Genomic DNA, 391,165 nt, shown 5'->3' with positions numbered 1-391,165 from the left:
GAGACGAGATCGCCGCTCAGGATCGGCTCTTCCTGCTGGAAGTCCCGGCTGTGCGTCCCGGCGGTGAGCAATACCGGCGCACCCGAGATCTTCGCGTTGTAGAGGTTACCGAGTCCGTGTGCCAGACCGCCGGCGAGGTGGAGATTCGCGACGCCGAGCGGGAGGACGGCCGCGCGGGCGGTTCGAGTTTCACCCGGGGCTGCGTTCGCGTGGTGCCGCCGTCGCATCGCGTACCCCGCAGCAGCTCCGACCGCAACGTCCTCGTGGAGCCCGAGTACGTACTCGAGTTCGCTGTCGACGACCGACTGCATCAACGGGAGTTCGGTCGTTCCCGGATTCCCGAATAAGTGGGTCACGCCGTACGATTCGAGACTGTCGACAAGGAGATCGGCCCCCGTATATCCCATGTGAAAACCTCTCTCGATAGCGGCCTTATAGAACTATCGTGGGTTCGTTGACGTGTCCGGCCCCGGACGGCGGGCAATAGCGCGGAGAGACGTGCTGGCGATACCTATCGGGACCGGAAACGAAACCTTGAATCGACGCGCTCGCAAAGTTTCGGCTATGAGTGACGAGGACGATTCGGAGCCGGCCGTCGCGCTCGGCGAGCACACGCCCGTCGAGGGTGCGCCGCTCGCCCGCGTGAGTTCGCGACTGACCTGGCCGAAAGAGCGAAGCGAAGTCGACCGCCTCGAAGGCGACAGCGTCATCCGAACGCCTGCCGGCCCGAAAGAACTCTCGGCCGTCCTTGCGGACGTAGACGAGACGTACTTCCAGCGCCGACAGGAGTTCGAGGCTCACGTTCGCGAGGTTATCGGAACGGGACCGGTTTCGACAGCAGACGACGAGTAATAGTAATCCGTGGCAACTGGGGACGAACAACACGCAAGCGGACCGCTTCGATGGGTTCAGGAGCAGGGAAACCGCCTCTCCTGGGTTCAGAAATCACTGCTCGTCGGCGCTGCTCTGACGGTGGTGTGGATGCACGCCGTCCCCGGTGAGTTAGATCGCCGTGCCGTCGTCGATAGTATCCTCCTGATCGGCGGTCCGCTTGCACTCGGGCTGACCCACGGCCGACACGTCGGCTGGAACATTAACCGAGTGGCCGTCCGAAACGCCGTCCTGCTCTCGCTTTTCGTGCTCCCGTTCTACCTCGTCGGCTCGACGCTGCCGACGATCCGCGAGTTCTATCCGATGTGGGGGACCACCACCGCACCGGGCGAGTTCGTCCCGCATGCGATCAGGCTGTTCGTGCTCGCGTTGGCGGCCGAAACGTACTACCGCGGCTTGCTCTGCGTTGGGATTCGGGAAATCGGCATCAAGGCGGTGTTCATCAGCCCGATCGTCTACATGATTCACCACGCCTCGAAGCCACCGATCGAGTTCGTCCTGTCGGGGCCGACGGACGTGCTGTTCGGTGCGGTAGACTACGAGTCGGACTCGATTTTGCCCTCCGTCATCGCCCACGGAGCCGGGCTCGTATTGCTCGACTGGCTCGTCCTCCACGACCCGCTGTTCGATCCGACGCCGATCCTCGAACTCGTCGAGTGGCTGCCGGTGCCGTTGTAAGCACCCTCGAAATCCGTCCACGGCCGACTGAACTAGGTCTGGGCTGAACTCGAGCGGGTACGAGAGCGGGTCAGATACCGAACGTCGCCCGAAGCATGTCCCGCGTTCCGGGGCCGAGGCCGACCGCGACGACGGTGATCAACAGGAGGATCGCGTAGCGCGGACTCTCCTCGAAGATCGTGTCGTCGAAGATCCAGACGACGAAGACCGCTGCCGCGAGTTTGACGAGGAGGAACGGCCAGGCGTCACCGGTGACCGCGACGATGCTCTCGGGCAGAATCGAATCGGTTAGATCGACGACCGCCGCGTTGATCGGGTGTTTCGGGATCAGGTTACTGTCGTGGCCGAACGCTGTCGCCCAGTCGAGTCCGACGACGTTTGCGACGCCGTCGATCGAGTGTGCCCAGATGACGACTGCACCGATGAACTTCGTCCCGCGGTTGATTCCGGGAGCGAACCGATCGATCACGGCCCAGGTGATCGCCGTGGCGACGGTCGCACCGCCGAGGATCGTGAGCAGGAGCAACGGATAGAACTGCACGTAGTCCGTCGTCGCGGAGAGATACCCGAGGTAGCCGACCGTTCCGACGAGCAACGTCGTCCCGATTGCACCGAGTGGATACTCATAGCCCGACACGTAGTCGTTTCGCTCGAGCCAGACGGAGGCAACGACGGCTAAAAGCGCCAGGAAGAAGACGGTGAAGTAGATGAGCGGACTGATGATGATGCCCGACCACGGGAGCTGAATGGGAAGTTCGCCGGTCGCACGGTAGGCGGCGACGTTCGAGTCCTCCACGACGCGCAACGCCCCGCCGAAGAGCATGAACGGGAACAGGCCGTAGAAGCCGACCCGATAGCGTTCGATCTCGAGGCGGTCGATCAGGAAGACGACGCCGACGACGGACAGAATGAGCGTCGGAATGTAGCCGGCGTAGGAAACGAACGTGTAGCCGGGCGACGCCGTCGGTCCGGCATCGACACCGGCCTCACCGCACGGTAGCTGCTCGCCGCCTGCCCAGGCGACGCAATTCCACCCGTGGGCGTCCGCGACGACCGGCCCCCAGAAGTACTGCCAGACGATGTCGACGTACACTGGCTGGTAGAAGGCGGTCGCGGCGAGGGCCACCGCTGCGATGAGAGTGACGACGGTGAGGGCCCACACTTTCAACGGGCCGTACCGTTCGATCGACTCGTACATACCGGATATCCGTTCGAGCGAGCGCTTACCGTTTGCGGTTTCCGTCGTCTCCCGATCGCCACCGAACTCGCCGTCCGGTCGCCGACTACGCGGCGTCGATCTCCCGTGCAACCGCGAGCACTTCGTCGTGCAACGCGCCGTTCGAGGCGACCAGCCCGTCGCTATCGTGTCGCCAACGGTCTCCCTCGATATCGGTGACGACTCCGCCCGCCTCCCGGATCAAGCCGACGCCGGCAACGGTATCCCACGGGTTGGCTCGCCGATTCGTCACGACGCCCTCGAGTGCCCCCGACGCAACCATCGCGAGTTCAAGTTGCGCACAGCCGAAGCGACGCATGTCGCTAAACCGAGTGACGATCGCTCGCGTCGCCGCGGCGTACTGGTCTCGCCGGTCGGGCGGCCACCAGTAAGTCGGACACACCGTGCTCGTCTCCGGATCGGTTCGGTCGCTGACGGTAAGCGGATCACCGTTTACCGCCGCGCCGGCTGGACCGAACCGGTAGGTATCATCCAGGGCGGGACAGACGGTTGCCGCGCCGATTGGCTCTCCGTCGACGACGGCTGCGACTGCGGTGCCGAAGGCGCGGGTCTCGTTGACGTAGTTGTTCGTGCCGTCGATCGGGTCGACGATCCAGGCGGGCCCGGTGTCGGGAACGGTCTTTAACGCGTCGTCCTCCTCGCCGACGATAGGGTCGTCCGGGTACGCCTCGCGGATAACGTCGATCACGGCCGCCTGCGCGTCGCGGTCGGCCTGTGTCACGACGTCCGTCTTGCCGTCTTTGAACTCGAGTTCGAGGTCGGTGCGAAAGGAATCGAGGGCGACCGCCGCGCCGGCGGTCGCTGCGCGGGTGGCGAGGGTTGCGCGGTGGTCGCTGTCTATCTCTGCGTCCGTTCGTCCGTCCGCGTCCGGTTCCGGATTCACACCCGACTCGGGATCGCCCTGGCGGTCGCTCATTGCTCAGCAGTCCGGCGTCTGTCCTGATAAGCACTGGCGATTTGCGAGCGTCCCGTCCTCGCAACTCCCGGTGAGCGCTCAATAGACGAACCGTGTATCGCTTCCGGTCGATCAGCGTCCGACGGGGTCGGAGGCGCGCGCTGAACTCGCACTCACGTGGCCGCGGAGACGTGATTTCCGGTCATCGCGTCGTCACTGTGCAGCCGTTCGCCGTTACGACGGCGGTGTGCTCGGACTGACTGACCAGCGCTCCTCGTTCCGCTTTGAGAACGGGGTCGCTCTTGAGGACGCCCTTGCGCTCCAAGTTTCGAACGGTCATTGTGAGTCCGGATATATCGTACCAGCGAGTCGTAAACGGGAGATTTCGTCGCGTCTCGCGGAGCGTGTCGAGCAGTTTTCGGCCACGCCGATCGCGCACAGGTCGGTCGGCGTCGAGACGGAAAATGCGTTCGTCGCTTCCCTCCGTAACGCGACCTCGACCGGTGGTGGCGAACGTCTCGACGGCGAGAACGTCTCCTTCAGAAAGCTCGATTCCGTTGTCACTACCGGTGTTAGGGAGCATCGGATCCGTATGAGCGTCGTAGTGACCGAGACCGTGACCGGCGAGATTCACAACCGGGCGAAATCCGCGGTCTCGGATCGCTTGCTCGATACTGTGACCGACCGTCCCGGTGTGGACGCCGGCTTCGATCGTCCGAAGTGCCGCCGCTAACGCGGCGTCGCTGGCAGCAACGAGTTCGTCGTGTGTCCCCGAGAGATCGATCGTTACAGCGGCGTCGGAGCACCACCCGTTGACGTGGACGCCCATATCGAGCGTCACGAGATCCGAGTCGTCAAACGTACTCTCATCAGCCGTCGTCGGAATCGCGTGGGATGCTTCTTCGTTGACGTTGATATTGACGGGGAACGCTGGGTTCCCGCCGAGATCCCGGATCCGCGTTTCGGCGTGGTCAGCGATTTCGAATCGACTGACTCCGGGTTCGATTCGAGGAATCGTCTCGTCAAATACCTGCGAGAGTATCTCGCCCGCTTTTTGCAGATCCAACCACGCTTCTTCCGATAAGTCTCCAGGTGCCATAGTTTTTGCATCGATCCGCCCATACATAGCGATTCGTCTCAGAGTGCGTTTTACTCTCCAACGCGACTGTGTGATCGCTTGTCAAACAGGGCGTCAACGGACGGCAGCAGCTCCCGTTCTGTCGTCCGTCTGTGAGAATTTGCGAGGGCAAGAGGCTCGCTCTTGCCGCACTGTGGTGAGTGCGAGGGGAGGGGATCGAACCCACGAACGTCTACACGAGCGGATCTTGAGTCCGCCGCCGTTGACCGCTTGGCTACCCTCGCACGCATCCCGTTGTTCGAGGGTCGTCGGGTTAAACGGTCCGGTTTCGATTACCCGTCGCACCCGTCGCCGCGTTCACCGCGGCCCGTCTGGAACTCCGCCGACTATCAGCAGTTGGGGATCGTTTCGGTATTCAGAGTTGGTTGTGGAACTCGCGTTCAGTCTAGGGGATGTCGAGATCGGAACCGACCTCTGCCTATCCGTCTGTTGGCAGACATGGCGTGCGAGATAGAGAGCAAGAGTTCGGCAGAGTACGCTCTCATCTTTGAGAGCGTTAGAACGTGTTTTTAGGGATTTGTTCCCTGTTGTCGCTAAGTAACCGAACCACCGATTCAATCTCATCCCAATTTGGCCCCTTCACAATCGTTCCGTTATCCCTGTCCCACACGATGTACCCCATGTCGTCGAGTTTTGGGAGATGTGTGTGAGTAAGCTGTACCTCCAAGTCATCGTTCTCTCGCGCATCATTCTTCGCTACGGTCTCCGTTTGGCCCACTGGATTGTGATCCAATAGTTCAACAAGTATATACCGCCGCGATCGATCCCCAAGGGCCTCTGCAATGCGGTCAAATCCCATTCCGGTTCTCACGCACATACAGAGGCGTCCTAAACGCTTCCCTACGGTGCATGGTAGACAAAGTTGTTATTGAGGCAACTTATGCAGTACCCCTCACCAGTTCAAGCTGGGGGTTGAGGCGATCAGCGGTCCTATATTGGCTTGAACTCTTCTTCGAGTTCCTCCTCCATCGCGATGAGCGTGTTTTCAGTGAGTGTCTCGATCGCACGGCGGAGTCGCTCCGTGACGGCCTGATCAGAGACACCGAGGTCATCGGCCAAATCCTGCGTGGACATTCGCCGTGGGATCGAATAGTACCCCCCCTGAACAGCGCGCATCAGCGTTTCGCGCTGGGTTTTCGTCACCCCGTACCACATACCAGTTCCCGGACGGACGGGATTGTAGATGCGTCCGACTTCGAGGGGAATGTGGGCGTTCGAACAGTACTCCTGAAACTCACTGAGGGCCTCGTGTGTGGGGAACCGAATCTCGAACTCCCACATATTGGGCGTTCCGGTCGCGCTCAGGAGTTGTCCCTTCAGATCGAGGATCCCTTGGAAAAACACGTCACGGGATACATTCCAGTCCAGCGAATACAATCGATCGCCGTTGTGGCGCGTCACCTCGACGATGCGTTCGACTGACGGGTGATTCGAGACATTTTTCTCGAACGATTCTCGGACCTCGTCGCTCACCGAGAAGAACGGAACAGCTTTTTCGCCCAGCGGGACCATGTTCTCGAGTTCGATCGTCCCGCTGGCTTCCAATTCGAGGATCCAGCCGAGTTCAAATGAATTAGCTGGGATCCGAAGATGCGCAATGACTGCCATTCCTTGATAGAAATTGGGGTTCGAGACGGGTAAATATAGGCGGCTTGGTGTACCAACCTGCGCACACCCGGCTTGGTGTACCATGCAGAACGGCAGACCTATTGGTGTGGCGTCCTTTGAAAATAGTGGACCGAACGCCCTGCGCGAAGTGTGACCCCTGTGGTGTGGATGTGGTCGTGGCTTAGCCTCCATATCTTCGGGTCAAGGATCGTGGCCCATTCACCATGACACGCGATCAACTCCGTGACGTTTCGATAACCAGTACCAACGAATTCGAGGCCATACTTGCTGAGGCGGTGGAGAGGGCCATCGAGGCTGACGTAGATGTTCGTGGTGCCTGGGAGTTTCGAACGCGAGGATCAACGCACGACTGGGAAGTAGAAATCATCGAACTGGCCAAACACCTCGACAACGAAGACGACCGTGAGTGAGTCGCGGCGACTGGCACATCAGTTGACCCGCTGCTGCCAACCGACGGAACGATCTCTCTTCGATAAATGGGGCAGATAGAGGCTATCCCTTATCTAGGGAAACACCTTCTCCAAGCCGATCTGTTAGGGTAAATTGCAGAGAAATCAATACCGTCTCTAATTACGCCTTCACCAGTCTTGGTCCGATTACGGAGTCGGTCGTGCCTCCGTCACCGTCCGAGACCCGCATCTTGTATTCAACACGACTTACTCACCACCATCATTATTTGATCGCTGCCGCAGCGTTCCATTTGCACACGTAGTTACTGCACCGTCCGGTTCGATTTCGGCCATGTTTTAAATAAAGAAACTACGGTACTACCTACTGCTATCGTACTAACTGTACCGGTTTACACACCGATCACACAGCCCTCGTGCGATCGTGTGGGCAGTGACTTGGAGCGGCTACTCGAGACTGCCCTACCAGCCACCATCGCCCGTCACGGGCAGGGACCGTCTTTTTGGATAGTCTGTGTGTCCAAATACCATGGCGAACAGGAGACCACTCGTCGTCGAACTCGAGGATCGAGAAGCAACCGTCGGACAGCCGTTTCACCTCCGCGTTCGAAACTCCTCTCACCGCCCGATCGACGGAGCGACGATTACGACGATGACGGGATCGAAGCGGGCGACAACGGATGCAAACGGCCGCTGTCAGCTGACGTTTCGATCACCCGGCTTCTGGAAACTGCTCGTGATCGCTCCCGCAACCGACTGCGAGGCATACCGCCCCGCAACCGAACTCGTGCGAGCGGTTACGTCGTCCGCGACGACACAGCGTGCGCGACGAGCGCTCGTCTGTCGCGCGTAACTACGGCGTCTGTGGCGTCTTCGGGACCGTTGGCGTCTCCTCTTCGGACGAAGCGTCTGTAGACTCGGTCCGGCAATTCGGACAGCGATAGCCGCCGGAGACGTTCCCGTAGAGTCGCTCGCCACAACATTGACACCGTCCGTCGGGATGGATCATCTATCCGGACGTTAGCCGCAACCGGAATAAACACTTCGCTTACCTGATCGAATACGTGACAGTCGCGATTGCTTGCGGGGAACTACGAGTATACATAACTGTCAGCGCGACGGACGGCGTCATATGGACGAGCACACGAACGATCCCTCCGTCGACCCGCCTCCGAACGCACCGACCGGCTGGATCACGCGCGAAGATGGCGGCTGCTGGGAGCATGCGACGCTTCGTCGGGCGACAGTTCACGGCGTCCGGCTGTTCAACGACGGCGCGTTTCACGAGAGCCACGACTGCTTCGAAGCCGAGTGGTACAACTACGGCCGCGGCACGGTCGAAAGCTCGTTCTGTCACGGCATGGTCCAGGTCGCTGCGGGCGTCTACAAACGCATCGGGTTCGCCAATAACGATGGGTTGCGCTCGCTCTTTCGGACGGCACTCCAGTACGTTCAGGGCGTCCCGCGAGACTTCTACGGCGTGGATCTACTCGACGTACGAACCGTCCTCACGAACGCGATCGACACTCCGGAACGCGTCGACGAGTGGCAGATTCGCCTCGACAACGACTATCCCACCGCCGACCCAGCCGACTACGAGTTCGCTGCAGCGCTTGCGGACTAAGCGGTCGCCAGGTGGCGAAGATCGAATCGCCTTTGGGCTCGAAGCGGTAATGGATACCTAATGAGAGTTGCACAGCTCGGGTCAGGGACGCCGGAGATCGCGATTGTGGCCGGTGTTCACGGCGACGAACCCTGCGGCGTCCGAGCGATCGAACGATTGCTCGACGAACAGCCGACCGTCTCCCGGCCGGTCAAGCTACTCGTCGCGAACGAGAAGGCCCTGAAGCGACAGGTTCGGTTCGTCGACGAGGATCTCAACCGTGCGTTCCCCGGCGACCCCGACGCCGAGACACACGAGGGTCAACTCGCGAACGAACTCGTTTCTGAACTCGGCGACTGCCTGACGTTCTCGATGCATTCGACGCAAAGCCACGCCGACCCGTTTGCCATCGTCAACGAGGTCAACGAGACCGCGACGACGGTGTGTCCACAGCTTCCGGTCGTCGCGATGGTCGAAACGAGCGAGTTCGCCGAGGGACGGCTCTTCTCGACGGTCGAAACGATCGAGGTCGAGTGCGGACTACAGGGCTCGGAGACGGCGGCCCAGAACGCGGATCGGCTTACGCGAGCGTTCCTCACTGCCGTCGGTGCGTTGCCAGGTGATACCGTCCGGCGCGACCTGCCGGTCTTCCGACTCACCGACGTGATTCCGAAAAAGCGAGCGGAGAAGTACGAGGTTTTCGTCGAGAACTTCACCGAAGTTCCGGCCGGTGATCCGTTCGTTGCAGCGGACGGCGCCGAGCAGATCGCTGAAGAGGCGTTCTACCCGGTTCTCATGTCGTCGAACGGCTACCGGAACGTCTTCGGATACTCCGCGGAAAAAATCGACGTCCTCTCCCCGCCCACAACCGTCGATTGATTCCGCTCGATCACGACCCGCTCGGTTGCTCGGCGTCTGACCGAGGCGCAAGGTCTATCCCGCCTACCGACATAGACCAAGAAGACATGGACTTTCCACCGAACCAGGGCCTCGATCAGGAGGACGTGACCGAACAGGTCGAGACGGCCATCGACGACAACGAGGTCGTGCTCTTCATGAAGGGAACCGAACTCATGCCCCAGTGTGGCTACTCCCGCCGCGCGCTCGGACTCCTCTCCGAGCACCGCGACGAGTTCGAAACCGTCGACGTGCTCGAGTCGCTCGACGAGTTCCGCGTCGCACTCGAGGACCGAAGCGGCTGGGAAACGATTCCCCAGACGTACGTTGACGGCGAGTTCGTCGGGGGCTCCGACATTCTCGCTGAACTCGATGACCGAGGCGAACTGGCCGAAACGCTCAACACCGAGTGAATTCCCGATCCGGACCCCGTCCCCGACCTCGCCACCGCCGTCGCGGCGGACATTCATCCAACCCTGTCGCTGACGGTTTCAATGGCAGGTCATATAAGCCCGGCACTCGTACTAGGACCCAACGCCTGTCGCTGCACACCTTCCCACTATGTCAACAGAGGAATCCAGACACGTTTATCGGCTGCATTCGACGCTCGAATTGCCCCTCGAAGACCTTCGTGACCACATCGCTGACGCGACGTATCCGGACGGGATCGACGACGTAGAGATCACACGCCGGAACAACACCCTCATTCTGAAGGCCGTCGCCGAGGACCAGTCGGTCAGCAAGTACACGCCGACGGCCCAGCTCAAGGCCAGCGTCACCGAAAACCGCGTCTACGAGGAAGACCCCGACGAGCGGCGCAACTCCTTCCGCTGGGACGAAGAGGAAGAGGAGGAAATCGAATCCGAACTCGTCGAATTCGCCGCGTTCAAGGGCGACCGCGAGACCGTCCTCCAGAACTCGCTGTTGCAGTACGAGATGTTCCTCGTCCTCTGTGAGATCGCCTCGGCTGCCGAGAAAGGCACCCTCACGGCGATTTCGGAACACGACGGTGAACTCGAGGCGACCCGAATCGTCGACGGCGAGACCCGACCGGCGGATATCGAAGTCGTCGAAGGGCCTCGAGATCGTGGCTCCGGCGAGACGGGTGTTAACTGGCGCGATAACAAGTTTATCAGCGACTGACGGCGGTTCTAGCGGTGTTTCTCCGATCGGGAGTGACCGGTACCCGATCAATCGCACCCCCTGCTCGAGTTCAGCCGGGCCGTTACCAGCCCCGTTTTCGCCCGGCGGTTAGCGACCGTCCGATAGGTCGATCGCGCTCGGCGCTGTTCGGCCAGTACGTGTCCGGAATCGAAGCCCTCGTCGTCGGCATCGATGTCGAGTTCCGCCCAGCGGTCCCGCGATTCGTCCTCAGTTTCGGCGAGGAGCGCGACCGCCCTCCGTAGTGAGAGCAGGCGGAGCCGACATTACGCCGTGTGAACCCGTCGAGTTCGCAACCGATCACGTGCGGTAGTCGCCGTTTTCCGTCCGTAACCGATCCGTATTAACGGTTCGAGCGTCGGTTCGAGTTCAACCCGGCGCGGATCGGGGAGTCGTCTCGATGGCCGTTCGATCGCACGACGGTCTTCCGTTTCGGTCGGTCAGGTGGACCGAACAGTCATCGCGTCCGTAGTAGTTGGTTCATTCGATAGTTCACCTGCGGATAGCGTCGCGATACCCGTCGAATGGTCGCCCGATTTTCGATCGCGCCCTCGTCTCCCACCCATTCGAAATCAAGACTTTCAGGCGAGTCAGACGCTTCCTTTCGGTAGCGCGCTGATAACGATATGACTCGTCCCGGAAGTCGTGACTGCCATGATTCACGAGGTGATCCGACGTGCGCTGTCTCTTCTGTAACGCCCCGCCAGCACACGTCACGCTGTACACCGAGATCGGCTCACGGCCTGGTGCGTCGGAGCACGACGTCCTCGTGCAAAGCGACGAATCGGCAGTGGAGAACGTGACGCGGCGACACACCGGTGACGCCCGCACGGAGGTGACGGCGAACTAATGCACGTCTGTTCCATCGTCGGTGCCAGACCCCAGTTCATCAAGGCCGCGGTCGTCTCTCGAAAACTTCGCACCGTCGCCGACGAAACCCTGGTCCACACCGGGCAACACTACGACGAAGCACTCTCGGACGTCTTCTTCGACGAACTCGACATTCCCGAGCCCGAGTTCAATCTCGGCGTCGAGTCGGACACCCACGGGCGACAGACCGCGAAGATGGTGGCGGCAATCGAGCCCGTGATCGAAGAGACCGACCCGGATGCCATCCTGCTCTACGGCGATACGAACTCGACGCTCGCGGGCGCGATCGTCGGCTCGAAGCGGGAGGTCGCCGTCGCTCACGTCGAGGCCGGGCTCCGCAGTAACAACCGGTCGATGCCCGAGGAGATCAACCGGGTGTTGACGGACCACGCGTCAGACCTCTGTTTCGCGCCGAGCCGGGACGCCATCGAAAATCTCACGGCCGAGGGGATCACCGACGGCGTCTTTTGGACGGGCGACGTGATGTACGACGCCATCCTCGATGCGCGCGACCGATCGGTCGCGCAGTCGACGATCCTCGACGACCTCGGGCTGGCCGAAGGCGAGTTCATCCTGGCGACCGTCCACCGAGCGAGCAACGCGGACGCCAGGGCGAATCTCGCGGCGATTCTGGACGGCCTCGCGGCGGCACCGCTGCCGGTCGTCTTCCCGGCGCATCCGCGGACGGTCGATCGACTCCAGGAGTACGGGCTCTGGGAGCGTGCGACAGGTGAACTCGAGGTGATCGATCCCCAGGGCTATCTCGACTTCGTCCGGCTACTCGATGCCGCCGAGCGGGTGGCGACGGATTCGGGCGGCGTCCAGAAAGAGGCCTTTTTCCTCGAGACACGCTGCGTGACGTTACGGGAGGAGACGGAGTGGGTGGAGACCGTCGACTGTGGCTGGAATCGGCTCGTCGGCCCCGAACGGTCGAGCATTCGGGAGGCCGTGTCGGCGGACTGGCAGCCGGAGTCGACGCCGCGGCCGTACGGCGACGGGTTGGCCGGCCAGCGGATTATCAGCCTCTTACAGCAGCGCCTGGCCGACAGCGAACCGGACGAACGCCTCGAAGCGCCGCCGCTCGGCTGAACTGTGGATTTCGACCGGCAAGAAAGCAGTTCCGAGTGCGGTCGGTTCCGATCACAGATGGTGACAGAGGTTTCCGGTCCCCCAAAGGGTTTAATCCTGGTAATTATATGTAATTACACGCGATGACTGAGAACTTCCCCGATTACGTCGATGTCGATTACGACGACGGTACCGGCGAAGATCCGGCGGACTATCCGCACATCAACGACAAGATCGAAAAGGCGATCGAGGTTACCCGCCAGGGCCTCGAACAGTACGAGAATCCGGCTGTCATGTGGACGGGTGGCAAGGACTCGACGCTCGTCCTGTACTTCGTCACCCAGGTTGCAGAACGCTACGACCTCGACGTGCCGCCGGCGATTTTCATCGACCACTACCAGCACTTCGACGCGATTCACGACTTCGTCGACCGCTGGGCCGACGAGTGGGGTCTCGAAGTTATCTACGCGCGCAACGAGGACATCGGCCAGTACGTCGAGGAGAACGACTTGGAGCCCGGCGACGACATCCCCGTCGACGAACTCGACGAGCACAACCAGCACCACGTCGAAAATATCCTCGAGTACGAGGAGGACACCTTCCCGTTCCTGCTCGACACGTACGCCGGCAACCACCTGCTGAAGACGGTCGCGCTCAACGACGCCCTGGAGGAGCACGACATCGACGGCATCCTCTCGGGCGTCCGCTGGGACGAGCAGGAGGCTCGCGCCGACGAGACGTTCTTCTCCGAGCGTCACGACCCGGACATCTACCCACCCCACGACCGCGTCCAGCCCATCCTGCAGTTCGACGAGGCCGCCGTCTGGGAGGCCTTCTGGAATTTCGTCGTGCCCGACACCGTCGACGAGTTCCCGGACGACGGCTACGTCCCCGAAGGCAAGGACGACCTGCCCGACGATCTCGAGCCCGCCGACACCCCGGTCTCGCCGAAGTACTGGGAGGGATTCCGGTCGCTCGGCAGCGAGATCAGCACCGAGAAGACCGAGGACGACCCCGCGTGGTTGCAGGACCTCGAAGGGACGACCGAGCGCGCGGGCCGCGCCCAGGACAAGGAGGACCTGATGGAGCGCCTGCGCGACCTCGGCTACATGTGAAAGTGATGGCCTAACAGCGGCGACCCGCCCGCCTATCAACACGCTCCTATCTCATCCGCCGCCGCTTTCCCGGAGGTATATGGTGTCGGCCTCGGTACCCTCGGGCACGTGACGATCTACCGAACTCGAGTCGCCCTTCGACATCAATTCAGAGACGTTCTCAACTTTTACTACCCGGACTGTCTCGACACGCGCATCGGCGGCTACGTCGCCCAACTCGACGAACGGGACGGCCACGTCTACGACGAACGCACCCGACACCTCGTCGCCACGGCTCGCGGCGTCCACAACTTCAGCCTCGGCGTCCTGGCCGACGGCCCCCACTGGTGTCGCCACGCCGCCGAACACGGCCTGCGCTTTCTCTCGACGGCCCACTGGGACCCCGCTACCGAGGGGTACGACTGGCTGCTCGACGGCCGAACGCCGACCGACCGAACGCGGTACTGCTACGGCCACGCGTTCGCCCTCCTCGCGAGCGCCCGCGCGCTCCAGGCCGGGATTCCCGGCGCACGCGCCGAACTCGAGCGTGCCTTCGCCGTGCTCGAAGATCGCTTCTGGGAGCCGACTCACGAACTGTACGCCGACCAGGCCGCCCCGGACTGGACGCGAGTCGATCCCTATCGCGGGCAAAACGCGAACATGCACGCCTGCGAGGCCCTGCTCGCAGCCTACGAGGCGACCGACGACGAGCGCTATCTGGATCGCGCGTACACGGTCGCCGACCGGTTCACTCGGCAACTCACGCGGACGCACGACCTCGACGGACTCCTCTGGGAACACTACACCGAGTCTTGGGAGCCCGACCGGTCGCATAACGCCGACAATCCGCGCCACCAGTTCCGCCCGCCGGGCTTCCAGCCCGGCCACCACGCCGAGTGGGCGAAACTCCTCGCGCTGCTCGCGGACCACCACTCGGCGGACTGGCTCCTGTCACGCGCACGCGAACTGTTCGACGCCGCAGTTGAACTCGGCTGGGACGACGAGTTCAGCGGGCTCTATTACACGGTCGAGGCGGACGGGACGCCGATCGTTCCCGACAAGTACGGCTGGGCGCACGCGGAGGCGATCGGCGCGAGCGCGCTGTTGAGTCGGGAGGACGAGACCTATCTGTCGTGGTACGACCGTCTCTGGGAGTACGCGGAGTCGCACCTGATCAATCCGCGGTACGGCAACTGGTACGAGCGGCTGCCGCGCGGCCACGATCGCGACGGGCCGAACCGCGGGACGGCGGTCGAGCCGGGCTACCATCCGCTGACGAACTGCTGGCTTGCGATGGATGCCGTTGCGGACGACGCGGGTGAGAAGTGAAGGCGGTGTCGACGGCGGACCGCCGGGGACTCAGTTCGTCGCGCGGTACTCGCCGTGTTTGACGCCGATCGCGAGCATGATCGCGCCGAACACGGCCATCGACGGCGTGACCATCATCAGGATCGTGTCCGTACCCATACTAACCGGCATCATCACCATCGCGGCCGTTCCGATGGCGACGATCAGGACGAACGCGCCAACCGTCTTCGGCAGGTCGAGTGCCATGGTCGGTACTCGGGACTGGATCGGCCTAACGTTATCGAAACTGACTGTTCGTTCACCGATACACAAACGGGTGCCGATTCTCCGAATTACGGAACCTCACTCGGAGGGCCGAACCAGGTTCGCCAGCGCCACGACGCTCCCGAAGAACCAGCCGAGCGGGAACGAAATGCCGACCCACATCGCCGCGTAGGCCGCTCCTTCGAGTTCGTAGTTCGACCGCAGGAACTCGTTGAGACCGCCGACGTGGAGGACGTTATCGAGCGCCCAGGCGGCGAACTCGTAGCTGGGTTCGAGGATGGCGCCCTCGAGCGAGGGGGTGACGAGGGCGGCGACGACCGGCGGAAGGAACAGCGCGGTCATCGCGAACGGATAGGCGAGGAACACGGAGACGAATCGCCCGCCCGCCTTCGAGAACCCGGCTGCAAGCGCCGTCGAGATGGTTGCGACGGCACTGGCGGCGGCGATTGCGATGGTCTCCTCCATCGGGAGTTGTAGGTGCGCAACGACGGTTAGCGTCCCCCAGACGACGAGGGCGATACCGGTAACGCCGACGATGCCGAGTCGCGTCCGTGTCGAGTCGAGTTTCGCCGCGTAGTAGCGGGTTGCAAAGCCGAGAACCGTAAGCGGATACATGACGAGCAGCCCGATCGTTCCGAGCACGCTCCAGAGGTAGTAGGCGCTTTTCTGTGGAAGCGTTTCGGGTTGCCACTTTCCCATGACGGAGTGCCCCCGGCCGCGCTGTCGCGGGAAGACCAGTTCCATCCAGGCACCGTGTAACTGGGTCAGGTCGGCTCTGATCGCGCCGACGATCCCCCCACCGCCGCCACGTTGCGTACGAGTTGACATACGTGAGCCAAAAAACTGACGTACCGTAAACTTTCCTCCTTTTCTGTGTTTCCGCTTTCTCTAGACGAATAGAACTCGAGAGCGTCTCGATCCGATAGCCCGAAAGCGAAACCCGCGTGTCAGTTCCAGGGACCGAACTCGGGATCGACCTGGCGACTCGTTTCGTCGATCGCGTCGATCGCGTCGATGTCTTCCTGCTCGAGTTCAAGCGTCAGGGAGTCCCAGTTGTCTCGAATGTGTGCTTCGCCGGTCGCCTTCGGAATCGCGGTGATTCCCTTCTCGCGCAACCAGGCGAGGCTGACCTGCGCTTCGCTGGCATCGTGCTTGTCCGCGATATCTTGAATCGTCGACTGCTCGAACACAGCACCGCGGGCCAGCGGCGAGTAGGCGACGACTTCGACGTCGTTTCGCTCGCAGGTTGCGCGGATCTCCTCCTGTGGCAGCAGCGGGTGGAGTTCGACCTGATTTGCGAAGATCGGCGCGTCGCAGACGTCGATGGCTGTCTCGACCTGTTCGGGGAGGAAGTTACTGACGCCGACGTTCTCGATTAGCCCCTCATCGTACAGTTCCGAGAGGGCCGACAGCGTCTCTTCGGCGTCGTACGTTCGGGACGGCCAGTGGACGTACAGCAGATCCAGGTAGTCGACGCCGAGGCGGTCGATACTCGCGCGAGCGGTCTCGAGGACGTCGTCGTGGGAGAGGTTCGAGAGCCAGAGCTTGGTCGCGAGGAAGACGTCCTCGCGGTCGACGTCCGCTCGGGCGATGCCCTCGCCGACCGCTTCCTCGTTGTCGTAGGCCTGTGCGGTGTCGATGTGGCGATAGCCCGTTTCGAGCGCCGTGCGGACGCTCTCCGTACAGGCTTCCGAGTCGTCGTTTTGCCAGGTTCCGAGTCCGAGCATCGGCATGCCGTTTGCGGTCGGACACGTCTCTGGATCGATCGTATCAACGTTGTCGGCAACCATGTGCGAATCAAGGAACGGAACGCGAAAATGGGTTTGGGTTGCGGATGAGTTGTGACCACCAGGTACACACTCACACCGGCGTCGAATCGCCGGACTAAGTCGGGTTAGTACTTCGGACTGGCTCCCGTAATATCGTACACCTGGTCCAGCAACGCATCGCGTTCTGCCTGCCAGGCGTCGAAGTGACCAGGGCTGTCGGGATAGCTGTCGTACACGTCCTTGAGCGAGCCGGCGGCCCGCTGGACTTTGTAGAGTTCGTACAGCGTTCCCCAGTGGCCGAAGGTCTTCATGACCGTCTTGAGCTTGAGCCCGAAACTCATCTCGGCGGTTCCCTTCTTGCCGATCGCGTCGACGAGCTGTTGACCCGGAATCGCGGTGACGACCGAGACGAGTTCGCCGAGGTCGTGGGCGGTGCCGAAGATGTTGTAGAGGTCCATCGCGGCGAAGCGCTTGCCGAAGTCGGTCTGGACGCGCCGGTTGTACTCCCAGAGGGCGGCTTCGCTCACGTCGCCGTCCGAGATCGCGTCGACGGCGACCTTCGCGGCCCAGTGGGCGGCCTTTGCGGCACCGGGGATACCGCCGCCGGTACAGGGGTTGACGTGCCCCGCGGCGTCGCCGACGGCCACGTAGCCGGGGTGGACCGCCGAGTCGTAGGGTCGCCGCGTCGGGAGCGCAGCGCCGAGTTTGTTCTTGACCGTGGCGTCTGCGAACTCGGCGCGATTGGCGATGTCGTTCTTGAGCACGTCGACGAGTTCGAGCGGTTCCTCGGTCATCTGGAAGCCCAGGCCGGCGTTGATCTCGGTCGCCGAGCGCGGGAAGTACCAGAGGTAGCCCAGTTCTTCGGTGGGTTTGAACACGAGCGCGTCGTCCCACTCGACGGGCTCCGGAACCTCGAGCACCTCGCGGTAGGCCGAGCAGAACTGCGAGTAGTTCACGTTCGTATCGAACGTCGAGGCGGAGAGGTCGGCCTTGTCCTGCAGGACCGAGAGCGCGCCCGCGGCGTCGATGACGACTTCGGCCCCGTACTCGAGGGGGTCGCCGTCCCTGACCGCGGTGACGCCCTGCACCGTGCCGTTCGGTTGAACCACGTCGTTGACGACCGTGTTGTAGTGGATGTCGACGCCGGCCCGAGCGGTCTCCTCTAAGAGAATCTGGCCGTACTTCCAGCGGTCGACGACTCCGCCCGTCTCGTCGAACGGGATCTCGATCGTCTCCTCGGTCTCGGGATTTTCGAAGACGGCGCGTTCGATCCCCTGGTTCGTAAACGCCTCGTCCTTGAGCCGCTCGCGATCGAGGACGTCGGGGAACGAACTCTTTCCTTTGATCCCGTCGCCGCAGGCGATGTATCCCCCTTCCTCCTCGCTTTTCCGTTCGAGGAGGACGACGTCGAGCCCTTCTCGGGCGGCGGTCGTCGCAGCGAAGCAGCCGGCAGTCCCCCCGCCGACGACCACAATATCGTAGGCCTCCGTAGCCGAAGTCATCTCTGTTCCCGTCGAAGGGTATCAAGAATAAAAAATACGTGGGAAGTGTTTTGATGCCGTCAGAAGGACGGAATTCCCGATTTCGGTCCGAGACCGAGCAGCCGATCTATCGTTACTGGTACATTCGAAGCGGCTGCGCCTGCGTACTCTGTTCCTGGCCGGCGGCTTGCATCTGCTGCGCGAGTTGTTCGCGCTTCTCGCGAATCTCCTCGGCCCGCTCGACGAGTTCGCGCACGTCGACGGAGAGGTCGGCGAGTGGAGCGATGGCCTCGTCGAGGAGGACGCTCGCGGCCTCGGGATCGGGGAACTGCGGACTGCATTCGACGACGAGGCCGAGACTGTCGTAGTCGGCCTGGGCGGCGTGGTTGATGAGCGCGCCGGTGGGGCCGGTAACCACGCCGTCTTCGGGAGGAACGTCGATTTTGCGGTCGTCAAGGAGGGGAGCCGCGTCGCCGGTCGCGATGCCGTAGAGGTCGGGTTGTCGGCCGTCGTCGCGTTCGGCCGGAAGGCCGCTGAGATAGAGCGGCGTCGCCTCGTGGTCGACGATCCAGTTCGTTATGCACTGAGCCACGTCACCGAGTGCTTCCGATCGAATCGGTGCATCGCTCTGGAGAGCGAGCAGGTCGTGGTCTTCGCTGACGTAGAGGCGAACGGGCGGGCGCGCCGTCCGGTCGCCGCTGCGGTAGACGCCGACGCGGGGGAGTCCATCGCAGTGGACGCTCGCGTAGTAGCGCATATCGAGTTCGTCCACGAGGTGGTCGGTCGCGATCTTGCCGACGAGACCGATACCGGGAAAGCCCTCGACGAAGGTGGGATTTTCGAGCGTCGCTTCGTCCCCCTGCAGGCTGATTCGTGCCATGAATTGGCAGACACGGCGGATCGACATAAAAACGACGCCGACTTCTGACAAACGAACGCGATGGGACGGCCTTCGAAACCCACAAACGCCGGGCGTTCGAACCGGGTGCTAATGGAGCCATTCGAGCGGTATCGACCGATTATCGACGACTTTGAGGCGTTTCTCGCGGCCTGCGAGCAGCCGCTCGGCAACGCCGTTCGCGTAAATACGATCAAGGCCTCGGTCGAACGCGCGACGACCGCCTTAGACGAGGACGGCGTCGCCTACGATCAGGCCGACTGGAACCCGCGCGTGCTTCGCCTCGAGACGAACTCGCCGGGATCGACGTGGACCTCGTTCCACGGCTTCACCCACGGTCAGGAGGAGGTTTCGGCGGTCCCGCCGATCGTTCTCGATCCCCGACCCGGCGACCGCGTCTGGGACTGCTGTGCGGCCCCGGGTGGGAAGGCGACCCAGATCGCCGCGCTGATGGACGATCGCGGGACGGTCGTCGCAAACGACAGCAATCTCGGTCGCATCTCGGCGCTGCGGTTCAACGCCGAACGCCTCGGGGCGACCAGCCTCGCCGTGACGAACGACGACGCGCGCAACTATTCCCTGCAGCGGTTTCCGTTCGACGAGTTCGACCGCGCGCTCGTCGACGCGCCCTGCTCTTGCGAGGGGACGATCCGGAAGAATCCCGACGCGCTCGACAACTGGTCGCCGGACCACATCAACTCCGTCGCGGGCATTCAGAAGGGTATTCTCCGCCGCGCGCTTCAGGCGACCCGCGAGGGCGGCACCGTCGTCTACTCGACGTGTACCTTCGCACCCGAGGAGAACGAAGCCGTCGTCCAGCACGCCCTCGAGACGGAAGACTGCCGCGTCGTCGACTTCGATCTCGGTCTCGAGTACGCGCCCGGCCTCACCGAGTGGGACGGCGAGACGTTCGACTCCTCGATCGAGCGGGCCGCGCGGATCTATCCACACCACAACGATACGGGCGGCTTTTTCGTGGCGAAACTGGAGGTGACCGCCTGATGAGCGACGACCCGAGCGACGAGCAGCCGGACGGCACGGAACATGAACTCGAACAGAACGTCGGCCAGCGGTTCGGCCGGCTGCCCGAAACCGCGGCCGAGCGAACCGTCGAGGGCCGCGTCAGCCGCGCGGAAGTGCTCGAGTTCTTCGCGGATCGCTTCGCCGTTCCGCCGGCGACCTTCGACGACTATTCGTTCTGGGAAAAGGGCGCAGGGAAGATCTGGCTCTACAGCGGGGAGGCCACATCGCCGCTGGAGATCGAGGCCATCGGCATGACCTGCCTGCGCACCCGACAGGAACACTGGAAGCCGACCACGGACTTCGTCCAGCGCTTCGGCCACCACGCCAGCGAGTGCGTGATCGACTTGGATCGCGAGCAAGCCCGGCGCTTCGCCGCGGGCGAGGACCAAGCACTCGCGTGGGACGGCGACTGGGGCTACCTGATCGCGGCCCACACCGTTGCGGGCGAGCGCGAACCGCTCGGCGTCGGCCTGTACGTCCACGGCGAACTGCGCTCGATGGTGCCGAAGGGACGCCAGCGCAACCTCTAGTCGTCGCCGCCGGTAGATTGTCGCGTTTTCGGCGGTGCCGCCCACTCGGCCAGTCCGTGAAAGACGGGTATCTCGCCCCCCGCTCGGTCGTACTAACCGCTGGGTCGCCGGTCGTCCTGCCGTTTCCCGCTGGCCCACACCCGCCCGTTCCGGTGCTCCCCGGCGTCGAACCGGGCCTTCTTCCGGGACCCATCGTCTTTCGCGCGATCGGTCTCGTGGACCTCGATCGCACGGGAGCCGAGAGCCGAGCGACGAGCGACTGGCCGTCTAAAAACGACTCAGCCGCGGACGGCACCGTAGAGCGCCCGCAGCGTTGTCGGGCCGTTCTCGAGCGCCGCCGCCGGAAACCGTCGTCTCCCTCCCGCTAACGCGAACTCGAGCGCCCGCGTCGCATCGTCGAGAACGCCTGCACCGTGACCGACGAGAACTCGATCCGGCTCGAGTTCACGAAGCGAGCGGGGCGGGTCGAGTCGGCGAAACAGTTCGAGCCCGATTCGCTCGTCGCCGACGGTGTAGGGATCGGCGGTCCCCATCGATTCGGGGACGTACAGGGTGTTGTGTTCGTCCCAGTACAGAATCGCCTCGTTCCACAGCGGAATCGGCTCGCACCGAACGGTTCGAACTGCCGTGTCGACCGATCCCTCGTAGCGGCGTACCGGCACGGCCGTTCGCTCGTCGACCCGTCCCATCCATTCCGGGACGAACACTGAAGCGTCGTACCGGCGCGCGAATCGATCCGCGTCGCGGGTGTGCCAGTTCGAGCAAATCGCGACGCCCGCGACGTCGCCCTCGCGCTTTCCGACGAACTCGTCGAGCAGGTCGTCGACGCCGGGTGCCCAGAGGGGATCGAGCAGCCAGATGCCATCGGCACCGACGACCGCGTGACTCGCTCGGCGGCCGCCTTCGTCGGGATGGGCCAGCCAGCCGACGCCGTCGTCCCAGCGATCGATCTCCCGGAACTCGTCAGAGCCGCGTCGATCGTATATCACATTCGCCTCTCAACTCGAACGATACTAACCGTGTTCGGTCCCCTCCACGTTCGGGGTAAACGAAAAACCGGTCCGATGGGTGAAATCGGCGACTGCCCGGCCCCTCGTTTCTCCCGTCGGGTCGCCGATCCAGCGGCCGTTCACCTCATCGCTCGACGACGGTGCCGCCGCGTAACCCATCCCACTCGACCCGATAGCCGAGTTCAGCGAGCGCCGCGCTCGCGTCCGAAATATCGCGTTCCGCGAGGATCGACTCGGCCTCCTCGAACGCCAGTCCCGACTCGAGTTCCGCGCGAAGCGCATCGAGCACCGCGGGCCGGACGAGCGTTCGCCCGACGAACTCGTGGTCCGGATAGCGCTTGTCTGCCAGCGCGTCCGTGCTGACGCCGTGGCGCGCCGCGAGCGCCTCGAGCTCGATCACGTCTGCGTCCGGCGTGAATTCGTCCGGCAGATCGGCCGCGCTCTCGCGCACGAGGTCGGTCTCGTACTCCCGAAGCACGTCGACGATATCCTTGAGGCGAACGGTGCCCGAGTAGGGGATCGCCCGGTGGTCTCGCGTCTCGATCTCCTCCCCGACGCCGAGCGATTCGTCGACGGCGACGAGGAGGGCGACGTCTTCCAGGGTCTCGAGTTGGGAGAGCTTCTTTTCGACGTATTCGGGGGTCCAAAAACCCATGATCTCGAAGTAGACGCGGAAGTCGCCGCGGTCGCCGTCTCCCGCGTCCGACGAGTTCCCGCGGGCGCTGCCAGCGGGACGATACTCGAACGCGAAATCGGGGATCATCACCCGCGTCCCCGTCGCGAGGGGTTCGGGCTCGCGCACGAGATCCCAGTCGAGGTTGACCCGTGAGAAGCGAGCGGCGAAGTCGGCCTCGACGCTGCTATCGAAGGTCACGTCGGCGACCGGTTCGGCGTCGGGGACGCTCACGGGGTCCTCGTGGGAGAGCGAAAGCGTCCGCTCGGTGCCGCGGTCGTCGATGGTGGCTTCTAAGTGCCACTCGGCGGCCTTCGCGATCGTCCGCAGGAGCCGCGCGAAGCGGGTGCCGTACCGCCGGGTTGCCCGGAAGAGGTGCGTCGGGCCGGTGACGANGGTGACGACGATCTCGCGGTTACTCGCGATGTCGCCCGTCGTCCCGGCCGCGGCGTCCGGGTTGTGAATTTCGTACATCAATCGCAGCCGCTTGATCGCCGACACCAGCGCCTTGGGATCGTTCGAGCGCACGCGCACCTCGGTCGCGTCGAACAGCGCCGTCTGAGCGAGCGAGAGGTTGTACTGGGCGAGCAGGCCGTCCGGGTCCCAGCGGGGCTCGACCGATGCGAGGACCTGCCGATCGTCGAGATCAGCGTACAGCGCGTGCTCGAGTTCGTCCGCCGAAAGCGAGAGCGACTCGCCGGCGCGGATGAGCGCCATCGCGCGTTCGTCCCGGTCCACGACGCCGACGGACTCGGCGGCCTCGAAGGCGGCTTTGCGGGCGCGTTCGGGATCGATCGCAGCGTCGGTTTCGAACGTCGACTCGCGCTCGACGAGCGCCGACAAGCCGCGGACGCGTTTGAAGTCGTCCGAATCGCGCTCGAGGTCCGCGAGAGCCGACTCGAGCGTCGCCCGCCGCTCGCCGACGTGGCCCTGATAGGTACCGATGACGCGGGCTGCCAGCGGGCGGTGCTCGCGCGTCGCGAACTGCGGGTGAAAACCGCCGCCGGCGCGGGAGACGCGCAACAGGTCCTTCGTCAGCATCCAGGTGTTGTTCCGGGCGAGGATACCAAAAATGGCGCGGCTGCCGCGACCCCGTCCGACGAACTCGAAAAGAATCTTTAGGGGACGTTCCACCGTTAACCCGTGAACGCACTCCAACTGCAGGGGACTTCGGACGAAGCCATCCCGACGCTTACAGACGCCATACCGGCGATTATCGACGGCGTAACGGTCGCCGGGCTGTTCCTCGTCTCGTTCGCGGTTCTTTACTGGCTCGGCAAATCCGTCGTTATCGGTCTCACCGAACGAGCGCTCGAACGCAGAGGGTTCAATCAGGGACTCATCTCGCTCGCGCGAAGCATCGTCTCCGCGCTCGTCCTCCTCGGCGCGCTCGCACTCGCCGCCACCATCGCCGGCTTCGGGATGGTTCTCGTCGCCCTCTCGGCGCTCGGCGGTGCCGTCGTCCTCGCCGTCGGGTTCGCGGCCCAAGACCTGATCGCGAACTTCGTCGCCGGCATCTTCATCGTCAAGGACGAACCGTTCACCGTCGGCGACACCATCGAGTGGGACGACAACCGGGGTATCGTCCGCGACATCCAACTGCGCGTCACGCGCCTCGAAACGCTCGACAACGAACTCGTGACGGTTCCGAACTCCGACCTCGCGAACTCGGTACTCGTCAACTCGACGCGAAAGGGCTCGCTCAGAGTGTCCTACGAGTTCGGCATCAGCTACGACGATGATATCGAGCGAGCGCGGACGGCTATTATCGACGAGGCCGAGCGGGTTCCGGGCGCGCTCGCGGACCCCGCGCCGTCGGTGGCAGTCACCGATCTCGGCGATTCGTCGGTCGTCCTTTCCGGCCGCCTCTGGATCGATCCGATCGAGCATCGACCGCCGGCCGCACGAACCGCGTTCATCGAAGCCGTCAAGGAACGCTTCGACGCCGAGGGAATCGACATGCCGTATCCGCACGCTGAACTCGCGGGAGCAGTCACGATCGACGAGCGTGCCGAAGCGAAGTCTGCGTAGGCTCGTCCCGCGCGGAGCCCGAGAGCATCCCCTCACTCCGCGGTATCGGAGCTAGAAGTCACACCTCTCATCAAGCGCAGGTCCGGTATTGACGCCGGTACTGCGTCACTTTCACTTCTATTTCGGGTCATCCGTCCACCGAAGAAGTGATATTCATCTCTACTGTCAGTGTCGGTATAAAACGACGATCGCCGCTTGCCGCGTCCGGAACCGCGCTAGTCGCCCTCGCTGCGGGCTGTTCGGATATCGTTTCCAGCGACGAGCAGGAACCGTATTCTTCGGCGTGTATGACGGCTCGCGCGACGCACGCGAGTTCAGAATCCGGGTCGGCAATGAACAGGACGCGTGGTTTCACGAGAAAACGCTCGAACTGGACGGTGAAACGGCAAACGAGGAGACCCCGATCGATGACGTCCCGGCTTACTTCACCATCGAAATCGACGGCGCTGTCGCGGAAGAACGGGATATCGTTATCGAGGGCGAGTAGCCGGTTCAAACGCCGAACGCGATCGAGCAGGCGGCTGCGGCGACGACCCAGCCTGCGCCGACGTCGCGCCCTTCTTTCCCGAGGCACTGCAGACTGAGACGTAACCAATCCCCAGTAACAGGGGTAATAGCCACCCGTCTGGTTCGAAAACGGCGATCGGGAGGCTCGGCCGCCGCTTCACCGCCGGCGCTCGGCCACGTTCTCCTCGCCCGTCTCGCTGCTGATCACCTCGTACAGCAACGCGCGGCTCCCGTCCGATTTCGGCCTGAGTACCCGCCCCAGTCGCTGGGTGAACTCGCGCTCGCTGCCGCTGCCCGAGAGGACGACCGCGACGTTGGCGTCCGGCACGTCCACGCCCTCGTCTAACACGTTCGACGTCGCGATCCGGGAGTACGTTCCGTCGCGAAAGCGTTTCAGGATCTCGCGTCGCTCCGCCGCCCCGGTCTGGTGGGTGATCGTCGGGACGAGAAAGCGCTCGCTCACGTCGTAGGCCAGGTCGTTGTAGGCGGTGAAGATGATGATCCGGTCGTCGCGGTGGTCGTCGAGGATACCCTGAAGCGCGTCGAGTTTGGCCTCGCTGCCGCGGGCGATTTCGCGGGCGCGCTGGCGGGCGAGCAGCGCCTCCCGTGCTTCGGGATCGTTCCCCGAGCGCTTGACGAGTTCTTGGTAGTCCGAACCGCTTTGCATTCGGATATTCGATCGGGCGAGATAGTCGGCGAAGAGCTGTTGATTCTCGTCGTATTCCGCTCGTTCGGCCGGCGTGAGCGACACCTCGAGTCGCTTGAGGTCGTAGGCGGCGAGGTGATCGCCCGCCAGTTCGTCGACCGCGACGCGGTGGACGAGCGGGCCGACGATTTCGGCGACGATCTCGTGGGCCTCGTCCGGCCGTTCGAACGTTGCGGTGAGCCCGAGTCGGGCGGGTGCGGCGAGCAGGCGGGCGATTTCGCGGTATCCTTCACCGCCGAGGTGGTGGACTTCATCGAAGACGACGAGCCCGAACCGGTCGCCGACCGCATCGGCCTTGAGGTACGCCGAGTCGTACGTCGACACCGTGATCGGTTCCAGTCGCTGTTCGCCCCCGCCGAAGCGGCCGATCGGGCAGTTGAACTCGCGCTCGAGTTCGCGTTCCCACTGTTCGAGCAGGTCGATCGTCGGGACGACGACGAGGGTCGGGACGGCCAACCGTTCGATGGCCGTGAGTGCGATGACGGTTTTCCCGCTGCCGGTGGGGAGTTCGAGGACGCCGGCGGGGGCGCGAGCGCGGGCGAGCGGGTCGTCGTCGCCCGGGGGCGGCACGTCGGCCCACCGGTCGGTTTCGAGCCAGTCGGTCAGCGCCTCGCGCTGGTACGCGCGGAGTTCGTAGGCCGAGTGCAGGACGGGGTTCGAATCCGAACCCGAATCCGAAGCTGAATCTGAGCCCGAACCCGGGCCCGAGGCCGAAAGCGCAGGCAGGTCGAGAACGCGATCATCGATCGCGACGGCCGAGTCCGCTTCGGAGTCGGTTTCGAGCGCAGCGAGTCCGCGACGAAGCGCGGCGTACCGAAACGCTGGCACGCGCCAGCCGTCCGTCCGAGGATCGCGCTCGAGTTCACTGTCGGAGACGGTGCGTCGGATCGACTCGGCGGTCGCGGGATCGAGTTCCGGGAGCCGAACCGTTCCATCCTCGTAGTGGAGTTCGACGGGCGACGTGTCCGAGGTCCGCGTCACGGTCGATGGTCGGGGAGAGAGATACATATACTGTTGGATGGGCGGCGCTGTCGCGCGGCGACCGGGATCGAGACGGGGCGACGCGTGTGCTTCGACACGCGGGATAATGTGGGTGCGGAGACGAGATGTGGTATGCCGACGTACCAACACACCTCCGTCGTTCCCGTCGATTTTGCGACCGTGTGGGAGTTTTACGACGCTATCGAGGGATTAGAGTCACTGACGCCCGAACGGCTCGGCGGCCGCGTGTCTCGGGTCGTCGGGCCGGACGGAACGGTCGCCCCGGACGAGTTCCGCGTCGGGACGGAAGTCCACCTGACGATTCAGCCGTTCAATTGCGGTTTCCTTCCGGAACGCGAGTGGGTCGTCGCGATCACCGCCCGCGAGGTGAGCGACGACCGCGCGGCGTTCGTCGACGAGCAGGTCGGCGACCGCGGCCCGTTCGAGACCTGGCGACACACTCATCAGTTCGTGGCGCTCGACGGCGAAACCGTTCTCCACGATCGGATAACGTACCGCGTGCCGACCGCAGGAGACCTCCCCGTGATGACGCCGTTTCTCGCGGGATTTCTCCGGTATCGCCATCGCCGAACTCGCGCGTTGCTCGCCGAATAACGCACTGTCGTTTGCGCGAGTTCAGCGAGTGGGGGTCGGCGGTCGGTCGCGTTTGGTCCTCATTTCCTGTCCGACCCAGTTACGGAGGGGCTGTCCGTCGTAATACGCCCTCTAGCCGCCGAAAATGACCATTCCAACGACATTCGGTGCAACGGTGACGACGCGAGCGGCTACCTCAACCCTTTTAGTATCGCTGTTCGTTGACCTGAATATGAGCGAAGACGAGGGCACGAACACGCCAGCCCAGGGTGTCCCGTCCGACGAGGAATCCTCCGAGACGACGGCCGACGCCGACGTTGCGTCCGCTGTCGAGGACTCGGAATCCGACGCCGAATCGCCGGCGGAATCGACCGCGGCGGACGCTCCCGCCGGGTCGGATCGGACGGACGACACGACCGACGTTACCGGATCGGGATCAGAATCAAACTCGGAATCGGAACCGGAGCCAACGAACGATACTGACGCACCGTCCGATGCAGACGAGACAACCGAGCCAGCAGTGAGCCAGTCAGCGACGACCGCAGACACGTCCGCATCACCTGAACCGACGGAATCGGCCCAACCGGACGAACCGACCGAACCGACCGAATCGGACGGCTCCACAGACCCACCGTCCGACGTCCAGCAACTCATCGACCGCGTCACCGCCTACGACGACGATCTCGCCCAGACCGTCAACGCCGTCGTCGAACACGCCCGCGACCTCTCGACCACCGTCGACCACCAGCGCGCCGAACTCGAGGACCTCACCGAACGCGTCGAGGCCCAGGCCGAAACGATCGGCGACCTCCAGGACGAACTCGAGGCGCGCGAGGAGACGCTGGCGGAGAACGAAGCGCAACTCGAGGAGTACGAGGCTGAGATCGAGGATCTGAAGGGGCGACTCAAGCGTAAACAGGCCGACTTTCAGAACTACAAAAAGCGCGCGAAGAAACGCCAGGACCAGATCAAAGACCGCGCGACCGAGGACCTCGTCGAGCGCCTCATCGGCGTCCGCGACAACCTGAAACGCGCACTCGAGGAAGGCAGCGATGATGTCGACGGACTCCGGGACGGCGTCGAGATGACGCTGCGCGAGTTCGATCGCATTCTCGAGGACGAGAACGTGACCGAAATCGATCCCGATCCGGGCACCGCGACGGACCCGCAGCGCCACGAAGTGATGATGCAAGTCGACAGCGAGCAACCCGAAGGAACGGTCGCAGACGTCTACACCCCCGGCTACGAGATGGGCGACAAAGTCATCCAGAACGCACAGGTGACGGTGTCGAACGGTGAACTCGCAGCCGAGAGCGGCGGCAGTGAGGAGAGCGACGACAGCGACGGTGCCGGCGGCACTGGCGGTGCAACCGACGACACGAACGGATCTGGTGAGTCGACTGCAGCCGCTGGAGACGCTGCTACAGACGCTACGGCCGACGAATCAGAAGCGACTGCAACTGCAGGGGCGGGCGCGGACGACGGTACTGGCGGCGAAGATACGAGTGTGTCCGAGAGCGAGTAGGCGACAGGAGCGTCAACCGTAGCCGTGCTGCGAGGAATCGGAACGCGGCGCAGAATCTATTGGTAACGTGCTAGTCGGCGGTGTACGCGATGCGGGAACGGGGCAAACACGGCACGCTGCGCTGACAGACCACACCAAGAGTTATTCGCCCGGCGGCCCTAGTATTCTTGATGGAGACACTGTCATACGGTACCCTGTCTCAAAACCTGCACTTACAGCTACCGCTGCAGGTACAACTCGACGATCCACTCCTCGTCGCCGGGGCACTCGTCCTCGCAGTTGTGGTGGTCACCGTCTGGTCGATGGTCGAGATCGTCGACGCGTACAACAGGGCCGCACTCACCGTTTTCGGCGAGTACCGCAAGCTCCTGGAGCCGGGACTCAACATCGTGCCGCCGTTCGTCTCGCGTGTCTACACCTTCGACATGCGAACACAGACGATCGACGTTCCCAGCCAGGAGGCGATCACCCGGGACAATTCACCCGTCACCGCCGACGCCGTCGTCTACATCCGCGTCATGGACGCGACCCGGGCATTCCTCGAAGTCGACGACTACAAGAACGCCGTCTCGAATCTCGCCCAGACCACCCTGCGCGCCGTGATCGGCGATATGGAACTCGACGAAACACTGTCCCGCCGCGAACTGATTAACGAGCGCATTCGCCAGGAACTCGACGAACCCACCGACGAGTGGGGTATCCGCGTCGAGTCCGTCGAAGTCCGCGAGGTCAATCCGTCGCCGGACGTCCAGCGCGCGATGGAACAACAGACCTCCGCCGAGCGCAAACGCCGCGCCATGATCCTCGAAGCACAGGGCGAACGCCGCAGCGCCGTCGAGACGGCCGAAGGGGACAAACAGTCGAACATCATCCGCGCTCAGGGTGAAAAGCAGAGCCAGATCCTGGAGGCACAGGGGGATTCCATCTCGACCGTTCTGCGCGCTCGCTCGGCCGAATCCATGGGCGAACGCGCCGTCATCGACAAAGGCATGGACACGCTGACCGAGATCGGGCGAGGCGAGTCCACGACGTTCGTCCTCCCGCAGGAACTCTCCTCGATGCTCGGACGCTACGGCAAGCACCTCTCCGGCAGCGACGTCAGGGAAGACGACACTGAACTCGAGAGCCTCGGATTCGACGAGGAGACCCGCGAGTTGATCGGCTTGGACGACATCAGCGAGATCATCGGCGAAATCGAGGAGACGGAGATGGATATCGAAGCGATGGAACAGGAAGCGCAGGCGATTCAGGAAGGCGAGGACATGGGCGGGGAAACGGGAGATGTCATCGACATTGCGGAGACGCGCCAGGAATCGGGATCTAACGCGGAGTCGGACACGGAGCAGTAGCGAGCGACTCGAACACGACACTTTTGCCCGCCGCCTGTGAGGTTCAGGTATGCACGTACACGTCGTCGCCGACGATCCAGTTCGTGCGGCGCTCGTCGCTGCACTCGACGATGTCGACGTCACCGTCGAGGACGCCGTCCCGGCGGACCTGACCGACGCTCGATTCGCCGTCGTCAGTGACGTTGCCGGCGCACGGACGTTCGAGCGGGCGAACGAGGCGGCTCGCACCGGTGATACTCCGTGGATCGCCGTCGAAATCGGTGGCATCGGCGGCCACCCGCTCCCGGACGTAGATGCTGCCGTCTCCGGGTTCGCCCCCGCAGCCGGCCCGGGCGTCGGCTGTTACGACTGCCTCCGAACGCGCGTCGGCGCGGCGCTCGACCGGGACAGAAACGCCGGACAGCCACGCACCGACCGTTCGACGGCCCGCTTTGCCGGTGCCCTCGCGGGCAGGGAGTGCGTTCGCGTCTTTTCGGGGACCGAACAGTCCGTAATCGGCCACGCGATCGAACTTCCGCACGTCCGACGCCGAGTGCTTCCCGTCCCCGGCTGTGCGTGCGCGTCGAGCGAGCGCACCCGGACCCTCTCTCGAGACGACGACTCGCTCGAACTCGACGCGGCCGTCGAACACGCAGAGCAGGCGATCGACGACCGCGTCGGGATCATCGAAACCATCGGCGAGGCCGACTCCTTTCCCGCACCCTACTACCTCGCCACGAGTTCGGAGACGCGCGGCTTCAGCGACGCCAGCGCGCCGACCCAGGCCGCCGGCGTGGCCGACGACTGGAACGCCGCGCTGATGAAAGCCGTCGGCGAGGGGCTGGAACGGTACTGTGCCGGCGTCTACCGGGACGACGAGTTCGTCCACGCGAGCGAGGACGACCTCGACGCCGTCGTGTCGCCGACCGAACTCGTGCGGCCGGCCGACGCGCCCGAATACGATGCGACGGCATCCCGTCGCTGGGTCCCCGGCGAGAACCTCGCGACCGGCGACTCGGTTCACCTACCCGCAGCGGCGGTGCAGTTCCCCCAGCCCGGCGACGAACTCGTGCCTTCGATTACGACCGGGCTCGGGCTCGGGTCCTCGACGACCGATGCACTGCTGTCGGGGTTGACGGAGGTTATCGAACGTGACGCGACGATGCTCGCGTGGTATTCGACGTTCGAACCGCTCGGGTTGTCCGTCGAAGACCCGACGTTCGATGTCCTCTCGCGACGCGCACGAAGCGAGGGGCTCACCGTGACACCGCTGCTCGTCACGCAAGATATCGACGTCCCGGTCGTCGCGGTTGCCGTCCATCGAGAGCCGGAGGCTGTCGGCACGATAGCCCGCGGTAACGAGGGTGACGACAGCGGCGGTGATGACGCATGGCCGGCGTTCGCCGTCGGCTCCGCGGCCGCCCTCGACGCGACGGCCGCCGCCGTCTCGGCGCTCGAAGAGGCGCTTCAGAACTGGATGGAACTGCGAAGTCTCGGCCCCGAGGAAGCGAACGAGGCGTCCGGTGCGATCGGCGACTACGGCACGTTCCCCGAGACGGTCCACTCGTTCGTCGATGTCGAGCAAACAGTGCCGGCGGCCGGCGTTGGTCCCGATTACGACGGAGCGCTTTCGAGCGGAGACCGTGAGGAGAGCGAGGGGAGCCTCGCTGAACTCGAGGGGGTTATCGAGCGCGTGTGCGAAGCCGAGTTGACTCCGTATGCGGCCCGTCTAACGACGCGAGACGTCGAAGCTGCCGGCTTCGAAGCCGTTCGAGTCGTCGTCCCCGGCGCGCAGCCGCTGTTTACCGGCGAGCCGTTCTTCGGCGAGCGAGCGCGGCACGTGCCGGCGACACTCGGATTCGACGCACGACTCGACCGGGAGTTTCATCCGTACCCCTGATCGGCGGTCACCCGTCCGTTTCGCCGGTCGTTTCGTTCGACGTCGCGTTGGTCGGTGTCTCGTTCGTCGTGTTATTGCCGTTCGGAGCACTCGTCTCAGTCTCGTCGTATTGGGCCTCTATCTCCAGCTCATCGTCGGTGACCGTGACCAGAACCAGCTCCGTTTCTCCCGAAATGGAGACCTCTCGAACCGTCTCCTGGCCATCCTCCTCGCCGTGTTTTACGATTTGAAGGCTCTGATTGACGGCGCTTAGGTGCTCCGGCTGGACGTTTTCGCCCGGCGTGATGGCGAAACTATGATCGTAAGTCTGTCGGTTTGTTTTTCGTTCGTATGCCTGCATCTGGATGTTGTACGAGCGACTTGCCTCGCTGTGGAGTTCGATCGGGATCACGCCCTGCACGCTCCCCATGAAGTGCTCCTGGACGCCCTCGATACAGCCCGCGAGTCCGATGAGGGCCCCCACACCAGCAGACTGGATGACCGTACGGCGGTTCACGATTCGTTCTCGGGAGCCAATACCTGTAGGCGTTACTCTTCGTCGTCAGTTATACGATAGTGTGTCTCGCGAGAACTTGCCACAGGGATTTATGTTGATCTCCGTGAACACTCGCGTATGGAACGCGTCACGATCGACGAGGTCGACAACCAGCCGAATCCGATGGCCGTCCACTCCGTCCGGCGACCGATCTCACAGGCGCTCGGACTGTCGGACTTCGCGATGAACTACTTCGAACTCGAGCCCGGCGAGTCCTTTTCGGGCGGCTTTCACACCCACCACGATCAGGAGGAAGTCTTCTACATCCAGTCGGGGACGGCGGCGTTCGACACGGAAAACGGGACGGCCACTGTCAATGCGGGCGAGGTGATCCGATTCGCCCCCGGCGACTTCCAGCAGGGGTACAACTCCGAAGACGCCGACGAACCCGTCGTCGGCTTCGCGTTCGGTGCTCCGGGATCACGACACGACTGGGACCAGATCGAATCGGTCGTCTACTGCCAGGAGTGCGAAACCGAACTGGGACACGGCCTCGAACTCACCGACGACGGCCAGTTTCGACTCATCTGCACCGAGTGTGGGAACTCGTTCGTCCTCAGTTAGCGACGCCGTCCTAGCTATCGTCCGGCGAGTAGTTCGGTGCTTCGTCGGTAATCACGACGTCGTGGGCGTGGCTCTCTGCCTGCCCTGCCGAAGAGACGCGGACGAACTCTGATCGCTCCTTGAACGCCGGGATCGTCTCTGCACCAACGTACCCCATTCCGGATTGCATCCCGCCTGCGAGCTGGTGGAGTTCAGACTGGAGCGAGCCCTTATACGGTGTCGCCGCCTCGACGCCTTCGGGGACGTACTCGTCGTCTTCGTCGGGCTCTTCCTTGAGGTAGCGGTCGCTGTCGCCGGATTTCATTGCACCGACGCTGCCCATGCCGCGGTACTGTTTGTACTTCTTGCCGTTCATCGTGACGACGCGACCGGGTGCCTCGTCGGTCCCGGCGAAATACGAGCCGAGCATGACGGCGTCGGCACCGGCCGCAACCGCTTTGATCGCGTCGCCGGAATAGCGAATGCCACCGTCAGCGATCACCGGTACGTCGTGTTCGTTGGCAACGTCGGCTACCTGGGCGACGGCCGTGATCTGTGGCATCCCGGAGCCGGAGACGACGCGAGTCGTACAGATCGATCCGGGGCCGATGCCGACCTTGATTCCGTCCGCGAAGTCGACGAGTTCAGCGGCGGCCTCTCGGGTCCCGATGTTGCCGACGACGACATCGGCGTCGACGCGCTCTTTGATCTCGCGAGCGCCGTCGATGACGTTCATGTTGTGCGCGTGTGCGGTGTCGATAAAGAGCACGTCCGCGCCGGCCTCGTCCGCGGCCTCGGCGCGGTCCCGTTCGAACGGGCTGACGGCGACGCCACAGCGGAGGCGGCCGTCCTCGTCGCGGACGGCTTCCTTGTACTCGCGGCGCTGGAGAATGCCCTGCATCGTGACGAGCCCGACCAGCAGGTTCTCGTCGTCGACGACGGGGACGCGCTCGATTTTGTGCTCGTACATCAGGTCGAAGGCCTCACGGGCGTCGATGTCCTCGGGGGCCGTGATGACCTCGTCGGTCATCGCCTCCGTGACGGGATCGTCCTCGTTGACCTCGAGATGCGGCCGGATGTCGGTGCTCGAGATGATTCCCAGCACTTCTCCGTTCGTGTTGACGACCGGTGCGCCGCCGACGCCTTCCCGGGCCATCAGGTCGTCAACCTCACGGACCGACATCTCGGGATCGGCGGTGACGACCGAGTCGAAGGGAATAACGAGTTCGTCGGCGCGCTTGACGCGTTCGATCTCGTCGACCATCTCGTCGACGTTCATGTTTCGATGAAGGACGCCGAGGCCGCCGTGGCGAGCCATCGCGATGGCCATGTCGCTCTCGGTGACGGTGTCCATCGCCGCCGACACGATCGGAACGGAGACCTCGACGGTTTTCGAGACGTTCGACGTGAGATCCGCGTCATCCGGTTCGACGCGGCTCTCCTTCGGTCGAAGGAGGACGTCGTCGAACGTAAGCGCTTCTGGTACCTGGAGTTTCGAAGAATACGGCTCGTGCTCTGGAACGTCGTTCGCCATGTAAACTGTCCGAACGCGCGGGCCAAAAGCGTTGCGAGATGGGAACCGGAGTGGGAATCGCTGACGGGACAGCTGAACTCGTCCCGTCCACCGATACGGCGACCAGGTTGAGAGTTGGAATCGATCGATCAGATTAGTGCACCTTCGTCAGGATCTGGCCGTCGACGGCGAAAGTATGCCGAGTTGTGTAACCGTATCTCACGCAACGTTTATTGACAGGCCGGTATTCCACTCGTGTATGAACGCTGTGAGTTCCAGCGAGACCCGAACCGTTGGCCGGACGACCGCCGTCTCCGCCGCGAAAAATATGTTCGGGAAATTTACAATTCAACTTAAACTCACAGCACGAGGCATTCGCCGGGCGCAGTGGCCGAATCAGGCCGCCCCGGCAAACTGGTGTGATGGAGTCCAGTCCGTGCGGAGTCGGTTATCACATCACCCACTGGCCTCGGGTCACGGCCATCGTCCCTGAGCGATGAGTACGTCCCAGCACCCGGTTGCCCTTCGCCTCGAGCGATTAGTAGGTGGTGACGCTCGGCTGTTAGCGCTGGTGATGATGCTCCCGCTGGTCGACGGCGTCTTCCCGGCGCTCATCCTCGCCGGTGCAATCGATACCCCTTCGAGTGCCATCCAGACCGGCCTGCTGATCTTCGGTGGCAGTGCCACCGTCGCCGTCATGCTCGCCGAGATGACCGGCACCCCGCGCGAGCAGGTCGCGATCGTCTTGCTCGTCGGTATTCCGCTAATACTGCTTGCTGCCGTCCAAGCTGCGCTCGCTCCCGCCATCGGAAGCCTCCTTCACGAGGCCATTATCGAGCGGTTCGCCGCCGTCGTCATCCTCGCAATCGCAGCGAAGACGGCAAGCGCAACGATCGGCGAGTACCTGCCAAGTCCCGGCCTCATTATCGGCCTTGGGCTGGTCGCAAGTATCGACCCAAGTGGTGTCACGCTCGCGCTCATGAACGATCCGGCACTCGTGGCCAACGCCACGTTGGCAGCCGTGACCGGGGTTGCATTCGCACTCGCTGTCGCCATCAGCGGCCCCTATCTCCGCGAGTACATGGACATCGATCGCTTCCGCTTCGGTAGCGCCGTTGCACTCGGGCTGTTGCCACTGTCCCTGGTCGGGATGGGCTTCGGACAGGCCCCACTGGCTGCCCTCATCGTCGCGGCTGTCTTCGCGATCGACATTCCGTTCGACAGCGACGAGACCGACTCGGCGAGTTCGACGATCACGAACCAGCGCGGACCGGATGACGAGGCCCCGTCCGTCCCCTCGTCGACGGCTGCATCGGAATCGCTGCCAGTGAACGCGACGGAATCAGGCGGATCATCGGCGGCGCGAACGGCTGCCTCGTTTGTTCCTGCTGTCGGCACCGGTCCGCTCACTGACGGTGGGGACACTGCCAGTCGTGAGGGAGATCGCAAGCACCACGGCGTCTCTGAGACGGACGGCGGTGTTGGACAGGAGGAGGAGCAAGCGGATGCAGCGTCGGACGCGGACGACGGTCCCTATCCGAGCGACGATACGACTGAAACCGAGGGCCGCGCCCCGTGGCTGTAGTCCGAATCGAAACCACTTTAGGCACTATCCCCCAACGAGATATCGAGGGGTCGTGGCCAAGCCAGGGATGGCGACTGACTCCAGAGGCACCGCGCCCGGGACGACACTCCAGACTGATATACTGATCGGGCACCTGATCAGTGTCCGTGTGATGACCCTCTGGAGTTCCGAGGCGCACCGGAGATATCAGTCGATCGGGGGTTCAAATCCCTCCGACCCCATTTGAAATAAGATCCTCTGGAAGGCGTTTTTCGCGTTCTCGATGTATTCTGAATAGGGGATGGGCTGCGTGACGGTCGCCTCCCAGACGCCGGTCGATCATTCGACGTGCGACCACCGCGGAGCCCACGTTACTGACCGGTTCCGTCGCGTCTTCGGTGACGAACAGGACCGGTCCCACCGTTGCAGCGAGTGTGGTTCGTACGCGTGGCTGCCGGACGGAACCAACACTAAACGGCTCTACGAGTGGGATATCGTGGGCCGTGGGCGCGGTGAGAGCAAGTCATCCTTCAATATCTCACCGCGGTTTCCGAACATGCGCCACTGGGAAACCGGCGACCCGGTAAACTCGTCCCGGGAAAATTAGGTCGGCGAGGTCGACGGCGTCGACGTCGAGTTCCACACGAGTACCATCGAACCCGAGCGTGGGCTCAAGCTACTGCCGGAGTTCTTCGCGGCGATCTTCGACGAGGCGAACGAGCCGAGTACATTCAGAGTATTTCCGAACGGACCCCCACGAAGCCAGCCGAACGCGGGCGTACGAGCGGTACGTGCGTATTTACCGAGGTGTTCGAGCGAGTCAGCATCGAGAAGTGACCACAGGATTATCCCCCGCGCTCACATAGAATGGATGATGGCAGACGACAAAAGAGGCCGAGACAAAAAAGCGGATGATGAAGAGCGACGCCAGCGAGAGCGGGAACTCGAGGAAGCGCGCGACCGGGCCAACGAACCCGAACCGGAACCGGTAGACGACGAAACTGGCGAGGAGCTCGGTGATCTCGATGAAGCGATCGAAAACCAAGATTATCCAACGACGACGGACGAATTGATCGAGGCCCACGGCGATCGTGAGGTCGAAACTCAGGAGGGATGGAAATCCATCGACGAGGTGCTCGCCCCGATCGATAACGAACGGTACGACTCTGCCGATGACGTCCGAAACCGGATACAAGGACTGATTCATCGCGGATGAGTGCGTCCAAACCAATCAACGCCGTCTCTATATTTCCCGTCCCTCGATCCGACACAAATATCCGCTCTGCTGAGTGATTATCACCCAATACGTCGACGTCGATTTAATTCCCCAGTCATGCTGAGTACGCGCGATCATTTCAGCACACTCCGAGAGAACAGTGGCTTGAGTGATCGCTATTGAAGAGCCGTACCAGCGAAAATAGCGTTTGAGAGGTGAGGTGCCGTTCAGGTAGATGCCGGGTCACAGTTCCAGCCAGGGTCGTGACCGGTGCGGTTGATGAGGTCGGAACGACACGCGGGGCAATAATCGGGGGTGGCAGATTTGCTTCGAGGGACGTACACCGCGCCGCCGCACTCCACGCACGCATCCGCAACGATGGTTGCACAGTCCGCACAGACGTTGAAGTCGTCAACTGTGAGGTCGCGCAGGGGTTCGAGTTGTTTATCTAAAATGTACTTGTCGATGACCGCCTGGCAGCTGTGGCACGGTTTCATGGCGATGCACGTAGCACCATGTGATCACACCATAAATACCTGCTTCCGGGAACTGACGGATGCGCTGTAGCCCGGTCGAATACTATCTCTCCGCTAGGTGTTGTCAGTCCCTGACCTGAGTTCTCGGTTCCTCCCCCGCAAGCCACACCCTTGAATGACACGTAAACAGCGGAATCCGGCGACTCCGGTCGTGTGGAGAACGTCACTACCCCATCTGCGGATCAATTATAACGGGGTGTCGTGGTACCTCGTCTCTCGGAAGTGTTATCCACGAGTCGGGACTCTGTTTGGTTGTAATGGCAAACGGTAAGGTTGACTTCTTCAACGACACAGGCGGTTACGGTTTCATTTCGACTGATGACGACGACGTAGACGACGACGAGGACGTGTTCTTCCACATGGAGGACGTTGGCGGTCCGGACCTCGAAGAAGGGCAAGAGGTCGAGTTCGATATCGAATCATCCCCTAAGGGACCCCGCGCGACGAACCTCGTCCGTAAATAATAGCGAATCTCACTTCCCGCTCACTGCGATAAGTGACAACCCTGTTCTTTCGCACTAGCACGCGCCGTCGCTAGTGCTATCTGTGCGCTCTATATTGGCCAGTTTGGATCGGCGCTTTTCGCCCGAAGTTCAGCACTGAACTCGTGACTGCTGTTCATCAGCATCCAAAGGGACTACCGAGATGGTGTCGGGAACGGCATATTGAATACAGCGGATCAATCCTCGTTTTGAAGCGCAACTGCGATAGATTCGAGTTCTTCCTTCCGGAAGGGACGTTCGGTCTTGTCTGAAGTGTCTTCGTCTAACACGCCGATTTTCCAGAGAATCCCCGCGCGCATCTGAGATTTGGGAGGAAGACGGTTTGTGTCAATCTCGTAGGTAACGGCATCACAAATCGCAGCGAGGGCTTCTTTGGTGAAGGCGGTTGATTCCTCACGTTCGTATCTCCCCACGGCCCGTCGGATCTCGTTCCGGAGGTCGTCAACAGTTTGTGTCATAAAGATGCGGAGGTGTGGATTCGTTCTGTATATTTCGGTTGTGCGTCGAACTGGTTGTTCGCTCTCTGGCCGGATCCGACCCGTTCACTGCGAGTGCGAACTGAGCGACCAACCTCTTTCACGTTTAAATCAAGGAGCAACTTTGCTGCGACCGCAGTTCAATCCTTCCGACTCGATCTGAAAGAAAAAGCCAAGAGAGGCTTTTCTCGCGTTCTCGACGGAGGTCCCTGCCGACAAAGCGGATCGCCTGCCGAGAGAACAACGCGGAGAGACTATGCGCTCATGTCCAACTCGCTTTCCAGTTCGATAAACGACGTCGAACCACACTGACACCCCATTTTCCGACCAATTGGAACGACCGAGCCGTCGGGGTACCGCTTGGATGTATAGACGGTCTTACACTCACTGCACTGTGCCAGAATTCGCTCTTTCTCCGTTTGGTTGCCCATGCAGATAACACGTCATCACCATTCATATAGAGCTGGCAGGCTCATTACAGGTGCGCATACAAGAAATTATTACAAATAATAAACGAACCATCGTGCTCGCCCCGAACCAGTTGCGAAATGTCAGTCTGTGTGCGGGGGAAGACGGGGTGAACACCCAAAGGTGGCTCACTGGCGTGCAACTAGTGACCGTCGTTCGTTGCCTGCACGGCGGTCAGTAACCGGCCTCTCATCGCTAAGTGCCTACATACTCCGCTCGCTCGTAGCGCTAGTTGCCGAAATCGAGTTGACGCTTATGTCTCAATCCAAAGGAAATCTCACAGTCGTCGTGGACACCCCGGTCGCGATGGTACAGCATCAGGCGGAATTCGGTGCAGCAATTGAATACGGTGATTTGGCCGCAGAACAGTCCCATATCGGTGCCGGAACGGATCTCACACCCCTGTTGCGGGGTCTTCACGAGGATGCGTGTCAGTGCCCCCACTGGGGGTGCGTGATAGCGGGTGAGATCCGCGTCCGGAACTCCGATGACACCGAGGAAGTAGACGAAGCCGGCGATCCACTCTACTGGCCGCCAGGTCACACGCTCTGGGTGGACGTCGACACGGAGTTTGTCTTGGTTCGTCCGCACGACGAACACGCGTCAGTCTTCGAACATACGGCGACCAGGATGGACGAATAACCGATGACGGCAACAGGAAACCGAGAGCTGGTGACTATCTCTTGTCCGCACTGCGAGCAAGAAACGGTGGTCTCGGTTCCGGACGCGGGTGTAGAACTCGAAGCCAGACGGTACGTCGCCCTCTACGGGGACTATACGACTGTCGTGTGTCCGGCCGATCACAAATTCTGGGTATACTTCTGTTAGAACGACGGGAAACGGATCGCCGCTCTGCAGTCCGCCGTTTTTAAAGCGACTCGGACAACTGTGGTCGCGCTCATTCGCCGGCAGACGACTGAGAAGACGAGTTCAGCTGTGCAACTCACGCCGCTGAAGTTCAGCGCGAAAGACGGAATTGGAGACGATCCGACGGATCACCAACTCTCACGAGTGTCTGCATCGGAGCAGGAGTCCGAAAGAAGGCGGAGTTTGGAGTCACCACAACACCCATCCGGCCGACCTACGGGGTGCAGATCGCCATTTGCACGTTCGACAGCAGCGTATGCGGACCCACACGCTTCACAGACCGCTGCTACTTTCCGAGACTTGTCTTCGTCCATGGCCCTCAGTGCTGGTAGACAGCCAGCGGATATAGCGTTCTCGTGTGACAACGTTCCGATCTGATACGGATCGGGTCCCTGAGTGAACCCGGGTTTCGGAAGTGATGAAGCGGAACGTCGATGAGGCGAATTCCGCTCGGACAGTGCGTCTCTGTGCGATGAGCAAACGCGGCCAGACGACCGTCTTGGAGCGATCCTGGACGGGGGAAGTGCTCAAAGGAAGTAATGGATGCCGGGGTGGTCGAGTATAGAGGGGCCCACCCGGATGCGTTCGGTGGGCCGGCGGCGGGTACGATGACGAGTTCGACCGGGTGACTGCAGTTGCTAAGGTGTCTCCGTGTCTGCCCGGGATGGATCGGGAACGGATCTGAGAGACGCGTTTTGGACTCAGAAAAATGCCGTCGCTGCACAGGACCTCGTGCGTTACTCGTCGGATATCAACCCGACCCGGTTTCCTTCGGAATCCGTGATTACGGCATAGTGTCCGCTCATTTCAGGGATGGGTTCTTTCGGGATGAGAACGTCTCCGCCACCGGATTCAACGCGGTCGATTGCGTCGTCTAGATCGCCGTTAACGGTCAGATAGACGACGAGCCCGGTATCTGTCGGCGTGTACGTAATCGTCGCGCCGTTGTCGGTCGTGAACTCGTCGGTTTCGATGATCATTCCGCCGACGTCCCCTTCGTCACTGTCGAACATTCCGGCTCGACCACTGGGGGCTTCCGCATCGTCCTCTTCGGGGGAATACAGGTCGATATCGCGATCGAGAACGGTCGAATAGAACTCGACGGCTCTGTCGAAGTCGGTGCTGGGGATTTCGAACCAGCTGAGTACGTGGGTCATATTGTGGTCTCCGTAGAGAGGGGTTGCCTCGCTAGAAAGGTGGTTCTCTGAGACGATATAGAGCGCTCTGCAGGTGAAGGGTGATTTCGCTCCGAGTTGTCAGTCGTCGGGGGGAAACCAATCACGGGTGTGACTCAGCTAGTACCGTTCCAAACGTCGACCGCTAGGTGAAATCGCATCGGTTGCCGGTTTCACCCAGTAGTCCAGGTTTGGGACGCCACTAAACAGTTGCACGAAGATGTCAGGGTGGTCATCCCTGACAGACGAAATGCACGTGTTGCAGACGTGTCGGAATGCTAGTCTCGCAGTAGGGGGGAGTGGATCGGCTACGAGACCAGATCAGCCTTTGAAACGGATAGGTATAATACATTATATGTTGGCAAGTGTTGCCTTGCCATACCAGCGTGGCCGTGAGGTGAGCTATACGATTTCGGTAGTGACTGTGCGGGTGAGAGATAGACGGGTTTTAGCTTGTGGACGCCTAGAAGATGTGATGACAGTCCAACGTTCGTTCGACTCGGAGTCAGTGAGGGAATCTGAGTCTGAGTCTGAGTCTACGCCCGAGTCCGAATCGCCAACCGAGCCGAAAACCGACGGAAGCGGTGAGTCGAGTTCAGGGCGGCGTCAGGGTGAGAAGCATCCTGGAAGAACGACCGCCGAGCGGCTGGCGGAGACCGAGCAGCAACTCGTGCAGGTACAACGAACACTCGTTGCAGTGGCACAGGTTGCGGATATCTCGATCGGGGGGCCGTGCGCCTACTGTGAGCGCAGTCGGGTTCTCCTCATCGACGGTGAACTCCGTTGTCCAGAGTGTGGCTATCAACGGTCCCTCTGACGGGAGAGCGACCGTTGACGCCTCCGACCGGCACTCGGTTCCGTTGATCGCCGTCTCGAGTTCAACGTGCTCGCTGCAGGCAAATGACTGGACGAGCATTAGGGGCCCGTTTGTTGAAGCGGTACTAGCCATGGCTGACGAGGAATCATCGCACGAGAACGGAGCTGATCCGGATGCGTTCGAGACAGCGACGCGACCGGACGACGAGCAGAGTGACCCAACGCCGATCCGGACGGATGGATCGGGTTCGGACGATTCGACCGGGACGAGCGACGGTCGGGGCGACGATCTCGACGAGGAGAGCAAGCAGGACCAACTCGACGAGGTCCGGGAGGATGCGGAGGGAGAGTACCTGACGACGGACCACGGCGTACGGGTGACCGATACCGACAACTCGCTGAAGGCGAGCGAGCGCGGGCCGACGATCATGGACGACTTCCACTTCCGGGAGAAGATGACCCAGTTCGACCACGAGTCGATCCCGGAGCGAGTCGTCCACGCCCGTGGAACGGGCGCGCACGGCTACTTCCAGCCCTACGACGATCCCGATCTGGGCGAGTACGACGACGTTTCGGAGATTACGAAGGCCTCCTTCCTGCAGGACCCCGGCCAGAAGACGCCGGTGTTCACCCGGTTCTCGACGGTCGTCGGTTCGCGCGGTTCCGCGGATACGGTCCGCGACGTGCGGGGCTTTGCCACCAAATTTTACACCGAGGACGGGAACTGGGATTTAGTCGGGAACAACATCCCGGTCTTCTTCATCCAGGACGCGATGGAGTTTCCGGACCTAGTGCACGCCATCAAGCCCGAACCCGACGACGCGATTCCACAGGCTGCCTCCGCTCACGACACGTTCTGGGACTTCGCCTCGCTCAAACCGGAGATCACGCACATGCTCATGTGGTTGCTCTCCGGGCGGGCGTTGCCGCGGGCCTACTGGATGATGCAGGGCTTTGGCGTCCACACATTCCGATTCGTCAACGACGAGGGCGAGTCGCGGTTCGTCAAGTTCCACTGGACGCCAAAGCTCGGGACGAACCAGCTCGTCTGGGACGAAACTCAGAAGATCGCCGGCAAGAACCCCGACTTCAACCGCGAAGGGCTCTACGACATCATCGACGAGGGATACGAACCCGAGTGGGAACTCGGCGTCCAGATCGTCGAGGAAGACGACGCGGATCAGTTCGACTTCGACCTGCTCGACCCGACGAAGATCATCCCCGAGACGGAGGTTCCGGTCAGGCCGATCGGGAAGATGGTTCTGAACGAACGGCCGGACAACTTCTTCGCCGAAGTCGAGCAAGTTGCGTTCCACCCGGGCAACGTCGTTCCGGGGATCGACTTCACGAACGATCCGCTTCTCCAGGGTCGATTGTTCTCCTACCAGGACACGCAGCTCAACCGATTCAACAGCGCAAACTGGGACGAAATTCCGATCAACCGTCCCATCGCGGAACGACACAACAACCAGCGCGCCGGCTTCATGCGCCAGGAGATCAACGAGGGCAAAGCCACCTACAAGCCGAACTCGATCGACGACGACGACCCGCAGGAGGCCACCGAGGAGGAGGGCGGCTACGAACACTACGCCGAACGGATCGACGGGAAGAAGATTCGAAACCGTAGCGAGAGCTTTCAGGAACACTTCAATCAGGCGCGGCTGTTCTGGAACAGCATGACCGAGCCCGAGAAACAACACATCGTCAAGGCCGCGCACTTCGAGCTCAACAAGGTCGACCGCATGGAGATCCGCGAGCGCGTCGTCTACGACCTCTTCAATAACGTCGACCACGAGTTCGCAACGCGGGTCGCGAAGGGCATCGGCGTCGAACCGCCCGAATCGCCGGGTGACGAACTCTCGGAGCACGACGAGGAGGACCCGTCACTGAGCATGGAAAACCGGACGGAGGATTCGATCGAGACGCGAAAGGTTGCGATCCTCCTCGATGACGGCTTCGAGGACGAGCACGTCAAACAGCTTCAGTCGGCACTGGACGATGAGGGGGCACGGACCAAGATCGTCTCGAAGGTCGTCGGAGAGAAGACGGGAACGGATGGAGAATCCGTCGATGTCGATCAGAACCACGTGACGGCGACTTCCGTCGTCTTCGATGCGATCGTCGTTCCCGGCGGAAGCGACAGCGTCGACGCGCTGTCCCAACAGGGCGAACCGAAACAGTTCATCGAGGAAGCGTTCAAACACTACAAACCGATCGCCGCAATCGGGGACGGAACCGAACTGCTCGACGCCGTCGAGCTATCGGGCGTCGACGTGGCAAACACGAGAGAAGGCGTCATCTCCGAACAGGGAGTCGTGATGGACCCTGCCGGGGATGATCTCGAGACGTTCATCGAGTCGTTCGTCGACGCCATCGCCGAGCACCGCCACTGGGAACGCGACCCGGAAACAGTGCCTGCGTAGCGAAGCGGTCTCTCGAACGGATTCTCCCTCCGCACCAAGTGCGGGAATGATGCAGACGTGCCCGTTCTCTACGAATCGTCAGTGAACTCGTTTCTGTTGTCCCAATACCCAGTATGTAATCCGAAATCGGATAATATTCTGTATGAATGTTCTCTTATTTCCGCAATTCAGGGATATTAGACGCAACAATTAGATTGATTAGTGTATAGACCGTCACTCCAATTGTCGGCGTTGAAGCCGACCCCGGGACGCATTGGCTACCGAATACTGCGAGTGCCGGTGGAACACTCTGCTCAATCGATGGCGGCGGGCGTTCGTGGCTGTGTGCCCGCCGTCCTACACACCAGACATACTTTTTAGCCGCTCGATTGCCCTCACAAAGAGGTAGCGAGACGGAGCCACAGCGAACCCGGCGACCGTCACTTCGCACGGGACACTGACTCCGCCGTGGCCGCCTTCGTCTCGAGAACCCGGTGTGCGTAGAACGCGACCGAGAAATCCTGTGGACTCGGTATCGCACACGCAAGCCAGCCGATTGCGATCGCCGCCCGGACGGGAGCGTCGACGAGCGCAACGGGGGCAGGTGCAACGCCGAAACCGAACACGAAGATCGGGAGCGCAAGCGACAGCGGGGCGAGTGCTGCAACCCGCAAGACCCAGGGCGGCTCCGTTCCGTCCGGTCGCGGGCGGACAACTGCCCACGGACAGCTCGCGAGAACACCCGCGACTCCACCCGTTCGTCCCGGGAGAAACGAGATCGTGAACTCGATCCGGCCACTCCACAGGACGAGTGCGTGCGTCCACTCGTGTGCAACGAGCCCCAGCCCAACCGTCAACACGAGTGCGACCCCAGCAAGTACTACGTCCAGTCCGATCCCAATCCCACTCATCGGCCGGTCGAGTGCCACCTCCATCCCCGAGACGCGGCCACTCGCCGATCGGTCGACCGTCCTGTCATCCCACCACTACACCCCTTGCGATACCCGCCCAAGACTTCCCGGCTGTACAGGTTATCGTATTAAGGGTGCAACCACGGACGAGTCAGCGAACCGAAACTCGATGCCACCTCCCGAACCCGATAGACATCGCCGTCGAAAACGGCGCGTAATCTCCCGAGTTCTTCGGGTAACTGGGCGGCGAGGTTTTCGGCTTCTCCCGACTGAACGCGCTCGGAAAGCGTCGTCAGCGTCGCCCGGGAGATGCCCAGTGCCGCCTCTCGTGAGCCGAGTTGTCCTCGGTTCTGGACCGCACCGATGAAGTCATCGTACTGCATGGTGTCCCTTTCCCGGCGTGTTTGTTGAGCGTCAACTCTTCTCGTGAAGGCAGGGGTCCCAGCGCTGAACTCGTTCCGACCGGTCGTCGATCGGTCGCGTCCTGCCGACTATCGACGCTGCACCGCCTTACAGCGAATGCACCGGTCCGCATCCGTACAGGAACCGAAAGACAATTTGAGCGGACGGGGCTACGCCAGACTATGCTTTCGATCGCGCTTGCCGGGAAGCCAAACGCCGGCAAGTCCACGTTCTACACGGCGGCGACGATGGCCGATGTGGATGTCGCCAACTACCCGTTCACAACTATCGACGCCAATCGGGGAGTAAGCTACGCCCGCACCGACTGCCCCTGTCTCGAGCGCGACGAGCGCTGTAACGCCGACAATTGCGAAGACGGCAAGCGCTACGTCCCGATCGAACTGCTCGACGTGGCCGGACTCGTGCCCGGTGCCCACGAAGGGAAAGGGCTCGGCAACCAGTTCCTCGACGAACTCACGAACGCGGACGTGATCATCAACGTCGTCGACGCCTCCGGCGGGACCAACGAGAAGGGTGAACCCGTCGATATCGGCGAGCACGACCCCCTGGAGGACATCGACTTCGTCGAGGAGGAGATGGACCTCTGGCTCGCGGACATCGTCGAGCGAAACTGGGAGTCCGTCGAGCGAAAATCCCGCTCGCCCGACTTCGACATCGACGACGCGCTGGCGGACATGCTTTCGGGCTTTGGCGCGTCGCCGAAACAGATCGCGACCGTCCTGCGGGAACTGAACTACCCCGAGGACCCCATACAGTGGGAGGACGGCCACCGCGAGGAACTTGCGCGACTGGTTCGCGAGCGCACGAAACCGATCGTCGTCGCCGCGAACAAAATCGACGTCGCCCCCGCGGAGAACGTCGAGAAACTCCTCGACCTCGACAAACCCGTGATTCCAACCACGGCAGAAGGTGAACTCGCGCTTCGCCGGGCCGCGGACAACGGCCTCGTCGAGTACGATCCCGGCGACGAGACCATCGCAATCGGCGACGACGTAAGCGACGCCCAACGGGAGGCTCTCGAGGGTCTGGCGGAGACGATGGCCGAATGGAACGGTACCGGCGTGCAGGCCGCCCTGAACTTCGCCGTCTACGACCTGCTCGATCACCTCACCGCCTACCCGGTCGAAGACGCCTCGAAATGGTCCGACGGTAGCGGTAACATCCTTCCCGACGCCTTCCTCCTCCCCGACGGCTCGACCCCCGTCGACCTCGCCTACGCCGTCCACTCCGACATCGGCGACGGCTACCTCCACGCCGTCGACGCCAAATCCGGCCGCGATGTCGGCGAGGAGTACGAACTCGAGGAAGGAGACGTGGTCAAAATCGTCTCGACAGCATCGTAGGCACGGCAGGCGGGGTGCCATCACAGAACGCCGGTGAGCGGCTCGAACCAGACCGCAGCGACCAGCACGGCGAGAAAGACATACGAGCCCCGAATGAGTAACATCGTCGCGAGTTCAGGCGTGGCCCGCCGAGCGACGGTCGCGACTGCGGCGAAGGCGAGTGCGGCGAGCACTGCCGTCGGCGGAAAGACCTGCACGAGTGCGAGGGCGACGACGACGAGCAGGGCCGTCGCCATGAGGCCGTAGGCGAGAGTGTACGCGCGGGCGGGGCCGACGAGCACGGCGACGGTGCGTTTCTGAATCGCCCGATCGTAGTCGTAGTCCTGGGCGTCGTCGATGACCTTGATTCCCGACAGGAGGACGAGGAAGACGAGCGCGAAGCCGAGCGGGACGGCCGCGATCGCGGCGGTCTGCGTCGCGAAACCGCCGAGAAGCGAGAGGGCGATGCCGAGCGGGTAGCCGGTCGTCGCCGTCACGGGGTTCATATCGAGTTGCGGGGCGTGGTGGTAGGCGATGACCCACGTCGGGAGCGTCAGCGCGAGGGGGAGCCAGCCGACGAGTGCGTACAGGAGGAGGCAACAGCCGGCGAACAGGGCCGTCGAGAGGGAGAGTGCGAGTCGGCAGCCGCGCTCGGTCAGCGGGTGGTCGTCGTCCTCGCCGCGGATGTGAAAGTCGACGTAGCCGTCCTTGACGTGGGCGGTGTAGACCGCGGCGAACATCGCGACGACGTGGACGACTGCGCGTGTGGGATCGACGGTGCCGGCGAGGAGGGCACCGAACAGCGACGCGGCGAGCGGGGGCAACATGAACACGGGGTGGACCTGCGACAGGAACGCCCGGATGGTCGCCTCGAGACCGGAGCCGCGTCTCGCGAGGGCCATACGCGACGGACCACGAACGAGCCTATAATACCATGGCCGGCGTCGCATCGGCTGGGATCGGCGGTTCTTTTGATCGGATGGACGGCTCTCACCGGCAGACCGGGACTAGCCGCAGCGCCCGGAACACACAGTTTGATGTGCTGTCCCGTGCCACGAACGGGTATGACGGATGCGTATACTGGAGCCGATTTCTTCGTCGATGCCCTCGAATCCTACGGCGTCGAGTTCGTCTTCGGCAACCCGGGGACGACGGAACTGCCGGTGATGGACGCGATCGGTCGCAGCGACCTCGAGTACGTGCTGGGGCTGCACGAGGACATCGCGATCGGGATGGCGTCGGGCTACGCCCAGACGCGGCGCTATCACGCCCACCACGACGACTCGATCACGCCGTTGGGCGTGGCGAACCTCCACATCGCGCCCGGACTGGCCCACGGCCTCGGCAACCTCTACGCCGCGTCGGTTACCGGTGCTCCGCTGGTCGTCACCGCGGGCAATCACAGTACCGACTTCCGCCACGAGGAGCCGATCCTCTCCGGCGACGTAGCCGAGATGGCAGACCAGTTCTGCAAGTGGTCCGACGAGGTGCTCGACGTGACGGCGCTGCCGACGATGCTCCGGCGGGCCGCCCGCGTCGCGATGACGCCGCCGACGGGGCCCGTCTTCCTCGGCCTCCCGCTCGACGTGATGCTCGCCGAACTCGACGACGAGCCCGAACGCCTCGGTCCGATTCCGAACGCGGGCAGCGGCGATCCGGCCCAGCTCGAACGCGCCGCAGACCTGCTGGCCGAAGCCGACAACCCGGTGCTGGTCGTCGGCGACCACGTCGCGCGCTCGGGTGCCGACGCCGTCGCCGCGGCGGTCGAACTCGCGGAGTCGACCGGGGCGCGCGTCCACGGCGAAATCCTCGCCAGCGAGGTGGACTTCCCGACCGACCACGACCAGTGGGTGTCCTACGTTCCGCCGGACGAAGACCTCGCCTCGATGCTGCTCGATACAGACACCATCGCGTTCGTCGGCTGTTCGACGAACACGACGCTGACGCGCCACGAGGAGGCGCTGGTCGATCCCGAGACGACCTGCATCCACGTCGGCGACGACGCCTGGGAACTCGGCAAGAACCAGCGCGCCGACGCCGCCGTCATCGGCGATCCGGGACTCGTCATGCAGGACCTCATCGAACGCGTCCGACCGAAGGTCTCCAAAAAGACCGTCGACGAGCGTCTGGAGGCCGTCAGTGCAGTCACGGAGATGGTCGACGCCAAGATGGCCGAAATGGGAACGGGCGACGCCGAAGACGATCCGCGCGCGTCGAAAGCCGAACTCGTCGACGCGATGGAGCGCGCGGCCGGGGATGCCTACATCGTCGACGAGGGCGTCACCTCGAAGTACGCCATGCTCGCGCGCTGGGACTTTACGCCGGAACAGTACGTCTCGAACAAGGGCGGCGGCCTCGGCTACGGCCTGCCCGCCTCGGTCGGCGCTGCCGTGGCCGAAAGCCAACGAGAGGATCCGCGGGACGTAGTCGGCTTCATCGGCGACGGCTCGTACCTGTACTACCCCCACTCGATTTACAGCGCCGCCAGGTACGACCTCGACCTCACCGTCGTCATCCCCGACAACCGCAACTACCGCATCCTCAAGGACAACACGCTCGACCTGCTCGGCGGCGACGAGGCGGACCACGAGTTCGTCGGCATGGACTTCGAACCGCCGGTCGACATCGTCCAAAACGCCGAGAGTCACGGGGCGCGGGCTGAACTCGTCGAGCGGCCGGCGGAGATCGAAGACGCCGTCTCGGCGGCGGTTGAACGCGACGGGACGGACGTGCTCGACGTGTTAGTGCACGACTGAAGCGGCCGAGCGACTTCCGTCCGGATAATTAGGAGGGTGGGTGTTTGGGGGTTGAGGATAGGGTGAAGAGTGAGTGGCGGTCGAGTGTCGGGTCGATTTGTCGGACTCAACTCGGTGACCGGCTGATCTACAGCCCGATATCGCCGCCGCCGACATCGCCGACGTTTCCGAGGTCGAGTTGGGAGAACAATTGCTGTCGTTTCTCCTCTGGTAAATTCTCGATCAGAGTCTGTAGCTCATCGACCTGTACGTTCTTCGGATCGGGTAGGTTGCTGCTGCTCATGGATCTCACCGCGTGACTCCGACCACGCGAGGGTCCATAAGTGTATCACGGGCAAATGGCCGCTCGAACCCGGCGAGTTCAGTCGATCGGCCGCGCATCGACGTTCGAACGGAGCGCGGGCGGTGCGGGATCGAGACGAGTGTGGTTCCGTGCGCTCAACGCCTCCATTCGCGAGTCCGCTACCCCGCCGAGAGCGTGTAGGCGACGAGTTCCTCGAGCCGAGAGACGCCGCCTTCGGCAAAGAGGGAGACGTCGGTGCTTTCCCGGTCCGGATAGACGAGGTTCGTCATCGTGCGACGACCGTTGGCGGCGAATACTTCCACCGAGCACCGATCGATAAGCACGCGGAGATCGAGCGCGTCGGTGGGTGGGAGGTCGACCGACGTTACCGTCCTGTCTTCGTCGTTCGATCCGAAGAACTCGCCCGCGTTCGACCGATCGAATCGGAGCGTCCCGTCGGTCGGCTCGTAACTGATCACGCTCTCTTGCCCCGCTCCCGCTCGAACCGTGAGTCCGACAGCGGACGCGCTCTGGGGGGCGATGGTCGTCTCGATCTCGAGCGTTCGGCCCGCGAGTTCAGTTCCGTCCAACGGGTCCCTCCCCGGCGTAATCGGTTCCGAGTGTAGTTCGGCGACGGTTTCTCGTCGGGTGTGGGCGAGTTCTTCCGCGGGCCGTTGGATCACCGCGAGGCCGTTATCGTCCGCTTCCAGGGTGAGCGTCCGCGGAACCGTCATCGCCCCCCGCCAGCCGGGGTCCGGCCCCGCCATCGCGTACTCCCAATTGTTCATCCACGTGAGCAGCAGGTCGCGATCGGCCGGTTCGTTCCCCCACTGTTGGGTCGCGTAGAAATCGTACCCGTGGTCCGCTCTGCGTACCTCCTCGTCAACGAACTCCGTTCCGTCGAAGTGACCAATGTGGTACTCGACGGATCGGTGTTCGATGGGTGAGACGGGAAGAACCCATTTCGTCCCGTCGGCCCCTTCCACCGGCCGTTCGAAGAGGCTCGGACACTCCCAACCGGCACCGGCTTCGTCCACGTACGTGCTTTCGTAGGTCCAATCGAGCAGGTTCGGAGAGCGGTAGATCTCGATCCCTGCCGGCCGATCGTCGGTCGCTTCGACGCGGCTGACGACCAGTCGCCAGCTCTCATCCGGCTCGTACCAGAACGGGTTCGGGTCCCGAAACTCGCCGGTGTCGCTCTCGATCACCGGGTTTTTCTCGTACTTCCGGAGCGTTTCACCGTTGTCGGTGCTGTAGGCGAGCCGTTGGTCCTCGATTCCGTCATCGTGGTGCCCGGTGTACAGAGCGACGAGTGCATCGGTCCCGAACCCGGCAGTGTTCTGCGAGTCGATGACGGCTCCGCCGGAGAACGCCTGAATGGAGTCGCCGTCGGGAATCTTCGTCCCGTGTTCGGTCCAGGTGACGAGATCCGAACTCGTCGCGTGATCCCACCGTCGGCGGCGTTCGCCCGCCTGGTAAAACAGATGGTACACCCCGTCGTGGTAGACCAGGCCGTTCGGGTCGTTCATCCAGCCGGTGGAGGGTGCGAAATGGTACTCGGGCCGCCACGAGCCCGATTTGGGGTTCGCATTCGTCGATACATCGGCTTTCGCGGTAGGAAACGTCGTCGCTGCGACGAACCCCGTTCCGACCGTCTGCAGTACCGTTCGACGGTTCCGATTCGGCGGCTCGCCGGATGTGTCTCCCTCTCCTCGCGGATCGATCTTTCGAGCCATAGCGGCGCTGAGTATGCGTAATGACTAAAAGAGGTCGTTCATGTTTATTTCTTCTAGAACTGCGACTCAATTCACGCGATCCAGACACGTCGCCCGCCGTACTCTTCTCCGTGACGACGCTGTCGGCGTAACCGTCGGTTCACACGAGTGGAGGCGGCGGCCACAGACGGACTCGCCGACCGCAGCCTCGTTGTGCGGAGCGACTCCGTTTCGCCGGCAATTCTGTCTCGCCAGCGACTGTGCGTCGTAGACGCCGCGGCAGGATGCGTTCGGCCAGTGGTCGCCCGGAATCGTTGCGACGAATCCCGTCTTTGCTGCGGAGATATCGATTGATACGGTTGCTTTAGGTCAACCTAATAACGAAGTAGTTATTGTGTTTTAGGCTAGCCTAAATAGTATGCCACGCAGCGAAACGGGTCGGACGGGACTGACGCGCAGGGAGTACGTAACGTACGGCGGCACAGCGATGAGCGGCGAATTGCTGGCGGGTTGCGTCAACTCCCAAGCGGGAGAGCCGGACGAATCTACCGGCAAATCGTATTCGGTGACGGTGGAACCGGCCGGAACGGTCGAGTTCACGTCCGTCCCCGAGACGTGGGTTTCCTACACCGGAGATTACGCCGATATGGGCGTCGCGCTGGGACAGAGTGATGGACTGTTGGCGATCGGATTGACTGACCGATTCGGAACACGCTACTACGACGAACTACCGGGGGTTTCGGTCGAGGTCGCCGACCTCGTCGAGCTCTGGCAGGGCAGAACCGACAAAGAACTGTTCTACGAACTCGGTGCGGACGTCCACCTCATCGATCCGAACTTCATGATCAACCAGGTTCAGTGGAGCGAGGATGACGTTGCGGAAATCGAAAATGCCGTTGCACCGTTCGTCGGCAACACGATCTACTCCCGGAGCTACGGCTGGCACGATTACACGTACTATTCGATGTACGAGGCTTTCGAACGCGTCGCAGCGGTGTTCCAGGAACGAGACCGGTTCGATGCGTTTGCGCAACTTCACGATGAAGTCCTGTCGGACGTTCAGGCTAGACTCCCCGACGAGACGCCAGCAATGGCCATCCTCGCGCCGGAATCCACCCCGCCGGAGGCGTTCTACGGATACACAATCGACGGCGGAACGCAGACCAAACAGTGGCAAGACCTCGGTGCTCGCGACGCCATCGAACGCAGCGGTATCGGCGGATTCAACGACACCGGTGGGACGATCGACTACGAGACGCTCCTCGAGATCGATCCGGACGTTATCGTCATCTGGAAAGAATCGGGCGTCACAGCGGACTCGTTCGAACGGGACATCGTCGAGCCGATGCGCGAGCACAACACCGCGAGCAACCTTCGGGCGGTCGAAAACGACCGGGTCATCTACAGCGGGCAGTTCTACCAGGGACCGATTATTTACCTCTTCCAACTGGAGATGGCCGTCCAAGACCTGTATCCGGACGAGTTCGGTGACGAACAGTTGTTCGATCGACGGGCGGTCGCCGATATCGTCACCGGTGAGTTCTGAGATGAGCGGGAGACGGTCCAGTACGACGGCACTCGTTGCCGGCAGGAAGAGCGGGCCGAGTAGCGCCGATCGCACGAACCGCTTTCGGGTCGGTTTCGCCGTCCGGCCCGCCTCGTCAACAGGCGCTGCGTCTCGATCGCCGTGGCTCACCGGAGGTGCCAGTGACACGTGATCGGGACAACGCTTCACGAAATCCGGAGCCATATCGCCTCGCTCGCCTCCGAATCCGGGCGGTACTACCTCATTTGCGGACGAACGCACCACCGGCCGGTCCCCGCAGCAGACCTCCGCTTCGAGAGCCGCTCGGCCGCCCGAGCAGCAGCGCAAGCGACAGAACAGTACCGAACCGTGTTACGGCGATACGATCCCCAGGTGCCGTACTACGACGTGATCGTTTGTGAGTGCGACCCCGAGACGCCGTCCCAATCCTCCGCTGGCTTTCCCGCCGCGACTGCTGATCCGGACCAGCCCGTCGAAGCGCCGACCTCGTCACCAGCATCCGGTAACACGCAGTCGGTAATCGACGTCTGTCACACGGTCGCCGGCGTCGTCTTCGAAGCGATCGCGGAGTCGCCCCACGGCGGCCTCGAAAACGCGATCATGGACACGTATCTCGACATCGCCGAAACGATCGACCATCCTGACGAGCTCTGTCTCCAGTTGCTCACGAGCACCGCAACCGAACTCGAGAAGCGACTCGACCCCGATGAACAACTCTCGTTGCTCTCGACGGCCGCCGCCAACCTCCCGATCGATGCGCAGGCGGACGCGGCCGAAGCGGAACCGCTCGACGCGGTGCTCGCGGAGTTCCAGACCGTCGATATGCTCGAATCCTACCGCGTGGAACGGCGATCGGTCGACGCCGAGTCAGGATCCCGCTCGTGGACGATCCGGATCGACGGCTACGCGCTCGGCGGCGACGGCGCGGACGGCGACCATCCCGAACGAATCGTCACCCTCCCGATCATCGTCGAACTCTTCGGACGGCTCGCGACGCGGTCGCTCACGATCACGGACGCGGAGCGGCTTTCCGCAGCCGAATCGTCGTCCGCGCCGGCGGCCTGGCGGCTAACGATTCGGACGGGGACGGAGAAACAGTTCCACGAGCACGGGCTCGCATGCGTTCGAGCCACCGGCCGGTGAGTAGTCGTCCCTCCTCCGCTCCTTTTTCTCTGCTTTCCTCCCACCGTCGCGACCAACTCCGACGGAGCGGAGCCGTCCCGCGGCCGCATCCCGCGGCTCCGACCGCGACCGACGATCTCGGGTCGCGGCGGGATACCGAGCCCGGGTGCGGACGGTCGTGTCGCGGTCGGCACATCACTCCCACGATCTCCCCTCCGAAGCCACCGTCGACATCCGCCGACCCGATCCCGGTCCCGGTCCGAACTCGCGATTCGAGACGCTCACGAACAGGCTGCTGTCTGGCCGAATGAAGGGCTGAACCCCCTCTCCGAAAACAGCCTGCCGGTAGCCGTAGTACTTCCTCGCTCGTGCACGAACTCACACGTATGGTTTCGTTCAGTGATGCAGTTGCGCTCGTCACGGGAGCCGGATCGGGCATCGGACGCGCGGCCGCGCTCGAGTTCGCCGATCGCGGTGCGAGCGTTGTCGTCGCCGACGTCGATACCGAGGGCAGCGAGGAGACCGTCGCGCAGATCGAGGACGGCGGAGGTGACGCCATCTTCGTCGAAACCGACGTCACGGACCCGGAGGCGACGGATTCGATGGTCGAAACCGCCGTCGACGAGTTCGGTCGGCTCGACTACGCGTTCAACAACGCCGGTATCGGCGGCGAGCAGGCGACGGTCGACCGGTACGACCCCGACGAGTGGCGGGCCGTCATCGACGTGAATCTCGTCGGCGTGTTCAACTGCATGCGATCCGAACTCGGCCGGATGCAGGACCAGGAGGAAGGCGGCGTCATCGTGAACAACTCGTCGGTCCTCGGAAAGGTCGGATTCGCGACGTCCTCCGGCTATTCCGCGGCGAAACACGGCGTTCTCGGCCTGACGAAATCGGCCGCCCTGGAAAACGGCGAGACGGGCGTCCGCATTAACGCCGTCTGCCCCGGGTTCATCGACACCCCGCTTCTCGCGGAAGGCGGAATGTCGAGCGGCTCTGAGGCACGAGAGCAGATCGAGAGCCGCCACGCGATGAATCGACTCGGGACGCCAGAAGAGATCGCAAACGCCGTCGTCTGGTTGTGCGACGACGATGCCTCGTTCGTCACCGGTGAAGCGCTCGGCGTCGATGGCGGGTATCTCAGTCAGTAATCTTATTGGATTCTCCCACTTCTACCCTTCAGAAACTATTAAACGGGGTCAATAAACGATCCGGATCTGACCGGCCGCGATCCGCTCACTCGTACTGTGTCGGTGATCGCAGTTCGGCCAGGTACTTGGTGCCGTCGTACCGAACGAACCACGTTCCGCTGTCCTCGTCGCCCCGATCGATCGCGGGGTGAGAGAGAAACTGTTCGGCGAGCGAATTGAACGCCTCGTCGTCTTCGCTCCCCGAGTATCTGCTTTCCCCGATCGCTTCGGAGACGATCTCCCGCTCGTCGCCGGAGAGGCCGGTCAGGTCGACCCGGTACTCCGAGCGGAGCCAAGACAGGAACTCCTCGTCCGTCGACACGACGCTCTCGGCCTCGTAGTGGTAGTTGTATCCCTGTTTCTCCTCGGCGCTCTCCGGTTCGATCGAGTACCGGTTGTCGTCCCGGATGATCGCTTCGTGGTCGGGTTCGGGCACCAGTTCCGACCGGTCGACGTCCCGTTTGTCGTAGTACACGTCGATCCGCTCGCCGTCGGAGTTCGGCGGCAGCGCGGCGGCGAATTTCCGCCGGTCTATCTCCGGCAGGTCGCCGTACGCGATCGAGTTCGGATCGTCCTCGGCGGGCGTCTCCGCGGCCCCGATCCTGAACTCCGCGACGAGCAGCGTCCGGGGGACCCTCCTCGTCAGCGCGAGTGGTGTGTAGTACGCGCCCCTGTACTCGATCGGCGACTCGACGTTCGAAGCGGCGATCGGTTGCGCGGGCCGCATCGGCGGGTATCTGGACGGGTAGCTCACCCTGTGTGTCCCGTTTTCGATAGTTTCGACGATAGATACGTTCGTGTCGATCGTCGGCTCGTCAGGGATCGAATCGACCGCGTCGGAGAGGAGCACCGAGTCGGAGACCGCCCGCATCTTCAGGTGTGGACCGTGTCCCCCGCAGCCGGCCAGCGCGGTTGAGAGGATAGCAGCGCCGCCGGCGAGCACGCGTCTTCGCCGCAGTGACCGTGTCATCCGTCGCTTCGCCAGTCGCCGCGCTACTATATGTGTTTTCTGTAGAGAGCGTGTCATAGAATACGCCCCCGCTTTGATCGATCTGATTACTGTTTCAAACCGTAACGCGTTTAGAAGTACGTGCACCCGGTGCACGAGCTATAGAATCAGCGAGAAAGATTCCGATTTGTTACGGATACTGATATATCGTCAGTATCGATGGTGGTTCGACGTGGAGCGCATGACTGCCATGAGAACAGAGATAACGCTCTTGAAATCGCTGACTCTGAATACGCAGATATCCATGCGGGCTATTCTATGACACGCTGACTTGCAAGTTCAATCGCCCTCACTCCGCGTCGCCCTCGGGAAAGATTTTCCCCGGATTGAGCGTCCCCGTCGGGTCGAGCGCCCGCTTGACCCGTTTCATGGCATCGACCGCGCCAGCGCCGTGCTCGGGTTCGAGATACGCCTGTTTTCCCTGGCCGATCCCGTGTTCGCCCGTCGCCGTCCCGCCCATCTCGAGGGCCAACTCCACGAGTTCGCGATACGCCTGCTCGCCGCGTTCGACGAAGTCGGGATCGTCGATGTCGACGAGGACGGTGTAGTGGAGATTGCCGTCACCGGCGTGGCCGAAGCAGGGGATGAGGAGGTCCGTCTCGGCGGCGATCCGTTTCGCTTCGCGAACGAGTTCGGGATAGGAGCTGATCGGGACGGTCACGTCGCCGGGGTGGATCGGCGTGAGGTCGGGGTCGTAGCTCGCTTCGGCGTAGGCTAGTTCCCGGCGGATCTCCCACAGCGACTCCATCTCGGCGTCGTCGGAACTCATCTCGAAGCGGGCCACGTCGTGGTCCTCGAAGATGGTCCGACAGAGGTCGATCTCCGCCTCGATGCCGTGGTTCGCGTGGAACTCGAGGAAGACCATCGGCGCGTCGGGGAGGTCGGAGCCGAGGTACTCGTTCGCCATGTGGGCGCTCAACTCGTCGACGAGTTCGATCCGCGCCACGTCGACGTCCGTTCGGATGGCGTCGGCGATCGCCGCCGCCGCGTCGCCGAGCGTCTCGAAGATGGCGCGCCCGCCGCGGATCTGCCGGGGTCGTCCGGCGAGTTCGAGCGTGGCCTCGGTGACGACGGCGAGGGTGCCCTCGCTGCCGACGAGCAGGTCGGTCAGGTTGTAGCCGCTCGAGGTCTTGCTCGCGCGCGAGCCGGTCCGGATCACGGTGCCGTCCGCGAGGACGGCTTCGAGGGCCAGCACCCAGTCGGCGACCTCGCCGTACTTGACGGTCTGCATGCCGCTCGCGTCGGTCGCGATCATGCCGCCGATCGTCGAGATGTCGCCCGAGGAGGGCAGCGGCGGGAAGTAGAGCCCGTCGCTCGCGACGAACTCGTCGACTTCGGTGCCGATGATTCCCGGGCCGACGTCGACCTGGAAGTCATCGGGCCGGTAGTCGATCACGTCGTCCATCCGCGTCAGGTCGAGGCTGATCCCGCCGCGAGCCGGGACGGCGTTGCCCTCCAGGCCGGTGCCCGCCGCGTAGGGCGTTACCGGAACGCCGCGGTCGGTTGCCCCAGCCAGGACGACGGCAACGTCGTCCGTCGACTCGGGCCAGACGACCGCGTCCGGCATCACGCCTTCCTCGAGTTGCCGTGCGCCCCAGTCCGCGGCGTGAGTCTCCCGCCGTCCGGTCGCGAACGAGACCTGCTCGTCGCCGAGATCGAGCGCCTCGAGAAACGAACAATCGTGTGTCATATGATATCATTATCGACGGTCCGTATCAACGTTTCTCCCCCCACCAGCGGCGATACTTGCGGACAGCGGGCTGACGTACGCGGTTAGACGACCGACTCCGGACCGACGGCTCTCGGCCTCCGCGACCCGTCGGGAACGCTGAACTTTATGTGAATCCGTCACGCGATAGTTGGTGATGCATGCACACGCGCCACGCGACGGTTCGACCCCGCAGCGATCGATCCGGAGGGATGACCCATGAACGCCGACCTCGACCTCCTCGTCCGACTCGGTGACTACGACCGCCCGCAAGGCGTCGCCGAGCGCGCCGTCCGGGCCGAACGCCTCGGCTTCGACCGCATCACGACCGGCGAGACGACCGGCTGGAACGTCGTCCCGCCGCTGACCCTCGCCGCCGACCGCACCGACGAACTCGGCATCTCGAACGACGTGGTCTCCCCCTACGGTCGCTCGCCCGCTCTGCTCGCCCAGACGGCGCTCACGCTGCAGGACGCTACCGACGGCCGCTTCCGTCTCGGTCTCGGCCCGAGTTCACCCGCGATTACCGAGCGCTGGCACGGCGCGACCTTCGACCGTCCGCTCCGGCGCACGCGCGAGACGGTCGAGATCATCCGCGCGGTCTACGAGAACGGCACGCCCGCCTACGAGGGCGATCTCTTCGACATCGCGGGGCTGGACTACGAAAACGAGCTCCCGGAAACCCCGCCGCCGATCGACCTCGCCACCCTCGGCCCGAAAGCCACCGAGCTGGCCGGGCGCTTCGGCGACGGCTGGACGCCGCAGTTGTTCACCCCGGACGGTCTCCGCGATCGACTCTCCGATCTCGAACGCGGCGCCGAACTCGGGGGGAAGACCCTCGCGGACCTGCGCGTCGCACCGATCGTCCGCGCCGTCGCATCGGAGGACCGCGAGCGGGCGCGCGAACTCGCCCGCAGCACGACCGCGTTCATGCTCGGCGCTTACGGGCCGTACTACGGCGACTCGGTCGCCGACCAGGGCTACGCGGACGTCGTCGACGACATTCGGACCGCCTGGGAAGACCGCGACACCGACGCGATGGCTGCCGCCCTCCCCGACGACGTGCTCGACGAACTCGCGCCCGCCGGTACCCCGGCGGAGGTCCGCGAGTGGATCGAAACCTACGCCGCGATCGACGGCGTCGACGCGGTCCGCATCGGCTTCGCTACCGGCATGTCCGACGCGGATAAGAACGCGACGATGGAAGCCGTCGCTGAACTCGTCTAAGGGGACCCTTGCGTTCTCGAGCGCCCTTCGCGAACCGCCGCCGTCGCGTTATCGATGATCTCGAGCGCCTCTTTCAGTTCTTCCATGCCGGTCGCATACGAGAGGCGCGCGTAGCCCTCGCCGTTCGAGCCGAAAGCCTCGCCCGGAACCACAACCACACCGCGGTCGAGCACCTCGTCGCACCAGCCCTCGGGCACCTTCGGCATGGCGTAGAACGCACCCGACGGCGTCGGCACTTCGAGCCCGGCGTCTTCGAGGCCGTCGACGACGACATCGCGGCGCTCCTCGAAGGACCCGACCATCTCCGCGACCGGCTCCTGCGGTCCCGTCAACGCCGCCTCGGCCGCGAACTGCGCCGGCGCGGAGGCACACGCCTGGACGTACTGGTGGACACGCAGCATCCGTTCGATCCGGTCGCCGGAGCCGACGAGCCAGCCCAGCCGCCAGCCGGTCATCGAGTACGTCTTCGAGCAGGCGCTGACGACGACCACGTTGTCCGTCTCGGCGAATTTCAGCGGCGAGTGGTGTTCACCGTCGAAGACGATGTGTTCGTAGACCTCGTCGGAAATGCAGAGCACGTCGTGTTCGTCCGCGATGCGCGCGAACTCGCGCATGTCCGCCTCGCTCTGGACGGCCCCCGTCGGATTGGCCGGACTGTTGACGATAACGGCCGCCGTCTCCTCGGTGATGGCGTCCTCGACGGCCGCCGGGTCGAGCGTGAGATCGTCACGCAGCGACACCGGTTTCGGCGTTCCGCCGGCGATCCGCGTCAGCGCGTCGTAGGAAACGAAGCCGGGGTCGGGGAAGATGACTTCCTGATTCGGATCGACGTGGGCCTCGAGTGCGAGATGCAACGCCTCGCTGCCGCCCGACGTGGCGATCGTGTTCCCGGGATCGACCTCGATGCCGTAATCGCGGTCGTACTTCGCCGCGATCGCCTCCCGGAGCTGTGGCGTCCCCTTGTTCGACGTATAGGCGTCCGTTTGCCCCGACTCGATCGCCTCGACTGCCGCCCGGCGAGCGTGTGCGGGCGTCGGAAAATCCGGCTGCCCGAGCCCCAGGTTGATCGCCTCATCGCCTGCAGCCTCGAACACTTCCCGGATGCCACTGATCGACACGTTCTCGACCCGAGTTGCAAACTTCGTCATGGCTACATAGGCGCAGGCGACCCCGATAACTCTTGATGTGTCGGCCCTTGCCACCGCCGAAACCGAGGCCAGGATCGTGGTCCACCGTCCGAACACAGTCGTCCTCGAAACGAGTTATTCAGTTGACTTGACGCCTGTACGCCCGGATTAGGCCATAACGACTATGGTTCTCGTTTCAAACACTGTGATAATGGCTTCCAGTTCAAATCGTCGTGACAGTCACGATAACGATCGTCTTCTAACTCGATCACGCCGGTCGCTGCTAGCTGCAGGCGCGACGGGGACGCTCGCGCTGACGGCCGGCTGTCTTGATTTCGCGCTCGGCAACGGCCCGCTCGAGTTCAGCGGCGACCGCGTCGCGCCGAGCGATGGTGCGCTCGAAGAGACGGGATACGCCGAAGAGTCGGTCGAGGAGCGATCGATCGAAGAATCGGCCGAGGTCGGCCTGGGGATCGAGCGCGAGTTCAAGGCGGGGATCTGGCAGTCAACGTACGTGAAGGACGTCTCGGTTCTGGGCGGCGAACGGGAGGCGGCGCTGTTCACGACGCTCTCGATTCCGGCGGTCGAAGTCGCCGGCCGGTCGTTCAACCCGCTCGAGGACCTGAGCAACGGTGAACTCGTCGAACGATTGCTCGGCGAGGTCGACAGCGAGGCCGGACGGATCGAGGGGATCGAACACGAGGAGTCGTTCGGCCTCGACATTCTCGGCGACGGGCGGGACGTGGACACGTTTATCGGACAGTCGACGTACGACGGCGAGGAAATCGACGTGGAACTCACCCTGACCTCGTTCGTGCACGAGGACGACCTGCTCGTCCTTCTCGGAACCCATCCGGAGGTGCTCGCGGAGGAATCCGCGAACGTCGAAGTACTGCTCGAGTCGGCCGAACACCCCGTCTGAGCCACGCAGTGGACGATCGGGCTACAGTTCTTTCCGCATCTCGACGACCGTCCCGTAGACGCCCGTCGATTCGTGGCCGGAGAACTCGTGTCGGGTCGCGCCGATGCGTTCGTAGCCGCGGGACCGGTAGAACGCGACGGCGTTTTGCGAGGCCGTGAGTCCGAGCGCGGAGACGCCCCGTTCTCCGGCACGCCGTTCCAGCGACTCCTCGATCCGGGACCCGACGCCCTCACGGGCGACGCTCGGATGAACGTACACGGCGGTTACTTCGGCGTCGACGGTCGCCTCATATTCCTCGGGAGCGACGAAGACGAGCGACCCGAACCCGCGAACCGATTCGGCGACGGCGACGACGAGATAGTGGTCCGGAGATTCGATGGCGGCGGTGTAGTCCGCGGATTCACACCCTGCCGCCCAGGCGTCGACTTGTTCCTGCGAGTAGCTCTCAGTGCCGAGTTCGGTGATCGACGCCGCGTGGGTGGTTCGAATCGCATCGGCGTCGTCCGGAACGGCCTCCCGAACCTCCATGTATCGGCTTGCGGTGGCGGCACCGAAAAATCGATCGATGGCGTGCGAAGAAGTTGCATGCAATAGCTGGTGACGATCGACGCTCGATCGCAACCGTACCCGCGAACACGGACCACAGACCACGAACCGCGAACCACGAAACCCAGCGAGAAAACGAACTCGAGCGGCGACCGGTCAGCTAGTAGAACTCGCGAACGAGGTCCATCGCGTCCTCGGGTGCGCCGTCCGGGATCTCCGACATGTCTTCGGTGACGCCGTGTTGTTCGTGGTACGGCACCGAGTTCTCGTCCTGGTACATGATGCCCTGGTACTCCTTGTCGGCGTCGAGGATGACTTCTTTCGCGTCCTCGTAGTTCGTCGCGTCGTGGTCCTCGTCTTCCTGCAGGTCGACCAGCGAGTCGCGGAAGTAGTCGTAGGTGTCGACGTCGTTGAACGTGACGCAGGGGCTGAAGACGTTGACGAAGCCGAAGCCGTCGTGTTCGATGGCCTCCTGGATGATCTCCTGGTGGCGCAGCGCGTCGGAAGCGAACGATTGGGCGATGAAGGTCGCACCCGAGGCGAGCGCGAGCGCGAGCGGGTTGACCGGCGGTTGTTTCGGCCCCTCGGGCGTCGTGGAGGTCTCGAAGTCGGAGCGCGAGGTCGGCGAGGCCTGCCCCTTGGTCAGCCCGTAGATGCGGTTGTCCATGACGACGTAGGACATGTCGACGTTCCGGCGAACGGCGTGGACGAAGTGCCCGGATCCGATCGAGTAGCCGTCGCCGTCGCCGCCGGCGACCATGACCTCGATGTCGGGCCGGGCCATCTTGACGCCCGTGCCGACCGGGAGCGCGCGACCGTGGACCCCGTGTAAGGCGTAGCTGTGCATGTAGGTCCCGATCTTGCCGGAACAGCCGATCCCGGCGACCACGAACGTGTTGTCGGGGTCGTTACCGGTCTCGGCGAGGCCTTTCATCATACCGTTCATCGTCCCGAAGTCGCCGCAGCCGGGACACCACGTAGGCTGTTTGTCGGATTTGAAGTCGGTGAATCGAACGTCGGATTGAGAGCTCATTGTGCTGGCACCTCCTGGGAGAGTTTGTCGGCAATTTCGTCGGCGAGTTCGTCCGCCTTGAAGCGGACGCCGGTGTACTTGTTGATGCGCTTGACGCGAGTGAGCACGTCGTGTTCGATCACGTCGGCGAACTGGCCGGTCGCGTTACACTCGACGACGATCGTGTCGTCTGCAGCATCGATCTCGTCGGACAGGTCCGGTCGCGGGAAGATGTACGGGACCGAGATGATGCGCACATCGATACCGTCGTCCTCGAGATACTCGAGGGCTTCGATCAGGGCACCCTCGTTCGACCCCCAGGAGATGACGAGATTGTCGGCGTCGGCGTCGCCGAACTCGCGGTAGTCCCACTCTTCCTGCTCTTTCGCGGTCTCGACCTTCCGAGAGCGCTTGTCGACCTGCTGGACGCGCTCGTCCTGCTCTTCGGTCCGGCGACCGAGTTCGTCGTGCTCGAGGCCCGTACTCATGTGTGCCCCCTCAGTCGTTCCCGGGATTGCGCGGGGACTGACACCGTCGTCGGTGACGGCGTGGGCGCGGAAGCGACCCTGCGAGTCGAGCCACTCCTCGACCTCGTCCTCATCGACCAGTTTGCCGCGGTCGATCTCGACGTCGTCCATGTCGAAGGTCTCCGGCTCGAAGGTCTGTTCAGTGACTGACATTGCCAGATCGGAGACGAGGAACACCGGCGTCTGGTACTTCTCGGCGAGGTTAAACGCCTCAACCGTCTTCCAGAAACACTCCGAGATTGACGTCGGGGTGACGATGAACCGCGGGACCTCGCCGTGGCCGCCGTACAGCGCCATGTTGAGGTCGCCCTGTTCCTGCTTGGTCGGCATCCCGGTCGACGGGCCGGAGCGCTGGACGTCGGTGATGACCAGCGGCGTCTCGCTGGTTGCGACTAGCCCGAACGTCTCGGTCATGAGGTCGATCCCCGCACCCGATGTCGCGGTCATCGATCGCGCGCCGGATCGTGCGGCACCGAGGGCCATGTTGATCGCCGAGAGTTCGTCCTCGGCCTGGACGACGTGACCGCCGTAGTCCTCGATGCGACCGGTGAGATACTCCATGATGGAGGTCGCTGGCGTAATCGGATACCCGGCGTAGAACCGACAGCCGGCGGCGAGTGCGCCCATCCCGATCGCCTCGTTGCCGTTGAGCAACACGTAGTCGTTGTCGGTCGTCTCGAGGTCGTAGCCGAGATCCAGGTCGTAGTTCTCTTGAACGTATTCCTGGCCGAGGCGGGCCGCTTCCTTGTTGTTCTCGACGATCTTCGAGCCCTTGCCGCCGAAGCGCTTCTCGAGTGCTTCGTCCAGGTACTCGACGTCGAAGCTGGTGATCTCACATGCGGCACCGAGCGCGACGATGTTGCGCATGATCGCCCCACCGGCGTCCTCGGCGAGGGATTTCAGCGGAACGTCGACAGCGGCTGCGTCGTCCGGGATGTCCGCCTCCCAGGAGCGCTCGCCGTCGTAGATGATCGCACTTCCCTCGTGGAGTTCATCGAGGTTCTCGTCGATGGTACGCTGGGTGAGCGCGACGAGAATGTCGAGGCGGTCGACGACGCTCTGGACTTGGTCGACCGACGTGCGGATCTTGTAGGCCGTGTACCCGCCACGGATTCGCGATGCGAAGTCTTTCGACGTGAATACGTGCCGTCCGGCTCGGGAAAGCGCCTGGGCAAAAATCTTCCCAGTGGAGTCGATGCCGTCGCCAGCCTCGCCCCCGACCGCCCAGTTGAGGTCCTCAGCCATGTTAAGGCGAACCTTGCTCCCTGCCAATAAAAAGGCTTCTGAAAGCACATTCAGGCCGCTTGAGAAACCTACGAATCTGTACGTTTGGTCGGGTTTCGGCGGGGGAATCAGGGAACGGAACGCCTTTTCGAGCGCCGGCCGAACGTCCCGGTATGGAAGGCACACAAGTCACCGTCGAATCGGTACGTGACGTCGGCCCCGAGACCGTCGCTCTCGAACTCGAGGCACCCAACACGTTCGACGCACTGCCCGGCCAATTCGTCCTCGTTCGGGCTCTGCTCGACGGCGAAGACGATCCGATTGCGCGCCACTACACGCTCTCTTCGTCGTCCGTCACGGATACCTTCGAAATCACAGTCGGTGTCGACCCCGACGGCGACCTCTCGCCCTGGCTCGCCGCGCTCGACCCCGGCGAGACCATCCACATCGAGGGACCGTTCGGCAATATCGCCTACGAGGGAACACACGATGTCGTCGCCATCGCCGGCGGACCCGGAATCGGCCCGGCCATCTCGATCGCCGAAGCCGCTCACAACGCCGGCCACGACGCCGTCGTGCTCTACCAGGATGACGATCCCGCCCACGTCGATCGGCTCGACGAACTCGAGGACGACGGTGAGGCGAACACAACCGTCACGGTCGTCGACGACGACGCCGACGCTGAACTCGCCGACGCGATCGAAGCCCATCTCGACGAGGGAGAAGTGTACGCCTTCGGCTTCGCCGAGTTCGTTACGCTCGTCGCCGACACGATCGACGACGCCGGCGGCGATGCCGACGAGGCCCACATCGAAAATTTCGGCTAGTCGCTCGCAACTGGCCGCCGTTACTGGTTGGTTTCTTCGTGTTGCCGTTCAACCGTAGATTCGGATTCGGACTCGGCTTCAGACCCGGACGCGGACTGGGAACCGGACTCGGTTTCGGACTCGATTTCAGATTCGACTTCGGATTCCGAATCGGACTCGCTGCCGTCCGCACGAACGGCGAGTTCCGTACTGCCACAGGCCGGACACGTCTCCCGCTCGCTGTAGAATCGCTCCCCGCACTCACGACACCGATACGGTGCCGCCTCGTCCCGTGCCGACTCGGCTTCCTGCTTGAAGGATTCGACTTTTTCTCCGAGACGCTCGAACAAACTCATGCTTTGATTGTGTTGGAGGATCCGCATAAGCATTTGTGACTGTTCGGGGATCGATGCCACACGATGCTGTCGTGGCGTCCAACTCCGTTCGTGGGCGTGGGGAGAACCGTTACTCACCTGATCGCCAGAAGAGCTGGTCCAAACCGCTAGAAAAAGCGTTGTCGTTAGTTACGGTATCGACCTATCGCCATCGTCGAGAGGAGCGCAGCGAGAGCGGCGACAGCGCCGAATCCTGGCATCCCGTCGTCGTCACCCTCCTCAGTATCGGCCTTGGTCGACTCCATGCCGAGATAGTCAGTAACCTGCTGCATGTCGAGTCGCGGGTGATCTGCATCCCACTCGCCGGGCATGTGGACGGTGGTATCGTCGCTGACGATCGACTCCGCACGGACATCGTCTTCGCTCGCCTCACCGTCGACCATGCCGGACGCGTAGACGTACGTCGCCTCCTCGTCGGTGCCGCCGTAGACGTGCGTGACCGAGAGGTTGTGGTACGCGTCGCTGAGTTGATCCTCGAAGGCGCTGAGATCGTCGAACGTTGCGCCCGCCTCCATGGTAACCGTTCCGTCATCCATCTCGAGGTCGAACTTCGCGAGTTCAAGGTCGGCCTCGTCGAACGCCGAGACGAACTCGGTTGCGCTCTCGTCGACGGTCGGATCGTTCTCGAAGTCCTGCAGCAAGCCGGTCATCGCGGTCTCGAGGAAGTCCTCCTGTGAGACGTCGAGACTCATCTCCATCTCGATTTCGTCGTCGACGGTCTCGGCGCTTGCATCGAGCGAGAACTCTGGGTTCTCGATATCCCGTTCGGCGAGTGCGGTCGTATAGGCCTCCCAGTTTTCCGTCTCGGAGGTGAACTTGGCGGTGAGCGTCGCCTGCTCGGCATCCGCCGAGGTGTAGCTCACGTGCCATTCTGCCGTCTGGGTCAGATCGGCTTCCTGCTGGGCCTCGTACATCGCTTCGTAGTCAGGGGTCTCCTGGTCCATTCCCTCGACGGAATTGGCGAGATCGAGCAGGGCGGGGACGGCCGACTCGAACCCGCTGAACGCGACGTTCCAGTCGCCTTCGATCGCGTCCGCGCCGTTGGTGTACGAGAGCGTGAACGTATCGAGTTCAGCGCCGAGGAGATCCGACGCTACCCGTTCGGCCTCACTCTGCCCGAGATCGAGTTCGGAATCGCTCGCGAGTTCGTCTGCGATGGTCTGTTCGAGCCCGTCCGTTACGTTCTCGAGTTCGACGGTGTACGCCATATCGAGGTGGCCGCTCCCATCGTCGTTTTCAGTGAACTTGTGTTCGTCGATGGTGACCGTTGCGTCGCCGCCGATGTCTCGCGTGACCTCGTCAAACTGGGTCTGAAGCGATGCGGTGGCGTTTTCTTTCGTTCGCATCTCGTCTGTTTCGAACGCGGGGACGTTCTGCTGCTGGCTCACCTCGATCGTGTACCCGCCGTCGCTGTCCGTAATCTCGAGGTCGAGTCCGGTTTCGGGACCGGTCACGGGCATGCCGTGTTCGACGTCGAAGTCGCCACGGGTGGCGAACTCGTCGGCGCTCGAGACGACCTCTCCGGACGTGGAGGCCGACGTGACGAAGCTGGCCATCGGGGCTTCGGTGGTGTCGAGCGCCAGATCGAGCGTGGCGTCGAACTCGTTGGTTTCGGCGGTCTGTTCGCCGGTGACGTCCATCGAGAAGTCGTCGATGGCGGCCGGGCGATCGGTGGTGAGCGATCCGGACGAACCGACGCCTCCGTCGTCGAGCGCCATCGAGAACGCCGCGGAGACGTCCTCCTCCATGTCGTCGGTAATGAGCGCATACGCGACCGACTCGCTCACGTCGAGTCCGTACTCGCCGGTAGCTTCGTCCTCGTCGGTTGTTTCGTTGTAGACGAGCACGGCGTCACCGTCGTCGTTGATGAACACCTCGTCGGCCGGATCGGCTTCGTTACCGTCCGTATCCGCCAGGGCAGTACCGACACACCCCGACGTAATCAGCACGACAGCCATGACGACTGCCACGATACTTCGAAAAGACTGACCGCTAGTGAGTTTCCTACTCATCGTCTTAGTAATTTTATTTCTCTCCTATATGTGACTTTCGGATACTATTGACATTCCGAAAAGGAAAGTGCCAGACCTGTCGTCCTGGTCCGTATCCGAGGGCCGAACTCGAGGAGTCGGTCGGTTCAGACGGGCCGTCGTGAGCCATTTTCGGCGCGATCGCAGGACGGTTCGCGGTCGCGCGGGAAATCGGTACAGCAGTCCGTATCAGTCAGCGACGGATTCCCCAGGGCCGGCGGGACCCTCGAGTATTACGAGCAGCGGTCGGCAAATCCCCTTCTCGATGTGAACAGACGTTTAGCAGGCGAATAACGGCCAGTGACGGTGTCTACGCCGAGTTCAGCTCCGGTCAGTCTCGATCGCGTGTCACTCCTGTAGGCGGGCCCTTACGGAACCCTTATCTGTGTGACTCTCCTCTCTCGAAAAGCAATGGCGAAAGGAACTGTCGATTTCTTCAACGACACTGGCGGCTACGGCTTCATCGAAACTGAGGACGCGGACGACGACGTATTCTTCCACATGGAGGACGTTGGCGGTCCAGACCTCGAAGAAGGTACAGAACTCGAGTTCGACATCGAACAGGCAGACAAGGGCCCGCGGGCGACGAACGTCACCCGACTGTAACGCGGCCGACGAGTCAATTTCGTATTTTGTGCGACGCTCCACGGAGTAGGGAGTGCCAACGCTGAGAACGAGACCCGAGAGCCGAGTGACGGCAGCGTCGTCCTTAGTGCTCGACGAGTTCGATCAGAATCCCGCCAGTATCCGCTGGGTGCAAGAACGCGACGGTATGTCCCCACGCGCCGGGGCGGGGCTCCTCGTCGACGAGGGACACGTCGTGGGTGCGGACGGTGTCGAGCGCGTCGTCGATGTCGTCGGTCGCGAGGGCGAGGTGGTGGATGCCGGCACCGTTCGATTCGATGTATTGAGCGATGGTCCCCCCTTCGGTTGGTTCGAGGAGTTCGAAGTAGCCGTTCCCACAATCGAGAAAGACGACGCGCATGCCGTCGAACGTCTCTTCGTGCGCGATTTCGAGGTCGAACAGGGCGGCGTAGCGTTCGGCGAGTTCGGTTGCGTTCTCGGTGGCGATGCCGGCGTGGTCGAAGTGCATGTCAGAGGTGTGTTCGAGCAACGGCAAATATCGAAGGGTTGCTGCAGGTCTCACGAGGGGGATAGCGGTGGCCACCGAATCGCGACGCGGCCGATCGTTGCCCGGTTGTAGGTGCGTTGGGTATCGCCGTCCGAGACGGACGAAACGCCGTGACAGTGCCGTGACAGCGCGACGGGGTCCCGCTCTAATGGCCGCCTACAGCCGCGTCAATCCGAGTTTTACGGGCGCGAACTGTTCGAGCGCGACTTCGAACGTGGAGCGTCCACGAATACCCGTCACGGGAGCTCAAAAATAAGGTGCGGTTGATCCGCGAGCGGCTAGCGAGCCCGACTCGCGTTACTCCTCGATCGTTTCGTTGCCGTCGGTTTCGGTGGACTCGTTTCCGGTCGTTTCGTTACCGTCCTCGCCGACGGGTTCGTCCTGCGTGTCTTCGGTCGCTTCTTCGTCCGTTTCCTGTTCGTCCGCGTCCTCGGTATCCGGCATCGAGAGTTCTTCGCCCTCGTCGGGTGCGACGAACTCCATGACGACGCCGGTATCGCCTTCGGGGACGCCTTCCTGGTTCGCGAGGACGTAGACGTTGCCGTCGGAGTCCTGGCCGAATTGGCGGACGAAGTAGGGGAACGAGCCGTCGTCGGTGCCCGAGACCTGGAGTTCTTCCATCTCCCAGAGTTCGTCCCGCGGGACTGCTTGATCGTCGGTGGTCCCGTCGTCGGCGGTCCCGTCGTCAGCGGTGTCGTCGGTCGTTCCGTTCTCGGTATCGTTGGTGACCGTCTCGTTGGAGTCGGCCATCCCGTTGGTACCGTTCTCTGCGGTGGTGTTGTCGACGGTTTCGTTGCCGGTCGTGTCGGCCGATTCGGTCGTGTTATTGGTCGTGTCCGTAGCGGTGGTATTGCCTTCGGATTCGGTGCCGTTGTCGGTCGTTTCCCCGGCGGTTTCGTCATCGGTCGTTGTCTCGTCGGTCTCCCCACCGCCCGTCGTTCCGTCGGGATCGGTCGCTGCGAGCAGTCGACCGGCGGGTTCCTGGCGCGACGGGTCGGCGGTCCAGTCGCCGAAGATGTACTTGCCTTGGAGATTTTCGATCTGGCTGCTCTCGTAGACGTGGCCGCCGATGATCGTGATCCCGACCATCTCGCCGTTGTAGACGTGGGGATACTCGACGATCGGATCCTGGAGTTCCTGCCCGTTGTACGGCGCTTCGTCGGTGGCCGTGTCGGGACAGTCTTCCGGCGGATCGCTCGGCGTGTCCGTGCTGAAACAGTGCGTTCCCTCCTTGACGTTCCAGCCGTAGTTGCCGCCGGATTCGACGATGTTTGCCTCCTCGTAGAGGTCCTGTCCGGCGTCGGAGGCGAACAGTCGTCCCTCGCTGTCGAACGAGATGCCGAACGGGTTTCGGAAGCCCCACGCGTAGTACTCGTCGAGGCCCTCTTCCTCGTCGACGAGGGGGTTGTCCTCCGGAATGCCGTACGGTTTGTCGCCGGTTCCGGGGTCGGTTCCAGTATCGGTATCGGTCTCGGTCTCGGTATCGGTTTCCGTCTCGTTCTCAGCTTCGGCGGTGCTCGTCTCGGTATCGGTTTCATTGCCGATCTCGGAGTCCGACTCGGTGTCGGTAGCCATCTCGTCGTCGGTACCGACGCCTTCCTCGGTATCGGTATCACCGGTCTCCGTCGCTCCGCTACTGACGTCGATCCGATGAATCCCGCCGAGGAGGTTCTCACTCACGTCCTGTCCGTTCCCGCCCGCGTTCTCGTCGTACCAGTCCTCGACGTGGCCCTCCATATCGTCGTTCGCTCCGCCGCCGTCGCCCATCGGCACGTACAGGCAACCGTCCGGACCGAACGCCATCGGCCCGGCGTCGTGGTTGTACTGGGGCTTCTGGAACTCCATCAGCACTCGTTCGGAATCCGGTTCCCCCTGCGTCAGATCGTCGTTCGCCTGGAACTCGGCGACAACTTCAACGTGACTCCAGCCCTCTGGCGTCTCGTCGTTCGGCGGCGCGCTGTAGTGCAGGAAGAATCGTCCGTTGTCGGTGAACTCCGGATGCAACTCGACGCCGAGCAGTCCCCGCTCGTCGTAGTCTTGATCCGGATCCGCGTAACTCCCCTCGAACGTCCCGAGTTCGACGAGGCGATCGCTCACGTCGATGAACGGCTCGTCCTGAACGCCATCGCCGTCGATGACCCAGAGCTCGCCCGTCTGGTCGGCGACGAAGTATCGGTCCTCGCCTTCGACGGCGGCGAAGTCCGTGGGTGCCGTCATCCCCTCGCCGATCGTCTGCAGGCCGATCTCCGCCCCGGGCTGGAAGAACGGTTCGGCGTCCGTCTCCTCCTCCGTTCCGTCGTCGGCCCCGCCGTTCCCGCCGATCGAGATGTCCCCTCGCATCGTCGCTCGGTGGGGTTCGCAGTAGTACTCGGCCATCTCGCTCGTCGCGTCGAACTCGAGCGTCTGCGTCTCGCCCTCCTCGCTCATGAGTTCGGTACGCTCGATCTCGCCGCCGTCGCCGTCGACGATGACGATGTTGTGTGCGGCGCCGTCGAGGTTCTCCCACGTGACCTCGTAGGTAGTTCCCTCCTCGAGTTCGAGCGTGGGATTCGTCTCGCCCTCGATGTCGGACGGCGACTGGCCGACCCAGCCGCTCGTCTCGCCGCCGAGTTCGATCGTCTCGCCGTTCTGTGCGAGCCCGAGCGAACTGACGGCGGTAAGCCCGCCCGCGGCGGCGGTCGCCTGGAGCATTCGCCGTCGTGTGGGTAACCAGGACGCGCCGTCCGATCGGTGATACTCGTACTCGTCGATGTCCTCGCCCGTCGGTTCAGAATCGCGTTCGTGCTCGTGTTTGCTCATCGTGCACTCACCACCGCGTCGGCTGGTGATTGGATAAACAACAGCGACCGTTCCTTCGAATTTGCGGGTCAATCGTGTATTGGCCCCGAAACGCGGCGCTCACGTTCGAGTGCGGCGGGGAAACGACGATACCTAAACGGGGATTACTCCCGCCTAATAGCGGCTTCTACCTACACCGCACTGCCGGGTTGATATTCCCCGAACTCGTCGCGGAGCACGTTACAGATCTCGCCGACCGTCGCGTACGCCTTCACCGCCTCGATGATGTACGGCATGAGGTTCTCTCCGTCTCGTGCGGCCTCGCGCAGGGATTCGAGCGCCGCGTCGACGGTTTCCTCGTCCCGGTCCTCGCGGACGGACTCGGCGTTGTCGATCTGTCGTCGTTCGTCCTCCTCGGTCACCTCCTGGACGTCCATCTCGGGGTCCTCGTCGACTTCGAACTCGTTGACGCCGACGATAATCCGCTCGTTGTCCTCGATTTCCTTCTGGCGGTCGAAGGCGGTGTCCTGGATCTGGCGCTGGACCCACTGCTGTTCAACGGCGTCTAACATGCCGCCGCGGCTGTCGACTTCGTCCAGAATCTCGTAGGCTTCTTCCTCGACGTCGTCGGTCAGCGATTCGACGTAGTAGCTGCCGGCGAGCGGGTCGATGGTATCTGCTGCACCCGACTCGTGGGCGAGGATCTGCTGGGTTCGAAGCGCGGTTCGGACGGACTCCTCGGTCGGCAGCGCCAGCGCCTCGTCCTTGCCGTTCGTGTGCAGGCTCTGGGTTCCGCCGAGCACCGCGGCGAGAGCCTGGTAGGCCACCCGGACGACGTTGTTCTCGATCTGCTGGGCCGTCAGCATCGAGCCCGCCGTCTGGGTGTGGAACTTGAGCTGCTTCGATTTGGGGTTCTGCGCGTCGAAACGCTCGTCCATGATATCGTGCCACATCCGGCGGGCGGCGCGGAACTTCGCCACCTCCTCGAAGATGTTGTTGTGCCCGTTGAAAAAGAAAGAGAGCTGCGGCGCGAACTCGTCGACGTCCAGGCCGGCCTCGAGTGCCGCCTCGACGTACTCGATGCCGTTCCCCAGGGTAAAGGCGAGTTCTTGGGCGGCCGTCGATCCGGCCTCGCGGATGTGGTAGCCCGAAATGGAGATGGTGTTGAACTTCGGGGTTTCCTCGGCGCAGAACTCGAAGATATCCGTGATGATCCGCATCGAGGGTTCGGGCGGATAGATGTAGGTGTTGCGAGCGATGTACTCCTTGAGGAGGTCGTTCTGGATGGTGCCCCGAAGCTCCTCGCGGTCGACGCCCTGCTGGTCGCCGACGGCGATGTACATCGCGAGCAGGACGGATGCGGGCGCGTTGATCGTCATCGAGGTGGAGACCTCGTCGAGGGGGATGCCGTCGAAGACGGTTTCCATGTCGGCGAGCGAGTCGATGGCGACGCCGGCCTTGCCGACCTCGCCGGCGGCCATGTCCGCGTCGGAGTCGTAGCCCATCTGTGTCGGCAGGTCGAACGCCATCGAGAGCCCGGTCTGGCCCTGATCGAGCAGGTAGTGATAGCGTTCGTTCGTGTCCGCCGGCGTCGAGAAGCCGGCGTACTGGCGCATGGTCCACAGTCGACCGCGGTAGCCGGTCGAGTAGACGCCGCGTGTATAGGGTGGCTCGCCCGGATAGCCGAGATCGTCCTGGTAATCGAGACCGGCCACGTCGGCGGGCGTATAGAGTCGATCGACCTCCTGACCGCCCGTATCCGTCGTGAACGTCTCCTGGCGTTCACCGAATCGGTCGAGGATCGGGTCGACCTCCGTCTCCCGCCAGTCGTCCCGTCCGGCACGGATCTCCTCGAGTTCGTCGGGATCGAACATTATGAATACCGTCGACCGGGCAGGGCTTGAAGGTTGATGAACGCGCCTTGTTTGCCATCGAATAGCGAGCCGACAGGGCGCGGCCGTCGCTGGTCGGGTTCGTTCCTAAATAGCGTCATCGGGGTCGTGCTCTTCTGCGACGCGTGCGGCTTCGGCGGCGTAGCGCTCTCGCGTTGAGTGGTCATCGACCGTTCCGAGTTCGTCGGCCGTCACTGAGAGACCCGCTTTCGTCTCGCGAGCCGGGCCCGTAAAACTCGGAAGTGCACGTTCTCGGCGGTGGTAGTAGCGTCCGTCCGTCGTGGCGTACACCAGGATGATGAGGTTGAGTTCGTCGTCCGAGTAGGTGCGTTCGACGAGCCAGACGCGGGTCGTGTCGTCAGTGTCCATGGGTAGCTTGGGCTGTCACTATGTCCGCTTGTATTGCTCGCTGTGCTGGTACTTGTTTTCGTCCCTTTCTCAGTCGCTGCGTCCATCGCTACGTGGCATTCCGGATCGGATGTGTGGTTCGTTCGGCCGGGGGCATTCTTCCTCGGACTTGATTGACTCCGTTACTCTCACTATAATCGCCACATCCGTTTTTGTCTTCCGTGACTGAATCACCGATATGGGATCGTCGCTTCCGCCACAGTCGACAACCGATAAACCGCGTAATCGGCGTCGAGCGGCGCTGTACGTGCTGCCGTTTCTCTTGCTCGGACTCTTCTATCTCGTCATCCTGGTCTGGTGGGGACTCGATCCGCTGTGGGGATTCGTGATTCTGCCGCCGATTCTCGGCGTGAGCGCGATCGCGTGGGTTGCGTTCCGCCACGGGTTCGATCGACAGCCGTGACTACCGTCCGGTATCGTACTTGTAAGTCGCCGAGTCAGGATCGATTCCGAAGTCCTCGGCGGAGTCGTCGTCCGAGGCCGTCGACCGGCCTTCCGGAGCGCGTTTGAACGCCTCTCGAAGGCGGTCCGGCATTCGGAATTGGTCGACGTCGATAGCGAGTGCGACGGCATCGGGGTCGGTTCGGTCGCGTTTCTCCGAGAGGCGCTCCTGGAGGACCGCCGGGAGTTGCGACTCCTCGATCCGCCGAAAGCCGAACTGGGCCACGTAGGCGCTCTCGCCGGTCAGCGAGTAGACCGTTTCGAACCCCTCGTCGCTGGCGTACTCGATCAGTCGTTCGATGACGTGAGCACCGACGCCCTGTCTGCGCCAGGACTCGAGTACGCCGATACTGGTCAGTTCGCAGACTTCGGCAGGCTCCTCTCGAGTCGCCCCAGTCTCGTTACCGTCACCGTCGTCGCTCTCACCCGTCTCGGTCCCGCTGTGATCCTTGTGAATTCGTATCCGGCCGAATCCGGCCTTTTCCCCGGACTCTTCGTCCACGGCGACGACGTAGTCGCGCGAGCGGAACGCCGTGTCGTCGAGCCCCATCGACTCGATATGATCGAGCAGCCAGACCTCTTCCCTGTTTTTCGCGTCCCGCACGTACATGATTTGACGTACGGCACTGATGGCCAAAAGGGTTTGTGGGGGTCCTGCTCCGACTGAACAACATGATAATTCCCTAATTATTAAGCTATCAGAGAGTGATGTGGTCACGATGAGCAAGGACGACGGAGACGCGCTCGAAGCCCTCGCATCACTTCCGACGATCGCCCATCCGACCCTCTCGCCGAACGGGCGCGACGTCGCGTTCTACTACGACACCACCGGCCGCAACCAGCTTCACGTCCTCGACACCGAAACCGGTGAACTCGACCGGTGGTCCGACGGCGACGTCCCGCGCAACGCCCGCTGGTTCCTCCGCTGGGACGCCGACGGCGACCGCGTGTTCTTCCACCGCGACGACGACGGCGACGAGCAAAACGACATCTACGCACTCACCCGTGACGGGACGGCCGAGTCCGTCCTTGAACTCGACGGTCAGGCGACGCTGCAAGATGTCAGCGCCGACGGTGACACGCTCCTGGTCAACACGAACGCGGACGGCCAGATGAACGTCCACCGCTACGACCGTCCCGCCGACGAGTTCAGCAAACTGACCGACTACGAACGAGCTGCTAGAAATCCGCTGTTTTCGCCGAGTGACGACCGAATCGCGTACGCAACCAACGAGACGGACGACTTCGACAACCTCGACGTGTACGTCGCGAACGCCGACGGCTCCGAGCCGCAGAACCTCGGCCTCGGCGACGTGGGTGCGGAAGCGTTTCCGGTCGCGTGGAGCGGCGGCGGGGGCGGTCGGGGAAACGGGGTCAAGAGCGGAACCGAACGCGGAGACCCGGACGGGAACTCGACCCGACTGCTCGTCACCGACAACACGCCGGATCTTGGACGAACCGGGATCGTGACGTTCGAGGACACCAGTACCGATGCCGGTGCCGATGCGGGAACGGACATCGATACCGACGGCGACGCTCCGGTCACTTGGTACGGCGACGGCGAGTTCGAGGAGTCCGCGGTGGGGTTTCTCCCCGCCGACCGATTTCTCGCGCTTCGCACCCGCGACGCACAGACAGTCCCCGTCGTCTACGACGTGGCAAGCGGCGACGGCCGCGAACTCGACGTACCCGCGGGCGTGACGGCTGTCGGCCACCCCGGCCGACGCGGCGTGAGCATCGACGAGAATCGGCTCCTGCTCCAGCACACCAGCCCGACCAGCCGACCGGAACTGCTCGCCTACGACCTCGAAACGGACACGTTCGAGACGCTTCTCGAAGCCGAATACGGCCCGTTCGCTCCCGACGAGTTCGCCGACGCGGAGTACGTCACGGTCCGATCCGACGGCGTTCCCGAGACCCCCGCCGCGGCGGTCGACCACGAACCGGCGGCTGAACTCGAGATCGGCGCGCTGCTGTACGACTCCGGGGAACGACCGTCGCCGCTCGTCGTCAAGATCCACGGCGGGCCGCGCGCCCGGGACGCCACGGAATTTGACCTCTACACGCAAATGCTAGTCGTGCAGGGTTTTTCGGTGCTGGAGGTCAACTACCGCGGCTCGACCGGCCGCGGCCGCGAGTTCGTCGAGCACCTGCTCGACGACTGGGGCGGGGCCGAACAGGGCGACGTGGCGACGGCCGCGGAGCACGTCCTCGAAACGCGGGAGTGGCTCGATCCCGACCGCGTCGTCGTCTTCGGCGGGTCCTACGGGGGGTACTCGGCGTACTGGCAAGCGGTCCAGTATCCCGACCTGTACGACGCGGCCATCGCCTGGATCGGGCTGACCGATCTCGAGGAGCAGTACGAGACGACGATGCCCCACTATCGCACCGAACTCATGGAGAAGTACCTCGGCACGCCCGCGGAGAATCCCGGCCTGTACGAGGAGCGCTCGCCGATCACCCACGCCGACAACCTCGCGGCTCCGCTCCTGATGGTCCACGGCGTCAACGACAGCCGGGTCCCCGTCTCGCAGGCCCGACTGTTCCGCGACGAACTCGAGTCGCTGGGTTACGAGACCAGCCCCGGCGGCGACATCGAGTATCGCGAACTCGGTGAGGAAGGCCACGCCTCGACCGACCAGCGCCAGCAGCTCCGGACGTTCGAACTGCTCGCGGACTTTCTCGAGCGGCGGGTCGGCGAAGCGAGGTAACGGCGGCTGACGGAGCAATGTGTTCCTTCGGGAAGCCGTGACGAGGTTTATACTCACAGGGCCTGATCGATCGAGTATGGCGATTCCGCACTGGCTCTGTTCAGAGAACCACGCCGCTCACGAACCGTCGACCGCCGAGCGCTCGCTGGAAGCGAACGAGATCGAAACCGTCACCGATGCGTTAGCGGTCCTTTCAAACACGATTCGACTGGAAATTCTCACCGTGTTGTACAACCGGTCGGAGCCGATCTCGTACACGACGCTTCGGGAATCGGCATCGATCGAGGACAAGGGAAAATTTAACTATCACCTCCGGCGGTTGGACGGGTTCGGGTTGCTCTATAGCGACAACGGAACGTATTCCCTGAGCCAGCGCGGCGAAACACTGACCCGAGACATCATCGAAGCGCAGGCCCTGCGGGATTAGCCGTTCTGCCGGGAGAACTCTAGTTCTCCGAGTCTTTAGGTGGGTTTCGACGCTGGACGAGAGTGTGCCGGCTTCGATCAGGTATCACAGGACCGACGGTTCGTGGATGTGGTTCGATGAGTGCTGAGACGTCCGACTCGCCGGCTGAAAGCGAACGCGCCGATCGGACGATGCACTTCTCGATGACGGGGGTTCGCGAGGGGTTTATCGAGTGTATTCCGATCGCGCTCAGCGTCGCCGGATACGGAATCGCCTTCGGCGTGTTGGCCGCTCAATCGGGGGTAACCGTCGCGGAGGCCGCGTTCATGAGTGCGACCGTCCTCGCGGGGGCCGCACAGCTGATCGCGATCGAACTCTGGGCGCATCCGATTCCCGTCGGCACCATTATCGCCACGACGTTCATCGTGAACCTCCGATACGTCTTAATGGGGGCGGCACTCCAACCGTGGTTTAGTCGGTTGTCACCGCTGCAATCCTACGGAAGCGTGTTCTTTACCGCCGACGAGAACTGGGCGTTGACGATGGGTGAGTTCAGATCCGGAAGTCGGCGGGGTGCGTTCCTCCTCGGCAGCGGGTTGGCGATCTGGATCTTCTGGATCAGCGCGACGGTCGTCGGTGCGGTTTCCGGTGCGGCTATCGGCGACCCCGCCCGATACGGGCTCGATTTCGCACTCACGGCGGTTTTCATCGCGATCGCGGTCGAGTTGTGGGATGGACGATCACGGCTTCTCCCCTGGGCGGCTGCGTTCGGCGTTGCAATCGGGGCCGCGTCCGTCCTGCCGGGCCGGTGGTACATTCTACTCGGCGGGCTCGCCGGGTGTTTCGCGGAGGTGGTCCGGGTTGCTGCCTGAATTGCACCTCACGCCAGCCGTCGTCGCGGTCATTCTCGGGATGAGCGCCGTGACCTACATCACGAAAGCGGGCGGCTTGTGGCTGCTTAGTCGCATCGAGGTACCGGAGTACGCCGAAGCCGGCCTCGCGGTGCTCCCCGGGGCGATCATCGTTTCGATCGTCGGTCCCGAGTTGGCCCGTGCCGGCCCGCCCGAGTGGGGTGCTGGCGCGGTGGCGCTTCTCGTCGCCTGGCGGACCGAAAACGTGCTTCTCGCACTCGTCTCCGGCGTGGCGGCCGTCCTTCTCTTCCGCGGCGTGTGACCCTCCCCGATCGCCGGCCGCTCGCTACGATCCACCTCAGTCGCTCGCGAGCGCCGCCTCGAGCCGCGATTCGATCTCGTCTAACTCCTCGCGAATGGACTCCCCCTCCTCGCCCTCGAGTGCGGCGACCTGATCGATGAGCCCCTGCAGCCGCGAGTACTTCTCGTCCTCGTCGACACTCGTCTTCTGCACGTAGACGCTTTCACGGGTCTCGTAGACTTCGTCGGCGGCGAGATCGGTCACCGAGAGGACCACGTCGAGTTTCTCCGGATCGATCCCGAGGACCCACTCGCGCGGGATATCGTACCCGTCGAGGGCGTCGAACACGGCCTCCTCGTCCAGCGGCTGCCGGTGCTCGCGAACCGTTCGGCGGACGGTTCCGTACCGGCCGTGAAGCTCCTGATCTGGCCCCAGTCTGTCGAGCAACGCGTCTCGCGCCGAACCGCGAAGTCGGTCCGTGCCCCGCTGCACGTCCGAGGAGAGGACGTACAGATCCGTCAGTGGGTCCGTCTCGAGGGACGAGGGATCGGCCGCGTCGTCGATATCGTCGAAGCCGTCGAGCAAGGCGGCGAGCAACAGCGCGTCGTCGTGCACGCGTTCGGGCTGGGTTCGCGCCTCGACCGCGGAGACCAGAAACGGGCTCTCGCCGGCGACGGCGTCTTCGGGATCGGGGACGATCGCGTCGTCCGCAATCGTGAACTCGGGGGCGAGCGTGACGACGACGGCGTAGGGTTCGACGCTCGGCTGGAGGTCGGCGACGGCCACCGGGGCGTCCGCGAGCTGGTCGACGAACACGTCGAACTGGTCGCGCCAGAGCGGGCGTTCCTCGCCGCTGTCCTCGAAGCGGACGACGATCCGATCCCCGGCCGTTCGGACGACGCTGAACCGACGGTCCGAGACCGGCGTCTCGAGTTCAGTGCCAGGGTCGAGCGTTTCACACTGGGTTCTGAGGGTGGTCCAGCGCTCGTCGTTCATGTCGCGACCTCCACTCGCGGGGACCAAAAAGCGGGGGCAGGCAAGTGCGCTGGGGTGTGTCGTGTCGCTCGTGCACTCGATAGGAGACGAACGTGAGAGGGTGAACGCTGGATCGTATGGCCGCTGTAGACATTCGGTTTTATATCGACTGATGACATCTTTGTCCGAACAGTAGCGAAATCGGTTATAGTAACCACTGAAACTGTTTACACACCGACCACAAAGCTATCGTGCGATTGAGTGTACAGTGACTGTCAGTGGCTACTATAGCCGAGCGTCGTACTGACCACTCTTGACACAAGTAAATAATTTATATCCAAACACATAGATTGTACAGTAGATGAAGCGACGAACAGCACTCGCTAGTCTATGTCTAATACCTATTACTTCGGGATGCGTGATGAACAACCGAGAGGCAAGACTCGCTAGGGTTGCTATTGGAAACTTCTCATCTTCAGCGGTATCCTTTGAGATACAAATCTTCGAGAGTGAATCCACAGTCTATGACGAATCTATGCGAATAGAGCCAAATTCTGACGATGATGTTACTGTCCCTTCTTTTGTCGTAGAAGAGGATCTCCCTTCAGAACCGGGGGCATATAGAATCGAATACGGTATTTCTGGATCCTCACTCGAGGAATTTGACTTTTCGAACAGTATTGATACTGATTGTGGTCAGGTTCATATTGATATTCGAGAAGCGGATCGAACTGAGATTTTTGTATCAGACAGTTGTGACACCATTTGATGTGTTGTGGAACAGTAATAATTTAAAGTAACAAACGAGAGTACCATTATATATTCGCGGCTGGGTTCCCGGTATCCTGGCGTTCCGGTAGCAGCCATAACCCGTCAATATAGATACTCGAACCAATTCGGTGGCTTACAGCTAAGGTTGTACACCGATAATTGTTCGCCATGCTCCACGCGAACGGCCCGCTGCTCACCGTCGACGTCGGCGAGCGAACGGCCACCGAGACGTCCATCGACGACCTGCTCGCCGACACCGTCGGCGGGCGGGCGACGGCGACCGCGCTCGCCCACGAACGCATCCCGTTCGACGCGGACCCGTTCGGCCCCGAGAACCGCGCCTACCTCTCGACCGGCCCGCTCCAGCAGTCCCGGATGTCCTTTACCGGCCGCATGAACATGACCGGCCTCTCGCCGCTGACCGACGGCCTCGTCTCGACCAACGCCGGCGGCTACCTCTCACGCAACTTCGTCGACACGGCCATCAGCGTCCTCGAACTCACCGGGAAGAGCGACGAGCCGCTCGCCGTCCACGTCACCGATTCGGGCGTCGAGTTCGAGCCGGTTCCTGAACTCGCGGGCGCGACGGTGCCCGAAACGTCGGACTACATGGCCGACCACCACGACCTCGGTCCCGAGCACTGCATTGCGATCGGCCCCGCGGGCGAGAACCTCGTTCGCTTCGCGTCGGTGATGACCTTCGACTCGCGGGCCTTCGGTCGCGGCGGCCTCGGTGCCGTTCTGGGCTCGAAAAACGTCAAGTGCGTCACCTTTGAGGGCGATTCGGCGGCAGCCGTCGAGGTAGACATCCCGAGTTCCCCGACGACGGACGTCCACCGCGAGGCCGCCCAGTCCGACGACCTGATGCGCCGCCAGGGGACGACCGGTAGCACGGAGTTCATCAACGACAACTTCTCCCTGCCCACGCGGTACTTCGAGGACTACGAGTTCGAGAACGCAGACCGTATCGGCGGCGACGCGGTCGAGGCAAAGAAGTATAAGAAGGGCGCGTGCTCGGCCTGCGCCTACGCCTGCAAACTCCCGACGCGGGACGAGGACCGCGGCGTCGAGACGGAGGGGCCGGAGTTCGAGACCGTGTATTCGTTCGGTTCGCTGCAGGGCGTCGGCGACATCGTCGACGTGATGCAGGCCAACGACCTGTGTGATACCCTCGGCATGGACACCATCTCCGCGGGCGTCACCGTCGCGGCCTACCTCGCCGGCGAGGACGAGTTCGGAAACGCGGAACTCGCCCGGGATATCACGGAACGAATCGCCCGCCGTGAGGGCGTTGGCGACGTGCTCGCAGAGGGGGTCGCCCGCTGTCACGACGATCTCGGCGTCGACGATTACACCGTGAAGGGCATGGAGTTCGCCGCCCACGACGGGCGCGTCCTGCACGGTCAGGGACTCTCCTACGCCGTTTCGAACCGCGGCGCGGATCACATGTACGCCGGCATGCTGGGACTCGAGTACAGCGGCGAACTCGATCCCGAGGGGACGCTCGGCAAGGCCGAGACGCTCGTCGCGATGGAGAATCACAACGTGTTCCGCGACACGGGAATCATCTGTGCGTTCGGGGGAGATTACGTCACCGAGGACCGACTCGAAGCGTTGTTCGACGCCGACTACGCGACGCTCCTCGACATCGGTGCCCGTACTGTCGAACGCGAACGGCACTTCAACAATCGTCGCGGCCTCGACCGCGACGACGATCGACTGCCATACGAAATCCCCGATTTCGAGGACGCACTCACGGAGTATTACGACGCTCGCGGCTGGAATCACGACGGAACGGTTGCGGATCGAGCCGCAATTGCGGTCGATTCGGCCGTTCCCTCGGCGGACTGACTCGCCACGTGCCGCTCGACGCTTGCCGGTTCTGGTTGACGGTCACCCGCCGTACACGGACGGCACCAGTCGAATCACGTCGTCCTCGTGAACTCGCGTTGTCAGTCCGTCGATATGCATTATATTTCGCTTGTCGAGCGTCACGACGGTATCGCCCGCGAGCCCCGCGCCGTCGGCGGCGACGAGTTCACCGTCGAGTTCGGGAACGTCGGCTTCGAGTTCGCGAAGGAGGCCGCCGACGGTTTCGGCGGTCGTCTCGTAGCGGACGGTTTTCGTGCCGACGGCGTCGCGGAACGGGCCGAAGAAGACGCACTCGAGTTGCACACGCGGAGTTCGGTGTGCGATCCCTTGTAGTCGCCGGGTCGATCGGCGGGGGACTGCGGCGAGAAACGGCGGTTCGATCCGATCGATTACGACGGGGTTAGCCGGTCCCACAGGGATTTCAGCTCCGAGGCCGTCGCCATCGTCTCGAGTTCGCGGTAGGTCGATTTCTCCTCGTCGTAGTTCGATTCGAGCGGTGCAGTGACCGCCCTGTCGTACTCCAGTCGATCCGCCATCATCGATAAGCCTTCGTAGGCGGTCATCTCGACGCGTTCGGTCATCATGCCCGCGTTCAGGTAGACCATATTCAGCAGGTCGTCGTCCGTGATGGCCTGTTCGAGTTCGAGTCGTTCCTCCTCGAGCGCGTCGAGGATGGGAGCGTCCCTGGCCTCCGCGGGTCGGTCGAGCGCCGCGAACACGTCTTCGATCCGTCCGACCTGGGTTCGGGTTTCGTCGCGGTGATCGGCGAATCCGTCGCTCAGCCGGTCGTTGGTCGCGTTGATCGCCATCTCGTCGAGCGTACCGACGAGTTCCTGTTCGATGTAGTACTGCTGGGCGAGTTTGTGGACGAATACGTCCTCGAAGTCGGTGAACTCCATGTACGTCCGTCCACCGGGAAGTGGGATAGTTTCGAGGCCCGAACGTGCAGGCCGTGATGCGGCGATAGCGGCCGCTCACTCGCTGAGCGACGGCACGTCGGCGGGCGTATCGAAGTCGTGGAAGTGCTCGCCTTTCTCCTTGCTGAGGATGTCGAGGGCCGCCGCCCCGCCGTCGCCGGCAGCGATCACGGCCTGCCACTCTTCGGCGCGCACCATCGCACCCGTCGCGTACAGGTCGTCGACGCTCGTTTCCATGTCGAGACCCACGTCGACCGTGTCCTCGTCGTCGAACGCGAGGTCGAGTTCTTCCGCGAGCGATCGGTCGGCTCCGGTCGCGAGCACGACGTAGGTCGCCTCGTACTCGCCGGCCTCGGTTTCGATTTGGAACCCGTTGTCCGTCTGTTCGATGCCGACGACCGATTCGTCGCCGTTGATCGAACCGCCGCGGTCCTCGACCTGTCCGCGGGCGATTTCGAGGTACTCGTCCCCGCTGAGACTGCGGACGCCGAGGTAGTTGAACAGGTGGGCCTTGTGCATCCAGGTCTCGTCAGTGTCGAAAACGACCGTCTCGAGACCGTTCTTTGCAGTGAAGAGTGCGGCGCTCAGGCCGGCGGGGCCGCCGCCGACGATCGCAACAGCTGGCATGTTCGAATCGACAACGGACGGCGGGATAAACGTTCTGTCGGCAACGCACCCACCGATCGGCGTCGGGTTCGGGGTCGTTCGTCCGTCCGATCGGCGTCGACTCCAGTGAGTTGTTCGGCCGTCCAGTCGGTTATTCGACCGTTGACTCGTTTACCCACCCGATCGCCCGCCAGGAAGTCCGGTCCACTCGCTACTCCTCGTCCGACGGCGAGCATACGTCGGGACACGTCTTTTCCCGCCGGGAGTGTTCCCTTCGCTCATGACAGCGGGATCCGGATCATCGTCCGACTGGGAGTTCGAGACCGCGTTCGCCGACGCACTCGAGAGCGTGCCGGACGAGCATGTCGACCGCGAGCGGTTCGTTCCCGGCGTCGGCCCCCTCTCGGCCGACGTGATGGTCGTCGGCGAAGCGCCGGGGAAACAGGAAGTCGCCCAGGGCGAACCGTTCGTCGGCCAGGCGGGGTCCCAACTGGACCGGGCGCTCGAATCGATCGGCTACGACAGACGGGACCTCTACATCACCAATCTCGTCAAGGTGCGGCCGCCGGAAAACCGAGACCCGCACGCCGACGAGATCGAAGCCTGGTCGCCCGTTCTCGAGGCCGAACTCGAGCGCGTCGATCCGATCGTTCTCGTCCCCCTCGGAAGTTTCGCGACGGCCGAACTCCTCGAAACGGACGAGACGATCACCGACGTTCACGGCCGCGAGTTCGAACGCGAGGGTCGAACCGTCGTCCCGTCGTTCCACCCTGCGGCCGCACTGTACGACCGCAGCAAAGTCGACGCGATCGAGTCAGACTTGGCGACGGCGTTCGCGTTGGCGGAGTGACGTCGTAAAACGGAGCGCCGATCCGGACCGAACGTTGATCGACCGACTCACCCATCTCTCGCCGAACGGCCGGTCGCTGTCCCCCGATGAACCATCCCGCGAGCGGAACGCTCCGGTGGGCGTCGACAGCAACCGCCGGCCGAACGAAACTCGGTCGAGCCGACGGCGTGACTGTTCAGTACGCCTATCGCTCCCCCTCGGGTCTATTCAGTTCGACCGTGTAGTCCGTCGCATGGCTCCCACGGTCCTCATCACCGGCTGTTCGTCGGGTATCGGCCGCGCGGCCGCTCGGACGTTCCTCGCCGACGGGTGGGACGTTTGGGCGACCGCCCGCGATCCGGACGCGCTGGCGGATCTCGAGGCGAACGGGGCGACGACGGAACGACTCGACGTCACCTCAACGGCGGACGCCGAACGGGTGGTCGATCGACTCGTCGCCGAGTGCGGGCGACTCGACTGCCTCATCAACAACGCGGGATTCAGCCAGATGGGTCCCGTAGAAGACGTTCCCGTCGAGAAGGTCCGCGACCAGTACGAGGTGAATACCTTCGGCCCGCACCGATTGGTGCGCGCCGCACTGCCGTCCATGCGCGCCCGGGGCGAGGGACGGATCATCAACGTCACGAGCATCACGGATCGGTTTCCGATCGCCGGAACCGGCGTTTACAGCGGCTCGAAGTCGGCGCTCGCGAGCACCACCCGGGCGCTCCGCCAGGAGGTTCGGGAGCACGGAATCGACGTCATCATCGTCGAACCGACGGTCGTCGCAACCACCCACTACGACCGCACGCGCGACGAACTCGTCGACGTCGACCACAAGACGGCCTATACGGATCTCTACGAGTTACACGAGCAACTCCACACCATCAAGAGCGGCGGGCCGGGGATCACGTCGCCAGAAGCCGTCGCCGAAACCATGCTCGAGGCGGCGACCGTCGACGATCCGAAGCGTCGGTACGCCGTCGGCTGGACGGCGACAGTCGGGGCGGTCATCGCGGCCGCGATTCCCGAGTCGTGGCGAACGCCGCTCATCCACGCCGGCGTCAGGGCGGCGACGTCCCCCGTCGGAAACGCGGCCCTCCGGTGGTGGTTCGCCCGCCACCACCGACCGGTGCCGCCGGACGAGAGCGACCGCTCCCGGTGAGCGGAGTTCGGTCGTGGAGACCGTCCGGTTCGCCGGAAAAACTGCTTTGTGACGGACCCACAAACTTCTAGCGGGGATCACCGTGAGTACGCACGAGGACGACATCCGGAACGCCGCCGACCTGTTCGTCTACGAACTCGAGGCCGCCTACGATATGGAAATTCGCCTGGTCGAAGCGCTGGCGGACATGGCGGAGACAGCGACTAACGATAACCTTCGCAAGGGATTTGCCATCCACCGCACCGAAACGGAGCGGCAGGTCGAGCACCTCGAAACGGTCTTCGAGGCGCTCGGCCGCGAACCGACGCGGCGGGAGAACCGCGTCGTCGTCGGACTGCTAACCGAGCGCGCGCGGTTCGACGACCTCGCGGGCGGTCGCGACGACGCGCTCACAAACAGCTACTACCTCACCGCGGCGACGAAAACGGAACTCATCGAAATCGCGACCTACGAGGGACTTCTGCTGATCGCAGAGCAGGCGGCCCTCGCGGACGACGTGACCGACCCGATCGAGCGAATCGTCGGGCAGGAGACGAAGACGCTCCGGAAGCTTCGGGGACTCGCCGGCGACTCGGGATACGAGGTGCTTCGAGATGCGGTGACCGGCGCGTAGCGCCGGAATCGGGCGTCGAGAGACGGATCAGGCAATCCCTCCGCTACAGCGACACGGCGTCGGGAGCGATGCGGTTCGGCTCCGGAACCGGATCGTTCGACACGGCGTACGCGCCTCGATCGCCCGTCGGTTCGTCGTCCGGTTCGGCTTCGGTTCCGGCGAGAACGATCACGCCCTCGGCGAGCAACGGTGCGACCACACCTGCCGCGACGGTTTCGGGGGCCGACAGCGGCGCGCGAACGACGACCCGAGTTCCTGTCTCGAGACCGTAGTCGTCGATCACGTCAGCGGCCGTCTCGATCACGTCCTCGTGCGTGTCGGTCCGCTTCCCGTCGGTGAGAAGCCCCGTTTCAGGGTCGAGCGTCTGCGGCGGGAACGACGGATTTTCGCTCCAGAGACCGGCATCGAAGTGGCTGACACCCGGTGTGGTCGGCTCGTCACCGTATCCGAGTTTGCCGGTTCCCCGCGGCAGGTCGTAGCGTCCAGTCTCGATGTCGTCGATGGGTGCGACCAGCGCCTGCAGGTCGTCCGCGTCGGCGAGGTCGGTCGGCGGCTCGAAGCGCGTTTTGCCGCCGAGCAGCGTCGTCCCGAAACACGCGAGCAGGGCAAGCGGGCCACCGCCGACGACGCCGACGGTCGTCCCCTCGTGAACGCCGACGTGTCGCAGGAAGTTACCAGCCTTCCAGGTCGTCGTACACAGCCAGTGTGCGTCGAACTCGCGGCCCGTTCCGTCGACGAGGACCGTCCGGTCATCGCGGCGGCCCCTGCCGAACAACTCGTCGACTGTCGCGACACGCTCGGTCATACCCGGTACTGGGTCCGCGACGAAAAAAGCGCGCCGAAACGAGCGCCCGAGCGAGAGCCGAGTCGCCGCTCAGAACGCGCGCTTGATCCGCTCGAAGAAGCCTTCGTTGACCTCGATCTCGTCGCCGCCCGCCTCGGCAAACGCCTCCAGGGCCTCGCGTTGCTCCTCGTTGAGCGAGTCCGGCGTGACGACTTGCACCTTCACGTAGAGATCGCCCTGCCCGCGCCGCCGCAGTCGCGGCATCCCCTTCCCCTGTATCCGGAACGTCTCCCCGCTCTGGGTTCCCTGTGGTACGTCGAACTCGACGGCCCCGTCGAGCGTCGGCACCTCGATCGCGTCGCCGAAGGTCGCCTGCGGGAACGAAATCGGCAGCCGGTAGCGCAGATCGTCCCCGTCGCGCTCGAACTCGTCGTGCTCGCGGATCGCAACGTCGATCAGCAGGTCGCCGCGGGGGCCGCCGTCGGGACTGGGCGCACCCTCGCCCTCCATCCGGAGCGTCTGGCCCTCCTGAATGCCAGCCGGCACCTCGACGGTGAGCGTCGCCTCGTTGCGGACGTAGCCCTCGCCTCGACATGAGTCGCAGGTCTCCGAGTAAAGGGTTCCCTCGCCCTCACACTGCGGGCAGGTCGTCGTCTGCTGGACGCGACCGAGCGGCGTCTGCTGGACCTGCGTCACCTGCCCGCGACCCTGACACTCCGAACAGGTTCGAGACTCGGCATCCGGCGGGTGGCCCTCGCCGCCGCAGTCATCGCATTCCTCGGGGCGCTCGACGGAGAACTGCTTCTCGACGCCCTCGAAGGCCTCCTCGAGTTCAATATCGAGTTCGGTGCGAAGATCGCGGCCCTTCTGTGGCCGACGACGACCCCGACCGCCGCCGCGGCCGCCGCCCCCGAAGACCTGTTCGAAGATGTCGCCGAGACCGCCGCCACCCATGCCGCCACCGCCCATGCCGCCGAAGGGGCCGCCGCCCATACCGCCACCCATGCCGCCTTCGCTGGCGTCGAAGCCGTGTTTCTCGGCCTGTTCGTAGCGGTCGTGGCCCATGCGGTCGTAGGCCTGGCGCTTTTCCTCGTCGGTCAGGACCTGCTTTGCCTTCTGGATCTTCTTGAACTTCTCCTCGGCGTCCGGGTCGTCGCTGACGTCCGGATGGTACTCCGTGGCCTTCTTCCGGTACGCCTGTTTGATCTCCTCGGCGTCCGCGTCCCGACTCACACCGAGTACGTCGTAGAAGTCCTCGCTCATTCGTTGTTCCACCGATACTCGGTTGAGCCACTTGAAACGACCGTTCCCCGAAAACGATCGCCCGTCTCCTGTCCCCAGCCAGTACGCCCCGGCAACTGATCGGATACCTGGCGGCTGAACTCGGTGCACTCCGTGGGATACGATCCGTCGCTGGCTCTTTCCTGTCCGGGTAGTCACGATCACAAGACGTAATACGTAAGTGGATAGGTCGGGCCATCAGCGATAGTATGGCTCCCCAATCGGAGACACGAACGGTGATCGTAACGGGTTCGACGAGAGGACTCGGACAGCGAATTGCAGAACGGTTCGCGGAAACCGGCGATAACGTCGTTATCTGCTCGCGCTCGCTTGCGGATTGTAAACAGGTCGTCGACGAGTTCGAGGAGAACGGCTACGACGGCACGGCTCACGCGGTCGAAGTCGACGTGAGCGAGAAGTCGTCCGTCGAGAATTTGATCGACGAAACCGTCGACCGGTTCGGACGGCTCGACGTGCTTGTAAACAACGCAGGGATCAACATCCGCGGTCCGGCAGAGGAGATGTCGGCCGCGGACTGGCAGCAGGTCGTCGACGTGAATCTCACGGGCGTTTTCTTCTGTGCACAGGCAGCGGGCACTCAACTGATCGAACAGGGAGACGGCGGCCACATCGTCAATATTTCGAGCATGATGGGACAGATGGGCCAACAGGATCGAACGCCCTACAATACGACGAAAGGCGGAGTGAACAATCTCACCCGGTGTCTCGCCGTCGAATGGGCGGAACACGATATCCACGTAAACGCTCTGGCACCGGGCTATATCATGACCGAGATGGTCGAACAGGCCCAGGACGATACCGGATTCGACCAACAGGATATCAGAGATCGGACGCCGCTCGACCGGTTCGGGACGCCGGACGAGGTCGCAAACTGCGTCACGTTCCTCGCCTCCGACGACACGTTCGTCACCGGCGAAGTGCTCACCGCTGATGGCGGCTGGACGGCATTCGGCTGGGGGTGTAAGGACGACTGAGGATCGCCGCTTTCACCCCGCCGAATCCCGGGAACCGAACAGCGTGTTTACCGGTCGAAAGCGGGAGTGAAAGTGAGTGACTCGTTGCTTCCGATTCCGAGGTCACTTCACCGCCAGCGGCGGCGCTGTCGGCGGATCGGGAACAGCAAGGCTCGCTTCGACTCCCGTGAGGTTCGCGTTGGATCCAATCGCGTCACTAGAGTAAACCGAAGAAAACCGCTCGAAATCGCAGTCAGTGACCGTTACTCGTCGTCTTCGTCCTCGACCTCGAAGTCAACGTCCTCGAAGTCGGCGTCGACGAACTCTTCGTCGTCACCGCCGGCAGTGCCGCTCGGACCTGGGTTGGGGCCGCCGCCCATGCCACCCATGCCGCCGGCACCGGCTGCACCAGCGCCGCCCGCTGCGCCGCCAGCGCCAGCAGCGCCGGCCTCCTGGTACATCTGCTTGCCGATCTCCTGCAGTTCCGTGCTCAGTTCTTCGGTCGCGGCTTCGATATCCTCGGCCGTCGCCTCGTCGTCGTCGATCGTCGCCTCGAGTTCTTCGATAGCCGCCTCGATGTCGCCGCGCAGGCCGTCGTCGACCGCCTCCTCGTTCTCCTCGAGGAGGGTTTCGGCGCGCTGAATCGTCGCTTCGGCCGTGTTCCGCGCCTCGATGCGCTGGCGCTTCTTCTCGTCTTCTTCGGCGTGCTTTTCGGCTTCCTGCTGCATCTCGTCGATTTCGGCGTCGGAGAGGCCAGCGCCGCCCTCGATGGTGATCTCCTCGGTTTCGCCGCTGCCCTTGTCCTCGGCGGAGACGTTGACGATACCGTTTTCGTCGATACTGAAGGTGACCTCGATCTGCGGAGTTCCCGCGGGTGCCGGTGGGATGCCGGTCAGGTGGAACTCGCCGAGCAGTTCGTTCTTCTCCGCGAGTTCGCGTTCGCCCTGGAAGACCCGGACCTGGACCGTGGTCTGGTTGTCCGCGGCGGTGGTGAAGATTTTCGACTCCTCGGTCGGGATGGTCGTGTTTTTCTCGATGAGGCGTTCGAAGAGACCGCCTTTCACTTCGATACCCAGCGAGAGCGGCGTCACGTCCAGCAGGACGATGTCGTCGACCTCGCCGCCGAGGACGCCGCCCTGGATGGCCGCGCCGAGCGCGACGGCTTCGTCGGGGTTGACGTTCTTCTGCGGTTCCTGACCGGTGAGTTCTTCGACCTTCTCGGCGACCTGGGGCATCCGCGTGGAGCCGCCGACGAGGAGGACTTCGTCGATGTCGTCTTTCTCGTAGCCGGCGTCTTCGAGCGCCTGCTCTGTCGGCTCGACGGTGCGCTCGATGAGGTCCTGGGTCAGGGATTCGAACTTCGCTCGCGTGAGTGATTCTTCGAGGTGGATCGGGCCGTCGTCGGTGGCCGTGATAAAGGGCAGGTTGATTTCCGTCTCCTTTCGGGAGGAGAGTTCGATCTTGGCCTCCTCGGCGGCGTCCTTGAGCCGCTGGAGCGCCTGGCGGTCCTCGCGGAGGTCGATACCGTGGTCGTTCTCGAACTCGTCGGCGAGGTAGTCGATGATGGCTTCGTCCCAGTCGTCGCCGCCGAGGTCGTTGTCCCCGTTCGTTGCGACGACTTCGTAGACGCCGCCGCCGAGGTCGAGGATGGAAACGTCGAAGGTCCCGCCACCGAGGTCGTAGACGAGAACGGTCTGGTCGGCGTCGTCTTCGAGCCCGTAGGCCATCGAGGCGGCGGTGGGCTCGTTGATGATGCGCTCGACGTCGAAGCCGGCGATTTCGCCGGCGTCCTTGGTCGCCTGGCGCTGGCGGTCGGAGAAGTACGCGGGGACGGTGATGACGGCCTTCTCGACGTCGTCGCCGAGGTACTCTTCGGCGTCGCGTTTGATCTTCTGAAGGATCATCGCCGAAATTTCCTCGGGCGTGTACTCTTCGCCCTCGATATCGACGGTGTAATCGTCGTCGCCGATGTGGCGCTTGATCGAGGCGATCGTCTTTTCGGGGTTCTGGATCGCCTGGTTCTTCGCGGGTTTGCCGACGAGCCGCTCGTCGTCGTCGGTGAACGCGACGACGGAGGGGGTCGTCCGCTCGCCTTCGGCGTTGACGATGATCTCCGGATCGCCGCCTTCCATGACGGCGAACGCGCTGTTCGTCGTACCGAGGTCGATTCCGAGAATCTTGTTGCTCGCCATTGTGGAGGATATTGTGCGCACTTTGTTTTAAACGTTACTAGCCGACCTCGCGAGCCGAATAAAATTCTGGACACGCCGTTGTCACTGTTCCGTCGGGCGATTTTGCAGACGGGTGGAGATAGAGGCGGATAAGCCTGGTGGCCGATATTGTGTTTTCAATAGATGAGACGTGGAACGGTCGTCCTTCTAGTTATTCAGCGGTAGAGATGCGTTGCTACATTCAACAAGTAGAACGGAAGCCGCTAACCGGACGTAGGGTGTCCTGATTGCTGAGACAACCGAGACGCGGCTTCCGAGCCGGCGAGGGGACGCAGCCACGATCGAGTACATTCTCACGAGAGAGAAGGAAGGCGGCCGCGACCGAAACGGTACGACAACTAGTTGCCCTGGATCGCGTCGATAGCCATCGCAGCGGCCGCGATCGGCTCTTTCGGCACGGTGTTGACATCGTCCCCGGGAAACCGTCCCGTACCGAACTGAACTCGACGGTCGTGAACGATCCAAAAGGGGAGCGCGTCGCTCGAGTTCAGCGGCTAGTAGTGACCGAGAATGCCCTTTCGTCGGGCGCGGCGCTGTGCCCACCGGAAGACGTAGTAGCCGGCCGCGGGATACGCGATCGCGGTACCGACCAGTAGCAGGATTTCCGGCGCGGGGATCTCCCAGAGACGGATTCCTCCGTCCATCGTTCGCCGCAGAAGATAGCTCCCCTGGGCGAGGGGGATCGCCTTCAACCAGGCGACCGATTCGACCGGTGCGGCGATGCACCCGACAAGCGCGAAGTTTACCACGCTCAGTAGGTCCTCGATCCGTTTGTACAGGATCGAAAGTCCCGCGAAGCAAAACCCGATACCGACCGCGGAGGCGAGGGTGAGCGCGCCGAGCGGGAGAACCGTCCCGAGATCCACCTGGAGCGACCGGCCGGATGTCACCAACAGCAGGAGCAACATACCGAGACCCCAGCCGAAGTTGATGGTCGTCCCGACGGCCGCTTTCACCAGCATTATCGTTCGGATGCCGAACGGAGTCATGTACAACTGCTCGAAGGTTCCCCACTGCGCTTCCGCCGTCACGGACCACGCGAGATAGCCGAACGACAGGGACGCCATCGTCCAGAGGAAGAAGCCGACGATTATCCCGTCGAGAGACGCCGTGAGCGCGGGACCCGCGACCGCCTGCCCGCCGAAGAAGATCAGGACGAAGAAGAGATAGGTCAGGAACAGATTCGAGAGCGTATTAACCGGATAGCGAACCATTAGAACGAGTTCCTTGCGTGCGACCGCTCGCGTCAACGTGAGCAGGGCGTTCATCGTTCCCCTCCGTTTTGAGTTTTCGGCCGAGCCGCCTCGGTCGTCAGTTCGAGGAAGACGTTCTCGAGATCCGGCTGTAGTGACTGGATCGAAACGAGCGGGACGGCCTCCCGCTGGAGTTCGTCCACGAGAGTGTAGACGGAATCGTCGGATCGAGGCGTTGCTTCGAACCGTACGTGTTCGCCGATCCGTTCCCAGCCCTGCGCGTTGTATCTGTGCTCGAGTCGGCCTTTCGCCGCCTCCGAAAGCGGTGATCCGACGGTTAGTTGGTACGCCTGCGTCCGGAAGAGTTCGACGAGATTCTCGACGGTGTCATCCGCGACGATTCTCCCGGCGCGCACGATGATGACGCGATCGCAGACGGCTTCCACGAGGTCCATATCGTGGCTGCTGAGCACGACCGTCATCGAACGGTCGTCCGTAAGCCGCCGTATCTCCCGCCGGAGGTCGAGCGACGTTTCGACGTCGAGCCCGAGCGTCGGCTCGTCGAGGAAGATCACGTCCGTTCGCCGCGCCAGGGTGCAGATAAGGGAGACTTTCTGCTTCATTCCGCGCGAGAGTTCCCGGACGGGCGTGTCGGCCTTGTCTTCGAGTCCGTACCGTTCGATGAGCGCGTCGTGGTAATCCGCGGTCCGCCTCGGGTCGAAGCCGCTGAGACTCGCGAAGAACTCGACGTTTTCGCGGACCGTGAGCCGCCAATAGACGTTGCGGGCACCTTCTAGCATCGCACCGACGTGTCGATAGATCGCCGTCGTATTCGAGAGTGCGTCCGTTCCGGCGATCCGAACGTCGCCGGCCGTCGGAGTGACTAACCCCAGCATCATCTTGATCGCCGACGTTTTTCCCGCCCCGTTCGGGCCGAGAACGCCGACGACGGTACCGGGAGAAATATCGAAACTGACGCCGTCAACCGCTCGAACTGCAGCGTCTCCCTGTCCGTAGACCTTCGTGAGGTCGCGGACTGAGATGACCGGATCGACGGCCGTTTCCGCACTGCTGTGTCGCGCCATCAGCGCCCCCCGCCGGCGGCGAATCGCCGATTTCGGAATCCGTCTCGTTTGCGTAGCGGGATGGGCGAGTCATCCCCGTCACGTTCGGTGTCGAAGAAGGACCGCTCGATTCGATGCGTCCGGCTGGAGCGGTGGTCCGGGGTAAGGTGTCGATTCGACTCGAAGGCGCTCGGACGAGCGCCGCGAGTTCGCTGATTGGTTGCTGGTAACATGTATTGTCGGCTTGACTATCATGGTTGTCTACACTACGGAGAACGTAGTACGACGATCACGTAGCTGGCGCTCCGACTACAGTGCGTGGTCTACGCAAAGCAGCCCGAGCGAAAAAAGCCGACCCAGCTACAGCGTTACCATTAGCTGACATCACGGAACCGATATTCATAATCGTTTCGGTCGTGGCGACTTCGCGGTTGGATATCCGCGTCCCGGCCCGGTTCGTACCGCCGAGAACGGCGGTACAGAAGCTGGTTTCGCCGTCGGCTTCGATCCGTGAACTCGGTTACGATGCGGCTACGCCCTATCTGCATCCTCTGCCGTTAGTACGAACGACGATTCTCGGCCGAGAGCGACGCGAGTTCTATCGCGGACGAACGCTCCTTCCCGCCGCCCAGCGGTAGATATAAGTCACTACCAGTCAACAATTAGGACGGAAGCCACAACGGACATGAAAGTGTCCCGGATGAGCCACCATCCGAGACGTGGCTTCCACACATGCGGTGAAGCCATGATTGCGTACATTCTCACGGGATATAAACATCCCGCACGATTGATGCATCGACGGAGTCGACCAGTAGCAACGCGCTCTGTCAACCGGACGGGCAAATTGAGGTGCCAGTCGGCGTGACCGACGACGCGACCGCGAGCGATGCGGCTAGTGGCGGCACTGAAAGCGACGTAGAGAGCAACAGTACTGCGACCGACGCGGCTAGCAACGGCACCGAGACGACGGACGAACCGGAGACCGTCAGCCTCCCCCGCTGTCCCCGCTGTGGGACGCCGATCGCACAGCGAACCATGATCGGCCCCGGCGAAGCCGTCGCCGGCCCCTGCGGCTGTCGCGTCGCCCCGCCGGACCCCAACCGGTCCGACTCGAATTCCGACGCCGAGTAAGCCACGGCCACCGCTAACCGAGTTCACCCGAACTGAACTCGGGTCGCGGCGGCCAGCCGAGTTGTCGGCCGGTGTGCGAGACCACCATCACCCTCACCACCGCAGCCATCGAACCCCACCGACACCTACCACAACCACCAGCACCACCGCCACAACTCGGCCCGCAAACGCGACGCTCGAGCGAACTCCGCGGTCAAATTCACCGCCGCCACCGCTCGGCGCTGAAACTGTCGTGGCGAATCCCGACAATCGACGAGCGCCCGCTCCGCTGAACGCTCGCCGGGCGGTGTGCTGTAGCGCCCCCTCAGCCAGTCCCGTCAGTCGGGGCCGCTGACGAAGGACTTGATAATCCGCGCCTCACCCCGCCGCAAAATCGTACTCGCCGTCGACTTGTCGATCCCGAGTTCGTCCGCCACCGCCGCGAGGGTGCACGTCCGCGGAACCTCGAAATACCCCTTCCGAACCGCCGTTTCGATCACCTCTCGCTGACGCGTCGTCAACAAGCGGTCCGCGTCCGGCGACTGAATCAACGAGAGGAGTTCGTACTCGTAGGGTCCGCCCTCAAGCAGTTCCTGCACGCGGTCCAGTTCCTGACGCGTCCCCGTGAGATCGAACTCGTACCAACCGTCCTTGACGGTGATCGGGAACTCGATCGTGAGCGACGACCGCTCGACGAACTCGTACAGGGCGGTATCGGTGGTCTCGTATTTCACGAGCGCGCGCCGCGAATCCGATTCCAGCAGCTCGGAGATCTCTATCGAGGGATGGTCGGCCATCGCCGTGACGACGGCCGTCGGCCGGTCGGTGATCGTTTCGCCGAGTTCCAGCGCCCGCTCTTCGGTCCGGTATCCCGAGAGGAGCCTGAACGTCGCCTGCGGGAACGCGGTGGAGAGTTGGGCTACCCAGAGGTCTTCCGAGAGTCGTATCCGGAACGTCGCGCTAATCATCCGCTCCGTCATCGCGGGCTAGTCTGTCTCGTGTCATCGTCCACCGTTTCCGTAGGGCGTCGTGTAACCGCCTAGTACACGCCGGTCGATATTAGTCTCCGGTTCCGGTTGCAGGTCGCGCGTGACGTACCCGCTGCCCGCGAGAATCCAACGACTCGGTCACGCGACCAGCGGCGCAAGCGCGAGCGCAAACGCCAGGAGTAAGAGTCCCGCGTAGAGGCCCCCGACGAGCCAGACGACGCGCCGAGGTGTGGCGATCCGTCCCTGTTGCTCCGCGCGCGCAGCCACGTAGCCTGCTAGCGGAAGCACCTGCAACGCGTGGAGGCCGGCGAAGTGTGCCACCCGAAAGTCCCCGACGAGCGTCCAGCCGACCGCCGGCAGCGTGTAGCCGCTACCGACGGAGTTCGTATTCAACACGCCCATCACTTGCCCCTCGAACGCGCCGACGACGAACAGCCCGCCGCCGAGTGTAATCCCCAGCGCGAACGCCGGATGAACGTCGAACCCGTTTCGCGTCGCGCGAACGAACAGCCACGCGATCAGCAGCGTCATCGAGACGATCACCGCGCCCATCGTCACGTAGATGGCCGTGTCGACCGTCGTCGCGTAGTTGAAATGCGACCCGTTGCCACGGGCGGCCTGGCCGGCGATTGCGACGATTTCGATGATTAGCGCACCCGCGATGGCCCACGAAATCGATCGACGGAATCGCCTCGAAACCGTCAAGTGCGGTGTGAGCCAGGCGAGGGTCGCGGTAAACAGACAGATTGAAACGGCGAATTTCGTGGGTTTGAGCCACGCGGACTCCCCGTTGACCGTGCTGGGGTCCACCGCGAGCCCGACGAGAAAACACAGGCCCAGAACGGCGTTCCCCGTGGCGGTCCAGAACAGGATCGGATTCCTCCCGCGGAGGTCCCGCAGTAGCGCCGTCAGTCTGCGTACGGACGATCCGTATCCGGCGGTAACAGACACGTCGTCGCTCCCGTTCATACGGAATCAACGGACGTCGACCGCTTAGCTGCTTCACCAACATGTTGGGTCCCTCAGTGACGGTTGCGATCCGACGCCACCGACGAGCGCGTTACGACTGCCCCGGCCCGACGAGTTCAGCGACCACCATCGTTACGACGACCCGGCCGGTACTGTCCGGTCGCATGAATCCACCAGTCGAAGGGGAGACGCGAACGTTCGAGCGGACGTTCACGGTAGCGGATGTCGAGCGGTTTGCCGAACTCTCCGGGGACGCACAGCCGCGTCACACCGATGCGGATGAGGACGGTCGGGTGATGGTCCAGGGGTTGTTGACGGCGACCATGCCGACGAAGTTAGGCGGCGACAACGAGGTGCTGGCGCGGACGATGGAGATCGAGTTCATCCGGCCGGTCTACACCGGTGAACACGTCACGTGTCGGTCGACGTACGAGACAGTCGCAGAACGAGACGACCGCTACGAGTTCACGTCGGCCGTCGACTGCGAGAACGAGGGTGGCGAGACCGTGTTGCGGGCGACGATTGAGGGGCTTATTTGGAAGGACGCCTGACACCGGACAGAGCGTTATTCCTCGGTCTCCGACGACTCGTCGCGCAGTCGTTCGAGAACGTCTCGTGCGTTCTCCAGAGCCTGGTCTTTCTTCGCCGGGTAGGCTTCGACCTTCGCCCGGAACATGATGCCGTCGCCGACGCGGACGGTTCCCTCGAAGGCGGCCTGCTTGTCCAGGCGCACGAAGAGTTCGGTGTTTTCGGTCACGCGGTCGTCGAGTTCGTCGAGCAGGGTGTCGAACGACTCGAGTTCGGTGAGTTGCGAGAGGACGTGTCGAACGTCGTCGGCGTTTTCGACGCGGGCCGAGAGGACGAGGATGCGGTCGCCGTAGTGACCTTCGGTTTCGGCGCGGTCGATTTCGAACTCTTCGGGGAGGAAGGTACGCAGGGCTTGCTCGACGCGCTTTTCGTCTTCGGTGGCGTAGCAGAACGTTCGGATGTCGACGTAGTGAAGCGGGATCTGTGGCATCGGTGTCGGTGTGGGTGTAAGTCTCAGTGTCGGTATCGGTATCGGTATCGATCTCGGTGTCGATCGCAGTGGCAGTATTGGTCTCGCCGTCAGCGTCGGTATCGTTCTCGGTGTCGGTGACAAAACGGGACAGCGCGTGACGTCGGTGTTCACACGGTCAGCGGCCACACCCGACAAGAGAGGCGGTCGTGTGCCGAGCGTCGAGAGGCGGATGCCGCCCGTGTATCGCGTTAGTTGTCGGTGTCTGTGTCTGTGTCGCCGTCTGCATCCGTGTCGGCGTCCGCGTCCGCCTCGAGATCGTCCTCCGGAATCCCCGTCTCCTGGCCGTCCTCGAAGCTCACGGTGTAGGTTACGTCGCCGAACATCGACTCCATCGTCTGGGTGATGGTGCCGGTTTCGCCGTCGAACTCGCTGTGCTTGTCGTTCAGGACGACCCTGTCGTCTTCCTCGAAGCTCATAGTCGCAGTTCCCCGCCATCGCGTAAAAAGGGACTGATTCGCGTCACGATAGCGCGGTCGTGCCGGTGACGATCTGGTGACGATCTCGAGGCGGCCGCCGCGAAAGCGTCCTCACAGCCGGCGGCGTTGTTCGTCCGCTGACTTCGCGCCTCCCGGCTCGGACCCGGTCAACCGAACACGCAGCCACTCGTATCCGACTCCGACGCTGACTGCGAGGCCGTAACAGCTTCCGAGGAACGGAATCCAGTACACCCAGAACTCGAATCGGGGAGCGAGGGCGTTACCGATGGCAGAGCCGACGTTGTAGAGCACGTAGCCCGGCAACGCAAGCGGTGAGAAGAGTTCGGTCTTGAGCCAACCGAGGGCGAACGGGACGACGAGCAGGATGTAGGTCGCGATCGTGACGGGACTCGCAAGGGCTCGTCGGACGAGCAAGAGGGGGCTTGTACGCAGATCCTCCTCCTGTGGGTGCGGGACAGACTCCGCGTTCGGATCGGATGCAGTGGTCACGAGTCGGCCCTCGTCTCTGAACTCCTCTCAGTCGAGTCTGTGGCCGTCTTGGTTCGCGTATTCGACGGAGTCGAGTTCGCCGGAGTCTGCTCGGACTCGAGTAAGCCGTGTAACGCGAGGACGTGTGCTGTGACGAGCCGTGCTTGCTGGGTTCTGGTAGCCTGGTCGAGGAGGAACTCGGTGGTTTCAAAGAGGTAGGTGGCGGCGTCCAGTTCGTGGGCGACCTTCTGGAAGAGCAACGGACCGCCGGCGGTGCTTTCCTGGGCGGTAAATCGGTGGAACGGCAGGTACCACGGGACGGCGTCGTCGTTGAGCGCATCGACGAGTGACTTGCCACGAGCGGCGGCCGAGTGAAAGACGACCTGGCCGACGTACTCCCGGTGGAGGCCGTAGATACCCAGCGAACGGTGTAAGTCGAGGACGACATCCGGGTCGTGCCGTTCGACAGCGTCCCAGATGCCGGCTGCAAGCGTGCTGGTCGGCGATTTGCCGCCGGGGAACTGGCGATTGAGATCGCCGTCGGTCCCCATTCGAGCGTCGTTTTCGACGGCGACGCGGTTGGTTTCGGGAACGACGACGATCGTTCCCGCATCGGGGTGCCAGTCGGCGACCTCGTGGGCGACTCGAATGCCGCTTCGCTCATCCCCGTGGATGCCGCCGAAAACCATCGCTGTCGGCCCGTCTCGGTGGCTCTCAATCGAATACAGCGGTGTTTCGTGAACCGTCCCGGGGAGCAGCCGTTCCGTGCTCGTGCTGGCCTCGCCTGCCTCTCCAGGAGTGCGCGCCACGGAGAGTAGGCGATCGTTTCCCGTCCGTGAACTCGCGAGCCCAGCAGTCGCTGTGCCTGCGAGTGCGGTGACGGCGGCCAGAGCGCGCCGACGCCTCATCGTGTGGTCGAAATAGATACTACCTAAAGCCCCTTCTCATTGGCGATCCCAGTGTCAAACGCACAATCAAAAGGAGCCAACTAGTCGGTCGGGAGATCTACCCGCTCACCCGAACTCAGCGTTCGAGTTCAGTCAGCAGCGTCTCGGCTGCCGCGCTCGAAGAGCCGGGGCCGCGGGCGGTGAGCAGGTCGCCGTCGACGGTGACGCTCGTGTCTTGGTCGAGTTCGGCGTCCCAGTTGCCGCCGGCGGCGATAACTTCGTCCTCGACCCAGTAGGGGAGTTTGCGCCCGCTCGGCATCAGATCGTTCTCGTCGACGATGTTCGCTTCCCACTCGTTCGGGAAGCCGGTCACGTCGCGGCCGTCGACGATGAACCCGCCGTCGCTGTCGCGGGCGAACGCGAGCAGGCCGAGGGCGTGACAGACGACGAGCGCTTTGCCGTCGCCTTCGACGGTGTCCCGGAGCAGCCGGCGGGCATCGCTGTCCTGGTTGACGTCCCATTCGGTCCCGTGGCCGCCGGGGAAGACGACGGCGTCGTATGCGTCGGCGTCGGCCCGTGCCGTCGGGATCGGGTCGTTGAGCCGTTCGTCGTTCTCGTGGACATCGTGGACGTGTTCGGCGGTTTCCTCGCCGACCTCGTCGGGGTCGAGCGAGCGGTCGTCGATTTCCGGTGGACTGCCGGACGGCGTGGCGACCGTAATCTCGATCCCGGCGTTCGAGAGCGTTTCGAGCGGCTCGACACACTCCTCTCCCCAGTAGCCTTCCTCGCTAACGACAAACAGTGCGCGTGTCATCGTCTCCGGTAGGCCGTGGAGACTCAAAACCTCCATCCATGCCAATGATACTGCCGGTACCGACACGGGGCCTGTGATACATGTTCGCATACGGAACCCTCAATCGATCCTGAAGTGGCTTTTTTCGCCGCTGAGAACGTAGCTGAATGCGACTATGGCAGACAGACCAAGCCCCTTCGACGGCATCGACGAACTGCTCGACAGACTCAATCGCCAACTCGAGACGGCCGCACGCTCGTGGGAGTCGGGGATGGAGGACCGAAGCCGGTTCGACCTCTCGATGGGTAGCTCAGCGACGAGTCTCGATCTGACCGACGAGGGTGATACCTTCGTCGTCACCGTCGACGTGCCCGGCTACGAGACCGATGACCTCGATATTCGCCTTTCGGGAAAGACGCTGTCCATTCAAGGAGAGCGAAAGCGGGCGACGGAAGACGACGGGAGTGATGAGGGAGAGGAGAGCGGCGATGTTTACATTCGCCGCGAGCGCGAGGTCCAGTCGTTCAGCCGACAGATATCGGTCCCGGAACCGGTCGACGCCGAGAACGCCGATGCGACGGTCAACAACGGAATCCTGACGGTAGAACTTCCCAAACGCGATCCGGACAGTGAGTCACACGAGATCGACATCCAGTGAATCGATCACGTCGGTGGTGAGTACTCGTCCAGGTTCAACGCGTCGAAGAACCGCTGGGCGATCCGTCCGCTGACGAACGCGAGGAGTTCGTCTGCGTCGCCCTGCTTATCGGCGAAGATACCGAGTCCGATGTGGCCGCCGGCCATGTCGTGGTGCCCGCCGACCGACCCGAGTTCACCGAAGCCATCGGTGAGCGTCTCGCCCATGTTGATCCGCGGGTCGATCGACCGGCCGCTGATCCGAATCGCGTCGCCGACGATGCCGTAGACGAGGACGGTGTCGACACCCTCCAAGTTGAGGAGGTAGTCCGCTGCCTGTGGCAGCGCATCGGTCTCGCCGGTTTTGCCGACGCTGGCGATCATCGAGGAGCCACGGCGATCCCGAGTTGCAATCGCTCGGCCGATCGCGTCGAGCGTCGCCGGCGAGAACGCACTGCCGTAGAGCTGTTCGAGCACGTCGAGTTCAGCGTCGGGATAGACGGTGAGTGCGGCCTCGTACTCGCGGCGGGTCGGGTCGCGGACGAAGTCGAGGCGTTCGCGGTGGACCGCAAAGAGCAGCGCCGAAGCGAGGCGACTGGTCAGATCGATATCGAGGCTGTCGAGGTATTCGACGAAGATCGTGGCCGTCGCGCCGTATTCGGTTCGCACGTCGACGAAGGGCGCTTCGACCGGCTCCCCGGGGTGGTGGTCGACGACGATGTCGGGTTCGATGTCCGTGTCAAGCGCCGTGTTGCTCCCCGGAACGGTGTGATCGACGAACGCGATGGTCGTGAACTCGTCAATATCGCTGTCGAGTTCCTCGATCGATTGCACGTCGACGGCGAGCATATTGACGAACGCCCGGTTTTGCTGGTGTGAAATTTCCCCGCCATACGTGATGATAACCTCGTCGACGTCGTGCTCCTCGGCGATCGCCTCGAGTGCGATGGCGCTGGCCAGACAGTCCGGGTCCGGATTGTCGTGACAGACGATCGCGAGCGACGAGGTCGACTCGAGCACCGAAACGAGGTCGGCCGCACGGGACATAGGCTGAACTCGTTCTACGGGAAACAGAGGTTTGAACCCAGTGACGGTAACGGGGACCGTGTCGACTCCGTCGCGTCGAAACTCGCCGTTGACCGGCGTCGCCCGCGGGTACGGAGAGCGTACGAAAACGCCGCGTTCGAGTAGGGAGATCCGACTCGAGAACGCCCGGCCTACGTGCGGGGCCGAGACGAGCAACGACTCGGTACAGCGCGTGCGAACCGTTGACGAAATCTATTTCATACCGGGCCGACCGTTCTCGTGTATGCGAGACGCCTATCTCGTCGGTGCGGGACAGTCGGCCTACGGGGCCTTTCCCGAGGAGAGCTACCGCTCACTGTTTCGAACGGCGTTCGACGCGGCCGTAGACAGCGTTCCGGACGAGTTCGACGCGGACGAAATCGACGAGGCCTTCATCGGCACGCTCGGTGTCGGCGGCCGGCAACTCGGCCTTTCGGGGCCGGCGGTCACCGAGCACGTCGGCCTCGACGGCGTTCCCTGTACGCGGGTCGAAAACGCCTGCGCGGCGAGCGGCTTCGCCGTCCGGCAGGCCGTCCAAGCCGTCAAATCCGGCATGGCAGATGTCGCCCTCGCGGGCGGTTTCGAGGTCATGACCGACACGAGTTCAGATGCGACGAAGTACTGGCTCGGCGTCTCCGGCGAAACCGAGTGGGAACGGCTCTCCGGAACTACCTTTTCCGGCGTCTACGCCCAGATGGCCAGCGCCCACATGAACGAGTACGGCACCACTCGCGAACAGCTCTCGCGGGTCGCCGTCAAGAACCACGCGAACGGCGCGAAGAATCCCCACGCCCAGCTCGGATTCGAGTGTACGCTCGCGGACGCCCAGTCCGCCCCCGTCGTCGCGGACCCGCTCAATCTCTATCACTGCTGTCCGACCTCCGACGGCGCGGCCTGCGCCCTGATCGTCGGCGAGGACGTCGTCGACGACTACACCGACGACCCGATCCGCGTCGCCGGCGTCGGCGCGGGCAGCGACAGCGTGGGACTGTTCCAGCGCGACACCTACACCGGCGTCCCCGCGAGCCGGCGCGCCGCCGAGACGGCCTACGAGATGGCCGACATCGATCCCGCCGACCTCGACTTCGCGGAGGTCCACGACTGCTTCGCCATCGCCGAACTGCTCGCCTACGAGGACCTCGGCTTTTGCGAACCCGGCGACGCCGGCGACCTCATCGAGTCCGGCGCGACCGAACTCGGCGGCGACCTCCCGGTCAACACCTCCGGCGGCCTCAAGTCCAAGGGCCACCCGATCGGCGCGACGGGTGCGGGACAGGTCGTCGAGGCGTTCAAACAGCTCTCCGGGAAGGCCGGCGATCGACAGGTCGAAACCCCGACGCGCGGACTCACGCACAACGTCGGCGGCAGCGGCGGTGCTGCGGTCGTGCACGTTTTCGAGAAGCAACAGGAGGTGAGCGCCCGATGACCGCCGTCACCGCCGTCGGCGCGTACACCCCTCGGTTCCGGATCTCCGCCGAGGCCTTCGAGGCGGCCTGGGGCCACTTCCAGGCCGCCGGCATCTCCGAAAAGGCCGTCCCCGCCGCCGACGAGGACGCCCTGACGATGGGCTACGAGGCCGCAATCCGCGCACTCGAGGCGGCTGAACTCGAGGGCACGGACGTCGACTGGCTCGCGTTCGCCACCTCGACTCCGCCCGTCGCCGAGGGGGACCTGACGGCCCGTCTGGGCGCGATGCTCGCCGTCTCCGAGTCGGCCACCCGCCACGTCTTCACGGGAAGCACGCGGGCCGGAACGCGCGCGATCTGGGCCGGCGTGGACGCGATCGACGCGAACGCTTCCGGGGCGACCGCCCTCGTCGTCACCGCCGACGCCCCGGTGGGCCACCCGGACGGCGAACTCGACCACGCCGCCGGCGCGGGTGCCGCGGCGCTCGTCCTCGAACCCGACGGCCCCGCCCACATCGCCGACCGCGCCGAGTTCGCCCGCCCCTATCCCGGAACGCGATTCCGAAATACCGGCGACGACGAGACGCAGGGGCTCGGCGTCACGCAGTACGACCGCCGGGCGTTCACCCAAACGATCGGCGGTGCCGTCGCCGAACTCGAGCGCGAGCCGGATCCCGAGGCAGCGGTGATCCAGGCACCGGACGGCAAACTTCCCTACCGCGCCGCCGGCGCAGCGGGCGTCGACACCGACGACATCCAGGCCGCTGCGACCGTCCACGACCTCGGCGATCTCGGTGCCGCGAGCGTCCCCGTCTCGCTCGCCGCTGCACTCGCCGCCGGCACCGGGTCGATCCTCGCTGTCTCCTACGGCAGCGGGGCCGGGGCCGACGCGTTCGCGCTCGAGACCGCCGGGGACGTGCCGGCGCGCATCGATCTCGAAGGCGAGGACACCCTCTCGTACGCGGAGTACCTGCGCCAGCGCGGCGTCGTCACGACCGGTCCGCCATCGGGCGGCGGCGCGTACGTTAGCGTCCCCTCCTGGCAGCGTTCGATCCCCCAGCGGTACCGCCTCGAAGCCGGCCGCTGTCCCGACTGTGGCGCACTCTCGTTCCCGCCAACGGGTGCCTGTGACGGCTGCGGGACGCTCGATGCCGCCGAGTCAGTTGAACTCGCCGGAACTGGGACCGTCGAAGCCGTCACGACGATTTCGCAGGGGGGCGCTCCACCGGAGTTCGCCTCCCACCAATCCCGGAGTGGCGACTACGCGGCGGCGATCGTTGCACTCGACGCAGCGGCGGACGACCGCGACAGAGACGGAGACGAAAACAGAAACGGAAATGGAAACGGAAACGAAACCGCAGGCGCAAATACGAACGGGGATACAGCCACTCCTCGCACGGTCAGCGTTCCTGCGATGGGCACCGACGCTGCACCCGATGCCTTCGCTGTTGGTGATCGCGTCGAGACGACGATCCGCCGCATCTACACCCAGGAAGGGGTGACGCGATACGGATTCAAGATCCGACCGCAAACGCCATAGCGGTCGACGCCACGACTCGTCGCGCACTCGGCAGTGCATCGTTTTCTACCCAGCGTGCGCCCTGACTTGAGAGGACAGACGCCCAGACAGCGACGAACTCGGGCCAAGCTAAAACGAGGGTGACTGGAAAGGGACGCCTAGTCCGCGTTGAGCGGCGGCTTTGCGGATCTCGCTTCGTCCGAGACATCGGCAGGCGTATTGATGAACATTGCGTGGCCGATGATCGCCATCGCGGCTAACGCGCCGATAGGAACGGCAGCGATCAACGAAAGGCCGACGGCCGTCAGGGCTGCAGTGATCCCGAGTAATGCGACTGGGATGAGGCCAAGAACAAGGTCGTAGTATCCAGTCATAATCTATCCTAGAGTACGCGAAATAAGTATATAAGTGTTTCCCATAATCGCTTGATATTGAACTGGTTTCTAATCCATATTCACCGTACTGGATCCCTATAACTTATGAATTGGTTATAAATCCACAATGTGGGTTAAATATATCGTATTACATACCCTATAATTACTCATAGAATCGCCTAGCGGCGGATATCCGGCACACGTTCCGTTCTCAGAAACTGTGTTTCTAGCTGTCACTGCCGAAAGCGGATGCACGACCACTTTGCGTACCTTCTGTATCGCCATCGCTGTGTGCAATCGTCGACACGCGAGATAGAACTCGACGCAGGCGAGTCGAGGAAAGATCAGTATCGGCGCATGGCGACGTAGCCGAACCGCCAACTGACCAGTGCGAGTAGCCCGAAGCCGGTGATCACGAAGCTGAACGTCCAGTGGAACCCACCCTCGAAATAGGGCGAGGCGCGAAGCGCAAGCCCGATGTTCGCCGCTGCGATCCACGTCAGCGCCGTGATTCGAATTGTCTCGACGAGCGATCGAGTCGCGACTCTGGTGTAGAGACCTGCCAGCAACGCCATCGCGAACCACCCGATCAAAAACGGCGCGACGCGTTCGAGCGTTGCGAGTGGGCCGCCGAGTGACCCGTGGTGAGACTGCCCGAACATGATCAGTCCCGTAAGAAGGACGACATCGACAATTCCAATCGCGATCGTCTCGCGGTCGACGGTCACTCCCCGATCAGCAACCCGGACTGCGGTGTCCATACGTACTCATCGGACCCGAACCACTATTGGTGTCCCGATTCTCCCGCCGTTTCACTCGCTTCGAGTAGCGGACTCGCCGAACATCGCAAATCCTTCGGGTTTACTCACTCCCGACGAAGGTACCCGATCGTTCCCGGATCGAAATAATACTGCGACCCGCAGTTCGCACAGGCCGTCGAGAGCGTTTGGCCGTGTTGGTGGAGTTTCCAGAGTTTCGTCTGGTTGCGCTCGATTTCGAGTGTCACCGGGTGGTCGCAGTTCGAAACCGTACACGGGAACCGCACGTACCAGTTCGGTACCGAGAGCGCGCCGAGCGGCGCGAGTTCACTTCGGAGCCGACAGAGCAGGTTGAAGATGGTCACCGACGGGTTCTCGCGGTCGATCGCGACGCCTTCGACGTCGGTGATGAAGCCGCCGCGATTCTCCTCGCTGTCGTACAGCGGGAGGACGGGAATGCCCTTTGCGAGCGCGTAGCCGGTCTCCTGATTGATCCACTGGCTGGTCGCCGCCCGCTCGGTTAACACGGCAACGACCACGTCGCTGTTGGCGAGTCGCCCCTCGAGACGCGCCCGCGAGCGGCCGGATTCGATCTCTTCTAAGGCGATGTGGACGCCGAACGGGAAGTTCTTGACCGTCGAGAACAGGTCTTGGACGAGTTCGAGATCACCGGGGGCGTGCGAGACGAATACCTGTTCTCCGGACATACAGCGGTCGTCGGTACCTTGGTGTGTGAATCATTATTAACGTATCTACTCAGACTGACTCTCACTCGTTCCTGATAGTCAGTATCTCGGATCAATCGAAGCCCTCCTGGGTAACCGTCTCGAGAACGCGCTGGGAGAACTCGACCTGCGAGAGGTCCGCCGAGAGGCGGTCGAACCACTCGCGCTCGACGTGCCAGGTGCCACGGCGGTCGTCCTCGGGTGTCAGCGAGGTCGCCTCAAGTCGACCGGGTTGCCACTCGCGTTCGTCGGCGATCGCGAGCAATGTTCTGAGGACGGCTCCGACTTCGTCGCTCGTGATCCCGGGGGTCTCCGAGACGGTCTCGTATTCGAGTTCGATTCGCGCGCCATCGTCGATAGCTGCACCCGCCGTTTCGGCCGTCGTGTTTCCGTCGCTTCCCGCCGTTTCGAACGCGGTGACGTAGATGCCGTGGCTCATGAGCCGGTTCTCGAGTGCGACACCGACGGGTCGCTGGTCGGTCATAGGTGGGACATCGGCGCGGCGAGAGAAAAGTCGTCGGGCTGGTCGTCTTCGTGTCGGGTCGCGTTAGAGCGGATCGACGAGCGCTTCGAGCGCCGCCGTCGGATCGTCTGCCTTCGCGACGCCGCTTGCGAGCAGGACGCCCTCGGCACCGAGTTCACCCGCGGCGACCACGTCGTCGCCGGTGCTGATGCCGGCACCGCAGAGTACGGATACCTCGGAATCGACGCCGGCCGCGGCGTCGACGGCGTCTTCGACGACGTCGGGATCGGCCTGACTGACCGGCGTGCCGGTGCCGATGAGTTCGGGGGGTTCGACGGCGACGGCGTCGGAGCCGAGCGCCGCCGCAGCGCCGATCTGGGCCGGGTTGTTCGCGCAGACGACGGTTTCCAGGTCGGCTCGCTGTGCCGCCTGAACGGAGCCGTCGATATCTGCGAGCTTCAGGCGCTGCTCGGAGTGGTTAATCAGCGTCCCGACCGCGCCCGCCTCGGCGACGGATTCGGCGAGCGCGTGTCCCGTGTTGCTCCCGTAGTCGATCGGATCGACGTGCTGGGCCCACGTCTCCACACCGGTCTCGGCGACGCGTTCGAGGTGGGCCGCTTGAGGTGCAACGGCCAGGCGAGCGTCAGTTGTCTCGTTTACGTCGCGGACGGCCTCCGCAACGGCGACCGGATCACACGGATACGTCTTCAGGTTGACGAGGACGAACATAGCAGAGAGGCCCGTCCCGCGAAAGAAATAGCTTGCGAGTCGGTCGTCGACTCGCGGCAATATCCGCGGTCGACGGCGGGCTGTAACCGACTCAGTCTCTCACCGGTCCCGCTCTGGTTGCGGTCCGTGATCCGCTATCCCCCCTCAATCCTTGCGCTTGACGACATCACCGAGCGTGTAACTGCCCGAGGAAGAGCCACCGGACCACTCGGAGTCCTCGCTCGACCCACCCTCCGCGCTCAGATTGATTTCGAGGAAGCGCTCGAGTTTCGACTGGACGCGATCGCTCGGCAGCGTATCACCCCGCTCGATCTTGCGGATGAGACTCGACTTCTCGTTGAGTTCGTTCGCCAGATCCGACTGGCTGAGACCCTGCTCCTCGCGGGCCGAGCGGACGAGTTCGTCGTAATCCGTCGCGAGTTCGTCCATGTCGTCGAACATGTCCGACCGGCGCTGTGAACTCGAGGACGAGGACGACGAACTCGTCCCGCCCGAGGCCGACCCGCCGGACTGGCCGCCTGAACTCGAGGACGACCCGGTCGAGTACTTGGTGGACGTGTTCGAACTCGAGGTCTGTTTGACCTCGGTTCCGAAGTCGGTACAGTCCGCGCACACGTCTAGCTTCGCGCCCTCGACCTTGATGGTCTTCGGAGACGACGTCTCGGCGCCACACATCTCGCACTGAACCATGAGTGGACCTATATCCCGGCGAGTCATAAACCATGCGGCGCGGCCCTGTCGCAGAGAAGAACGCTCTCGCTGGACCCTCGCTGGAACCGAACTCCCCGTCACGAAACGCCCTATCCCCGAAGTCCGGGCGCCTGAAAACGACCTCAATCCAGCGCAGACCAGGAGTAAAAGAACCGCTGGAGAGCGGTCAGATGGCCGACGACGGCGAGGAAGACCAGCAGCCAGCCGACCATCGTCAACCCGCCGAGGTCACCCGAAACGGGAAAAGCAAGGACGCCGGCGACGCCGATGATCGCGAGGCGGTCGGCGCGGCCGACAAGACCGCCGTAGACGCGGTCGAGGCCGACGGCCTGGGCCTGGGTCCCGAGGTAGGAGGTCATGACGACGCCGGTAACGGCGAGGAAGCCGAGCAGGTAGTTGCCGATGCCGGCCGCGAGACCGCCGATGATGACGATGTCGGCGTAGCGGTCGAGGACGTGATCAAGCAGATCGCCGCCCGCGGAGGCGACCTCTTGTTCGCGGGCGAGTGCGCCGTCGACGATGTCGAGCCAGCCGTTGATGAAGACGAGAACCGCGGCGACGAGATACCAGACCGGGTCCGCCCGCCCGCCGAGGAAGAACGCGCCAGCGGCCAGGACAGCCATGCCGAACGCGAGGACGCTCACCCCGTTGGGCGTCATACCGACGCGGTCGAAGCCGGTGACGAACGGGTCCAGAAATCGCGAGACGTACGGTCTGAATCTATCGAGTGTCATGTCAGATACCCCATGAAGTCAACGTCTCCGGCGCTCGGCTCCCGGTCGCCGGTTACGACAGCTACGAGTTCGTCCGCGACCGCCGCTGGCTCGCGGTCGGTCGTGTCGATTTCGTAGACCGACTCGAGACCGTGTTCGTCGACGGCTTCCGAGAGGATCACGTCCAGTGCTTCGCTCTCTGCGTTCTCGCGAGCCTTGGCGTCGGTTTCCCCGCGCTCGCGCAGGCGCGTCTCGAGTTCAGTAGGCGCACACCGGAGGACGGCGACGCGGTCGGCGTCGAAGTGGTGTGCGAGGTGGGATTCGACGATACGATCCCCGTCGCGCGCTGCGAGCCACTCCGCTAGCGCGTCGAGGTCCGCGACCTTGCTCTCTCGATTGGCGTCGACCTCGGTGTAGAGACCCTCGTCCTCGAGCACCCGATTGAGGTGGACGAGTTCGAACTCTTCTGCGGACTCGCCGAGTCGGGATTTGAGCAGTCGGGTCGCTGTCGTTTTCCCCGTTCCGGGCGTGCCGGTGATCGCGATTTTCACGTGTCGGCCACCTCCGGTTCTGATTCCGATTCCGGTTCCGATCCCGGTTCGTGGTCGAGGTCGAGTGTCGCGAGCACGTCGGAAAGCGTCTCGATCGCGCGCTCGGTTTCGGCCTCGGTACCGCAGGTGATGCGGATGCACTCCGGAAGACCGAAACTCGTGCAATCGCGGACGATGACGCCGCGCTCTTGCATCGCGTCGGCGACTGCGGTCGCGTCACCCACGTCGACGAGGACGAAGTTCCCCGCGCTCTCCCAGACGTGTGCGTCGATTGCCTCGCGCATGGTTGCGCGGGACTTGCGGACCGTCTCGACGGTTCGCTCGACGTGGTCGCCGTCTTCGAGGGCGGCGAGGCCAGCCCGGCAGGCGAGTTCGCTCGCGGCGAAGGGCGTGTTCACGCGGGCGTAGGCATCGGCCCATTCCCCGGGAACGACGGCGTAGCCGAGACGAAGCCCGGCGAGGCCGTAGACCTTCGAGAACGTCCGTAAGACGGCGACATCGTCGCGAGCGTCGAAGCCGTTCCGCCCCTCGACGAGCGAGACGGCGCTGTCGGTCTCGGCGAACTCGCCGTAGGCCTCGTCGACGACGATGAGCGTCTCCGCGTCGGTTTCGTCCGCGAGACGCTCGATCTCCGCGAGTTCGATCGTCGACCCCGACGGGTTGTGCGGGCTGGTGAGGTAGACGATTCGCTCGCCGTCGTACGCGGTGAGGACGGTGTCTGCGGTCTGGGTGAACTCGTCCTCGCGGTCGAGCGCGTACTCGCGGACGTCGCCGTGGTGGAATCGCGCGCTCATCCCGTAGTAGGCGAAGCCGGGCGTCGGGACGAGCACGTCGTCGCCGGGCTCGAGCATGGCCCGCGAGAGGTAATCGAGCGCGCCGTCGCCGCCGTTTGCCAGCCAGACCTGGGCGGGAGAGACCCTCCAGCGGTCGGCGACGGCGTCGGTAAGGTCGGTGTGGGCGGACTTCGGGTACGAATTGACGTTCGAGGCGGCCTCGCGGATGGCGTCGGCGGCCGCCGGCGAGGGCCCGAGCGGGTTCTCGTTCGAGGCGAGTTTGACGAACTCAGCGGGATCGCGCCCGAGTTCACGGGCGACCTCCTCGATGCCCCGACCCGCCTCGTATGCGACGTGATCGGACAGGTCGCGCGGTTGCATACGCGAATCCTGTTCGTCGTGGCTCTTAAGGGTGCTCACCTGTCCTCGGTGGGAGCGCTGATCGGATTCGGCTTCGGACCGCTCGTCGGCGGAACTCGGAGTCGAGGCTCTGATACGTTAACGAGAAATTTTAGTTATCATGAATTTAACTACCAATTGGCCCCTCTGTGCTGGTGATGCCCGATAATCACCTCCAAGACGTATCGAATGCCTTCCAAGTGAATCACCTTCGGGTCGCAGTACTCGTTATCACGCTCAGCGCTGCCATACTCGCGGCCCCCGTTGCAGCCGACAACGTATCGGACGACTCCGACCGAGGCGGTCAGTTCGGCTTTACAGAGCTCCCGTACGACGTCGAACCCCCTGAAACGGCGGAGATGGATGTTGTGAACACCGGCGGTGAATCCTTCGATTTCGAGATCGAATCACGCGACGGTCACTTCCACCTCGAGGCGGATGTCGAGGGTAATGACAACGTCACGATCCTGCTAGACACCGCAAATGTCAGTGCCGACGATCCGGACGCGTACCTTTCGGCGGCCGATGCCGACGTTCGAAATATCACCGTGCATACGAACGAAGTCGATGACGAGCTCCCTGGCGGCTCCTACTATATTACGGCCATGAGCGATGACAGCGGTAACTCCGGTTCGCTCGTAGTCGAACCGAGCGTCCAGTTCGACTTCGATCGAGAACTGGAGTGGGCTGACCTGAAGAACGAGCCGACTCATACGATTTCGGGAACGACGAGCATCAAGCCTGGTAACTCGCTACAGATTCGCCTCGAGACGTCCGATGACGAATCGTTCCTGCTCGAAGACGAGGTCATCGTCGACGAGGACGGACGGTTCGAGACGACGTTCGACCTGACGAACCTCCCGAAGACCCATCTGCTCGACGTCACGGCCGAACGTGATGGGCTAACGAAAGGGACCGCGGTCATTTCGATAGCGGATATCGACGCCGATGATACTGGCAACCAGGACGGTAACAACGCTGCCGAAAGTAACGGCATCGTCATCGTCCACGGGGGAGACGAACTCGAGCTTGAAGCGGCTCCCGACCAGCAGATAACTGGTGAAGCAGATCTCGATGCCGGTCAGGTCGTCGAAGTGGAACTGCACTCCGAAGGGACGTTCTTCCTTCAAGAGGAGACTGAAATCGACGAGCACGGCGTATTCGAGTTGGATCTCGATCTCGATTACGTCGAACCTGGTACCGATTTCGTCGTTGACGCGCAGTCAGCCACCGACCCCGAGATGAACGTATCAGTCCCCGGAACGGTCACTGAACCGGCTGTATCGGACGATACTACGGTCACCGAGCACGAAGAAGGGAAAATTTCCGATAGCGCTGACGAGGACGATTCGCTGTTCGCCGGTTCGTCCACCTTCGGAATCGGACTTCTCGCAGTCGGAACGGTGCTCTCTGTCGTCGGTGTCAGCGTTATCCTCGGAGTCGGTCGTTCGGGTTCGCTTCGAAACTCCTGATTCGGGACAATAGCGTCCCGATTTGCTCCGGAAGCACGATATTGAATAGCCCCCAAGAAAAACTCCGATCAACGAACGTCGTAAGCGGCGACGAATGACCGTGAGTAGAGCTTCACACGGTAACCAAGTGCGTCGCAACCTCACCCAAACTCTCTAAGCGAAAGGGATCGACCAAATCACGCACCCATTTGCCTGCTCGTTTCCCTTCGCTTGCTCGACACCCTGAGAAATGCTATCGATGGATCGAACTGACGCGCTAGTCGTACTGTGTGTTCTCCTTCTCGTGTCCGCGTTCTCCGGCGGTATCGGTTATCTCGCCCTCACAATTGGCGAAAGCCCCGGATCGGACGACCCCTCTGTGGTAGAAACTGATGCTGACGAGACGATCAACACGATCCACGAAGCTGGCATTACCGGCGAAAACGTGTCAATCGGCGTCCTTGACGTCACCAGCTTCGACATCGAGTACCCGCTCCTTCAAAATCGAATCGTCGCTGCGAACGAGTTCGGCAGCGGTGCATCCGCCGTCGATGGCGGCGACAGCCATGGCACGTCGGTGGCAGCTACGATCGCTCGCACCGCTCCGGACGCGGAACTGTACCTAGCCACATTTGAGACGCCCGATGATTACGAGGCGGGACTTGAGTGGCTGATCACGCGTGACGTGGACGTGGTCGTCGCGCCAGTCGCAGACGCGGGGACGCTCGGCGGTGGCAGCTCCCAACTTGCACAATCGACGACGAAGGCGACTGAACGCGGCGTCGTGGTCGTTGCACCGGCGGGAAATCTTGGAACTGGTCATTGGTCGGGAAACTATTCACCTGATGGAACTGGCACTCACACCTTCGAGAGTGGTTCGCTCAACAAAGTGACGGGTGCCCCCGGTCGCGCGGAGTTTCACCTCTCTTGGGAGGACCCAGACGAGGAGTATCTCCTTGAACTCCACCGGATCAACGACGGTGGAAGTATCTCACGAGTCGCACAGTCGCTTCCGCGCGAACACGGAAATACCCCCAGCGAGCGACTGACCGCCCGGCTCGATGCTGACAACTACGCTCTCGCTGTGAGTGGGCCGAAAAGAGAGACCGGAACGCGGCTCCGGATCGCGTCGGCAACGCACTCTCTGACGGACAATCGACCGAGTGGAAGCATCGCCGCGCCTGCTGATGCCCCCGGAGTGATCTCCGTAGGGGCCATCGACTCGACATCTGACGAGGTTGAGCCGTATAGCTCTCGTGGTCCCACTACCGACGGGCGACTCGGCGTTTACGTAGTCGCTTCAGGAAGCCAGCCGACTAGGATTTCTCCGTCTTTTGAGGGAACGTCCGCTGCGGCCGCGTACGTTGGCGGCATCGCCGCGCTTGTCGTCGACGCGTCTCCGACTCTCGAACCGAATGAGGTTCGCTGGACGATTACCTCGACGGCTGAACCGGTCGACGGCATTGATGTCGAGACCGGACACGGGCGGGTCGATCCCCGTGAAGCCGTGTTGGCCGCGGATTCCTCCTTCGAGAGCGAGTAGGGTATTTCTCACGGATCACGAGGCAGGTCGCGTCTAAGCCGACTTCGGACCATCACTCAAATCGTCGTTTAACGTATGGAAAGGTATGTCTCGAACGGGGACCGACTCGGGTGTAATGTCGACGCTCACTGATGTTCTTCCGTCTAACTCACCAACCGCAGACGCTTCCCTCCGGATTATCGACGTGGACGATGAGGAAGCCGACGAACTCTTCGACGTGCTCTCGAGCGAGACGCGCCGAAACGTGTACCGAACGCTGTTCGACGAGCCGGCGACAGCATCGGAGTTAGCAACGAGGGTCGATACCTCCGTACAAAACGTCTCTCACCACGTTTCGGTGCTTGAAGAGTCAACACTCATCGAACCTGTCGGACGTCGGTACTCGGAGAAGGGAAACGAGATGATCGTGTACGGTCCCACGAGCGATCCGCTCGTGTTCGTCGGGCAAGAAGAAATCCGACCCCGACTTGAACGATCGCTCTCCGAGGTCGTCGCCGGTATCGCTATTCTCGGTGTCGGTGCGCTGTTTGTCCAGTGGGGAGTCTACGGGCTGTTCTCGCCTACCGGACCTGGATCGACAGGAATCGATCCGGCGAGTCACACGTCTGCCACCGACGGAACACAGGGCCTGCTTGCATGGCTCGTCTTCGAGGCTGGCGAACCGGGCGTGGTCTTCTTTTTTGCTTCCTTGCTCGTCGCCGGACTCGCTTCGCTGGCACTTCAGCGGTAGTGATGAATCCGTCAACAGGCAATTCAGCAGAATCGGTATTCGTCGGATAGACCGAGCGTAGTTTACTTGAACTCAATGAGAACGTCGTTTGCTCCGGCATCAGGCCCACAAGGGGTGTCACTTGCCTTGGAGTGTTTCTACGCGCTCGAGCGTGTCTGCTTCCTCGGGACCCTTGTCGTACCGAACGCCCACAAATCGCGGGAAGCGAAGCGCATAGCCCGACGAGTACGTCGGCGACGCCTGGATCTCCTCGTAGCCGACCTCGAAGACGACCGCGGGTTCGAGTTCAACGTCCTGCCCCTCCTCGGCGGCGATGTGGGGGTCGAGTAGTTCGGTCAGCTCTTCCAGTTTTTCGTCCGTGATTCCGGTTGCGACCTTCCCGACCGTCTCGAGGTCGTCGCCGTTGCGCACGGAGAGTTCGAACGTGCCGAGGTAGGTCGCTCGGCGGCCCTCGCCCCACTCCGCGCCGGTGACGACGCAGTCGAGGGTTTCCACGTCGGGCTTGCGTTTCCGCCAGTTCTTTCCGCGCCGGCCCGGCGAGTACGCCGACTCGGGGTTCTTGAGCATGATGCCCTCGTGGCCCGCCTCGAGCGCGTCGGCGTCGACGGCCTCGATCTCGTCTGGGTCGTCGGTGAGCCACAGCAGCGAGAGGCCGTCGACTTCGGCGGGGTCCTGATTCTGATCCGGCCTCGCGGCGAGCACCGACTCGAGGCGCTCGTGCCTGCTCGTCAGCGGCACTTCGAGCAGGTCCTCGCCCCCAGCGTGGAGGCAATCGAAGAAGACCGGGCGGACCGGCACGTCCTCGCGAGCCTTCGCCACGTCGTGCTTGCGCCGGAAGCGCTTGAGCACCTCCTGAAACGGCAGCGGACTCCCGCCCTCATCGATCGCGACGACTTCGCCGTCCAGAATGACCGGCTCGTCGAGCGCTTCCGCGGCGAACTCGACGACCTCCGGCAGCGCATCGGTCACCTCCTCCATGTTCCGCGAGAAGACGCGCGTCTCGCCGCCCGGATCGTAGTGTAACTGGATTCGGGCACCGTCGTACTTCCATTCGACGCCGGCCTCGTCCCACTCCGCTATCGCGTCGGTAACGGTCCCCGCCTGGGCGAGCATCGCCTGAACCGGCCGGCCGAGTTCGAGTTCGATGTCGTCGAGCCCCGGGACGCCAGCGTCGCGGGCGACCCGCGCGACCTGTCCGTAGTCGTTCGAGACCTGCAGGGCACGTTCGACACGGTCCTCGGGGACGTCGAAGGCCTCGGCGATCGCATCCCGGACCGCCCCCTCGCCGACGCCGATGCGCATCTCCGAGAGCACGAGGCGAGCCAGATAGCGCGCTTCTGAACTCGAACAGCGGTTGAACAGCCCGAAGAGGAGGTCGACCTTTCGATCCTGGCTGCCCGCGCCCTCGGCGGCCGCGAGTTCGGCGAGCGTCTCGTCGACTTCGCGAACGGTGAGGTCGTCGCCGCCGCTGCTGCCGGTGCTATCGCCACCGCCGCCGGTGAACGCGCCCAGTCCCTGCTGGCCGCCGAAATCGTAACTCGCCGCCACGTCGCCGATTTCGCCGCGCTCCGCGAGGCGCTCCTCCACGTCGTCCGCGTCGACGTTCGTCCCCGCCGCGCGGGCGATGGCCTCGTAGCAGGTGTTCGGGCCGATGTCGAGCGTGGTCGAGTCCCAGGCGGGAAAGACCCGGCCCTGGACGAATCGAGCGACGACGGGGAGGTCGTCGCCGGCGTCTGCAAACAGATCGCGAACGTGGGCGACGATTTCGAGATCCGCGGACTCGGCGTCGATCGCGGCGACACGGTCGGCGAACGTGGCGAACTCCATCGGCGGTGTCTATCGCCGGGGTGCCTAAAACGGTTCTGAGACCGGTCGGCTGCCGGTGACAATCTCGCCTTGCTAGCGGATAGCGTTCGACTGTAGCCGCCGTGGTCTCGGCTCCCGAGCGGTCGCGACAGCCACCCAAGCGTGCAGGGTCGAGGACGACCTTTAAACCGGTCGCGCTCGCACAGGGAGGTATGCCAACAGCGGACCTCGCGGCGCGGGTCGCGGACGTGTTGTCGGTCGAAGCCGACGGCTTTCGCGAGCGAGCCGAAGCCGACGCCGAGGTGATCAAGGAGGAAGTCGAGGACGGCGTCTTCGACAACCCCCAGGCCATCGTCGGCCTCGAGTACGAGTTCTACGCGATCAAGGACGACGACTGCGCGCTGCGGCGGGTTCCTCGTCGCCTGCTCGAACTCATCGGCTTCGAGAAAGAACTCGGACTTCACAACGCCGAGATGACGACGAGTCCACAGCCGTTGAACGTCCACGGACTCGCCGCTCAGGAGTCCGAGGTCAAAGCGCGCTTGCAGACGGCGTTGAAGGTGACCAAGTCCGATCAGATGCGGCTGGTCAGCGACGGGCTCTGGACGATTCCGCCGGAAGGCGAGGACGCGACGACGTACCTTACCGACAGCGTCGAGCGAACCGTCGATAGTGCGGACGGCAACGCGCGGTCGATCCGTGCGGCGACGAACATGAGCGACTCCGCGCGCTACCACGCGATGGCCAACACGGACCGAGCCGACGCGGCCGGCATGCGTATCGACGCGCCGCACGTCTCGTTGCAGGCCGATACGGTCATGCCCGAGAGCCTCATCACGTCGATCCAGCCCCACTACCAGGTCCCCCACGCGCCCGACCTCCCCGCGTACTTCAACTACGCCGTCCGGACCGCCGGCCCGCTGCTCGCGCTCGGCGTGAACTCGCCCTTTTTCCCCGCGGATCTCTATGACGACGGGGCGACCGCCGCGGATATCCTCGAAGACGGCTGGATGGAACACCGCATCAGCGTCTTCGAGACCGTGTTGAACGATCCGAACACGGGCGAGGGGAAGGTACGATTCCCACACGATCTCGAGTCGGTCGACGAGGCGATCGACCGCGTCGCCAGCGACGACACGATGGTCCCCATGCCCGTCGAGGCCGGCGAGCGCTTCGACGACCAGTTCCCTCACTTCCGGCGCAAGCACGGCACATACTGGCGGTGGGTGCGCCCCGTCTTCGGCGGGCCGACGCGCTCGGCCGCGAACGCGCGCATCGAGTTCAGGCCGATTCCCGCCCAGCCGACGGTTCGAGATTCCGTCTCCTTCCTGGCCGCCTTCGCCGGCCTGCTCGAGAGCCTGGTCCAGCTCGAACATCCCGTCCACGAACTCGACTGGCAGACCGCCCGCGAGAACTTCTACGCCGCGATGCGCGACGGGCTCGACGCGGATCTGGTCTGGATCACGAACGACGGCAAGGAAACGACGGACACGCTGGCGCTCTACGACGACCTGCTCGCACACGCCGAGGACGGCCTGACAANGAACGACGGCAAGGAAACGACGGACACGCTGGCGCTCTACGACGACCTGCTCGCACACGCCGAGGACGGCCTGACAACCCGCGGACTGACCGACGAGCAGGCGGCGAAGTACCTTTACCCGCTGCGCCGGCGCGTCCGTCAGCAGGTGACGCCGGCCCGGTGGAAACGCGAGCAGGTTCGCGCGGCGGTGGCAGAGGGTGCGGATCTCGAGACGGCGATCGAAACGATGCAACGACGGTACGTCGACCGGCAGCGCGAGACGCTGCTCGAGGGCAGTTTCGCGGACTGGATCGTCGACTGACGTCCGTTCTCGTTCTCGTTTTCGCTCCCGGTCCCGTTTCCGTTCCCATTTGCCGGTTCCCCCACGCCCGAGTACGACCTCGGCGTACGGTCGAACGTGTCCTCACCCACACGACTTCCACAGCCGGGATTCGGCACGTCCGGCCACGACGGCGAGAGCTGTACCGACGCCGTCGTCACGGCACTCGAAACGGGCTACAGACACGTCGACACCGCCCAGATGTACGACAACGAACGGGCCGTCGGTCGCGCCCTCGAGCAAACCGATGTCGACCGCGACGAGATCTTCCTCGCGACGAAGGTCCACCCCTCGAACCTGGCCGGCGACGACGTTCTCGAGACGACCCGCGAGAGCCTCGACCGCCTCGGCGTCGATACCGTCGACCTGCTGTACGTTCACTGGCCGACCGGTGCCTACGACCCGGCGGACACCCTTCCCGCGTTCGACGAGGCCCGAACGCAGGGACTGACCCGCCACGTCGGCGTGAGCAACTTCACCCCGGATCTCCTCCGGGAGGCCGTCGACACCCTCGAGTCGCCGCTTCTCGCCCACCAGATCGAACTCCACCCGTGGCTCCAGCAAGACGACCTCGTCTCAATCGCCCGAGAGCGAGAGATACGGACCGTCGCATACTGCCCGATCGCCCGCGGCGAACTCGCCGAGAGCGAGACGCTCCAGGAGATCGCGGCCGCCCACGATTCCGATCCGATCCAGATCGCGCTCGCCTGGCACCTCCAGCGCGACGGCGTCGTCCCGATTCCCAAAGCGACCGGCGACCACATCCGCGAGAACTACGCGGCGCGCGAGATCGATCTCAGCGAGGACGAGTTCAGCGAGATCAGCGAACTCGATCGCGGCGAGCGGGTGGTCGATCCCGCCGACGCACCCTGGAACCAGTAGCCGGTCTTCGTCGCGCCGTCGGCCCGGTCAGTGAGCAGTGGTACCACGGCCGTGGCCACAAGTGATTAAGTACTCACAGGCGAGAGTCTGGGATATGGTTACCTTCCTCTCCGGGGGCACCGGAACGCCGAAATTGTTAGACGGTGCCGGCGTGGCGTTCTCACCGGAGGAGACGACGATCGTCGCCAACACGGGCGACGACATCGAACTCGGCGGACTATTCGTCTCGCCGGACGTCGATACGTTGCTCTTTCAGGGCGGTGGGATCCTCGACCGAGAGCGATGGTGGGGCATCGACGACGACACGCATCGAACCAATTCGGCGCTGATGGACATCGCTTCCGCCGCCGACCTTCCCGAGGGACCGCAATACCTTCCGACGGAAAAACAGACTACCGGCCGCGAACTCGCGAGCTGGCGGCGTTTCTCCGGAGTTGCCGAGTTCATGACGATCGGCGACCGGGACCGGGCCGTCCACATCACGCGAACGAGTCTCCTCGATCAGGGGCAGACGCTGAGCGAGGCGACCGCGCGACTCGCCGACGCGTTCGGACTCGACGTCGACCTCCTGCCGATGAGTAACGACCCCGTTGCGAGTCTCATTCACACGCCGGAGGGAATGATGCACTTTCAGGAGTACTGGGTCGGTCGTCGGGGCGAGCCGTCCGTCGACACCGTCGAGTTCCGCGGATCGTCCACGGCAGAGCCAGCGCCGGGCGTGCTCGAGGCGCTCGACGATACCGTCGTCATCGGCCCATCGAATCCGGTAACGAGTATCGGACCGATGCTCGCGCTGCCCGGGTTTGCTGACGCCCTCGCCCAGACGACCGTCGTCGTCGTCTCCCCGTTCCTCGGCGACGACGCCTTCTCCGGGCCGGCCGGCGAGTTGATGCAGGCGGTCAACGCAGAACCGAGTACGTCCGGACTCGCGACCGCCTATCCGTTCGCCGACGCGTACGTGATCGACACGGACGACGACGCCGAGTTCGACCGCCCGACGATCCAGACGGACATCCGAATCGACTCCCAAGCGGATGCCAGACGAGTTATCCGTGCGGTCGCCGAAGCGATCGACATCGTCAGTTGAATGTTCACCCCTCCGCTCGCACTCGCCAGCCTCAGCGGCGAATCGAACGCCGACTGGGCGCGCGCCGGTTCCGAATACGCCGGGGCCGCGTTCCTCGGCGGCATCGCCCTCGACGCAGACGCCAGAGCAGCGGCGCGAGAACTCGTCGCCCGCGACCGCACCGAGTTCATTCCGGACGATCCGCTCGCCTTTCTCGATCGCGAACTCGAGGCCCTGGCGGACGCGCCGATCCAGCCCGCGTTCAACGTCCGCAGTGCGACGCCGGACCCGATCGTCGAGGCGGCTCGCATCTGTGACGGCCACGACGCCTTCCTCGAGATCAACGCCCACTGCAGACAGGACGAACTCTGCGCCGTCGGCTGCGGCGAGACGTTACTGGCCGACCGCGAGCGACTCACCGGCTACGTCGAGGCGGCCGCAGCCACCGGTGCCACCGTCGGCGCGAAAGTCCGCGCGGAGGTTCCCGGCGTCGAACTGCCGGCACTCGCTCGTGAACTCGAACGCGCAGGGGCCTCGTTCGTCCACGTCGACGCGATGGACACCGAGTCGATCATCGGCGACATCACCGCCGCGACGGACCTGTTCGTCGTCGCCAACAACGGCGTCCGCGACGACGAAACCGTCCGCGAGTACGCCGAATACGGGGCCGACGCGGTGAGCGTCGGCCGGCCGAGCGACAACCCCGTCGTGCTCTCCCGCGTTCGCGATGCTGCAACGCGACGGCTCGGCGAGCGAGCGAACGCCGACTCGAGTTCATAATGTGCCCACCCGCCGACGTCCACGGGACGCGACAGCGAAACCACGAAAAGATTTTCCAACGGGCACACCTCCACCCGCTATGAGCCTCGACGACCTCTCCGCGGCAATGCAAGACTCCTACAGCGAGTTCGACGACGACCTCACCGTCTCGCTCGACCGCGAAACCAGAAACGAACTCGCGATGCTCGAAACGGCGCTCGAACCCGACGAAACGGACGAACTCGTTCGGCGCGCGATCCACATGCTCTTTCAGTCGAGCGTCGAGACCGGATCGCTCGATTTCCACCTCCGGTCGGGCTTCGACGTCACGTACGACGAGTACCTCTCTGGGATGACCTTCGACGAGATGACCGGTGCGGACCAGTATCCGACGATGGACGACGAGCGACGGTACCAGTTCTAGGGACTCGGCGCTTCCCGGCTTGCGAACTCGGTCCACCGGGGGGACCGTCCGACATTCCGCTCGATACCGAATGACGTATGTGTTTTAATGTCACTTGAGACTTCAGTCTCCATAATAGGTGCGCTTATTGGTGCTGATCACTCGACTCCAACCATGGCAATCACCCAACTCGATACCGACACGACGTACCGCTGTCCATCCTGCGCCGGTGAACTCGCGGTCAGCTACGACTCCTTCGAGTGCGTAGACTGCGGGTTCACGCCCCGTCACGGATCGGACTGAGAGGAAGAGAGAAATCCGCGTTTTACGGCCGCTATTCTGGAACGAGTTCGTGAACGACAAGCCGCAGGAAATCGGACCGCCAGGCGACCGGAGTTAGTCGTCGTCGATCGGCGCTGCGCTCGAGAGCGCCTCGTCGATCTCCGCCTCTTCCATCTTCTCGACCAGCGCGTCGATGACGTCCTCGCGTTTGCCTTTGACGAACTTGATCGAGCCGACGACGAGGTGGCCGCCGCCGGAGACCCCGCCGCCCGGTACTTCGTCTTCGAGTTCGGAGACCATCTGCGGGATGTCGAGGCGGACGCCGTCCGAGCGCAGGACGGCGAAGTCGGGACCGTAGCCGACCGTGATGACGGGATCGCCGGTCTCCTCGATCTTGCGGTCGTGAATTTCGCCCGTGGTCTTGCCCGGCGCGGGGTAGGTAAAGCGGTGGGCGTAGTTTTCGACGTCGATCCGGTAAAGGTGGGCACCGTTGTCCAGGTCCTCGTGTTCGAGGTGAGACATGGCGGCGTCGAGTTGCTCGTCGACTTCTTCGCGGGCGCGGTTGGCGAAGAACGAGATGAGTTCGCGGTGGCGTTCCTCGTCGTCGCTGTCGATCTGGAGCAGGTCCTGGATCAGTTGGTCGCCGGAGTTATAGCGCAACCAGAAGGCGGCGTAGTCGAGGGCTTCGCTGACGTCCTGCAGCCGATCCTCGTCGTAGCCTTCGTCGGCAGCGAGTTCGATGTAGTCGTCCATCGCGTCGGCCTTCGAGCGGTCCGAGAGACCGGCGACGGCGGGGACGTGGCGGAGTTCGTCCGTGATGTCCGGGTAGATCATCCGGGCGAGTTCGACACAGAGCATGCCCGTGGTGATCCGGTAGTCCTCGTCGTGGAGGTAGGGGTTAACGTGAGCGTCGAGGAGGTCGCCGACGGCGTCGGGATCGGGGTGGTGGTGATCGATCGCGACGATCGGAATGTCGTAGTGGGTCAGCGCCTCGTAGGCCGGCACGTCCTCGGCCGTCGAGCCGTTATCGAGCATCAGGAGAAGCGGGAGCTGCTGGCCGTGTTTTTCGCGGTCTTCGAGCGCGAAGTTCAAGTCCCGCGTGGCGTCTTCCATCTCGTAGAACGGGGCCTTCGCGGGCAGACGCTTGATGAGGTGCTGGGGCGCGTTTTCGTCCTTGTGAACGTCGGCGATGAACCGCTCGAGTGCGATCTGAACGGGGACGGCAGCACACATCCCGTCGCCGTCCGCGTGGTGGCGCACGCGGATCGGGCGGCCCTCGAGTACCGTCCGGCGAAGCAACGTCGCGACCTCCTCTAGGTTCGGTCGCAACTTTTCGAACGCGGGCCAGTCGATCAGCGAGTCGACATCGTGTGGCTTGGCGCGCTCTTCGAGTGCGGTATCGAGTCGTTCGCGGGCTTCCTCGGCGGTTTCTCCCTCGAGTTTCGAGAGCCCGTCGACTTCGATCTGGACCGATCCCTCGCGGTGTTCGGGCGTCCCCGTAACGCGGACCACGTCGCCGACCTCGACCCGCGGATACGCGCGAACGCCGGCCTCTTCGAATGCCGCACAGGGGACGACACCGAACTCGTCGGTGATGTGGAAGATCGTCGGGCCGCCGGTCTGTTTGACCTGGACGACCTCGCCCTCGACGTGGATCTGTTCGCCGATCGAACTCTCGAGACGGTTGGTTCCGGTCAGCGTGTAGTCGTGAGAGATATCCTCGACGGTATACCCGTCATCCTCGACATCGATGTCGGCGGGTTCGAAGGCAATATCGCCGTTATCCCGGACGGTTTCGAGTTCAACGACGAGTTCGTCGCCGACGGCGTAGGTGCCTTCGAGAACGGACTCGTGGACGAGTCCGGAGACGCTTTCGGAGAGATCGACGAAGACGCCGTAGTCGACAATGCCGTTGATTTCGGCGAGATAGGGCTGGTTTCGTTCGACATCGTCTGCGGTACAGTCAGCATCGAGATCGTAGACGACGGAATCCCCGTCGTCGTCGCCGGGGACCCCGGCGGCCTCACGTGTCATCTTGAATGTCGGGTTAGTGATGCCCGCGTATAACCCTTGTCAAGCAGCGACGACAGCCCCGGACGGCCCGCAGGGCCGCAGAAGACGGCGCTCATCGGGTTCTATCGGTTGTAGCGAGTAGTAACAATGGCGGCGAGTGACTGCCGGACGGTCTTCAGGGTGGGTGGTGTGGGAACGGACCGTACTGGAATCGGGAGGAGCCACTGCATCGGAACGTTTAGCAACCGCAAGACCGCAGGAGGTGATATGGGGCTGCTCGACGCGCTGTTTCGCTCGAACGAGATCCTCGGTATTGCCGAGGAAACCCTCGAGTTCGCCATGGAGTCTTCGGAGGCGTCCCATCCGAACGAGTATATGGGATTCCTGCGGGGAACCGAAGCGGAACGACTGGGGTTGGAGCGGGACGGGCTCGTCATCACGGACGTTCTCGTGGTGCCGGGGACCGAATCCAACAGCGTGAGCGCGACGGTCAAGACGAGCCAGATTCCGAACGACGTGAAGGCACTCGGAAGCGTTCACTCCCACCCGAACGGCGTTATCAGCCCGAGCAGTGCGGATCTACAGACCTTCGGTCGCGGCAGCGTCCACATCATTATCGGCGCGCCGTACCGCCAACACGACTGGAAGGCGTTCGACTCGCAGGGGAAGCGAACGACGCTGAACGTGATGGACGTCGACTTGCCCGAGACCGAGGATTTCTTCGATTTCACGCAGGCGGATATCGACGAGGAACTCCGGTGACGGCCGATGGCTGAAGGCGACGAGCACCGACGAAACGACGGCGGACGACCGCGACAGACCACGCACGACAAACGGCAGCGAGCCGAGCAAGCTACGGACGTATGACAGACTCAGCATCTCAGTCGGACGAGCGGCGAGCACATTCACGATCGGATACGGACGCAGACGCGAACAGGGGTACGGATACAGATACGGATACGGATGGGGGAACGAACACGAACGGAGACACCGACAGAAACAGCCGCTCGAACCCAGAGCCGAGTTCTCGAACGGTCATCGCTCAGGGGACCTTCGATATCCTCCATCCGGGTCACGTCCACTATCTCGAAGAGGCCGCCGCGATGGGCGAGGAACTGTACGTGATCGTCGCCCGCAAGGCAAACGTCGATCACAAAGAAGCGCCGATCTGCTCGGCGGCCCAGCGACGCGATGTCGTCGGCGCACTCGAATCCGTCGACGAGGCCCTCCTCGGACACGAGGAAGACATCTTCGTTCCGATCGAACGGATCGACCCGGACGTTATCGTCCTCGGCCACGACCAACACCACGACCCGGCGGCGATCCAGGCTGAACTCGACCGACGGAATATCGACTGTACGGTCGAGCGTGCGAGCGGGCGCGACCCCGCCCACGAGGATGAACTCCTTTCGACGCGGCTGATTATCGACCGAATTCTGGACCGTCGCGGATAAGCAGTCAGCAGTCAGGGTTAGTCACCCGTCCGATCGGTGCTCGTCCGAAGCGGGCGGCCGCGTTGGCAGTGCACGACGTACAACGCCCACTGGAGGGGCGAGCCAGTCACGTCAATTTCTGCGCACGATTGGCGGTGGTAAGCGGAGTGAATCGACAGTGTGTCCTGTTTCGACGAAGTGCTCGATTGCGCGTTTCGAAACCTCGGCCTCGGTGTGGTCGCCTGCCGTATCGAACTGCCAGTCACACTCGAGACAGTACTTGTACATCTACTCGTCCCTCGGTGATAGTTCGGGGAAAATCTCGTGCAGGAAATAGAAGGGGGAGCGGCCGGTAGACGGTGCTTACTCTTCGTCTGGGTGATCGGATTTGAGCCCCGGATTCGTCACCGCTCCGTTCGACGCCGAGCCGAAGTCCCGACCGAACTTCGCTAACACGCCGTTGTCGTAGGCCGGCTCCGGCCGGTCCCACTCCTCGCGGCGCGTCGCGAGTTCAGCCGCTCCAACGTCGACATCGAGCGTCCGGTCGGGAATGTCGACCGTGATCTCGTCGCCGTCTTCGAGCAGGCCGATGGGGCCGCCGACGAACGCCTCGGGGGCGACGTGACCGATCATCGGGCCGCGCGTGCCGCCGGAGAAGCGTCCGTCCGTGATGAGCGCCACGTCGTCCTCGTGGCCCGCGCCGACGACGGCCGCGGTGACGCCGAGCATCTCGCGCATGCCGGGACCGCCCTTGGGTCCCTCGTTGCGGATGACGATCACGTCGCCGCTCTCGATGTGACCTTCCTGGACGTACTCCATGGCAGCCTCCTCGTCCTCGAAGATCCGGGCCGGCCCCTGGTGGTAGAACTCGTCGTCGCCGGTGACCTTGAGCACCGCGCCGTCGGGGGCGAGGTTGCCCGAGAGGATCTTGATCGCGCCCTCCGCTTCCTTGGGATCGTCGACGGGGTAGAGGAAGTCCGCGGAAATGTCGTCGTCGGCCGGCAGGTCGAGTCGGTCGAGTTCCTCCGCGACGGTCCGCCCGGTCACGGTCATCGCGTCGCCGTGGAACAGGTCGGCTTCGAGCAGGCGGCGGATGACGATCGGCACGCCGCCGATCTCGTGGAGGTCGTTCATCACGCGGTCGCCGCCGGGGGCGAGGTCGGCGATCTTCGGGGTCCGGCGCGAGATGTCGTCGAAGTCCTCGATGTCGAGGTCGACGCCGGCTTCGCGGGCGAGCGCGAGCAGGTGGAGGACGCCGTTCGTGGAGCCGCCGACGGCGGTCTGGAGTGCGATGGCGTTTTCGAAGGACTTGCGCGTGAGGAGATCGGAGGGACGGCGGTCTTCTTCGACGACTTCGACGGCGAGTTCACCCGCGCGGCGGGCGACCTCGTAGCGCTCCTCGTCCTCGGCGGGCGGAGACGCGCTTCCCAGGGGTGCGAGGCCGAGGGCCTCCGAGATGGAAGCCATCGTGTTCGCGGTGTACATCCCGCCGCACGAGCCCGCGCCGGGGCAGGCGTCGCGCTCGAGGCCGTCGAGTTCATCGGCGTCCATCTCGCCGGCGGCGTAGGTGCCGACCCCTTCGAAGACGCTGACGACGGTCACGTCCCGGCCCTCGTGCTGGCCCGGCATGATCGACCCGCCGTAGAGGAAGACGGAGGGGAGATCCGTCCGGATCGCGGCCATCATCATTCCGGGCAGGTTCTTATCACAGCCCGCGACGGTGACGAGCCCGTCGATGCGCTCGCCGAACGTGACGAGTTCGACGCTGTCGGCGATGAGTTCCCGCGAGATGAGCGACGCTTTCATCCCCTCGGTCCCCATCGAAATCGCGTCCGAGATCGTGATCGTGCCGAACTCGATGGGCATGCCGCCGGCCTCGTCGGCGGCGTCGAGGGCCGATTCGGCGACGTCGTCGAGGTGGACGTTACACGGCGTGATGTCCGCCGCCGGGTTCGGAACGCCGATCATCGGCGAGGAGAGATCCTCGTCGTCGAAACCCATCGCGCGGAACATTGCGCGGTGGGGTGCCTTGTCAGGACCTTCGGTGACCTCGCGGCTCCGAAGGCGCTCGTCTTTGCCGTAGTCGAACTCGTCGCTGCTCATGCTCGGACCTTGTGGCGGGGAACCATAAGTCACCGTTTCTCGGACGTTCTTTCCAGCGGCGAATGCGTGGATCGCCGGACAGCGGAGCGGCGAATCGAACGAACGAAGTCAGAGACGCCTGATGGTCACGGATTTTGAACGATTCCGGAGGAAGAAAGCTTATATCCCGGCGTTTAGCTCATCGAAGCATGGCACGCGACGATCCGGTATCACAGGATACGAGCGTACAATCAGCTGAGCAGCTTCCGAACCTCGTCACGATCGTGGGACGCGGCGTCCCCTCGACGTTTGAGATCGCCGTCGACGGCGAGATCGAGATGCTCGCGGACGACCCGGTCGCGGAGGCGACAATCGTCTCCGACAAGGTCGCCGAGGGGACAATTGACGTTGGCGTCCAGCGATTCCGATTCGCCGGCGAGATGGCAAACATCCACGTCGTCGATTGGAACGGCGTTCCGGCGTCCAAATCGCCGAATACGCCGACCGTTCACGTCGAGTATGGATCGCCGGAACGATAGCGACCGCGTTTGCCGCGGGGCTGACTGATCTGCGAGTCCTTCTCTCGAGGTCCGTACTCACCGACAGTGAACTCGCTGGGCGCCGTTTACAGCCAGAGAACGCTCGACAGCAGTCCGCACACCATCTCCGGTATCGCTAATCGCTTCGGCACTGCCGTCAGGCGTTGCCAGCGTCGAAACCCCCTTGCCGGAACCACCCGTACAATGAACACGACTTCCATGCGGCACTCGAGCGATCCGGCCACTACGCCGGCGCCGTCGTCGTCAGCGACGGACACGGACAGGGCGACCGTTAGCGCCGGCGCTCGACTCCACGTCGGCTTTCAGAACCTCTCGCTCGCCCGCGAGCGCCTCTATGGCGGTATCGGTATCGGCCTCGCGGAACCCCGAGTCACCGTCGTCGCCACCCGCGCAACCGACGTCGTCGCCGACGATCCGCTCGTTCGGCGGTACGCGAGCCGCGCCGTCGATATCCTCGGCGTTCCCGGCGTTTCGCTGACCGTCGACGAGCAACTTCCTCGTCACGTCGGCCTCGGCAGCGGCACGCAACTCGCCCTCTCGATCCTCGCGGCGACCGCTCGAGTTCACGGTCACGACCCTGATCACGACCCCGGTCACGATCACGATCACGATTGCGACCCGCAAATCCGTTCCCGCGCACCCGCCATGGGCCGCGGCGGGCGCAGCGGCGTCGGCGTCGCAACCTTCGAGGGCGGCGGCTTCGTCGTCGACGCCGGACATCCGACGAATCGATTCACGACCGCCCCGCCGGATGAGGGCGACTGGACCGTTCCCCCGGTCGTCGCCCGTCACGACCTGCCAGACGACTGGCGCTTTCTCGTCGTCGTTCCCGACGCCGAACCTGGCCGCAGCGGCGAGGACGAGGACGCGAGCATGCGCACCGTCGTCGAACGCGCCGACCCCGCGATCGCGGACGAACTCGCCGGCGTCGTCACCCGAAAACTACTCCCCGCCGCCGCCGCCGGCCGACTCGAAGCCTTCGGCGAAGCCGTCCGCGAGATCGGCCACAAGAACGGCGCGTGGTACGCCGACGCCCAGGGCGGCGTCTTCCGCCCGCCCGCCGGTGAACTCGTCGAAGAACTCGAGGGCTGTCCGGTGCTTTCCGGCGTCGGCCAGTCCTCGTGGGGGCCGGTCGTCTACGGCGTCACCGACCGCGAGCACGCCGACGAGGCGGTGGCTGCGGCCGAGAACGCACTCGCGGATCGCGAACTCGGCGGTGCGGTCATGCTTTCGCGTGCCGCCGCATCGGGGGAGGGTGCCAGAATACGGGTCGGCTGATCGAAACGCCAAGTGACAGACTGCGGCAAGGCGAGGGGCTTTTGCCGCGCGCGTTCGTACGCGACGGTATGCAGTTTTGCGACGATTGCGGCTCGATGATGAAGGCGGATGGCGATCGCATGGTCTGTGCGAACTGCGGTGCGACGAGCGAGCGGGACCGCGAACGCGAAGACGAGTTCGTCACGACCGAAGCCCAGACCGACGACGACGTCATCGAGTCCGACGAGAACGCGAATTTCGAGGGCAAGCCGAAGGCCACCGACATCATCTGTGACGAGTGTGGGAACCGGGAAGCCTGGTACACGCTGAAACAGACGGCCTCGGCCGACGAGCCGCCGACGCGATTCTTCAAGTGTACCGAGTGTGGCCACCGCTGGCGCGGCTACAACTGAGACGGACCCACCCGACGAACGGCCAGCGGCGGACGCAACGTTCACAACTCTCCGCTCCTACCTCTAAACGAATACACGAATGCCTGACGGGCCGCAACTGCCCGGCGTCGAGGCCGCGGAGACGACCGACCGCATCGTTCTCCACGTCGATGCCGACTGCTTTTACGCCTCCTGTGAGCGCCTGCGCGAGCCCGAGTTACAGGAGTCGCCCGTCGTCGTCGGGATGGGTTACGAACCCGGCGAGACGGTCGGGGCCGTCGCGACGGCGAGCTACGAGGCCCGCGAGTTCGGCGTCGAAAGCGCACAGGCGATCTCGACCGCGCTCGAGCACCTGCCGCGCCGCGCCGCACTCGCTCCCGAGGCGGACGACCACGATCCCGAACTCGAACGGGAAGAGACCGGCTACTACCGCCCGGTCGACATGGACTACTACGAGTCCGTCGCCGCCGACGTTCGAACGATCCTCCACGACTGCGCGGAGACCGTCCGTGAGGTGAGTATCGACGAGGCCTACCTCGACGTGACGGAGCGAACCGCCTGGGAGGTCGCGGACGGCTTCGCTCGCCACATCAAGGATCGCATTCGACGCGAGGTCGGCATCGACGTTAGCATCGGCGTCGCGCCGACGATGAGCGCCGCCAAGATCGCGAGCGACTTCGACAAACCCGACGGGTTGACCGTCGTCCGGCCCGGCGAGGTCCGGGATTTTCTGGCCCCGCTCGACGTCGAGTTGCTTCACGGCGTCGGCCCCGTCACGGCGCGCGAACTCCGAGAGATGGGACTCGAAACGGCCGCTGGCGTCGCCGCAGCGGACCCCGACCCGCTCGTCGAACGCTTCGGCGAACGCGGTCGCGAACTGTACGATCGCGCGCGCGGCGAGGACGACCGCCGCGTCGAACCGAAGGGCGATCCGAAGAGCTTCTCCCGCGAATCGGCCTTCGCCGACCCCGTCTCCGATCCGGAGCCGAAATACGAACAGATCGAAACCCTCGCCGCAGCCGTCGCCGACCGCGCGCAACGGGAGGGTGCGCTGTACAGAACCGTCGGCGTCAAGGCCGTCCTCCCGCCGTTCGACGTCAACACCAGGGCCCGGTCGCTCCCCGGCCCCGTCGACGACCCCGAACTCGTCGACCGGATCGCGCGCGAACTCTTCGCCGAGTTCGACACGAAGCCCGTCCGGAAACTCGGCGTTCGCGTAGCAAACCTCGAGTTTGCGACGGCTGATCAGACGAGCCTCGACGGATGGGAGTGTGCCATCGCATCCGCTGAACGGGAACAGCCTGCGGTGGACGACGGTGACGATGGTAACGATGGTGACGACGGTGGGCAAGCCGACGAGACACCGCCATCCCCGTCGAAATCAACGCGGAAAACGGGACCCGAAACGACTGCTGAGACGACTAATACGCGTCATGAAACCGGTTCACAGGACGAAACCCGCCCATCCGATAGTGGCGAGTCCTCCGCAGACGCGTCTGTACCCGGCGGTCAGACTCTGTTGAGCGATTTTCTGTAGCTCGTCATCGTCCCGGTATGTGTTTGAAACAACACACTATTACTAAGAAAAAGCGAACAACGAGAACACTGATATTATAACAGTTCACGAATAACGCCACTCTAGACAGTACGCTCTCGATCGTTTATGACTGAGGATTTCTACGACCTTCTCGAACTCTCTGCCGACGCCTCCCAAGATGAACTCAAGGAGGCCTACCGCGAGCAGGTCCGCGTCTATCACCCCGATCTGAACGACGACGACCGCGCACAGGCGCAGTTCGTCGCCGTCAAGAAAGCCTACGAAATCCTCAGCGACCCGGTCGAGCGCCAGGCCTACGATCGGCTCGGACACAAGGATTACGTCGCAAAGCGGACGAGCGGCATTCCCTCACCCGATATCTGGGCCGATACTGATACCGACGACACGAGTTCAACGGCTGCTTCGAGCGAGAACTCGAGCGGCGAAACGAGCAGCGGATCGTCGCGGTCGAGAACAGGGACGAAGCAACAGCGAACGCGAAAGCAGCGAACGAAGACGAAAACGGGGACGGGTAGCGGCGATGGCAACCGCCGCAGTAACCGGGCGACGAACGGTCGTAGCTCCGGCTCCGATTCACGGTCGCGCGCTCGCTCTGCGTCGAGTTCCAGCACTAGTTCGTCCTCTAGCACTAGCACCAACGCCAACGCCAACACCAATTCGTCGAGCACGACTGGCCGCTCAACCGGTCGTTCCTCGAACTCGAGTGAGTCGACATCACGGTCGCAAACGAGTTCGTCGAACGCAGCGGGTTCAGCACGGTCGTCGGGGTCGAGTACCGGTTCGCGTTCGGGGTCGTCACGCTCGAATCCGACGCAGAACGCGGGGGCGAGCGCATCGCAAACGGAGACGAGTACGGGCTCAAAGACAGGTGGGTCGGACGCGGGCACCGGAACCGGTCAGTCGCCGAGTGGAACGACGAGTGCCGCGTCGGCGTCGGCTGGGACCGGGACCGGGACGGGGACGACCCAGCGACGGAAGCGGCGGCGGTCCTCGTCGTCAGGGACTGGGACCGAAACCCGTTCAGAAACCGCCCGAACCGACACCAAGACGGGAACGGACGCGGGCACAGACTCGAACGCTGACGCACACGCGACCCGATTCCGACGGCTCCGGAACAACGCCGCCGTCCGCTGGTGGCGTCGCCAACGGTTCGGGCTAACGCTGCTCTGGCTCTCCGTGCTCATCTACGTGCTCGGGCTCGGCGACTTCGCGCTCGGCAACCGAACCGCACTCGAGACGCTCTGGGCAGACCTGCTCGCTATCGGAACCGATCCGAACGGCCTCTGGACGGCCATCACGAGCAGTCGCTACGGCATCGACACCGGGACCGAGTTCATCGTCAGATCCGAACTCGTCGCGCCGCCGGTCGGGCCGGTGCAGTGGTACGCCGCGTTAGCCGGCCTCGTCGGCGTCGTGGCCGTCGCGCTCGTCGTCGTGCGTCTCGGCTGGCGCGAGGCGTCCTGGGACCCGGTGTCGATCGACGAGACGATCCTGCTCTCGATCGCACTTACCATCTCGACGACGCTCGTCGGCGGCCCGCTGCTCGCCGGCGCGGTGCTGATGCCGTTCCTGTTCACCGTTATCGTCGGCCACACGAGGCGCGGGCCGGGCTGGACGCCCTCGTACCTGTACGTCCTGCCAGTCCTGGCCCCGCTCTGTGGCTTCGCTCTCGGAGCGACTGACTCCGCGACGCTACCGGTCGAACTCGTCACCTTCGTTGTGCTGCCGATCGTCGGCGGACTCGGATTGCCGCTACGGGCGACAATCAGGAAGCATTTCGGCCGCTAACGGCCTATCCGACCCGCGTCGCGACGCCTTTCGTCTGCCGATAGTCGCTCTCGAGAACGGCGGTCAGTTTGTCCACGAGCGCCGCCCGATCGCCGTGTTCCCACGTCGTGGGGTCCCTGATCGGAACGACCATGAACCCGCGACCGCGGAGGTCGCCGGCGTGTAGTGAGGCCATGTCGAGATCGACGCGCCGGCGCTGCGTCGTATACTCCCGAAGAACGTGATCGGTCGCGCGTTCACCGACCGGCAACAGGATGTGCGCATTGATCGCCCGTAATTCGGCGTCGAAGTACCGCTCGAGATCCGCATATCCCTGTTCGGTCGGTTGGTGACCGTCCGGTACACAGCACATGTGCAGATAGCTCCAGTAGCAGTTGTCGAGTTCGGGCCGCTCCCGTGGCCCCGTTACGAAAGGACGGTCGACGTCGCGGAGGGCGGTCTGGATCGCGAGGCCGGCCTCGGTTTCGGTGAACGGGACGCCGGTTCGTTTCCCGCCGTGGACGCCGGGATGGTCGCCGATAACGTGAAAATCAGCGTTGGCGTCACCGTAGCCGAAGACGGCCGTTCGGTCGTCTGCGCCGGTGCGGTCGAACGGTGGTCTGAGTCCGAACGGGTTACTCGTCCTGTCGGTGACGGTTTGCACGGATAGAGCAAGGAGACTGAGTCCCATAACGGCCGCGATTGCGGTTGCGGGCTGGCCGCGACCCGCGTCTCCGACACTGCTGCCGACGTTCAGTTCGCCTGTGGTCGCGTTCAGTCCGTCTCGTTTCGGCTTTCGGGCCGATCCGCGGTCGGTTCGGGTTCGGTTTGGCCGCCGTCGTGGGGGTCGTCACCTCCGGTGGCCGGCGCCGTCTCGTCGTATCGATACTCGGACCCGCCATCCAGCGGCCGGGCAGTGCGCAGTGTCGGGTCGATACTCGATCGCTGGCAGGACTGAGACTGCGTCGGTTGGTGTGGATCGATAGCGAGCGTCGACCCGATGAGCGTCGAGAGCCCACGCCGAAGCCGCTGTGAAACCGCCGAGTCGGAAATCCCGAGTTCGGCACCGAGTTCGACCAGCGTCGTCTCGCGCGGCACGTCGAAATAGCCCGCCTCGTAGGCGGCGACAACGAGGCTCCGCTGTGGCTGGGTCAGCCCGAATCGGTCGCCGTCGGTCGGGCCGACGGCCTCGTGGAGTCGGACGAGTTCGATCGGGATCTCGCAGTCGACACAGCCCCTGTAGAACTGCGAGAGCGCATCGTAGGACGGAAACCAGAGTCGGAACGTCCAGCGATCTGCGGTGCCAACGGCATCCGTCACCAGCGCATCGCTCTCCCGAATCGAGGCGAGAATCCCGTTGATGCCGTCGGTCCACTCGATTTCCACGAGAACCGTCTCGCTGAACTCGTCGAGGATAGAGACGTTGGTGACGACTGACCGCGTCTCGAGCGTGGCGACGACAGTGTCGGCGATGGCGGCGGGGACCCAGAGATAGGGGATGAGACTATCGCCGGTCGGAATCGCCGTTTCGATAGAAATCGTCGCCTCGGGGACGGACGTGGTGTCGAGAAGCGATCCAAGTGGGAACGCCGATGCGGGGACGGCGACGGTTGCGATGAGGCTCATTACAAATTGTTCGCACGCACACATTCACATGGACTTACAAGAAGAATCCCGTTAGATATCGAAGTTATTTATAAGAGAAGGGCAGCGTCGAACGATGTGCGGTCGACTTGACGGCGAGAACGGGCTACTGGCGACTACGATAGATACCTGCGGCGAACGCGAGCGCCAACGCAGCCGCAAGGACGACGTAGAGTTGATCGAGAACGGTACTGTACGTCATTACTGTGCGGCGACCGAGGTAGGCGACGGCGAGTGCGAGGACGGTCGTTCCGGTAAGCAGTCCCACCAGCGTGCGGTCCTCGTATCGCCAGCGACCGGTCATGGTGGCGACGATGCTTGCAGCGATCAGCGTCAGCGTCACGCCGTACTGGAGGAGTTGCATCGTCGGCGTGTACTCGGTCACCACCCCGAGATCGGTCGGGCTCAGAGCGACGTGCGCCGGGAGGGCGAGCAAACCGATGCCGAGTGCGCCGCGTACGTGGGTTGTGGACAGCGATTTCTTCCAGACGAGCGTCGTCGCGACGACGAACATCGTAAAGATCAGAATTGCGGTCCAGAAGTGCAGGGAGAGGATGTCCATCGTATACTGGGTGACGGTCGCCCGACCGAGGTAGACCTGAACCGGCGTGAGAACCATCCCGAGAACGACCAGTGCTGCGACTCGGCGGTCGACAGTTGGGCTGCGCCAGGCAGAAATCGCAGAGCCGATGATGGCGAACCCGGCGAACATGGCGACGAATCGGTGGAACCACTCGTAGAAACTGGGCAGGTTCGCCGGCAACAGGTTGTACGGTCCGGCATCACACTGCGGCCAGTTCTGCTGGCAGGCGAGTCCCGACCCTGTCGCCTTCGCGGCAATCCCGAGGAGAATCGTCCCCGCAACGAGTGCGAGCGTCGCCGCGAGCAGGTGTCGAAAGCCGAACCGAGCGATCAGCGAGCGAGGTCTCACGTCGGAGGTCTGACTGTCGGACGACACGGATAACGGGAGTTAGGACCAGCCGTACTTACATTGCCCGAGTCAGCCGCAGTCAAAGTCGCCCGAACACGTACCCGTCGAGTTCCGTCTCGGTAGTAACAACTGAAACGGTTTCCACACTAACCGCACGGCAGTTATACCAGTAGGTGTCCACTGACTGCCGGTGGCTACTATAGTGTCTGCATATCGCTCCGATCGATCGTCCCCGCTCGTCGATGCTCGCATCCGTGTACGTTCTACGTACACGATACCCGGCCTGTGCCGTCCAGCGAAAGGGTCCGCCGCATTCAAGGCCCCACCACGCCAGCACCTCGCATGGACAAACGCGAGCGACTCGACACCTATCTCGCCACCCACGAGTTCGACTCGGTGTGGTTCGCCGAGCCGAACTCGTTCGCCTGGCTGACGGGCGGCAATAGCGTCATCGACCGCGAGGCACCGACCGGCGTTGCCGCGGTGGGCTACGACGGAAGGGCGCTGCGGGTCGTCACGGCGAACAACGAAGCGAATCGGATCGCGGCGGAGGAGCTTCCCGACCTCGACACGGATGCCGTCTCCGTCGAGCAGTTCGACTGGTACACCGGTTCGCTCGCCGATGCGATCGCCGCCCGCGTCGGCATCGGGGAGGACGCTGCTGCCGATATCGACGTTCCCGGCCTGGAGCGGATCGATCCGACGCCGTTGCGACAACCGCTGACCGAACGCGACCGCGAGCGCTACCGGCGGCTCGGCGAGGAGACGGCGGCCGCCGTCGAATCCGTCTGTCGGGAACTGCGCGCCGACGACAGCGAGCGCGAGGTCGCTTCGGCGTTGCGGGTTGCGCTGTCGGCCCGCGATATCGAGGCCCCGGTCGTCCTCGTCGGCGGCGCAACGCGCGCCCAGCAGTATCGCCACTACACGCCGACCGATGCCGTACTTGGGGACTACGTACTCGTCTCGGTGACGGCACAGCGAGACGGCCTGCACGCGAGCTGTACTCGGACTGTCGCATTCGACCCGCCGGCGTGGCTCGCGGATCGCCACGAGGCTGCTGCTCGCGTCGAGGCCACGGCGCTCGCAGCGACGCAGGAGGTAGCCAACGCCGGTGGGACGGCCGGCGCTGTCTTCGAATCGATCCAACACGCCTACGAGACGGTCGGTCACGCGGGCGAGTGGGAGCACCACCACCAGGGCGGCGCTGCCGGCTTCGCCGGCCGGGAGTGGATCGCCACGCCGGACCACGAGGCACCGGTCACAGAGCCGATGGCCTACGCCTGGAACCCGACCGTTCAGGGCGCGAAAAGCGAAGACACCGTACTCGTCACCGCCGACGAGTGCAGCGTGCTGACGACGACCGACACCTGGCCGACGACGACGGTCCGGGCCGTCGATCGTGATCGCGAGTTCGAGCGGCCGGCCGTGCTTGAACTCGAGGGTGAGGCGTAGCGGGAACGAAAACGGAGGTGTGCGTCGCGTTGCGGTCGAGTGGAGTGGCCGACTAATTGAGTGTGACGAACGAACGGTACCGAAGGCGAAGGGGTGGAACGACGGGAGAGCCTGCGTGGCTGCTGGCGGGGTGAGTCGCGTCCGTACTCACTTTACTCGGAGGAGTTGTGGTCGTGGTCGTAGTCGCGGTCGTCGTCGGTCGACTCGCTTGTCCGGTCGTCGCTGGGGGCCGTTGGCTCCTGTTCGTCGTTGTCGACCGTGATCGTGACGGGGTCGGACCCGTCGATAGTCTCGTCGTCGCCCTCGGTCGACCGGTCGAGGACGCGATCGAGCGTGAAGATCGTGTTCAGTTCCTGCTGTACCTGGTCGACGACGCCACCGACGAGTTCACTCGGCTGGATGGCGGTGTATTCGTAGGGGTTGTTGCCCGCGCCCTCGCTGGCTCGTTTCTGTCGGGTGACGCGGTCTTCCGTGTGGAGTTCTGCGAGGGCTTCGCGGACGGTGCTCGGGTAGAGGCCGGTACCTTTGGCGACCTCTTCGGAGGTGCTGGCCGGGTGTGCGAGCAGGTGGACGTAGATCTTTGCGCGGGTTTCTGTGTCGAGGATCCACGAGAGTAGGTCGACGATGCGCTGGTCGACTTCCTCGGCGGCCGTGGCGCGCAGCTCGTCGTCGCTGCCGTCGGCTGGGCGTGAGTTTGTCTCGTCCGTGCCGACACCGGTGTCGTTCTCTTCGTGTGGTCGTCCAGTGCCCTCGTCGACCCGGTGCTCGTCGGTGTCGTCTGAATCCATGGCTCCTCTCGTCCAAGATACAGTCTCGCTCGTGGTTAAACCTTTGTAAGGTGAAAGACACCATCACGAACCTGATAGTTGGGAACTGGTGGCCGTAGCGACGACCGAGTTCGAACTGCTAAACGAGCGAATTGAGCCCGTGTGAACAGTCGGCCAAAATCACACAGACCGGTATCACTTTCACTCCGGTTGCACACACCTTTTAGCCTCCCCGTTAGTACAGGGAGATGATGACGTCGTTCCAGTCGACACTCGGTGATGAGCCGGGGATCGCCGAGGAGCTGGCAGAGAGCCAGCAGGCGATCTCCATCGCCGAGTTCTTCGAGAAGAACAAGCATATGCTCGGCTTCGACAGCGGCGCTCGGGGCCTCGTGACGGCCGTCAAGGAGGCCGTCGACAACGCCTTAGACGCCGCCGAGGAAGCCGGTATTCTCCCGGACATCTACGTCGAGATTCAGGAGGAAGGCGACTATTACCGCCTGATAGTCGAGGACAATGGACCCGGGCTCACCAAGGAATCACTGCCGAAGGTCTTCGGGAAGCTCCTCTACGGATCTCGCTTCCACGCCCGCGAACAGTCACGCGGTCAGCAGGGGATCGGGATCTCCGCCGCCGTCCTCTACTCGCAACTGACGAGCGGCAAGCCCGCGAAGATCACCAGCCGAACCGAAGGCGCAAGCGACGCACAGTACTTCGAACTCATCGTCGACACCGACGACAACGAACCCGAGATCAGCGTCGAGGAAACGACGACGTGGGATCGTCCCCACGGCACGCGCATCGAACTCGAGATGGAGGCGAACATGCGCGCTCGCCAGCAACTCCACGACTACATCCAGCACACGGCGGTCGTCAACCCGCACGCGCGGCTCGAACTCCGCGAACCGAGTTCACACTTCAAGTTCGAGCGCGCGACGGATCAGTTACCGGAGGAGACCGAGGAGATCCGTCCCCACCCCCACGGCGTCGAACTCGGGACCGTGATCAAGATGCTCGCCGCGACGGACTCCCAGACGGTTTCCGGTTTCCTGCAGGAGGAGTTCACCCGCGTCGGGAAGAAGACCGCCGAGTCGGTCATCGGCGCGTTCCGCGACCGCCACTACGGCCGGGAGATGCGCTGGCGGCCGCCTGCGAACCACGAAGCGCTCGATCTCGAAGCGGCCGTTACGGACGCCACCGCGAACAAAGGTCCCGACGCGACGGCCGCCTTCGCCGAGGCCATCCAGACCGAGGTCGCGAGCCGCGAGCGACTCGCCCACCACGAGCTGATTGATATCGTCGATTCGGCCGCTGATACCGTCGAAGTAGACCACGGAACGACCTTCGGCGACACCGTTCGCGAGAACGCCGTCGATGCCGTCTGGCTCGCGCTCATCGACGCCGCACCGACTGACGACTCCGTTGCGGACGCGTCCGGAACCGACACGGACGAGTCGCGGCTCGTCGCCGACCTCTACGATCTCGCCGACGACGCCACGAGCACCCGCAAGGACGACGAGATCGTGCAGGCCTTCTCGGTCCGCCTCGCCGGCACCTTCGAGGACGAGACCGACGACGACCCGCGCCACCGACTCACCCACCGGACGCTCCGCGAGTACGTCGACCGCGCCGCCGAGCTCACCGAGGAGTACGACGACGTCGCCTTCGGCGATACGGCTCGCGAGAACATCACCGAGGCGATCTGGGACGTGATGGTGACCGTCCCCGACGACCCGCCGCTCGTGCGCGAACTGGAGGGCGACCGCGATGCGACCAGCGATCTCGTCGACGGAATGCGCGCGACCGACATTATGGCCCCGCCGACTCGGTGTCTCTCGCCCATCTCCGCCGACCTCATCGAGGCCGGCCTCGAGAAGGAGTTCGACGCCGACTTCTACGCCTCGGCGACCCGCGATGCCGAGGTCCACGGCGGCGATCCGTTCATCGTCGAGGCCGGCATCGCCTACGGCGACGACCTGCCCGCTGAGGGCAGCGCGAACGTAATGCGCTTTGCAAACCGCGTCCCGCTGGTCTACCAGCGCGGCGCGTGCGCCACGACCGACGTGGTCAAATCTATCGGCTGGCGCAACTACGGACTGGACCAGCCCGGCGGCTCCGGCCTGCCGAACGGCCCCGTCGTCATCATGGTTCACGTCGCCTCGACGAACGTCCCCTTCACGAGCGAGTCGAAAGACGCCGTCGCGAACGTCCCCGAAATCGAGGACGAAATCGAACTCGCGATCCGCGAGGCCGCTCGCGACTTGAAGAGCTTCCTCAACAAGCGCCGGTCGATGCAAAAGCGCCGGAAGAAACAGAACGTCCTCGGGACGATCCTCCCCGAGATGGCCACGAAGGTCGCCGAGGTCACCGACCGCGACGAACCGAACATCGACGACGCGATCGCCCGCATCATGAACAACGTCCTCGTCGAGCGCGAGGTCAAGCCAAACGGCGACGGCAAGGCCGTCTCCGTCGTCGTCGAGAACAACTCGGGAACGAACGAGACCCTCGAAATTACCGAGATCGTCTCGGCCGAGCCGACCGACCTCTCGGACGGCGCGACCGTCGTCGAGATGGACGGCGAGTGGTTCGTCAAGTGGGAAGCCGAGGTCTCCAGCGACGACGAAACAGCCCTGGAGTACGTGGCTCCCGACGACGCGAGCTTCGATCTGGACGTGAAAGGCGTCGAAAGCGAGAAACTCACGGTGAAACAATGAGCGCAGACAACGACCAGCAGGCCAGAGAACAGTTGATCGATCTCGCCGCCCAGTTCTACGACCAGTTCGAACTCGGCGAAATCCCACACATGGCCGTCCCGACGCGGACGAAGAACAACATCGAGTACGACGAGGACAAGGACGTCTGGGTTTACGGCGACCGCGAGTCGACCCGATCGGCAAACTCCGTCCGCGGCGCTCGCAAACTCCTGAAGGCCGTCTACACCATCGAGTTCCTCACGGACCAACTCGAGGAAGACCGTTCCTCGACCCTGCGTGAACTCTACTACCTCTCGGAAAGCTGGGATAACGACAACGCGCAGTTCACCAGCCAGGACGAGTCGAACAGCCTGGTCGAGGACCTCGAGATCGTCTCGGGGGTCACCCGCGAGGACTTTCACATGCGCCCGGAGGAATCCGGTGCCAAGGTGATGGGGCCGCTCCACATCCGCGAGCAAACCAAACGCGGCGATCGCGACATCCACTGCCAGCTCGACGTGGGCCAGGGCGGGTACCAGATCCCGAACAATCCGGACATGATCGAGTTCCTCGACAACGACGCCGAATTCGTCCTCTGCGTGGAAACCGGCGGGATGCGCGATCGACTCGTCGAGAACGGCTTCGACGAGGAATACGACGCGATCGTCGTCCACCTCGGTGGCCAGCCCGCGCGGGCCACGCGCCGACTGACGAAGCGCTTCCACGACGAACTCGGCCTTCCAGTGGTGGTCTTTACCGACGGCGACCCCTGGTCCTACCGCATCTACGGCTCCGTCGCCTACGGCTCGATCAAGTCGGCCCACCTCTCGGAGTACCTCGCAACCCCCGAAGCCGACTACATCGGCATCCAGCCCGCCGACATCGTCGAGTACGATCTGCCGACCGATCCGCTCAGCGACTCGGACATCAACGCCCTGGAAAGTGAACTCGAGGACCCGCGCTTCCAGACCGATTACTGGGAGGAACAGATCGAGTTACAACTCGAAATCGGGAAGAAGTCAGAACAGCAGTCGCTGGCGTCACACGGCCTCGATTTCGTGACGGATACGTATCTTCCCGAACGGCTCGACGCGATGGGCGTTATCTAGACGGCCATCGAACAGTCGGTCCGGGAGATGATGACGGAGCGTCTCGGTAAAATGGGCGTCAGGCGCGAACGAGCAGTTCGTTCCACTCGTCCGTCGACTCAAGCCGCTCGACGGCGAACCCGGTCGCCGTCGCGAGTGCTCGCAACTGATCTGGCAGGTACCGGACGAATCGGCGCGTATCGTCCGCGCCGAACGTCTCGCCGGTCTCTCGCGCCGTTCCCTTCTTGCAGGTGATGAGGGCGACGCCGGCAGGACGGAGCACGCGGTCGAATTCCGCGAACACGGTCCGGATATCGGCTCGCGGAACGTGGTGCACCGCGGCGCACGACCAGATGCCGTCGAAGGAGTTCGCCGCGAAGCCGAGGGATCGCATGTCCATTCGGGCGAACGACGCGGCGGGGGCTCGGGCGCTCGCCATCGACAGGAATTCGGACGAGAGATCGATTCCGACGACGTCCAGTCCGTCGTCACGAAAGGCTGCCGATTCCCAGCCGGGGCCGCAGCCGACGTCCAGAACCGCGGTGCCGTCGAGCGCGTCGAGGGAGTCGCGGAACAGGTCTCGTTGCGCGCCGATCACGCTTCTGTCGGCGTGGTTCGCTTCGTACGCCGACGCGAATCGATCGTACACCGCCGTCGTTTCGTTCTCGTTCTCGTCTTCGTTCCCGCCTTCGCTCGAGGTCGGATCGTTCACGTGCGACGGGTCGGTCATCAGTTGACGTCCGTAAGCACGATGCCGTCGTCGAACCGGCCCCGCGAATCGGCTTTTCGTTCCCTGCGCTCGGCGAGTTCATCTCGGGAGACGCCCTCGACGTGCCCGAGCGCGTGAACGACCTCCAAGATGTCCGCCAACTCGTCCGCGTCTCGGTCGGCGAGATACTCGTCGACTTCCTCCCGCAGTTTGTCGCGCAGATACGATTCGTACTCGTCTCCGGAGACCGTCCGGGTGACCGGCACGTCCCCGTTATCTTCGATAATCTCCGGGATATTATCGCGAACGAGTTTATCGTACTCCCGTTCCATGGCCGATTGCTCTCGTCCACCCGAGATAAAGGTGGATGAGACGGGCCCAAGAGAGTGAATCGGGGCCCGAGTTCAAACGTAGCCGAACTCGGATGCCGCGCCCATGATGCCGAACGCGAGAACGACGACGAGACTGACGGCGTAGTAGGCGACCCACGCGCGGGAAGGCTGGAACTGTTCGGGGAGGTTTTCTCTGACGACGTACCAGTTTGCGGGATAGAAGAGGATCTCCGTGACCGCGAGGATCGCCGAGATCCAGATAAGGAAGGTGACCGGGACGGTACCGAGCGTAACGACGACGCCGCAGCTGACGGCGACGATGCCGACGACGACGAGTTTGCGGATCCGCTCGCTATCGAGTTCGGGTTGGTCGAGCGCCATCGGAAGGACATCGCCGGTGGCTCGAGCGGCTCCATCGAGCAGCGTGATGACGGTCGAGTAGAGGGCTGCGAACGCGCCGAGGACCATCGCGTAGTAAGACCATTCGCCGAAGGAGTCGCTCAGGATGGACCCGATGGTGACGGCGAGATTGGCGTCTTCGGGCGGGGTGGGATAGAGGACGTTCGAGGCGAGGATCACCATCGCGACGATCAGCGTGAAGCTGAAGGCGTAGCCGATGTTGAAGTCGCGGCGACCGGTTCGGATCCAGGCGCGGATGTAGTCGTGATACTGGTCGTCGTTCGGATCGAGGTTGTGGGCCCGGAGTTCGCTCGCACCCTCGCCTTTGGCGGTGCTCCAGCTACCGATGAGGACGCTGGTACTGAATCCGGTCGGCGCGAACCCGGCGGCCGCGGCGAACAGGCCGATGAACAGCGGCCCGGTGAGATCCGGCGCGGTGAAGGTCGTGGCTGTGACGACCTCGCCCGATGGAGGACCGACGAGCACGCCGAGGACGATGAGAACGCCCAACGCGACCGTAAAACCGATCAGGATTTTCTCGAGGAGGCTGTAGCGGGTGATCAGGACGAGGACGCCCGCCAGGCCGACGAAGACGACGAACGCCTGTTGGAACGACAGCGGGGTCAACGCTTCGACGAACGCGGCCGTGCTCATCCCGACTGCGGCGGTGATTCCCGTGTAGATGATCGTGAAGACGCCGACGGTGAACCACTGCATCCAGTTTTTCGGGCCGGGGAGCTGATCGTAGGCTTCGACGGGGTTGCCGCCGGCGCCGTAGTTGTATCGGATGCCGAGTTCCCAGCCGCCGTATTTTGCGAGGTAGATGAGAGCGAACATCCAGATGGCAAAGAGCCCGAACGTCCCCCCGAGTGTCGGCGCGAGGACGATGTGGCTGCCGCCGATACTGATCAGCGCCCAGAGCATCGACGGGCCGAAGTGATTCGTGAAAAATCCTCGCCAACTGCTGGCCGGGTAGGAGAGATCCGCCGCTTCGATGTCGGTTTCGGAACCAGTGTTAGTTCCCACGCGGCTCACCTCTCGAGTCGTCCCCTGCTTGCAACCCGGACCCGGATGTCACCGTCATCCAGTAGAGAAGTGTGTGTTTGTCAATATCCATCACAGATTCACGTGCGAGGATTAGCGAGTCGTGACTTATAGGTACGGATCTATCGCCGTGTGTACAGACGAACGCTACCGGTCCAAGACCACCGGAATGCCGCGGATAGCGACGTCAACGACGAACGCCTCGTCCTCAGCCGTGCGAGCGTCGGTCGTCTCGTACCGGACTGGCAGCACGAGGTCCGGGTCGAGTCGCGTCGCCAGGGCGGCGGCCTCGTGTCGATCCATCGTGGGGCCACCGCCGATCGGGGCCAAGAAGAGATCCACGGCGAGTTCATCGTGGGCCGGGAGCGGGTCGGTGTTTCCGGGCCAGAACGCCGTGATGCCATCGATAGTGACGAGAAAACCGCAGCCCTCGCCGGACGGGTGATCAGGGCGGCCTCGTCCATCGGCGCGGGAGCCGTCCGGTTCGGTATCGGCCGGCGTCGTCGAGAGATCGAGCGGTCCGAGGATAAACGACTCGTTTTCCTGGACACGAGCGACTTCAAAGGGGAGAGCGTCGGGTTGCTCGGCAGCCCAGTCGATCGTCTCGGCGTCGATCGATTCGTGGACGACAACGATCGAGTTCTCGTGGGCGAGGCGGTGGATCGAGTCGGGATCGTAGTGAGCGCCGTGTGTGACGAGAATCAGGTCGCCATCGCGGGGGTCTTGACCGTCGACTATGCCATCCGTCTCGGGGCCGGGATCGGCGTAGATGACGGTGCCCGTCTCCCCTTCGAGCCGGACGGTTGCCCGGCCGAGCCAGTCGACAGTAATCGCGCCGAATCGAACGGTCATAGGAACTCGTTACCGGCAGAGTTCGAAAAAGATTCGACCCGTAGTGCGTGATTAGCGTGGGTCGACCCGTACGGTCCGATAGCGAGCGCCGCTTCGAGTGTGATTTATTGTTCGATTATCACCGCCGATCCGAGCCGAGGTGTGGGACACGATTAATAAGCATATATCCGAAACACATATACCAGAAAACGCGTTTCTTTATAACAAAGGCGAAAACTTTATATGGCTTACGGCCTAACTCTATGTTAGCTGAAGGCGACCGGGTTTCTTCTGGTTACCCCACCCGGGAGCCCCGAGTAACCAACCCGATACACCATGACAGATACGAACATCCGAACCTACTCGAACGAACGAACCGAGGAGCAGACTGAGACCGAAACGGAGGAGACGACGCGCTCCGAGGAGCGAGAGCGCTGTCCGGAGTGTGGTGGTCGGCTTATCACGGACGACGAACACGCCGAGACCGTCTGTGAAGACTGTGGACTCGTCGTCGAGGAAGACGAGATCGACCGCGGCCCCGAGTGGCGCGCCTTCGACGCCGCAGAGAAGGACGAGAAGTCCCGCGTCGGTGCCCCGACGACGAACATGATGCACGACCAAGGGCTCTCGACCAACATCGGCTGGCAGAACAAAGACGCCTACGGGAAGTCCCTCTCGAGCCGCCAGCGCCAGAAGATGCAGCGCCTGCGCACCTGGAACGAGCGGTTCCGCACCCGCGACTCGAAAGAGCGCAACCTCAAGCAGGCGCTCGGCGAGATCGATCGCATGGCAAGCGCGCTCGGCCTTCCCGAGAACGTCCGCGAGACCGCAAGCGTGATCTACCGACGTGCGCTCGAGGAGGACCTGCTCCCCGGTCGCTCGATCGAGGGTGTCGCCACGTCCTCGCTGTACGCCGCCGCCCGCCAGGCCGGCACGCCGCGCAGCCTCGACGAGATTTCGGCCGTCAGCCGCGTCGACAAGATGGAGCTCACTCGGACCTACCGCTACATCATTCGTGAACTCGGTCTCGAGGTCAAGCCCGCCGATCCGGAACACTACGTCCCGCGATTCGTCAGCGACCTCGACCTCTCGGACGAAACCGAGCGGATGGCCCGCGAACTGCTCGAGTCGGCCCGCCAGGAGGGCGTCCACAGCGGCAAGTCGCCGGTCGGCCTCGCGGCTGCCGGCGTCTACGCTGCGGCGCTCCTGACTAACGAGAAGGTGACCCAGAACGAGGTCAGCGAAGTTGCAAGCATCTCCGAGGTCACCATCCGAAACCGCTACAAGGAACTGCTCGAAGCCTCGGACACGGCAGCACCGGCGTAACGAGTTCAGCGCCGTTTCGAATCCGGACTGAATAATCCGCCGCTGCCGATCTCCGTTCGCTTCGGTATACACGACTGTGCTGAGACAAGGTTTTTCACCCGTGGTGTGTAATAGCCTGACATGGTCGAGACGACCGTTCAACTCTTGTGTCCGGAGTGTACGAAGGATTGGCAAACCGAACCGGGCGAGTTACCGACATCAACCGAAATGTTTCATTGCCCGAACTGTCATGCCTCTCGGCGGACCGCCGAGTTCATGCGGACCGATCGCGACCTCCAGACGCTGAAGCAACTCGGATAGGCGAGGCCGTTTCAAGCAGAATTGCTAGCCTGAATGCGGGGCACTATGAACGATATCACTCGGATTTATGGGAGGTCTATGACTGAACTAACAGTAGCTTGGAGACTGTTTCACGCAACTAGACCCCCTCTTCGAACGGTTGTTTTTCCTGACTATCTCTCATACTGATACAGGTTGCATGGTAACGCGACTCAAGATAATAATATAACCCTGCAGTGGATAGCATTGCATGGTTATGAAGAAGCAGGAGCTCATTCACCTTCACGGCCTTCTCGCGGAAGTATCGAACCAGTGTGCGGAGTGGGACAACTGCCAGATCGACCTGGAGGAGTACGATTCTCTCGGTATTCGACCGACATCGATCCACAAATCCAAGACCGATCATAAAGCCGCTGTGTTTGCACTCGCGGGCGGAATCACGATGAACATGCGCGAGGACGAACAGGAAGCAGTCGCCGCCACCGCAGACTGAAGCACTCGGAGCATCCTTCAGGTACTATTGTCTCCTACTGGGAAGACTCGTCTCCGCACGAGGTTCGAACGCCGTGCTCCTGCCGTCGTCCACATTCGACTCGATTTTGCGATATTCGAGACTGTCCCCGAAGTGACTCCGTTTTCCATCCGATAAAAGCGCAGTAATTCGATTGAACGGTCCGCAATTGAGCCGGTAAGTAGCGCTTACTCGACTAAATCCTCGAACTCGGGCAGAATTTCGTCGTCCTCGTCGTCGGATTGTGCGTCCTCGTCTTGGTCGTCTGTCACAGCGGCGTCGGCTGACTCGTCAGCAACCGTCTCGTCTTCATCCGTCTCGTCGTCTTCGTCGGTCCCATCGTCGTCTTCTTCGATGACCTCGACTTGTTCGACCTCGAGCGGGATATTCTCGAGTCGCTGCCCGATCTCCTTGCGGGCGATCCGCGAGGCGTGTTCCTCTCGCTCGACGTTGAACACGGTCATCTCGAGTTCGAGTGCGACGAGCGCCTCGTCGGCGGCGATAAACGCAGGTGGGAGCTCCTCTCCCGAGGGAGTGGTTCGCTCGCTCATGTTGATTTCGACGTAATTTAAATCAGGGTTCAGCATCTCGCCCGTCTTCGAGATGGCGATCCGAATCGCCTCATCTGCTGTTTCGACGTCGAATACCGGCACCGCGGCCTCGACGACAACCCTGCAGTTCATACAGGGCCATTGTATCGCCTGCAGTATGAAGGTTCGCCTCAGCGACACGCAGCGCGAGTTCACGGTCGCCTCCCGCGGGCGAAGCAGCCGGTTCGAAAGGCCCAAGCCGACGCCACCGTAGGGATGAACGAATGGAAACGGGGACGATCCGCCGCGATGAACTCGCGGGCGGACTCGATCTGTATCGGACGCTCGAGAGCGGCCAGACCTACCTCTGGCGGCGCGGCGACGGCGACATGTACGGCGGGACGCCCGCGCCCGGCGAGTGGTACGTCACCGTCGTCGACGGCGAGGTGATCCGGGTGCGGACGACCGACGCCGCGCTCGAATGGGAGTCGACGACGGACGCCGAACCGACCGTGCGTCGCCTCCTCCGCCTGGACGACGACCTCGAAGCGATCGTCGCCGCTGCACCCGACGATCCGCTGTTAGACGAGGCCTACGAAGCCCACCGAGGCATGCGCCTCGTCACGGACCCGCCCTTTGGAACCCTGATCTCGTTCATCTGTTCCGCGCAGATGCGCGTCAGCCGCATCCACTCGATGGTCTCGACGCTCGCCCGAGAGTACGGCGACGCGGTCTCCTTCGACGGCGAGACGTACCACGCGTTCCCGACGCCGGCACAACTCGCGACCGCCACCGAAAGCGAGCTTCGGGACCTCGGCCTCGGCTACCGCGCCCCCTACGTCGTCCGCACCGCGGAGATGGTCGCCGACGGCGAAGCTCACCCGGCCGACGCGCGTGAACTCGAGTACGAGGCGGCCCGCGAGTTCCTCTGTCAGTTCGTCGGCGTCGGCGACAAGGTGGCCGATTGCGTGCTCCTGTTCGCCCTCGAGTTCGACGAGTCGGTGCCGCTCGACACCTGGCTCAGGTCGGCGATCGAGGAGTATTATCCCGACTGCGATCGCGGCTCGTACGCCGAGACCTCGCGAGCGCTTCGTGAGCAGTTCGGCGGCGAGTACGCGGGATACGCTCAGACGTACGTGTTTCATCATCTGCGGACCGGCGACTGATCGCAGTGGGGTATCGTCGAGTGTCATTCCAAAACAGTATACGCACTAGTCACGATGCGACGCTCGTGGCTGGTGGTCGTTCGTCGGAGACTGGTGCGTTCGTGCTCGGCGGTGGCGCAGGCGCGGTGCTTCTCTCGTGGTACGCCGCTCGGCTGGACTATCCGCTGTTCGCGCTCGAACATCCGGTTCAGATGCTGCCGGTGGCGGTGTTTTTCGTTCTCGGCGGGCTGCCGGCGTTCCTCTTCGTCCGGAAACGAGCGCTTACGCCACCGCTCATTGCTGTGTTGATCGTCGCCCTCTGGGTCCGCGCGGAGACCGAGCGGGGCCCGGGCGATCCGCTCGTCGGGCTCGTTTTCGTGACCGCACCGATCGGAATCGCGCTGATGCTGGTGAGTTCCCAGATCGAACGCCATCTCTCCCGTCGGCTCACCTGATTCGGGTATTCGAGTTCGGCGCGGCCGGTCTCGCTCTCGACGACTGACCGAGTGGGAAACAGGGTGACCGGTCGGCAAATTCACCCGGCGATTCGACGGCGGGTAGCAGCTCTTTTGTTGGATCGCGATCGGGTACTCTGTATGAGTATCGGCTCCGTCGTTCTCCTCGCGTGTGGCGCGTTCGTCGGCGCACTCGGGATTCTGATCACGTACTTCGGGCGGGTCGAACTGATCGCGGGCTACGACCCGGACCGCGTCACCGACGAGGAGGGGCTGGCTTCGTTCATCGGGACGAACGCGCTCGCCGTCGCCGGGCTCCTCGTCGTCCTCGCACTCGTCGAGTTCACCGAGCCGGCCGACGGCACCGGAACCGATGTCGCCTGGATCGCGTTTGGTGTCGCCGTGATCGCACTGGCAGGCTGGATGATCGTCGGGTCGCAACGCTACGAACGAGAACCCGAACGCGAACGGTAGGACGCGAGGAATCGCAGACGACGGGATTTTTGCCGCTCGCAGTCGAGCCCCCGCACATGGCAGACACAACGCGAACGCGAGCCCGCGTCTTCGTGTCGGGAACGGTCCAGGGCGTCTACTACCGGGCGAACACGCGCGATACGGCTCGAGAGAGGGGAATCGACGGCTGGGTGAAGAACCTCGACGACGGCCGCGTCGAAGCGGTCTTCGAGGGTCCCGAAGACGCCGTCGAGTCGATGGTCGAGTGGTGTCACACGGGCAGTCCGGCCGCCGACGTCGAGGCTGTCGACGCCGAGTTCGACGACCCGGAGGGCGAGGACGGATTCGAGATTCGGTACTGACGGAGTTCGGGGTATGTCAGGCCGTTTCGGCGAGAGACGCCGCGAGCCACGGCGGTTCGTCCGTATACTGCCACTCCGCCCACTCGGCCTTCTCGCCGGCGTAGTAGGCGCGGTAGGCGGCGACCGGGTCGCCGGGACGCTTGTACTCGTCGGGCATCGCCTGCGGCCGCGGCGTCGGTTCCGCGGACGGGAATTCGATTCGATCCGGGTCGATCCGCTCGATGACCTGCCAACTCGCGTGGTCCTCGTCCTTCTCGTAGCGCTCGGTGAACTCGGCGTTGAGCGCCGCGGCGTGCTCGCGCAGGCGCAGCCAGTTCGCCCGCGATTCCGTCGCCCACTTCGTGACCGGGTGGTTGACGTGGGTCGACCGATAGCAGAACTCGGCGTCGTACCCGTTCTCGCGGGCCGCCGTACAGAGGACTTGCGCGGCCTCGAGTAGCAACTTGTTGACGTGCTGATCGCAATGATAGCGCGCCGCGAGTCGCGAGTCCTCGTCGAGCCAGAAGACGTTCACGTCTACGAGAGGTGATCGAGGATATTGAGGGTGTCGTCCGCAATCTTCAACGGTCGGCCCGTCGAACGCTCGCCCATGATTACAGGCGAACGAATGGCCGCCGTCGACGCGAACGCCGCGGCGCTCGGCGTTCCGCGAAAGCAGTTGATGGAGTCGAGCGGGAACGCCGTCGCCCGCGTCGTTCGGGAGGTCGCAGAGCCGGACGCAAGCGTTGTGATCGTCGCCGGCCGCGGCAACAACGGCGGGGACGCGTTCGTCGCCGCCCGATTCCTGGACGAGTTCAGCGTGACGACGCTCCTGCTCGGCCGCGCCGAGACGATCGGGACCGAGATCGCCCGGCAAAACTGGGCGGCGCTTCAGCGGGCGGGGTACGACGCCCGCGAGGTGACCGACTCCGGAGCGTTCGAGGTGCCGGAGTGCGACGTGATCGTCGACGCGATGCTCGGGACGGGGATCAGCGGCGACCTCCGGGAGCCCGAGACGACGGCGGCGCGAGCGATCAACGAGGCCGACGCGACCGTCGTGTCGGTCGACGTCCCGTCCGGATTCGACGCGAACGCCGCTGCCGGCGCGGACGACGGCGACCGCGGCTCGGAGAAGCCGCTCGCAGCAAACGCCGTCGAGGGCGACCGCGTCGTCACCTTCCACGATACCAAACCCGGCCTCTCGGCGCTCGACGCGGACGTGACCGTCGTCGACATCGGCATCCCCGCGGCGGCGGAGCGATTCACCGGTCCCGGCGACGTGCGCCTTGCCCGGCCCGACGACCGGGGCGGCCGGGCCTTCGTCGTCGGCGGCGGTCCCTACACCGGCGCGCCGGCGCTGGCCGCCCAGTCCGCGCTCCGGGCCGGGATGGTCCTCTCCTTCGTCGCCGCGCCCGAGTCCGTCGCCGGCGAGATCCAGGGTTACGCCGAGGACCTGATCGTCCAGTCCTACGAGAGCGACCGCCTAACGCCCGACCAGGTCGACGACCTCGTCGACACCGCCGAACGCTACGACGACGTGGTGATCCTCGGCCCGGGACTCGGCACCGCCGACGAGACGCTCGCGGCTACCCGCCAGTTCCTCGACTCCTACACCGGCCCCGCAGTCGTCGACGCCGACGCGCTCTCGGTCGTCCCGGATCTCGAGACCGAGGCGACGCTGATCTGTACGCCCAACCGCGGTGAACTCGCCGGGATGGGCGGCCCCGACGTTGACGACCTGCAGGACGCCGCGGACGAGATCGAGGCCTTTGCAGCCGACCTGGGACACGTCGTCCTCGCGAAGGGAGCGACGGACGTGGCGACGGACGGCGAGCGCACGCGACTCAGCCGCTCGGGAACGGCGGGGATGAAAGTCGGCGGGACGGGCGACGTGCTCACCGGCATCGTCGCCGCGCTCGTGGAACACGCCGATCCGCTCGACGCGGCCGCCGCCGGTGCGCAAGTCAACGGCGTCGCCGGCGAACGCCTGGCGGCGTCACGCGAGTTCGGCTTCCTCGCCTCGGAGGTTCTCGAGGAAATTCCCAAGGCACTCTGGAACGAGGGTGGAACCGATGACTGACGATTCACCGCCTGCGGACGGCGAGGACGCCGGTGCCGGCGATCTCACGCACACCACCGACGACGGCGACGTGCAGATGGTCGATGTCGGCGACAAACCGGACAGCGAGCGCCGGGCCGTCGCGGCGGGCGAAATCCGGCTGCGAGAGTCGACTGTCGAGGCCATCCGCGAAGACGAAATCGGCAAGGGCGACGTGCTTGCGACCGCCCGTATCGGCGCGATCCAGGCCGTCAAACACACCTGGGAGGCGATCCCGATGTGCCACCAGATCCCGATCACGAACGTCGACACCGAGTTCTCGATCGCCGAGGATCGCATCGAACTCGCGGTGTCGGTCGAGACGACGGGCAAGACCGGCTGCGAGATGGAGGCGCTCGAGGGCGTCACGACCGGCCTCAACGTCGTCTGGGATATGGTCAAGGCCGTCGAGAAAGATGAGAGCGGCCAGTATCCGGAGACCGGAATCGAACGCGTGCGGGTACTCGAGAAGGAAAAACACCGGGGATAAACGAAGCTACTTCTCCACGCAGCCCAAGTGTACGGTATCCTATGTCCGCAGAGGACGGAGAGGAATTACCGACCGCTTCTCCCGAGCCCAGCGACCGCGTCTCAGACCCGAGCGACGCCTTCCAGGCGCTCGGCAACGAGATCCGGATGGGGATTCTCGAGACGATGCTCGAGTTCGGCGATGGGAACGATACTGACTCCACTGAAGCCACGCCTTCGACGCCCACCTTCTCGGCACTCTTCGACGCCTCCGAGGTCGACACCACCGCCGGGTTCGCCTATCACTTGGACGAACTCGTCGGGCCGTACCTCCGAAAGGTGGAGGCCGGAGACGAGGCGTGGAACGGCGAAACGGAGTCCGAGGGCTACGAACTCACCTACGCCGGCGAGCGGATCGCGCGAGCGATCGCCACCGGAACGTACACCCAACGGGTCGATCATCCGCCGACCGAACTCGACGACGACTGTCCGTTCTGTGGCCGGGCGGCGCTGACGGCGCAGGCGACCGATAACAGAGTAACGGTGAGCTGCGGGCACTGCGACCGACGGCTCCTTCGGCTCGGCTTTCCGCCCGCCGGGCTCGACTCCCACGGCGCGGCGTTTCCGGCCGCCTTCGACCGCCACCACAGACACCGGCTCTCGCTCATGCGCGACGGCGTCTGTCCCGACTGCAGCGGCGCGGTCGATGCTCGGCTCGCGACGCTCTCGTCGTCGACCGAAGACTTGCTTCCAGCCGAGCACACCGACCACGTCCAGGCCGAGTTCAGCTGTTCGCGCTGCGGGATGACGCTGCGTGCGCCCGTCGCACTCTCGTTGCTCTCGCACCCGGCCGTCGTCTCGTTCTACGACGATCACGACCGGGACGTGCGCGACCGCCCGATCTGGAACGTCGGCCACGAGTGGGCCGAGGCGGTGCTCTCCGAGGACCCGCTCGCCGTCCGCGTCGTGGTTGAACTCGACGACTCGGTGCTCGCGTTGTACGTCGACGAACAGGTCGCGGTGGTCGATACGCAGCGGGCGTCGTCGGAGACGGCACCATCGTCGGACGGGACGGAAACGGCAGAGACGGCAGAATCGGCGAAAGAGGCGGAGACCGCGAAGTGACCCGCTCAGTCCGATTCGAGCGCGGCGAGTACCCGTTCGAGTTCGTCGTCGCCGACTGGGGTCGACTGTCCCGAATCCGATTCCGGTCCGAGAACGCGGGCCGTGACTGTCGACGCTGAGATCGGGCGGTCGTCCGCGGCTGTGGTTGCGAGCGCGTCGAGAGCAATCGAGAGCCCGCGATCCCGGGTCAGATCGGGAGTTGCGGCGGTACTGTCGCCGCCGTCGAGTTCGGTCTCGAGGAACGACCGGATCTCGGCGGTGCCGTCGCCGATGGCGGTTCCGCGCCAGCCGTAGAACGTGCCGCCCGGATCGACCTCGTAGAGTGCTGGCTGGACGGTCCGTTCGGTGGCTGACTCGCGCTCGCGCTCGGTTTCGTCGGCGGATCGGTCGTCGGGTGTGGGGGAGGAATTCGGGCCTGGACCCGGATCGACACCCCCGACGAGCACCGCAGCCCCGTAGGGTCGCGTCCCGCCGGACTGGGTCTGCTCCTGGATGTGATCCGCGAGGTCGCTCGCGAGGACCGAGACGCCGATCGGTTCGCCGTACTGCAGCCGGTGCTGCTGGCAGCGCTTGCGGGCCGCCTCGACGAGTTGCCGCGCGTCGGCGGCGTGGCCGGCGGTCGCGACGGCGAGGTGGTCGTCGACGCGGTGGATCTTCTCGACCGAATCCGGTTCGAGCAGCGGCGACCGGACGCGCTTGCGCGCCGCGAGGACGACGCCCTCGCTCGTCACGACGCCGACGCTCGGGGAGCCGCGTTCGACCGCCTCGCGGGCGTACTCGACCTGGTAGAGCCGGCCGTCAGGAGAGAAGATCGTGTGCCCGCGATCGTAGGCCCGCTGACGTGAACTCGTGTTCATCGCACCACCTCCGAGTCTGTGGTCCGGCTGGTAGCGGCGGAAACGGCGCGTTCGATGCCGTCGTACTGCTCGCGTTCGAGTTCGTCTGCGGTAATCGTCGCGATGGTCATGCCGTCGCCGCTCGCGGTGTCGCGCTCGGTTGCGTTTCGAACGGCCATCGCGGCGACGGCTCGGAGTTCCGCAACCGACCGTTCGGGGTCGTGTGCGTCCTCCAGGTAGCCGTAGGCGAGTTGCATTCCGCTCCCGCTGGCGGCGATAGGAGCGTCCATGACACCGCCAGCGGGGTCGATCTGGTAGACCGTCGGATCGGGAACGACGCCGCCCAGAACGAGTTCGAGTTGGGGAGTTTCCTCGCGGCGGATGAGATCGGCGGCGACCGTCGCCGCGGTGTCGACCGACGCGCCGGGTTCGTGATCCATGTCGTACAGCGCGAGTTCGGCGCGGAGGCGGCGGACGAACGACTGGGCGTCGCCGACGCTGCCGGCGAAGGTGAGCGCTGTTCGGTCGTCGACGGGGACGACCTTTCGGGCCGTGCGGTTCGTGACGAATCGGCCGCCGAGACTCGCTCGGCTGTCGGCTGCGAGGACGACGCCGTCCGCGCCGACGAGGCCGACCGTCGTCGTGCCTGTCGTAACGATTCCGTTGGAGTCTGTCCCGTGCATTATCCTCGTGAGAATCGAGGGTCCCCGTCGGAATAGGTGTTAGCTAAAATATATTTTAGCGCAGCGGGCGTACGAACTCGGCTCGCGGTTCGCCGCAAGTTGGAACGGACGACCGCGTCTGCGCACTCCGTGACCGAAACAGTATTATTCGATTAACGCCGTGTCTGTTACAAACTATGGGCCTCGTTCTGGTTGGGTTCGTATTCCTCCTCGCGCTCCCGCTGGCTGGACTCTGTCTCAGCTACGCCGTCAGCGCCGATGCTGCCGCTCGCGGAGCGGACGGAGGTGCCTGGGGATTGGCCACCTTCTTTACCCTGTCTATCGCCGCCCTTGCGTACCTCATCTACAGGAGGCGGCTTCCCGACCGGAGCGACCCGGCCACGCGACGCGAACGGTTGATCGGCACGGCCGGTATCGGTATCGGTACCGCGTACACCGTCGGGTCGATCATCGCGCCGCCGGATCCGTTCAGCATGCTCCTGTTCGTCCCGCCGCTGTTGGTCGTTACGCTCCCCGCGGCGTACGGTCTCTGTTACGAACCGGGCTGGCGTGCCATCGTCTCCTGACTGCTCCGGTGCGACCCAGCGCGTAGCGCTCGTGTCACGTCATATAAGTAGTTGCTCGCGGAACGGGCCAGTATGACACTATTCGGGACCGCGGGCATCCGCGGACCAGTCGAGCAGATCACGCCGTCGCTCGCCCTCTCGGTCGGGCAAGCCGTCGGCGAACCCGGCGAGACGGTCGTCGTCGGCCGTGACGGACGCGAAACGGGACCGGCACTGGCAGCGGCGATGGAAGCCGGTCTGGAGAGTGCCGGCGCGGACGTGTGCCGTCTCGGCCAGGTGCCGACGCCGACGCTCGCCTTTGCCTCGCGAGGACGAACGGGCGTCATGCTCACCGCGAGTCACAACCCGCCGACCGATAACGGCATCAAACTCTTCGCCGACGGGGTCGAGTTCGACCGCGCCGCCGAACAGCGCATCGAGGGTGCCATCGACGCTGACTCGTCGCAATCCGCGTGGGACCAGTGGGGTCGATCGAACGACCTCGAAATACTCGAATCGTACCGAACCGCGGTCGCTGCGTACGTTCGCGACCAGTTCGACGAGTTTGGAGAGTCGCCCCTCACCGGCCTTTCGATCGCCGTCGACTGCGGAAACGGCGTCGGCGCGCTCGCGACGCCGCAGGTCCTCGACGACCTCGGCGCGACCGTCGTCGGCGTAAACGCGACCGTCGACGGCCACTTCCCGGCTCGAGAGAGCAAACCGACGCCGGAAACGCTCTCGTCGTTCTCGGGGTTCCTCGCGGACGGCTCGTTCGACCTCGGGTTGGCACACGACGGCGACGCGGACCGGCTGGTCGTCCTCGGTCCCGACGGCAACGTGATCCACGAAGACACCATTCTCGCCGTCGTCGCAGCGCACTATACAGCCACGAGCGACGCCGACGATCCGGTCGTCGTCACGACGCCGAACGCTTCGGCACGAATCGACGAGCGCGTTCGGGGGGCCGGCGGGCGCGTCGAACGCGTTCGACTGGGAGCGCTTCACGAGGGCATCGCCCGGGAACGCGCCGCCGGAGACGAGTTCACCGAGGTCGTCTTCGCGGCCGAGCCTTGGAAGCACATTCACACGGCCTTCGGCGGGTGGATCGACGGCGTCACGAGCGCGGCCGTCGTCGCCGCGCTGGTCGCCGCCGCGGGCGACACCGACGCTCTCCGCGACCCCGTTACCGAACGACCCTATCGGAAGGTCAGCGTCGAGTGTCCGGACCAGCGCAAATCCGACGTGATGGCGGCGCTCGAGAGCGAACTGCCCGCAGCGTTCTCCGAGGCGACCGTCGACACCGACTACGGCATCCGCCTCGAGTTCGACGACGCGTCGTGGCTCCTCGTTCGACCGAGCGGCACCGAACCGTACGTCCGTCTCTACGCCGAAAGCGAGGCCGTCGATGAACTCGTCGCCGAGGCCCAAGCGATCATCGAGACGGCAATCGCGGACGCCGCCTAGGGGACGTCGGTCCCAGAGCTGAACTCGCCGTTGATTTGGTGATTGTTTCGGAGTCCGTCCATTCCTCGGATAACTCGTGACTGGTAGCTGAACTGTATCTCGAGTCGTGAGGTCTGAACGGGAATTTCGACGGGTATAAACCAATTGTGTGCAATAGCCGGTCATATGTCACGAGATCGACGGCGGTTTCTTACGGGAGCGGGTGCTGTTGGGTTAGCAGGCCTCGCCGGCTGCGTCGGGGGGTTCGGTAACGAGGGTGGGGCAGAGTATCAGATCGGGACAGTATATGCAACCGGTGGCCTCGGCGACGACTCCTTCAACGACATGGCAAAACAGGGGCTCGACGAGGCGGAGGGGGAGTTCGATATCGGGCTCGACAAGCGAGAACCGGAGACGGAGGGGGAGTTCGGCAGCGCACAGAGCCAATTTGCGGAATCCGGCGAGTATGAGCTGGTCAACTGTATCGGCTACGCGCAGGCCGAGGCGCTCTCGGAGAATGCGCCGGCATACCCTGACCAGGACTTCATTCTCGTTGACGAAGTCGTCGAGGAGGATAACGTTCGAAGCTACGTGTTCGACGAACCCGCCGGTTCGTTTCAGGTCGGTCACCTGGCCGGACTGTTGACCGACCGCGAGTTCGCGGCTGGCGACGGCGAGACGAATCCGGATGCGAACGTGGTCGGCTTTGTTGGAGCGACCCAAACGCCGCTGATCGAGTCGTTCGAGGCCGGATTCCGCGCCGGCGTTGAGCACGCAAACGAGGACGCGAGAGTCGTCTCGTCGTACACGGGCGTCTTTACCGATACTTCGGCCGGTCAGCAGGCCGCTCGGTCGATGTACCAAAACGAGGACGCCGACATCGTCTTCCACGCGGCCGGTCGAACCGGTATCGGCGTCTTCCAGGCGGCAAAGGACGAGGGGCGATTCGCGATTGGTGTCGATGACGACCAGTCGATCTCGAACGACGACTTTGCCGACGTCATCCTCGCAAGTATGGTCAAACGCGTCGACAGCGCGGTGTACTCGGCCATCGAGTCGGTCGTCAACGACGAGTTCACCGGCGGCGAAGCGGAACAGCTCGGGCTCGAAGAAGACGGTGTCATCGCGAAGTACGGCGACACGCTCGGCGACGAGATTCCCGACGACATCAAGACGCAACTCGAGGAGTCCAGGCAGGCTATCATCGACGGCGAAATCGACGTTCCAACAGAACTGTAACCGCATGACCGAGTCGGGACCGGGAACGACGGACGGAGCAGAACTGGCCACCGGATCGGAAGGGGATACCGCCGATCACGGAACGGATATGGGACAGACGGGGACGAAAACAGGAACGGGAACGGGAGCGGAAACGGGAGCGGGAACGGACCTCGCCGTCCACCTCGATGGAATCACCAAGCGATTCCCCGGCGTCACCGCAAACGACGACGTTGACTTGCGCGTCGAACGGGGGAGCGTTCACGCTTTGCTCGGCGAGAACGGCGCCGGAAAGACGACGCTGATGAACGTCCTCTATGGACTGTACCATCCCGAGGAAGGGCGTGTCGTCGTGGACGGACGCGAACGCGCGTTCGACTCGCCGCAGGACGCTATCGACGCCGGTATCGGGATGATCCACCAGCACTTCATGCTGGTCGACTCCATGACGGTCGCCGAGAACATCGCTCTGGGAAACGAGCCGACCAAGTGGTTCGGACTGGCGGTCGACCGCGAGCAGATCATTGCTGAGATCACTGAACTCTGTGATCGATACGGATTTGATGTCGATCCGGAGGCGACCGTCGAGGATCTAAGCGTCGGTGTCCAGCAGCGTGTCGAAATCCTCAAGGCGCTATTTCGCGGCGCGGATGTGCTGATCCTTGATGAGCCGACAGCTGTACTCACGCCCCAGGAAGTCGAGGGGCTCTACGACGTGCTCGAAGAACTCACTGCACAGGGAAAGACGATCATTTTCATCACGCACAAACTCGAGGAGGCGACCCACGCAGCCGACGCGATCACCATTCTCCGGGACGGCGAATCTGTCGGAACGGTTGCGCCCGAACGCACGGACCGCGAAGATCTGGCCGAGCGCATGGTCGGCCGCGAGGTGCTGCTTGAAGCCGATTCGGACCCCGTCGCCACGGGCGATGTCGTCCTCTCGACGCAGAACGTCGCCGTCGAGGACGAATGGGGTGTCGACGTCGTCTCCGGCATCGATCTCGACGTTCGGGCCGGCGAAATCGTCGGCATCGCGGGCGTCGACGGGAACGGCCAGGCCGAACTGATCGAGGCGATCACCGGTCTTCGAACGCCCGACGAGGGAACGGTCACGTACGAGGGCACGGACATCACCGACTGGTCTCGCCGCAAGCGAATCGACGCCGGGATGTCCTACATTCCGGAAGACCGTCACAAGCGCGGGCTAGTCATGCCGTTCGATCTCGTCGAAAACAGCATTCTGGGGAGTCAGCGCGACCCCGAATTCGCACCCGACGGTCGCATCGACTGGACCAGCGTTCGTGACCACACGGACGACCTCATCGACACCTACGATGTCCGACCGCCGGACGCCAATGCCGATGCCAGTTCTTTCTCCGGCGGGAACCAGCAGAAGTTCATCGTCGGCCGCGAGTTCGAGCGCGATCCCTCGCTGGTTATCGCAACGCATCCAACCCGCGGGGTCGATATCGGATCGACCGAGTTCATCCACGACCGCCTGCTCGAACTCCGACAGGAGGGGGTCGCGATCGTGCTCGTCTCCTCGAAACTCGACGAGGTGCGAGCGCTGTCCGATCGGCTCGCTGTGATGTACGAAGGCGAATTCATCGATATGAACGATCCGGACGCAATCACCGAGGAAGAACTCGGGTTGCTCATGGCGGGTGAGCAACTGGACGAGGGAGCGAATAGTGCCAGTAGTGCTAGCCCTGCCGACATACAGGGAGGTGAATCACGATGAGTTCGGACTCGGATGGGCAGGGCCAAGTGCGGCGACTCCTCGAACGGCTCGTCCAAGCATCGGCGATGGAACGGATCGTTATCAGTATCGCAGCGTTGTTCGCTGCAGTACTCGTCGGTGGCGCGTTCGTCTTCGTCTCGGGCGGGGTCGCCTCGTGCCGGTCCGGACTCGACGTAGCCGGGATAACGTTCTGTTACAATCCGATGCAGGTTTTCTACGAATTGTTCCTCGGGGCACTGGGTAACCCGTTGCAAGCCGGCTGGTCGCCGACGAACTTGAGCCTCGCGACGACGCTCCAGCAGATGACGTTGCTGCTCTTTGCAGGCCTCTCCGTCGCGGTGGCGTTTCGCGCCGGCCTCCTCAACATCGGGACACAGGGCCAGCTCGTCATCGGCGGGTTCGTAACGGCTATCACGGTTGTCTTTGCGGCACCGATCGTCCCCGACGGATTTGTCGGGGCGGTCGTCCTCATCCCCCTCGGCGTCCTTGTAGGCGCTATTGGCGGGGGGCTTTACGGCGCGATTCCGGGCGTCCTAAAGGCGTACGCCGACGCGAACGAGGTGATTACGACGATCATGCTCAATTTCGTCGCAGCCGGCATCACGTCGACGCTGCTGTCCTGGAGGTTCGAAGCCGATAGCCCCAATCCGCGGACGGAACGGGTTCCCGAATACGCCGAAATCCCGACCGTTCCGGGTATCGGGTTTAGCGGACGGATGGATTTCTCGCTACTCGCACTCGGATTCGCCATCGTCCTCATGGTCGGGATCGCCTGGCTGTTCGCCCGCACTTCGTTCGGATACGAACTCCGAACGAGCGGCATTCAGCCGGCCGCAGCCGCCTACGGCGGTGTCAACGAGAAGCGCATGACAGTTGCGAGTATGACCCTCTCGGGCGCACTCGGTGGTATCGCCGGCGCGTTCTGGGTTCTGATGGTCCACGGATACTGGCTCGAGAACGTCCCGTCGATCGGATTCGACGGAATCGCCGTGTCGGTACTGGCCGGCAGTAACCCGCTGGGCGTCGGCGCAGCAGCGTTCCTCTTTGGCCTCCTCAAGAGCGGTTCGGAGTCGATCGGAACTGCGACGAGCGTGCCACCCGACCTGGTCGGAATCCTCACGGGATTGATCATCCTCTTCGTGGCCATGCCCGAGTTCTTCCGGATGATCGGGAGACAGTACGTCGACGTCGGTTCACCGGAGCCCGCCAGAGCCGACGGGGGAAGCGTTCCCGCTGACGAGGCGGCCGACGGATCCGGAGGTGAGGACGATGCGTAAGCGATTCCGCCGCACGCGCGAGTTCATCGATCGACACCCGCGGGCGGCGAGTCTGAGCGTCGGCGTCATCGTTCTGGCGTTCCTCTGGGCGACTCCCGCGAGCTGGCAGACCTCGACGCTTCGGCTCGCCGTTCCGATCGCGCTCGCGGCGATCGGGGGGATCTTCGCCGAGAAGAGCGGCGTCATCAACATCGGTATCGAGGGGCTGCTCATCGTCTCGGCGTTTAGCTCGATCATCGCGGTCTACTGGCTGGGCGACGGCGGCGCGACGATGGGCGTGTCGAACCTGTGGTGGGGGCTGCTGGTCGGCATCCTGGTTAGCGTCCTGTTCGCGCTGATCTTTGCGATCGTCTGTATCGAGTTCAAAGCCGACCAGATCATCGCCGGCCTCGCGATCTGGCTGATCTCGCTCGGACTTGCGCCGTTCGCGTCGCGGATCGTCTTCGGCAATCCGAATACGGCGAACATTACGCGCTTCGGAAACGTAACGGTGCCCGGCCTGTCGGAGATTCCGATCGTCGGCTATCTGCTGTTCGATACGGAACCGCAGGTCTATCTCATGCTGGCCGGCACGCTCGCCGGCTGGTATCTGCTCTCCCGGACGTCTTTCGGCCGCTGGATCGTCGCCAGCGGCGAGAATCCGAAGGCGCTCGATACGGCCGGCGTCGACGTTCGAAAGGTCCGATACGCCGCGGTGTTGCTCTCGGGCGTCTTCGCCGGCCTCGGCGGTGCCGGCTTCGCACTCGGCACCCTCGGGACGTTCGCCGGCGGCGGCGACACGGCGATCAACGGTCGCGGGTTCATCGCAATCGCCACGTACCTCCTCGCGAACTACCACCCCGTCGGTGCCGTCCTCGGTTCGTTCCTCTTCGCGGGGCTGAACTCCCTGCAGACCGCACTGCAGTCGGCTGGCTACGCGATCCCGCACGAACTCGTCCGCACGATCCCGCACATGTCGGTCATCGTCGTCCTCGTGCTCGTCGGCCGAACGCGACTGCCGGACGCCGCCGGCGACCACTACGAGTCCGGCGAGGACTGAGCCGGCAGTACGGGGGACCTCTTCCCGGGTTCGGACCCGGGCTCGGACCCGGACCTGAAACTGGACCTATAGAGCGGTCGATGCCTTCTTGCGCTCACTCGCGATACTATCCGGTGTGACTCCGCACGACGACAGCAATGGCGCCACCACCGATCACCGTACCGCCCTCGTCGCGGCCGCCCGCGACGCTCAGTCAGCCGCCCACGTTCCATACTCCGAGTACCGCGTCGGTGCCGCACTCGAAACCGCAGCCGGCGAGGTCTTCGTCGGCTGCAATCTCGAAAACGCCAATTTCAGCAACAGCCTCCACGCCGAGGAGGTCGCCATCGCCGAAGCGGTCAAGAACGGCCACCGCGAGTTCAGTCACCTCGCCGTGAGTTCCGACCGGCAAGACGGCGTCACGCCCTGCGGGATGTGCCGGCAGACGCTGGCCGAATTCTGTGACGACGAACTCGTGGTGTGGTGCGACGAAGGTGACGGGAGCGACGAGGATACCGGCGACGAAGCGGCTACAACTGAGATTCAGGTAACCGAGTACACGCTCGGTGAACTCTTGCCGAATACGATCACCGAGGAGACCCTGGAGTAGCCGGCTTTTAGCACGAGCGCCGACGCTACCGCTCGAGTTCAGTTCGAAGGATCGTTCGATGGCAGCGTTTCTTCTCGGTATTCTCGTAGCAGACGAGCGCCAGGTCCTCGCCGCCGTCGAGCCGCGTCGAGAGGTCCGCGATCGCCGCCCGTGCTTCGTCGGCTGTCGCGAGGTGCTCGCGGTAGGCGTCTCCGAACGCGACCCGGTTCCACGCGGCGTTGTGGGCTTCCTCGTCGCAGATCCCGCGCATCTTGAGGTCCTCCTCGGCGGTGCGGAGCGCGTCGAGCAGGTCGGCCGGCGGGCCGAGTTCGGGAACGGTCTCGTCGACGGCGGCGTGAAACCACGAGGTCGGATTGCGGACGACGCCGACCCGCGTCGCGTCTGCAGGGACGTCGGCGAACTCGTGCTGCAGCGCGGCGACATACGTGTCTGTGAGGGTTCCCCGTGCCATACCCGCTGGTACGGCTGCCCTGCATTTATATACGGCGTCGGTGCGAATCGCCGGCACTCGATGACCGGAGACAGTGAAGATCCAAACGCAGACGTACAGTACCATCTCGAGGTCAGCGACGCGGACGTGGCCGATACCGTCCTCCTACCCGGTAATCCCGAACGCCTCGAGAAGATCGTGGACCACTGGGACGACCACGAGATTCGTGCCCGCCACCGCGAGTACCGGACCGCGACCGGATCCTACGAGGCCACGCCCATCTCGGTCACCTCGACCGGAATCGGCAGCCCGTCGGCCGCGATCGCCGTCGAGGAACTGGCCCGCGTCGGCTGTGAGACGTTCATCCGGGTCGGCTCCTGCGGGGCGATCCAGGCCGACATGGATGTCGGCGACCTCGTGATCAGCACCGGCGCGGTCCGACAGGAGGGCACGAGCGACGAGTACGTCCGCGAGGACTACCCCGCGAGCGCGGACTACGAGGTCGTCTCCGCACTCGTCGCCGCCGCCGAGCGACTCGGCTACGACTACCACACCGGCATCACGATGAGCGCCGACTCCTTCTACGCCGGCCAGGGTCGTCCCGGCTACGACGAGTTCGAAGCCGCCGGCGCGGACGACCTGATCGATGAACTCGTCGAGGCGAACGTCAAGAATATCGAGATGGAGGCGAGTGCGATTTTCACGATCGCGAACATCTACGGGCTGCGTGCGGGTGCGGTCTGTTCCGTCTACGCGAACCGCCGGACTGGCGAGTTCAGAACGGAAGGCGAGTCTCGGGCGGCTGAAACGGCGACGCTTGCGACGCATCTGCTGGCGACGATGGATGCGGTCAAACGCGAGGCGGGAGCGGATCGGTGGCATCCCGGCCTCTCGCTCGAGTAAGCGGCTATCTGTATCTGTATCCGATTCGGTTTGGGGTGGCTTCAGTCCCGGATACGGACGAGTTCGTCTTCGAAGACCTTCCGGTTCGGGATGATGTATTCCTCGGAGTTGTCTTCGATTTTGGTGACGAAGAGGTCGACTTCCTGGACGATACCGGCCTGGTCGCCGATACGGACCTGATCGCCGATTCCGTAGGGCTGGTTGAGCAGCAGGTAAATCCCTGCGGCACTCGATATCAGGAAGTCCTTAAAGACGACGGAGCCGACGAAGACGAGGCCGAGGGCGTAGACGGCAAGCAGGATGAGCAACGGCAGGACGTAGACACCGATCTGTCCCAGTGCGATGAGAAAGGCGACGTACAAGACGGAGTACTTGACGACTCGGGGGATAATCGAGGCTTCGGGGAGTTTGACGCTACGGAGGTACTCGCTGACGGCTAACTCCGCCTTGTCCGCCACGATGAACCCGAAGATGAGCACGAGGACGGCGATAAACACCTGCGGGATGTACTCGACGACGCGAATCCAGAAGGCCTCGGTGTCGAGTAATTGCGCGATATGAATCGCCGTCAGGACGGCGATTCCGTAAATGAACCACGAACTCAACCTGGCGACGATGTCGACCAACGAGGTACCGATCGACTGGGCGGTGCGTTCGAACGGCGTCCCCTCAACGGCTTCTGGCACACCCGAGGCCGAGAGAAGTTCCTTGTTGAGTCGACCGACCAGGTAGCCGATGACCAGCCCGAGTACGAGCACCGCCGCAGCTATGACGGCCGGCTCGTCGATAAGGGTCTGCCAGTTCATATCAGTACGCCTCCGGATCGACCTCCATGATGAGCTCGCCGGCCTTGAACGCCCGGACGAGCCCATCGCTTTCCGACAGCACGATCGTGATCGCGTTCGTATCGCGCGTGATCGCGCCGCCGGCCATGTGGCGTGCGCCGAGCCCTTTCGGAATGTCGACGCCCTCCGCGGATGGCTCGAGATACCGATAGGCCGAGACGATCTTGCCCGCATCGGAGATGACGAACGCGCCGTCGAGCCGAGAGAACTCCTTCAACATGACGTTCACGATCGGATCGCCGACGTGAACGTGTGACTTCTCGAAGGGGTTGTACGACAGCGGCCGAGACTTGTTCATCACCTTTCCCGCGTCGCCGACGACGAAAAGTGCCCCTACCGGCTTGCCCTTCTGGCCCTTCTTGCCGAGTTCGATCGCGAGTTCGAGGACGGCTTTGATGACCGTCGGCTCGGCCCGCGACTTCGCAAAGAGGTCGTAGATCCCGGTCCGGTCATCCGCGCTGGCTCGCACGCGCGAGATGGTATCGATCTCGTCCCCGAAGACGCGCGTTGCACAGACGAGTTCGTCGCCGTCCTCGATAACGTCCTGCTCGAGTGCCTCCTCGAGGCCAAAGCTAATCCGTTCGGCAACGTCCTCGAACTCGAGGGGGAGTTCGACGAACGTCTCTGCGCCGACATCGTTGTCGGTGGCGATGACGAGTACGTCGAGATCGTCGGCTGTTTGACAGCGTTCGTAATCGGAGCTACTCGGTGAAAAGAGAGCGACGGCATCGGCGTTCGAGAAGAGCTGCCCGAACACATCGTCTAACCCGGCCATTGCTCATACAAGTCGTTTCCGCGCGAATAAGCGTTATGGAGCGTCAGACGTGTGTCGGCCACAGCAGGCTATGCTTTAATCGGAGAGCAGTCACTATGGGGAAGCCACCGCTGTGCGGATGGCTGTGATCAGGTTTCCCCACCGGATGGAGAGCGAAACGACGCACCGGAATCGAAGCTGGTGAGATCGTCGATACGCGCCTCCAGGGCTTCGATTTCTCGCTGCAGTTCGGCGGTTTCCTCGTCCGTCCCGGTAAGTTGATCCTTGAGCCCCTGCAGTCGCGATTCTTTCTCTTCCTCGTCGACCTCCGCTTTGCGGACGTACTCGCTGCGTTCGATCTCGTATACCGCGGACTCGGCGAGTTCAGTCACCGCGAGCGCCTCGTCGACCTTCGCCGGGTCGACGCTGGTGACGCGTTCGGGATCGATTCCGGCGTCTTCCAGGACGGGCAGTACGTCTTCGTCGTCCTTGAGCGATCGATTCCGGCGGGCAGTCCGCTGGATCGACCCGTACTGTCCGCTGACCTGACGGTCGTGGTGGAGCCGGTCGAGCAAGCTCTCGCTGACCTCCTGCCGGAGGGCGTCGGCGTTTCGCTGCACGTCCGAAAGGAGCGTATAGAGATTGACCAACGCCGCCGTCTCCATCCCGTCGAGTGCGGTTGGATCGTGTCGCTCCAGGGCGTCGATCAACAGCAGGGCGTCGGCGTAGACTGGGAGATCGGGTTCTTCGCGCTCCGCGTGCTCTGCGGCGGCAGCCGAACCGGACTCGAAGCCCGCATCTGTATCGACCAGCGGAGAGCCGGTTGGCGTCTCGGTTTCTGTCAGCGTTCCGGCCCTGTCATCCAGTTCAAACCGCGGATGAAGACTGAGGGTCGTCGCGTAGGGTTCGGCCGCCGACGGAAGCCGGTCAAGATCGAAGCCGCCGGCCGTATCCTGAACTCGTTGAAGCAGCGTCTCGAACTGTTCGCGTTGCAGTGGAACCGTCTCCGATTCGTGTTCGAACTCGACGAGAATCCGATGGTCCTGCGTCTCAGTTATCTGGAAGGGGTCCCGCGAGAGTGGCGTGAGGAGTGTCGCATCGGGTGGTAACTCCGCGATGGTCTCGAGAAGGGTATGCCAACTCGTGGTGCCCGGCATGCTATCGTGTTGTCGTGCGCGTGGCAAAAGGTTGCCGACACTAATTCAATAATCTTGAATATAACTTCAAATGGAATGAAGGCGGCTAATCGAGAACGACGATTCGACAACGAGCGTTCTTGTGAACGAAAGCCCGTTATTAACTCACGTCGGCTCGTCTGAACCGATAGTACCCAACTACGAGTGGGACAACGATCCAGACACACAGAACCACGGGCATGAATTCCGGTTGCACGTAGAACGCCGTACTCGAGGGTAACTCCCGGCCCGTTACGCTTTGACCGGTAATACTCTGTATTCCCACTAATATTCCCTCATTCGGCACGAACTGGGAGGCGAATTGGTAGAGAATCGGCGTCTCGGAGAATCCGAAGACACCGACGTGGAGCCTCCGGATGAGGTTTCCAAGTGTGGTAAAGAGGAGGAGAACGTTCAGCACGAAGTACACTCCGAACCCAACGGCTGCTGCGCGAGCTTTGGTGGCAACCGCCGCAGAAATACCGATGGCAATTGCGACGTACGCGATCGTATAGAGCGTCATCAAACCGAACAACGCAAGGAGAGTGGGACCCGGAAAGACGGGATAACTTGTTAGTAGCAATATTGCGACGACAACAGCGTACGCAAGCACGACGCTGAGCACCATAACGAAACTACGACTGATGAATTTGCCGATGAGGACGTCGCGACGCGTATTCGGCAGGCCGAGTTCCAGTTTAGCGCTCCCCGTTTCGCGTTCGCCCGCGATGGCAAGATAGGCGACGACGAACGCGACGATCGGAACGAAAAACGATCCGAGCGAGTTGACTTGAGAGACGGTCGCGATTACCCCCTCCCGACCAGTCTCGTAGAACCGGAGTTGGTTCCGTTGAATGAGTAAGAAGAGGCCGGCGAATACCGCATAGGTGGAGCCGGCGATCCAGATACCCTTCGAACGACGGACATTCAGGAAATCCTTCCAGATTACGTCCGCGACACTCATTGTGGAACCTCCAGTATCTGCCGGTCGGTCTCAGAGTGGGTTCCCTCCGTGTACCGGTTGAAGAGATCCTCCATCGAGGGTTCCTCGGAAACGATATCGGTGATCGCCGCCCGGTCATCGACGTGTTTGATCACATCGACCTTCTCGGCACCACTGCGGCAATCGACGGACACTGTGTCCCCGTCAATCGCGACCGTCCGGACGCCACGAAGTCGCTCGAGTTCGAGCGAGCGAGGAGGTGACTCGAGCGACAGCGTAAGGCGCGCGGACCCGCCAATTTGATCGCGAAGCGCATCGATTTCGTCGAGGGCGACCAGTCGCCCCTCGGACATGATCCCGACGCGATCACAGACCGCTTCGACCTCGGAAAGCACGTGGCTCGAGAAGAACACCGTGGTCCCGTCGTCGGCCAACTCGCGGATCGTCTTTCGCATCTCCTGAATACCCGTCGGATCGAGCCCCGACGACGGTTCATCGAGAAGTAACAGGTCGGGATCGCCGACGAGGGCCATTCCAAATGCGAGTCGTTGACTCATTCCCTTGGAAAATCCACCGACACGACGATCCGCCGCGTCAGCGATCCCTACCCGCTCGAGGATCGTGTTGGGATCGTCCGCCGCATCTTTCGTTCGAACCACCCATTCGACGTGTTCGCGGGCCGTCAGCCGATCGTACAGGCCGTATCCCTCCGGAAGGATGCCGATTCGGTTGCGAGTCGGTGCGAAATTATCGCAGACATCCTGACCCAGAACGGTCGCGTGACCAGCGGTCGGGGCGACGTACCCGAGGAGGATATCGATCGTCGTCGACTTCCCAGCGCCGTTCGGTCCGAGAAACCCGAATATCTCCCCCGATCCGATGCTGAAACTGAGGTCGTCGACGGCGACCACCCCGTTACCGAACTCTTTTCGAAGCCCGTTCAGATCAATATCTGTCACGCGTTTATACTTATTCCCTCTCATAAAATACTTTCTGATCTCTAGCATATGTCCGTATAGAAACCCTCTACAGTACGGGGTCTACATAGCCCACAAACGCTTGCTGCTGTAGACAACACGCATCAGGTCGCTTTCACGAATTTTCCGATACAACTTCGGCTTGTAACAGCACTGGAGAACGCCTTGAAGCGATCCGATGGCTAGTGAACTCGTGTTCGCCCGCTCGAAGAAACACTCGTACTCCAGCAGAAATTCAAACGGAGACCATTCGAATGACGGCACTGTCTCGGCAGCCGCGTTCACGAGTTCGCCACTCGCGGCTACGCCTTGCAGAGTTGCACTTGTGTCCGGCACCCTCTTTTGGTCTGCAACCATCGCTGCGTGCCTTTTTATGACACGTCCGCACGACGAGAGTGTGCGGGACCGGATTCGAACCGGAGGAACCCTCCACTTCGGTCGGTTTCCAGGGTGAGAATCGATCGACTGCAGCCTCCGCTTACGATAGTGTTCGCGGAGAATGCGCGGGACCGGATTCGAACCGGCGGACCCCTACGGGACAGCGTCCTAAGCGCTGCGCCGTTGGCCTAGCTTGGCTACCCGCGCGCACCTTTCGCTTTTCACGAATCCAGTAAGTAACTGTCGGTCCGGACGGCACCTCGTGACTTCCGACTACTGATGTTTCACCGGCTCTTCGGGCGACCAGTCCGGTGGAACGATAAAGGTCACGTGCTCGGCATCGCGAAGTTGGTGTAGCTCTGCCGCCTGCTCGGCTAACGATCGGTCTCGGTACGGCATCTCGAGACCACAGCCGGTGCAGACGAGCTTGCAAGTTGGCTCCTTCATGACGGGACGCAGGTCCAGTCCGTACCGAGACCGGAACCCAACGGTGTTTCTCACTTGGCGATTCTCGGGCTTTAGTAGTTGTCTCCTAGTGAAACCCAGGCAGAACGGCTGATTCGGCGACCTGTTCGTAGCTAACTCTTGGTGCAAGTAGCGCGCTATTGGGATTCACAACGATCTGAAACGGACACATTCCGAGGGCCGCTACACTGACTCTCCATTACACATACTCCTGTCACCCACCGACTACGCCAGCCCACGTCCCGACTACCCCGCTCCTGTTCGCCGACGCTCACGTCCGCAGATTTATCTCCGATGGCACGCTACTTCGCCTATGCACAGCGCCCGCGATCGAATCGAGTACGATACCTGGCTCACCGAACTCGAGCAGATCGCCGACCGACTCGACCTCTCCAGTGACGCCCGCTCCTGTGCTACCGAACTCTTTCTCGGCGACGTACCGCCGGAAGACCGCTCGAAACGGGCCGTTCTCGCCGCGAGTATCTACGCCGGCTCGCTCGTCGCCGGGGATGGCCGAACGCAGGGTGCCGTTGCCGACGCGGCGGATGTCTCTCGCCTCTCGATCCAGACCCGCTGGAAGGATCGGCTCGCTGCAGCCGGTCTCGAACCACCCAGCTGGTAACGCGACTGATTGATCAGAACCGACGTTTGCCCAGACCACCGCGCCACTGACCGTTACCGACCGTAAGTTTACGATACATGGCTGGAAAGGCAGTATTAGTAGCTCCCTGTAATTTCCATTGGAGATAGAACTGCCGAGTTCACTCGATTCGGTTCGAGTTCAGTGCAGTCTGTACAGATTCCGCGACGGACACGGTCGGTGACTAGTCGCCTTCGAGAACAGTGCCGTGTTCGTCGATCTCCCCGTGGACAATTCGGGTACTTGAGATGATATCGCCGTCGTCAGCACGCAGGTGAGGGACGACGACGACCTCGAGTGGGTCGTGGCCCCGCTCACGGCGAATCTCGTTGATTCGTTCGCCGCCGGATCTGGTTTCCGGTGAGACGACCAGGTAGTCGAACTGGGGTTCAGTCGCGATGCCGGTCGGTTCCTCGAGTCGTCGGATTTCGAACGATCGGTCGTACTCGGTTGCGATCGCTTCGAGTTCGGTTTCGAGGTCGGCCCGTCGGTCGTCGAACGACCGGACCGTTCGCTCTTCGTGTCGTGTCTTCGGGGCGAGTTCGTCGCTGGTTAAGCCGACAGTGACGTCTCCGAGTTCGAACGCCCGTTCGAAGAGCCGCCGGTGGCCGTCGTGAACGGGGTCGAACGTCCCACCAAGCGCGACGTCCATACCCCACCTCACTGGCGCGGCCCGTATAAAACGGTCGAATCTGGAAACGAGGTGACCGAGACGAGCTATGCCCGCAGTTCGACGATTGTCGATATCCGCCTTCGAATTGTTTTTAGTGAATGCCCACACTGTCCATGGTATGGGACTTGACGAGGACGCGCTGGAGTACCACCAGACTGATCCGCCGGGGAAGATCGAAATTTCGACGACGAAGCCGACGAACACGCAGCGAGACCTCTCACTCGCGTATTCGCCGGGAGTTGCTGCGCCCTGCCGGAAGATCGACGACGACGAGACCCAGGCGTATACCTACACGGCAAAAGGGAACCTCGTCGGCGTCGTTTCGAACGGCTCTGCCGTGCTCGGACTCGGTGATATCGGTGCACAGGCCTCAAAGCCCGTCATGGAGGGCAAGGGCGTCCTGTTCAAACGCTTCGCCGACATCGACGTCTTCGACATTGAACTCGACGAGTCGGACCCACACGAGTTCGTCGAGGCGGTGAAGATGATGGAGCCGACCTTCGGCGGGATCAACTTAGAGGACATCACGGCACCGTCGTGTTTCACGATCGAGGAGCGCCTGCGCGAGGAAATCGACATTCCGGTGTTTCACGACGATCAGCACGGGACGGCGATCATCTCCGGTGCCGCACTGCTCAACGCGGCAGATATTGCGGGTAAGGACCTCGAAGACCTCGAAATCGTGTTCTCGGGAGCGGGCGCGAGCGCCATCGCGACGGCCCGGTTTTACGTCTCGCTCGGCTGTCGCGCCGAGAACATCACGATGTGTGACTCCTCGGGTATCATCACCGAAACTCGGGCGCAGGAGGTCAACGAGTACAAGCGCCAGTTCGCTCGCGACATCCCCGGTGGCGATCTCGCGGATGCTATGGAGGGGGCGGACGTCTTCGTCGGCCTCTCGGTCGGCGGCATCGTCTCCCAGGAGATGGTCCAGTCGATGGCCAGCAACCCGGTCATTTTCGCGATGGCCAACCCCGATCCCGAAATCGGCTACGAGGAGGCAAAGGCCGCCCGCGACGACGACGTCATCATGGCGACCGGCCGCTCCGACTACCCGAATCAGGTCAACAACGTCCTCGGGTTTCCCTTCATCTTCCGGGGTGCACTCGACGTGCGCGCGACGGAGATCAACGAGGAGATGAAAGTCGCCTGCGCCGAGGCGCTCGCCGACCTCGCCCGGCAGGACGTTCCAGACGCCGTCGTCAAAGCCTACGGCGACGAGCCGCTTCAGTACGGCCCCGACTACATCATTCCGAAGCCCGTCGACCCGCGCGTGCTCTTCCAGGTCGCCCCGACCGTCGCCGAAGCCGCGATCGAGTCGGGCGCTGCCCGCACCGACTTCGACCTCGACGCCTACGAGGAAGAACTCGAAGCTCGCCTCGGCAAGTCCCGCGAGATGATGCGGGTCGTCCTCAACAAGGCAAAGAGCGACCCCAAGACGGTCGCGCTCGCGGAGGGGGAAAACGAGAAGATGATCCGGGCAGCCTACCAAATTCAGGAACAAGGCATCGCCGCGCCGATTCTCATCGGCGACGAGTCCGAGATCCGCCAGACCGCATCGAGTCTCGGCCTCGAGTTCACGCCGCAGGTCGCGGATCCCGCGGTCGGCGACTACGAGGCGTACGCCGACCGTCTGCACGAACTCCGCGCGCGCAAGGGTATCACGCGAACGGAAGCCGGCGAACTCATCGAGGGTGATTCGAACTACTTCGGCAGCGTGATGGTCGAACAGGGCGACGCTGATGCGCTCCTGACGGGTCTCTCCCATCACTATCCGTCGGCGCTCCGACCGCCGCTGCAGGTGATCGGCACCGCGGACGACGTCGACTACGCCGCCGGCGTCTACATGCTCACGTTCAAGAATCGCGTGATCTTCGTCGCCGACGCGACGGTCAATCAGGCTCCCGACGAGGAGGTCCTCGCGGAGGTCACCAAACAGACCGGCAAGCTCGCCCGCCGGTTCAACATCGAACCCCGCGCCGCACTGCTGTCGTACTCGAACTTCGGCAGCGTCGACAACGACGGCACGCGTAAACCGCGTCGCGCCGCGACAATGCTACAGGACGATCCCGCGGTCGACTTCCCCGTCGACGGCGAGATGCAGGCCGACACCGCCGTCGTCGACGACATTCTCGAGGGAACCTACGGCTTCTCCGAACTCGAGGAACCGGCGAACGTGCTCGTCTTCCCGAACCTCGAATCGGGGAACATTGGCTACAAACTCCTCCAGCGTCTCGGCGGCGCGGACGCCATCGGCCCGATGCTGGTCGGCATGGATCGGCCGGTACACGTCCTCCAGCGCGGCGACGAGGTCAAGGACATCGTGAATCTGGCGAGCGTCGCGGTCGTCGACGCACAACAGGAATAGCGACGAGTATCGGCTTTGTAAGACGTATTTCCTGAACTGGTATCTGTCTCGCCTCCTTCGGAAGGCCCACACCGACGGCCACCTGTGGGATCTCTTCTTCAGTGTGCAAATGATGGAGAAACCACCGACCGCACTACTGCATCCCCGCGCCGTCTGGCGCGTGTTCAGGCCGTAGGTGAATACAGACCGCGTGCTCTTCGTTCCCGTGAAACGAACGCTGCATAGCCGTCGCGGTATCTTCGTCTCCGCCTTCTCCCCGGCACCACTCACCCGGGCGACGCGTGCAACAAATCGCCGGTATTTAGCCGGTCTCGACCGTGGCTGTTGCTAGAGCGCGCTATGGAACCGCCACACCGACCCCGATCTCGTCGATCCCGAACCCGCCCTCGATCTCGAACCTCCCCCGCCGACGGCGAGGCGAACGCATCGCGACGCCGTTTTCTCGGCGCTACCGCGACTGCAACCGCCGCGGCGACGGGCCTCGCCGGTTGCGTCGACCTGCCGAACACGCTCGGCGGCCTCGTCAACGGCTCCGAAGACGTCTCCCTGTTCCAGAACGGCCTACGTCGACTCGGCTACTACCCCGACGAGGTCGTCCCCGATGCCGTACACGTCGACTGGACCTTCCCGATCAACTCCGTCGGCCACACCGCAGCCAAATCTAGCCCCCTCCCGACGCCCGACGGCGAGACGATCCTATTCGCCGGCGACACCGGCCGCGTTCACGCCTACACGCCCGCGGGCGAACTGCGCTGGACGACTCAAACCGGCGCGACCGAACTCGGCTTCCACGGCTCCCCCGCCATCGTCGGTGATACCGCCTACATCGGCGGCTACGACGGCGACCTCTACGCGCTCGACACCGACAGCGGCGACATCGTCTGGCGCACTCGCTCCGCCGAACTCGACGGCGCGCTCGCGATCGGCTCGAGCCCGGCCTACCACGACGGCACGCTGTACGTCATCTCCGAATTCGCCCCGCCCTCGAGCGGTGCGCTCTGGGCGATCGACCCGAACACTGGCGACCCAACCTGGAGCGACGACCGCATCTGGGGGCAGGCCCATCCCTCGCCGACGATCGACCTCGACGCCGGACGGATACTCGCCGGCTCGAACGACGGTGCCGTCTACTGTTGGGAGTTCCCTGAACTCGAGTTCAGTTGGCAGTACCAGGCCGACGCGGACGGCGAAGAAGCCGCGGATGGTGCGTTTCGGAAGGGTGCCCAGATCAAGGGGACCGTCGCGGCCCACGACGGCTACGGCTACGTCGGGAGTTGGGACGACAACTTCTACTGTCTCGATCTGGCGGACGGCGAGGAGGAGTGGGTGTTCGAGACGGGAGCGTCGGTGATGTCGAATCCGGCGGTCGATGTCGAAGAAGATATCGTCTACATGGGAAGCGACGACAACTACGTCTACGCGCTCGATGCCGAGTCCGGCGAGGAACTGTGGTCGACGAACGTCAACGGGCGCGTCATCGGAGCACTGACGGTCACGGCCGAGACGGTACTCGCCGGCTCGTACGACTCGCACCTGTACGCGCTCGACAAGGAGACCGGAGACCGTCGTTGGCGCGTCGAAAACCGGGGTCGCGTCACCAGTGCCCCCGTGCCCGTCAACGGGCGGATCTACTACGCCGAGCGCGGCGTAATTTCGAATTATTACGACGATGACGAGGAGACGACGACGCTCGAGGAACCGGGGCACGCCTACTGTCTGGTCGCCGACGACTGACACACGGTGTCGGTCCCGCCGGCACGAAAGCGTGCATTCAAGTATTTGCCGGGACAGTTCCCGCGTATGCAAGACCAGGGACGCTCTACGCGAAAGCGAACCGGCGGTCGACTGAAGAACGTTCGCAAGCGCCGAAAGGACGAACTCGGCCGACTGCCGACGGAGACGCAGGTCGGCGAACCGCGCTTCCGGACCGTCGATGTCCGCGGCAACGACACGAAGACGCGTGCGCTCGCGACGGACGTTGCAAGCGTCAACACCGACGACGAAACGGTCTCCGCGGACATCGAGGACGTCGTCGAGAACGATGCCAACCCGAACTACGTCCGCCGAAACATCATCACGAAGGGTGCCGTTATCGCGACCTCCGAGGGCGAGGCCCGCGTTACGTCCCGACCCGGCCAGACCGGCCAGGTCAACGCCGTGCTGCTCGATAACTGATCGACGCCGACTCGATTCTCTTCGACTCGTTTTCCATAGCACCAGCAGTGTCAATCCGACAGCGCTGTCAGCGCGTCGCTGGACGTGCTTTCGGCGTTGCTTGCGTCATGGCGTTTGGCGCTGATCTCACTCGGCCGTCGGATCCACTCCCAATTGGTGCAAGAGTCCGAACTGGTCGCTCTGGGTCCACGTTTCGATGAGCATCCCGTCCTCGAAGCGATTGAACTCGATCGCCGGGAGTTCGACCTGCCGTCCGGTCGGTTCGACGCCGAACAGCTCTCCGCGGTGCGTGCCCGTCATCGTCCACCGAACAGCCACCGTCTCGCCGGCGGCGACCACGTCCGCTATCTCGAACGTCATGTCTGGGAAGATCTCTCGCGTGGCGCTTGCGAGCGCCTTGTACAATTCGGGACCCTGCAGTTCCGCGGCCAGATCGCGATCGTGGATGACGTACGTCTCGTGCACCAATTCGTCTGCCGCCTCCGGGTTTTCGCCGTTCCAGACATCCGTGTACAATCGTTCGAGGGACTCCTCGGGAGTTCTCATACGATACCGTACACCATCATCGTGTGTAGAGATTGGGGGGAACACGCTGTCGCCGACGTCCTCGGCACCAACCTCGGTCGTGAGACGCGTTCGAGACGGAGATGTCCAGTCTGATACGAAGATTCGGAACGGTCGAGTATTTTATGATGGTGTCTTTCTACCTAGTAGGTATGCTCGCTCCGTTCGCCGCCGCCCTCTCGTTCGCCGTCGTTCTCGCAGGAGTCCTCTGTCTCTACGAGTTCTTCCTGTACGATGCGGACGAGAAGGCGGCGGCCCCTGTCCGGTCGCGCATATATCTCGGTTCCGTCCTCCTCTTGGTGCTACTCGGCGTGGGCGGGCTGGTTGCAATCGCCACGAATGCCGTCTCCCAGATGACGGTACTCGGACTCATCGGTATTTTCGGGGCATTCCCGGCATTCGTCCAGTACCTGTTTCACCGACAGATTGACGCCGAGACAGGACCGCTGGCCCGTCGCGTTTCCGACCGCTGGTCGTGATCGTGGATTGCACACCGGATTTCAATTGAATTCGAGTCAAACCCGCCGCGGCGGAACAGTGCGGAGAACGAACGCTGGCGCTCGGAGAACCGGTTACGGTTACGACTACGATTACGATTAGGGCCGCGGAGCCGCCTTCTGCAACGCCGTCTCGGCGATGTTTCCACCGTAGTCTGCGCTTCGCGAAAGCGAGTCGACGATCAGACCGAGCGACTGGGCCTGTACGGGATCGAGTTCACGGAGCATGTCGTCGATCGTCCTGGTGTGTTCGTCGATTTCGACGACGGCCTGGCGGGCGGCGTGTCCCAGTCGATTTGCTTCCTCGGAATCGTCGGCGACCAGCGCGTCCATCGACTTCTCTAAGACGTCGGCAGCGTCCTCGTGAAGCGCAACGACCGCCTCGGCGACCGATTCCGGAATCTCCTGGAGTTTGAGCGCGAGATTGCTGATCTTGGTGGCGTGGTCGGCGATGCGCTCGAGTTGGCGCGCGCTCGAGTGGTAGTCGAAACAGTCCTCGCGGGGCACGCCGAGTTCTTCCGCGGCGCGCGGGGAGCGAAGCGTCGCCCGGAAGATACGGGAGACGACGAGCCAGAGGCGATCGACGTCGTCGTCGCGCTGGATCACGTCGAGTGCGATGTCGTCGTCGTTCTCGACGAGGGCGGTGACGGCATCGGCGAGCATCGAACTCGCTATCAGGCGCATGCGCGAGACGGCGTTGACGATCGAGAGTTCGGCGGAATCGAGCAGATCCTGGATGACGACACTGTCGTTCGTCTCTTCGAGAACTTCGACGCCGACGAGGCTCTGCGTGGCGTTCCGAATCGCCCGGCGCTGGTCGGTCGTGATCCGGGTTGCCTCGAGCCGGATGAGGTCGAACCCGCTGACGTACATGGTCATCACGGCCCTGGTTAGGCGTTCGCCTTCGAGATCGGAGACGTCGAGCGTTCCTTCTTGGCGCTCGATATCGCTTGCCGGCGTGAGCAAGAGCGCATCGTCCTCCGGATAGAACTCGACTGTCGTTCCGGCCTCGACATCGTTTTCGGTCGCCCACGTCTTAGGCAGTGAGACGGTGTACGTCGATCCGCCGGTCACCTGAACCTTCCGCGTTTCCATACCGGAGGTGTTTGAGCGTTCGAATATAAATACCCTGCTATCTATAGAGATCACTGCCAGCTATAAAATGGATGTATTGGGCCCGGAAATGGGATATTCACCGATCACTATGGCCATCAGAACGAATAGGGTAACTAGATACATATAACTGTGGATCACTCCGGAACAGTTCCGTCTGTACGTGAGACGACGGCAATGCAGTATAGATGTCTAAAGCTATGTTAAGACTACTGATTCGTAACGGCTCCGTAATCGTTCGTCATCCCGGCGCATGGCGGGGGTGACGACCAGACTGGCTATCTATCTCATTGAGGAAACTCAGGATGGATATTATATATAGATATATAGCCATCATAGTAGAGTACTTATTTGGGTGCTGGCGATTCTTCAGTGATGTCGAGAGATACCACGGCGCCCTTGCCGACCGGACTCGGTCGGCGTGATTTTCTCGCCGCGGCAAGTGTTGCTCTCTCCGGCGGAATGGCCGGTTGTGCCGGTGTCTTCGCCGAAGAGGGCAATCAAGTGAATATCGCGGGAAGCAGCACCGTGTTTCCCGTGACCGAGGCGATCGCCTCCGCATTTTCCGAGAAAAATCCGACCGTCAACCTCTCGCTCAGTAAGACGGGGACCGGCGGCGGGTTCGGGAACTTCTTCTGTGCGGGACGGACCGACATTAACAACGCGAGTCGGGCGATCGCCGACGCCGAAACCGAACAGTGTGGAGAGAACGGTATTACGCCGATCGAGTTCCAGGTCGCGACGGACGCGTTGACGGTCGTCGTCAATCCGGAGGCCGACTGGGTTGATTGCCTTACCGTCGACGAACTCCGGGATATCTGGCGCGCCGGTGGAGCCGAGCGCTGGAGCGATATCGACGAAGATTGGCCCGACGAGGAGTTCGAACTGTACGGCGCTGCGACGACTTCCGGAACGTTCGATTACTTCAACGAGGCAATCATCGGCGAGGAGGAAAACCACCGAAGCGACTACCACGCGACCGAGCGCGACCGAACGATCGTACAGGGCGTGCAGGGATCGGAGTACGCGATGGGCTACTTCGGCTTCTCGTACTACAGCGAAAATCCGGACTCGATCAAGGCGCTCTCGATCGACGACGACGGCGCTTGCGTGGAGCCCTCGATCGAGACGGCGATGTCCGGTGAGTATACCCCGCTCTCGCGGCCGCTGTTCATCTACGTCGCGAAGGAATCGCTCGCAGATCCAGCCGTCCGTGACTTCGCTCGCTTCTATATGGAACGAGCGGCGACGGATCTGGTTTCCGAGGTTGGGTACGTCCCGATCACCGAGGACCAACGCGACGAAAACCTAGCGAAACTCGACGAAGCGATCGCCGAGGTGACCGAATGAGCCAGCCGGACTTCTCTCACGACGGCATCCGCACCGCGCGCGGCACGGCATTTCGCTATCTCTTCATGCTGTGTGCGCTCCTGTCGATCCTGACTACCGTCGCCATCGTCGCGACGCTTCTCATCGACGCGATCGATTTCTTCGCGACCGTCTCGCCGGTCGAGTTCCTTACGGGAACGCGGTGGAGCCCGACGAACGACCCGGTCGCGTTCGGCGTGCTGCCGCTGATTTCGGGGACGTTGATCATCACCCTCGGCTCGGCGCTGGTCGCGCTTCCGATCGGGTTGCTGACCGCGATCTATCTCAGCGAGTACGCCTCCGAGCGCCGACGAGCCTACCTCAAACCGGCGCTCGAGGTGCTGGCTGGCGTGCCGACGGTCGTCTACGGCTACTTCGCGCTCGTCTACGTGACGCCGGCGCTAGATACGATCCTGCCGCTCTCAACGTTCAACGCGCTCTCGGCATCGATCATGGTCGGGATCATGATCATCCCGATGGTATCCTCGATCAGCGAGGACGCGATGAGTGCAGTCCCGGACTCGCTTCGACAGGCCAGCTACGGACTCGGGGCGACGAAGTTTACCGTCTCGACATCCGTCGTCGTGCCGGCAGCGCTTTCGGGAATCATCTCCTCGTTCATCCTCGCCCTCTCGCGGGCGATCGGCGAAACGATGATCGTCGCTATCGCAGCGGGGCAGACACCGCGGATGGTCGATCTGACCGATCCGGCGGGGATGTTCCTGGATTCGATCCAACCCATGACTTCTGCCATGGTCCAGATCGGTACCGGCGACATCGTCGGTCAGGGAGCCGCCTACAAGAGCCTCTTTGCAGTCGGACTCACCCTATTCGTCATCACCTTCGTCATGAACCTCGTCAGTGAACTCGTCGCCTCGCGCTATCGGGAGGTGTATCGCTAATGGCTGCCGATACGCAGGAGGCATCGGTCGACTCCGGGTTCGGCCAGATCAGCCGCACGAAAGACGTGGCGTTCCGGCTGCTCGCACTGGCGGCGACGCTCATCGGCATCGTCTCGCTCGCGGCGTTGCTCCTGAACGTCGCCGTCGACGCGGTCGGCTGGCTCGACTGGGGTTTCCTCACGAACCCGCCGCATCCGAATCCGAACAATGCCGGATTCCTGCCCGCGATCGTCGGCTCCATCGCGATTATGATCATGATCGCGCTCGTCACCTTCCCGCTCGGTGTCGGGGCTGCGATCTACCTCGAAGAGTACGCCAGTGACGGCTACCTCACGCGGTTCATCCAGCTCAACATCGCCAATCTTGCGGGCGTTCCTTCAGTTGTGTACGGTTTGTTAGGACTGGGGCTGTTCGTAGGGCTCTTTAACATCGGCTACGGGTCGGTGCTGGCCGCGGCGTTTACCGTCTCCTTGCTTATCCTGCCGATCGTAATCATCTCGGCACAGGAAGCGATTCGATCGGTCCCCGACTCGCAGCGACAGGCATCCTACGGGATGGGCGCGACGAAGTGGCAGACGATCCGGAACGTTGTTCTACCACGGGCGATGCCCGGCATCATGACCGGGACGATCCTCGCACTGGGTCGTGCAATCGGCGAGACGGCACCGCTGATCATGATCGCGGCACCGACGACCGTCTTCGGAGTTCCAAACAGCCTTCTCAGCAAGGTCAGCGCCATGCCCTTACAAATCTACAACTGGGCGTCGTACCCGCAGACGGAGTTCCAGTACGGCGTCGTTGCGGCCGGCGTCGTGACGCTGCTCGTAATCCTGCTTACGATCAACTCGGTCGCGATCATCATCCGGAATCGATATCAACAGCGAACCTGACAATGACTAACAGACAGATGACGTCCTCGGAAACGGAACAGACTGACGACCAGCAACCAAATCCCACGCCGGGCACCGACAGTCTCGCGGACCGCGGAACCGATATCGGCGTCGAAACGAGTTCGCGTGACGACCCGGCGACGGTGGCCGATCGAACGATCATCGAGTCGCGCGATCTGGACGTGTACTACGGCGACGACCAGGCGCTTAACGGGATTTCGATGGAGATTCCGGAACAGCAGGTGACGGCGCTTATCGGACCCTCGGGCTGTGGAAAATCGACGTTCCTGCGCTCGATCAATCGCATGAACGACCTCATCGATATCGCCCGCGTCGACGGGGAGTTGTTCTTCCGCGAGAAGAACGTCTACGACGACGATGTCGACCCGGTTGCGCTGCGCCGGCGGATCGGCATGGTGTTCCAGTCGCCGAACCCGTTCCCGAAGAGCATCTACGACAACGTCGCCTACGGGCTTCGAGTACAGGGCCAAGATGACAACTTAGACGAGAAGGTCCACACGGCCCTCGAACGCGCCGCGTTGCTCGACGAGGTCGAGGACCAACTCGACTCGAGCGGCCTCGATCTCTCGGGCGGCCAACAACAGCGCCTGTGTATCGCACGGGCGATCGCGCCCGATCCGGAGGTCATCCTGATGGACGAACCGGCGTCGGCGCTCGACCCCGTCGCAACCTCGAAGATCGAAGATCTGATCGAGGATCTGGCCGAGGAGTACACGGTGATTATCGTCACTCACAACATGCAGCAGGCGGCGCGTATCTCCGACAAGACCGCCGTCTTCCTCACCGGGGGGAACCTCGTCGAGTTCGACGATACGACGAAAATCTTCGAGAACCCGGAGAGCGATCGGGTCGAGGATTACATCACGGGCAAGTTCGGATAGTCGACGAGTAGCTTCGTTTCGGCCGGTTATTCGCGGTTCTGGACCTTGTTTTTGGCATTTTTCTCTCTTTCTCTTTCCGATTCGCACTCGGTTTTCCACGCTCTACGCTCCACGCTCCGCGTTCAGCGCTCGGGCGGTCGGTTCGTCACCGAGTTGCACGTGCACCGCGAATCTTTAGGGACAGGGTCGGAGTCGCGGCCAATAGGTGTCACCGATGTCAATCAAAGGCGTTGTCTACCACGACTCCCACGACGTATCGGTCGATGAAGTCGACGAACCGGAACTCGAACACCCGAACGACGCGATACTCGACGTGACGACGACCGCGATTTGCGGCTCGGACCTGCACATGTACGAGGGGCGGGCCGGCGCGGACGAGGGAATGGTCTTCGGCCACGAGATCATGGGCGAAATCACCGAGGTCGGCGAGGGCGTCGACACGCTCGAACCCGGCGATCGAGTCGTCCTCCCGTTCAATATCGCCTGCGGGTTCTGTAAAAACTGCGAGGAAGGGAACTACAACTACTGCGAGACCGTCGCGGAGACGCCCGGCGGCGCCTACGGCTACGTCAAGATGGGGCCTTACCAGGGCGGGCAGGCCGAGAAAGTCCGCGTTCCATACGCCGACTTCAACGCGCTCTCGCTCCCCGACGAGGGCCACGAGGAGGACTTCATCATGCTCGCCGACGTGTTCCCCACCGGCTGGCACGGCACCGAACTCGCCGACCTCCAACCCGGCGAATCGGTCGCCGTCTTCGGCGCTGGTCCCGTCGGCCTCATGGCTGCCTACAGCGCAAAGCTCAAGGGAGCCTCTGAAATCTACATCGTCGATCGAGTCGAGAGTCGCCTCGAATTGGCCGAGGACCACTGCGACGCGACGGCGATCAACTTCGAGGACGTGGACGCAGTCGAGGCCATCGTCGACGCCCACGGCGGCCCGGTAGACAAGGGCGTCGACGCCGTCGGCTACCAGGCGATCGACAGCGAACGCGACGGCGACCACCCCTACGATCACGAACGCGAGAACCCCTCACTCGTGATCAACCAACTGATTCAGGCGGTCGAAGCGACCGGCGAGATCGGAATCGTCGGCCTCTACATCTCGGAGGAACCCGACCCGCCCGAGCAGGTCGACGAACAGGGAACGCTCGACATCGATCTCGGGCTCGCCTTCGAGAAGGGGATCCAGTTCGGTACCGGGCAGTGCCCCGTCAAGCGCTACAACCGACGGCTCCGCAACATGATCGTCTCCGGCCGGGCCGAACCGGGCTTTCTCGTCTCCCACGAGGTTGAACTCGATGATGCCCCCGAGATGTACGAGCGATTCGACGAGCGTGAGGAGGGCGTGACGAAGGTGCTGTTGCATCCCTAAGGTGAGGAACAGGCAGCAACGAACCGAGACGAGAGCTCACCGCTACCAATCTTTATCAATCACCAGCGTGCTTTCTGCAATATGGCCCGCCAATCCTATCAGGAGAAACTCGAAACGCTTCGCGAGGATATCCTCTACATGAGCGAGATCGTCATGGAACGCCTTCGGATGGGGCTCGACGCCCTCGAACAGAAGGACAACGATCTCGCCCGCGAGGTTATCGAAGGCGACAGCGAAGTCAACCAGCAGTACCTCGACCTCGAGCAGCAGTGTATCGAACTGCTGGCCCTCCAGCAACCCGTCGCCAGCGATCTGCGGTTTATCGCTGCGTCGTTCAAGATCATCACGGACCTCGAACGAATCGGCGACCTTGCGGTTAATCTCGGCGAATACACCCTCGACGCCAGACACGACCTCTTCCCCGATGTCGACGTGCAGGAAATGGGCGAGATGACCCTCGAGATGATCGAAGATGCGATGCTCGCCTACGACAGCGAAGACACCGACGGCTGCCGCGAACTGGCGGAACGCGACGACGACCTCGATCACTTCGCCGAGCGCGCGAGCGAAATCGTCGTCCGCGACCTCATCGAACGCGAACTCGATTCACCCGACGAGGTCGAACGACTTCTGCAGGACGTTTCGCGTCTCCTGCTGACGATTCGAGACCTCGAACGGGTCGGTGATCACGCCGTCAACATCGCCGCACGGACGCTATACATGGTCGAGAACGACGACGAACTGATCTATTGAGCTGAAAGCGAGTCAGAATCGAAACACCGACAGAGCAAGCGCGAATCAAGCGACAGACCGAGAATAATCCAAACCTGACCGAAGGGCCTCGTTACGCATCTTCGAGTTCAACGCGGCCGGTCGTATCGACCGTGACGGTGCGGGCGGCGTAGGAGAACGTTACGCTGCCGCCTGCGCGGTCGAGGGAAGAAGAGTCGGCCGACGCGTCACAGGGTTCGGGTTCGAAGAGGGAATCGAGCGCCGCTGGATCGACCACGTTGTAGAGGGGATCGAGTTCGTCCGCGACCGCCATCATGTCGCGGCCGTCCTGGCTCGCGATTGCAGAGATAACGGCGACGCTTAAGGGCTGTTCGGGATCGGCTTGGTAGACGAACCGGTCGTCACTTGCGGCCGTCTGGGTCGTCGCGTCGGCGTGAGTACTGTGTGGTGTCTGGTTCACGAATTGATTAACGAACGGAAGCCGGGAAAGGTCGTCCGTTGACTGGCCAACCTTTTAAGAGGAGTCGTCTGCGAGCGTATTCCAGAGCAGATTCGTCTGTCCGCGTCGGAGTCGAGCGGACAGGGCCTGATCGGAGATATCGAGTTCGGCGGCGAGTTCCGAGAGGGTGACCGTCCGCGGGACCTCGAAGTAGCCGCGTTCGAGGGCGGTCAGTAGGGCCTCGCGTTGGTGTGCCGTCAGATCGTACTGTGCGGTTTCAGTCCGGTGTTCCTGGTAGATTCGCCGGACGAGAAAGCCAACGTCTCGTTCGAGACAGCCCTCGCGATACGCGCGAAGCGCCTTCCGAGAGGGGACGCGGGCGCGAACGACGGTCGTTTCCGTGACGACGATGTCCAGAATCCCGATGTCGTGTTCGGCGGCGACCGGATAGGTGAGCTTCGTGGTTGCCTCCTCCGAGAGGACCACACTGTACAGGCGTCGCTCGGCCAGTGACTCGAGTTCAGCGAATCGAGCGATACTATCGTCGGCTCGCAGTGCGCGTTCGAACGCGGTGAACTCCTCGCCCATCGCCCAGAAGAGCAGTTTCGGCTCGCCGGCCTCGGTCCGGTAGAGTTCGTCGATCCGCAGCGTTTCGATCGCCGACGCTGCGGTGCGAAGGATCGGCGTTTCCAGTTCGAACTCGACGATGAGGGACACGGGTTGGTATCCAGGTTGTGGCCCGATGATTGTTCGGGTGGGACGAGCAAGCGGTGCGCTAAAATGGAACCTACTCGAGATCGCGCTCGCCCGTCGCCATCGTAATTTCGCCGTCGGCCCGGATCGTGCCGTCGATTTCGGCACCGGGCCCGAGTTCGAGATCGGCACACGACACGTCGCCGAGGATGCGCGCGTCGTCGGTTATCGTCACGTCGCCGTTTCGCGTCGTCAGGTCGCCGTGGATGCGAGTGCCGTCGCCGACGGTCACGTCGTCGCGGGCGCGGAGACTCCCGAAGATGTTGCAGTCGCTTCCGACGGCGATCGTTTCGGCGCGGACGTTGCCGTGCAGGCGGCAGTCGTCGCCGATCGTCGCGGGCGTCGAGACGCGCCAGGCGTCGTCGCCGACGGTCGCGTTCCCGGGGATGACGAGCGGCTCCGTGTCGGGGTCGTCTTCGTCCGCATCCTCGTCGACGAGTTCGGAGATCAGCCGCTGGGCGGTGTCTTCCTCGCCGATCAGGAGGAGGTGTTTGAGGTAGACGAACATGAGGACGATCGTCGGCATGGGGTTGCGGATGACGATCCAGCCGTTGGCTTCGAACCCCTCTTCGATGTCCACATCATCGCCGATATCCAGATCGCCGGCGACTTTGAGTTTGCCTTCGATATGCACTCGCTCGCCGATATAGGCGTCTTGGCCGACGAGAACGTTCTCCGCAACGTCACACCACATGTCGAGGCGACAGTCGCCTTCGGCTTCGATCTCGCCGTCGACTGAGACGCTCTCGCCGGCGAGGACGTTGCGACCGCGCACGCCGAACTCGATGGTCGAGCGACTACCGATCAGTACGTCTCCATCGGTTTCGAGGGCGACTTCCTTGGCTTCCGTCCCGTCGGGAACGACGAGTTCGTCGAGCGGGTCCCTGTGTCCGGCCACACTCTCACCCAATGTGAGCGCCCGGTAATAAACCTCGCGCGTCGTCCGCCGTTCGTCTGACGCCTGTTAGTGCGGTATCATCATCACAGCGCCATCTGAACGGAACTGTCGGCTCGTGGCAGCGTTCGGTTCCTTTTACATCCCCCATCGCGTACACCAGGCCATGACAACGCTTGCATTCGATGATGACGGCGTCGATGTCGTCTACGAGGGCACCGAGTTTCGCCTCGAACGCGAACTCATCGAAGAAGCCGTCGAAAAGTCCTACTACGATGTGACCGATCACGAGGTCCTGCAGATGGTCGCCGAGCAGCCGAGCCTCCAGGGAGAACCGCGCCGCGTCGGCGATATTCTCGCGTAGCGCGCCGAACTCGCGTCGGTCGGCCGTCGGTCGTCGATCGGTTTTGCCGTCTCCGTTCGCCACGTTCACGCCCGAGTCGCGTCCAGCGTTGCACTTGCAGCCCGAATCACCAATGGACCGGTTCACCCGATTACATATCGGACTGACACGCTATGGAACGACTCAAACTGGCGCACGTCGGCGACGAGCAGCGGACGTATCGACGGGTCGGGACGGAACTCGCTTTCGCGCGGGGAACCGGCCCGGCGGTGGAACCATGACCACCCAGCCGAACGACACCTCGCTTGCGACAGCAGACGAGTCGGCCACGCCCTCGAGTCGCTCTGGATCCGGTCCGACCGGCAACGTCGGACGCTGGGACCGACTCGGCTCCGCCGCACTCGGCGGCATCCTCCTCGTCCGCGGGCTCCGGAAACGCTCGCTCGGCGGCGCGGCGATGGCACTCGTCGGCGGGGCATTGGTCTCCCGCGGCGCGCGCGGTCACAGTCACCTGTACCGCCGTCTCGGCATGAATACGGCGGGCGACGAGTACCGAGACGCCGGACCGCGAACTGACCCCGTCACGGTCGAGCGCTCGATCACCGTCGGGAAGCCGGCAGATGAACTCGTCCCGTACTGGCGGAACCCGGAGCGGTTGTCGCAACTCGTCGGCCACTTCGCCGACGTGACCACCTGGGGCGAGGACCGATACAACTGGCGCGTATACGGTCCGTTCGGGCAGACGATCGAATGGGATGCGCAACTCGTCTCGGATCGGTCCGACGCGGAGCAGTCCGACGGGGACCAGCCGGACGCGACTCACTCCGACGACGACCTGCACTGGGAGACGATGGAGGATGCGCCGATCCCTCACGACGGAACGGTCGAGTTCCGTCCGGCACCGGGCGACCGCGGAACCGAGGTGACGCTTCGGGTGCAGTACGACCCGCCCGGCGGAACGCTCGGCACTGCAGTCATGCGATGGCTCGATGTCGCACCCGACGTACTCGTCGGCACGACGCTCCGCCGGTTCAAGAGCCTCGCCGAAACGGGCGAAATCCCGACGCTCGAGGCCAACCCCTCCGCCCGCGGGGCGGGTGATCTGATATGAGCATGCGCGCACTGTGCTGGCACGACGTCAACGATCTGCGCGTCGACGACGTGCCCGAGCCCGAACTCGTCAACCCGCGCGATATCGTCCTCCGGGTGACGATGACGACGGCCTGCGGGTCGGACCTGCACTTCATCGACGGCTACCTCCCGACCATGCGCGAGGGCGACGTGATCGGCCACGAGTTCATGGGCGAGGTCGCGAAAGTCGGCCGCAAGGTCGAGGGCGTCGAGGAGGGGGACCGCGTCGTCGTCCCCTCGTTCATCGGCTGCGGGAGCTGTGGCTACTGCCAGGGTGACCTCTGGTCGCTCTGTGACAATACGAACCCGAACGCGGCGCTACAAGAGCCCGTTCTCGGCGACACGACCGCCGGCATCTACGGCTACACGCACGCCTTCGGCGGCTACGCGGGGTCACACGCCGAGTACGTCCGAGTGCCTCACGCCGACGAGAACTGTTTTCACGTGCCCGATGAACTCGACGACGAGCAGGCGCTGTTTGCTTCCGACGCCTGGGCGACGGGCTACATGGGCGCTGACTTCTGCGACATCGAGGAGGGAGACACCGTCGCCGTCTGGGGCTGCGGCGGCGTCGGACTGATGGCCCAGCAGAGCGCCGCCCTCATGGGTGCCGAGCGCGTGATCGGGATCGACCGCTTCCCGGAGCGACTGCGACTCGCCGAGCGGGAGGCGGGCTCGGAGACGATCGACTACACCGCGGTCGACAGCGTCGTCGACGCGCTCAAAGCCGTGACCGGGGGGCGCGGCCCGGACGCCTGCATCGATGCGGTCGGCATGGAAGCCCACGGCACCGGCCCGGCTCACGCCTACGACCGCGCGAAGCAGCAACTGAAGTTACACACCGACCGCGGCGAGGCGCTCCGCCAGGCCATCGTCGCCTGCCGAAAGGGCGGCACCCTCTCGATCCTGGGCGTTTACGGCCTGATGGACAAGTTCCCGCTCGGGATCGTCATGAACAAGGGCCTCACCGTGCGCACGGCCCAACAACACGGCCAGCGGTACGTGCCGGATCTGCTCGAGTACGCGGCCGAGGGCGAGATGGACCCCTCGTACCTGGCGACCCACGAACTCTCGCTGGAGGAGTCGCCGCGGGGGTACGACCTGTTCAAGCACAAGGAAGACGGCTGCGTTCGGCCGGTGTTCGTGCCGTAAGTCGATCCAGTCCCGCTCCCGCTGGCGGCTCACGACGGAACGTCGACCGCCGGCGAGTCGGATTCGGGCGTCGACTCGTCGAAGAATCCCGCGACACCCTCGAGTTCGAGAACGAACTCGGGCCCGAACGCGTCGGCCGGCGTCCGGAAGCCGTCTTCGGCCTCACCGTCGAGGACGCGCTCGGTCGCCGCGACGGCGGCGTCGACGGTGACGACGTAGGGGTCCGGCGTTTGCAGGCGGGAGACGGCTCGCTCGCCACCGTTCGTGTCTTCGCCATCGGCGTCAGCATCGTCCGCGGCCCCGGGTCCGCGCTCGTCGTCACCCTCCTCACCTTCGACCCGCGCCTCGCCCCAGAGGTACGCCGAGCCGCGCTTTCGCGACCACGAGCCGGGCCCCTCGCGGACCAGCCCCGCGAATTGCTTCATGCCCTCTCGGACGGGCGTCGCGGCGAGCAGCGGTGCGAGGTACCGGTGGGATTGCAACGCGAGCCGTGCGGGCCGGGGTGCGATCGCGTAGACGGAGACGTTCGGGACCCCGGTCGTGTAGTGAGCCGTCGACACGTCGCCCATCGGCATCGTCACTGCGGAACGTTTGCCGCGGCCGAAGTCGATGCGCCGCGTTCGCCACGCGGCCGGAACGTGTTCGAGTCGGCCGTCGCGGTAAATCGCACCGCCGTCCTCGATCCCTTCGACGACCGTCCTGACCGTGCCGATCGACGGCGGGCGAAACGAGTCGACGCCCAGTTCGAGGGTGTCGGCTTCGGGGAGGCGCTCCGCGAGGTGGGCGGCGAGGCAGTCCATCGGCACCGCGGAGAATCCGACCGCCGGGAGAAGCGTGACGCCGGCGTCGCTCGCATCGTCGCCTCGCTTTCCGATGCCCTCGATAACGGGAATTTCGCCGGTGATGTCGACGTAGTCCGTGCCGGTTCGCAGACAGCCCTCGACGAGCGGGTCCGCCGTGTTCGAGAACGGGCCGGCGCAGTTCAACACGCAGTCGATATCGTCGTCGTCGAGCGCGTCGGTGACGACGGCCGGGTCTTCGAGGGGGAACGCGCGACCGGGCCGCTCGAGTTCGTCGACCTGCTCCGCGAGCGCCTCGCGGTCGCGGCCGGCGAGCAGCACGTCGAGGTTGCGGTCGATCGCCTCCCGTGCGACCAGGTTCCCGACGAACCCGTAGGAGCCGTACAGCAGGACTGATGGTGAGGACATACGCACGAATCCGATTCCCCGGCGGGTAAACGATGGCCCGGCGAGCGCCGCCCGACGCCAGCGGGTCGACCGACTCGAGATCGAGCCCTACTCGTCGTCGCCGGCGCGGTCGTACCGCTCCGCCGCGGATTCGAATCCGAACTCGTCGCGTTCGCGACTGTGCCGCCCCTCCAGTTCGGCGATCGCCTCGGGGTCGGGTGCGGCGTCGTCGGTGATTCGCGCCCACGAGTTGTGGACCTTGGCGTGACACCAGCGACAGAGGTAGACCGTAATCTCGTGGGAGAGCGACTCTCCGTCGCGGGCATCTTCAGAACGCGACGCGTTCTGATCGCTCGATGGACGATGCCCATCGTTGTAAGAGAGGTGGTGTTCCTCCAGTAACGGCCGTTCATCGTCGTGAGCAAGCCGTTTCTCGGCGAGTCCGCAGCGGACGCACTCGCGGTCGCGGTTGCGCGAGCGAAAGTGCGGACAGTCGGCCCACGTCTCGTCCCTCTCGGGGTCGACGACTGGACAGGCGTAGTCCTCGTCGGCGCGCTCGCGGGCGAACTCGGGGTCGTGCTCGTAGTGGTCGAAGGCGTACCGACACTGCCCTTCACCCGTGAGATGGTCGCAGACGCCGGCGAACTCGTAGGGGTCGTCGACGCCGACGGACGTGCCGTTTGGCGTTCGCTCCATCCTCGAACCGAACCAGGGCGTCGATCGATTTGAACCCCTCGGAGCCTTCGGAACCGTCGGAGTCCTCGGTGCCCTCGGTTCTCCGAACCCGCCATGCCTCGGGGCGGCATCGACGATTCGCGAGACGGCGCTTCGAGCCGCCGAAATCGGCAGTCTTTTTGCCACCTGCGCATCGATTCGCGGTCGTGCACCTCGTTCACGACGCCGACGCGGCCGACGGCGCGACGGTACTCGCCTCGCAGGTCGAACTCGCGGACTCGCTACTCGCTCAGACGCGCGGGCTCATGTTCCGACGGTCGCTCCCCGACGAGTTCGCCCTCGCGTTCCGGTTCGACGCCGCGAGCACCCGCGACGTACACATGCTGTTCGTGTTCGTGCCGCTCGATGTCGTCTGGGTCGTCGACGGCGTCGTCCAGCGGATCGAACGCCTCCGGCCGTGGTTCGGCTTCGCCCGCGAGCGAGCGGACACGATCCTCGAACTGCCGGCGGGGGCTGCAGACGGGGTCGAACCCGGTGACGAACTCGTGCTCGCGGACGAGTAGCCGAACGCGGCCGTCGCAGATAGTACCGTCACCGGCGCGTTTAAGGAGGTGTGCCACGGTAGACCGAGGTACAATGGCACGAGATTCCGTCTCATCGCCGGAGGATAGAGGAAGTCGGGGCGACCCGGCTGGACGCGAAATTCTACGGCGAACGTAGTCGCACCTCATCGCTCTGTGGTACTGCTTCTCTACAATCCGCGACGGAAACTGCGCCTGATTCTGACATGACTTCGCTCACCCCCGAGCAGACGATTCACCCGGACCGACCCGTTCGACTACTCGATACTACGCTTCGCGACGGCGAGCAGGCACCCGGCGTCTCCCTCTCGCCCGACGAGAAGGTCGACCTCGCCCGGGGACTCGAACGCGCCGGCGTCGCCGTCATCGAAGCCGGCAGCGCCTGCACCGGCGCGGGTGAGCGACGAGCTATCTCGCGGGTCACCGACCTCGATCTCGACGCCCGCGTCACCAGTTTCTGCCGCGGAATGCAGACCGATATCGACCTCGCGCTCGAGTGCTCCGTCGACGGCGTCCACATCGTCGTCCCCTCGAGCGACCGCCACGTCGAAGGCAAGGTCGGCACCTCCCGCGAGGACAACCTCGCGACGACGGCCGAACTCGTCGAGTACGCGACCGACCACGGCCTCTGGGTCGAAGTCATCGGCGAAGACGGCTCCCGAGCCGACCTCGACTACCTGGAGTCGGTAGCCGAAACCTCACTCGAGGCCGGCGCGGACCGCTTCTGTTTCGCCGACACCGTCGGCCACACGGGCCCCGAACGGACCACCGAGGCCGTCTCCCGGCTCGCCGACCTCGGCCCCGTCAGCGCTCACACCCACGACGACCTCGGTCTCGGCGTCGCGAACGCGCTCGCGGCCGTCTCGGCCGGCGCAGACCTCGTCCACTGCACCGTCAACGGCCTCGGCGAACGCGCCGGGAACGTCGCCCTGGAGGAGGTCGCGATCGCCCTCTCGCACGTCTACGACGTGGAGACGCTCGAACTCGACGAACTGTACGACCTCGCCCAGCGCGCCGCCCGCGCGACAGGCGTTGAACTCGCGCCGAACAAGGCCGTCATCGGTGAGAACGCTTTCACCCACGAGAGCGGCATCCACACCGACGGCACCCTCAAAGACGACAAGATGTACGAGCCCTACGCGCCCGAGACCGTCGGCCGCGAGCGACGCCTCGCCCTCGGCAAGCACACCGGCCGCGCCGGCGTCGCCGCCGCACTCGAGGAACACGACGTCGAGGCCGGCGACAAGGAAGTCGCCGAAATCGCGACCCGCGTCACCGAACTCGGCGACCGCGGCCGCCGCGTCACGGACGCCGACCTCCTCGCCATCGCCGAGGACGTAACCGGCGACGACCGCGAGCGCGTCGTCGAACTGTGCGATCTCACCGCCACGAGCGGCGGCTCCGTTCCCACCGCGAGCATCCGCCTCGAAGTCGACGGCGAGGACCGCGTCGCCAGCGGCACCGGCTCCGGCCCCGTCGACGCCGCCGTCTCCGCCATCCGCGACGCGCTCGGGTCGAACGCCACGGCTGAACTCGAATCCTACCACGTCGATGCCGTCACGGGCGGCACCGATGCCGTCGTGACCGTCGAGGTAACCATGGTTCGAAACGACCGATCCGTGACCGTCGCCCGCAGTGAAGCGGACATCACGCGGGCGAGCGTCGAAGCCATGGTCGACGCGCTCGATCGGTTGCTTGCAGTCGATCAGCAACCGCTCACGCCGGCGGACGACTGAATCCGGCGGACGGACGACCGAATCGGTGAACGGTAAACCGAGTGCCGCGCTTCGATTCGCGGAAACCATACCGAATGCTACATGCCGAGTGCTACACACCGAGTTCAGCTAGCGGCTCGAACTATCGAGTCACTGAAACGGCTGCCGACTGAGCACACCCCAGGGATCGAGGAGATAGATACCGGCCAGAAAGAGCGCGAGGACGATCACGAACACCTGTGCGAGTTCGCCTGCCGAACTGGGGAGCCCCGAATCGAGCGATAGGGGGACGGTCATCAGCGCAGCCACCCCGATCCAGAGGGATCCGATAAAAAGCCGATTGCGACTGATCATGTGGATGTGAACTCGTTCGTGTGCAGCGTTATGAACGCCTCGTATTCGGCTCTCGCTATAACTCGAGGCCGCCGAAGGTGCGTTCGTCGGTTTCGTCCATCCGATTATCGACCAGGTTGACATCGTCGTAGGCGACCGGGCCCTCGACCTGTTCGGCCTCGGATCCGGGTTGGTTGCCGAGATAGGTGACGTTCGGGTCGGTGTTGTACTCGTCGAGGAGTTTGAACGACGAGGTGTTATCGCCGTACTCGCCGCGCAGGAGTCGGATCGCGTCCTCTTCGGTCATGCCGTCCTCGTCGTCTTCCTCCGCCGGTTCTTCCTCGCCCTGGACGATTGCGATGGCTTCCTGTAGTTCCTCGTCGTCGGGGTCGTGTTCGAGCGCTCGCGCGAGCGGGACGTTCTCGATGTACTGCTGGGGATCGCTGTCGGGATCGTTCATATTCCCGAACTGGATCGCGCCGGGCGGACAGGCGTCTTCGCAGGCGGTCGTCCCGACCATATCCTCGCCCATATTGCCGTCCTGGCGGGCCGGATCGAAGATGCACTTCTCCATGACGCCGCGCGGACCACGACCGCTCACCCAGCGGCCGCGCTCGTCGTACATCATGTCCTCGCCGAGATCCTCTGAGGGGGCCTCGGACGCCGGGTCCTCCCACTGGAAGTAGTTGACGCCGTAGGGACAGGCAACCTGGCAGTACCGACAGCCGATACAGACGTTGTAATCCGTCAGAACGAGGCCGCCGTCCTCGCGGGTATGGCGGGCCGTCGTCGGACAGACCTTTTCGCACGGCGCGTCGGTACAGTGCTGACAGGGGCGGATCAGGTAGTTGAAATCCCGCGTGTCTTCGAACTCGTCGGCATCGGGGGATTCGACGGTGCCGTCCTCGTAGGCGAGGATGTACATCCAGTTCGCGCCGTCGTTCCAGTTGTGCTCTTCGTTGCAGGCGACCACGCAGGAGAGACAGCCGTCACAGGTTTCGAGGTCGAGAACCATCCCCCACTGCGTTTGGTCGCCGTCGTCTCCTCCATCTTCGTCCGCCTCGTTTTGTATCGCTCCGGCCGCCGGGTCCGACTCATCGGCGTGCGAGGCACCCCACGCGCTGAACCCGAAAATACCCGCGCTCGCACCCATCTTCGTGAGTAGCTCCCGCCGTGACTCGTCTTCCGCGCCGAACCGTGACAGCGCCCGATCGAGTCGCCCCTCCTCGCGGGCCGTCTCGACTCGCTCGGCCATCGGCCGTTCGTCCTCACCGAACTCCTCGACGACCTCGTCATGGTATCGGTCGTAGAACGCTTCCTCTGAGAGTTCACCTTTCGTGAGCTGCATCGCGTCTCTGGCCATCTCCATGCCGAGGTCCGTGTCGTACTCGGTCTCCTCGAGCATGTCCCTGAAATCGGTCTGTGCGCTCTCGCCGAGCGGATGGAATAGCTCTCCGGTTTCGAGTTCTGTCTCGTCCGACTGTGTGTCGTCTGGTTCTGTATCGTCTGTCTGCGTATCGTCCGACTGTATGTCGTCTGCCGACGGCCTCTCTGATTCTCGCTTCCGATCTCGTTTCTCGGCGGAGTCATCCGGATCGGGTCGATCGCTGCCCGCTCGATCGTCGTGCTCGTCTCGGTCACCTGGATCAGTCATCGTCGCTGCCCACCCCGCTGTCGATCGCACCCTGAATTATGACACTCATTGTCAGGGATATCGACCAGCCCGACGTGAATAATGGGGTCCCCTGCAGATGACGGTGAGCAGAGCGTGCGTTTCTCTAGTCCAGCGTCGTTCTGGTACAGCCCGTGCTCGCTCCGTTACAGGTTGCATCCAAGACCAAGCACACGCAACGCTCTGCGATGTTGCCTCGTGAAAAAGCGCCGAGAGGGAGATTTGAACTCCCGAGTCCGTGGGGACAGCAGATTTCGAATCTGCCGCCTTGGCCGGGCTAGGCTATCTCGGCTCATCCGTTGGTACTCGGGTAACGTTTTTACCGGTTTCGATCTCTCTCGGAGTCTGTGGATCGGTCACGTCCGATCGGCTGGCCGCCGTCGGCGATCCTCGAAGGGGGGACGCCAGTCGAGGAACCGGTCACGAACGCGTTCCAGCGGACGATCACGGTCCAGTAGACGCCACCAAGAGCGAAAACCATTTGACACGAGCGGTCGAGGACGCTTTCATGGACGTTACCCAGGCCAGCACCGAGTGCACGGCCGTCCTCCAGACGATCGACGACGCCGTCATCTGCGACCGATCCTTCCCCGAGGACATCCTCGTCGGGGTCGTCGGCCGCGGCCACGTCCTCGTCGAGGACGTTCCCGGCACCGGCAAGACGCTGACCGCCCGCAGCGTCGCCACCGCACTCGGCCTCTCGTTCTCCCGCATCCAGTTCACGCCCGACTTACTCCCCGCGGACGTCACCGGCACCCACATCTTCAACGAACGCGAACGCACCTTCGAGTTCAACAAGGGTCCGATCTTCGCGAACGTCGTCCTCGCAGACGAAATAAATCGCGCCCCGCCGAAGACCCAGGCCGCGCTGCTCGAGGCCATGGAGGAAGGACAGGTCACCGTCGACGGCGAAACCCGTCAGCTCCCCGACCCCTTTATCGTGATTGCCACCCAGAATCCGGTCGAACAGGAGGGGACCTTCCCGCTTCCGGAAGCCCAGGTCGACCGCTTCCTCGTCAAAACGTCGATGGGGTACCCCGACGAGGCCGGCGAAGTCGAACTCTTGCGGCGGCGCGCGGATCGGGAGACGACGAGTCCGTCCGTCGAGCGGGTGCTCGAACCGAACCAGGTCGAACAGCTCCGCCGGGCTCCGGAAACGATTCGGGTTGACGAGGACTTACTGGAGTACATTGCGGCGCTCGCTCGCGAGACGCGAAGCGACGGTCGCGTCGAGGTGGGCGTCTCACCGCGTGGCACACAGCGGTTGTTCGAGGCGGCGCGGGCCTACGCGGCGATTACCGGACGGTCGTACGTCACACCGGACGACATCAAGCGCGTCGCCCGGTCGGTGCTTGCCCATCGGCTCGTACTGACGCCGGACGCGACCGTCAACGGTGTCGACAAATCGCAGGTCGTCGACGGTGTCCTCGAGTCCGTTCCGGTCCCAACGATCGAGGCTCCGGACCAGAACGCGTAGCCGACCGGCTCTCGGTCGCGCCGTTATCCGGTGTTATCCGGTGTTTTTCATCCCGGCGGCGATCCCTTTGACCGTCAATCGGAGCGTTCGCTCTTCGATGTCCGTCCGGTGCGTGCGGTTGAGCAGGTACGTCTGGAGCAGGTTCAGCGGATCGACGTACGGGTTGCGTCGCTCCAGGTTTTCGCCCAGCCAGTCGCGGGTGTGCAGTTGCTCGCGTTGGCCGATTTGCGTGATCAGGTCGGCCGCTCGCTCGTACTCATCGAGCAGTCGCGGGAAGAACTGCTCGCGGAGTTCCTCGTCCGCGAGTTCAGCGTACTGGGCCGCGATTTCGGGTTCGGTGCGAGAGAGCGAGAGTGCGGCGTTGTCGAGCGTCGTCCGGAAGAACGGCCACGATTCGTACATCTCTTGGAGGGTTTCCACGTCGCCGCCGTCGTCGAGGTACGCGTCGATCCCGGTTGCGATGGCGTACCAGCCGGGTAGGATACACCGCGACTGGGTCCAGGAGAACACCCACGGAATCGCCCGCAGGTCCTCGACGGTCCGCTCGCCGGAGCGCGAGGCGGGACGGGATCCCAGGTCGAGGTCCTCGATGACGGTGATCGGCGTCGCCTGTTCGAAGTACTGGACGAAGCCGTTGCTCTCGAGCAGGTCGCGGTACTCCCGGCGGGCGACATCGGCCATGGTCTCCATAGCGTCGACCCACTCCTCGCGGACCTCCTCTTCTGGCCGGTCTTCCGTGTAGAGACGCGCCCGAAGCTGTGCGTTGAGCATCTGTTCGATGTTGCGCTCGGCGATGCGCGGGTTGGCGTACTTCTCGGCGATCGCCTCGCCCTGCTCGGTGAACTTGACCTGGCCCGTCACGGTGCTGTTCGGCAGCGCGAGTAACGCCTCGTTCATCGGGCCGCCGCCGCGCGAGATCGACCCGCCGCGGCCGTGAAACAGCCGCATCGTCACGTCGTGGTCGTCGCAGATCTCCCCGAGTCGGCGCTGGTTCTTGTACAGCGACCAGTTCGCCGCCAGGAAGCCGTTTTCCTTGTTCGAGTCCGAGTAGCCGAGCATGATCTCCTGCGTGCGTCCGCGCGCTTCGAGCGCCTGCGCGTAGGCCTCGTTTTCGAAAAGCGAGCCCATGATTCGGCGTGCGCCCGAGAGCGCGTACTCGGTTTCGAGCAACGGCACGATATCGATCCCGCAGTGCTCGGGCAAGGAGATGACGCCCGACTGATCGGCCAGGAACAGGACTTCGAGGACGTGACTCGGTTCCTCGGTCATCGAGATACAGTAGGTGTCGATCGCCTCGACGCCGTACTCGGTCTGCCAGTCCGCGAGCCGGTCGAACAGGCGAAGCACGCGGGCGGACTCCTCGGAGAGGCCGTCGGTCGCCGTCAGGTCGATCACCGGCTCGTCCTGCAAGATCGCGTCGGTCAGCAACTCGACGCGATCGTCCTCCGAGAGGCCGTGGTAATCGACGCCCTCCGCTTCCAGTGCCTCCGCGATCGCGTCGGTGTGTTTCTGCTGGTGATCGCGCAGGTCCAGACTCGCAAGCGAGAAGCTGAACGTCGCGACCTGTCGGCGAATCGGATCGACGTGGGCGTCGACCACGCTCTCCGCGCCGTTGTCCCTGAGGCTCGATGCGATCACCGACAGATCCGACCGCAATTCCTCGGCGTCGTCGTACCCGCCCGGCCGCACATCGCCGACGCGATCAAGTCGCTCTCGCATCAACTTGAGCTTCTGGCGGTACGGCTCGCCCGGATACCGCTCTGCCGCGGTTTCGGCACTCCCCGGCAATCGCTCTCGATCCGCCTCGAGTTCAGCCTGGAACTCCGGTCCGGTGTCGATCCGACTGCCGTCCTGGCTCAGCACCCCCGACAGTCGCTTGAGTTGCTCGCGGTAGCGCTCGAGCACGACCGAGCGCTGCCGTTCGAGCGTCGTCGCCGTCACATCCGGGGTCACGTACGGGTTCCCGTCGCGGTCGCTCCCCGCCCACGACCTGAACTCGAACAGCTTCGGAATATCGAGATCGCTCGCGACCTCCTCGTCGATCGCGTCGGCGAACTCGTCGTAGATCTCGCCGACCACGTCGAACAGCGTATTCTGCAGATACCACTGCACGTTTCGCGCCTCGTCTTCCGGCTCCGGCTGTCGGTTTCGAACCTGTGGCGTCTGCCAGAGACTCGTCACCTCGGAGTCGACATCCTTCCAGACTTGGCGTTTCTCTTTGTCGGTGAGCAACCGTTCGTCGAGGGTTTCGAGAGCCGTCGCAATCGACCGGAGCTTCGACTTGACCGTTTTCCGCCGCGCTTCCGTCGGGTGCGCCGTAAATGTCGGCTCGATCAATACGTCCTCGAGAACCTGCCGTACCGTTTCGGTATCTTCGTCCCCGAGTTCAGCCGCCGCCGTCTCGAGACTGTCCGCGAGCGCCCCTTCCTGGGAATCGGTTCGGATCGACCGAACTCGTTCGCGCTCCTCGGCCAGATTGATGAGCTCGAAGTACGTCGTAAACGCGCGGGCGACGACCCGCTGTTGGTGGGGTGAGAGCCCCTCGAGTTCGGTGATGAGCGACTCTCTGGAGTCGAGTTCGCCCGCGCGGTAATCGATGGCTGCTTGGCGACACGACTCGACCGTTTCGAAGGCCTGGCGTGAGGTCTGCTCCTCGAGGATGTCGCCGAGTAGGGCACCGAGTTCTCGGACATCCTGCCGGACTTCCCTGTTGTGTAGTCGCATATCATAGGGGTGTGAGTTGAACGGTAAAAAATCCTTGCAGGGTCTCAGCCGGCCATATACATCGTTTTCGATGATAGTTATCGACGATACCGGACGAAAGGAACCGGTCGAATCGTGCAGGTGAATCGGTACTCTGGTTTGCAGCGTCGCTATTCGGCCAATATGGGACAGTATTTACTACAACTGATGTTAGTATCTTCCTCAATGTTTCTTATATTCATTTATAAACTTCGGAAACCGATATTCAAAGTTAAGATGTACTATAATATTAGATAGAATACTAGTTCCGGACCGACGGCCGAGCGGCGAGGTCGAAACGAGCGAATCCATCGGCCCGCTGGACGATGCGGCGACGGTTCCGAGAGCGCGCGTAGCAGCACCCGGTGGCACCGACCGGTGAGACGGCATCCAGCCGCCGGACACGAAATTATAAATAGCCTGTTCCCCAATATTAATAACATATGCCTCGAACGGCGACGGGCGACAACGGCGGACGGAATCGGTCGGGAGACGACCGCCAGAACGCGCGAACGGACGACGCCGCTGCGTCTCGGAGGACTGGTATCGCGGTGAGACCCGGCGGCAGACGCGGCAGTCCCGACGCCGGGGCCGACGGAGCCGAGACTCGACGGAGCGCAGACGCCAGTCTCGCGCTGTCGCTCTCGCGCGGAACTCGCGGCGGGCCGTCTACCGAGCGAATCCGGGGTGTCAGATAATGCCCGACTCCGACCCGTCCGCGGAGGATATCAAAGCGCACGTCCAAACGTACTGGAACGATCGCGCGGAGACGTACGACGACGACAGCCACCACGCCATCCACGACACCGAGCAACGCGAGGCGTGGCTCTCGGTTCTGCGCACGTGGACGGGTGACCCGCCACAGCAGATACTCGATCTCGGCTGCGGGACGGGCGTCATCTCGTTACTGCTCGCCGAACTCGGCCACGACGTGACGGGAGTCGATGTTTCGGCAGACATGCTCGCTCGGGCACAAGAGAAAGCCCGTCAGGCCGAGGTGTCACCCGAGTTCTATACGGGTGATGCGGAAGATCTGGACGAACCCGAGGACGAGTTCGATCTCGTGATCGGCCGGCATCTCATCTGGACGCTTCCGACGCCCGCGAGCGCGATCCGGGAATGGAAGCGAGTCGTCCGCCCCGGCGGCCGCATCGCGCTCATCGAGGGTCACTGGGACTTCCCGGAACCGTTCGAGGGCTACGAGACGATTCACGACGACCTGCCGCTGTACGACGGTCGTCCGCCCGCGGAGTTGGCCGCGTTCCTCACGGAGCACAGACTCGAGGCCGTCGAGTACGAACCGCTGATGGATTCGGTGCTCTGGGGCGACGAACCGGACTACGACCAGTACATCGCGGTCGGTACCGTTCCACGGTGAGCGGGCGCGAACCGTCGCTCGGATCGCGATTGCAGTTCAACGAACTAGACCAATGCACCTAGAGACGAGTTCGTGGCCGGAGATCGAAGACGAAGCACCGACGACGGCACTCGTTCCCGTCGGCAGCACGGAGCAACGCGGTCCGCACGCACCGGTCGGAACCGATACGATCATCGCCCGTTGATCGCCGCTGCGGCCGACCGAGAGTGGGACGGCACGTCGGTCGTGCTCTCGCCGATTCCCGTCGGAATCGCGCCCTACCACGGCCGCTTTCCCGGAACCCTGTCGATCTCGCCGGAGACGCTTCGCCGCTACGCCCGCGACATCGTCGACTCGCTGTCGAGTTCCTGTTCGAGCCTCGACACGGTCGTGTTCGTCAACGAACACGGCGGAAACGGCGAGACGCTCTGACACCTGGCTCGGGAGGTGACCGAGACGGATGCGATCGACGACCACGTCGGACACGCCGGTGAACTCGAGACGTCGGTTCTCCTACATCTCCGTCCGGATGGCGTCGGTGAGTCGGTCGCTGAAGACGCGACGACGTGGTCGAATACGGTCGTCGGTGGGGTTCTCCACGAGTTCACCGACGACCTGCCGCTGTACGACGGCCGTCCGCCCGCGGAGTTGGCCGCGTTTCTCAGGGAGGCGGGATTCGACGCCGTCGAGTGCGAATCGTTGTCGGAGCCGGTGCTCTGGGGGGAAGAGCCGGAGCAGGAACTGTATCTCGTGGTTGTCGACGTCCCCGAGTAGCGGGGCCGTCGAATCCGGCGGGCGACCGCCCGGTTACAGAAGTAGCGAGGCGAATGCCCCGCGTTCACTCGCCGTCCATCGAAATCGCCTCGAGTCCGTAGTGTGATTCCGTTGGGTGGGGCTCGTAGCCGCGGACATCGTCCGCGGTCGCGATGACGTTCGTGTAGTCGGTCACGACGGCGATCGGCGCGTCTTCGACGACGATCGACTGGACCTCGTGATAGCGTTCCAGTCGCGCCGCGCGCTCGTCGAGTTCTCGTGCGTCTTCGAGCAGCGTATCGACGCGGTCGTTCCCGTAGCCGTGGGGTATCGACGCGGCCGTCGAGTGGTACAGCTCCGCGAGTCGGTCCGGATCGGGGTACCAGAGCGTTCCCCACGACGTGAAGTAGGCGTCGAACGACCGCTGATTGACCCGGTCGATCATCGCGCTGTACTCGAGCGTTCGCACGTCGACGCTGATGCCGACCGCAGCGAGGTGATCTTGCATCACCTCGGCGATCAGGGGAAGGCTTCTGGCGTCGAAGGTGAGAAACTCGACGGACAGTTCGACGCCGTCGCGCGTCCTTGTCTCGCCGGCGGTTCCGGTCCACCCGGCGTCGTCGAGCAGTGTCCGGACCTGGTCCGGATCGTAGGGATTGGACTCCAGATCCGGATTCGCCCACTCGGTGATCGACGGCGAAAACGGCCCGACGGCGGGATCGACGAGTCCGTCGAGGAGCGACTCGGTGATCGTCTGCCTGTCTATCGCGAGGGACGCGGCCCGCCGAACTCGTCGGTCGTCGAACGGTTCCGAATCCGTATCGAACGCGAGGAATCGGATTCGCGGAACCGGTGGCGTGTAGACGTCGATCCCGCCGGTCGATTCGAGCGCGTCGACCGTTTCGTGCGGAAGGATTCGCGCCATCTCGAGTTCACCGTTCTCGAGTTTCATCCGGCGCGTCTGATCGTCGTCGACGACCTCGTAGCGAACCGACTCGAGGGCCGGAACCTGTCCGTAGTAGTCGTCGTTGCGGGCGGTCAGGATCTCGGTGTTGGGGTTGAACGATTCGACGGCGAACGGTCCGGTACCGATCGTCTCGGTGACCGACCCGTCGTCGTCGACGGCGCGGGGGCTGAGGATCACCGCCTCGTTGCGCGAGAGGTGAGCCGGCAACGGCGCGAACGGCGTTTCGGTTGTGACGGCGACGGTCGTCTCGTCGACCGCCTCGACGGCGTCGATCGGAACGTCCTCGAATGCGGGCGCGTCGACGGTTCGGGTGAGCGAGTCGACGGCGGCCGTCGCGTCGAACGCCTCTCCGTCGTGAAACGTAACGTCCTCTCGAAGCGTGAACTCCCACTCCCGGTCGCTGCGTCGCTCCCAGTCGGTCGCCAGTTCGGGCGCGGGCGACGCGTCGTAATCGACGCCGACCAGTCCCTCGGTGATCCCGAGCCGGCGGATCGTGCTGCCACCGTCGAGCGGATCCCGGTTCGGTTTCCAGGGGCTACCGATCCGGAAGTCAGCCCCGTTTTCATCGTTCGCCAGACACCCCGAAACGGCGAGCGCCGCGGTTCCGAGCGTCGTTTGCAGTGCGGTTCGCCGATCCATCGTGCGTCGTCTCTCGTCTGTCATTGCGTGTCGGTATCGTCGGTGGTCTCGATCGATTCTTCGGCGTTACCGTCCGGAAACGGTTCTCCCTCGCCGTTTCCCGGGCGGTCCATGCTCGCTCGCGAATCGTCCGTACCGGTCTCCCGGCGGTCCGCATCGTCCCTCCACTCCGGAGCGTACAGACACCGCGAACGCGCGTCGCCGACGGCCTCGAACGTCGGCTCAGTTCGCGAACACTCCTCGGTGGCGGCCGGACAGCGGGGGTGGAAAGCACAACCCGCGGGCGGCGCGGCGGGACTCGGAGGGGCACCCGCGAGCGCATCGCTGCCCGACCCCGTGGCCGACCGCGACCCACCGTCGGCTCCCGAACGACCGTCCGGAATCGCGTCCAGCATCGTTTGCGTGTACGGATGCGTCGGATTCGAGAGCGTCGAGCGACCCGGCCCCACCTCGACGAGTTCACCGCAGTACATCACCGCGACCCGATCCGCGATGTGGCGAACGACGTCGAGATCGTGCGAGACGAACAGATACGCGAGGTCGAGTTCGTCCTGCAGGTCGGCGAGCAAATTCAGGATCGTCGCCTGCGTCGACACGTCGAGTGCGGCCGTCGGCTCGTCCAAGACGAGCACGGACGGCTCCAGCGCGACCGCGCGAGCGATCGCGACGCGTTGACGCTGGCCGCCCGAGAGCTGTCGCGGGTACCGCTCGGCGGCAGCGGGCGAGAGCCCGACCAGCGAGAGCACCGTCGCGACGCGATCTTCCCGCCGCGGCTCCGCCCACCCCGCTTCGAAGAGCGGTTCGGCGATCGACTGCGCTACCGTCCGTTTCGGATTGAGACTCGCACCCGGGTGCTGAAACACGACGTCGATCTCGGCCAGTTGTGAACTCGTCCGCGCGTCGACGCCGCCGACCTGCTGGCCGCGGAGGCTGACCGTTCCGTCGTCCGGCGTTTCGAGGCCGGCGACCAGGCGGGCGAGCGTCGACTTTCCACAGCCGCTCTCGCCGACGAGGCCGACGGTTTCTCCCGGTCGAAGGTCGACGGACACGCCGGTAACGGCCGGCACTCGGTCGTCGGTTCCGAGGAGTCGATCGAGGAGCGCGTCCGACCGCCGGAATGATTTCGTGACGCCTTCGAGTTCGACGATCGGCTCGGCCGCGTGTTCTGGTCCCGGCCCCGGGTTGCTGTCTGGATCTCGCTCGGGATCGCTGCCCGGAGCAGCCGCCGCAGCCGCGGCTGTATCCGTGCCGCCGTCGACGGCCATCGACGGCGCGTCGCGTTGCGTGTCGCTCCGGGTGTCCGGACGGGGGGTCCGCACCGCCTCGACCGGTGCGTCGCGGGCAGCCGGCACGTCACACCGAACCGTTCGGTCCGACCCGACCGCAACCGTCGGCGGCGCCGATGTCCGACAATCGGGGGTCGCGAACGGGCACCGATCGGCGAACGCACACCCCGATGACGCGGCTCCGTCCGGCGGCGTCCCCGCGACCGTCGGGAGCCGCGACCGGGGCTCGGTGCGACGCGGTAGACACCCGAGCAACGCCTTCGTGTAGGGGTGTGCAGGATCCGATCGGAGTTCGGCGGCCGGCCCCCGTTCGACGACGACCCCGTCGTACATAACGACGATCCGGTCACACAGCGCCGAGACGACATCGAAGTCGTGGCTGATCACCAGCATTCCCATCCCCCGTTCGTCGTTGAGTTCGGCCAAACGGTCGAGGATCGCCGCCTGCGTCGTCGTATCCAGGGCCGTCGTCGGCTCGTCGGCGATCAGGACGGACGGCCGCCGAGCGAGCGCGATCGCGAGCATCGCCCGTTGACGCATCCCGCCGCTGAACTGGTGGGGATAGTCGTCGACTCGCCGATCGGGCTGTGGAATCCCGACGGACTCCATGAGTTCGAGGACGGTCGAGCGCACGCTCGTCGATCGGAGCCGCGCACTCGCCCCGCGTGCGAGTTCTTTGAAAAACGGCTGCTCGTCCGGCTCGCGGTGAACTCGAAGGGCCTCGGCGATCTGCTCGCCGATCGGGTAAACCGGATTCAGCGTCGTCGACGGGTCCTGGAAGACCATCGCGAGTTCTTGGCCGCGGAGCCGTCGGAGCGTCCGGTCGTCGGCCGTCGTCAGGTCCCGGCCGTCGTAGCGAATGCGTCCGTCGACGATCTCGCCCGGGGATTCGAGGCGGACGATCGATCGGGCGGTGACCGACTTGCCGCAGCCGCTTTCGCCGACCAGACCGACGATTTCGCCGGGGGCGATCTCGAACGACGCGCCGTTGACGGCGTGCACCGTGTCGGACTGGGTGCGAAAGCGAACGTGGAGATCGTCGATTTCGAGCGGACCACCCATCGTCAGGTCCGCCTCCGTTGTCGGTCGTTCAGGTGATCGGGGTCCAACCGGTCTCGCAATCCGTCGCCGAGGAGATTGAAGCCGATGACGGTCGCCATGATTGCGACGCCGGGAGCGGTGACGAGCCACGGGGCCGATCGCATGTAGTTTCGCCCGTCGGCGATCATCGACCCCCACTCGGCCGTCGGTGGCTGTGCACCCAGTCCGAGGTAGGAGAGCCCGGCAGCCGCGAGGACGACCGTTCCGAGGTTGAGTGTTGCGAGGACGATCACGGGGTTGACGACGTGGGGAAGGAGATGGCGTTTGACCAGTCGGTGCCACGGCGTCCCGTAGAGCGTCGCGGACTGAACGAACGGCCGCGCTTTGATGGAGAGGACCGTTCCCCTCACGACCCGTGCGTACGACGCCCAGCCGACGATCGACAGCGCAATGACGACGTTTCGCAGGCTCGGTCCGAGGACGCCGGCGATCACGAGCGCGAGCACGAGACCGGGGAACGCGAGTTGGACGTCGACGAGTCTCATTAACAGTACGTCGACGAGTCGGCCACCCGTGGCGGCGAGCAGGCCGACCGCCGTCCCGAGGACGAGTCTGACGAGCGTCGCCGCGAGCGCGAGTGCCAGCGAAACACGGGCCCCGTATGCGAGTCGGGTCGCGACGTCGCGACCGAGTGCGTCGGTACCGAGCGGATGGGCGAGCGACGGGCCCCGCAGTCGCATCTCGAGCACCTGCGTCGTCGGATCGTACGGCGACACCACTGGACCGACGAGGGCAACGAGGACGAGCAGCCAGATAACCCCGCCTCCAAGGCGGATTGCGGTATTCGTTTGCAGGGCGAACCGCCGGTACCGTCGGCACAGCCCACCGAGGCCAACGTTCGACGGGACGAGTTCAGGAGTCGATTTACTCACGGTCGCTCACCTCTGTGCTCGATGCGTGGATCGAGGGCGACGTACGCGAGATCGACGAGCTGATTGGTCACGACGAACGCGAACGTCGTGAGCAGGACGACCCCCTGCACGATCGGATAATCTCTGGCGAAGACGGCATCGACGAGCAGCGTTCCGAGACCCGGTCGTTGAAAGACGGCTTCGACGACCACGGCACCGTTGATGACGGTCCCGAACTGGAGGCCCACGATCGTCACGACCGGCACGAGAGCGTTCCGGAGCGCGTGTTTGTACACCACGAGCCGTTCGCGGACGCCTTTCGACCGCGCGGTATCGACGTAGTCGGCGTCGAGTACCTCGAGCATCGATGCGCGGACGAGACGCGTGACGATCGCCGCCATCCCGGTGCCGAGCGTGAGCGCCGGGAGGACGAGCTGTCCGAGCGTTCCAGCGCCGCTGACCGGCGTCAGGCCGAGCCACAGCGAGCAAACGAGAATGAGCAGGTACCCGAGCCAGAAGTTCGGCATCGAGATACCGACCAACGCGGCGATCTGGCTCGCTCGATCGATCCAGGTACCGCGGTGGACGGCGCTTACCACGCCCATCGGAACGGCGAGTAGCACCGAAACGGCCGTCGCCGCCAGCGCGAGTTCGAGCGTGTTCGGAAGCTGTGCGAGCACCAGTGAGGTGACGGGTTCGGACTGCAGATACGAGGTACCTAAATCGCCCTGTACGGCATCGGTGAGCCACGAACCGTACTGGACGAGGAAGGGATCGTCGAGTCCGTGCTCCGCGCGAAAGGCCGCAACTTCCGCGGCCGAGGGTGAACTCTGGCGTTGTTCTCTGAGGATCGTATACGCCGGATCACCCGGCGTGAGAAACACGAACCCGTACGTGATCAGCGAGACGCCGGCCATCACGGCCGACAGCGAGCCGAGTCGAGCGAGGAGGGATCGCAGCATGCTAGTGATGGATCGTCGGTCGAACGGGGACGTGATCGCGCGAGTGGGCAGTGCGAACGCAAGCAGTGCGAGCGGGAGGTGGTCCGCACTGCGACCGGCCGTCGAGACGGTCGCCGCCCCACCGCAACCGACCGGTCGTCGCTCGTCCACGTCCGGGAGTGCTGTCCGCGATGGCGGTCGTCGATTCTCGGTCGATCGCCGTCGAGCGCGCTGCCATGCAATATGATTTGTAATAGTGAAAGTATGGTTGTAAAACTTCGGATTTCGTCACGGAGTGCTCAGTGACGGTCGTCGGCCAGTCGGTCGGTTTCCGCGAGCACGTCGCCGTGGAGTCGATGGCAGTCGTACCCGTTCGAGAACAGGATTGAGCGTGGTTGTGTTTCCGGTACTGAGGTACCTACTCGAAACAGGTCCTGGGATCGGCAACCGGATCGTGCTCGATTGCATAGCCCAATTATGAATATACCCTACTAAAATATTAACTATTGGTATCAGAATACGACATGATACTAACTATTATCAACGACGGTGACCGTAATCGAGTAAGATTATCGATGTGTTCTGTGCGAACCGTCAGCGAAGCAGATACCGGTCGTCGAGAAGTACATCGACAACTACGAAACAGCGCCAAACGAGGGGATTTCGTTCGCGTTCGATCGGTTGACCCGAGTTCAGGTATCCCATCTCGATGATCGATCGTGCCCGCCTCGGGAACGGGGGGTTCAACGCCCCGGTCGGCGGTGGTGACGGCTCAGGCAGTCGGTTTCGAGAACGAGACTGGACCCCGCTGAGACGGCCACTGAACGGTGACCGAGACGGTACGGCGGTTTCGTCCTTAGCTCATCTCGGCCAGCGGCCCGAAGTCGTCGACGGGAAGCACCGAATAATCGATCGTGAGCGTGTCTTTCGTCGCTCGAATCTTTCCGACGAACGTCGAAATCTCATCGAGCGATCCCTCGAGCACGAACAGTTCCATGCAGTGGTGCCCACCGACGTGGCTATGAAAGTTCGAAGCGACGAGATCCTCGTGTTCGTGGCGGAGATGCATCATCTTCTCTTCGACGCTCGTCGTCTCGTAGTCGAACACCACCGTCACGACACCCATCAGGTCGCGACCTTCCAGTTTCTTGTCCTCGAACTCGCCGAGGAGATTACGACTCGCCTCTCGGAGTACTTCGCTCCGGCCGGAGTAGCCGTGATCCTCGGAAAATTGGTCGATCCGTTCGAGTAACGCTTCGGGCATCGAGACGCTAACGACGCTCATATAATAATATAGTCGCCACAAAATGTTAAATATTGTTATCTCCCCACTCACGGGACCGAGACGACTTCCGGCGATCTCACGTGTCAACAGACGCCCACCGAACGCCTGCCGACAACCGTACTCACTTCTGATCGTTCGTCGTCGACAGCGTATGGCCGATTCACGGACACGGAAGGCGAGTTCACTCGCGCTCGTCAAAAACGTCGTTGCTGTCGCCCGCAAGTGCCAACTCAGCGTCATCTCCGCTGGCCTCGCATATCACGCGTTCAACGCACTCGTCCCGCTCGGCATCCTCCTGCTCGTCGGGATGAGCCTCGTCGACGCGCTCGAACCACTGCTTCGCGCCGTCGAGGCGGCGACTGAACTCGACGGCGTTCTCACCCGTGATACGCTCCTCGTTACGGGGAGCATTGACGCCAATATCGTACGCGCTGGAACGCTTGCGTTCGTGATTCTGCTGTGGAGCGGTTTCCGGTTATTCCGGGCGGTAAACAGTGCGTTTGCCGAGATTTACGGCGCACGAAAAACCCAGTCGTCCGTCGCCAACGCGGCGACGGTAACCCTCGTGACAGCCGTCAACGCCGCGCTGCTCACGGCGACGGTCGCTCTCGGTGTCACGCTGGTCAGTGTCGTCGGTGTGAGCCGCTCCGCTTTCGCCGGTGGCGCGGTAGCAACGGCCGCAAGCAGCGTTCTCCTCGCGTCCCTCCTGCTCGTCGTTTTCTTCCCGATGTACTACCTCTTCCCGCCGGCCGGCGTCTCCGCGCGCGAAGTCCTTCCCGGCGCGCTATTTGCGTCCCTCTCCTGGACCGTACTGTCGCTCGGCTTTCGCGTCTACGTCTCGACCGCCGAGAGCGTCGCGCTGTTCGGTATTGCCGGGGCCGTCCTGCTGGTTCTCACCTGGGTCTACTTCGGCGGACTCTGTCTGCTTCTCGGTGCCGCCTTCAACGCCGTCCTCGCCGGCCGCGTCGATCCGGATGATGGCTGGGAGCCGATGCGTGACATCGCCCCGACCGAGGTTTCGTGACCGGACACGCTGTCTCGCGGGACGCGATCACTCACGAACTGCCGCAGCGATCGTTCGCGCTCGTGTTTCGCCGATACCGTCGATCCGAGTCAGATCCTCGACGCTCGCTTCGAGCAGGGATTCGACCGTCGGATACCGTTCGTAGAGCACGGTCGCGAGTTCGGGACCGATGCCGTCGATACAGCCGTACATTCGTTTGGTCGTCGGTTCGCGTCGGCTTGGAACAGCGCCCGGAGAGAGCGGCCGTGTCGAGGCCGTGTCGGTGTGTTTGTGGGCGAGTCGAACGGCAAAGTCGACCAGTTGCGGCCGGTCGGTACAGGGGATTATCGGGACCGAGTGACGGGCCGTGATAGACGCCATCGACCCGCGGATCGCAGTCGGAGACACGGTCGTTCGCAGTGACTCGAAATCCGAGAAGTCCCCCTCGAGCAGCACGTACGCGTGTGTGACGGCGGCGTCGAGCCGTTCGACCTGATCGTACAGATCCGGCCCGGACCGTCCCATGACGCTCGAGACGTAGTCGCGCGGCGTCTTGCGCTCGATGCCGACCGGCCCGATCGTGATGTCGCCGGCCGACAGTCGATCGACCGTGACGCCCGTTACGTCGGGGTGGTCGCGGACGGCCGAGACGAGCGCGGGCGGCTCCCTGTCGTCGACCGCGACGGTAACGGCAGTGGACATACGCCCTATTCGGTCTCGAGCCGTGAACGAGTATCGGTTCCGTCTCGAGTTCGTTCGGAGACGGCGATGCGTCCGGGTGCGCGTGGTCTTGCGAGGGCGCGACTGGCGGAACCGGTACCTTCTCTAGACCCTGTTACGTATTCCCAGTGAATGGGTTCCGCACGGATGGACGATAGCGAACCGACGCGACTCCTCGTCGCCGGGTTCGACGGCGAAGCCGAGTTCAGCGATGAGAGCGAGGACGATGGTACCGACGAGGCCGCTCTCGTGCCGGCCGAGGTGGACGACTGTCGGAGCGTCTCGACGATGGCTGGTGCGCGTTCCGAACTCGAATCGGACGGCCCCGCTGTCGACTGTCTGGTGACGGCGGGGGAGTTACCGGACGGGACCGGTCTCGAACTGCTCGAGTCGATCCGTCGTCGCGAACGGCAGACGGACGCGGATACCGAACTGCCGGTCGTTCTCTCGCCGGCGGACGGCAGCGAAGCACTCGCGAGCGAGGCTATTGCTGCGGGTGTAATGGAGTACGTTCCGCGCTCGAGTTTCGAAACCGGGGCCGGAGCCGAGGCCGAGACCGAGACCGAGACCGAAACGGATACTAATACCGGTGCCGGCTCCGAGTCCGCCGATCCGCGGCCGACCGACGCGGAGACGACCCGCGAGAAATTGACGACGGCTATCGAGCGAGCGATCGCGCACGGTCGAACCCGGAAGCGACGCCGGGCAAAGGCGCGGCAGTTCGAGGCGGTTTTCGACGATCGGGAGACCTACGCCTGGGTGCTCGCTCCCGATGGTACCGTTCGCCGGGCGAACAGTACGTCGATCGCCGACCGCGGCGCGTCCGCGGGTTCGGATCCGAACGCGACGGTGGACGCGAGTCGCGGGCGTTCGTTCTGGTCGCTTCCGCTCTGGGAGTCCGTCGGGGGAGACCGGGAGGCGATTCGACGCGCGATCGAGACGGCGGCGACCGGACAGCTCGTCCAGCGGGAGGTGACGACCGAGCGCGAGCGGGCGACGGACCGCGAGACGCGGACGCTCGAACTGACGGTCCGCCCCGTCACCGACGAGACGGGTGCCGTCGCGTCCCTGTTCGTCCGAGCGACGGACGTCACCGAACGCGCTGCGCTCGAGCGCGAGCGGCGCGAGTCGGAGGAACTCCACCGAGTCACGTTGAACAACATGACCGACACCGTCCTCATCACCGACGACGAGGGCGAGTTCACCTACGTCTGTCCGAACGTCCACTTCATCTTCGGCTACACGGACGAGGAGATCTACGAGTTCGGATCGATCGACGACCTGCTCGGCCCCGACCTGTTCGACCGCGACGAACTCGCCGCGGAGGGCGTCCTGACCAACATCGAGTGTACGGCGACGGACAAGGCGGGACGCGAGCACACGCTGCTGGTCAACGTCCGCGAGGTGTCGATTCAGGGCGGGACGATCCTCTATAGCTGTCGCGACGTGACGATGCGAAAGCGCCGCGAGGAGGCGTTGACGGCGCTCCATCGAACCGCCCGCGAGCTGTTGTACGCCGAGACGGATCGGGAGATCGCGGATATCGTAGTCGACGACGCGACGGACGTCCTCGATCTGGAGGCGAGTGCGGTGTACCTGTTCGATACCGACGAGAACGTCTTCCGTCCGGCCGCCCGGTCGACGTCGATGCGAACGTTACACGGTCCGCTGTCGCCCCAGCGGGTCGGCGACAGCATCGCGGGCGAGGTCTTCGTCGACGGCGAGAGCCGGTTCCTGGCGGACGTTCACGAGTCGCCGTTGCTCGCCGATCCGACGACGGAGATCCGAAGCGCCGCGTTCGTGCCGCTCGGCGACCACGGCGTCTTCGTCGCGGGCTCGGACGAGGTCGGCGTCTTCGACGATATCCGTCGCGAACTGACCGACCTGCTGGCGGCGACGGCCGAAGCCGCGTTCGACCGCGTCGACAGGGAGCGCACGCTCCGCGAACGCGATCGCGAGCTCAAACGGCGAAACCAACAGCTCTCGCGGCTCAACCGACTCAACGAACTCATCCGGGAGATCGATCACGAACTCGTCCGGGCCGAGACCCGCGAGGAGATCGAACGCGGCGTCTGCGACCGGCTGACAGCCGCCGATCGGTTCTCGTTCGCCTGGATCGGCACGACGAGTGCAGCCGGCGACCGACTCGAACCGCGCGCCCACGGCGGAACGGACCGCGGGCGGGACTACCTCGATAGCGTGTCGTTTTCGTTGTCCGCTTTCGAATCCGCTGGAGCCGATGCGGCCGGTGTGACCGACGTGACCGACACGGCCGATGTGACCGATGCAACCGACGCGAACGAGGCGTCCGAGACGGCCGGCACGGACGACCGACGGACCCGGCTCCGCCACCGCGAACCGGCCGTCAGAACCGCCGTCACGCGCGATGAAACGGTCGTTTCGAACGTCGTCGACAACCTGCGCGACCAGGCGTGGCGAACCGACGCGCTCGAACGCGAGTACCAGTCGGTGCTCGCCGTGCCGCTCTCCTACGACGAGTTCACCTACGGCGTCGTCACCGTCTACGCGAATCAGCCGGACGCGTTCGACGACGTGACGCGGACGGTGCTCGCCGAACTCGGGGAGACGATCGCCTCGGCGATCGCGGGCGTGGAGCGAAAGCACGCGCTGCTGTCGAACACGACGACGCGCCTCGAGTTCGCGGTCGCGGACGAAAACTTCGTCTTTACGCGCCTCGCACGCCGGGCGGACTGTACGATCTCGTTCGATGGCGGCGTCCGCCAGCACGAGAACGGGGCGACGGTGTTTGCCACCGTCGGGGGAGCGCCGGCGGCTGCCGTCGTGACGGCGGCGAGTGAACTCGTCGCGGTGGCGGATGCGCAGGTCGTCAGCGAACGCCCCCGCAGCGACAGCACGGACGGCTCCGGTGCAGCGGCGGGCGACGACAGCACGGACGGCGACGAGCGCGAGGGGACCGTCCGTCTCGAACTCTCGCGACCGTTCGCCGCCGTCCAGCTCGCGGATCACGGCGTCGTCCTCAGGAGCGTCACCGCGACGCCCGAGTTCACCCGCGTCGTCGTCGACGCTCCCTATAGCGTCGATGGCGGCGGGAGCGTCGATATCGTGACGACGGCGTTCTCGTCGGTCGAACTCCGGTCGAAACGCCAGCTCGATCGGACGACGCCCCAGGACCTCCGTTCCGAACTGCTCGATCGGCTGACCGACAGACAGCTCGAAGTCGTCCAGCTCGCCTACTACAGCGGGTACTTCGAGTCGCCGCGCGAGCGCTCCGGCGAGGAGATCGCGACGATGCTCTCGATCTCCGCCGCCGCGTTCTACCGACACACCCGCACCGTCCAGCGAAAACTACTCACCATTCTGTTCAACGAACTCGGTGTTCCGGCAAGTACTGCACCACCCGTTGAATAGTGAACCCCTGTCACTACGGCGGGCTAGATAGTGAACAGACACGCTCATCCTAATATAACTAATATTCCTTAGTGGACAGTCGTTGCCCACAGCACTACTCAGTACGATGAAAGATATCGAACGCGACCCCGACGAGGAATCGGTGTACGAGTGTTTCAACTGCGGAACCATCGTTACCGCCACGGCGGCGGGCTCGTGTCCGGACTGCGGTGCCGATATGCGAAATCGGCAGACACCGATCGAATAAGCGGTACGCGGTGATGGCGGGTCCTGATACCGCCAGGTCGCAACCGGAACTCGCTTGCCGAATGCCTACCGTCGCGCCCGCCGAACCGATCGTATGGGACGGCTTCAGCGAACGCTCTCGACCGTTTCCGAGGCGGACGACACCGACAACGGTCGCGTCGCCGTCGTCGGCGGGAGCATCGAGTATCCGAATCAACCCGCACTCGTCGGCGAAGCGGCGCTTCGAACCGGTACCGATCACGTCCGCACGCTGGTCGCCGAGCCGATCTACGACATCGTCGCCGGCTACTCCCCGAACCTGCTCGTCAGTCCCTACGACGGCGAGCGATTCGATTCGACCGCCGTCGACGACACCGTCGCCACCTGCGAGTGGGCGGACGCGTTGGTGATCGGCCCCGGGCTCGTCGACGCCGACACGGCCGCGATTCGGGACGTCATCGACCGGATCGACGTTCCCGTCGTCGCCGACGCCCTCGCGATCGAACCGGCGCTCGACTCGGACCTCTCGAACGTCGTCCTCACGCCGAGCGACGCCGAGGACGACCCGATCCACGACGGTCACGAGTCCCTCGAGCAGTTCACCGAGGAAACCGGTGCCGTCCTCACGCTGACCGGCGATGTCGACGAGATCGTCGTCGACGGCGAACGTCTCGAGAACGACACCGGCACGTCGGCGCTGACCGTCGCCGGAACCGGCGACACGCTCGCCGGTATCACCGCCTCCCTCCTCGGCCAGGGCATGGATCGCCGGACCGCCGCCGAACTCGGTGCCTGGATCCTCGGCAAGAGCGGCGAACTCGCGACGGCCGAGTTCGGTCCGGGACTCGTGGCGACCGACGTTATCGATCGGATTCCGAGCACGATTCGCTAACGGGGACAATTGGTATGAGGCGTCCCGTGGTCGTCCACGCACGCCATGGCATCCAGCACGAGCGCTTCGACGGCCAGTACCGACGCGTCGAACGACATTTCGAGTCCGCTGTTCGCCGCGGTGTACGACTACGTCGTCCCGGACCGGCTCCTCTTCGCACCGCACCGTCGGTATCTGACCGCCGATCTCGACGGTCGTGTTCTCGACGTCGGCGCCGGGACGGGGACGAACTTCCCGTACGTCGCAGCCACCGACGAGTCGGTCGAGTTCCACGCGATCGAACCGGACCCACACATGCGTCGCCAGGCCGAGACTCGAGCGGCCGAAACCGATTGCGCCGTCGACCTGCGGGACGCCCGGGCGGAGTCGATGCCCTACCCCGACGACGCGTTCGACGCGGTCCTCGCCAGTCTCGTCTTCTGTACGATTCACGACCCCGACGTTGCGCTGGACGAAGTCGCGCGCGTGCTCGCTCCTGGCGGCGAGTTCAGATTCGTCGAGCACGTCCGCAATGACGGCTGGCGAGCGACGGGACAGAACGTGTTGAATCCGCTGTGGAAGCGACTCGCGGGCGGGTGTCAACTCAACCGAGATACCATCGAGCGGTTCGTCTCCAACGACGCGTTCGCGGTCGAGACGATCGAGCGCCTCGACGCCGGTATCTTTCCGGCGACGCCGATGGTTCGCGGGACGATGCGACGACGGCGATGATGAAACGGCGAACTGATTGCAGCGAACTATAACGCGGTGACGACGCTACTCATACGGCCTGCTGTACCGATTGCCCAGCGCACCCGCGAAACCGCCCTGCGGGTGCGCCGGAACTGACTGATAGCGGCCCGTATCACTCGGTAGGTGCGGACGCGTCGTCGGACCGAACGCGATCGAGCAGCCGGTTCGATCGCGCTCCCAGGCCGAGTCCGGCCGCGAACGAGAGCAGACTCGGGAGCAGAATCCACACGAGATTCGGATGGGTAGAGCCGGTGTGCAGCAGGGAGTCGAGCATGCCCGTCCCCTCTCGGCTGAGTCCAATCAATCTGCCGATCCCGCACTAGTCGTGTCCATCGTCGTTGTGCTTCACTTTCGCCCCGGTGACCAAACCCTCTTACACGCCGCTCCCCCAGACGACGGTGATGGATGGGACCGCGCGCCGCGAGTTGCCGATCGCCGACGACGCTCTTCCGTTTGATCCCGACACCACCGCGATCGAAGACCGCGATGTGTTCGACCTCCTCGAACCCGCCGTCCAGGAGTGGTGGCTCGAGGAGTTCGGCGAGTTCGTCCCGGAGAACGGGGGCTTCTTCACGCCGCCACAGCGGGGCGCGATCCCGAACGTCCACGAGGGGACGAACACGCTGATCTGCGCGCCGACGGGGTCGGGAAAAACCATGTCGTCGTTCCTCTCGATACTGAACTCGCTGTACAAGCGAGACCGGGAGGCGGCGGACGGCCTCGAGAACTCGGTCTACTGCCTCTACGTCTCGCCGCTCAAGTCCCTCGCGAACGACATCCACCGCAATCTTGAGGTTCCCCTCGACGGCATCGAATCGATCGTCGCCGATCGGGACGGCGAGTCGATGGGCGAGATCCGCCACGCCATCCGCCACGGCGACACCGACTCGGCCGAGCGCCAGCGGATGCTCGACGAGACGCCCCACATCCTCAACACGACGCCCGAAACGCTCGCCATCCTGCTGAACTCGCCGAAATTCCGCGAGAAACTCCGCACCGTCGAGTACGTCATCGTCGACGAGATCCACTCGCTCGCCGCCGGCAAGCGGGGGACGCACCTGTCGGTCAGCCTCGAACGACTCGCGGCGATGACCGATCGCAAACTAACCAGAATCGGCTGCTCCGCGACCATCGAACCGCTTTCGGACGTTGCGGAGTTTCTGGTCGGTCGCGAGGAACCGCACATGCCGGACGCCCCCAAAGGGAGCGAGGTACCGGACAGCGACCCCCGCAACTACGACATCGTCGACGCCCGCTTCGCCCGCGAGTTCGACATCGAACTCGAATGTCCCACCGACGACCTGATCAACACCTCCCGCGAGGTCGTTCAAGAGCGGTTCTACCGGATGCTCCACGAACACATTCAGGAGCACACGAACACGCTCGTCTTCACGAACACCAGATCCGGCGCGGAGCGCGTGTTACACAACCTGCGCGAGACCTTCGACGCCTACGACGAGACGAACTCGGGCTGTCACCACGGCAGCCTCTCGAAGGACGTTCGCCAGGACGTCGAAGGGCGACTGAAGAGCGGTGAACTCGATGTCGTGACTTCCTCGACGAGCCTCGAACTGGGGATCGACATGCCCCACGTCGACCTCGTCGTCCAGGTCGGCTCGCCCAAATCGGTCGCCTCGCTCCTCCAGCGCGTCGGCCGAGCGGGTCACCGCGTCGGCCAGACCGTTACGGGCCGCGTCATCGCGCTCGACCGCGACGAACTCCTCGAGTGTGCGGTCATGCTAAAGAAGGCCGAGGAGGGATTCGTCGACTCCGTGTCGATTCCCGAGAACGCCCAGGACGTGGCGGCCCAGCACGTCTACGGGATGGCGATCGCCGAGATCCGACCGGAAGCCGAACTCGCCGAAATCCTCCGACGAGCCTACCCTTATCGGAACTACTCCGACGCCGAGTTCGAGTCGCTCATGCGCTACCTGACCGCCGAGTACGCGGGCATGGAGGACAGAAACGTCTACGCGAAGGTCTGGCGCGACGAAAACGACCCGCCCGACGGCGAGCACCACTACGAGGAATTCCCCGTCGGCACGCCGCTGATCGGCAAGCGGGGTCGCCTGGCGCGGGTGATCTACATGACCAACATCGGGACGATTCCGGATTCGTTCACCTGCGACGTCTTCACTCGCGCCGGCGACGAGTGGGTCGGCCAACTCGACGAGAACTACCTCGATACCCTGGAGAAGGGCGACGTCTTCGTCCTCGGCGGCGACCACTTCGAGTTCAGCTACCGACGCGGCTCGAAAGTCTACGTCGACCGGACCAGTGCCCGGCCGACGGTCCCCTCGTGGTACTCCGAACGGCTGCCGCTCTCGTACGATCTCGGCTGTGAGATCCTCGCGTTCCAAGCCGACCTGCTCGCCCACTACGAGGAGGGCGGTCCGCCCCGCGTCCGGGCGTGGCTCCGCGAGTTCCCGCTGGACGACGACAGCGTGCGAGCGATCGCGCGGCTGTTCGATCACCAGCTCCGGTACGCGGAGGCCGACACGGTGAGTACGCCCGACCGGCTCGCCATCGAGGTCGAACGCGACCGCGAGGAGTACGAGCGCCACTACTACGTGCACTCGAACTACGGCCGCCGGTTCAACGACGGCTTTTCGCGGCTTCTCGCGTACCACTGCGCCCAGGAGGCGACGGCGAACGTCCGCGTCGCGGTCGCGGACAACGGCTTCGTGCTCTCGATGCCGCTCAATCGAAAGGTCGACGTTGCGGGCATCATCGACGACCTCGAATCCGACCGGGTTCGGGAGGACCTGCGCGCGTCGATCGACGGCACCGACCTCCTCCAGCGGTACTTCCGAATCAACGCGACCCGGGCCCTGATGATCCTCAAACGCTACAAGGGCTACGAAAAATCCGCCAGCGAACAGCAGGTCTCGAGCGAGATGCTCCTCGGATTCGCCGCGGATCTCGAGGAGTTCGCCGTCATCGAAGAGACCTACCGCGAGATCACGGAGGACAAACTCAACGTCGCCGAACTCGAGGCGTTCGTCGCCGAACTCGAGGCGGGCGAGATCGCGGTCGAGCGCACGCTGCTCGACTCGCCGACGCCGCGGGCGTTCGGGCTGGCGACGCTTTCGGCGAGCGACGTCGTCCTCGCGGAAGACGAGAGCGCCGCGCTCCAAGCGTTTCACGAACGCGTTCTCGACGAGATCGGCGACGAGTCGCTTCACGAACTCTCGTCGGAGAGTTAGGAGAAATACTAAATTGGGAAGTATAAATAGAGGCCGTCACGTTCTGATCGGATCAGGGACGAAACTATTTCGAACGCTGATTGCGATATTTCCCTCAATGTACTTCTCGCGCCGGATACCGGCTGGTGAGGGTGAACAAACCGGACCGGATATCGAAGGCGAGGTATCTCACTGTTCTCCACTGAGTCGGGAGACTCGATAGCCGTTACTCGACCCTCAAAGCGCAAAAACACGCATCTATCCCGCTCTTACTCTTCCGTTCGTTTTCGGTGAACTCGATCCGACGAATCTCTCCCACAGCTGTTTTATCGACTACCATTTCACAAACTCCTCTGAATTCTTACTGTACTTACGATCGAAATCGACGCGCAATCGCGTTGCTATCGCTCGGCGTTCACCCGTGGGAACGTACATATACGAGCGTACCATCGACACCCGTATGGACGGACCGACGGTACTCGACGAACCGCGCGCGATCGATACGCACGCTCACCAGCCGACCAGCGAGTTCCTTCACGACGCCGGCGGCCAGATGATGCGAGACGCCGCCGACCGGTTCGGTGCGGATCTCGAGACGGACACCTACGAGAACATGCGCGCCGAGTACCGCGAAGCCGGCGTCGACAGGGCGATCCTGCTCGGCTGGGACGCTGAGACGAATACCGGCAACCCGCCCGTGCCAAACGATTACGTCGCCGACGTTCGCGACGAGTTCAGCGACTTCTTCGTCGGCTTCGGCTCCGTCGATCCGCTCAAGGACGACTGCGTCGAGGAGGCGATCCGCTGCGTCGAGGATCTCGATCTTTCGGGGTTCAAGTTCCAGCAGATCGCCCAGGGATTCGATCCGTCCGCCCCCGAGCACGACGACCTCTGGTCGACGATCGAGGATCTCGGCGTCCCGGTCGTCTTCCACGGCGGGAATTCGACGCTCGGCGCGTGTTCGCCGGGCGGCCGCGGACTGAAGATCAAATACGGGAACCCGATGCTGATCGACGACGTGGCGGCCGACCACCCCGACTTGCAGATTCTCATCGCCCATCCGGCCTACCCCTGGGAGAAAGAACAGCTCGCCATCTGCCAGCAGAAGGGCAACGTCTACATGGATCTCTCGGGGTGGATGCCCCGCTACATCGACGATCAGGTGCTTCACTACGCGAAGACGCTCCTCTCGGACAAGGTCATGTTCGGAACCGACTATCCGATGCTCGAACCGAAACCGTGGCTCGAGCAGTTCGCGGAACTCGACTTCGACGAGGACCTCCAGCGAAAGCTCCTCTGGAAGAACGCCGAGTCGTTCCTCGGCCTCTGAGTCCTGCACTGCCGCTCGATACCGTGTCGGTCCGACGTTCGAATAACGGAAACTGAACTCGTTGGCGGCCGGATTACCGAAACGCCGCTGATCGTCTGTTCTGCAACCGATCGTCCTCCCACCACACAATTACAGGTGTACTACTGTAATCGGTCTCGCAGAATTGTTCGAACTACTCGAACGGACGGAGGAGATGCGAAACTACGAGTGTGCCAGATTGATCTCGATTTCGTTCGTCGCGCCGAGCAAGAGCGTCGGAAGGTCGTCGGTCAGTAATTCCCCGCGGAGCCGGTTTGCCGGCCCGGCGATGCTGATCGCACCGATGGCGTCCCCGGATTCGTCTTTCACCGGCGCGCCGACGGCGTGAACGCCGGTGACCGATTCCTCGTAATTGAGCGCGTATCCCCGCTCGCGGATCGTTTCGAGTTGGCTGCGAAGTTCGTCGCGGTCGGTGATCGTCTGTGCGGTCTGTGCGGCGAGGTCGTACTCGTCGAGAATCCGTTCGATGCGGTCCGCAGGAAGGTGGGCGAGGATCGCTTTTCCGGCCGCAAACTGGTGCAGCGCCGTTCGCTTTCCGATCCGCGCGTGTGTCCTGACTGAGTGGCGGCCTTCGGCCCCGTAGATGTGGACGCCGACACCGTCCTCCTCGATGACGCACCAGACCTTCTCGTCGGTTTCCGCCGCGAGTTCATCGACTTTCGGCGTGGCGACGTCGAACAGCGGGTGCTGGTTTCGGACGTGGATGCCGTAGTCGAGAAACCACGTGCTGATGCGGTAGGTATCGCCGCTTCGGACGACGAGGCCGCGGGATTCGAGCGTTTTCGTGTGGCGGTAGACGGTGCTCTTTGCGAGGTCGAGTTCATCGGCGATTTCGGTGATGCCGGCGCTGGTGGTGTGTCTGAGAACGTCGAGAATGTCGAACGCCGTCTCGACGGTTTCGACCGGTCGATGGTCCGAGTGGCGTGCCATAGTAGCTACTCAGATGGAAGCGTCAAAAGGTTTGTTCCCGCTATTCGAACGCGCGCTGTCGTCGTCGGTCGGCTGGACAGAGGGGAGCGTTCATACGACTGCTGTAAGTCATTTCCGGCGCAACCGCGCCCGTCCTGCGGTTGCGCCGGTAAATCGTTACCGCAGACCGTATCAGAGTTCACGAGCGAGTTCGTGGCCGGCGTAGACGGCGTCGGCGATCCGTCTGGGCGCGACGCAGTCGCCGACCGCGTGAATCGATTCGATTTCGGTCGACGAACGGAGCGACTCGGCGTCGGCTTTGAGCGACCGATAGAGGTCGTCGTTCGATTCGCGCATCGTCGTGAACACGACGGTATCGGCCTCGTAGCTGCGTTGGTCCCCGGAATACACGTTCGACGCGACGACCTCGTCGTCCCGTACCTCCTCGAGTGTGTGGTTGGCGACGAACTCGACGCCCAGATCGTACAGCGTGGTGAAAATCGTCCGCCGTTCGAACGTGTGAAGCGTTTCCTGAAACGCGCTCGCCCGCGGCGTGACGAAGATCACGCGATTGTCCGCGGCGAGCGATTGGGCGACGCCGGCGCTGACGTTGTAGCCCTCTTCGTCGTAAATGACGACCGTTCGCCCCGAGAGGTCGGTCGCGATCGCGTCGGTGGGGGTGAGAACGTGATCGCGTTCCCATCCCGGGACCGGCTGGTGAGTGCCCGACGTGGCCCCGGTTTCGTCCCACTCCGCGCCGGTGGCGATGACGACGAGTTCAGCGCCGTAGGTTCGCACGTCGTCGGAGCCCATCTCGGCTCTGGGGCCGGTGTGGACCGAGACGGTCTCGAGGCGGTCGAGTTCCGCCGCCCGCCAGTCGCGAACGCGGTTCCACTCTCCCAGTTCCGGCAGTCCGGCTTCGAAGGTGACGCGGCCGCCGAGTCGGTCTTCGCGTTCCTTGAGGTGGACTAGGTGCCCGCGTTCGCCCATGACGCGTGCGAACTCCATGCCGGCCGGCCCGCCGCCGACGACGAGGACGCCCTTCGGGTCGGTAGCTTCCTCGTACGTTTCGGGCGGCCAGTCACCCTCGCGGCCGACGGTCGGGTTCTGCGTGCACGCTAACGGAATGCCCTGCCGCGATTGGGAGACGCAGATATTGCAGCCGATACACTCCCGAATTCGATCGACGTCGCCCGCTTTGACCTTTCGCGGCCAGTGGGGGTCGGAAATCGACTGGCGGGCCATCCCGATCATGTCGACGTAATTCTCCTCGAGGAGCGCCGCGGCGTCGTCCGGGTCGGTGATTCGGCCGGCACCGCCGACGGGAACGTCGAGTTCTCGAGTCGCCGCTTTCAGATAGTCCATCTGGTAATTTTTCTCGTGGCGACGGCTCGGGCCGATCATGTCGTCGATCGACTGCTTGATGCCGATATCCACGTCCCAGAAGTCGAGGTCGTCGGACAGTCGGCGCATCACCTCGATTCCGTCGCCGTCGGCGGTGAGCCCGCCGTCGACGCGCTCGTCGATCGTGTAGCGAGCGCCGACGGCCATGTCGGCGCTGACGTTGTCGCGAACTCGTTCGATGGCGTCCTCGAAAAACCGCATTCGGTTCTCGAGGGATCCGCCGAACTCGTCGTCTCGGTCGTTGTAGAACGGCGAGAGGAACTGCGAGATCAGGTAGCCGTGTGCCGCGTGGAGTTCGATTCCGTCGTAACCCGCTCGTCGCGCTCGATCCGCGGCGTCGCCGAACGCGTCGAGAACGGTTCGAATGTCCTCGCGTTCCATCGCTTTCGGCGTGTAGTTTCGTCCGGTCGGCCGCTGTGACGACGTAAGCGGCGGCTGGCGGCTGCCGTAGTTGCCGGCGGTCGCGCCGCCGTGCCACAACTCGACGAAGAGTTTGCTACCGTGGGCGTGGACGGCGTCGACCATCCGTTTTTGCGGCGGGATCGTCTCGTCGTCGTGGAGGTAGCCGGAATCGACCGGCGTGACGTCGGTCGTGTCGTCGATCTGGCTGTACTCCTGGACGATCAAGCCGAATCCACCCTTCGCCTTCTCGGCGCGAAAGTCCGTTTGCCGCTGGCCGAGGCCGTACGCGTTGCCGTGGGGCGGCTGAAAGATGCGGTTCGGAACGGTCACCGGACCGAGTTCGATCGGCTCGAAGAGCCGACTATAGGTCGTCGACATACGGTAGTGACTGTCGTGGTATTACTTAACAGTACTCTTCTGACAACCGTTCTGCGCTTCGATAGTCGCGGTTTGAACGATCAGGTCTGCGAGACGGCCCCCTCTCGTTGGCGGTCCGTATTTTGGCCGTGGTTCGGGGAGGACTACCAGTACGCTATCGAGTCACCATCCGCGTTCTGTCACGCGTCGTCGACCGTGGAACATTGAGGTATGTTTATTATGAAAAACCATGTGTGTTGTTGTATGGCACACAATCGGCAGTGCGTCCAGCCACCAGTCCGTCAGTTGACGAGCAGCGACCGGCCGGTCGAACTCGGGGGGAGGTCGTTTGAGCACGCGAGCGCGGGTGAGAGTGCGAGCGAGGATAGGAGCGAAAGCGAGAGCCAAGACGGAGTGACGCGATGAGTTACCTGCTCGGCTTTCCGACGCCGATCGTCGAGGTGTTTCTCACGCTCATCGTGCTCTTCCTCATCGTCTCCGTGTACCTGGGGATGCGGATGGAGGGGACGACGGCCGTTCGAGACGCCGACGAGTTCACCCAGAGCGACGTTCGAGAGGTGAGCGATTGATGGGACCGACCCTTTCGCCGGTGCCACTCCAGACGTGGGGTGGCGACCTCGGCGTGGAGTACTACTCCCGAACGGCGGTCGTCTTCTTCGTCCTGTTCGCGGCGCTGATGATCGGGATCGGGATTCTGGCCGGGCGATACCAGACGAACGAGGAGGAGTACTTCGTCGCCGGTCGTCGGTCGGGCATCCTCGTCGTCGCCCTGGCCGTGTTCGCCTCCGTTCAGAGCGGGTGGGGGATGATCGGCGTGACCGGCACCGGCTACCTCGTCGGCCTCGAGTACTTCATCCTCGTCGGGGGACTCATCGTCTTCGGCTTCACGGGCTCGTACTGGCTGCTCGGTCGAAAGATGCGCGTGCTCGGCGACGTTCGAAACGCGATCACCGCCCCGGACGCGATGTACTACCGCTTTCAGGACGAGCGGGTGCGGCTCTTGGGCGCGGCGGCGGTCCTGCTCGGCTGCATGGGCTATCTCGCCGCCCAGTACGCGGCCCTCGGCATCGTCGGCGCGCTCATCCTGCCGATCAGTTTCTTCGAAGCGCTGGTCATCGGCCTGCTGATCGTCGGCTTTTACACGATCATCGGCGGCATGCTCGCGGCGATCTGGTCGGACGCGGTCCAGGGGTCGATCATGATCGTCGGCGGCATCCTGACGGCCTACTACGTGATCACGAACTCGACGCTCGGCTGGAGCGGGATGACGAGCGCGATTCAAAGCGGAAACCCGCAGTACTTCGAGTTCACGCTGCTCGGCGGCGACGGACTGATGGCGATCGGACTGATCGTCTCGGTGATCGTGATTCAGGCGACCGTCGCGGGTCAGCCCCACGCGATCACGAAGTTCTACATGGTTCGGAACGTGTCGGTGCTGAAGTGGGGCGCGCTCATCACCGGCGCGGCGTACCTGGCGACGACCCTCTACTGGGTCGCAGCGCCGTTCGTGCAGGCGGCCGTCCTCGAGGGAACGGTCGCCGATCCGGGCAATCCCGACGCGACGTTGCCGCTCGCGCTGATCGAGTGGGCACCCGATGTCGTCGTCGCGTTCGTCCTCACCGCCGTCGTGGCCGCGATCATGTCCACGAGCAACGCCTTCCTCAACATGGGCGCGTCCGCCGTCGTCCACGACTACATCATCGAGTATCGAGGGACCGAGCTCACGCAGGCCGAAGAGGTGCGCTGGGGTCGCGTCACGACCGGCGTCTTGCTCGTCGCCGCGGGCGTCATCGCCGGCACGTTCCCGGGGCTCATCTTCGTTCTCGGGGCTGCCGGCTGGGCGATCTTCGCCGCCGTCATCTTCCCCTGCGTCGCGATCGCGTACAACTGGCGCGGTGCGACGGCCGAAGGGGCACTCGCCGGCGGCGGATCGGGACTCGTCCTCACGATCGTGCTGGCTTACGGGGTTGAGTATCTGGGACTGTCGCTCCCCTACGGCTTCCTCGGCGGACAGGTCGCGACGATCGTCGCCGTCGCGGTGTTCGTCGGCGTCTCGCTCGTGACGACGACGAGCGAGTACGCTGAACTCGACGACGACATCCGGATGATACTGGATCTCGGACGGATCACCGGGAGCCCGGAACAGCCGACGGAAACCATCGCGGACGGGGGTACGGATACCGAACAGTAACGCGCTATTAGTCGACCGTCGATCGCCCGATCGAAGCCGTCATCGGTCGGCGTTCAGGCCGTCTGCGAGTACTCCTCGACCCACTCCTGCAGCGTGAGCCCCATCGCGGCCTGGGTGATCGCGTTCGAGGACGCCGAGTTGGCGCTCTTGACGAGTTCGGCTTCGAGCGTCCGAGTCGGCACCTCGCCGAGGAAGTGGGGGATGGCGCGTTGGACCGACAGGGGACAGCCGACCTCGTGGGCGAGGGCGTACCCTGAAATCGAGTGCGGGATTTCGTCGCTGACGTAGCGGGGGGACGGGTCGTCGAGGAACTCGTCGTCGACGAAATCGGGGTACTCGTAGCACTTGCCCACGTCGTGTAAGAGGGCGGCCGCGACGATTGTGTCGAGGTCCGGATCGGCGTCGTGGAACTCGCGTTGCTGAGTGGCGGCATCGACCGCGATGCGCGCGACGCCGCGGACGTGCTCGACGTTGGTAACCTCGTGGATGTTCCAGGCGTAGGGGATGTCCGTCACGTCCCGCCAGCCGCCGCGGTCGAGGCCGAGGACCCACGCCTCGACGATGCGCTCGCGGAGGTCGTCGCTCTCGACGTGCTCGAGTTCGGGGAGGGCGTCGCGGACCTGGGTATCGAAGTCGGGCATCGCTCACCTCCGGCCGTCGCCGTTTCCGACGCGTTCCCCGTCGGCTTTGACGAGTCGTTCCCGGCCGATGAATCGCGGGCGCTCCTCGACGGCGAGGAAGTTGTTCACGTCCTCGCGGGCCTCCTTTGCCTTCCCGCCGGCGGGGTCGTAGTCGCGCGAGCCCTCGCTGCCGAGGGCGTCGTAGAGCTTCTCGAGGTCCTCGAAGTAGAGTTCGGCGACGCCGTCGAACTCGGCGTGGTCGGGATCGGTCGGGATCACGGTGTTGTACTTTACGACGCCCTCGATCTCGCGGGCGATCGGCGTGTGATTGGTCTGCCAGTAGTCGACGAACTCCTCGTGGGTCATGCCCTCCTTGCGAACCAGGAACGCCGAGTGTTTGTATAGGCCGTCGGTGTCACCGGACTTCGTCCGGTTGCTCGCGGAGCTACGCTCCACGCCGTCGCCGTCGACCTCGTCTTTCTGGACGATCTCTTCGCCGATGATTCGGGGGCGCTCTTCGACGGCGAGGAAGTTGTTCACGTCCTCGCGGGCCTCCTTGGCTTTGCCCTGGTCCGGGTCGTAGTCGCGCGAGCCCTCGCTGCCGAGGGCGTCGTAGAGCGTCTCGAGGTCCTCGAAGTAGAGTTCGGCCAGGCCGTCGAACTCGGCGTGGTCGGGATCGGTTGGAAGCACTTGCTGGTACCGGACGACGCCCTCGATCTCGCGGGCGATCGGGGTGTGGGTGGTCTGCCAGTGGTCGACGAACTCCTCGTGAGACAGTCCCTCCTGTCGAACCAGCAGGGCGACGTGCTTGTACATCACGAGCCCCTTTTTCGCACAGTGCAATAAATCATGGCACCGGTTCTCGTGAAATGCCCTCGCGGTGCGTTCACGGCGGGCCGTGGGCGGTCCGCGGCGACCCGTAGCGGCGTTACCGCGTCGAATCTCGCCCGTCCGGTACCGGCGCACCGTGAACGAACAACCGATCCCCGGCCGCGCGGTCGTCGGCGTACCCCTCCCGATACTCCATCAACTGAAACAGGACGCCCGTCGGATTCTGCGGCGTCACGAACGCCTCGTGCCAGTGTTCGAACGTCTGCCGGTCGACGACCGACACGCCGGCCGCATCGAGCGCCGCGACCGCCGCCTCGAGATCGGCGACTTCGAGCGTAACGTGGTGCAGTCCCGGCCCGTTCCGTTCGAGGAAGTCCGTCAGAAACGAGTTCGTCCCGTCGGCCGGCGCGATCAACTCGAGCCGAGACGCGTCGCCGAGGACGTACGTCGCCCAGGTGAACTCGCCGTACTCGCTCGGTTCCTCGTGGATTTTCTCGCAGCCGAGCGCGAAGAGCAACCCTTCGGCGTCGGGAACGGAGTCGACGGCGATCCCGACGTGATCGACGCGTATCGCTGGCATTGTCGGACTCGTCATACGCAGGACACGCGCGGCCGATCACATAACGATTTGGAATGGTACCACACTCCGATAGCTGCGTGAACATACCGCACCGGTAGAACAAAGTCACCGGCGCTCGACAGAGCGCATGCATGCCAACACTCGCCGAGTTTCTCGTCCGCGCGGACGAGTTCATCCCGCCTGGCAACACGCTGGAGAATCCGATCGCACGGGAGCAGGGTCGGTCCGTGAGCCGCCTTCGAGACGACAGTGCGTCCGTTCGTGCGACTCCTGGCCGAGCCGCAGAGACGGCATTTCCAACCACCGCAAACACATGACGACGACAGCAGCCGAACTCATCGACACGCTCGATTCGCTCGGCGTCGAGTACGTTTTCGGCTATCCGGGCGGGCGCGTCATCGAACTGCTCGATCACATCCCGGACGCCGACGGTGACGTTGAACTCGTGCGGCCGCGCGACGAGCGGGAGGCGAGCGTGATGGCCGAGATGTACGGGCGTCTCACGGGCCGTCCCGGCGTCCTGACGGGACAGGGACCGTGGATCGGGAGCCTCGGAATGATCGGCCAGATGGAGGCGCGGCTGGCCTCCTCGCCGATGGTCGTCCTCACGGAGGCCTCCGAGCGCGGCGAGTACTCGACGCTCGCGCCGTACCAGCAGGCACGAGGCGATTACGGCGGGTTCAGCCTCCCGGACATCCTCGACGGCGTGAGCAAGGAGTGGTGGTTCCCGCGGACGCCGACCGAGACCGTTCGCTCGACGCAACTCGCGTTCAAACACGCCGTCGCCGGCCGGCCCGGCCCGACGGCGGTGATCCTCGACGGCGACGCGATCACGGACGAGGTCCCGACCGATCCGACGCCGGCGACGTGGGACGCGCGAACGCAGACGCGAACCTGGGACGCCGCGCCGACCGCGACGGACGTGGCCGCGGCCGTCGAAGCCCTGGAAGCGGCCGAGCGGCCGGTCATCATCGCGGGCAACGGCGTCCACGCCGCGCAGGCCTATGACGAACTCGCGGCGGTCGCCGACGCCTACGACTGCGCCGTCGTGACGTCCTATCTCGGGAAGTCGACGTACCCGGAGACGGACGACCGCGCCGCCGGCGTCATCGGCTCGTTCGGCCACGAGGGCGCGAATCGCGTCGTCAGCGAGGCCGATACGCTGTTCGTCGCGGGCTGTCGACTGAATCCGATGGACACCAACTGGCAGGCTCCCTCTTTCATCCGCCCCGACGAGCAGACGATCGTTCACGCCGATATCGACACGCGAAACGCGGGGTGGGTCTACCCCGCGGACGTCGGGCTCATCGGCGACGCGAGCGAGAGCCTGGCGGCGGTCGCCGAGGCCGGCGAGGCGTCGAACGACTGGGCGATCGAACGTGCCACGGCAGCCCGCGAGTGGTTCGAATCCCCCGCGTGCACCGACGACTCGGTGCCGATCGCGCCCCAGCGCGCCGTCACGGCGATTCGGTCGGTCGTCGACGAGAAGACGATCGTCACCGCCGATTCCGGAAACAATCGGTTCTGGTTGCTAAACTACCTGCAGACGCCGGCCGTCCGCACCTACTTCGGCAGCGGCGGCGTCGGCGGCATGGGCTGGGCGACCCCCGCCGCAGTCTCGGCGGCGCTGACGACGGACGAGGAGACGGACGTTATCGCCGTCGCTGGCGACGGCGGCTTCTCGATGACGATGAACAGCGTCGAAACGGCCGTCGAGTACGGCGTCGCGCCGACGGTCGTCATCCTGAACGACACCAGCCTCGGGATGGTCCGACAGATGCAACACGAGGACGGCGATATCGCCGGCGTCGAGTTCACCGACACGGACTTTCCGAAAATCGCCGAGGCCTTCGGCGCGGTCGGTCGGCGCGTGACCGAGCCCGCAGCTCTGGAGGGCGTTCTCGAGGAGGCGAAGGCGGCCGACGTTCCTCACGTCATCGACGTGCGGATCGACCGCGAGGCGGACATGGCCGCAACCCTGTCCTCCTCGTTTTACGACTCGGTCGGCGGACTCCACGAATAGCCATCGCATCGGTCAGCACCCGACGAATCACCAAGCTATACGTACCCATCTAACATACCACGATACATGACAGACGAAACGACCGTACTGGTAACCGGCGGAACCGGATTCATCGGGTCCTACGTCGCGCGGGACCTGCTCGAACACGGCCACGATGTCGTGGCTTACGACCTCTCGACGGATACGACGATCCTCGAGCGACTCGGCGTCGCGGACGACGTGACCGTGCGCCGCGGCGACGTCTCCGACCCCACGGACGTCGTGCGGGCGGTCAAAGAAACCGGCACGACGCACATCGTCCACCTCGCGGCGCTGCTGACGACCACCGCGCGCGAAAATCCGCGGGCGGCCGGCGAGGTCAACATTCTGGGGACGAACAACGTCTTCGAGGCCGCTCGCACGCTCGACGACCAGGTCGAACGCGTCGCGTGGGCCTCCTCGGCGGCCGCCTACGCACCGCCGGACAACTACGACGCCGAGTGGATCGACGAAACCGAACTCGTCTATCCCGACACGCTCTACGGCGCGACCAAGGAGTACAACGAACACCAGGCGCGGGTCTACCACGAGGACTACGGCCTCGACCACGTCGCGCTCCGGCCGACCGTCGCCTACGGCCCCTACCGCGAAACGGGCGGCTCCGCGTTCCTGGCAAACATCGTCGAAAAGCCCGCGCTCGGCGAACCCTACAGCGTCGAGTACGGCGATCAGTACGTCGACTGGCAACACGTCGAAGACATCGCACAGGCGTTTCGCAAGGCCGCGTTCGCACCCGCGGACGAACTCTCCCAGCGCGTCTACAACGTCCGCGGCGTCCTCGCCACCGTCCGAGAGGCCGCCGAAGCGGTCGAGTCGGTGATGCCCGACGCCGACATCGACGTCTCGGACGACGGCGAACTCCCCTGGACCCAGAACCTGGACATGAGCAAGGCGCAGGCTGACCTCGGCTACGACCCCGAGTACGACCTCGAATCCGGCTTCCGGAAGTACATCAACGTCCTGCGCGAGGAGCACGGCCTCGAACCGGTCTGAGTCTCGGGCCCCAGTCGTCAGGCCGACGAATCACCGCCTCAACTACTATTAAGACGGCTGACCTGTATACCGATAGTATGAAACTCGGAACCGGACTGTTCACCGGCCAGCAGCGGCCGGACGACGAGCGAACCGCAAGCGAGCGCTACGACGAGATCCTCGCGCTGACCCGCGAGATCGAGGCCGCCGGACTCGACAGCGCCTGGGTCTCCGAACACCACTTCGCCGCGGACGACTACCTCTCCGGGACGATGCCGACGCTCGGCGCGATGGCCGCCGAAACCGACCGGCTCGAGATCGGCAGCTGCGTCGCGCTCGGCCCGCTGTACGACCCGATCCGGCTAGCCGAAGACGCGGCCACGGTCGACCTGCTCGCCGACGACCGGCTCACCCTCGGCCTCGCGATCGGTTCGAACCCGCACGAGTTCGATATCTTCGGCGTCCCGCGCGAGGAGCGCGGCGAGCGACTCGCCGACCTCGTCCCCTTCCTCCGCGGTGCCTGGAGCGCGGGCGAACTCGGCTACGAGTCGGGCTTTCACGACGTGCCGGCCGGCGTCTCGATCACGCCGAAACCCGTCGACGAAACGGTCCCGATTATGCTCGGCGGGGCGGCCAAACCCGCCGTTCGCCGAGCCGCCCGCACCGCCGACGGCTGGTGTGCGCCCTCGTCGCTCTCGGTCGAGGGCGTCCGCAAGCGCGTCCGGGACATCCGCCGCGTTCGCGACGAGGAAGACATCGACGGCGAGTTCACGATTTACGCGCTCCAGCACGGCTGGGTGGGCGACTCGCGCGAGGCGGCCTGGGAGGCGATGCGGGAGGGCTACCTCTACCTGCAGCGGCGCTACGCGGAGATTTTCTCCGGCGAATCCGTCGACGAACTCGACGAGGAGCGCAAGCGGGAGCTGAAAGAACAGGCGATATTCGGCACGCCCGAGCAGGTCGTCGCTGAACTCGAGACCTACCGGGACGCGCTCGGCGACGATAGCCACTTCATCCTCCGGACGTACTACCCGGGCACCGACACCGACGCGATGATCGACTGCGTCCGCCGCCTCGGCGACGAGGTCGCGCCGGCGCTTCGGTGAGTGAAAAACTCCGTTCCGCTATCCCGTCTTGTACACGCCGCGGGCGTCCGCGATGTGCGTATCGTCGTCAGCTGCGTACACGTCGACGTCGACCACGCCGACGTCGCTGCCACAGCGGACGACGTCCGCTTCGGCGTAGAGGTCGCCCGTCCCGGCCGAGAGGTAGTCGATCCGCATGTCGATCGTCGGCACCGGTTGGTCGACGACCGAGACCAGCGCCGCGCCGCCGACGGTGTCCGCGAGCGTGAACGTGACGCCGCCGTGGGCCATCAAGCGGTCCTCGTTCCAGGAGAGTTCGTCGCTCATCTCGAGTTCGCCTTCGGCGTGGCCGTCGGCGCAGTCGGTGACGTCGATGCCGAGGAGGGAGGCGAAGGGCATCCCCTCGAAGAAGGCTTCGGTGTCCATGCACCACACTGTCACGCGAACCGTAATAAAGGTGCCAGTCGGTCACGGTGGGTTCCACGCCGCCCTCACCGGTGGTCGTAGACGCGCGTGACCTTCCCGACCTCCGTGCGCTCGATCGAGCCGTACGCGACGAGTTCGAGTTCGTCCGGCGCGAACGAGAGGGTGTTGTGCAACCGTTCGCGGATCTCCTCGCGGAGCGCTTCGCGGTCGCCGTCGTAGTCGGCCGCCAGTTCGACGGTCAACGCGAGCGTGTCGAGGCCGTCCTCGCGGTCGAGGTCGATCCGGTAGTAGGGCGCGACGGAATCGAACTCGAGCACGGCGGCTTCGATCTGGCTGGGGTAGCAGTTGACGCCGCGGACGACGAGGAGATCGTCGGCGCGGCCGGTGACGCCGTCCATGCGCGCCATCGTTCGGCCGCAGGCACACTCCTCGTAGGTAAGACTGGTCAGGTCGCCGGTTCGGTAGCGCAACACGGGAAGGGCTTCCTTCGAGAGGGTGGTCAACACGAGTTCACCGTCCTCGCCCTCGGGCAGCGCTTCGCCGGTCGCGGGATCGATAATTTCGGGATAGAAGTGGTCTTCCCAGACGTGGAGGCCGTCCTGGGCCTCGCGGCACTCGACGGCGACGCCGGGGCCGATGATCTCCGAGAGGCCGTAGTTTTCGATGCCGGCGACGCCGAGGCGGTTCTCGATCGCCTCGCGCATCGGCTCCGTGCAGGGTTCGGCTCCGTAGAGCACCGTCGAAAGCGGTAGACTCGTCGGATCGATCCCCATCTCTTCGGCCGTTTCGGCGACGTAGAGGGCGTAGGAGGGCGTACAGCAGAGCGCGTCGCTCCCCAGGTCGCGCGCGAGTTCGACCTGTCGCCGGGTGTTGCCGCTGCTCGTCGGAATCACCGCCGCGCCGAGTTCCTCGGCCCCGCCGTGGAAGCCGAGGCCGCCGGTGAACAGGCCGTAGCCGTAGGCGTTCTGGACGGTATCGGTGTCGTCGAGTCCGGCCGCCGCCAGCGAGCGGGCCATCACCTCGTGCCAGAGATCGAGATCCCGCTCGGTGTAGCCGACGATCTTGGGTTTCCCGGTGGTTCCGGAGGACGCGTGAATGCGTCGGATATCGGCAGTATCGACGGCGAACAGGCCGTCGGGATACTCGGCGCGGAAGTCCTCCTTCGTCGTAAACGGCAGGTCCTCGATAGCCTCGATCGAGTCGATCTCGGACGGCGAGACGCCGGCGTCGTCGAATTTCCGTCGGTAGAACGGGACGTTCTCGGCGGCGTCCGCGACGGTTTCCCGGAGGCGTTGCAGTTGCTTCGCTCGCAGATCATCGCGGGCGAGCGATTCGGTGGATCCCATATATCGATAGACGACAACAAGCACCAAAGGTTTTGATCCGGGCGCACGCCGAGACGCGTCGAGACGGCCCGGCGCGTTCCCGGCTCGCCTTACTCGAACTTCTCGAACGGCTGCTCGCACTCGTTGCAGTAGTGCATCGACCGGCACAGCGACGGACCCTTGGGGTGTTCGCGGACGGTGTCCGTCGACTCGCAGTAGGGACACGCCGCACCCGCCGCATCTCCGCTCGTCGTGACGCTCGGATCCAGCCGTCTCATATGCTCAACCCGAACTCCCGCAGGTCGTCCTTGCCCCGTTCGGTGACGAACTCGACGGTCCACTCCGGACTCCAGACGAGACGCAGCGTCGCCTCCTCCACGCCGTCGACGGCCGCCGCCTCTTCGACCTCCTCCGTCAGCATGTCTCGGGCCGGACAGCCGGAGTACGTCAGCGTCATGTCGACGGTTGCGGCGCCGTCCTCGTCGACGTACACGCCGTAGATCAGTCCGAGGTCGACGATGCTGATCGGCATCTCCGGGTCCTCGATTTCGTACAGAGCGTCCCACACGGCGGCCTCCAGGCCGGTCGCCTCCGCGCCGGTCGCCGGCAGGTCGCCGTCGGCCTCGCCGGACCGGTAGTCGGTGTAGGCACAGGGCGTCGCGCCAGTTTCGGCGTCGGGGTCGAGGTTCGCGTCTGGACCCGAATCTTGGTCTTGAATATCGCTACTCATTGGATTCTCGTCCTCGTTCTCGTTCTCATTCGGGGGCGTCCATGATCGCGGTCGGTTCGTCGCGACCGAGTTCGCGATAGGTGTGCGTGAATTCGTCGTAGAGCTCGGCCCACGCGTCGGTGTGGGTGCCGTCGCGGCCGCGCTCGTCGGGCAGTGCAGCTGCTGTCACTTCGAAGCCGTCGTCGTCGCCGTCGCCGTCGATCGGAACCGCGAGATCGAGCGATTCCAGGTACGGAACGACGATCGAGAGCCACTCCTCGCCGAGTTCGTCGAGCGTCGCGGTGCGGAGACCGAGGTCGACGATATCGGCTTCGATCCCGGAATCGACTGCTCGCGGCTTGTCGCCGCTTGCCTCGTTCGCGCCGCGTGGCGGCGCGCACGGCTCGAAGAGCGTGAGTGCGTGTGCAAATAGCTCGTCGAGCGTCGCCTGCAAGCGTTCGCGGCTCTCCTCGTCGTCGGCGAGGCGTTCGAGCCAGTTCTGAGCGTGTTCGCGGTGGTAGCCTTCTTCGCTCCGAATCTTCTCGACACGATCGGCGATTTTCGGGTACGAGGAGTCCGCAAGCGCCTCGAGTCGCAGTTCCTCGGCGACGTCGTAGAGGTACGACCGGAGGACGGGATCGGCCCAGTTGCCATCCTCGAAGGGGCGTTCGACGAGCGTACTGTGCCGGAAGTCGTCGGGGTCGCGCTCGTAGATCAAATCCCGTTCCTCGAAGCCGAGGTCGCCGAGCACGTCGTACCAGAGGCGCGCGTGACCCAATTCGTCCTGCGCGTTGTTCGCGAGCGCGAGGTCCGACTCGAGCGTGGGAGCCCGGACCTGCCACTCGGTGTAGCGCTCGGCGAGGACGAACTCGTCGTCCGCGAGACGCTTGCAGAGCGTTTCGAGCGCCGTCCGCTCGCGCTCGTCGAGGTCGTCCGGCTCGCTGAACTCGTCGGGTGCGGCCGCCATCAGTCGTCACCCCGCTGTTTCTCGGCGGTCGCCTGTTCGTCCTCGGACTCGGCGACCTCCCGGGCGTCGGCTCCGGTGGTGTTGTAGGTCGTCGCCCAGCGGTAACTCTTATCGGTGGTACCGCCGAAGACCACGTCCTCGCCGTCGATCTCGCCGACTTCCTCCCGGGGCACGACCCAGAGGCTGTTCGTCGGTTTGCGCCGGCCGTGCTGGACGGCGGCGAACTGCTTTGCCATCTCCCGATCCGGCGCGTGGACGTTGCCGCAGTGGGTGTGATATCCACCCGTCTTCTCCTGGCGAAAGACTTCCCAGATCATGTTCAGTCGGCCGCCTGCGGCGCGTGGCCGCCGGCGGCGGATGCGTCGCGTTCGATCGTTTCGCGGACCCAGTCGACCGCTTCCTGTGCGGTCTTTCGCCCGTTGATCTGGCCCAGGCCGGGCTCGAACTCGTTCTTCGCGATCGTGAAGAACTCGTCCCAGTTCAGGTCGTCCTCCTCGACCGCGTAGGTGCCGTCGTCGCGCTCGCGAATCCGGGGTTCGTCGGGGATTTCGAGCCCGTACTTGCGCGCCTTCGGGATGTACTGATCGAGGAAGGCGTTGCGCAGGTCGTCGTTGGACTGCTGTTTCAGCCCCACCGAGGCGGCGAAATCGTGGTGGGTGCTCTTGTCGTCGGTCGGCCCGAAGAACTGGATGATGCGGGGCCACCACTCCTCGAAGGCCTCCTGGGTCATTTGCTGTTCTTTCTTCGATCCGGACATGAGTTCCCTCAGGATGTCCTCGCCGTGTTTGACGTGGAACCCCTCCTCGAAACACACCTTGTCCATCGCGTGGGCGTACGGCTCCCAGCTCGTTCGTCGGAGCGTCGCCTGTCGGCGCATCGCCGCGCCGTCGACGAAAAAGGCGATCATCGGCGTCTCGACCCAACTCTCCATCGGATAGTGGAAACAGTTCAGGAACTTCCCGTCGCCGTTGGCGAGATCGTCGAGCATCTCCTCGCGCGTCTTCACGCCGAGGGACTCCGCGGCGCGGTAGAGCAACTGTCCGTGACCGATCTCGTCTTGCACCTTCGCGGAAAAGGCCAGTTTCCGGTCGATACTCGGCGCTTGCCGGATGAACGGCCGTTCCAGGTACGCCCCCATGATCTCGCTGTTGGCGTGGAACTCGATCATCCGGGTCGCCGCCTCCCGGTACTCCCTCGGGAGTTCGTCCGCCGGGCTGAACTCCCGCGGCCCCGCGCGTTCTTTGACCGTGTCGATGTTCATCGTATCACACTAGACGCGGGTTATATCCTTAGCAATTGACCACCACATACGGGGGTTTTAAATATATTCCCGATAATAGATCATGTGTACTGGGGATGATTGACGAGTGTCTCGCGGTCGAGTTCCGCGTGCAAAACGACGACTGTCCGCTCGCGGCGGCGACGCGAGCGACCGGAATCGAGGTCGACGCCCAACCGCCACAGCGTCGCAGCGACGGGTACGATCTGTTACAGTTCACGGCGGTACAGTCGGAGGAACTGGTCGAGACGCTGGACGCCGACGACCGACTCCTGTACCTGCACGTCTCTCGCACGGACGGTCGGTACCGCTATCGCTGCCTGTCGAAGCATCCGTGCGTCGTCCACGAACTTATCGACGGCGGCCTCATCATCGAAACGCTCCGATACCGGGACGGTGCGGCGACGATCACCGGTGCGGTCGTCGGCCGCGACGTTCTCAAGGGCGTCATGGCGGCGGCCGGCGAAACCGTTGGCGTCCGCCTCGAACGGGTCTATCCGCTGGAAACAGAAGCCAGAGAATCGCCCGGCCACCGGTGGGACCTCACGCCGGCCCAGGAAGAGTGCATCCGCACCGCGGTCGCGATGGGCTACTTCGCGATTCCGCGCGAAACGTCCTCGGAGGCCGTCGCCGACGAACTCGACATTAGCAAGTCGGCGTTCCTCGAACGACTCCGTCGCGGCGAGGCGGCGCTTTTCGGCCAACTCTTCGGGTGATCAGTGCTCCGCCGGTAGTTACTTCCGTTTCCGCATCGCTGTGCCAGCGTATGGCACCGCGAGACGCAGATGCAGATGCGGACGCGAACGCGATTAGACGACAGATCGAGAGCGACCCCTACTGTGCGACCCTCGGCATCGAGCTCGCCGAACTCGGGGCGGGCACCGCACGAACGCGACTCGAGATCACCGACGATCTGACGAACTTCCACGGCACGCCACACGGCGGCGCGATTTACTCGCTCGCCGATGCGGCGTTCGCCGCGGCATCGAACGCTGACGGCGAGACCGCGGTCGCACTCGAAACGAACGTCTCGTATCTCGACGCCGTCGAGGTCGGAACCGTTCTCACCGCAACGGCCAAGGAGACTCACTACGGTGGTCGCACCGCCGAGTACGAGGTCGTCGTCACTGACGAGGCCGACGAAACTGGCGATCGCGTTGCAACGTTCCGCGGACGGGTGTACAAACCGTGATACGGTCGCGACCTGGAGCCAGATAACTGATCTATTTAATCGGTGAACAGGGGCAGATCAGGCGGTCACACCGAGATATCTGTCGAGAACGTCCTCGTTGGCCTCGAGTTCAGCGGCCGTGCCCTCGTAGACGACCTGCCCCTGGTCGACGAGGTAGTTGCGGTCGGCGAGTTCGAGACAGACCTGGACGTTTTGCTCGACCAGCAGGACGGTGATGCCCCGCTCATTGAGGGCCGCGACGATGTCCATCACGTCCTGAACGATGTAGGGGGCGAGTCCTTCGGTCGGTTCGTCGAGTAAGACGAGGTCCGCGCCGCTGACGAGCGCACGGGCGATTGCGAGCATCTGTTGTTCCCCACCGGAAAGCGATGACCCGGAGTTTCCGGCGCGCTCTCGCAGGTTCTCGAACATCTCGAGGGCTTCGGCGACGGAGAGCGAGTCGTCCGCCGTGCCGCCGTGGGCCGCCAGTTCGAGGTTTTCGGTGACGGTCAGGTCGGGAAAGATTCGGCGTTCCTCCGGGACGAGTGCGAGTCCCTGCCGGGCGGTTTCCGTCGCGTCGAGTGCGGAAATGTCGGCACCGTTGTACGTAACGTGCCCGCTCGTCGGCTGGAGAATCCCCATAATCGTTCGGAGCGTCGTCGTCTTCCCGGCACCGTTGCGGCCGACGAGCGAGACGATTTCACCCGCGTCGACCGAGAGCGAGAGGTCGCGCAGCACCTGCGTGTCACCGTACCCGGCATCGACCGAGTCGACCGAAAGGAGCGGGTCGGCACTCATTCGGTCATCCCCCCGAGGTAGGCGTTTTGCACGTCCTGGTTTGCGGCGATCTCCGCGGGCGTTCCCTCCGCGAGTATCTGCCCGCCGTTCAACACGGTGATGCGGTCTGAGAGTTCCATGACGAGTTCGATATCGTGTTCGATGAGCAACAGCGTCTGGTCGACGAGGACCGCTTCGAGCAGGTCGATCGTCTCCCGGGTCTCTTCGACGCTCATGCCGGCGGTCGGTTCGTCGAACAGCACGAGTTCGGGATCGGTCGCGAGGACGACGCCGATTTCGAGCCGCCGCTTGTCGCCGTAGGCGAGCGCGTTCGCCTGTTCGGCGGCGACGTGAGCGAGGCCGATGCGGTCGAGGATCGCCTCGGTCCGGTCGTTCAGTTCGTCGTAGCGGTCGGTCGGTTTGAACAGCGATTCGACGGCGGTATACTCGTCGCGAGCGACCGACTGGATGGCCAGCCTGACGTTCTCGCGGACGGTGAGTCCGCCGAAAACGTTCGAGATCTGGAACGAGCGACCGATGCCGCGGCGGACCCGCGCCGACGGCGACAGCGCCGTGATGTCCGCGCCGTCGAAGTAGATCGCGCCTGCGGTGACGGGCAACGCGCCGGTGATGAGGTTAAACAGGGTCGTCTTGCCCGCCCCGTTCGGCCCGATGACGCTCCTGAACTCGCCGCGTTCGATCGTCAGGTCGACGCGGTCCGTCGCGGTGAACTGGCCGAATCGCTTGACCAGATTCTCGGTCTGAAGCAGCGGGGTGTCCGTGCGTTGCTGGGTCGTTTCGATCGGGTCGCTCGGCTCGGTTGGATCGGTCGATTCGTTCGGTTCGGTCGATTCGCTCGATTCGAGTGCCATCAATCGTCACCTCTGGTGTGTGCGTCGTCGACGTCCGTCGCCGGTTCCGGGTCCGGATTCGATTCCGGCTCCGGCTCCGGGTTCGGTCCTCGGCCCGGCGCTCCGAGCAGGGCCGGCGCGAGCCGGCTCGGGAGCGAGACCAGCCCGCCCGGGAGGAGGATGACGAATAGGACGAAGATCGTCCCGAGGACCAGTCGCCACCGGTCCGTAAAGCCGGTGAGCAACTCTTCGAGGCCGAAGAAGATGCCAGAGCCGATGACCGGCCCGTATAGCGTCCCCATCCCCCCGAGGATGACCATGACGATGACTTCGCCGGAGTTGAGCCAATCCACGAGCGACGGCGTCGCATAGCCCGCGTTAAGCGTGAAGAGTCCGCCGGCGAGCCCGGCCAGTGCGCCGCTGACGACGAACGCCCGCCGTTTGTAGACGGTCGTCTCGTAGCCGATGAACGTCGCTCGCTGTTCGTTCTCGCGGATGGACTTGAGAACCGCGCCGAAGGGCGAGTTCAGCATCCGTCGGGTGAGGAGGAACGAGGCGACGAGCGCCGCCAGCGCGATGTAGTAAAACAGCGACTGACCGGTGATCGCGACCGGGCCGAGGAAGACGGCGATCTCGTCGAGTTCGACGCCGACTCCGGCGAGACCGTAGTAGGTGGAGAGGCCGAACAGGCCGTCGGAGCCGCCGGTGAACTCGAGTTGGCCGAGCAGGTTGTAGAACAGTTCGGCGAATCCGAGCGTGATCATCGCGAAGTAGACGCCCGAGACGCGGATCGAGAGGAAGCCGATACCCCAGGCGATCACCGCCGAGATGACGATCGCGAGCGCGAGGACGACGAACGCGGATTGGCTCACGTGGGACAGGCCGAGCGCGACTGCGTAGGCACCGAGCCCGTAGAATAAGGCGTGTCCGAGCGACACCAGGCCGGTGTACCCCATCACGAAGTCGAGGCTGAGGGCGAACAGTCCCCAGATGATGATCTCGATCACGAGCGTCACGGCGTAGGTGGAGTAGAGGGTTCCCGCGCCGAGGGGAACCAGTGCCAGCAGGCCGACCATGGCGAGTCCGAGCCGCGTGCGGGTCTGTGGATCGAGAAAGCCGCCGCGTGGCCCCGAGAGAAGATTGCCGGCGTGTTCCTCGCCGGCGTCGGTACCGAAGAGGCCGTGCGGCCGAACGAGGAGCACGCCGATCATGAGCACGAAGATGCCCGTCCCCTCGAAGATCGGCGCGTACGTCCGGAGCGCAGTCTGGACGAGGCCGACGAAGAGCCCGCCCACGACGGCTCCCCTGAAACTCCCGAGCCCGCCGAGAACGACGATGACGAACGCCGGGATGATGACGGACATCCCCATCGTCGGGTTGACCGTCTGATATCCGCCGAGGATGATGCCGGCGAACGCGGCCAAAGCTGCCCCCATCCCGAACACGAGCGAGTAGTACCGGTCGATATCGATCCCGAGATTCCGGACCATCTGCCGATCCTGGGCCCCGGCGCGGACGATCAGTCCGTACTTCGTGAACTCGAACATCGCCCAGACCGCAACCGCCATCAGCGCGCCGAAGACGATGATGAACAGGTTGTACACGCTGGCGGTGACGTCGAGCACGGTGATCGACCCCGAGAGCACCGCCGGAAGCGGAAGGGTGACGCTTCCGGGTTCCCAGATCAGGTAAATCAGGTCGTTGATGACCAGCACGAGGCCGAACGTCAACAGAATGTGATACAACGGGTTCCGGCCGTACAGCGGCCGCACGGTAAAGCGTTCGATTCCGACGCCGATGATCCCGACGAGAAGCGGTGCGACGAACAGTGCGACGAAAAACGCCGAGCCGCCAAACGGCGCGATAAGCGCCAACGCGAAGTACGCACCCAGCGCGAACAACTCCCCGTGGGCGAAGTTGATGACGTTCATCACGCCGAAGATGACCGACAACCCCGCGGCCAACAGCACGTACACGACGCCGATCGTCAACCCGTCGACCAGCAGTTGCAGGAGTTCACTAGCCATTGGTTATCGAGTTCACCCGTGACAGCGGCGTTGGATCTGGCCTCACAGTCGGCGCGGCTCGCCGGTCCATACTACAGATCACACCCCGTCTCCGCACAGTCGGGTGCCGCCTCCTCACCGGGAAGCTCCTCGAGTAACTCGACCGTGGCGAGGTCGCCCGAGTCCGGGTCGACGCACTCGCCCATCCAGACCGGATTCGACGCCTGCTGGTCGCACTCGCGGAACTCGTTCGGCCCGAAGATGGTTTCGTGTTCCATGCCGGGTAACGTCTCCGCGACCGTCGTCGGATTGCGGGAGCCGGCTTCGCGGATGCCGTTTGCGACCATCCGAACCGACTCGTAACCCACGCGCGAGAAGTTGTCCGGTACGTCGCCGTCGTACTCGCTCTCGTAGGCCTCGACGAATTCCCGGTTGTCCCCCGTCTCGAGTTCGGGCACGTATCGCACGCCGCTGTAGATGTCGTAGGCCCCGTCGCCCGCCCCCGTTCGGATCGACCGGAACGAGCCGGTCGTCGTGACGATCGGAATCTCGTTCTGGAGGCCGCGAGACCGCGCCTGCGAGAGGAAGATGGCCAGGTCGGACCCAGTCATCCCGACGACGAGCGCGTCCGCCTCGTCGCTTTCGTTCGAAATCTGGCTGATGAACGCCTCGAAGTCGTTCGACCCCTGATCCGACCGGGTCACGCCGACGCGTTCGTAGGAGTCGCTGGTCGACTCCATCCGCGTTTCGACCTCCTCCAGCACGGACTCGCCGTACGCGTAGTCGGCGATGTGATAGACGATCCGATCCCCGAGTTCGTCGGCGGTCCACTGGGCCATCACTTCGGCGATCTGTGCCGTACTCGTCTCGAACCGGAACACGTACTGATTGCACTCCTCGCCCGTGATCGACACGTCCGCCGCGCCCGGCGTGTAGACGACCTCGTTCTCGCGCGCAAAGTCGTTGATCGCGAGCGCCGACGAACTCGAGATACAGCCGGTGAGGAACTGCGCTCCGTCGGATTGGACCGCCTGATCGGCTCGCTGGGTCGCCGTCGCCGGGTCGAGTTGCGTGTCGTAGTCGTCGTACTCGATCGTAAAGTCGAACTCGTCGCTCTCGTTTATCTGCTTGATCGCGAGTTCGGTCCCCTGGTGTCGTTCTTTGGCGAGGTCAGAGAACGCGCCGGTAAACGGCTCGAGGACGCCGAATTGGACCGTATCGAAGTTTTCATCGTCTCCGTTGCCGACTTCGTCGGGACTTCCGACACAACCGGCGAGACCGGTAACGCCGACGACGCTACCGGCCGCGAGTGCTCGAAGAACGTCACGCCTGCTCCCCTGTGGTGTGTCACCCTGAGACATACCACCAATTGATTTCACCACCCTATAAAAATCGACCCCCGCTTGTGGCGGTTTTATAAGCGTTCTGTGGCGGTACGCGCCCGATTCGTACTCGCTGACCTGGGTCGTCCTCGTTAGTCCCGCGAGCGAGCCGCTGTCAGCTTCCCTCGCCCACTTCGCTCCCCGCACTATGATCGTTACCACAATCCACAATCCGTGTGTGCATACCCCATGATTTTTACCGAGGGACTCTAGAGTGGGGAGTGAGGATGAGTCACACGCAGACAGAGACGGCCCCCCGTTCGGAGATTCGAGCGCTGCAGAACGAACGGCTTCGAGAGACGGTCCGCCACGCCTACGACAACGTCGCGTTCTACCGCGACGAACTCGACGCCGCCGGCGTTTCCCCCGACGATATCCAGACGATCGACGACATCCGACAACTACCGTTCACGACGAAGGAAGACTTTCGGGCGGAGTACCCGGACGGCTTGTTCGCCGTCGACGACGCGGACGTGTGCCGGATTCACGCTTCCTCGGGAACGACCGGGAAACCGAAAATCGTCTCCTACACCGACGAGGACGTGGCCGTCTGGAGCGAGGTCGTCGCCCGATCGCTCGCCGCAGCGGGGGTCGAACCGGGTGATACCGTCCAGAACGGCTACGGCTACGGACTCTTTACGGGCGGCCTCGGACTCCACTACGGCATCGAGGAACTCGGGGCGACGGTCATTCCGATCGGCGGGGGCCAGACGCAGCGACAGGTCGAACTCCTGCAAGACTTAGAGAGCGACGCGCTCAGTTGCACGCCGTCGTACTCGCTGTATCTCGCGGAGACGGCCGCCGAAATGGGAATCGACGTCGCCGACCTGCCGGTCTCGACCGTTATCTTCGGTGCCGAACCCTGTACCGACCCCATGCGCGAGGAAATCGAAGATCGCCTCGGCGTCACCGGCATCGACATCTACGGCCTCTCGGAGATCATCGGCCCCGGCGTCTCGGTCGAGTGCCACGAGGCCCAGGACGGCCTCCACGTCTGGGAGGACCACTTCTACCCCGAAGTCGTCGACCCCACCACCGGCGAGCCACTGCCCGAGGGCGAGGAAGGTGAACTCGTGTTGACCACCCTCTCGAAGGAGGCACTCCCGGTACTGCGATATCGAACCGGCGACCTAACGACGCTAACCACCGAGGAGTGTGCCTGCGGGCGAACGATGGTTCGCATGGATAACGTCACCGGTCGTGCGGACGACCTCATCATCGTCCGCGGCGTCAATCTCTATCCCAGTGAGATCGAGGACGTGGTCCTCGAGTTCGATTCCGTCGCACCCTATTACCGGATCGACCTCTATCGAGAGGAGACCCTCGATCGACTGGAACTCACGATCGAGCACGAACTCGAGTCCGATTCCGATTCGGAATCGGAATCCGAAACCGAACCAGCGGTGGAGCGACGCGAGTTGCGCGATCGGATACTCACGCGGCTCGAAAACGTGCTCTCGTTCACGCCGGACGAACTCGAACTCGTCGATCCCGGGAGTATCGAGCGGACGGAGGTCGGCAAGGTCAAACGGGTCTACGACCACCGCTAATCGAGGGAGTGATACTGCATGGGTGGCGGCGACAGGTGAGGAACGCAGTGGAGAGCGTCGAGATCAATCTACCGCTGTGTCACACCCGAATCGAGTGCGTGGTAAACTATTTGTGGGTTGGTTAGAAGGTCTACGTATGGCATACAGTTACGAGCCGCACTACTTCGAGGACTTCGAAGTGGGCCAGGAGTTCGAAAGTGTCGGCCGAACCGTCACGGAAGCCGATTTCGTCATGCACTCGGCGCTGTCGGGCGACTGGACGGAACTGCATACGAACGAGGACTACGCCGAGGACGGTCCCTTCGAGGGACGGATCGCCCACGGACCGATGACGTTCGTCCAGGCGACGGGGTTCGTCTATCGCACCGGCATCGTCGAGCGCACGGCATTTGCCTTCCTCGGGATGAACTACATGGATCTGCCGAACCCCGTCTATATCGGTGACACCCTCTCGCTCGACATCGAAGTGACGGAGACGAAAGACGTGAGCAGCCGCGACGACGCGGGCCTCGTCGTCCTCGATACGGTAATGACGAACCAGGACGACACCGTCGTCTTCGAGGGCGACATGAAGTTCCTGATCAAAACCACGGCAGCAGCGTAAGGCCATCCGGGATGATGGGAGTTCCAAGGTAGGCGACCCGCGACGATCCGGCCGTTCGTGATGGGACACTCTCGAATACGCGGTGACAATTCAGGTGCCGGTCACAGACTGTGACCCACGAGAATCAGCGACGCGTTCCTATACGGATCGCCTCCGGAGTCCGACCAGCGCCACGCCCCGGTGGCGATGAACGCTGATGGTGGTTGTTGGTGTTCATATCGTTCATATCATACCAGAATATCTGTCATATATGTCCTGACCAATTTCGAGTATGTGTTTTATATCCACAAACAACCATATTTAGACATATACTGGTATAGAACGAAGCGATTTAGAATATTCCTGCGTAATTTCTCAATTACACCAAATACCTATATAGAACAGTAGTATATGGTATCTGTCCATTACGATTATCCATAACTATTCTGTCTCCTGTGCGTTCCCAAACTGACTTTACAATGGAAACTAAACACGGTAATCGTACGAACGACCGGGCAGAGCAGTGACTGACATCGAGTGGCACCGCACAGCAGCAATCCGAACTCGATAGCCACTCCGGTCAGCCGAGTTCAGCGCCGGTACCCACAGAATCGACGACTGCAAACTTACGGCGACACCGACTGACGATCACAGATGACATCCGAATCCACGTCCGATGAGGCACCGAACTGGGAGTTCAAAGACCGCGACATCGCGATCCTCTGTGAACTCTCGAACGATCCACAACTGTCCTCGCGGGAACTGACGACGGTACTCGATGAGGAGTACGATATCGACGTGTCGCACGTCACCGTCAGCGAGTCCATCCGGCGGATGCGCGACGAAGGCGTCTTCCGAGAGGCGATTATCCCGAACGAGGAGTACTACATCTTCGCGCTGTTCGAGTTCAAGTTCAACGCCGAGCACTTTGCCGAGCGCTGGCGGGACGCGATGGAGCACATCAAACAGGACAAACACACGCTGTTTTTCTTCCTTTCCGACGGCGAGTACCAGTGGAAGACGGTGATGATGTTCCGCAACCGCGAGCAGGTCTCGCGGTGGATTCACGACTGCTACACGGAGTACGGCGACGTTATCGCGAACGTCCGAAATTCGGCGGTCCACAACGTCCTCAAGTTCAAAACCGATCCGCGGATCTACGAGGATCTAGGTGAGGGCGACGGCGCCGAGTAAGACTGACTGCTGGCAGTCAGCGCCGGCACACCGGGAAATCGGTACAGCGGACCGTCTGCGTGTCGAACGGCGGACGGGCGCTACTCGCCGCTGAACTCGGGCTCCCGATCCTCGGCGAAGGCGGCCGTCCCCTCGCGCATATCCTCGGTCGTAAACAGGAGCCCGAAGCCCTGGCTCTCCATCGCGAGCGCAGCTTCGAGACTCGCATCCTCGCCTTCGTTCATCACCTTCTTGGCCACTTTGAGACCGATCGGCGGGCCGGTGCGCAGGTCGTCGACGAACGCCCCGACCGCGTCGCTGAACTCGTCGCGGTCGACTGCGCGATTAACCAGCCCCCATTCTTCGGCGCGCTCGGCGTCGATGTGGTTGCCGCGGAAGACGAGTTCTTTCGCGCGGGTCTCGCCGAGCACCCGCAGGAGTCGCTGCGTGCCGCCGCCGCCGGGGATCAATCCGAGCCCGATTTCGGGAGCGCCGAAGGAGGACCGTTCGGTGGCGAGTCGCAGGTCGCAGGCGAGTGCGAGTTCGAGGCCGGCTCCGAGACAGTAGCCGTCGATCTTGGCCACGACGGGTCGCGGGAAGTCGTTGACCGTCTCGAAGGCGGGCGTTACGTCCATCACGTCGGTCGGGTCCGCGCCGCCGAAACCGGTGATGTCGGCCCCGGCGCTGAACGCGCGGTCGCCGACGCCCTCGATGGTGACACAGCGCACGTCGTCGGTGTCGACCGTCGAGAGCAGCTCGTCGAGTTCGGCGAGGAGATCGTTCGAAATGGCGTTCATCCGCGAGGGGCGGTCGAGTTCGACGGCCAGCACGCCCTCCTCCAGTTCGACGTTGATGTTGTGATAGGAGTCGAGCGCGCCGGCATCAGTGTCGTACTCGTAGAAGCCTGCGCCGGCGTCCTCGCCGGTTTTACCCTCTGAAACGAGTTCCTCGAGATACGAGTGTGGTTCGAACCGGTCGGCACCGGTCTCTTCGTGCAGCGTTTCGAGTTTTTCGAGGACGGTATCGAGGCCGATTTTGTCTGCTCGACGGCAGATCCCCTCGGGGAAGCCGAGGCCGAGCTGGACGCCAGTGTCGACTTCCTCGGGCGTGGCAACCCCCTCACCGACGAGGAACGCGGCGCGGTTTATCATGCGCGCCTCGACGCGGAGCGTGTCGAAGCCCTCGCCGTCGCCGGGTTCGTAGTCGGCACCGGTGCCGTCCTCGTAGTCGTAGTAGCCTTTCCCGGTCTTCTGACCGAGTTCGTCGGCCTCGACCTGCTCTTCAATAATTGGCGGGACCTCGGTTCCGCCCTCCTTGCGGACGTGGTAGCCCACGTCGATGCCGGTCAAGTCGGCGAGTTCGAACGGGCCCATGGGGTAGCCCCGCTGGTGGGACATCGCCGCGTCGGCCTGTCGGATCGTGGCCTCGCCCTCGGAGACCATCCAGGCGGGTTCGCCACCGAACGGGCCAACGATGGTGTTGACGACGAAGCCGCGGACGTCCTTGCGCACGTAGATTGGCGTCTTGTCGATCGACTCGACCCACTCGTAACCGGCGTCCGCGGCCTCGTCGGTCGTCTCCTGCCCGTAGATGACCTCGACGAGGTCCATCTTCACCGGCGGATTGAAAAAGTGCAGGCCGAGGACCCGTTCGGGGGAGTCGAGGACCTCGGCGATGTCCGAAATCGGCAGGCTCGAGGTGTTGGTCGCCAACAGCGTGTCCTCGGTCGTGAACTCTTCCAGATCGCTGAAAATGTCGTGTTTTAGCTCCAGGTTTTCGGGAGCGGCTTCGATGACGAGATCCGCGTCGGCGACCGCCGCTTCGAGATCTGTCGTCGTATTGATTCGGTCGAGAACGACGTCGGCGGACTCGCCCAGCCGGTCTTTCTCCTCGAGTTTGTCGAGGCTCCAGGCGATCTGTTCGTACCCGTCGTCGACGAGTTCTTGCTCGATGTCGCGCATCGTGACCTCGTAGCCGCCCATGGCGGTCACTTCGGTGATACCGTGGCCCATGTTCCCCGCGCCGAGGACGGCGACGCGGTCGATGCTGTCGAATGACATGACTGTGTCGTCGGTTGGGAGCGTCTTAACTCCACCGACGACAGTTACCATCGTTAAGATGAAAATGATCGAGATAACAGTTGTACGATGGTGTGGCGGGGATGATCGCCGTCATTCGCCGTCCTCTCCGTTACGACCGCCCGATGTCACCCCTAGAGCGGTTCGTCGCCCTCGATAATTCGCTGTGCGCGCGCGGCGAGCGCCGGAACGCGGTCTTCCATCCGCGGATACATCGGATCGTCGCTGTTGCCCTCGAGATACCGCCGGAAGAACATCTCGCCGAGCCCCGCCAGTTTGTAGACCGCCAGCGCGCGGTAGAATCGCTCGTGTTCGAACTCGAATCCAGTCTGTGCCTCCCAGCGTGCGACGAGTTCGCGGCGAGTCGAGTACCCCTCGCGCTCCATGAACCGGTTCGTGAGTTCCGGGATCGCCGGTTCGGGGTCTTTCGCGTCGCGCCAGTAGGAGAGCATCCAGCCCAGGTCGGCCCGCGGATCGCCGAGCGTGGCCATCTCCCAGTCGAAGACGCCGATCAGCGCGGGCGGCTCGCCGGGACCGAACATCACGTTATCGAGCTTGTAATCGCCGTGGACGAGCGTGTGGGGGTGTGACTCGGGTGCGTGTTCCTGCAGCCAGGAACCGACCTCGTAGAGGGCGGGCACCTCGCGCTCGTCGGCCGTCACCTCGAAGGCCCACATGAGTTGCTGGCCCCAGCGTTCGACCTGCCGGTCGGTGTAGCCCGCCGGCCGACCGAACTCGCCGAGTCCGACGGCCTCGTAGTTGACGCCGTGGATCGACGCCAGCGTGTCGACGAGTTCTTCGCCGATCCGCTCGCGATACTCGGGTTCGGCGAATCGGGCCGGCTCGTCCTCCCGGAGCACGCTCCCCTCGAGATGCTCCATCACGTAGAAGTCGCTGCCGATGACGTCGTGGTCCTCGCAGGCGAGTACCGGTTCGGGGACCGGAACGGCGGTGTCCGCGACGGCGTCCGTCACGCGGAACTCGCGCAACACGTCGTGTGCGGTGTCCGCGGTCTCGCCCGGCGGCGGGCGACGGATGACGAGTTCACGATCTCCCCAGGTGACGAACAGGGTTTCGTTCGAGTGGCCCTCCTGGTGGCGGCTGATCTCGTAGTCCTCGACGGCCTCGAGATGATCGGAGAGGTAGGCGACCAGTGCGTCCTCGTCGACGAGGCGTTCGTAGTAGGATTCGCTCATGGGGTTCGCGCGGTAGTTTTGTGGGGAGACCCGTCGTGCTCGGCGGCCGGTACACGTGCAGATATCGAATCGCTGGACGCGCTCGACATTGTCGGTACGATCACCGTCGTGCTTCTTAACGAAAATAGTTACGCCGCGAAAAGAGACTTACAATGTTCACTTCTCAGGAATCCCGTCAGCGACGATTTCGAGCACCTCGAGCGGCGACGTGATCCGGTAGGCGACCGCCGGCCCGTCGGCAGCCCCGAACGCGACTCCGTACATTCCCACCTCGTCGGCACCCTTCACGTCGTGTTCGTACCGATCGCCGATCATCAGCGATCGGGTCGGCTCGACGCCGGCCTTCTCGAGCGCCGTCTCGAAGATTTCTGGATCGGGTTTGGTGCGTCCGACCTCCTCGGAGGTCGTAATGGAATCGAACCGCTTGCGGACGCCGAATCGGGCGAGCATCTCGCGGCCGGCGTCATCGTCGACATCGCTGATGACGCCGACGTGGAGGTCTCGTCCGGCGAGTCGCTCGATCGCATCGACGGCGCCCGGAACCGGTTCGATGGCGGACTGGACCGTCTCCTCGAACGCCGGTCGCCACTCCCCCGTCGCAAGCGACTCGCCCGCGACCGCCTCGAATCCCTTCGCGTAGCCGTCCCGGGCCGCTCTGAACTCGGTTCCGTCGCGTTCGCGGAAGAACTCGCCGACGGCTGATCGCCAGGTCTCGACCGCCTCTACGGTCGACACGTCGAGTTCGTTCCGTTCGACGAACTCCTCGATGACGGTCGCGTGAGCGGCCCGAACGGACTCGAGTTCGAGGATGACGCCGCCGATATCCCAGAAGACGGCCTGCCAGTCCGCGCCCGGTCCCTCCCTCCGTCCGTTGCCGCCGGAGTCGGTATCGGCGGGGCCGTCACTCATCGCCCCACCCGCCGGCGTGCTACCCGTGTCAACGCCCCCGTCGTTCGGCTCATCTCGTGTCGCTCTCTCGCTCTCTCTTTGCTCGCCCGCACTCGTACCGCGAATCGGTGCTGTCATCCACAGGCGCTCCATCGGCAGTGAACTCGAGCCGCATTTAGTCGTGACTCTCGGCGGCGCTACTTAACAGTGCGGGTCGTTCGCCCACTTTTATTAACAATGTCCGTCTACTGTTCTCTGTTGCTAACAATGGTAGCGAATTCACGGCAGTCCGGTGATCGCGTATGAGCACAACGCAATTCGGCGTCGACGGCAACGTCGCGCTCGTGACCGGCTCCTCTTCCGGCATCGGGAAGGCGATCGCCGAGCGGTTCGCCGCGGACGGGGTCGACGTGGTCCTCTGCTCGCGCGAGCAGGGCAACGTCGACCCGGTTGCGGCGGCGATCACCGAAAGCGAGCGCCCCGGCGAGGCGCTGGCCGTCGAATGCGACGTGACCGACCGCGAGGCCGTCGAGGCGCTCGTCGAGGCGACCGTCGACGAGTTCGGTGAACTCGACGTGCTGGTGAACAACGCCGGCGCGTCGTTCATGGCCGACTTCGACGACGTGTCGCCGAACGGCTGGAAGACCATCGTCGATATCAACCTCCACGGCACCTACCACTGCACCCACGCGGCGGCCGAGCACCTCAAGGACGGCGGCGGTTCGGTCATCAATCTCGCGAGCGTCGCCGGCCAGCGCGGGTCGCCGCTGATGAGCCCCTACGGGGCGGCCAAGGCTGCGGTCGTCAACCTTACGACGACGCTCTCCTACGAGTGGGCCGACGACGACGTGCGCGTCAACTGCATCGCGCCGGGCTTCGTCGCGACGCCGGGCGTCGAGAGTCAAATGGGCGTCTCCGCCGAGAACATCGACCGCGAGGCGGTCGCGCGCCGCATCGGTACCGTCGAAGAGATCGCGGACGTCGCCCAGTTCCTCGCCAGCCCGGCATCGTCGTACGTCGTCGGCGAGACGATTACCGTGCAAGGCGTTCCGCAGATCAGCGAGGATCGCGAGGTCTGAGGGCTCTCTATCGCCGCTGACGAGGCCACATTTCGTGGTGGCGGTCCGTCGAATCGGTCGTCGGCTCCTCGCCGACGGACGAATCGTTTTTCGGGACTGTTCGAAACGACAATTCGATGGTGATTCTTATGTTATTTTCCCGTCAATATCTGCGTATGAGCCGTCTTCAGAACGGCGTTGCGCTACTCGAGGACGAGCCGTGGAACGTCGCACTCGTCGTTGGCCTCGCCTCAACGCCGTTTACAGTCTACCTCTACTGGCGATCGTTACCCGGGTTCTCCCACCCGGTGACGCCGGTATTTCTCGCGGGGATGATCGTCGGCGGCCTCGCTACCAGAAGCGAACTGGACACGCGCCGCGTCGGTGCCCGAACCGGACTCGTGAGCGCGCTTCCAGTCCTCTGGCCGGTTCTCGACCTCTTTGCGTTTATCTCCGGACTGACGCAGCCGCTCTGGTTTAGCGGCGTGTCGAGTGTGGCGGTCGTCTTCGTCGCCGCCGTCATCGTGGGACTCTCCGCGCTAATCGGACAGGTCGGTGCAATTGTCGGCGAGTGGCTTCTCGAAAAGGCGTCCGGACGGCCGCTCCCCGTCGCGAACTAAACCCTGTTCGCTATCGCCACCAGTTCCCATACATCCAAAAGGGAGTCGTTCGTCTATGAACGATGATGACTGATAGAGACGTTCACCTGCCGGTTGCCGCCCAGCCGAGCGTCGATTCGCTCGTCGAGTACGCTCAGACGGCCGAAGCCGGCGGGTACGACTGCGCCTGGCTCCCCGAAACCTGGGGGCGAGATGCGGTGACGGTTCTGACCGCGATCGCCGAACGAACCGAGACGATCGACGTCGGTACGAGCATCGTCAACACCTATTCGCGCTCGCCCGCGCTACTCGGCCAGACGGCGGCGACGCTCCAGGAAGTCTCCGACGGCCGCTTTCGCCTCGGTCTCGGGCCGAGCGGCCCCGTCGTGATCGAAAACTGGCACGGCGTCGCGTTCGGCAACCCGCTCAAGCGAACGCGAGAAACCGTCGACATCGTCAAGCAGGTTCTCGCGGGCGAACCCGTCGAATACGACGGCGACGAGTTCACACTGTCGGGCTTTCGGCTCCGGTCTGCACCGCCGGACCCCACCCCGCCCGTCGAAGTGACGGGCATGGGGCCCAAGGCCGTCGAACTCGCCGGTCGATTCGCCGACGGGTGGCACGGCATCATGCTCACGCCCGAGGGCCTCTCGGACCGCATCGACGACATCGAACGCGGCGCTGAACTCGGCGACCGCGACCCCGACGACGTGCGGGTCACGACCGGCGTCACGTGCTGTGCGCTCGACGACGCAGAGCGCGCTCGCGAACTCGCACGCCAGCACACGGCGTTCTACATCGGCGGCATGGGTACCTTCTACCGCGACGCGCTCGAACGCCAGGGGTACGACGAAGCCCCCGACATCCACGACGCCTGGCAGAACGGCGACCGCGAGCGCGCACTCGAACTCGTCGACGAGGCGATTCTGGACGACCTCTGTGCCGCTGGCAACCCGGAGACGGTGCGCGAGCAGGTTTCCCGGTACGAGGCGGTCGAGGGCGTCGATTCGGTCGCGGTCAGTTTCCCGCGCGGGGCCGACCGAGAGGACATCGAGCGGACGATGGACGTGCTGGCACCCGAAGCCGACGCCTAACACCAGCCTGCGCTGTGTCACGCGGTCGCTGCTGGGACCCATCCGTGCGGGCCCTTGTCGACCACGAACAGCGACAGGTACAAACCCCCAATCCTCCCAGTTCGTGACATGCCCGGCAAGGTGTCTCCGGACGAGTTGCTCGCACACGTCTTCGATCGGACGGGGGCCGACGCGGACGAAACGATCCTGCAGGGCCCCGCAAACGGCGAGGACGCCGCCGCCATCGACTGGCCCGGCGGCGACCTCGTCGTCAGTTCCGATCCGATCTCCCTCGCGGCGTCGCAGGTCGGCTCGCTCGGCGTGTACGTCGCCTGCAACGACGTCGCCGCCTCGGGCGCGGACCCGCGCTGGCTCACCGTCGTTATCCTGCTTCCCGACGAGAGCGTCCCGATCGAAACGATCACGACCGATCTGGACGCCGCCGCCAGCGAAGTCGGCGCGTCGATCGTCGGCGGCCACTCCGAGTACGTCGATCAGTTAACCCGCCCGCTCGTCTCGCTGACCGCCATGGGTGCCGCCGCCGAGTTCATCCCGACCGGCGGCGCGTCCCCCGGCGACCGCGTCATCGTCACGAAAGCCGCCGGCATCGAGGGCACCGCGATCCTCGCGGCGGACTTCGGCGCTGAACTCGATGTCGAAGATGCGGAGACGGTTTGCGACCGAGCCGCGTCGTTCCTCGACGAGATCAGCGTCGTTCCCGACGCCCGGGTCGTCCGCGAGTTCGCGACGGCGATGCACGACCCGACGGAGGGCGGCGTCGCCGCCGGGCTCGTCGAACTCGCTCGCGCGTCCGGCGTCCGCCTTGACGTGGACGCCGACGCGATTCCGGTCCGCGATGAGACCGCCCGATTGTGTGCGGCCGCGGGCGTCGACCCGCTCCGCGTCTTCGGCTCCGGGGCGCTTCTCGCGACCGTGCCGTCGGAATCGGTCGCGGACTGCCTCGCCGAACTCGCCGCGGCGGGTATCGAGGCCGAATCGATCGGCACCGTTCGCGAGCCCGCAGCCGACGCCGGACCGGCGCTCGAGCTCGGCGACGAGACGATCACGGAACCGGTTCAGGACGACCTCTACCCGCTGTGGGAAGCCGCCGACGCGACCGACGAGGCGTAACGGTCGTCCGAGTCCGTCCCGAGCGCCGCGTCGACCGCCGCGTTCGTCACCAACTGTTCGGGCGAAATAACGACATCCGCGCCGGCCCGTTCGAGCGTCCCGCCTGCCGCCTCGTCGGTAATGACGACGATTTGCACAGCCGCACGCTCTCGTGCCAGAAGCACGGCGTAGCTATCCTCGGCAGCGTCACCCGTCGCCACCAGCACCGCATCCGCCTCGTCGAGTGCAGCGCGCTCGAGAATCGCTTCGTCGGTCGGATCGCCGGCAAGTACGTCGACGTCCCGATTCTCGAACGCCGCCGCAGCGTTCTCATCCGCCGTGACGACGAGGGCCGACGACTCCCGCGTCGCGAGTTCGTCGACGACGCCGGCAACCGGTTGGGCGGCCCCGAGTACGACGATGCGCTCGCGCGAGGCGGTCGAGCGACCCCGGGCCGCCGCTCGCCGGCCGGTCCGTCGAAGGTGCGCCTCGAGAATCGGGCCGAACAGACTCCCGGCGGCGACGGCGACGGTCGCCGGCCCGAGGAGGACCAGCGAAACGGCGAACAGCCGACCGGCCTCGCTCGTCGCGTGCACGTCGCCGTAGCCGACCGTGCTCACCGTCACGATGGTGAAGTAGGTCGCATCGACCACGGTGTGTAACTCGCTGAAATCGTGTCGAAGCGTGTACGCCCCGGCGATACCGTAACAGCACACGCCGACGATCGCAACGAGGCTACCGAGTTGCGTCGGCGTGAGTGAACTCGAGCGGGTAAACCGGGCGCTCGTGACGGCCAGGACGACGAGCCCGCCGATCGAGAGGACGACCAGCGGAACCGAGAGCAGCCGCGACTGGACGATGCCGTGGGCGGCCACGAGGACGACGAGGACCGACGCGGCCAGGTAGGCGAGCCGATAGCCCCGACGCATCCCCCAGGCGGTGACCAGCAGGGCGAATCCGAGCAGCGTGCCGCTGAACTCGGCGACCGACCGGAGCGCACCGAGCGGGCCGCCGGTCTGAAGCGCTGGCTGCGTGAGGATGGCGAGGACGCCGGTCGCGATAGACACGAGCGCGATGGCGGTGACGAGTTGGACGACGGCGCGGGCGCTGGGCCGGCGCTGGCGAGGTACCGGGTTACGGATGCTCCGATCGGGCATGGGCGATCCACACCGCGAGCCGCGGTAAAGATGAGGTGAATCTAACTGTAGTATTTCACTCACCAGGCGTTGTTCAGCCTTGCCGCAGCCGTCGTAAGAGGACGGTCACTGTAGCGAATGTTACGCCGAAGAGGACGCCGAGGGTCAGTACCCGGGACGGCGATCCGTCATTCAGCAGTGCTTCGGCGCCCGCGTACGCCCCACCGGGGAGTATCGCAAGGAGGAGCCACCATACGAGGACGTGTTCGCGGAGCCACTGATCTGCAGTCGCGTACGATGAGCGGATCCTGGAGAGCGTCACTCTCTTAATAGAAGTTTTCATAGATAAATACTGTTACGCCCGGAATTCAGCGCCGGATATCTATGTGAACTCCGTGGTGTGTACTAGCGGAGGGCTGATCTTACGCACATCTACGCATCTACCGATTTACCGAAAAGGGTGAAATCGCTCTCAAAACGAGGTCGCTGGCACCCGTCCGCCTCGCACGACGGTCCGTCAGCGTCGCGCCCACTCGAGCATCCGCGAGTAGACCGGATCGGTCGCGAGCGCGTTCGCGTCGCCGACGAGGACGAGCGCGCGCTTCGGACGCGTCAGCGCGACGTTGATCCGCCGGTAGTCATCGAAGATCGGCCCCTCGAGCGAATCCGTCGCGGTGAAGGAGACGATGATGACCTCCTGGCTGGAGCCCTGGAACCGGTCGACCGTATCGACCGCAACCTCCGCCGGCACGTGCTTCGACAGCTCCGAGACCTGCGCTCGAAACGGCGCGATAACACCGATATCCGCAGGAGAGAGGCCGGCCGCCCGGAACTCTTCGACCATCTCCGCGATGCGGGCCGCTTCCTCGCTGTCCGTGTACCGACTGCCGTCGCCGTCGACATCGACGAACGTGACGGCACCCCGGAGTTCGGTCGGCAAGTCGTCGCGAGTGACGCCCGAGAGGTCGTCGAGCGTCCGTCCCGCAACGTCGCCGGTCGCAGGGCGGAGCTCGCCGTCGTAGAACTCCTGCGAGGCGAACGCCTGGATGCGCTGGTTCATTCGGTACTGCTTGGTGAGCATGACGCCCGCCCCGGGGTAGAGATCGACGAGCCGTTCGAACAGCGATTCGGTGAGGTCCGCCGCGCGCGGCTCGTCACCGTTCGCACCGCTCGAGACGCGTCGTGTCCTTCCCTCGGACTGGACGACCGGCGGCAACTGCTCGTGGTCGCCGACCAGAACGAACCAATCCGCGAGGTTGATCGCCGCGTGCGTGCCGGGCTCGGTGAGCTGTGCGGCCTCGTCGACCAGCGCCGCGTCGAAGCGCTGCTCCTTCATGACTCGCGAGCCGCAGGTCGCGGTCGTCGCCGCGACGACCTGTGCGTTCTGCAGCGTGGCGGCGCGCTCGCCGGGTTCACCCGCTCGGTCGAGCCGGTATGGTTGCATGTCCTCGCGGACGCCGCTTTCGGAGCCGACGCGGACGACGTCAACGGCTTCGCCGTCTCCGTTTCGTTGCGCCGGAGACGCAACGCTATCTTCCCCGATCTCTCCCTCGAGCTGGTCGAGCAGCGCCTCTAAGGCGTTATCGACCGCGCGGTTCGTAAACGCCGAGAGAAGGACGCGCTCCCCGCGTTCGACCATCGCGCGGATCGCGCGTGCAATCGTGTAGGTCTTGCCGGTCCCGGGCGGCCCGTGGATCAGCGCGCAGTCGTCCGCACCGACGGCCTTCCGCACGGCCTCGTCCTGCGCGTCGTTGTTCGGGATGAACGTCTCTTCGAGCGGCTCGAACGCGGGCTCGGCGCGATCGAACAGCACGTCCTTCCGGCGCTCGTCCCCTTTCAGGAGCGCATCGTGTAACGCGGCGAGGAGCCGATCGGTCGTGAGTTCGGAGGGATAGACGTCCAGCCTGGTGACTTCGACCGGTTCGTCCGCCGTGAGAACGAGTTCGTCCTCGTCCAGCCGTTCGATGCGGGCGAGTTCGGCGCTGCCGCGAACCGGGTGGCCGTCGCTCGCGAGCACCAGGTCGCCTTCCCGGAGTTTCGATGTCGCACCGCCTGGCCGGCGCGCCCGGAGTTCCCAGCGGCCTTCCGCGAGTTCGGTGCTCTCGACGAACGCGAGATCGATCAGCGCGCGGTCGTCGTCGGCCCGCTCCCGTGCGTCTTGCTCCCAGAGTTTGGCGAACTCGCGGTGGACCGCGCGGCGCTCGGCTTCGATCGCGCGGGAAAAGCGCTCGAAGTACTCGCGCTCCTCGGCAGGGAGCGCCTGCCCGATCTGGCCGGCCTTGGATTCCTGGTCGAGGCGACCCGAGACGACCATGCAGGTGTCCTGCTCGAAGCAGTACTCGCACTTTGCCGATCCCTCGTAGCCGGTCGGGACGTCGCCCGCGACCTCCATCGCGGCGAGTTCGTTGCGCAAGCGGACGACGAACTTGAGGAGGCCGTCGCCCATCGAGAACTCCTTTGCGGGGGTGAGATCGCCGGTCTCTTCGTTGCGGTCGAGCGCCGAGTTCTTGGTGTAGAGGAGGGTGCCGGTGTCGACATCGCCGCCGTGTTCCTCGAGCAAGAGCGCGTAGCAGGCGGCCTGCACTTTGTCCTTGAAGCGGGGTTCCTTTTTCAGGTTCTTCCCGGTCTTGAGTTCGACGGGCGCGCCGCGGCGGATGGCGTCGGCGCGACCGCGGATGCCGAAGGTCTCGCTGATGAGGAGTTGCTCGGACCGCCAGCTACTCTCCGCGGGCGTAAACGCCCGCTCCGAGTTGTCGGCGGCTGTCGCCCTCTCCTCTTCTGTCAGCCGCCCCTGCTCGAGCCAGCCCTCGATCGCCTTCGCGTTCTCGCGAACGTCCTCGGCGACCGCGTCGGCCGTCTCGCCGAGCAACCCGAGTTCGAGACCGCGCTCTTCCACGCGGGCGTCGATCGACTCCTCCAGGTCGCGCCCGCGCAACAGGTCGCCGAAAACCTCGTGGACGAGCGTCCCCTTCACGACCGGGTAGTTGAGCGGAACACCCGAGAGCTTGTTCAGATAGTAGAGGCGCGGACACTCCACCCAGTTGCGGATCGCCGTCACGTTAACGTGGAAACTCGGCGCGACGACGACGTAGGAATCGCCGGTCGTCGCGTACCGCTGTTCGCCCCTGAACTCGTCTTCCTCGGCGTCGGTGACGAGCAGTTCCATCCCGGGTTCGAGCAGTTCGGCGGATTCGGTCCACTTGTTCCAGAGGGTGATCGTGGTCGAGTCGGCTGCGCGAGCGGCACCGTCGCTGAGCGTCCCGCCATCGGTCTCCGTCTCAACAGCATCGAACGGCGAGGTGGTCGCCGTTACGTCGCCGAGACGGTCGCTTTCGACGGCGAGTCGAACCGGGACCTCGGCGAGTTCGCTCTCGCCGTAGCTCGTCGACACTGTCCGCACCTCGACATCGCCCGCGACAGTTCCGCGTACGTGCACGGCTACCTATCAGGGGCCGAACGGCCAAAAACGCTATCGGTCGCGATCGCGGTGGGGGGGTTCGGATGGAGGATCGGACAGTGCGGCCCCGACCACGCCCGGCTCGCCTCTCAGAACGGGTCTCTGGAACCGCGTTGTCGCTCGACGCTCGATTCGAGTTTCCAGAGCCGATACGCGGCCACGTGGTGTCCCATCGCAACGACGGCGAATCCGAGCATCGCGAGCGTGAATCCGATCGCGATGAGCGGGGACACGTCGTTGACGTAGCTATTCCAGAGTTGGCCGACTGCGAGGACGGCCGGAACGACCGAGAGCAGTGAACTCGAGATCGGTCGCACACGAAACAGTTCGATGACCGCGCGAACGCGAGCGGGTATCTCGTCCATGCCAAGTCGTTACGTGCTCTGGCGGGGGCGTCACTGTATTCCTTTTGATCCTCGGTAGTCACCGGGACCGATACGTTCATTCGCCCGGCGTTCCAACGGTACTCCATGCGGATTCGCGAGTGGCAGGACATACTCGAGGATGTCACCGAACGGAACGTCAACCCCGAAGACTGGCGTGCAGTCGCCGGCGACCGGGACGGCGGCGTCGGCGAAGACATGTACCTCGCGCACCCCCGCGCCGGCGTCTTCTTTCTCAAGACGTACGCGAAAAACCCCTACGAGGTCCGCGGTGTCGGGACACGAGTCGCCCGCAGTCTCGACGACGAGATCGGCTCGTTCATGCCCCGATCGGACACTGGCGGCCGCTTCGCCGTCCAGTCGCCACCCGAGGACGAGGACCAGGCCGAAACCGTCTCGAAACGCCTCCAGACCGTTCTCGAGACGCACTCGGACGCTCCAACCCGACCGCAAGACCTCTTCGACGACGTCATGGACGCCCTGGAGAGCCCCGCGTTCGGTCCGATGGCGTACGACCAGTACGACCGCCCGGACGAACTCGACGACCTCGCGGACCGCTTCGAAGAAGCCGACGAGTTGCTCCACGCCGAACTCGACGAGTTGATCGAAACGGACGAGGTCGACCGCGGGTTTATGTAGTTTGACGGGTCGTCAGCGCCGGCGGCGGATGCCCCGCGGTCGCGTCCGATGCGCCTTTGAGACCGGCCTTCGACAGGACGAGACGAGACATGACCGCGCGCGCTGAGGCCACGATCCGAGACTACTACGACGCGCTTCGTAACGGTGACCCGCTCGTTCCGTACTTTCGGCGGAGCGATTCCACGGTCAAGTTCGCCATCAGCGAGGCGCTGTTCGGTCACGACGACATCGGGGCTGCCCTCCGGGAGCAGACCGAAACGACCGCGGAGTGGACGATCGAGAGTTCACACCTCGTCGTCTCCGAACACGATTCCTGTGCGACGTTCGCCGACGAGGTCACGATGACGTGGACGGACACTGAAACCGGCAAGCGCCGACAGTTCGAGACGCGCTGGAGCGGCACGCTGATTGTGAACTCGGCGACGGGCGATACCGAGACGGACGGAGCGCCTACGGGGACCGAACGCGAGGTTGAGTCCGAGCGTGAGGCGGACGCGGAGACAGAAACGGAAACGACCGAACGCGAGTGGGAATTCGTGTCGATGCACGTGAGTACCGCGGACGAGATATGAGCCGTCGACGCGGACCGCGCTCCGATTCGAGCGATCGGAATCAGCGCCGGCTCAGACAGCTCGGCGCCGCGTTCGTCCTGCTAGTGGGACTGTCGGGCGGCATGATGGCGTTACAGGGCGACGCATCGCTGCTGACCGCTGGAGTGGTGATTCTCGGGTGTCTGGTAGCCGGAAGCGTCCTGTTGTGGTATCTTCACTGGATTGTGCGATAGCCGGCGTCGTCCCGGCATTCGAGTGCCACTCGACTCAGCGTTCGACCCGCTGAATCCACAGCCCCGGCGAATCGAGTTCGTCGTGGGTCGGCAGGTTCTCGGGCCGGTCCCAGACCAGGCTGGCCGTTTCGAGGTCGCGAACGGCGATGACGTGCTCGAAGAACTGCTTGCCGCGTTCGTACTGGCGCTGTTTGAGGCCGAGGCCGAGGAGTCGCCGGAAGAGTTTCTGCAGCGGTCCGCGACCCTGCCGGCGAGCGTCGAGTTTGCGCCGAAGATCCGCGTACTCGTCGTCGAAGGCGTGGTCCATCAAGAGTTCGGCGTAGCCCTCGACGACGGTCATCGCGGCATCGAGGTCGCGGAACGCGTCGCGGTTGAACGAGCCGTCCGAGAGGGCGGCGATGCCCGATTCCATGCGCGCCTCGAGGTGGTCGGAGAGCCACGGCGCGGCGCCGAACTCGGCGGCGTGGGTCACCTCGTGGAAGGCGATCCAGCGCCGGAACCGATCCGAATCGACATCGAGTACGTCGGCGGCGTTAAGGATGTTCGGCCGGACGAAGTACAGCGCGTGGTCGTCGGCGGGCGTCTCCGCGAGCAAGAGCGGGTCGTACTGACCCAGAACGTTGCGGCCGAGAAAGGCAAGAAGAACGGTCATCGTCCCCGTGTTGATCGTCCGAGCAACGCCGGGGAACGTCTCGGTATGGGTTTCGAGCGTTCCCATCACGCGCTCGAAGGTGGCGACGTTGGCGTCGATCCAGTGATGGCGGTTCTGGATCTCGATGGTTTCTGGCACGTCGAACTCGACGTCGGCGGCCGTCTGCACGGCGCTTCGGGCCTCTCGAACGTCGCGGGCGTAGCCCTCTCGCTCGCCGGGGTCGAGTGAGAGCGAACCGGGTTCCGTCGCTGCCTTCGCAGCGTCGGCCGCGGACTGCCAATCGATCACACCGTCCCCGGTCCCGGATGCGCCGGCGACGGTCCGGGCACTACGATAAAGATTCACGGGAGTCAGTACGAGTGGCAGGCGCAAAAGCGTTCGGCTCGGTCCGCTCAGTTGGCGTTCAGTTGACGTTCAGTTGACGTTCAGTTGACGTTCAGTTGACGACGATGTCGGGTTCCGTCTCCGTCTCGTACTCCGGTTCCGTCGCATCGTCGCTGCGGTACTTCTTGACCGCAACACCGGCGGCGACAAGCAACGCGAGTGCAACGAGTGCACCGACGACGTTCGAACTCGAGCCGCCGTCGCCCTCGTCCGGCTCGTCCCCGGCGGCCGCAGCTTCTTCGCGTTCCCTCGCCTCGTCTACGTCCGCGGGTCCGGGTTCGTGCTCTGGTTCGGAATCGCCAAAGGGGAGCGCGTTGCTGATCGCGCCCGGTGCGAACTGGTCGCCGTCGATGTGTAACTCGAGGATCGTGAACTTCTTGTCACCCATGGTCGGCCCCTCAACGAGTGTCCACTTAGCGGTTTGGATCGGACAGAGAACGGCGTGCCGGCGGAGTCGTCTCTAGACGGCCGCGACTCACGGTAGCTCGCCAGTCCGGCCCCGAAGCAGACGCCGAATCCGTCGCCGAGACCGGACTCTTCCCCACCAATCGGCGTTCAGCCAGACGCCGAACTCGCCGGCCGCCGTGATCCGAATCTCGAACCAGTGACACGCTCTCCTATCGGGAGCGTTGGATGTGGGAGCCGCTTTTTCCCGGTCCCGTTCGTCTTCGACCTTCGTCCGGATCGTACTCGACGATGCGGTCGTCACGATGCAAGTTACGGACGACGATGCTCCGCAGGTCGACTTCTCGAGCGGAGTTCGCTACCAACCCGCAGCCGGAGAGCGCGACGGATGCTCCGGTACCAGCGCCGAACAAAACCGTTCTCCGTCTCGTGGCGAGTCTCATCGCCAATATATAAAACATCCATCGAGATTGGATACAACGTGGTTGGAATTATATTTGCGTTCGTACTGGCGCAGAAAGAGAATCGTCCGTAACAGCGCTACCTGGATGGTGTTTCGAACGCGAGAAAGACGGATTCGGACCGGTACGATTAAGTGTCCATCACCTGCGCTCTTTCGTATGAGTGGACGACCGCTTGACGTTCTCGAGGCGTCACTCGGCGAACGAGTTACGGTACGACTCAAGAGTGGCGACGAGTACGTTGGTGAACTCGGCGGCTACGACCAGCATATGAACCTCGTCCTCGAGGATGCGACGAACGCAGCCGACAGTGACGAAACCGATACGGCAACTGCGGAGTCGGTCGAAGACACAACCATTATACGCGGCGATAACGTCGTTTCGATCACTCCATGACTGGTGCAGGAACCCCGAGCCAAGGAAAGAAGAACAAGACGACCCACACCAAGTGTCGTCGCTGCGGAGAGAAGTCCTACCACACGAAAAAGAAGGTTTGTTCCTCGTGTGGCTTCGGCAAGTCGGCAAAGCGACGTGACTACGAGTGGCAGTCGAAAACCGGCGACAACTGAGTCGCGCCGCCGCGATACTCGATCGCTGATGTCGCTCTAATCGCACTTTGTACTTGTGGCTGCCGAATAGGCCACACGAAACCACCGTTCTCACACTGATCCAGCGTTTGCGAGTTCACTGCGCACTTCCATCGCCGGACGGGAAAGCCATTAGTCTCACGCGCCGAACGCTTGAGTATGACGACTGAGACGGACCCCGATCGCGATTCGGATGCAGAGACGGACGGGAAGCCAGCCACGGACGGCAATGCGGGGACGGACACCGGTATCGAAACGACGGCCGCCTTTACCGGCCTCGACTGTCGCGACTGTGGCACCCATTTTGACCCCGACGAGGCGACCCACCGGTGTCCCAACGCCGACTGCGACGGCATCCTCGATCCGACCTACGACTACGACGCTCTCGGCGCTACACTCGATCGCGAGACGGTCGCCTCGCGTCCCTTCGAGTCGCTGTGGCGCTACGAGGAACTGCTGCCGTTCACCCGCAATGGTGCCGTCTCGATGGACGAGGGCGCGACGCCGCTCGTCGACTGCCCGAAACTGGCGGACGAGATGGGCGTCGAACGCGTGCTCATCAAAGACGAGGGCCGGAATCCGACGGGAACGTTCAAGGACCGCGGCCAGACCCTCGCCGTCACCGCCGCACTGCGACACGGCGCGACCGACGTAGCTCTGGCCTCCGCGGGCAACGCCGGCCAGTCGGCCTCGGCCTACGCCGGCCGCGCCGGACTCGACTCTCACATCTATCTGCCCTCGCGCTCCGGCTTTACGAACAAGGCGATGGTCAACGTCCACGGCGGCGACATGAACGTCGTGGGCGGCCGGATCGACGCCGCCGGTGCCGCCTTCGAGGAAGGCCTCGCCGACCACGACGAGTGGTACCCCCTTCAGACGTTCGTCACCCCCTACCGCCACGAGGGCAAGAAGACGATGTACTACGAACTCGTGGAACAACTGGACTGGGAGGTTCCCGACGCGATCTGTTACCCCACCGGCGGGGGCGTCGGCCTCGTCGGCATGTACAAGGCCGCCCAGGAGTTCACCGAACTCGGACTCACCGATGAACTCCCCGGCTTCTACGCGGCCCAGTCGGCGGGCTGTGCGCCGATCGTCGAGGCCTACAACGAGGGCTGGGATGAACACGAACCGGTCGAGACGCCGGATACGATCTGCGGCGGGATCGAAATTCCCGATCCCGGCGCGAGTTCGTGGATCCTCGAGGCGATCCGCGAGAGCGACGGCGGCGCGGTGGCGACGGACGACACGGAGATTCTGGACGCGGCGACGCAGGTCGCCCAGCACGAAGGCCTCGAGATGGTTCCGACCGCCGCGGCGGCGGCCAGTGGCGCGTGGGAACTCGCAGAGCGCGGCGAGTTCAGCGGCGACGAGACGGTCGTCATCCTCAATACGGGGACGGGGAACAAGGAGGCGGACGTGTTGCGCAGTCACCTGATGAGCCAAGGGATCTGAGTAGAGGACCAACTGCAACGGGTCACACGTCGATCCCGTAGCCGTCGTTCGATTCAGGGTGTAGTGACTTGCGGTGACTACTATAGTGGGTATCGGGCGGCTGCGGTACGGTCTCGCGTACCAGCATTCGCCGCGCCTTGACCGTTTCGTAGCGTTTTTCCCGACTCTCGGGAAACGGGGCGGTATGACTACTGCTCCACCCTGGGACGAGTGGAACCACATTCTCAAGATCGATCCCGATAAGGACCTCCCCGAGGGTGTTACCTACGGCGATCTCTGCGCGACCGGCACCGATGCGATCGAAGTCGGCGGGACGATGGGTATCACCGAGGAGAACATGGAAGCCGTCGTCGAGGCGTGTGCCGAACACGACGTGCCGCTCTATCAGGAGCCGTCGAGTCCCGACGTGGTCATCGACAATCGGGCGCTCGAGGGTTACCTTATCCCGACGGTCTTCAATGCCGGGTCGCCGTTCTGGATCACCGGTGCGCACAAGGAGTGGGTTCGCCTCGACAATGGCCTCGACTGGGACCGGACGACGACCGAGGCGTACATCGTGATGAACCCCGAGGCTGACGTGGCCACCTACACCGAGGCTGACTGCGATCTCTCGGCCGAGGACGTCGGCGCGTACGCCGAGGTCGCCGAGCGGATGTTCGGCCAGGAAATCGTCTACGTCGAGTATTCAGGGATGCTCGGTGACGAGAACGTCGTCCAGGCCGCCGGGGACGCGGTCGACGACGCGACGCTGTTCTACGGCGGCGGCATCCACGACTACGAGTCGGCCCACTCGATGGCCCGGTACGCGGACGTGATCGTCGTCGGCGACCTCGCTCACGACGAGGGCGTCGAGGCGGTTCGCGAGACGGTGGAAGCGGCGTCAGACGCCTAATCCGAACAGTAGATGGAGTACGGTTTCGTTATTCAGAGTTCGCGCTGGAACTCCTGTTCAGTATAGGTCGAGTAGTTACCGGAGCAACAATTTATCCCACCGGTACCTGTCAAGAACAGCGCGCTAACTGTAGAGGGTGAGTTCAGTGTAAAGGTACCGTTTGGTTCACTAATGGTCGCTATTAGTTAGTGACGTCACAACCCAATTGTTCAAGTTGCGGGACAGCAGCATCGAGGTTGTTCTCTTTTACGAATACGTGGTCAGTCGTGTACGACGAGAGGACAAATACCGAGACATCTGTCTCAGCAAGCGCTGTCGCAACTGTCGCCAGAAATCCAACGAGTTCGAACGGCAAATTCATCTCGAACGTCAGGCGTTTCCACCCGGACTCGACCGCACTGGCATCGATGCTACTGACATCATCGTGTTCGACGACCACTGTCGTCTCAGTTTCGTCCTCGATGGTTGCAAACGCAGCGAGATGGCCCTGATCGGTCCGGCAGACTGCATATGTTTCCTCCGATATCCTGACTGTACTTCCCTGAAGAAATTCGGTCGGGTCCATGCAGACGGTGACTGCTCGGTGAGTGAAAAAATGCGCCACCATCGGTCGAACCTTTGGTACGAGTTTCGCCTGGTCTTTCGGCTCAGATAGAACTTGCTCCGCTCGAGACCGAAGAAAACTTCGCTTATCTGAAAACCCGGTTGAAATCGATTATCTATTCCTCTCCGTGACGATATGCGCTCTGTAGTCAGTATCCTTCCGTAGATGTCACGCGTATCTGAGAGAATCTACGACGCTCAATAAGCGCACGTAGTTATCGAATCGGATGCTTCAGTTTCGTACCCGGTTCTGAATACCAAAACCGGATTGCCAACTACTGCTCATCGATCCTCGGTTTCGTCGCTTACGCTGACCCCTGTACGGACCCCGACAACTCGACCAGTTCCTGTAACCGTGGCAACGCCGTCGTTACGCCCTCCCGTAAACAGCTGTCCGCCGCGCTGTCGACCGGCGTCGACTCGAGGTTGATGATCCCCACCGTCGCCCCGTTCGAAGCCGCGATCCGCGGCAGCGACGCCGCCGGTTCGACGACCAGCGAGGAGCCGATGGCCAGAAACACGTCGCTCTCGCGGGCGAGCGACCGCGACCGCTGGAGGACCGTCTCCGGTAGTCGTTCGCCGAAAAGCACCACGTCCGGCTTGTAAGTGCCGCCACAGTCGCACGTCGGCGGGAGTTCACCGTCTTCGGCCCGCTCGACGATCGGCTCCATCGGCTCCCGACGCCCGCAATCGGAACACCGAACCCGTCGCGCGTTGCCGTGGAGTTCGAGAATCGTCTCGCGCGCGCCGAACTCGGCGGCCGCTTCGGCGCTCTCACCGCCGTCACTGCTGCTGTCGTGATCGCCGTCGTCTCCCCCAGCATCGGCCGCCGCTTTCGCGTGTAAGCCGTCGGTATTCTGCGTGACAATCGCCTCGAGATGCTCGTTGCGGTTCAGTTCGGCGAGGGCGTCGTGGGCCGCGTTTGGGTCGTATTCCTCGCCGAACATCGTTCGGTGGAGTTCGACTCGATCCGCCCAGAACCCGGCAGGGTCGCGCTGGAACCGATCGTAAGTGAACTGTCCCTCGTCGAACGCCTCCCAGACGCCGTCGTCGCCGCGGAAGGTCGGCACGCCCGAAGGCGCAGAGATCCCCGCGCCGGTGAACGCGACCGCGGTCTCCGCGGTTCGAAGGTCGGCTGCGAGCCGCTCGAGTTCAGCCATCCCAGACATACTGTGGCGGTTGGGTTCGAACGGCAAAAACGGGATCGGAGTGGGCTGACCGAACGTGACGGATGGGGCTTACTGTCGTCTCGGTCGGGCGTACGCGGCAGCTAACTTCGATTCGATCCGCTGGATGTGTTCGCCGACGGTTCCCGCGGCGAGGTCGAGTTCGTCGGCGAGGTCGCGCTGTGTCGTCTGTCGGGGAACCTCGTAGTAGCCCTCGTTCCACGCTAGTTCGAAGAGTTCTCGCTGGCGGTCGGTGAGGACGGGGGACCCACCGGGTGCCCCGCGTGGTCGGGTGTCGCGATCCGGGTTCGGGTCGTAGTCGCCGAGCCGCCGGACATCGAGGGCGACGCCGTCGGGGAGATCCGCGGCCGCGCGTTGGATCGCCCGATCCGTGCCGATGACCGTGAGTTCGAGGGCGCGTCCGCTTCCTGCGTCGACGACGGACAGCGGCCAGTCGACGACGAGTTCGTGAGTCCGCAGGATCGACAGGAGGTCGCCGACGGGGCCGACGGTCCGACGCTGGACGTAGGCGACGCCGTGCGTGCCGTCGCCGGCGATGTCGAATTCGAGGGCTTCCGGTGTCGCCTCGAGCAGCGTCCGGGCGCGCTCGAGGTCGCCTCGGAGTTCGAGCAGTTCGACGTATCGGTCGTCGTCTTCGGAGACGGGATTGAGGTACCGAATCGCCTCGATCGAGATGGCCTCGCTGCGACCGAGGGGTCCGTCACTGGGGTCGGGGTGGCCGTCGTTCCAGGAGAGCGTGACCGTCGCGTATCTCATGGGTGGTTCCTCCGAGATACTCGGACACCGGCTTCCAAGACGGATTCTGAGACGGCTTTCGAGACGGGAGTATATCGGATGCGGTCGGTCCCCGTCGCTCGGATATCGCGTCGAACCGCGCTCGTCCGTCGGTGGACAGGCATACGTGACTCATCTTGGCCCGTCCATAAGTACACCGAGCATGCTCGGGCGCAGGCATAGGCGCGGTGGGCTCGTTGTGTACGATACAGATGAGCAGCGAACCATCCGCGGTCACGGACGACCACCCTCCAGGCCCCGACGGCCTCCCGCTCGTCGGCAATCAACTCGCGTTTCTCCGCCATCCCTACGAGTTCATGACGGAGACGGCCCGCGAGTACGGTGATATCGCCTACTGGGAGGACCCGACCGGACCGGTCTATCAACTCAACCACCCCGACTATATCGAGCAGGTGCTCGTGCAGAACAACCAGCACTACGTCAAGGGCGCCCGGTTCCAGAACGTTCTGGGGCCGGCGACGGGCAACGGGATTTTGAACAGCGAAGGAGCGGTCTGGCGTCGCAATCGCCACCTCATCCAGCCCGCGTTCAGGCCCGATCGCATCGAGGAGTACGCCTCGATGATGACCGAGTTCACCGAGGAGAAACGCGAGACGTGGAACGAGGGCGAGACCCGTCCGTTCCACGAGGACATGATGGAGGTCACGCTGAAGATCGTCGCCCGGGCCCTGTTCGGCGTCGATATCGACGACGATGTCGAGACCGTCGGCTCGGCGCTCGACGAGTTCATGCTGGCGACCGAGAGTCTCTCGCACATGATGCTCCCGCCGCGGGTGCCGACGCCCTCGCGACGGCGCATTCAGCGCGCACGGGAGTCTCTCGACGCCGTCGTCTATCGGATGATCGAGGAGCGGCGGGCGAACCCGACCGACCGGGACGTGATCTCGAAGTTACTCGAGGTGACCGACGAGGACGGGACCAAACTCTCGGACGAGCAGATCCGCGACGAGGTCGTGACGCTGCTGCTCGCCGGTCACGAGACGACGGCGCTCTCGCTGACGTTTACGGCGTACCTCCTCGCGACGAACCCGGCGGCCGAGGAGCGCCTCGTCGACGAACTCGACGACGTGCTCGGCGGCGAGACGCCGACGATGGCGGATCTGGACGACCTCACGTACACGGAACAGGTCGTCGAGGAATCGATGCGGCTGTACCCGCCGGTGCCGGGCATCGTCCGCGAACCGGCCAAGCCGGACATCATCGGCGGCTACGAGATCGAACCCGGCGCGACGGTCCGCATGCACCAGTGGGTGGTCCACCGCGACCCGCGGTGGTACGACGACCCGCTCGCCTTCCGGCCGGCGCGCTGGACCGACGATCTGAAGCAGTCACTCCCCAAACTCGCGTACTTCCCGTTCGCGGCCGGCCCCCGCCGGTGTATCGGCGATCGCTTCGCGATGCTCGAAGCCCGACTGCTGCTCGCGACGATCTACCAGGACTACCACCTCGAACTCGTTCCGGGCACCGAACTCGATCTGATGGCGACGATCACCGCGCGCCCGAAGGACGAAATCCCGATGACGGTCCGCGAACGGTAACTGCGGGAGCGTGAACCGTCGGCAGGATCGGGGACGCGACCTCTCGCCGCCGACCGTCACACCCCGGACGGCGGGTCGGAACGATTGCGCTTAAGTTGCGGCGACGGGAACCGGGTGGTATGCAGGACAGAACCTACACTGCCGACGCCGAGCCGGGCGACGACGCGACGGTCGCCGGCTGGGTGCACGAGATCCGTGACCTCGGCGGAATCGCCTTCCTGATTCTCCGAGACGCCACCGGAAAGATCCAGATCAAGTTCGAGAAAGACGAGATGGACGACGACCTCGTCGAAACCGGGCTGGGCGTCTCCCGCGAGAGCGTCGTGAGCGTCTCCGGAGCCGTCGAAGAGGAACCGCGCGCGCCGACGGGCGTCGAAGTCGTTCCCGAATCGGTCGACGTCATCTCCGCCGCCGACCCCGAACTGCCGCTCGACCCCTCGGGCAAGGTCGACGCCGATCTCTCGACGCGACTCGACAACCGCACGCTCGACCTGCGCAAGGACGAGGTCCAGGCCGTCTTCGAGATCCGGGCCGAGATCCTGCGCGCCGCCCGCGAGCGGTTCCGCGAGTTCCACTGCACCGAGATCAACACGCCGAAGATCGTCGCCACCGGAACCGAGGGCGGCACCGAACTCTTCCCGATCACCTACTTCGGCGAGGAGGCGTTCATGAACCAGTCGCCCCAGCTGTTCAAGCAGCTGATCGCCGGCTCGAACGTCGAGCGCGTCTTCGAGATCGGTCCCATCTTCCGCGCCGAGGAACACAACACGCCGCGGCACTTAAACGAGGCCACCTCGATCGACTTCGAGGGCGCGTTCTGCGACCAGAACGACGCGATGGACGTCGCCGAGGGCGTCGTCAAGGCCGCCTACGAGGCCGTCGCCGAGAACTGCGGCGACGAACTCGAGGCGCTCGGCCTCGCCGAGGACTTTTCGGTTCCGGAGGGCGACTTCCCCCGGCTCAGCTACGAGGAGGCCATCGAACGCATCAACGCCACTGGCGAACTCGACGAACAGCTCGTCTGGGGCGACGACCTGCCGACCGAGGGTGAGAAGGCCCTCGGCGACGACGTTGGCGGTCACTACTTCATCACCGACTGGCCGAGCGAGATCAAGCCGTTCTACATCATGGACCACGGCGACGAAGAACTCTCGACCGGCTTCGACCTGATGCACCCGCGCATGGAACTCGTCTCGGGCGGCCAGCGCGAGCACCGTCACGAACACCTCATCGAAGGATTCGAACAGCAGGGTCTCGACCCCGACCAGTTCGAGTACTACACGAAGATGTTCAAGTACGGCATGCCGCCCCACGCCGGCTTCGGACTCGGCGGCGAGCGCCTGATCATGACGATTCTCGGACTCGATAACATCCGAGAAGCGGTCCTCTTCCCGCGGGATCGTCAACGTCTGAGCCCGTAAGGGCGACGAGGTTGAAAGTCTCCGTCAGTCAGGGGAAGACGTCGTCTCGCCGTCTTCGATGACGATAGGTGTCGAACGGCGGGATACTAGCTACCACCAACCGCCGTCATCATCGTCGCTATCGTCATCGTCGTCGGTACCGTCACAGCTCCCACTCAGGATTGCATCGGCGAGATCGGACCCGACAGCCGAGTCGCCGAGGTACGCGAGGTGGCTGCCGACGCTTGCGGTGACGTCGATATCCGTGTAGTTCGCGGCCGGCGAGCAGCCCGCGCCTTCGGTTCCGAGCGCCGTATCGCCGAAGCCGCCGTAGGCACCGCCGACCGTCGAGTCGTTCTCGGAGTGGTAGTTGCGGACCTCGCAGGCGTTGTCGAGGCCATCGTTCCACGGCGAACCGCAAACCTCGGAGCCGTCGGCGGCTGCACCCAACGGAGCGACCGTCTCCAGTTCGTAGCCGGCGCTCAGTTTGTCCGCCGTCCAGAGTACGCACCGTCCGCCGAGGGAGTGGCCGACGAGACGGATGTTCCCGCCGCCGTCGTCGTAGAACTCTTCGGCGAGCTCGGCGGCGACTTCGCCCACGTCTTCGGTGTCCGCCTCCGCGCCGAAGTAGTTGGCCGTGCTCGCGGGCCACTCGAGGGCGACGCTCTCGTCGGGCGAGAAGCCGCCGGATTGGATCGACTGGAGCACGTCGTCGGCCTGACTGCGGGCGGTCGAATCGCCGAACCAGCCGTGGATGAAGACGAACAGCTCGTCCGCGACGGGGAGGCTTCCGTCGGCGCTCCACCCGAACAGTCCCTCGTCGATTTCGATGACGTCGATGTCCCAAGGCGCTGCCGTTGCTGTCGTCGTCGTTGCGGACAGTCCCGCTGCCCCCGCGACCGTCGCGCCGGTCGCCGCGAGGAGCGATCGCCGTGTCGTCGCCGTCGATTCCGTTTCCGCCGTCGCCCGCCGATCGCGGGTCGTCGGTGTCGATGCGTCTCTGCTCGCACTGTGGCTGTTATTTTCTGCCATATCGCAAGCAAACGATCGGCGTACGCGAGCAAAGATTCAATTCTTCACGAACGAACTCATTTATATACGGGACGGAACGATCCGATAACGAGTTCCGTCACCGCCGTTGCGTCCGTTCACTCGGGTCGTGTTTGGTTTGTAGCAGTATGCTAGACAGTGAATGCTTGGAGCCACGATTCTGTGGTCACTGATCTTGCGTAGACGAAGCAGTTTGAAACCAAGGAGGTTCGTCGCTTTATCCCTTGAAAGGCACGTTCGACAACGTTCCTATTTCTCCATTTTCGTGTCGAAATCGGAGCCTTCGTCGCTGGAGTGCTGTTTGAAGATGAGCACTATATAATCAGACAACTACTGTATTAGATGGATCAACTCTTACAACCTTGTAGGATTTTATTAGCGCCTATTAGCCTTCCTAATAGACCGTTCCTGAAGAATGACGGACGGTTGGCTCCTCGTACTGTATCTGCTCTACCAACCAGTGCAGAAGCCCGCCCCTCAGAGTGCTTTCAATCGGGTATTTGCCCACGGATATCACGCTGAAGAAGGGAGAGGAGAGGATAAGCAGTGTCACTACTACTCAAAATCGATGGACTGGCCACAGTCAGATGTTCCGTTGGAACAAGCACTTTCCGAGTTGGAAAACCATGGCGGATATATCCGGTTTGGATGAACGGTATCAGAGAATATGACTGATGCGAGTGAGTTACGAGACTTCGTCAACCGGGCCGCCGACGCCGAAAAAGCTGAGACCGGTCGTCTACCAGATACTGTCGATGGTGGCCGTGGCGGTGCGAGAGACATCATTCTCTCGTATCTCGACATTGGCGAGATCGACGAGGCACGCACATGGGCTACCGAAGCAGCACCGAATTACCTCCAATATGCACGATTCGTCGCAGAAGATAGGTTTGATTCATCCGATCCACCGAGTTCACTCACTGCAAAGCCCTGGACTGATGCACTCACAGCGATGCAATTAGCGACGTTCGCGGCTGATAACGACGTTCTCCTCGAAACGGCAGAGGATGTCTACGAATGGGCATCTCTTCCGTTTCTCAAGGAGTGTCGTGGATGGGAGACAACACTGACCATCGATGCAGTGGCAGCGCTCGCAGCGCTCGTTCTCGGCGAGGCTCATAGTGATTACATCGAATCAGCCCAGTCAAAGTTCGACTCGTTGGACGATCAATCGGCCTATGCAAAACGAAATCTGAATCTGGTGTCAGCAGTGAGGGGTACCGCGAATAACGATGTCGAACAGGTTGTGGATGCCTGCCGAGGTCTAGATGACTTTCACGAGACCCTTGACATATACGAATCAATTCCAATGGAACTCGTGAACATTCACGCCTGCTTTTGCGTAGTCTTTGCTTGCCACCGTGGCCTTGATGTCACGTACACAAGCGATTACGTCCCCGTGTCAGTCGTCTCCTACGACTGATCCATTATCAGTTGTGTTCCCCGGCCGCTGAGAGTTCCTATCACGCCAAAAACAGCCGCGACAGCGATTTCGAAGTCGACTGGCTATCGCGCTCGGATATCGGCCCGGAGGACACCGAGTGTACACTGGGAACCCGGGGTTTCCGATACGGACGTCCGTCCTAGCAGTTCGCTTCGTCTTCGGTGTTCCCGCCCGAGTTCTCGTCTGTTCCGCTATCCTCGATCGAGTCGTCATCTGTTCCACCGTCTTCGTTCGAGCGCTCTACACCTGCATCCAGCGCGTGCACCGTTGCGCGATCGGCTGAAACGAAGACGGTCCCGTCCGCGAACCTCGGCCCGCCAACGTCGCTATCGGCGATGAAGTTCCACTTTTCGTCGCCGGTGGCCGTATCCAGCGCGTTCAACCGATAAGCGTCCTCAAAGTCCGTATCAGTTCTGCTGACGACGAAGAGGGTATCCTCGATGACGGTTATCGGTGAGAGCAACAGATTACCGGCGAGGAAACACCACAGTTCCGTGCCCGTCTCCGCATCCACCGCGTGAACGACGCCGTCGTCGCCATTCCCAAGCGCAGTTCCGACGAAGAGCGTGCCATCCGCCTCGGTCACCGTATTGACCGAATTGTCGGCCTCGAATTGCCACTTTTCTTCGCCTGAAGCCGCGTCAACGGCGTACAGACTGGCGCACGTGGGATAGTCAGAACACGCGTCCGACCCGGCAAAGAGCGTGTCGTCGATCACGGTTACGAACTCGAGCGTCGGGCTTTCGAGACCGGGCTCCGGATTCAGCGTGAATCGCCAGCGTTCGTCGCCGGTGGCTGCGTCCAGCGCGGAAACGTAGTACTGGAGTTCGGAGTTAGTCGGCTGTTCAATGTCACTGCTGAATGCCCCGAGGAACAGCGTGCCATCGACCACCGACAACCCGGTCGTTACCCGAGTCCCTACGTCGGCGCGCCACTCTTCCTCGCCGGTAGCCACGTCCACGGCGAACACGTTCCCGTCAGCATCAGCGACGTAGAGTGTGCCGGTGGCCGTCTCGGCGAAGAAGTCCGTTCTGGGGTTTGTTTCTACGCCGTAGCCCACCTCGAACTGCCATCGTTGTTCTCCGGTGGCCGCGTCCACCGCGTAGACGCAAAATTGTGATGGGATGAAGACGGTGTTCTCCGCAACGTGTATCGGTGCAACTGTATCCTCGTACTCGTCGAACTGCCACTTCTGTTCGCCCGTGTTCGCGTCGAGCGCGTACACCGAGGTACCCTTTCCGTCCCCTCCTTCCTGACCGGAGGGATCGTTAGTCGTAGCAAAGACGGTGCCATCGACCACGATCGGCGGATTGTGAAATCTCGTGTCGTCGACACCGAATTGCCACTCTTCGTCGCCCGTCGATGCGGACAGTGCATGAACAGCATCGGGGTTACTCACGAAGAGGGAACCATCCGCTACGGATGACAAGGAAGGACCACGAAGGAATTCCGAATTAGTGAAATCGACTCGCCACAGTTCTTCACCCGCACTCGACTCCGTGCTCTCATTACTTTCGCCACTAGTGGCTATTCCAGTTCCGATCCCCGAAAGGAGGCACGCACCTGCAGCACCGTGCAGGAATCCGCGACGACGAGTTGATTGGAACGATTGCTCTTCGAGTGGATTACTGTCGTGTTCATCCATACCCTCGCAGAAAGAGCAATCGAGGTTAATTATACTGTCCGTAGACAATTTCATTATACCAATCATCTCCACAGAACTCCTGTCAGATCCAGAACGACCGAAATTTCCCTTCAGTGTCAGGGATCCCAGCAACGCACGATGTATTCGAAATCGGTCGATGGGCACACAGCGCCGGGCCCTTCAACGTAAGAGGAGTGTTGTACGGATCGATGGAATTAGTCGTCTTCTATCTGATACGGGAGAAACGGGTTCGTATTTAGTTACGGCCGGAGGATGAGGCGGGTAGATTTTTAGCTGTTCCATGGCGAAAACCCTCCCGCCTCACTGTTCACGCTTAACGAATCACCGCCTTCACTCGCTTCGGAACGTTTTTACCAATGGTTATTGTCCTCTGGCTACATGAAGAGAGTGACATATGTTGTCACTCCACGGGAAAGGTACTTCGATCCGACGGAACTCCGCTTTCGGGCGAACGGGGTGACCCTCGAGGCGATCCACGAGGTAGACATCCTTACGGACGGGACGATAACGGTGTTTCTCGAGGTGACGGGTGAGGTATCAGCGGTTCGTCGGTCCTTCGATGAGGACCTGCCGCGCCTGGTGGACTGCGAGATCATCGACACCGATCAAACGATGATGGTCCAACTCCGCTACCAGCCGACCGAGTTCAACCGCGCGATTCTCGAACCCCATCGGAATTACGCGGTCTTGGTGCAGTATCCGATGGAGTTCGTCGATCCGGAGCGCTCGTCGCTGCAGGTGACGGTCGCGGGGCCGAGCGGGGACGTACAGCAACTCGTCGCCGAGACCCGCGACCTCGCCGATCTCACCGTCGAAACCGTTACGGAGTACGATCACACCGCCAGTCGACAGTTTCACGAACTCACGACCCGCCAGCGCGAGGTCTTGCTCACCGCCTACGAGTGCGGCTATTACGAGGTTCCACGGGAGGCGACCTACGAGGATATCGCGGCGAAACTGGACTGTTCTGCGAGTTCAGTTGGGCAGACGCTGCGGCGGATCGAGTCCAGGCTCGTCACCGTGACCGTCTCGAATCGGACGGGGGTGCAAACGAAGACGAGAGACGTGTGATAGCAGTAACAAAACCGCCTGTAGGGCCACAGCGTGGCTCGAATCCGCAACGTTATACTCCCCGAGTCGCAAGGGACGCCAATGCGCGAGGAGGCGACGGCGTTCGTACCAGGGCACATTACGGGCTTTTTCAGCGCGCACCCGGCCGACGATCCGACGAAAGCGGGATCGCGCGGTGCCGGATTGACGCTGACCGACGGGGTGACGGTGACGGTCGAACCGGTCTCCGAGGAGGCATCGGAGTCGATCGTCATTCTCGACGGCGAAATGATCGACATCGAACCGGTCGAAACCGTGCTCGAGACGCTCGGCGTCGTTGCCCGCGTTGAGGCCGAATCCGACCTCCCGCTGGGTGCCGGCTTCGGCGTCTCGGGTGCGATGGCACTCGGCACCGCACTCGCAGCAAACCGTGTTTTCGAGTGCAAGCTCTCGCGAAACGAACTCGTAGCGGTCGCCCACGGTGCAGAGGTCCAGGCCGGCACCGGGTTGGGCGATGTCGTCGCGCAGGCTCACGGCGGCATTCCGATCCGTCTCGAGCCGGGGAGCCCACAGGAGAACAAACTCGACGCCATCCCCACGCGAGCGCGCGTCGAATACGTGTCGTTCGGTGAACTCTCGACGGCGGACGTGCTCGCGGGCGAAACGGAGCAACTGACGACCGCGGGCAAGGAGGCGCTCTCGCGGGTCGTCGAGGAACCGACGCTCCTCTCGTTTATGTACGCCTCGCGGCTGTTCGCCCGCGAAGCGGAGTTGCTGACCGACCAGGTCGCAAAGGCGATTGGCGACGTGACCGACGAGAACGGCCAGGCGTCGATGGCGATGCTCGGCGAGACGGTCTTTGCGCTCGGGACGGGACTCTCGGCGGCGGGATACGAACCGTCGGTCTGTGCGACCCATCCCGCGGGTGCGTTACTGAAGTAGTGGACCTGCCATCGACGCGCGACGGACGATGACGACAGCCCGAGCGCAATCGAACTCGTCGACAAAACGGATCGAGAAGCGGTCGACCGTCTCCGTTCTCCCTGAAAGTACGCGGTGATATCCTCCGACCGTAATCGGATGAACCGAACGCGGGCGAGGCGTCGTAACCGCACTGGGTGGACTCGTCGTTGTGCCTGAACTCGCGGCGCTTCTTCCGGATCGCTTTCGGACCGAAGATCGCAGAGCGACGCCCGCGAGTTCGCCGTCGGAATAAGGAGGGACAGGTGGTGCTATCGACGCAGGGCGAAGACGATCCGTAGTACCGTCCCTGGCCCCGAAAAACAAGGTGTGTTGACATGATTGGGGCGGCGACCATGGTAAAAGATGTGATATGTTCGCGAACAAGTTGGGGTAATACTGTTTCAAGCGCCCCATTCGAATCACAGACACGGCTGGAAGCAGCAATCGTGGGTGATCTGACAGTCTCTTCTAAAAATCAAAGTTGAAACCGTTGTCGGCCGGTTTATCTGTATAATTATATGTCTGTCGTGTGTCCGATGGCCAGAGGTTTATTATGGTGGGTTTCCGTGTTCCGGTCACATTTCGAATGTCTTCGATCAGTGACCTTCACCACAAACTGTATCGGTTGTACGAACGCTACGTCGGGGAGCCCGACTCGACGAAGGATGTGTACGGCTACTGGGTATTCATCGTCGGATACGTCGTCGCGATTGCGGGCGTCACGACGTTTATCGCCGGCTACGCGGCCGAGATCAATGCGTATGGGATCATCCGCGCCTCCGGGGTCATCGCCGCGACGGGGCTTGCCCTCTGTCTCTTCGGTATTGTCCTGATGCTGCCCGTTCGAAAACGGGGGATTCAGGCGAGCGGTATCGGACTGGTTATCGCGTTCGTCGGCGTCGGATTCTTCGGCTGGGCGTATCCCTACAACTGGCGGAACCTCGGAACCGACTACAGCGTGCAGGTTATTCTCGTCTACACGCTCGGTATCGGGATCATCGCGGGCGTTACCGCACTCGTCCCGGTGCTGACCGGTCGCAAGGGGATGTTCGTCACGGAGGAAGGCGAAACGGAGGAACCGCCGATACTCACCGGCGACGCCCTCGAAGGTGCACAGTTCGCCGTCTTCCGGGACGAAAACGGCGACTGGAAGTGGCACGTGCTCCACCTCGAAGCGCTGGCAGAGAGCAACGAGAGCGCCGTCACACGCCCCAAGGCAACGGAAGGAATCGAACGCGTCCAGTCCCAGATCAGCTCGGCCGGGCTGATGGAACTGACGACCTCCGCGTTCCGACTGTACGAGGACCGCGACGGCTCCTGGCAGTGGACGCTCGCTCGCGACGACGGCAGCGTCGTCGGCACCTGCGCCGGCGAGTTCAGCGAGCGCGACGGTGCCGAGGAGTCGGTGAGTTTCCTCAAGGATCGCGGTCCGGAGGCGGACGTGATCGAGATCGAGGGGGCGGCGTTTACCTACGCCCAAGAGCGCGATCAGTGGTACTGGCAACTGGTTAATGACGAGCGCGTGCCGCTTGCCGCCGGCGAGGACGGCTACGGCACCCAGGAGAGCGCCGAACAGGCCGCACGGACGTTCGCCGAGCAGTTCGATCAAGCGCGACTGCTCGACATCGAACACGTCGGCGCCGAACTCTACGAGCAAAACGGCAACTGGACGTGGCGGTTCGTCGACGACCAGGATACGACGCTGGCCGCCTGTACCGACGAGTTCGACGCGCGGCGGGATGCGGAGGAGGCGGCCGGTGCGTTGCTTTCGACGCTCGATTCGGCGTCGGTAACGGTGGCCGGCGAGCCGACTTACGAACGCTATCAGACGGGCGAGGAGTGGCGCTGGCGGCTCGTCGACGAGGCCGAACATATCGTCGCACAGAGTCCGGCGGCCGCCGAGACGGAGGCAGACGCCGCACACGAGACCGATACGTTCGGCGAACACGCCCGCGACGCCGACGTCGTCGAGATCGACGACGCGGAGTACGAAATTTACCCCGCTCCCGACCGCGAGCTCACGTACGACGAGGACGACAGTCTGCCCGCGACGGCGAGCGAGGGGAGTACGCTGGTGTCGACGGACGGCGGAACGACGACAGCCGACGGCGAGGCCGACGCCGACGCGACCGACGGTCCGGACTGGAACTGGCGGCTCGTCACCGAGGATCGCGATGTGATCGCCGCAAGCACCGAACGCCACCACGACACCGAAACGGCGACCGAGGCGATCGAGCGCGTTCGCGATCAAGCGAGCGAAGCCGATCTCATCGAGTTCGACGAGGCGGCGTTCCAGGTCTACGAAGCGGACTCCGGCGAGTGGCGCTGGCGGCTGATCGACGAGGACGGGAACGTGCTCGCCGACAGCGGCGCGGAACACACCTCGCGCGGCGAGGCCGCCGAGGCGATGATGACGCTCAAAGAACAGGCTCCCGACGCCGAACTCTTAGAGATCGAAACCGCCGCGTTCGAACTCTTCGTCAACGAGGACGACGAGTGGGGATGGCGGCTGATCGACGAGGCCGGCAAACTCGTCGCCGAGGACCCGGAGACCCACCCGACTCGCGCCGCCGCCCGAGAGGCGATGAACCGCCTGCTCGAACACCTCGATTCGGACGTGCGGACGATGGACGAGGCCATCTTCCAGACCTACGCATCCGAGGACTGGCACTGGCGATTCGTGCTTCCGTCCGGCGAAACCGTCGCCGTCGCCGGCGATACCGCCGCGACGCGAGACGAACTCGTCGACACGCTTCCCGACGTTCGCGAGTCGGCGGCATCCGCACAGGCTTACACGATCGGCGACGTGACGGTCCAGCTCTACGAGAACGGCGACTGGAGCTTCCGGCTGCTCGATCGCGACCGCAACGAAATCGCCGACGCGACGGGTACCTACGCGAAGCGAGAGGCCGTGCTTGCGACCGTCGACACGCTCACGGCCAACGCCGCCGATGCGCCGATCTTTACGATCGAGGACGCGGCGATCCGACTCACCGACGAGGACGGCTGGTCCTGGGAGCTGGTCGACCGCGAGCGCACCGTCTTCGCGAGTTCAACCGACACCGCGTCGAGTCGGGAGGCGCTTTACTCCCAGGTCGAGACGGTTCGCCAGCTCGCACCGATGGCCGGCCGCGTCGACTTCGACGTCGCGTCGTTCGAACTCGTCGCGGACGAGGACGACCGCTGGCAGTGGCGGCTGATCGACGAGGACGGGCGCACGGTTGCGACCGGCTCCGAAATGCACGAATCGAGCGAGTCGGCGCGCGAGGCGCTCGAAAACGTGCGCGAGCTGATCGAGGCGGCGAGCATCCTCGAGATCGACAGCGTTTCCTTCGAGTTGCACACGGCGGACGACGAAGACGGAGAAACGGACGGCTGGGTCTGGCGGTTGGTCGACGAGTTCGGGTCGACGATGGCCGAGAGCACCCAGACCTACGAGTCTCGGACCGACGCTCGCGAAGCGATGAACGACGTGAAAGCGGAGGCCCCGGAGGGCTGGATCACCTTCACGGAGTAGCGAGCGAGAGCGACGGGGGGAGAGAATCGGTCGATGCGAACGGATCGGGCCGCTTTTTATCGATGCAATCGGATGGTCGATCGTGAGCGATTACGATACCGTTTCGGCTGATGTCGAACACGAGGAGGAGATCCCGGCGGACCATCCCCGATATCAGGATCTGCTCACTCGCCACCGGATCGAAACCGGCATCGAGAAGGGCATCACCCACCTCCAGGGAATGCACGCCGAGGGTCGGGGGAGCGCCTTCGATTACCTGCTCGGCGAGGAGACGATTCCGAGCGCCGATACAGCGGAGCGAGCGGCGGCCGCACACCTCCTGCTCGCCGACCAGCCCGTCCTCTCGATCAACGGGAACGTCGCCGCGCTCGTCCCCGGCGAGATGGTCGACCTCGCGTCGGCGGTCGGTGCCGATCTCGAGGTGAACCTCTTCAACCGAACCCCAGAGCGAGTCGAGGCCATCGCCGAGCACCTGCGCGAGCACGGGGCTGACGAGGTGAAAGGACTGACGGCGGACGCTCGCATCCCGAAGCTCGATCACCAGCGCGCGAAGGTGGACGCCGACGGTATCTACGCTGCTGACGTGGTTCTCGTTCCCCTCGAAGACGGCGACCGCGCGGAAGCCCTGCAGGAGATGGACAAAACCGAGATCGTGATCGACCTCAATCCCCTCTCGCGCTCGCCGCAGGTCGCGGCGGTGCCGATCGTCGACAACATCATCAGAGCCGTGCCGAACATGACCGAGCACGCGCGTGACCTGGCGGATGCTGACGAGGCCGAACTCCGGTCGATCGTCGACGAGTTCGATCGGGAACAGGTGCTTGAGGACGCCGAAGCGCGCATTCGAAACGGCCTCTGACTCTGACTCGCCGGTTCGACTGGTCCGCGCTGGTTGTCTCCGAGACCGGAATCGAGCGGCAGTACGACGGATACTGCACGAATGCGAGAAGAGCGCGAAAGTGTCGTCTCAACTGGACATGCAATGGCCAGTTAAACGGTTACGGTCGCAGCCAAAAATGGCACTGGTACCGATGAGCGAAATTATCGGTTCCCCCGGAAGCTCCGACGAGATACTCGCGAGACGAACACTCGACACCGAGCAGGACGCACCCGCAACCCAGATCGTTGTAGCGATTGCTGAACTCGAAAACACCGGGCCGACTGAACTCCCACCGATATACAACTGTATCGACGACCTGATTGCAAACCTCTTTTCATCACCACCACCCGGAGAAGCCGACGCGAACATTACGTTCACGTACCAGGGGTACCGGATTCACGTCCAGCAAAACGGCAAAATGACGATCCTGCAGTCGACATCGTAATCCGGTTCCGTGGGGTTGTTGGTCGAGGCAGTACTGAGCCCAGCAGGCTTCACCATGCGAATCACGAGAGACGCTATCGGTGACGTTCACCACAACGATTATTATTGGAAATGATGAACGGTTTCTGGGATTCAACCGATGACGAACGACCAGCCCTCACGTGGAGTCGAGACCGGCGAAGATCGAGACAGCGCCACAGCGGACAAAATTGACCGACAGGCGACGCGGCGCGGCTCGCTCAGCCGCCGGTCGCTACTGGCTCGGACCGGTATCGCTGCCGGGGCGCTCGCGGCCGGTCCGGCGGCGATCCCGGCGGCTGCCGACGCGACGGATGTCACCGACGTTCCGGGATTCAGCTGCGACAAGCGTCACTTTCGGTGCGGACGGCAGGTCACCGCGGCGGGCGGCATGGTTTCGAGCGTCGATCCGATCGCCTCGGGCGTTGCAGCGACGATCCTCCGGGAGGGCGGGAACGCGATCGACGCGGCCATCGCGCTGCAGTACGTGCTGACTGTCACGCAGCCACACGGGTCTGGAATCGGCGGCGGCGGATTCATGGTCATCTACGACGCGGCGGACGACGAGTTCAGCGTCGTCAACAGTCGCGAGCGCGCGCCACACGGCGCGACGGCGGACATGTTCCTCGACGAGGACGGCGATCCGATCCCGTTCGACGCGCGGGTTCAGATGGGAGAGGCGGTCGGCGTGCCGGGGACCGTGTCGGGTCTCGAGACGGCGCGCGAACGACACGGCTCGCGCCCGCGCCAGCGGCTGATCACGCCCGCGATCAAGTTGGCGTGGAACGGGTTTTCCATAGACGAGTTCCTGGCGGCGCAGATCGAGTCGAACTGGGAAAAGTTCAACGACGCGGCGAGGGAGGCCTACTCGGACGAGAACGGAGAGCCGCTTTCGGCGGGCGACACGTACGTCAATAAGGATCTAGCGGAGACGCTCCTCTGGATCAAGTACCTCGGTGCGGCGGGCTTCTACGAGGGACCCGTCGCGGCCGATCTCGCGGCGACGGTGCAGGAAGCGGGCGGGAGTATGACGACGGACGACCTCGCCGCGTACGACGCCGTGGTCGAGGACCCGGTGCGAGCGGAGTGGGGCGACGTGGAGATCGTCGGTCAGCCCCTCCCGAGTTCGGGACCGAGCGCGGTGACCATGATACTCAAACTGCTCGAAGAGCTCGATCTCGGGGCGTACGATCGGGACTCTCCCGAGGCGTACCATCTCGTCGCCGAGGCGATACGATTGACCTGGGCCGATCGAAACGAGTACATGGGCGATCCGGAGTTCGTCGACGTTCCGATCGACGGACTACTCGACGACGACTACCTGTCGGGGCGCGCCGCGCAGGTGTCGATCGGGGAGACGCTCGCGGATTACGGGGCCGGCGAGTGCGTCGATCCCGGCGTTCCGCCGGGGGCGGGAGACCAGCCCGCCGCGCCCGCCTCGACCTACTTCCCGGGGTCGACGACGCACTTTTCGGTCGTCGACGCGGACGGAAACGCCGTCTCGTACACGTCGACGATCGAGCAGTTCATGGGCTCGGGGATGATGGTGCCGGGTCGGGGCTTCATGCTCAATAACGAACTGACGGACTTCGATGCCGTCCCCGGTGGCCCGAACGAAGTCGAGCCGTGGAAGCGGCCGCTGAGCAGCATGAGTCCGACGATGGTGGTCCGCGACGGCGTCCCCGAGTTCACCGTCGGCTCGCCGGGCGGGTGGACGATCGTCTCCGCGACGGTGCAGACGATCCTGCACCGCTACGTCTACGGGCTCGACCCGCTCGAGTCGATCACCGAGCCGACGATCTACACCGGCGAGTGTCTCGACATCTCGTGGGACGCGGGCGTGCCGGACCACGTCCGCGAGACGACCGCGGACTGGGGACAGGTCTGGGAGAACTCGTCCGAGATGTTAGGGAACGTCCAGGCGATCGATATCGACGCCGGTAGCGACGACCTGACGGGCGCGGCCGATCCGAACCGCAACGGGCAGGCGGTCGGGCTCGTGGAGATGGGGCCCTGGAATGGCGCTGCGGGCGGGAAGGACGACAAAGGCGGGAAGCCGGAGTAGCGACTGCCCGTCCGAACAGGCACCCGCGTTCTGCGCTCTTTTCGGTACTGTCTGCTCCGCATTCCATCTCCCCACCGTATCCTACACTTTCCCCGCCCCACACGCCTCACACTCCGCACCATCCACCCCGCGCACCGACCGCCGTGCGAACATCGTTCAAGAACGCATAAATCCGTCCGTTGATTCCACTGAGACAAGCCATGGAGACGTACGATCTGATCACGCGAAACGCCGAGGAAGTCGTGACCGACGAGGAGGTGCGCGAACTCGCCGCAGACCCGGACGGAAAGCGCGCCTACGTCGGCTACGAGCCCTCGGGCGTGCTCCACCTCGGGCACCTGCTCACCGCGAACAAACTCATCGACCTCCAGGAGGCCGGCATGGAGGTCGTCATCCTCCTCGCCGACGTTCACGCCTACTTAAACGGAAAGGGTACCTTCGAGGAGATCCGCGAGACCGCGGAGCAAATGAAAGCCCAGTTCGTCGCCTACGGGCTCGACGAGGACAACACCGAGTTCGTCTACGGCTCCGCGTTCCAACTCGACGAGGAGTACACCCTCGACCTGCACGAACTCGAACTCTCGACGACGCTCAACCGCTCCCAGCGCGCGATGGCCGAGATCCAGGGTGACGAGACCGCGAAGGTGAGCCACGTCGTCTACCCGCTGATGCAGACGCTCGACATCGAGTACCTCGATCTGGACCTGGCGGTCGGCGGCTTGGACCAGCGGAAGGTCCACATGCTCGCCCGCGAGGAACTCCCCGAACTGGGCTACGACGTGCGACCGGCCCTGCACACCCCCATCGTCGCCGACCTCACCAGCGGCGAGGGGAAGATGTCCTCGAGCGAGGGCGTCACCATCTCGATGGAGGACTCGACCGACGACCTCGAAGAGAAGGTGAACTCGGCGTTCTGTCCCCCCACGCGCGATCCCGAGGGCGACCTCGAAAACCCCGTGCTCGAACTGTTCGAGTTCCACGTCTTCCCGCGGTTCGACGAAATCGTCGTCGAGCGCCCCGACGAGTACGGCGGCGACCTGACCTACGACGACTACGAGTCGCTGGCCGCCGATCTCGAGTCGGGAGAACTCCACCCCGCCGACGCGAAGGGGACGCTCGCGACGTACCTCGACGAACTCATCGCGCCGGGCCGCGAGAAGCTTCGCGAGCTCCGGGCCTAACCTTCCGACGCGTTTCGCGCGCACCCGCGGTCGATCCCGCCGATTGAAGTACGAGCGGCACCCGCTTGCGTCCATGAACGAGACGCGACGCGCGATCGTCGACGCCCTCGCCGACGGCCCCGTCTCCGGTCCCGAACTGGCGGACTCGCTCGCCGTCTCGCGGGCCGCCGTCTGGAAGCACGTCGACGCCCTCCGCGAGGCCGGCTTCGACATCGAGAGCGGCCCGTCCGGATACGAACTCGTCGACGCCGACGCCTACAGCGGCCCGGCCGTCGAGTTCGGTCTCGACGCGCCGTTCACCGTCGAGTTCCACGACGCGGTCGAGAGCACGAACGCGGTGGCGCGCGAGCGGGCGACCGACGGCGCGTCGGACCTGGTCGTCCTCGCGGACGAACAGACCGGCGGCCGCGGTCGTCTGGACCGCGAGTGGTCCTCGCCGCCGGGCGGCATCTGGCTGAGTGTCCTCACCCGCCCGGCGATCACACCGGCTCGCGCCCCGCTCTATACGCTTGCCGCGTCGGTTGCAACGGCTCGAACGGCCCGCGAGGCCGGCGTCGACGCGCGGATCAAGTGGCCGAACGACGTCGTCGTCCCCGCCGGGGAGAACGGCGGCTACCGAAAGCTCGCGGGCGTCCTCACCGAGATGGAGGGCGAGACGGACCGCGTCGCGTGGCTCGCCGTCGGCATCGGCGTCAACGCGAACATAGACGCTAACGCCCTCCCGGAGGGAGCCACGACGGTTCGCGACGAGGCTGCCGACGTGGATCGACGGCGGTTCGTCCAGCGACTCCTGGAAGCGTTCGACGACGCCCGAACCGATCTCGAAGCGGTCGTGCCGGCCTGGCGCGAACTCGCGCTGACGCTCGGCCAGCGCGTGCGGGTCGACCGTCCGGCGGGGGCAGTCGTCGGTGAAGCGGTCGACATCACGGCGGCGGGGGCGCTCGTCATCGAAACGGACGCCGGAGAAGAACGGACGACGGTGACGGTCTCGGCGGGCGACTGCGAGCACCTCCGTCCCGTCTAGGGTATCGGCTCCTCGTTACTCGACGATAGCGCGCGATTCGTTCGGTTGCTCCGGAACGTCGGACGGGTCGACCTGTACCGTCAGCACGGGGACCGGGGCCTGCCGGACGACGCGTTCGGTGACGCTACCGAGCAGTAGCCGGTCAATACCGCCGCGTCCGTGGGTTCCCATCACGATCAGGTCGCAATCCTCGGTTGCCGCCTGTTCGACGATGACGCGACTCGGCGATCCCTCGAAGATCGCCGTTTCGACCTCGATATCGTCGGGCGCGAGTTCTTCGACGCGATCGACGGCGGTCTCTCCCTCGCCGCGCAGCGCGTTGTTGATCCCTTCCCAGGCGGTTTCCATCGGCAGCCCCCCGTAGCCGCTGATGTTGACGACGTAGAGCGCTCTGATCGACGCATCGTGAGTGCGTGCGAGGTCGAACGCGTACTCGAGCGCGCGCTCGACCTCGGGCGAGCCGTCGGTCGGAACGAGGATGCAGTCGTACATTGGTTGTGTTACACAATGGCACGCGTGCTATAAGAACGTTTTCGTGACCATCGTGACCGTCAATTCGTCTTACGTCGATACAGGAATCACCCGTCAGGTTCCGGAGCCGCGATGACTTCGCGGACGTCGTCGACGCCCGCCCGCCGAACGACGGCCCGGACGAGTTCGCGCGCGCCGTCGAGATTGGCCGATTCGCCATCGAGAACGAGCAGCCGGGCCTCCCGTCCCGGTTCGATCACGCCGTAGTCGAGGCCGGCGAGTTCGGCTCCGTTGATCGTCGCCATCCGAAGGATCTCGGTCGCGGAGAGCTCCGAGAGTTTGGCCAGAAACTCCATCTCCCGGAACATCGACGGCGAGTTCAGCATGACGTTGTCGGTGCCGAGCGCGAGCGTCGTTCGCTCGGCGAGTTCGGCGTAGGGGGAGAGTCCGACGCCGGTGACGAGGTTCGAGCGCGGGCAGACCGCGACGGGGACGTTCCGGTCGTCGATGCGCTCCAGGTGGTCCGGTTCGGGATGGACCATGTGAACGAGGAAATCGGGTTCGAGGTCGAGCGCGGGGTCGATGTCGCTCGCGTCGACCTCGCCGGCGTGGATGCCGAAGGGTTTGCCCGCCTCGCGAGTCGCCTGGCGTTCCTCGCCGAACTCGGCGTCGTTGGCCCCGCTCGCACCGAAGCCGTCGCCCGCGTCCATCGCGTCGACGGAGCCGCGGGCGAACGCGAGCGCGTCGACGGCACCGTCTGCGGCGGCGACAGCTTCCTCGAGCATCTCCACGCCGGCAACGTCGCCCTCGCGGAAGTCGAGACAGGCCGCGGTGCCGCTCCGATGCATGAACTCGAGCGAGGTCGCCATCGCCGCGACGAGTTCGTCCCGCGAGGCGGCCCGAAGCAATCGGTGTTTCAGCCCGTCCGGCGGCGCGACGAGTTCTTCGAGCGAGAGGCCGCCGCCGGCCTCCTTGGCGATCGAGTCGCCGATGTGGGTGTGGGCGTTGACGAACGCCGGGAGGATGATGTCCGCGTTTTCGGCGTCGATCGACTCCTCCTCGATCGCCTCGATCCGTCCCTCCTCGTCGACGACGATACGCCCCTCGACCGGAGTGAACTCGCGGCCGCGAAGGATAATCCCTGTGCGTTCCATACGCGTGTGTTCGCGGGCAGTTCCATCAACGGTTCGTCTCGCTTCGCCACTACGCCCGGTCCGTAAATTGATCGAGCGTCGTGTCGAACCCGTTTCGAACCTCGCTGACCAGCGCGCCGTCGATATCCAGCCCGAGGACCGAAACCGCCGCGTGGCCGACCGCCTCCCGAACCGGCGACGGCGAGTACACGCCGAGTCGCCACTGGGAGTACTGGGCACCGCGCAGCGCCTCGACCAGCGGCGACTGCTGCTCGAGCCGCCGCATATCCCCGTTTACCATTACGCGCGAGGAGGACTCGGTCATCGACGGCCGACTCGGCACGTCGAGGATCACGCGTTCCGGATCGACACCCGCTCGGTCGGCGATCTCTCGCTCGAACTCGCGGATCGACTCGTGATCCGCCTCGATGACGCCGCCGGGAACGTCGTCGATCTCCGCCCAGACGGCCCGCTTGAACAGGTCGCGCTCGTCGAGTCGGCGGGAGAACTCGCTGGTGGCTGCACACGAGCGCAGGGCGACGATCAGGTCGTAGTCGTCCATGCGCTGGAGCGCCGTGGCGTCCGTGTCCGTCGCTGGAGTGTCGAGCAACCGTTCGGCCGCGCGACGAAGCATCGCCTTGCCGATCCGGGCGACGCTGTGGCTGTAGACGGTCGGATTCATCAGTGCACGGGCGACGAGCAGGCTCTCTGCGGTCTGGACGTTGCCCTCGTCGAGCACGAGTTCGTCGTCGACGAAGACGAGTTCGCGGATCAGCCGGCCGTGATCGATGGTGCCGTAAGGGACGCCGGTGTGGTGGGCGTCGCGCACGAGGTAGTCCATGCGATCGACATCGAGTTCGCCGGAGACGAGTTGGCCGAAGCGGCCGTCGCCGGCGACGAGGTCGGCGATCGCGTCCGGGTCGAGGTCGTGGTCGCGGAGTACGTCGCCGACTGCGCCGTCGGTGAGGAGGCCGTGAACGTCGTCGTGGTAGCGGCCGGTACGGCGGTGGGTCAGCGATTCGAGGTTGTGGCTGAACGGGCCGTGGCCGACGTCGTGGAGGAGGGCCGCAGCCTGGACGCGTTGGCTCTGTGCGCCCTCGATGCCGAGGCGGTCGAGGGCTTCGCAGGCGATGTGGTAGACGCCGAGGCTGTGCTCGAAGCGAGTGTGGTTCGCGGACGGGTAGACGAGCGAGACGGTGCCGAGTTGGGAGATGCGCCGCAGTCGTTGTACTGCCGGCGTATCGAGGAGATCGCGGGCGACGCCGTCCACGGCGATGTGATCGTGGACGCTGTCCTTGATGATCTTCATAGCTGTCATTCCGGCGCTATGGTAGAAAAACTGTCGCGACAATCGGAAAGTAGGACTGAAACGGGCGTGAGGGCCGCGTACGGGGTGTCGAAGCGGATTACAGCGGGTGGTTCCTACAGGAGGTATCGAAGCGCGAGGAGTCCGAGCAACGCGATCGGGGTGAGGATATCGGTGACGAGAATCCCGCCCGCGTTCGCGGGATTGAGATTCCCCCGCTCGCGGATATCGCGGATGTGGACGGAAGCGGCACCGAGCAGGAAGACCGAGATGCCGATCGCGGTTGCAATCCAGAACTCGCCGCGGTAGAACACGCAGAGGAGACCGAGAATACCGAACGCGAGGTTTGCGAACGCGATTTCGGTCTGGAACGGATTCCCGGCCGGCCAGCCGATGAGAGCAGCGACCATGTCGGCTTTGAAGTAGTGGCCGAGAAACGCCCAGATCCCCTGGAGCCCGACCGTGACGACCAGAAACGAGAGCAAGAACGCGTCGACGGGGGCCATGTTCCAGACGATACTCAGGGCGAGTGCAAGCACGATCGCACCGGCGGGAAACGCGAGCGGTTGGATGTAGTCCTGAACTCGATGGTCACGACCCTGTCCCACAGGTTTCTGATCGCCGCTCCCGGAAGCCGCATCACCGGACGGAGATCGAGTCGAGCGTGTAGTCATCGTGTGGTTCACCGTGCACGTGTTGTCCTCTCGTACGTCTCACACGGAGATAAAGCAGCTACCGGCTACCGCTGAGTGTCGCGCCGAGAGACAAATTTCGGCCGTTCCGGACACACGAAAGACAGCGACAAATCGGACGGGCACGGCACGATCGTTCATCATGGTTGTCGTGCAACCTCCTCCGACGAGGCTCCAACTACCCCTCGGAAGGGACTCTCAATGCGTACACAGCAACAGTTTCTCGTCGGTTCGGGCGAGACAGAACGGACGCTCTGCCGGCGTCTCGAAGGACGTCGTTTGCTCCTCGGTGACGAACAGTCGATCGAACTCGCGTTCGCAGGCCGGACACAGCAACCCCTCGCGGTTTTCGAGCGTTCGCGTCGTGCCGGAGTCCTTCAGGAGCTTCAGTTTCGTCCGGTAGTCGTGAACGCTGAACCCGCCCGCGAGTTCGATTGTCGAACCCCGTTGTGTACCCGTCCGATCCCGTTCGCCCGCTCCGTTTTGTGGCCCCGTCATGGCGACAGTACTGTACCGACTCGCGCCCTCGAATATAACGATTCTCACCGACACGTCGCGGCCTGCGAGAGCGAACTCGATCAACACGAGTACAAAAGATCCCGTCGCTTGACGCGCGTGCGTTTACCCGTCTCGCCGCCGGAGTATTCACACCCATTCATGACCGAACTTACGATTCCGCGGGACGCCAGCACCGGCGAAGCGTCTCGACTCGTCGAGGAGCACGTTACGGTCGGTGACACCGTCGAAGTTCGAGAGGCTGATCGAACAGGGGCTGATGACGTCTCGGTCACGGGCGAGGTGACCGGCATCGAACCCGGCTATCTCGAACTCGACGGTCGGTCGCCCGGTGAGGGAAGTCCCCGGTACGATCAGATTCGGACCGTGATCAGGATCGAGATTGGGACTGAGGCTGAAACCGAGATCGACGCTGGGACTTCCACTGATACTGGTACTGATACTGACTCTGATACTGACACTGATACCTGATCGACGCGCTCCCAGCATCGTCCGTGACGATTCTCTCACTATCCGAACCGTCTCTACTGGCTGTATAGAGCTATATCCGCCCGTAGCACCTTCTCTCAACTGTTGGTGAACTCCATGGTAGAAGCGTACGTCCTGCTCATGACCGCCGCCGGAACCGCCCGCCCCGTTCTCGATTCGCTTCGGGAACTCGATGCGGTCACTCGGGCGAGTATCATCGCCGGCGAGTTCGATATCATCGCCGAGGTCGAAGCTGACTCGAATCAGGAACTACTGTCGTTAGTCACGGAGCAGATTCAGTCCGGCGAGAACGTGGGGCGAACGCGAACCTGCATCGTTCTCGAATAGACGGGGTCGACGGAGTACCGAACAGCACTTTCGTTCTTCGGGCCGTGTGAATCCGTATGTCGGCCGACGAAACGACGATTCCGTGGCGTTCGCCCACGTTACAGGCGATTCTCGTCAGTACGCTCGTCCTTCCGCTCGGCGTCCCGCTGCTCAGTCCAGTGCTCCCCGCCATCCGAGACTCGTTCGGGATTACGGACGCTCGGACGAGTCTCCTCATCACGGCGTACTTCGTGCCGGGAATCGTGCTGTCGCCCGTCATCGGCATGCTCGCCGACCAAGTCGGTCGCAAGCGAGTCATGGTCCCGAGCCTGCTCGCGTTCGGCGTCACGGGCGTCCTCGCCGCGCTCGTGAACTCGTTTTCGATCGTGCTCGCACTTCGCTTGCTGCAGGGGACCGCCTCGGCCGGCGTGTTCATCCTGACGGTGACGTTCATCAGCGACGTCTTCGACGGCGTCCGGCGAAACGCCGTCCTCGGCGTCAACGCCGCCGCGTTGTTTGCCGGCGCGGCGATCTATCCGTTCGTCGGCGGTGCGCTCGGCTCGATCGACTGGCACGTCCCGTTCCTGGTCTACGCGGTCGCGATTCCGGCCGGTCTCTTCGCGATGCGGGCGCTCGAAGAGCCGCCGACCGGCGAGCCGAGGACCGGCCTGCGATACCTTCGCGGGGCAGTCGACGCCTTGCCCGCCGGCGAGGCGAGCGCTCTCTACGGCGCGACCTTCCTGCTCGAAGCGGTCGCGTTCGGGACGATTTTGACCGCGCTCCCGTTCGTCCTAACGGCCGACTTCGACGCATCGTCGGTCGTCATCGGTGCCGTGCTGACGATCCAAACGATCGCGTCGGCCGCCGTCGCGCTGAAGAACGGCGACCTCGCCAAACGCTGGTCGAACCACCGGCTGGTGGCGTGTAGCTTCCTCTGTTACGGTATCGGGTTGCTCGTCGTCTGGGCGGGACAGTCGGTACCCGTGCTCACCGTCGGTGCCGTCATCGTCGGCGTGGGGTTCGGACTGGCGCTCCCGTCGATCGACGCCGCGATCGGCCGGATCGCCCTCCCGGAATACCGGGCCGGCGCGCTAAGCATTCGAAACGCAACAACCTTCCTCGGTCGCTCCGCCGGCCCCGTCGTCTACACCGGGTTGACGGTTCTCGCCAGTTACGCCGCACTCCTCGCTCTCTCTGGAATCGCCATGCTCCTCCTCGGAATCGGCGCATTCCTGGTTACGAGTTCGGAGCCGCGAGTGCGGTCTTCCGAGAGCCCGCGCTCTCAGTGAGACCACGCGTTCCGTTCGCTCGCTCTGAACGCCCCGTCGCCCGTCGCGGGCACAGGGACTCGATTACTCGAGGGATACCCACTCGCCGCGCTCGTCGCTCTCCTCGATCGCCGCCAGGACGCGCTGGGCGGCCAGTCCGTCGTCGAAGTTCGGCTCGAACGATCGCCCGTCTTCGACCGCGCTCAGGAACTCGTAGTTCTCGTGAACGAAGGTGTGCTCCCAACCGAGGACGTGGCCCGGCGGCCACCAGTGGTCGAGGTACGGATCGTCCTCGTCGGTCACGAGAATCGTTTCGTAGCCCCGATCGCCGTCGCGCAGGACCTCGAGTTCGTTCAACCGTTCGAGGGAGAAACGCAGGCTCCCCTCGGAGCCGTGAATCTCGATCGTGTGGTCGTTCTTGTGTCCCGTCGCGTACCGGGTGGCTTCGAGGGTCCCCATCGCGCCGTTTTCGAACTCGAGTTGGGCGGAGTAGGCGTCGTCGACGGTGACGGGTCTCGTTTCGTCACTGTCGCCGTCGACGGGGCGCTCGTCGACGAACGTCTGCAGGTGGCCGCTGATACGTTCGATGTCGCCGGCGAGGTCGACGCCGCCGACGAGAAAGCGGACGAGGTCGACCGTGTGGGAGCCGAGGTCGCCGAGCGCGCCGGCACCGGCGAGGTCGGCGTCGTTGCGCCACGACCAGGGGGCCTCGGGATCGACGAGCCAGTCCTGGAGGTAGCGCCCGCGGACGTGACGGATTTCGCCGAGTTCACCCGCGTCGAGCAGGCCCTTCGCGTACTGGATGGCGGGCACGAACCGGTAGTTGAAGGCGGAGCCGGCGGGCACGTCGTCACCGGCGTCGGCCGCCGCCTCGGCCATCCGTTCTGCCTCCTCGAGCGTCGGCGCGAGGGGTTTCTCGCAGAAGACGGGCGTGCCGGCTTCGAGCGCGGCGATCGAGGGCTCGGGGTGGACGTGATTCGGGCCGAGATTGTAGAAGACGTCGACGTCGTCGACGACGGCTTCCCAGTCCGTCGAGATCGAGTCGAACCCGAGTCGGTCGGCGGCCTCGCGCAGCGTCTCTTCGTTGCGGCCGACCAGGACGGAGCGCTCGATTGCCGGCGCGTCCGAGAAGAACATCGGCAGCCGCGCCATGGCGTTTGCGTGTGCTTTGCCCATGAATCGATAGCCGAGAACGCCGACGTCGAGGGTCATGGTTACCCTTTCAGCAGTATCCGGGTTAGATGTTTGTATCGCAGAAGCGTGCCAGCGGACCGAGGCGGATCGCCACGTCGCGCTCGCGGACGGTGACTCGCCGATAGACCCGGATCTCACCGGTTCAGTCGTCACAGCGACTGCCGGCGGAACCGCCCCGGCCGGGGGCCGGCTTCGGATCGGTGAGCGACGCCGTCTTCTCGATCGTCAACGCCGCCGTCTCCTCGCCGACCGAGAGTTCGTACTCGCCGGCCTCGACGACCGTCGGCTTCCAGCCGGGCACGTCGTCGGGAACGACCTCGAGCGTCGAGAGATCGAGTTCAACGACGACGGTTTTGCTCTCGCCGGCCGCGACGCGAACTCGTTCGAAGCCGAGCAGCCGGCGGCGGGGCTGGAGGACCGACCCGTAGGATTTGGTGTTGTACACCTCGACGATGTGCTCGCCGTCCATCTCGCCCGCGTTTTCGACGGTGACCTGAGCTGTAATCGTCGGATTTGATGCGGGGTTCTCGATAGTCGACGACGACAGTGTCAGGGCAGCGTACGACCAGTCGGTATAGGAGAGCCCGTGGCCGAACTCGAACTGGACCGTCTGTGCGCCCGCGTCGACGGACTGTCGGGGCGGATAGTCGTCGTAACACTGGGGGACGTGGCCGACGTTGGCCTCCCACGTGAACGGGAGTCGTCCCGACGGATTGGAGTCGCCGAACAGCGTGTCGGCGATCGCGACGCCCGCGTCGCTTCCGGGCTGGCCGGCGAACAGGACGCCGTCGAGGCGGTCAAACGTCTCCGCGGTTCCGCGCGGACTGCCGGCGAGGACGACGCCGATGAGCGAGACGTCGTCGCCGGTAGCTGCCTCGAGGAGGGTTACGAGTTCGCGCTGGGCTTCGGGGAAGCGCATCTTGTCGCGGTCGCCGAAGCCCTCGTTGTGCGGTCCTTCGCCGAGGACGACGACGACCGCGTCCGCGGCGGGTGCCGCCTTGCGGATCGCGCGCTCTTGCGCGTCGGTCACGTCGAAAAAGCCGTTATCGAAGTTCTCGTAGATGCTCTCGTACGGCGCGGCCTCGAACTCGGTCGGGACGTGCGTCAGTCGGTCGCCGAGTCGCTCTTTCATCGCACCCTCGATAGTGGTCTGGCGCGGACGCGGGCCGTCCTCGGTCAGATCGCCGTCCTCGACGCCCTGCCAGCCGAGCGTCCAGCCGCCGTGTTGCATGAGGAACCGGTTCGGCGTTCCGTCCTCGATTCCCGGGCCGGTTAGTAACACCCGTTCGGTCCCCTCGAGCGGCAGTACGTCGTCCTCGTTCTTGAGGAGCACCAGCGATTCCTTCGCCAGTCGGGCCGACACGTCCCGTGCGCCGCCGACGAGGGAGCCGATCCGGTCCTCCGGAACGAGCGGCCGCTCGAACAGTCCGAGCTCCCGCTTGAGTTCGAGGATGCGACGCACCGACTCGTCGATACGGTCCTCGGGGATCTCGCCGCTCTCGACGAGGTCGACCGCCGTCTCGATGAACTCGGCCGGCGACACCTCGCCGCCGCACATGTGCATGTCCACGCCGGCCGTGATGCCCTCCTTGACCGCCCATCGCCACCCCTCGTCCGTGTTCGGGCGGTACTCGTGATTGGTGAGCAGGCGCAGGAAATCGTCCCAGTCGCTGACGATCACGCCGTCGAAGTCGTATCGATCGCGCAACACCGTCGTCAGGAGCCACTCGGAGACGTGCGCCGGTTTCCCGTTGACCGCGCCGCTGTTGACCATCACCGTCTTGGCTTCCTCGAGCGCCCGCGCGTACGCCGGTAACTGCCTGGTCCGGAGGTCTCGCATCGACGTACGAGCGTGCGCACGATCACTGCCTGTGTTCGGCGTTCCGTAGCCGGCGAAGTGCTTGACCGTCGCCGCGACGCGACCGTTTCGTTCGAACCCGCGCGCACGGGCCTTGGCCATCTTCCCGAGGAGCATTGGGTCCTCGCTGTGGCCCTCGAAGTACCGGCCCCAGCGCATGTCCCGCAGGATGTCGACCGTCGGGCCGAAGTTCCAGTGACCGCCCATCGCCGCGATCTCCGACCCGGTCTGGACCGCCGCCGCTTCGACCAGGTCGATGTCGCGCGTCGCACCCATGTTGAGCCGCTGGGGAAAACTCGTACAGCCGTCGAGCAGGCCGTTCCCGTGGAGCGCATCGCCGCCCCAGAGGAACGGAACGCCGTGGTCCGTCTGCTCGATGGCGTACCGCTGTAACCCGTTCAGTCCCGCGACGAACTCCTCGCCGTCGAACGTCGGCCCCGACGCGCCGCCGTTGAGGATCGACCCGACGTGCAGGTCCGTAAACAGGGCGCCGACCGTCTCGGGTTCGTCGTGCGTTTCGAACGGATCGTCCGGGTCGAAGCCCTCGCCCGCTTCGCCGAGTGCAACCTGGGTCATCTGTCCGACCTTCTGTCGGACCGTCATCGACTCGAGAAGGCGTTCGATATCGACCGTCGTCTCCGGATCGGCGTCCGCCTTCGACTCACCCGCACCGACCACGGCACCGTTCGCGCCAGTTCCGATTGCCATCGCGCTGGTCGCCTTAACGAACGTTCGTCGTGATGCACCACTGCTGCCCCGATCGAGTGATCGTTCCGGTGGCATGCTCAGAGACGGCAACTCTCTCCCGAATAACTATTTCCGGACTATCGGCGCTGTATCAGCGGCGTTCTTCGAGCAATAGCAACGTATTATGGGAATTACCGAACCTAACTAAAGCGCCGTCTGGGCTACCAGTCGAACACCGACGGGTCGATACCAGTTACAATCGAAGAAAACGGAACGGACGACACGCGGCACCTGGCACCCGGTACCCATCTGCGTACTCGTCCGCGTTTCGACTCCCGTGCGAGTTCAGCGGTCGGCTCGACTTACTCGAACTCGCCGCGGAAGGCGATCTCGTCGACCGACTTGCGGTCGCTCGGCTGTTCGCGCTCCTGGTAGTCCTCGGGAAGCGTCTCGACCGGTGCCCGCTCGCCGACGGCGAACATCGCTTCGACGGCGAACTCGTCGGGCACGTCGAGTTCAGTCGCGGCGCGTTCGTAGTCGAAGCCGGCCATGCCGTGGACGGCGAGGTCGCGGCGCGCGCCTTCGAGCGCGAGGTTCTGCCAGGCGGCACCGGTGTCGAAGGAGTGGACCGGCGCGGGTTCGCCGTTGTGGTCGAAGGTCGTCTTCGAGACGATGACGGCGAGAACGGCGGCGTCGCTTGCCCAGGCTCGGTTGCCCTCGCTCAGCAGGTCGACGAACGTGTCCCACTCGTCGTCCTCGCGGGTGGCGTAGACGAACCGCCAGTGCTGGTTGTTGTACGCGGAGGGGGCCCAGCGGGCGGCCTCGAACAGCGGGAGGAACTCCGATTCGTCGAGCGACTCGCCGGTCATCGCGCGCGGCGACCAGCGGTTGACGAACAGCGGGTCGATCTCGTGGTCGGGATCGCGGTATTCGGCGACTTCGTCGTCGAGTTCGTGAGAGACTGAAAGAGACTCTTGCATCGACCCGACCTTGGAACGCCGCACATGTATATATTTCCTGATATACGGGTTACCAGGTGACGACCGTGTCGTCGGTTCGTGGTTTCATGGCACATACGTGGTGTTGTTGTCGCGTTCCACCACCCGGCAAACGCATATAATTCATCTCCGGCTGTACTCCGTATGGAGTTACCTCCCTTCGAACTGGAACGATGGCTCGACGAATACGAGTCCGATGCCGACGTGATGCTCGCCGAAAGCGGCGTTCGAAGCCTTCCCGCCGACCGGTTCGACCTCGACGTCGGCGAACTCGGTTACGTCATCCCGACTGACGGATCGCCGGCATTCCGTGCCGAGATCGCCGAGCGCTACGGACGCGACGCCGAGGAAGTCGTCCTCACCTGCGGCACGCAGGAGGCGGACTACCTCACGTTCATGGCGCTCTTGGACGAGGGGGATCACAGCGTCGTCGTCTCGCCGACCTACCAGTCGCTCGCGAGCGTCCCGGCCGCCGTCGGCGACGTGACCGAGGTCCGAACCGAGCCGCCGAACTGGGACCTCTCCGTCGACGCGGTCGCGGACGCAATGGTCCCCGATACCCGGCTCGTCGTCCTCACGAATCCGAGCAACCCGACCGGCAAATACCTCGGACCGGAGACGCTGCAGGCGCTGTACGACCTCGTCGAGGAAAACGACGCACATCTCCTGGTCGACGAGGTGTACCGGATGCTCGCCGACGATCCGCACCCCCCGGCCGCGGCGCTCGGGCCGCGAGCGATCTCGACCGCCGGCGTCTCGAAATCCTACGGCCTCGCCGGCGCGCGTCTCGGCTGGGTCGTCGCGAACGCTGAACTCGCGGACGCGGTCCGAAAGTGGAAGGATTACACGACGATCTCGCCCCCGATTCTGGGACAGCACATCGCTCAGCAGGCGCTCGGCACGGCGGAGGACGACATCCTCGGTGCGAACCGCTCCCACGCGAAAGCGAATCGAGACCGCGTTGCCGAGTTCGTCTCCCGCTACGACCTGGAGTGGTTCGAACCGACGGGCGTCAACGGCTTCCCGACCGTTCCGGACGGATTCGAGAACGGAACCGAGTTCTGTCGGTCGCTGTTCGAGGCCGAGCGCGTCGTCCTCGCCCCCGGCGACGTCTTCGGCTACCCCGGCCGATTCCGGATCGGCTTCGGCCTCCACACCGACGAACTCGAGGCGGGACTGGAGCGAGTCGGTCGGCACATCGAAACCCACGGCTGACGAGTCGCGCACACGGCGGATTCGCGTCGCGCTGAGTCCGCGCGAGCCCGTCGAGAAAACGCCAAGAGACCGCTGAGAAAACGCCGGCTCAGTCGTCGGCGGGCGTCGGCGCGCCGCGCTCGACGTCGAGTTCACCCGCGTCGAGGGCGGCTTCGACGTTGCGCGCGGCCTCGACCATGTTCGCCATCTTGCCGTAGGCGATCTCGCGGGGTAGCAGTTTCACGCCGCAGTCCGGCGAGACGACCAGTTGTTCCGGCGGGACGACCTCCAGTCCCTTCTCGATATTCTCCTCGATCTGCTCGACCGACTCCACCTCGGCGACGTGGGCGTCGGTGACGCCGAGTGCGAGGTCTTTCGTGAACGCGGGGTCCTTGAAGACGTCGAGCTGTTCGTAATCACCGTTCGCGAGTTCGAGGTCGAACTCGTCGACGGGGAACTCGAGAATTTCGGGGTAAATGCGCGAGTAATCGCCGTAACAGACGTGCAGGCCGATACGGACCTCCTCCGGGATGTCGGCGACGATGCGCTCTAGAGCTTCGCCGACGATGGCGTGATCGTCCGGCGTCGTCGCGAGCGCCGGTTCGTCGATCTGGATGTAGCGTGCGCCGGCTTCGACGAGCTTTTCGATCTCCTCGTTGACGAGATCGGCGAGGTCGTAGGCGAGTTCCTCGTCGTCGTCGTAGGCCTCGTTGAACGACCAGTTGGCGAGGGTGTACGGACCGGTGATCGGAACCTTCACCGGGCGGTCGCTGGCCGCCGCGGTGAACTCGTACTCGTCGACCAGCCAGGAATCGTCGTACTCGACTTCCGAGACGACGGAGGGCTTATCGAAGTAGTTGTGTCCCCAGACCTTGACCGGGCCGTTGAACTCGTAGCCCTCGATCCGGTGGGCGAAGAACTCGACCATCTCGTTCCGGCGCATCTCGCCGTCGACGACGGCGTCGAGACCCGCGCGTTCGTGTTCGGCGGTGATGAGTTGGGCGGCGTCGTCCGTGGCCTCCTGCCAGTCCTCGGCGTCGAACTCGTGATCGTCGTCCTGGTAGAGTTCCTTCGCGCGGTTGAGCCACTTGGGCTTCGGATAGCTGCCGACGACGGTCGTCAGCAGGAAGTGGTCGTTGTCGTGGTCGTCGGGTCGGAACTGGTCTTTGTTTTCGTTGACGGGTGTGTCTGGGCTCATGCGGCTTTCACCTCCGCGAGTTCGGCGGCTTCGGCAAGGGCGGCGAGTTTCTCCTCGAATTTGGCGTAGGGCAGGTAGAACGTCTCGGTGTTCGTCGTCAGATAGACAGTCTCGAACGCGGAGACGGGCAGTTGGTCGTAGATCCAGTCGACGCGCTCGCGGATCGCTTCGGGGTCCTCGACGAGCGTGTTCTGGCCGTCGGCGAGACCGAGCGAAATGTCGTCGGTCGCGCCGTACTCCTGGATGTTGTACAGGTTGTCCTCCTGGTTCGCGACGAAGTCGAAGCCGACCGCATCGATGTCGGCGTCGAGGAGGTGGGCGTAGACCTTCTCCTCGAGTGCGCCCCAGTAAGGGTGGACGACGACATCGGCGTCGACCGCCCCGGCAACCTGATCGATCGCCCGGCTCGCGCGCTCGTCGACTCCGTCTTCGGGCGCGTTTTCGACCAGCGAGGGCTCGAGCAGAAACAGCGTCTCGTGCTCGGGGAAGGCGTCCGCCTCGGCTTCGAGGAAGTCCGCAATCGCATCGAGGAACGCGGCCTCGTCGCCGTAGTGTTCGTCGGTCGCCAGGTCGGCGAGCGAGTAGGGGCCGGGGAGGACGGCCTGCAGGTCGTCGCCGTCCGCAAGTTCACCGGCCGTTTCGAGTTCGGTTGCCACGTCGCCGGAGAAGTCCAGGTCGTCGGTGACGACGGGTTCGCGGTAGAAGTTGTTGTTGTCGTAGTAGCGGACGATGCCGCGGGTTTCGACGGCGTCGTGGACGGCGAGGGGGTGGGCGAGCATGTCGTCCCAGCGGAGTTGGCCCTCGACGGTATGGTCGAGGTCGGTCTCCTGCTGGGCGTCGATTACGTTCTTCCGGGCCTCCTCGTAGGCGGCGGCGATTTCGCCGCTTTCGTCGCCGCTGATGAGGTCGTGTTTCTGGTGGCCCTTGAGACCCGAGAGGTCGTCTTTCGCCCAATCCGGGAGCGGAAAGAGCCCCGGTGTGGTCGAAACGTACTCAGTCATCGTGGTTCCGGATAGGCTATACCGACGCTTAATATTTTCCATCGTATCTCATACACTGCAGTAATTCATGCGGGTTTTTGGGGGAGCCGTCCCGCACGTCCGCCGCCGATCGAAATCGATCGTCACTCGAGCGCCAGCAGCGCGTCCGCCCGGCGTCGACTTGTGCGACCGCGTAGAGCGTGCCGTCGTCGTGGATCGGACCCGGCCCAACCCGACCGGCGAACTCGTGCCCGAACCGAACTGCTGGACCGCCGGCCGGACTATCTCCCGGCGTCGGGTCGAGCGCCCACAGTCGGTCGTCCCCGACGAAGATTGTATCGCGCCCGTACGCTGGTGCGGTGTGTCGCAAGTCGCCAATCCCGTGGGCACTTTCCCGTCGGCGACCGAACGGGTGTTGGACGCGTTGCAACCGAAGCCGGACCGGCTTCCGTTCGCGCCGAAGACGTGCTTGTCAGGGTCCGGCGGTTCGTCGACTCCCGACGGCGGCGGATCGTCGGACGAGGACGACCGCGCGTACGTCGAACAACCCGCAATTTCGATGCATCCGGCGGCGACGCTCGCCAGCGCGGCTCGTCGGTGAAGTACATTTTTGACGTATTTTCAGCCGCTTGAAAAGTCCGTTCGAGCTCGTCTGTTGACGTTATCGGAGGAGTTCGAGCACGGTCAGCGTCTCGAAGGGGAACGACTCGTCGGCGATCGCAACGGCGCTGAATCCCGCTTCGCCCGCGTGCTCGACCACCTCGTCGACGCCGGTGAGGCTGCTGACGAGCAGGTAGACGACACCGTCCGGGTCGAGTACCCGTCTGACCGATGCGAGGAACGGGTCGATGACGGCCCGGCCGTCCTCCCCGCCCGAGAGGGCGTGTTCCATCCAGTCGTCCCACTCGTTGTCCGGGTCCGTCGGCAAGTACGGCGGGTTGAACAACACGGCGTCGAACGCGCCGTCGGCGAACGGCGAGACGAGGTCGGCTCGGACCGCCTCGACGCCCTCGCGTCGCGCCTGTCGCACGGCGTGTGGGTTCAGATCCGATGCGATTACACGCGCGTTTGTCTCGTCAGCGACGCGGCTGGCAACGTATCCCGAGCCAGTGCCGACCTCGAGCACGGTCGAGCCAGGTCGATCCCGCGCCCGCTTCCCGAGGTGGTCACACACCGATTCAGCGAGGAGTTCGGAGTCCTCGGCGGGCTGATAGACGTCAGTTTCGACGTCTCGTTGGTCTTTCAAATCCATGGTCACTACTCCTCCGGTGAGGTCATCTGATACTCTCGCGATGCCGTATCGGTCGTATTCGCCGTGTTATCGCCGCCTGCTGGCCCATCGCCTTCGCCGATCCGAACGGCGGTCTGCTCCCGACTCGAGAGTTCACGCTGGGGGTACGGAATCCCGATGTCTTCGTCGTCGAAGGCTTGCTTGATGGCGTTGATTGCGGCCGTCTGTGCCTTCCAGCGACGTCTGGCACTCGGCTTGTCGATCCAGAAGCGAACGCCGAGGACGATCGACGAGTCGCCGAATCGCTTGGTGACGACCTGCGGGCCGGGTGCAGAGAGCGTCAACTCGAGTTCGTCGACGGTCGATTCGGCGAGTTCGGTGGCGCGTTCGATGTCGGTTTCGTAGTCGACGCCGACCTCGACCTCGATGCGGAGGCGGCCGCGTCGCGAGCGGTTCGTCACCGTCCCCGCGGAGATGACGTCGTTGGGGATCATGATGTACTCGCCGTCGAACGACCGAATTCGGGTGTTGACGATGGAGATGTCGGTGACGATCCCCTCTTCGTCCTCGACTTCGATCCAGTCCCCGATCTCGAACGGGCGGGCGAACATCAGGACGAATCCGGCCAGGACGGTTCCGAGGGTCTGCTTCGCGGCCATACCGACGACGATGCCGAGGAAGCCGGCCCCGACGAGGAGGCTGCCGAGGTCGTCGACCCAGACGCCGAGGATCACGATGAGCGCGATCGACCAGACGATGACCTGCGTGAGCCGGCGGGTGATCTCCCGCTGATGATCGGTAACGGCCGAGGCGGAGTCGAGAACCTCCTCCAGGACGCGTCTGATGAACCGGATGACGATGAACGTGCTGACGAGGAGGATAAACGAGATGATAACCTGTGCGACGACGGGACCGCCGATATCGAGTTCACCGTAGAGTCTGTGGACCTCGCTCGTCTGCCCCCAGACCCCGAGGACGACCGCGAGAGAGAACACGCAAGTTACCGTCAGGACGATTGTCGACGCGATATCCCCGTAGAGCGGCCGACTCCGCTCGCAGATCCACCGCTGGAGCCGCTGGTAGGAGAGCAACACGGCCAGCAAGAGACCGGCTGCGGCGACCGTGATGACGACCTTGAGTTGCGTCGCCTCGAACGTCTCCGCGAGCCAGTCGAATCCGGGCCCTGCTTCGGTTCCGAGAAGCCCCGCATCTACAACCATAGGATGTTCGTCTCTGACCCTCTCGTCACTGAAGGTTTGAGTATCCGTCGGTCAGTTCGTTTCGCGCCCGATTTGGTCACAACTCGTGATTGTGTACGATCTTATTTCTCCTCACCCGTCCGCAGGCGCGCCAACGTCGCTCGCGAGTTCGGCGAGCGCCGCGAACTCGGCGGGTGCCATCGCGTCGGCGCGTTTTTGGAGCAGGTCCTCGTCGGCCGCATCGACGACCGACTCGGGAGCGTCGAGTCCGGAGATGTGGGCCGTGTTCCGGATCGCGTTTCGAATCGTCTTCCGGCGCTGGGTGAACAGCGCCTTGACGAACCGGAGGAAGAAGTCCTCGTCGTCGACCTCGTAGTCGGGCTCACGGGGACACAATCGCACGACCGCACTTTGGACCGCCGGCGACGGCGAGAACGCCTCCTTCGGAATCGACTCGACGAGTTCGGCGTCGGCGTAGTGCTGAGTCGATACCGAGAGCCGGCCGTACTCGGACGTGCCGGGCTCGGCCACCATCCGCTCGGCGAACTCCTGTTGGAACATCAAGACGAGCGGCCGTCCCTCCGGAAGCAAGCGAAACGTGATCTCGCTCGAGACGCCGTAGGGAAGGTTCGACACCGACGCCGTGAACTCGGGGAGGTCGACTTCGAGCGCGTCGCCCTCGATCACGGTCAGTCGCCCGGCATCGATCTCGTCGCTGAACTCGGTGCGGAGGAAGGATGCGAGTTCGCTGTCGCGTTCGACGACGGTAACCCGGTCGGTTTCGGTGCCGAGTTCGAGGAGGCGATCGGTGAGTGCGCCGGTGCCGCCGCCGATTTCGAGGAGGTGGCTGGTATCGATGGTGTCGGGAGCGGTCTCGGTCTCGGTCGCGGTTTCAGCGGGGGTTGTGGTGGCTTCGGTACCGGTGGTTCTCGCGGGATCACAGTCCGTTAGATAGGTTGGCAGTCGGTCGAGGACGCGGTCGTCGACGAGAAAGTGTTGATCGCGGTCGGGATCGCCGCGGACCCCTGCGCGGGCGATCAGTCCGTCTGGATCTCTCATTGCTGGCGCTATGGGAAGAGATGGTGTAAACGCACCGTCTCGAGTCCGGGCCGGTTTCCGCTCGTCGGTGTGATCGGCAATGGGCGTGAATCCTCGTTGTTTTACCCTCCCGCGCAAATGTAGGTGTATGAGTTTGGATGTGGAGGATGAGCCGATCGAAATCTTGCTTGTTGAGCCCAGTCCTGGTGACACTCGGCTCTTCACGGAATCGTTCCAGGACGCAAGCCTTACGAACAGCGTGCATACGGTTTCGGACGGGGAAGAGGCGCTGGATTTCGTTCACCAGCGCAATGCCTACAGTGACAAACCACAACCCGATCTCATTCTCCTCGAGCCGCAGTTACCGGGGACGAGCGGGTTCGATGTGTTATCCGAACTGAAAAACGAGGAGGCGTTGTGCGACATTCCGGTCGTCGTTCTGACGAGTTCAGATGTGGGGGAGAAGATCGTCAAGTCACACGATATCGACGCGGAACACTATCTCCAGAAGCCGGTCGAGTCGGACGACTTCATCGAATTCGTTCAGTCGGTCGAGAACTTCTGGCTGACGATCGTACAGCAGACGACGCCGCCGCAGGAGCAGGAGTGAGCTGACGTACCGAGAGGCCGTTTTAGGGTGAGGGAGAAGGCGGGGAAGTCGTCACTGGTCCGTCAATGGTTCTGCTCCTGTTCGTGGCGTCCGACGAACGTCTGGTATTTGAGATCCTCGTCGCGCAGTTCCTGAATGATACGTTCGACGATGATCTCGTCGGGGTCGTGGAGGCCGGAGACGCGTTCTGAAAGTTCCTCGAAGCTCTCGAAGGGTTTTCGCTTTCGCTCGTCGAGGATGCCGTTGCGGAGTTTCTTCCCGATCCCGGGCAATAGGTTGAGTTGGTGGAGTCGGAGCGTAATCGGTTGGGCGTCGTTGTAGAAATCGACGAAGCGCCGTTCGTCTTCCTCGACGAGGTCGGCGACGACGTACTCGAGTTCGGACTGTGCTCCGGAGGAGAGGGCATCGTACTCGACGCGGTTGGCTTCGGTGACGATATCGCGTTCGGCTGCGGGTTCGATGGCGACTTCGCTGCCGATGGTGAGACGTTCGTCCTCGTCGAATGCGACTTCGTAGAGGCGAAAGTCAGTAGTGTCGAGTGCGTACCCGGCGGGTGACTTCGCGTACTGCGGTCGGCCGTCATCGGAGAGCCCGTGTGCGAGGTAGTCCAACACGACTGCGCGCCGAACGTCCGTCCCGTCGCTATCGACTTCGCTCATTGTCATGTGATACGGGGACGGCGTACTTAAAGAGTCGGCCCGCTTTCAGGCGTATTGTGCGACGACATTCAGAATGTCGTCGAGTTCGTCTCCGGACAGCGAGTACCGTTGCTGTGCGTACACCGATCGGAGTTCGTCCCGGTTGCGCGGGAGGAGGTTGGCGATTTTGTACGCCGTGGCTTCGTCGACTTTCTCCAGGTCCTGGAGGTCGTCGACGAGGGTCTGTGCCTCCTCGGGCTCGAGAACGGTGAACTGGTTGACGTGGTCGATCGCCCGAGCGAGTTCGTAGGGCAGTTCACGGTCCTCGTCCAGTGCGCGGTCGGCTTCGATGTCGGCGAGCAGTTCCTTCGTTTCCGAAACCGTCAGGAACTCCTCGTCGACGATCTCTTTGAAGATCGTCATTGTACGTGTACGTTGTACCGACGGTTCAGACGCGCTCTTCGGAGCGATCCTGGGCGCGCATGTGCGCTGCGGTGACGATGAGCGTCTTGTTCTTGCCACCGTCGTTGATCTCGACCTTGAAGGCGTCGCCCTGCGTCCCGACGACTTCGCCGGTGTGACCGTCGAAGCGCGGGTGGAAGCGACCCTTGTGGATGCTCGGGTCGATCTTCAGGTGGACTTTTTCGCCGACCTCGTAGTCCTGAATCGCTCGCTGTGGCGGTGATGCACCGCGGTCTCGCGGATCATTGGATAATTTGTTCCGGGTTCCCTGACGAGGGCCATTAGATTTGGGCATAGTCGTACGACCGTCTTGACCGGTGATGGTTATAAAACGCACGTCTTCCGCTCCGGTCGGTCGCCACTGACACGGACCATCGAGGGGGCACGGATCGGTCGGCACCGACGCGGGTCCGCAACAATAATCCGCGCAGGCAACACGTACCGCAGTATGGATACCGACGACGATCAGTTCCGGATCGAAACGCGGTCGATTCACGCCGGCCAAGACCCCGACGGAGAGACGGGCGCGCTGATGACGCCCATCCACGCGAACTCGACGTACGAGCAGGACGCGCCCGGCGACCACCGGGGGTACGAGTACTCCCGGACCGGCAATCCGACGCGAACCGATCTCGAAGCCAACCTCGCGAGCCTCGAAAACGCCGCGTTCGGCCGCGCGTTCGCGAGCGGAATGGCCTCGATCAACACCGTCCTCAACCTGCTTTCGGCGGGCGACCACGTCGTGACCGGCAACGACGTCTACGGCGGCACTCACCGCATCTTCACGCAGGTGTACGAGGACTACGACATCGAGTTCAGCTTCGTCGATATGACTGACCTGGACGCGATCGACGCTGCGTTCCGGGACGACACGGAACTGCTGTGGCTCGAGACGCCGACGAACCCGCTGCTGTCGATCGTCGACATCGAGGGCGCGGCCGAGATCGCCCACGATCACGACGCGCTCTGTGCGATCGATAACACCTTCGCCACGCCGTACCTCCAGCAGCCCCTCGACCTCGGGGCGGATATCGTCTCGCACTCGCTGACCAAGTACCTCGGCGGCCACTCGGACGTGGTCGGCGGCGCGCTGCTGACCGACGACGAAGAACTCGACGAGCGCTTCGGCTTCTACCAGAACTCCGTGGGCGCGACGCCCGGCCCCTTCGAATCGTTCCTCGTCCTCCGAGGGACCAAGACGCTCCCCGTTCGGATGGAACGCCACTGCGAGAACGCCCGTGCCGTTGCCGAGTGGCTCGACGAGCAGCCGGCTGTCGAGCGCGTCTACTACCCGGGTCTCGAATCCCATCCCGGCCACGAAATCGCCAGCGAACAGATGCGCGACTTCGGCGGCATGCTGAGCTTCGAACTCGACGCGAGCTTAGAGGAGACGAGCGAAGTCGTCTCGAACACCGAGGTGTTCACGCTCGCGGAGAGTCTGGGCGGCGTCGAGAGCCTGATCGAACAGCCCGCCCCGATGACCCACGCCACGATTCCGCGCGAGGAGCGCATCGAGGCCGGGCTCACCGACGGACTCGTCCGCGTTTCGGTCGGAATCGAACACGTCGACGATCTGATCGCCGATCTCGACCAGGCGATCGAGTCGGCGCTCCGATAAACTCGCGGTCCGACTCAGGTCGCGTTTCGCGTCGCGATATGCGACCGCAGGATCGTCTCGAACCCGTCGAGATAGGCCGCCAGATCGACGCTTTCTATCGACTCCCCGAACCGCGCTGCGTCGGCGTACTCCACGCGCCAGCAATCCAAGAAGTAGTCTTCAACGGTCGAGTTCTCGATTGCGCGAACGACCTCCTCGACTGCGTCGGATACCGGGGGTGACTGGAAGCCCCGCAGCCTCGCGGCTGAAATCACGTTCGTCTCGACGGCGCGAACGACGACACCGGAGCTGTAGTCGCCCTCGCCGAGTTCGCGTTTCCAGGTGGCGAGCCAGTTGCCGATCCGAGCCATCCGCTGGGTTCTGTCGAGGGCCTGCCGAAGCGCGGACAACTCCTGGACATCGAACGCCGGCGCGTTCGCAAGATCGGTGTCGGCGTGGACGAACACCATCATGTTGTAGGCGTCGTATCGCCAGAGTTCGTGCTCCGAAACGAGTTCAGGGCTGTGGTTTGCGAGGGCGGAGTACTCGATCGCAGCGAGGACCTGACGCACGTCGAAACGGAGTTGCTCGCTGAACTCGTGTGCGCGGGGACTGTCATCGTATAGCCCCCGAAAGCAACTCCAGACGTCGATCCCGAACCGGACGATTTCCCCGTCGACGTCGGGATGGGACGGGTCGGCGTGCTGGTGATCGAAGGGGACGTTCGCCAGTTCGGCGAACGTTTCGCGATCGCCGTGGCGTTCGGCGACGTCGTCCGCAACGGTGATGAACAGCGTCGAGAGGAGTTTTGCGACCCGGACCTGTCGCGCCCGCTCGGTGTCGACACAGGAGAGCCGAAAGGCCGGGAAGGCGTTGTAGAGCCAGTCCCACTGCGTCCGGTCGCGATCTGCGACGACGTCGTCGTATCGCTCGAGTAACTCGGAAAGGGAGTCGGGAGGCGACTGCCGAGCGACGTCGATGGGGTCAGTTTCGATATCGAGTGTCGGGAACTCGTGGTCGTCGTCACGGTCGGGTTTGGTTCCGATGGCAGGTGTGTAGCGCTCGCCGTCCTGATCGCCCATGGTGTTTCCAGTAGAAATGGCCGTAAATTGGTTATGTTTCTGTCGTTTCGTCCGCCACACCGACCCCGTACCCATATCTTTCGGGGACGAGTAGTTCCGCGAACGATGGCGAACGATCCCGGATTGCATGCGCTTCCGATCACGGTCGAGTTCGGCGGACGCGAACTGACGATTAGCCCCGCGGTCGTCGAGACCGACCGTGGACTGGTCCTATTCGATGTCGGTCCTGCCGATTCCGGGGCTGTGGACGCGCTCGAAACGCATTTGCGGTCGCTCGAGTACGATCTGGCGGATATCTGGCTGGTCGTCCTCACGCACCACGACGGGGACCACGCCGGCGCGCTCGCGACGTTGCTCGACCGGACCGATGCGGTCGTTGCGGCCCACCGGGAGGAAGTTCCGTACGTCACCGGTGATCGGGCTCCGATCAAGAGCAGCGGCGACCGGTATCCGCCGGTTGCGGTCGACATCGCGCTCTCGGCCGGCGTCCGGATCCCGACGCTCGCCGGGCCGATGGACGTGCTCGAGACGCCAGGTCACACGCCCGGCCACATCTCGCTTTACTTCCCCGAAAGCGCATTGCTCGTTGCCGGTGACGCCCTCGTCGCAGACCGCGAGGCTCCCCTTTCGGGGCCCAAACCGCGGTTCACGGCCGACATGGACCGGGCGCTCGAGTCGGTCGCTGAACTCGGAACACTCGAAATCGAGCGGACGCTTTGCTACCACGGCGGCTACGTCGAACAGGGTGCCGAACGCATTCGAGAAATCGCAGGCGCGGCGCGCGAGTAGTCAGTAGTCGCTTCCACGGCGCTGCACTCGTTACTCCGTGACGGCGTGGCCCTCGAGATAGTTCCGAGTCGTGTCGTTCGTCGCGGGCGTTCGCTTGCGAAACGTCAGTACTCGATCGCCGTCCTCGCGACGGTCGTCCTCGATGTCTATCTCGAGTCCCTGGCCGCGAAGGTGGGTGAGAAGGACGTCGATCGTCTCGGTACTGGCACGAACTGTGTGGCGCTCGCCCACCGTCCCGCCCGCATCGATCGTCGTGATGGTCTCTCGCATCGACAGCAGTATGGCCTCCCCGAGTTCATGAGCGCGCTGCCGGGCGGCCTCATCCGACTCGTCCCACTCGACGGTCTGAAACCCCTCTCGGATGAGTCGTCGGAACATGAACGGCCGCCCGTAATCGAACGGCAGCGAGAACGCGTACGCGAGGTCCGATTTCGTCGACGCCGAGGTCGTGTACTTCAACTGGGTCCGCCCGTCGGGCGATTTCATCACGACGCCCTCGCGGTGCTGTGCGTCCAGGTCGCGGATGCAGGCATCGACCGTCTCAGGCGCATCGTCGACCGCGACGAACTCGAACAATGGCGTCTGCGGGATTTCGAAGCGCTCGTAGCGCGCCCGCCGTTCCTGGACCGGCAGTGGGTCACCCGTTTCGCGGTCGCGCCAGTCGAACGCACGAAACGCGATGGAGTCGACGCCCGGGTAGTCGTGTGCGGTGTAGGGGTTTTCGGGGCCGATCATCTCGCCACAGACCATCGCCATCGGGTAGGAATCGAACAGTTCGGCGAGATCAACCAGCCGATCGAGCATTCGCGTCGTGAACGGACAGACCATCCCGCTCCTGGAGAACGCGAGCGCGTCGCCGTCGATTCGTGCGACGCGGACGTTATAGCCGTTTAACTTCTCTTCGACTGCGATCCGACCGTACTCGTCGAACTGCGTCGGGACCCCGGTCGAGAGGACGAGCGTTCGTGGCACCTTCGGAAACCCGCGAACGACTTCGCCATCGATCAGCACGGTCCCGCGTTCGATCCCGCGACGGGCATCCGGGAGATGGCGGTACTCGCATCCGTCGTAATTTCGGCGCTCGAGGTGCGGTTCGAGGCCCTCGAAGGCGGCTTCGCCGATCCCGAGCGCTCGATGGTACTGAGACGCGAACTCGTCCATCGGTGATGCTACGTGGCGAACCCAAATAGAAGCGTGCGAACCGTTCGGATCGACCGAGCTACCACTGCGTTAGAAAATCGCTCGTGAACGACGGCGTCGAACCGGCGACCTTGCGGTTCCGTTTCCATCCCGTTCTTTCCGCTCCAACTCACCAGAAGCGACGAGTTCAGTTGGAGCCGATGAGAGAGTGACCAGAGCCCGATCGGAGTCCGATCAGAGGAACCGGAACGTCTCCAGATTCTTCGGTGCGAAGGTCCGCATGTTGTAGTCGTGGTAGAGCGCCGAGGAGAGGTCCTGTGCCGATCGTTCGTCGCCGTGGACGCACAGCACCTTCTCGGGGCGCGGATTCATCGTCTTGACGAAGTTCTCGAGCCCCGCGCGGTCGGCGTGGCCGGAGAACCCGTCGACGGTGTCGACGTCCATGTTCAGCGTGAGCGTCCCGCGGCTGTTGTCGGACCCCATCGCCCCGACTTCGCTGGTCGGAATCTCGTCCCAGCCGTTCTGGATGCGTCGGCCGAGCGTTCCCTGCGCCTGGTAGCCGACGAAGACGAGCGTCGAATCCGGGTCGGGACCGATGTGGCCGAGCCAGGACATGATCGGGCCGCCGGTGACCATCCCCGACGTCGAGAGGATGATACAGGAGTCGCCGTCGGCGACGTCCTGGCGCTCCTCCTCGCCGCCGTCGATGTGGTTGAACTCGTCGGCGAGGAAGGGGTTCTCGTCGTCGTGGAAGATGCGGTCCCGGAGATCGTCTCGCAGGTATTCGGGGTAGGTTGTATGGATCGCCGTCGCCTCCCAGATCATGCCGTCGAGGTGGACCGGCATGGAGGGAATGTCGCCCTCGCGCATGGCCTCTTCGAGGACGAGCATAAGTTCCTGGGATCGGCCCACTGCGAAGGCGGGGATGACGACCTTGCCGCCCTGCTCGTAGGTCTCGTTGATGACTTCCTTGAGTTTCTCCTCGGAGTCCGCCTGGTCGGTCTGGTAATCGTTTCGACCGCCGTAGGTCGACTCGAGGACGAGCGTTTCGACGCGCGGGAAGTCGTTGACTGCGCCGTTGAACAGGCGGGTATCCTCGTAGTGAATGTCGCCGGAGAACGCGACGTTGTACAGTCCGTCGCCGATGTGGAAGTGCGAGACGGCAGAACCGAGAATGTGACCGGCGTTGTGGAGCGTGAGCTTGACGTCCGGCGCGATGTCCGTCACGTCCCCGTATTCGAGGGGGATGCAGTGTTTGATCGCCTCGCGGACCCTCTCGGAGTCGTACGGCGGCGTGCGCCCCTCCTTTGCGGCGACGTCGAGGTAGTCGAGCGTGAGCAGCCCCATCATGTCCCGCGTGGGTTCGGTACAGTAGATCGGGCCGTCGTAGCCGTACTTGAACAACAGCGGGATAAACGCGGAGTGGTCGAGGTGGGCGTGCGTGAGCACGACCGCGTCGATCGTCTCCGGGCCAGCGCCGAACGCCTCGGGCGCGTGCAGGTACGGTACCTCGCCTTCCGCACCCGGCTTGTCACCGCAGTCGACGAGGATGCGCGTCTCCGGCGTCGAGAGGATAAAGGACGCACGACCGACCTCGCGACAGCAGCCAAGCGTCGAGATGCGAACGTACTCGTCGTCGGACATCTCCTCGCGGTGGATCTGCCGGCCGACCTTCTCTAAGATGTCCCGGCGCTCGTCGCGTTCCTGCTTGAGGAAGCTTCGAACGTTCGAGACCGTCGAGGACTCGATCGGCGGCGTCCGAACGACCTCGGGCGTCCAACCGACGTTCTTCGTAATGTCGCGGAGCGTCGACCCGTGACGGCCGATCACCATCCCCGGCTTTTCGGCCTCGATGACGACCTCGCCGGTATCGGCGTGGAAGTCGAGGTCCGTGACGCCCGCGTCCTCCGGGATAACCTGCATGATCTCCTCGCGGGCCTCGTTCGGCCGCGAGAGGACGCTCGGGTCCGGTCGAACGGTGATCCGCTTGCGAAGCTTACTCGCAAGCTTCCGGATGAGGTCACCCTGTTGGGCGAACTCCTTCGGATCGCGCGTATAGACGACCAGTTCCGGTCCTTCGTACTTCACCGAGGAGACCGAGATATCACTCGGTAACTCGCTCGTGATCTCTGCTTGCAAATCGTCGAGTTGCTGCTCTACAGTACTCATAATCGCCAGATGTGGCTTGCGTGAACTCGCCGCCCGAGAACATGAACCGGGAAGCCGCTGTCACAACCGTCCGATCCACCTCACGCCACTGTCGAACTCGTGTGGCTGAGTGTTGAGACCGATACCGACAGAGACGCCGACGACGGAACCGCCGACACCGCCGCCGATACCGACACCACGGTCCGCTCCCGTGAGACAACGCAGTCTGCGTCGTATCTCGGATCATTCGCTGTGACATCGTCCCATGACGAACATACTCCCAGGTCGGTTATCCTGGTCACTGCGGGAAGATTCCAGGGAGAACCCGCTTACCCGAGGCTATTCTTTGCGTGGTATAAAAGCCTTCGCAAAATCCAGGAGGACGCCACCCGTAGTGGGCGTATGCACCTGACACCGGCCCGCGTCGCCGACGAACGAGACTGGATTCGCACCCGCGCCGATACCATCGTCCCGCTCATCAACGACATCCGCGACGACCTCGGCACGCAGTTCGACACCCACGTCGATCACGTCACGCCGGCCCAGTACCAGCAGGCCGTCGACACCGTCTTCGCGGACGGCGACCTCGCCGTCAACGTCGCCGCCATGGTCGCACTGCTCCGTGAACTCGACGTCCAGGACGACTATCCCGGCTTCGTCGTCGACGAACTCCTCGGTCGCGAACTCGCTGCAACCATCGCCGGCACGCAGCCCTTGCGGACGCTCGGCGAGGCGACCTTTCACTACGCGGACGTTCGCGTCCAGGGCGACCCGGACCAGAACGCAGGTCTCGACGACCTCGATGCCGCGCTCGCTGCCGGCTTTCAGGAGCGACTCCCGGGCTGGGACTGGACCGAACGCGACAGTCCGTTTCGCGTCGAGTGAGGCGACTTACTCGCTCGAGTTCGTCCCGCCGTCCGATTCGGACCCCTCGTCCGTCTCTGATTCTGCGTCCGTCGTCGATTCGTTCTCGCCGCCGCTCTCACTGTCGTTCCCGCCCTCGCCGTCCGATTCGCCATCGGGCGCGGACTCGTTCCCGTTCCCGTTCGCGCCCTGACCCTGGGCCTGCTGGAGGACGAGTTCGTATTCCGAGCCGGGAAGCAGCGCGTCTACCTCCTCGTCGCGGAGCAACTCGACGAGGCGGTCGTCGGGCCCGTCGATGAGGAACGCGCCCTGTTCGGCGACGGCCGCCTCGAGCGAGACGGCGTCGTCTTCGAGCATCGCCGACTCGAACTCGGCGGCGCGTTCCTGAAACAGTTCGATCCGTCGCTCTTCGTACATCGTCGCCATCTCCTGTCGGGTCGCGTCCTCGCCGGCTTCGTCCCTGACCTCCTGCTCGAGCGCGACGAGGTCCTCTCGGGCGGGCTGAACGGAGGCGGTGATTCCGTCGGCCGGATCGATAGCAGGTTCCACGCCGGTTTCGAGTTCGAACTCGTCGCCGCCGTCGGACTCGTTTTGTAGCATATCGAACTGGCTACAGCCCGCGAGCGATGTCGTCGCGCCGACGCCGGACAGTTGCAGGACGCGGCGCCGCGTTGTGAAATCGGTCACGAGTCAGTCATCGGCGACCGAACGGAAGAACCCCTCGCAACCGCGCTGGCGTCGTGCGGGTGCCGCCCGGGTGAACTGCACTCGGCACTCGCCTCGAAGTCGGTCGCGGCGCTTTTATCCGCCGCTTGACTAGCTATCGGCAGTGACCCGCAGCCAGCAGGAGCAAGAGCAGGAGTTTCACGCTGTGACGCTCGAACGGCCCTCGATCGTCGACGCCCGCGACGCCGTCGCAGACGGAATCGACCGCGGGGCGCTCGTGACCGTTTTTGGCCGCTGTACCGTCGAATACGACGGCCGGGCCTCGAGCACGCTCGACGCCGGCGACCGCCACGTCATGCTCAAACCCGACGGCGCGGCGCTCGTCCACACCGACGAGGGCCAACAGCCGGTCAACTGGCAGCCGCCGGGCTGCGACCACGAGGTCTCCTGCGAGCGGCGAGACGCCGATGCTGACCGAAGCGACGCCGCCGAGAATGCGGGAGGGACGGGGACGGAAACGGAGACAGAGACGACGGGGACAACGGAGACGCTCACCCTCGAAAGCGTCCGTTCCACGCCCGACGAACGCCTCCTCGTGCGCTTTCGGAACGTCCTGCAGGTGTCCGCGTTTTCGGGCACCGACGAAACCGAACTCGCCCTCTCCGGGACGGAAGAGGATCTCCGCCAGCGGCTCCTCGACGAGCCCGACCTCCTCGAGCCCGGGTTCACGCCGCTCGCGACCGAGCGCGATACGGCTGCCGGCGCGATCGACATCTACGGCGAGGACGACGCGGGCCGCACGGTCGTCGTCGAACTCAAGCGCCGCCGCGTCGGCCCCGATGCGGTGAGCCAACTCCGACGGTACGTTGACGCGCTAGGCCGAGACCTCCACGCCGACGCCACCGTCCGCGGCATTCTCGTCGCCCCGTCGGTTACCGACCGCGCCAAGCGGCTGCTGACCGAGCACGGACTCGAGTTCATCTCGCTGGAGCCGACCGCCACGTAGTGCCACGGCCCTACCGTGACTCGGGCTCGTGCCCCGCGTCCCGGACGCGTAATCCGCCGTCTTGACTTCCACGGGAAGCGGTTCAGACCGGGTACGTCCCTTCGAGCGTCGTCGTCTCGATGACGCGACCCTCCGCCGCGGATTCGAGGTCGTCGGCGTCCGCCTCCGACCCGAGGTCGAGCGACGACTCCAGCGCGAAGAGCCTGAACCGGTAGGTGTGCTCCCGGTCGGGCGGGTTCGGGCCACCGTAGCCGCGCTCACCGAAGTCGTTCGTTCCCTCTCCGACATCGGCGTCGGGGTCCCAATCCTCCGGAATCTCCTCTCGATCGGACGAGATATTCCAGACGATCCAGTGCTCCCAGACCTTGCCCACGGGGTCGACCGCGTCCGGATCGTCCACGACGAGCGCGAGGGCGTCTGCTTCGTCGGGAACGCCGCCGAACTTAAGCGGCGGGTTGACGTTCGATTCGCCGTAGCCGTACCGGTCGGGGATCCGATCGCCGTCCCCGAACGCTGAACTCGTAAGCGTGAGCGTTGTCATCCTGATCAGCGCCTGCCTCGCGTGTGCAGGCCCGTGGGCGGTCCTTCGACGGCGTCCGGGAAGAACGTTACAGGGGCGGTTGGCGGAACGACGGGACGGACGACGGCGGGAGCGGTCGCCTGCCATTGCTACGTCGAGTTCTAATCGTTCGCACCCGTCCGTTCGACATATGGATCTTCAGGCGTGGTTCCAATCGAGCAGTGACGGCGACCGGAAGGCCCTCACCGAGCCCGTCGAAGCCGAATCGGCAGCCGAGACGAGTTGGGTGTTTCGCCTCGGACGCGCGCTCTTCGGCGGCATTCTCGCGTTCAACGCGCTCGATAACCTCTGGAATCTGGACGAACGGATCGCCTACGCGGAGGCCAAGAACACGCCGATGCCCGAGTACACGGTTCCGGCGACGAGCGGCGGGTTGCTCCTCGGCGGCATCGGCATCGTGCTGTGGCGACGCCCGTCCGCGGCCGCGGCGCTGGTCGCCGGGTTTCTGGTCAGCGTCACGCCGGTGATGCACGACTTCTGGAACCTCGACGACCCCGAGGAGAAACAACAGCAACTGATCCACTTCCTCAAAAATACGGCGCTGTTCGGGGCGGCGCTTGCGTTCCTCAAGTTCGGTCGTCGCGATACCGCTACCGACGCCTGATCGATTCGACCCGCGCTCCGGAGCGGAGCGTCGAACCGTCGTGGTGATTTTGCAAGCGCTTTTGGAATGACGGAACCGCCGCTTTCCCGTGGAGCCGACGCTGACGATTCGCCGCTACCAGCCCGGTGACGGACCGCGAGTTCAGGCCGTCCACGAGGCGGCCATGCGACGTGCCGGCGCGTACGTCGAGGGCGTTCCGGATGACGACCTCGAGACGATACCGGAGACGTACCTCGACACGACGGGGACCTTTCTCGTCGGCACGGTTGACGAACGGATCGTCGCCACCGGTGCCTTGCGCCCCGTCTCGGAGACGACCGTCGCCGCGAAATACAGCGCCACGCCGCCGGACTCGACGGTCGAACTGACCCGGCTGCGAGTCGCGCCCGAACACCAGCGGCGCGGCTATGGGCGGCGGCTCACCGCTGCACTCGAGCGCCGAGCGCGAACGCGCGGAGCGACGCACGTCGTCCTCGATACGCTGTCGATCCAGTCCGCCGCGCAAGGACCGTACGAGACGCAAGGATTCGAACTCGTCCATCGCGAACCGATCGAGCAGTTCGACGACGGAGTCGATCTCCTCGTCTATCGAAAAGAACTCGTCGAGAGCGGATAGGTGGGTCGGAGGATAGACTGTCGCTCACTCTTCGAGTAGCCGCTGGAGACGGTCGAGTTCGGTCAGTGCGTCGACGGGAGTGAGGTGACCGACGTCGAGGGCGCGGAGTTCGGCGGCGACATCGGCGGGGAGTTCGCCGCCGTCGGCGTACTGGGTGGTTGCGGCGTCGGCGGTGGGCGCGTCGGTCTCCGCGGGCGTCGCTGGCTCGACGAGTTCGCGCGAGCGGTCGACGACGGCCTCGGGGACGCCGGCGGCGGTCGCGACTTCGACGCCGTAGGAGCCGGTCGCCGCGCCGGGTTCGATCTCGTGGTGGAAGACGACTTCACCGTCGGTCTGGTCGACCGCGAAGTGGAGGGTAAACGCGGCCGAGAGATCGTCGGCGAGTTCGGTCAGCGGGTGGTGGTGGGTCGCAAAGAGGGTGGTCGCGCCGACCTCGTCGTGGAGGTGTTCGGTGATCGCCTGCGCGATGGCGAGGCCGTCGGCGGTCGAGGTGCCGCGGCCGACCTCGTCGAGCAGGACGAGCGAGCGTTCGTCGGCGTCCCGGAGGATGGTCGCGAGTTCGTCCATCTCGACCATAAACGTCGAGCGCCCGCCGGCGATGTCGTCGCTCGCGCCGACGCGGGTGAAGATTCGGTCGACGGGCGTGAGTCGTGCTGCTCTCGCGGGGACGAAGCTGCCGACCTGCGCGAGGAGGGCAATCTGGGCGACCTGGCGCATGTACGTCGATTTGCCGGACATGTTCGGCCCCGTGATCACCGCGAGTCGCCGCTCGGGGGAGAGACGAGCCCCGTTCGGGACGAACGACTCCTGGGTTCGTTCGACGACGGGGTGGCGGCCGCCCTCGATGGCGATTTCGAGGCCGCCGTCGGCCGCCTCGCGGTCGAGGATTTCCGGCCGGCAGTAGTCGTACTGGGCGGCGACGGTCGCGAGCGAGACGAGGGCGTCGAGGGTCGCGAGCGCGTCGGCCAGTCGCTGGACGCGTTCGACTTCGTCGGCGACGGTGCGGCGAACGTCGCAGAAGAGTTCGTACTCGCGTTCGTCCGCGCGTTCCTCCGCGCCGACGATCTCGTCCTCGCGCTCCTTGAGTTCGGGCGTGACGAACCGTTCGGAGTTCTTCAGGGTCTGGCGGCGCTGGTAGTTCTCGGGGACCGCATCGAGGTTGGGGTTCGTCACCTCGATGTAGTAGCCGTGGACGGAGTTGTAGCCGACCTTGAGCGAGTCGACGCCGGTGCGCTCGCGCTCGCGAGCCTCCAGGTCGTCAATCCACTGCTTGCCGTCGCGGGCGGTGCCGCGGAGGTCGTCCAGGTCCGCATCGTAGTCCTCGGCGACGATGCCGCCCTCGGTGATCTCGATCGGCGGGTCGGCGACGACGGCGTCGTCGATCAGGTCCCGCACGTCGGCGAGCGGGTCGAGTTCGTCGCGGAGGGCGATCAGCCGGTCGCAGTCGGCGTCGGCCAGTTGATCGCGGAGTTCGGGGACGACGGCGAGGGTGTCCCGAAGCGACCGCAGGTCCCGCGCGTTCGCCCGTTCGCGGGAGATGCGCCCGATCAGCCGTTCGAGGTCGTAGACGTCGCGAAGCAGTTCGTGGCAGTGCTCGCGCGTCTGAACGGAGCCGGTCAGTTCTTCGACGGCGTCGTGGCGAGCTTCGATTCGGTGCGGCTCGAGCAGCGGTCGGCGGAGCCAGTCCCGGAGTTTGCGGCCGCCGAGCGCGCAGGCGGTCTCGTCGAGGACGCCGACGAGCGTGGCGTCCTCGCGGCCCCGGACGGCCCGCGGCTCGAAGAGTTCGAGGCTGCGCAGCGCGACGGCGTCGAGCAGGAGGTACTCGCGAGGATCGTAGCGCGTGAGGTGGGTGAGGTACTCGAGGCGGTCGCCCTCGCTTTCGCCGGCCGCGACCGGCGAGTCCGCCGCGTCACCGCGCTCCGCTCCGCCGCCGCGCTCGCCCTCGTGTTCGCCACCGCGAGCGTACTCCGCGTAGGCGAGCAGCGCTCCGCAGGCCCGGATCTCGCCGTCGCTTGCGAGCAGCGCGTCCGGATCGCCGAAGTAGCCCGAGACCGTCTCGCCCGCGCTATCGCGGTCGAACGCACGGTCGTCGAACGGCGTCACCATGCACTCCTCCGGCAGCACGTCGGCCGGCGCGTCCGGTCCGACGACCGCCTCCGCGGGCGCAAAGCGGCTGACCTCGTCCGCGATAGCCTCGTCCGAAGGTGAACTCGTGGCCAGGAAGTCGCCGGTCGAGACGTCGAGGAGGGCGAGCGCGAGTTCGTCGTCGGCGGGTCGCGTGTCCGTGCCGCGACCGCGGGCGATCGCTGCGACGAAGTTGTTGTCGTCGCTCGCGAGCAGTTCGTCCTCGGTGAGCGTGCCGGGCGTGACGATCCGCGTGACCGCGCGTTCGACGACGCCGGACGTTTCGCCGGGTTCCTCGACCTGATCCGCGACGGCGACGCGGTAGCCGGCCTCCAGCAGGTCCTCGATGTACGATTCGGCGTTGTCGATCGGGATGCCGGCCATCGGGTATTCGCCGGTGCTGTCCTCGCGGCTGGTCAGCGCGATTTCGAGCAGGCGGGCGCTGCGTTCGGCGGCACCGCAGAAGGTTTCGTAGAAGTCGCCGACCTGAAAGAGGACGAGCGCATCGTCGTAGCGGGCGCAGAGATCGTGATACTGACGCATCATCGGCGTCAACTCGTCGCGTTTCTCGGCCATCGCGTCGGGCGGGCCAAGCGCCGGGTCCATACTGTGTGGTCGGCCGCCGGACGCTGAAATAGCTTGCTGGACGGGTCGGACACTGTCGTCTGACACACCCAGTCATCAACGACAATCAATATATTCTGATTGTCAAGTGCAACAAAACGTATACGGAACGCTCACCGAGTGGACCCCAGATCATGACCTCGAGCGCACCGGTACCGGTGCGACCGTCGACGCAAGCGGTCGTGTGCGTCGTCACGGCGGTAATCCTCTGTAGCGGCGTCGCTGGCATCGCCGGTGTTGCTGCAGGAACGGCCTCGAGTGCCGAGACGCTCTCCGGGGCAGACAACGGGCAAGAAGTCGGTTCCGACGGCACTGCGGCGGTCGACGAGACGGAACCGGCGTCCGACGGCTCGAACGATAGCGTGGCTACGGAGACGGAAACGCGCCATATCAACTCGGCGGACGGCCGCACCAACGCGTCGGGGGAAGCGACCGCCGCAACCGCGTCCGAGAGGGAGGCTGCGGCCGAAGACGTGACCGAGGGCGAGTACGAATCGGACAGTGAAGGGGCGCTAACGGCCGGTTCGGGGATCATCAGTCCGGACACAGCCGGTATCGATCCGGAGAGCGGTGATCGCTCGGAAGCGGACACGGCCGGTGGTGAGCGACGAGACGGTACGTTCGACGAGGGGGCGGCTTCGGAGACAAAGACGGCGACAGAGACACCCCGAGTCCCGGCGTCGGAGACCGTCGTAGATGCAGCGGCGACCGAAACGCACCGTCTCGCGGACGAGACGGACGCGCTCGACTCGCACGCCGAACTCGAAGCTACGATCGGCGGAGACACCGACCTCCCGGCGACTGGTGAACTCGAGTTCGGTGCCGGCACTGTCACCGACCCGGTGACTGCCGTCGGCTCCGAGAGAGCCGAGCCGTCTCGCGAGGCGCTTCCCCTCGCGGCGAGGATCGAGGGGGAGTCGTCGCTCGCGTCGGGTGGCGTCGTCACGTTCGGGGACGGCAGTGATGGAAACGAGACGGCGGGCGAATCGGCCGATGGTGAGCGTGGCGATGGAAGTGAGACAGCCGATTCAGAGACGGCGTCGCCGAGGCTGCCCTCGTCGACGACGGAGACTGCACTCATCGGTCTGCTCGGGGTGATCACGGCCTCAGGGGTGACAGCGGGGACTGCGGGACTCGGTGCCGGTCTCGGGACTGGGACCGGAGCCGGCGTCGGGGCCAGTGCTGGCGCAAGTTCGAGCGCCGCCGGGACCGGCATCGTCACGACCGTCGCCAATGCGATCACGACGTGGGTCCGTCAGATCGAGCTGTTCCAGCGGCTACACCGCCTCGCGTCTCGGCTCCCCTGGCAACTCGTCTCGATCTTTCGGTACAGCCGCTACGACGACTCCGATCCGCTCGAAAACGATCGCCGACGGACCGTCTACGAGACGATTCGAGCCGACCCCGGCTGTTACCTCTCGCAGGTCCGCGACCGAAACGAACTCTCGCTGTCGACGGTTCGACACCACCTTCGCATCCTCGAAGAGGAAGGGTTGGTTTCGTCCGCGAAAATCGGGGGCAAACGCCGGTTGTACCTCGAAGCGGCTGCGACCGGCACCGAGCACGCGGCAACGAACCCTGACGATCGTGAAGCCGGTGCCGACGGGACGCTCGCAGCCGACTCCCCGCGGGTCGAACTGCAGGCCGCGCTGGCGGAACCGGCCAAGCGCGACGTACTCGAAACACTCGCCGCCATCGGGCAGGCGAACAACGGCCGACTCGCAGATGAACTCGAGTGCGATCCGAGCACCGTCTCGCATCACCTGTCGGCACTCGAAGCGGACGAGTTGATCGTCCGCGAACGGGATGGGCGGGCGGTCGTGAACCGCCTGGCGGCCGACGTCGAGGCGACGCTCACCGAATCGGAGCGATCACGGTCGGGCGAGACGGATCGGTCGGCGCGCTCGCCCGCGGACGACTGATCCAGGGCGAGTTCGCTGACGCCGGCGGACCGTCGTCGCAGCGGTCAGCCGTCTGCGTCCCCGGTATCGTCCTCCCCGTTCGCCGTCTCGAAGTACCGATCCGCGTGCGCCGCACAGCCGGGATTGAAGGGGGCGTCACAGTTCGGACAGCGATACGCACACGCGAGGTACGTTGGGACGGTGAACGCGGAGTCACAGGCCCCACAGCGGACGGACGGCTCGTCGAACCGGTTCCGTGGCCAGGGGATCGCCTCGTGATCTTCGACGGCCGCGTGGCACCGAAAACAGGGATAGTACGCGTCACAGCAGTCGAATCGGAACGAGACGATATCTCGGTCGGTGCGGTAGTGCCCGCACCGCGTTTCGGGACCGACGTCGACGCCGCGAACGGGGAGCGAAGGCACGAGTTCAGCCGGGCGAACGGCCGGGGAGTACTTTGGGGTTCTGGTTCGTAGGTCCGGGAGCGGCGTCCGGGAGTCGGATTCGAGGGCAGGAACGGTGAGTCCGGGTACGTCGGGGATTCTGAGTCTTGGCGCTCCGCGGTTTTCGGGTTCGGATGGTCGGAGGCGAGTGTGGCGTGGCAGCCGCTACTCGGCAGCCTGGACAGCCGTCGGGCACCGGGTTGGCATCGGCTCCCGACTGCCGGGGATCACTCGAATACGGTCGTATCGCCCCGCCGGTATCGGTCGAGGCGTCGATAGCCCTGAACGACGCCGTCCGTATTGAGGTCGATCTCGTACCGACCGAGCACGTCCTGCGTGTCCGGGACCGCCGAGCGCTCGACGACTTCGACGACGGCACACCAGCCTTCGTCGGTCGGCGATATTTCGCTGACGCCGTCGAACTCGTGACCGATGAGTTCACCGGCGGTCGAGACGACGGTTCGGCGGATCGCGAGGACGCCCTCGATTTGGTCGGTGTCGACGTCCGATTCGGTATCGGCGTCGAGTTCGTCGGTATCGACGGCGTCGGGGTCGGTTGTTTCGTCGCTGGCCATCTCAGAGGTGGGTTGTGAGGTGTCGGTTTGATGCGGTTGTTCTTGTTCGTGTTCCTGTTCTTGCTCCTGGGCCTGGGTTTCCTCCTGTGGTTCTTTCTGCTCCTGGTTTTGAGCCGGTTCCTGCTCCTGCTCCTGATCCTGCTCTTGGTCTTGAGCCGGCTCTTGGTCGGCGTCCTGTTCCTCGGCTGCGTCGTCGGCCTCGCTCACGGTGGGATCGCTCTCGTCGTGCTGGAAGCAAAAGCCGTCGTCCTGGGCTGGCCGCGAGCAGCGCTCGCCGTCCGCGGTGAGCGCCTTGCACCGTGTCGTCGCGTTCGCTGTCTCGGCGTTGGCCATTGGTCTCAGAGTGTGTCGGTAATCCGTTCTCGGAGCGCTTGCACGTCGTCGATCTCCGTGCCGGCGAGCTTCGAGCCGAGAACGTCCGTGAAGACGTCTGCCAGCAACTCGTCGTCGAGGGTGGCCTGCCCGCCATCCGTCTGTTGCTGTGCCGACTCAGCGCCAGCCTGGGACCCGAAGACAGCGATCCCTTTGGCCGCCGTAATCGCTGCTCGCGTCCCGACGACGAACGGCAGTTCCTCGCGCAACGTGCGCGTCGTCTCGACGACGGCCCCGATCGCTTCCGGATCGAGTGCGCCGCGCTCGTCGTTACCGGCCGCGCGCTTGCTCTTGCCGTCGTCACTGTCGCCGTCGCGGGTATCCACATCCACGTCCACGTCCACGTGAGTGCGGACGATCTCGCGCTCGGTTTCCGCGTCGTAGTGGCCGACGTGGACCCCGACGACGCGGTCGAGCAGCGCATCCTGCTGGCGGTGGACGCCGGCGTACTCCGCGTCGTTCGACGTGAGGATGGCCCGGAACTCGGGATGCACGTCGATCGTTCTATCCCGCCCGCGCTTCCCCGGCCGTTCCAGGACGCCTTCCTCGAACACCGAGAGCAAGACGTTGTGGGCGGCGGGATCGCTTCGGGAGAACTCGTTGTAGACGAGCGTGGCACCCTCACGTACCGCCGCCGAGAGCGGGTTGTCGACCCAGCGGTCGCGAACGATCTGCGTCTTCTTGCTCACGCCGCTGACGAACTCGTCGCGTTCCTCGTAGCGTTCGCCGCCGGCGTAGGTTCCGACGAGTGTTGCCGTGTCGACGGCCTCGTCGCCGTTGATATGCACGACCGGTCGGCCGCGTGCTGCGGCTGCCGAAAGTGCGAGTGCGGTCTTTCCACAGCCCGTCGGCCCGATCAGGTGTACGGGTTGATCGGCGGCGAGCCAGCCGGTGATCCGTTCGCGAAGCGATTCGACGGCGTCGGTTTCGACGAACGGCTCTGGAGCGACGGCTTCTGGGGACTCGAGATGACCGCCCTCGTCCCCGGTCGACGCGTTCGTCGCGGATGTGCCGGCCTCGTCGTGGTTGCCGTTTCGCGACGCGTTCCGAGCCAGTTCCTTTCGCGCTCGCCGTCGCTTTTTCTGTTCTCGATCGCCGCGAATCTTCCTGCCGCGGACCTTGCGCTTTCGCGAGGTGTCCTCGGCCATCGTCGATTATTCGGTGGCCGATTGCGGCGACGATTCGGGCCGCGGCTCGACCTCGAGTTCTTCGAGATCCTCGAGATCGCCGTCCGCGGTCGCTTGCTCAATTTTTGCGATCTCCTCCGCGTAGTGGAGGAACGTGTCGACGGAGGCGACGACGACGCGGGCCTCGACGGTGAGGAGTTCGATCCCGACGACGGAGACGCGCGCCCAGACGTCGATGACGACGCCCTTGTCGAGAACGCGGTCTAGTACCTCTGCGAGACTTGAGGAGTTAGGCCGCTGTTGTGGTTGTGCCATTACGTCTCCGGGTTCACTCCGATTTCCTAACACGGCTTGCTTTGCGACTGCAAGCCGACTCGGCTGATCCGGCTCCCGAGTTCAGGTGACACGGACGCTGCGATTGCAAGCACCACGGTAAGGCGAGCGGCTGTCGAACTACCCGTGACGATTACGTTCTCCATGAAACCCGTGCTACCGACCGATCACCGATCCACGACCGCCCTACAGCCGGAGTGACCCAGGAATGAGCAACAGCAACCGGTACGTCTACGGCATCGTCAACACCGCCGACACGGGAGACATCGAGTTCGAAACTGACGCCGTCGCCGGTGCCGACCGCGTCTACACCGTCAGTCACCGACGGCTCGGGGCCGTCGTCTCGAACATCGACACCACGGACCCCGAAGAGACCGACGAGGACGCCCAGATCCACGACGACGTCCTTCGGGAGATCATGGACCACGACGGCGGCAAAACCATCGTCCCGATGCAGTTCGGCATGGCCTTCGAGAACGACCGCACGCTGAAGAACGTCCTCCGCGGCGCTCGCCCGGCGTTTCGGCGAGCGATGAGCGACATCGAGGGCCGGATCGAACTCGGGCTCAAACTCGTCACCCAGGAGGACGGCTCGATCGACCGCGACGAGGTCGAGGACGCCGTCAGCGATGAACTCGACCCGATCGCGGCCCAAGCGGTCCAGAACGATCGCTTCAGCGATCGTCTCGTGTTGAACCGGTCGTACCTCGTCGACGAGGACGAACGCGAGTCCTTCGACGAGGCGGTTGCCCGACTCGAGGATCGCTACGGCGACGACCTTCTCGTCCAATACACCGGCCCGTACGCACCGTATAGCTTCGTCAACGTCGAAATCGGGGCCCAATCCCAGTGATCACATGTTCGTTCTCGACGACCTTCTGTTCCGGCCGCTCATCGGCATCGTTGACACACTGCACTCGCTCGCGCTGCAGGAACTGTACGACGTGGAGGCACTCGAGGACGAGCGCAAGGAAAACCGGCTGCTGTACGAACTCGGCGAACGATCCGAAGCGGAATACCTGGACCGAAAGGAAACGATCGAGGCTGAACTCGAACTCGCCCGAGAGGTCCACGAACAATTCGCGAGCGGCCGTGTCGAGGTGAAACGCTGATGGCCCGAGACGACCCACACGATAGGAACGATCCGCACGACAGAACCGATCGCAACGACGGAGACGACGACCCGACTGAGCGGCGGGCTCGGGAAACGGGGTGGCTCGCGACGGTACGGGCACTGCTCGATCGTCTGGATCGGAATCCGAACTCGAACACGCTGTCACCCGCCAGACGAGGCGGGCGCAATCGGTCCGTATTCGACTACAGTATCTCGATTCGGACGGGTGACGACCTGCTCGACGACTCCCGGTTTGGGGAATCCTTCGCCGACGAGTGGGTCGACAGACTTCGGCAAGACGAACCCGGTGAGACGGATTCGGATCGGACGTGGGACCGTGATCGGGACCACGATCGATCGGGCCGTCCGCGAACACGGCGAAGTCGGTCGTCATCTTCGACGGGGCCGCCATCGAACCCGTCGGCGACGCCGTCAGCCCACTCGTCCTCGGCGGACACTCCGTCGCGGGCCGACTCCCACCACATCACCACCCGTACGCACGACGACGAACTCCTCGTCATCGCCGACGTCTCCGGTGCCGACGCCGACATCGACGCGGACGATGTCACCGTCGGCTTCAGCGATACCACGCTGGTCATCGTCGTCGCCGGCACCGAACTCGACCGCATCGACGTCCCCTGGTCCGACCGAACCGGACAAGCAGCGATCAACAACGGCGTCTTGACCGTTCGAGTTCAGCCTGTGGACCCTCCGGAAGACGCAACCGAGACGGGTTCGGACGGCGATACAGAGACTGAGACGGACCCCGAGGGTGATCGATGAGCGACGACGCTCCCGCCGACTTCGACCTCGGCACGATACTCGACGACGCCGAAGACGCGCTCGATGAACTCGAGCACACGCTGGGGGCCGGCGACGGAGAGGAAGGGGGAGACGGCGACACCGGCCTCTCCGGCCTTGACGACCTCGACGACCTCGACGACGAAACGCTGTCCGCACTCGCTGACAATGTCGAGACGCTCAGCAAACTCGCGACCGAGGTCGCGGATCTCCTCGAAACGCTCGACCTGTCGGCCCTCCCGGAGGCCATCGACGCCAACGAGGTCATCGCGGCGATCGACGCGGGCGAGATTCCAACCGCTCTGGCCGACGACGACACCGGTGTCGGCGATGTCGTCGATTTCGGCCACCTCTTCCGGGCGATCGACCTGCTCGACGCCTGGGACGCGACGGACATCGGCGAAATCTGGGAGACGAAACGCGAGCTCGAGGAGTTGACCGACGATGGCGGCGACGGTGACGATACCCTCCTCGATGGACTGGACCTGGGCGGCGATGACGGCGGTGGTGACGATCTCCTCGACGTCGACGCCGATCCAGCGGAATTGCTCGGCGATATCGACGTGATGGACGACCCCGAGGCCTACCAGGTCGCGATTCAGCAAACCACGATGGAGGGTATCGATAGCTTTCGCGAGGCCCTGCTCGAAACCCGCGCCAAACTCGCGAAGCTCCACGAGTTCAACCGCGAGAAGATGCGCCGCCAGGACACGAGTGTGAACTCGCGAAACCCGACGGCGGCGTCGACGATGCCGGCGACGCGCGCGGATGTCGCAAGCGGCGTCAAGCACTCGACGGTGCCACAGCAGGTTCGACTCTCGACGGCTCCGAGCCGAAAGCGGATCTACGGGAACCGATTCGAGCGCGAATACGAGAAACGCCGGCAGGAGACCGAAGGTGATGGCGAAGACTGATCGGGCAGCGGTAACAGCGGTCGATAGCGGACCTCGGATGGAGAGACGGGCTCCAATCGAAAAACGAGCCCGCGAACGATTCACGATGAGACTGCCACTGATCGAACCTACCATGAACCAGAACCAGAACCAGACACCAGCCTCGACCCGCCGGCAACAGCGCGAGTTGGACGGACGCTGGCGACGCGCGCTCGGAGGTGAGTCGGATGGTCGATAGCGTCCAGCCGAGCCGCCAGCAAACCGACCTCGCCGAAGTCATCGAGATGCTCCTCGACAAGGGCATCGTCATCAACGCCGACATCGCCGTCTCGATCGGCGACACGCAACTACTCGGGATCCAACTCCGGGCCGCGATCGCCTCCTTCGAAACCGCGGCGAAGTACGGCCTCGAGTTCCCCGAGGGGACCGACATGCAACGCGTCGCCGAGGCGGTCGACGATCCCGAACTCGCGTCGATGGACCAGGAGCGACCGAACCCGGCGATCGATCCGACTCGCGGCGTCAACGTGACCGCCGAGAGCGAGGGCGATGACGAGGACGGGGACGGGGACGAGAACGGGAGCGAGGATGAGAACGAGGCCAACGCCGACGAAGCACCGGACGCGGACACCGACGCCGAGGCGGCGAAAGCCGAGGCGAGCGAGAGCGAAACGGCACCCGCCGAGACGGAGGACGATTCGGCATGAGCACGATCGACGTCGGCGACGGCGACGACGCGCGCCAGGGACTGATCACGCTCGTCATCACCGTCGTCGAACTCCTGATCGACGCGCTCGAACGCGAGGCGGTCAGGCGCATGGAATCCGGCAACCTCTCCGACGAGGAAATCGACCGTCTCGGACAGCAACTCGCGACGATCGAAGCCGAGATCGAACAGCTCAAAGCGGACGAGGGAATCGAGGACGGCGTCGACGACCTGCGCGGCGATCTGGACGGGCTCGTTTCCGACGCGATCGAGCAACTCGATGCCGACTCGACGCCGCGCCACGCTCCCGGCTACTCCGTATTCGGCGGTGAGAACTCGTGACGACGGACGAGCGACCCCGCGACGCGCCGACGAACGCGACCGACGCATCGCCCGACATCGAAACGGGTCGCTACCTCTACTGCGTCGTCCAGACCGACGACGACGCCACACTCGAAACGACCGGGATCGACGGCGAATCCGTCTCGGTCGTCGCCGAAGACGGCATCGGTGCCGTCGTCCACGACTGCGACAGCCTCTACGATTCGGCCGACCTCACGCAGATCCAACACTGGCTCGTCCGCCACCAGACCGTCGTCGACGCGGCCGGTCAGGCGTTCGGCACGCCGGTCCCGTTCCAGTTCGACACCATCCTCCGCGGCGACGACACCCGCCTGCGCGAGTGGCTCCGCGAGGAGTCGGAAACGCTGCGGCCCGTGCTATCCGAACTCGCCGACCACTGGGAGTACCGAATCGAAGTCGTCGAGTTCGACGCGCCGGACGACCGAACGCTGGTCGAACGGGACGACCGCCTGGCTGAACTCGACGAACGGATCGCCGACGCGAGCGAGGGGCAGGCGTTCTTGCTCGAAAAGCAGTTCGAACAGCGATTGACGGAGTTGCGAACGGCGCGTCGTGAAACGATGGCGGCCGAGTTGGAGGCGGATCTGGCGGAGACGGTTCGCGAGGTGCATACGCTCGATCGATCGCCGGCATCGGATATTGCGGACGTCGCGAGAGCCGAGGACGAGACCGAAGACGGCGACGACGCAGAAACGCTCTGTCGGCTCACGGTACTCGCACACGAGGACGACGAGGATGCGGTCGGATCGATACTCGATGGCGTTGCGGCCGAGGACGGACTCGAAGTCAGGTTTACCGGACCGTGGCCGCCGTATACGTTTGCACCGGAGCTGGGCACCGACCCGGACGGTCAGAACGGTGATCCAACCGGCGCCGGAACCGATACGGACCCGCTATGATCGCATTGCAGTACGCACCGATTCGAGGGGTGACACGCGTATGAAGCCGCAAAAGGACGACGAAGCGCTGGTTGATCTCCTCGACGTGATTCTCAGAGACGGCGTGATCTTGCGTGCCGACGTCATCATCTCGGTCGCGGAGATCCCCCTCGTCGGACTCAAACTCACGGCGGCGCTCGCCGGGATGGAGACGATGACCGAGTACGGCCTCTTCGAGGAGTGGGACGCGAGACATCGGCTACGGGCGACGGAAGACAACACCGGAATCGACGGCGCGGACGGGGCCATCCCCTCAGTACCCGGGCCACGACCCAGCGCAACGATAGACGGACGAATCGAGGGTGCGAGCAATAGGGAGACGCCGGATGGCGATGGTTCCGGTTGAGAGTTCAGCGCTGGCACCGGGCTGGGACGAAGGCACAAGAGATAGCGTCCGCGTCGAAACCGCACGTAAACGGTCGTTTCGGAGTGTATCGCCCGAGTACTACCGACGGTCTCCATCCGTCGCCCCTCGTGGGGCGACCGGTCAGGCAAACTTCGGGCGTTCGGTCGTGAGTTCGACGTCCCCCGAGACGGTTTCTTCGTCGCATTCCTCGTCGTAAACGTACTGTCCGGTCGATCCACAGAGCGTACACTCGTACGTCTCGGAGAGTTCGTTGATCATCTTCCCGTCCTCGAAGTAGACGCGGCTCTGGGTGATCTGCAAGAACTGTGGGGTCTCACAGTTTGTACAGGTGATCATGTCCGTCGGGTCACGTGCACCGGTTGTAGTTATCCGGCTTGTAACCGCTTGCCACGGTGAGCTATCGGTTTCTTACTCCCGTGGCGGACGATGACCGCGAGTGTGTCGCTGTCGGTGCAGCCGTGCGAGACGGCGACCGAGAAGAAACCATCGTAAACCGGGCATAACCGCACGACTGGACCGAGTTCAGCGGGAAATAACTGAGGTGATGTAACCATCGAAAAACGATCGGTTAGTCACCGGTATCGAACTGTTATTCACCGTCTTCTCCGACGGAGAGCGTCGGGAGCGAGAGCGCTCGAACCGAGCCGGAGAGGAGTCACAGTCATCAGGGGGATCGCCGAGCGTAGTGGAATGTAGTATTTCGTTTCGCGGGGCCGGGATTGTGATCGGACGGTTCGTTCACGGTCGCGTCTGGCTGCTGTCGGACTCGAGTTCGGTTGGGATTCGATCACCGGTGCGAGCAGCCTCGTACGCCGCGTCGGTCAGTGCCGTCACGCGGAGGGCATCGCGAGCCGTCGCAGGGGGCTCGGTTCCGTCGCGAACGCTTTCGACGAAGGCACCTGCGCGGGTCCGTTCCTGTCGGTGATCGATGTATGGAACGTGTTCGCTTGCGTCCGTATCGATCTCGAAGACCTCGCGGGAACCCCACTGCGTTCCCTCGAGATAGAGGGCTCCTCGATCGTCCCAGCAGTGGATGTGCTCGCGGGTCGACGGCAGGTTACCGTGGAGCGAGACGGTTCCAGTCGCACCGTTCTCGAACCGAACGTCGAGGTGCGCACGCCGGTCGACCCGCTGCTCGTCGTCGTGGAAGTCCATACTCGCCGCGACGGACTCGGGTTCGAGCCCGGTCGTCCAGAGAACGCCATCGAGCAGGTGACTGCCGGTATCGAAGAGAAACCCGCCGCCCGACAGATCGGGATCGAGCCGCCACGTTCCAGCCGAATCCGCGATCCAGTCCTGCGTGATCGATGCCGTAACCCACCGCGGCGGATCGGTCGCGAACCGCTCTCGCGCCCGCTGAAACGCGGTCTGGAGGTGGCGCTGATAGCCGACCATCAGCGTTTGATCCGTTCGGTCGGCCCTGGCTACGAGTTCGCGTGCGCGGTTCAGGTCGGTCGTGAGCGGCTTGTCGCAGTAGACGTGCAGGTCGCGATCGAGTGCGGCGACGACCTGGTCGTAGTGAAGCGTATGCGGCGTCCCGACGAGGACGGCGTCGAGTTCACAGTCGGGATCGTCGAGCATCGTCTCGTACTCGGTGTATCTGGTAGCGGGTGGAACGCCGAACTCGGTGCCGACCGTCGCGAGGCGGTCCGTGTCCAGATCACAGACCGCGTGGACGGCGGCATCCGCGTGTCGGTGGAACTGTCCGCCGACGGTCGTGCCGATGTAGCCGAGACCGACGATGCCGATGCGGATCGGCGTGTCCGAGTTCGGGGCCGACGCGTGAGCACACATGGAACGAGGGACGAGACGCGGAGGCATGTCTTTGACGGCGCTGGCGATCGTAAGTGCTCGCCTAGACGATCGTAGGCAGTGATAACTAGTACGGGTTCGCGCTCGTGGGCTCGAACGGCGGCTGCGTAGTACGCCAGTACGTCCGCAGTAGCGCCATCCTGTCGCTGGTTTGACGACACTACGGGCGGGCAATTCGGTCCATAACAAAGGGGGACACCTGCAATTGTTCTACGTGCGGGGATACACGCCCCGCCGGGTACGCGCTTGGCCCAGACACGACGCGCTGACCGCCGATTGCGTGCGTTCGTGCCCGGATCGCTCGGAAGTGGACTCGCCCCCGCTTCGAGTTAGCTCATGTCTCTCACACCAGGGTGGGCTCCCGCCCCCGCCCAGGTTATGTGTGGGTGTGTCTCACCCCATTTCCCTGTCTTCGACCTGCCGCTTAGAACTCCGTAATGACCGGAATGCCGACCGTCTCGTAGTCGTCCATCGACACGAGCGTGTCGGGTACCTCCTCGAGCGACAGCGTCTCGCCGATAATCTTGCTCGGGTCGAGCGTTCCCTCGCCGATCAGTTTGAACAGTTCCTGGTAGCGAACGAGCGGCATGCCGTGTGAGCCGTGGACGTCGAGTTCTTTCATCGTTATCGCATCGACGGGCAGTTCGATCTCACCCTCCTCCTCGCCGGTCGTCAGACCGACTTGGACGTGGGTCCCCCTCGTTCCCAAACTGGCGACGGAGTTCCGGCAGGTTTCGGCGATGCCGAGCGCGTCGATCGAGACGTCGGCACCGCCGTCGGCGAGCGATCTGACCTCCCGCGCTGGATGCTTCACCTCGGTCGAGTTCACCGTCGCGGCCGCGCCGAGTTCGCGGGCGCGCTCGAGTTTGTCGTCGCGAACGTCGACCGCGATCGGATGCGCGCCGAGCGCGTCGGCGATGTGGATCGCCGAGAGGCCGACGCCGCCGCAGCCGTGGACGGCGACCCGGTCGCCGGGTCGGAGCCCCGCGCGGTCGGCGAGCGCGTGGTAGGCGGTCATGAACCGACAGCCGAGCCCGGCCATCTCGGTGAACTCGACGCTGTCGGGGAGTTTCACGCAGTTGAAGTCGGCCTCTCGAACGGGGAAGGCTTCGGCGAACGCACCCGGTGCGGCGCCAGAAAGTCCGAGCGGGACGACGGTTTCGCAGTTGTTCGCCCGCCCCTCGCGGCAGTGAGAGCAGGTTCCGTCGCCGAGGTGGAAGGGAACGGCGACCCGGTCACCCTCTTGGAGCGTCTCGACGTTCTCGCCGACGGCCGAGACGGTCCCCGCGGGCTCGTGTCCGAGGATCTGCCCCTCCGGAACCGATGCGCCGACCCAACTCCAGTCGCCCTGCCAGGCGTGCCAGTCGCTGCGGCAGATGCCGCAGGCTTCGGTCTCGACGATAGCCTGATCGGGCTCCGGCTCCGGCACCGGAACGTCCTCGATCTCGAGCGGTTCACCGTGCGTTTCGAGTACGGCAGCTCGCATGGTTCGGAGTTTTCTGACGAGTATATAAAAATATGATAGATAGGCGTGATACTGCCGCTATTCCGTCGCGGAGTCACGGCTGTCCGTTCGTCTCCGAGCATCGCCAGGAACGACGGGCCAGCAATTATACCGCTCACCGATGTAGCCGGAGTCGAGTGGCCAGCAATGTCCGGTACGTGTGCAAACTGCGGCGCGGACACTCTCCCTGTGCGACGGTATCACGTCTATCTTGCGACCGACGAGGTCGTCGAGGTCGATCTCTGCGAAGGCTGTCGTCACAAGTTCGTCACCGCGACCTGGGTCGAAGCCGTCGTGTGAATTGTCCCGGACTGATACGGACTGCTAACAGTCAGTTCCGGCGCAGTCGCGACCCCCGTCTACGGTTGTGCCAGGAAATCGCTCCAGCAGACCGTTTGAACCGGCGTGAACCACAACGCCTACGGTAGCTGTGCCGAACTCGTCTCTATGCTCGACGTTGGCGAAGACGCTCCCGCGTTCGAACTGTCCAATCAGTCCGGTGAGTCCGTCAAGCGGTCGGATTTCGATGGCCAGCGACTCGTCGTGTACTTCTATCCACGCGCGAATACCGAGGGCTGTACCACCGAAGCCCGCGAGTTCAACGATGCGCTGTCGACGTTCGACGACCGCGACGTTGCGGTGGTCGGTATCAGCGACGACCCGGTTTCGGATCTGGCCGCCTTCGCGGACGAGCACGATCTTTCGTTCGATCTCCTCTCGGATGAGGACGGCGCGGTCGCGACGCAATACGACTCTTATGGCGAGAAGCAAATGTTCGGCAACACGTTCGATGGCGTCTTTCGGAATACGTACGTCGTCGGGCCTGGCGGGACGATCGAGGCGGTTTACGAGAACGTGAGTCCGGACGGACACGCCGAGACGGTACTCGAGGATATCTGTAGTACCGACTGAAACGGTTTACACGCTGCTCGCACAGCTATCGGGCGGTCAGGTGTGCACTGACTTTCAGTGGCTACTATGGCCGCGGCGTACGAGAGCGGGGCCCGTTACGTGCCCGCCCTCTATCGCTCACTCGTTGTCACTTTCTCGCGCGGAGCACTCACTCTCTGGCCGCACACTTATCCACCGCGGGATGAAGGTGCTCGTATGAGTGTGATGGGCGAGTTCACCGTCGATTCTACCGATTTTGCGCTTCATCACGCGCTGTCGTCTGCGCCGAGCATCGTCGTCGAGATCGAACGCCTCGTCGCCACGACGCAGCACCGGCTCATGCCGTACTTCTGGGTCACCGGCGAGGAGCAAGAGCGGTTCGAACGGGCGTTCAGTGACGACCCGACTATCAGGCACGCGATGAGGGTCGATCGCGTCGACGATGCCGTCCTCTACCGCGCGGAATGGACGGAGAACATCGAGACGATTATCTACGCGTACGTCGAGATCGGCGCGACGATCCTCGAAGCGACGGGGACGAACGAATCCTGGGACCTGACGATGCGCTTCGACGACGAAAAGACGGTCTCGGAATTTCACGAGTTCTGCCGAGAGAACGGTGTTGAGTTCGAACTCGACCGACTCTACGAACAGAATCAGCCGATGGCGAGTTCGCAGTACGGCTTAACGCCGGTACAGCGGAAAACGCTCGTCACCGCCTACGAGGAGGGACTCTTCGACGTTCCACAACAGACGACCATGATCGAACTGGCGGAGCAGTTAGAGATCACACAGCAGGCGCTGTCCAAGCGACTCCATCACGCGAAGAAGAACCTCATCGGAAACGTCTTGACGGTCGGACAGGTCGGCGAGGGTGACGATGCCAATTCCGAGTAACTCTACTTAAACGGCGATATATACAACCCCGCCACTCTTTTCGCTAAGCCAAATATGAACACGTAATATGAGCGAACTCCGATCCGATCACGGAGACGTTGAAACGGTGTTTACGATGCTCGCAGACGACCGGTGTCGGTACGTTCTCCGGTGTCTTACCGAGCACGAGACGCCGATTTCGCTCGCTGAGCTGGCTACCGAGGTAGCCATCCGAGAACACGGGACAAGACCGGCCGACATTCCAGCGGACGACACGAAACAGATCCACGTCACGCTGTATCACAAGTACATCCCGAAACTGGCAGCGGCCGGCTGCGTCACCTACGACTCGGACCGAGGCCGTGTCGACACGGTCGAGTCATTCGACGCGGATATCCCAGCCATGCTCGAGGCCGTCTCACGCTCGACCGACGGTCACTAACGCACCCGCACCGGGTACGGCTACCAACGTGTCCTCGACGGCGACCGTACTACCTGCACTGGTCGTCGCAGTGAAAATCCGCGGCGGCGGTGGCGGTCGGGTCGCGTTACTGGAACGTCCGTCCCAGTTGCTCCTCTTCCTGACCCGGTTCCGCCTGCTGGAACTGCTGTTCGATATCCTCGTAGCGCTCGCGCGTTTCGGGCGTCACGCTCGGCTGGACTTCATCGAGCGCGTGCTCGAAGTGCTCCTTGCTGATACGAACGTTTCCAACCGAATCGTCGATATCATCCGGGTCGACCGAGTTGATGAACTCGCGGCTGGCGGCCATCGAGGCCTCGCGACAGACGGCTTCGATGTCGGCACCGACGTAGCCCTCCGTCTCTTCGGCGAGCCAGTCGAGTTCAACGGCGTCGGCGAGCGGCTTGTCTCGCGTGTGGACCTCGAAGATGCGCTCGCGGGCCGCTTCATCGGGGACGGGGACGTGGACGTGCCGGTCCAGCCGGCCCGGCCGCAGCAGGGCGGTGTCGATGAGGTCCGGTCGGTTCGTCGTTGCGATGACGACGACGTCTTCGAGTTCTTCGAGGCCGTCGAGTTCGGTCAGCAGTTGGGAGACAACGCGTTCGCCGACGCCGGAGTCGCCCTGTCGCTGGCCGCGTTGGCCGGCGATGGAGTCGATTTCGTCGAAGAAGATTACGGTCGGAGCGTTCGACCGGGCTTTCTCGAAGATCTCGCGGACGCCCCGCTCGGATTCGCCGACGTACTTGTTCAGGAGTTCGGGGCCTTTGATCGAGATGAAGTTCGACTGGGCCTCGTTGGCGACGGCCTTTGCGAGCAGGGTTTTCCCGGTGCCGGGCGGGCCGTACATGAGGACGCCCTTCGCGGCCTGCATGTCCATCTGCTCGAAGACCTGCGGGTAGTCGAGGGGCCACTGGATCGTCTCGCGCAGGCGCTCTTTGGTGTTTTCGAGTCCGCCGACGTCGTTCCAGCTTACGTCGGGGACTTCGACGAAGACCTCGCGCATCGCCGAGGGCTGGATGCCCTTGAGCGCCTCCTTGAGGTCATCTTCGGTGACCTGGAGCGTCTCGAGGACTTCGGCGTCGATTTCCTGTTCTTCGAGATCGAGGTCCGGTCGGATGCGCCGAAGCGCGTTCATCGCGCTCTCGCGGGTGAGCGACTCGATGTCGGCACCGACGAACCCGTGGGTGTTCTCGGCGTAGCGGTCGAGATCGATCTCGTCTTCGAGGGGCATCCCGCGGGTGTGGACCTGCAGGATTTCCTTGCGGCCGTCCTTGTCCGGGACGCCGATTTCGATCTCGCGGTCGAAGCGCCCGCCGCGTCGGAGCGCGGGATCGATGTCGTCGAGCCGGTTGGTCGCCGCGATGACGGTGACCCGGCCGCGCTCTTCGAGGCCGTCCATGAGCGAGAGGAGCTGTGCGACCACGCGCCGCTCGACGTCGCCGCCGGCTTCCTCGCGTTTGGCGGCGATGGAGTCGAGTTCGTCGATGAAGATGATGGCGGGGGCGTTCTCCTCCGCGTCTTCGAAGACCTCGCGGAGTTGCTCCTCGGACTCGCCGTAGTACTTCGACATGATCTCCGGGCCGGAGATGGTCTGGAAGTGGGCGTCGATTTCGTTGGCGACGGCTTTGGCCATGAGCGTCTTGCCGGTGCCTGGCGGGCCGTGGAGCAGGACGCCCTTCGGCGGTTCGATGCCGAGTTGCTGGAACAGCTCGGGGTGGCGCATCGGCAGTTCGATCATCTCCCGGACCTGGTCGAGTTCGTCGTCCAGGCCGCCGATGTCCTCGTAGGTGACGTTCGGGATGCCCTCGGCACCGGGTTCGCCGCCGGAGCTGACCTGTTCGGCCGGCGTCTCGGAGATGTCGATGGTCGTCGAGTCGGTGATGACGACGGTGCCCGAGGGCGAGGTGCTCGCGATCTTGAGCGGGACCGACTGGCCGGAACTGGCCATCGGCCCGAACGAGAGCGAGAAGGGGACCGTCTGTCCCTCGGTGACGGCCTGGCCGCTCAGTTTATCGCGGACGAGCGGGCCGATGTCACCGCGGATGCGGAGGTTCTGCGGGAGCGCAACGGTGACGGAAGTTGCGGGATTAACGTCGGCGGGTTCGACCGAGACTCGGTCGTCGATACCGACATCGGCCTCCTGTCGAAGGCGGCCGTCGATTCGGACGATGCCCCGGCCCTCGTCTTCGGGATAGCCCGGCCAGACGCGAGCGACGGCTTGACTATCGTCGCTTCCCTCGATGAGGATGTAATCCCCGTTCTCGAGGTCCAGTTCGCGCATCGAGACGCGGTCGATAGCGGCCAGCCCGCGCCCTGCATCCTTCTGCTTGAGTGGTTTGACAGTGAGTTTCATCGGTCGCCCTCCACTTCGATAGTGAGTACCCCGTTTTTGATAAACGTATGCGCGTCGTCTGCACCGTCGGGGAGGTCCATCTCGTACTGTTCGCCGTCGATGACGACCATGACCGTGGCATCGACGACGTCGACCGCGGCGTCTGCCGACGCCGCCCCGAAGTCGACGGCAAAGACCACGGCGTCGTCGTATTCGTATCGACGGGCGACCTGCTTTTCGCTGTTGGTAAATTGGTCGAGGTTCATTCGTTGACTAACCCAACGTAATCGCTACTTCTATAAAAGAGTTACTCCAACAAACCCGGGGACGTGAGGGTGATTACGGAAAGACCGTTGTTCGTAGTTCACACCAGTTCGACCCGCGCGAGGAACCCGGTGACTTTTCCCGCTTCGCACTCGCAGATCTCCGTATGATCGACGACGAGAACGACGAGCGGCCGGTTCTCGACAACCACCTCCACCTCGATCCGGACGCCCACCGCGGCATCGACGCCGTCCGAGACTTCGCTCGACTCGGCGGCACGCACCTCCTCGTGGTGAACAAACCCTCCTGGCACCTGGGCGTCGAGGCCGACACCGGCGAGGACTTTCGCCCCGTCTTCGAGCGCACCATCGACATCGTCTCGGACGCCACGGCTGAACTCCCCGGTCGCGCCTGGCCCGTCCTCGGCGTTCACCCCGGTCTGATCTCACGACTGGTCGACGACCGCGGCTACAGTCCGGACGAGGCCCGCGAGATCATGCAAGGGGGGCTCGACGTCGCCGCCGAGTTCGTCGCGCGCGGTGAGGCCCTCGCGCTGAAATCCGGACGGCCACACTACGACGTCTCCGAAGCCGTCTGGGACGCCTCGAACGCCGTCACGTGTCACGCCTTCGAGCACGGCAGTGAACTCGGCTGTGCAGTCCAGCTCCACGCGGAGGCGACCGAGGACATGACCGCGGTCGCGGAATGGGCCGAAGACCGCGGGCTACCCGCGCACAAGGTCGTCAAACACTACGCCGCCGGTCGGTTGAACGGACCGACGCCGAGCGTCATGAGCGACAAGGACCGGCTCGAGCGCGCGGCCGAGCGCGCAGTCGAGCACGACGCGCCGTTCCTGATGGAAACGGACTACGTCGACGACCCCGACCGTCCCGGAGCCGTCCTCGGACCGAAGACCGTCCCTCGCCGCGTCCGATGGCTACTCGAATCGGGTCACGAGCAAGCGGTGCACACGGCACACGTCGACACACCTGCACTCGTTTACGGGATCGATACGGAAGGAACGCTCGAGCGGGCATAAACGCCGCTGCAGCGGTTCTGTCGCGACGACGTACAGGTAGAGAAAGGCATTTCAAGCGGCCGGTGTAGGTGTCTGTATGAGCAATCCCCCGACCGAGTACTACTCGGAGGAACGCTGGCAGAACTGGATCGATCGCATCAAAGACGAAGAGATCGATCCCGAGGACGAGTCGTCGGCGCGACTCCTTCTTAATCTACAGGACGATACGGCAATCGCAGTCGCGAAGATCGTCGCCGCCTACGACGACGGGGACCTCGGAGAGGAGGAAGCTCTCGAGGAGATCAACGACGTCCGCGAAATCGTCCTGAGCGAGGTCGACATCGAAGACGAGGAGAAACTAATCCTCGTCGACGGCGTCCAGACGAGCCTCGTCTGCGTCTTCTTCGCCGCCGAAGAGTACATCGCAAACGGCCCCGCCGAAGACGGTAGCGTCGGCGACTACCTCGGCGCTGCTGCCGACGCCGAAGCCGAAGAAGACTTAGACGCCGCGCTCGGCTACGCCGCCCAGGCCGGCACCCTCATCATCGACGACGCCGAACTCGACATGACCGTCGCGGAGGACCTCGAGTACGGCCTCGTCACCGAGTGGATCAACGGCCTCGACAGCCTCCAGAGCGCGATGAGCGATCCCGAAGTCGTCGAAGAGGACGAGTAACGCCAACTCAGGTGCGAGCGCGTGTTTTCGGCCGTCGGCGACCGAGTTCAGTTCGGCGAGACGATCGTCCGTCGGCTGCCGTCCCTCGCTTGCTCTTTCGCCCGCACCAGCTCTTGTCCGACTGCACTCGCGCGTCAACACTGGCCGCGAGTCCGTCAATTGTCGAATCTTGGAACGACAATACCATATAGCTCGCTGTATAGTGTGGGTGTATGACAGCAGTCGGTATCGACGCCGTCGAGATCTGGACCGGGAATCTCAAACTCGATTTACCCGGGACGTTTGCGCCGGAGAAGGGCGAAGACCCCGAGAAGTATACGAAGGGACTCGGTCTGAACGCGAGTTCGTTTCCCGATAGTTACGAGGACATCGTCACGATGGGCGCGAACGCAGCCCATCGCCTGATGGAACGCAAGGGCCTCGAACCCGACGATATCGGCCGGATAGACGTTGCAACCGAGAGTTCGTTCGACAACTCGAAGCCGGTTTCGACGTACGTCGCTGGCTGTCTCGAAGACGTCTACGACGGCGATTTCCACCACGCCAACAAGGGCGAGCGGAAGTTCGCCTGTATCGCGGGAACCCAGAGTTTAGACGACGCGTACAACTGGATCCGCGCAGGTCGAAACCGCGGCCGCGGCGCGCTCGTCATCGCGACGGACACCGCGCTGTACGCCCGCGGCGACGCCGGGGAGGCGACCCAGGGTGCAGGGGCGATCGCGATGTACATCGACGAGGACCCGGATCTGACCGAACTCTCCGCCGAGCAGGGCTACGGCTCGGCCGACGAAACCGACTTCCTCAAGCCGAACCAGCAGTTCCCCTCCGTCGACGGCAAGCGCTCGGTGCAGGTGTACCTCGCCCGGATGCGCGAAGCCCTGGAAGACTACGAGAGCGCTGCGGGCGACGTCCATCCCGAGGACATCACCTTTGCGCCGTTCCACACGCCGTTCCCCGGCATGGTCCGCAAGGCCGCCCTGCTCGCCTACCGCCACATCATCCGCGATACGAGCATCGAGGACGATNCAGCCCGCTCAGAGATGTGTATAAGAGACAGGACGAGGACTACCGCGAGGCCCTGCGGGAGTACATGGACGAACTCAAGGAAACCGACCGCTACCAGGAGTGGTACGCGGAGATGATCGATCCGACGCTGTCGATCTCCCGCGAGGTCGGCAACTGGTACACCGGTTCCGTTCACGTCGCCCGCGCGAGCGCGCTCAAGTCAGCACTCGAGGACGGCCGCGACCTAACCGGTGAGACGCTGCTCATCGGCTCGTACGGAAGCGGTGCGCAGGCCGAAATTCACACCGAAACCGTCCGTGACGGTTGGAAGGACGAGATCGAGGCGTTAAACGTGGACGAACAGCTTGCGGCCCGCTACGACCTGAGCTGGGCGGATTACGAGGACGTTCACGACGCCCACAACCACGAGATGGACGTCGACGTCGAGGAGTTCACGACGCCCGACGAGGAGTTCGTCTTCGACGGCTGGGGCCGGATGGGCGAACGACAGTATCGGTACGTCGACTGACGCACGACGAGCGACGAGCGACGAACGACGAACGACGAACCGCAAGTGTTCGACAACTTGCTTTTGGCAGCATATCCGAACTCGTTCGGGTGAGAGTCGGCGCGTACAGCCGTCTGCGGGGATCGAAGGCGAAACGCACTACCCGGTGGGGTGACTAGGTCGGCTAACGGCGAAAGCCCCGACCGATCATGGACCCACTCTCACTCCTCGGCGTCGACGTGGCCCTGTTGTTCGTTATCGGCCTGCTGGCCGGCGGGCACTGTATCGGGATGTGCGGCCCGCTCGTGACGATCTATGCGAGCCGGATGGACGGAAATGGGAGTGAGAGCGGACGGCGGTCGCAGGGGGCGACCAGTACGGACGGCGGACACGCGTCCACTGCCTCCGACAGCGCCCGCCCGAGCGGACACCTTACGATCTACGAAGTGCGCCAGCACGCGCTGTTCAATCTCGGACGAACGGCGAGTTACACGCTGCTCGGGGGACTCTTTGGTACGCTGGGCGGCATCTTGTACGTGACGACGGCCCAACTCACGTCGTTCGTCGAGTTCGCCCGCGGCGGGGTCGGCCTGCTCGTTGGCGCGTTCGTCATGGTGACTGGACTCTACTACCTTCTCGGGCGGAGCACTGGCGGCGTCAGTCTGCCGGGCGGCGAGCGGCTCGTCGGCTGGCTGACGGGGTACGTCGATCGCCTGGCGAACGGGCCGGGCATCGTCGGCCTCGGCGCGTTGCACGGCCTGCTGCCGTGTCCCATCCTCTACCCGGCGTTTCTGTACGCCTTCGCGACGGGATCGCCGACGAGGGGAGCGCTCGCCCTCGCCGCGCTGGGGCTGGGTACGGTCCCGGCCGTCTTCGCTTACGGGACCGTCATCGAGGCCGTCGACGTCGCCCACCGACGGCGGGTACACCGCCTCCTCGGGGCGGCCTTCATCGTCCTCGGCTACGTCCTGCTCGCACACGGGTTGATGAGTCTGGGAATCCACGTCCCACACCCCGGGTTGCCGTTCTACGACGGCTTCGACGTGGCGGGTATCGAAGCGGGCGGCCACGAGAACCACTGAGCGGACGATTCGATAGGTATGACGGAGACACCGAACTCTCAATCCGCGGTCGACGGCGATGCCGATAGCGGCTGTACCCTCTGTGACCTGCCGGTCGACGGCAGCGGCGTCGTCGCCGACGGCAACGCGTTCTGTTGTGTCGGTTGTCGCGATGTCTACGACGCGCTCGGCGATGTAGAAGACGTGGACGCGGCCGACGTTCGCAACGCGCGAGCGGCGGACGAGGCCCAAGACGGGACACCGCGGGACGTACCGCCCGACCACGAAACGACGTTCCTCGAGGTCGACGGAATGTACTGTACGACCTGCGAGGCGTTCATCGAGTCGGTCGCCGCGGAAACCGACGGCGTCAGCCACGCGAGTTCGAGTTACGTGACCGACACGGCGCGGATCGATCACGACCCCGGTGTCGTCTCGGTCGAGGACCTCAAAGCGGAGATCAGCAAACTCGGGTACAGCGCCTACGACCGCGCGGACGCGTTCAGCCGGCGGCGAGCCAACAATTGGGAGATGGCCCGCGTCGGCGTCGGCGTCCTCATGGGGATGATGGTGATGTTGCAGTACATCGTCATCATCTACCCGACCTACTTCGGCGGGCTGTTCTACGACGAGCGGACGACCGAGTTCTTCACGCAAACGCTCTCGAGCGAACTCGCGACGCCGTTCTACGTCGTGATCGCCGCCCTCACGACGATCGTCCTGGCCGTGACCGGCAAACCGATCCTCCAAGGGGCCTACGTCGCCGTCAAGACGCGGTCGCCGAACATGGACCTGCTCGTCGCGATCGCGGCCGTCAGCGCGTACCTCTACAGCACGCTCTCGATCGCGGTCGGCCACGAACACATCTACTACGACGTGACCGTCGCCATCGTCGTCATCGTCACCGTCGGCGGCTACTACGAGTCGACGATCAAACGCCAGGCGACCGAGCGCCTCTCGGATCTGACCGCCGTGCAGGTCGAGGAGGCCCGCCGCGTCGGCGAGCACGGCGACACCGAATCGACGTCCGTCGACGAACTCGACCCCGGCGACCGCGTGCTGGTCCGCACCGGCGAGCGCGTTCCGATCGACGGCACCGTCGTCGACGGCCGCGCCGCGGTCGACGAGGCCGTCGTCACCGGCGAATCGCTGCCCGTGACGAAGGAATCCGGCGACGAGGTCGTCGGCGGCTCCGTCGTCTCCGAGGGCTCGCTGACCGTCCGCGTCGGCGAGGACGCCACCAGCACCCTCGACCGGATCAGCGAACTCGTCTGGGACCTCCAGAGCGGCACCCACGGCATCCAGAAACTCGCGGACAAACTGGCGACGATTTTCGTCCCGTTCGTGCTCGCACTCGCCGTCGCCGTCACGGCCGGCTATCTCGCGCTCGGCTCCGGTCTCGCGACGGCCCTGCTCACCGGGCTGACGGTCCTGATCGTCTCCTGTCCGTGCGCGCTCGGTCTCGCGACGCCCCTCGCCGTCGCAGCCGGTATCCGGGACGCGCTCGAGCGCTCGATCGTCGTTTTCGACGACAGCGTCTTCGAGCGCATCCGCAACGCGGACACCGTCGTCTTCGACAAGACCGGCACGCTCACGACGGGGGACATGACCGTCGTCGACGCCGACCTTCCGGACGACCTGCTCGAACAGGCCGCCGCGCTCGAGGAGCGGTCCGCCCACCCGGTCGGGACGGCTATCGCCGCGGCGACGCCCGTTGCGGACGGCGGCGCGGTCGAACCCACGTCCAACGAGCCCGAATCCGATCCCGCGGTCGACTCCGCAGCGGCGACGGGAGGTGACGCGGTCGACGCCGACACAGATGAAACCGCAACTGACCGCGTCGACGCCTTCGACTCCCACCGCAACGGCGTCTCCGGCACCGTCGACGGCGACGAGGTCGTCGTCGGCCACCCCGACCTGTTCCGGGACCGCGGCTGGGACGTGCCGGCTGCACTCGCCGAGCAAGTCAGCGCCGCCCGCGAAACCGGACGCGTCCCCGTCGCCGTCGGCCGCAACGGCACCGCCTCGGGCGTCATCGTCGTCGGCGACGACCTCCGGGAGAACTGGGACGAGACGCTGACGGCGATCTCGGAGAGCGGCTCCGAAATCGTCGTGCTCACCGGCGACGACGCGAGAGCCGCAACCCAGTTCCGCGAGCACGAGGCGGTCGATCAGGTTTTCGCCGGCGTCCCGCCCGAAGGGAAGGCCGAAACCGTCGACCGGCTCAAGCGGACGGGCCGAACCGTCATGATCGGCGACGGCACCAACGACGCCCCCGCGCTCGCGAGTTCGGATCTCGGCATCGCGCTCGGCGGCGGCACGGCGATGGCGGCCGACGCGGCCGACGTGGCGCTCGTCGACGACGACCTCTCGTCGGTCGAGACGGTCTTTGAACTCGCGCGGGCGACGGACCGACGCGTGAAAGGAAACATCGGCTGGGCGTTCTGTTACAACGCGGTCGCGATTCCGCTCGCGGTGACGGGGCTGATTAACCCCCTGTTTGCCGCGCTTGCGATGGGCGCGAGCAGTCTGCTCGTCGTCACGAATTCCTCGCGGTCGTTGCTTTCGGAGTGACTGCGGCCGCCCGATTGCGGGCCGTCGTTTCATCAATATAATACGTTCGGAGTGCGTACCGGTCCGTATCCATGGCCGATCGTCCTCCGTCAGGGGAGTGGTTCGCCAAGCGACCGGGACTAACCGTCCTCGCTATCGTGGCTACGGTTCTCGGACTTCTCGTTATTCTTCCCTATCTCCAGTACGTCCTCCTGGGTGTCGTGCTCGCGTACATTCTCGTTCCGGCACAGCGCTGGCTCGAACGGTACGTGAGCTCGCTCATCGCGGCCCTCTCGCTCGTCGCGGTCACGATCCTCGCACTCTTGTTGCCGTTGGCGTACGTCCTCGCCGTCGCGTTCCGCGAGGCGCTCAACCTCGTCGACGTGATCCAGGACGGAAACGGCAACCTCGATGTCGCGATCATCGAATCGCAACTCGAAAACGTGGGCTACTCGGTCGATATCGTCGAGTTCTACCAGACCTATCAGGACCCGATCGCGACGGGACTGCAGGGGCTGGCCATGAGCGCGGTCGAGATCGCCGGCGGCGCACCGGGACTCTTCATCGGCCTCACCGTGACCGTGTTCGTCCTCTTTGCCCTCCTCCGAGACGGTGGCGAGTTCGTCGTCTGGGTGCAACGCGTCGTCCCCATCGAAGACGACCTGCTCGCGGAACTGCTCTCTGAACTCGACCAGCTCATGTGGGCTTCCGTCGTCGGAAACGTCGTCGTCGCGGCGATTCAAGCGGTCCTGATCGGGATCGGCCTCGCCGTCCTCGGCGTTCCGGCGGTCGTCCTCCTCTCGGTCGTGACGTTTATCTTCGCGTTGCTCCCCCTCATCGGGGCCTTCGGCGTCTGGGTGCCGGTTTCGATCGGACTGCTCGCGACCGGACAACTCGTTCCGGCCGCGATCCTCATCGTCTACGGCTCGATCGTCAGCGCCTCGGACACCTACATCCGCCCCGCGCTCATCGGCCGCACGAGCGCGTTCAACTCGGCGATTATCGTCGTCGGCATCTTCGGCGGCCTCGTCGTCTTCGGTGCCGTCGGCCTCTTTATCGGTCCGGTCGTCCTCGGCGGGGCGAAGATCACCCTCGATCTCTTCACCCGCGAGCGCGCCGACGCCCCCCACCCGGTCACCGGAACCGGTACCCCCGGCGTCGACAGTGCGGTCCAGACCGCTCCCGAAACTGGACTCACCGGCGAGCAACCTCCCGAGAGTGAACTCGATGTGGACGAAGGTGGCGATACCGAGACGAACGCAGATGAGACCGCAGCCGGCGGTGACGAAGCGACGGAACGTGAGCACGACGACTCCCCCGACGAGAGCGACGAGAGCGACGAGAGCAACGAGAGCGATGGGACCGACAAGACCAGCGAAACCGACGAGACCGACGGGAATCTCGAGAACGGCAACGAGACTGCAACCGATACCGACTCCGAACTCGACCGGTAGCCAGCCGTGACCGACTGTCTCGTACCGAAACACGCTGCCCGCCCACGCGGAACGGGTGCGTTAATTAGTCCCTGGCCGCAACGGACTGCTATCGTGTCCCGAATGCCATCCTGTAATCGAGAGGGGGATCGAGAGAGATCGCAACACCGACAGGACACCCATCACACCACAGCCAGCGCCCGAATCCGAAGCCAAACCATCAGGGGGAGAGTATGAACGGGGCAGAAACACGCGCCTCCGGGAGTCCGTACGCCCCCCACACGGCCGACGAGCGCGATGCGATGCTCGAGGCAGTCGAGGCCGACTCTATCGCGGAACTGTTCGACATTCCCGATGCCATCCGATTCACGGACGAGTTCGGTATCGACGCTCGGTCCGAGCGCGAGACGAGACGACTCGTGCGATCGATTCTCGGACGTAACGAGAATCTCACTGAACTGCTCGGTCGTGGCCACTACGGCTACTACGTGCCCTCGCTGGTCGATCACCTCGCGGATCGCTCCGAATTTCTCACCTCTTACACGCAGTACCAGCCCGAAATCTCGCAGGGCTTTCTGCAGGCGCTGTTCGAGTACCAGTCGCTGCTGGTCGAACTGACGGGACTCGAAATCGCCAACTGCTCGATGTACGACGCGGCGACCGCACTCGGCGAGGCAGCGACGCTTGCGGATCGCGTCCGCGAGACAAGCGGCCACCGCGTTCTCGTGCCGGACCTCCTGCGCAAGGAGCGCCGGGGCACCCTCGAGAACTACGTCGCCGGCACCGACCTGATCGTCGAGTCGTACCCGACCGCCGACGGCGCCATCGACGCCGACGAACTCGCGGCCGCGGTCGACGAGGACGTCGTCATGCTCTACGCCGAGAACCCGACCGTCCGCGGGACGATCGAGGAACGCCTCGACGCCGCGAGCGAACTCGCAACCGACGCGGACGCGCTGTTCGTCCTCGGTTCCGACCCGGTCGCGCTCTCCCTCCTCCAACGACCCGCCGACGCGGGAGCCGACGTGGTCATCGGCGACGCGAGCGTCCTCGGCCTGCCGACGAGTTACGGCATGGGCCTCGGCCTGTTCGCCTGTCGCGAGGACTACCTGCGGCAGGTCCCCGGCCGCCTGGTCGGCGTCAGCGAGGATGCAACCGACCGGCGGGCGTTCACGCTCACCCTGCAGACCCGCGAACAGCACATCCGCCGCGAACGCGCGACGAGCAACATCTGCACGAACCAGGCCTGGGTCGCGCTGCGAACCGCGATGCACGCCGCCGCACTCGGCCCCGACGGGCTGGTCGACCTCGCGAAACGCGGCGTCACCCGCGCCGAAACTCTCGCCGAGCGACTCGACGACCTCGTCGGCGTGACGGCACCGGTTCACGACCGTCACCACATCCGCGAGTTCGTCGCGCACGTCGATCAGCCCGCGCCGGCGATCGCCGAGGATCTCGAGAGGCGCGGCTTCGCGGTCCACGTCGTCGGCGAACACGAGGTGCAGTGTTGTGTCGCCGGCGTTCCGGACACAGAACTCGACGCGTTCGTCGCGGCGTTTTCGGAGGTGGTTCGATGAGCGACGGCGACCCGGTCGCCGATGCACGGCAGGTCCGCTACGATCAGGCCCGCTACGTCGACGACGGCCAGTACGAACCCCTGCTCTCGGAGAAGGACCGGACTCGCGTCGAGATCGGTGACGAGTCGCCGCTTCCCGACGACCTCACGCGGGACGAACTCGAACTGCCCGCCCTCTCCGAACCCGAACTCGCCCGCCACTACACGCGCCTCTCGCAGATGATCTACGGGATCGACAGCGGACCGTACCCGCTCGGCTCGTGTACGATGAAGTACAACCCGAAATTCACCGAAGACGTGGCGGCGCTGCCGGGCGCGAGCGTCCACCCCGATCGCTCGGCGGCGTCGGTGCAGGGCACGCTCGAACTCCTCTCTCGCCTGCAGGACTACCTCGGCCGAATCGGCGGCATGGACGCCGTTACGCTCCAACCGCCGGCCGGCGCAGCAGGCGAGTTCGTCGGCATCCGCGTCGCCGCGGCCTACCACGAACACAACGGCGAGGATCACCGCGACGAGGTCATCGTTCCCGAGAGCGCCCACGGGACGAACTTCGCCAGCGCCGCCCTCGGCGGCTACGACGTGGTGTCGCTGCCCAGCGACGACGAGGGACGGGTCGATCTCGAAGCGCTCGACGCCGCCCTCTCGGAGCACACGGCGGCGCTGATGCTCACCAACCCGAACACGCTCGGCCTGTTCGAGCGCGACATCGAGGAGATCGCCGACATGGTCCACGACGTGGGCGGCCTGCTCTACTACGACGGCGCGAACCTGAACGCCCTGCTCGGGCGCGCCCGCCCCGGCGACATGGGCTTCGACGTCATGCACTACAACGTCCACAAGACGTTCGCGACGCCCCACGGCGGCGGCGGCCCCGGCGCGGGCCCCGTCGGCGTCGTGGACGAACTCGCGCCGTTCCTGCCCGCGCCGCGGGTACGAGCGGCCGAGGACGGCACGCGTGCGGAAGACAGAAACAGTGATGGTGACAGTGACAGTGCCGGTGCCGGTGAGCAGCGCTACGAACTGTTCGATCCCGAACACACAATCGGCAAGGTCCACGGGTTTCAGGGCAACTGGCTCGTCCTCGTAAAGGCCTTCGCCTACATCGCCAGACTCGGCGACGAGGGGCTCGCAGATGCAAGCGCGAAGGCAGTGCTCAACGCGAACTACCTCGCGAGCCAGATCGAGTTCGGCGTTCCGTACGGCCCGTTCCACCACGAGTTCGTCGCGAGCGCGGGCGAGCGGGACGCGGCCGACGTGGCAAAGCGGATGCTCGACTACGGGGTGCACCCGCCGACGACGAAGTGGCCCGAAATCGTCCCCGAGGCGCTGATGACCGAGCCGACGGAGGTCGAGAGCAAGGATACGCTCGATCGGTTGGCGGCGGCGTTCAACGCCGTCGCGCGGGAGGACGACGAGACGCTCGCCGACGCGCCGGAGCGGACGACCGCGCGACGGATCGACCAGACCAGCGCGGCGCGAAGCCCGCGCCTGTCCTGGCACGAACTCGACGACTAAGAGCAACCGAACGGACGCGAACGCGTCCCGAGACCGTCAGTCTCGGTTTCGCTCCCACTCCGCACGCGAGATGCTGTACCGGATGCTATCCCGCGGCTCGTCGTCGATGACGATGTCGTTGCGGATACGACCCTCTTTCCGGCCGCCGAATCGCTCGACGTACTTCTCGATGGCGCGGCGGGATTGCTCGTTGTCCGGGTCATGTGCGACCGCGACCATCTCGAGATCGAGCCGATCGAAGGCGAACTCGAGCATCCGGGCGGCGCGTTCGCCGGAGTAGCCCCGGCCCCAGAACGGTTTCCGGAGCCACGCGCCGAAGACCGCGAGCCGCCGATCCCAGTCGGGGTGGATACCGGCGAAGCCGGCGAGTTCGCCGGCGCGGTCGCCCTCCGTCGGTCGGAGGGCGTAGGTGGCCGCCACGCCGTCATCGAACTGCTCGCCGCAGTGTTCGACCCAGTCGAACGACTCCTTAGGGTGCTGGTGGGAATCCCAGGTGACGTACTTCGTGATCTCGTCGATGCCGGGTGCGCCGGCGTGAACGTATTCGTACAGTTCGTCGACGTCGAACTCGTCCGGGTGGAGCCGCTCGTACCGGAGTCGTTCGCTTTCCATCTCCGTCGGGAAGAGTGACATGTTCCTACACCCACAGTGTGCAGCGGGGACGATAAACGTGTTCGAGGCGTGGAACCGACGCTCACACCACCGAAACGGACTTCAACGGGATCGGGTACGCGACAAGGCGAGTGTCGAACGGCGACCGGCTCAGCGATCCGCTCCGCGGTCCGACAGCCCCGTCTTGAGATGCCCCAACAGCGCCGGGTGCAACGGGCCGTTCGAGCCGAGCAGCGCCGTGCGGTCGTCGGTCTCGAGTTCGAACGTGAACGGCTCGCCGCGTTCGTCGGTGATCGTTGCGCCGGCCGCCCGTGCGATGACGAGACCGGCGGCGATGTCCCAGGGATGGGTGTCGTGTTCCCAGGTCGCGTCGGCACTACCGCTCGCCAGATAGCAGAGATTGAGCGCGGCAGACCCGAGACGACGGACGCCGCGAGATTCCTGGTAGAAGTGCGAGAGGAAGGTGCCGTCGGGGTCGTACCCCGAGATGAGCATGCTCTCGTCGAGGCGGTCGCGGTCCGTCGTCTCGATCGGATCGCCGTCTCGTCGGGCACCGACCTCGGCGATTGCGCTGAACAGTTCGTCCGTTTCGGGGACGTAGACGACGCCCATCACCGGCGTTCCACAATCGAGAAGCGCGATCGAAACCGAGTAGTTCGGATTGCCGTGTGCGAAGTTCCCGGTTCCGTCGAGCGGGTCGATAACCCAGGTGTAGCCGTCGGCACGATTTCGCCGCGGTTGCTCTTCGGAGACAATTCCGTGCTCGGGGAACTCGTTGTCGATAACGGTCGTGATGATCCGGTTTGCCTGGTGGTCGGCCTCGGTGACGATATCCGATTTGTCGCTTTTGACGGTGATGGAATCGACCTGGCCGTGGAGTTCGCGCAGCGGCTCGCCAGCGGCCTCGGCAGCCTCTGTTGCAACCGTGCGGGCGTATTCGAGTGTCGTCCGGTCGTCACGCCCCGTCGACGGAACAGCGGGCGACGCAGACCGGCTCCCCGTCTCACCAGCATCCGCCACTGAACTCGATTTCGCTGGGTCCGCGTCCGTTGCCGTTGGTATCGCCGACGAGATCGTCCCAGCGTGCGATCCTGATCCGAGAGCGCGTTCCGTCTCCGAACGCGGTGTCGGCGGCTGATCGTCGACGGCGCGGATTCCCCAGCCGAGTTTCTTCGCGATTGCGGTAAAGAAGTGGTCGTCGTAACTGGTTCGGACGACGTGCGCGAGCCTGTCGGCACCCGTCAACAGGACGCTCTCGCCCGTTTCGAGGCGGGTGTGCGTCCGTCCGCCGTCGACCAGCAACGTTGCGGGGCCGCGGGTGACGATTCGGAGTTCGGTCGAGGGCGAGACGACGATCGGCCGGACGCCCAGTTGGTGGGTGTGCAACGGGACGAGCTGTAGCGTGTGGTTGTCGACCGGGTAGTGGATCGGGCCGTTCGCGGACAGCGAAATCCCGGTCGAACCGGTCGGCGTCGAGACGGCAAGTCCCGTTCCCTCGAACTCGCCGACGTACTCGTCATCGGCGTAGACATCGAGTTGCGTCACCTTGCTGTCGACGGGATTTTCCGGCGGAACGTGCTCGACGGTCACGTCGTTGATCCCCGTCGCATCGACGCTCGATCCGGTGACGGCGACCTGTTGGCGGCTGTCGACCTTTGCACGTCCCCGAACGACTTCGTCGAGGGCGGCATTGAGATCCTCGGGTTCGACGCGGGCTAGAAAGGAGAGGGTGCCCGTATTGACTCCAAGCTGGGGAACGTTCCGCGGTGCAAAGGTCTTGATCCCCTCCAGAAAGGTGCCATCACCGCCGATCGTTATCCCGAGCGTCGCCCGGTTCGGATCGTACTGCTCGCCGATCTCGTCGCCGACGTCAACCGTCGACAGCGTGATGTCACGCTCTGTGGTCCAGGATTCGAGTCCGGCGACGACATCGTCACTGTTGGGACTGACGATCGCAATAATCTCGTCCGTCGTCGCGAGCCTGCGTCCTTGCATCGGGAAGTCCAGCGGAAACTGGTCGGCGTTCGGTTCGTGATGACAGCTAGCGATCACCCGGGATTAGTGCTGTGACTAGACGTCCACGCTCGAGTCGACAGCAGTTCCGTCGTCGCCGATCCGGACAAATCCGTAGTCGCAGTCCGGACAGTGCCACTTGACCTTCTCACCGAGGTGCATCGTCGTACTCGCCGCGCGGTAGAACGTCCGTTCGTCACCACAGTTTGGACACTCGTGGTCGAGTTCCATCGTCATACGCGGCGATTGCACACGGACCAAATTGAACGTACTGGTTCCTGATCGTGCCACCGGCTCACCGCTCGGCCAGCAATTAAGTAATCTCCCTTCATCGGTTCGGCCATGTCGATCTACACCGGCCGTGGCGACGACGGCAAAACCGATCTCCGGGATATGACCCGCGTCTCGAAGACCAGCCCCCGAATCGAGGCCTACGGTACCGTCGACGAACTCAACGCCCTGCTCGGCACGATTCGACCCACCGGACACGCGGACGTCGACGATCGACTGCGCGCCGTTCAAAATCACCTCCACATCGTTCAGGCCGACTTTGCGAATCCCGACCCCGATGAAGACGATCCGGCGATCACCGCCGCCCACGTCGACACCGTCGAAGACTGGATCGACGCGTTCGACGCTGAACTCGAGCCATTGACCGCATTTATCCTCCCCTCGGGAAGCGATCCCGGAGCGCAGTTACACCACGCTCGAACCGTCTGTCGTCGAGCCGAGCGACGAGCAGTTGCACTGGCCAGCGAAGCGGAGATCAACGAACAAGCGGTTCAGTACCTGAACCGACTCTCGGACGGCCTGTTCACGTTCGCCCGCGTCGTCAACGCTCGGGAGGGCGAACCGGAGGAAACGCCGGAATACTAATCGTCTGAAGCAGCGAGAGCACGCTCCGTATGTGTCGATACCGATTGCAGTGACGAGAGCGATTTGTGGTGTCGCCGACCGAGCGGCTGGGGATCGCCAGAACGGCGGAGGACACAGGGTATCGGCTTCGAACGTGAAAGGAAGCCTTAAGTCGAACGCACGGATACGACCGTATGCGGGTTGGTGATCTAGTCCGGTTATGATACCTCCTTCACACGGAGGAAGTCGGCAGTTCAAATCTGCCCCAACCCACTGATTTTGCGCCGAACAATTCCGTGAGGCGAAAATCCATTACGTTGGGCAGTTTGAACCAGACAAGTCGCAGTCCGGGAAGCAAACGAAGTGAGCGACCCGGAACGTCTTGGCGAGGTTTAAATCTGCCTCACCCTACTCGCTATCTGAGTGCGATCTTCGTACTGCCCACTACGCAATTGACTGCCCCGCTGGATCTTTGATCTCTGGGTGCCGTCCCGTCCGCTCCTACCGCTACAAACGACACACATGGTGCCACCCAATCTCACTTCTGACCTCGTACCAGTATTCAGTAAAATGGCTAAAAGAGCCGTTTCAGACAGTTTTTCTGATGGTCTCGGTAGCGCACTAAATGGTTAAATATCTGTGCAGCTAGTATTCAACCAGATGGTTGACCAACGCGTAGCGATGGACCTCGATACGATCTTCCAGGTGTTGCCACCCGACTCTGCGAGCCCAGGACCCAGGATCAGTAAGTGTCACTGAACTCGCAGAGCCCCACGACATCTCGCAAGTGGGCTGGCCGCCGTCTCGAAGCGCCTCCAAGTGCTCGAGGATGCGGGATTGATCGAAGTCGAACGGGGACGGACGCATCCGGCAGTTTAGCTGGCTAACGCAATACTGCGTCTTCTGGGATGACCGGTTGGACGCGTTGGCTGACCATCTGGAGAACGAGGCTAATGGCAGACGAAAAGACGACAGCGACCGAGTTCGAACCGAGCGTGTACGACACGACGATCCGGCGGACGTTCGACGCCCCGCGCGAGCGCGTGTTCGAAGCGTGGACCGACCCCGAACGGGTCGAACAGTGGTGGGGGCCAGCCGAGTTCACCGTCCCCTACTGCGAACTGGATGTCAGACCGGATGGGGAATTCAGAATCGACATGCAGGGCCCTGACGGAACCATCTATCCCGATACGGGGGTGTATCACGTCGTCGATGAACCCGAGCGGCTCGAGGTCACCAGCCGGGCGCTCGAGGACGAAGACGGCATCCCGCAACTCGAAGTGTACCAAACGGTCACGTTCGCCGAGCGCGGTGAGCAGACCGAACTGACGATACGGGCGGAAGTGATCCGGGCGAGCGAAGCGGTGGCTGACTCACTCGAGGGAATGGAGCAGGGGTGGAGCCAGAGTCTCGACAAACTCGAGGGGTTCATCGCCGACGGGTCGGCCGTTCCGTCGACAAGCGACTAACCGCTTCCACTCCGCCGTGCGAGATTCGGTCACGTCCACGCAGCACCGGACGGCGTGGCACGCGATCGGCAGGCACGACTGTATGGCACCGTCCATCAGGCTCCGAGTGGACTCCGGACGACACTCTCAAGAGCGTCGTTCTTTTGCAAACCCCTACGAAGCATCCCTGTCCGTGGTAGGGGACCACTGATCCGGAACTGCAACCCAGCGGAACCACGACGAACGCTTAAGGCTGCTCGTGTTCTTGGTATCATATGGCATACCAACTTCGCTGCGACAGTTGCGAACTCGATCGGGAATGTCGCGACTGGATCGAAGCCAGCGAGTTCGCCAGCGAACACGAAGCGGAATACGGCGGCCACTGGGTGAGTATCTACGACGTTCCAGAGGCCTGAGACGAACGCGTCATCAATAACAGTCGCAGTTATCGGTGTCGGCAGAGCGCCACGGTCGTCGTCGATTCCGACCGTCACTCGAGCGGTTCGGCCGCCTCGCGTTCGAGCAGCGGCGTCGCGTTCGCTTCGGGGAGCGTCACAATGTCATCGCTGACAAGCGTATATTCCCGGTCGTCGACGCCGAGGATAGAGCCGATGTCCTGCGTGATTTTGACCGTCATGCGGTCGACTTGTGACTCGGAGGGCCCCTCGTCCCCGTTCGCTTTCGCTTCGGAGGACGAACGGGATCGCGTCCCGCCGTAGTCGTCGCTTGTTCCACCCTCAGTACTACCAGCATCACGGCGTTTCTCGGGAGTCCCGGTATCGGTTACTTCTCCAGGATCTGCGGTTGTCTCCGTCGCTGTTGCACTCGAACTCGAGTTCACCTGCGGAGCGGACTCGGCGTGATCCGCGTCGGCGGTGTCGGCTGTCTCGGCCGTGTCAGCCGTCTCGGATGTGTCGGCCCCAGCACTCGCGGTAGCACCAGCAGCGTCACCGCCCATCACGTCCGCAGGGGAGACGCCCGCGGCGTCGGCGGCTTCCGAGTCGGGAGCGGCTGGCGTGGACTGCGAAGTCGGCGACTGCTGCGTGTGCGGTGTGTTTTGTGAGTGCTGTTCGGGGACCTGGTCGTCTCCGTTGTTCGCTCCGTGGTGTTGCACGCGGTCTTTCGCTGCGGGTTCTTGCGGTGGTGTCGGCGGGTCGGGTGAATTGGAACGCTGGCCGCGATCCTGACCGGCTTCGGTCGAGGTAGCGCTATCGGTGGCCGTGTCCTGGGCCTGGGTACTGCCCTCAAGCACGTCGAGCACGCGTGCTTTGTTCCCCTTGATGCGGTCGACGAGGTCGTCGAAGAGGGCGGCCTCTTCGGCGGTTAGCCCCTCGTCGTCTGCCGCCATACCGGCCGCGGCGAGACTCGCTTGCTTGACGAGTTTGCCCATCCGGCGCTCGTAGATCGCTTCGACCACGTCGTTTGCGGTCTCGATTTCGTCCGTGAGCTGGCCCACTTCGGGCGACGAAAAGGGGTCATCGGCGCGCTCGGCCGCGCGTTCGCGTTCGGCCTCGAGTTCAGCGATGTACTCGCCGACCTCCTGGTAGAACGAGGGGCGAAGGTTCTGGAGGCTGTCTTTCTTTCGCTCCTTGCTCTGGACCGAGCGTAGTTCGTTTAGATTCATTCTTTCTCCTTTTCAGCCCGACCGCGCGCCATCAGGAAGACGGCAACGTACTCTGGGAGTGACTGGTCACCCTCGGAGACCGTAAAGCTATCTCCTCCGAGTTCCACTGTCCCGCCGTCGGTGACGTCGACGGCGATGTCCTGGCCCACGAACGTCTCGGGGACGGCGTCGACCAGCGGGTCGAACGTGTCGAGTTCGTCGCGCTCGAGGCGAACCGTTTGCAGTCCGCTGCCGCCGTGGAGCGTGCCGGGCAGGCGGATGAGGCGGTTCGTGTCGGTCGTCACCGGTTCGTCGATCGGGGCGTTGTCCCGTTCGACGGCTTTCGAGGCGAACCGCTCCGCCAACTGCGCGACGGCGGTGTGGACGGTGACGTTGCCCGATGCGAGTTGCTCGCGGTTGTTCCGGGCGGCGTTTATCGTCGCCTGTGCCTTCCCCTCGCCGATACCGTCGAACTCCTGGAGGCGCTCGAGTGCGGCGTCTGCTTCGAGTTCGAGGAGGTCGTCGACGAAGGCCATGAAGTGATCGTGGGTTCGCTTTCCCCAACCGCCCTCGACGCGGAGCGTTCGCCGCTCCGTCGGTGTCTTTCGACCGAGTCCGGCGACGGTTTCGGTTTCGATCAGTTCGTCGAAGTCGAGGCCGATCCCGCGGACGTAGTCGACGATTTCGCGGCGGTGCTCCCGGTCGAGGTGGCGGACGTTGTCGTCGCGGACGTGGACGTGGTAGCCGCGGCCGCCCGAAAAGACGAGTTCCAGTTCTTCGAAGCCGAAGTCGTCTTCGAGAAAATCGAGGAGTCGAAACAGGGCCTCCTTACACGTCGCGAGCATCTCGGCGTAGGTGTCCTCGCCGAGCGTCACGTTCGGCAGGTGGTCCGCGTCGAGGTCGAAGACGAGATCGGCGGACTGCCAGTCTTTCTCGCTCATCGAACTCGCGCTCGGATCGCGAAAGCGGCCCGCGGAGAAGTAGACGTGTCGCGGGCGCTTACGGACGAGGAACTCGGAGAGTTCGCCGAGTTCGAGTAGTGATCGGTGGCGGACCATCGTCGTACCGGGGCTTTCGGTCCAGGGGATGAAGCCCCACTCGCGTTCGTTCGCGGCGGGCGGTGGCGTTAGCTCCGTCCGTCGATAGTAGTCTCGAAATCGCCCCCGAAGATAGGCCCTCGTTCGCTCCTCCATGCGCTTGCGCTACTCGTCGTGGCGCGGGTATAATTGTATTGGACTGTCCGTGCGGATGACCGTCGGTCCCAGACCGCACTACCGGCGCATCAGATCGGAAATTCGGTCCGCGATCCCGTCGCCGGAGCCGAGTTTCAGATAGTAGGCGTCGCCGCTGTCCTCGTAGTAGTTATCGATCCGACGTTTAATCTCGAAGCCGAGATGTTCGTAGAACTGCAGGGCGTTCTCGTTGCTCGTCCGAGCGTGGCAGGTGATCGTCTCGTGGTCGTCTGCAACCCGGGCAACGAGTCGTTTTCCGAGCCCCTCTCCGCGATGGGCCGGTGAAACTGCGAGAAAGAGAATGTAGCCGTCGCGTCGAACGGCGGCAAAACCGACGAGTTCGTTGTCGAGGGCATAGCAGTGAACGGTCGAGCGTCGATAGGCATCAGTGAAAAAGCCTCGCCGCTGCTTGAGGACGTCCTCCTGCTGATTGATCTGCTCTTTGAGCTGCCAGGCCTGCTCGACGAACTCGTCGTTCCCTGGCGTAACGACGCGCCTGTCGATGTTGACGCTCACTACCACTGCCTTACATCGTCGCCAATATAATTCCACCGGCAACGAGGCCCGAACGCCACCGATATACTGTCGACTATGTGAAAATCAGTGGCGCTCCCGCGGGTGCTCCACGGACGACCGGGATTCCAGGCCAGTTGCTCGCCGACTGTTGTTCGAGGGTACCGTGTCAACCCGGCGGAAGCGACGGACATACGACGGCGGCGCGCGAACGTCGTTCCAAGACGATGGGTTTCGAACTGCGCGATCACACTGCCGACGTTGCGGTCGCGGCGACGGGCGGGTCACTCGAAGCGGTCTTCGCTGCCGTCGCCGACGGCCTGACGGCCTGCTCGACTGACGAGGTTCCCAACGCAGGCAAGCGGTTTTCACTCGCAGTCGCCGCCGAGAGCCGCGAGGCACTGCTGTTCGACTATCTCGACGAACTCATTTATCTGCGGGACGTGCGCGCCGAACTCCCGGTCGACCACCGCGTCGAGTCGATCAGCGGGCCGACAGTTGAGTCAGCCAATGGCGACGATCCGACAGCCGATCCTCCGTGGGAAGTGACCGCAACCGCCCGCGGCGTCCCGCTTGCTGAACTCGACGCCCGAGAGGTGAAAGCCGTCACCTATTCCGAGATGCGACTCGAGAACGTCGCCGACGGTTGGGAGGCGTACGTCGTCTTCGACATTTGATCAAACGGAATCGCACTCGCGCAGCGAGCAACTCGAGAGACGAACACCTTTCATCGTCGGGGTCCGACTTCGCGTATGAGCAATCCCACGTTCGAGGCCGGCGACATCACGCTCGAGCAGGTGCGCGAGTTCGTCTGGGAGATCCCACAAGAGGGAGATATGCGCGCACCCGCGAGAGTGCTCGCGAGCGAAACCCTCCTCGAGGAGATCCGGGAGGATAAGACGCTCGAGCAGATCACGAACACGACCCACCTGCCGGGGATCACGAACTACGCGATCTGTATGCCCGACGGTCACCAGGGTTACGGGTTCCCGGTCGGCGGGGTCGGTGCACTCGACGCCGAGAACGGCTGCATTTCGCCGGGAGCGGTCGGCTACGACATTAATTGCGGCGTCAGGATGATGCGGACGAATCTGACCTACGACGAACTTCAGGGACGGGAAGAAGAACTCGTCGACTCCCTCTTTGCGAACATCCCGTCGGGGCTCGGCGGCGGCGGCGTCGTCGAAGCCGGCGTCGACACCGTCGACGAAATCCTCGCCCGCGGCGTCGACTGGGCGCTCGAGAACGGTCACGCCGTCGAGGACGATCTGCTACACTGCGAGGACGAGGGAATGCGGGAGGGCGCGAACCCAGAGAAGGTGAGTCAGAAGGCCAAAGACCGCGGGAAGAACCAGATCGGTTCGCTCGGCTCGGGCAACCACTTCCTCGAGGTCCAGCGCGTCACAGATATCTTCGACGACGAGGTGGGTGAGGCTTACGGCCTCGAAGCGGACCAGATCGTCGTCCTGATCCACTGTGGCTCCCGCGGCCTGGGCCACCAGACCTGCAACGATTACCTGCGGAAGATCGAACAACAACACCAGGGACTGCTGAACCAGTTGCCGGACAAAGAACTCGCGGCCGCGCCCGCCGGCTCCCAACTCGCCGAAGACTACTACGGCGCGATGAACGCCGCGATCAACTTCGCGTGGGTCAACCGCCAACTCATCATGCACCGCACGCGGCGGGTCTTCGAGCGCGTCTTCGACCGCTCGTGGGAGGCCATGGACATGCACCTGCTGTACGACGTGGCCCACAACATCGCGAAGAAGGAAACGCACACCGTGGCGGGGGACGAACGCGACCTCTACGTCCACCGCAAGGGTGCCACGCGGGCGTTCCCCGCCGGCCACCCCGAAGTGCCCGCCGCGTATCGCGATGTCGGTCAGCCCGTCATCATCCCCGGCAGCATGGGAGCCGGCAGCTACGTCCTGCGAGGCGGCGAGCACTCGATGGACCTCACCTTCGGTTCGACGGCCCACGGTGCGGGACGGCTGATGAGTCGCACCCGGGCCAAAAACGAGTTCTGGGGCGGCGACGTGCAGGATGAACTCGAGGAACAGCAACAGATTTACGTGAAGGCCCAGTCCGGCGCGACGGTCGCCGAGGAGGCACCCGGCGTGTACAAGGACGTCGATGAGGTCGTTCGCGTCTCGGACGCGTTGGGAATCGGCGACAAGGTGGCGCGAACGTTCCCGGTGTGTAACATCAAGGGGTAGTCACCGACTTCGACCGGAGTTCGAGAAACCTATTTCAGTCGGAACGGGTTCTCGTCGTCTCCGTCCTCGCCGGTATCTCCGCTCGTCTCTGCGGTCTCGTTATCGTACGGCTTGCGGGCGGTGATCGTCACCGTCGCCTCGGGGTCGTCCTCGTCGGACCAGGGGCTGTCATAGGCGGAGAGTTCGAGATCGGTCACGTCCCAGCCGGCGGCTTCGATGCGATCGACGAGTTCGCGCTGGTCGGAGAGCATGTCGTCGTCCATGGTCGGTGTTCGTGCGGGGGTGGTGTAGGTTTTCGGCCGGCAGGGTTTTTCGGGTGGCAGGGATCTCGGCCGACGGCGTAGAGGGAGACGAGTCATCACGACCGTCCGCCGGTGGCCCTGAAAACGACGGTCGCGTTAGTCGTCGGTCTGTAACTCGTCGACTCGTCGGACGAGGTGATCGATCGTCTGCTCCTGCTGGGTCGTCGCTTCGACGATCCGCTCCGTCGCCGTCTCGCTTCGCTCCGAACGGTCCCGGACCGTCTCGATCGTCGAGGTGAGTTCTTCGACGCTGGCCGTCTGGTCGTCGATCACGCGGGCGACCTCCGAGATACCGTGGGCGGCCTCGTCGACGGAGTCGGCGATTGCCTCGAGTTCGGTGATGACGGCGTCGATCTGGGTTTCGGCGTGGTCGATCCGGTCGTGGGAGCGGGAGACGGCGTCGGTCGTCTCGGCGAACTGGGCCTGCAACTCGTCGAGGTTCGCCGTGATCGCCTCGGTGTGGTCCTGCGTCTCGTTGGCGAGGGTTTTGACGTGGTCCGCGACGACGGCGAATCCGTCGCCGCTGTCGCCGGCGCGTGCGGCTTCGATGTTGGCGTTGAGCGCGAGGAGGTTCGTCTCGTCGGCGACGTCCGAGATGACCTCGACGACGGAGCCGATGTCGTCCATCTTGGCCGTGAGTTCGTCGATGTTTGCGGCGAGTTCGTCGCCGATTTCGACGACGTCCTCGGTCGCCTCGCGTGCATCCGCGCCGGCATCGAGGCCGTGTTCGACGGCGTCTTTGGCGGCCTGAGCGGCGGTGTCGACCTCTTCGGACTGGGCGGCGACTTCCTCCATGCCGGCCGCGAACGTCTGCATCTCGCTCGCGGAGTCCTCGAGTAGGCGATGCTGTTCGGCGACGTTGTCCGCGATGTCGTCGGCGGCCGCGCTCGCGTCGTCGACGGCGGCTTGCATCTCGGTCGCCTGTTCGCTCACGCGGCCGGTGAGCGTTTCGAGGCTGGCGGCCATCTCGTTGAGGTCGTCGACGACGGCCACGAGTTCGGAATCGAGCAACTGGAACGAGTCGAGTCGCCGTGCGCGGGCGGTGAGGTCGCCGTGGCTGATTTCGGTTGCGGTCGTCTGGAGTTCGCGGACGAGCGCCGTCGTGGCGTCGCGCTCGGCGACGATGTCGGTTCGGTCGACGACGACTTCGATAACGCCGAGAAGGTCGCCGTCACGTCCCCCGGCGGTGCCGTACAGCGGTGTCGCCGAGAAGTCGATGTGTTTCTCGTCGCCGTGGCGGTCGACCATGGTGCTGGTGTCGCCGTACCGGCGTTGCTCGGGGTCGCGCAGTTCGACGCCGAACCGTTCGTGGGCCCGCTCGGGGGCCTGTACCACCTTGTCCGCGAGCGTATCCGCCCGGCGGCCGTCCGGGTAGAACAGTTCCGACGCGTAGTCGTGGCCGAGCGCATCGGCTCGTTCGACGCCGGTCAACTCGGCCAGCGCCGCGTTCCACTCGACGACCGTTCCCTCGGCGTCCAGAATGAACGTGGGAATGCCGGTTCCATCGAACAGTTGCTGATAACCGGCCCGGCGAATGACCGGCGCGGCAGGGCCCTCGAATCCGCCGCCGGACTCCTCCCCGCGGTCGTCTTCGGTCGGTCGCGTAGCGGCCGACGTGGCCGTCGAATCGGCGTCTCGGGACTCGTCGGAAATATTACTGTCCATTGGTCACTATCCGCACGGTTAGACGGAACGTAGTTAAAATCGACGGCAACAAAACAGTTCTGTGACAGGAAAGTACGGGTAATCGAAATCAGTTACTGGATGCGGAAATACCCGGCGCGTTTAAGCGGATTCGACCACAACACGAAGATATGCTCACCGACGAGTTCGGGCGCGAGGTGACCGGGGTCCGCGTCTCGCTCACCGATCGGTGTAACTTCGACTGCGTCTACTGTCACAACGAGGGTCTCGGCGACACCCGGGGGCCGATGGACCCGCAGGACGACGAGATGGAGACGGACGACGTCGTTCGCTTTCTCGAGGTCGCCGCCGAGTTCGACGTCGATGCGGTCAAGTTCACCGGCGGCGAGCCGATGCTCCGACAGGACCTTGCGGAAATCATCGAGCGCACGCCCGCCCAGATGGAGGTCTCGCTGACGACCAACGGAACGTTCCTCCCCGACCGCGCCGATGAACTCGTCGACGCGGGGCTCGATCGCGTCAACGTCTCGCAGGATGCGCTCGATCCCGAGGATTTCGCGGCCGTGACCCAGAGCGGGGCCTACGAACGAGTGCTCGAAGGGGTCGAGGCAGCGCTCGATGCGGGGCTGGACCCGGTCAAGCTCAACATGGTCGTCTTCGAGCAGACGGCGGGTTACGTGCCGGAGATGGTCGATCACGTCGCGCGAAACGACGGCCTGCAACTCCAGTTGATCGAGTACATGCCCGAGTTGACCGGTCGACCCGAGTGGAACATCGACATCCAGCGCGTTCACGACTGGCTCGCCGAGCAAGCCGTCGAGATCGAACATCGGGAGATGCACGATCGAAAGCGCTACTGGGTGAGTCACGACGAGGCTCCCGAATCCGGCCGCGGCATGGTCGAAATCGTCGATCCCGTCGAGAATCCGACCTTCTGTGCGAACTGCCATCGCGTCCGCGTTACCCACGAAGGCTATCTCAAGGGCTGTCTCAACCGAAACGACGATCTCCGGTCGATGGGCGAGATGACGAAACCGGAAATCCGCGAGACGTTCCGCGAAACCGTCGCGAACCGCGTCCCCTACTACGGCGAGTACATGGTGCAAAACGGCGACGGCGAGTGGGAAGTCAACGACGAGTACATCGAGGGCTACGCCGGCATCTGATCGCCACACTGTAGCGGAGCGGTGTGGCCGTGGTACTGACAGTGACACTGAACTCGTCTCTGCCGCCGGAATATCTCTGTTCTCTCACATCCCGATTCGTCCGGCGTGGCTACCGCCTATCGCGGTGGCCGCTATCGCTTTCGTTTCCGATCGGGACTCCGGGATCGCTTCGTCCCGAGACTAACGATAATGAGCGTGACTGCGACCAACAGCAGGACGATCGCCGAGGCTGGCAGGTTGCCCGTCCCGGCGGTGTACACTGCGTAGCCGATGGTTCCCGACAGCAGTCCGACCAGCAGGCTCGATCCGAGCTGGACGAGTTCAAGACGGATGGTCCGGGTGTCGCGGCCGAGTTGGGTACCGAGTGTGAGCCCGCTGTGACCGAGATCCCAGGCGAGAACGGTCGTGACCGTGCCGACGACGAGGGGTTCGACGGCGGGTGATCGGGCGCCGGCAACGATGAGGCCGACGAGGAGGACGAGTGCACCGATGTCGATCGTTCGTGGGTGTGCCCAGTACAGTCCGGCGGCGAGAACGGCGACACCGAGTGCGGTGACGCCGACGCCCGGGGTGGTGATTCCGGATGCGAGTGCGGCCATGGCTGTGGTGACGAGTGCGGCGGCGAGCGCACACCCGCTCGAGAACAGCGTTGGTTTGCGCGTGAGGGTGACGGGACCGGCCGCTCCATCGGGGTCGTAGTCCCGCGACTCGGCCCGGTTCCGGTCTTGATCCCGGTCCGAAGCCTGCTCGCGCTCGCCGGGACCCGCTGTCGCTCGGTGCCGTGGCCGTGACTGTGGCTCCGCTTCCGCGCGGGGACTCCCGGTCCCCCTGTCGGCGTGTCGCTCCCGTCTCCGACCGCGCTGGTCCGGTGGCGGCGTCATCGAGAACCACCCGCAGCGTGGCGCGCGAAGACCGCATCGATCGATTCGTCGGGCCCCCAGTCGACGACCGAAATCCCCGCCTGTTCGAGATCGAATCGACGAACGCGTCGGGCGACGGCCGCGAGACGATGGCCGACCGTTCGTTCCGCGGTCGGGTCCGGGCTCACGACCGTCACGGCGTGGCCGCCGGCGTCGAGTCGCCGGGCGATATCGGCCGCCATCGGATCGCACAGCGGCGAGAGGAGGACGATCTGCGTTTCGGCCGAGAGCCGGCGCTGAATCGTCCGAAACTGTGAGAACCAGCGACTGTTTTGGTCCGGCGGGAGCGTCTCGAACTGCGGATGCGTCGCGAGCAACTCCTGAAACTGGATCTCATGGTCACGACCGGACGCCGGCGCGAGCCAGCACGGCTCCGTCCGTCGTCGCCCGGTTCTCGAACTCCCCTGTTCGCGATCGGTCGGACCGAGTCCGGCGAGCCCGACGGTATCGCCCGCATCGAGGAGCGAAGCGGCGATCCGACCCGCCGCGGTTACCGATTGATCGACCGCGTGCGCCCGATCCGGTGCCGGGGCGAGATACGACTGTCGCCGCGCATCGACGAGGACGACGACGCGAGCGGCCCGCTCCTCGTGGAACTGGAGCGTCGCGAGTTCACCCGTCTTCGCGCGGCGGTTCCAGTCGATGCGGGAGAGCGAGTCGTTCGGCCGATACTCCCGGACGGAGTGGAAGGTCGTCCCCGTTCCGCCTTCCGACGTCGTCAGCCGACCGGCGAAGGCGGCTGCAGTCGTCCGAAGCGGAACCGGCGCGGCCGTCGGACGGAGTTCGGGTTCGCAGGTGACGGTCGTCTCCGTGCCGACGAGGTACTCGCGCTCCGTCGAGCGAGAGAGGTCGCGCACGATGGCGAGCGCGGGGTCGAACTGGTGGTTCCCACGCTGGACGGTCACCGTATACTCGAGCGAGACCGACTCGCCCGGCCGAAGTGCAGTCCCGAGTCGGCTCGAACCGTCCGTCACGGCGAGACCCGCCGGAATGCCGTCGACGAACCGAAGGTCCGAGACGAAGCCCGAACTCGTATTCGTGAGCGTGACGGTAACGTCGACGTCGTCGCCGGGGTCGGGCGCGTCGTCTTCGACCGTGCGCTCGAGTTCGAGTTCGAGTTCGGGCGGCTCGAGCGCCCGGGCGAAGCCGGCGTAGCCGATGCCGATGACGCCGATGAGGACGACGCCGGCCGACTCGACGAGCGCGCCGATACCGACGGCGAGGAGAGCGACGACGCCGATGCCGAGCCAGTAGTCGGTCGATCTGGTCCGAGCGTCTTGAACGCCGTCGACGGATTCCGTCGTCGTCCGGCGCGGGGTTGGCGTCGAGTCACCGGTCGTTCCGCGCTGGTAGTCGTATTCCGGGAGCGAACTGGTCTCGCCGGAACTCGTTCCTGAGACTGGAGATGAAGATGGGACGTCGGACCCGGATTCGGCTTTCCCCGCAGTTCCGGCCTCGGCCGTTCCTCGATCGTAGCCAACCGACGCGATCGCGGCAGCGGTGTGACGAACGCCCCGCTGGAAGGCGGTTTCCCGGTCGGTGATGCGCTGCAGGCGCGCTCGAAGCGACCGTTTCGGCCGGTCGACCGAGTCCGAGAGGAACGCGGCGGCGATCGGATCGTCGGTCCAGGTCCCCGCTTCGATGCGGTCGGTCGCATCCGCCACGGTATCGCCTTCGAATCGCGTGAGGACGGCTACGGCCGCCGCCCGTAAGCCGTCGATCGTCCGCCGCCCACGAGTCGTATACTCGGCGGTCGCTTGCCGAAAGTCGGCGACTGAACTCGAGAGGGACTGACCGGGGACGGGAACGCTGATTCGTCGTTCGGGCGCTGCCTCGGCGCTATTCGGCCGCTCGCGCCGGCTGGACCGTCGCCCGAGTGATCGCAGACCAACCAGAACTGCGATCAGCGCGACAATACCGATCGCGCTGTCGGTGAGGCTGAGTTCGAGACTCCCGGTTGCGACGGCGAGACCGCACCCGAGTGCAAGAAAGCCGAGCAGGAGCGGTAGCCGTCGAACGGTCACCGGTTCTCACCGCCGTTCGGTCGCTCGGAGCGGTCGGACTGCCCTGTCTGGTCCGTTCGGCGCTGTCCGGCAGCGCCCGAGTGCTCGGCGTCCGTCTCTGCCGACCGCTCCGAATCGGCGGCTGCCGGCTCCGCCATGTCGCCGTATTCGCGTTCGATCCGTCGAAGGATCGTGACCGCCCGCTCTTCGAGTTCAGGCGTCGACTCCGTCGAGCCGTATCGGACGTCCTCGAAGAGCCGGGTGAGTTCGTCGACGTGTTCGCGAGTCAGGCCGGCGTCGACGGCGGCGCTTGCGAACTCGCGCGGCGTGCTCGAGTCGGGGCGGTCGACGTCGAGCGGTCGGGTCATCTCGCGCCAGGCGCGGTAGATTTCGTTGTCGAGGTCGGTCGACTCGTCGATCCGGTCGGCGGCGCGGCCGGCGGCGGTACCGACCGCAGCGGCGTCCGCGCCTCGGGTCGCATCCTCGTCCTGCGTGGTGGTCGTTGCCGTGCCGTCGTCCGTCCCGGATCCGCGGGAGAGCAACACGCCGCCGACGAAAATCGTCGTAATGATAGCAAGCGCGGCGAACAACGGATTGGTCGGGAACGCGTCGGTGGCCTCGCCGTCACCGCTTCCCGGAGCGGCGGGGGACCCCGAGCCGGCGCTCCGATTCAGCATTTCGGCGGGACCGCTCGCCATATCGAACTCGAGGAAGGAGAAGAGGAGAATTCCGCCGAGTGCGGCGAGGAGGGCGACGGCGATCAACGAGACGGCCTCGCGTCGGTTAGCGAGGAGATACCAGACGAGTGCGATCACGACGATGATGAGGAGCGCGTAGAAGAGGTACTCGAGAAACGGCGGAACGCCACCACCCGAGACATCGTTCGGGGAACCCGGTTGGTCGACGATACCCTCGGTGCCGGTTCCGGCACCGCTTCCGGCGGAGCTGCCGCCCGAGCCGCCGGTATCGATCGGCGTATCGATCGTCGCCGCTGCGAGTGCGATCGCGACGATACCGCCGAGTGCGGCGGCGACTCGGACGAGGAGGTCGTTTCGGGACACCAGTTTCGGGGACGTTGTGTCGCATCAGTAATAAGTGGGTCCATCGACCGCGGGATCGATTCACAGGGCAGTCGGGCCCCGATAGAATGGCATCGTGCGGATGACGCGGGACGAACTCGCCTGCGTAACCGAGTGGTTGCTGGTGCCTTTCGTTGCCCTTAAGTACCAGACGGGGGTACGTTCGATTGCGATACGTGTAGGGGAGCAGTCCCCGAGTCCAAACGGGCGATGATAGATACACGGTGTCGTGGTAGCCAAGCGGCCCAAGGCGCATGGTTGCTAACCATGTGGCGTCAAGCCTCCGGGGTTCAAATCCCCGCCACGACGTCGGATACCCGAGACTGGCACCCCTTCGCCAGTTGATTGCACCGTTGCAGACCAGACACAGATACACGACATATGAGCGCGGAAGAACCCCAAGAGCAAGAGGACGAAGACCTTCAGTACTTCGTCCGTATCGGTCAAACCGACCTTGACGGGACGAAGTCCGTCGAGCGCTCGCTCTCGGAGATGAACGGGATCGGTCGCCGAACCGCCCGACTCATCGCCGAAAAAGCGGGCGTCGATCGAACGGCAACGTTCGGCCGACTCGACGACGACGTCATCGACGAGGTCGTTTCACTCGTAGAGAACTACGCCGACGAAGTCCCCGACTGGCTCAACAACCGCCAGCACGACTTCTACACCGGCGAAACGACCCACGAGATCGGCAACGATCTCCAACTGAGTCGTCAACACGACATCAACCGGATGAAGATGATCGACTCCTACAAAGGCACGCGCCACAAGCGCGGCCAGAAGGTTCGCGGTCAGCGTACCAAGTCCACCGGTCGAACGGAGGGCACCATCGGAGTCAACGTCGAAGAGATCCGCGAAGAAGCAGCCGAAGAAGCCGCCGAAGAGGAGGGTGAGGACTAATGCCACTCGGCACCGACACCAAGCAGTACGAGACGCCGAATCACCCCTACCAGGGTGAACGCATCACCACCGAACACTCCCTGCTCGACCGCTACGGCCTGAAAAACAAAGAGGAACTCTGGCGCGCGCAGTCCCAGCTTCGCTCCTACCGGCGCGAGGCCCGCGACCTGCTCGGCCAGGCCCAGGGCGACGAAGCCGTTATCCGTCGCTCCGATGAATTCCTCGGACGGCTCAAACGCGTCGGCATTCTGGACGAGGCGGACGAACTCGGTGACGTCCTCTCGCTCGAAATCGAGGACGTCCTCGAACGTCGCCTCCAGACGGTCGTCTACCGCAAGGGGCTCGCAAACACGACCCAGCAGGCGCGGCAGTTCGTCTCCCACGGCCACGTCGTCGTCGGGGACCAGCGCCAGCGAATCCCATCGTACGTCGTCGACGTCGACGAGGAAGACCTCGTCGCATTCGACGAGAACAGTCCACTCGCGGACGAACTCCACCCGGAGCGGGCGGAGGGTCAGTAACATGAGTCAGGACGACGAAAAGTGGGGCGTAGCCCACGTGCACGCATCGTTTAACAACACCATCATGACCGTGACGGACCTCACGGGCTCGGAGACCATCACCAAGTCCTCCGGCGGGACGGCCGTCAAGCAAAACCGCGACGAGGCCTCGCCCTACGCCGCGATGCAGATGGCCGAATCCGTCGCCGAGGAAGTCAAGGCTGCCGGCATCACGGGCCTGCACGTTCGCGTTCGCGGCCCCGGCGGCAATCTCCAGAAGTCCCCCGGTCCCGGCGCACAGGCGACGATCCGTGCGCTCGCCCGCTCGGGCATCGAGATCGGGCGCATCGAGGACGTCACGCCGATCCCACACGACGGATCGCGCGCACCAAAAGGCAAGGGCGGCTACTAGACCATGAGTGTAGCGTACGACGTCGAGTTCGTCGAACGCGAGGACCGAGACGCCCGGTTCCTCGTCCGCGGCATCACGCCCGCGTTCGCCAACGGCATCCGTCGCGCGATGCTCGCCGACGTGCCGACGATGGCGATCGACACCGTTCGGTTCGTCGAGAACTCGTCAGTCATGTTCGACGAGCAACTCGCACTTCGGCTCGGGCTCGTCCCGCTGACGACCCCACCCGAAGGCGAGTTCGGTGAGGACGATACCGTCACGCTCTCGATCGACGTCGAAGGGCCAGCGACCGCCTACTCGGGCGATCTCATTTCGAGCGACGAACTCGTCCAGCCCGCAGACGAGAACGTGCCGATCATCGACCTCAAAGACGATCAGCGTCTCGAGGCCGAGGCAGACGCCGTCCTCGACCGCGGCAAGGATCACGCCAAACACCAGGGTGGCGTCGCAGTCGGCTACCGCCACCTGCAGCGTGTCGCCGCCGTCGAGGATCTCCCCGAGTTCGAAGACCCCGAGAGCCGGATCGTCCGCGGCGTGATCGAGGACGACGGCGAACTCGTTCCCACGAGCGAGTTCGACCACGACCTCTCGAACCGCTACCCGGGCAAGGACGTGACCGTCGAGGACGTGCCGAACGCCTTCGTCTTCCACGTCGAGACCGACGGCTCGTTCACGGTCGAAGACCTGGTCACCCGCGCCGCCGAGACCATCGAATCTCGCGCGATTGAACTCGAAGACGCAGTACAGCTATAGAGCAAATGATCCGACGCCCCCGATCCAACCGATACGAACGCGGACCGGCTGCCAGCGCCGCGAGCGACGAGACTGGCACCGGCTCACGTATTCAAGCTGGAATCGAAAGGGGTTTGAAGGGGCGACGGATAGACGAGAGTGCGAGCAGGGATAGCCAAGTCAGGCCAACGGCGCAGCGTTCAGGGCGCTGTCTCGTAGGAGTCCGCAGGTTCAAATCCTGCTCCCTGCATCAGTTCTCGTCCGTCGACCGGTGTGTTGGCGGTTGCAATCGCAATCGTCGCTATCGCCATTTCGGTCGACGACCTTTCGTATCGGAACTCGATTCCACTCGACACAGCTTCTGTGTCGATCTCGCAGATTTGGAGGAAACCAATGAGTAGCAAGACCAATCCGAGGCTCAACGATCTTATCGCCGAGCTGAAGTCGACGTCCCGCGAAACGGACGCCGACGTCTGGCAGGACATTGCGGATCGTCTCGAAAAGCCCCGGCGCACCCACGCAGAGGTAAACCTGGGCCGTATCGAACGATACGCACGCGAAGAAGAGACTGTCGTCGTTCCTGGCAAGGTGCTGGGATCGGGCGCACTACAGAAGAACGTGACCGTCGCTGCCGTCGATTTCTCCTCGTCAGCAGAGACGAAGATCGAACAGGTCGGCGAATCAGTACCGCTCGAGCACGTGCTCGAAGAAAACCCAGACGGCTCCGACGTACGGGTGATTCGATGAGTGCAAGTATCGCAGAGTTCGATGCAGACGTCGTCGTCGACGCCCGCGACTGTATTCTCGGTCGTATCGCCAGCCAGGTCGCCCAGCGCGCCCTGGACGGCGACCGCGTCGCAATCGTCAACGCCGAAGACGCCGTCATCACCGGCGACAAGGAAGACATCTTCGGCACCTACCGCAAGCGTCTCCAGCTCAGCTCAGACAGCGGGCCGTACTACCCGAAACGGCCGGACACGATCTTCAAGCGCTCCGTTCGCGGCATGCTTCCGTACAAGAAGCCCCGCGGCCGCGAGGCGCTCGACAATGTCCGCGTCTACGTCGGCAACCCCTACGAAGACGATGACGAACTCGAGGCCGAGATCCTCGAGGGGACGTCGCTGGATCGACTTTCGAACATTCGCTTCGTCCACCTGGGCGAAGTCTCAGACCAACTCGGTGCTAACGTTACATGGTAACCAACACGAGTGGCAAGAAGAAGACGGCCGTCGCCCGCGCAACCGTTCGCGAGGGCGAGGGTCGCGTCCGAATCAACTCGAAGCCAGTCGAACTGGTCGAACCCGAGATGTCCCGGCTCAAAATGATAGAGCCGTTCCGCATCGCAGGCGACGACCTGCGTGACGGCGTGGACATCGAAGTCCACGTCGAGGGTGGCGGTATCAGCGGCCAGGCAGACGCCGTCCGCACCGCCATCGCACGCGGCATCGTCCAGCACACGAACGACGCCGAACTCCGCGACGCGTTCATGGAGTTCGATCGCTCGCTGCTGGTCAACGACGTTCGACAGTCCGAACCAAAGAAGTGGGGCGGCCCGGGCGCTCGGGCGCGCTACCAGAAGTCCTACCGCTAAGGTGATTCAAGCATGATGGTACCGGTTCGGTGTTTCACCTGTGGCACGGTCGTCGGCGAACACTGGGAGGAGTTCGACGAACGAGCAAACGAGGGCGACGAGGACCCCGAGAAGGTCCTCGACGAACTCGGTGTCGACCGCTACTGCTGTCGGCGGATGCTCGTCAGTCACACCGACCTGGTTGACGTCGTCTCCCCCTATCAGTAACCATGCAACAGCACCACAATCGTTACGAGAAAGCCCGTATCCTCGGTGCGCGAGCGCTGCAGGTCTCCTACGGCGCGCCGGTGTTGATCGAGACCGAGCAGACCGAGCCGATCCTGATCGCCGCGGAGGAGTACGATGCCGGTGTCTTGCCGTTTACCGTCAAGCGAGGCGAGTAAACAATGACGCTCATCACCGACGTACGACTGCGACGCGTACTCGACTCGCGGGGCAATCCAACGGTCGAGGCAGACGTGCTCACCGAGAGCGGTGGATTCGGTCGCGCTGCAGCACCAAGCGGTGCCAGTACCGGCGAGTACGAAGCCGTCGAGCGACCGCCCGGCGAGGCAATCGCCGCCGCCCGTGAACACGCCGTTCCGCGGCTAGTGGGAGAGGCGTACGCCGGCAACCAGCGCGAGGTCGATGCACTGTTGCACGCCGCAGATGGCACTGACGACTTCTCGAAACTCGGCGCGAACAGCGCCGTTGCCATCTCGATGGCTGCCGCGAAAGCCGGGGCCGACGTGCTCGGTGCACCGCTGTTCCAGCATCTGGGCGGCACCTTCCGCGGCCAGAACTTCCCGATTCCGCTCGGCAACGTCGTCGGCGGTGGCGAACACGCCGCCGACGCAACGGACATCCAGGAGTTCCTCGCGGCACCCGTCGGCGCACCGAGCGTCGAAGACGCCGTCTTCGCGAACGCAGCCGTCCACGCCGCTATTGCCGACCTACTCGCAGAACGCGACCATCCCTGCGGCAAGGGCGACGAAGGCGCATGGGCCCCCTCGATCGACGACGAGGAGGCGTTCGAAATCGTCGACGAAGCAGTCTCGGCCGTCGAAGACGAGGTCGGTTTCGAAATCGGCTTCGGGCTCGACGTCGCCGGCGCAGAGCTGTACGACGCCGACTCCGAAACCTACGAGTACAGCGATACCACGCGCGATACGGACGAGCAGATCGCGTACATCGCCGACCTCGTCGAGGAGTACGACCTCGTGTACGTCGAGGACCCGCTCGACGAGGACGACTACGAGGCGTTCGCCGACCTGACTGACCGAGTCGGCGACCGAACGCTGATCTGCGGCGACGATCTGTTCGTCACCAACACGAAGCGTCTCCGCGAGGGAATCGAACAGGGCGCAGCCAACAGCATCCTGATCAAGCCGAACCAGATCGGCACGCTGACCGACGCCTTCGACGCGATTGAACTCGCGACCGCAAACGGCTACGATTCGGTCGTCTCACACCGCTCGGGCGAAACGGAAGACGCGACCATCGCACACCTCGCCGTCGCGACCGACGCTCCGTTCATCAAGACGGGTGCCGTCGGCGGCGAGCGAACCGCAAAGCTCAACGAGCTCATCAGAATCGCAGACGACGCGACATGACAGATAACGATACGACCCAGGAAGGGCTCGACGCTGCCGAAGAGGAGATCGAGGAGGAGCCAGCCGAGGGCGCTGGCCCCGCCGCAGATCCCGACGAGGAGGTCGAGCCAGTTGACGAACAGTCCGCCACCGCCGAGGCCGACGAGGCCGAGGGCGCGGCAGAACCAACCGACGAGGAGGAAGCTTCCGGCCCGACCCTCGACGACGACGTGATGTCCGACGAGGAGGCCGACCTGCTCATCCCCGTCGAGGACTACCTCGGCGCTGGCGTCCACATCGGGACCCAGCAAAAGACCAACGACATGGAGCGGTTCATCCACCGCGTCCGGACCGACGGACTCTACGTCCTCGACGTTTCGAAGACCGACAGCCGTATCCGCACGGCTGCGGACTTCCTCTCGAACTACAACCCGGAGCAGATTCTGGTCACGTCGAGTCGCCAGTACGGGCGATTCCCGGCGGAGAAGTTCGCCGAAGCCGTTGGCGCTCGTGCTCGTACCGGTCGCTTCATCCCGGGCACGCTGACGAATCCGAAGTACGACGGCTACATCGAACCCGACGTTGTCGTCGTCACGGACCCGATCGGCGACGCCCAGGCCGTCAAGGAGGCCATCACGGTCGGCATCCCGGTCATCGCGATGTGTGACTCGAACAACCAAGTCAGCAACGTCGACCTCGTCGTCCCGACGAACAACAAGGGTCGAAAGGCCCTTTCGGTCGTCTACTGGTTGCTCGCAAACGAGGTCCTCGACCGCCGCGGTGCCGAGCCATCCTACTCGCTCGAGGACTTCGAAAGCGGCGTCTAGATTCGGTTTTCGAATCGAACTGTTCCGTCTCAGTTTCCTCGTTTCTCACGCGAGTCGCGTCGAGTGTCAGTCTTCGAGCGAAGAAGTTAGGTGTGACCCCCGACGAGTTCAGGTATACAGATGTCAGACTGGCTGTTTACCGCGGAAGAAGAGCGGCTTTCACCGGCCGTCGTGTTCGCAACGGCGGGGTTAATCGCGGTCTTCGCGCTGGGACTGGTCTATCGCGGGCTGGCGATCGTGCTTTTCTGAGCGCGCTCCGACCGCCACAACTGCCGATTACGGCCACTGAGCCGACAGGTGGTCGCGTGCCTGTGATAGCGCCGAGATTCCAAGAGTTCAGCTCGGCTACTGGGCGGCCTCCGTCTCGCGAAGACACTGCGCGTAGACGGTTCGGAGTCGAGATCCCATCGTCTCGACGGTGTAGTCCGTAAACGCCGCGCGGCCGTCGGCTGACTCGCCGGTTTCGAGGAGGGCTGCCAGGTGCGTTCGGAGGGCGGCGTCGTCGGAGGCGACGGCTGCGTTCGGCACGTCTGTGAGTACTTCGCGAGCGAAGCCAACGTCGCGCGAGACGACGGGGGTATTGCAGGCGGTTGCTTCCTTGATCGTCATCGGCCCGCTCTCGAAGCGCGACGTGAGCAGGACGGCGTCGGCGGCGTTCAGGTAGTAGGGCATCTCCTCGTACGGCTGGTTGGCGACGGTGCGAAGGCTGATTGGATAGTCGAGTTCATCGCGGAGATCGTCGACCACGCGTTTCGCCAGGGGATAGTTCTTCTCGTCGCGCGAGGGCGCGTACGGAAAGAGGACGATTCGTTCCCGTTCGGTTTGGGGTTGAGTTTGAGTGTTGGTTTCGGCTTTGGGTTTGGCTTCAGTTTCGGCGTTGGTTTCCGTGGAGTCCCAGCCAACGTGTTCGCGAGCGGTCGCCGTCGGAATCGGTCGGAAAAGATCCGTGTCGACTGGGAACGGGATCACGTCGCAGGGGCGGTCGACGCGGTCGGCCATCGCCTTCGAGGGGACGATGACGCGGTCGGCGTGCGCCGTGGCGCGTCTGATCAGCGGTTCGAACTGGTTGTTGCGATACTCGCCACCCCAAAGCGTGCAGACGACCGGCAGATCGATGGTCGGCAGCATCGAGGCTGCAACAGCGAAGGGTGCCGTCAGTCCGTAGTTAGCGTGAACGACGTCGTACTCGCCGCGGGCCTCGCGGAGCACCTGCGGGAGGTATCTGACGTAGTCGGCGGGCGTGCGCCGCTGGACATCGTCTTCGAGCGCGCGGTGTTCGCCCGGGACGGGGAGAGTCGTGAACTCGATGTCTGCGTGCTCGAGGGCTGCCATCTGACTCTGGTAGAAACTGCGCCAGGCGGTCGTCGTGAGACTCAGGATTCGGGTCATGCGGTGGGTGTTGTGGAGTCTCTGTTAGCGTCGCCGGTTTCGGTTCTGGGTGTGGATTTGGTTTTGGTTTTGATTTTGGTTTTGATTCTGGTGCCGGTTCCGATTCGAGTTCGGACGCGGAGTCGGCTTCGAAAGCGACAGCCCTGGTTTAGGGGTCGAGCCCGGACCGGGGCCGGAGGAGTTCGGAACGGTCAGGTTCGAATCCGGATCTCGGCCGGTCGGCGTCGGTTCGGGAACGTCCTCGAGTAGTTGGCTGAGGATGTACTGAGTCACGTCGACCTTCGTTTCGAGCAGTGCTGCTCGTCTATTTGCCCAGATTGTTGCGGTGTGTGGATCGCGAACGAGCCGTTTCAGTTCGTCGATTGCTTCCCGTTCGGAATCGGTGTGGAAGGAGCGAACGAGGCCGTACGCTTCGAGTTCGCGGAACTTGCCCATCTCGGTCGACCCTGCGAACGGACTGATGCGGACGGTCGGCGTCCCGAGGAGGCCGGCCTCGAGCGTCGTCGTCGCGACTTCGCCGACGACGAGGTCGGCGAACGCGAGTAGATGGTGGAAGGCTTCCGGTGGGACGGGAAGCGGGTCGGCCCCGCTCGGGATCGGGCCGTCGCCTTCGTCGGAGACGTAGACGCGACCGGCGGCGGCGAGTTCGTCGATGATCGTGCGTCGGCCCACGGTCGAGATGCCCGCTTTGCCGATGTCGTGGTTGCCGTTCCACGCGCCGACGCGCAGGACGGCGTATTGCTCGTGCGGGTCGACGCCGTACCGCCGTAGCAGGTCCGGGTCCGGTTCGAATCGGTCGGGATGCAGGTAGGCCAGTTCGTGGTAGCCGGGATAGTCGACGTGTGCGTCGCCGTAGGATTCGCGGAAACTGTTCGGCGTGTAGAGCGCGTCGGTGAACGGGATCGTGAGCCGATTGCCGCCGTTGATCGCCGTTTCGGTGTCGATGTAGACGTGGCTCTCCGCACCGACCAGCGTCGCGACGTGAGTGGCGGCGATGCCGTGACTGGTGATGATGTAGTCCGGGTCGATCGCGTGCGCTCGCCGCAGCAGTCGCGCCTCGTAGTACAGTTGCGTCACGCCCAATTCGAGCCAGCCGCTCGGTTCGTCACAGAGGAGTTCGTGATCGATGTCGTACGCGTCGAGCAGTTCTCCCGTAACCCCCTTCTCGCGAGCGAACACGTACACGTTGTGCCCTGCAGCCTCGAGTTCAGCGATGGCGTGCTTGAAGAAGTGGACGTTCGCCGCGTGTTGAATCGTAATAACGAAATCCATCCTCGTGTCCGGAGGCAACTATTCGGACAGCGGTCCTTACTATCGGGTCAGTAGAACGGTCGCACGCATCGAAACCATCTGTAACAGTTGCGGGTCGACTATTTCGCTTATTTCGCTCGTTCCGTTCGGGAGCGCGTCCCGAGGCACAGCGGTCACGGCAGAGACACAGCGGTATTCGCCCGTCCGTTACGCCATCGCAGCGTCGAGCAGTTCCCCGATCAGGGCGGCCGCATCGTCGGCGCTGTCACCGAACACGTACGTCGCCGGTTCGATGCCGAACGCGCCGCTGTGGTAGGCGACTCGCGGCACCGCGCCCCGCTCCTCGAACCGCGTTCGGAGGTGCTCGCCACGGTCCTCGTAGTCCGCGCTGAACTCGAGCGGATCGAGCCCCATGGCTCGGGCGGCCTCGAGGATCGCATCGTCCGTCGCGATGTTGATCGCGCCGCGAACGGCCGGATCGATCGCGCCTGCGGCGAGGATAGCCGTCGCGACGTGTTTCGACGCGCCGAACTCGGGATGTGCCGGGATTTCGATGCGCCCGCCCATGGCGTGGATACGGCCGGGGATGGCGGCGACATCGGTTTCATCGCGCGCGTCCGGAAGCGCCATCCCGACGTTCGTGCCGACGTTCGGAATGGAGTCGACCATTCCCGGCGTCGCGGCGAGCGTTCGGGCGGCCGTTCGGACGGTCGCGAGCACGTCCCGCTCGGCGCTGATATCCGGATCGAGGCCGCGAACGCAGAGATCGCAGCCGAGGCCCCGGAGCGCGGGCATTTCCTCCTCGTGGAGTTCACAGATCGGACCCCGGTCCTCGAGACTGCGGACGAGCGAGAGGAGTTCGGCGAGGGCGTCGTAGCCGTCCATCCCGCCGCTCGCGAGGCCGTCGGCGATGCGCTCGACCGTGGCGACGGTATCCGGGTCGTCACGAAAACGGTCGTCGCCGCCGCTCTCGCCGCTTACGTACTTGCTGACTGCGGCTTGGGTGACGCCGAGGTTCGCGGCGATTTCCTGTTGGGTCATCCCGCGCTCGGCGAGTTCTGCGGCGAGCATCGCCCGCACCGTCGGGAGAAATCGATCGACGACGAGTTCGCTGGGGAGCACGAGAGACATACGCCGGCGTTCGAACGACACTGGCTTAAATTATCAGGACGGCGGTGGCGTCGAGCGTCGCGGGGATCAGGGGCGGCGATGGAGCGCGTAGGCGATCAGTGCCAGGCCAGTAAATTGGGCGGTGTGAACGGCGAGCCAGAACCAGTCCTGCTGCGGTAGCGAGAGAAGCCGCAAGTTGATGAGGACGGTCCCGACGAACGACATCGAATACGTCCCGACCGTCAGGAGGAGCAAGCCGAGGGCGAGATACCGCATCGATGGGTCACGGTGGCGGCCCCAGGCACGGAACGCCTGGTACCCGATGTACAGTCCGAGGAGGGTTGCACCGGCAGCGAGCGCTCCAACGGCGAGTTCGATCGGACGAACGCCGGGAAGCATTAGAGGTCACCCCACAGTCGTTTGAGCCGATCGGCGGCATCTTCGTCGCGGTAGCGAAGATTGAACGTAAATCCCTCATCGTCGAGTCGAAGCCGGAACTCCTCTAAGGTCGCAACGTAGATCGTGTCGTGGTGTCCGTCGGCGCGCGGCCGGGTGCGCTCGCGAACGAGATTCGCCGCTTCGAGCTGCTCCAGGCGGCGACAGATAGTCGAGAGCGAGGCGTCACAGTGGTCGGTCAGTTCGTTGGCGGACATGGCTTCGGTGCGTGTCGCTGTGAGGATCGAACGAGCGTACTCGTCATCGAGGAGCGCAACGACGGTATCGAGCGGCAGGTCCTCGCTCACGGGTAGTACGTTCGGTAGTTGATAGATAGTCGCTTCGAACGACGAGCGACGATGATAGCGCGCCCGGAATCGTTCGGATCGGCCGGTCGAGGGACAGTGGCTGCTCGCGACCGGTGACGTGCGAGACACAACTGAATCACCTGTTGTGCTTGCACCTCATACGAACGACGGATCGACTCGAAAGAGGACTGTGAGCGAACTCGACTCACGAGGGCGATAGCCCACCGTTACCGACACCTCCTGTGGACGATCGGTAATATCGAGTGTCAGGGACGCACCCGATTCGACGGTTTCGAACTCGTCTGCGAACTGCCGATCGGGTTTCGGTTCGGTGTCGAAATTCGCACCGTACGTGACGGTGAGGCGGTTTGCGTCGACGGCGTCACCGCCATCGTGGGAGAGTTCGATCTGTTCGCCATCGGCCACCGTCCGGACACCCCACGTAATCTGTGGGTACGTTACGCCATCGGACGACGATCGGTCGCGAGCGGCGGCGTGTGATTCGCTCATGTCGATCTGCAGAATCGGGTCGTCGATCGTCACGTCCACCGCATACGCGTCGAGGGCTCGATTGTCATGTTCGAGGACGGCTTTGACGCGCCGTTCGGAGAGTGACGGCTCTTCCCCGCAGACGTGGACGAATTGGTGATAGATTCTGTCCTCGTCGAAGGTGTACCCCATCGACGACCATCGAACGTCGAATTTATCGACAAGATCGCCGTTGAGAAGGCTCTTACTCCGCATAACCTGTAGTTCCGGGCGAGAGCCCGCTGCTCGAGTGAGTCGCTCGAACCGGTCGTCAGCCTCGTAGTGTCGTTCGATTCGGCCAGCACCCGCATCGATAGCCGTCTCGAGGTCGACTACGTCGAGCGAGCCGCCGTCGTTCTTTCGGCGGCGAAAAATTATGACGCCATCACGAACGGCGACACCGCGGGTGAGATCGGTTCGTTCGAAGCAGTCGTATCCTTCGTAGGAACCGAGACGCTCGTAGCCGCTCTCGAGGATCGTCTCGCGAACGGTCGCCGCAGTAAACGATCCGAGTCCGATAATTACCGGGCCGGTACCGACGACGCGTTCGTAGTTTTCGTACCCGACGCCGAGATAGTCCATCTGCGCTCGCAAAAGCGCGTCCGTCATGCTGTATCGAGCGCCGATGACGGACTCGCCCATCTCACCGGGCGTCGCATACATCACGTTCGCCCAGTTGTCGTTGCTGCCGTCGAGCGCCGACGCTGCCGGGATCCATTCCCGGTAGATCGGCTCGCCGGAATTCGGAACGTCGACGTCCGCGTATCGTATCTGCTGGCCGAGCATCGGTAGTGAAGCGAGACAGCCTGCCGTCGAAATTACTGTCCCAGTCGTGACCGCTGCACCGACGGTTCGAAGCAACCGCCGTCGTCGATGGTCCTCGGGTCGATCGGATGGTCGTAGTTGCATCTACATCAAGCCTCGAATCAAGCCGGCATATACGCCGGTACCGGCTGTGGCGATCAGCAAGCCACCAGAACTTATTTATAACCAAACGTGTCCCGGCCGAAACGGGACGCCGTATGCGACAAGGGCGATCCCTGTCTCCACGTCATACCGAGTGATATCCGGCAGGATACCGGACAGTTGCGTTCCCCCGTGAAACACGATCAACGGAACTACCGAGAACCGAAGAATCCGAGAGGATAGGTATTAATCGTCGTCGTACGAACGGCCGGACATGACAGTTTCGAGCGCCCCCGGGAAGGTCTATCTGTTCGGGGAGCACGCGGTCGTCTACGGCGAACCCGCCGTCCCGTGTGCGATCGAGGTGCGAGCACGGGTCGGCGTCGAACGCCGGGACGACAGTAAACTGCGAGTTCACGCCGAGGATCTCAGTCTGGATGGCTTTACGGTCGAGTACGGCGGCGGGGCCGACGAGCGGCCCGATGTCAACGCATCGGAGTCGCTGCTCATGGCCGCAACGCAGTACGTCGACAGCGCGATCGAGCAGGTTCGTGAAGTTACCGGCGAGGAGGACGTCGGCTTCGACGTGACGATCGAGAGCGATATCCCGCTCGGGGCGGGCCTTGGCTCCTCCGCGGCGGTCGTCGTCGCGGCGATCGACGCCGGCACCCGCGCGCTCGGAACGACGCTCGAGCCGGCCGAACTCGCCGAACGCGCCTACCGAACCGAGCACGAGGTCCAGGACGGCCAGGCGTCACGCGCGGACACGTTCTGTTCGGCGACGGGCGGTGCGGTCCGCGTCGAGGGTGACGATTGCCGGTCGATTGAGGCCCCTGATCTCCCCCTCGTGATCGGCTTCGACGGCGGAGCCGGCGAGACGGGCGAACTCGTTTCCGGCGTGCGCACCCTCCGCGAGGAGTACGAGTTCGCCGCGGACACGGTCGAAGCGATCGGCGACATCGTCAGAAACGGGGAGGACGTACTGGCCGACGGCGACGTCGCTGAACTCGGGCGACTCATGAACTTCAACCACGGGCTGCTCTCGGCGCTTGGCGTCTCCTCGCGCTCGCTCGAGACGATGGTTTGGGCGGCCCGCGACGCCGGGGCCGACGGCGCGAAGCTGACGGGTGCCGGCGGCGGCGGCTGTATCGTCGCCCTCGACCCGACCGAGGAAACCGAGACGGCCCTGTCGTTCACCCCGGGCTGCGAGGATGCGTTCCGCGCCGAACTCGCCGAGGAGGGGGTGCGCCGGATCGAATGATCGTCCTGAAACTCGGCGGCAGCGCGATCACCGACAAGGACCGCCCGGAAACGCTCGACGGGCGGTCGCTCGCCGCAGCGGCGGATGCGATCGCGAGTTCGTTCGGTGCGGGCGGAGACGGCGCGGTCGACGAACTCGTCATCGTCCACGGCGGCGGCAGCTTCGGCCACCACAACGCGAGCGAACACGGCGTGACCACGACTACGGGAAGCTACGATCCGGCCGCCGTCCACGACATCCACGGCGCGATGACGACGCTGAACGAGTTCGTCCTGAGCCGCCTGCTGGAACGGGACGTGCCGGCGGTGCCGGTGCATCCGTTCTCGGCGGCCCACCGCGATGCCGACGGCGAACTCGCGCTCCCGAGCGGGCAGGTCGAAACGCTCGTCGGAGAGGGATTCGTTCCGGTCCTCCACGGCGACCTCGTCGCCCACGTCGGCGAAGGCGCGACCGTCGTCAGCGGCGACGAACTCGTCGCTGAACTCGCTCGCAGTCTCGATGCGGATCGGATCGGCCTCTGTTCGACGGTCCCCGGCGTCCTCGACGACGCGGATACGGTCGTCCCAGAAATCGGCTCGTTCGACGCCGTCGCGGACGTACTCGGCGAGAGCGAATCGACCGACGTGACCGGCGGGATGGCCGCGAAGGTACGGGCGCTTCTCGAACTCGACGCCGAGGCATCGATTTTCGGACTCGAAGGAATCGGGCGGTTTCTCGCAGGTGAGAACCCGGGAACGACGGTTCAGTAAGGCTGTTCTGACCGGCTTCTCGCCCCGGGACCGGTAATGTGTAACCCACTGTGTTTTTAACACCCGGGCGTGTAGATGGGGGTAGCGAAACCCGCGGGCAAGTGCGTCTCGGTGTGGTTGGCCGGAGAACGTCGGCTAATCACGGGTTGCCGAACGCATAGCGGGATGGCCGACGTGCTGTAAGACGCCGGGGCCGGATGAATCGAAGTCCGCGGACTGTTTCGATGAGAGTCATACGGACTTTCAGTGCTACGAACTATGGAAATCGAAATTGCAACAATTGGCGGCTACGAAGAAGTCGGACGGCAGATGACTGCCGTTCGCGCCGGTGACGACGTCGTTATCTTCGACATGGGACTGAACCTCTCGCAGGTTCTGATCCACGACAACGTCGAAACCGAGCGGATGCACAGTCTCGACCTGATCGACATGGGCGCAATCCCGGACGATCGGGTCATGAGCGACCTCGAAGGCGACGTGCAGGCTATCGTGCCGACGCACGGACACCTGGACCACATCGGTGCCATCTCGAAGTTGGCCCACCGGTACGACGCGCCGATCGTCGCCACGCCGTTTACGATCGAACTGGTCAAACAGCAGATCGAGAGCGAGCAGAAGTTCGGCGTCGAGAACGACCTGGTCAAGATGGACGCCGGCGAGACGATGTCGATCGGCGACTCCGGCAAGGTCGATCTCGAGTTCGTCAACGTCACGCACTCGATCATCGACGCGATCAACCCGGTACTTCACACGCCCGAAGGCGCGGTCGTCTACGGGCTGGACAAGCGCATGGACCACACGCCGGTGCTCGGCGATCCGATCGACATGGAACGGTTCCGCGAGATCGGTCGCGAGGGCGAAGGCGTTCTCTGTTATATTGAGGACTGTACGAACGCTGGGCGGAAGGGACGGACGCCCTCGGAGAACGTCGCTCGCGAACACCTTCGGGACACCCTCTACAGCATGGAGGACTACGACGGCGGGATCGTCGCGACGACGTTCTCGAGTCACATCGCCCGCGTGAAGAGCCTCGTCGAGTTCGCAGACGATATCGGTCGTCAGCCGGTCTTGCTCGGACGCTCGATGGAGAAGTACTCCGGCACCGCGGAACGACTCGACTTCGTCGACTTCCCGACGGATCTGGGAATGTTCGGGCACCGCAAGTCCGTCGACCGCACCTTCAAGCGAATCATGAACGAGGGCAAGGAGAACTTCCTCCCCGTCGTCACCGGCCACCAGGGAGAGCCACGCGCGATGCTGACGCGAATGGCCCGCGGCGAGACGCCGTACGAACTGGACAACGGTGACAAGGTCGTCTTCTCGGCTCGCGTTATCCCCGAACCGACCAACGAGGGGCAGCGCTACCAGGCCGAGAAGTTGCTCGGCATGCAGGGTGCCCGCATCTACGACGACATCCACGTCTCCGGCCACATGAACCAGGAGGGCCACTATCAGATGCTCGACGCGCTCCAACCGCAGAACATCATCCCTGCCCACCAGGACCTAGAGCACCTGGCCAAGTACATCGACCTCGCCGAGAACCAGGGATACCAGCTTGGTCGGGACCTCCACGCGACGCGCAACGGGAACCTTATCCAGCTTGTCGAGTGATATGACAACCCCCAAGGCACGTGAGGAGGCGGTACTCGAAGCGGTTCGAGAGCGCCGCGAACTGGTTAACGACGCGATTCCCGAGGAGTTGCCGATCCAGCGGCCAGAACGGCTCTACGAGGCCTCGCGATACCTCCTCGACGCGGGCGGGAAACGCTTGCGACCGACCGTCTTGCTCGCAACGGCCGAAGCGCTCGCGGATGTCGAGCCGTTGACGACGGATTACCGGACGTTCCCGACACTGACCGGCGAGACGATCGATCTCATGGACGCCGCCGTCAGCGTCGAGGTCATCCAGTCGTTTACGCTGATCCACGACGACATCATGGACGACGACGACCTCCGACGGGGCGTCCCCGCCGTCCACCGTGAGTACGACCTCGAGACGGCGATTCTGGCCGGCGACACGCTCTACTCGAAGGCCTTCGAGATCATGCTCGAAGCGGGCGCGGACCCGTCCCGAATGGTCGACGCACTCGACGTGCTCGCGACGACCTGTACGAAGATCTGCGAGGGCCAGGCACTCGACGTGACCTTCGAAGAGCGCGACGCTATTGTCCCCGAGGAGTACCTCGAGATGGTCGAACAGAAGACCGCCGTCCTCTACGCTGCTTCCGCGTGTCTCCCGGCCATCCTACAGGGTGCAGACCAAGAGACGATCGATGCTCTCTACGGCTACGGGCTCGACATCGGCCGCGCCTTCCAGATCCAGGACGACGTGCTCGATCTCACCGTCCCGAGCGACAAACTCGGCAAACAGCGCGGTAGCGACCTCGTCGAGGAGAAGCAGACGCTCATCACCGTCCACGCCCGCGATCAGGGACTCGCTGTCGAGGACCTCGTCGACACCACGGACGTCGACGCCGTCACCGAGGCCGAAATCGACGACGCCGTCGCCGAACTCGAAGCCGCCGGCTCGATCAGTTACGCCAACGAGACCGCCCGCGATCTGGTTACCCAGGGCAAGAACCGACTCAAGGTGTTGCCGGACAACGACGCCCGCGACCTGCTCTGTGAACTCGGAGACTACTTGATCGAACGCGGCTACTGAGCCGCCGATCGGTCCGCAGCTTTTCGAAGACTCGTACGCAGCGATCAGCCGGCGGCGTAGATCGCGTAGTTGAGGGCGAACGCGAACGAGACCCAGCCGAGGTACGGCACGAGTAGTCCGGCCGCTAGCCGATCGAGGCGAGCGAACGCGACGATCGTGCCGACCACCGCGATCCAGAGGGCGCCGATGACGACGAGGCCGAGGTCGGGCCGCCGGAGCCCGAAGAACACCGGCGTCCAGGCGAAGTTCAACGCGAATTGGACGACGAAGGCCCCGAGCGCGACGCCGAGGTCCCGACGGCGGCCGGGCCCGAGTTCGCGGGTGCGGCGCCACACGAGAAACAGGGCCACTCCCATCAGCGTGAACAGGAGCGTCCAGACGATCGGAAAGGCGATCTCCGGCGGATAGAACCACGGCCGATCAATCCAGGCCGTGTCGGAGCTGATGAACACCGCCGGTGACGCGCCGAGCGCGTTCACCCCCAGGACGAGTCCGAGCGCGACGAGGCCGTCCCGTATCGACGACGTTCCGGGTCGAGACATCGTGTCCATGGTTCTCGTTCGTCACGGACACGGGTAGCAGTTCCCCCGGAGATCGAGCGGCCGCCCGCCGGCGGATCGACGACCCGAGGAACCGATGACGGGTCCGACGGACCAACACCGCGGAGGTTTTGGTCCGGGCACGAATACCGCTCGGTAATGAACGACGAGTTGCGCGAGCGCGTCGAGCGCGAAGTCGAGAAGCACGCGCTGTTGAACGCCGTCAAACACGAGAGCGACGCCGACGTCGGTGCGATCATGGGGCCGCTGATGGGCGACAACCCCGAGTTCCGCGAGCACGGAGACGAGATTCCGGGCATTGCCGGCGGGGTCGTCGACCGGGTCAACGACCTCGCGTACGACGCCAAACGCGAGCGCCTCGAAGAACTCGCGCCCGAGGAACTCGCCGAACTCGAGGCGGAAGACGAGACGGACGAACACGACCTGCCCGCACTACCCAACGCCGTAGAGCCCGACTCCACGAGTTCCGACTCGCAGGCTCGTCGGGATGCTCCCGAGGACGCCGACGAGTTCGACGAGATCCGCATGCGGTGTGCGCCGAACCCGAACGGGCCGTGGCACGTCGGCCACGCGCGAATGCCGGCGGTCATCGGCACGTACCGCGATCGCTACGACGGCTGGTTCTGCGTCCGGTTCGACGACACGGATCCCGAGACGAAACGGCCGGATCTCGACGCCTACGATGCGATTCTCGACGATCTCGACTACCTCGGGTTCGAACCAGACGACGTGTATCGAGCGAGCGACCGGCTCGAGACGTACTACGAGCACGCCCGCGACCTGATCGACATGGACGGGGCCTACACTTGTTCCTGTTCGGGAGAGACCTTCTCCGAGCTGAAAAACGCGGGCGAGGCCTGTCCGCACCGCGACAAGGACACAGACACCGTCCACGAAGAGTTCGAGGACATGATCGCCGGCGAGTACGAGAGCGGCGAGATGGTGCTCCGGGTCAAAACCGATATCGAGCACAAGAACCCCGCCCTGCGCGACTGGGTTGCGTTCCGGATGATCGACACGCCACACCCCCGCGAGGAGGCGAGCGAGTACCGGTGCTGGCCGATGCTCGACTTCCAGTCCGGAATCGACGATCACCTGCTCGGAATCTCTCACATCATCCGCGGGATCGACCTGCAGGACTCCGCGAAACGACAGCAGTTCGTCTACGACTACTTCGACTGGGAGTACCCCGAAGTCATCCACTGGGGCCACGTTCAGGTCGACGCCTACGACGTGAAGATGAGCACCTCGACGATTTCCGAACTGATCGACGAGGGCGAACTCGACGGCTGGGACGACCCCCGCGCGCCGACGCTCAAGAGCCTCCGCCGCCGGGGCGTTCGCGGCGAGGCAATCGTCGACGCGATGGTCGAACTCGGCACCTCGACGAGCGACGTCGACCTCGCGATGAGCGCCATCTACGCGAACAACCGCGACCTCATCGACGACGAAACCGACCGTCGGTTCCTCGTCCGCGACGGCACCGAACTCGCACTCGGCGGCGACCCGCCCGCAGAAGCCAATCCGCCGCTCCATCCGGACCACGAAGAGCGTGGCGTCCGCGAAATCCCCGTCGACGATGCAGTCCTGCTCGAACCGGCAGACGTCCCCGACAACGGAACCCGCGTCTGGCTCAAGGGACTCGGCTGCGTCGAGGCCACTGCGGACGGACTCGAGTTCACCGGTGCGGGTATCGACGTGGTCCGCGAGGAGGGTGTCGATGTCGTCCACTGGGTGCCAGCGGCCGAGAGCGTCCCGGTTCGGTTGCGAACGATCACGGGCGACGTCTCCGGGCGAGCGGAACCCGGCGTTGCTGAACTCGAATCGGACGAGATGGTGCAGTTCGAACGGATTGGATTCGCCCGAATCGATCACCACGATGGCGACGAAACGGTAGCGTACTACACGCACGACTAATACGGACTGCTGGCAGTCGTGTCGACGCACCCGCAACCGTCCTGGGTCGCGACTGAAAACCGGTCCAGCAGACCGTATGAGGCGTGACCGGACTGGTCGCGATCCGCGATCGGAGCCTGCGCCGGTGGCACTGGTGGATCGGAACGCTGGTCGAGCGCAAATATCGGCAAAAATAGTATCGCTTCGGTTGGGACGATCGCTCGTCGAGTTCCAGTACGAGTACGAGTGCAACGGGCGGTTATTCGCTACTCTCGTTGCCGTTCTCCATGCTTTCGTTGCCGTTTTCGCTCTCGTTACCGTTCTCCATACTTTCGTTGCCGTTTTCGCTCTCGTTACCGTTGCCGGTCTCGTTACCGTTTCCACCGCCGTTGCCGCCCGAACCCTGCTGTAAGTCGATCGTTCCGCGCATCTGGTTCTCGTGTGGGCGACAGACGTATTCGGCCATCTCGCTCGTGACTTCCTCGATTTCGAGCGTCTGGGTTTCGCCTTCCTCGTTCATTTGCTCGGTCGAGAGATCGTCGACGACTTCGTCGTTCTCGTCGACGATTTCGAGATTGTGGTTGGCTCCGTCGCCGTTCTCCCAGGTGATTTCGTACGACTCGCCTTCGAAGAGGACCAGCGAGGGGTTGGTCTCCCCCTCGATCGGACTCGGCGAATTCCCTTCCCATCCGCTCGTCACACCGGTGAGCTCGATTTCGCTGACGCCTTCCCACTCGCTGACATCTGTGCCGCCGTTGCCGCCACCATTGCCACCGCCGTTGCCGCCCCCGTTTCCGCCGCCGTTGCCGCCACCGTTTCCACCGCCACCGCTGTCCGCGCAACCTGCGAGAAGACCGGCTGCACCAACGGCACCGGATATTTTGAGGACCGTCCGCCGCGACGTGGGATCTTTTTCTGCCATGTCTCGCCCTACAACACCCACGAGTGTTAAATCAAATCCGGCACACTGATGACTATCTCAGTTTTTTAGACCATATATGGTTGTATTTTTGTATATTCGGTCAGAGTTGGAAGACTCTCCGGGAAGATAGTTTATCTTTCACTGAACGGCAACCGAGACGAGAAATCCACAGAGAATTGACACCGTCAACAACACCTGAATCGCCGTCGAGGCCAGAATACCGGCTGTCGCGTAGATCGCCGATTGCGTGCTCCGGTTTAGATCCCCGGCTCGCAGATACTCCACAACGAAGACAGTACCAAATAACCCGAGCAGTAAGCCAAGCGGACCAGTCGCAAACATCAACACGATCCCGACCACAGCAGCGAGTCCGGTCGTCACCCAGGAGGCCCCGCCCGCTCGTGCCGCGATCGACCCCGCAAAGAGTTCGACAAACAGCGTCACCAGTCCAAGGAGCGTGAGGACGACGAGCGCAATCGTTCCCGGCGCTGTGAATCCGGAGAGCCACCAGTAGAGATACACGCCCGCCAGTGAGAGCGCCCCTCCTGGGACGAGCGGCACCACCGTCCCGAGGACACCGCCGACGAGCAACGCGACCGCAAGCACGATTCCCGCATCTACCATACGAGCCCCAACGGCAGCGAACGGCAAAGCCGTACCGCCATCAGTACTGTTACGGTCGCCGCGTGACCATCTCGTGACATGACAGCACAGACGGCCGATCCACGCGGCGCGATCATCATCGGTGCCTCCTCCGGTATCGGAGCCGCCCTCGCGCGTGAACTCGCCGCCGACGGCTACGAAATCGGACTGGCCGCACGACGAACGGACCGGCTCAAAGACCTCGGCGCGTCGCTCCCGACGAAAGCCTACGTCGCAACGATGGACGTCACAGAGCCGGACACTGCCCGCGACCGGTTTCGATCGCTTGCCGACGCGATGAAATCGGTCGATCTCGTCGTCATCAGCGCCGGGGTTGGCGATGCGAATTACGACCTCGACTGGGAAACCGAACGCCGGACGATCGATGTCAACGTACGCGGGTTCACCGCGCTCGCGACGGCCGCAATGGACCAGTTCGAGCGCCGGTCGACCGCCCCGGGTGACTCGGACGGCCATCTCGTCGGGATTTCCTCCGTCGCCGCTCGCTTCGGTAACGGTGGAACACAGGCCTATAACGCCTCGAAAGCGTACGTCTCGCGCTATCTCGAGGGGTTGCGAAGCCGACAGGCCGGTGCCGACACGAACGTGACGATCACGACCATCGAACCCGGCTTCGTCGACACCGAACTCTCTTACGGCTCGTTCTGGCAGTGTTCACCGGAGACGGCGGCGAGTCAAATCGCGGATGCAATCCGTGACGAGCGCGTTCACGCCTACGTGACGCGTCGCTGGCGGCTGGTCGCGTGGGCGTTACGGGCCCTCCCTGAATCGGTGCTCAGACGACTGTTCGGCTGAGCCGTTCACTCGGTAGCGAATCGGTCTCGGATCTCCAGCGCTTCCTCCGATCCGTATTCGTCCACCAGCGGCTGGAACGCCTCACCGAGTGCCCGCATGCACTGCCCCGACGAGTGGAACTCGAGCCGATCCGCGACCGTCGCCCAATCCGTTCCCTGAAGCACCCGCAGGACGAGCAGCCGCTCTTCGCGTTCGGAGAGATCGACAGCGTCCGGCTTCGTGACGAAGTACCGACCCGCGAGTTCACGGAAGGGACCGGGATCGACATCGAACAGGCCGGGGCCGTAGGCCGCCCCGGCGACGATCCGCCACTCGTGATCGGTGAACTCGAGCGGCGTCGCGGCCTCGTCGGGGGTGCTCCGCAGTACTTCGCGGGCCACGTCGGGGTCCAAATCCGCGAGTGAATCGGTACAGAGCGCGGGGAATCGGCGGGCGAATCGCTCGGCGTGGCGGTCGTAAAGTGCACGGCCCGTATCGCTCGTCGGATCGAGCATGAGCGCCGAGTACTCCCCGCTCGCGTCGTTGCGCGTCGTCGAGACGTGCAGTGTTCGAAAGCCGTTCTCGCGCCAGAACGAGAGCAGGTCCGGCGTCGCGCCGAAGCCGGTTCCGAGCCAGTCGACGGTCGAACCGAACTCGTCGCGCACGCGTTCGAGGAGGCGCGATCCGAGGCCGCGAGCGCGCACCTCGTGGTGGGTCGCGATACGAACGACGCGCACGCCGGCCGGTTCGCCGGCCGCTTCGTCGCGAAGTTGGCTCGTGAGCACGTCCGGGAGCATGTTCCCGCGGATGCGCCCGCCCTCGTACATCATCGCTCGCGCCTCGGCACCGAGGTCACCTTCGCGGGCGAGCAGCGCGACGCTTACGACGTGGCCGTCGTGAACCAGCGCGCGGGCGTCGAGATTCGGCGCGTCAAGCAGTCTGGCGAGGTCGTTCGGCTCGGTGCGGTAGTGGGCGAGGACGAGGAGCCCGAAGGCCTCCCGGAGCAAGCGTTCGTCTGCGAGCAGCTCGTCGGGGTCGAGTCGGCGATACTCGACGGAATCCGGGGTCGCGTCGGCGACGAGCGGAGCCACGGGCGGCCGAGCGTCGAGCAGTAGCGCGCGGAAGGCCCACACCTCGATCGGATCGCCCGCTGCGTAGCGGATCGGGGCGGCAAGTGTCCGCTCGGTCACGTCGTGGTCGCTCTCGGCAAGTCGGTCGCGAAACCGCACGGAAAAGCCCCGCCCCGCCCCCTCGTAGCCGTGGATCGTCGTCGCGAACGCGATGCGGTCGGCGGCGAGGAACGACTCGAGCGTCGACACCGGGAGTGCGGCGGCTTCGTCGACGACGACGACGTCCGCCGCCTCGCACTCGCTCGCCGCGGCGGACGGGTCACGGAATCGGACGCGCCCGCCTGAACTCGTGTCTATCTCCCGAGGGGCACCCCGGGAATCTTCCGAGACGGCCGCCTCGGCGTCGAGTTCAGCGACGAGTTCGTCGGCGCGGGCGAACAGTTCGGTCGCGTTGGCAACCGACGGTGCGGTGACGAGCACCGAGTCACCTGCAAGCGCGAAACAGCCGGCGGCCAGCCCCGCGGCGCTCGATTTGCCGCGGCCGCGGTCGGCGTCGAGGACGACGGCTCGGCCGGGTTCGGCGAGCGATTCGAAGGCGGCGAGCGCCCCGACCTGGTCATCGGTGAGGCAGGCGTCGTAGGCGGCTGCTGGAAACGCGGCGTCGGGTGGGATACCTGCGGCGGGCGCAGTGTCCGGGGTCGATAGGATCGGCGCGGGGTTCGTCAGGCCATTTGCGACGAGTTCGTCCTCGGCGAGCGCCGCAGGCTCGGCGCTGCCCGTGTCCCGGTCGTCACTGAACTCGACGACTGCAATGCCGCGGTGCTCCCGGATCGTCTCGACCAGTCGGCGTTTGAACCGGCCGGTCACGTCGTCGATCGCGAAGGGCGGAACGGCCAGCGACTGGTCGAAGCCGTTTCGCCGGTCGGGCCACGTCTCGAGTGCAGGCGTCAGCAGGATCAGCAGACCGCCGCCGTCGACGGCACCGACGACCTGGCCGAGCGCGTTCGGCTGCAGATCCTCGTGTGCGTCGACGATCACCACCTGCCGGGTCGTTCCGAGGAGTCTTCCCGCACGCGGCTGTTCGATCTGCTCGCAGCGAAGCCGATCCTCGGGGCCGACGAGCGTCGTGTCGGTGATGCCGACCGGCAGCGTCGAGAGAATCGTCTCGAGACAGGCA

387 protein-coding genes, 7 tRNA genes and 9 pseudogenes are annotated in these 391,165 nt (G+C 63.9%); 214 read left to right on the top strand and 189 right to left on the bottom strand.

Annotation, left to right across the window (positions count from 1 at the left end; all coding sequences use genetic code 11):
• Window positions 1-407 (bottom strand): thiamine pyrophosphate-binding protein (locus C481_RS08450; RefSeq protein ID WP_006108757.1); only part of this gene is annotated, 407 nt, incomplete at its 3' end.
• A gap of 157 nt (window positions 408-564) precedes the next feature.
• Here C481_RS08450 and C481_RS08445 point away from each other — a divergent pair.
• Both C481_RS08445 and C481_RS08440 read left to right on the top strand, forming a co-directional pair.
• Complete coding sequence (locus C481_RS08445) at window positions 565-852, top strand: DUF5789 family protein (RefSeq protein ID WP_006108756.1); 288 nt, start codon at window positions 565-567, stop codon at window positions 850-852.
• Window positions 853-861: 9 nt separating this feature from the next.
• The gene (locus C481_RS08440) at window positions 862-1,569 is read left to right on the top strand and encodes a CPBP family glutamic-type intramembrane protease (protein WP_006108755.1); all 708 of its coding nucleotides are present in this window, start codon (window positions 862-864) and stop codon (window positions 1,567-1,569) included.
• A 70-nt stretch (window positions 1,570-1,639) separates the two neighbouring features.
• Here the strand turns inward: C481_RS08440 and C481_RS08435 are convergent, their stop codons facing one another.
• The 6 genes from C481_RS08435 to C481_RS08410 form a co-directional block, all read right to left on the bottom strand.
• Window positions 1,640-2,767, bottom strand: coding sequence for a DUF63 family protein (locus C481_RS08435; protein WP_049904535.1), 1,128 nt, complete (start codon window positions 2,765-2,767; stop codon window positions 1,640-1,642).
• Between the two features lie 85 nt (window positions 2,768-2,852).
• Window positions 2,853-3,722 (bottom strand): inositol monophosphatase family protein, encoded by an 870-nt coding sequence (locus C481_RS08430; protein WP_006108753.1) that lies wholly within the window; start codon window positions 3,720-3,722, stop codon window positions 2,853-2,855.
• Between the two features lie 181 nt (window positions 3,723-3,903).
• Complete coding sequence (map, locus tag C481_RS08425) at window positions 3,904-4,800, bottom strand: type II methionyl aminopeptidase (RefSeq protein ID WP_006108752.1); 897 nt, start codon at window positions 4,798-4,800, stop codon at window positions 3,904-3,906.
• Window positions 4,801-4,980: 180 nt separating this feature from the next.
• Window positions 4,981-5,063: transfer RNA gene (locus C481_RS08420), tRNA-Leu, on the bottom strand.
• Window positions 5,064-5,335: 272 nt separating this feature from the next.
• Window positions 5,336-5,638, bottom strand: coding sequence for a DUF7344 domain-containing protein (locus tag C481_RS23310; RefSeq protein WP_006108751.1), 303 nt, complete (start codon window positions 5,636-5,638; stop codon window positions 5,336-5,338).
• A gap of 131 nt (window positions 5,639-5,769) precedes the next feature.
• Window positions 5,770-6,447 (bottom strand): helix-turn-helix domain-containing protein, encoded by a 678-nt coding sequence (locus C481_RS08410; RefSeq protein ID WP_006108750.1) that lies wholly within the window; start codon window positions 6,445-6,447, stop codon window positions 5,770-5,772.
• Between the two features lie 224 nt (window positions 6,448-6,671).
• On the opposite strand from C481_RS08410, the gene C481_RS08405 reads away from it, so the two are divergent.
• Both C481_RS08405 and C481_RS08400 read left to right on the top strand, forming a co-directional pair.
• Entirely contained in the window at window positions 6,672-6,878 is a 207-nt protein-coding gene (locus C481_RS08405) for a hypothetical protein (protein ID WP_006108749.1), read from the top strand.
• 526 nt (window positions 6,879-7,404) lie between these two features.
• Window positions 7,405-7,728 carry a carboxypeptidase regulatory-like domain-containing protein gene (locus C481_RS08400; RefSeq protein ID WP_006108748.1) on the top strand — a complete coding sequence of 108 codons (324 nt, stop codon included), beginning with the start codon at window positions 7,405-7,407 and terminating at the stop codon, window positions 7,726-7,728.
• Here the strand turns inward: C481_RS08400 and C481_RS22150 are convergent, their stop codons facing one another.
• On the bottom strand, window positions 7,729-7,884 hold the full coding sequence (locus tag C481_RS22150) for a hypothetical protein (protein ID WP_169331454.1): 156 nt from the start codon (window positions 7,882-7,884) through the stop codon (window positions 7,729-7,731).
• 123 nt (window positions 7,885-8,007) lie between these two features.
• Here C481_RS22150 and C481_RS08395 point away from each other — a divergent pair, with 123 nt between their 5' ends.
• The 8 genes and pseudogenes from C481_RS08395 (at window position 8,008) to C481_RS08365 (ending at window position 14,897) form a co-directional block, all read left to right on the top strand.
• Entirely contained in the window at window positions 8,008-8,499 is a 492-nt protein-coding gene (locus tag C481_RS08395) for a DUF309 domain-containing protein (RefSeq protein ID WP_006108747.1), read from the top strand.
• A gap of 60 nt (window positions 8,500-8,559) precedes the next feature.
• A pseudogene (locus C481_RS23305) lies at window positions 8,560-8,862 on the top strand (succinylglutamate desuccinylase); the annotation flags it as partial.
• Between the two features lie 581 nt (window positions 8,863-9,443).
• Window positions 9,444-9,788: a glutaredoxin family protein gene (locus tag C481_RS08385; RefSeq protein ID WP_006108745.1), complete on the top strand. Its 345-nt coding sequence runs from the start codon at window positions 9,444-9,446 to the stop codon at window positions 9,786-9,788.
• Between the two features lie 148 nt (window positions 9,789-9,936).
• Window positions 9,937-10,518, top strand: coding sequence for a DUF7110 family protein (locus C481_RS08380; protein ID WP_049904516.1), 582 nt, complete (start codon window positions 9,937-9,939; stop codon window positions 10,516-10,518).
• Between the two features lie 694 nt (window positions 10,519-11,212).
• Window positions 11,213-11,386 carry a hypothetical protein gene (locus C481_RS21930; RefSeq protein ID WP_161605629.1) on the top strand — a complete coding sequence of 58 codons (174 nt, stop codon included), beginning with the start codon at window positions 11,213-11,215 and terminating at the stop codon, window positions 11,384-11,386.
• A complete protein-coding gene (gene wecB / locus C481_RS08375) occupies window positions 11,386-12,495 on the top strand; it encodes a non-hydrolyzing UDP-N-acetylglucosamine 2-epimerase (RefSeq protein ID WP_006108743.1) in 1,110 nt (369 codons plus the stop codon). Before C481_RS21930 ends, wecB begins: the two co-directional genes overlap by 1 nt.
• 122 nt (window positions 12,496-12,617) lie before the next feature.
• The gene (locus C481_RS08370) at window positions 12,618-13,589 is read left to right on the top strand and encodes a phosphoadenosine phosphosulfate reductase family protein (RefSeq protein ID WP_006108742.1); all 972 of its coding nucleotides are present in this window, start codon (window positions 12,618-12,620) and stop codon (window positions 13,587-13,589) included.
• A 108-nt stretch (window positions 13,590-13,697) separates the two neighbouring features.
• Complete coding sequence (locus tag C481_RS08365; RefSeq protein ID WP_006108741.1) at window positions 13,698-14,897, top strand: AGE family epimerase/isomerase; 1,200 nt, start codon at window positions 13,698-13,700, stop codon at window positions 14,895-14,897.
• Between the two features lie 30 nt (window positions 14,898-14,927).
• Here the strand turns inward: C481_RS08365 and C481_RS08360 are convergent, their stop codons facing one another.
• The 5 genes from C481_RS08360 to C481_RS08340 form a co-directional block, all read right to left on the bottom strand.
• Complete coding sequence (locus tag C481_RS08360; RefSeq protein WP_006108740.1) at window positions 14,928-15,122, bottom strand: DUF7333 family protein; 195 nt, start codon at window positions 15,120-15,122, stop codon at window positions 14,928-14,930.
• A 96-nt stretch (window positions 15,123-15,218) separates the two neighbouring features.
• Window positions 15,219-15,968: a hypothetical protein gene (locus C481_RS08355; RefSeq protein WP_006108739.1), complete on the bottom strand. Its 750-nt coding sequence runs from the start codon at window positions 15,966-15,968 to the stop codon at window positions 15,219-15,221.
• Window positions 15,969-16,087: 119 nt separating this feature from the next.
• The gene (locus C481_RS08350; RefSeq protein ID WP_006108738.1) at window positions 16,088-16,930 is read right to left on the bottom strand and encodes an aldo/keto reductase; all 843 of its coding nucleotides are present in this window, start codon (window positions 16,928-16,930) and stop codon (window positions 16,088-16,090) included.
• 104 nt (window positions 16,931-17,034) lie between these two features.
• A complete protein-coding gene (locus tag C481_RS08345) occupies window positions 17,035-18,411 on the bottom strand; it encodes a geranylgeranyl reductase family protein (protein WP_006108737.1) in 1,377 nt (458 codons plus the stop codon).
• 112 nt (window positions 18,412-18,523) lie between these two features.
• A complete protein-coding gene (locus C481_RS08340; protein WP_006108736.1) occupies window positions 18,524-19,270 on the bottom strand; it encodes a proteasome assembly chaperone family protein in 747 nt (248 codons plus the stop codon).
• A 111-nt stretch (window positions 19,271-19,381) separates the two neighbouring features.
• Here C481_RS08340 and C481_RS08335 point away from each other — a divergent pair, with 111 nt between their 5' ends.
• Window positions 19,382-20,290: an RsmB/NOP family class I SAM-dependent RNA methyltransferase gene (locus tag C481_RS08335; protein ID WP_006108735.1), complete on the top strand. Its 909-nt coding sequence runs from the start codon at window positions 19,382-19,384 to the stop codon at window positions 20,288-20,290.
• Entirely contained in the window at window positions 20,290-20,841 is a 552-nt protein-coding gene (locus tag C481_RS08330; RefSeq protein ID WP_006108734.1) for a DUF7122 family protein, read from the top strand. Before C481_RS08335 ends, C481_RS08330 begins: the two co-directional genes overlap by 1 nt.
• A gap of 278 nt (window positions 20,842-21,119) precedes the next feature.
• On the opposite strand, the gene C481_RS08325 is transcribed toward C481_RS08330, so the two are convergent.
• Window positions 21,120-21,830: a hypothetical protein gene (locus C481_RS08325; protein WP_006108733.1), complete on the bottom strand. Its 711-nt coding sequence runs from the start codon at window positions 21,828-21,830 to the stop codon at window positions 21,120-21,122.
• Window positions 21,831-21,975: 145 nt separating this feature from the next.
• Window positions 21,976-23,565 carry a DUF790 family protein gene (locus C481_RS08320; protein ID WP_049904534.1) on the bottom strand — a complete coding sequence of 530 codons (1,590 nt, stop codon included), beginning with the start codon at window positions 23,563-23,565 and terminating at the stop codon, window positions 21,976-21,978.
• A gap of 102 nt (window positions 23,566-23,667) precedes the next feature.
• Between C481_RS08320 and C481_RS08315 the strand changes: the two genes are divergently transcribed.
• Entirely contained in the window at window positions 23,668-24,555 is an 888-nt protein-coding gene (locus tag C481_RS08315) for a mechanosensitive ion channel family protein (protein ID WP_006108731.1), read from the top strand.
• 283 nt (window positions 24,556-24,838) lie between these two features.
• A complete protein-coding gene (locus C481_RS08310; protein WP_006108730.1) occupies window positions 24,839-25,042 on the top strand; it encodes a hypothetical protein in 204 nt (67 codons plus the stop codon).
• Window positions 25,043-25,219: 177 nt separating this feature from the next.
• Here the strand turns inward: C481_RS08310 and C481_RS08305 are convergent, their stop codons facing one another.
• Window positions 25,220-26,776, bottom strand: a complete 1,557-nt coding sequence (locus tag C481_RS08305; RefSeq protein WP_049904515.1) for a DEAD/DEAH box helicase family protein — start codon at window positions 26,774-26,776, stop codon at window positions 25,220-25,222.
• A 105-nt stretch (window positions 26,777-26,881) separates the two neighbouring features.
• Here C481_RS08305 and C481_RS08300 point away from each other — a divergent pair, with 105 nt between their 5' ends.
• The 4 genes from C481_RS08300 (at window position 26,882) to C481_RS08285 (ending at window position 32,096) form a co-directional block, all read left to right on the top strand.
• Window positions 26,882-27,364, top strand: coding sequence for an SRPBCC family protein (locus C481_RS08300; protein WP_006108728.1), 483 nt, complete (start codon window positions 26,882-26,884; stop codon window positions 27,362-27,364).
• A 211-nt stretch (window positions 27,365-27,575) separates the two neighbouring features.
• Complete coding sequence (gene grpE, locus C481_RS08295; protein ID WP_006108727.1) at window positions 27,576-28,868, top strand: nucleotide exchange factor GrpE; 1,293 nt, start codon at window positions 27,576-27,578, stop codon at window positions 28,866-28,868.
• Window positions 28,869-29,038: 170 nt separating this feature from the next.
• Window positions 29,039-30,217, top strand: a complete 1,179-nt coding sequence (locus C481_RS08290) for an SPFH domain-containing protein (protein ID WP_006108726.1) — start codon at window positions 29,039-29,041, stop codon at window positions 30,215-30,217.
• Between the two features lie 49 nt (window positions 30,218-30,266).
• The gene (locus C481_RS08285; protein WP_006108725.1) at window positions 30,267-32,096 is read left to right on the top strand and encodes a YcaO-like family protein; all 1,830 of its coding nucleotides are present in this window, start codon (window positions 30,267-30,269) and stop codon (window positions 32,094-32,096) included.
• A 7-nt stretch (window positions 32,097-32,103) separates the two neighbouring features.
• Here the strand turns inward: C481_RS08285 and C481_RS08280 are convergent, their stop codons facing one another.
• Complete coding sequence (locus C481_RS08280; protein ID WP_241434668.1) at window positions 32,104-32,592, bottom strand: fibrinogen-binding protein; 489 nt, start codon at window positions 32,590-32,592, stop codon at window positions 32,104-32,106.
• A gap of 117 nt (window positions 32,593-32,709) precedes the next feature.
• On the opposite strand from C481_RS08280, the gene C481_RS08275 reads away from it, so the two are divergent.
• Window positions 32,710-33,195 (top strand): cupin domain-containing protein, encoded by a 486-nt coding sequence (locus C481_RS08275; RefSeq protein ID WP_006108723.1) that lies wholly within the window; start codon window positions 32,710-32,712, stop codon window positions 33,193-33,195.
• Window positions 33,196-33,205: 10 nt separating this feature from the next.
• Here C481_RS08275 and guaB read toward each other — a convergent pair whose 3' ends face one another.
• Entirely contained in the window at window positions 33,206-34,708 is a 1,503-nt protein-coding gene (gene guaB, locus C481_RS08270; protein ID WP_006108722.1) for an IMP dehydrogenase, read from the bottom strand.
• A gap of 475 nt (window positions 34,709-35,183) precedes the next feature.
• Between guaB and C481_RS08265 the strand changes: the two genes are divergently transcribed.
• From C481_RS08265 to C481_RS08255, 5 genes and pseudogenes are all read left to right on the top strand, one after another.
• Window positions 35,184-36,272 carry a DUF5794 domain-containing protein gene (locus C481_RS08265; protein WP_169331453.1) on the top strand — a complete coding sequence of 363 codons (1,089 nt, stop codon included), beginning with the start codon at window positions 35,184-35,186 and terminating at the stop codon, window positions 36,270-36,272.
• A 46-nt stretch (window positions 36,273-36,318) separates the two neighbouring features.
• Window positions 36,319-36,493 (top strand) — tRNA-Trp (locus tag C481_RS21665).
• Between the two features lie 59 nt (window positions 36,494-36,552).
• A pseudogene (locus C481_RS23300) lies at window positions 36,553-36,651 on the top strand (DUF7563 family protein); the annotation flags it as partial.
• A gap of 51 nt (window positions 36,652-36,702) precedes the next feature.
• A pseudogene (locus C481_RS22670) lies at window positions 36,703-37,057 on the top strand (DUF7845 domain-containing protein); the annotation flags it as partial.
• Between the two features lie 68 nt (window positions 37,058-37,125).
• Complete coding sequence (locus C481_RS08255; protein WP_049904514.1) at window positions 37,126-37,467, top strand: DUF5789 family protein; 342 nt, start codon at window positions 37,126-37,128, stop codon at window positions 37,465-37,467.
• 227 nt (window positions 37,468-37,694) lie between these two features.
• On the opposite strand, the gene C481_RS22665 is transcribed toward C481_RS08255, so the two are convergent.
• The gene (locus C481_RS22665; RefSeq protein WP_083860903.1) at window positions 37,695-37,964 is read right to left on the bottom strand and encodes a DUF7571 family protein; all 270 of its coding nucleotides are present in this window, start codon (window positions 37,962-37,964) and stop codon (window positions 37,695-37,697) included.
• 296 nt (window positions 37,965-38,260) lie between these two features.
• Between C481_RS22665 and C481_RS08250 the strand changes: the two genes are divergently transcribed.
• On the top strand, window positions 38,261-38,467 hold the full coding sequence (locus C481_RS08250; RefSeq protein ID WP_006108718.1) for a cold-shock protein: 207 nt from the start codon (window positions 38,261-38,263) through the stop codon (window positions 38,465-38,467).
• Window positions 38,468-38,682: 215 nt separating this feature from the next.
• On the opposite strand, the gene C481_RS08245 is transcribed toward C481_RS08250, so the two are convergent.
• Window positions 38,683-38,964 (bottom strand): hypothetical protein, encoded by a 282-nt coding sequence (locus C481_RS08245; RefSeq protein ID WP_006108717.1) that lies wholly within the window; start codon window positions 38,962-38,964, stop codon window positions 38,683-38,685.
• A 774-nt stretch (window positions 38,965-39,738) separates the two neighbouring features.
• Between C481_RS08245 and C481_RS08240 the strand changes: the two genes are divergently transcribed.
• A complete protein-coding gene (locus tag C481_RS08240; protein WP_206537174.1) occupies window positions 39,739-40,092 on the top strand; it encodes a cupin domain-containing protein in 354 nt (117 codons plus the stop codon).
• A 3-nt stretch (window positions 40,093-40,095) separates the two neighbouring features.
• Window positions 40,096-40,278, top strand: a complete 183-nt coding sequence (locus C481_RS23295; protein ID WP_006108715.1) for a hypothetical protein — start codon at window positions 40,096-40,098, stop codon at window positions 40,276-40,278.
• 776 nt (window positions 40,279-41,054) lie between these two features.
• On the opposite strand, the gene C481_RS08235 is transcribed toward C481_RS23295, so the two are convergent.
• Entirely contained in the window at window positions 41,055-41,474 is a 420-nt protein-coding gene (locus C481_RS08235) for a VOC family protein (protein WP_006108714.1), read from the bottom strand.
• A gap of 613 nt (window positions 41,475-42,087) precedes the next feature.
• A complete protein-coding gene (locus tag C481_RS21925) occupies window positions 42,088-42,408 on the bottom strand; it encodes a hypothetical protein (protein ID WP_006108713.1) in 321 nt (106 codons plus the stop codon).
• 31 nt (window positions 42,409-42,439) lie between these two features.
• Here C481_RS21925 and C481_RS08225 point away from each other — a divergent pair, with 31 nt between their 5' ends.
• Window positions 42,440-44,731, top strand: a complete 2,292-nt coding sequence (locus tag C481_RS08225; protein ID WP_006108712.1) for a catalase — start codon at window positions 42,440-42,442, stop codon at window positions 44,729-44,731.
• 419 nt (window positions 44,732-45,150) lie between these two features.
• Here C481_RS08225 and C481_RS08220 read toward each other — a convergent pair whose 3' ends face one another.
• On the bottom strand, window positions 45,151-45,645 hold the full coding sequence (locus C481_RS08220; protein ID WP_006108711.1) for a hypothetical protein: 495 nt from the start codon (window positions 45,643-45,645) through the stop codon (window positions 45,151-45,153).
• Between the two features lie 194 nt (window positions 45,646-45,839).
• Window positions 45,840-46,004: pseudogene (locus tag C481_RS23060) on the bottom strand (DUF2267 domain-containing protein); the annotation flags it as partial.
• Between the two features lie 201 nt (window positions 46,005-46,205).
• Here C481_RS23060 and C481_RS08210 point away from each other — a divergent pair.
• Complete coding sequence (locus C481_RS08210) at window positions 46,206-47,387, top strand: redox-regulated ATPase YchF (RefSeq protein ID WP_006108709.1); 1,182 nt, start codon at window positions 46,206-46,208, stop codon at window positions 47,385-47,387.
• A gap of 20 nt (window positions 47,388-47,407) precedes the next feature.
• Here the strand turns inward: C481_RS08210 and C481_RS08205 are convergent, their stop codons facing one another.
• Window positions 47,408-48,268, bottom strand: a complete 861-nt coding sequence (locus C481_RS08205) for a UbiA family prenyltransferase (RefSeq protein ID WP_006108708.1) — start codon at window positions 48,266-48,268, stop codon at window positions 47,408-47,410.
• Between the two features lie 162 nt (window positions 48,269-48,430).
• On the opposite strand from C481_RS08205, the gene C481_RS08200 reads away from it, so the two are divergent.
• On the top strand, window positions 48,431-50,122 hold the full coding sequence (locus tag C481_RS08200; RefSeq protein WP_006108707.1) for a thiamine pyrophosphate-binding protein: 1,692 nt from the start codon (window positions 48,431-48,433) through the stop codon (window positions 50,120-50,122).
• A gap of 127 nt (window positions 50,123-50,249) precedes the next feature.
• On the opposite strand, the gene C481_RS21920 is transcribed toward C481_RS08200, so the two are convergent.
• Window positions 50,250-50,405 carry a hypothetical protein gene (locus C481_RS21920; protein WP_161605628.1) on the bottom strand — a complete coding sequence of 52 codons (156 nt, stop codon included), beginning with the start codon at window positions 50,403-50,405 and terminating at the stop codon, window positions 50,250-50,252.
• Between the two features lie 179 nt (window positions 50,406-50,584).
• Window positions 50,585-52,141: a glycoside hydrolase family 32 protein gene (locus C481_RS08195; protein WP_006108706.1), complete on the bottom strand. Its 1,557-nt coding sequence runs from the start codon at window positions 52,139-52,141 to the stop codon at window positions 50,585-50,587.
• A gap of 397 nt (window positions 52,142-52,538) precedes the next feature.
• Here C481_RS08195 and C481_RS08190 point away from each other — a divergent pair, with 397 nt between their 5' ends.
• The 3 genes from C481_RS08190 (at window position 52,539) to C481_RS08180 (ending at window position 55,939) form a co-directional block, all read left to right on the top strand.
• Window positions 52,539-53,666, top strand: a complete 1,128-nt coding sequence (locus C481_RS08190) for an ABC transporter substrate-binding protein (protein ID WP_394295603.1) — start codon at window positions 52,539-52,541, stop codon at window positions 53,664-53,666.
• A 168-nt stretch (window positions 53,667-53,834) separates the two neighbouring features.
• Window positions 53,835-54,809 carry a DUF7551 domain-containing protein gene (locus C481_RS08185; protein WP_006108704.1) on the top strand — a complete coding sequence of 325 codons (975 nt, stop codon included), beginning with the start codon at window positions 53,835-53,837 and terminating at the stop codon, window positions 54,807-54,809.
• A 365-nt stretch (window positions 54,810-55,174) separates the two neighbouring features.
• A complete protein-coding gene (locus C481_RS08180; RefSeq protein ID WP_006108703.1) occupies window positions 55,175-55,939 on the top strand; it encodes an SDR family NAD(P)-dependent oxidoreductase in 765 nt (254 codons plus the stop codon).
• Window positions 55,940-56,024: 85 nt separating this feature from the next.
• Here the strand turns inward: C481_RS08180 and C481_RS08175 are convergent, their stop codons facing one another.
• Both C481_RS08175 and C481_RS08170 read right to left on the bottom strand, forming a co-directional pair.
• On the bottom strand, window positions 56,025-56,948 hold the full coding sequence (locus C481_RS08175) for a hypothetical protein (protein ID WP_241434667.1): 924 nt from the start codon (window positions 56,946-56,948) through the stop codon (window positions 56,025-56,027).
• Window positions 56,949-57,276: 328 nt separating this feature from the next.
• Window positions 57,277-58,677, bottom strand: coding sequence for an FAD-binding oxidoreductase (locus C481_RS08170; RefSeq protein WP_006108701.1), 1,401 nt, complete (start codon window positions 58,675-58,677; stop codon window positions 57,277-57,279).
• Between the two features lie 237 nt (window positions 58,678-58,914).
• Between C481_RS08170 and C481_RS08165 the strand changes: the two genes are divergently transcribed.
• Window positions 58,915-59,922, top strand: coding sequence for a TIGR04024 family LLM class F420-dependent oxidoreductase (locus C481_RS08165; RefSeq protein WP_006108700.1), 1,008 nt, complete (start codon window positions 58,915-58,917; stop codon window positions 59,920-59,922).
• Here the strand turns inward: C481_RS08165 and C481_RS08160 are convergent.
• Window positions 59,919-61,070: a pyridoxal phosphate-dependent aminotransferase gene (locus C481_RS08160; RefSeq protein WP_006108699.1), complete on the bottom strand. Its 1,152-nt coding sequence runs from the start codon at window positions 61,068-61,070 to the stop codon at window positions 59,919-59,921. The two genes, C481_RS08165 and C481_RS08160, sit on opposite strands and share 4 nt — an antisense overlap.
• A gap of 190 nt (window positions 61,071-61,260) precedes the next feature.
• Between C481_RS08160 and C481_RS08155 the strand changes: the two genes are divergently transcribed.
• Window positions 61,261-61,971, top strand: a complete 711-nt coding sequence (locus C481_RS08155; protein WP_006108698.1) for a DUF6517 family protein — start codon at window positions 61,261-61,263, stop codon at window positions 61,969-61,971.
• Between the two features lie 21 nt (window positions 61,972-61,992).
• On the opposite strand, the gene C481_RS08150 is transcribed toward C481_RS08155, so the two are convergent.
• The 3 genes from C481_RS08150 to C481_RS08140 form a co-directional block, all read right to left on the bottom strand.
• Window positions 61,993-62,499 (bottom strand): GNAT family N-acetyltransferase, encoded by a 507-nt coding sequence (locus C481_RS08150; protein ID WP_006108697.1) that lies wholly within the window; start codon window positions 62,497-62,499, stop codon window positions 61,993-61,995.
• A 178-nt stretch (window positions 62,500-62,677) separates the two neighbouring features.
• Window positions 62,678-63,550 carry a 2-oxoacid:ferredoxin oxidoreductase subunit beta gene (locus C481_RS08145; RefSeq protein WP_006108696.1) on the bottom strand — a complete coding sequence of 291 codons (873 nt, stop codon included), beginning with the start codon at window positions 63,548-63,550 and terminating at the stop codon, window positions 62,678-62,680.
• Window positions 63,547-65,301 (bottom strand): 2-oxoacid:acceptor oxidoreductase subunit alpha, encoded by a 1,755-nt coding sequence (locus C481_RS08140; protein ID WP_006108695.1) that lies wholly within the window; start codon window positions 65,299-65,301, stop codon window positions 63,547-63,549. Before C481_RS08140 ends, C481_RS08145 begins: the two co-directional genes overlap by 4 nt.
• Window positions 65,302-65,453: 152 nt before the next feature.
• Between C481_RS08140 and C481_RS08135 the strand changes: the two genes are divergently transcribed.
• Window positions 65,454-66,107, top strand: coding sequence for a ferredoxin--NADP reductase (locus tag C481_RS08135; protein WP_006108694.1), 654 nt, complete (start codon window positions 65,454-65,456; stop codon window positions 66,105-66,107).
• 20 nt (window positions 66,108-66,127) lie between these two features.
• On the opposite strand, the gene C481_RS22945 is transcribed toward C481_RS08135, so the two are convergent.
• Together C481_RS22945 and C481_RS08125 are read right to left on the bottom strand one after the other, a co-directional pair.
• Window positions 66,128-66,442, bottom strand: a complete 315-nt coding sequence (locus C481_RS22945; RefSeq protein WP_083860905.1) for a zinc ribbon domain-containing protein — start codon at window positions 66,440-66,442, stop codon at window positions 66,128-66,130.
• 164 nt (window positions 66,443-66,606) lie between these two features.
• Window positions 66,607-68,451, bottom strand: coding sequence for a PGF-CTERM sorting domain-containing protein (locus C481_RS08125; protein WP_241434666.1), 1,845 nt, complete (start codon window positions 68,449-68,451; stop codon window positions 66,607-66,609).
• A 471-nt stretch (window positions 68,452-68,922) separates the two neighbouring features.
• Here C481_RS08125 and C481_RS08120 point away from each other — a divergent pair, with 471 nt between their 5' ends.
• Entirely contained in the window at window positions 68,923-69,117 is a 195-nt protein-coding gene (locus tag C481_RS08120) for a cold-shock protein (RefSeq protein ID WP_006108691.1), read from the top strand.
• Between the two features lie 103 nt (window positions 69,118-69,220).
• On the opposite strand, the gene mce is transcribed toward C481_RS08120, so the two are convergent.
• The 4 genes from mce to C481_RS08100 all read right to left on the bottom strand — a co-directional run bounded on the left by mce (window position 69,221) and on the right by C481_RS08100 (window position 74,682).
• Complete coding sequence (mce, locus tag C481_RS08115) at window positions 69,221-69,604, bottom strand: methylmalonyl-CoA epimerase (protein ID WP_006108690.1); 384 nt, start codon at window positions 69,602-69,604, stop codon at window positions 69,221-69,223.
• Window positions 69,605-69,940: 336 nt separating this feature from the next.
• Complete coding sequence (locus C481_RS08110) at window positions 69,941-72,442, bottom strand: PQQ-dependent sugar dehydrogenase (RefSeq protein WP_006108689.1); 2,502 nt, start codon at window positions 72,440-72,442, stop codon at window positions 69,941-69,943.
• 170 nt (window positions 72,443-72,612) lie between these two features.
• The gene (locus C481_RS08105) at window positions 72,613-74,295 is read right to left on the bottom strand and encodes an acyl-CoA mutase large subunit family protein (protein WP_006108688.1); all 1,683 of its coding nucleotides are present in this window, start codon (window positions 74,293-74,295) and stop codon (window positions 72,613-72,615) included.
• 105 nt (window positions 74,296-74,400) lie between these two features.
• On the bottom strand, window positions 74,401-74,682 hold the full coding sequence (locus C481_RS08100) for a hypothetical protein (RefSeq protein WP_006108687.1): 282 nt from the start codon (window positions 74,680-74,682) through the stop codon (window positions 74,401-74,403).
• Between the two features lie 217 nt (window positions 74,683-74,899).
• Between C481_RS08100 and C481_RS08095 the strand changes: the two genes are divergently transcribed.
• A complete protein-coding gene (locus C481_RS08095; RefSeq protein WP_006108686.1) occupies window positions 74,900-75,124 on the top strand; it encodes a hypothetical protein in 225 nt (74 codons plus the stop codon).
• Here the strand turns inward: C481_RS08095 and C481_RS08090 are convergent, their stop codons facing one another.
• Complete coding sequence (locus C481_RS08090; protein WP_006108685.1) at window positions 75,125-75,772, bottom strand: GNAT family N-acetyltransferase; 648 nt, start codon at window positions 75,770-75,772, stop codon at window positions 75,125-75,127. It lies immediately after the preceding gene.
• 109 nt (window positions 75,773-75,881) lie between these two features.
• Here C481_RS08090 and C481_RS08085 point away from each other — a divergent pair, with 109 nt between their 5' ends.
• The 4 genes from C481_RS08085 to C481_RS08070 all read left to right on the top strand — a co-directional run bounded on the left by C481_RS08085 (window position 75,882) and on the right by C481_RS08070 (window position 79,452).
• Window positions 75,882-77,873, top strand: coding sequence for a S9 family peptidase (locus C481_RS08085; RefSeq protein WP_006108684.1), 1,992 nt, complete (start codon window positions 75,882-75,884; stop codon window positions 77,871-77,873).
• Between the two features lie 76 nt (window positions 77,874-77,949).
• Window positions 77,950-78,300, top strand: a complete 351-nt coding sequence (locus C481_RS08080) for a DUF7347 domain-containing protein (RefSeq protein WP_006108683.1) — start codon at window positions 77,950-77,952, stop codon at window positions 78,298-78,300.
• 116 nt (window positions 78,301-78,416) lie between these two features.
• Window positions 78,417-79,151 carry an AzlC family ABC transporter permease gene (locus C481_RS08075; RefSeq protein ID WP_006108682.1) on the top strand — a complete coding sequence of 245 codons (735 nt, stop codon included), beginning with the start codon at window positions 78,417-78,419 and terminating at the stop codon, window positions 79,149-79,151.
• Window positions 79,141-79,452: an AzlD family protein gene (locus tag C481_RS08070; protein ID WP_083860902.1), complete on the top strand. Its 312-nt coding sequence runs from the start codon at window positions 79,141-79,143 to the stop codon at window positions 79,450-79,452. The genes C481_RS08075 and C481_RS08070 overlap by 11 nt, the downstream gene beginning before the upstream one ends.
• 36 nt (window positions 79,453-79,488) lie before the next feature.
• Here C481_RS08070 and C481_RS08065 read toward each other — a convergent pair whose 3' ends face one another.
• Window positions 79,489-80,427, bottom strand: coding sequence for a hypothetical protein (locus C481_RS08065; RefSeq protein WP_006108680.1), 939 nt, complete (start codon window positions 80,425-80,427; stop codon window positions 79,489-79,491).
• 400 nt (window positions 80,428-80,827) lie between these two features.
• Here C481_RS08065 and C481_RS21660 point away from each other — a divergent pair, with 400 nt between their 5' ends.
• Window positions 80,828-81,175: a hypothetical protein gene (locus C481_RS21660; RefSeq protein WP_152422159.1), complete on the top strand. Its 348-nt coding sequence runs from the start codon at window positions 80,828-80,830 to the stop codon at window positions 81,173-81,175.
• A 170-nt stretch (window positions 81,176-81,345) separates the two neighbouring features.
• On the top strand, window positions 81,346-83,028 hold the full coding sequence (locus C481_RS08060) for an aldehyde ferredoxin oxidoreductase C-terminal domain-containing protein (protein WP_006108679.1): 1,683 nt from the start codon (window positions 81,346-81,348) through the stop codon (window positions 83,026-83,028).
• 42 nt (window positions 83,029-83,070) lie between these two features.
• Here C481_RS08060 and C481_RS08055 read toward each other — a convergent pair whose 3' ends face one another.
• The 3 genes from C481_RS08055 to C481_RS08045 form a co-directional block, all read right to left on the bottom strand.
• A complete protein-coding gene (locus C481_RS08055) occupies window positions 83,071-83,352 on the bottom strand; it encodes a MoaD/ThiS family protein (protein ID WP_049904531.1) in 282 nt (93 codons plus the stop codon).
• A gap of 86 nt (window positions 83,353-83,438) precedes the next feature.
• Window positions 83,439-83,948, bottom strand: coding sequence for a YciE/YciF ferroxidase family protein (locus C481_RS08050; RefSeq protein ID WP_006108677.1), 510 nt, complete (start codon window positions 83,946-83,948; stop codon window positions 83,439-83,441).
• Window positions 83,949-84,023: 75 nt separating this feature from the next.
• Complete coding sequence (locus C481_RS08045) at window positions 84,024-84,593, bottom strand: NAD(P)/FAD-dependent oxidoreductase (protein WP_006108676.1); 570 nt, start codon at window positions 84,591-84,593, stop codon at window positions 84,024-84,026.
• 259 nt (window positions 84,594-84,852) lie between these two features.
• On the opposite strand from C481_RS08045, the gene C481_RS08040 reads away from it, so the two are divergent.
• From C481_RS08040 to C481_RS08030, 3 genes are all read left to right on the top strand, one after another.
• Window positions 84,853-85,422 (top strand): uracil-DNA glycosylase, encoded by a 570-nt coding sequence (locus tag C481_RS08040; RefSeq protein ID WP_006108675.1) that lies wholly within the window; start codon window positions 84,853-84,855, stop codon window positions 85,420-85,422.
• A 232-nt stretch (window positions 85,423-85,654) separates the two neighbouring features.
• Complete coding sequence (locus C481_RS08035; protein ID WP_006108674.1) at window positions 85,655-86,566, top strand: SDR family oxidoreductase; 912 nt, start codon at window positions 85,655-85,657, stop codon at window positions 86,564-86,566.
• 82 nt (window positions 86,567-86,648) lie between these two features.
• On the top strand, window positions 86,649-87,179 hold the full coding sequence (locus C481_RS08030) for a YciE/YciF ferroxidase family protein (RefSeq protein ID WP_006108673.1): 531 nt from the start codon (window positions 86,649-86,651) through the stop codon (window positions 87,177-87,179).
• A gap of 43 nt (window positions 87,180-87,222) precedes the next feature.
• Here C481_RS08030 and C481_RS08025 read toward each other — a convergent pair whose 3' ends face one another.
• Both C481_RS08025 and dnaJ read right to left on the bottom strand, forming a co-directional pair.
• Window positions 87,223-87,984 (bottom strand): hypothetical protein, encoded by a 762-nt coding sequence (locus tag C481_RS08025; protein ID WP_006108672.1) that lies wholly within the window; start codon window positions 87,982-87,984, stop codon window positions 87,223-87,225.
• 69 nt (window positions 87,985-88,053) lie between these two features.
• Window positions 88,054-89,226, bottom strand: coding sequence for a molecular chaperone DnaJ (gene dnaJ, locus C481_RS08020; RefSeq protein WP_006108671.1), 1,173 nt, complete (start codon window positions 89,224-89,226; stop codon window positions 88,054-88,056).
• A gap of 227 nt (window positions 89,227-89,453) precedes the next feature.
• Here dnaJ and C481_RS08015 point away from each other — a divergent pair, with 227 nt between their 5' ends.
• The gene (locus C481_RS08015) at window positions 89,454-90,239 is read left to right on the top strand and encodes an SDR family NAD(P)-dependent oxidoreductase (protein WP_006108669.1); all 786 of its coding nucleotides are present in this window, start codon (window positions 89,454-89,456) and stop codon (window positions 90,237-90,239) included.
• Window positions 90,240-90,481: 242 nt separating this feature from the next.
• Here the strand turns inward: C481_RS08015 and dnaK are convergent, their stop codons facing one another.
• From dnaK to C481_RS08000, 3 genes are all read right to left on the bottom strand, one after another.
• Window positions 90,482-92,410 carry a molecular chaperone DnaK gene (gene dnaK / locus C481_RS08010; protein ID WP_006108668.1) on the bottom strand — a complete coding sequence of 643 codons (1,929 nt, stop codon included), beginning with the start codon at window positions 92,408-92,410 and terminating at the stop codon, window positions 90,482-90,484.
• A 533-nt stretch (window positions 92,411-92,943) separates the two neighbouring features.
• The gene (locus C481_RS08005; protein WP_006108667.1) at window positions 92,944-93,717 is read right to left on the bottom strand and encodes a hypothetical protein; all 774 of its coding nucleotides are present in this window, start codon (window positions 93,715-93,717) and stop codon (window positions 92,944-92,946) included.
• Window positions 93,714-94,727 (bottom strand): ABC transporter ATP-binding protein, encoded by a 1,014-nt coding sequence (locus C481_RS08000; protein ID WP_006108666.1) that lies wholly within the window; start codon window positions 94,725-94,727, stop codon window positions 93,714-93,716. Before C481_RS08000 ends, C481_RS08005 begins: the two co-directional genes overlap by 4 nt.
• Before the next feature lie 840 nt (window positions 94,728-95,567).
• Between C481_RS08000 and C481_RS07990 the strand changes: the two genes are divergently transcribed.
• A complete protein-coding gene (locus tag C481_RS07990) occupies window positions 95,568-95,837 on the top strand; it encodes a hypothetical protein (RefSeq protein ID WP_006108664.1) in 270 nt (89 codons plus the stop codon).
• A 317-nt stretch (window positions 95,838-96,154) separates the two neighbouring features.
• Here the strand turns inward: C481_RS07990 and C481_RS07985 are convergent, their stop codons facing one another.
• Window positions 96,155-96,796, bottom strand: coding sequence for a helix-turn-helix domain-containing protein (locus C481_RS07985; protein WP_006108663.1), 642 nt, complete (start codon window positions 96,794-96,796; stop codon window positions 96,155-96,157).
• A 147-nt stretch (window positions 96,797-96,943) separates the two neighbouring features.
• Window positions 96,944-97,774, bottom strand: coding sequence for a hypothetical protein (locus C481_RS07980; protein WP_006108661.1), 831 nt, complete (start codon window positions 97,772-97,774; stop codon window positions 96,944-96,946).
• A gap of 164 nt (window positions 97,775-97,938) precedes the next feature.
• On the opposite strand from C481_RS07980, the gene C481_RS07975 reads away from it, so the two are divergent.
• The gene (locus C481_RS07975) at window positions 97,939-98,325 is read left to right on the top strand and encodes a MaoC/PaaZ C-terminal domain-containing protein (RefSeq protein ID WP_006108660.1); all 387 of its coding nucleotides are present in this window, start codon (window positions 97,939-97,941) and stop codon (window positions 98,323-98,325) included.
• Between the two features lie 14 nt (window positions 98,326-98,339).
• Here the strand turns inward: C481_RS07975 and C481_RS07970 are convergent, their stop codons facing one another.
• From C481_RS07970 to C481_RS07950, 5 genes are all read right to left on the bottom strand, one after another.
• Window positions 98,340-98,792, bottom strand: a complete 453-nt coding sequence (locus C481_RS07970) for an RNA-binding protein (RefSeq protein ID WP_006108659.1) — start codon at window positions 98,790-98,792, stop codon at window positions 98,340-98,342.
• Window positions 98,793-99,022: 230 nt separating this feature from the next.
• Window positions 99,023-99,250 (bottom strand): hypothetical protein, encoded by a 228-nt coding sequence (locus C481_RS07965; protein WP_006108658.1) that lies wholly within the window; start codon window positions 99,248-99,250, stop codon window positions 99,023-99,025.
• A 111-nt stretch (window positions 99,251-99,361) separates the two neighbouring features.
• Complete coding sequence (locus C481_RS07960) at window positions 99,362-99,760, bottom strand: hypothetical protein (protein WP_006108657.1); 399 nt, start codon at window positions 99,758-99,760, stop codon at window positions 99,362-99,364.
• Complete coding sequence (locus tag C481_RS07955; RefSeq protein WP_006108656.1) at window positions 99,757-100,647, bottom strand: succinylglutamate desuccinylase/aspartoacylase family protein; 891 nt, start codon at window positions 100,645-100,647, stop codon at window positions 99,757-99,759. Before C481_RS07955 ends, C481_RS07960 begins: the two co-directional genes overlap by 4 nt.
• A gap of 115 nt (window positions 100,648-100,762) precedes the next feature.
• On the bottom strand, window positions 100,763-101,440 hold the full coding sequence (locus C481_RS07950) for a DJ-1/PfpI family protein (RefSeq protein WP_006108654.1): 678 nt from the start codon (window positions 101,438-101,440) through the stop codon (window positions 100,763-100,765).
• 154 nt (window positions 101,441-101,594) lie between these two features.
• Here C481_RS07950 and C481_RS07945 point away from each other — a divergent pair, with 154 nt between their 5' ends.
• A complete protein-coding gene (locus tag C481_RS07945) occupies window positions 101,595-102,077 on the top strand; it encodes an Hsp20/alpha crystallin family protein (RefSeq protein ID WP_006108653.1) in 483 nt (160 codons plus the stop codon).
• 5 nt (window positions 102,078-102,082) lie between these two features.
• On the opposite strand, the gene C481_RS07940 is transcribed toward C481_RS07945, so the two are convergent.
• Window positions 102,083-103,102: a DHH family phosphoesterase gene (locus tag C481_RS07940; RefSeq protein WP_049904530.1), complete on the bottom strand. Its 1,020-nt coding sequence runs from the start codon at window positions 103,100-103,102 to the stop codon at window positions 102,083-102,085.
• A 262-nt stretch (window positions 103,103-103,364) separates the two neighbouring features.
• Between C481_RS07940 and C481_RS07935 the strand changes: the two genes are divergently transcribed.
• Together C481_RS07935 and C481_RS07930 are read left to right on the top strand one after the other, a co-directional pair.
• Window positions 103,365-104,546, top strand: coding sequence for a thiolase domain-containing protein (locus C481_RS07935; RefSeq protein ID WP_049904510.1), 1,182 nt, complete (start codon window positions 103,365-103,367; stop codon window positions 104,544-104,546).
• Entirely contained in the window at window positions 104,543-106,066 is a 1,524-nt protein-coding gene (locus tag C481_RS07930) for a zinc ribbon domain-containing protein (protein ID WP_006108649.1), read from the top strand. The genes C481_RS07935 and C481_RS07930 overlap by 4 nt, the downstream gene beginning before the upstream one ends.
• 137 nt (window positions 106,067-106,203) lie before the next feature.
• Here C481_RS07930 and C481_RS07925 read toward each other — a convergent pair whose 3' ends face one another.
• From C481_RS07925 to hisC, 9 genes are all read right to left on the bottom strand, one after another.
• Window positions 106,204-106,419: a hypothetical protein gene (locus tag C481_RS07925; RefSeq protein WP_006108648.1), complete on the bottom strand. Its 216-nt coding sequence runs from the start codon at window positions 106,417-106,419 to the stop codon at window positions 106,204-106,206.
• Between the two features lie 344 nt (window positions 106,420-106,763).
• Window positions 106,764-107,180, bottom strand: coding sequence for a DUF3054 domain-containing protein (locus C481_RS07920; RefSeq protein WP_006108647.1), 417 nt, complete (start codon window positions 107,178-107,180; stop codon window positions 106,764-106,766).
• A gap of 104 nt (window positions 107,181-107,284) precedes the next feature.
• Window positions 107,285-107,884: a toll/interleukin-1 receptor domain-containing protein gene (locus tag C481_RS07915; protein ID WP_006108646.1), complete on the bottom strand. Its 600-nt coding sequence runs from the start codon at window positions 107,882-107,884 to the stop codon at window positions 107,285-107,287.
• A gap of 91 nt (window positions 107,885-107,975) precedes the next feature.
• Window positions 107,976-108,386, bottom strand: a complete 411-nt coding sequence (locus C481_RS07910) for a hypothetical protein (protein ID WP_006108645.1) — start codon at window positions 108,384-108,386, stop codon at window positions 107,976-107,978.
• 63 nt (window positions 108,387-108,449) lie between these two features.
• Complete coding sequence (gene tpiA, locus C481_RS07905; RefSeq protein ID WP_006108644.1) at window positions 108,450-109,094, bottom strand: triose-phosphate isomerase; 645 nt, start codon at window positions 109,092-109,094, stop codon at window positions 108,450-108,452.
• A gap of 144 nt (window positions 109,095-109,238) precedes the next feature.
• Entirely contained in the window at window positions 109,239-109,784 is a 546-nt protein-coding gene (locus C481_RS21130; RefSeq protein ID WP_083860900.1) for a multiprotein bridging factor aMBF1, read from the bottom strand.
• A 143-nt stretch (window positions 109,785-109,927) separates the two neighbouring features.
• The gene (locus C481_RS07890; RefSeq protein ID WP_006108641.1) at window positions 109,928-110,539 is read right to left on the bottom strand and encodes a CDP-alcohol phosphatidyltransferase family protein; all 612 of its coding nucleotides are present in this window, start codon (window positions 110,537-110,539) and stop codon (window positions 109,928-109,930) included.
• Window positions 110,536-111,069: an adenylate kinase family protein gene (locus tag C481_RS07885; RefSeq protein WP_006108640.1), complete on the bottom strand. Its 534-nt coding sequence runs from the start codon at window positions 111,067-111,069 to the stop codon at window positions 110,536-110,538. Before C481_RS07885 ends, C481_RS07890 begins: the two co-directional genes overlap by 4 nt.
• Entirely contained in the window at window positions 111,066-112,223 is a 1,158-nt protein-coding gene (gene hisC, locus C481_RS07880) for a histidinol-phosphate transaminase (RefSeq protein WP_006108639.1), read from the bottom strand. The genes C481_RS07885 and hisC overlap by 4 nt, the downstream gene beginning before the upstream one ends.
• 176 nt (window positions 112,224-112,399) lie before the next feature.
• Between hisC and C481_RS07875 the strand changes: the two genes are divergently transcribed.
• The 3 genes from C481_RS07875 (at window position 112,400) to C481_RS07865 (ending at window position 115,965) form a co-directional block, all read left to right on the top strand.
• Window positions 112,400-113,713 (top strand): BGTF surface domain-containing protein, encoded by a 1,314-nt coding sequence (locus tag C481_RS07875; protein ID WP_049904509.1) that lies wholly within the window; start codon window positions 112,400-112,402, stop codon window positions 113,711-113,713.
• 358 nt (window positions 113,714-114,071) lie between these two features.
• On the top strand, window positions 114,072-115,235 hold the full coding sequence (locus C481_RS07870; protein WP_241434665.1) for a S8 family serine peptidase: 1,164 nt from the start codon (window positions 114,072-114,074) through the stop codon (window positions 115,233-115,235).
• Window positions 115,236-115,350: 115 nt separating this feature from the next.
• Window positions 115,351-115,965, top strand: a complete 615-nt coding sequence (locus C481_RS07865; protein ID WP_049904507.1) for an ArsR/SmtB family transcription factor — start codon at window positions 115,351-115,353, stop codon at window positions 115,963-115,965.
• A gap of 117 nt (window positions 115,966-116,082) precedes the next feature.
• On the opposite strand, the gene ligA is transcribed toward C481_RS07865, so the two are convergent.
• Complete coding sequence (ligA, locus tag C481_RS07860) at window positions 116,083-117,792, bottom strand: ATP-dependent DNA ligase LigA (RefSeq protein WP_006108635.1); 1,710 nt, start codon at window positions 117,790-117,792, stop codon at window positions 116,083-116,085.
• A gap of 191 nt (window positions 117,793-117,983) precedes the next feature.
• On the opposite strand from ligA, the gene C481_RS07855 reads away from it, so the two are divergent.
• From C481_RS07855 to C481_RS22940, 6 genes are all read left to right on the top strand, one after another.
• Window positions 117,984-119,615, top strand: a complete 1,632-nt coding sequence (locus tag C481_RS07855) for an importin beta family protein (protein ID WP_006108634.1) — start codon at window positions 117,984-117,986, stop codon at window positions 119,613-119,615.
• A 96-nt stretch (window positions 119,616-119,711) separates the two neighbouring features.
• Window positions 119,712-120,515: an aldo/keto reductase gene (locus C481_RS07850; RefSeq protein WP_006108633.1), complete on the top strand. Its 804-nt coding sequence runs from the start codon at window positions 119,712-119,714 to the stop codon at window positions 120,513-120,515.
• A gap of 94 nt (window positions 120,516-120,609) precedes the next feature.
• Complete coding sequence (gene cofD, locus C481_RS07845; protein WP_006108632.1) at window positions 120,610-121,602, top strand: 2-phospho-L-lactate transferase; 993 nt, start codon at window positions 120,610-120,612, stop codon at window positions 121,600-121,602.
• On the top strand, window positions 121,603-122,361 hold the full coding sequence (locus tag C481_RS07840; protein ID WP_006108631.1) for a tRNA-dihydrouridine synthase: 759 nt from the start codon (window positions 121,603-121,605) through the stop codon (window positions 122,359-122,361). It abuts the gene before it with no gap.
• A 79-nt stretch (window positions 122,362-122,440) separates the two neighbouring features.
• The gene (locus C481_RS07835) at window positions 122,441-122,764 is read left to right on the top strand and encodes a hypothetical protein (protein ID WP_006108630.1); all 324 of its coding nucleotides are present in this window, start codon (window positions 122,441-122,443) and stop codon (window positions 122,762-122,764) included.
• 153 nt (window positions 122,765-122,917) lie between these two features.
• A complete protein-coding gene (locus C481_RS22940) occupies window positions 122,918-123,046 on the top strand; it encodes a hypothetical protein (RefSeq protein WP_006108629.1) in 129 nt (42 codons plus the stop codon).
• A 93-nt stretch (window positions 123,047-123,139) separates the two neighbouring features.
• Here C481_RS22940 and C481_RS07830 read toward each other — a convergent pair whose 3' ends face one another.
• Window positions 123,140-125,059 carry a DHH family phosphoesterase gene (locus tag C481_RS07830; protein WP_006108628.1) on the bottom strand — a complete coding sequence of 640 codons (1,920 nt, stop codon included), beginning with the start codon at window positions 125,057-125,059 and terminating at the stop codon, window positions 123,140-123,142.
• Window positions 125,060-125,305: 246 nt separating this feature from the next.
• Between C481_RS07830 and C481_RS07825 the strand changes: the two genes are divergently transcribed.
• Window positions 125,306-125,800 carry a Mov34/MPN/PAD-1 family protein gene (locus C481_RS07825; RefSeq protein ID WP_006108627.1) on the top strand — a complete coding sequence of 165 codons (495 nt, stop codon included), beginning with the start codon at window positions 125,306-125,308 and terminating at the stop codon, window positions 125,798-125,800.
• Between the two features lie 275 nt (window positions 125,801-126,075).
• Window positions 126,076-126,492 carry an adenylyltransferase/cytidyltransferase family protein gene (locus C481_RS07820; RefSeq protein WP_049904529.1) on the top strand — a complete coding sequence of 139 codons (417 nt, stop codon included), beginning with the start codon at window positions 126,076-126,078 and terminating at the stop codon, window positions 126,490-126,492.
• 342 nt (window positions 126,493-126,834) lie between these two features.
• On the opposite strand, the gene ilvD is transcribed toward C481_RS07820, so the two are convergent.
• Entirely contained in the window at window positions 126,835-128,574 is a 1,740-nt protein-coding gene (gene ilvD / locus C481_RS07815; protein WP_006108624.1) for a dihydroxy-acid dehydratase, read from the bottom strand.
• A gap of 188 nt (window positions 128,575-128,762) precedes the next feature.
• Here ilvD and C481_RS07810 point away from each other — a divergent pair, with 188 nt between their 5' ends.
• From C481_RS07810 to C481_RS22650, 5 genes are all read left to right on the top strand, one after another.
• Window positions 128,763-129,092 carry a hypothetical protein gene (locus C481_RS07810; protein WP_006108623.1) on the top strand — a complete coding sequence of 110 codons (330 nt, stop codon included), beginning with the start codon at window positions 128,763-128,765 and terminating at the stop codon, window positions 129,090-129,092.
• Window positions 129,093-129,311: 219 nt separating this feature from the next.
• Window positions 129,312-130,391, top strand: a complete 1,080-nt coding sequence (locus tag C481_RS07805; RefSeq protein WP_006108622.1) for a beta-ribofuranosylaminobenzene 5'-phosphate synthase family protein — start codon at window positions 129,312-129,314, stop codon at window positions 130,389-130,391.
• A 68-nt stretch (window positions 130,392-130,459) separates the two neighbouring features.
• Window positions 130,460-130,783, top strand: coding sequence for a transcription factor S (locus C481_RS07800; protein ID WP_006108621.1), 324 nt, complete (start codon window positions 130,460-130,462; stop codon window positions 130,781-130,783).
• A 79-nt stretch (window positions 130,784-130,862) separates the two neighbouring features.
• Window positions 130,863-132,299 carry a DNA polymerase Y family protein gene (locus C481_RS07795; RefSeq protein ID WP_006108620.1) on the top strand — a complete coding sequence of 479 codons (1,437 nt, stop codon included), beginning with the start codon at window positions 130,863-130,865 and terminating at the stop codon, window positions 132,297-132,299.
• A gap of 126 nt (window positions 132,300-132,425) precedes the next feature.
• Window positions 132,426-134,108 (top strand): J domain-containing protein, encoded by a 1,683-nt coding sequence (locus tag C481_RS22650; protein ID WP_241434664.1) that lies wholly within the window; start codon window positions 132,426-132,428, stop codon window positions 134,106-134,108.
• A 4-nt stretch (window positions 134,109-134,112) separates the two neighbouring features.
• Here C481_RS22650 and C481_RS07770 read toward each other — a convergent pair whose 3' ends face one another.
• From C481_RS07770 to C481_RS07760, 3 genes are all read right to left on the bottom strand, one after another.
• Window positions 134,113-134,778: a uracil-DNA glycosylase family protein gene (locus C481_RS07770; protein ID WP_006108615.1), complete on the bottom strand. Its 666-nt coding sequence runs from the start codon at window positions 134,776-134,778 to the stop codon at window positions 134,113-134,115.
• A gap of 83 nt (window positions 134,779-134,861) precedes the next feature.
• Complete coding sequence (locus C481_RS07765; RefSeq protein WP_006108614.1) at window positions 134,862-135,713, bottom strand: helix-turn-helix domain-containing protein; 852 nt, start codon at window positions 135,711-135,713, stop codon at window positions 134,862-134,864.
• A 124-nt stretch (window positions 135,714-135,837) separates the two neighbouring features.
• Window positions 135,838-136,689, bottom strand: coding sequence for a COX15/CtaA family protein (locus C481_RS07760; protein WP_006108613.1), 852 nt, complete (start codon window positions 136,687-136,689; stop codon window positions 135,838-135,840).
• A 315-nt stretch (window positions 136,690-137,004) separates the two neighbouring features.
• Here C481_RS07760 and C481_RS07755 point away from each other — a divergent pair, with 315 nt between their 5' ends.
• On the top strand, window positions 137,005-138,114 hold the full coding sequence (locus tag C481_RS07755) for a M24 family metallopeptidase (protein ID WP_006108612.1): 1,110 nt from the start codon (window positions 137,005-137,007) through the stop codon (window positions 138,112-138,114).
• A 152-nt stretch (window positions 138,115-138,266) separates the two neighbouring features.
• Here the strand turns inward: C481_RS07755 and C481_RS07750 are convergent, their stop codons facing one another.
• Window positions 138,267-138,902, bottom strand: a complete 636-nt coding sequence (locus C481_RS07750) for a helix-turn-helix domain-containing protein (RefSeq protein WP_006108611.1) — start codon at window positions 138,900-138,902, stop codon at window positions 138,267-138,269.
• Window positions 138,903-139,132: 230 nt separating this feature from the next.
• Between C481_RS07750 and C481_RS07745 the strand changes: the two genes are divergently transcribed.
• Window positions 139,133-141,598, top strand: a complete 2,466-nt coding sequence (locus tag C481_RS07745; RefSeq protein ID WP_006108610.1) for a DNA topoisomerase VI subunit B — start codon at window positions 139,133-139,135, stop codon at window positions 141,596-141,598.
• Window positions 141,595-142,686 carry a DNA topoisomerase IV subunit A gene (locus tag C481_RS07740; RefSeq protein WP_006108609.1) on the top strand — a complete coding sequence of 364 codons (1,092 nt, stop codon included), beginning with the start codon at window positions 141,595-141,597 and terminating at the stop codon, window positions 142,684-142,686. Before C481_RS07745 ends, C481_RS07740 begins: the two co-directional genes overlap by 4 nt.
• Before the next feature lie 58 nt (window positions 142,687-142,744).
• On the opposite strand, the gene C481_RS07735 is transcribed toward C481_RS07740, so the two are convergent.
• The 4 genes from C481_RS07735 to C481_RS07720 form a co-directional block, all read right to left on the bottom strand.
• Window positions 142,745-143,395, bottom strand: a complete 651-nt coding sequence (locus C481_RS07735) for a class I SAM-dependent methyltransferase (RefSeq protein WP_006108608.1) — start codon at window positions 143,393-143,395, stop codon at window positions 142,745-142,747.
• Window positions 143,395-143,706 (bottom strand): nucleoside triphosphate pyrophosphohydrolase, encoded by a 312-nt coding sequence (locus tag C481_RS07730; RefSeq protein WP_006108607.1) that lies wholly within the window; start codon window positions 143,704-143,706, stop codon window positions 143,395-143,397. Before C481_RS07730 ends, C481_RS07735 begins: the two co-directional genes overlap by 1 nt.
• A 72-nt stretch (window positions 143,707-143,778) precedes the next feature.
• Entirely contained in the window at window positions 143,779-145,131 is a 1,353-nt protein-coding gene (locus C481_RS07725) for an Nramp family divalent metal transporter (RefSeq protein ID WP_006108606.1), read from the bottom strand.
• Window positions 145,132-145,296: 165 nt separating this feature from the next.
• On the bottom strand, window positions 145,297-146,001 hold the full coding sequence (locus tag C481_RS07720; RefSeq protein WP_006108605.1) for an MBL fold metallo-hydrolase: 705 nt from the start codon (window positions 145,999-146,001) through the stop codon (window positions 145,297-145,299).
• Window positions 146,002-146,316: 315 nt separating this feature from the next.
• Here C481_RS07720 and C481_RS07715 point away from each other — a divergent pair, with 315 nt between their 5' ends.
• The 3 genes from C481_RS07715 to C481_RS07705 all read left to right on the top strand — a co-directional run bounded on the left by C481_RS07715 (window position 146,317) and on the right by C481_RS07705 (window position 148,078).
• Complete coding sequence (locus C481_RS07715; RefSeq protein WP_006108604.1) at window positions 146,317-147,306, top strand: transcription initiation factor IIB; 990 nt, start codon at window positions 146,317-146,319, stop codon at window positions 147,304-147,306.
• A 120-nt stretch (window positions 147,307-147,426) separates the two neighbouring features.
• The gene (locus C481_RS07710) at window positions 147,427-147,606 is read left to right on the top strand and encodes a DUF7836 family putative zinc-binding protein (RefSeq protein WP_006108603.1); all 180 of its coding nucleotides are present in this window, start codon (window positions 147,427-147,429) and stop codon (window positions 147,604-147,606) included.
• A 235-nt stretch (window positions 147,607-147,841) separates the two neighbouring features.
• The gene (locus C481_RS07705; protein ID WP_006108602.1) at window positions 147,842-148,078 is read left to right on the top strand and encodes a UPF0058 family protein; all 237 of its coding nucleotides are present in this window, start codon (window positions 147,842-147,844) and stop codon (window positions 148,076-148,078) included.
• A gap of 206 nt (window positions 148,079-148,284) precedes the next feature.
• On the opposite strand, the gene C481_RS07700 is transcribed toward C481_RS07705, so the two are convergent.
• Window positions 148,285-148,779, bottom strand: coding sequence for a DUF555 domain-containing protein (locus tag C481_RS07700; protein ID WP_006108601.1), 495 nt, complete (start codon window positions 148,777-148,779; stop codon window positions 148,285-148,287).
• Window positions 148,780-148,910: 131 nt separating this feature from the next.
• Between C481_RS07700 and C481_RS07695 the strand changes: the two genes are divergently transcribed.
• From C481_RS07695 to C481_RS07680, 4 genes are all read left to right on the top strand, one after another.
• Window positions 148,911-149,792 carry a DNA-3-methyladenine glycosylase family protein gene (locus C481_RS07695; RefSeq protein ID WP_006108600.1) on the top strand — a complete coding sequence of 294 codons (882 nt, stop codon included), beginning with the start codon at window positions 148,911-148,913 and terminating at the stop codon, window positions 149,790-149,792.
• 65 nt (window positions 149,793-149,857) lie between these two features.
• Window positions 149,858-150,226 (top strand): hypothetical protein, encoded by a 369-nt coding sequence (locus tag C481_RS07690; protein WP_006108599.1) that lies wholly within the window; start codon window positions 149,858-149,860, stop codon window positions 150,224-150,226.
• 141 nt (window positions 150,227-150,367) lie between these two features.
• Window positions 150,368-150,700 carry a DUF3784 domain-containing protein gene (locus C481_RS07685; protein WP_049904504.1) on the top strand — a complete coding sequence of 111 codons (333 nt, stop codon included), beginning with the start codon at window positions 150,368-150,370 and terminating at the stop codon, window positions 150,698-150,700.
• 56 nt (window positions 150,701-150,756) lie between these two features.
• A complete protein-coding gene (locus tag C481_RS07680) occupies window positions 150,757-151,041 on the top strand; it encodes an acylphosphatase (RefSeq protein WP_006108597.1) in 285 nt (94 codons plus the stop codon).
• Window positions 151,042-151,057: 16 nt separating this feature from the next.
• Here C481_RS07680 and C481_RS07675 read toward each other — a convergent pair whose 3' ends face one another.
• Window positions 151,058-151,555, bottom strand: a complete 498-nt coding sequence (locus tag C481_RS07675) for a hypothetical protein (protein ID WP_006108596.1) — start codon at window positions 151,553-151,555, stop codon at window positions 151,058-151,060.
• A 75-nt stretch (window positions 151,556-151,630) separates the two neighbouring features.
• On the opposite strand from C481_RS07675, the gene C481_RS07670 reads away from it, so the two are divergent.
• From C481_RS07670 to C481_RS07660, 3 genes are read left to right on the top strand one after another with little or no spacing between them, the layout of a single operon-like run.
• Window positions 151,631-153,100 (top strand): bifunctional ADP-dependent NAD(P)H-hydrate dehydratase/NAD(P)H-hydrate epimerase, encoded by a 1,470-nt coding sequence (locus C481_RS07670; RefSeq protein ID WP_006108595.1) that lies wholly within the window; start codon window positions 151,631-151,633, stop codon window positions 153,098-153,100.
• Window positions 153,093-153,608 (top strand): cyclic pyranopterin monophosphate synthase MoaC, encoded by a 516-nt coding sequence (gene moaC / locus C481_RS07665; protein ID WP_006108594.1) that lies wholly within the window; start codon window positions 153,093-153,095, stop codon window positions 153,606-153,608. Before C481_RS07670 ends, moaC begins: the two co-directional genes overlap by 8 nt.
• Window positions 153,609-153,649: 41 nt before the next feature.
• The gene (locus C481_RS07660; RefSeq protein WP_006108593.1) at window positions 153,650-154,711 is read left to right on the top strand and encodes a DUF7351 domain-containing protein; all 1,062 of its coding nucleotides are present in this window, start codon (window positions 153,650-153,652) and stop codon (window positions 154,709-154,711) included.
• 5 nt (window positions 154,712-154,716) lie between these two features.
• Here C481_RS07660 and C481_RS07655 read toward each other — a convergent pair whose 3' ends face one another.
• Together C481_RS07655 and C481_RS07650 are read right to left on the bottom strand one after the other, a co-directional pair.
• Window positions 154,717-155,568 (bottom strand): archaeal proteasome endopeptidase complex subunit alpha, encoded by an 852-nt coding sequence (locus C481_RS07655; RefSeq protein ID WP_006108592.1) that lies wholly within the window; start codon window positions 155,566-155,568, stop codon window positions 154,717-154,719.
• Window positions 155,565-156,230: an Ntn hydrolase family protein gene (locus C481_RS07650; RefSeq protein WP_006108591.1), complete on the bottom strand. Its 666-nt coding sequence runs from the start codon at window positions 156,228-156,230 to the stop codon at window positions 155,565-155,567. The genes C481_RS07655 and C481_RS07650 overlap by 4 nt, the downstream gene beginning before the upstream one ends.
• Before the next feature lie 176 nt (window positions 156,231-156,406).
• Between C481_RS07650 and C481_RS07645 the strand changes: the two genes are divergently transcribed.
• From C481_RS07645 to cdd, 7 genes are all read left to right on the top strand, one after another.
• Complete coding sequence (locus tag C481_RS07645; RefSeq protein WP_006108590.1) at window positions 156,407-156,796, top strand: hypothetical protein; 390 nt, start codon at window positions 156,407-156,409, stop codon at window positions 156,794-156,796.
• A gap of 72 nt (window positions 156,797-156,868) precedes the next feature.
• Window positions 156,869-158,239 (top strand): phosphohexomutase domain-containing protein, encoded by a 1,371-nt coding sequence (locus C481_RS07640; RefSeq protein WP_006108589.1) that lies wholly within the window; start codon window positions 156,869-156,871, stop codon window positions 158,237-158,239.
• Window positions 158,240-158,404: 165 nt separating this feature from the next.
• Window positions 158,405-159,457: a BMP family lipoprotein gene (locus tag C481_RS07635; RefSeq protein WP_049904502.1), complete on the top strand. Its 1,053-nt coding sequence runs from the start codon at window positions 158,405-158,407 to the stop codon at window positions 159,455-159,457.
• Between the two features lie 4 nt (window positions 159,458-159,461).
• Window positions 159,462-161,180: an ABC transporter ATP-binding protein gene (locus C481_RS07630; protein WP_006108587.1), complete on the top strand. Its 1,719-nt coding sequence runs from the start codon at window positions 159,462-159,464 to the stop codon at window positions 161,178-161,180.
• Complete coding sequence (locus tag C481_RS07625) at window positions 161,177-162,457, top strand: ABC transporter permease (protein WP_006108586.1); 1,281 nt, start codon at window positions 161,177-161,179, stop codon at window positions 162,455-162,457. The genes C481_RS07630 and C481_RS07625 overlap by 4 nt, the downstream gene beginning before the upstream one ends.
• Window positions 162,450-163,496: an ABC transporter permease gene (locus tag C481_RS07620; protein ID WP_006108585.1), complete on the top strand. Its 1,047-nt coding sequence runs from the start codon at window positions 162,450-162,452 to the stop codon at window positions 163,494-163,496. The genes C481_RS07625 and C481_RS07620 overlap by 8 nt, the downstream gene beginning before the upstream one ends.
• 115 nt (window positions 163,497-163,611) lie before the next feature.
• Window positions 163,612-164,085 (top strand): cytidine deaminase, encoded by a 474-nt coding sequence (cdd, locus tag C481_RS07615; protein ID WP_006108584.1) that lies wholly within the window; start codon window positions 163,612-163,614, stop codon window positions 164,083-164,085.
• A 25-nt stretch (window positions 164,086-164,110) separates the two neighbouring features.
• Here cdd and C481_RS07610 read toward each other — a convergent pair whose 3' ends face one another.
• Window positions 164,111-164,536 (bottom strand): DUF488 family protein, N3 subclade, encoded by a 426-nt coding sequence (locus C481_RS07610; RefSeq protein WP_006108583.1) that lies wholly within the window; start codon window positions 164,534-164,536, stop codon window positions 164,111-164,113.
• A gap of 60 nt (window positions 164,537-164,596) precedes the next feature.
• Here C481_RS07610 and C481_RS07605 point away from each other — a divergent pair, with 60 nt between their 5' ends.
• Window positions 164,597-165,418, top strand: coding sequence for a nucleoside phosphorylase (locus C481_RS07605; protein ID WP_006108582.1), 822 nt, complete (start codon window positions 164,597-164,599; stop codon window positions 165,416-165,418).
• 41 nt (window positions 165,419-165,459) lie between these two features.
• Here the strand turns inward: C481_RS07605 and C481_RS07600 are convergent, their stop codons facing one another.
• The 6 genes from C481_RS07600 to C481_RS07570 all read right to left on the bottom strand — a co-directional run bounded on the left by C481_RS07600 (window position 165,460) and on the right by C481_RS07570 (window position 170,697).
• Complete coding sequence (locus tag C481_RS07600) at window positions 165,460-166,224, bottom strand: mechanosensitive ion channel domain-containing protein (RefSeq protein WP_006108581.1); 765 nt, start codon at window positions 166,222-166,224, stop codon at window positions 165,460-165,462.
• 1 nt (window position 166,225) lies between these two features.
• Complete coding sequence (dacZ, locus tag C481_RS07595; RefSeq protein WP_006108580.1) at window positions 166,226-167,038, bottom strand: diadenylate cyclase DacZ; 813 nt, start codon at window positions 167,036-167,038, stop codon at window positions 166,226-166,228.
• Between the two features lie 128 nt (window positions 167,039-167,166).
• On the bottom strand, window positions 167,167-168,174 hold the full coding sequence (locus tag C481_RS07590) for a coiled-coil domain-containing protein (protein ID WP_006108579.1): 1,008 nt from the start codon (window positions 168,172-168,174) through the stop codon (window positions 167,167-167,169).
• Between the two features lie 139 nt (window positions 168,175-168,313).
• Entirely contained in the window at window positions 168,314-169,156 is an 843-nt protein-coding gene (locus C481_RS07585) for an ABC transporter permease subunit (protein WP_006108578.1), read from the bottom strand.
• Window positions 169,153-170,094, bottom strand: coding sequence for an ABC transporter ATP-binding protein (locus C481_RS07580; protein WP_086009692.1), 942 nt, complete (start codon window positions 170,092-170,094; stop codon window positions 169,153-169,155). Before C481_RS07580 ends, C481_RS07585 begins: the two co-directional genes overlap by 4 nt.
• Window positions 170,095-170,612: 518 nt before the next feature.
• Window positions 170,613-170,697, bottom strand: a tRNA-Leu gene (locus C481_RS07570).
• Window positions 170,698-171,268: 571 nt separating this feature from the next.
• Between C481_RS07570 and C481_RS07565 the strand changes: the two genes are divergently transcribed.
• On the top strand, window positions 171,269-171,577 hold the full coding sequence (locus tag C481_RS07565) for a transcription initiation factor IIB family protein (protein WP_006108574.1): 309 nt from the start codon (window positions 171,269-171,271) through the stop codon (window positions 171,575-171,577).
• A gap of 202 nt (window positions 171,578-171,779) precedes the next feature.
• Here the strand turns inward: C481_RS07565 and C481_RS07560 are convergent, their stop codons facing one another.
• Complete coding sequence (locus C481_RS07560; RefSeq protein ID WP_006108573.1) at window positions 171,780-172,247, bottom strand: phosphopantetheine adenylyltransferase; 468 nt, start codon at window positions 172,245-172,247, stop codon at window positions 171,780-171,782.
• Between the two features lie 139 nt (window positions 172,248-172,386).
• Here C481_RS07560 and C481_RS07555 point away from each other — a divergent pair, with 139 nt between their 5' ends.
• The 3 genes from C481_RS07555 to C481_RS07545 all read left to right on the top strand — a co-directional run bounded on the left by C481_RS07555 (window position 172,387) and on the right by C481_RS07545 (window position 176,811).
• Complete coding sequence (locus tag C481_RS07555) at window positions 172,387-174,636, top strand: NADP-dependent malic enzyme (protein WP_006108572.1); 2,250 nt, start codon at window positions 172,387-172,389, stop codon at window positions 174,634-174,636.
• A gap of 339 nt (window positions 174,637-174,975) precedes the next feature.
• Window positions 174,976-176,370 carry an outer membrane protein assembly factor BamB family protein gene (locus tag C481_RS07550; RefSeq protein ID WP_006108571.1) on the top strand — a complete coding sequence of 465 codons (1,395 nt, stop codon included), beginning with the start codon at window positions 174,976-174,978 and terminating at the stop codon, window positions 176,368-176,370.
• A 66-nt stretch (window positions 176,371-176,436) separates the two neighbouring features.
• On the top strand, window positions 176,437-176,811 hold the full coding sequence (locus tag C481_RS07545; protein ID WP_006108570.1) for a 30S ribosomal protein S8e: 375 nt from the start codon (window positions 176,437-176,439) through the stop codon (window positions 176,809-176,811).
• 126 nt (window positions 176,812-176,937) lie between these two features.
• On the opposite strand, the gene C481_RS07540 is transcribed toward C481_RS07545, so the two are convergent.
• Window positions 176,938-177,357 (bottom strand): ester cyclase, encoded by a 420-nt coding sequence (locus tag C481_RS07540; RefSeq protein WP_006108569.1) that lies wholly within the window; start codon window positions 177,355-177,357, stop codon window positions 176,938-176,940.
• A gap of 170 nt (window positions 177,358-177,527) precedes the next feature.
• On the opposite strand from C481_RS07540, the gene C481_RS07535 reads away from it, so the two are divergent.
• Window positions 177,528-177,854 carry a hypothetical protein gene (locus C481_RS07535; RefSeq protein ID WP_049904498.1) on the top strand — a complete coding sequence of 109 codons (327 nt, stop codon included), beginning with the start codon at window positions 177,528-177,530 and terminating at the stop codon, window positions 177,852-177,854.
• A gap of 117 nt (window positions 177,855-177,971) precedes the next feature.
• Here C481_RS07535 and C481_RS07530 read toward each other — a convergent pair whose 3' ends face one another.
• Window positions 177,972-178,967, bottom strand: a complete 996-nt coding sequence (locus C481_RS07530; RefSeq protein ID WP_006108567.1) for a phosphate signaling complex PhoU family protein — start codon at window positions 178,965-178,967, stop codon at window positions 177,972-177,974.
• Window positions 178,968-179,360: 393 nt separating this feature from the next.
• On the opposite strand from C481_RS07530, the gene C481_RS07525 reads away from it, so the two are divergent.
• The 6 genes from C481_RS07525 (at window position 179,361) to phoU (ending at window position 185,172) form a co-directional block, all read left to right on the top strand.
• Window positions 179,361-180,335: a PstS family phosphate ABC transporter substrate-binding protein gene (locus C481_RS07525; RefSeq protein ID WP_049904496.1), complete on the top strand. Its 975-nt coding sequence runs from the start codon at window positions 179,361-179,363 to the stop codon at window positions 180,333-180,335.
• The gene (pstC, locus tag C481_RS07520) at window positions 180,332-181,255 is read left to right on the top strand and encodes a phosphate ABC transporter permease subunit PstC (protein ID WP_006108565.1); all 924 of its coding nucleotides are present in this window, start codon (window positions 180,332-180,334) and stop codon (window positions 181,253-181,255) included. Before C481_RS07525 ends, pstC begins: the two co-directional genes overlap by 4 nt.
• Complete coding sequence (gene pstA, locus C481_RS07515) at window positions 181,255-182,145, top strand: phosphate ABC transporter permease PstA (protein ID WP_006108564.1); 891 nt, start codon at window positions 181,255-181,257, stop codon at window positions 182,143-182,145. The genes pstC and pstA overlap by 1 nt, the downstream gene beginning before the upstream one ends.
• A gap of 2 nt (window positions 182,146-182,147) precedes the next feature.
• Entirely contained in the window at window positions 182,148-183,047 is a 900-nt protein-coding gene (gene pstB, locus C481_RS07510; protein ID WP_049904495.1) for a phosphate ABC transporter ATP-binding protein PstB, read from the top strand.
• 214 nt (window positions 183,048-183,261) lie between these two features.
• Complete coding sequence (locus tag C481_RS07505) at window positions 183,262-184,419, top strand: glutathione-independent formaldehyde dehydrogenase (protein ID WP_006108562.1); 1,158 nt, start codon at window positions 183,262-183,264, stop codon at window positions 184,417-184,419.
• Between the two features lie 81 nt (window positions 184,420-184,500).
• Window positions 184,501-185,172: a phosphate signaling complex protein PhoU gene (gene phoU, locus C481_RS07500; protein WP_006108561.1), complete on the top strand. Its 672-nt coding sequence runs from the start codon at window positions 184,501-184,503 to the stop codon at window positions 185,170-185,172.
• A 91-nt stretch (window positions 185,173-185,263) separates the two neighbouring features.
• Here the strand turns inward: phoU and C481_RS07495 are convergent, their stop codons facing one another.
• The 3 genes from C481_RS07495 to C481_RS07485 all read right to left on the bottom strand — a co-directional run bounded on the left by C481_RS07495 (window position 185,264) and on the right by C481_RS07485 (window position 187,241).
• Window positions 185,264-185,611, bottom strand: coding sequence for a HalOD1 output domain-containing protein (locus C481_RS07495; RefSeq protein ID WP_006108560.1), 348 nt, complete (start codon window positions 185,609-185,611; stop codon window positions 185,264-185,266).
• Window positions 185,612-185,665: 54 nt separating this feature from the next.
• Window positions 185,666-186,307 (bottom strand): helix-turn-helix domain-containing protein, encoded by a 642-nt coding sequence (locus C481_RS07490; RefSeq protein WP_006108559.1) that lies wholly within the window; start codon window positions 186,305-186,307, stop codon window positions 185,666-185,668.
• Window positions 186,308-186,377: 70 nt separating this feature from the next.
• Window positions 186,378-187,241, bottom strand: a complete 864-nt coding sequence (locus tag C481_RS07485; RefSeq protein WP_006108558.1) for a polymer-forming cytoskeletal protein — start codon at window positions 187,239-187,241, stop codon at window positions 186,378-186,380.
• 163 nt (window positions 187,242-187,404) lie between these two features.
• On the opposite strand from C481_RS07485, the gene C481_RS07480 reads away from it, so the two are divergent.
• The 3 genes from C481_RS07480 (at window position 187,405) to C481_RS07470 (ending at window position 189,864) form a co-directional block, all read left to right on the top strand.
• Window positions 187,405-187,602, top strand: a complete 198-nt coding sequence (locus tag C481_RS07480) for a DUF5800 family protein (protein ID WP_006108557.1) — start codon at window positions 187,405-187,407, stop codon at window positions 187,600-187,602.
• Window positions 187,603-187,858: 256 nt separating this feature from the next.
• The gene (locus C481_RS07475; protein ID WP_006108556.1) at window positions 187,859-188,692 is read left to right on the top strand and encodes a YgaP-like transmembrane domain; all 834 of its coding nucleotides are present in this window, start codon (window positions 187,859-187,861) and stop codon (window positions 188,690-188,692) included.
• Between the two features lie 2 nt (window positions 188,693-188,694).
• A complete protein-coding gene (locus C481_RS07470) occupies window positions 188,695-189,864 on the top strand; it encodes a zinc-dependent alcohol dehydrogenase (RefSeq protein ID WP_006108555.1) in 1,170 nt (389 codons plus the stop codon).
• 29 nt (window positions 189,865-189,893) lie between these two features.
• Here the strand turns inward: C481_RS07470 and C481_RS07465 are convergent, their stop codons facing one another.
• Window positions 189,894-191,072 carry a saccharopine dehydrogenase family protein gene (locus tag C481_RS07465; protein ID WP_006108554.1) on the bottom strand — a complete coding sequence of 393 codons (1,179 nt, stop codon included), beginning with the start codon at window positions 191,070-191,072 and terminating at the stop codon, window positions 189,894-189,896.
• Between the two features lie 87 nt (window positions 191,073-191,159).
• Window positions 191,160-191,747 carry a DUF7097 family protein gene (locus tag C481_RS07460; protein WP_006108553.1) on the bottom strand — a complete coding sequence of 196 codons (588 nt, stop codon included), beginning with the start codon at window positions 191,745-191,747 and terminating at the stop codon, window positions 191,160-191,162.
• A gap of 185 nt (window positions 191,748-191,932) precedes the next feature.
• Here C481_RS07460 and C481_RS07455 point away from each other — a divergent pair, with 185 nt between their 5' ends.
• Window positions 191,933-192,289: a DUF192 domain-containing protein gene (locus C481_RS07455; RefSeq protein WP_006108552.1), complete on the top strand. Its 357-nt coding sequence runs from the start codon at window positions 191,933-191,935 to the stop codon at window positions 192,287-192,289.
• A gap of 224 nt (window positions 192,290-192,513) precedes the next feature.
• Window positions 192,514-194,043 carry a (R)-citramalate synthase gene (locus tag C481_RS07450; RefSeq protein ID WP_006108550.1) on the top strand — a complete coding sequence of 510 codons (1,530 nt, stop codon included), beginning with the start codon at window positions 192,514-192,516 and terminating at the stop codon, window positions 194,041-194,043.
• A 129-nt stretch (window positions 194,044-194,172) separates the two neighbouring features.
• Here the strand turns inward: C481_RS07450 and C481_RS07445 are convergent, their stop codons facing one another.
• The 3 genes from C481_RS07445 to C481_RS07435 all read right to left on the bottom strand — a co-directional run bounded on the left by C481_RS07445 (window position 194,173) and on the right by C481_RS07435 (window position 196,319).
• Window positions 194,173-194,319, bottom strand: a complete 147-nt coding sequence (locus tag C481_RS07445; RefSeq protein ID WP_394295602.1) for a hypothetical protein — start codon at window positions 194,317-194,319, stop codon at window positions 194,173-194,175.
• A gap of 112 nt (window positions 194,320-194,431) precedes the next feature.
• Window positions 194,432-196,009, bottom strand: a complete 1,578-nt coding sequence (locus C481_RS07440; protein WP_006108548.1) for a 4Fe-4S ferredoxin N-terminal domain-containing protein — start codon at window positions 196,007-196,009, stop codon at window positions 194,432-194,434.
• 225 nt (window positions 196,010-196,234) lie between these two features.
• Window positions 196,235-196,319 (bottom strand) — tRNA-Ser (locus tag C481_RS07435).
• 216 nt (window positions 196,320-196,535) lie between these two features.
• Here C481_RS07435 and C481_RS07430 point away from each other — a divergent pair.
• Entirely contained in the window at window positions 196,536-197,504 is a 969-nt protein-coding gene (locus C481_RS07430) for an AAA family ATPase (RefSeq protein ID WP_006108547.1), read from the top strand.
• Window positions 197,505-197,537: 33 nt separating this feature from the next.
• On the opposite strand, the gene ppc is transcribed toward C481_RS07430, so the two are convergent.
• Entirely contained in the window at window positions 197,538-200,228 is a 2,691-nt protein-coding gene (ppc, locus tag C481_RS07425; protein ID WP_006108546.1) for a phosphoenolpyruvate carboxylase, read from the bottom strand.
• 461 nt (window positions 200,229-200,689) lie between these two features.
• Here ppc and C481_RS07420 point away from each other — a divergent pair, with 461 nt between their 5' ends.
• From C481_RS07420 to C481_RS23055, 3 genes and pseudogenes are all read left to right on the top strand, one after another.
• Window positions 200,690-200,944, top strand: coding sequence for a hypothetical protein (locus C481_RS07420; RefSeq protein WP_006108545.1), 255 nt, complete (start codon window positions 200,690-200,692; stop codon window positions 200,942-200,944).
• Entirely contained in the window at window positions 200,944-201,624 is a 681-nt protein-coding gene (locus tag C481_RS07415; RefSeq protein ID WP_006108544.1) for a class I SAM-dependent methyltransferase, read from the top strand. Before C481_RS07420 ends, C481_RS07415 begins: the two co-directional genes overlap by 1 nt.
• 52 nt (window positions 201,625-201,676) lie before the next feature.
• Window positions 201,677-202,377, top strand: a pseudogene (locus tag C481_RS23055) (creatininase family protein).
• Between the two features lie 64 nt (window positions 202,378-202,441).
• Here the strand turns inward: C481_RS23055 and C481_RS07405 are convergent.
• The 5 genes from C481_RS07405 to C481_RS07385 form a co-directional block, all read right to left on the bottom strand.
• Window positions 202,442-203,986: an ABC transporter substrate-binding protein gene (locus tag C481_RS07405; protein WP_006108543.1), complete on the bottom strand. Its 1,545-nt coding sequence runs from the start codon at window positions 203,984-203,986 to the stop codon at window positions 202,442-202,444.
• On the bottom strand, window positions 203,983-206,310 hold the full coding sequence (locus C481_RS07400; protein ID WP_006108542.1) for a dipeptide ABC transporter ATP-binding protein: 2,328 nt from the start codon (window positions 206,308-206,310) through the stop codon (window positions 203,983-203,985). Before C481_RS07400 ends, C481_RS07405 begins: the two co-directional genes overlap by 4 nt.
• 2 nt (window positions 206,311-206,312) lie before the next feature.
• A complete protein-coding gene (gene nikC, locus C481_RS07395) occupies window positions 206,313-207,221 on the bottom strand; it encodes a nickel transporter permease (protein WP_006108541.1) in 909 nt (302 codons plus the stop codon).
• Window positions 207,218-208,162, bottom strand: a complete 945-nt coding sequence (gene nikB / locus C481_RS07390) for a nickel ABC transporter permease (protein ID WP_049904524.1) — start codon at window positions 208,160-208,162, stop codon at window positions 207,218-207,220. Before nikB ends, nikC begins: the two co-directional genes overlap by 4 nt.
• Before the next feature lie 835 nt (window positions 208,163-208,997).
• Entirely contained in the window at window positions 208,998-209,426 is a 429-nt protein-coding gene (locus C481_RS07385; RefSeq protein WP_006108539.1) for a nickel-responsive transcriptional regulator NikR, read from the bottom strand.
• A gap of 151 nt (window positions 209,427-209,577) precedes the next feature.
• On the opposite strand from C481_RS07385, the gene C481_RS07380 reads away from it, so the two are divergent.
• Window positions 209,578-210,450, top strand: a complete 873-nt coding sequence (locus C481_RS07380; RefSeq protein WP_006108538.1) for a YihY/virulence factor BrkB family protein — start codon at window positions 209,578-209,580, stop codon at window positions 210,448-210,450.
• A gap of 27 nt (window positions 210,451-210,477) precedes the next feature.
• On the opposite strand, the gene C481_RS07375 is transcribed toward C481_RS07380, so the two are convergent.
• Window positions 210,478-211,131 carry an ERCC4 domain-containing protein gene (locus C481_RS07375; RefSeq protein ID WP_006108537.1) on the bottom strand — a complete coding sequence of 218 codons (654 nt, stop codon included), beginning with the start codon at window positions 211,129-211,131 and terminating at the stop codon, window positions 210,478-210,480.
• A gap of 150 nt (window positions 211,132-211,281) precedes the next feature.
• Between C481_RS07375 and C481_RS07370 the strand changes: the two genes are divergently transcribed.
• From C481_RS07370 to C481_RS07360, 4 genes are all read left to right on the top strand, one after another.
• Entirely contained in the window at window positions 211,282-214,539 is a 3,258-nt protein-coding gene (locus C481_RS07370; protein WP_006108536.1) for a bacterio-opsin activator domain-containing protein, read from the top strand.
• 106 nt (window positions 214,540-214,645) lie between these two features.
• A complete protein-coding gene (locus tag C481_RS21650) occupies window positions 214,646-214,786 on the top strand; it encodes a rubrerythrin-like domain-containing protein (protein WP_006108535.1) in 141 nt (46 codons plus the stop codon).
• A gap of 93 nt (window positions 214,787-214,879) precedes the next feature.
• Window positions 214,880-215,656: an NAD(P)H-hydrate dehydratase gene (locus C481_RS07365; protein WP_006108534.1), complete on the top strand. Its 777-nt coding sequence runs from the start codon at window positions 214,880-214,882 to the stop codon at window positions 215,654-215,656.
• A 45-nt stretch (window positions 215,657-215,701) separates the two neighbouring features.
• The gene (locus C481_RS07360) at window positions 215,702-216,367 is read left to right on the top strand and encodes a class I SAM-dependent methyltransferase (RefSeq protein WP_006108533.1); all 666 of its coding nucleotides are present in this window, start codon (window positions 215,702-215,704) and stop codon (window positions 216,365-216,367) included.
• Between the two features lie 133 nt (window positions 216,368-216,500).
• On the opposite strand, the gene C481_RS22145 is transcribed toward C481_RS07360, so the two are convergent.
• A complete protein-coding gene (locus C481_RS22145; protein WP_006108532.1) occupies window positions 216,501-216,662 on the bottom strand; it encodes a hypothetical protein in 162 nt (53 codons plus the stop codon).
• 127 nt (window positions 216,663-216,789) lie between these two features.
• Here C481_RS22145 and C481_RS07355 point away from each other — a divergent pair, with 127 nt between their 5' ends.
• Window positions 216,790-219,594 (top strand): ATP-dependent helicase, encoded by a 2,805-nt coding sequence (locus C481_RS07355; protein ID WP_006108531.1) that lies wholly within the window; start codon window positions 216,790-216,792, stop codon window positions 219,592-219,594.
• Window positions 219,595-220,033: 439 nt separating this feature from the next.
• The gene (locus C481_RS07350; RefSeq protein ID WP_006108530.1) at window positions 220,034-220,903 is read left to right on the top strand and encodes an amidohydrolase family protein; all 870 of its coding nucleotides are present in this window, start codon (window positions 220,034-220,036) and stop codon (window positions 220,901-220,903) included.
• Window positions 220,904-221,104: 201 nt separating this feature from the next.
• Here the strand turns inward: C481_RS07350 and C481_RS07345 are convergent, their stop codons facing one another.
• A complete protein-coding gene (locus C481_RS07345; protein WP_006108529.1) occupies window positions 221,105-221,872 on the bottom strand; it encodes an IclR family transcriptional regulator in 768 nt (255 codons plus the stop codon).
• A gap of 171 nt (window positions 221,873-222,043) precedes the next feature.
• Complete coding sequence (locus C481_RS07340; RefSeq protein WP_006108528.1) at window positions 222,044-224,035, bottom strand: oxidoreductase; 1,992 nt, start codon at window positions 224,033-224,035, stop codon at window positions 222,044-222,046.
• A 243-nt stretch (window positions 224,036-224,278) separates the two neighbouring features.
• Between C481_RS07340 and C481_RS21915 the strand changes: the two genes are divergently transcribed.
• Genes C481_RS21915 through C481_RS07335 form a run of 3 tightly spaced genes read left to right on the top strand, consistent with a single transcriptional unit; the run spans window position 224,279 to window position 226,226 of the window.
• Window positions 224,279-224,440: a hypothetical protein gene (locus C481_RS21915; protein WP_161605627.1), complete on the top strand. Its 162-nt coding sequence runs from the start codon at window positions 224,279-224,281 to the stop codon at window positions 224,438-224,440.
• Entirely contained in the window at window positions 224,437-224,604 is a 168-nt protein-coding gene (locus tag C481_RS21910; protein WP_161605626.1) for a hypothetical protein, read from the top strand. Before C481_RS21915 ends, C481_RS21910 begins: the two co-directional genes overlap by 4 nt.
• Complete coding sequence (locus C481_RS07335; RefSeq protein ID WP_006108527.1) at window positions 224,604-226,226, top strand: sodium:solute symporter family transporter; 1,623 nt, start codon at window positions 224,604-224,606, stop codon at window positions 226,224-226,226. Before C481_RS21910 ends, C481_RS07335 begins: the two co-directional genes overlap by 1 nt.
• Window positions 226,227-226,279: 53 nt before the next feature.
• Here the strand turns inward: C481_RS07335 and C481_RS07330 are convergent, their stop codons facing one another.
• From C481_RS07330 to C481_RS07320, 3 genes are all read right to left on the bottom strand, one after another.
• Window positions 226,280-226,867: an HD domain-containing protein gene (locus C481_RS07330; protein ID WP_006108526.1), complete on the bottom strand. Its 588-nt coding sequence runs from the start codon at window positions 226,865-226,867 to the stop codon at window positions 226,280-226,282.
• Window positions 226,868-226,870: 3 nt separating this feature from the next.
• Window positions 226,871-227,662 (bottom strand): EthD domain-containing protein, encoded by a 792-nt coding sequence (locus C481_RS07325; RefSeq protein ID WP_006108525.1) that lies wholly within the window; start codon window positions 227,660-227,662, stop codon window positions 226,871-226,873.
• Window positions 227,663-227,774: 112 nt separating this feature from the next.
• Entirely contained in the window at window positions 227,775-228,272 is a 498-nt protein-coding gene (locus tag C481_RS07320; RefSeq protein WP_049904493.1) for a VOC family protein, read from the bottom strand.
• A 116-nt stretch (window positions 228,273-228,388) separates the two neighbouring features.
• Here C481_RS07320 and C481_RS07315 point away from each other — a divergent pair, with 116 nt between their 5' ends.
• From C481_RS07315 to C481_RS07300, 4 genes are all read left to right on the top strand, one after another.
• Window positions 228,389-228,574 (top strand): hypothetical protein, encoded by a 186-nt coding sequence (locus C481_RS07315; protein WP_006108523.1) that lies wholly within the window; start codon window positions 228,389-228,391, stop codon window positions 228,572-228,574.
• Window positions 228,571-230,280 (top strand): thiamine pyrophosphate-binding protein, encoded by a 1,710-nt coding sequence (locus tag C481_RS07310; RefSeq protein ID WP_006108522.1) that lies wholly within the window; start codon window positions 228,571-228,573, stop codon window positions 230,278-230,280. Before C481_RS07315 ends, C481_RS07310 begins: the two co-directional genes overlap by 4 nt.
• A 66-nt stretch (window positions 230,281-230,346) precedes the next feature.
• Window positions 230,347-231,312 carry an NAD-dependent epimerase/dehydratase family protein gene (locus C481_RS07305; protein ID WP_006108521.1) on the top strand — a complete coding sequence of 322 codons (966 nt, stop codon included), beginning with the start codon at window positions 230,347-230,349 and terminating at the stop codon, window positions 231,310-231,312.
• Window positions 231,313-231,389: 77 nt separating this feature from the next.
• Window positions 231,390-232,397 carry an LLM class flavin-dependent oxidoreductase gene (locus C481_RS07300; protein ID WP_006108520.1) on the top strand — a complete coding sequence of 336 codons (1,008 nt, stop codon included), beginning with the start codon at window positions 231,390-231,392 and terminating at the stop codon, window positions 232,395-232,397.
• An 18-nt stretch (window positions 232,398-232,415) separates the two neighbouring features.
• Here C481_RS07300 and C481_RS07295 read toward each other — a convergent pair whose 3' ends face one another.
• The 7 genes from C481_RS07295 to paaA all read right to left on the bottom strand — a co-directional run bounded on the left by C481_RS07295 (window position 232,416) and on the right by paaA (window position 237,064).
• The gene (locus C481_RS07295; RefSeq protein ID WP_006108519.1) at window positions 232,416-232,802 is read right to left on the bottom strand and encodes a PaaI family thioesterase; all 387 of its coding nucleotides are present in this window, start codon (window positions 232,800-232,802) and stop codon (window positions 232,416-232,418) included.
• A gap of 65 nt (window positions 232,803-232,867) precedes the next feature.
• Entirely contained in the window at window positions 232,868-234,148 is a 1,281-nt protein-coding gene (gene paaK / locus C481_RS07290) for a phenylacetate--CoA ligase PaaK (RefSeq protein ID WP_006108518.1), read from the bottom strand.
• A gap of 89 nt (window positions 234,149-234,237) precedes the next feature.
• On the bottom strand, window positions 234,238-234,405 hold the full coding sequence (gene paaE, locus C481_RS22140; protein ID WP_006108517.1) for a 1,2-phenylacetyl-CoA epoxidase subunit PaaE: 168 nt from the start codon (window positions 234,403-234,405) through the stop codon (window positions 234,238-234,240).
• A complete protein-coding gene (gene paaD, locus C481_RS07285; RefSeq protein WP_006108516.1) occupies window positions 234,402-234,857 on the bottom strand; it encodes a 1,2-phenylacetyl-CoA epoxidase subunit PaaD in 456 nt (151 codons plus the stop codon). Before paaD ends, paaE begins: the two co-directional genes overlap by 4 nt.
• Before the next feature lie 25 nt (window positions 234,858-234,882).
• Window positions 234,883-235,803, bottom strand: a complete 921-nt coding sequence (gene paaC / locus C481_RS07280) for a 1,2-phenylacetyl-CoA epoxidase subunit PaaC (protein ID WP_006108515.1) — start codon at window positions 235,801-235,803, stop codon at window positions 234,883-234,885.
• Window positions 235,803-236,120 carry a 1,2-phenylacetyl-CoA epoxidase subunit PaaB gene (gene paaB, locus C481_RS07275; protein ID WP_006108514.1) on the bottom strand — a complete coding sequence of 106 codons (318 nt, stop codon included), beginning with the start codon at window positions 236,118-236,120 and terminating at the stop codon, window positions 235,803-235,805. Before paaB ends, paaC begins: the two co-directional genes overlap by 1 nt.
• Before the next feature lie 2 nt (window positions 236,121-236,122).
• Window positions 236,123-237,064, bottom strand: a complete 942-nt coding sequence (paaA, locus tag C481_RS07270; protein WP_006108513.1) for a 1,2-phenylacetyl-CoA epoxidase subunit PaaA — start codon at window positions 237,062-237,064, stop codon at window positions 236,123-236,125.
• 95 nt (window positions 237,065-237,159) lie between these two features.
• Between paaA and C481_RS07265 the strand changes: the two genes are divergently transcribed.
• Together C481_RS07265 and C481_RS07260 are read left to right on the top strand one after the other, a co-directional pair.
• Window positions 237,160-237,798, top strand: a complete 639-nt coding sequence (locus tag C481_RS07265) for a helix-turn-helix domain-containing protein (RefSeq protein ID WP_006108512.1) — start codon at window positions 237,160-237,162, stop codon at window positions 237,796-237,798.
• Window positions 237,799-237,848: 50 nt separating this feature from the next.
• Complete coding sequence (locus C481_RS07260; protein ID WP_006108511.1) at window positions 237,849-238,274, top strand: PaaI family thioesterase; 426 nt, start codon at window positions 237,849-237,851, stop codon at window positions 238,272-238,274.
• Window positions 238,275-238,331: 57 nt separating this feature from the next.
• On the opposite strand, the gene C481_RS07255 is transcribed toward C481_RS07260, so the two are convergent.
• The 4 genes from C481_RS07255 to C481_RS07240 form a co-directional block, all read right to left on the bottom strand.
• Entirely contained in the window at window positions 238,332-239,051 is a 720-nt protein-coding gene (locus C481_RS07255) for an ABC transporter ATP-binding protein (protein WP_006108510.1), read from the bottom strand.
• A complete protein-coding gene (locus C481_RS07250) occupies window positions 239,048-239,902 on the bottom strand; it encodes an ABC transporter ATP-binding protein (protein ID WP_006108509.1) in 855 nt (284 codons plus the stop codon). The genes C481_RS07255 and C481_RS07250 overlap by 4 nt, the downstream gene beginning before the upstream one ends.
• Window positions 239,902-241,908 carry an ABC transporter permease gene (locus C481_RS07245; protein WP_006108508.1) on the bottom strand — a complete coding sequence of 669 codons (2,007 nt, stop codon included), beginning with the start codon at window positions 241,906-241,908 and terminating at the stop codon, window positions 239,902-239,904. The genes C481_RS07250 and C481_RS07245 overlap by 1 nt, the downstream gene beginning before the upstream one ends.
• A gap of 71 nt (window positions 241,909-241,979) precedes the next feature.
• On the bottom strand, window positions 241,980-243,248 hold the full coding sequence (locus tag C481_RS07240) for an ABC transporter substrate-binding protein (RefSeq protein ID WP_006108507.1): 1,269 nt from the start codon (window positions 243,246-243,248) through the stop codon (window positions 241,980-241,982).
• A gap of 248 nt (window positions 243,249-243,496) precedes the next feature.
• Here C481_RS07240 and paaK (C481_RS07235) point away from each other — a divergent pair, with 248 nt between their 5' ends.
• The 3 genes from paaK (C481_RS07235) (at window position 243,497) to C481_RS07225 (ending at window position 246,596) form a co-directional block, all read left to right on the top strand.
• Window positions 243,497-244,819, top strand: coding sequence for a phenylacetate--CoA ligase PaaK (gene paaK, locus C481_RS07235; RefSeq protein WP_006108506.1), 1,323 nt, complete (start codon window positions 243,497-243,499; stop codon window positions 244,817-244,819).
• Window positions 244,820-244,955: 136 nt separating this feature from the next.
• Window positions 244,956-245,423 carry a MaoC/PaaZ C-terminal domain-containing protein gene (locus tag C481_RS07230; RefSeq protein ID WP_006108505.1) on the top strand — a complete coding sequence of 156 codons (468 nt, stop codon included), beginning with the start codon at window positions 244,956-244,958 and terminating at the stop codon, window positions 245,421-245,423.
• A 633-nt stretch (window positions 245,424-246,056) separates the two neighbouring features.
• Entirely contained in the window at window positions 246,057-246,596 is a 540-nt protein-coding gene (locus tag C481_RS07225) for an Lrp/AsnC family transcriptional regulator (protein WP_006108504.1), read from the top strand.
• A gap of 80 nt (window positions 246,597-246,676) precedes the next feature.
• Here the strand turns inward: C481_RS07225 and C481_RS07220 are convergent, their stop codons facing one another.
• The 3 genes from C481_RS07220 to C481_RS07210 form a co-directional block, all read right to left on the bottom strand.
• Window positions 246,677-248,635 (bottom strand): 3-hydroxyacyl-CoA dehydrogenase/enoyl-CoA hydratase family protein, encoded by a 1,959-nt coding sequence (locus tag C481_RS07220; RefSeq protein ID WP_049904523.1) that lies wholly within the window; start codon window positions 248,633-248,635, stop codon window positions 246,677-246,679.
• A 152-nt stretch (window positions 248,636-248,787) separates the two neighbouring features.
• On the bottom strand, window positions 248,788-249,849 hold the full coding sequence (locus C481_RS07215; protein ID WP_006108502.1) for a phosphotransferase family protein: 1,062 nt from the start codon (window positions 249,847-249,849) through the stop codon (window positions 248,788-248,790).
• Between the two features lie 156 nt (window positions 249,850-250,005).
• Complete coding sequence (locus C481_RS07210; RefSeq protein WP_049904522.1) at window positions 250,006-250,758, bottom strand: HAD family hydrolase; 753 nt, start codon at window positions 250,756-250,758, stop codon at window positions 250,006-250,008.
• Window positions 250,759-251,039: 281 nt separating this feature from the next.
• Here C481_RS07210 and C481_RS07205 point away from each other — a divergent pair, with 281 nt between their 5' ends.
• The 4 genes from C481_RS07205 (at window position 251,040) to C481_RS07190 (ending at window position 254,598) form a co-directional block, all read left to right on the top strand.
• Window positions 251,040-251,816 carry an SDR family NAD(P)-dependent oxidoreductase gene (locus C481_RS07205; protein WP_006108500.1) on the top strand — a complete coding sequence of 259 codons (777 nt, stop codon included), beginning with the start codon at window positions 251,040-251,042 and terminating at the stop codon, window positions 251,814-251,816.
• Window positions 251,817-251,971: 155 nt separating this feature from the next.
• Complete coding sequence (locus C481_RS07200; protein ID WP_006108499.1) at window positions 251,972-252,415, top strand: DUF5518 domain-containing protein; 444 nt, start codon at window positions 251,972-251,974, stop codon at window positions 252,413-252,415.
• Window positions 252,416-252,480: 65 nt separating this feature from the next.
• Window positions 252,481-253,488, top strand: a complete 1,008-nt coding sequence (locus C481_RS07195; protein ID WP_006108498.1) for a TIGR04024 family LLM class F420-dependent oxidoreductase — start codon at window positions 252,481-252,483, stop codon at window positions 253,486-253,488.
• A gap of 108 nt (window positions 253,489-253,596) precedes the next feature.
• A complete protein-coding gene (locus C481_RS07190; RefSeq protein WP_006108497.1) occupies window positions 253,597-254,598 on the top strand; it encodes an AIR synthase family protein in 1,002 nt (333 codons plus the stop codon).
• Here the strand turns inward: C481_RS07190 and C481_RS07185 are convergent.
• The 3 genes from C481_RS07185 to C481_RS07175 all read right to left on the bottom strand — a co-directional run bounded on the left by C481_RS07185 (window position 254,556) and on the right by C481_RS07175 (window position 259,535).
• The gene (locus C481_RS07185) at window positions 254,556-255,734 is read right to left on the bottom strand and encodes an NAD-binding protein (protein WP_006108496.1); all 1,179 of its coding nucleotides are present in this window, start codon (window positions 255,732-255,734) and stop codon (window positions 254,556-254,558) included. The genes C481_RS07190 and C481_RS07185 overlap by 43 nt on opposite strands.
• A gap of 496 nt (window positions 255,735-256,230) precedes the next feature.
• Window positions 256,231-259,149 (bottom strand): AAA domain-containing protein, encoded by a 2,919-nt coding sequence (locus C481_RS07180; RefSeq protein ID WP_049904491.1) that lies wholly within the window; start codon window positions 259,147-259,149, stop codon window positions 256,231-256,233.
• A gap of 110 nt (window positions 259,150-259,259) precedes the next feature.
• On the bottom strand, window positions 259,260-259,535 hold the full coding sequence (locus C481_RS07175; RefSeq protein ID WP_006108494.1) for a hypothetical protein: 276 nt from the start codon (window positions 259,533-259,535) through the stop codon (window positions 259,260-259,262).
• Window positions 259,536-259,640: 105 nt separating this feature from the next.
• Here C481_RS07175 and C481_RS07170 point away from each other — a divergent pair, with 105 nt between their 5' ends.
• From C481_RS07170 to C481_RS07160, 3 genes are all read left to right on the top strand, one after another.
• Window positions 259,641-260,192 (top strand): hypothetical protein, encoded by a 552-nt coding sequence (locus C481_RS07170; RefSeq protein WP_006108493.1) that lies wholly within the window; start codon window positions 259,641-259,643, stop codon window positions 260,190-260,192.
• Between the two features lie 89 nt (window positions 260,193-260,281).
• Window positions 260,282-260,764: a hypothetical protein gene (locus C481_RS07165; protein WP_006108492.1), complete on the top strand. Its 483-nt coding sequence runs from the start codon at window positions 260,282-260,284 to the stop codon at window positions 260,762-260,764.
• Window positions 260,761-260,976: a hypothetical protein gene (locus tag C481_RS07160; RefSeq protein ID WP_006108491.1), complete on the top strand. Its 216-nt coding sequence runs from the start codon at window positions 260,761-260,763 to the stop codon at window positions 260,974-260,976. Before C481_RS07165 ends, C481_RS07160 begins: the two co-directional genes overlap by 4 nt.
• Before the next feature lie 34 nt (window positions 260,977-261,010).
• On the opposite strand, the gene C481_RS07155 is transcribed toward C481_RS07160, so the two are convergent.
• Window positions 261,011-261,973 (bottom strand): zinc-dependent metalloprotease, encoded by a 963-nt coding sequence (locus tag C481_RS07155; protein ID WP_006108490.1) that lies wholly within the window; start codon window positions 261,971-261,973, stop codon window positions 261,011-261,013.
• A gap of 91 nt (window positions 261,974-262,064) precedes the next feature.
• Window positions 262,065-262,400, bottom strand: a complete 336-nt coding sequence (locus C481_RS07150) for a hypothetical protein (RefSeq protein ID WP_006108489.1) — start codon at window positions 262,398-262,400, stop codon at window positions 262,065-262,067.
• Between the two features lie 637 nt (window positions 262,401-263,037).
• Between C481_RS07150 and C481_RS07145 the strand changes: the two genes are divergently transcribed.
• The 4 genes from C481_RS07145 (at window position 263,038) to C481_RS07135 (ending at window position 265,812) form a co-directional block, all read left to right on the top strand.
• Entirely contained in the window at window positions 263,038-263,274 is a 237-nt protein-coding gene (locus C481_RS07145) for an LSM domain-containing protein (protein WP_006108487.1), read from the top strand.
• Window positions 263,271-263,447, top strand: coding sequence for a 50S ribosomal protein L37e (locus C481_RS21115; protein WP_006108486.1), 177 nt, complete (start codon window positions 263,271-263,273; stop codon window positions 263,445-263,447). Before C481_RS07145 ends, C481_RS21115 begins: the two co-directional genes overlap by 4 nt.
• A 267-nt stretch (window positions 263,448-263,714) precedes the next feature.
• Window positions 263,715-264,920: a threonine synthase gene (locus tag C481_RS07140; RefSeq protein ID WP_049904521.1), complete on the top strand. Its 1,206-nt coding sequence runs from the start codon at window positions 263,715-263,717 to the stop codon at window positions 264,918-264,920.
• A 184-nt stretch (window positions 264,921-265,104) separates the two neighbouring features.
• The gene (locus C481_RS07135) at window positions 265,105-265,812 is read left to right on the top strand and encodes a phosphoglycerol geranylgeranyltransferase (protein ID WP_006108484.1); all 708 of its coding nucleotides are present in this window, start codon (window positions 265,105-265,107) and stop codon (window positions 265,810-265,812) included.
• A 181-nt stretch (window positions 265,813-265,993) separates the two neighbouring features.
• Here C481_RS07135 and C481_RS07130 read toward each other — a convergent pair whose 3' ends face one another.
• The 3 genes from C481_RS07130 to C481_RS07120 all read right to left on the bottom strand — a co-directional run bounded on the left by C481_RS07130 (window position 265,994) and on the right by C481_RS07120 (window position 268,358).
• Entirely contained in the window at window positions 265,994-266,377 is a 384-nt protein-coding gene (locus tag C481_RS07130; RefSeq protein WP_049904520.1) for an ACT domain-containing protein, read from the bottom strand.
• 343 nt (window positions 266,378-266,720) lie between these two features.
• Complete coding sequence (locus C481_RS07125; RefSeq protein ID WP_049904490.1) at window positions 266,721-267,575, bottom strand: SIR2 family NAD-dependent protein deacylase; 855 nt, start codon at window positions 267,573-267,575, stop codon at window positions 266,721-266,723.
• 78 nt (window positions 267,576-267,653) lie between these two features.
• Window positions 267,654-268,358 (bottom strand): helix-turn-helix domain-containing protein, encoded by a 705-nt coding sequence (locus C481_RS07120; RefSeq protein WP_006108481.1) that lies wholly within the window; start codon window positions 268,356-268,358, stop codon window positions 267,654-267,656.
• A 230-nt stretch (window positions 268,359-268,588) separates the two neighbouring features.
• Between C481_RS07120 and C481_RS07115 the strand changes: the two genes are divergently transcribed.
• Window positions 268,589-269,935 carry a cytochrome P450 gene (locus tag C481_RS07115; RefSeq protein ID WP_006108480.1) on the top strand — a complete coding sequence of 449 codons (1,347 nt, stop codon included), beginning with the start codon at window positions 268,589-268,591 and terminating at the stop codon, window positions 269,933-269,935.
• Between the two features lie 119 nt (window positions 269,936-270,054).
• On the top strand, window positions 270,055-271,356 hold the full coding sequence (aspS, locus tag C481_RS07110) for an aspartate--tRNA(Asn) ligase (protein WP_006108479.1): 1,302 nt from the start codon (window positions 270,055-270,057) through the stop codon (window positions 271,354-271,356).
• A 90-nt stretch (window positions 271,357-271,446) separates the two neighbouring features.
• Here the strand turns inward: aspS and C481_RS07105 are convergent, their stop codons facing one another.
• Both C481_RS07105 and C481_RS22630 read right to left on the bottom strand, forming a co-directional pair.
• Complete coding sequence (locus C481_RS07105) at window positions 271,447-272,367, bottom strand: lipase family protein (RefSeq protein WP_006108478.1); 921 nt, start codon at window positions 272,365-272,367, stop codon at window positions 271,447-271,449.
• 149 nt (window positions 272,368-272,516) lie between these two features.
• A pseudogene (locus C481_RS22630) lies at window positions 272,517-272,695 on the bottom strand (IS6 family transposase); the annotation flags it as partial.
• A gap of 357 nt (window positions 272,696-273,052) precedes the next feature.
• Here C481_RS22630 and C481_RS07100 point away from each other — a divergent pair.
• Complete coding sequence (locus C481_RS07100) at window positions 273,053-273,808, top strand: hypothetical protein (protein WP_006108477.1); 756 nt, start codon at window positions 273,053-273,055, stop codon at window positions 273,806-273,808.
• Between the two features lie 160 nt (window positions 273,809-273,968).
• Here the strand turns inward: C481_RS07100 and C481_RS07095 are convergent, their stop codons facing one another.
• Window positions 273,969-275,306, bottom strand: a complete 1,338-nt coding sequence (locus C481_RS07095) for an outer membrane protein assembly factor BamB family protein (protein ID WP_241434669.1) — start codon at window positions 275,304-275,306, stop codon at window positions 273,969-273,971.
• A gap of 567 nt (window positions 275,307-275,873) precedes the next feature.
• Between C481_RS07095 and C481_RS07090 the strand changes: the two genes are divergently transcribed.
• From C481_RS07090 to C481_RS07055, 8 genes are all read left to right on the top strand, one after another.
• Window positions 275,874-276,566 carry a helix-turn-helix domain-containing protein gene (locus tag C481_RS07090; protein WP_241434662.1) on the top strand — a complete coding sequence of 231 codons (693 nt, stop codon included), beginning with the start codon at window positions 275,874-275,876 and terminating at the stop codon, window positions 276,564-276,566.
• 81 nt (window positions 276,567-276,647) lie between these two features.
• Window positions 276,648-277,487: a pantoate kinase gene (locus tag C481_RS07085; protein ID WP_006108474.1), complete on the top strand. Its 840-nt coding sequence runs from the start codon at window positions 276,648-276,650 to the stop codon at window positions 277,485-277,487.
• Window positions 277,488-278,094: 607 nt separating this feature from the next.
• Window positions 278,095-281,025, top strand: a complete 2,931-nt coding sequence (locus C481_RS07080) for a YegP family protein (protein WP_006108473.1) — start codon at window positions 278,095-278,097, stop codon at window positions 281,023-281,025.
• Window positions 281,026-281,107: 82 nt separating this feature from the next.
• Window positions 281,108-281,884, top strand: a complete 777-nt coding sequence (locus C481_RS07075) for a 4-phosphopantoate--beta-alanine ligase (protein ID WP_006108472.1) — start codon at window positions 281,108-281,110, stop codon at window positions 281,882-281,884.
• A 172-nt stretch (window positions 281,885-282,056) separates the two neighbouring features.
• Window positions 282,057-282,350 carry a HalOD1 output domain-containing protein gene (locus C481_RS07070; RefSeq protein WP_394295601.1) on the top strand — a complete coding sequence of 98 codons (294 nt, stop codon included), beginning with the start codon at window positions 282,057-282,059 and terminating at the stop codon, window positions 282,348-282,350.
• Window positions 282,351-282,488: 138 nt separating this feature from the next.
• Complete coding sequence (gene ggt / locus C481_RS07065) at window positions 282,489-284,432, top strand: gamma-glutamyltransferase (protein WP_006108470.1); 1,944 nt, start codon at window positions 282,489-282,491, stop codon at window positions 284,430-284,432.
• Window positions 284,433-284,632: 200 nt separating this feature from the next.
• Window positions 284,633-285,613: a tyrosine--tRNA ligase gene (locus C481_RS07060; RefSeq protein ID WP_006108469.1), complete on the top strand. Its 981-nt coding sequence runs from the start codon at window positions 284,633-284,635 to the stop codon at window positions 285,611-285,613.
• A 73-nt stretch (window positions 285,614-285,686) separates the two neighbouring features.
• Complete coding sequence (locus C481_RS07055) at window positions 285,687-286,637, top strand: biotin--[acetyl-CoA-carboxylase] ligase (protein WP_006108468.1); 951 nt, start codon at window positions 285,687-285,689, stop codon at window positions 286,635-286,637.
• A gap of 15 nt (window positions 286,638-286,652) precedes the next feature.
• Here C481_RS07055 and C481_RS07050 read toward each other — a convergent pair whose 3' ends face one another.
• The 5 genes from C481_RS07050 to C481_RS21480 all read right to left on the bottom strand — a co-directional run bounded on the left by C481_RS07050 (window position 286,653) and on the right by C481_RS21480 (window position 290,737).
• Window positions 286,653-287,129 carry a universal stress protein gene (locus tag C481_RS07050; RefSeq protein WP_006108467.1) on the bottom strand — a complete coding sequence of 159 codons (477 nt, stop codon included), beginning with the start codon at window positions 287,127-287,129 and terminating at the stop codon, window positions 286,653-286,655.
• A gap of 86 nt (window positions 287,130-287,215) precedes the next feature.
• Window positions 287,216-288,262, bottom strand: coding sequence for an amidohydrolase family protein (locus C481_RS07045; RefSeq protein ID WP_006108466.1), 1,047 nt, complete (start codon window positions 288,260-288,262; stop codon window positions 287,216-287,218).
• Between the two features lie 49 nt (window positions 288,263-288,311).
• Window positions 288,312-289,550 carry an HD domain-containing protein gene (locus tag C481_RS07040; protein ID WP_006108465.1) on the bottom strand — a complete coding sequence of 413 codons (1,239 nt, stop codon included), beginning with the start codon at window positions 289,548-289,550 and terminating at the stop codon, window positions 288,312-288,314.
• Between the two features lie 113 nt (window positions 289,551-289,663).
• Window positions 289,664-290,221: a DUF6790 family protein gene (locus C481_RS07035; protein WP_049904488.1), complete on the bottom strand. Its 558-nt coding sequence runs from the start codon at window positions 290,219-290,221 to the stop codon at window positions 289,664-289,666.
• Window positions 290,222-290,437: 216 nt separating this feature from the next.
• Complete coding sequence (locus C481_RS21480; RefSeq protein WP_241434660.1) at window positions 290,438-290,737, bottom strand: DUF7385 family protein; 300 nt, start codon at window positions 290,735-290,737, stop codon at window positions 290,438-290,440.
• 159 nt (window positions 290,738-290,896) lie between these two features.
• On the opposite strand from C481_RS21480, the gene C481_RS07025 reads away from it, so the two are divergent.
• The 3 genes from C481_RS07025 to C481_RS07015 all read left to right on the top strand — a co-directional run bounded on the left by C481_RS07025 (window position 290,897) and on the right by C481_RS07015 (window position 292,839).
• Complete coding sequence (locus C481_RS07025; protein ID WP_006108462.1) at window positions 290,897-291,226, top strand: hypothetical protein; 330 nt, start codon at window positions 290,897-290,899, stop codon at window positions 291,224-291,226.
• 114 nt (window positions 291,227-291,340) lie between these two features.
• Window positions 291,341-291,571 (top strand): Lrp/AsnC ligand binding domain-containing protein, encoded by a 231-nt coding sequence (locus tag C481_RS07020; protein ID WP_006108461.1) that lies wholly within the window; start codon window positions 291,341-291,343, stop codon window positions 291,569-291,571.
• Window positions 291,572-291,627: 56 nt separating this feature from the next.
• Window positions 291,628-292,839 carry an MFS transporter gene (locus C481_RS07015; RefSeq protein WP_006108460.1) on the top strand — a complete coding sequence of 404 codons (1,212 nt, stop codon included), beginning with the start codon at window positions 291,628-291,630 and terminating at the stop codon, window positions 292,837-292,839.
• Window positions 292,840-292,902: 63 nt separating this feature from the next.
• On the opposite strand, the gene C481_RS07010 is transcribed toward C481_RS07015, so the two are convergent.
• From C481_RS07010 to C481_RS07000, 3 genes are all read right to left on the bottom strand, one after another.
• Window positions 292,903-294,030: a Gfo/Idh/MocA family protein gene (locus C481_RS07010; protein WP_006108459.1), complete on the bottom strand. Its 1,128-nt coding sequence runs from the start codon at window positions 294,028-294,030 to the stop codon at window positions 292,903-292,905.
• A gap of 124 nt (window positions 294,031-294,154) precedes the next feature.
• On the bottom strand, window positions 294,155-296,653 hold the full coding sequence (locus C481_RS07005) for a glycoside hydrolase family 3 protein (protein WP_049904487.1): 2,499 nt from the start codon (window positions 296,651-296,653) through the stop codon (window positions 294,155-294,157).
• A gap of 266 nt (window positions 296,654-296,919) precedes the next feature.
• Entirely contained in the window at window positions 296,920-297,537 is a 618-nt protein-coding gene (locus C481_RS07000) for a nitroreductase family protein (protein WP_006108457.1), read from the bottom strand.
• A 162-nt stretch (window positions 297,538-297,699) separates the two neighbouring features.
• Here C481_RS07000 and C481_RS06995 point away from each other — a divergent pair, with 162 nt between their 5' ends.
• Window positions 297,700-298,770, top strand: coding sequence for a pyridoxal phosphate-dependent aminotransferase (locus C481_RS06995; RefSeq protein WP_006108456.1), 1,071 nt, complete (start codon window positions 297,700-297,702; stop codon window positions 298,768-298,770).
• Window positions 298,771-298,858: 88 nt separating this feature from the next.
• On the opposite strand, the gene C481_RS06990 is transcribed toward C481_RS06995, so the two are convergent.
• Both C481_RS06990 and C481_RS06985 read right to left on the bottom strand, forming a co-directional pair.
• Window positions 298,859-299,947, bottom strand: a complete 1,089-nt coding sequence (locus C481_RS06990) for a methionine synthase (RefSeq protein ID WP_006108455.1) — start codon at window positions 299,945-299,947, stop codon at window positions 298,859-298,861.
• The gene (locus tag C481_RS06985) at window positions 299,944-300,948 is read right to left on the bottom strand and encodes a cobalamin-independent synthase MetE (protein ID WP_006108454.1); all 1,005 of its coding nucleotides are present in this window, start codon (window positions 300,946-300,948) and stop codon (window positions 299,944-299,946) included. The genes C481_RS06990 and C481_RS06985 overlap by 4 nt, the downstream gene beginning before the upstream one ends.
• A gap of 340 nt (window positions 300,949-301,288) precedes the next feature.
• Here C481_RS06985 and C481_RS21905 point away from each other — a divergent pair, with 340 nt between their 5' ends.
• Window positions 301,289-301,528, top strand: a complete 240-nt coding sequence (locus C481_RS21905; protein ID WP_161605625.1) for a hypothetical protein — start codon at window positions 301,289-301,291, stop codon at window positions 301,526-301,528.
• Window positions 301,529-301,588: 60 nt separating this feature from the next.
• Here C481_RS21905 and C481_RS06975 read toward each other — a convergent pair whose 3' ends face one another.
• The 3 genes from C481_RS06975 to rsmA all read right to left on the bottom strand — a co-directional run bounded on the left by C481_RS06975 (window position 301,589) and on the right by rsmA (window position 304,416).
• The gene (locus C481_RS06975; protein ID WP_006108452.1) at window positions 301,589-302,179 is read right to left on the bottom strand and encodes a HemK2/MTQ2 family protein methyltransferase; all 591 of its coding nucleotides are present in this window, start codon (window positions 302,177-302,179) and stop codon (window positions 301,589-301,591) included.
• 5 nt (window positions 302,180-302,184) lie between these two features.
• Entirely contained in the window at window positions 302,185-303,378 is a 1,194-nt protein-coding gene (locus tag C481_RS06970) for a mechanosensitive ion channel family protein (RefSeq protein WP_006108451.1), read from the bottom strand.
• 111 nt (window positions 303,379-303,489) lie between these two features.
• Window positions 303,490-304,416, bottom strand: coding sequence for a 16S rRNA (adenine(1518)-N(6)/adenine(1519)-N(6))-dimethyltransferase RsmA (gene rsmA, locus C481_RS06965; RefSeq protein ID WP_006108450.1), 927 nt, complete (start codon window positions 304,414-304,416; stop codon window positions 303,490-303,492).
• Between the two features lie 127 nt (window positions 304,417-304,543).
• Between rsmA and C481_RS06960 the strand changes: the two genes are divergently transcribed.
• On the top strand, window positions 304,544-305,005 hold the full coding sequence (locus C481_RS06960; RefSeq protein WP_049904484.1) for a response regulator: 462 nt from the start codon (window positions 304,544-304,546) through the stop codon (window positions 305,003-305,005).
• Window positions 305,006-305,067: 62 nt separating this feature from the next.
• Here the strand turns inward: C481_RS06960 and C481_RS06955 are convergent, their stop codons facing one another.
• The 3 genes from C481_RS06955 to C481_RS06945 are packed head-to-tail and all read right to left on the bottom strand — an operon-like array spanning window position 305,068 to window position 306,400.
• A complete protein-coding gene (locus C481_RS06955) occupies window positions 305,068-305,664 on the bottom strand; it encodes a DUF655 domain-containing protein (RefSeq protein ID WP_006108448.1) in 597 nt (198 codons plus the stop codon).
• A 45-nt stretch (window positions 305,665-305,709) separates the two neighbouring features.
• On the bottom strand, window positions 305,710-306,066 hold the full coding sequence (locus tag C481_RS06950; RefSeq protein ID WP_006108447.1) for an RNA polymerase Rpb4 family protein: 357 nt from the start codon (window positions 306,064-306,066) through the stop codon (window positions 305,710-305,712).
• Between the two features lie 25 nt (window positions 306,067-306,091).
• Window positions 306,092-306,400: a 50S ribosomal protein L21e gene (locus tag C481_RS06945; protein WP_006108446.1), complete on the bottom strand. Its 309-nt coding sequence runs from the start codon at window positions 306,398-306,400 to the stop codon at window positions 306,092-306,094.
• A 153-nt stretch (window positions 306,401-306,553) separates the two neighbouring features.
• Here C481_RS06945 and C481_RS06940 point away from each other — a divergent pair, with 153 nt between their 5' ends.
• Window positions 306,554-307,723, top strand: coding sequence for a cystathionine gamma-synthase (locus C481_RS06940; protein ID WP_006108445.1), 1,170 nt, complete (start codon window positions 306,554-306,556; stop codon window positions 307,721-307,723).
• Between the two features lie 14 nt (window positions 307,724-307,737).
• Here the strand turns inward: C481_RS06940 and C481_RS06935 are convergent, their stop codons facing one another.
• Entirely contained in the window at window positions 307,738-308,784 is a 1,047-nt protein-coding gene (locus tag C481_RS06935) for a terpene synthase family protein (RefSeq protein WP_006108444.1), read from the bottom strand.
• A gap of 105 nt (window positions 308,785-308,889) precedes the next feature.
• Between C481_RS06935 and C481_RS06930 the strand changes: the two genes are divergently transcribed.
• Entirely contained in the window at window positions 308,890-309,573 is a 684-nt protein-coding gene (locus C481_RS06930) for an MBL fold metallo-hydrolase (protein ID WP_006108443.1), read from the top strand.
• Window positions 309,574-309,603: 30 nt separating this feature from the next.
• Here the strand turns inward: C481_RS06930 and C481_RS06925 are convergent, their stop codons facing one another.
• Both C481_RS06925 and C481_RS06920 read right to left on the bottom strand, forming a co-directional pair.
• On the bottom strand, window positions 309,604-310,734 hold the full coding sequence (locus tag C481_RS06925; protein WP_006108442.1) for an RNA ligase: 1,131 nt from the start codon (window positions 310,732-310,734) through the stop codon (window positions 309,604-309,606).
• A 213-nt stretch (window positions 310,735-310,947) separates the two neighbouring features.
• Window positions 310,948-312,882, bottom strand: coding sequence for a beta-CASP ribonuclease aCPSF1 (locus tag C481_RS06920; RefSeq protein WP_006108441.1), 1,935 nt, complete (start codon window positions 312,880-312,882; stop codon window positions 310,948-310,950).
• Window positions 312,883-313,263: 381 nt separating this feature from the next.
• Between C481_RS06920 and C481_RS06915 the strand changes: the two genes are divergently transcribed.
• Entirely contained in the window at window positions 313,264-313,746 is a 483-nt protein-coding gene (locus tag C481_RS06915) for a hypothetical protein (protein ID WP_006108440.1), read from the top strand.
• Between the two features lie 6 nt (window positions 313,747-313,752).
• Here the strand turns inward: C481_RS06915 and C481_RS06910 are convergent, their stop codons facing one another.
• Entirely contained in the window at window positions 313,753-314,412 is a 660-nt protein-coding gene (locus C481_RS06910; RefSeq protein WP_006108439.1) for a hypothetical protein, read from the bottom strand.
• A gap of 184 nt (window positions 314,413-314,596) precedes the next feature.
• Here C481_RS06910 and nucS point away from each other — a divergent pair, with 184 nt between their 5' ends.
• Window positions 314,597-315,397: an endonuclease NucS gene (nucS, locus tag C481_RS06905; protein WP_394295604.1), complete on the top strand. Its 801-nt coding sequence runs from the start codon at window positions 314,597-314,599 to the stop codon at window positions 315,395-315,397.
• 82 nt (window positions 315,398-315,479) lie between these two features.
• On the opposite strand, the gene C481_RS06900 is transcribed toward nucS, so the two are convergent.
• Window positions 315,480-315,938 carry a YbhB/YbcL family Raf kinase inhibitor-like protein gene (locus C481_RS06900; protein ID WP_006108437.1) on the bottom strand — a complete coding sequence of 153 codons (459 nt, stop codon included), beginning with the start codon at window positions 315,936-315,938 and terminating at the stop codon, window positions 315,480-315,482.
• 169 nt (window positions 315,939-316,107) lie between these two features.
• Here C481_RS06900 and C481_RS06895 point away from each other — a divergent pair, with 169 nt between their 5' ends.
• Entirely contained in the window at window positions 316,108-316,581 is a 474-nt protein-coding gene (locus C481_RS06895) for a DoxX family membrane protein (protein WP_006108436.1), read from the top strand.
• Between the two features lie 88 nt (window positions 316,582-316,669).
• Window positions 316,670-317,197: a GNAT family N-acetyltransferase gene (locus C481_RS06890; protein ID WP_006108435.1), complete on the top strand. Its 528-nt coding sequence runs from the start codon at window positions 316,670-316,672 to the stop codon at window positions 317,195-317,197.
• A 24-nt stretch (window positions 317,198-317,221) separates the two neighbouring features.
• On the opposite strand, the gene mutS is transcribed toward C481_RS06890, so the two are convergent.
• Complete coding sequence (mutS, locus tag C481_RS06885; RefSeq protein WP_006108434.1) at window positions 317,222-319,927, bottom strand: DNA mismatch repair protein MutS; 2,706 nt, start codon at window positions 319,925-319,927, stop codon at window positions 317,222-317,224.
• 152 nt (window positions 319,928-320,079) lie between these two features.
• Here mutS and C481_RS06880 point away from each other — a divergent pair, with 152 nt between their 5' ends.
• Window positions 320,080-321,867, top strand: coding sequence for a helix-turn-helix domain-containing protein (locus C481_RS06880; RefSeq protein ID WP_006108433.1), 1,788 nt, complete (start codon window positions 320,080-320,082; stop codon window positions 321,865-321,867).
• Between the two features lie 44 nt (window positions 321,868-321,911).
• Here the strand turns inward: C481_RS06880 and C481_RS06875 are convergent, their stop codons facing one another.
• From C481_RS06875 to gvpA, 4 genes are all read right to left on the bottom strand, one after another.
• A complete protein-coding gene (locus C481_RS06875) occupies window positions 321,912-322,271 on the bottom strand; it encodes a CHY zinc finger protein (protein ID WP_006108432.1) in 360 nt (119 codons plus the stop codon).
• A gap of 245 nt (window positions 322,272-322,516) precedes the next feature.
• Window positions 322,517-323,197 carry a gas vesicle protein GvpO, halophile-type gene (gene gvpO, locus C481_RS06870; protein WP_006108431.1) on the bottom strand — a complete coding sequence of 227 codons (681 nt, stop codon included), beginning with the start codon at window positions 323,195-323,197 and terminating at the stop codon, window positions 322,517-322,519.
• Window positions 323,198-323,202: 5 nt separating this feature from the next.
• On the bottom strand, window positions 323,203-324,384 hold the full coding sequence (gvpN, locus tag C481_RS06865) for a gas vesicle protein GvpN (RefSeq protein WP_006108430.1): 1,182 nt from the start codon (window positions 324,382-324,384) through the stop codon (window positions 323,203-323,205).
• 6 nt (window positions 324,385-324,390) lie between these two features.
• The gene (gene gvpA / locus C481_RS06860; RefSeq protein WP_006108429.1) at window positions 324,391-324,678 is read right to left on the bottom strand and encodes a gas vesicle protein GvpA; all 288 of its coding nucleotides are present in this window, start codon (window positions 324,676-324,678) and stop codon (window positions 324,391-324,393) included.
• Window positions 324,679-324,904: 226 nt separating this feature from the next.
• On the opposite strand from gvpA, the gene C481_RS06855 reads away from it, so the two are divergent.
• The 8 genes from C481_RS06855 (at window position 324,905) to gvpM (ending at window position 329,857) form a co-directional block, all read left to right on the top strand.
• Window positions 324,905-325,549 carry a GvpL/GvpF family gas vesicle protein gene (locus C481_RS06855; RefSeq protein ID WP_006108428.1) on the top strand — a complete coding sequence of 215 codons (645 nt, stop codon included), beginning with the start codon at window positions 324,905-324,907 and terminating at the stop codon, window positions 325,547-325,549.
• 4 nt (window positions 325,550-325,553) lie between these two features.
• Window positions 325,554-325,808 (top strand): gas vesicle protein GvpF, encoded by a 255-nt coding sequence (gene gvpF, locus C481_RS06850; protein ID WP_006108427.1) that lies wholly within the window; start codon window positions 325,554-325,556, stop codon window positions 325,806-325,808.
• Window positions 325,808-326,593 (top strand): hypothetical protein, encoded by a 786-nt coding sequence (locus tag C481_RS06845; RefSeq protein WP_006108426.1) that lies wholly within the window; start codon window positions 325,808-325,810, stop codon window positions 326,591-326,593. Before gvpF ends, C481_RS06845 begins: the two co-directional genes overlap by 1 nt.
• A complete protein-coding gene (locus C481_RS06840) occupies window positions 326,590-327,525 on the top strand; it encodes a hypothetical protein (protein ID WP_006108425.1) in 936 nt (311 codons plus the stop codon). Before C481_RS06845 ends, C481_RS06840 begins: the two co-directional genes overlap by 4 nt.
• Window positions 327,526-327,731: 206 nt before the next feature.
• Window positions 327,732-328,211, top strand: coding sequence for a gas vesicle protein GvpJ (gene gvpJ, locus C481_RS06835; protein WP_006108424.1), 480 nt, complete (start codon window positions 327,732-327,734; stop codon window positions 328,209-328,211).
• Window positions 328,208-328,552 carry a gas vesicle protein K gene (locus tag C481_RS06830; RefSeq protein ID WP_006108423.1) on the top strand — a complete coding sequence of 115 codons (345 nt, stop codon included), beginning with the start codon at window positions 328,208-328,210 and terminating at the stop codon, window positions 328,550-328,552. The genes gvpJ and C481_RS06830 overlap by 4 nt, the downstream gene beginning before the upstream one ends.
• Window positions 328,549-329,472 carry a gas vesicle protein GvpL gene (gvpL, locus tag C481_RS06825; RefSeq protein ID WP_006108422.1) on the top strand — a complete coding sequence of 308 codons (924 nt, stop codon included), beginning with the start codon at window positions 328,549-328,551 and terminating at the stop codon, window positions 329,470-329,472. Before C481_RS06830 ends, gvpL begins: the two co-directional genes overlap by 4 nt.
• A 40-nt stretch (window positions 329,473-329,512) precedes the next feature.
• Complete coding sequence (gvpM, locus tag C481_RS06820; protein WP_006108421.1) at window positions 329,513-329,857, top strand: gas vesicle protein GvpM; 345 nt, start codon at window positions 329,513-329,515, stop codon at window positions 329,855-329,857.
• Window positions 329,858-329,998: 141 nt separating this feature from the next.
• Here the strand turns inward: gvpM and C481_RS06815 are convergent, their stop codons facing one another.
• From C481_RS06815 to C481_RS06805, 3 genes are all read right to left on the bottom strand, one after another.
• Complete coding sequence (locus C481_RS06815; protein ID WP_006108420.1) at window positions 329,999-330,214, bottom strand: hypothetical protein; 216 nt, start codon at window positions 330,212-330,214, stop codon at window positions 329,999-330,001.
• A 402-nt stretch (window positions 330,215-330,616) separates the two neighbouring features.
• Complete coding sequence (locus tag C481_RS06810; protein WP_006108419.1) at window positions 330,617-331,672, bottom strand: Gfo/Idh/MocA family protein; 1,056 nt, start codon at window positions 331,670-331,672, stop codon at window positions 330,617-330,619.
• 442 nt (window positions 331,673-332,114) lie between these two features.
• Window positions 332,115-333,176, bottom strand: coding sequence for a zinc-dependent alcohol dehydrogenase family protein (locus tag C481_RS06805; RefSeq protein ID WP_006108418.1), 1,062 nt, complete (start codon window positions 333,174-333,176; stop codon window positions 332,115-332,117).
• A 165-nt stretch (window positions 333,177-333,341) separates the two neighbouring features.
• Between C481_RS06805 and C481_RS22135 the strand changes: the two genes are divergently transcribed.
• From C481_RS22135 to C481_RS06790, 4 genes are all read left to right on the top strand, one after another.
• Window positions 333,342-333,494, top strand: a complete 153-nt coding sequence (locus tag C481_RS22135; protein WP_006108417.1) for a hypothetical protein — start codon at window positions 333,342-333,344, stop codon at window positions 333,492-333,494.
• Window positions 333,495-333,641: 147 nt separating this feature from the next.
• Window positions 333,642-334,106, top strand: a complete 465-nt coding sequence (gene bcp, locus C481_RS06800; RefSeq protein WP_049904518.1) for a thioredoxin-dependent thiol peroxidase — start codon at window positions 333,642-333,644, stop codon at window positions 334,104-334,106.
• 195 nt (window positions 334,107-334,301) lie between these two features.
• Complete coding sequence (locus tag C481_RS06795) at window positions 334,302-334,982, top strand: helix-turn-helix domain-containing protein (RefSeq protein WP_049904481.1); 681 nt, start codon at window positions 334,302-334,304, stop codon at window positions 334,980-334,982.
• 67 nt (window positions 334,983-335,049) lie between these two features.
• Window positions 335,050-335,403, top strand: a complete 354-nt coding sequence (locus C481_RS06790; protein WP_006108414.1) for a DUF7344 domain-containing protein — start codon at window positions 335,050-335,052, stop codon at window positions 335,401-335,403.
• A 106-nt stretch (window positions 335,404-335,509) separates the two neighbouring features.
• Here C481_RS06790 and C481_RS06785 read toward each other — a convergent pair whose 3' ends face one another.
• Together C481_RS06785 and C481_RS06780 are read right to left on the bottom strand one after the other, a co-directional pair.
• Window positions 335,510-337,774, bottom strand: a complete 2,265-nt coding sequence (locus tag C481_RS06785; protein WP_006108413.1) for a CDC48 family AAA ATPase — start codon at window positions 337,772-337,774, stop codon at window positions 335,510-335,512.
• Entirely contained in the window at window positions 337,771-338,019 is a 249-nt protein-coding gene (locus C481_RS06780) for a DUF7127 family protein (protein WP_006108412.1), read from the bottom strand. The genes C481_RS06785 and C481_RS06780 overlap by 4 nt, the downstream gene beginning before the upstream one ends.
• Window positions 338,020-338,183: 164 nt before the next feature.
• On the opposite strand from C481_RS06780, the gene C481_RS06775 reads away from it, so the two are divergent.
• From C481_RS06775 to gcvPB, 8 genes and pseudogenes are all read left to right on the top strand, one after another.
• Window positions 338,184-339,056: a TatD family hydrolase gene (locus C481_RS06775; protein ID WP_006108411.1), complete on the top strand. Its 873-nt coding sequence runs from the start codon at window positions 338,184-338,186 to the stop codon at window positions 339,054-339,056.
• Between the two features lie 76 nt (window positions 339,057-339,132).
• Complete coding sequence (locus C481_RS06770; protein ID WP_006108410.1) at window positions 339,133-339,711, top strand: DUF2150 family protein; 579 nt, start codon at window positions 339,133-339,135, stop codon at window positions 339,709-339,711.
• Between the two features lie 212 nt (window positions 339,712-339,923).
• Window positions 339,924-341,245, top strand: a pseudogene (gene hmgB / locus C481_RS06765) (hydroxymethylglutaryl-CoA synthase).
• Between the two features lie 188 nt (window positions 341,246-341,433).
• Window positions 341,434-342,306, top strand: coding sequence for a sulfite exporter TauE/SafE family protein (locus C481_RS06760; RefSeq protein WP_006108409.1), 873 nt, complete (start codon window positions 341,434-341,436; stop codon window positions 342,304-342,306).
• Between the two features lie 18 nt (window positions 342,307-342,324).
• A complete protein-coding gene (locus C481_RS06755; RefSeq protein WP_006108408.1) occupies window positions 342,325-344,859 on the top strand; it encodes a heavy metal translocating P-type ATPase in 2,535 nt (844 codons plus the stop codon).
• A 71-nt stretch (window positions 344,860-344,930) separates the two neighbouring features.
• Entirely contained in the window at window positions 344,931-346,292 is a 1,362-nt protein-coding gene (locus C481_RS06750; protein WP_006108407.1) for an AI-2E family transporter, read from the top strand.
• A gap of 212 nt (window positions 346,293-346,504) precedes the next feature.
• The gene (gene gcvPA, locus C481_RS06745; protein WP_006108406.1) at window positions 346,505-347,848 is read left to right on the top strand and encodes an aminomethyl-transferring glycine dehydrogenase subunit GcvPA; all 1,344 of its coding nucleotides are present in this window, start codon (window positions 346,505-346,507) and stop codon (window positions 347,846-347,848) included.
• The gene (gene gcvPB / locus C481_RS06740; RefSeq protein WP_006108405.1) at window positions 347,845-349,362 is read left to right on the top strand and encodes an aminomethyl-transferring glycine dehydrogenase subunit GcvPB; all 1,518 of its coding nucleotides are present in this window, start codon (window positions 347,845-347,847) and stop codon (window positions 349,360-349,362) included. Before gcvPA ends, gcvPB begins: the two co-directional genes overlap by 4 nt.
• Before the next feature lie 36 nt (window positions 349,363-349,398).
• Here the strand turns inward: gcvPB and C481_RS06735 are convergent, their stop codons facing one another.
• The 3 genes from C481_RS06735 to C481_RS06725 form a co-directional block, all read right to left on the bottom strand.
• The gene (locus tag C481_RS06735; RefSeq protein WP_006108404.1) at window positions 349,399-349,995 is read right to left on the bottom strand and encodes a GNAT family N-acetyltransferase; all 597 of its coding nucleotides are present in this window, start codon (window positions 349,993-349,995) and stop codon (window positions 349,399-349,401) included.
• 129 nt (window positions 349,996-350,124) lie between these two features.
• Window positions 350,125-351,969 carry an NAD(+)/NADH kinase gene (locus C481_RS06730; RefSeq protein ID WP_049904517.1) on the bottom strand — a complete coding sequence of 615 codons (1,845 nt, stop codon included), beginning with the start codon at window positions 351,967-351,969 and terminating at the stop codon, window positions 350,125-350,127.
• A 75-nt stretch (window positions 351,970-352,044) separates the two neighbouring features.
• Complete coding sequence (locus C481_RS06725) at window positions 352,045-352,224, bottom strand: DUF7838 family putative zinc beta-ribbon protein (RefSeq protein WP_006108402.1); 180 nt, start codon at window positions 352,222-352,224, stop codon at window positions 352,045-352,047.
• Between the two features lie 105 nt (window positions 352,225-352,329).
• On the opposite strand from C481_RS06725, the gene C481_RS06720 reads away from it, so the two are divergent.
• The 5 genes and pseudogenes from C481_RS06720 (at window position 352,330) to C481_RS22130 (ending at window position 354,706) form a co-directional block, all read left to right on the top strand.
• Complete coding sequence (locus C481_RS06720; RefSeq protein ID WP_006108401.1) at window positions 352,330-352,863, top strand: cob(I)yrinic acid a,c-diamide adenosyltransferase; 534 nt, start codon at window positions 352,330-352,332, stop codon at window positions 352,861-352,863.
• A 177-nt stretch (window positions 352,864-353,040) separates the two neighbouring features.
• Window positions 353,041-353,115, top strand: a tRNA-Val gene (locus tag C481_RS06715).
• A gap of 387 nt (window positions 353,116-353,502) precedes the next feature.
• Window positions 353,503-353,791, top strand: a pseudogene (locus C481_RS23195) (ArsR/SmtB family transcription factor); the annotation flags it as partial.
• Window positions 353,792-353,795: 4 nt separating this feature from the next.
• Window positions 353,796-354,311, top strand: a complete 516-nt coding sequence (locus C481_RS06710; RefSeq protein WP_006108400.1) for an SRPBCC family protein — start codon at window positions 353,796-353,798, stop codon at window positions 354,309-354,311.
• A gap of 254 nt (window positions 354,312-354,565) precedes the next feature.
• A complete protein-coding gene (locus tag C481_RS22130) occupies window positions 354,566-354,706 on the top strand; it encodes a hypothetical protein (protein WP_006108399.1) in 141 nt (46 codons plus the stop codon).
• Between the two features lie 74 nt (window positions 354,707-354,780).
• On the opposite strand, the gene C481_RS06705 is transcribed toward C481_RS22130, so the two are convergent.
• From C481_RS06705 to C481_RS06695, 3 genes are all read right to left on the bottom strand, one after another.
• Window positions 354,781-355,914, bottom strand: coding sequence for a hypothetical protein (locus C481_RS06705; RefSeq protein WP_006108398.1), 1,134 nt, complete (start codon window positions 355,912-355,914; stop codon window positions 354,781-354,783).
• Complete coding sequence (priS, locus tag C481_RS06700; protein WP_006108397.1) at window positions 355,911-357,086, bottom strand: DNA primase small subunit PriS; 1,176 nt, start codon at window positions 357,084-357,086, stop codon at window positions 355,911-355,913. Before priS ends, C481_RS06705 begins: the two co-directional genes overlap by 4 nt.
• A 78-nt stretch (window positions 357,087-357,164) precedes the next feature.
• The gene (locus C481_RS06695; protein ID WP_006108396.1) at window positions 357,165-357,641 is read right to left on the bottom strand and encodes a GNAT family N-acetyltransferase; all 477 of its coding nucleotides are present in this window, start codon (window positions 357,639-357,641) and stop codon (window positions 357,165-357,167) included.
• 224 nt (window positions 357,642-357,865) lie between these two features.
• Here C481_RS06695 and C481_RS06690 point away from each other — a divergent pair, with 224 nt between their 5' ends.
• Together C481_RS06690 and C481_RS06685 are read left to right on the top strand one after the other, a co-directional pair.
• Window positions 357,866-358,315, top strand: coding sequence for an archease (locus C481_RS06690; RefSeq protein WP_006108395.1), 450 nt, complete (start codon window positions 357,866-357,868; stop codon window positions 358,313-358,315).
• A gap of 75 nt (window positions 358,316-358,390) precedes the next feature.
• On the top strand, window positions 358,391-359,857 hold the full coding sequence (locus tag C481_RS06685; RefSeq protein WP_006108394.1) for an RtcB family protein: 1,467 nt from the start codon (window positions 358,391-358,393) through the stop codon (window positions 359,855-359,857).
• 29 nt (window positions 359,858-359,886) lie between these two features.
• On the opposite strand, the gene C481_RS06680 is transcribed toward C481_RS06685, so the two are convergent.
• Together C481_RS06680 and C481_RS06675 are read right to left on the bottom strand one after the other, a co-directional pair.
• The gene (locus C481_RS06680) at window positions 359,887-360,120 is read right to left on the bottom strand and encodes a hypothetical protein (RefSeq protein WP_006108393.1); all 234 of its coding nucleotides are present in this window, start codon (window positions 360,118-360,120) and stop codon (window positions 359,887-359,889) included.
• Between the two features lie 135 nt (window positions 360,121-360,255).
• The gene (locus tag C481_RS06675; RefSeq protein ID WP_006108392.1) at window positions 360,256-361,824 is read right to left on the bottom strand and encodes a methyl-accepting chemotaxis protein; all 1,569 of its coding nucleotides are present in this window, start codon (window positions 361,822-361,824) and stop codon (window positions 360,256-360,258) included.
• Between the two features lie 149 nt (window positions 361,825-361,973).
• Between C481_RS06675 and moaA the strand changes: the two genes are divergently transcribed.
• Window positions 361,974-362,969 carry a GTP 3',8-cyclase MoaA gene (moaA, locus tag C481_RS06670; RefSeq protein WP_006108391.1) on the top strand — a complete coding sequence of 332 codons (996 nt, stop codon included), beginning with the start codon at window positions 361,974-361,976 and terminating at the stop codon, window positions 362,967-362,969.
• A gap of 131 nt (window positions 362,970-363,100) precedes the next feature.
• Here the strand turns inward: moaA and C481_RS06665 are convergent, their stop codons facing one another.
• The 3 genes from C481_RS06665 to C481_RS06655 are packed head-to-tail and all read right to left on the bottom strand — an operon-like array spanning window position 363,101 to window position 366,953.
• Window positions 363,101-363,850 carry a DUF7519 family protein gene (locus tag C481_RS06665; protein WP_006108390.1) on the bottom strand — a complete coding sequence of 250 codons (750 nt, stop codon included), beginning with the start codon at window positions 363,848-363,850 and terminating at the stop codon, window positions 363,101-363,103.
• Window positions 363,847-365,913: a DUF58 domain-containing protein gene (locus tag C481_RS06660; RefSeq protein WP_006108389.1), complete on the bottom strand. Its 2,067-nt coding sequence runs from the start codon at window positions 365,911-365,913 to the stop codon at window positions 363,847-363,849. The genes C481_RS06665 and C481_RS06660 overlap by 4 nt, the downstream gene beginning before the upstream one ends.
• Window positions 365,910-366,953, bottom strand: a complete 1,044-nt coding sequence (locus tag C481_RS06655) for a DUF4129 domain-containing protein (RefSeq protein WP_006108388.1) — start codon at window positions 366,951-366,953, stop codon at window positions 365,910-365,912. Before C481_RS06655 ends, C481_RS06660 begins: the two co-directional genes overlap by 4 nt.
• 244 nt (window positions 366,954-367,197) lie before the next feature.
• On the opposite strand from C481_RS06655, the gene C481_RS06650 reads away from it, so the two are divergent.
• The 14 genes from C481_RS06650 to C481_RS22925 all read left to right on the top strand — a co-directional run bounded on the left by C481_RS06650 (window position 367,198) and on the right by C481_RS22925 (window position 373,753).
• Window positions 367,198-367,280: transfer RNA gene (locus C481_RS06650), tRNA-Ser, on the top strand.
• Window positions 367,281-367,352: 72 nt separating this feature from the next.
• A complete protein-coding gene (locus C481_RS06645) occupies window positions 367,353-367,871 on the top strand; it encodes a 30S ribosomal protein S13 (protein ID WP_006108387.1) in 519 nt (172 codons plus the stop codon).
• Window positions 367,871-368,392 carry a 30S ribosomal protein S4 gene (locus tag C481_RS06640; RefSeq protein ID WP_006108386.1) on the top strand — a complete coding sequence of 174 codons (522 nt, stop codon included), beginning with the start codon at window positions 367,871-367,873 and terminating at the stop codon, window positions 368,390-368,392. Before C481_RS06645 ends, C481_RS06640 begins: the two co-directional genes overlap by 1 nt.
• A gap of 1 nt (window position 368,393) precedes the next feature.
• The gene (locus tag C481_RS06635; RefSeq protein ID WP_004213955.1) at window positions 368,394-368,783 is read left to right on the top strand and encodes a 30S ribosomal protein S11; all 390 of its coding nucleotides are present in this window, start codon (window positions 368,394-368,396) and stop codon (window positions 368,781-368,783) included.
• A 3-nt stretch (window positions 368,784-368,786) separates the two neighbouring features.
• Window positions 368,787-369,536 (top strand): DNA-directed RNA polymerase subunit D, encoded by a 750-nt coding sequence (locus C481_RS06630; RefSeq protein ID WP_006108385.1) that lies wholly within the window; start codon window positions 368,787-368,789, stop codon window positions 369,534-369,536.
• Between the two features lie 144 nt (window positions 369,537-369,680).
• Window positions 369,681-369,765 (top strand) — tRNA-Leu (locus C481_RS06625).
• A 143-nt stretch (window positions 369,766-369,908) separates the two neighbouring features.
• The gene (locus C481_RS06620; RefSeq protein WP_006108384.1) at window positions 369,909-370,262 is read left to right on the top strand and encodes a 50S ribosomal protein L18e; all 354 of its coding nucleotides are present in this window, start codon (window positions 369,909-369,911) and stop codon (window positions 370,260-370,262) included.
• Window positions 370,259-370,714 carry a 50S ribosomal protein L13 gene (locus tag C481_RS06615; protein WP_006108383.1) on the top strand — a complete coding sequence of 152 codons (456 nt, stop codon included), beginning with the start codon at window positions 370,259-370,261 and terminating at the stop codon, window positions 370,712-370,714. Before C481_RS06620 ends, C481_RS06615 begins: the two co-directional genes overlap by 4 nt.
• Window positions 370,708-371,106 (top strand): 30S ribosomal protein S9, encoded by a 399-nt coding sequence (locus C481_RS06610; RefSeq protein WP_006108382.1) that lies wholly within the window; start codon window positions 370,708-370,710, stop codon window positions 371,104-371,106. The genes C481_RS06615 and C481_RS06610 overlap by 7 nt, the downstream gene beginning before the upstream one ends.
• 12 nt (window positions 371,107-371,118) lie before the next feature.
• Window positions 371,119-371,313, top strand: coding sequence for a DNA-directed RNA polymerase subunit N (locus C481_RS06605; protein WP_004213962.1), 195 nt, complete (start codon window positions 371,119-371,121; stop codon window positions 371,311-371,313).
• Window positions 371,314-371,315: 2 nt separating this feature from the next.
• Entirely contained in the window at window positions 371,316-371,489 is a 174-nt protein-coding gene (locus C481_RS06600; RefSeq protein WP_006108381.1) for a DNA-directed RNA polymerase subunit K, read from the top strand.
• Between the two features lie 3 nt (window positions 371,490-371,492).
• On the top strand, window positions 371,493-372,698 hold the full coding sequence (gene eno / locus C481_RS06595; protein WP_006108380.1) for a phosphopyruvate hydratase: 1,206 nt from the start codon (window positions 371,493-371,495) through the stop codon (window positions 372,696-372,698).
• Window positions 372,695-373,504 (top strand): 30S ribosomal protein S2, encoded by an 810-nt coding sequence (gene rpsB, locus C481_RS06590; RefSeq protein WP_006108379.1) that lies wholly within the window; start codon window positions 372,695-372,697, stop codon window positions 373,502-373,504. Before eno ends, rpsB begins: the two co-directional genes overlap by 4 nt.
• A 120-nt stretch (window positions 373,505-373,624) precedes the next feature.
• Window positions 373,625-373,753: a hypothetical protein gene (locus C481_RS22925; protein ID WP_006108378.1), complete on the top strand. Its 129-nt coding sequence runs from the start codon at window positions 373,625-373,627 to the stop codon at window positions 373,751-373,753.
• A gap of 96 nt (window positions 373,754-373,849) precedes the next feature.
• Here C481_RS22925 and C481_RS06585 read toward each other — a convergent pair whose 3' ends face one another.
• The 6 genes from C481_RS06585 to C481_RS06560 all read right to left on the bottom strand — a co-directional run bounded on the left by C481_RS06585 (window position 373,850) and on the right by C481_RS06560 (window position 379,434).
• Window positions 373,850-374,893, bottom strand: coding sequence for a glycosyltransferase (locus tag C481_RS06585; RefSeq protein WP_006108377.1), 1,044 nt, complete (start codon window positions 374,891-374,893; stop codon window positions 373,850-373,852).
• Window positions 374,894-374,917: 24 nt separating this feature from the next.
• A complete protein-coding gene (locus C481_RS06580; RefSeq protein WP_006108376.1) occupies window positions 374,918-376,165 on the bottom strand; it encodes a DUF354 domain-containing protein in 1,248 nt (415 codons plus the stop codon).
• A 186-nt stretch (window positions 376,166-376,351) separates the two neighbouring features.
• Window positions 376,352-377,275: a thiamine-phosphate synthase family protein gene (locus C481_RS06575; protein ID WP_006108375.1), complete on the bottom strand. Its 924-nt coding sequence runs from the start codon at window positions 377,273-377,275 to the stop codon at window positions 376,352-376,354.
• A gap of 66 nt (window positions 377,276-377,341) precedes the next feature.
• Window positions 377,342-377,653, bottom strand: a complete 312-nt coding sequence (locus C481_RS06570) for a DUF7521 family protein (RefSeq protein WP_006108374.1) — start codon at window positions 377,651-377,653, stop codon at window positions 377,342-377,344.
• Complete coding sequence (locus tag C481_RS06565) at window positions 377,653-377,997, bottom strand: winged helix-turn-helix domain-containing protein (RefSeq protein ID WP_006108373.1); 345 nt, start codon at window positions 377,995-377,997, stop codon at window positions 377,653-377,655. The genes C481_RS06570 and C481_RS06565 overlap by 1 nt, the downstream gene beginning before the upstream one ends.
• A gap of 156 nt (window positions 377,998-378,153) precedes the next feature.
• A complete protein-coding gene (locus C481_RS06560) occupies window positions 378,154-379,434 on the bottom strand; it encodes a hypothetical protein (RefSeq protein WP_006108372.1) in 1,281 nt (426 codons plus the stop codon).
• A gap of 268 nt (window positions 379,435-379,702) precedes the next feature.
• Here C481_RS06560 and mvk point away from each other — a divergent pair.
• The 4 genes and pseudogenes from mvk to idsA3 form a co-directional block, all read left to right on the top strand.
• Window positions 379,703-380,692: pseudogene (mvk, locus tag C481_RS06555) on the top strand (mevalonate kinase); the annotation flags it as partial.
• A complete protein-coding gene (locus C481_RS06550) occupies window positions 380,689-381,441 on the top strand; it encodes an isopentenyl phosphate kinase (protein ID WP_006108370.1) in 753 nt (250 codons plus the stop codon). The pseudogene mvk and the gene C481_RS06550, both read left to right, overlap by 4 nt.
• Window positions 381,442-381,699: 258 nt before the next feature.
• On the top strand, window positions 381,700-383,052 hold the full coding sequence (locus C481_RS06545) for a ribonuclease J (RefSeq protein WP_006108369.1): 1,353 nt from the start codon (window positions 381,700-381,702) through the stop codon (window positions 383,050-383,052).
• A 1-nt stretch (window position 383,053) separates the two neighbouring features.
• Window positions 383,054-384,103, top strand: a complete 1,050-nt coding sequence (gene idsA3 / locus C481_RS06540; protein WP_006108368.1) for a geranylfarnesyl diphosphate synthase — start codon at window positions 383,054-383,056, stop codon at window positions 384,101-384,103.
• A gap of 44 nt (window positions 384,104-384,147) precedes the next feature.
• On the opposite strand, the gene C481_RS06535 is transcribed toward idsA3, so the two are convergent.
• Window positions 384,148-384,654, bottom strand: coding sequence for a TspO/MBR family protein (locus C481_RS06535; protein WP_006108367.1), 507 nt, complete (start codon window positions 384,652-384,654; stop codon window positions 384,148-384,150).
• Between the two features lie 147 nt (window positions 384,655-384,801).
• Between C481_RS06535 and C481_RS06530 the strand changes: the two genes are divergently transcribed.
• Window positions 384,802-386,580: a glutamate--tRNA ligase gene (locus tag C481_RS06530; RefSeq protein ID WP_006108366.1), complete on the top strand. Its 1,779-nt coding sequence runs from the start codon at window positions 384,802-384,804 to the stop codon at window positions 386,578-386,580.
• Window positions 386,581-386,818: 238 nt separating this feature from the next.
• Here C481_RS06530 and C481_RS06525 read toward each other — a convergent pair whose 3' ends face one another.
• Complete coding sequence (locus C481_RS06525) at window positions 386,819-387,481, bottom strand: plastocyanin/azurin family copper-binding protein (RefSeq protein WP_006108365.1); 663 nt, start codon at window positions 387,479-387,481, stop codon at window positions 386,819-386,821.
• A 138-nt stretch (window positions 387,482-387,619) separates the two neighbouring features.
• On the bottom strand, window positions 387,620-388,105 hold the full coding sequence (locus C481_RS06520) for a DUF456 domain-containing protein (protein ID WP_006108364.1): 486 nt from the start codon (window positions 388,103-388,105) through the stop codon (window positions 387,620-387,622).
• A 78-nt stretch (window positions 388,106-388,183) separates the two neighbouring features.
• Between C481_RS06520 and C481_RS06515 the strand changes: the two genes are divergently transcribed.
• On the top strand, window positions 388,184-388,939 hold the full coding sequence (locus tag C481_RS06515) for an SDR family NAD(P)-dependent oxidoreductase (protein WP_006108363.1): 756 nt from the start codon (window positions 388,184-388,186) through the stop codon (window positions 388,937-388,939).
• Between the two features lie 5 nt (window positions 388,940-388,944).
• On the opposite strand, the gene tmcA is transcribed toward C481_RS06515, so the two are convergent.
• On the bottom strand, window positions 388,945-391,165 hold a 2,221-nt coding region (gene tmcA, locus C481_RS06510; protein ID WP_006108362.1), incomplete at its 5' end, for a tRNA(Met) cytidine acetyltransferase TmcA.

Origin of the sequence: Natrialba asiatica DSM 12278 (assembly GCF_000337555.1) — an archaeon.
In the GTDB taxonomy this organism is placed as follows: Archaea; Halobacteriota; Halobacteria; order Halobacteriales; family Natrialbaceae; genus Natrialba; species Natrialba asiatica.
The sequence above is the reverse complement of the archived record's forward strand: the minus strand, read 5'-3'. Positions and strand labels throughout refer to the sequence as shown.

What these genes read in the sequence shown, in the direction of transcription:
- C481_RS08150 (WP_006108697.1), bottom strand. Translation starts at nt 62,499, where the DNA reads ATGGAGGTTCGGGAGGCCGTTCCGGACGACGCCGATGCGATTCGAACC.
- nikB (WP_049904524.1), bottom strand. Translation starts at nt 208,162, where the DNA reads ATGCTGCGATCCCTCCTCGCTCGACTCGGCTCGCTGTCGGCCGTGATG.
- gvpM (WP_006108421.1), top strand. Translation starts at nt 329,513, where the DNA reads ATGAAGCCGCAAAAGGACGACGAAGCGCTGGTTGATCTCCTCGACGTG.
- C481_RS07060 (WP_006108469.1), top strand. Translation starts at nt 284,633, where the DNA reads ATGGAGACGTACGATCTGATCACGCGAAACGCCGAGGAAGTCGTGACC.
- C481_RS07450 (WP_006108550.1), top strand. Translation starts at nt 192,514, where the DNA reads ATGACTTCGCTCACCCCCGAGCAGACGATTCACCCGGACCGACCCGTT.
- gvpN (WP_006108430.1), bottom strand. Translation starts at nt 324,384, where the DNA reads ATGGCCGAGGACACCTCGCGAAAGCGCAAGGTCCGCGGCAGGAAGATT.
- C481_RS07805 (WP_006108622.1), top strand. Translation starts at nt 129,312, where the DNA reads ATGCGGCACTCGAGCGATCCGGCCACTACGCCGGCGCCGTCGTCGTCA.
- C481_RS21115 (WP_006108486.1), top strand. Translation starts at nt 263,271, where the DNA reads ATGACTGGTGCAGGAACCCCGAGCCAAGGAAAGAAGAACAAGACGACC.
- C481_RS07545 (WP_006108570.1), top strand. Translation starts at nt 176,437, where the DNA reads ATGCAAGACCAGGGACGCTCTACGCGAAAGCGAACCGGCGGTCGACTG.
- moaC (WP_006108594.1), top strand. Translation starts at nt 153,093, where the DNA reads ATGACTGACGATTCACCGCCTGCGGACGGCGAGGACGCCGGTGCCGGC.
- C481_RS06665 (WP_006108390.1), bottom strand. Translation starts at nt 363,850, where the DNA reads ATGACGCCGCCACCGGACCAGCGCGGTCGGAGACGGGAGCGACACGCC.
- C481_RS08160 (WP_006108699.1), bottom strand. Translation starts at nt 61,070, where the DNA reads ATGACGAAGTTTGCAACTCGGGTCGAGAACGTGTCGATCAGTGGCATC.
- priS (WP_006108397.1), bottom strand. Translation starts at nt 357,086, where the DNA reads ATGGAGGAGCGAACGAGGGCCTATCTTCGGGGGCGATTTCGAGACTAC.
- C481_RS07165 (WP_006108492.1), top strand. Translation starts at nt 260,282, where the DNA reads ATGACCGCGCGCGCTGAGGCCACGATCCGAGACTACTACGACGCGCTT.
- C481_RS06710 (WP_006108400.1), top strand. Translation starts at nt 353,796, where the DNA reads ATGGCAGACGAAAAGACGACAGCGACCGAGTTCGAACCGAGCGTGTAC.
- C481_RS07370 (WP_006108536.1), top strand. Translation starts at nt 211,282, where the DNA reads ATGGGTTCCGCACGGATGGACGATAGCGAACCGACGCGACTCCTCGTC.
- C481_RS08405 (WP_006108749.1), top strand. Translation starts at nt 6,672, where the DNA reads ATGACACGCGATCAACTCCGTGACGTTTCGATAACCAGTACCAACGAA.
- C481_RS07645 (WP_006108590.1), top strand. Translation starts at nt 156,407, where the DNA reads ATGGGCCTCGTTCTGGTTGGGTTCGTATTCCTCCTCGCGCTCCCGCTG.
- C481_RS07825 (WP_006108627.1), top strand. Translation starts at nt 125,306, where the DNA reads ATGGGGCTGCTCGACGCGCTGTTTCGCTCGAACGAGATCCTCGGTATT.
- C481_RS07640 (WP_006108589.1), top strand. Translation starts at nt 156,869, where the DNA reads ATGACACTATTCGGGACCGCGGGCATCCGCGGACCAGTCGAGCAGATC.
- C481_RS06530 (WP_006108366.1), top strand. Translation starts at nt 384,802, where the DNA reads ATGAACGACGAGTTGCGCGAGCGCGTCGAGCGCGAAGTCGAGAAGCAC.
- C481_RS08100 (WP_006108687.1), bottom strand. Translation starts at nt 74,682, where the DNA reads ATGGACACTGACGACACGACCCGCGTCTGGCTCGTCGAACGCACCTAC.
- C481_RS07470 (WP_006108555.1), top strand. Translation starts at nt 188,695, where the DNA reads ATGCGCGCACTGTGCTGGCACGACGTCAACGATCTGCGCGTCGACGAC.
- paaD (WP_006108516.1), bottom strand. Translation starts at nt 234,857, where the DNA reads ATGAGTAGCGATATTCAAGACCAAGATTCGGGTCCAGACGCGAACCTC.
- C481_RS07365 (WP_006108534.1), top strand. Translation starts at nt 214,880, where the DNA reads ATGGGACGGCTTCAGCGAACGCTCTCGACCGTTTCCGAGGCGGACGAC.
- C481_RS07220 (WP_049904523.1), bottom strand. Translation starts at nt 248,635, where the DNA reads ATGTCATTCGACAGCATCGACCGCGTCGCCGTCCTCGGCGCGGGGAAC.
- C481_RS08205 (WP_006108708.1), bottom strand. Translation starts at nt 48,268, where the DNA reads ATGGCCCTCGCGAGACGCGGCTCCGGTCTCGAGGCGACCATCCGGGCG.
- C481_RS08200 (WP_006108707.1), top strand. Translation starts at nt 48,431, where the DNA reads ATGACGGATGCGTATACTGGAGCCGATTTCTTCGTCGATGCCCTCGAA.
- C481_RS07630 (WP_006108587.1), top strand. Translation starts at nt 159,462, where the DNA reads ATGACCGAGTCGGGACCGGGAACGACGGACGGAGCAGAACTGGCCACC.
- mutS (WP_006108434.1), bottom strand. Translation starts at nt 319,927, where the DNA reads ATGGACCCGGCGCTTGGCCCGCCCGACGCGATGGCCGAGAAACGCGAC.
- C481_RS07505 (WP_006108562.1), top strand. Translation starts at nt 183,262, where the DNA reads ATGTCAATCAAAGGCGTTGTCTACCACGACTCCCACGACGTATCGGTC.
- C481_RS07740 (WP_006108609.1), top strand. Translation starts at nt 141,595, where the DNA reads ATGAGCGCAGACAACGACCAGCAGGCCAGAGAACAGTTGATCGATCTC.
- C481_RS07005 (WP_049904487.1), bottom strand. Translation starts at nt 296,653, where the DNA reads ATGCCACCGGAACGATCACTCGATCGGGGCAGCAGTGGTGCATCACGA.
- paaE (WP_006108517.1), bottom strand. Translation starts at nt 234,405, where the DNA reads ATGAGACGGCTGGATCCGAGCGTCACGACGAGCGGAGATGCGGCGGGT.
- C481_RS07150 (WP_006108489.1), bottom strand. Translation starts at nt 262,400, where the DNA reads ATGGGTGACAAGAAGTTCACGATCCTCGAGTTACACATCGACGGCGAC.
- paaA (WP_006108513.1), bottom strand. Translation starts at nt 237,064, where the DNA reads ATGAACATCGACACGGTCAAAGAACGCGCGGGGCCGCGGGAGTTCAGC.
- C481_RS07695 (WP_006108600.1), top strand. Translation starts at nt 148,911, where the DNA reads ATGGAAACGGGGACGATCCGCCGCGATGAACTCGCGGGCGGACTCGAT.
- C481_RS06955 (WP_006108448.1), bottom strand. Translation starts at nt 305,664, where the DNA reads ATGAGCGAAGTCGATAGCGACGGGACGGACGTTCGGCGCGCAGTCGTG.
- C481_RS07585 (WP_006108578.1), bottom strand. Translation starts at nt 169,156, where the DNA reads ATGAGTGTCGCGGACGTAATCTGGAAGGATTTCCTGAATGTCCGTCGT.
- C481_RS22130 (WP_006108399.1), top strand. Translation starts at nt 354,566, where the DNA reads ATGGCATACCAACTTCGCTGCGACAGTTGCGAACTCGATCGGGAATGT.
- C481_RS07225 (WP_006108504.1), top strand. Translation starts at nt 246,057, where the DNA reads ATGACATCCGAATCCACGTCCGATGAGGCACCGAACTGGGAGTTCAAA.
- C481_RS07085 (WP_006108474.1), top strand. Translation starts at nt 276,648, where the DNA reads ATGCGCGAGGAGGCGACGGCGTTCGTACCAGGGCACATTACGGGCTTT.
- C481_RS06840 (WP_006108425.1), top strand. Translation starts at nt 326,590, where the DNA reads ATGAGCGACGACGCTCCCGCCGACTTCGACCTCGGCACGATACTCGAC.
- C481_RS07405 (WP_006108543.1), bottom strand. Translation starts at nt 203,986, where the DNA reads ATGACAGACGAGAGACGACGCACGATGGATCGGCGAACCGCACTGCAA.
- C481_RS06640 (WP_006108386.1), top strand. Translation starts at nt 367,871, where the DNA reads ATGCCACTCGGCACCGACACCAAGCAGTACGAGACGCCGAATCACCCC.
- C481_RS07530 (WP_006108567.1), bottom strand. Translation starts at nt 178,967, where the DNA reads ATGGAAACGCGGAAGGTTCAGGTGACCGGCGGATCGACGTACACCGTC.
- C481_RS07610 (WP_006108583.1), bottom strand. Translation starts at nt 164,536, where the DNA reads ATGGCACGGGGAACCCTCACAGACACGTATGTCGCCGCGCTGCAGCAC.
- C481_RS08050 (WP_006108677.1), bottom strand. Translation starts at nt 83,948, where the DNA reads ATGGAGTTCACCGACTTCGAGGACGTATTCGTCCACAAACTCGCCCAG.
- C481_RS08385 (WP_006108745.1), top strand. Translation starts at nt 9,444, where the DNA reads ATGGACTTTCCACCGAACCAGGGCCTCGATCAGGAGGACGTGACCGAA.
- C481_RS06585 (WP_006108377.1), bottom strand. Translation starts at nt 374,893, where the DNA reads ATGACCCGAATCCTGAGTCTCACGACGACCGCCTGGCGCAGTTTCTAC.
- C481_RS07080 (WP_006108473.1), top strand. Translation starts at nt 278,095, where the DNA reads ATGTCTTCGATCAGTGACCTTCACCACAAACTGTATCGGTTGTACGAA.
- C481_RS07330 (WP_006108526.1), bottom strand. Translation starts at nt 226,867, where the DNA reads ATGCCCGACTTCGATACCCAGGTCCGCGACGCCCTCCCCGAACTCGAG.
- C481_RS08005 (WP_006108667.1), bottom strand. Translation starts at nt 93,717, where the DNA reads ATGAACGCCCTGCTCACGTTGACGCGAGCGGTCGCACGCAAGGAACTC.
- C481_RS07350 (WP_006108530.1), top strand. Translation starts at nt 220,034, where the DNA reads ATGGACGGACCGACGGTACTCGACGAACCGCGCGCGATCGATACGCAC.
- gcvPB (WP_006108405.1), top strand. Translation starts at nt 347,845, where the DNA reads ATGAGCGACGGCGACCCGGTCGCCGATGCACGGCAGGTCCGCTACGAT.
- C481_RS08140 (WP_006108695.1), bottom strand. Translation starts at nt 65,301, where the DNA reads ATGGCTGAGGACCTCAACTGGGCGGTCGGGGGCGAGGCTGGCGACGGC.
- C481_RS07700 (WP_006108601.1), bottom strand. Translation starts at nt 148,779, where the DNA reads ATGAACTGCAGGGTTGTCGTCGAGGCCGCGGTGCCGGTATTCGACGTC.
- C481_RS21910 (WP_161605626.1), top strand. Translation starts at nt 224,437, where the DNA reads ATGAGTTACCTGCTCGGCTTTCCGACGCCGATCGTCGAGGTGTTTCTC.
- C481_RS06940 (WP_006108445.1), top strand. Translation starts at nt 306,554, where the DNA reads ATGGATACCGACGACGATCAGTTCCGGATCGAAACGCGGTCGATTCAC.
- C481_RS07175 (WP_006108494.1), bottom strand. Translation starts at nt 259,535, where the DNA reads ATGGACGAGATACCCGCTCGCGTTCGCGCGGTCATCGAACTGTTTCGT.
- C481_RS07240 (WP_006108507.1), bottom strand. Translation starts at nt 243,248, where the DNA reads ATGTCTCAGGGTGACACACCACAGGGGAGCAGGCGTGACGTTCTTCGA.
- C481_RS07875 (WP_049904509.1), top strand. Translation starts at nt 112,400, where the DNA reads ATGCCCGATAATCACCTCCAAGACGTATCGAATGCCTTCCAAGTGAAT.
- C481_RS06570 (WP_006108374.1), bottom strand. Translation starts at nt 377,653, where the DNA reads ATGCTTCCCGGCGTTCGTCCGATCGAACTCGCCGTTGGAGCGCTCGCT.
- C481_RS08265 (WP_169331453.1), top strand. Translation starts at nt 35,184, where the DNA reads ATGAGTACGTCCCAGCACCCGGTTGCCCTTCGCCTCGAGCGATTAGTA.
- C481_RS07310 (WP_006108522.1), top strand. Translation starts at nt 228,571, where the DNA reads ATGACGACGACAGCAGCCGAACTCATCGACACGCTCGATTCGCTCGGC.
- C481_RS06780 (WP_006108412.1), bottom strand. Translation starts at nt 338,019, where the DNA reads ATGAACCTCGACCAATTTACCAACAGCGAAAAGCAGGTCGCCCGTCGA.
- C481_RS07465 (WP_006108554.1), bottom strand. Translation starts at nt 191,072, where the DNA reads ATGTCCTCACCATCAGTCCTGCTGTACGGCTCCTACGGGTTCGTCGGG.
- C481_RS06855 (WP_006108428.1), top strand. Translation starts at nt 324,905, where the DNA reads ATGAGCAACAGCAACCGGTACGTCTACGGCATCGTCAACACCGCCGAC.
- C481_RS06515 (WP_006108363.1), top strand. Translation starts at nt 388,184, where the DNA reads ATGACAGCACAGACGGCCGATCCACGCGGCGCGATCATCATCGGTGCC.
- C481_RS06750 (WP_006108407.1), top strand. Translation starts at nt 344,931, where the DNA reads ATGGCCGATCGTCCTCCGTCAGGGGAGTGGTTCGCCAAGCGACCGGGA.
- C481_RS08225 (WP_006108712.1), top strand. Translation starts at nt 42,440, where the DNA reads ATGGCTGACGAGGAATCATCGCACGAGAACGGAGCTGATCCGGATGCG.
- C481_RS07650 (WP_006108591.1), bottom strand. Translation starts at nt 156,230, where the DNA reads ATGCACGGGACAGACTCCAACGGAATCGTTACGACAGGCACGACGACG.
- C481_RS06615 (WP_006108383.1), top strand. Translation starts at nt 370,259, where the DNA reads ATGAGTGCAAGTATCGCAGAGTTCGATGCAGACGTCGTCGTCGACGCC.
- C481_RS07385 (WP_006108539.1), bottom strand. Translation starts at nt 209,426, where the DNA reads ATGAGCGTCGTTAGCGTCTCGATGCCCGAAGCGTTACTCGAACGGATC.
- C481_RS07340 (WP_006108528.1), bottom strand. Translation starts at nt 224,035, where the DNA reads ATGTCGACGACCTATAGTCGGCTCTTCGAGCCGATCGAACTCGGTCCG.
- C481_RS07100 (WP_006108477.1), top strand. Translation starts at nt 273,053, where the DNA reads ATGACTGATGCGAGTGAGTTACGAGACTTCGTCAACCGGGCCGCCGAC.
- C481_RS06720 (WP_006108401.1), top strand. Translation starts at nt 352,330, where the DNA reads ATGTCGATCTACACCGGCCGTGGCGACGACGGCAAAACCGATCTCCGG.
- C481_RS21920 (WP_161605628.1), bottom strand. Translation starts at nt 50,405, where the DNA reads ATGAGCAGCAGCAACCTACCCGATCCGAAGAACGTACAGGTCGATGAG.
- C481_RS07210 (WP_049904522.1), bottom strand. Translation starts at nt 250,758, where the DNA reads ATGAGTGACGGCCCCGCCGATACCGACTCCGGCGGCAACGGACGGAGG.
- C481_RS07335 (WP_006108527.1), top strand. Translation starts at nt 224,604, where the DNA reads ATGGGACCGACCCTTTCGCCGGTGCCACTCCAGACGTGGGGTGGCGAC.
- C481_RS08045 (WP_006108676.1), bottom strand. Translation starts at nt 84,593, where the DNA reads ATGCCAGCTGTTGCGATCGTCGGCGGCGGCCCCGCCGGCCTGAGCGCC.
- C481_RS21915 (WP_161605627.1), top strand. Translation starts at nt 224,279, where the DNA reads ATGGCACACAATCGGCAGTGCGTCCAGCCACCAGTCCGTCAGTTGACG.
- C481_RS07980 (WP_006108661.1), bottom strand. Translation starts at nt 97,774, where the DNA reads ATGAACGGGAGCGACGACGTGTCTGTTACCGCCGGATACGGATCGTCC.
- C481_RS08135 (WP_006108694.1), top strand. Translation starts at nt 65,454, where the DNA reads ATGGAAGGCACACAAGTCACCGTCGAATCGGTACGTGACGTCGGCCCC.
- C481_RS07020 (WP_006108461.1), top strand. Translation starts at nt 291,341, where the DNA reads ATGGTAGAAGCGTACGTCCTGCTCATGACCGCCGCCGGAACCGCCCGC.
- C481_RS22150 (WP_169331454.1), bottom strand. Translation starts at nt 7,884, where the DNA reads ATGATCCATCCCGACGGACGGTGTCAATGTTGTGGCGAGCGACTCTAC.
- C481_RS08190 (WP_394295603.1), top strand. Translation starts at nt 52,539, where the DNA reads ATGCCACGCAGCGAAACGGGTCGGACGGGACTGACGCGCAGGGAGTAC.
- C481_RS08040 (WP_006108675.1), top strand. Translation starts at nt 84,853, where the DNA reads ATGACAGCGGGATCCGGATCATCGTCCGACTGGGAGTTCGAGACCGCG.
- dnaJ (WP_006108671.1), bottom strand. Translation starts at nt 89,226, where the DNA reads ATGAGCGAGGACTTCTACGACGTACTCGGTGTGAGTCGGGACGCGGAC.
- C481_RS08165 (WP_006108700.1), top strand. Translation starts at nt 58,915, where the DNA reads ATGAACGCCGACCTCGACCTCCTCGTCCGACTCGGTGACTACGACCGC.
- C481_RS07055 (WP_006108468.1), top strand. Translation starts at nt 285,687, where the DNA reads ATGAACGAGACGCGACGCGCGATCGTCGACGCCCTCGCCGACGGCCCC.
- C481_RS06680 (WP_006108393.1), bottom strand. Translation starts at nt 360,120, where the DNA reads ATGGACGACGACATGCTCTCCGACCAGCGCGAACTCGTCGATCGCATC.
- C481_RS06560 (WP_006108372.1), bottom strand. Translation starts at nt 379,434, where the DNA reads ATGCAACTACGACCATCCGATCGACCCGAGGACCATCGACGACGGCGG.
- C481_RS07375 (WP_006108537.1), bottom strand. Translation starts at nt 211,131, where the DNA reads ATGTCCACTGCCGTTACCGTCGCGGTCGACGACAGGGAGCCGCCCGCG.
- C481_RS07705 (WP_006108602.1), top strand. Translation starts at nt 147,842, where the DNA reads ATGAAGAAGCAGGAGCTCATTCACCTTCACGGCCTTCTCGCGGAAGTA.
- C481_RS07320 (WP_049904493.1), bottom strand. Translation starts at nt 228,272, where the DNA reads ATGACGAGTCCGACAATGCCAGCGATACGCGTCGATCACGTCGGGATC.
- C481_RS07910 (WP_006108645.1), bottom strand. Translation starts at nt 108,386, where the DNA reads ATGACCGACCAGCGACCCGTCGGTGTCGCACTCGAGAACCGGCTCATG.
- C481_RS06970 (WP_006108451.1), bottom strand. Translation starts at nt 303,378, where the DNA reads ATGGTTGTAGATGCGGGGCTTCTCGGAACCGAAGCAGGGCCCGGATTC.
- C481_RS06950 (WP_006108447.1), bottom strand. Translation starts at nt 306,066, where the DNA reads ATGACGATCTTCAAAGAGATCGTCGACGAGGAGTTCCTGACGGTTTCG.
- C481_RS08095 (WP_006108686.1), top strand. Translation starts at nt 74,900, where the DNA reads ATGGGATCGTCGCTTCCGCCACAGTCGACAACCGATAAACCGCGTAAT.
- hisC (WP_006108639.1), bottom strand. Translation starts at nt 112,223, where the DNA reads ATGCAACCGCGCGACCTGTCCGATCACGTCGCATACGAGGCGGGTCGG.
- C481_RS08155 (WP_006108698.1), top strand. Translation starts at nt 61,261, where the DNA reads ATGGCTTCCAGTTCAAATCGTCGTGACAGTCACGATAACGATCGTCTT.
- C481_RS08430 (WP_006108753.1), bottom strand. Translation starts at nt 3,722, where the DNA reads ATGAGCGACCGCCAGGGCGATCCCGAGTCGGGTGTGAATCCGGAACCG.
- C481_RS07185 (WP_006108496.1), bottom strand. Translation starts at nt 255,734, where the DNA reads ATGCCCGATCGGAGCATCCGTAACCCGGTACCTCGCCAGCGCCGGCCC.
- C481_RS07265 (WP_006108512.1), top strand. Translation starts at nt 237,160, where the DNA reads ATGATTGACGAGTGTCTCGCGGTCGAGTTCCGCGTGCAAAACGACGAC.
- aspS (WP_006108479.1), top strand. Translation starts at nt 270,055, where the DNA reads ATGCAGGACAGAACCTACACTGCCGACGCCGAGCCGGGCGACGACGCG.
- C481_RS07120 (WP_006108481.1), bottom strand. Translation starts at nt 268,358, where the DNA reads ATGAGATACGCGACGGTCACGCTCTCCTGGAACGACGGCCACCCCGAC.
- C481_RS06550 (WP_006108370.1), top strand. Translation starts at nt 380,689, where the DNA reads ATGATCGTCCTGAAACTCGGCGGCAGCGCGATCACCGACAAGGACCGC.
- gvpA (WP_006108429.1), bottom strand. Translation starts at nt 324,678, where the DNA reads ATGGCACAACCACAACAGCGGCCTAACTCCTCAAGTCTCGCAGAGGTA.
- paaK (WP_006108506.1), top strand. Translation starts at nt 243,497, where the DNA reads ATGAGTCACACGCAGACAGAGACGGCCCCCCGTTCGGAGATTCGAGCG.
- C481_RS06975 (WP_006108452.1), bottom strand. Translation starts at nt 302,179, where the DNA reads ATGGATTTGAAAGACCAACGAGACGTCGAAACTGACGTCTATCAGCCC.
- C481_RS06805 (WP_006108418.1), bottom strand. Translation starts at nt 333,176, where the DNA reads ATGCGAGCTGCCGTACTCGAAACGCACGGTGAACCGCTCGAGATCGAG.
- C481_RS08105 (WP_006108688.1), bottom strand. Translation starts at nt 74,295, where the DNA reads ATGTTCGATCCCGACGAACTCGAGGAGATCCGTGCCGGACGGGACGAC.
- C481_RS22945 (WP_083860905.1), bottom strand. Translation starts at nt 66,442, where the DNA reads ATGAGTTTGTTCGAGCGTCTCGGAGAAAAAGTCGAATCCTTCAAGCAG.
- C481_RS07600 (WP_006108581.1), bottom strand. Translation starts at nt 166,224, where the DNA reads ATGAACTGGCAGACCCTTATCGACGAGCCGGCCGTCATAGCTGCGGCG.
- C481_RS07400 (WP_006108542.1), bottom strand. Translation starts at nt 206,310, where the DNA reads ATGGGTGGTCCGCTCGAAATCGACGATCTCCACGTTCGCTTTCGCACC.
- C481_RS07930 (WP_006108649.1), top strand. Translation starts at nt 104,543, where the DNA reads ATGACCGCCGTCACCGCCGTCGGCGCGTACACCCCTCGGTTCCGGATC.
- rsmA (WP_006108450.1), bottom strand. Translation starts at nt 304,416, where the DNA reads ATGAGAGATCCAGACGGACTGATCGCCCGCGCAGGGGTCCGCGGCGAT.
- idsA3 (WP_006108368.1), top strand. Translation starts at nt 383,054, where the DNA reads ATGACAACCCCCAAGGCACGTGAGGAGGCGGTACTCGAAGCGGTTCGA.
- C481_RS08210 (WP_006108709.1), top strand. Translation starts at nt 46,206, where the DNA reads ATGCTTTCGATCGCGCTTGCCGGGAAGCCAAACGCCGGCAAGTCCACG.
- C481_RS07315 (WP_006108523.1), top strand. Translation starts at nt 228,389, where the DNA reads ATGCCAACACTCGCCGAGTTTCTCGTCCGCGCGGACGAGTTCATCCCG.
- C481_RS06525 (WP_006108365.1), bottom strand. Translation starts at nt 387,481, where the DNA reads ATGGCAGAAAAAGATCCCACGTCGCGGCGGACGGTCCTCAAAATATCC.
- C481_RS08380 (WP_049904516.1), top strand. Translation starts at nt 9,937, where the DNA reads ATGTCAACAGAGGAATCCAGACACGTTTATCGGCTGCATTCGACGCTC.
- C481_RS06645 (WP_006108387.1), top strand. Translation starts at nt 367,353, where the DNA reads ATGAGCGCGGAAGAACCCCAAGAGCAAGAGGACGAAGACCTTCAGTAC.
- ppc (WP_006108546.1), bottom strand. Translation starts at nt 200,228, where the DNA reads ATGCGACTACACAACAGGGAAGTCCGGCAGGATGTCCGAGAACTCGGT.
- C481_RS08275 (WP_006108723.1), top strand. Translation starts at nt 32,710, where the DNA reads ATGGAACGCGTCACGATCGACGAGGTCGACAACCAGCCGAATCCGATG.
- C481_RS08335 (WP_006108735.1), top strand. Translation starts at nt 19,382, where the DNA reads ATGGAGCCATTCGAGCGGTATCGACCGATTATCGACGACTTTGAGGCG.
- C481_RS06810 (WP_006108419.1), bottom strand. Translation starts at nt 331,672, where the DNA reads ATGTGTGCTCACGCGTCGGCCCCGAACTCGGACACGCCGATCCGCATC.
- C481_RS07965 (WP_006108658.1), bottom strand. Translation starts at nt 99,250, where the DNA reads ATGAGCTTCGAGGAAGACGACAGGGTCGTCCTGAACGACAAGCACAGC.
- C481_RS06630 (WP_006108385.1), top strand. Translation starts at nt 368,787, where the DNA reads ATGAGTGTAGCGTACGACGTCGAGTTCGTCGAACGCGAGGACCGAGAC.
- gvpF (WP_006108427.1), top strand. Translation starts at nt 325,554, where the DNA reads ATGTTCGTTCTCGACGACCTTCTGTTCCGGCCGCTCATCGGCATCGTT.
- C481_RS08175 (WP_241434667.1), bottom strand. Translation starts at nt 56,948, where the DNA reads ATGACACGGTCACTGCGGCGAAGACGCGTGCTCGCCGGCGGCGCTGCT.
- C481_RS06610 (WP_006108382.1), top strand. Translation starts at nt 370,708, where the DNA reads ATGGTAACCAACACGAGTGGCAAGAAGAAGACGGCCGTCGCCCGCGCA.
- C481_RS07590 (WP_006108579.1), bottom strand. Translation starts at nt 168,174, where the DNA reads ATGCCGGGCACCACGAGTTGGCATACCCTTCTCGAGACCATCGCGGAG.
- dnaK (WP_006108668.1), bottom strand. Translation starts at nt 92,410, where the DNA reads ATGGCGAGCAACAAGATTCTCGGAATCGACCTCGGTACGACGAACAGC.
- guaB (WP_006108722.1), bottom strand. Translation starts at nt 34,708, where the DNA reads ATGGCGAACGACGTTCCAGAGCACGAGCCGTATTCTTCGAAACTCCAG.
- C481_RS08235 (WP_006108714.1), bottom strand. Translation starts at nt 41,474, where the DNA reads ATGACCCACGTACTCAGCTGGTTCGAAATCCCCAGCACCGACTTCGAC.
- gvpJ (WP_006108424.1), top strand. Translation starts at nt 327,732, where the DNA reads ATGGTCGATAGCGTCCAGCCGAGCCGCCAGCAAACCGACCTCGCCGAA.
- C481_RS07605 (WP_006108582.1), top strand. Translation starts at nt 164,597, where the DNA reads ATGACCGGAGACAGTGAAGATCCAAACGCAGACGTACAGTACCATCTC.
- C481_RS06545 (WP_006108369.1), top strand. Translation starts at nt 381,700, where the DNA reads ATGGAAATCGAAATTGCAACAATTGGCGGCTACGAAGAAGTCGGACGG.
- C481_RS07985 (WP_006108663.1), bottom strand. Translation starts at nt 96,796, where the DNA reads ATGACGGAGCGGATGATTAGCGCGACGTTCCGGATACGACTCTCGGAA.
- C481_RS07680 (WP_006108597.1), top strand. Translation starts at nt 150,757, where the DNA reads ATGGCAGACACAACGCGAACGCGAGCCCGCGTCTTCGTGTCGGGAACG.
- pstB (WP_049904495.1), top strand. Translation starts at nt 182,148, where the DNA reads ATGACTAACAGACAGATGACGTCCTCGGAAACGGAACAGACTGACGAC.
- C481_RS07200 (WP_006108499.1), top strand. Translation starts at nt 251,972, where the DNA reads ATGAGCCGTCTTCAGAACGGCGTTGCGCTACTCGAGGACGAGCCGTGG.
- C481_RS07635 (WP_049904502.1), top strand. Translation starts at nt 158,405, where the DNA reads ATGTCACGAGATCGACGGCGGTTTCTTACGGGAGCGGGTGCTGTTGGG.
- C481_RS08360 (WP_006108740.1), bottom strand. Translation starts at nt 15,122, where the DNA reads ATGGCACTCGACCTGCCGAAGACGGTTGGCGCGTTCGTCCTGATCGTC.
- C481_RS08120 (WP_006108691.1), top strand. Translation starts at nt 68,923, where the DNA reads ATGGCGAAAGGAACTGTCGATTTCTTCAACGACACTGGCGGCTACGGC.
- C481_RS07730 (WP_006108607.1), bottom strand. Translation starts at nt 143,706, where the DNA reads ATGGAACGGGAGTACGATAAACTCGTTCGCGATAATATCCCGGAGATT.
- C481_RS22650 (WP_241434664.1), top strand. Translation starts at nt 132,426, where the DNA reads ATGACTGAGGATTTCTACGACCTTCTCGAACTCTCTGCCGACGCCTCC.
- C481_RS07770 (WP_006108615.1), bottom strand. Translation starts at nt 134,778, where the DNA reads ATGGGACTCAGTCTCCTTGCTCTATCCGTGCAAACCGTCACCGACAGG.
- C481_RS06990 (WP_006108455.1), bottom strand. Translation starts at nt 299,947, where the DNA reads ATGAGCCCAGACACACCCGTCAACGAAAACAAAGACCAGTTCCGACCC.
- C481_RS07670 (WP_006108595.1), top strand. Translation starts at nt 151,631, where the DNA reads ATGATTACAGGCGAACGAATGGCCGCCGTCGACGCGAACGCCGCGGCG.
- C481_RS08395 (WP_006108747.1), top strand. Translation starts at nt 8,008, where the DNA reads ATGGACGAGCACACGAACGATCCCTCCGTCGACCCGCCTCCGAACGCA.
- phoU (WP_006108561.1), top strand. Translation starts at nt 184,501, where the DNA reads ATGGCCCGCCAATCCTATCAGGAGAAACTCGAAACGCTTCGCGAGGAT.
- C481_RS07720 (WP_006108605.1), bottom strand. Translation starts at nt 146,001, where the DNA reads ATGACCGTTCGATTCGGCGCGATTACTGTCGACTGGCTCGGCCGGGCA.
- pstC (WP_006108565.1), top strand. Translation starts at nt 180,332, where the DNA reads ATGAGCCAGCCGGACTTCTCTCACGACGGCATCCGCACCGCGCGCGGC.
- C481_RS07260 (WP_006108511.1), top strand. Translation starts at nt 237,849, where the DNA reads ATGGCACCGCGAGACGCAGATGCAGATGCGGACGCGAACGCGATTAGA.
- C481_RS07685 (WP_049904504.1), top strand. Translation starts at nt 150,368, where the DNA reads ATGAGTATCGGCTCCGTCGTTCTCCTCGCGTGTGGCGCGTTCGTCGGC.
- C481_RS06930 (WP_006108443.1), top strand. Translation starts at nt 308,890, where the DNA reads ATGGCGAACGATCCCGGATTGCATGCGCTTCCGATCACGGTCGAGTTC.
- C481_RS08035 (WP_006108674.1), top strand. Translation starts at nt 85,655, where the DNA reads ATGGCTCCCACGGTCCTCATCACCGGCTGTTCGTCGGGTATCGGCCGC.
- C481_RS07945 (WP_006108653.1), top strand. Translation starts at nt 101,595, where the DNA reads ATGGCAGACAGACCAAGCCCCTTCGACGGCATCGACGAACTGCTCGAC.
- C481_RS07420 (WP_006108545.1), top strand. Translation starts at nt 200,690, where the DNA reads ATGCCTCGAACGGCGACGGGCGACAACGGCGGACGGAATCGGTCGGGA.
- eno (WP_006108380.1), top strand. Translation starts at nt 371,493, where the DNA reads ATGACGCTCATCACCGACGTACGACTGCGACGCGTACTCGACTCGCGG.
- cofD (WP_006108632.1), top strand. Translation starts at nt 120,610, where the DNA reads ATGGTTACCTTCCTCTCCGGGGGCACCGGAACGCCGAAATTGTTAGAC.
- C481_RS06730 (WP_049904517.1), bottom strand. Translation starts at nt 351,969, where the DNA reads ATGCAAGGACGCAGGCTCGCGACGACGGACGAGATTATTGCGATCGTC.
- gcvPA (WP_006108406.1), top strand. Translation starts at nt 346,505, where the DNA reads ATGAACGGGGCAGAAACACGCGCCTCCGGGAGTCCGTACGCCCCCCAC.
- C481_RS07745 (WP_006108610.1), top strand. Translation starts at nt 139,133, where the DNA reads ATGACGTCGTTCCAGTCGACACTCGGTGATGAGCCGGGGATCGCCGAG.
- C481_RS06815 (WP_006108420.1), bottom strand. Translation starts at nt 330,214, where the DNA reads ATGATCACCTGTACAAACTGTGAGACCCCACAGTTCTTGCAGATCACC.
- C481_RS08370 (WP_006108742.1), top strand. Translation starts at nt 12,618, where the DNA reads ATGACTGAGAACTTCCCCGATTACGTCGATGTCGATTACGACGACGGT.
- C481_RS07000 (WP_006108457.1), bottom strand. Translation starts at nt 297,537, where the DNA reads ATGCAAGAGTCTCTTTCAGTCTCTCACGAACTCGACGACGAAGTCGCC.
- C481_RS07415 (WP_006108544.1), top strand. Translation starts at nt 200,944, where the DNA reads ATGCCCGACTCCGACCCGTCCGCGGAGGATATCAAAGCGCACGTCCAA.
- C481_RS07230 (WP_006108505.1), top strand. Translation starts at nt 244,956, where the DNA reads ATGGCATACAGTTACGAGCCGCACTACTTCGAGGACTTCGAAGTGGGC.
- C481_RS08300 (WP_006108728.1), top strand. Translation starts at nt 26,882, where the DNA reads ATGCCGACGTACCAACACACCTCCGTCGTTCCCGTCGATTTTGCGACC.
- C481_RS21660 (WP_152422159.1), top strand. Translation starts at nt 80,828, where the DNA reads ATGAACAACCGAGAGGCAAGACTCGCTAGGGTTGCTATTGGAAACTTC.
- C481_RS06580 (WP_006108376.1), bottom strand. Translation starts at nt 376,165, where the DNA reads ATGGATTTCGTTATTACGATTCAACACGCGGCGAACGTCCACTTCTTC.
- C481_RS22135 (WP_006108417.1), top strand. Translation starts at nt 333,342, where the DNA reads ATGTCCGGTACGTGTGCAAACTGCGGCGCGGACACTCTCCCTGTGCGA.
- C481_RS07050 (WP_006108467.1), bottom strand. Translation starts at nt 287,129, where the DNA reads ATGTACGACTGCATCCTCGTTCCGACCGACGGCTCGCCCGAGGTCGAG.
- C481_RS07890 (WP_006108641.1), bottom strand. Translation starts at nt 110,539, where the DNA reads ATGACACTCGATAGATTCAGACCGTACGTCTCGCGATTTCTGGACCCG.
- C481_RS08090 (WP_006108685.1), bottom strand. Translation starts at nt 75,772, where the DNA reads ATGTACGTGCGGGACGCGAAAAACAGGGAAGAGGTCTGGCTGCTCGAT.
- C481_RS06770 (WP_006108410.1), top strand. Translation starts at nt 339,133, where the DNA reads ATGAGCAATCCCCCGACCGAGTACTACTCGGAGGAACGCTGGCAGAAC.
- C481_RS07620 (WP_006108585.1), top strand. Translation starts at nt 162,450, where the DNA reads ATGCGTAAGCGATTCCGCCGCACGCGCGAGTTCATCGATCGACACCCG.
- C481_RS06775 (WP_006108411.1), top strand. Translation starts at nt 338,184, where the DNA reads ATGATCGACGACGAGAACGACGAGCGGCCGGTTCTCGACAACCACCTC.
- map (WP_006108752.1), bottom strand. Translation starts at nt 4,800, where the DNA reads ATGGCACCTGGAGACTTATCGGAAGAAGCGTGGTTGGATCTGCAAAAA.
- C481_RS07125 (WP_049904490.1), bottom strand. Translation starts at nt 267,575, where the DNA reads ATGGCTGAACTCGAGCGGCTCGCAGCCGACCTTCGAACCGCGGAGACC.
- C481_RS22940 (WP_006108629.1), top strand. Translation starts at nt 122,918, where the DNA reads ATGGCAATCACCCAACTCGATACCGACACGACGTACCGCTGTCCATCC.
- C481_RS07660 (WP_006108593.1), top strand. Translation starts at nt 153,650, where the DNA reads ATGTCCGCAGAGGACGGAGAGGAATTACCGACCGCTTCTCCCGAGCCC.
- C481_RS21130 (WP_083860900.1), bottom strand. Translation starts at nt 109,784, where the DNA reads ATGGTTCAGTGCGAGATGTGTGGCGCCGAGACGTCGTCTCCGAAGACC.
- C481_RS07070 (WP_394295601.1), top strand. Translation starts at nt 282,057, where the DNA reads ATGAGCGAAATTATCGGTTCCCCCGGAAGCTCCGACGAGATACTCGCG.
- C481_RS07045 (WP_006108466.1), bottom strand. Translation starts at nt 288,262, where the DNA reads ATGGAACGCACAGGGATTATCCTTCGCGGCCGCGAGTTCACTCCGGTC.
- C481_RS07865 (WP_049904507.1), top strand. Translation starts at nt 115,351, where the DNA reads ATGTCGACGCTCACTGATGTTCTTCCGTCTAACTCACCAACCGCAGAC.
- C481_RS21650 (WP_006108535.1), top strand. Translation starts at nt 214,646, where the DNA reads ATGAAAGATATCGAACGCGACCCCGACGAGGAATCGGTGTACGAGTGT.
- C481_RS07830 (WP_006108628.1), bottom strand. Translation starts at nt 125,059, where the DNA reads ATGACACGTGAGGCCGCCGGGGTCCCCGGCGACGACGACGGGGATTCC.
- C481_RS07810 (WP_006108623.1), top strand. Translation starts at nt 128,763, where the DNA reads ATGGCACGCGACGATCCGGTATCACAGGATACGAGCGTACAATCAGCT.
- C481_RS07215 (WP_006108502.1), bottom strand. Translation starts at nt 249,849, where the DNA reads ATGAGCGAATCCTACTACGAACGCCTCGTCGACGAGGACGCACTGGTC.
- C481_RS06995 (WP_006108456.1), top strand. Translation starts at nt 297,700, where the DNA reads ATGGAGTTACCTCCCTTCGAACTGGAACGATGGCTCGACGAATACGAG.
- C481_RS07540 (WP_006108569.1), bottom strand. Translation starts at nt 177,357, where the DNA reads ATGAGAACTCCCGAGGAGTCCCTCGAACGATTGTACACGGATGTCTGG.
- rpsB (WP_006108379.1), top strand. Translation starts at nt 372,695, where the DNA reads ATGACAGATAACGATACGACCCAGGAAGGGCTCGACGCTGCCGAAGAG.
- C481_RS07550 (WP_006108571.1), top strand. Translation starts at nt 174,976, where the DNA reads ATGGAACCGCCACACCGACCCCGATCTCGTCGATCCCGAACCCGCCCT.
- C481_RS06675 (WP_006108392.1), bottom strand. Translation starts at nt 361,824, where the DNA reads ATGGACAGTAATATTTCCGACGAGTCCCGAGACGCCGATTCGACGGCC.
- C481_RS08285 (WP_006108725.1), top strand. Translation starts at nt 30,267, where the DNA reads ATGCACGTACACGTCGTCGCCGACGATCCAGTTCGTGCGGCGCTCGTC.
- C481_RS08245 (WP_006108717.1), bottom strand. Translation starts at nt 38,964, where the DNA reads ATGACACAAACTGTTGACGACCTCCGGAACGAGATCCGACGGGCCGTG.
- C481_RS07755 (WP_006108612.1), top strand. Translation starts at nt 137,005, where the DNA reads ATGGACAAACGCGAGCGACTCGACACCTATCTCGCCACCCACGAGTTC.
- C481_RS08445 (WP_006108756.1), top strand. Translation starts at nt 565, where the DNA reads ATGAGTGACGAGGACGATTCGGAGCCGGCCGTCGCGCTCGGCGAGCAC.
- C481_RS08400 (WP_006108748.1), top strand. Translation starts at nt 7,405, where the DNA reads ATGGCGAACAGGAGACCACTCGTCGTCGAACTCGAGGATCGAGAAGCA.
- moaA (WP_006108391.1), top strand. Translation starts at nt 361,974, where the DNA reads ATGCTCACCGACGAGTTCGGGCGCGAGGTGACCGGGGTCCGCGTCTCG.
- C481_RS07935 (WP_049904510.1), top strand. Translation starts at nt 103,365, where the DNA reads ATGCGAGACGCCTATCTCGTCGGTGCGGGACAGTCGGCCTACGGGGCC.
- C481_RS06945 (WP_006108446.1), bottom strand. Translation starts at nt 306,400, where the DNA reads ATGCCCAAATCTAATGGCCCTCGTCAGGGAACCCGGAACAAATTATCC.
- C481_RS07245 (WP_006108508.1), bottom strand. Translation starts at nt 241,908, where the DNA reads ATGGCTAGTGAACTCCTGCAACTGCTGGTCGACGGGTTGACGATCGGC.
- C481_RS08170 (WP_006108701.1), bottom strand. Translation starts at nt 58,677, where the DNA reads ATGACACACGATTGTTCGTTTCTCGAGGCGCTCGATCTCGGCGACGAG.
- C481_RS07115 (WP_006108480.1), top strand. Translation starts at nt 268,589, where the DNA reads ATGAGCAGCGAACCATCCGCGGTCACGGACGACCACCCTCCAGGCCCC.
- paaK (WP_006108518.1), bottom strand. Translation starts at nt 234,148, where the DNA reads ATGGGATCCACCGAATCGCTCGCCCGCGATGATCTGCGAGCGAAGCAA.
- C481_RS08290 (WP_006108726.1), top strand. Translation starts at nt 29,039, where the DNA reads ATGGAGACACTGTCATACGGTACCCTGTCTCAAAACCTGCACTTACAG.
- C481_RS23310 (WP_006108751.1), bottom strand. Translation starts at nt 5,638, where the DNA reads ATGGGATTTGACCGCATTGCAGAGGCCCTTGGGGATCGATCGCGGCGG.
- C481_RS07625 (WP_006108586.1), top strand. Translation starts at nt 161,177, where the DNA reads ATGAGTTCGGACTCGGATGGGCAGGGCCAAGTGCGGCGACTCCTCGAA.
- C481_RS06830 (WP_006108423.1), top strand. Translation starts at nt 328,208, where the DNA reads ATGAGCACGATCGACGTCGGCGACGGCGACGACGCGCGCCAGGGACTG.
- C481_RS07040 (WP_006108465.1), bottom strand. Translation starts at nt 289,550, where the DNA reads ATGAAGATCATCAAGGACAGCGTCCACGATCACATCGCCGTGGACGGC.
- C481_RS07355 (WP_006108531.1), top strand. Translation starts at nt 216,790, where the DNA reads ATGGATGGGACCGCGCGCCGCGAGTTGCCGATCGCCGACGACGCTCTT.
- C481_RS06535 (WP_006108367.1), bottom strand. Translation starts at nt 384,654, where the DNA reads ATGGACACGATGTCTCGACCCGGAACGTCGTCGATACGGGACGGCCTC.
- C481_RS08330 (WP_006108734.1), top strand. Translation starts at nt 20,290, where the DNA reads ATGAGCGACGACCCGAGCGACGAGCAGCCGGACGGCACGGAACATGAA.
- C481_RS06705 (WP_006108398.1), bottom strand. Translation starts at nt 355,914, where the DNA reads ATGAATCTAAACGAACTACGCTCGGTCCAGAGCAAGGAGCGAAAGAAA.
- C481_RS06895 (WP_006108436.1), top strand. Translation starts at nt 316,108, where the DNA reads ATGGATCTTCAGGCGTGGTTCCAATCGAGCAGTGACGGCGACCGGAAG.
- C481_RS07160 (WP_006108491.1), top strand. Translation starts at nt 260,761, where the DNA reads ATGAGCCGTCGACGCGGACCGCGCTCCGATTCGAGCGATCGGAATCAG.
- C481_RS07940 (WP_049904530.1), bottom strand. Translation starts at nt 103,102, where the DNA reads ATGTCCCGTGCGGCCGACCTCGTTTCGGTGCTCGAGTCGACCTCGTCG.
- C481_RS06605 (WP_004213962.1), top strand. Translation starts at nt 371,119, where the DNA reads ATGATGGTACCGGTTCGGTGTTTCACCTGTGGCACGGTCGTCGGCGAA.
- C481_RS06690 (WP_006108395.1), top strand. Translation starts at nt 357,866, where the DNA reads ATGGGTTTCGAACTGCGCGATCACACTGCCGACGTTGCGGTCGCGGCG.
- C481_RS07135 (WP_006108484.1), top strand. Translation starts at nt 265,105, where the DNA reads ATGACTACTGCTCCACCCTGGGACGAGTGGAACCACATTCTCAAGATC.
- C481_RS07710 (WP_006108603.1), top strand. Translation starts at nt 147,427, where the DNA reads ATGGTCGAGACGACCGTTCAACTCTTGTGTCCGGAGTGTACGAAGGAT.
- C481_RS07305 (WP_006108521.1), top strand. Translation starts at nt 230,347, where the DNA reads ATGACAGACGAAACGACCGTACTGGTAACCGGCGGAACCGGATTCATC.
- C481_RS06725 (WP_006108402.1), bottom strand. Translation starts at nt 352,224, where the DNA reads ATGACGATGGAACTCGACCACGAGTGTCCAAACTGTGGTGACGAACGG.
- C481_RS07170 (WP_006108493.1), top strand. Translation starts at nt 259,641, where the DNA reads ATGCGGATTCGCGAGTGGCAGGACATACTCGAGGATGTCACCGAACGG.
- C481_RS21480 (WP_241434660.1), bottom strand. Translation starts at nt 290,737, where the DNA reads ATGACGGGGCCACAAAACGGAGCGGGCGAACGGGATCGGACGGGTACA.
- C481_RS08000 (WP_006108666.1), bottom strand. Translation starts at nt 94,727, where the DNA reads ATGGCGCGACACAGCAGTGCGGAAACGGCCGTCGATCCGGTCATCTCA.
- C481_RS07840 (WP_006108631.1), top strand. Translation starts at nt 121,603, where the DNA reads ATGTTCACCCCTCCGCTCGCACTCGCCAGCCTCAGCGGCGAATCGAAC.
- C481_RS07440 (WP_006108548.1), bottom strand. Translation starts at nt 196,009, where the DNA reads ATGACTGATCCAGGTGACCGAGACGAGCACGACGATCGAGCGGGCAGC.
- C481_RS07525 (WP_049904496.1), top strand. Translation starts at nt 179,361, where the DNA reads ATGTCGAGAGATACCACGGCGCCCTTGCCGACCGGACTCGGTCGGCGT.
- C481_RS08220 (WP_006108711.1), bottom strand. Translation starts at nt 45,645, where the DNA reads ATGGAGGTGGCACTCGACCGGCCGATGAGTGGGATTGGGATCGGACTG.
- C481_RS08340 (WP_006108736.1), bottom strand. Translation starts at nt 19,270, where the DNA reads ATGGCACGAATCAGCCTGCAGGGGGACGAAGCGACGCTCGAAAATCCC.
- C481_RS06575 (WP_006108375.1), bottom strand. Translation starts at nt 377,275, where the DNA reads ATGTCTCTCGTGCTCCCCAGCGAACTCGTCGTCGATCGATTTCTCCCG.
- C481_RS08110 (WP_006108689.1), bottom strand. Translation starts at nt 72,442, where the DNA reads ATGAGCAAACACGAGCACGAACGCGATTCTGAACCGACGGGCGAGGAC.
- C481_RS07800 (WP_006108621.1), top strand. Translation starts at nt 130,460, where the DNA reads ATGCAGTTTTGCGACGATTGCGGCTCGATGATGAAGGCGGATGGCGAT.
- wecB (WP_006108743.1), top strand. Translation starts at nt 11,386, where the DNA reads ATGCACGTCTGTTCCATCGTCGGTGCCAGACCCCAGTTCATCAAGGCC.
- C481_RS07920 (WP_006108647.1), bottom strand. Translation starts at nt 107,180, where the DNA reads ATGGACACCGCAGTCCGGGTTGCTGATCGGGGAGTGACCGTCGACCGC.
- C481_RS06960 (WP_049904484.1), top strand. Translation starts at nt 304,544, where the DNA reads ATGAGTTTGGATGTGGAGGATGAGCCGATCGAAATCTTGCTTGTTGAG.
- C481_RS07975 (WP_006108660.1), top strand. Translation starts at nt 97,939, where the DNA reads ATGAATCCACCAGTCGAAGGGGAGACGCGAACGTTCGAGCGGACGTTC.
- C481_RS08180 (WP_006108703.1), top strand. Translation starts at nt 55,175, where the DNA reads ATGGTTTCGTTCAGTGATGCAGTTGCGCTCGTCACGGGAGCCGGATCG.
- C481_RS08080 (WP_006108683.1), top strand. Translation starts at nt 77,950, where the DNA reads ATGGCGATTCCGCACTGGCTCTGTTCAGAGAACCACGCCGCTCACGAA.
- pstA (WP_006108564.1), top strand. Translation starts at nt 181,255, where the DNA reads ATGGCTGCCGATACGCAGGAGGCATCGGTCGACTCCGGGTTCGGCCAG.
- C481_RS07295 (WP_006108519.1), bottom strand. Translation starts at nt 232,802, where the DNA reads ATGGACACCGAAGCCTTCTTCGAGGGGATGCCCTTCGCCTCCCTCCTC.
- C481_RS07915 (WP_006108646.1), bottom strand. Translation starts at nt 107,884, where the DNA reads ATGTCCGGAGAACAGGTATTCGTCTCGCACGCCCCCGGTGATCTCGAA.
- C481_RS07345 (WP_006108529.1), bottom strand. Translation starts at nt 221,872, where the DNA reads ATGGCACGCCACTCGGACCATCGACCGGTCGAAACCGTCGAGACGGCG.
- C481_RS07795 (WP_006108620.1), top strand. Translation starts at nt 130,863, where the DNA reads ATGCCTGACGGGCCGCAACTGCCCGGCGTCGAGGCCGCGGAGACGACC.
- C481_RS06985 (WP_006108454.1), bottom strand. Translation starts at nt 300,948, where the DNA reads ATGACTGAGTACGTTTCGACCACACCGGGGCTCTTTCCGCTCCCGGAT.
- C481_RS08305 (WP_049904515.1), bottom strand. Translation starts at nt 26,776, where the DNA reads ATGTATCTCTCTCCCCGACCATCGACCGTGACGCGGACCTCGGACACG.
- C481_RS06735 (WP_006108404.1), bottom strand. Translation starts at nt 349,995, where the DNA reads ATGTCACTCTTCCCGACGGAGATGGAAAGCGAACGACTCCGGTACGAG.
- C481_RS06785 (WP_006108413.1), bottom strand. Translation starts at nt 337,774, where the DNA reads ATGAAACTCACTGTCAAACCACTCAAGCAGAAGGATGCAGGGCGCGGG.
- C481_RS07190 (WP_006108497.1), top strand. Translation starts at nt 253,597, where the DNA reads ATGCCCGGCAAGGTGTCTCCGGACGAGTTGCTCGCACACGTCTTCGAT.
- C481_RS07130 (WP_049904520.1), bottom strand. Translation starts at nt 266,377, where the DNA reads ATGGACCCGACCGAATTTCTTCAGGGAAGTACAGTCAGGATATCGGAG.
- C481_RS22665 (WP_083860903.1), bottom strand. Translation starts at nt 37,964, where the DNA reads ATGAAACCGTGCCACAGCTGCCAGGCGGTCATCGACAAGTACATTTTA.
- C481_RS07970 (WP_006108659.1), bottom strand. Translation starts at nt 98,792, where the DNA reads ATGCCACAGATCCCGCTTCACTACGTCGACATCCGAACGTTCTGCTAC.
- C481_RS08065 (WP_006108680.1), bottom strand. Translation starts at nt 80,427, where the DNA reads ATGAACGACGAGCGCTGGACCACCCTCAGAACCCAGTGTGAAACGCTC.
- C481_RS08060 (WP_006108679.1), top strand. Translation starts at nt 81,346, where the DNA reads ATGCTCCACGCGAACGGCCCGCTGCTCACCGTCGACGTCGGCGAGCGA.
- C481_RS06600 (WP_006108381.1), top strand. Translation starts at nt 371,316, where the DNA reads ATGCAACAGCACCACAATCGTTACGAGAAAGCCCGTATCCTCGGTGCG.
- ilvD (WP_006108624.1), bottom strand. Translation starts at nt 128,574, where the DNA reads ATGAGCAGCGACGAGTTCGACTACGGCAAAGACGAGCGCCTTCGGAGC.
- bcp (WP_049904518.1), top strand. Translation starts at nt 333,642, where the DNA reads ATGCTCGACGTTGGCGAAGACGCTCCCGCGTTCGAACTGTCCAATCAG.
- C481_RS07430 (WP_006108547.1), top strand. Translation starts at nt 196,536, where the DNA reads ATGGACGTTACCCAGGCCAGCACCGAGTGCACGGCCGTCCTCCAGACG.
- C481_RS06620 (WP_006108384.1), top strand. Translation starts at nt 369,909, where the DNA reads ATGAGTAGCAAGACCAATCCGAGGCTCAACGATCTTATCGCCGAGCTG.
- C481_RS07325 (WP_006108525.1), bottom strand. Translation starts at nt 227,662, where the DNA reads ATGTACAAGCACGTCGCCCTGCTGGTTCGACAGGAGGGACTGTCTCAC.
- C481_RS22145 (WP_006108532.1), bottom strand. Translation starts at nt 216,662, where the DNA reads ATGCTCGACTCCCTGCTGCACACCGGCTCTACCCATCCGAATCTCGTG.
- C481_RS06795 (WP_049904481.1), top strand. Translation starts at nt 334,302, where the DNA reads ATGAGTGTGATGGGCGAGTTCACCGTCGATTCTACCGATTTTGCGCTT.
- C481_RS07750 (WP_006108611.1), bottom strand. Translation starts at nt 138,902, where the DNA reads ATGGATTCAGACGACACCGACGAGCACCGGGTCGACGAGGGCACTGGA.
- C481_RS06520 (WP_006108364.1), bottom strand. Translation starts at nt 388,105, where the DNA reads ATGGTAGATGCGGGAATCGTGCTTGCGGTCGCGTTGCTCGTCGGCGGT.
- grpE (WP_006108727.1), top strand. Translation starts at nt 27,576, where the DNA reads ATGAGCGAAGACGAGGGCACGAACACGCCAGCCCAGGGTGTCCCGTCC.
- C481_RS07460 (WP_006108553.1), bottom strand. Translation starts at nt 191,747, where the DNA reads ATGGAGCGAACGCCAAACGGCACGTCCGTCGGCGTCGACGACCCCTAC.
- tpiA (WP_006108644.1), bottom strand. Translation starts at nt 109,094, where the DNA reads ATGTTCGTCCTCGTCAACCTGAAGACGTATCCGTGTGATCCGGTCGCC.
- C481_RS08015 (WP_006108669.1), top strand. Translation starts at nt 89,454, where the DNA reads ATGGCTCCCCAATCGGAGACACGAACGGTGATCGTAACGGGTTCGACG.
- C481_RS07035 (WP_049904488.1), bottom strand. Translation starts at nt 290,221, where the DNA reads ATGACTACACGCTCGACTCGATCTCCGTCCGGTGATGCGGCTTCCGGG.
- C481_RS08410 (WP_006108750.1), bottom strand. Translation starts at nt 6,447, where the DNA reads ATGGCAGTCATTGCGCATCTTCGGATCCCAGCTAATTCATTTGAACTC.
- C481_RS07475 (WP_006108556.1), top strand. Translation starts at nt 187,859, where the DNA reads ATGACCACCCAGCCGAACGACACCTCGCTTGCGACAGCAGACGAGTCG.
- C481_RS07105 (WP_006108478.1), bottom strand. Translation starts at nt 272,367, where the DNA reads ATGGCAGAAAATAACAGCCACAGTGCGAGCAGAGACGCATCGACACCG.
- ggt (WP_006108470.1), top strand. Translation starts at nt 282,489, where the DNA reads ATGACGAACGACCAGCCCTCACGTGGAGTCGAGACCGGCGAAGATCGA.
- C481_RS08195 (WP_006108706.1), bottom strand. Translation starts at nt 52,141, where the DNA reads ATGGCTCGAAAGATCGATCCGCGAGGAGAGGGAGACACATCCGGCGAG.
- C481_RS07950 (WP_006108654.1), bottom strand. Translation starts at nt 101,440, where the DNA reads ATGACACGCGCACTGTTTGTCGTTAGCGAGGAAGGCTACTGGGGAGAG.
- C481_RS07445 (WP_394295602.1), bottom strand. Translation starts at nt 194,319, where the DNA reads ATGACCGTCCCCCTATCGCTCGATTCGGGGCTCCCCAGTTCGGCAGGC.
- C481_RS06755 (WP_006108408.1), top strand. Translation starts at nt 342,325, where the DNA reads ATGACGGAGACACCGAACTCTCAATCCGCGGTCGACGGCGATGCCGAT.
- paaC (WP_006108515.1), bottom strand. Translation starts at nt 235,803, where the DNA reads ATGGCGGCCGCACCCGACGAGTTCAGCGAGCCGGACGACCTCGACGAG.
- C481_RS08025 (WP_006108672.1), bottom strand. Translation starts at nt 87,984, where the DNA reads ATGACCGAGCGTGTCGCGACAGTCGACGAGTTGTTCGGCAGGGGCCGC.
- C481_RS07090 (WP_241434662.1), top strand. Translation starts at nt 275,874, where the DNA reads ATGAAGAGAGTGACATATGTTGTCACTCCACGGGAAAGGTACTTCGAT.
- C481_RS07555 (WP_006108572.1), top strand. Translation starts at nt 172,387, where the DNA reads ATGGGACTTGACGAGGACGCGCTGGAGTACCACCAGACTGATCCGCCG.
- C481_RS08145 (WP_006108696.1), bottom strand. Translation starts at nt 63,550, where the DNA reads ATGAGCTCTCAATCCGACGTTCGATTCACCGACTTCAAATCCGACAAA.
- C481_RS08250 (WP_006108718.1), top strand. Translation starts at nt 38,261, where the DNA reads ATGGCAAACGGTAAGGTTGACTTCTTCAACGACACAGGCGGTTACGGT.
- C481_RS07025 (WP_006108462.1), top strand. Translation starts at nt 290,897, where the DNA reads ATGACCGAACTTACGATTCCGCGGGACGCCAGCACCGGCGAAGCGTCT.
- C481_RS06920 (WP_006108441.1), bottom strand. Translation starts at nt 312,882, where the DNA reads ATGAGTACTGTAGAGCAGCAACTCGACGATTTGCAAGCAGAGATCACG.
- C481_RS07925 (WP_006108648.1), bottom strand. Translation starts at nt 106,419, where the DNA reads ATGACTGGATACTACGACCTTGTTCTTGGCCTCATCCCAGTCGCATTA.
- C481_RS07145 (WP_006108487.1), top strand. Translation starts at nt 263,038, where the DNA reads ATGAGTGGACGACCGCTTGACGTTCTCGAGGCGTCACTCGGCGAACGA.
- C481_RS08435 (WP_049904535.1), bottom strand. Translation starts at nt 2,767, where the DNA reads ATGTACGAGTCGATCGAACGGTACGGCCCGTTGAAAGTGTGGGCCCTC.
- C481_RS08355 (WP_006108739.1), bottom strand. Translation starts at nt 15,968, where the DNA reads ATGTCAACTCGTACGCAACGTGGCGGCGGTGGGGGGATCGTCGGCGCG.
- C481_RS07010 (WP_006108459.1), bottom strand. Translation starts at nt 294,030, where the DNA reads ATGACCCTCGACGTCGGCGTTCTCGGCTATCGATTCATGGGCAAAGCA.
- C481_RS07205 (WP_006108500.1), top strand. Translation starts at nt 251,040, where the DNA reads ATGAGCACAACGCAATTCGGCGTCGACGGCAACGTCGCGCTCGTGACC.
- C481_RS07835 (WP_006108630.1), top strand. Translation starts at nt 122,441, where the DNA reads ATGAGCCTCGACGACCTCTCCGCGGCAATGCAAGACTCCTACAGCGAG.
- dacZ (WP_006108580.1), bottom strand. Translation starts at nt 167,038, where the DNA reads ATGGCCGGGTTAGACGATGTGTTCGGGCAGCTCTTCTCGAACGCCGAT.
- C481_RS06760 (WP_006108409.1), top strand. Translation starts at nt 341,434, where the DNA reads ATGGACCCACTCTCACTCCTCGGCGTCGACGTGGCCCTGTTGTTCGTT.
- C481_RS07015 (WP_006108460.1), top strand. Translation starts at nt 291,628, where the DNA reads ATGTCGGCCGACGAAACGACGATTCCGTGGCGTTCGCCCACGTTACAG.
- C481_RS06915 (WP_006108440.1), top strand. Translation starts at nt 313,264, where the DNA reads ATGCACCTGACACCGGCCCGCGTCGCCGACGAACGAGACTGGATTCGC.
- C481_RS08075 (WP_006108682.1), top strand. Translation starts at nt 78,417, where the DNA reads ATGAGTGCTGAGACGTCCGACTCGCCGGCTGAAAGCGAACGCGCCGAT.
- C481_RS07195 (WP_006108498.1), top strand. Translation starts at nt 252,481, where the DNA reads ATGACTGATAGAGACGTTCACCTGCCGGTTGCCGCCCAGCCGAGCGTC.
- C481_RS06900 (WP_006108437.1), bottom strand. Translation starts at nt 315,938, where the DNA reads ATGACAACGCTCACGCTTACGAGTTCAGCGTTCGGGGACGGCGATCGG.
- C481_RS06925 (WP_006108442.1), bottom strand. Translation starts at nt 310,734, where the DNA reads ATGGACGAGTTCGCGTCTCAGTACCATCGAGCGCTCGGGATCGGCGAA.
- C481_RS21925 (WP_006108713.1), bottom strand. Translation starts at nt 42,408, where the DNA reads ATGCTCGTCCAGTCATTTGCCTGCAGCGAGCACGTTGAACTCGAGACG.
- paaB (WP_006108514.1), bottom strand. Translation starts at nt 236,120, where the DNA reads ATGATCTGGGAAGTCTTTCGCCAGGAGAAGACGGGTGGATATCACACC.
- C481_RS23295 (WP_006108715.1), top strand. Translation starts at nt 40,096, where the DNA reads ATGACGGCAACAGGAAACCGAGAGCTGGTGACTATCTCTTGTCCGCAC.
- C481_RS07565 (WP_006108574.1), top strand. Translation starts at nt 171,269, where the DNA reads ATGCACAGCGCCCGCGATCGAATCGAGTACGATACCTGGCTCACCGAA.
- C481_RS07560 (WP_006108573.1), bottom strand. Translation starts at nt 172,247, where the DNA reads ATGGACGTCGCGCTTGGTGGGACGTTCGACCCCGTTCACGACGGCCAC.
- C481_RS07250 (WP_006108509.1), bottom strand. Translation starts at nt 239,902, where the DNA reads ATGGCACTCGAATCGAGCGAATCGACCGAACCGAACGAATCGACCGAT.
- C481_RS07480 (WP_006108557.1), top strand. Translation starts at nt 187,405, where the DNA reads ATGACAACGCTTGCATTCGATGATGACGGCGTCGATGTCGTCTACGAG.
- C481_RS06935 (WP_006108444.1), bottom strand. Translation starts at nt 308,784, where the DNA reads ATGGGCGATCAGGACGGCGAGCGCTACACACCTGCCATCGGAACCAAA.
- C481_RS06685 (WP_006108394.1), top strand. Translation starts at nt 358,391, where the DNA reads ATGAGCAATCCCACGTTCGAGGCCGGCGACATCACGCTCGAGCAGGTG.
- C481_RS08350 (WP_006108738.1), bottom strand. Translation starts at nt 16,930, where the DNA reads ATGGTTGCCGACAACGTTGATACGATCGATCCAGAGACGTGTCCGACC.
- C481_RS07300 (WP_006108520.1), top strand. Translation starts at nt 231,390, where the DNA reads ATGAAACTCGGAACCGGACTGTTCACCGGCCAGCAGCGGCCGGACGAC.
- C481_RS06635 (WP_004213955.1), top strand. Translation starts at nt 368,394, where the DNA reads ATGAGTCAGGACGACGAAAAGTGGGGCGTAGCCCACGTGCACGCATCG.
- C481_RS07535 (WP_049904498.1), top strand. Translation starts at nt 177,528, where the DNA reads ATGCTCGCTCCGTTCGCCGCCGCCCTCTCGTTCGCCGTCGTTCTCGCA.
- C481_RS08085 (WP_006108684.1), top strand. Translation starts at nt 75,882, where the DNA reads ATGAGCAAGGACGACGGAGACGCGCTCGAAGCCCTCGCATCACTTCCG.
- C481_RS07955 (WP_006108656.1), bottom strand. Translation starts at nt 100,647, where the DNA reads ATGAGGCGTCGGCGCGCTCTGGCCGCCGTCACCGCACTCGCAGGCACA.
- mce (WP_006108690.1), bottom strand. Translation starts at nt 69,604, where the DNA reads ATGCACTTCGACCACGCCGGCATCGCCACCGAGAACGCAACCGAACTC.
- C481_RS07360 (WP_006108533.1), top strand. Translation starts at nt 215,702, where the DNA reads ATGGCATCCAGCACGAGCGCTTCGACGGCCAGTACCGACGCGTCGAAC.
- C481_RS06790 (WP_006108414.1), top strand. Translation starts at nt 335,050, where the DNA reads ATGAGCGAACTCCGATCCGATCACGGAGACGTTGAAACGGTGTTTACG.
- C481_RS07655 (WP_006108592.1), bottom strand. Translation starts at nt 155,568, where the DNA reads ATGAACACGAGTTCACGTCAGCGGGCCTACGATCGCGGGCACACGATC.
- gvpO (WP_006108431.1), bottom strand. Translation starts at nt 323,197, where the DNA reads ATGGCCAACGCCGAGACAGCGAACGCGACGACACGGTGCAAGGCGCTC.
- C481_RS06845 (WP_006108426.1), top strand. Translation starts at nt 325,808, where the DNA reads ATGGCCCGAGACGACCCACACGATAGGAACGATCCGCACGACAGAACC.
- C481_RS07380 (WP_006108538.1), top strand. Translation starts at nt 209,578, where the DNA reads ATGGCCGATTCACGGACACGGAAGGCGAGTTCACTCGCGCTCGTCAAA.
- C481_RS08255 (WP_049904514.1), top strand. Translation starts at nt 37,126, where the DNA reads ATGGCAGACGACAAAAGAGGCCGAGACAAAAAAGCGGATGATGAAGAG.
- C481_RS06880 (WP_006108433.1), top strand. Translation starts at nt 320,080, where the DNA reads ATGACCTCGAGCGCACCGGTACCGGTGCGACCGTCGACGCAAGCGGTC.
- ligA (WP_006108635.1), bottom strand. Translation starts at nt 117,792, where the DNA reads ATGGAGTTCGCCACGTTCGCCGACCGTGTCGCCGCGATCGACGCCGAG.
- C481_RS22925 (WP_006108378.1), top strand. Translation starts at nt 373,625, where the DNA reads ATGTCAGACTGGCTGTTTACCGCGGAAGAAGAGCGGCTTTCACCGGCC.
- C481_RS08345 (WP_006108737.1), bottom strand. Translation starts at nt 18,411, where the DNA reads ATGACTTCGGCTACGGAGGCCTACGATATTGTGGTCGTCGGCGGGGGG.
- C481_RS07765 (WP_006108614.1), bottom strand. Translation starts at nt 135,713, where the DNA reads ATGAGCCTCATCGCAACCGTCGCCGTCCCCGCATCGGCGTTCCCACTT.
- C481_RS07715 (WP_006108604.1), top strand. Translation starts at nt 146,317, where the DNA reads ATGACAGATACGAACATCCGAACCTACTCGAACGAACGAACCGAGGAG.
- C481_RS07735 (WP_006108608.1), bottom strand. Translation starts at nt 143,395, where the DNA reads ATGACCGACCCGTCGCACGTGAACGATCCGACCTCGAGCGAAGGCGGG.
- C481_RS07255 (WP_006108510.1), bottom strand. Translation starts at nt 239,051, where the DNA reads ATGAGTGCCGACCCGCTCCTTTCGGTCGACTCGGTCGATGCCGGGTAC.